The sequence below is a fragment of the Pseudomonas sp. CFBP 8772 genome, from assembly GCF_014841665.1.
In the GTDB taxonomy this organism is placed as follows: Bacteria; Pseudomonadota; Gammaproteobacteria; order Pseudomonadales; family Pseudomonadaceae; genus Aquipseudomonas; species Aquipseudomonas graminis_B.
Genome location: NZ_JACYUI010000001.1, coordinates 1 through 461,373 on the forward strand (window position 1 = coordinate 1; position 461,373 = coordinate 461,373).

The following is a 461,373-nucleotide window of genomic DNA, read 5'->3' on the forward strand; positions in this document are numbered from 1 at the left end:
GTAGGGCGGACGTCCGTTGCCCTTGGGAATAGCTTTATCGAACCCCAGAACCCTGAGATCCAGGCGCGAAACATAGGCATCAATGACTCGGACAAGATGGTCTTCGGGAATGACTTCGTCGATGGAAACCGGAAACAGGCTGGTCTGGTTGCGCGATTCGCCCTGGATGTACGCCATAAGAAAATGCCCCGCATCTTTCGATGCGGGGCATTTTCTTAGATCTGAGGCAGGTTGGCTAGGTTTTCACACAGTCTGCACAGGGACGCAGAGCGTCCCGGACGGCTTTACCGCGCGGAGCGTGGGGAACGATCAGATCAAAAGCTTCCCGGCTAAAGCCGGTCCTACTAAAAGCATGCGCGGTGTCAGTGGGACCGGCGGCGATCCTCGTAAGACCGGCTTTAGCCGGGAAGCCCTTGATCTGCTTTTGATCTTCATACGCAAATAGCCCAGACGGCACCAATCGCGACTTTGGTGCAGGCCGAACGTAGACGACGCGCAGTGGGCCGAGCCGCATGGATGCGGCGAGAGCGCCGTCAGGACATGGATGTCCGTTCGGCGCGGGCCCACGGAGCGTCGTCGAAGTGAGGGAACCCGACGAAGTCGGGCCAAACCGAGAGCAGGCACCCTTGGTTACTTGGGGTGCTTTTCCAAGTAACTCGCCGAAGGCGAAACAGTCTGCCCCTAGGCAGACGCCTTAGATCTTGACCTGGCGTGGGCTTAAGGGGGACTGATTTATTTACAACGCTGCACCGTAAATTAATCCCGCATTGAGTGCCTAACTGGCAGGTTCATTTCTGTAAAGCGCAATGCAGTAAATCAATTGCGCCTTTTTTCGCTCATCTAACGCTTTGAGCACCATCACTGCTTGCTCCTGGCTAAGCTCTGTTATGCCCGGGGGTACGTCTGATTTTGTCGTCCAGCCCATCGCGGCAAGCACGTTTGTTTCGAGTGCTTGCGGTACCACCTTCTCGTACTGAAGCGAGTTGTCCGGGTCCGGCTCAGGGTAAAAGCCCTGTATCAGCATGAATGCCATATGAGGTGACTTCACCAATCATTTAAGTTATCCAGAGGGTGGTTGGCCCCGTGCTGTGCTCACGCTACGACGCCTATCAGGAGCTTCAGATCGGTCGGAAGTTGGCGTCCCGTGATTGAAGACAGCATTGTGACCTGCTCGTTTGTCAGCGGCCAGTCACCTTCCGCCATCGCGTTTAGGCTTGCATGGCCGAGCCGCGCTACGATTTCGTCATTCAACGACGGATCTATCTTCATTTCAAATTTCAGCGAGTCGTCTTCGGTGCTGTCGAGCAAAAATCCAAATATATAGAGGAACATAGAACTCTCACTTTTCAATTTTACGGCCGGGCTTGGCCGGCTTGGTTCGCTCGCCGGTCTGAGGATCAAACTCCCCCAGGTGCTTGCCTTGTTTGTCATACATTTCGACAGTCCCGTGCTGACTATCCCACTCAAATATTCGGCCTTTGGGATCTTTCCAGCGTCGTCGCTTCGCTCCACCACCCTGGACCATTGTTTTACTGTCTGCTTTTTTGGCGTCTGGAAAGCCTGGGAGGTCCAGCGGAGGCGGATGATACCCATGATCCCCATTAAACGGCCGCGCATAGACCACATACATCGACCTCAGCCCCGAGTCAGCGGGGAAGACGAGGATGCAGTCTTCAGCAGTGATGTCGTCGCCTGGGAGTCCTTCGAGCTGGCTGTCGGTGTCGTCGGGGATCGGGTGGACGAGGATGGTGCCTAAGCGCGCGTCGCTGTTTTCAGGGTAGACCAGCGGTTCCAGCGTCCCGTGTCGGCCCCGGCGGGGCGTCATGAGGATGGTGATGCCGTCGAGATGGGCTTCCATCGCGCTTTTGTCGGCGTTCCAGCGGGCTTGCACGGTGCGGACCGAGTCGTCGCCGGATGCTTTGGAATGGATGCCGTAGATCTGCAACTCGCCTTCTGCATCACGACGCAGCTGGAAGCGCACCCGCGTTGTCGCCTGGGTCAGTTTGCGCAATTCGTCGTCGGTGTACAGCGTGCCGTCACCCATCTTCGCCGGGAGCATGCCGACGATGAACAAACTCGCCGGGCCGCCTGCGCCGCGAAGCAGCCACGTGTGGCTGCGTTGCATGATGCCGCCGCCGGCCATGCGGCCCAATCCCATGTCTGCGCCGAGTACGGCGGCAATAGCGTCGGAGGCGGAGGGCAGGAGCATGGCGCCCGCCATCATGATCGCGCCGAAGTTGGAGGCGGGCTCTATCTCAGTGCCGGCGTCAGTGCTGCACCATTCCCCGGTACAGGATTTGGCGAAGACGTTGTCGGTGCGCTCCTTCGGGGCCGGCCAGCGCTCTGGCATCGGAGTGGGCACCCGCACGGGTTCGGGAGGCGAGTTCCATGCGGCCCACGACGCACCTCCGTTGGGAAGCCCTTTGAAAATCGAGTCGTCCCCAAAGGGATCTTTTTTGTCGCCCTTGAACATGACCTTGTTGATGCCTGCCAATTTGAGGCGGCGGAGGATGCGGTCGGGTCGACGGGGGTCAACGGCGTGGGGGTTACGGGATGTTGCGGGGCGGACAGTTTCCGCTGTGAGTGGTGCTAGCTTTCCCAGAGAAGGTGTCGTGTTGAACATCACATAATTGTTGGCGACTGGAATGGCGTCTTCCCGGCTAAAGCCGTTCCCACTAAAAGCATGCGCTGTGTCAGTGGGACCGGCTTTAGCCGGGAAGACGTCAGGTGCCACACTAACGGACCGGGGACAGATTAATTTACGGTGAAGCGTTGTAAATAAATCAGTCCCCTATAAGCGTGAGTGGGACCGGCGGCGATCCCTGTAGGACCGGCTTTAGCCGGGAAGCCCTTGATCTGCTTTTGATCTGCTTTTGATCTGCTTTTGATCTTCATACGCAAATAGCCCAGACGACACCAATCGCGACTTTGGTGCAGGCCGAACGTAGACGACGCGCAGTGGGCCGAGCCGCATGGATGCGGCGAGAGCGCCGTTGCGGACATGGATGTCCGTTCGGCGCGGGCCCACGGAGCGTCGTCGGAGTGAGGGAACCCGACGAAGTCGGGCCTAACCAGGAGCAAGCACCCTTGGTTACTTGGGGTGCTTTTCCAAGTAACTCGCCGAAGGCGAAACGGTCTGCCCCCAGGCAGACGCCTTTGATCTGGCGTTACCACGCGGAGCGTGGGAACGATCTGCGAAGCTCAATAGCCCCGATTTCGATCAATCTCACCGACCATCCGCTCCCCACGCTCAAACCGCCGAATGTTCTCCAGCAACACCCCAAACGCACTCGCCGGCTGCGTCATCGCCGCCACATGCGGCGTTAACACCACCTGCGGATGCTCCCAAAACGGATGATCAGCCGCCGCCGGCTCCACCTGCAACACATCCAGCACAGCGCCCCCCAACTGCACACTCTCCAGCGCCTCCAGCAAATCCTCCTCAACAAGATGCCCGCCGCGCCCCATATTGATCAGCCCTGCGCCCCGTGGCAGCAACGCAAACAGGTTCCGGTCCAGAATCCCCTCCGTCTGCTCCGTCAACGGCAGTACGCACAGCAAAATATCGCACTGCCCCAGAAACGCCGACAACTGCGCCTGACCCGCAAAACAGTCCACCCCCTCAACCTCATGAACACTGCGCGCCCAGCCCGACAAGGCAAACCCGAACGGCGCCAGCGTCGCCAGAATCTGCTGCGCCTGCGTGCCCAACCCCATCACCCCCACGCGCCGCTTCTCCGCCGGTTGCAACAGATGGGCCTGCCAACAGCGTGCCGCCTGCTGCTCGCGATACCGCAGCATATCCCGATGCAGACTCAACACCGCCCACGTCGCGTATTCACACATCCCCCGCGTGATGCCCGGATCCAGCAGCCGTACCACCGGCAGATCCGCCGGCAAGCGCGACAGATCCAGCTGATCAACCCCGGCCGACAGCGCGAACAGCACCTTCAGATTCGGCAGCAGCTGCGTCAGATCATCCGGCGCCTGCCAGGCCGCCAGGTACTCGACCTCTTCGGGATTGCCGATGTCCGGCCAGGCGCGCCATTCGATGTCCGGTGCATGTTCGGCGAAGAGTCTCTGCCAGTGTGGCGCGCGCGCGGGGTCGGCTTTGTAGAGCAAGGCCATGGGCTTCTCCTGCTAAAGGGAGGCTGAAGGGAAGGGGTAGGGAGCTAGCCCACATCATCCTCCAAGCCCGGCGCAGGATCTGTTGAAAGGCGGGGCCAAAACAGTCGATCCGAATTTCTCACGGGCCAAGTTCGGCTAAGTGCGTTGCCCGCACGCCGTAACCTGATCAGCATCGCAACCGCCTCCGGGTTGCCCGACTCACGATGGGAAATGCCATGAATAGCAAAGTCGACGAAACCCCTCATTTGCTCCGTCAGCGCGAGCAATTCGTGCCCCGTGGTCTGGTCACTGCGCACCCGCTGGTGATCGACCGCGCCCAGGGCACCGAATTGTGGGACGTGGACGGCAAGCGCTACCTGGATTTCGTCGGCGGCATCGGTGTGCTCAACATCGGCCATAACCACCCGAAAGTGGTCGCCGCCGTGCAGGCGCAACTGCAGAAAGTCTCCCACGCCTGCTTTCAGGTGGCGGCCTACACGCCTTACCTCGACCTGGCGCAGCGCCTCTGTGAAATGATCGGCGGAAAGGAAGCCTACAAGGCCGCGTTTTTCACCTCCGGCGCTGAAGCGGTGGAAAACGCCGTGAAGATAGCCCGTGCCCACACCAACCGCTCGGCGGTTATCGCCTTTCGAGGGGGCTTCCACGGGCGCACTTTGCTCGGCACCACGCTCACCGGCATGAGCCAACCGTACAAACAGAACTTCGGACCGTTTGCGCCGGAGGTGTTCCATACGCCGTACCCGAACGCGTATCGCGGCGTTAGCAGTGTTGACGCAATCACCGCGCTGAACGAATTGCTCGCCACACAGGTGGCACCGGACCGCGTCGCCGCAATCCTCATTGAACCGGTGCAGGGCGACGGCGGTTTCCTCACCGCGCCGCCGGAGTTTCTCCAGGCCCTGCGCGCCTTGGCCGACAAGCACGGCATCGTGTTGATCCTCGACGAAATCCAGACCGGCTTTGGCCGTACCGGCACCTGGTTCGGCTACCAGCACGCTGGCATCCAGCCTGATCTGGTCACCGTCGCCAAGAGCCTCGCCGGTGGCTTGCCGTTGTCCGGCGTGGTCGGCAAGGCGCACATCATGGACGCGCCGCTGCCCGGCGGCCTCGGCGGCACCTACGGCGGCAACGCCCTGGCGTGCGCGGCGGGGCTGGCGGTGATCGATGCGTTTGAGGAAGAACACCTGCTGGCGCGCAGCCAACTCCTGGGCGAACGCCTGCGCCGGGGCCTGATCGGTCTGCAGGCGCGTTACCCGCGCATCGGCGACGTGCGCGGCACCGGTTTCATGCTGGCGATCGAACTGATCAAGGATGACGCGGCGCGTACCCCGGATGCCGACCTCAACTCACGGGTGATCGACGAAGCCCGCGCCGGTGGCTTGCTGGTCATCAAATGCGGCGTTTACCGCAACGTGCTGCGCTTCCTCGCGCCGTTGGTGACGACAGAAGCCCAGGTCGACGAAGCCGTGCAGATCCTCGACGCCGCCTTGGCACGGGTCTTGAACTCGAATGTGAAGTGACGCTTTGCCCGCAACGGGCCAGATGCATCCAGGAGGTTCGATCCACATGGGGCTGACAGAATTGGGGCTGACTGAATACAGAGCGTTGCTGATCGATTGCGATGAAGTGCTGGTGGATCGCGATTCCGGCGTCTGGGCCGCGCTGCAACCGCTGCTCGACAGCCGCGGCGGGCAACCGGCCAGGGACGAAGTGCTGGCCGAATTCAACGCGGTCGTCGCCACCCTGTATCCGCGCTTCGCCGAGCTGGGCTTCAGCGGCATGCTGTGTTTCGCCCATCGCCAACTGGCGGAAAAGTGGGGCCTGCACGCCAGTTGGGAGGAGGGCATGAGCTTCGCCCGTTCGGCGGGCAACTGGTCGCTGTTCGAAGACGCGCCCGGGGCGATGCTGTACCTGCGCAAATTCTATCGATTGCTGGTGCGCGGCGACCGCGATGCCGAGGATCGCGGCGTGCTCTGTGAACGGCTGGGAATTGCACCGGAAGATTTCATTTCCCTGGCCGAAGGTCCGCAATGGCTCACGGATCAGGGTGATCAGGTGCAACCGGTCCTGCACGTAACCCGGCCATCGGTCGACCCTTACGCCGCGTTGGACCGCTGCCTGATCGGCCGCCACCGGGCACGTCAGCCTTCCCCCTGCGCGGCGGAGTACTGCATCAACAGCATGGCCGACCTGGTGGCGCAGCATCAGCTGTCTTTACGGCGCTGATTTTGCTAGAAGATTGTCTTACAACGGCAGTCAAGAGGTACGTGATGGAAGGGCTCGTGAAACTGGATCGGATCGACATCAGCATCCTGGTCGAACTGCAAAAGGACGGCCGGATGACCAATGTCAGCCTCGCCGATGCCGTCGGCCTGTCCGCCAGCCCGTGCCTGCAACGGGTCAAGCGGCTGGAATCGGCGGGTTATATCTCCAGCTACAAAGCGCATCTGAACCTGGCCAAGATCACCGACTCGGTCACCGTCTTCACCGAAATCACCCTTAGCGACCACAAGCGCGAAGACTTCGCCAAGTTCGAATCCAACATCCGCCTGGTCGACGAAGTTCTCGAATGCCACCTGATCAGCGGCGGGTACGACTACCTGGTGCGCTTCATGACCCGCAGCATCCAGCACTACCAGGAAGTGGTGGAAAGCCTGCTCGACAAAAACATCGGGATTTCGAAGTACTTCAGCTACATCGTCATCAAGTCGCCGGTGCTGAAGGATGGGGTGCCGTTGCGCAAGTTGTTGCGTCACTAATAAAACAGACCTTCAACCGTTTTGTAGGCAATTTCCCAACGCCAACGTTTAGCTTTCACGCAAATCCTTCAGAACCGCCCGGCAGAGATTTCCTTCGCGGCGCTTCATCCTTTCGCTCCTTGTCCAGCGGCGTGCGGCGCTGGACAAAATTCCCAATAAGAAGAATGCGGAGTGGGTGATGAAGGGCAGTAATACGCTGTTGTGGCTGGGGCTGGCTGCGTTCGCAACCGAGGCGTTGGCCGAGTCGCAGACAACCCGCGAGGAGCAGTTTCAGTTGGGGGCGGTTGGGGTGAGCCTGGGTGTCGGTCTGCTGAATGGTCAGGCGCGGGAAAAGGTGTACGACGCTGACAACGGTCGCAAGCTCAGCCAGTTGAACTGGAGCATGAAGCAGGTGCCGACGCTGCATCTGGGCTTGAAGTACCAGCCGGTGAACTGGCTATCCTTCGATCTGAACGGCTGGACGCGGGTGGCGAAGGGTGACGGGCATCTGAAGGATTATGATTGGGATGACGAGAACGCCGGCTGGAGTGACTACTCCGATCACCCGGACACTCAGGTCAGCAAAGCCTGGCAGGCCGATTTCGCCGCCACCGCCTGGGCGCTCAAGCGTGATGCTCTCGCCCTCGGCGTGATGCTCGGTTATCAGCGCAGCCAGTTCGGCTGGCAGGCGAGAGGCGGGCGGTATACCTACTCTTCAGAGGATGGGTTTCGGGATGAGTCGGGTGAATTCCCGGCGGGGGAGAAAGGCAGTTCCTATCAGCAGACCTACGACACGCCTTACCTGGGGCTGGTCGGTCTCTACCAGTTCCGCAACTGGACGCTGGAAGGCAAGTTCAAATACAGCCAGTGGGTCCGGGCGCGAGATCACGACCGCCATCATGTCAGCGGCGTCACCTATGACGGCGATTATGGCAACAACGGCCGTATGCAAAGCCTCGCGGTTGCGCTCAGTTACCGCGTGAGTCCGCAGCTTTCGTTACGGGCGGGTGTGGATCATCAGGTATACGCCGAGGCGAAAGGCAGCACGCTGATCAAGGACACTCACAGCGGCGATCGCTTCCGTATCGCGGGCGACGCGGGGAGTCAGTCCGCCAGGACGACGATGTCCACCCTGGCGCTCACCTACGCCTTCTGAGCCATGCCCCACACCGTGCTGGCGCCGAGATCCCCGGCACGGTTTACGCCTGAATTGAGGGGCCACGGCTCAGCTACGCCACGCGCAGTAGGTGAGCTCAATCAGTCCCAGTGATAACGCGCCAATCAGGGCTCCGTGGCTTAACAAAAGATAACGTCATGTCGATTGTCATACGTTTCCAAAGCTGACTAGGATGGGCTCGCTTCGGTAAGCCAGCGTCGCGTGCAGGCTAGAGCGCCCGCGCGGTTCAAATGGCCTCCAGAAGAACCTAATAAAAATAAAGGAAGGGGTAGCTCCATGCGTGAGCCCGTCATTCGGCGCACTCGGTTTGCGGTCATTCGGGGCCATTCCAGCGCCCGGACGCTTTTCAAGAGCCTGCCTCTCCATGCGGCTCTGTCGCTCCTTATCTCTCCGATCTTCTGCGGCGCAGCCCTGGCCGCTGATGGCACGCCCGCCAATGGCACGCCCGCCAATGGCATGCCCGCTGACAGCACGCCCGTTGAAGCCCCTGCTAGCGCTGGCGATTCCGCCGTCTATGCCCTCGAATCCGCAAAAGCCTCCCGCAGTCTGCTGCTGGACGTGACCCATGCCGGCAAGCGCATGGTGGCGGTGGGGGATCGCGGCCACATTCTCTATTCCGACGACCAGGGCAAAACCTGGACCCAGGCCAAAGTGCCGACGCGCCAGATGCTCACGGCGGTGTATTTCGTCGATGAGCAACACGGCTGGGCGGTGGGCCACGATGCGCAGATCCTCGCCAGCAGCGATGCCGGCGCCACCTGGACCAAACAGTTCGAAGACCTCAAACGCGAAGCACCGCTGCTGGATGTCTGGTTCAAGGACCTCACCATCGGGATTGCCGTCGGTGCTTATGGTGCGGTGCTGGAAACCACCGACGGCGGCCAGCACTGGGAAGACATCGGCGACCGGCTGGACAACGAGGACCAGTTTCACCTCAACGGCATTGCGTACGTGAAGGACGCGGGCCTGTTCGTGGTCGGTGAACAGGGCAGCATGTTTCGGTCCCCGGACGATGGCCAGACCTGGGAGAAACTTGAAGGCCCTTACCAGGGCTCGTTGTTCGGCGCGGTAGGCACTGCTGAATCCAACACGCTCCTGGTTTACGGCCTGCGCGGCAATCTGTTTCGTTCGACCGATTTTGGTACCACGTGGGAGCCCGTCCCGCTGCAGGGTGAGCGCGGCCCGCTGGAGTTCAGCATCGCCAATGCCTCGCTGATGCCCGACCACTCCATTGTGCTGGTGGGCAACGGCGGCAGCGTCATGCGCAGTACGGACGATGGCCAAAGCTTCACGGTTGCCAATCGCCCGGACCGGCTTTCCTTGTCGGGGGTAGCAGAGGACGACAAAGGCAATCTGGTTCTGGTGGGACAGGGCGGCGTTCGCGTCACCTCGCCAACGGGCGCTGACAGCGCTCAACAATAAGAACAAGCAGGCGAGGACACGTCTCCATGAGCAACCTTCAACACCCTCACGACAGGCCGACGCGCCTGGAACAGCTGATTTTCAACAACCGCAAGACGGTGATCGGCATCTGCCTGCTGGTCAGCATCTTCCTGTTCTGGCAAGCGACGCTGGTGCGCCCGTCCACCAGCTTCGAAAAAATGATCCCGCTGGGGCATCCGTTCGTTCAGAACATGATGGAACACCGCAACGACCTCGCGAACCTGGGCAACACCGTGCGTATCTCGGTGGAGGCCAAGCAGGGCGACATCTTCTCCAGGGACTACATGGAGACTCTGCGGCAGATCAACGACGAGGTCTTCTACATTTCCGGCGTCGACCGCTCCGGGCTCAAGTCGTTGTGGAGCCCCAGCGTGCGCTGGACCGAGGTGACGGAGGAGGGCTTTGCCGGCGGCGAGGTCATTCCGCAGAGCTACGACGGTTCGCAACAGAGCCTCGACAAGCTGCGCAATAACGTCCTCAAGTCCGGGCAGGTCGGGCGACTGGTCTCCAACAACTTCAAGTCGAGCATCGTCGATGTGCCGCTGCAGGAGTTCTACCCGGACCCCAACGACCAGAGCAAACTGCTGCCGCTGGATTACCGTCAGTTCTCCCACCAGCTCGAAGAGAAGATTCGCGACAAGTACGAAGCACAGAACCCCAACGTCGAGATTCACATCGTCGGTTTCGCCAAGAAGGTCGGCGACCTGATCGACGGGCTGATCATGGTGGTGATGTTCTTCGGCATCGCCTTCCTGATCACCCTGGTCCTGCTGATGTGGTTCACCCGCTGCGCCCGCAGCACCATCGCGGTGTTGAGCACCACGTTGATCGCGGTGATCTGGCAGCTGGGCCTGATGCATGTAGTGGGTTTCGGGCTTGATCCCTACTCGATGCTGGTGCCCTTTCTGATCTTCGCCATCGGTATTTCCCACGGCGTGCAGAAGATCAACGGCATCGCCCTGCAATCCAGCGATGCCGACAGTGCGCTTACCGCAGCACGCCGGACCTTTCGCCAATTGTTCCTGCCGGGGATGATCGCCATTCTTGCCGACGCTGTCGGCTTCATCACGTTGCTGATCATCGACATCGGCGTGATCCGCGAGCTGGCCATCGGCGCGTCCATCGGCGTGGCGGTGATCGTGTTCACCAACTTGATCCTCCTGCCGGTGGCGATTTCCTACGTTGGCATCAGCAAAAAAGCGGTGGTGCGCAGTAAAGAGGATGCCGTGCGTGAGCACCCGTTCTGGCGTCTGCTGTCGAACTTCGCCGCGCCAAAAGTCGCCCGCGTGTCAGTGACGTTGGCCCTTGTCGCGCTGGTCGGCGGTCTCTGGTACGGCCATAACCTGAAGATCGGCGACCTCGATCAGGGCGCGCCGGAACTGCGGCCAGACTCGCGCTACAACCAGGACAACAGCTTCATCATCAACAATTACTCGACCAGCTCCGACGTGCTGGTGGTGATGGTCAAGACGCCGCCCGAGGGGTGTTCGGCGTATCAGACGCTGTCGGCCATGAACGAGCTGTCGTGGAAGATGGAAAACACGCCGGGGGTGCAATCGGCGATTTCGCTGGTGACTGTGTCCAAACAGGTCATCAAGGGGATGAACGAGGGCAATTTGAAATGGGAGTCGCTGTCGCGCAACAAGGACGTGCTCAACAGCTCAATTTCCCGCGCTGACGGCTTGTACAACAACACCTGTTCCCTGGCCCCGTTGCTGATTTTCCTCAATGACCACAAGGCCGAAACTCTGGACCGGGCCGTGCATGCGGTGCAGGAGTTTGCTCAACAGAACAACAGGGATGGCCTGGAGTTTCTGCTGGCGGCGGGTAACGCCGGGATCGAGGCGGCCACCAACGAGGTCATCAAGCAGGCCGAGCTGACCATTCTGATTCTGGTGTACGTGTGCGTGGCGGTGATGTGCATGATCACCTTCCGTTCATGGGCGGCGACGCTGTGCATCGTCCTGCCGCTGGTGCTGACGTCGGTGCTGGGTAACGCGCTGATGGCGTTCATGGGGATTGGCGTGAAAGTCGCGACCCTGCCGGTGGTGGCGCTCGGGGTGGGGATCGGGGTCGATTACGGGATTTACATTTACAGCCGACTGGAGAGTTTCCTGCGGGCGGGGCTGCCGTTGCAGGAAGCGTATTACCAGACGCTTAAATCCACGGGCAAAGCGGTGTTGTTCACCGGCCTTTGCCTGGCGATCGGGGTATGCACCTGGATCTTCTCGGCCATCAAGTTCCAGGCCGACATGGGCCTGATGCTGACCTTCATGCTGCTGTGGAACATGTTCGGCGCCCTGTGGCTGTTGCCAGCGCTGGCCCGGTTCCTGATCAGACCGGAGAAGATGGCGGGCAAGGTCGGGAACTCGTTGTTTTCCCATTGACCACACCCGGTGCCCTGGTAGGAACGGCTTCTGCCGGGAGGAGGCCGGTATTGCGCACGCAAAATTTGTGGATCGGGGACAGATTAATTTACGGTGAAGCGTTGTAAATAAATCAGTCCCCTTTCAGTGCTAGTAGGACCGGCTTCAGCCGGGAAGAGGTCGGTGTTGTCACCGCAAAATTTACGGTGTGGCGACCGACGCTTTCCCGGCTAAAGCCAGTCCTACCAGAAGCACGCTGTCTTACATCCGCGTTCACTCAGTTATAAACAAAAAAACCACGCCCGGTCTTGCGCCCCAGAAACCCCGCCGCCACCATTTCCTTGAGCAGCGGCGCAGGGCGGTATTTGCTGTCGTTGAAGCCTTCGAGGAACGCCTCAATAATCGCCAGCAAGGTATCCAGCCCGATCAGGTCAGCCAGCGCCAGCGGGCCGATGGGCTGGTTGCAACCCAGGCGCATGCCGTCGTCGATGTCCTGGGCGGTGGCCAGACCTTCCTGCAGCACCAGAATCGCCTCGTTGATCATCGGCACCAGAATCCGGTTCACCACAAACCCAGGCCGGTTGCCGGCAGTGATGGCGGTCTTGTTCAACCGCTCGGCCAGCTTGATCGCCGCGATGTGGGTGGTGTCCGCCGTCTGCAAACCGCGAATGACCTCGATCAGGTTCATCATCGGCACCGGGTTGAAGAAGTGCAGGCCGATGAACCGATCCGGGTGCTCTACGCTGGCCGCCAGTTGCGTGATCGACAGCGACGACGTATTCGACGCAATCACGCACTCGCGGTCGACATGGCTGGCGATCTGCTTGAGCAGGCGCAGCTTCAGCTCCAGATTCTCGGTCGCCGCTTCGATCACCAGCTGCGCGCCGTTCAACTGGCCGTAGTCCGTGGTGACGCTGATGCGTCGTAGGGCCGCTTCGGCGACATCGGCCGCCACCGTCTGTTTGGTCACCTGCCGTTCAAGATTCTTGCGCACGGTCGCCATGCCGCGCTCCAGTGCGGTGTCGGAAATGTCCAGCAGGGTCACGTCGAAACCCGCCACCGCGCACACCTGAGCGATGCCGTTGCCCATGGTGCCGGCGCCGATCACGGCGATGTGTTGCATGCTCATCGACAAGCCTCCTTACACACGTTCGAAGATGACGGCGATGCCCTGACCGCCGCCGATGCACATGGTCACCAAGGCGTAGCGGCCCTGAATCCGGTGCAGCTCGTGGATCGCCTTGGTGGCGATGATGGCGCCCGTGGCGCCCACCGGGTGGCCGAGGGAAATGCCCGAGCCGTTCGGGTTGACCTTGGCCGGATCAAAGCCTAGCTCACGGGCAACGGCGCAGGCCTGGGCGGCGAAGGCTTCGTTGGATTCGATCACGTCCAGATCCGCCACCGTCAGGCCGGCACGCTCCAGCACTTTGCGGCTGGCGGGAATTGGCCCCAGGCCCATCATCGACGGATCAACCCCGGCATGGGCATAGGCCACCAGACGCGCCATCGGCTTGAGACCGTGCTCGCGGACCATGTCGTTATTGGCCATGACCAGCGCCGCTGCGCCATCGTTCAGGCCGGAGGCGTTGCCGGCCGTGACGGTGCCATCCTTCTTAAATGCAGTTTTCATCTTCTCCAGCTGCTCGGCCGTCACGTCGCCGCGCACGTGCTCGTCCTGGGCGAAGGTCACGGTGCCTTTGCGCGTGGCGATCTCGATCGGGACGATCTGGCTTTCGAAACGGCCCTCGGCGATGGCGTGGGCGGCGCGCTGCTGGCTGGTCAGCGCCAGAGCGTCCTGGTCGGCGCGGGTGATGCCGTAATGCTCGGCGATGTTCTCGGCGGTGATGCCCATGTGAATATTGGCGAACGGATCGTGCAACGCGCCGAGCATGTAGTCGTACGCCTGCACGTTACCCATGCGCGCACCCCAACGGGCCTGGGGCATGATGTAGGCGCCCCGGCTCATGGATTCGGCGCCACCGGCCAGCACGGCCTGGGCGTCGCCGAGCATCAGCGATTGCGCCGCCGACACGATGGCCTGCAAACCTGAGCCGCACAGGCGATTGACGTTCATGGCGGGGGTTTCTTTGGTCAAGCCCGCTTCCAGGGCGATGACGCGGGAAAGATAGGCGTCGCGCACTTCAGTCGGGATCACGTGGCCCATGACCACATGGCCGATGTGTTCCGGTGCGATCCCCGATTTGGCCAGTGCGGCGCGGCTGACCTGAGTGCCCAGTTCAATGGGCGAGACCTCCTTGAGGGAGCCGCCGAATCCACCGATGGCGGTACGCAGTGCGCTGACGACGAAAACTTCGGGTGTGCTCATGGGGACTCCTGACAGGTATTGGAATTATGGGGCAGCACCGCAAAAACGGCGTTTCGGCCGGTGCTGACTGCGGGCAAGTCTAGATCGGCGTTCGGGACGGGCCCATGCCGAAACTGTCCAGATGGGCTGGCGTTCTTTACCATCAGCGCCTGATCCGTGGTGCACCATTCAAAAAGGGAAAGGCGGTCATGCGGGAAAAGGATTCAGTGTCGATCTACTTCGTCCAGTTGATCGTCCACGGGCTGCGCGACCAGCCGCTGCGCTTGCAGTCCGTGTTGCAAGCAGCAGACATCGACATGGCACTGCTCGACCACCCCACGGCGCGGGTGTCGGCCAGTGCGTTCGCGGCGTTGTGGCTCATTCAGATCAAGGAACTGGGCGACGAGTTTTTCGGCCTCGATTCCCACGGCATGCCCCTGGGCAGCTTCGCCCTGATCTGCCGGGGGCTGATTCAGGAACCGACTCTGGAGAAGGCCCTGCGCCAGTGCCTGAGCAATTTCGGTCTTTTCCTGCGCGACTTTCGCGGCAGCCTCATCGTTCGCGGCGCGCGCGCCGTGCTCGCGGTGGACACCAGCACGGAGGACCCGGTCCGGCAGCGCTTCGGTGAAGAGACATTTCTGCTGCTGATGATCAGCCTGTTGTGCTGGCTCGGCGGGCGCCGCATCAGCATCGACCGCGCGCAGTTTCGCCAGCGCCGTGAGCGCCTCAGCGACGACTCGCTGCTGTGGGGTTTCAACCTGAGCTTTGGCGAGCCGCGCACCGAGATCGAATTTTCCAGCCACTATCTGCGTCTGCCGGTGGTGCAGTCATTGCCGTCGCTGAAATCATTTTTGCGCACCGCGCCGCAGTGGCTGGTCATTCGCTATCGCAACCAGCGCGGGCTCGCGGCACAGGTCTATCAGCGCCTGCGCAACAGCCATTACGGGCACTGGCCGACGCTGCTGGAAATGGCCGATGAGCTGAAACTCAGCGCCACCACCTTCCGCCGTCGACTGGAGCGTGAGGGCTGTGCGTTTCAAGGGATCAAGGACGACGTCCGCCGCGGCATCGCCCAGCAGAAGCTGCGCGACACCGAACTGAGCGTGGTGGAGATCGCATCCTTGGTGGGGTTTCAGGAGCCCAGCGCGTTTCACCGGGCGTTCAAGAAATGGACGGGGGAAAGTCCGGGCGGCTACCGCAAAAAGCACACCGCCAATCACCCATGACTGAGGACTGATGAGGCGCCTTTGGTCTCAGGGCAACCACGCCTCGCGCCAGGCCTGAACAGCCTCTTCGTCGAACATCCAGTCGCGAAGCACTTGTTTGCGTAAATCGTCGCCCAGCAGCGCCGCGCTGGCCAGATCCATCGTGTGGGCGCGAATCAGGTTCACCCAGGCCTCCAGCGTGTTGGGCACCCGCGTCACCGACAAATCCCCCGCGTAGGCGCGAACGTCGCTGCAGATCACCGGCACACCGCAGGCGCCGAGTTGCAGCAGGGTGATGTTGTTCTTGCAGGCGCCAAACAGGTTATCCACGGCGGGAAGCAGGGCCAGGTCGAGGTTCAGTCCGGCGACGGCTGTGGCGTAATGCTCGGCGGGCGGCCGGTCATGGGATTCATGGGCATGGCCGCGCAGCACGCCCTGGTCATCGCCCAGCACGATCCACTCCACCTCTTCTGCCAGGGCCTCGACCACGGCAAGGATCATATGCAGATCCTGTGGCTGCCAGTGATCACTGACCAGACCGACCCTCGGCTTGCCACCCACTCCACGGCGCGAGACGAGGTTGCCCCAGATCTGCGGCGACAGGCGCGAAGGCAGCAATCGAACGTCCGCGTGAAACTCCCCGGCGATATCAGCGAGCACTTGGGTCGAAGCGATTACGCGATGGGCCTGATGGAGGCTCTTCTGCAGCAGGTCAACGCACTCGGCATCGAAGGCGAACGGGTCTTCGCCCGGCGTCCGGGAACCCAGTTGCAGGTCATTGATGTCGAGCACGACGAAGGCATCCGGCAGCAGCTGGGCGCGGGCGATGGTTTGCAGGTGGTCGGCGTCGAGCCGGGCCTGAAACACCACGACATTCGGCTTGAGCCGTCCTTCCTGAGGAATCGACAGCGGCTGGCTGCTGAGCATGCCGTCCACCCATCCGGTGGCGTGCAGCGTCTCGAACGGCGCGATCACCCGTTCGTGGGGCGAGGCCCAAAGGCCTTCAGGGTAGGCCAGCACCACCGGGTCGCGGCGCCAGGCCATCGGCCGCCAGACCAGCGGCATGTTGAGTTCGAGCTCGACCGATTGCAGGTCGAACGACAGATTGGTGTTGAAGGCGGGGTCGTTCGCCAGGGTCGGTAGCCATTTGCGGTACATCGCCAGTTGCTCGCCGACAAAGCGCTTGCGCTTGGCCTGCTGCGTGGCGGTGTCGACGTGGGTCTGGCTGACGCTGCCTTCGTGGATCAGCACCGAATGGGGCGTCCAGACATTCAGGTAGCCGAGGGCGCCCACTTTCATGCACAGATCGACGTCGTTGTAGGACACGACGAAGGCTTCTTCATCCAGCCCGCCGACCTCCTCGTAGATCGAGCGGCGGACCATCAGGCACGCCGCCGTCACCGCGCTCAAATCCTGATCCACCTGCACGCGCTGCATGTAGCCCTGAATGTGACCGGGCTCACCGATGTGCTGATGACCGGCCGGCCCGTCCATGCCCAAGCGCACGCCGGCATGCTGCATGCGTCCGTTGGGGAACAGCAGCTTGGCGCCGACCACGCCCACTTCCGGACGCAGCGCATGATTGAGCAATTCATCGAGCCAACGGCTGTGGACAATGGCCGTGTCGTTGTTCAGCAGCACCAGGTACTCGCCCCTGGCCTGGGCCGCGGCGACGTTATTGATGCGCGAATAGTTGAACGGGTGCGGGTAGCGCAGCACGCGCACCTGCGCCGAGCCCAGGGCGTCGATGCGCGCCAGCCATTCGAGGGCTTCGGGGGTTTCGCTGTTGTTGTCGACGATCAGCAGTTCGTAATTCAGGTAGCGGGTGATGTGCAGCAGGGTTTCGACGCAACGCTGCAAAAACGGCAGCTGATCCTTGGTCGGGACGATGATCGACACCAACGGTCGATCGGTGTGGCCGTACTGCACGTGGTAGCGGCGGGGCAGGGTGTGTTCGATGGTCGCCTGGGGGTAGCCGCGCACCTGCAGATGGCGCTGCAGCGTCGCGATTTCGTCGGGATTGTCCACCGCTTCCGGCAGGTCACAGACCAGCAGGGGTTCGCTGATGTGGATGAACTGCCCGGCGCCTTCACGCTCGTATAAACGCAGAATCAGGTCGAACTCCGCGGCATCGGCGAAGCCTTCATCGAACCCGCCTAGCTCCAGCAGCGTCTCCCGTCGGAACAGCCAATGACCCGCCGTCAGCAGCGGGTAGCTCAGCAGGTAGTCGAGGTTGAAGTCCGGGCGCATGGCCGAACTCAGACCACCCCGAGGCCGCCGGTGCATTTCGTCGGCGAAAGCAGCGCGGGCGTCCGGGGATTCGAGCAGCTTCAGCGCGCTGGCAGTCAGGCCGAATGGCGTGAATTGGGTGCCGGCGTCGATCACGATCAGCCAGTCGAAACGCTGGGTTTCAATCACTTGGTTGAGCAGTGCGGTGGTGTTCCGGCCGCCGATGGCCACCGTGTTCAATCGAACTCCGAGGGCGAGGGTCGGGAGCACAGTCGCGTCCGTCAACACCACCACGTTCATGGCCGCGTGCAGGGCGCTGTGGGAAGCGAGGCTGTCGAGGCTGCGCTGAACCTTCTCCGGGGCGTCGCCAAAATCCTTGATCACCACCAACAGCGAAGGCGCGCCGACGTCGGCCAGGTGCCGGTCGATCTGCGTTTGCTGTTCGGGCGTCGGGACGCGATGACCGAGCCAGGCCTCGACCTGTTGCGGGTTGAGCCGTTGCGGCAACGGCGCAGACAACTGCGCGAGCAGATTGAAATCGGTAAAGCCCTGGGTCGCCGACAACGGGCGGGCGCCGACCCAGCCGTTGTCCAGCGAGGTGCTGGCCCACCCGGCTTCACGGATCAGCCGGTGAAACGCGGGCAGATGATCGCTGTCCGTGCCAACAATTTCGATGCCCTGCTGGGTCAACTGCTGCGGCGCGATGCGCGTGCCCGTCAGCGTGGCGGGCAGCATGATCAATTCGGCGTCGTGCAATAAGGTGGCGTACAGCGCCAGATTGCCCAGCGGACCCACGGACTCGCCGTTGAGGGCGAACAGGTCGGCGCCCAACGCCAGCAGGTCGTCGCGGCGACACAGCACGCTGCTCAACTCACCGATGAAATGGCAGGTGAACTCCCCCAGCAGCCCGACGATGTCAGGCCCGTTGAATACCGTGGGCTCGCTGACGCGAAAACGGGTCGCCAGATTCTCTTGCAGCGCCGCGCCCTCGGCGTTCAACCATTGGCGGTGCGCCGCCACCAGTGAGGCCTGAGGATTGACCTCCAGCGCCGCGACCATCTGCTGAATGCAGTCCGGCGCCAGCACGGCGTCACCGGCCATGAACTTGATGTACCGCCCGCAAGCGTCGGCAACGGCGCGGTTGAAACAGGCGTCAGCGCCCAGTGGAGATTCGTTGCGCAGGTAGCGAATCGGCCACTGGCACGACGCCCGGTACAGATCCGTCACGGTTTCTGCCAGACCGTCGGTGGCGTCGTCGCAGATCACGATTTCAATGGCATCGTGGGTCTGCCCGATCACGCTGCTCAGCGCGGTTTCAAAAAACTCGGTGCGGCAGACGGCGATGACGACGCTAACCAGTCGTTGAGAATCCATGGGGGTATCCGGTAGTTAAAAAACGTGCCTCGAACATCGGCGCATTGACAGGAGAACGGGGGGCGCAAGCGACCCGTCATGAAAATGACGCCTCGGGCATGAACATCCGGTGAAGCAATATCCCGGCCAACGGATGGGCATCAGGTTTCGCCGTAAAACTCGAAGTTACTGGCCAATTAGTGGCCCTGTGGGGGTGGCCAGTTGTGCTCGCGTGATAGGTCTTGAGGCCTGATGGAAAGCGTGCTTGAGTAGATTAATGATCGTCGGATTCATGCCGATACTCGAAAGACAGGCGTCTTTGCTTAACGCCGGTTATCTTCCAATCACTGCCCCAGGCAGACAGCGGGACTTATCATGGCGACACCTTCGAAATTCGATAACGACACGTTCCAGCTGGCCCGTGATCACCTGCAGCACTTCGTCAAGAAGACCGCCGAGTTGCTCCATGAACAGACCGGACGTTTATTGGAAGTCGGCCCCCAGGAACGTTCGCTGGTCAGGGAAAGCTTCACCCAGTTTGCCGTTGATACCTTCGACATCGTTGACACTTATGGCCCGACCCTTGTTGGCGATATAACCCGCAAGAACGAATTCATTGCCGACAGCGCCTATGACTGCGTCGTCTGTATGGAAGTCATCGAGCACACGCTGAACCCGTTCGACACCATCAAGGAAATTCGCCGCATCCTCAAACACGAGGGTTATTTGCTGATTTCCGCACCGCTGAACTGGCGCATCCATGGCCCGAGCCCGGACTGCTGGCGCATCACCGAACATGGCTGGAATGCGTTGCTACGCGATTTCGATATCGTCGAGATCGATATCCTTGAATCCCCGGACCGTGAACTGTTCCCGATTCGGTATAACGTCCTTGCCCGTTGCAACAAGTTCAAGGAAACCAAAGACAGCGAACTGACGTTCCGCTTCATATGAACAGCGCCGTGCACAACAGCGTGAAATCCCTCGACGCGCTGATTCCCCGGCTCTCGTCCGAGGCATTCGACGTTGACGTGTTTCGCAAGACGGGCGTTTTTGTGGTGCGTAATGCCGTGCCCCGGGACGTGGTTGATGCATGGCAGAACGAGTGGAAACGTTTTTACAGGGAGGTGCTGGAAAAGGGGCGGGACGTCAATCGCGCCAACCCGGTATCGCTCAACGAACAATTGCCTGAAGGCCTCGCGCATATGTACCGCGAGCCGGTTTTTGCCTCGACGCTCAAACCGCTCATGGGCGAGCACATCGCGTTGTATAACCATCGCTTTGTCATCAAAGACGCGCTGAGTGCCAACAAAGTGTTCCTGCACCAGGACAGTTGTTATCACGCTGGCAATAGCAACAAGTGCAGCGTTTTTGTGGCAATCAGTGCGGTGAACAAAGACAACGGCGGCATGACTTTTCATGTGGGCTCCCATGCCTTGGGCTCGCTCGGCGATGCCGGTGAAATCAATCCAGCGAGTTTCGATGTGCAGTGGCCGACCGTCACCCCCGAACTGGCGCCGGGCGATTTCGTGATCATGGACAGTCGCCTGTGGCATGAGTCGGGACCGAACATTTCAGGGGTTGATCGCATCTTGGCCGACATGATTATTCAGCCGGCCGACGACCCTACCGGGCAAGAACTCATCTGCGGCGAATGGCAGACCGATGTCTTTTTTTCGCCGAAGGACATCACCCGCCACTTCGTTAACTCGCGCATTCTGAAAATCGTTAACTACGAGAAAGAACTGGCGCAGTTGAAGGCCGACGCCGTACACAGGGCGAGCGGTACCACCGAATGACTCAATGCGGCGTACGGTTCGCGCGTTGCCGTGATCAGTCGTTATTGACCCCGAACATTGTTAAAGCTGACGAGGCTTATCGGCCTCTGCGCACCGCGCATTGCTCAGCGCCAGACCCGACTTGAGGAGAGAAAATGGATACCTGTCTCGCGACCCGGACGTACGCCCCTTCAGCGCTGATGCACATTCGGCCCTACCGTGTGCTGAGCATCGAGGACGGCCGGGAAGAAGAGGTCAAATTCTTCATGCCCCCCGCCGACGGCGCAGGCAGCCTGACGGCATTTGAGTCGGTCATGCTGCTCAAGCTGGTCCGCGCCATCAACCCGGACTTCGTCTTCGAGTTCGGCACCTTCGACGGGCGCACCACCCGATTGGTGCTGGAAGACCTGCCGGACAACGGCGACAGCGAGCCACGCATTTACACGCTGGACCTGCCGGACACCGACGGTATCGTGTTCCAGGGCGATGACAAACTGCTTGCCGAAAAGGCCGTGCTGTCGAGCCGCAAGTACAATCAGTCGCCGAAGAAGGCAATGGTTCGGCAGATTCTGCAGGACTCCATGACCTTCGATCCGTCGCCCTACGCGGGCAAGTTCGACTTCATCTTCGTCGATGCCAACCACGAGTATGAGTACGTCAAGCGCGACACCGAAAATTCGCTGAAGATGCTGGGCGGCGACAGCAGTTGCATCGTCTGGCACGACTACGGTAACCCACAATTCCCGGAGCTGACTCGCTACCTGGAAGAGCTGGCTGGCAGTCTGGAGCTGTACCACATCGAAGGCACGATGCTGGTGTTTCACATGCGTGGCGCGACAATCGGTGACGAAAGAACTGCAGAGTAATGACGGTGGGCGCTGATCCAGCGCGGGCCACAATAGTGGCCTGCAAAGACGGCATTTCGCCGCTGGAGATAGACGGGGTGTACCGGCGTCTTCGCGAGCAAGCTCGCTCCCACAATTGATCGCAGAACGCCTGACCTACGTCGTTGGCCGCAGTCAATCCAGATACAACGGCCTGGTCGCATCTCAAGCGCGCCGTTTTTTTGTCTCGCCTGAATTCCGCGTTTTTACTCACATGGCCTGCAGCCCTTGTATTCAGGGCTCCGCCACCTGCTTTTCGGGTTCTGGTTCGGAACTTGCTTCAGTCCCACCACGCATCGGCGAAGGCGTCCGATCAAGTTCTGTGGAGTGGCGAGAGATGGTAGAGCAAGCAGTGGCACTGGAAGAGCAAGTCGTCGCGCTGATCGAAGAAGCGATGGAAGCCGATGAGGGCACCCTCAAGGTTGACCAGCCGCTGGACTGGGATTCGATTGCCCTGGTCACCTTCATGGCCCTGGTCGACGAGCGCCTGGAGAAAACCATTTCGGCTTCGCGCCTGAACAAGTGCGAAACCGTCCGGGACGTCATTACGCTCGTTTCGGAATAACCCCCGGTATCCGAATCCTGCGCTTCCAGGCGTAAGCGTTTCATCATCCGGGCAGCCATGCGGCCCTCGGTGTGGCGCTCTGAAGCGTGTCCCCCGTTTTCTGGACAGACTCATGACGTGCACAGCCTCACAACGGATCGCGCCGGACCTGGTGAAAGCCTACTGGCATCCGCTTTGCCTGAAGTCGCAAGTGGCCGACGACAAGGATTTTGTGCGCTTCAACGTGCTGGATTTCGAAGTCGTGGTGTTCAACGATGCGGGCAATCTGATCGCCTTCGACAACCGCTGCCCCCACCGAGGGACGCGGTTTTTCACCGAAGACGCCGGCCAGCAGCGGATCCTGTGTCCCTACCACGGCTGGAACTACGCCGCCGGACAGCTGCGCATCCCGGACGCCAAGCGTTTTGTCGGCTGTGACATCGGCAGCGCCAGCCTGAATTTCTTCAAGTTGGCGACCTGCGGCGAGCTGGTGTTTTTTGCCATCGAGCCCCGGGCGTCGCTGCTTGACCAGTTGGGTCAGCACATCTTCACGCTGCTTGAGCAGACAACGCCGAATTTGAACAAGCCTGCGGACTTCAATCGCTACGTTTTCGAAGCCGACTGGCCAATTTCCCTGGAAAACGCCCTCGAGCCGTACCACATCCCCCTCGTGCACCGGGACACCCTGGCGACCCTGAAACTGGGCATCGGCGAGAATGTGTTCTACGGCGAGAACTCCATCTGGTACGCCCCGGTAGAGAATGAAAAAGTCGCCCGACGGCTGCAAAGCCTGTCGCGCTTTTTCGCCCCTCGGGACTTCTACGCTGGGTACGTGAGCCTTTTTCTGTATCCGTTTTCGATGCTGTCCTCGACCTACGGTTATTCGTGGTCGATGCAGAATTTCTTTCCTTCTGGCCAACCCGACCGGACCTGGTTCACCAGCCAGCTGTACCCGCTGCGGGCCGCGTCCGAGCGATACGACGAGATCGTGTCCACGTTCATGACCTCCACGGCCGACAACAACCGGACCGTGTTTGAAGAAGATCACACTATCTGCAAGAGAATTCCTGGCGACACCTGGTCCTGGCATGCCCCGCGTTATTACAGCTCGCTGGAAGCCAAGCTTCTGCATTTTCGGGCGTCCTGCGCGGAGTGGGCACGACAGGCCGGTGCCGCTACAACGGTTGGCGAGGAACGGGTATGAGTAGCGTCACGGGCAGTAACGCTGACGCAGTGCGCAGCATTGCCAACGTCAAAATCAGGGGCATCGCCTGCGCGCTGCCCAAGGCCGTGGCAGATGTCGCTGACCTGGCCGGGCGCTTCGGCGACGAGAGCATCGCCAAGATCATGGCCAGCACCGGCATCGAACGCCGGCATGTGGTGCAGGACCAGTGCACCTCGGACCTGTGTGTCGAGGCGGCCGAGCGTCTGTTGGCTGATATGGGCATCGACAAGTCGTCCATCGACACGCTGATCTTCATCACCCAGACCCCGGACTACGTGCTCCCGGCCACCGCCTGCACCTTGCAGCGGCGCCTTGGATTGCCGGTGACCACCGCAGCGCTCGACGTGAACATGGGGTGTTCGGGTTACGTCTACGGGCTGTGGATGGCCTCGGCGATGATCGCCGGTGGCGGCAGCCGACGGGTGTTGCTATTGGTCGGCGACACCATCAGCAAACTGGTGGCGCCGGGTGATCGCTCGGTGGCCGCGCTGTTTGGCGATGCCGGTTCCGCCACGTTGCTCGACCACGACAGTACTGTTGCGGGCGTACCGTTCGTGCTCGGCACCGACGGCCGTGGCGAGAAGAACCTCATCGTCCCCGGCGGCGGGTTTCGTGACCGCAAGGGGGCCGATGGCTCCACCCGTGAAGACAACGTGCGCGGGCCGTTCGACCTGTACATGAACGGCACCGAGATCTTCGCCTTCACCCTGGCCCGCGTGCCGGGGCTGGTGCGTACGCTGGAACAACACGCCGAGGAGCAGCAACGCCCCATCGACAACTATGTGTTCCACCAAGCCAACCGCTTCATGCTGGAGCACCTGGCGAAGAAGACTAAATTGCCGGCGGAAAAGGTCGTGCTCAATCTGCAGAACGTCGGCAACACCAGCAGCGCGTCGATTCCCCTGGCGTTGAGTCTCAGCGCCAACGCGGCCACGGCCGACAGCGGATCGACCCTGCACGGCCAGCACCTGCTCGCCGGTTTCGGCGTGGGGTATTCGTGGGCCGGGTGCGTCGTCGATCTCGACAACACGTGGATCAGCCCGCTGACCCTGGTCGGCACAGACAGTAGCGAGGCGTAAGTGCAGAGCAATCCTTTCTCACTGGACGGCATGTCCATCCTGGTCACGGGCGCGTCCTCCGGGATCGGCCGTGAAGTCGCCATCTGGCTGAGCCGGCAGGGCGCGCGCATCGTCGCCGTGGCCCGTGACACTCAGCGCCTGGAGGAAACCCTCAGCCAGCTGCACGGCGAAGGTCACTCGGTCGAGGTGTTCGATTTTCTGGGTGGCGGCGATGTTTCCGCCTGGCTGAAAGGCCTGTCCCGCAATGGCTCGCCGTTCGACGGTCTGGTGCATGCCGCGGGCGTGCAATTACCGTTGCCGATTCGGGCCATGGGCCTGGACCACTGGGAAACCATCTTTGCCACCAACGTCACGTCCGGGTTTTCCCTGATCAAGGCGTTCCGGCAAAAAGGCGTGTGCCGCAACCCGTCGAGCATCGTCATGCTGTCCTCGGTCATGGCTCAGGTCGCTCAACCCGCGTTGATCGGTTACTGCGCGAGCAAGGGCGCGGTCGAATCCATGGTCCGCGCCGCCGCCCTTGAGCTGGCGCGGGAAGGCATCCGCGTCAACGCCATCGCACCTGGCGTGATCAAGACCGAAATGGCGCAGAAGCTCGAAGGCCTGGTCGGCGAAGACGCCATGGCCGCCATCGAACGCAAACATCCGCTGGGGCTCGGTCATCCGCTGGACGTGGCCTACGCCGTCAATTATCTGCTGTCACCGGCCGCGCGCTGGGTCACGGGTACTTCGCTGGTTGTCGATGGAGGTTACCTGGTCGAATGAACACCACAAAACTCCTTATCGTTGGCGCAGGCGGTCTGGGCCGGGAGGTCCATTCCTGGCTCAAGGACTGGGTCGAGCACAACCCGGATTACGTCATCGGCGGCTTCATCGATGATGGCAGCCTGTCCCTCAATCGCTTCAGTCATTACGCCGACATTATCTCGACCATCGACGCCTACGAACCGGCCGACGATGAGCTGCTGCTCTGCGCCATCGGCAAGCCCGCTGACAAGAAATACGTGGTGGAAAAGCTGCTGTCCAAGGGCGCGGCGTTTTTCACGCTGATTCACCCCACGGCGATCGTCGGCGAGAACGTGACCATCGGGCGGGGCGTGCTGGTGTGCCCGTTTTCAGTGTTGTCGGTGGACCTGGTCGTTGGCGATTTCGTCACGATCAACTCGCTGTGTACCGTCGGCCATGACACCGTCATCGGCCAGTTCTCGACCCTCAGCGGGCACTGTGATCTGACCGGCGGCGCGGTGCTGGAAGACGAAGTGTTCCTCGGTTCGCGCGCCTCCGTGCTGCCCAAGGTGCGCGTCGGCAAAGGGGCTGTGGTCGGCGCCGGCAGCGTGGTGCTGCGGGCGGTCAAACCCGGCAGCGTGGTTTTCGGTGTGCCGGCCAAGTGCATCTCAGGATAAAAACGACATGCCTACCTACGCTCGAATCGCCGAGATCGAATACGAACTGCCTGAGCGCGTGCTCGACAACCAGATGCTGGCCGACGCATTTCCGGAGTGGGACGTCGACAAGATTTTCCAGAAGACCGGGATCAGTCAGCGGCACATCGTTGCCGACGACGAGACCGCCTCGGACCTCGCGTTTCGCGCCTGCGAAAAACTCTTCGCCACCAGCGCCACGCCGCGCGAGCAGATCGACTGCCTGATCTACTGCACCCAAAGCCCCGATCACATGCTCCCGGCCACCGCCTGCATCCTGCAGCATCGCCTGCAACTGCCGCAGCACTGCGCCGCGTTCGATTTCAATCAGGGTTGTTCGGGGTTTATCTACGGGCTGGGCATTGCCAAAGGTTTCATCGAATCCGGACAGTGCAAGAACGTGCTGCTGATCACCGCCGAAACCTACAGCCGCTACATCAACCCCCAGGACAAGAGCGTGCGTACGCTGTTCGGCGATGCGGCGGCCGCCACGTTGATCAAAGCGTCGGACGAGGAGGGGCCTTGCCTCGATCGCTTCCGTTACGGCAGCGACGGCGCCGGCGCGAACAACCTGATCGTGCCCATGGGCGCTGCCCGCCGGCCGTTCGACGCGGAACACATGCCCGTCGAGTACGAAGACGACAGCGGCAATGTCCGTTCGGACGCGGACCTGTACATGAACGGCCCGGCGATCTTCGAATTCTCCATGACCCGAGTCCCGGCATTGTTCGCCTCCCTGTTCGACGAGCAATTCACGGTCGAGCATTCCGACCTGTTCGTCTTTCACCAGGCCAACCAGTTCATGCTCGAAGCCCTGCGCCGCCGGCTGAAGCTGCCGCCGGAGAAATTCATCACCGAGTTCAAGCACTGCGGCAATACGGTGTCGTGCAGCATTCCCATCGCGCTGAAAGAGGCGCTGAAGAAAGGCCAGGTGCAACCCGGCAGCGTGATCACGGCGGTGGGTTTCGGCGTGGGGTATTCGTGGGGTGGGTGCGTGATTCGCTGGTGAGCGAATGGGTCACCCTCAAGCGCGTAAAGTGCCTGTTCACCGGTACAAAAAGGGCTCCACGAAGGAGCCCTTTTTTATTCAGCGGTCCAGCAACACCTGGCGCCAGCGCTGCAGATACGCCTCATCCATCGTCCAGTCACTCATCACGCGTTGTTTCAAGGCCTGCCCGAGTCGTTTTGATTCGTCCAGATCGTTGAGGTGCTGGTCGATGGCGTCGGTCCAGGCGGCCGTTGTGTTTTGCACCCGCGTCAGCGGCAGGTTGTTGCGCAGGCCCTGCACGTCGGTGGCGATGACCGGATAGCCACAGGCGCCGAACTCCAGCGCCAGGCGGCAGCTTCTGTGTTCGCCAAACACATCGTGGTCAGCGGGAATCAGGGCGACGTCCAGGTCCAGACACGCCAGCACGCCGGGATACAGGACACCTTCCACCGGGCTGCGCCATTCATGAACATAAGGGCGCAGGGCCTGCGGGCACGGGCCCATGATGATCCACTCGACCCGGTCGGCGAATGCTTCGATCACGTCCGCAATCAGCGCCAGATCGTTTACTTCCGCCTGCGTGCCGACCCAGCCGACCCGTGGCTTGTCATGGGGCAGCGAATGGCACTGCACCCGCTGCCAGCGTTCGCTCAAGCGGGTTTCGATGACCTCGATGTGCGGATGCAGCGCGCTCAGTTCATTGGCCAGCCCTGGGCTGGACACCACCACCTTGTCCATCAGTGCAAGGCTGGTCTGAAGACCGTCACGCAGTTGTTGGGCTAAAGGCGCGCCGGGCAATCGCTCGGCTGACGGCGGGTATTGATCCATGTCGCAGAGGCGCAGCGCCTGGGTGTGCGCCTTGATCGTGCGGATGTCGTCAAGGGACGCTTCGCTCAAGGGGCATTGGAGGATCACTGCTTCCGGGCGCAGGCGGGCGAACTCGCCGAGGGTCAGGACGTCAGGCACGGACACAGGCTCGATCAGCAGTGCGTCAGCGAGGGTGTCCAGCGCACCGTTCAGGCGTTGGCTCGCCGGGCAGCGGTCGTTCAGGTGCGAGAGCACGATCGGCACGGGCCGCCATGACAGCGGCCGCCAGGTCAACGCCGTATTGATTTCGAGCTGCAAGCCCTGGGCACGGGCTGAAAAATTATCGTTGTACGCAGGGTCATGGGCGATGTACTTCAGCCATTTGCGGTACAGCGCAGCGCTGGCCTCGTCGTCTGGCGCTTCGGGCGGGACCGCTTCTGGAAGTTGCGCGGCCTCGTGCAGCAGGACCACGTGGGGCGTCCAGACAATCAACCGCCCGGATTCCTTCACCCGCAGGCACAGGTCGACGCCGCGATAACGGGTGTTCAGCTCACCGCCATCCAGCCCGTCCGCCGCTTCGAACAGCGCCCGGCTGATCATCAGGCAGGCGTCGCTGACCGCGCTGTAATTCTGATCCACCGCCAGCCGCTGCATGTAGCCCTCGCTGGCGCCGCTCTGGCCGCTGAAGATCGGGGTGACAGGCTCGTGTAAACCGAGGATGAGGCCTGCGTGGCGGATCGTGTTGTCCGGCGCCAGCAGTTTTGCGCCGACGATGCCGACTTCGGGCCGTTGCGCATGATTGAGCAGGTTGCCGAGCCAGTCGCCGTGCAACACCGCGGTGCTGGTGTCGAGCAGCAACAGGTACTCGCCGGTCGCTTGCCGTGCGGCGCCGTTGTAGAGGGCCGAACGGTCGAATTCGCCGGGATGGCGCAACACCCGCACCTGCTCCAGGCCCATGGCCGCGACGCCGTTCAGCCAGTCAATGGCCTCAGACGTATGGCTGTCGTTGTCGACGATGAGGATCTCGTAATTCGGGTACGTGGTCTTTTCCAGAATGCTCTCGACGCAACGCTGCAGGAGCAGGATCTGGTCCCGAGTGGCAATGATGATCGAGACCTTGGGCTGACCCGCGTGGCCGTACTTGATCTGGTACTGCCGAGGGCGTGTCTCGATCACCTGGCCGTTTTCATAGCCTCGGGCAAGCAAGTGGCGCTGCAGCGTTCGCGCTTCATCGAGGTTCGACTCCCGCGCTTGCGGTCGATGGGTGACGAGGGGCTCGGCAATGTGTTCGAGGCCACCCATGCCATCGTGCTCGATCAGGCGCAGGATCAGGTCCAGTTCAAGCGCCTGGGGGTAGTGCGCATCGAACCGCCCGGCATCAATGACCGAGTAGCGGTTGAAGATCCAGTGCTTGCTGGTCACCCCCGGGCAGCTGAGCAGGTAATCGAGGCTGAAGTCCGGCCGCAGCATGACTTCCGACGTGTCGTCCTGGGTCTGGGCAATTTCATCGGCGAACAGGGCCCGGGTGGTCGGCCCTTCGCTGATTTTGACCGCCGCTTTGAACAGCCCGGCGACATTGACTGTCGCGCCGGCATCGAGCATCAGAAACCAGTCGAAGCCTTGCTCATCCATCAGCCGGTTGAGCGGCGCCGCGCAGTTGCGCCCCGTGACCGGCACATACACAGCCGGGTTGTCCGCCACTTGTTGCGGCGTCTCGCGGCTGCCGTCGTAGAGCACGAACACCCGTGGCGGCATCCAGCCGCGGGTGGCCGCCTCGACACTCACCAGGGTCTTGACCAGTGCCTGCTGGCGGTTATGCAGATCGGAGACGATGATCGCGAAGGTCGGCGCGCCGTTGTGCTGCTGGAAGTACTGCACGATGTGCGGCTTCTGCGGCCCGGCGGGGCGACGCTGCCAGGCCCACTCCTGGATCTGGTCGTGGCGGACCTCCGTTGCCGACTTCTGCAAGAACCAGGCACGCAGATTGAAGGGGACGAAGTTCTCCCGATCATGCAGCGGCGCGACCTTGACGTCGCCGTTGTCGGCCAGCGGGCGAAGCCACTCAAGCTCTTTGGTGATGCGGTAATAGTTGGCGTGACCTTCTTTGGCGATCTGCGGCGTGGCCCGCGCAATGCTGCTGCTCTGGGTGTCGGTCATGCGAAAGCGCGACAGCGGACGGCTGATGAACGCCAGATTGCCCTCACGCAGCAGTTTGACGTACAGGGTGATATCGCCAAGCCAGTGGATCGGCAGACCCTTGAGCGCCATCAGGTCTTGGCCATAGGCGAGCGCGCTGTCACGCCGGCACATCACCGAACTCGGTTCGCCCATAAACGTCAACGGCAGTTCCGACAGCAGGGCCACCAGCTCCGGGCCGTGGATGACCACGTCTTCCTTGAACGGGAACACCGTCAGCATGTTCTCCCGCAGGAACTCGCCGTTTTCGTTGATCAGGCGACGGGTTGCCGCCGCGAGGGTGATGTCCGGATGGCCATGCAGCAGCTCGACCAGCGCACTGACACACTCGGGTTCCAGCAGGTCGTCATCGTAGAGAAACTTGATGTACGCGCCGCGCGCCTCCTTGATGCCGCGTGCGACGTTCAGCGCTTCGCCCAGTGACTGTTCGTTGAAGAAATAACGAATCGGGAACGGGCTTTCCGGCGTCAACTGATCCACCAGCGCGCGAATGCCGCCGTCACGACAGTCGTCGCAGATCACGATCTCCAACTGATCGTAGTCCTGGGCAAATGCGCTGCGCAGCGCCACCTCGAAGTACGTGGGTTTGTAGGCGGGAATGACGATGCTGACCAGGCGTGAAGCGCTCATCGGGTTACCTTGCGACGGATGACGGGCGCCGGTTTGCGCTCATGGGTGCGGACCGGCGATGTGAATGTGGGCGCGGCTCAGCGGTGCTCGGCCAGCACCGTCTGCATGATCGCGATAATGCGGGCGAATTCATCCGGGGTCAGGCTATCGAAGATCGGCAGGCACAGAACCCGATTCGACACATCGCTCGCCACCTGCAGGCGGTCCGGTTTGGCCGACTCCAGGCTGCGGTACATCGGGAACGACGAGATCAGCGGATAGAAATAGCGCCGGACCAGAATGTCCTGCTCGCGAAAGCGCTCGAACAAGGCGTCGCGGCTGATGGGGAAGGCGTCGCTCACCAGCACCGGGAAGTAGGAATAGTTGTGGTGCTCGCCGGGGCTCCAGAGCAAATCGATGCCGGGTATCTGCGTCAGGGCTTCACGGTACATCGTGTCGATCTGCTTTCTGCGTTCCAGCGCGCCGTCGATGTAGTTGAGCTGCAACAGGCCGAACGCGGCGTTGATCTCGCTCATCTTGCCGTTGATGCCGGGCGCCACGACGGTCACTTCATCGGCAAAACCGAAGTTCTTCAGGTAATCGATGCGCTTTTTGGTCTTCGCGTCGGGGCAGACGATCGCGCCGCCTTCGAAGGTGTTGAAGACTTTGGTGGCGTGGAAGCTGAGCACCGACAGGTCGCCGTTGCGCAACAGGCTCTGCCCCTGGTGCTGCACACCGAAGGCGTGAGCGGCGTCGTAAATCACCTTCAGGCCATAACGGTCGGCGATCTGCTGAATGCGGTCGACGTCACACGGCATGCCATAGCAATGCACCGGCATGATCGCGGTGGTTGCCGGGGTGATGGCCTCTTCGATGCGGTCTGGGTCGAGGTTGAAGGTGCCCGGCGCGATGTCGACGAACACCGGTTTGAGCCCGTTCCACAACAGCGAATGGGCGGTGGCGACAAACGAGTAGGGCGTGGTGATGACTTCGCCAGTCACGCGCAAGGCCTGCAATGCGGTCAGCAGCGCCAGTGTGCCGTTGGAAAACAGGCACAAATGATCGACACCCAGGTACGCGGCCAGGTCCTTCTCCAGCTTTTCATGGAACGGGCCTGCGTTGGTCAGGCGCTTGCTGTCCCATATCTGCTGCAGATAAGGCATGAACTCTTCCAACGGCGGCAGCAAAGGCTGGGTGACCGGGATCGTTTTACTCATAAGCTTCCTGTGCTCTCTGACGCGCTGCGGGCTGTGCTCGTGGACGCACGGCGGAACGCCCGCGTTGTGTTGGCTGGCGTCGTCGAACGCTCGCCGTCATCGAAATGGCGTTTGCGGCGCTATGGCACCGAAAAAGCAAGAACCCGGCCAACCCGCCGTGCTGCAAAGATGCGCTTGATATTCCGAACGCCCGACGCTTATTTTGTACGCCTTGCCGCACTGCGGCGTGCCCCACGAAAAAGGATTTGAGTCATGAGCAGCGATGACCACCATTCACTCGCGCAGCGACTGATGGGCATTGATGAAATTGAATGCGTCACGCCGGATCTGAACGGCGTGCCACGAGGGAAGGTGATGTCCGGCGAGGGCTTTCTCGAAGGCCGTCGGTTGCAGCTGGCGCGGGGTGTGCTGCTGCAATGCATCATGGGCGGCTACCCGCCGTCGAAATTCTACGGCAGCGACGATGGCGATCTGGCCCTGATCGCCGACCCGCAGCAGACCCATCGTCTGCCGTGGAGCGACGAGCCGCGCGCCCTCGCAATCTGCGACGCCGACGAGCTGGACGGCCAACCGTCCCCGCTGTCCACCCGCGGTCAGCTCAAATCGGTGGTTGCCCGCTATGCCCGCCATGGCTGGTCACCGGTGGTGGCGACCGAACTGGAATTCTTTGTCTTCGCGCCCAACTCCGATCCGAGCCAGCCCTTCCAGCCGCCGGTCGGTCTGGACGGTCGTCGCGAAGACGGCCAGTCGGCGTTCAGCATCAGTTCCAACAATGGCCTGCGGCCGTTCTTCAAAGAGGTCTATGCCTGCATGGCGGCGCTGGGTCTGCCCCGCGACACCGTCATGCACGAGATGGGCGTCAGCCAGTTCGAGATCAATCTGCTGCACGGCGATCCGTTGTTGCTGGCCGACCAGACGTTCCTGTTCAAGCACATGCTCAAGGAGGTCGCGCTCAAGCACGGCTTGATCGTGGTGTGCATGGCCAAGCCGCTGGCGCACACCCCCGGCAGCTCAATGCACATCCACCAGAGCGTGGTCGAGACCGCCACCGGCCGGAACATCTTCAGCGACGATCAGGGCGAGGCCACCGAGCTGTTCCATCACTTCATCGGTGGGCAGCAGGCGGCGATGGCCGACTTCACCGCGCTGTTCGCGCCGAACGTCAATTCCTATCAGCGCCTGTGCCATCCGTTTGCTTCGCCGAACAATGCTTGCTGGTCCCACGACAACCGCGCGGCGGGCCTGCGCATTCCGGCCAGCGCACCGGTCGCCCGTCGGGTCGAGAACCGTCTGCCCGGCGCCGACGCCAACCCGTATCTGGCCATTGCGGCCAGTCTGGCTGCGGGGCTTCATGGTATTGAGCACAGGCTCGAACCGTCGCCACCGATTCAAGGTGAGTTCGTCGTGCCCGATAATCTGTCGTTGCCATGTACCTTGCACGCTGCCTTGGAACGTCTGACTCGCAGCACGTTGGCCAAGGAACTGTTTGGTGCCGAATTCATCGAAGGCTACGTCGCGTCGAAGACCCTGGAACTGACCAGCTTCTTCAACGAAATCACCCCCTGGGAGCGCCGCGTTCTGGCCGCTCAGGCTTAAGAATCGCTGTTCGGAAATCCTCTGAAATCGAGGGTTTCCGTCTTTTGGAAAGCTATGCGCCAAATCTGGAAGTCCTTTCGAGCGCTGTATTTTGCCTCGCTGATGATGTTGATCGGCTCGGGCCTGCTCAGCACCTACCTTGCCTTGCGTCTGGCCGCCGATCAGGTCGATGGCCTGTGGGTCGGTGCGTTGATGGCGGCGAACTATGTCGGTCTGGCCCTGGGCGGCAAGATCGGCCACCGGCTGATCGGCCGGATCGGGCACATCCGTGCGTACGCCACGTGCGCCGGTATCGTCGGCGCCGCGGTGCTGGGCCACGGGCTGTTCGACTATCTCCCGGCGTGGATCTTCCTGCGGATGATCGTCGGCCTGGGCATGATGTGTCAGTACATGGTCATCGAGAGCTGGCTCAACGAGCAGGCCTCGCCCAAGCAGCGCGGTACCGTGTTCAGCCTTTACATGATCGCCTCGTACCTGGGGCTAGTGCTCGGCCAGCTGATTCTGGTCATTCACCCGCAGCTCGGCCCTGAACTGCTGATGCTCGTGGCGATGTGCTTTGCGCTGTGCCTGGTGCCGGTGGCAATGACCCGCAGCATTCACCCGGCGCCCATGCACCCGGCACCGCTGGAGCCGCTGTTCTTCATGCGCCGTGTGCCGCAGTCGCTGACCACGGTGTTGAGCGCCGGCATGATCATCGGCTCGTTCTACGGCCTGGCGCCGCTGTATGCCGCGCAACAGGGACTGTCCACCGAGCATGTCGGTCTGTTCATGGCCAGCTGCATCGGCGCGGGCCTTATCGTGCAAGGCCCGCTGGGCAAACTCTCGGACCGCTATGACCGTGCCTGGCTGATCCGTGGCGTCGCCGGCTTGCTGGTGCTGGCATCGCTGCCTCTGGCGATCCTCCCGAGTGTGCCGATGGAGCTGCTGCTGGCGGTGGGTTTCCTGGCATCCCTGCTGCAGTTTTCGCTGTACCCGTTGGCCGTGGCGTTTTCCAACGACCACGTCGAAGGCGAGCGGCGCGTGTCGCTGACCGCCATGCTGCTGATGACCTATGGCGTCGGCGCGAGTATCGGCCCGCTGGTGTCCGGCGTGCTGATGAAGATGTTCGGCAGCAACATGCTCTATGCCTTTGTCTGCTTCGTGGCGCTGGTGCTAGTGCTGCGTATCCGTCCGAAAGCCGTCACCAACCTGCACCAGGTCGAAGACGCCCCGCTGCACCACATTGCAATGCCCGACAGCATGTCCAGCTCGCCGCTGGTGGTCGCCCTTGACCCGCGTGTGGATGAACAGGTGGTGCAGGATCAGATGCAGGACGTTGAGCCCGAGCCAGAGGTTTCGTCAGAGGTTGCGCCGGATGCGGCGGCCGATGCAGAAGTACAGCCAGAGATGGTGGAGCGGGTTGTGGCGTCGGGTGAGGGCGTTGTGCGGCCGGTGGCGATTATGGATGAGGAAGTGGCTGCTGAACCTGATGCGGCTGGGCCGGAGGAGGCGGTTGAGGTGCGTCGGGATGTTGGGGTGGATCGGCCTTTGTGATGGGGGGGCGGTCCCTCCCGAGACCGCCGCGACACCGCAAAACCGAGGGTGGCCACGAGGACGTCTTCCCGGCTGAGCCGGTCCCACTGTCACACCGCGTCCCCTCAGTAGGACTGGCTTTAGCCGGGAAGGCATCCTTCGTTACACCGCAAAATTGAGGGTGTACTCAAGCGTCTATTCCCGTCTGAGGACGGTCCTGCTTCACCCGCCGGCACGCCCTGAAACACGCCAGCCGAGCCACCGACAACGGTCAGAAATCGTCGTCTTTGTCGAAGCGTCGCGCTTCGCGCTGCAGTTGATACACAAAACGCTCGACCTGGCGCTGCACCAATCCACTCATGTTGTGAAAGCGCACACCGGCGAATGTAGTGTTGATTCTTTCTTCGAAGTGCAGATGGCGCAGTTCCACCGGGGTGGTCATGTTGCCGAAGGGCAGGGAAGCGATGAACCGCTCATAGACCTGACCCAATTGCATGCGCTCCGAGACATCGCCTTCAAACCGTAGCTTGCAGCCGGTGGCGGAGACATCCAGCAGCTTACCGCGCAACGGGAATTTAAGCCGGTCGCCACCGATCTCGACATCGATCAGGGACGCGAGTTTGAGCGCCGCGCGGAACGCGTTGCGGCGCTGGTGATAAACGACTTCTTGGGGCAGAGGCCCGCGATAGCTGCGCGGCTCTGCAATGACGGTCAGTTGGTCTTTGCTTTCCCAGGCGATGCGCACGCCGTCGTGAAAACCTTCGACCCGGAAGGGCTCACCGCTGGCGAGGAAACGCTCACCGTCACGGGGGATCATCTCGTCGAAAATCATCTCGTTGGTGTCGCGATTGACGTCGATCACGTAGCTCTGAAACCGCTGGGTGCGCTCGTGAAACGTGATGATCAACGGGTCATGACTTTCCATCAGCAGCCGCAGATTGGCGGCGATTTCCAACGGGGTGGTCAGTACCTTCGGGGGCTGCGGAACATCTTCCGCGCTTGAGGCATTCACGGTCTATCCATCTCCAGGCAAATAACGGCAGCGTTCAGCGTGCGGCATATTGCCACCACGGTGCGCACCTTGATACAAGAACTTACGCCTGGCTGAGCGGACGTGGCCTGGCCTTGCCCGACGTCGAACCGCGGCTGTCATACAGCGTCGGGGTATCGCCGCCGTTGAGAATCCTCAACTGCTGTGCCGTGGTGAGTTGCTGGAGCTGGATAAGGCTGCCGTTCTGTTCGTTGGCGGCCTGGCATTCACTCATCAGTGTGCTGAGTTCATCACCTGCGGTTAACAGGGCTTCACCCACTGACGAATGTTTGGCCACTTCTTCGAGTCCCGCACGATTGGCGGGCAGACCCAGGCTGGTCATCAGCTGGGTACGTCGGCGTCCATGCTGCTCGAGCACGATCACCAGCGCCTGTTTCTGCGCCAGGATGTGTTCCATCTCGACCATATTGCGCCCGTGAAGCGCCACTGACTCGGCCTTCAGGATGTCCAGCAGATGCCGGGTTGGCGCAATGTCGTCCGTGATCAGTTGAAGCAATGTAGTGTCTTGCATCGCATGCCCTGGTGTTTAAGCGTCCAGAAGCCCCTGCGCAGACCTGGGGCTAGCGCTGGGCTTCGAAGTTAAGCAGTTTGCTAGCAACACGATTGCTGTCGACCTTATAGCTGCCGTCGGCGACCGCCTGCTTCAACTCAGCCACACGGGCGCTGTTGACGACAGGCTGATCACGCAACGAATCACTGATCTTCTGCAACTGTTGAGCTTCGCTGCTCAAATGTACTGCCTCACCACTGCCGGGCACGCTCGAGGTGCCGCTGACCGCTGCCGTAGCTTCGGTTTTGCTGGCTTCCTTGGTGCTGGCCGTACGTGTTGTACCGCCAACGGGAGTGGAGCTATTCAAACGATTGAAGTCGATGACCATGATTGAAAAACCTCTGGGTTCTAGGACGCTTGCCTTGGTTTCGGCCATACCCGGAATAACTTTAGGGCTCGCGCGAAAACAGTCTCGAATGGACGTCGCGCGGAGCACTGGGGTTCCGAGTGTAGGAAAAGCGCAAGCGCAGCGCCAGAGGTCTTACCTTCACATGTGGGTTACATAGCAACCTCAACTTGCCCGGGCGCAACGATGTTGGCCTTGATCACCCGTTGCGAATTGAGGTTCTTCACCCGTATTTGCTCGTTGAAACCGCCGTCGGACAACGCCTCGCCCGGCATGCGCACGCTCATTGAGCCGCTGCGCGCGCTGATGACGACCTGATCGCCCTTGTGGACCATTTGCGGTTGGTCGAGATGGACGGGCGTCAGGATCTGGTCGATGACCGTTGGTCGGACAACTTTCTGCCCGACTGCCTGATCGACTGAATCCAGGAAGCCTTGCCCCAGCAGGCTCACGTCACGTTCGCGCAGCGCCACATCGTTTTCAGTCACGATCGCGTCGCGCTTCATTGGCCGCACGGCCGTGACCACATTGCGGTAAAGATGGACCTGGGCCGGCACGAACACCGTCCACGGCGAGGTGCCTTCGCAACGTATCTTCACGGTGACGCGGCCGATGGGCTGGGCCGGGCTTTCCAGTGATGCTGTCAAATCCTTGTCACACAGCGGCATACGCAGACGCGGATCCAGCTGCTTGACTTCGATCTCGTAGCGGCCGGCGGTTTGGTTGGTCGACATGTAGTCTTCAACTGTGAATTCAAGAAAGCCCTGGGTCACGCCGATAAGTGTTTCAGGCAGGGTCATGTTGTCTGCGCGGCTCAGGCTGGCAGCACACAACAGACACAGCGCGACCAGCACGCAGAGAAAGCTGCGGGTTGCGGGTGCCGGGCGTCGGGATACTGTCGTTTGTGTGTTCATGATGAGTAAATAGCAAGGCCCGTGCCGCTTACCGATCCGGTAGCGCAATTGGTCGTTTTGGGAGGAGTGGTGCATGGCTGGTGTGATGGATTCAGTAAACCAGCGCACTCAACTGGTAGGGCAGAACCGCCTTGAACTGTTGCTGTTCCGGTTGGATGGCAAGCAGTTGTATGGGATCAACGTGTTCAAGGTAAAAGAGGTGCTTCAGTGCCCGAAACTTACCCACATGCCCAAATCCAGTCCGATTGTGCGCGGAGTGGCAAACATTCGTGGCGGGACCATCCCGATCCTCGATCTGGCATTGGCGACCGGCGGCAAGCCGCTGTCTGACATTGCCAATTCATTCGTGATCATCACGGAGTACAACACCAAGATTCAGGGCTTCCTGGTGCATGCGGTGGAACGCATCGTCAACATGAACTGGGAAGACATTCATCCGCCGCCCAAGGGCACGGGCCGCGATCACTACCTCACGGCGGTGACGCGTCTCGACAATCAGTTGGTGGAGATCATCGACGTCGAGAAGATCCTCGCCGAAGTGGCGCCGGTCTCCGAGAACATCTCGGTCGGCGTGGTCACGGCGGAGGTGCAGCACAAGGCGTTGTCCTTGCGCGTGTTGACGGTCGATGATTCCTCGGTGGCGCGCAAACAGGTGACGCGTTGCCTGCAAACCGTCGGCGTGGAAGTCACGGCATTGAATGACGGTCGTCAGGCACTCGATTACCTGCGCAAACTGGTGGAAGAGGGCAAGAAGCCTGAAGAAGAATTCCTGATGATGATTTCCGACATTGAAATGCCGGAGATGGATGGCTATACCCTCACTGCGGAGATTCGCAGCGACCCGCGCATGCAGAAGCTGCATATCGTGTTGCACACCTCGCTGTCGGGCGTGTTCAACCAGGCGATGGTCAAGAAGGTCGGCGCTGATGATTTCCTGGCCAAGTTCCGGCCGGATGATCTGGCGGCGAGGGTAGTGGATCGTATCAAGGCGGCGGATATCAGCTGAGGAGGGATTTTCCTCCTTGCTGTTCACATGATTTGAGGGGCGGCATGTCTACAGGTAATTTGGATTTTGATCAGTTCCGGGTATTCCTGGAAAAAGCCTGTGGCATTTTGCTGGGTGAAAATAAACAGTATCTGGTCTCCAGCCGCCTCAACAAGTTGATGGAGCAGCAGTCCATCAAGTCGTTGGGCGAGCTGATCCAGCGTATCCAGACCCAGCCGCGCAGTGGCTTGCGCGAGCAGGTGGTCGATGCGATGACGACCAACGAGACGTTGTGGTTTCGCGATACGTACCCCTTCGAGGTGCTGAAGAACAAGGTCTTGCCTGAGGCGATGAAGGCCAGCCCCAACCAGCGTTTGCGCATCTGGTCGGCGGCCTGTTCTTCGGGGCAGGAACCGTATTCGCTGTCGATGTCTATCGATGAGTTCGAGCGCAGTAACCCGGGGCAGTTGAAGTCGGGTGTGCAGATTGTGGCCACGGATTTGTCGGGTTTGATGTTGAACAATTGCAAGACGGGTGAGTACGACAGTCTGGCCATCGGCCGGGGTTTGTCGCCGGACCGTCTGCAGCGTTTCTTCGATCAGAAGACGCCAGGGCGCTGGACGGTGAAGGCGCCGATCAAGAGCCGTGTGGAGTTCCGTTCGTTCAATTTGTTGGACAGTTATGCGGCGTTGGGCAAGTTCGATATAGTGTTCTGTCGGAACGTGCTGATTTATTTTTCGGCGGATGTGAAGAAGGACATTCTGTTGCGGATTCATTCGACGTTGAAGCCGGGGGGGTATTTGTTCCTTGGGGCGTCGGAGGCGTTGAACGGGTTGCCGGATCACTATCAGATGGTGCAGTGCAGTCCCGGGATTATTTATCAGGCCAAGTGATTGGCTGCGCTTTTGATTTGATGAGAACCCCGCTTAGGCGGGGTTTTTTGTTTTGTGTTGGCGCTGTAGGTCATCTGCCTAACGGCAGATATTTCGCCTTCGGCGAGTTACTTGGAAAAGCACCCCAAGTAACCAAGGGTGCTTGCTCCTGGTTGGGTTCCTCCTCCGTCGGAATACCCTCACTCCGGTCTCGCTCCGTGGGCCCACGCCGAACGGACATCCATGTCCTGACGGCGCTCTCGCCGCATCCCTGCGGCTCGGCCCACTGCGCGAGACCTGCGTTCAGCCTGCACCCAAGTCGCGTTTTGCGGTGTTTGAGCCTTTTGTGTAAGAAGATCAAAAGCGCTTTAAAACAGATCAACAGCTTCCCGGCTAAAGCCGGTCCTACGACGTGCGCGCCGTGTCAGAGATATCTGATCGTTCCCACGCTCCGCGTGGGTATGCATCCCGTGACGCTCTGCGTCACTTCCACGGCCTGAATGTGCGTCGTCTGCGGGACGCGGAGCGTCCGGAGCGGCATTCCCACGCGGAGCGAGGGAACGATCATCACTGACTGCACGCGGTGTATTAGTAGGACCGGCTTCAGCCGGGAAGCCTTTGATCTGCTCTTGATCTTCGTGCACAGCCAGCCCAGACGACGACAATCGCGACTTGGGTGCAGGCCGAACGCAGACGACGCGCAGTGGGCCGAGCGGCATGGATGCCGCGAGAGCGCCGTCAGGACATGGATGTCCGTTCGGCGCGGGCCCACGGAGCGTCGTCGGAGTGAGGGAACCCCGAGGTACGAGGGGCCTAACCAGGAGCAGGCACCCTTGGTTACTTGGGGTGCTTTTCCAAGTAACTCGCCGAAGGCGAAATATCTGCCGTTAGGCAGATGCTGTTAACCGGTCAGCAGGGCCGAGCACGGACCCATGTAACGGCAAAAAAACGGCACCGCCCTTGCCGCTTTTCTCCCATCGAGCGGAAATCCCTTGCCGCTTTTCTGTCATCCCTCCCCACCAACACCCCTGCAGCCCGCTAAAAACGGCACTTTCAGCATGTGGCACGCACCTTGCTATAACTCCTGCACGTACATCTGGTCAGCCCTCAAAGGTCCCGACATGAGCATCAGTTTTGAAAACGCCCTCGGCATCCACGAAAAAGCGCTCAACTTCCGCGCCCAGCGTGCTGAAGTGCTGGCCAACAACATCACCAACGCCGACACCCCCAACTACAAGGCCCGTGACCTCGACTTCTCCAAAGTCCTGGCCGCCGAAAGCGACAAAAGCAAAAACGGCCACTTCGCCCTCGACATGACCAACAGCCGTCACATCGAAGCCGAAGGCATGAGCGATGGCGAAGCCAGCCTGCTCTACCGCACCCCGTCGCAGCCGTCGCTGGACCAGAACACCGTCGACTCCCAAGTCGAAAATGCCAACTACGCCGAAAACGCCATCGGTTTTCAGGCCAGCTTCACCTTGCTCAACAGCAAATTCAAAGGGCTCGTTGCAGCCCTGCGCGGAGAGTAATCCATGTCCCTGTCCAGTGTTTTCAATATTGCCGGTAGCGGCATGAGTGCCCAGAACACTCGTCTCAACACCGTGGCCAGCAACATCGCCAACGCCGAAACCGTGTCCTCCAGCATGGACAAGACCTACCGCGCCCGCCATCCGGTGTTCGCCACGGTCTTCCAGGGTCAGGAATCCGGCGGCAGCGCCTCGCTGTTCGAAGACCAGGGCCAGGCCGGCACCGGCGTACAGGTTTCCGGCATCATCGAAGACGCCTCAAACCTCGAAGCACGTTACGAGCCAAACCACCCCTCGGCTGACAAAAACGGCTACGTCTATTACCCGAACGTCAACGTCGTCAACGAGATGGCCGACATGATCTCGGCCAGTCGTTCGTTCCAGACCAACGCGGAAATCATGAACACCGCGAAAACAATGATGCAGAAGGTCCTGACCCTGGGTCAGTGATAAAGGGCGAAATCCATGACGGTCTCAAGCACAGACGCTACCTCGACGTTCCTCAAAGGGCTGCAAAGCACGACCCCCGGGACCACAGGCACTAGCACCAAATCCAGCACCGACACCAGCAGCCTCACCGGCTCAAGTTCCCTGGGTAAGGATTCATTCCTGCAATTGCTTGTGACGCAAATGCAGAACCAGAACCCGCTCGATCCTCAGGACAACAGCGAGTTCGTGGCCCAGCTGGCTCAGTTCAGCAGCCTGGAAACCATGCAGAACCTGAGCACCTCGGTCGACTCGATCAGCACCATGTATCAGTCGTCCCAGGCGTTGCAGGCCTCGTCGCTGGTTGGCCGCTCGGTGACCGTGGACGCCGGTTCGACCTACGTCGACACCAGCAAGGCGATGACAGGTTCGGTGGTGCTGCCATCGTCCAGCACCGACACCACGGTGAAGGTCTACGACAGCACCGGTACCAACGTCGTGCGCACCATCGACTTGGGCACTCAAGCGTCCGGTACCACCTCCTTTAGCTGGGATGGCACGGATGACAGCGGCGCAGCGGTGGCAGCGGGCAATTACAGTTTCGTCGCCAACGGCAGCCTCAACGGCACCGCCACTCAGCTGAGCACCTATCTGCCGGCGACAGTGAACAGCGTGACCATGGGCACAACGGGCTCTGACATGACGTTGAACCTCGCCGGCGGCACCCAGGTGGCACTGGCAAAAATCAAGCAAATCGGAATTTAGAGCCGACTAGACGGCGCAGGAGTTAATCATGTCTTTCAATGTTGGTCTTAGTGGGCTCTACGCCGCAAACAAAAGTCTGGACGTCACCGGCAACAACATTGCCAACGTCGCGACCACCGGTTTCAAATCTTCCCGTGCGGAGTTTGCTGACCAGTACGCCCAATCGATTCGCGGCACCTCCGGTAGCACCAATACCGGCAGTGGCGTCACCACCGCCGCCGTTTCTCAGCAGTTCACCCAGGGCACGCTGAACACCGGTACCGGTCGCAGCCTGGACCTGGCGATCAACGGCAACGGCTTCTTCATGATGAGCAACAACGGCGAGAAGCTCTACACCCGCGCCGGTGCATTTCACACCGATTCCGATGGCTACATCGTCAACGAATCGGGCAACAATCTGCAGGGCTACAGCGTTGACGGTCAGGGCAATGTCGCCACGGGCGTGCTGAGCAACCTGCGCGTCGATTCGTCGAACCTTGCGCCGAAAAGCACCAGTTTGATCACCGTCGCCTCCAACCTGAACTCCTCGTCGACCGTGCCGACGGTGTCGACATTTTCGCCGTCGGACACCAGCAGCTACACCACGACCTACAGCACGCCGATGTACGACAGTCAGGGTAACCAGCACACCCTCGACCAGTATTTCGCGAAGACGGGCACCAATACCTGGACCATGTACAGCTTGGTCGATGGCCGCAGCATCAACGATCCAACGTCCACTACCGCTGACGCGACCGCAGTGACCTTCGATTCGTCGGGTGGCTTGATCACCAGCGGTACCGGCAGCCCGGACACCACCAACTCGCCCAACGTGAGCATTGGTACGGACGGTGTTTTCTCCATCAACAACTGGGTGCCGGCCGCCAAGACAACGGTTGGCAGCACCACCACCTGGGCGAGCAATGGTGCGGCCGCGAACGCGGGCGGGATCAAGCTCAACATGCTGGCGACCACCCAGACCAACGCCGTGTCGGGTGCGATCAGCAAGACCCAGGACGGTTACGCCACCGGCCAGATCACGGCCATGAACATCGACGCCACCGGCAACATGTTCGCGACCTACACCAACGGTCAGTCCAAGGTGATCGGTCAGGTGTCGCTGACCAACTTCGCCAACGTTCAGGGCCTGTCCCCGGCGGGCGGCACCAACTGGCGCGAATCGGCTTCGTCGGGCATCCCGGTCACGGGCGCTCCACAGTCGGGTACGCTGGGTTACTTGACCGGGCAGGCGCTGGAAGAATCCAACGTCGACCTGACCGGTGAGCTGGTCAACCTGATCAAGGCGCAAAGCAACTACCAGGCAAACGCCAAGACCATTTCGACTCAGAGCACCATCATGCAGACCATCATTCAGATGACCTGATAACGGTCGCTGGACACGGTCAACGAAGCCCCTCTCTGAGGGGCTTTTTTTATGGTTTTTTTTTGACGGAAATATCGAGAGCCATCCCACTCTACAACTGGAAACTTCCTACTTTCGTCTTTGCGAGAATCAAGTTCGCTGACAAATAAATGCCATTGAGCGGCGCCGGTTATGCGGCCCGTTCGATTGCATTCCTTTGCCCGCGATCTCGATGCATCGACGAGCGTGTCGTTGAACAACGACTCAGGGAGTGTTCATGTCATTCAACACAGCGGTTTCAGGTTTGCACGCGGCGCACAAGCGCATGGAAGTGGCCGGCAACAACATCGCCAACGTCCACACCTCCGGTTTCAAATCCTCTCGCGCCGAGTTCTCGGCGGTCTATTCCTCCTCCATGCTCGGCGGCAGCCGCACGGCCTCGGGGGATGGGGTGCAAGTGGCCAACGTTTCGCAGAATTTTGCCCCCGGCGGGGTCATCACCAGCGAGGGCAGGGCGCTCGACATGCGCATTCAGGGCAGCGGTTTTTTTGTCATGAGTGACGCCGGTTCCATCAGTTACGGCCGGTCCGGGGCGTTCATCAAGGATGCGCAGAATTTTGTCGTCGACGCCCACGGCAGCCGCTTGCAAGGCTACGGGGTGACAGACGCCGGGGAGGTGATCAGCGGCGTTCGTACGGATCTGAAGATCGACGCGGCCGACATGTCGCCCAAGGCCACGGGCAAGATGGAGCAGACCCTCAACCTGAACGCGGCGTCGGCGTCACTTGGCGCCATTCCGCGCTTCGACCCTGGCGACCCGACTACCTACACGCGGGTAACGGGACGGCTGATTCAGGATGCCGGCGTTCCGCCAACGGATCACGAGCTCAAGCAGTACTTCGTCAAGACTGAAGACGACAACTGGACGTCGTACATTCTCGTTGACGGCGTCAATCCGCTGGACCCGACCAGCACCGCGCCGCTGGAGATCGGTTTGCAGGTGTCTGCGGCGGGGAGGCTTTCGCTCACCGGCCCGACGGCGGCGGTGAAGATGATTTCCGACACCGAGTTGTCCCTGCAGACATGGCGCCCGGCGGTGAACGTCAACGGCACCTGGACCGCAAGCCCCGCGCCGTCTCCAGGACCGATCTCACTGCCGTTGCTGGGCGGCGGCCTGCCCGTGCTCGACCCGGCCGATCCGCTCATGCCGCGGCCCGTGCCGACCTTCAATCCTGCGGACATCACCACCTACACCAAGGCGTCCACCTATGGCGTGTTCGACAGCCTCGGCATGCGCCACGAAATGACCCAGTATTTTGTCAAAGACGGCAGCAACAGCTGGAAGATGCATACGCTGATTGACGGGCGCAACCCGCAGGACCCGACCAGCACAGCGCCCTCGACGGCGAGCATGCTGTTCGACTCCGGCGGCTCGCTGCAATCGCTGATCGGCAGTCAATGGCTGACCGCCGCCAACAACACCCTGACCCTCGAAGGCTGGGTGCCGGCCAAACCGCTGGACGGCAACAAGCCGGGCGGGCGTTGGGGCGCGAATGGCGCCGTGGGAAATGCCGACGGCATTGTCATGGACTTCAACAAGCTCAGTCAGCACAACGCCGCCACCGGCAGCAGCAACATCGTGATCGATGGCCACACGGCAGGGCAGGCGAACCAGCTGACGATCGACAAGAGCGGCATGCTGATGATCGGCTTCAGCAATGGCCTGCACCGCAATGTCGGTCAGGTCATGCTCGCCAGCTTCGCCAACAACCAGGGGCTGCAGCCGGTGAGCGACACGCGCTGGGTCGAAACCCTGGCCTCTGGCGTGGCCAATTACGACATGCCGGGTGTCGGCACCTTGGGCAGTGTCATCGGGCACTCGCTGGAAGGCTCCAATGTCACGTTGACCAATGAGCTGGTCGAGCTGATCCAGGCGCAGACGGCTTATCAGGCGAACTCGAAAACCCTGTCGACGGAGGCGGAACTGATGCAGACGTTGATACGCGCGACCTGATTGCGCGCCCGCCGAAAATCACGATGTTGGAATGAACCTCGGCAGCCTCACCGGCCTCTTCCCGGCTGAAGCCGGTCCTACAAAAGCTGTGCGCAATCAGTGAGATTGGGTGTGAACGCTAACGTAGGACCGGCTTTAGCCGGGAAGGCGGCGTGTCGGGCGGTTGATTCATCACAGACAAACCGCCTTCGCGAGCAAGCTCACTCCCACAATCAATCCCGGCAGCCCAGCCGGCCTCTTCCCGGCTGAAGCCGGTCCTACAAAAGCTGTGCGCAGTCTGTGAGATTGCGTGTGAACGCGAACGTAGGACCGGCTTTAGCCGGGAAGGCGGCGTGTCAGACGATCAGTCCGTCACGGTCCAAACGAAACAACTCAAATCGAGCAATCCGACTTCACATACGCGGCGCTGATCCGCGTCCAGCCTTCGCCGGGACTGGTCTGGGCGCAGACCGTGCGGTGGGCGCCTTGCCAGAGGAAATAAGGTGCCGGCGCCGCCCAGGCGGCAAACGAGCAGGCAATCAATGTAAGGAGCAGGGCGGTGCGCAGACCCATGACGGTTTTCCGTAGTGACTGAAGCGAATTCACAAAACGCTGCAAGTTTCGCACCCCATGGAGAGTTTTCTGGCGCTCGCTGCCGTCGATTTGCAGGAAACCGGCGGTCCGCTGTCGCGCAGCGGCTCAAACCGGATCCCAGTCCGACAAATCCGGCCGGAATCATTGAAGAATCAACGCTTTGTATCACCGCTGAAAAACTGGTTCGATTATTGCTATGACCTGTTCAGTACAGCTACAGGCGGCAAGCGTCTGTCGGAGGAGGAAGACTGTGGACAAGTTGCTATACGTGGCCATGAGCGGAGCGTCGGAAAACGCCATCGCCCAAAAGGCCCATGCCAACAACCTGGCGAACGTTTCGACCAACGGGTTTCAGCGCGACCTCGAGCAGGCGCGCTCAATGCCCGTGTTCGGCGAGGTCAACCCGTCCCGGGCGTACGCCATGAGCGAACGTCCCGGGACCGACTTCAGCCAGGGCGCGATGGTCGACACCGGTCGTGATCTGGACGTCGCCGTCAAAGGCAACGGCTGGATGGCGGTGCAGACAGCCGACGGCGGTGAAGCCTACACCCGCACCTCCAGCATGAACATCGACGCCCTCGGCGTGTTGCGTGATGGCAATGGTTTGCCGGTCATGGGCAACAGCGGGCCGATTGCCGTGCCTCCGCAGCAGCAGATCGAGATCGGCGCCGATGGCACCATCAGCGTTCGTTCGCTGGGTGAGAGCCCGCAGGTCATGGCCCAGATTGACCGCATCAAGCTGGTCAAGGGCGACCAGACCACCATGGAAAAAGGCCCTGACGGTCTCATGCACACCAAGAGCGGCAGGCCGGCCCAGGCCGATGCCGACGTGCAGGTCGAGTCCGGGTTTCTGCAGGCCAGCAACGTAAACGCCGTTGACGAGATGACCTCGGTGCTGGCGCTGTCCCGCCAATTCGAACTGCACATCAAGATGATGAAGACCGCCGAGCAGGATGACGAGTCGATGGCTCGCGTCTTGCAAATGGGCTAATGACTGACAGCTTGCGCCGATAAACAGGCGCTCGAGGAGATTCAAACATGCTTCCGGCACTCTATGTTGCTAAAACCGGTCTGGCCGCCCAGGACACCAACCTGACGACCATTTCCAACAACCTGGCCAACGTTTCGACCACCGGTTTCAAAAGCGACCGCGCGGAATTCCAGGACTTGCTCTACCAGATCAAGCGTCAGCCAGGCGCCCAGTCCACTCAGGACAGCGAGCTGCCATCGGGCCTGCAACTGGGTACCGGTGTGCGCATCGTCGGCACCCAGAAAAACTTCACCGCCGGCAGCCTGCAGACCACCAACCAGCCGCTGGACATGGCGGTCAACGGCCGCGGTTTCTTCCAGATCCGTCAGCCTGACGGCACCTTGGCGTACACCCGCGACGGTACGTTTCACCTGGACAGCAACGGCCAGATCGTGACCGCCAACGGCTACGCGCTGGAGCCGGCGATCGTCGTGCCGCAAGACTCGCAGACCTTCACCGTTGGCGAAGACGGCACCGTGTCGATCACCACCTCGGCCAACACCGCGACCCCACAGATCATCGGCAACGTGCAGACCGCCGACTTCATCAACCCGGCCGGCCTGCAATCCCAGGGCGGCAACCTGTACCTGGAAACCGCTTCCAGCGGCGCTCCGCAGGTCGGTACTCCGGGCCTCAACGGTCTGGGCGTGGTCAAGCAGAACACCCTGGAAAACTCCAACGTCAGCACCGTTGAAGAGCTGGTGAACATGATCACCACCCAGCGTGCCTACGAGATGAACTCCAAAGTGATCTCGACCGCTGACTCGATGCTCCAGTACGTGACCCAGAACCTGTAAGCCGCTCTTGAAACGCCTGATGTCCTGCTGTGAAACGCCTGATCAATTACGAGGGGCGCCTGAAAAACGCCTGCTACACCGCGAGGTTTTAAGTGTCATGAAACGGCTCTCTGTATTGCGGCTTTCCCTGTTGGCAGCTCCTGTGTGCGGTATCGCGCTGCTGACCGGCTGCGTTGCGCCTGCGGCCAAACCCAATGACCCTTATTACGCGCCGGTGTTGCCGCGCACGCCGCTGCCTTCAGCGGCCAGCAACGGATCGATTTATCAGGCCGGTTTCGAGCAAAACCTGTATGGCGATCGCAAGGCTTATCGGGTCGGCGACATCATCACCATCACGCTCTCCGAGAAGATGGCCGCCAGCAAAGCCGCCAGCTCCGGGATCAGCAAGACCAGTAAAACCAGCCTTGGCCTGACCTCGCTGTTTGGCGCTGGCGTCAGCACCAACAACCCGGTCGGTGGCGGCAATCTCAGCCTGGACGCCGGCTACACCGGCGACCGCGCCACCAAGGGCGACGGCAAGGCCGCGCAGAGCAACAGCCTGACCGGCTCGATCACCGTGACCGTCGCTGACGTCATGCCCAACGGCATTTTGCTGGTGCGCGGCGAGAAGTGGATGACCCTGAACACCGGTGACGAACTGGTGCGCATCGCCGGCCTGATTCGCGCCGACGACATCGCCACCGACAACACCGTGTCGTCGACCCGTATCGCCGATGCACGCATCACTTATTCCGGTACAGGCGCGTTTGCCGATTCCAGTCAGCCAGGCTGGTTCGACCGATTCTTCCTCAGCCCGTTGTTCCCTTTCTGATAGCGGGATAGCCATGATCACGTTCAAGCAACTGATAGCGGCAGCGCTGCTGTTCACCACCGCACTGGGCGCCCACGCCGAGCGCCTGAAGGACATCGCCAGCATTTCCGGCGTACGGACCAACCAGTTGATCGGTTACGGTCTGGTGGTGGGGCTCAACGGCACGGGTGACCAGACCACCCAGACGCCGTTCACCCTGCAGACCTTCAACAACATGCTCTCGCAGTTCGGCATCAAGGTGCCGTCAGGTTCTGGCACCGTGCAGCTGAAAAACGTCGCGGCCGTGGCCGTGTACGCCGACCTGCCGCCTTTCGCCAAGCCGGGTCAGCAGATCGACATCACCGTGTCGTCCATCGGTAACTCGAAAAGCCTGCGCGGCGGTGCCCTGTTGATGACCCCGATGAAGGGTATCGACGGCAACGTCTATGCCGTGGCCCAGGGCAACCTGGTGGTCGGCGGCTTTGATGCCGAAGGCCGCGACGGTTCGAAGATCACCGTCAACGTGCCGTCTTCCGGTCGTATCCCGGGCGGCGCATCGGTTGAACGTGCCGTGCCGAGTGGCTTCAACCAAGGCAACTCGCTGACCCTGAACCTCAATCGCAACGACTTCACCACCGCCAAGCGCATCGTCGACAAGATCAACGACATGCTCGGCCCTGGCGTCGCTCAAGCGCTGGACGGCGGCTCTGTGCGGGTGACCGCGCCGCTGGACCCCAACCAGCGTGTTGATTACCTGTCGGTGCTGGAGAATCTGGAAATCGATCCGGGCCAGACCTCCGCCAAAGTCATCATCAACTCGCGGACCGGCACCATCGTTATCGGCCAGAACGTCAAGGTCTCGCCGGCAGCCGTCACCCACGGCAGCCTGACCGTGACCATCACTGAAGATCCGGTGGTCAGCCAGCCGGGCGCGTTCTCCAACGGCCAGACCGCTGTGGTGCCGCGTTCGAAGATCAACGCCCAGCAGGAAATGCACCCGATGTTCAAGTTCGGTCCGGGCACCACGCTGGATGAAATTGTCCGAGCGGTTAACCAGGTGGGCGCAGCGCCAGGCGACTTGATGGCGATTCTCGAAGCACTGAAACAGGCTGGCGCGTTGCAAGCCGACCTGATCGTGATTTAAGAGGCAGACTGAATGAGCATTCCAAGCGGCGGCACGACTGTCTCAAAGGCAGGTTCAGGTGATTCAGGGGCGTATACCGACCTCAACCGTCTGACTGCCATGAAAACCGGTGATCGCGACAGCGAGGGCAACCTCAAGAAAGTCGCGCAGGAATTCGAGTCGCTGTTCGTCAGCCAGATGCTCAAGGCCATGCGTTCGGCCAACGAAGTGCTGGCCAAGGACAACCCGATGAACACCGCGGCGACGCGGCAGTATCAGGACATGTACGACCAGCAACTGTCGGTGAGCATGTCACGCGAGGGTGGCGGTATTGGTCTGCAGGACGTGCTCATGCGTCAGCTGTCGAAAAACAAAGGCGCCGAAATCGCCCCAGCCAGCACCGGGCTTGTCGCCGGCGGCAAAACGGAGGCGAAGGCCGACGGCAAAGCCGACGCGCCTGCACAGGCCGGCCTGGCCACGCGCATTGCCCAGCGTCCGCTGTGGGCCACCCGTTCGGTGACCGCGCCGGAGGCCGGCGACGGTACCGTGCATAGCGACGTGGCGGCGCTCAATTCCCGTCGCCTGTCGCTGCCGAGCAAACTCAGCGACCGCATCATGGCCGGCATCGTCCCGAACACCGCCACCGCCACCGCCACCGCCGCCGGCCAGGACGCGAGCACCAGCGCTACCACACTGAAGAACCGCATTGCCGTCTCCAATGCCGTGGCCGCCGCGAAAAGCGCAGGTTCCAAGGAAAATGGCGACTGGACGGTCGGGCCGCAGTACGCCGCCGACGCCGACGCTTATGTGCGCAGCCGCGTGCAGACGCCGCTCGCGCCGGGCAAGAGTGCATTCGCCAACCGTGATGACTTCGTCGCCACGATGATGCCGCTGGCCAAGGACGCCGCTGCGCGCATCGGTGTCGATCCGAGCGTGCTGGTGGCCCAGGCGGCGCTGGAAACCGGCTGGGGCAAATCGATCATGCGTCAGTCCGATGGCGGCAGCAGCCACAACCTGTTCGGCATCAAGGCCCAGGGCGGCTGGAAAGGGCCGGAAGCCCGCGCCATCACCAGCGAGTTCCGCGACGGCCAGATGGTCAAGGAGACCGCGGACTTCCGCGCCTACGACTCGTACGCCAGCAGCTTCCACGACCTGGTGAGCTTCCTGCAGAACAACAATCGCTATCAAGAAACCCTGAAATCCGCCGATAACCCGGAACAGTTTGTGAAAGAGCTGCAGAAGGCCGGCTACGCAACCGACCCGTCTTATGCCAGCAAGATTTCTCAGATAGCGAAACAGATGAAGAGTTACCAGACCTACGCATCCGCCTCGGGCTCTTCCACGACTTTATAAGGTTTGAACCATGTCACTGATCTCAATCGGGCTTTCGGGACTCACCGCCAGCAGCGCAGCATTGACGACGATCGGCAACAACACTGCCAACGTCGACACGCAGGGCTACTCGCGTCAGCAAGTGATGACCGCCGCCGGGGCTCAGCAGAACATCGGCGTCGGTTTCATCGGCACCGGTACGACGTTGTCCGACGTGCGCCGCATCTACAACGGCTACCTCGATAACCAATTGCAGACCAGCACATCGCTCAACGCCGACGCCACCGCGTACCTGAGCCAGGCCAGCAAGCTCGACTCGATGCTGTCCGACAGCTCGACCGGCGTGAGCACCGTGCTGGCGAAGTTCTTCACTGACCTGAGCGCTCTGGCGTCCGGGCCGACTGACACGGCTGCGCGCACGACATTTCTGACCAGTGCATCGGCGTTGGCCGGTCAGTTCAACACCATCTCGGCGCAGATGAAGGACCAGAACGCCAGCATCAATACCCAGCTGACCACGGCAACAGGGCAGGTGAATGCACTGGCGTCGTCCATTGCCGTCCTCAACAAGCAGATCACCGAGACCCAGGCGTCCGGCGGTCAGCCCAACACGCTGCTCGATTCGCGGACCGAGGCGGTACGTCAGCTCAATGAACTGGTCGGCGCCAAGGTCGTTGAAAACAACGGCAGCTATGACGTTTACATCGGCACCGGCCAGCCGCTGGTCACCGGCACCACCGCCAATACCCTGAGCGCCGTGCCCAGTGACAGCGACCCCAGCGTTTATGCGCTAAAACTGAAATATCAGAACAACGAAGTTGATGTCTCCAGTGTGGTAACCGGTGGCTCGCTTGGCGGGTTGCTGCGTTATCGCAGCGACGTGCTGCAGCCGGCCGCCAGCGAGCTGGGCCGTCTGGCGGTGGTCGCTTCCGACCAGATCAACAGCCAGCTCAACCAGGGTGTGGACGCCAACGGCAACTTCGGCAGCAACCTGTTTATCAGCGTCAATGACCCGAGCCTGACCAGCCAGCGCAGCCTTGCCAACACCACCAACGATCAGTCTTCGGGCAACTTCGCGGTGTCCATTGCCAACAGCGGCGCGCTGCAGACCAACGATTATCAGGTGACCTTCACCGATGCCAGCGGCCAGTACAGCGTCAAGCGGCTGCCGGACGGCAGGGACATGGGTTCGTACAACACCAGCGCCACCACTGCGCCGGTCATCGACGGCTTCTCGCTGAAATTCAATGGCACCTCCACCGAGGGTGACAGCTTCAAGATCAGCCCGACCAAGACCGGTGCCGACGGTATCAAGGTGGTGATGACCGACCCGAAAGCCATCGCCTCTGCCAGTCCGCTGACCGGCAGCTCCATCGTGAGCAAAGGCTCGGGCACGTTCACCCAGCCTGTCTTGTCGACCCAGGCCGACATCTACAACCCGACCGCGACGGCCGATCTGCGAAACGCGCTGACGGCCTCGACGCCGATGCGTTTGCTCATGGGCGATGTCACCAATGGTGCTCAGAGCTATTCGCTGGTCGATGCACAGGGCGCGGAGGTCAAAGACAAGTCCGGCAATGCAATCAAGGGGTCGATTGTTCAAGGCCAGTCCAACGACATCAGCCTGGAAGTGGGCTACACCGACTCGTCGGGCACCGCGCAGTCGTTCAAGTTCGGCATGACCCTCGCCGGCTCGGCCAACAGTGGCGACACCTACAGCATCTCCATGACCGGCGCCGGGTCTCTGGACAACCGCAACGCGACCTCGGTCGGTACCCTGCAGACCAAACAGACCCTCGACAGCGCAGCCGGCAATGGCACGGGCATGAGCCTGAGCGGCGCCAACGCCAACATGATTACCACCGTCGGCAGCAAGGCGGCGCAGGGCAAGAATGATTCGACGGCCACCACCGCCGTCCTTACCCAGGCCAAGAGTGCGCGCGACAGCGTTTCCGGTGTTTCGCTGGATGAAGAAGCCGCCAACCTGGTCAAGTATCAGCAGTACTACACCGCTTCGTCGCAGATCATCAAAGCCGCTCAAGCCATTTTCAGCACGCTGATCAACAGTCTTTAAGGAATCGTAATCCATGCGTATCTCAACGACCCAGTTTTACGAAACCAGCGCCACGAACTACTCGCGCAGTTACGCCAACGTCACCAAAACCGGTGACGAAGTGGCCAGCCAGGTCAAGCTCAACACCGCCGGCGATGATCCGGTCGGCGCGGGCCGTGTGCTGCAGTTGCAGCAGCAGGGCACGATGCTCAATCAGTACAAATCCAACATCGACACGATCAATACCACCGTCGTGCAGACCGAGACGGCCTTGACGTCGATCACCTCGGCGATTCAGCGCGCGCAAGAGCTGGTACTGGGGGCGGCGAACACCTCGTTCACCGACAAGGACCGCCAGGCCAACGCCTCCGAGCTCAAGGAGTTGCAGGGGCAGATTCTCGGCCTGATGAACAGCCAGGACGCCGACGGCACCTACCTGTTCTCCGGGTCCAAGGGCACCACCGCGCCATACGCCGTCAGCTCCGACGGCACCTACAGCTATCAGGGCGACCAGACGCGCAACCTGCTGGCCGTTGGCACCGGCATCTCCATGGCCAGCAACACCACCGGCTGGGATGCATTCGAACAAGCGACCAACACCACGCGCACCTCAACGACCCTGGTCGCTGGCGCGGATGACGGCGTGATCTCGTTGTCCGGCGGCAGCGTCAGCAATGCTGCCACCTACGACACCAGTTTCACCGCCGGTCAGCCTTACAAGATCTCCTTCACCAGCAGCACGGCCTATACCATCCTGGACAAGAACAACCAGGATGTGACAGGTGAGGCGTCGGCTGCGGGCAAGTTTGCGTCCACCAATTCGGCGAACCAGGCCATCACCTTCCGGGGCCTGGAACTGAACCTGAACATCAACCTGACCAAAGATCAGTACGCAAGCACCAGCGCCGCCGACGCGGCCGTCAAGGACCACACCTTCCAGCTGGGTGTTTCCCCCAGCACCGTGAGCACCTCGCGTCTGCCGGCCAACACCTCGACCGATGTGATCACCAGCTCGGTGGTGACCGATCAGGCCGCGTTCGACAAAACCTTCCCGTCGGGCGGCGCTGTCGTGCGCTTCACGGATGCCACCAACTTCAATCTGTACGCAGCGCCCTATGACCCGGCGACCAGCAAAGCGGTGTCCACCGGCACGCTGAGCGGTAACACGGCGACGGCCTCCGGCGTGACGTTCACCTTCAGCGGCACGCCGCCGGCGATGGCGGCAGGTGACCAGTTCACCGCGCAGTCTTCGACCCAGCAAAGCCAGAACGTGCTGAACACCTTGTCCAAGGTCATCACGGCGCTCAACGGCAAGGTCGATGGCGACCCGATTGCCCAGCAGAAACTGCAGGCCACGATGACCTCCACCATCGGCAACCTGAAAAGTGCGGCCGAGCAGATCATCAATGCCACCAGCGAAGGCGGTGCCCGGGCCAAGACCGCGACCGATCAGAGCGTGACCAACCAGACCATGATCGACAACGGCACCACCGAATCGGGCACGATCACCGCGTCCGACCCGGTCGATGCCATCGCCCGTCTGACCCTGCAGAAAACCATGCTGCAAGCCTCGCAGCTGGTGTTCACCCAACTGTCCGCGCTGAACCTGTTCAGCAAGCTGTAATCGGCCCAGCGGCGCGCGACACCTGACCAACAGGTGTCGCCACCGTTGAGCGTCAACCGTATTGTCAGCGGTTATGCCGATCCTCTCCCCGGGGCGCGGCGCCGCTCGTGAGTCCCGCCCGTGAATTCAGCTCCCCTCGTCAGCCTCGTCATTCCCGCCTACAACCCGCGCTTTTTCCAGCGAGCGCTGTTGGACGCCCTGGCCCAGACCTATCGGCCCCTTGAAGTGGTGGTCTGCGACGACAGCGCGACCGACGAGATCCGGCGCACGGTCGAAAAATACCTCGACTCAAGCCCGGTCCCGCTGCGTTATGTGCGCAACCCCACGCGTCAAGGCTTCGTCGGCAATTTGCTGATGTGCCTGCAGGAAGCGCAGGGTGAGTTCATCAAATTTTTCTGCGACGACGATCGGCTGTTTCCGGCGGCCGTCGCGCGTCAGGCGAGCATTCTGGTGGAGCATGACGACGTCAGCCTGGTGCTGGCCCAGCGTTATTTCTGCGACCCCCAGGACGTTCAGTTGCCGGTGCGCATCGAGAACGCGCCGCTCGCCGAGTCCAGTTCGGTGTTCTACGGCGCCGACCTGCTCTCGGTGTTCGATATCTCGCCCACCAACTTTCTCGGCGGGTTCAGCAGCTCACTGATGCGCCGCAGCGACGTGCAGGTGATTCTGCCGGCGCTCAGGGAAGTCGGCGATGGCTTCACCGCGCTGGTGGATTTCGTGCTCTACGTGTGCCTGCTCAAGCGCGGCAACATGGTCATGCTCAACGATGTCCTCAGCGCCGAACGTTTACACCCGGACCGTTTGAGCCGCCAGCAGTGGGTCAGGGACCTGATCAGCGACGAGCGGCAATGGCTGGGCAAGATGCTCAAGGCGCGCACCGGCGAAGATGCCCCCGAATATGGCTGGGTGCGCTTTGTGCCGCTGACTGAGGCGCTGGTGCAGCCTCGCGTCTGGCAAGAGCTGCCCCTCAGCCGCATGCTCGGTGACCGACAGGCCTCCTTGCCGTGGCGAGTCGGCACCGACAGCGAAAGTTTTGCCGAGCTGTACCAGCAGTGGCTGAGCTTCCGAACCCTGTTTGGCGCCGATCGGCTGCGCGTGGCGGATAACGTCGCCACCTGGCCGTCGCAGCCGAAGATGGTGGCGGTGGTGCTCGACGAGCATGCCAGCGCCGCCGGAGTCGCCATGACCCTTGGCAGTCTCGACGCACAGTTGTATGCCGCCGAACTGACCCTGGTGCTGTCCAGCGCCTGCGAGACGCCCGTGCTCGACGGCCGCGTGTTCACATTGCCGCTGCAGCCCGACTGGCTGGCGCAACTCAATGACCTGTTGCCCCAGCTTGAGCGCGGCGACTGGTGTTACTTGCTGCGGGCGGGGGATCGGCTGACCGATTGTGCGTTGCTGATCCTTGCCGAACGCGCGGCCCACTCGCCTGACGTGCTGTGCCTGTACGGCGACGAAGGCGCGTTGCACGAAGGCGAATCGGCCGAGCCGGTGTTCCGGCCTGACTTCAACCTCGACCTGCTGCGCAGTTATCCCTACGTCGGTCGCGTTCTGGCGTTTCAGATCGATGCGCTGGTCAGGCTCGGCGGTTTCGATTCGGCCTACGGCGAACTCGCGCCCCATGACGCCATTTGGCGCCTGACTGAAGCCCACGGCGTGGTGGTTCAGCACGTTTCGGAAATCCTCGTCGAGTCGCAGTTCCCGTTTCAGGCGTGGCTGGCGCTGGATGAGGTCATGGCGCAAAACGCCCCGGTGCTCCGCGCACATCTGCAGCGCATGGGCATTGCTCATCAGCTGCACGAGGTGGAATGGCAGTGGCTCAATCACGTGGAATACCTGAGTGACGCGCGTCCGCTCGTCTCGATCATCATCGTCCATCAGGACCAGTTGGCGGCGTTGCAGCGCTGCGTCGAGTCGCTGCTGTCGAAGACCCCTTACGATCATTTCGAAGTGCTGATCGTCGACTGCGCCAGTCAACAGCCGGAGGCTCGGTCCTGGCTGGCGGACATGCAGCAGATCGGTGGCGACACCCTGCGCGTCCTGCATTACGAAGGGCAGGGCAATGGCGCCGATGTGCGCAACTTCGCCGCTGGCCATGCCCGGGGCGAGCACTTGCTGATGCTCAGTGTGTATGCGGTGGTCGCCGACTCCGCGTGGCTGGGCGAACTGGTCAATCACGGGCGGCGCGAAGAAGTGGGCGTGGTCGGCGCCAAGCTGTTCACCCCCGAAGGCTACATTCTCCAGGCCGGGCTGATTCTGGGTTACCACGGCCCGGCCGGCCCTGCGTTTTTTGGCGAGCCACTGCACGCGCCCGGTCATCTGCTGCGGTTGCAGGCGGCCCAGGACCTGAGTGCGGTGGGCGGGCACTGTCTGCTGGTGCGGCGCGCGTTGTTCGAGCAGCTCGGCGGCCTGAACGGCGATGAGTTCAGCGGCAGCCTGAGCGAAGTGGATTTCTGCCTGCGCGTGCGGGAGTCCGGTCATCTGGTGGTCTGGGCACCCCGTGCGGTGTTGGCGATCGGCGCCTCGACACCGGCGGAACAGGTCCGCGATAAACAATCCCAGGTCGACGATCAACACGCCTTCTACAAACGCTGGCTGCCGATCCTCGCCCGTGACCCGGCCTACAACCCCAACCTGCGCCTGACCGGTTCGTTCTACAGCCTGGAACCCGGCCTTAAAAAAGGCTGGAACCCTTATTCATCGCGACGTTTGCCCAATGTGCTGGCGATCCCGGTCAACAGCACGGCGGTGGGTCACTACCGCGTGTCCCAGCCGTTTCTGGAGCTGGAGGCCGACGGCCGAATCGGCGGACGGATGAGCTACGACCTGCCGTCGATCATCGAGCTGGAGCGTCAGTCGCCGGACGTGATCATCGTTCAGTGCCGCTACAGCCAGAATTCCATCGATCAGGTCGCCAGCCTCAAGGCGTACTCCAACGCCCGGCGCATCTACGAGCTGGACGACTACGTGATCAGCGTGCCGAAAAAGAACGGCCATCTGCGCAGCATGCCATCGAACATGGAAGCGATGGTGCGTCTGGGCACCAGCCTCTGTGATCGGGTGGTGGTTTCGACGGTGACGCTGGCCGATGCACTGTCGGGGATGCACCACGACATCCGCGTGGTGCCGAACATGCTGGCGTCGCAACTCTGGACCGGCCTGCGCAGCCAGCGCCGCACTTCGAAAAAGCCTCGGGTCGGTTGGGGCGGCGGGACCAGCCATGCCGGGGATCTGGAGATCATCGCCGAGGTCGTGCGCGAGCTCGCCGATCAGGTCGAGTGGGTGTTCTTCGGCATGTGCCCCGAGTCGTTGCGCCCGTACGTGCACGAGTTCCATCCGTCCGTGGGCTTGCTGGCCTATCCGGCGAAACTGGCGGCGTTGAACCTCGACCTCGCGCTGGCGCCGCTGGAGCACCACATTTTCAACGACTGCAAGAGCAACCTGCGCCTGCTGGAATACGGCGCCTGCGGCTACCCGGTGATCTGCACCGACACCCGGGCCTACGACGGCTACCTGCCATGTACTCGTGTTATGACCAACAGCACCGCCGAATGGCTCGAAGCGATCCGCATGCACCTGGCCGACCCCGACGCCAGCTACCGCATGGGCGATGAGCTGAAAGAAGTGGTCATGCGCGACTACGTCCTGCGCGGCGACAACCTTCAGCATTGGGTCAACGGCTGGCTGGCGGATTAACCGCGCTGTTTTAGCGGGACCGGCTTCAGCCGGGAAGGGGCCGGCATGTGCACCCTCAACCCTGCGGTGTGACGCCTGACGCCTTACCGGCTAAAGCCGGTCCTACTGACGATACGCGGCGTGAATGTAGGACCGGCTTCAGCCGGGAAGAGGCCGGCATGTGCACCCTCAATTGCGCGGCGTGACGCCTGACGTCTTCCCGGCTAAAGCCAGTCCTACACCCGCGTTCACCCCAATCCCACTGACGGTACGCGGCGTGAATGTAGGACCGGCTTCAGCCGGGAAGAGGCCGGCATGTGCACCCTCAATCCTGCGGCGTGACGCCTGACGTCTTCCCGGCTAAAGCCGGTCCTACCCGCGTTCACCCCAATCCCACTGACGGTACGCGGCGTGAATGTAGGACCGGCTTCAGCCGGGAAGGGGCCTGCATGTGCACCCTCAATCCCGCGGCGTGACGAATGACGTCTTCCCGGCTAAAGCCAGTCCTACACCCGCGTTCACCCCAATCTCACTGGCTGCACACGCTGCTTTAGTGGGACCGGCTTCAGCCGGGAAGAGGCCTGCAGGCGCACCCTCAATCCTGCGGTGTGACGCCTGACGTCTTCCCGGCTTGAGCCAGTCCTACACCCGCGTTCCCCCCAATCTCACTGACTGCACACGCTGCTTTAGTGGGACCGGCTTCAGCCGGGAAGGGGCCTGTAGGCGCACCCTCAATCCTGCGGTGTGACGCCTGACGTCTTCCCGGCTAAAGCCCATCCTGCCCATTGCGCGCAGCCCCGCCATCCAGAGTTGGCGTGCTTCCTGCTTCGTCTCCCCGATATCGCCATTGATCATCTTTTTGACGCTTGGCCGCATCACAGGGAAAACGTAATGCACCCTCATTCATCTCCGGGAAACACCATGCCGCTCGATGCCCAACTGACGCTTGTGGTCCTCACCCATGACCGGCCCGCACTCCTGCGCCGGACGTTGCAGTACTACAGCTCCTCGTCGGCCCACGTGCTGGTGCTGGATGCTTCGCAGCAGTCAGCCGCCGACATCGCCGCGCTGTTCCCGCAGGTGGATTACCGCCACGTGCCGCAGTTCGCCGAAACCGGGGTCCTGAGCAGGATCGCCCATGGCGTGACCCAAGTGACCACGCCGTTCATGGCGTTCGTGGGCGACGAAGATTTTCTGATGCATGACGCGCTGGCCCAGTCGGTGGAATTTCTGGCTACCCACCCGGACTACGGCCTGTGCCACGGCTATTGCCTGATGTACCAGGCCCACGGCGACAAGGTCGAATACTTCCGCCGCGACAAAAAGGGCCAGGAAGACTTCGCCGCCGACAACCGCGGCGAGCGCGTCCTGAGCTTCATGGACCACTACATTCTGCCGTTCTACGCCGTCACCCGCACGGCGCTGCTACAACAATGGTTCGCCGCGCTGCCCCAAGGCGTCAGTGGCGAGCTGCAAGAGTTCGGTCACGCCTACTTCCTGCTCTCGGCCGCCAAGGCGCGGACCCTGCCGATCCCCTACGTGGTCCGCGAGCTCAACCACCGGCTCTCCGACCGCCCGACTCACATGCTGAAAAAGCTCAGTGACAGCGATCCGTCAGCTGTCCTCGAGCGCCACGAATTCGCCAGTTTTCTGGCAGCCCTGATCACCACCCACGGTGAGCTGAATGCAGCCGACGGCATCGAGCAGGTCAAAAAGGCCTACGCCGCCCTGCAGGCCTGTCTCGAAGACCAGCGTTCCCTGGGCCTGACCAGCATCGTGGTGTCGCGCTGGAACGATGTGTTCAAACCCGCAGACCGCCAGTTCGGTCCCCGTCAGTTCGTCGAAATGCCGTTTTACAACCAGGCCTTCTTCGACGTCCTGACCGAGATCGAGTTTCTGATCCACGCGCTGCCGGCCGGCAAGCTGCAGATGGAACAGCTCGAAGGGACCTGGGTTCAGCACGAAGTGCTGCTGCGCAGCCACGGCAACGACAACCCCGAAACCATCGCCAACCGGATGTGGGAAGCGATGGCCCTGAACATCTTCAACCCGTACATCGTCGAGCCCCTCGCCGGTCTCATGGCGCGCCAGGGTGACCCCGAAGAAGCGCTGGAAATGTCGCGCTGGTTGCAGCGCCTCAATTCGGTCCAGCGCCAGGACCATCGCGTGACCCTCGCCAACATGCCATCGGGTCAGCTGTTGCAGTGGCTCGACGCACGCCAGCCGAGCCCGAGCGACGCACAAGCTATCCTCAGCCGCATCGACAGCCTCGGCGGCGGACCGCAGTTCGGCATTCTGTTGCTGGACCTCGACGATGACATGAACAAACTTCAGGTCACCCTGGACAGCCTGGTCGAAGGCCACTGCAAGACCTTCAAGGTCGTGGTGTTCACCAGCGGCGAGCCACCGGCGGCGACCAGCGCGCAAAACACCCTGCATTTCGTCAAGGTCAGCAAGAGCAACTGGGTCGACAAGGTCAATCAGATCGCCCGCCAATCCATCTGCAACTGGCTGATGCTGGCCGAAGTCGGTGATGCGTTCACCGCCGGCGGCCTGCTGCGCGCCTCGCTGGAACTGCAGGCCGCGCCTGACTGCCGCGCGGTGTTCGCCGATGAAGTTCAACGTGAGGCCAGCGGTGCGCTGACCCACGTCATGCGCCCGGGCTTCAACCTCGACCTGTTGCTGAGCAACCCGACGCTGATGTCCCGCCACTGGCTGGTCCGCCGCGACGTGCTGGTCGAGGCCGGCGGTTACTCCGCCGACTTCGCCCAGGCCGCCGAATTCGAACTCCTGCTGCGCATCATCGAGCAGGGCGGCATGGGCTGGCTGGCGCATCTGGACGAGCCGCTGCTGGTCACCGACGCGCAACCGCTGGAAGAAAACGCCCAGCAGCGCCTGGCCCTGACCCGGCACCTGAACAATCGCGGCTTCAAGGCCCAGATCAGTCCGGCAGCACCGGGTACCTGGCGCATCGACTACCGCCACATCCAGCGCCCGCTGGTGTCGATCCTCGTCCATGGCGTTGACGACCTGCCCGTGCTGCAGCGTTGCCTGGCGAGTGTCCTGTTGCGCACGCGCTACGCGAATTACGAAGTGCTGATCGCGGACGATCACAGTGTCTCGGCGGAGCTCAGCGAATGGCTGGGTCACCAGCACAAAGGTCGCGTGCGGGTCATCGCCATGGATCAACCGTTGAGTCATTCAGCGCGGGTCAACGCCCTGCGCGAACAGGCCACCGGCGAATACCTGGCGCTGCTCTCGGCCCACGGTGAAGTCATCAGCCCGAACTGGATCGACGCCTTGCTCAATCAGGCGATGCGCCCGGAAGTCGGCGTGGTTGGCGCCAAGTTGATCGAACGCAACGGCACGGTCAGTCAGGCCGGTTTGATCCTCGGCATGGACGGCGGTGTGGGTTCGGCCTTCATGGGCGAAGCGAAAGACGCCGCGGGCTACATGAGCCGACTGTTGCTGGATCAGAATTATTCGGCGGTGTCCGACGCCTGCCTGATGGTGCGCTCGTCGCTGTTCGATGACGTCGGCGGCCTGGATCAAGGGCATTTTGCCGACGCCTTCGCCGATGTGGACCTGTGCCTGAAAGTGGCCCAGGCCGGGTACCTGACGGTGTGGACGCCTCACGTGCAGTTCGTGCATTCGGGCGCAGTACCCGACGCGCCAGAGGCGCTGGCCGCGCTGCAAGACAAATGGTCCGGGGCGTTTGCGCACGACCTGGCGTACAACAAAAATCTGCAACTGACCGGCAAGGGCTTCACCCTCGCTCAGGCCGACGGTTCCAGTTGGGCCGAGCTGCTCGCTTAAGGCCTCCGGGTTAAAGGACTACGTCATGTTCAACGGCAAATCAGTGTTCATCTCAGGCGCGACCGGCTCGTTCGGCCGCATGTTCATCCGCACGCTGCTGGCGCGTTATCAGCCCCGGCGCGTGGTGGTGTTCTCCCGCGATGAACTCAAGCAGTACGAAATGCAGCAGGAATTCAACGCGCCCTGCATGCGCTATTTCCTCGGCGACGTGCGCGATGCCGATCGCTTGCAGCAGGGCATGCGCGGCATCGATTACGTGGTCCACGCGGCGGCGCTCAAGCATGTGCCGGCGGCGGAATACAACCCGACCGAGTTCATCCGCACCAACGTCAATGGCGCCGAAAACATCATCTCGGCGGCCATCGCCAACGGCGTGAAGAAGGTCGTGGCGCTGTCGACCGACAAGGCCGCCAGCCCGATCAATCTGTACGGCGCCACCAAGCTGCTGTCGGACAAACTGTTCGTCGCCGCCAACAACATCGGCGGCGAGGAGCAGACGCGTTTTTCCGTGGTGCGATACGGCAACGTGGCCGGCTCCCGGGGCTCCATCGTGCCGTTCTTCAACAAGCTGCTGGCGGGTGGGGCGGCTGAATTGCCGATCACCGATTCGCGCATGACGCGCTTCTGGATCACCCTCGACCACGGCGTGGATTTCGTCATGCAGAGCTTCGAGCGCATGCACGGCGGCGAAGTGTTCGTGCCGAAGATTCCGTCGGTGCGCATCGTCGATCTGGCCCAGGCCATGGCCCCCGACCTGCCGCACAAGATCGTCGGCATCCGTCCCGGGGAAAAACTCCACGAGCTGATGGTGCCCCAGGACGACGCGCGCATGACCCTGGAATTCGACGACCACTACACCATCGTGCCGTCGATTCGCTTCAACAACGTCGACACCGACTTCGCCGTCGACGCCACCGGCGCCCAGGGCAAAGCGGTTCACGACGAGTTCGAGTACCGCTCCGACACCAACCCGGACTTCCTGTCGATCCGCCAGATCGGCGAGCTGCACGCTGACGTTCAGCCATGATTCCGTACGGCAGGCAGAGCGTTGATCAGGCCGACATCGACGCCGTTGTCGAGGTGCTGACGTCGGACTGGCTGACCCAGGGCCCAACCCTCGAACGCTTCGAAGCGGCCATGGCCGAGCGCTGTGAAGCCGGTTTCGGGGTGGCGGTGTGCAACGCCACGGCGGCGCTGCACATTGCCTGTCTGGCGGCGGGACTGGGGCAGGGCGACTGGCTGTGGACCAGCCCGAATACGTTTCTGGCCTCGGCCAATTGCGGGCGCTATTGCGGCGCCGATGTGGACTTTGTCGACATCGATCCCCTGACCTGGAACCTCGACACCGACGCCCTCGCGCGCAAGCTTGAAGTGGCGGCATCCAACGGCACGCTCCCCAAGGTGCTGGTGGCGGTGGCGTTTTCCGGCCAGAGCTGCGACATGCGCGCCATCGGCGAACTGGCCCGGCGTTACGGTTTTGTGGTGATCGAAGACGCCTCCCACGCGGTGGGCGCGCACTATGCCGGGCGCCCGGTGGGCTGCGGCGAATTCGCCGACATGACGGTGTTCAGCTTTCATCCGGTCAAAATCGTGACCACCGGCGAAGGCGGCCTGGTGCTGACCAATCGCCCTGAACTGGCCGAACATTTGCGCCGCCTGCGCAGCCACGGCATGACCCGTGACCCGGGGCAGATGGACGAGCCCAGCCACGGCCCCTGGTATTACCAGCAAGTCGAGCTGGGCTTCAATTACCGCATGACCGACATGCAGGCGGCACTGGGGCTGTCGCAGCTGAACAAGCTCGACGGTTTTCTGGCCCGGCGTCGGCAGTTGGTGGCGCGCTATCAGACGCTGCTGGCCGACCTGCCGCTGACCTTGCCGACCCTTCAGGCTGAGGCCGATTCTGCGTGGCACTTGTACGTCGTGCGCCTGCAGACCGACCTGCTTGCGCTGAGCCATCGTCAAGTCTTCGAAGGTTTGCGCGGGGCAGGCATCGGCGTGAACGTGCACTACATCCCGGTCCATCTGCAGCCCTATTACCGCGTCCTGGGTTTCAACCCCGGTGATTTCCCCGAAGCCGAGGCTTATTACGCCCAAGCCATCAGCCTGCCGCTGTACCCGGCGATGACCGAAGCGCAGCAGGATGACGTTGTTGAACAGCTTCACCGTTTGCTCGGCGAAACGCGCCCGGCGGCCACTTGATGCGGACGAACCCATGACAGGCCCACGAGCATGAGCGCCGTCGCCATCATCCCCGCACGGGGCGGCAGCCAGCGCATCCCGCGCAAGAACATCAAGCTGTTCAACGGCGAGCCGATGATCGCGTATTCCATTCGTGCTGCGCGGGCGAGCGGGGTGTTTGATCAGATCGTGGTCAGCACCGACGACGAAGAAATCGCTGACGTTGCCCGCGATTGTGGCGCTGACGTGCCGTTCATGCGCCCGGCGGACCTGGCCGACGCTTTCACTGGCACGGCGGCAGTGATTCAACACGCGCTTTGCGCACTTGATCGGCGCTTTGATTACGCTTGCTGCCTCTACGCCACCGCGCCGCTGTTGCAGGCGCGTTATTTGCGTCATGGCTTGGAAGTACTCGAAGCCGATGCGGCAAAATCCTATGCGTTCTCGGTGTGCAGCTTCGGCTTCCCGGTGCAGCGTGCGTTGTTGATCGACAGCGACGGCAGCCTGTGCGCGATGCACCCGGAATTTCGCAGCGTGCGTTCTCAGGATCTGCCCGTCGCCTATCAGGACGCCGGCCAGTTCTACTGGGGCCGCAGCGACGCCTGGCGGCGCGGCGACACGGTGTTTTCCGAGCTCAGCCTGCCGGTGATTCTGCCCCGGCATCTGGTGCAGGACATCGACAGCCCGGAAGACTGGTTGCGCGCGGAATACCTGTACGCCGCGCTCAAGGCCGGTGGGGAGCTGCAATGATGCGCGTGCTGATCCGCGCCGACGCCTCGGTGACCATCGGCAGCGGCCACATCGCCCGCTGCGTCACGCTCGCCAACACGCTGCGTGCAGATGGCGCCGATGTGCGCTTTGCCTGCCGCGAATTGCCGGGGCATCTGCTTCAGCGGCTGGCGGATCAGGGCTATGTTGCCTACGCCCTGCCGGCACGCTATGGCGCGCAGGAAGACCAGGACATCGAAGCAGCGTTGCCTTGGCAGGCGGACCTGTCTGCCCTGGCCGAAGAGCTTGAGGATGAGCCGCTCTTTGACTGGCTGATCGTTGATCATTACGGGCTGGATGCGCGCTGGGAAACGGCGGCGCGCGGTCTCGCCGATCGAGTGATGGCGATCGACGATCTGGCCAACCGGCCCCATTCGGTTGAAGTGTTGCTCGACCAGAATTACAGCGCGCAGGCGCTGAATCAGCCCTACGCCCCCTGGATCGACCGTGAGTGCCAGGCGTTTCTGGGGCCGCGATTTGCCCTGCTGCGCGACGAGTTTCAGTGCGACCCCATCGCGATCAAGCCGCGTGTCGAACGGGTGCTGGTCAACTTCGGTGGCTTCGATGCGGCCGGGCAGGTGTACGCCACGATGCTGGCGCTTCAAGGCTTCGATGATCTGCAGGTGGATTTCGTCGCCGGTTTGCATAACCCCCACTGGGAGGCGATGAGCGATCTCGCAGCCTCTCGGCCTGAGTGGCATTTGCACACGCTGACCGGTGATTTTTTCGCGCTGATGCAGGCGGCCGATCTGTTTATCGGCGCCGGCGGCGGCACCACCTGGGAGCGCGCGGCGCTGGGGTTGCCGACGATCTGTATTTCGGTGGCGAACAATCAGCAGCTCAATGCGCAATTGCTGGCCGAGGCCGGTGTGCATGTGTACCTCGGGCCCCATGTGCAGCTTGAGGCCGGGCGTTTGCGTGATGCGATCGGGCAGCTGTGTGGTGATGCAGCTTTACGCCGGTCGTTCGCCGAACAGTCGAGGTGGTTGGTGGATGGCCGTGGTGCCCGGCGCATCGCTGACGCATTGGCGGCCCTGGTCAACCCAGACAGTCCAGCTACCGCCGTAACGCGGCAGGGCGCATGAGCCGCTGCCCGTTCCTATTTTTATCGTCCGGCCTTGGGCCGACCGACGTCACAGCAGCGAGTGAGCAACGATGACTTCTTTCAAGATCGGTTCCCGAACCATCGGCCCCGACGCGCCGCCGTTCATCATCGCCGAGATGAGCGGCAACCATAACCAGTCGCTGGATCAGGCGTTGCGCATCGTCGAGGCGGCGGCCAGGGCGGGCGCCCATGCCCTCAAACTGCAAACCTACACCGCCGATACCATGACCCTGGACATCGCCGAGGGTGAGTTCTTCATCAAGGACCCCAACAGTTTGTGGGCCGGGACCTCGCTGTATGCGCTGTATGAACAGGCGCACACGCCGTGGGAGTGGCACGCGCCGATCTTCGCTCGGGCCAAAGAGTTGGGGCTGCTGGCGTTTTCGACGCCTTTCGATGAGACCGCCGTGGACTTTCTCGAAAGCCTCGACGTGCCGGCCTACAAGATCGCCAGCTTTGAAAACACCGACATCCCGCTGATCCGCAAAGTGGCGGCGACCGGCAAGCCGATGATCATTTCCACCGGCATGGCCAGCATCGCCGAGCTGGATGAGAGCGTACGCGCGGCGCGGGCCGCAGGCTGCAAGGATCTGGTGCTGCTGAAATGCACCAGCACCTACCCGGCGACCCCGGCCAACAGCCACGTGCGCACGATTCCGCACATGGCCGGCTTATTTGGCTGCCAGGTGGGGTTGTCGGATCACACCATGGGCGTCGGCGTGTCGGTGGCGGCAGTGGCCATGGGTGCGACGGTCATCGAAAAACACTTCACCCTTGACCGCGCTGAGGGCGGGGTCGACGCCAGTTTCTCCCTGGAACCGGCGGAAATGGCCAGCCTGGTCATCGAAACCGAACGCGCGTGGCAAGGCATGGGCCACGTGCAATACGGCGCCACCGAAGCCGAACAGAAATCGCTGCAATACCGCCGCTCGTTGTACGTGGTGCGCGACATCGCCGAGGGCGAGGCCTTCAGCACCGACAACATCCGCGCCATCCGCCCCGGCCTCGGTTTGGCGCCCAAACACATCGATGCCGTGCTGGGGCGCAAAGCCCGACACGCACTGAACCGCGGGACCGCTTTGAGCTGGGATGTGGTGGGTTAAGTGAAGGCTGGACCGGCATCACTTGGGATTTGTGCTGTGAACACGAATGTAGGACCGGCTTTAGCCGAGAAGACGGCATTCGTTACACCGCGAAAATCTAGGGAGCATATAAGGGCCTCTTCCCGGCTGAAGCCGGTCCCACTAAAGCACGCGTGCAGCCAGTGAGATTGGCGGTGAACACGAATGTAGGACCGGCTTTAGCCGGGAAGACGGCATTCGTCACACCGCAAAAATGAGGCTGTACATCAGGGCCTCTTCCCGGCTAAAGCCGGTCCTACTAAACAGCGCGTTGAAGCTCGACCACACGCCACATTCCTGTGACATCTTCATGTCAATCACCTGTCTGAGCAGCGATCTGATGTTGCGCGGCACCCGTCGGTCAGCTAAAAGCTTGTAAAACTTTTGGTGACCTGTGGGTCATAACGGGCATCTTCACTGTATCGTGTTGGCGGTCCGTGACGTCCTCGGGCTGATTCCAGAGCGATTCTGGTGTCGCCCTGACCTGTACGTTGCCTTTTTTTCAGGCCGCAAGCCCCGGATTTTCAACGCCCCGCCTAACCGCGCCGGGTGATGTTCAGCAGTTTTTTATTGGGAAGCCATGATGATTGGCATCAAGAGCATAGCGAGTTATGTGCCCACGGCCGGCGTCGACAATTACGCCCAGGGTGCCAAATTCGGAAAGGATGAAGACTTCATCCTTGGCAAGATCGGTTCTGCTTTTCTGCCGCGCAAAGACGACACCCAGGAAACCTCGGACCTGTGCGTCGAAGCGGTCAACCAGCTGTTCGCCAACAACCCCGGTCTCTCGCGGGACGCCATCGACGCACTGATCGTCGTCACCCAAAACGGTGACGAAGAAGGCCTGCCGCACACGGCCGCCATCGTTCAACACAAACTCGGCCTGCCGACCCACGTCGCCGCGTTCGACATTTCCCTGGGTTGCTCGGGCTACGTCTACGGCATCTATGCGCTGAAAGGCTTCATGGAAGCGACCGGCCTGAAAAACGGCCTGCTGGTCACCGCCGACCCGTATTCGAAGATCGTCGACCCGGAAGACCGCAACACCACCATGCTCTTCGGCGACGCCGCCACCGCCACCTGGATGAGCGACGACGCCCCATGGCAGCTGGGTAAATCCAAGTTCGGCACCGACGGCTCCGGCGCAGAGTTCCTCAAGACCACCGACGGCGCGTTCTACATGAACGGGCGTCAGGTGTTCAACTTCGCGCTGGTCAAAGTGCCCTCGCACCTCAACGAATTGCTCGAAGACTCCGGCCTGCAATCCTCCGACGTCGATGCGTTCTGCATCCACCAGGGCAGCGCGGCCATCGTCGATGCGGTCGCCCGTCGGTTCGAGGACGGCAAGTCGCCGGAGAAGTTCGTCAAGGACATGCTCGAGACCGGCAACACGGTGTCGTCCAGCATTCCGCTGCTGCTGGAAAAACACGTCATGAACGCCACCTGGAAGCGCATCGCGGTCAGCGGTTTCGGCGTGGGCTTGTCGTGGGGCTCGGCGATCCTTTATCGTCCCTGACAGCGAATCACCGGGCTGCCTCCAGCCTGCACAACGGCGACGCTGATGACTCAGGTCGCCGTTTTGCTTTCTGCACTTCCCCCAGGAAAAGGATTGCCGTCATGAGCGAGATTCTCCAGCACAACCTCGCCGTGATCGAACAGCGCTGGCCGGACGAGGCCCAGCGGTTGCGGGCCGAAAACGTTGAATCCATTCCCGCGCAGTTGATCGAAGGCCGACAATCGACCCTCAGCATTGGCGGCATTCAGCTCACCAGCCGCCATGATCGCCTCGCCGAAGCGCAAACCCAGGCGCAAAGCCTCCCCGCCAACAGCCTCGTCGTTCATCTTTACGGCACCGCCCTCGGCGATCTGCAGCGGGTATTGCTGGCCGACGCTTCCCTGCAAACGCTGCACGTCCACATCCTCAACGGCGCGTTGTTCGCCCTGGTGCTGCAACTGCTGGAACAGGATGACTGGCTGTCCGACCACCGCGTGAGCCTCGCCTATGCCGACGCCCGCAGCGAGATTCAGCTGCCATTCTTCGCACTGCCGGCCGAACTGGTGCTGGCCGACGACAGCAGCGCGCGGATCCGCGATCGGCTGGTCAGCGAAGTACACGTCAACTTCAACAACCAGGCGTTCGCCGCCGACACCCCCGACAACGCGCGCCTGCTGGAGCAGGGCAGGGCGCTTGTGCAGCGGGACACCGATGTCGCTGCGTTGTTTGCCACGCAGTCGGGGTGTGACGTGTTCGTCATCGCGACGGGGCCGAGTCTGCAACAGCATTTGCCGCGCCTGTTGAGCACGTCAAACAGCGCCAACCGGCCGCTGATTATCTGCGTCGACACCGCCTACGTGCCCCTGCGCAACCAAGGCATCAGGCCGGACGTGGTGGTGAGCATCGACCACCGCATCACCCCCCGGCATCTCCCCACCGAGGATTCGGCGCACATCGCGCTGGTCTATGTGCCGGGCCAAGACGCGGGAATGCTGGGGGCATGGCAAGGCCCGCGCTACGTCGGCTATTCCAGCAGCCCGCTGTATGCCCGGCTGCGGGAGCAGATCCCCAAGGCCACCTTGCATGTGGGCGGCAGCGTCATTCATCCCGCCGTCGATCTCGCCGTCAAAATGGGCGCCGCGCGGATTACCCTGTTCGGCGCCGACTTCGCCTTCCCCGGCGGCAAGACCCACACCGGCTGGCAGGACGGCGACCTGGGGCCTGCCCTGAGCATCGCCAAACACTGGGTGCGCGACGGGCGGGGCCAAAAGGTCAAGACGCAGCTCAATTTCCGCAGCTACCTCATCGAACTCGAACGCTTCATCGCCCGCCACCCCGAGGTCACCTTCCTCAACACCAGCCGCGACGGTGCATTGATCTCCGGCGCCGACTTCGACCCTGACTGGACCGCGCCATGACTCTGCCTCAACACGTTGTAGATGAAGCCCGCGACTGCGCGAAGCTGTTCCGCCTGGGCCGCGATATTGAAGGGGCGTTGAAAATGGTCGAACTGATTGACCGGTCGCTGCCACTGATGGACGGGGCTTCTGTGGAAAGACAGGCTGAATGGGGGAGGGTGTTGAGTGCGATTCTGGCGTGCCAGGAGCGGCAGGATTGGTTGGGGGTGGCGGATTGGCTTGAAGTCGAGTTTCTTGAAATCTAAAATTTTCCTGTTGTCGGGAAGTTGAAGAAAACTCCTACATTAGTTTCAGTTTGATCTGAATCAAGCGGCCCGCATGGGCCTTTTTTTTTAGTTTTTTTTATGTCCAGTCCATTTAATAACTTAGCTAATTTATTACCCTTCAACTGTCGTGATGGCGCAGCCTGCGTGCGTTGTTTGTTGTTAAAGCCACTCTGCAGTTCGTCGATAGCTGGACTGTAGGTTCTCCGGGAGAAATGGACTTCCCCGAAGTTAGAGAACCCTCCGTTTCTATCAACGAGGAATTCAAAATGGCTTTAACCGTAAATACCAATATTGCGTCGCTTGCTATTCAGACCAAACTCAATCGTGCGAGCGATGCGCTGAGCACCTCCATGACCCGCCTGTCCTCAGGTTTGCGTATCAATGGCGCAAAGGATGATGCGGCCGGACTTCAAATTTCAACCATGATGACGAGCGAGGTAAGAGGGCAAGCCGTTGCACTGAGAAATGCGAGCAACGGCGTTTCCATTGCGCAGGCAGCAGATGGGGCGCTACATCAAACGGCCAGCGTCCTAACTCGAATGAAAGAGTTAGCGGTTCAAGCTCGCGATGATACTAATGGATCTGCTCAGAGAAAAGCATTGAATGATGAGTTCGCACTGATGAGCAACGAACTTACACGCCTTTCCGAAAGTACAAAACTGAATGGGCGTGCACTGCTGGACGGCTCTGCTGGCATTATGGAACTTCAAGTAGGTACGGGGACTACCGCAGCGGATCGAATCAGCCTTGTGCTGAGCAGTCAGTTTGATGCGGTTTCGTTAGGCGTCGGTTCAGCAACACTCGTCCTCTCAGGTGCGACTGTTGCTGATGCTCACACGAACGTGGATGCCGCTATGTCGGCTCTGGATATCGCGTTAGCTTCGGTAACTTCCACGCGGGCGGGGTTGGGGGCCGCGCAAAACAGACTCGCGTCCACAGTCGCGAACCTTCAGAGCATGAACGAAAACACCCAGGCTGCCCGTGGCCGGATTCAGGACGTCGATTTCGCCGCCGAAACCGCCGAGCTCACCAAGCAACAGACCCTTCAGCAAGCCTCTACCGCCATCCTGGCCCAAGCCAACCAATTACCGGCAGCCGTCCTCAAGCTGCTGCAATAACCCACGCGCCTCTATAGATAGGAGCAACCAAAACCCGGGCGCGCCGCAGGGCGCGCCCGTCTTTTTGAGAACTGGTTAACAAATCGCCGGGTCAGGTTAAAGCTTCCAAGGGTTGCGCCGAAACGCTGTGTATCCCCGGACAACAAACTGCGGGGGTGGCGCTCTGGTGGCAAATAAATTTGAAAAAGCCCTCAAGCTCCTGGCAACCGCGACGATAAACATTACGTAGGTTCTCTAGGCCACACCCGGCGCTTGCCAGGGCCGGATAGCCGCAGCAAACAACTCACGAGGAATTCATCATGGCTTTAGGCGTAAACACCAACGTAGCTTCCCTGGCTGTTCAGAAGAACCTGTCCAAAGCTTCCGATGCACTGTCGACTTCGATGACTCGTCTGTCTTCCGGTCTGAAAATCAACAGCGCTAAAGACGACGCAGCCGGCCTGCAGATCGCAACTCGCGAAACGTCGCAAATCCGCGGCCAGACTGTTGCCATCAAGAACGCCAACGACGGTATCTCGATCGCTCAGACCGCTGAAGGCGCTCTGCAAGAATCGACCAACATTCTGCAGCGTATGCGTGAACTGGCTGTTCAGTCCCGAAACGACACCAACGGTACTGCTGACCGTGGCGCACTGGACTCCGAATACGCACAAATGTCGGACGAACTGACCCGTATCGCCGGTTCGACCAACCTGAACGGCAAGAACCTGCTGGACGGTACTGCTAGCACCGTAACCCTGCAAGTTGGTTCCAACACCGGTACTTCGAACCACATCGACCTGGTTCTGACTGGCAGCTTCACTGCTTCGGCACTGGGCGTTTCCAGCGGCAGCACTTCGATCAGCGGTTCTTCGAACGCCGCTGCTCACACCAACGTCGACGCCGCTATCTCGGCAATCGACGCGGCTCTGGCAACAATCAACAGCACCCGCTCGAGCCTCGGTGCCGCGCAAAACCGTCTGACCAGCACCATCTCCAACCTGCAAAACGTTAACGAAAACGCCACCGCAGCACTGGGCCGCGTTCAAGACACCGACTTCGCCGCTGAAACCGCTAACCTGACCAAACAACAGACTCTGCAACAGGCTTCCACCTCTGTTCTGGCCCAGGCTAACCAGCTGCCATCCGCTGTTCTGAAACTGCTTCAGTAATAACGGCTAGAGTTTGGCGGGGGAGTATGCTTGCGTGCTCTCCCGCTTTTTACTTTCAAGAGGTGAGTGGACATGGACATCAGTAACAGGCTGAATTTGTCTTATTCAATGGTCCAGTCGTTGCCCGCGGTGCCTGTGGTTGCTGACAAGCCAGCCGTGGCGCCTCAAGTCGTTCCTGCTCCGGCTGCGTCATCGCCGTCAGGCACATCGACACGTAAAGACTCAGATCCCGAAAAGAAAACCGAAGAGCTGCAAGCGGCCGTCAAGCAAATGGAAAAGTTCTTCCAGTCGGTTCATCGCAACCTGGAATTCTCCATTGACGACAAGTCGGGGAAAGTGGTGGTGAAAGTGATCGCTACGGAAACCGGTGAAGTGGTGCGGCAATTGCCGTCTGCCGAAGCGTTGAAGCTCGCTGACAGCCTGAAGAATGCAAACAGCCTGTTGTTCGACGCGAAAGTTTAAATGGCATGAAACGTGAACGCTGTGCGTGTGGCATTGCGTGCTCGTCAAAATGCCGACTACAACTGAAAGGAGACTCACATGGCTAGTCCTATTACCCCTTCCACCGGCCTCGGCTCGGGCCTGGCAATCGGTGAGATTGTTACCGCGCTGGTCAACTCCGACAAGCTCGCGAAGCAAACCCAGATCACCACCCAGACCAAACTGGTCACCACGAAAATCTCCGGCATTGGCACGCTGACAGGTGCGATGACCGCATTTCAGACCGCACTGACCAACCTCGGCAAGACCGACACCCCTGCGTTCGCCGGTTATGCGGCAAAAGCTTCCGATGCGACCAAGCTATCCGTCACGTCCGACAACTCGGCCGTACCCGGTACCTACAGCATCAACGTCAAAAACCTTGCAACGGCTTCAAGTGTCGCCAGTGCTTCTTTTGCCGGCGGGACCACCAGTGCTATTCCGAGTGGCGATTTGACCCTCACTCAAAATGGCATTGACACCAAGATCACCATTCCGTCCGGCGCTACGCTGGCGTCGGTCGCCAAGCAGATCAATGCGCAATCCGCGACGTCGAACATCAGCGCCAACATCATCACCGATGACAACGGCTCACGCCTGGTATTCAGCTCCACGGTGACGGGCAAGGGCACGGACATCACGGCCTCCAGCACGACGTCCAGCGAATTCAATATCGCCGCTGGCGCCAAGCTCGATCCGGCCAGCAAAACCAGTGCGGGCTACATCGACGCGCAAGCGGTCGACGCCAGCCTGACGGTCAACGGCCTGACCATCACCAGCGCCAGCAACACCGTGGACAAGAGCCTCGGTGGCCTGTCCATGACGCTGCTGGCCAAGGGTGAATCGACCGTTGCGGTGACCGGTAATAACGATGGCCTCAAAGCCTCGCTGCAAACCTTCATCGACGCGTACAACACGGTCGTCAAGGCGGTGTCCTCGGTCACCAAGGCGACGGTCAGCGACACCCCGGATAAAACCACTGGGGCAACAGTAACCCCGGCGGCATTGACCGGCGATGCGTTGCCGCGCTCGATTCTTTCAGCGATTCGCGATCAATTGGTAACTTCAGGAGCACCTGGCGGTATTTCCGTGCTCTCCCAATTGGGTATTACCACCGGACAGTCCGACGGTACGCTCAGCCTCGATGCCAAGAAGTTCACCGCTGCGATGGATCAAGGCCTTGCGGGCGACGTGCAGCAGCTCTTCAGCGGCACTGACAGCACCAACGGCTTGCTGTCTCGGATGAAGGCTGCCATCACGCCGTACACCCAGACCGGCGGCATCTTGTCCACGCGCACCAGCAGCCTTAACAAGCAGCAGACTGATCTGCAGAACCAGCAGACGGCGCTTGACCTGCGTGTGACGACCCTGACCGCCACCCTGACTGCCAAATACAACGCGATGGACTTGCTGGTGGGGCAGTTGAAAGCCTCCGCGACAAGCATTACCTCGTTCTTCGACTCGCTCAATGCCCAGCAAAGTGGCTGACCGTTGACGACTTGATCAAGACCCGGCTCCCAGTGCCGGGTTTTTGGCATCTGGCCTTAAAGTTTTCCTGGGCCGTGTCGATACCCTCACTATAGAAACTTCGTTGCGCGAGGTAAGACAATGAACCGCATGGCAGCCCTTCGGCAGTATCAGAAGGTCAACTCACAAGCCCAGACCGCCGTGGCCACGCCACACCGTCTGGTGCAGATGCTGATGGAAGCCGGCCTGGACCGTATCGCCCAGGCCAAGGGCGCCATCGAGCGCAAGGACATCCCCGCCAAAGGGCTGTTGATTGGCAAGGCGATTGAGATCGTCGGTGGCCTGCGTGAAGGCCTGGACATGGAAAAGCAGGCTGAAGCCTTGGCCCACGTCGACAACCTCTACGTCTATCTGATGAAGCGTCTGGCAGAAGCGAACATCAAATCCGATCCGAAGATCCTCGATGAAGTCAGCGGCCTGCTGACCACGGTCAAGGAAGGCTGGGACGGGATCGGCAACCAGCAACCCGTGCTCTGAAGGAGAACCCCATGAGCGTTGCACTCAAGCGAATCGAAGAAACCCGTGAAGCCTTGGTCGATGCCCTCGAGCAGCGTGACTGGGAGGCAATCGGCCAGCTCGATATGGCCTGCCGGGCCTGCGTCGATGAAGTCATCAGTCAGGCGAGCAACGATGAGCCTGAGTTGCGAACAAATCTGGAAGAGCTGCTAGGCGTCTATCGCAAGCTTATCGACGTCGCTGTGGGCGAACGTCAGGCGATCGTCGACGAAATGTCCCAGATCCAGCGAGCGAAAAGCGCGGCAAAGGTTTACCATCTGTTCGGTTGACACTTGGTCGGTAGCCAAAATATGTACGCCATAAAATTGACTGTGTACGGATTTTTGACTTAACTAGTGAAGTTCACTAATTTCTGGTGATTGACACGTCTCAACGGACGAAACAAAAGCCAAAGCTTGCCCGTGATCGGGCATCGAGTTGACTAGGGAAGTTGCTATTGCATGTGGCGTGAAATCAAAATCCTGCTGATCGATGACGATAGCCAGCGCCGCCGTGACATGGCGGTGATTCTGAATTTTCTGGGTGATGAGAACCTGTCCTGCTCCAGCACAGACTGGCAGCAAGTCGTGGGTTCGCTGACCTCTACCCGAGAAGTGCTGTGCGTGCTGGTCGGCAGCGTGAACGCCCCGGGCAGCCTTCAAGGCCTGCTCAAAACCGTGGCCGCGTGGGACGAGTTTCTCCCGGTCCTGCTGATGGGCGAGAACTCCTCGTCCGAACTGGCGGACGATCTGCGTCGCCGGGTCCTCTCCACCGTCGAGATGCCGCCCAGCTACAGCAAACTGCTGGATTCCCTGCACCGTGCCCAGGTCTATCGCGAGATGTACGACCAGGCCCGTGAACGTGGGCGTCAGCGCGAACCCAATCTTTTCCGCAGCCTCGTCGGCACCAGCCGTGCCATTCAGCACGTCCGGCAGATGATGCAGCAGGTCGCCGACACCGACGCCAGCGTGCTGATCCTCGGTGAGTCCGGGACCGGCAAGGAAGTCGTCGCCCGTAACCTGCATTACCATTCCAAGCGCCGCGATGCGCCGTTCGTGCCCGTCAACTGTGGCGCGATTCCGGCCGAGTTGCTCGAAAGCGAACTGTTCGGCCACGAGAAGGGTGCTTTCACCGGCGCCATCACCAGCCGGGCAGGGCGCTTCGAACTGGCCAACGGCGGCACGCTGTTTCTTGATGAAATCGGCGACATGCCGCTGCCGATGCAGGTCAAGCTGCTGCGCGTCCTGCAGGAGCGCACCTTCGAGCGCGTGGGCAGCAACAAGACCCAGAGCGTTGATGTGCGCATCATTGCCGCGACGCACAAAAATCTTGAAGACATGATCGTGATCGGCAGTTTCCGCGAGGATCTCTACTACCGCCTCAACGTGTTCCCGATCGAAATGGCGCCGCTTCGTGAGCGTGTGGAAGACATTCCGCTGCTGATGAACGAGCTGATCTCGCGCATGGAACACGAGAAGCGCGGTTCGATTCGCTTCAACTCCGCCGCCATCATGTCGCTGTGTCGTCACGGCTGGCCCGGCAACGTTCGTGAGCTTGCCAACCTCGTCGAGCGCATGGCGATCATGCACCCATACGGTGTCATCGGTGTCTCGGAGCTGCCGAAAAAATTCCGCTACGTCGACGACGAAGACGAGCAACTGGTCGACAGCCTGCGCAGCGATCTGGAAGAGCGCGTGGCCATCAACGGCCATACGCCGAACTTCGCCAGCAGCGCCTTGCTGCCGCCTGAAGGTCTGGACTTGAAGGACTACCTCGGCGGTCTGGAGCAGGGCTTGATCCAGCAGGCGCTGGACGATGCCAACGGGATCGTGGCACGCGCCGCCGAACGTCTGCGCATCCGCCGCACCACGCTGGTGGAGAAAATGCGCAAGTACGGCATGAGCCGCCGCGAAGGCGACGAGCAGGTCGACGACTGACTGTCGTTTGACGCGTCAAAAATAAACCGCTGATTTCTCAGCGGTTTTTTTTCGGCACGAGGATTGCTATGTCTCTGGGAACATACCGTTTACTGACGGTTCGCTACCCGAGAGATCAACTATGCCCCAGGCCGCTCAGATGTCTTCCGAACCCGGTTCATCCATTGGTTCGTTAGTGCAGCAGTCCCCGGAAGTGGCGAGCAGGCAAGGGCTTGAACAGGCCTTCGCGCTGTTCAGCCAGATGTCGACTCAGCTCACCGATTCCTACGGCCTGCTGGAAGCACGGGTCACCGAGCTCAAGGGCGAGCTGGCCGTGGTCAGCGCCCAGCGCATGGAGGAGCTTGCCGAGAAAGAGCGTCTGGCGAACCGCCTTCAAAACCTGCTCGACCTGCTGCCCGGCGGTGTCATCGTGATCGACGGCACCGGCAGGGTCCGTGAGGCCAATCCTGCCGCGCTGGATCTGCTGGGCGAACCGTTGATCGGCATGCTCTGGCGCCACGTCATCGCCCGCTGCTTTGCCCCGCGCGAAGACGACGGCCACGAAATCTCCCTGAAGGACGGGCGCCGGCTGTCCATTGCCACCCGTTCCCTGGACGCCGAGCCGGGCCAGCTGGTGCTGCTTAATGACCTGACCGAAACCCGTCATCTGCAAAGTCAGCTGGCGCGTCATGAGCGCTTGTCGTCCCTGGGGCGCATGGTCGCATCACTGGCCCATCAGATCCGCACGCCGCTGTCCGCCGCCATGATTTACGCCAGCCATCTGGCCGAACAGGCGTTGAACGTCGAGACCCAACAGCGCTTCGCCGGCCGGCTCAAGGAGCGCCTGCATGAGCTCGAGCATCAGGTCCGCGACATGCTGGTGTTTGCCCGTGGCGAGCTGCCGCTGACTGACCGGGTGACGCCGACTGCGCTGGTCGCTGCCCTAGAATCCGCCGCCCAGACCCATGTCCGTGACGTGGCCGTGCGCTGGCAGTGCGACAGCCCGGCGGGGGAATTGTTGTGCAACCGCGACACGCTGGTCGGCGCGCTGCTCAACCTTATCGAAAATGCCGTCCAGGCCAGTGCCGGCCAGCGTGACGGGCGGCGCCGCATCAAGATTCATGCGTACAACCGCGGCAATACGCTGCGTCTGTGTATCAGCGACAGTGGCAGCGGCATCGAGCCGGCGGCCCTGGCCCGCATCGGCGAGCCCTTCTTCACCACCAAAACCACCGGCACCGGCCTGGGTCTGGCCGTTGTCACTGCGGTGGCGCGGGCGCATCAGGGGCGTGTCGAATTCCGCTCGCGTCCGGGTCGTGGCACCTGCGCCATCGTGTCGCTGCCTCTGGTTCCGGGGGCCGGGAATGAGCCGTCCACTGGCAGTGAGGCCGGTCCGTTGACGATTGCTTCAGGTGAGCGCTCATGAGCATCAAGGTGCTGCTGGTCGAGGACGACCCTTCTCTGCGTGAAGCGCTGGGCGAAACCCTGGCGCTGGCCGGCCATGCCTACCAGGCGGTCGGGTCGGCGGAAGAGGCGTTGGTTGCCGCTGCCGATTCGTCGTTCAGCCTGGTGGTCAGTGACGTCAATATGCCTGGCATGGACGGTCACCAATTGCTCGGCCAGTTGCGCAGCCGCTACCCCCAATTGCCGGTGCTGTTGATGACGGCCCATGGCACGGTGGACCGCGCCGTGGAGGCGATGCGCCAGGGCGCGGCTGATTACATGGTCAAGCCCTTCGAGCCCAAGGCGTTGCTGGCGTTGGTGGCTCGCCATGCACTGGGTCGCCTCGGCCCGGCCGATGGCGAGGGTCCGATTGCGGTCGAGCCTGCCAGCGTGCAGTTGCTCAGCCTTGCCAGCCGCGTGGCGAAGAGTGATTCGACGGTGTTGATTTCAGGCGAGTCCGGCACCGGTAAAGAAGTGCTGGCGCGTTTCATTCATGAGCAATCGCCCCGCGCCGGCAAGCCTTTCATCGCGATCAACTGCGCGGCGATTCCGGACAACATGCTCGAAGCCACGCTGTTCGGCCACGAGAAGGGTTCGTTTACCGGTGCCATTGCGTCCCAGGCCGGCAAGTTCGAGCAGGCCGAAGGTGGCACCATTCTGCTCGACGAGATTTCCGAAATGCCCATGGGCCTGCAGGCCAAGCTGTTGCGTGTGTTGCAGGAGCGGGAAGTGGAGCGGGTCGGTGCGCGCAAGCCCATCGAACTGGACATCCGCGTGCTGGCGACCACCAACCGCGATCTGGCGGGAGAAGTGGCCGCAGGGCGCTTTCGCGAAGACCTGTTTTACCGTCTCTCGGTGTTCCCGCTCGCGTGGCAATCCTTGCGCCAGCGTCCCGCCGACATTCTGCCGCTGGCCGAGCGTCTGTTGGCCAAACACGTCAATAAAATGAAGCATGCCCCGGTGCGGCTGTCGGCCGAGGCGCAGGCGTGTCTGATCAGCTATGCGTGGCCTGGCAATGTTCGCGAGCTGGATAACGCCGTGCAGCGGGCGCTGATCCTGCAGCAGGGCGGTGTCATTCAGGCTGAGGATTTCTGCCTGGCCGGCCCGGTAACCTTCGCCGCCGCGCCGACGCCTCTGGTGGTGCCAGTTGCGACTGGCGCCATGGAAGCGTCGCCCGAGGCGAGCAGCGGGGAAGGGGCGGGCGCCCTGGGTGAAGACCTGCGTCGCCGTGAGTTCCAGATGATCATCGACACCCTTCGTGCCGAGCGTGGCCGTCGCAAAGAGGCCGCCGAACGCCTCGGTATCAGCCCGCGTACGTTGCGCTACAAGCTGGCGCAGATGCGTGATGCGGGGATGGATGTCGAAGGGTTTCTGTTTGCATCCTGAGCAGGCGCGCGTGTCGGTGAGATGGATGCCTGCCTGACTGGAGCTGACGACAGACATTCAACAACCCGCTGATTTTTCAGTGAGTGTGATGCCGTCTTCGTGAGCAAGCTCACTCCCAAAGGGACTGCGTCTGATAGGGCATCGCGCGGTGTCAATGCGTGAAGCGCCTCAGCGTTTATGTGTCCGTTTAAATACTCATCCGAACACTTTCATCAAACGTGGCATATCGCCGCTATTGGTCTGGCACCCTTGTTGCTAATGCTTAGGTAACCGCTGAATCCGTGTCAAAAATTTGCGGCCCTTTTGAGAGAAACGTCATGACCCAAGGTGTTGAATTTAATCGCTTGATGTTGGACATGCGCTCCATGCAGATGGACGCCATGGCTCAGCCCAAGGCCATCGCAGCGCCAGAACAGGCCGGTGCGAGCAGTTTCGCTGACATGCTCGGCATGGCGGTGAACAAGGTCAACGACACCCAGCAGGCGTCGAATCAGCTGTCGACCGCTTTCGAGATGGGCAAGAGCGGCGTGGACCTCACCGACGTGATGATCTCCTCGCAGAAAGCCAGCGTGTCGTTTCAGGCGCTGACCCAGGTACGCAACAAGCTGGTTCAGGCGTACCAAGACATCATGCAAATGCCGGTTTGAGGACGATTTAAGTCATGGCCGAAGCCGTCGTCGATAACGTACCTGCCAAAACGGGTGCGCCAGGAAGCAAGCCGCCAATGTTCGGGCTGGCCTTCCTGCAAAATCTCTCCGAGATGACCATGCTGCGTCAGGTCGGCCTCATGGTCGGTCTGGCTGCCAGCGTGGCGATTGGTTTTGCCGTCGTGCTTTGGTCGCAGCAGCCCGATTACAAGCCGCTGTATGGCAGCCTGTCGGGTGTCGACACCAAGCAGGTCATGGACACGTTGGCCCAGGCCGACATTCCCTACACCGTCGAGCCCAATTCCGGCGCGCTGCTGGTGAAGTCCGAGGACCTGTCCCGTGCCCGCATCAAGCTGGCGGGTGCCGGTATCGCCCAGACCGACGGCAACGTCGGTTTCGAAATCCTCGACAAGGATCAAGGCCTGGGGACCAGCCAGTTCATGGAGGCCACTCGTTACCGTCGTGGCCTGGAAGGCGAACTGGCGCGGACCATCTCCAGCCTCAACAACGTCAAGGGCGCTCGTGTTCACCTGGCGATTCCGAAGAGCTCGGTGTTCGTGCGTGACGATCGCAAGCCCAGCGCTTCGATTCTGGTTGAGCTGTATGCCGGTCGTTCGCTGGAGCCGGGTCAGGTGCTGGCGATCATGAACCTGGTCGCCACCAGCGTCCCGGAACTGAACAAGTCGCAGATTTCTGTCGTCGATCAGAAGGGCAATCTGCTCTCCGATCAGGCCGAGAACTCCGAGCTGTCCATGGCCGGCAAGCAATTCGATTACACCCGCCGCATGGAAAGCATGCTGACTCAGCGTGTGCAGAACATTCTGCAGCCGGTGCTGGGCAATGACCGCTACAAGGCAGAAGTGTCGGCAGACGTTGATTTCAGCGCCGTCGAATCCACCGCCGAAAGCTTCAACCCGGACACGCCTGCGCTGCGCAGTGAGCAGACGGTCAACGAACAGCGCTCCAGCAGCAGCGGTTCAGGGGGCGTACCCGGTGCGCTGAGCAACCAGCCGCCAGGCCCGGCAACGGCGCCACAGAACGCCGCCGCCGGTGCTGCCGGAGCCGCGGGCGCCATCGCCCCGGGCCAACCGCTGCTCGACGCCAACGGCCAACAGATCATGGACCCGGCCACCGGTCAGCCGATGCTGGCGCCGTACCCGGCGGACAAGCGTAACCAGTCGACCAAGAACTTCGAGCTCGACCGTTCCATCAGCCACACCAAGCAGCAGCAGGGCAAGGTCAATCGTCTGTCGGTCGCCGTGGTGGTCGATGATCAGGTTAAGGTCAACCCGGCCAATGGCGAAACCACCATGGTGCCGTGGACCGCCGAGCAACTGGCGCGCTTCACCCGTCTGGTGCAGGACGCCGTTGGCTTCGATGCCAGCCGTGGCGATAGCGTCAGCGTGATCAACGTGCCGTTCTCCACCGATCGCGGCGAAGTGATCCCGGATATTCCGTTCTACTCGCAGTCGTGGTTCTGGGACATCGTCAAACAGGCCATGGGCGTGCTGTTCATCCTGGTGCTGGTGTTCGGTGTGCTCCGTCCGGTGCTCAAGGGCATCACCAATCCGCAAGGCAAGCGCCTCGACGGCGACTCCGAGCTGGGCGGTATGGTCGGGATGGACGGTGAATTGGCAAACGACCGCGTCAGTCTGGGCGGTCCGCAAAGTATTCTGTTGCCGAGCCCTACCGAGGGTTATGACGCACAGCTCAACGCAATCAAGAGCCTTGTGGCCGAGGATCCGGCGCGTGTAGCCCAGGTCGTCAAAGAGTGGATCAACGCTGATGAGTGATAGAGCTGCTGCACTTAAATTGACCCGCGTGGACAAGGCCGCGATTCTGCTCCTCACCCTGGGTGAGACGGACGCCGCGCAGGTCTTGCGTCACATGGGACCCAAAGAGGTTCAACGGGTGGGCGTGGCCATGGCGCAGATGCGCAATGTGCACCGCGAGCAGGTCGAACAGGTGATGAGCGAGTTCGTCGACGTGGTCGGCGATCAGACCGGTGTCGGCATCGGCTCGGACGGCTACATCCGCAAGATGCTCACCCAGGCACTGGGCGAGGACAAGGCCAACGGCCTGATCGACCGGATTCTGCTGGGCGGCAACACCAGCGGTCTCGACAGCCTGAAGTGGATGGAACCGCGCGCGGTGGCCGACGTCATCCGTTTCGAGCACCCGCAGATTCAAGCCATCGTCGTCGCCTACCTGGACGCCGATCAGGCCGGTGAAGTGCTGAGCCACTTCGACCACAAAGTGCGCCTGGACATCATCCTGCGCGTGTCGTCGTTGAACACCGTGCAGCCGGCGGCGCTGAAAGAATTGAACCAGATCCTCGAGAAGCAGTTCTCGGGCAACGCCAACACATCGCGTACTACCCTGGGCGGTATCAAGCGTGCGGCGGATATCATGAACTTCCTCGACAGCTCGATCGAAGGCCAGCTCATGGATTCGATCCGCGAAGTGGACGAAGACCTGTCGACGCAGATCGAAGACCTCATGTTTGTCTTCAACAACCTCTCCGACGTCGACGACCGCGGGATTCAGGCCTTGCTGCGCGAAGTCTCCTCCGATGTGCTGGTACTGGCACTGAAGGGCTCGGACGACGCCATCAAAGAAAAGATTTTCAAGAACATGTCCAAACGTGCCGCCGAACTGCTGCGCGACGACCTGGAAGCCAAAGGCCCGGTTCGCGTCAGCGATGTGGAAGGCGCCCAGAAAGAAATTCTCACCATTGCCCGTCGTATGGCGGAGGCCGGGGAGATCGTTCTTGGCGGCAAAGGTGGCGAGGAAATGATTTAAGCGTAGGTGCCGTTGATGTCCAGCTCCGATAAAGCACCACCCAGTGAGCTCATCCGCGCCCAGGATTTGCGCGGGATCGACGTCTGGGCCTTGCCCAGCTTCGACCCGCACGTGGAAGCACCCGAGCCGGAACCGGTTATCGAGGAAGCCGAGCTCGCCGAAAGCGAAGAAGTACCGCTGGAAGAAGTCCAGCCGATGACCCTGGAAGAGTTGGAGAGCATCCGTCAGGACGCCTACAACGAGGGGTTTGCCATCGGCGAAAAAGAGGGTTTTCACAGCACTCAGCTCAAGGTTCGTCAGGAAGCGGAAGTGGCGCTGGCGGCCAAGCTCGACAGCATGGAAGTCCTGATGGGGCATCTGTTCGAACCCATCGCCGATCAGGATGCGCAGATCGAGAAATCGATGGTGTCGCTGGTCGAGCATGTGGTCCGCCAGGTCATTCAGCGCGAGCTCAAAACCGACTCCAGCCAGATCGGCACGGTGCTGCGCGAAGCCTTGCGGCTGCTGCCGATGGGCGCGGCCAACGTGCGCATTCTGGTCAATCCGCAGGACTTCGCGTTGGTCAAGGCCATGCGCGAGCGTCACGAAGAAACCTGGCGCATTCTCGAGGATGAGACGCTGCAGCCGGGTGGTTGCCGGGTCGAGAGTGAGCACAGCCGCATCGACGCCACGGTCGAGGCGCGGATCAGTCAGGCCCTTGGCAAAATGTTCGACCAGCTCCACGAGCAGGCCCTGCACCCGGCGCCGCCCGATGTGACGATCGAACTGGAAGAGGCGCTCCAGAGCGCCGAGAAAACCACTTACCCACTGGGTGCTGTCGATGCGCCTTGAACGCACCAGTTTCGCCAAGCGCCTGAGCACGTACCCTGACGCGATCTCCCTGCCTACGCAGCCGATCGTCGAAGGACGGCTGCTGCGCATGGTCGGCCTGACCCTCGAAGCCGAGGGCCTGCGCGCCGCCATGGGCAGCCGTTGCATGGTGATCAACGACGGCAGTCATCATCCGGTCGAAGTTGAAGCCGAAGTCATGGGCTTTGCCGGCAGCAAGGTGTTCCTGATGCCGGTCGGCAGCGTCTCCGGCATTGCGCCCGGCGCCCGCGTCGTGCCGCTGCCGGACACCGGCCGTCTGCCGATGGGCATGACCATGCTCGGCCGCGTCCTCGACGGCGCCGGTCGTCCTCTCGACGGCAAGGGCGGGATGAAAGCCGAAGACTGGGTGCCGATGGACGGCCCGACCATTAACCCGCTCAAGCGCAACCCCATCAGCCAGCCGCTTGACGTGGGCATTCGCTGCATCAACGGTTTGTTGACGGTCGGGCGCGGCCAGCGTCTGGGCCTGTTCGCCGGCACCGGCGTGGGCAAGAGTGTGCTGCTGGGGATGATGACCCGCTTCACCGAGGCCGACATTATCGTCGTCGGGCTGATCGGCGAACGGGGCCGCGAGGTGAAGGAGTTCATCGAGCACAGCCTGGGCGAGGAGGGCCTCAAGCGTTCGGTCGTCGTGGCCTCTCCGGCGGATGATGCGCCGTTGATGCGTCTGCGCGCCGCGATGTATTGCACGCGCATCGCCGAGTATTTTCGCGACAAGGGCAAGAACGTCCTGTTGCTGATGGATTCGCTGACGCGTTTCGCCCAGGCCCAGCGGGAAATCGCCCTGGCCATCGGCGAGCCGCCTGCGACCAAAGGGTATCCACCGTCGGTGTTCGCCAAGCTGCCCAAGCTGGTGGAGCGCGCCGGTAACGCCGAGGCGGGCGGTGGCTCGATCACCGCGTTCTACACCGTCTTGTCCGAAGGCGACGACCAGCAGGACCCGATCGCTGACTCGGCCCGGGGCGTGCTCGACGGCCACATTGTGCTGTCGCGGCGGCTGGCCGAAGAAGGCCATTACCCGGCCATCGATATCGAAGCGTCGATCAGCCGGGTGATGCCGTCTGTGGTCGATCCGCAGCACATGGTGCAGGCGCAGTATTTCAAGCAGTTGTGGTCGCGCTATCAGCAGAGCCGCGATTTGATCAGTGTCGGCGCGTACGTGGCCGGCGGGGACCGCGAGACGGATCTGGCGATTTCGCTGCAGCCGCAGTTGGTGAAGTATTTGCGCCAGGGCTTGCAGGAGAACGAGAGCATGCAGAGCAGTGAGGAGCAGTTGGCGAAGATTTTCAATCCTCAGGCCGGCGGTTAATCGGCCATGGCTCTGAGTCGCGCAGGCCGTCTGGCGCCGGTGGTCGAGATGGCAGAAAAGGTCGAGAAGGCTGCCGTCCAGCGTCTGGGGCATTTCCAGGGGCAGGTGCGGCTGGCTGAAACCAAGTTGGGTGAGCTGGATAAATTTCGTTCTGATTATCAGCAGCAGTGGATCGACAAGGGCGCCCATGGGGTGTCGGGTCAGTGGCTGATGAATTATCAGCGCTTTCTCAATCAGTTGGAGACGGCGGTGGCGCAGCAGCGTCAGAGTCTGGCGTGGCATCAGAATAATTTGAACAAGGCGCGCGAAGAGTGGCAGAAGGCGTATGCGCGGGTGGAGGGGCTGCGTAAGTTGGTGCAGCGGTATATCGATGAGGCGCGCGCGCTGGAAGATAAACGCGAGCAGAAATTGCTGGATGAGTTGGTTCAGCGACTCCCTAGGACCGAGCAGTTTTAAGGGCTTGAGATCAAGATCAAGGGCATCTGCCTGGGGGCAGATTGTTTCGCCTTCGGCGAGTTACTTTTAAAAAGCACTAAAAGTAACCAAAAGTGCTTGCTCCTGGTTTGGCCCTCCTGCGTCGGGTTCCCTCGCTCCGGTCTTGCTCCGTGGGCCCGCGCCGAACGGACATCCATGTCCTGACGGCGCTCTCGCCGCATCCATGCGGCTCGGCCCACTGCGCAAAACCTGCGCTCGGCCTGCACCCATGTCGCGTTTTGTGGTGTTTGGACCTTTTGTGTGGGAAGAGCAAAAGCGAGGGCGACGGCAACTGCAACGGCGAGGACAACGACATAGCGGGACCGGCTTTAGCCGGGAAGGCGTCGGGAGGCACGCTGCAAAATTCATGGCGGCCAGACTGGCCTCTTCCCGGCTGAAGCCGGTCCCACTCACACCGCGTACACCCGTAGGACCGGCTTTAGCCGGGAAGCTTTTGATCTGCTTTTGATCTGATTTTGATTTTCGTACATAGAAAGCCCAAACACCGCCAATCGCGACTTGGGTGCAGGCTGAACGGAGGTCTCGTGGAGTGGGCCGAGCCGCATGGATGCGGCGAGAGCTGCCCCCCGCCATGGATGGCGGATGGCAGCGGGCCCACGGAGCGAGACCGGAGTGAAGGAACCCCGACGAAGGAGGGGCCCAACCGAGAGCAAGCACCTTTGGTTACTTGGGGTGCTTTTCCAAGTAACTCGCCGAAGGCGAAATGTCTGCCGTGAGGCAGACGCTCTTGATCTAGAGCCCCTGAAACCCAAGTAAAAGCTAACGATTTGCAACGCCTCACAAGGGCTGCTAAAACTCAAGCGTCTGGCGCTGTTTCATACAAGGAATTTGCCAATGTCAGTAACCTCCGAACGCTCCGCCGATGGCCAAGAACTGACCATCACCATCAAAGGACGCTTCGATTTTTCGACGCACCAGGAATTCCGGAGCGCCTACGAACCCAAAGAAAAACAGGCCAGCCGCTACAAGGTCGACCTGAAAGACACCCACTACCTTGACAGCTCCGCGCTGGGCATGCTCCTGCTGCTGCGTGACCACGCCGGCGGCGAACGAGCCGATATCCAACTGGTCAACTGCAACAACGACGTCAAGAAAATCCTCGACATCTCCAACTTCTCCAAACTCTTCAACATCGTCATAACCGCCTGATGATCTCGTCTGCCTCCGATCGCCTGACGGTCCTCATCGCCGATGACAACGTCAGCGACCGGATGCTCCTGTCCGCCATCGTCAGCCGCCAGGGCCATGATGTTCTGACCGCCAGTGACGGCGCCGAAGCCGTCGGGCTATTCGAGCGTCGGCGGCCGCAACTGGTGCTGATGGACGCGATGATGCCGGTCATGGACGGTTTCGAAGCGGCGCGCCAGATCAAGACGCTGGCGGGTGACGCGCTGGTGCCGATCATCTTCCTGACGTCGCTGACCGAAGGCGAAGACCTCGCCCGATGCCTCGACGCCGGCGGCGACGACTTCGTTGCCAAGCCCTACAACCAAGTGGTGCTGGCGGCGAAGATCAACGCCATGAACCGCCTGCGCGTGTTGCAGGAAACTGTGCTGCACCAGCGCGACCTGATCACCCGCCACCATAAATACCTGCTCAACGAGCAGCGCGTGGCCAAGGCCGTGTTTGATCAGATTGCCCACTCCGGGTGCCTGAGCTCGCGCAACATCCGCTACCTGCAATCGCCCTACGCGCTGTTCAACGGCGACCTGCTGCTGGCCGCGTGGTCGCCGTCCGGCAACATGCACCTGCTGCTGGGGGATTTCACCGGCCATGGCTTGCCCGCCGCGGTAGGCGCCATGCCCTTGGCCGAGGTGTTCTACGGCATGACCGCCAAAGGGTACGGTTTGCCCGAAACCCTGCGGGAGATGAACGCCAAGCTCAAACGCATCCTGCCGGTCGACATGTTCTGCTGCGCCGCGCTGCTGTGCCTGAACTTCAAGCAGCAACTGGTCGAGGTGTGGAACGGCGGCCTGCCGGATGGTTACCTGCTGCATGGCGATGGCCGGCCGCACACGCCGCTGATTTCGGCGAACGTGCCCCTCGGTGTGTTGAGCGCCGGCAGTTTCGACGACAACACCCAGGTGTATCCCTTCGGGCCGGGGGATCGGGTGTTTCTCCTGTCCGACGGCGTTGTCGACAGCACCGGTCAGGACGGCGAGCTGTTCGGCGCCCGGCGTCTGCAAAATGTGCTGGTGAGCAATCGCAACCCGGCGCTGCTGATCGAAGAAGTGCAGTGGGCCCTGGCGCGGTTTCGCGGCCAGGCGCGGGACGACGTGAGCATGGTCGAGGTGGCATTTACCGAGCCTGACTTGCTCGGCCCGCCCTCGGTCATTTATACCGACAGCGGCGATTCCAGTCCGCTGGATTGGTGCGCTTCGTTCGAGTACCGCGCGGCAACGCTCAAGCGCTTCAATCCCCTGCCTTATCTGCTGCAACTGCTGCAGGAAGTCCATGGCTTGCGCATGCAGAGCAGCGAGCTGTATATCGTGCTGTCGGAGCTGTACAGCAATGCGCTGGAACACGGCGTGCTCGGGCTCGACTCGGCGTTGAAGCGCGACGCCGCAGGTTTTGGGCTTTACTACCAGCAGCGCGCCGAACGCCTGGATTGTCTGGTGGAGGGTTTTATCCGCATCGATTTCCAGATCGTCCCGGACGGCGAGGGCGGTCGCCTGACAGTGCGGGTGCAGGACAGCGGTGCGGGTTTCGATTCCGATCGGGTGCTGGCGCTGCCGCCTGCGGTCACCCAATTGTCCGGGCGCGGCCTTGCGCTGGTCCGGCAACTCAGCGACCGCTGCCAGTGGTCCGATGAGGGGCGGACGGCCAGCGTGGAATTTGCGTGGGAGGGTCTGGCATAATCCGCGCGTCTTGATCAAGGAGTGAACAAGTGTCGAATAATCCTGTGGACTTCAACGTGCTCAGCACGCTGCGTGACGTGATGGAAGCGGAATACCCGGCGCTGCTGCAGGTGTTCATTTCCGATTCCGTCAATCGGGTCAACGACATGACCCTGCTGTTGCGTGACCCTTCCTTCACTGCCGCCTCCACCGCCTCGCTGCAACGCCTCGGCCTCATGGCCCACAGCTTCAAAGGCAGCACCGGCAACATGGGCGCTACGCACTTGTCCGAACTCTGCCTGCAACTGGAAGAACAGGGGCGCGGGTTGGTGGCCGCGGACGACGCCCGGATAAGGCTGCTGGTGTCCGAGATCAAGGAGGAATTCTGCGCCGTCAGGAAGATTTTCGAAGACGAACTGCAGCTCTGCCATGCCAGCCACTGAGCCGGGTATCCCCAACCCGGCTTTCAACCTCTGACCCACCTTTGATCCAGCCAGTCGGCGCACTTGGCCCGGCATTTGCTTTGTCTCTGTGTAATTGCGCTCTTGCGGAGATTCACATGGCCCTCGCCAACAACCCATTACTGACGGCTTTGACAGCGGCCAAAGTCCAGAAAGCCGGGAATACCTCGGCGGCAAAGGCGCCGGACCCCGTCAAGCACAACACTTCCAGCTTCTCTGACGTGTTCGCCAAGCAGGCGCCGGTCAAGTCCCACAGCGCGGACAACGCGACGGCAAAAGCGGCAAGCGCCAAGAGTTCGGCAGCGGACGACAAGCCCGCCGTCAGCCATACGTCTGCCGCCGATGACAAGACCGTTGCCGATAACGGCAATGGGTTGCCTGCCAAGCCGGTGAACGGCAAAGCGGACGATGAGCCCGGCGCGGGCAAGGGCCACGCCGACGATAAGGACGACGCCTCCGACACCGGCCAGGATCCGACGGTGGCGGATGCGCCTTCGGTCGATCCCGTGCTTGACCCGACACTGGCCGTGACGCCGGCGGTTCAAGAGCCTGTGGCCGTCGCGCCTGCCGTTGAGCCCGTAGTGGATCCGGCGCTTCTCGCCTCCGCGCTGCCCGTGATGCCGCCTCCTTCGGTGCAAGCCCCGACCGACGCGACCGACGCAGCCGGCGACGATTTCGATCCCTCTGCCGATCCGCTGGAAGGCTTGACCGCCGTGCAAGTCGCCCTGGAAAACAAGGCGCAGCAGACGGCGCAGAATAACGGCGTGCATGGCGACGGCAAAGGCGGGGGCAAGCAAGACCCGAACGCCGATCCTTCGCAGCTGCTGGCCAATAACCTGGCGGCGCTGGGTGACCAGCCCGTGGACAAGAGCACCACCGAAGGCGGCGGCGACAAAGCATTCAGCGGCCTGCTGGCTGACGGCCTGAAAGACGTGAAGGGCGCCACCAGCGATACGCGGATGGATAACTTTGCTGATCGACTGGCGGCCTTGTCCCAGGCCGCTCAGGTGAAGAACACCACGGCGTCGGCCCCGGCCACGCCACTGCTCAATCAGCCACTGGCGATGAATCAGGGGGGCTGGACCGAAGGCGTGGTCAACCGCGTGATGTACCTGTCGAGCCAGAACCTCAAGCAGGCGGACATTCAGCTGGAGCCCGCTGAATTGGGCCGTCTGGACATCCGCGTCAATATGGCGGCGGACCAGCAGACCCAGGTCACGTTCATGAGTGCCCATGTCGGCGTGCGCGAAGCGCTGGAAAGCCAGATGTCGCGCCTGCGTGATTCCTTCGTTCAGCAGGGCATGGGTCAGGTCAACGTCAACGTCTCCGACCAGTCCCAGGGCTGGCAGCAACAGGCTCAACAGCAGTCGGGCGGTGACGGGCAACGCAACGGCGGCAGTGACCGCAGCAGCGGTGTCGGCGGCAGCGACCTCATCGCCGACGGAGCTCCGGTGGATGCCGCTTCGGCCGCTGCCAACGCGCCGCTTACCGTCGTGGGTTCAAGCGCGGTTGACTACTACGCCTGAAAACGCCCTGCCAACGCTTGGGCGTTGTCAGTAGCGGCAAGTGGTTAGCGGCAAGCGGCAAGTAAAGGCAAGATCAAAGGCGGTAGTGCGTGGGAGACCCCGGTTTCTCGGGCGCTGCCGCTTTTTGCTGTTACTTGCCGCTCATTACTTGCAGCTTGAAGCCGCCCATGTGGCACAACCCTTGCTCTTCCTCTGTCACGCAACACCGAACCCCTTGGATAGTGACGGATTATTGGCATGGCAAAGAGTGACGACGCAGCAGTGGCGGACCCTGCAAAAAAGGGCAAGTTGAAAGTCATCATCCTCATCGTGGTGGGGCTGCTGCTGGCCGTTGGTGTGTCGGTAGGCGCGACCTGGTTCATCATGCATAAGGCCGAGAGCAAGCCGGATGCAGCTGCCATTGCCGAAGCGGCGAATGCCAAAAAAGAGGCGATCTTCGAACCTCTGACGCCACCCTTCGTCGTCAACTACAACGTCAATGGCCGTCAGCGCTACATGCAGGTCAGCATCACCTTGCTGGCCCGTGACAAGGCCGACCTCGAAGCGTTGAAAGCGCACATGCCGGTCATCCGTAATAACCTGGTGATGATGTTCTCCGGTCAGCCATTCGATACCATCGCAACGCCGGTGGGCATGGAAATGCTGCGCCAGAAGGCGGCAGCCGTGGTCCAGGAAGTGGGCCAGAAAGAGCTGAACAAGAGCGTGATCGAACAGGTACTTTTCACTAACTACGTACTGCAGTAGGACCACGACATGGCCGTGCAAGACCTGCTGTCCCAGGATGAGATCGACGCGCTGTTGCATGGCGTCGACGACGGTCTGGTACAGACCGATAGCGTTGCCGACCCCGGCAGCGTAAAGAGTTACGACCTGACCAGTCAGGATCGCATCGTCCGCGGGCGCATGCCGACCCTGGAAATGATCAACGAGCGTTTCGCCCGTTACACCCGCATCAGCATGTTCAACCTGCTGCGTCGCTCGGCCGATGTGGCCGTGGGGGGCGTGCAGGTGATGAAGTTCGGCGAATACGTGCACTCGCTGTACGTGCCGACCAGTCTCAATCTGGTCAAGATCAAACCCCTGCGTGGCACCGCGCTGTTCATCCTCGACGCCAAACTGGTGTTCAAGCTGGTGGACAACTTCTTTGGCGGCGACGGCCGTCACGCCAAGATCGAAGGGCGTGAATTCACCCCGACCGAGCTGCGCGTGGTGCGCATCGTGCTGGATCAGGCCTTCATTGATTTGAAGGAAGCCTGGCAGGCGATCATGGAAGTCAACTTCGAGTACATCAACTCGGAAGTGAACCCGGCCATGGCCAACATTGTCGGCCCGAGCGAAGCCATCGTGGTGTCCACGTTCCATATCGAACTGGACGGCGGTGGCGGCGATCTTCACGTGACCATGCCGTATTCGATGATCGAGCCGGTGCGCGAAATGCTCGATGCCGGTTTCCAGTCGGATGTCGACGATCAGGACGAACGCTGGGTCAACGCGCTCAAGCAGGACGTGCTCGACGTGTCGGTGCCGTTGCGCGTCGCAGTCGCCACGCGTCAGCTCAAACTGCGCGACATCCTGCACATGCAGCCGGGCGACGTGATTCCGGTCGATCTCCCGGAACACCTGGTCATGCGCGCCAACGGCGTGCCTTCCTTCAAGGTCAAACTGGGTTCGCACAAGGGCAACCTCGCCCTGCAAGTCGTCGAACCCATAGAACGCCGGTGACCCTCCGTCGCCGGCAAAACGAATGCGCTGCGTAAACGAATCACAGTTCCCCGAGGACAACCATGGCTAATGACAACGAAATGAATTCCGCTGACGACCAGGCTCTTGCCGACGAGTGGGCGGCTGCACTGGGTGAGGCCGGGGACGGGCAAGCGGACATCGACGCGCTGCTGGCGGCCGACGCCGGCAACAACGCCAATCGCATGACGATGGAAGAGTTTGGCGGCCTGCCAAAAAGCAACGGCGCGGTCAGCCTGGACGGCCCGAACCTGGACGTGATCCTTGATATCCCGGTGTCGATTTCCATGGAAGTGGGCAGCACCGACATCAACATCCGCAACCTGCTGCAGCTCAACCAAGGCTCGGTGATCGAGCTGGACCGTCTGGCTGGCGAGCCGCTGGACGTGCTGGTCAACGGCACCCTGATCGCCCACGGCGAAGTGGTTGTGGTGAACGAAAAGTTCGGCATCCGTCTGACCGACGTGATCAGCCCGAGCGAACGTATCAAGAAGCTGCGTTAAGTGCGCGGCCTGTTCAGAACCCTGTCGAGCCTGCCGCTGCTGGCATTGTCCTGGGCGGTGATGGCGGCCGATCCGGCGACGCCGGCCACGCCTGCTGCGACGACAGCGACGACAGCGACGACGGCGGCGACCACCACGCCAGCGGTCGCCGCGCCGGTGGCCGGAACCCTGAACGGCGGGATCGGCGGCCAGCTGCTGCAGCTGGTGCTGGGTCTGCTGCTGGTGATCGGGCTGATCTTCGTACTGGCCTGGCTGATGCGTCGGGTGCAGCGCGCCGGGCCGGCGGGCAATCAGGTGATCAAACTGGTGGGCTCCCGCGCCCTGGGGACTCGCGATCGGCTGGTGCTGGTGCAGGTCGGCAACGAACAGGTTCTGCTCGGCGTCTCCCCCGGGAGCATCACTGCGTTGCACGTGATGAACGAGCCGGTTGACGTGCCTGACCCACAAAGCGTCCAGCCGGAATTCGCAAAGCGCCTGCTGGAAGCGCTGGGCAACAAGGGCGGAGCGGGGCAACGCACAGGCAAGAATATTTTCGGTGGCGCAGGTAAGAAAGCAGGTACGCCAGGCACGACGGGCGCGACACGTACTACGGATCAGAAGGACACGAACTGATGCGCATTGTTTTGACGCTGCTGCTGTTGCTTGCAGCGCCGCTGGCGTTCGGCGCCGATCCGTTGTCGATCCCTGCCATCACGCTGGGTACCGGCGCCAACGGCCAGCAGGAATATTCGGTCAGCCTGCAGATCCTGCTGATCATGACCGCGCTGAGCTTCATCCCGGCGTTCGTCATGCTGATGACCAGCTTCACGCGGATCATCATCGTCTTCTCGATCCTGCGGCAGGCCCTCGGCCTGCAACAGACGCCGTCCAACCAGATCCTCACCGGCATGGCGCTGTTCCTGACCATGTTTATCATGGCGCCGGTGTTCGACCGGGTAAACAACGATGCCCTGCAGCCGTACCTGGCGGAAAAACTCACCGCCCAGGACGCCGTGGCCAAGGCCGAAGTGCCGATCAAGGATTTCATGCTGGCGCAGACCCGCTCCAGCGACCTTGAACTGTTCATGCGCCTGTCCAAGCGCACCGACATCGCGACCCCTGATGCGGCGCCGCTGACGATTCTGGTGCCGGCGTTCGTCACCTCGGAATTGAAAACCGCGTTCCAGATCGGCTTCATGATCTTCATCCCGTTCCTGATCATCGATCTGGTGGTGGCGAGCATCCTGATGGCGATGGGCATGATGATGCTGTCGCCGCTGATCATTTCCCTGCCGTTCAAAATCATGCTGTTCGTGCTGGTGGATGGCTGGGCGCTGATCATCGGCACCCTGGCCGGCAGCTTTGGTGGTGTATGAATTCGTCTGACGTGGAGTGCGCAGCATGACCCCGGAAGTAGCTGTCGACCTGTTTCGCGAAGCGCTGTGGCTGACCACGACCATGGTCGCCATCCTGGTGGTGCCGAGCCTGATCGTCGGCCTGATCGTCTCGATGTTCCAGGCCGCGACGCAGATCAACGAACAGACCTTGAGCTTTCTGCCACGCCTGTTGGTCATGCTGGTCACGCTGATCGTGGTCGGCCCGTGGATGGTGCGCACCTTCATGGAGTACATCACCAATCTGTACACCAGCATTCCCCAAGTGATCGGCTGACCCCTCGATGGAACCTGTGCTGGCGTTGACCGACACCCAGATCAGCACCTGGGTGGCGGCGTTCATGCTGCCGCTGTTTCGCATCGGCGCGCTGCTGATGACCATGCCGATCATCGGCACCACGCTGGTGCCCAAGCGGGTTCGGCTGTATTTCGCGCTGGCGATCACGGTCGTTGTCGCGCCGAGCCTGCCGCCCATGCCCGCCGTGCACGCCCTCGACCTCAGTGGGCTGCTGCTGATCGCGCAGCAGATCCTCATCGGCGCCGGCATGGGCCTGTCGCTGCAGCTGTTTTTCCAGGCATTCGTCATCGCCGGGCAGATCATCGGGATTCAGATGGGCATGGGCTTCGCGTCCATGGTCGACCCGGTGAACGGCGTGTCGGTGGCGACCATCGGGCAGTTCCTCACCATGCTCGTGACCCTGTTGTTCCTGGCCATGAATGCCCACCTGGTGGTGTTCGAAATCCTCATCGAGAGCTTCACCACCTTGCCGGTGGGGCAGGGCATCAGTACCTCGGACATCTGGCTGCTGGTGATGCGTCTGGGCTGGGTGCTCGGCGCGGCACTGGTGCTGGTGCTGCCGGCCATCGCGGCGCTGTTGGTGGTGAACATCGCCATGGGCGTGATGACCCGCGCGGCGCCACAGCTGAACATCTTCTCGATCGGTTTTCCGCTGACGCTGGTGCTGGGCATGGTGATTCTGTGGATCACCCTCGGCGACATTCTCAATCAATACCAACCGCTGGCGGTCGACGCCCTGCAGTTGCTCAGAGACCTGGTCAAGGCGCGCTGACATGGCCGAAAGCGAGAGTGGTCAGGACAAAACAGAAGACCCCACGGACAAACGCAAACGCGACGCCCGGGAGAAGGGCGAGATCGCCCGCTCCAAGGAGCTGAACACGGTTGTGGTGATGATTGTGGGCGCGGCGGGGCTGCTGGCGTTCGGCGGCTCCATGGCGGAAATGATGATGCAGCTGATGCGCGACAATTTCACCATCACCCGCGAGGCGATTCTCGACGAGCGCAGCATGGCGATCATGCTGATGGCTTCGGGCAAAGCCGCGTTGCTGTCGGTGCAGCCGATTCTGCTGGCGTTGACCGTGGCGGCGTTCGTCGGCCCCATTTCCCTCGGCGGCTGGCTGTTTGCCGCCGGCTCCCTGGCACCCAAGTTCAGCCGCATGAACCCGGCCGCCGGCATCAAGCGGATGTTCTCGCCCAAGGCGCTGATTGAGCTGTTGAAGTCGTTTGCGAAGTTTTTGATTGTGCTGGCGGTGGCGCTGGTGGTGCTGATGAAGGACAAGGCCGACCTGGTGTCCATCTCCAAGGAGCCAGTGGAGATGGCGGTGGTGCACAGTTTGCAGTTGGTGGGCTGGAGCACGCTGTGGATGGCGATGGGCCTGTTGATCATCGCGGCGATCGATGTGCCGGTGCAGTTGTGGGAGTCGCACAAGAAGCTGCTGATGACCAAGCAGGAGGTGCGCGATGAGCACAAGGACAGTGAGGGGCGGCCGGAGGTCAAGCAGCGGATTCGTCAGTTGCAGCGGGATATGTCGCAGCGGCGGATGATGGCGGCGATTCCGGAGGCGGATGTGATTATCACGAACCCGACGCATTATGCGGTGGCGCTCAAATATGACGCTGAGCGGGGCGGGGCGCCGATTCTGTTGGCCAAGGGCAGTGATTTCATGGCGCTGAAGATTCGGGAGATTGCGGCGCAGCATGAGATTTTGTTGTTGCAGTCGCCGGCGCTGGCGCGGTCGATTTATTACAGCACGGAGTTGGATCAGGAGATTCCGGCGGGGTTGTATCTGGCGGTGGCGCAGGTGTTGGCGTATGTGTATCAGATTCGGCAGTATCGGGCGGGGCGTGGCAAGCGGCCTGATCCGTTGAGGGATAATTTGCCGATTCCGCCGGATTTGAGGCGTGATTCGTAAAGGGGACTACCGTAAAGGGGACTGATTTATTTACAGCGCTTCACCGTAAATTAATCTGTCCCCGATTGCGCGGGGCGGCGGGGAGAGGTCTGCCTAACGGCAGACATTTCGCCTTCGGCGAGTTACTTGGAAAGGCACCCCAAGTAACCAAGGGTGCTTGCTCCTGGTTGGGCCCTTCGTTCCTCAGGGTTCCTTCACTCCGGTCTCGCTCCGTGGGCCCGCGCCGAACGGACATCCATGTCCTGACGGCGCTCTCGCCGCATCCCTGCGGCTCGGCCCACTGCGCGAGACCTGCGTTCAGCCTGCACCCAAGTCGCGATTGGCGGTGACTGAACCTTTTGTGTATGAAGATCAAAAGCACATCACAAGCTTCCCGGCTGAAGCCGGTCCTACAGTCATCGCCAATCCCGCTGATTGCACGCTCTGCTTTTTAGTCGGACCGGCTTTAGCCGGGAAGGGGCCGGTCGGGGCGCTGGCGATTTTGCTGACCAGACGCCCTCCCTGTGGGAGCGAGCTTGCTCGCGAATGCTGCATTTCAAACACCAGAAATTCGGTGGATGTACCAACCCCTTCGTGAGCAAGCTCACTCCCACAAGTCCTTGGCGACTGATCTGCCCTCGATCTGCTCTTGATCTCCGTACTTAAGGGTCGCTCGCGTAGTCGGGGGATTACAGCCCCAACAAAAACCGTCTAGAGTGACCGCAGTCCCTTTCAAGGCCTCTCCACTTGACCATTCGACCGAATGCAGCGCATTTCACTGACGCTCAATCCAGCGCCGAGGCTTTGAATGTTCTGATGCAGGCGTGCGGCAGGGGCAATCGGTTGGCGTTCGAGGCGATGTATCACGCGACATCGGCAAAACTGTTCGGCATCTGCCTGCACTATGCCGGCAATCGGGCCGAGGCCGAAGAGGTGCTTCAGGAGGTGTACATCATGGCGTGGCTGAAGGCCTCTCGCTTCGATCCGCAACTCGCCAGCGCCATGACCTGGCTTGGGACGATGGCGCGCAACAAGGCGATTGACCGGCGCAGGGCCCATCGCCCTCACGACCCACTTGAAACCATTCCGGAATCGTCCACCCACGACGCAATCCCGGAGGCCCTTGAGCGCGAACAACAAGGCAGTCAACTGGACCGCTGTCTAGACACCCTCGAAGAAGCCCAGCAACGCTACATTCGCGTCGCGTTCTTTGAGGGCTGCTCTTACGCCGAGCTGGCCGAGCGCCACGGCATTGCGCTGGGAACAATGAAAAGCTGGATTCGTCGCGGGCTGCTTCGACTGCGCTTGTGCCTTGGCCTATGAACGAGCATCCCGTGCCCCCTGACGAAACCCCGGACTTGCTGATCGCGGAGTACGTGCTTGGCGTGCTCGGCCGCGAAGGGCGTGAGCGGGTGGAGGCGATGATTGCGCTGGACCCGCGCCATGAGCGCACAATGGCGAAATGGCAGGCGCATTTCGCCGAGTGGCTCAGCCAGTTGCCGGCATCCAGTCCTCCCATTGGCGCCTGGCGCGCGATTGAGCAGCAGCTGTTTGGGAGTGCCAGTCGTCCGCCGTCACGGGCGTCGGGCTGGTGGAACAACCTCGGGCTCTGGCGTTGGACGACAGCCGCGCTGGCTGCCGGGTTGCTGGCATCGGTACTGACCCTTCAGCAACCTGTCTCCGGACCTCAACCCACACCGGGCCCGGCACTGCTGGCGCGTCTGGATCAGAGCGACGGCAATACGCTGTTTGCCGCCGCGATCAACCCCGACCGGCGAGGCGTGCTATTCGTCAGCACGGGCCACGCCGACTGGCCTGGCAAAAGTGCTGAGGCCTGGGTAATCGCCTCCGATGGCAAGCCTCGGTCGCTGGGCGTGCTGCCGGCCAATGCCTCCGCGACATTGAGCGTGCCGCCGCAACTGGCAGACCTGCTCGCCAGTGGCGCGGTGCTCGCCGTCACCCTGGAGCCGTTGAACGGGTCACCGAGCGGGCTGCCAACCGGACCGGTCGTCGCCCAGGGAAAAATATCTTCACTGTGATGCATCCGTTTTGGCACCGGCTTCGTATCTCTCTCACCTTCATCCGAAGGACCTGAAAATCTGGGAGAACTACCATGTTGACCCTTGCCAAACGCGTTGCCGCTGCCTCCTTTGCCGCTCTCTGCCTCGCTGCATCGCCCGTCTTTGCTGCCGACACCGTCATGGTCGGTGGCGCCGCCATGTACCCGAGCAAGACCATCGTCGAAAATGCGGTCAACTCCAAGGACCACACGACCCTGGTGACGGCGGTCAAAGCTGCAGGTCTTGTAGACACCCTCAACAGCAAAGGCCCGTTCACCGTCTTCGCCCCCACCAATGAAGCCTTTGCCAAACTGCCCGCAGGCGCGGTGGAGACGCTGGTCAAACCTGAGAACAAAGCGGACCTGACCAAAATTCTGACGTACCACGTTGTCGCCGGTACCCACACCGCCAAACAATTGATGGCGGACGCCAAAATGAACGGCGGCAAGGTGGTGCTGAAAACCGTACAAGGCGAATCCCTCACCGTCATGCCCCATGACGGCAAGCTGTGGGTGATGGACGCCAAAGGCGGGAAAAGCGCGGTCAGCATCGCTGACGTGATGCAGTCCAACGGCGTCATTCACGTGGTCGACTCGGTGCTGATGCCGTAGCCGCTGAACTGATCGTTGCAGTACCCGGCGGACTCTCGTTCCGTCCGCCGGGTCCATGGTCTGGCCTTGCGACGGGCGCCATGTTGATCGACTCAATGCCCTTTTGCTCATTCCTCCGTACTCCCGCTGATCCCCGCGCAGATTTTTTTTCAAATCCCTGCATCCAGTTCGTTCTCCCCCGGGTAGTACAAGAAGTAGCGATGGCTGCTGACCTGTTTATCTAATGGAGAGATGGCATGAACGCTAAAAAATTACTGGGTTCGTTCGGTGTTTCATTGGCAGCCACTTGCCTGCTGGCCACGGCGCCGGCGGCGTACGCACAGATGGCGTTGCCGGACGCGGTGAAGGTTCCGGACGGTCACAAGATCGCCATGGAGACCGTGGGGGTGGGCGAGATCACCTACGAATGCCGCGACAAGCCCAACGCCGCTGGGCAGACCGAATGGACGTTCGTAGGCCCGAAAGCGGTGTTGAATGATCGCAGCGGCAAGCAGGTCGGCACGTACTTCGGGCCACCGGCGACCTGGCAGGCCGCTGACGGTTCGAAGATCACCGGTACGCAACTCGCTGTCGCCCCCGCCGGCACGGGCGACATTCCGTATCAGTTGGTGAAGGCGAACCCTGCAGAAGGCAAGGGTGCGATGAGCAACGTCAGTTACATCCAGCGAGTGGCGACCAAAGGAGGTGTCGCGCCGAAGATGGAGTGCTCGATGGCGACCAAGGGCAAGCAAGAAATCGTGAAATACCAGGCGGACTATATTTTCTGGGCTGCCAAGTAGACCAACGTCCCACGTCAGGCAGCGTCGCTGGCGCACAAAGTCATCTACGCTGCACCGACGCAACCCCGGCCTCTGGGTCGGGGTATTTCTTTTCGTTGGCGGTTGAGCATTTTGTCCTTACCTGAAGACTGTTTTGACTACGAAGCCTGTCTGGCGGCCTGCGCCCGAGGTGAGCAGCAGGCCTTGCACGACCTCTACACCCAGGAGAGCGCACGCCTGCTCGGCGTCGCCATGCGGATCGTCCGCAGCGACGCGCTGGCCGAGGACATCGTGCACGACGCCTTTATCAAAATCTGGACCCGCGCGGGCAGTTACGATCCGGCGCGAGGCGCGGCCCGTGGCTGGATCTTCAGCGTGACCCGGCACCTGGCGCTGAACTTCATGCGTGATAGCGCGCACATTGTTCAGGTCAGCGAGCAAAGCGAAAGCGCGGTGCTGGCGGAGGGTGTACTGGACGTCGCCACCGAAGCCGACACCTTCGAATACCGTGCTCGCTCGGGACGTATCTATGGGTGCCTTGAACAACTGGAACCGGCGCGTCGCAACTGCATTCTTCATGCGTACGTCGACGGCTATTCGCATTCGGAGATCTCGCAGAAAGTGGGCGCGCCGCTGGGCACGGTGAAAGCCTGGATCAAACGCAGTCTGGTGGCATTGCGGGAGTGCATGGGATGACAGGCTACCCGTCGAAAGACAGCGCCAATGAACTGGACGCACTGGCCAGCGAGTACGTGTTAGGCACACTGCCGGCCGAGCAACGACTCGACGTACAAAACCGCCTCGCCACGGACGCCGATTTGCGCGCAGCGGTGGACGCGTGGGAAGGGCGCCTGCTGGCCTTGACCGAACTCGCCGAACCCCACACCCCAAGTCCACGGCTGTGGGGGCGGATCGAGCGCAGCATGATCAGCCACGAACGCCGGGCCCCCGACGTAGCGCCTCCCGTGAAACCGCATTCATGGTGGGATCTTCTGCCGTTGTGGCGCGGACTTGCCGGCGCCGGTCTTTTTGCCACCCTGCTGCTGGCCACAATGCTGGTGACCCGCACAGCACCGGTAAACCCCACGACGTACCTCGTCGTGCTCGTCGCCCCACAGAACCTGGCCCCCGGCTGGGTCATCCAGGCCAACAACCCTGAAGAAATCCAGCTGATACCCCTGGGCGCCACCCCAGTCCCGACCGACAAAGCCCTCCAGTTCTGGACCAAGGCCGACGGCTGGCAGGGCCCCGTGTCCCTGGGCCTGGTCAAACCCGGCCAGACCCTCTCCGTCTCCGTAAACAAACTGCCGCCCCTGCAACCCAACCAACTCTTCGAACTCACCCTCGAAAACCCCAACGGCTCCCCGACCGGCAAGCCCACCGGGCCGATTCAATTCATCGGGCGGGCAGTGAAAGTGATCTAGCGCTTGGTGGGGACAAGCGCTTGGCGGGGACAGATTAATTTACGGTGAAGCGCTGTAAATAAATCAGTCCCCTCGAGCCGCCCTCGAGGCGATCAGCCGTGGGTGCGGGACGCCAGGCTTGCGGTGTCCCACCTGACGCCTTCCCGGCTAAAGCCGGTCCCACAAAAAGCAGCGCGTGCATTCAGTGAAATTGGTGGTGGTCACACAGGCCTATTCCCGGCTAAAGCCGGTCCTACCAAGCGTAAGCGCGCTTCTGATCTTCATGCACAAAAAGTCCAGACACCACCCATCGCGACTTGGGTGCAGGCTGAACGCAGGTCTCGCGGAGTGGGCCGAGCCGCATGGATGCGGCGAGAGCCGCCCCCCGCCATGGATGGCGGATGGCGGCGGGCCCACGGAGCGGGACCGGAGTGAAGGAACCCCGACGAAGGAGGGGCCCAACCAGGAGCAAGCACCTTTGGTTACTTGGGGTGCTTTTCCAAGTAACTCGCCGAAGGCGAAATGTCTGCCGTTAGGCAGATGCTTTTGATCTTGACTCATCCGGCACCCGACGGAAATCGCGGATCTGAATACTGGCACTCTGATATTTTCAACCCACTGTCAAATGTTGGACCCCTTCTTGCAATAACCCCGATACAACGCTTCGGCGTCAAAAGATTGATTTAACGCGCAGGTGCCCATCGGTGGAACGCTCACAACTCATCTCCCACGCCAGAACCGGATTGATCGGCCTGGGCCGTGGACAACTTGGCGTACCGCTACTGCTCCTCGTCATGCTCGCCATGATGATGCTGCCCATGCCGCCGTTCCTCCTGGACGTCTTCTTCACCTTCAACATCGCCCTGTCCATCGTCGTCCTGCTCGTCTGTATCTACGCCCTGCGGCCCCTCGACTTCTCCGTATTCCCGACCATCCTCCTCGTCGCCACCCTGCTGCGACTGGCCCTCAACGTCGCCTCCACCCGCGTCGTCATGCTCCACGGCCAGGACGGCCACGCCGCCGCCGGTAAAGTCATCCAGGCGTTCGGTGAAGTCGTCATCGGCGGCAACTACGTCGTCGGTATCGTCGTCTTCGCCATCCTCATGATCATCAACTTCGTCGTCGTCACCAAAGGTGCCGGGCGCATCTCCGAAGTGAGCGCGCGCTTCACCCTCGACGCCATGCCCGGCAAACAGATGGCCATCGACGCCGACCTGAACGCCGGCCTCATCGACCAGCCCGAAGCCAAACGCCGTCGCCTCGAAGTCGCCCAGGAAGCCGAGTTCTACGGCTCCATGGACGGTGCCAGCAAATTCGTCCGCGGTGACGCCATCGCCGGCCTGCTCATCCTCTTCATCAACCTCATCGGCGGCATGCTGGTGGGCATCCTGCAACACGGCATGACCTTCGGCGACGCCGGCAAGGTCTACGCGCTGCTGACCATCGGTGACGGTTTGGTGGCGCAATTGCCATCACTGCTGCTGTCCACCGCGGCCGCGATCATGGTGACCCGTGCGTCCGGTTCGGAAGAAATGGGCAAGCTGGTGGGCCGCCAGATGTTCGCCTCCCACAAGGCACTCGCGGTTTCCGCCGGGATCATGATCGTCATGGGCCTGGTTCCGGGCATGCCGCACTTCTCCTTCATCAGCCTCGGCCTGGTCGCCGCAGGCGGCGCGTACCTGCTGTGGAAGAAAGAGAACCAGGTCAAGCTCGCGGCGGTGCAGGAGGTCAAGCGTCAACAAGAGCTGCTGCCATCGCCGACCCGCGCGCAGGAATCCAAGGAGCTGGGCTGGGACGACGTCACCCCGATCGACATGATCGGCCTGGAAGTCGGTTACCGCCTGATTCCGCTGGTGGACCGCAACCAGGGAGGGCAACTGCTGGCGCGGATCAAGGGCGTGCGCAAGAAGCTCTCCCAGGAGCTGGGCTTCCTCATGCCGACCGTGCACATTCGCGACAACCTCGACCTGGCGCCCAGCGCCTATCGCCTGACGCTCATGGGCGTGACCCTGGCCGAAGCCGAGATCTACCCCGACCGCGAACTGGCCATCAACCCCGGCCAGGTATTTGGCAGCCTCAACGGCATCACTGCCAAAGACCCGGCGTTTGGCCTGGAGGCCGTGTGGATCGAAATCAGCCAGCGCGCCCAGGCGCAATCCCTCGGTTACACCGTGGTGGACGCCAGTACCGTGGTGGCGACCCACTTGAACCAGATTCTCTACAAGCACTCTCATGAACTGATCGGCCACGAGGAAGTCCAGCAATTGATGACCCTGCTGGCCAAGGGATCGCCAAAACTGGCGGAAGAGCTGGTCCCGGGTGTGCTGTCGCTGTCGGCCCTGCTGAAGGTGCTGCAGGCGCTGCTCGCCGAACAGGTACCGGTTCGCGACATCCGCTCCATCGCCGAGGCTATCGCCAACAACGCTGCGCGTAGTCAAGATACCGCCGCGCTGGTGGCTGCAGTACGGGTCGGATTGTCCCGCGCAATCGTCCAAAGCATTGTCGGCATTGAGCCGGAGCTGCCTGTGATCACCCTTGAACCAAGGTTGGAACAGATATTGCTAAATAGTCTGCAGAAGGCAGGTCAGGGTCAGGAAGAAGGCGTTCTCCTCGAACCGAGCATGGCTGAGAAACTTCAGCGCTCGTTGATCGAAGCGGCGCAGCGTCAGGAGATGCAGGGGCAGCCGGTTATTTTGTTGGTCGCAGGTCCGGTTCGCGCCATGTTGTCCCGCTTTGGACGGTTGGCTGTACCGAATATGCATGTTTTGGCTTACCAGGAAATTCCTGACAATAAGCAAGTCACCATCGTAGCGACTGTCGGGCCTAACGGCTGAGGTAGTGAGTCATGCAAGTTAAGCGTTTTTTCGCCGCCGATATGCGACAAGCCATGAAACTGGTTCGCGATGAGCTGGGCGCTGAAGCCGCCATCATCGGGAACCGGCGGATCGCCGGCGGCGTGGAACTGACCGCGGCCCTGGACTACAAGTTGTCTGCGCTGGCCCCCCGTGTGCCGAACATCGAACTCGAAGAAGAGCTGCGCAAGACTCAGTCGCGCATCGTCACCGCTCAGGCGGAGCTGACCCACCGCAGCGAGCTGGACACTGTCGCCAATCGCCAGTTGTTCGTCGGTCTGGCGATGGATGACAGCAAGCAGATCGAACCGACCCTGGAAGAACCGTTTCGCCCGTCGGTCCACGCCGCTGTTGCCGCCGAGCGTGCCGAACGCAACGCCGAGCCTGCCGTCGGCGACCGTGCCTACGAAGCGATGCGCTCCGAATTGAACGGCCTGCGCGAACTGCTGGAAGTCCAGCTGGGCTCGCTGGCCTGGAACCAGCTGCAAGGCAGCCGTCCGCAGCAGGCCAACCTGTGGCGCCGTCTGCAGCGTGTCGGCCTCTCCGGCCCACTGTCCCGCGATCTGTTGGCGATGGTCCCGGAATCCGGTGATCAGGCTCACACCTGGCGCATGCTGCTGGCCCATCTGGCCCGCATGATTGCCACGCCGGACATCGAGCCGCTGGAAGAGGGCGGTGTGATTGCCATGGTCGGCCCTGCCGGCATGGGTAAAACCACCACGCTGGCTAAACTGGCGGCCCGATATGTGTTGAAATACGGCGCGCAAAATATCGCGCTGGTGAGCATGGACAGTTTCCGCATTGGCGCTCAGGAACAGCTTAAAACCCTGGGCCGGATCCTCAATGTACCGGTCACCCACGTCGACCCGGGCCAGTCCCTGGCACAGGCGCTGGAGCCGCTGTTGCGCAAGCGCGTGGTGTTGATCGACACCGCCGGCCTGCAAGCCAGCGATCCGGCACTGCGTCTGCAACTGGAAACCCTCGCCGGCCGTGGCATCAAGGCGCGCAACTACCTGGTGCTGGCAACAACCAGCCAGAAGCAGGTGCTGTCAGCGGCTTATCACAGTTACAAACGTTGCGGCCTGGCCGGGTGCATCCTGACCAAGCTCGACGAAACGGCCAGCCTCGGCGAAGTGCTCAGCCTGGCCGTGACACACGAACTGCCTGTGGCCTATCTCACGGATGGCCCACGGATACCGGATGATCTGCATTTGCCGCGTCGGCACCAATTGGTGAGCCGGGCTGTGAGTGTGCAGATGCAGGAGGAGCCTAGCGAGGAAGCGATGGCGGATATGTTTGCGGATCTTTATCACAGCACCGGCAAGCGTGCGGGCTAGGTAGAGAAATGACAGTGGAATTTTCCTGCATCGATGGTCTGCCAGGCATTGTTCAGGCACTGAACGTGCAGCCCGACATGTGGCTTAGGTCTAAGCAAGACAAGGTAAACAATTAACATGGGCAGCATGCATCCCGTACAGGTTATCGCGGTGACCGGTGGCAAAGGTGGCGTAGGCAAGACCAACGTTTCAGTGAATCTTTCACTGGCGCTGGCCGAGCTGGGACGTCGCGTCATGCTGCTGGACGCCGATCTGGGTCTGGCCAACGTCGACGTATTGTTGGGTCTGACCCCCAAGCGCACCCTGGCTGATGTCATCGAAGGGCGGTGCGAGCTGCGCGATGTCCTGCTGCAGGGCCCGGGCGGCGTACGCATCGTGCCGGCGGCATCGGGCACCCAGAGCATGGTCCACCTGACCCCGGCGCAGCATGCCGGGCTGATTCAGGCTTTCAGTGACATCGGCGACAACCTCGATGTGCTGGTCATTGATACGGCCGCCGGCATCGGCGAGTCGGTCGTGAGCTTTGTCCGCGCCGCCCAGGAAGTGCTGCTGGTGGTGTGCGACGAGCCCACGTCGATCACCGACGCCTACGCCCTGATCAAACTGCTCAACCGCGATTACGGCATGAACCGCTTCCGCGTCCTGGCCAACATGGCCCAGAGCCCGCAGGAAGGGCGCAACCTCTTCGCCAAGCTGACGAAAGTCACCGACCGTTTTCTCGACGTGGCCCTGCAGTATGTAGGCGCCGTGCCGTACGACGAATGCGTACGCAAGGCCGTGCAGAAACAGCGCGCCGTGTACGAAGCGTTTCCGCGTTCCAAATGTGCCCTGGCGTTCAAGGCCATCGCGCAGAAAGTCGACACCTGGCCGCTGCCGGCGAACCCGCGCGGTCACCTGGAATTTTTCGTAGAACGCCTCGTGCATCACACCAGCGCAGGGCCCGTCTCATGACAGCAAGTGGCTATCGCATGTACAGCAAATCGTCCAAAGACTCCCAGTATGAGCTGATCGAGCGTTATGCACCGCTGGTCAAACGAATCGCCTACCACTTGCTGGCGCGTCTGCCGGCCAGTGTGCAGGTCGAGGATTTGATTCAGGCGGGCATGATTGGCTTGCTCGAAGTCTCGACCAAATACGACTCCACCAAAGGGGCCAGTTTCGAGACGTACGCGGGTATTCGTATCCGTGGCGCGATGCTCGACGAAGTGCGCAAGGGGGACTGGGCACCGCGCTCGGTCCACCGCAACACGCGCATGGTCAGCGACGCGATTCGTGCAATCGAAGCAAAAACCGGCCGTGACGCTAAAGATCACGAGGTTGCTGCCGAACTTGAATTGAGTCTCGACGATTACTACGGGATTTTGAACGATACCCTGGGCAGCCGCCTGTTCAGTTTCGACGACCTGTTGCAGGACGGCGAACACGAAGGGCTGCACGAGGACGGCGCGAGCCAGTCCCTCGAACCGTCGCGGGATCTGGAAGACGAGCGCTTCCAGGCCGCGCTGGCCGAGGCGATCGCCAACTTGCCCGAACGTGAACGCCTGGTCTTGTCGCTGTACTACGACGAAGAGCTGAACCTCAAGGAAATCGGTGAGGTCCTGGGGGTCAGCGAATCGCGTGTCAGCCAGCTGCACAGTCAATGCGCGGCGCGGCTGCGCGGTCGTCTTGGCGAGTGGCGCGCACGTTCGTGAATCAGGCGCAGGCCATGAGGCCTGCGTGTTTTGCTTGTAAGACCGGCTGTGCAAGACGTGAGCGGGAAGCAAAAGAGACACGGCAGGAGTCGGTCGAACCGGGTCGTAGATGATCCGGTTTCGCTGCGCTCGTTCCGGTCGATTGAAACCCCTTTTCATGTTCGGCACAGACGGTATTGATTGGACGCGCGTTCAGGTGCTGAACGCGTTAAAGACTGCTTGGAGGTCGAATTGGACAAGAACATGAAAATCCTCATCGTTGATGACTTCTCAACGATGCGGCGGATCATAAAAAACCTGTTGCGTGACCTTGGGTTCACCAACACGGCCGAAGCAGATGACGGACTCACCGCATTGCCCATGCTGCAAAGCGGCGCTTTTGACTTCCTCGTCACTGACTGGAACATGCCGGGCATGTCCGGCATCGACCTGTTGCGTCAGGTGCGTGCCGACGAGCGTCTGCGCAGTCTGCCGGTGCTGATGGTGACTGCCGAAGCCAAGCGCGAGCAGATCATCGAAGCCGCTCAGGCCGGTGTGAACGGCTACGTGGTGAAGCCGTTCACCGCGCAAGTGCTCAAAGAAAAAATCGAAAAAATATTTGAGCGCGTCAATAGCTGATGTCCGCTGCGAGGGCGCTATGGATTCCAAAGATTCGACAATGGGTGACTTTGAGTCAACCCTGAAGAAACACGCACAAGAGCTGGTCGCGAGCCTTGAAAAAGGCAAGTTCGGCGACGCCGTGCAACTGATCCATGAGCTTAACCAGACCCGCGACCGCGGCCTGTATCAGGAAGTCGGCAAACTGACGCGCGAGCTGCACAGCGCGATCGTCAACTTCCAGATCGACCCGAACATGCCCCAGGCCGAGGAGGTCTCCCAGATCACCGACGCCACCGAGCGGCTGTCGTACGTGGTCAGGCTGACCGAAAACGCGGCCAACCGGACCATGGACCTGGTGGAGCAGAGCACGCCGTTGATGCACGGGCTCAGTGACGACGCCAAGGCGTTGAGCGCCGATTGGGGACGCTTCATGCGCCGCGAAATCAGCGCCGAAGAGTTCCGTGATCTGGCCCGCCGCGTCGATGTGTTCCTGACCCGCAGCGAGAAAGAGACCACCGAAGTCTCCGCGCACCTGAACGACATTCTGCTCGCTCAGGATTACCAGGACCTCACCGGTCAGGTGATCAAGCGCGTGACCACGCTGGTCACCGAAGTCGAGCGCAATCTGCTCAAGCTGGTGCTCATGGCGAGCCAGGTGGACCGCTTCGCGGGCATCGAGCACGACCAGGAAATGTTCCGTCAGCAAAAAGAACAAGAAAAACTTCACTCCAAGGGTGAAGGTCCGCAGATTCATGCCGATAAACGTGAAGACGTTGTATCCGGACAGGATGATGTTGACGATCTGCTATCCAGCCTCGGATTCTGATTCGGTCATTCTGTCTCGGTCTTCAGGTTTTCTGTGAAAGTGGCTGCTGGACCCGCGCGCCAATGCTTCGACGAAAGCAATGCGCGCAGGCCGTCAGTGCAGCCTCCGGATCGGTTTGACGGTTAATTTTAGGAGCACCCCCCAATGAGCTTCGGCGCCGATGAAGAAATCCTTCAGGATTTTCTGGTAGAGGCCGGCGAGATTCTCGAGCTGTTGTCAGAGCAGTTGGTCGAGCTGGAAAGCCGGCCGGACGATGCGGACCTGCTCAATGCAATTTTTCGCGGTTTTCACACTGTAAAAGGGGGCGCCGGCTTCCTCCAGCTCAACGAGCTGGTTGAATGCTGTCACATCGCCGAGAACGTGTTCGACATCCTGCGCAAGGGTGAACGCCGCGTCGACTCGGAGCTCATGGACGTGGTCCTTGAAGCACTCGACACCGTCAACAGCATGTTCGGTCAAGTGCGCGAGCGCTCCAGCGTTACCCCCGCCACACCTGAATTGCTGGCCGCGCTGGCTCGCCTGGCCGAGCCTGCTTCGCAAGAGGAAGTGGCTGCAGCCCCGGTGGTCGAAGAGCCGGTGGCTGAAGCGCCGTCCGAAGACATCACCGACCTTGAATTCGAACAGCTTCTGGATTCGCTGAACGCCGTCAAGGCGCAAGCGGCGGGCGGTCCTGCACCGGTTGCCTCTGCCCCTGCGGCAGCCGCACCTGTCGCGGCAGCACCGGCGGCAGCGGCTCCCGCTGCACCGGCCGGCGCTGCGGCCAGCGATGAAATCACCGACGCTGAATTCGAATCACTCCTCGATCAGTTGCATGGCAAAGGCCAGTTCGCCGTCGATGCCGTGCAACCGCCGGCGGCCGTGACGCCGTCTGCCGCACCGGCCAGTGACGAAATCACTGACGACGAATTTGAGTCGCTGCTGGATCAGTTGCATGGCAAAGGCTCGTTCTCGCCGGATGCCGTTGGTACTGCTGCTCCTGACGCCGCGGCTCATGCTGCTCCTGCTGCCGCTGCGCCTGCCGCGCCGGTTGCACCTGCGGCCCCGTCGAAAGCGGCGGCCTCGGACGAAATCACCGACAACGAATTCGAAGACCTGCTGGACCAGTTGCACGGCAAAGGCAAGTTCGAACCTGCGGTGGCCGCCGCGGCACCGGCCAACAAGCCTGAGCCCGTCGCAAAAGCCGAACCTGCCAAACCGACGCCTGCTGCGGCGGCACCGGCCAAAGCGACGCCTGCCTCTGCGCCTGCTCCGGCGCGTGCTGCTGCTCCGGCGGCCAGCGAAAAACCGCCGGCTGAAGCCGAAACCACCGTGCGCGTCGACACCGCGCGGCTGGACGAAATCATGAACATGGTCGGTGAACTGGTGCTGGTGCGTAACCGCCTGGTGCGCCTGGGCGCCAACAGCGCCGATGAAGCCATGTCCAAGGCCGTGTCCAATCTGGACGTGGTGACTGCTGACCTGCAGACCGCGGTCATGAAGACCCGCATGCAGCCGATCAAGAAAGTGTTCGGTCGCTTCCCGCGACTGGTTCGCGATCTGGCGCGTCAGTTGAAGAAAGAAATCAGCCTTGAACTGGTGGGTGAAGAAACCGACCTGGACAAAAACCTCGTCGAAGCCCTGGCCGACCCGCTGGTCCACTTGGTGCGCAACGCGGTCGACCACGGTATCGAGTCGCCTGAAGAGCGCGAGGCGTCGGGCAAGGCCCGGAACGGTCGTGTGATTCTCTCGGCCGAACAGGAAGGCGATCACATCCTGCTGTCGATTTCCGATGACGGCAAAGGCATGGACCCTGCGGTCCTGCGTGCGATCGCGGTCAAGCGTGGCGTGATGGACAAGGACGCAGCGGATCGCCTCAGCGACACCGACTGCTACAACCTGATCTTCGCACCGGGCTTCTCGACCAAGACCGAGATTTCCGATGTGTCCGGGCGTGGCGTGGGCATGGACGTGGTGAAAACCAAGATCTCCCAGCTCAACGGCTCGATCAACATCCATTCGACCAAGGGCCTGGGCTCGAAGATCGTCATCAAGGTCCCGCTGACCCTGGCGATCATGCCGACGCTGATGGTCATGCTGGGCAATCAGGCCTTCGCGTTCCCGCTGGTCAACGTCAACGAGATCTTCCACCTGGACCTGTCGACCACCAACGTCGTCGACGGTCAGGAGGTGGTCATCGTCCGCGACAAGGCGCTGCCACTGTTCTACCTCAAGCGCTGGCTGGTCAGTTCGGCGGCTCACGAGGAGCAGCGCGAAGGTCACGTGGTGATCCTGTCGGTCGGCACGCAACGCATCGGCTTCGTGGTGGATCAGTTGGTCGGCCAGGAAGAAGTGGTCATCAAGCCGCTGGGCAAGATGCTGCAAGGTACGCCGGGCATGTCGGGCGCCACCATCACCGGTGACGGTCGCATCGCACTGATTCTCGATGTCCCGAGCATGCTCAAGCGCTACGCGGCACGACGGATTGGTTAGGCAGGATCGGCTTAAGCAGGCGGCTTTCGATGTTCTGTAGGACCGGCTTCAGCCGGGAAGAGGGCAGGGTGAACTCCCTCGATTTTGTGGTGTGAAACCCGACGCCTTCTTGTGTAGGACCGGCTTCAGCCGGGAAAGGGCCGGTATGGACACTCTGGATTGCGCGGTGTGACATCCGACGCGTTCCCGGCTGAAGCCGGTCCTACTAAGGGAAAGGGCCGGTATGGACACCATGGATTTTGCGGTGTGACATCTCACGCTTTCCCGGCTAAAGCCGGTCCTACAAATAGACCCGGTCCTGTTTTAAGCGCGAAAACCGGTCTCACTGGCCTGTCCCGTATCGCCAATGTGACCCAAGCTACGTGATTCAGGGCGCGCCGACCCTCAGGGGTGGCGCGCGCTCTTTGGAGTGTTTATGGCAGTCAAGGTTCTCGTCGTGGACGACTCGGGTTTTTTCCGACGTCGTGTTTCGGAAATTCTCTCTTCAGATCCCACGATTCAGGTGGTCGGTACCGCCACCAATGGCAAGGAAGCCATTGAACAAGCCCTGGCCCTCAAGCCTGACGTGATCACCATGGACTACGAAATGCCGATGATGGATGGCATTACCGCGGTCCGTCACATCATGCAGCGCTGCCCGACCCCGGTGTTGATGTTCTCCTCCCTGACCCACGAAGGCGCCCGAGTCACCCTCGATGCGCTGGACGCTGGCGCCGTGGATTTCCTGCCGAAAAACTTCGAAGACATCTCGCGCAACCCAGAGAAGGTCAAACAGATGCTGTGCGAGAAAGTACACAGCATTTCCCGCAGCAACCGTCGTTTCGGTGGTTACACCAGCACGCCTGCCGCAACGCCGGCAGCGGTACCTTCCGCCTCAACGCCGGCACCGCGCAGCACGTCTGCCGCACCGAGCCCGTCACGTTCGGCGCCAGCCCCTGCGCCTGCACGTACAGCCGCGCCAGCGCCGCAGCATCATGCACCGGCGTCCCATCACCACGCGCCGACGTCGGCTGCGCCCAAGCGCAAAGCCTACAAACTGGTCGCGATCGGCACGTCCACCGGTGGCCCGGTGGCCTTGCAGCGGGTGCTGACCCAACTGCCGGCCAACTTCCCGGCGCCCATCGTGCTGATCCAGCACATGCCGGCCGCGTTCACCAAAGCCTTCGCCGAGCGCCTCGACAAGCTCTGCCGCATCAGCGTCAAGGAAGCCGAGGACGGCGACCTCCTGCGTCCCGGTCTGGCACTGCTGGCCCCGGGTGGCAAACAGATGATGGTCGACGGTCGCGGCGCGGTGAAAATCCTGCCGGGCGACGAGCGCCTGAACTACAAGCCGTGCGTCGACATCACCTTCGGCTCGGCGGCGAAGTCCTACAGTGACAAAGTCCTCGCCGTCGTCCTCACCGGGATGGGCGCTGACGGCCGTGAAGGCGCCCGTCTGCTCAAGCAGAGCGGCAGCCAGATCTGGGCGCAGGACGAAGCCAGCTGCGTGATCTACGGCATGCCCATGGCGATCGTCAAAGCCGAACTGGCCGACGCCGTTTACAGCCTCGACGACATCGGGCGCCACCTGGTGGAGGCCTGCAGCTGATGGATGTCTTGACGCTGATAGGGATCATCCTGGCGTTCGTCGCGATCATTGGCGGCAACTTCCTGGAAGGCGGGCATCTGGGCGCCTTGCTCAACGGCCCGGCCGCGCTGATCGTGCTTGGCGGTACGCTGGCGGCCTGCCTGGTGCAGACGCCCATGAGCGCGTTCAAACGGGCGATGCAGATCTTCATCTGGATTCTGTTTCCGCCACGCATCGACCTGGCCGGCGGCATTGATCGCGTCGTGTCCTGGAGCCTCACTGCGCGCAAAGAGGGCCTGCTGGGCCTCGAAGCCGTGGCGGACTCTGAGCCCGATGCCTATTCACGCAAAGGCCTGCAACTGCTGGTCGACGGCGCTGAACCGGCGGCCATTCGCGGCATTCTGGAAGTGGACTTCATCACCCAGGAAAGCCGCGACATTCAGGCCGCGAAGGTCTACGAAAGCATGGGCGGCTATGCGCCCACGATAGGCATCATCGGCGCCGTCATGGGCCTGATCCATGTGATGGGCAACCTGGCCGACCCCAATCAACTGGGCAGCGGTATCGCTGTCGCGTTTATTGCCACCATTTATGGCGTAGCGTCCGCAAACCTGTTTCTTCTGCCAGTAGCGAACAAGCTCAAGGCCGTGGCGATCCGCCAGTCGCGCTACCGCGAAATGCTCCTCGAAGGCCTGCTCTCGATTGCCGAAGGCGAGAACCCGCGCTCGATCGAACTGAAGCTGCAAGGCTTCATGGAGTGATGGACTGATGGCCCGCCGACGTCGCCACGAAGAGCACGAAAATCACGAACGCTGGCTGGTGTCCTACGCGGACTTCATCACCTTGCTGTTCGCTTTTTTCGTGGTCATGTATTCCATCTCGTCGCTGAACGAAGGCAAATACAAGGTGCTGTCCGAGGCGCTGGTCGGGGTCTTCAATGAGCCTGAGCGCAGTGTCAGGCCGATCCCCATTGGCGAGCAGAAACCGCAGACCGTACGACCCGCCGACCCGCTGGTTCAGGACAGCGACCAGACCGACGCCGCCCTGGGTCAGGCTGCGGACGACCCGCTGAAATCGATTGCCGATGACGTCAACGCGGCGTTCGGTGACCTGATCGCTTCCAAGCAGATGACCGTGCGTGGCAACGAGCTGTGGATCGAGATCGAGCTCAATTCCAGCCTGCTGTTCGGCAGCGGCGACGCGATGCCGAGCAATCAGGCGTTCGACCTGATCGACAAGGTCGCGAAAATCATCAAGCCGTTCGACAACCCTGTACACGTCGAAGGATTCACCGATAACCAGCCGATCAACACCGGGCAGTTCCCGACCAACTGGGAGCTGTCGTCGGCGCGTTCATCGAGCATCGTGCGCATGCTGGCCATGGACGGGATCAACCCGGCGCGGCTGGCCTCGGTCGGTTACGGCGAATTTCAGCCGCTGACCTCCAACGCCACCGCTGACGGCCGCGCGCGCAACCGCCGCGTGGTGCTGGTGATCTCGCGCAACCTGGACGTGCGCCGCAGCCTCACAGGCTCGGGCACCACGGCCAATGCAAAACCGGATGCTGCGCTGCGCCGTGCTGGCACACAAACTGCACCGGTCCCGGCCAAGCCGCCGCAAGGCGTCAAATCTTCGTCATCTGCCCCTTAAACCCGGTCGTCGCTTTGGTCGGGGGGAAAACGAGTACATGAGAGTCTGGGCAGTAGCCAATCAGAAAGGCGGGGTCGGCAAGACCACCACCTCCATCGCTTTAGCCGGCTTGCTGGCAGAGGCGGGCAAGCGCGTGGTCGTGGTGGATCTCGATCCCCATGGCTCGATGACCAGCTATTTCGGTCAAGACCCCGATACGCTGGAACACAGCAGCTTCGACCTGTTCCTCAACAAGGGCGTGGTGCCTGAAGGCTTGCCTGGCCAGTTGCTGCTGCCGACCAGTGACAAACGTATTTCCCTGCTGCCGTCGAGCACCGCGCTGGCCACCCTCGAACGCCAGTCGCCGGGGCAGAGCGGCCTGGGGCTGGTGATTGCCAAGAGTCTGGCGCAGCTGTGGCAGGACTTCGATTACGCGATCATCGACAGCCCGCCGTTGCTCGGCGTGTTGATGGTCAACGCCCTGGCGGCGAGCCAGCAACTGGCGATCCCGGTGCAGACTGAATTCCTGGCGGTGAAGGGCCTGGAGCGCATGGTCAATACGCTGGCGATGATTAATCGTTCGCGCAAGGTGCCGCTGCCGTACACCATCGTCCCGACGCTGTTCGACCGCCGCACCCAGGCGTCGATGAGCACCCTCAAGCTGCTGCGTGACAGTTATCCGGACCACGTCTGGAATGCGTTCATTCCGGTGGACACGCGGTTGCGCGATGCCAGCCGCGCCGGCGTGACGCCTTCGCAGTTCGACAACAAGAGCCGTGGCGTGCTGGCCTACCGCGCGTTGCTCAAACACATGCTCACCGAACAGCTTGTCGGGCAGGTGGCCTGAGTGTCCGCTGATCATTATTTGTCGAGCGGCGCGTCTGCACGCTCAAGTCCATCGGCTATGCAGCCGATATCTGTTTCAGGCGGCAATCGCATCACTACTTTTCGGGCTCCCGTATGAACCGCCCCCTGGACATCGCTACACGACCACAACTGGCGCTGCAGAACTACCTTGACGCGTTGCTGTTTGACGCGACCGAGGAGTTGCAGGTCGTCGAGTCCGTCGATGAATTTCAAGCGGCCGTGCTCGAAGAGCAGGCCCATGACGCACGCATGCGTTCCGCGGTAGCGGCGGCTGTGGCTGCCGCGTTGCCCCCTGCGCTTCCTGCGTCCCAGCCTGCTCCGATGAGCCGGCCTGCGCCGGTGTCGCTGGCCTATACGGCTCAGCCTGAACCGGTCGCCGCGCGGGTGATGGAACGGCCGGTGGTGATGCCACCGGTGATTCTGCCGCCGGTCATCATGCCGGAGGTCGAGCCTGCCGTTGAGAGCCCGGCCCTTGAGGCCCGGGTGGTGGAAGAACCACCGGTGGCCCTGGTCGAGCCGGTGGTTGACGTGCATCTGTCTGCCCAGCGCACACCGACGCCTCCGCCCACCGGCGATGAGCGCCCGGCCTGGGCTGCCGAGCCGTTCGAATGCCTGCTGTTCGACGTCGCCGGTCTGACCCTCGCGGTGCCGCTGGTGTGTCTGGGTTCGATTTACCCACTGGCGGGCCATGATCTGACGCCGCTGTTCGGCCAGCCGGACTGGTTCCTCGGGATCCTGCCCAGCCAGGCGGGCAACCTGAAGGTATTGGACACCGCGCGCTGGATCATGCCGGACCGGTACCGCGACGATTTCCGTCAGGGCCTGCAATACGTGATCTCGGTTCAGGGCTATGAATGGGGGCTGGCCGTGCACCAGGTCAGCCGCTCGTTGCGCCTGGACCCCAATGAAATCAAATGGCGCACCCACCGTGGTCAGCGGCCCTGGCTTGCCGGGACGGTGATCGAGCACATGTGTGCGCTGCTGGACGTTTCCGAGCTGGCCGAGCTGATCGCCAGTGGCGCGGTCAAGCACATGCACACGCGCAAATAGCATCAGTCATCACGCACATCACATAAACACAGGCCGGCGTACGAATCGTCGACCGCACGGCACAACACGCAAGGGGTTAGGGGTATGAAGAAGTCGTCAGCACAGGGTTCCGAAGATCCGATTCTGCAATGGGTCACCTTCCGCCTGGACAATGAGTCGTATGGCATCAACGTGATGCAGGTTCAGGAAGTGCTGCGCTACACCGAGATCGCACCGGTCCCGGGCGCGCCAAGCTACGTGCTGGGGATCATCAACCTGCGCGGCAACGTCGTCACTGTCATCGACACCCGTCAGCGCTTTGGTCTGCCGCCGGTTGAAGTCAGCGACAACACGCGTATCGTGATCATCGAGGCCGACAAGCAAGTGGTCGGGATCCTGGTCGATAGCGTGGCTGAAGTGGTTTACCTGCGTCAGTCGGAAGTCGAAACCGCGCCGAACGTGGGCAACGACGAATCCGCCAAATTCATCCAGGGCGTGTGCAACAAGAACGGCGAACTGCTGATCCTCGTGGAACTGGACAAGATGATGTCCGAGGAAGAGTGGTCCGAGCTGGAGAACATCTGATTGATTCTTGATGTAGCGGTCATTTTTCTGGCGGTGTTGTGGGTCGCGAGCGTCGCGATGTTCATGGCCCACACCAAACGCTTGCGCACGCTGGCCGTGCAGCAGCTGGAAGCGGATTCGCTGCGTGATCAGCGCATCCGTGAGCTGGCCCGGCGCCTGGAAAATTACCAGGGTGGCACGGTGAAAATGGGTGAGGAACTGCACGAGTTGCGTTCCATCATCGCGCTGCTGCCGGACAAGATCACTGCCCTCGAGCAGCGCGATCCTTCCACGCTGTCCTTCGCCCAGGCCGCCCGCCTGGTCGGGATGGGCGCCAGCATCGACGAGCTCACCCAATCCTGCGGCCTGACCCAGGCCGAAGCGCAGCTGATGACCAAGATGCATGGCGGTAATCGGGGCGCCTGAATGGCGGGAAACCGCGAGTTCCGGGTGCTGCGGCTGACGCCTTCCCGGCTGAAGCCGGTCCTACCAGATGCGCGCGATGCCATTTCTTGTGGTGCTGCGGCTGACGCCTTCCCGGCTGAAGCCGGTCCTACCGGACGCGCGCGGTGCCATTTTTTGTGGTGATGCGGCTGACGCCTTCCCGGCTGAAGCCGGTCCTGCTGGGTACGCGGTTTTTAGTGGGACCGGCTTTAGCCGGGAAGGGGCCCGTTCAAGGGATATGCAGCCTCAACGCGGCGTGATATCCCGCTCCACCGGCCCTGCATTCGGGTCAAAGCCCACCGGAAACTTGCCTTTCAAGTGCCAGGCAAACGCGATGATTTCAGCGATGGTCAGGTACAGCTCCTGAGGAATGCTGTCGCCCAGTTCCAGGCGGGCGAGCATTTTCACCAGTTCGGCGTTTTCGTAGATCGGCACCTTGTACTCCCTGGCAATCGCCAGAATGGCTTCCGCCAGGGTGTCGTCGCCCTTGGCCGTCAGCGTCGGGGCCTGGTGGCCGTCGTAGCTGAGGGCAATGGCCTGACGCGGTGTCTGCTCGGGTCTGCTCATCAGGCGTTCTCGTCGATCCAGCGTTGTTCGAGCACGGCGCGTGGCCCCTGGGGCGGTACGCCGCGATTGCATTCCAGTTCCTTGACGTTCAGACCGCATGCCACCAGGCGCGCACGCAGATTGCCCAGCTCGCTGGAAATCAACTCGGCGCTGCCTTCGCGTTCAGCCCATAACTGGCTGGCGATGCTGCCGGCAATCAGTTGCGCCTGCACGTGCAACGGGCCGAGAGGCTCCAGATCAAACGCCAACTCCAGCCGCCAGAGTTTTTCTCGCTCCCTGGCTTCCTGCGCCGGCGTATCGGCATGCTCATCGCGCTCGGGCGTCTCCTCGCGCTGAACCTTGACCTGCAACGGCACGATGTCGTGGGCGTTGCGCATCGGGATCTCCAGCTGCCAGGTGGTCACCTGGGTGCCGTCGGCATGGGTCCGGGTTTGCTCCAGGCCACCCAACTGATGGCTCTGCAGCCGCGATATCGCCCCCGCCGCCAGTTTCAACAGCATCTCCAGATCGTCTTTGCTTTCCGGATGGCCGAGGGTGCGCGGTGGTAATGGGAAGTTGATCGTTTCGCTCGGCGGCGCCACCAGCCCCAAGGTGCCGAAGGCGCTGCGCAACACGCTGGGCATCGCCCGCGCCAGGGTGTTGCCGGCGGCGGCAGCGCTGTAACTGACGCTGTCCGGCAGGCCCGGCAGAATTTGCGTGATCAGGCGCAGCAGGTTGGCTTTCATGTCCGGCACCAGCGTCGGGTTCTGCCCGGCCAGCAAACGCGGTTCCATGAACAGGCCGCTGGCATTCAGCGCCTGGGCCACGCCCTTGGCAGTGGTCATCTGCGGGACGTCCGGCAGATCGGCCAACAGTTGCTCGATGCTGGCCCGCAGTGACGGCGAAAGGTTGTCGCCATCGGCCGGTGGCGGCAGGTTCTGCAGGGCGGTGATCAGGCCCTGCAGCGAGCCCTGCCGGCTTTGTTGTGTCGACAACTGCTGCGCCAGGGCCAGTTCATCCAGACGATTGGGCAGGGCGACGAAATTCAGCGCCTGACTGTTCTGCACCTGGGCGCTGAGCAGACTGCCGACCCGCAACGGCTGCGGGCTGTCGACGGTCAGGCTGGTGCCGGCCAGGGCCGTGTTGAGCAGGATGACGATGGAGCGGTAATTCGCCGGCTGCGCCCCGCCCGACGATTGCCCGGGGGATTGCCCCGCCAACTGCGCGACATTCTGCGCCGCCACCTGAGTGGTCAGCACTTTGCCTTGCAGCAGCGTGCCAGCGGGCAGTTGCCGCGTGTCGATGCTGGTCAGGCTGTTGGTGGCGGCTTTCTGCAGGTCCTGCACGCTGATGGTCAGGGTGTCGGCCGAGCCCTGGGCGACGTTGACGCTGGTGCCCGGCGTCAGCGGCAGCGAACTGCTGACGGGCAGGGTGGTTTGCCGGCCGTTGTCCATGGTCAGTTTGAGCAAGAGCTGAAAGTCCTGCCCCAGTTGCTTGAGGCTCACCACTTCAGCGCTGGCCACCTGACCTGAGGACAACAGCCCTTCGCGCGGCTCCATCAGCTTGAGCACTTCGCCCGCCGGCACACCTGCGCGCAGCAAGGCCGTGGCCACGTTTACTGGAGAAAGATTGGGTATATCGCCTGTCATCAGATCCCGACTCGGTGAATTTGCGCTCTGGGTGGCGGGCCCGGGTATGTATAATCCGGCACCGACTGCGTCGGCGGTCCACCGTTAAGCTGCACCAGTATAACGGCCGTCATGATCCCGACTTGAACCGCCGTGCCGCTGCTACCGAAAAGAAGGTCCCGATGCCGATCCCCGTTCTTGAAGCCGTGGCGCTGACTTGCGAGCGTGACTGGCGCCTGCTGTTCGAGCATCTCGAATTGCGGCTGAGCGCGGGCGACATGGTGCAGATCAGCGGCCCCAACGGCAGCGGCAAGACCAGCCTGCTGCGCCTGTTGTGCGGACTGATGCAGCCCACCGCCGGCGATGTGCTCCTCGACGGCAAGCCCCTTGCCAGCCAGCGTAGCGAACTGACCCGCCACCTGCTGTGGATCGGCCACGCCGCCGGCATCAAAGACGTGCTCACACCCCTGGAGAACCTCGCCTGGCTCTGCGCACTGCACACCCCCGTGGCGGCCGCCGAGATCTGGCGCGCCCTCGAAGCGGTCGGCCTGCGCGGGTTTGAAGACGTGCCGTGCCATACCTTGTCGGCCGGCCAGCGCCGTCGGGTGGCACTGGCCCGCCTGTATTTGCCGGGCCCCGGCCTGTGGATGCTTGACGAGCCCTTCACGGCGCTGGACAAGCAGGGTGTCGCCCAACTGGAAGCGCACCTGGCCGCTCACTGTGAAAAGGGCGGCGCCGTGGTCCTGACCACTCACCACACGCTGAGTCGCACCCCCTCTGGTTATCGCGAGCTGGACCTGGGGCAGTGGGCGGCATGAGTCACGTGTTCACCCTGTTGATCGCCCGCGAAGCGCGCCTGCTGTTTCGGCGCCCGGCCGAACTGCTCAACCCGCTGGTGTTCTTCGCCATCGTCATCGCCCTGTTTCCCCTGGCCGTCGGCCCTGACACGCAACTGCTGCAGCGGCTGTCGCCGGGGTTGGTGTGGGTGGCCGCGCTGTTGTCCGTGCTGCTGTCACTGGACGGCCTGTTCCGCAGTGATTTCGAAGACGGCTCCCTCGAACAATGGGTGCTGTCGTCGCAACCGCTGGCGCTGCTGGTGCTGGCGAAGGTGCTGGCGCACTGGGCGTTTTCCGGGCTGGCACTGGTTCTGCTGTCCCCGCTGCTGGCACTGATGCTCGGCCTGCCCACCGCGTGTTTGCCGGTGTTGCTGCTGTCGCTGTTGCTGGGCACACCGGTGTTGAGCCTGCTTGGCGCGGTGGGCGCGGCCTTGACGGTAGGGCTCAAGCGCGGCGGTCTGCTGTTGGCGCTGTTGATTCTGCCGCTGTACATCCCGGTGCTGATTCTCGGCAGCGGCGCCTTGCAGGCTGCCCTTGAGGGCATGCCCGCGACCGGTTATCTGCTTTGGCTTGGCAGCCTCACCGCACTGGCGGTAACCCTGACGCCCTTTGCAATTGCCGCTGGTTTGAAGATCAGCGTTGGCGAATAATCGCACCCTGACCGAGCGGACAGTTTTTCCGTCGGCAGGTCACGGACGCTTCAGCCATAAGAAGCGCCTTGCCCTGACAGCAACTCGTGCTGAGACGCACCGTTATAAAGAGCACCGTGATGAAAAGGCAGCGTGATGAACACAAGCGCCAAGGCTAAAGGCGGCATGAGTTGGGCCTGGTTCCACAAGCTCGGTTCGCCCAAATGGTTTTACGGCATCAGCGGCCGTCTGCTGCCGTGGCTGAGCATCGCTGCGGCGCTGTTGATCGGCATTGGCGTGGTCTGGGGCCTGGCGTTCGCGCCCCCGGACTATCAGCAAGGCAACAGTTTTCGCATTATCTATATCCACGTGCCGGCGGCGATGCTGGCCCAGTCCTGCTACGTGATGATGGCGGTGTGCGGCGTGGTCGGGCTGGTCTGGAAGATGAAGATGGCCGACGTCGCCCTGCAATGCGCGGCGCCCATCGGTGCGTGGATGACCGCCCTGGCGCTGGTGACCGGCGCGATCTGGGGCAAGCCGACGTGGGGTTCGTGGTGGGTCTGGGACGCGCGGCTGACGTCGATGCTGATTCTGCTGTTTCTGTACTTCGGCCTGATCGCGCTGGGCAACGCCATTACAAACCGCGACAGCGCCGCCAAGGCCTGCGCCGTGCTGGCCATTGTCGGCGTGATCAACATTCCGATCATCAAGTACTCGGTGGAGTGGTGGAGCACCCTGCACCAAGGCGCGACCTTCAGCCTGACGGAAAAGCCCGCCATGCCCGCTGAAATGTGGCTGCCCCTGCTGTTCACCGTGCTGGGGTTTTACTGCTTCTTCGGGGCGGTGCTGCTGATGCGCATGCGCCTGGACGTGCTCAAACGCGAGGCCCGCGCCGGTTGGGTCAAAGAGGCCGTAGCGAAGCACCTTGGCCACACCGCGTCCCCTCGCCACGGAGCCGAACGATGAGCTTCGAGTCTTTCAGTGATTTTCTCGCCATGGGCAAGCACGGGCTGTATGTCTGGTCGGCCTATGGTATCTGTTTCACCGTGCTGGCGATCAATGTCCTGGCACCGGTTTTCGCGCGTCGGCGTTACCTGCAACAAGAGGCGCGCCGTCTGCGCCGGGAGAGCATTACGTGAATCCGCTGCGAAAAAAGCGCCTGTTGATCATCCTGGCGATCCTCGCCGGGGTCGGCATCGCGGTCAGCCTTGCACTCAGCGCGCTGAAGGAAAACATCAACCTGTTCTACACCCCGACTCAGATCGCCAGCGGCGAAGCGCCCCGTGACACGCGGATTCGCGCCGGCGGCATGGTCGTGCAGGGCTCGCTGCAGCGCTCCTCGGATTCCCTAGACGTCAGCTTCGTTGTCACCGATTTCAACAAGTCGGTCCCCATCACCTATCGCGGCATCCTCCCGGATCTGTTCCGCGAAGGGCAGGGCATCGTTGCACTCGGCAAGCTCAATGGCGATGGCGTAGTGGTCGCCGATGAAGTGCTGGCCAAACACGACGAGAAATACATGCCGCCGGAAGTCGCGAAAGCGCTGAAAGACAGCGGCCAGCCCGCGCCCGCCGCCACGCCCGCCGCCACGCCCGCCGCTCTCCCGGACAAACAGGGGTAAATCATGATTCCCGAACTCGGCCATCTGGCCATGATTTTGGCCCTGTGCTTCGCCATCGTGCAGGCCGTCGTGCCGCTGATGGGCGCCTGGCGCGGCGACCGCCTGTGGATGAGCCTCGCCCAGCCCGCCGCATGGGGGCAGTTTGCCTTTCTGGTGTTTGCCTTTGGCTGCCTGACCCACGCGTTCATGGTTGATGACTTTTCCGTGGCCTACGTCGCCGAAAACTCCAACAGCGCGCTCCCCTGGTACTACAAGTTCAGCGCCGTGTGGGGGGCGCACGAAGGCTCGTTGCTGCTCTGGGCGCTGATCCTCGGTGGCTGGACCTTCGCCGTGTCGATCTTTTCCCGGCAATTGCCCCAGGTCATGCTCGCCCGTGTCCTGGCCGTGATGGGCATGATCAGCGTTGGCTTTCTGCTGTTTCTGATCCTCACCTCCAACCCGTTCAGCCGCATCCTGCCGCAGATTCCCCAGGACGGGCGCGACCTCAACCCGTTGCTGCAAGACATTGGCCTGATCGTTCACCCGCCGATGCTGTACATGGGTTATGTCGGTTTTTCCGTGGCGTTTGCCTTCGCCATCGCCGCGTTGCTTGGCGGTCGTCTTGATGCAGCGTGGGCGCGGTGGTCGCGGCCGTGGACCATCGTCGCCTGGGCCTTCCTCGGCGTTGGCATCACCCTGGGTTCGTGGTGGGCCTATTACGAATTGGGCTGGGGCGGCTGGTGGTTCTGGGACCCGGTGGAAAACGCCTCGTTCATGCCATGGCTGGTGGGCACGGCGCTGATTCACTCCCTGGCGGTCACCGAAAAGCGCGGCGTGTTCAAGAGCTGGACCGTGCTCCTGGCCATTGCGGCGTTTTCGTTGAGCCTGCTGGGCACCTTCCTGGTGCGCTCCGGCGTGCTGACGTCGGTGCATGCCTTCGCCTCCGACCCGGCCCGTGGCGTGTTCATCCTGATCTTCCTGCTGATGGTGGTCGGCGGCTCACTGACCCTGTTCGCTCTCCGCGCGCCAGTGGTGAAGAGCCACGTCGGTTTTGGCCTGTGGTCGCGGGAAACCTTGCTGCTGGGCAATAACCTGGTGCTGGTGGTGGCCGCGTCCATGATTCTGCTCGGCACCCTGTACCCGCTGGTGCTGGATGCCCTGAGCGGGGCGAAGATGTCGGTCGGCCCGCCGTATTTCAACGCGTTGTTCGTGCCGCTGATGGGGTTGCTCATGGCGGTCATGGCGGTGGGCGTGCTGGTGCGCTGGAGGGACACGCCGGTCAAGTGGCTGATGGGCATGCTCGCACCGGTGTTGGTGGGCAGCGCGGTGCTGGCGGTGATCGCCGGTTTCGCCATGGCCGACTTCCACTGGGCCGTGCTTGCCACCTGTTTGCTCGCGGCCTGGGTGCTGCTGGCCGGCGTGCGCGACCTGTTCGACAAGACGCGGCACAAAGGCCCGCTCAAAGGCATGCGTTCGCTGACCCGCAGTTACTGGGGCATGCAAGTGGCGCACCTCGGCATCGCGGTGCTGGCGCTCGGCGTGGTGCTGTCCAGCCAGAACAGCGCCGAACGCGACCTCCGCATGGCCCCCGGAGAATCGGTGGACCTGGGCGGCTACACGTTTGTGTTCGAGGGCGCTCAGCATTATCAGGGCCCGAATTTCACCTCCGATCGCGGCACCCTTCGCGTGCTGGAAGACGGCAAGGAAATCACCGTGCTGCACCCGGAAAAACGCCTGTACACCGTGCAGCGTTCGATGATGACCGAGGCCGGCATCGACGCCGGTTTCACCCGCGATCTGTACGTGGCGCTGGGCGAACCGCTGGAAAACGGCGCGTGGGCGGTGCGTGTCCACGTCAAGCCGTTCGTGCGCTGGATCTGGTTTGGCGGGTTGATCACCGCGCTGGGCGGGGTGCTGGCGGCGCTGGATAAACGATATCGCGTCAAAGTCCGCGCGAAAGTGCGCGACGCGCTGGGCATGACGGGAGCGGCGGTATGAAGCGCTGGATGTTGCTGGCGCCGCTGGTGTTGTTTCTCGGCATGGCGGGGTTGCTGTACCGAGGCTTGTATCTGGATCCGTCGGAACTGCCGTCGGCGCTGATCGGCAAACCCTTCCCTGAGTTCAGCTTGCCCGCGGTGCAGGACGGCAAGCCGCTGACCCGCGCCGACCTGCTTGGCAAACCGGCACTGGTTAACGTCTGGGGCACCTGGTGCGTGGCCTGCCGCGTCGAGCACCCGGTGCTGACCAAGCTGGCGCAGCAGGGCGTGGTGATCTATGGCGTCAACTACAAGGACGTTAATGCCGAGGCGCAGAAGTGGCTCAAGGCGTTTCACGACCCGTATCAGCTGAACATCAACGATGAGGCCGGCAGCCTGGGGTTGAATCTCGGTGTGTATGGCGCGCCGGAGACCTTTTTGATCGATGCCAAGGGTGTCATTCGCTACAAGCATGTCGGCGTGATCGACGAGACGGTCTGGCGCGAGAAGCTGGCGGGCCAGTATCAGGCGCTGGTGGATGAGGGCAAGCCATGATCAGGCGCGATGATGTGCCGGCTGGTCGGGCCTCTTCGCGAGCAAGCTCGCTCCCACAGGGGTTCGGCGGTGTGTCTGCTGGCTTGCTCCTCAAGGGAGTGCGGCGATGGGCTGCTGCTGCGGTGTTGGCGCTCGGTTTTGCAGGTGTTGCTCAGGCGGCGATTGATGCCTACACCTTCAAGGACGACGCCGAGCGTGCCCGCTATACCGAGCTGACTCGCGAGCTGCGCTGCCCGAAATGCCAGAATCAGGACATCGCCGATTCCAATGCGCCCATCGCCGCAGACCTGCGCAAAGAGATCTACCGCATGCTCGGCGAAGGCCGGAGCAATCAGCAGATCATCGATTTCATGGTCGATCGCTATGGCGAGTTCGTGCGCTACAAGCCCGAGCTCAATGCCCACACCTGGCTCCTCTGGTTCGGCCCGGCCGGGCTGCTGGCGGTTGGCGCGGTGTTGATTGGTGTGATCGTCGTGCGCCGCCGTCGCTCAGGCCGCGAAGACGCCGATGTGCTTTCCGACGAGGAGCGTCAGCGCCTCGCCCACTTGCTGGATAAAAACCGCGAATGATCGATTTCTGGATGGCCGCCGGCCTGCTGTTGCTGGTGGCCCTGAGTTTTCTGCTGATCCCGGTGGTGCGCGGCCGCCGCGTACAAACTGAAGAAGATCGCACCGCCCTCAACGTCGCCTTGTATCAGGAGCGCATCGCCGAGCTGCAAGCGCAGCAGGAGGAGGGCGTGCTCTCGGTGGCGCAACTGGACGGCGTTCGTGCCGAGGCTGCCCGTGAATTGCTCGCCGACACCGAAGGCGTGGAGGGCGAGCGGGTTTCGCGCCTGGGCAAGCCGCTGCCGCTGCTCGCCGCGATTCTGGTCCCGGTATTGGCGTTGGGCCTGTATCTGCATTTCGGCGCATCGGACAAGGTCGAGCTGACCCGAGAGTTCTCCCAGCCGCCGGGTTCGCTGGCGCAGATGACCGAGCGGCTGGAGCGTGCGGTCAAGGCGCAGCCGGATTCCGCCGAGAGCGCGTACTTCCTTGCGCGGACCTACATGGCCCAGGATCGCCCGGCCGATGCCGCGCGGATGTTCGAGCGCGCGGCCAAGCTGGCCGGCCGTCAGCCCGAACTGCTGGGGCAATGGGCTCAGGCGCTGTATTTCGCTGGCAACAAGGCCTGGAGCCCGCAGATTCAGGGGATTGCCGAAGAAGCGCTGAAGCTCAATCCCAAGGAAGTCACCAGCCTGGGCTTGATGGGCATCAACGCGTTTGAAAGCCAGCAGTTTGATCAGGCAGTCAGTTACTGGACGCGTTTGCTGGCCGTGTTGCCGCCGGACGATCCCTCCCGTGGGGCGCTGGAAGGCGGGATCAAACGCGCCCGTGACAAGCTCGTGCAAAGCGGCGGCAAGCTGGAAGACACCCAGCCGTTGGCGGTGCAGGCCGCACGCATGAAGGTGCGTGTCACGCTGTCTGAGGCGTTGAAAGCCAAGGTCCAGCCGGACGACACGGTGTTTGTGTTCGCCCGTGCGGTGTCAGGCCCGCCGGCGCCGCTGGCGGTCAAGCGCGTGACAGTGGCCGACTTGCCGGTGGAGGTCGAGCTGAGCGACGCCGACGCGATGATGCCGCAGCTGAAACTGTCGAACTTTGCCGAAGTCCAACTCGTGGCCCGGGTGTCCCGCGCCGGTCAACCTACGGCGGGCGAATGGATCGGCCGCAGCCAGCCATTGCCGAGCAATGTGACGGCGCTGCAGACCCTGACCATCGACAGCCCTGATCAGTAACCTCCGTTAACGCAGCGAGTAGAGAGCCCTTATGTATCGCGTCGCCCGTTTTGCCTTGTTGAGTCTGGTGGTGGGATTGACCGCAGCCTGTGCGGTGCAGCATCCAGGGCCGCAGAGTTCCGAACCGATCCCGACCGTTCCCGGTCCGTCGCCGACGCCGCAGCCCGGCACCCCGCGCACTGCGCCGCAGACACCGCCGTCGACGCCGATCCCTGCGCCCGGCCCGAAAACCTCTTCGCACTTCGCGCCGCCGCCGGGTGGTAACAGCCACTGGGATGCGCGTCTGGGTGTGCATGTGCTGGATAACGTGCCGAACACGTTCTATCGCCAGCGCACGTACTACCGCTGGAATGATGGCTGGACCTGGTCGACTTCGCCCAGCGGGCCTTGGCAGGAGACCGATCCCAGTGGCGTGCCGCCGGGGTTGAGCAAGCAATTCGGGAATTAAGGCCTGGTTCGGCGAGGTCAAGATCAAGAGCGTCTGCCTGGGGGCAGACTGTTTCGCCTTCGGCGAGTTACTTTTAAAAAGCACTAAAAGTAACCAAAAGTGCCTGCTCTCGGTTGGGCCCTTCCTTCGTCAGGGTACCCTCACTCCGACGACGCTCCGTGGTCCCGCGCCGAACGGACATCCATGTCCTGACGGCGCTCTCGCCGCATCCATGCGGCTCGGCCCACTGCGCGTCGTCTGCGCTCGGCCTGCACCAAAGTCGCGTTTGGCGGTGTTTGAGCCTTTTGCGTATGAAGATCAAAAGCAGATCAAAAGCTTCCTGGCTGAAGCCGCTCCTACGGACGTGCGAGGTCTGTTAGTGGGACCGGCTTCAGCCGGGAAGAGGCCGGGTTGCTCACCATCAATTCTGATTGTTCCCACGCTCTGCGTGGTAACGCCGCCCCGGACGCTCCGCGTCCCGCATCCGACGCGCATCAAGGCCTGGGGAGGTGACGCGGAGCGTCACGGGATGCATTCCCACGCGGAGCGGGGGAACGATCAAAGATCACCGGAACACCGCGCACTCGTAGGACCGGCTTCAGCCGGGAAGCCCTTGATCTGTTTTTGATCTTGATCTTCAAACACCTAACGCCCAGACGACACCCATCGCGACTTGGGTGCAGGCTGAACGCAGGTTTTGCGCAGTGGGCCGAGCCGCATGGATGCGGCGAGAGCGCCGTCAGGACATGGATGTCCGTTCGGCGCGGGCCCACGGAGCAAGACCGGAGTGAAGGAACCCCGAGGAACGAGGGGCCCAACCAGGAGCAAAAGCCCTTGGTTACTTGGGGCTTTATCAAGTAACTCGCCGAAGGCGAAACGGTCTGCCCCTAGGCAGACGCTCTTGATCTTGGCGTACTAAGCCGGGGGCTTTATTTCGCCGGGTAGATCTGATCAAACACCCCACCATCGTTGAAGTGGGTCTTCTGCACGGTGCGCCAGTCGCCGAAGGTTTTTTCCACTGACAGGAAATCCACTTTCGGGAAGCGGTCGGTGTATTTGGCCAGCACTGCCGGGTCCCGTGGGCGCAGGTAATTGTTGGCCGCGATTTCCTGGCCTTCTGGCGACCACAGGTACTTGAGGTATTCCTCGGCCACCGCGCGGGTGCCTTTCTTGTCGACCACCTTGTCCACCACGCTCACAGGCGGCTCAGCTTCAGCGGAGACGCTCGGGTAGACCACTTCGAACTGATCGCGACCAAATTCGCGGGCGATCATCTCCGCTTCGTTTTCGAAGGTCACCAGCACGTCGCCGATGTGGTTGGTCATGAACGTGGTGGTCGCGCCACGGCCACCGGTGTCGAGGACGGGCACATGGCTGAACAACTCGCCGACGAACTTCTTGGCCGCCGTTTCATCGCCACCCTTCTTCAGCGTATAGCCCCACGCCGACAGGTAGGTGTAGCGGCCGTTGCCGGAGGTTTTCGGGTTGGGCACCACGACTTCAACGCCCTCCTTGACCAGGTCCGGCCAGTCCTTCAACGCCTTCGGGTTGCCCTTGCGCACGATGAACACCGTGGCCGAGGTAAACGGCGCGCTGTTGTTCGGGAGGCGAGTGACCCAGTCCATGGGCACGAGCTCGCCGTTGTCGGCCAGCGCGTTGATGTCAGTGGCCATGTTCATGGTGATGACATCGGCCGGCAGTCCGTCGATCACCGAACGCGCCTGTTTGCTCGACCCGCCAAAGGACATCTGAATCGTCGGGCTTTCCTGATGCTCGGCATTCCAGTGCTTCTGGAAGGCTGCGTTGTAGTCCTTGTAGAAATCGCGCATCACGTCGTACGAAACGTTGAGCAGCGATGGCGCGGCGGCCTGTGCAGCGCTGCCCAGCGCCAGTCCTGCGGCGAGCAGGGAAGCGGCGAAGATCTTTTTCACTGTGGATTCCTTGTGGCGTTGAGCATGAGGCGTTTATCGATTCGCTCTTGAAAGAGCCGTTGTTAGAACCAGACGAGAGGGCCAATGGCTGGCGACTATAACCAAAGTCGCCAGCCCCCCAATAGATCAAAAACTCATGTGCTTATGTCGGGTTCTGCATTGGCCGGTCCAGCGATCGCGCCGAGCTTGGGGAACAGCGCATTGCCGCAGCGCGAACAGAACGCCGCGTTAGGCTCATGGGCGTTCTTGGCGCAGACCGGGCAGTCGTGCTGCAGCTGATCGCCGCGCATGGCATTGGCCAGTTCGGCGGTGAAAATCCCGGTCGGCACGGCGATGATCGAGTAACCGGTGATCATCACCAGCGACGAGAGGATCTGCCCGATCGGTGTTCTCGGCACGATGTCGCCAAAGCCCACCGTGGTCAGGGTGACGATCGCCCAGTAGATGCCCTTGGGAATGCTGGTAAAGCCGTGCTCCGGGCCTTCGACGACGTACATCAAGGTGCCGAACACCGTCACCAGCGTCGACACGGTGGCGAGAAACACGATGATCTTCTGTTTGCTGCCACGCAGGGCGGCGAGCAGGTAGTTGGCTTGTTTCAGATACGGGCTGAGCTTGAGCACCCGGAAGATCCGCAGCATGCGCACCACGCGCACGATCAGCAGGTACTGCGCGTCGCTGTAATAGATCGCCAGAATGCCCGGCACGATCGCCAGCAGGTCGATCAGGCCGTAGAAGCTGAACGCGTATTTGAGGGGTTTGGGCGAGCAGTACAGGCGCACCAGGTACTCGACCGCGAAGATGAAGGTGAAGGTCCACTCGACCCAGGCCAATGGCGCGGCGTAATTGCGGTGCACGGCCTCGATGCTGTCGATGATCGCCACGAGCAAGCTGCAGAGGATGAGCACCAGCAGAATCTTGTCGAAGCGTCGGCCGGGTTTGGTGTCACTTTGAAAAACGATGATGCGTAGCTGTTCGCGCCAGCTGATGTTGCTGTCCATGGGGTCGTTCCGCGTGCAAGGTCGGCAGAGCGTGGGACAAAGCGCTCAGGAGCGCAACCTGTGAGGCGCCGCACCGCACATCTGATGGCGTCAAAACGGGCCTCTTCCCGGCTAAAGCCAGTCCTACGCAGAGCATTGCGTACATCCGATGGCACTGGCTAGTACGACCCCTGTAGGACCGGCTTTAGCCGGGAAGGCGTCAGTCGCTTAAACCCGAAACTGCTTCAACAACCCATTCAACTGCTCACTCAACCCCTTGAGCTGGTTGCTCGCCGCGCTGGACTGTTCCGCCGCCACCGCCGTGCTCTGGGAGAGTTGTGCGGCCTGGGTGACGTTCTGGTTGATGTCTTCCACCACGTGGGATTGCTCAAGGGTGGCGCTGGCGATCGAGGCGTTGAGGCCGTTGAGGTTGCGCAGTGCCTGGCTGATCGACGTCAGGCTCTGGCCGGCCAGGTTGGCCTGTTCGATGGTCAGCTGCGACGAACGACTGCTGTCAGCGATCACTTTCACTGCAGCGTCCGAATGGGCTTGCAGGCGCTCGATCATCGCCTGAATCTCCGCCGTGGATTTCTGCGTGCGCTGGGCCAGCAGGCGGACTTCGTCTGCGACCACGGCGAAGCCTCGGCCCTGATCACCGGCGCGGGCGGCTTCGATGGCGGCGTTGAGCGCCAGCAGGTTGGTTTGCTCGGCGATCGAACTGATCACCTCCAGCACCCCGCCGATCTGCGTGCTTTCGCTGGCCAGCGTGCGAATCACTTCCACAGCCTGATCGATGGTGCCGGACAGGTGCCCGATCTGCTTCAGGCTGCTGTCAATATTGGCCTGGCCTTGCTGCGCCTGGGACTCGGCGTTGCGCATCTCGCTGGCGGCGTGCTCGGCGTTCTTTGCCACGTCCTGCACGCCATAAGTGACCTCATTGACCGCCGTCGCCACCTGTTCCATCTGCAACGACTGCTGCTGGCTGCGCTCCTGGGCCTGGATGGCATTGCTGCCCAGCTCACTGGATGCCTGGCCGAGACCGACCGCAGACGACTGCAGCTCGCTGACCACCCGCCGCAGTTTGGCGGTGAACGCATTGAAGTGCCGGGCCAGCTGCGTGACTTCGTCGTTGCCCTGGGTTTCCAGGGTGCGGGTCAGGTCGCTTTCGCCGCTGGCGATATTGGCCATCGCTTCGACCGTGGCCTTGAGCGGGCCGGCGATGCTGCGTGCGATCAGAATCAACAGCAGCGCCATGACCAGAAAAATGCCGGCACTGATCGACAGTGCCTTGACCACTTGCTTGTAGAACTCGCCCTGCACGTCATCGATGTAAACGCCTGAGCCGATGATCCAGCCCCACGGCGCGAACAGCGAGATGTAGGAGGTCTTGCCGACTGCGTCAGTGGCGCCGGGCTTGGGCCAGCGATAGTTGACCATGCCCGCGCCTTTGGCCTTGGCCAGGGTGACCATCTCGTTGAAGACCTGGAAACCGTCCGGGTCTTTGATGCCGGACAGGTCCTGGCCCACCAGCTTGGGATTGGCCGGGTGCATGATCATCACCGGGCGCAAGTCATTGATCCAGAAGTAGTCGGTCTGGTTATAGCGCAGCCCGCGAATGGCATCCATGGCCTGCTGCTGCGCCTGCTCGCGGGTCAGGGTGCCGGCGGTTTCCAGGCCATGGTAGTAATCAAGCAGGCCACTGGCGGTCTGCACCACGTGCATGGTCTTGACGGTTTTGGCTTCGTACAGATCGTCATGGATCTGCTTGAGCATCGCCGCTGCCAGCGTAAACAACATCACCACCGCGATGATGAGAATCAACCACAAGCGCCGGCTGATGGAAAGATTGCGCATGTTCATGATCGTCACTCCGTTTCTTTGTTCTTTTTATGGGTCTGGCGTCCTGGGCAGCGCGCCAGTCAAACCGGTTGCGGCACACCGGATCGATGACCGTCAAACGACAGAGAGAAGACGCGGTGTCATTAAGCGTCTCGGCTTGTTTGTGACAAACGTGAGAGCGGTGCAGGGATATATCTGCAATGGTAGTTATCAAAGCCAAATAAGCTGTAAGAAATGCCTTCGCCTAACGTCAGATCCGATACAGGTATAGCGAAAGGCTTACACGAGCTGAGGAACTTGGCTCTAGGTAGAAACACTTCGGCGCGGTACATTGGATCCATCAACTGCAGCAACGGACCGCTGCAGGATCAAGGATGATCGACCGTTGCCAGGCATTGGCGGCCAACAGGAAGTTGGACGGTGTTGCACAAACCCGCTTCGGCGGGTTTTTTATTGCCCGCGATTTGGCGAACGCCCTTTTGTACCCATTCATTTACCGAATCTGTACAGCGTTTCGACCAAATGTTGCTTCCCGATGGAATTTCCTGCGCTCGCGCCGCTCACAGTACGGACTACACCCGAGTCCAGGACAGGGCCGGCCGGGCAGGCATGGGAAATAATTATTGTGGATGTGGCGCAAATGGCAGCAGACGTACCGAACAAGAGACTCATTCTGGTGGTTGAGGACGAGCAAATCATTCGCGAGTTTGTTTGCGAAATCCTCGAGGACGAAGATTTTATGACCTATGCGCTGGAGACTGCCGACGAGGCTGCGACGTACCTCGAGAGCAACTCCGACGACGTGGCGCTCCTTCTCACCGATATCCTCATGCCGGGTCAGTTGAACGGTGCCGATCTGGCGAACCTGTCGGGCAACAAGTATCCCCACATCCCGATCCTGATCATGTCAGGTCACGAGACCCCCGAGAGTTCTGGCGTCGTGCACCCGGTCGTGTTCATTCGCAAGCCCTGGAGTTTCGGCCAGCTTTTACAAGGCGTTAACAAGGCCTTGGGCTACGACAAGCACGAAAGCCTGTGACCCTCAGCGGTCCGGCTCACACCCTTTGAGCACCAGCCGGATGATGGTCTGGGCGGCCGCTTCGTAATCAGCGTCGTCCAGGGTCGCTTTGCCCGTCACTGTTGAGATCTGCCAGTCGAAATCGGCGTAGGTCTGGGTCGCCGCCCAGATGCTGAACATCAGATGATGGGGGTCGATAGGTGCGATCAGGCCGTCATCGATCCAGCCCTGGATGCACTCGATATTGTGCCTGGCCTGACCATTCAACTGGTCAACCTGCTCGGGCGTCAGATGTGGCGCGCCGTGCATGATCTCGCTGGCGAACACTTTGGAAGCGAAAGGCAGGTCGCGGGAGATGCGGATCTTCGAGCGGATGTAGCTTGTCAGCACTTCAGCCGGCACCCCCTCACGATTGAATGGCGTCGACGCCTGCATGATCGGCTCGATGATGCTTTCGAGCACCTCTCGGTACAGGTTGTCCTTCGATTTGAAGTAGTAATAGACGTTGGGCTTGGGCACACCCGCCTTGGCGGCGATGTCGCTGGTCTTGCTGGCGGCGAATCCTTTGTCGGCAAATTCTTCACTGGCTGCGCGCAGGATCAGTTCTTTGTTGCGCTCGCGGATGCTGCTCATAAACCGGTATGTCCTTGCCTGCTCGGCGGTGGCGAATGTTAGCACCGGCCTCGCAGCAGGCTCAACATTGCCACTGCTGTGCAACAACAACCCCTTTGTCCACCGGCTTTGTCACTGGCGCGACGGCGTGCCGGTGGTATTGTGTGGCGGGTTGCATCGGGAGCAGTAGCAGAAGGGCAGTAACAGAACGGGCGCCTTATCAAGGCTGAACGCGTATTCGGTGGCGAGGTGTCGGCAGCATGAACAGCCCATTGTTTTCCAGCGTCGTTGCGTATGCCCAGCATTGCGAGCGACAGCTGGTGGAAATCCTGCACCGCCGGCCAACGCTCGACCGGCAGCAGGTCATGACCTGGGTCGACGAGCAGAGTCATGCGATGAAGGACCGTGATCCCCTCGACCTGTTGCGCTCACTCAACGCGAGGGTGCGAGCGGGCAAGCCGCTGCCGTGGGAAGGGCACTCCTGAGGGGGTGCTGTCAGCAGGGCTGGAGCGGCTGAAAGTGGCGGATCAGAGACCTTTGGTGTCTGATCCGCTGCGCCTCAGGTCGACAAGGATCTTGCCCGTCGACCATCGATCGGCAGCAGATCAACGCTTCGTTAGAAGAATACTTTTACCAGCAAACTGGCGGTGTTCTGATCGGTGTCGAAAGAGCGCGTGTCGTTGATGCCGTACTTGTTGCTCCAGTAGTCGTACTCGACGCCCACATACAACTGCCGGTCCGGAAGATTGAGCGCCTTGCCCAGGTCGTATTTGATCTGCGGGTTGAAGTGCAGGTTGGAGTGGTAATCGCCTTTGCTGTTGGACTGTTTGTTGTCCACGACCCAGTCCATGAAACCGTCGATGAGAATGTCGGACTTGCCCACCGCGATCGTGTAGGACCAGACCGGGGTAATCTGCCAGGCACCGTAACCGGCGCGGTGGCCGTCGGTGTAACGCTTGTAGAAGTTCAGCTGGAAGTAATCAAAGCCAGGCACTTTCAAGTCAAAACCCGGACCGATCAGGTACGACTCGACATCCCCTTCGCCAAACTCGTACGTCGTCGCCAACAACACGTCAGTGATCGGCCCCAGCTGAAACTTCTGATCGAAGATCTTGCCCATGGACAGGCGAGGGGAGATCTCCCCGTACGTCGAGGCGTTGCCCAGGCTGCCGTCTTTCTTGCCGTTGTAGTTGATGTAATCGAGGAAGACGAAGTTATCGCCGTATTTCCAGCCATCGGCATGTTCGTAGGTGAACGTCTGCTGGTTCTCAGGGTTCACGGCGAAGTTCTTGCCGTAGAGATAAGTCAGGCTGTTGCTCTGCCACTGCAGCAGATCACCCGACATGGCCGGCGCCGCGGCAAGCAGGCTGCTGGCGGCCATCAGGCTGGAAAGCGTGCGGTTCATGTAAATACTCCCTTGGATTGACGTCGTGGTTTTTTGCGAACTGACGCTCTGTTACGGCGCCTTGGTTTTAATCGACTAAGTTGTCTGTTTGGTCAGCTTCGAGTGGATAGCAAGAGCTGAGCCAACACCTTGAAAAAAGACGAAAAAGCCCCGCCGGCTGTTTAAAGAACAGTCGATGGGTCGTTTTATCGATTCCGTTTGGAAGAGGCACGGGCTGATCGGAGAGTTGTCCGGCCAGTCAGGTCAGTTGCAGTGTTGTTATTGGGGTGAATTCGAGCGGCGGCGGAGGATACTGACTCGCGCAGCGGTGCTCAAGTGCTCTGTCACAGCGCACTCTCGTCGAAAACAGGGCAACCCCTCAGTGTGGATGCAGCGGCCCGGCCATCGCCGCGCGTTCGGCACCGCCCAGCACGTTGAACAGCAGGTTCAGCAACACCGCGCTCAATGTCGCCGTAGCGATGCCGCTGTGGGTGATCGGGCCCATCCACTGCGGCAGCTGGCTGAAGAACTCCGGCCGCACCACCGGGATCAGGCCCATGCCGATGCTCACCGCGACCAGCAACTGATTGCGCCGGTCGGAGATGTCCGCTTCCTGGAGGATCTTGATCCCGGTGGCGGCGACCATGCCGAACATCGCAATGGCCGCGCCGCCCAATACGGCAGGCGGAATCGAGGCCACCAGATAGGCCGCTTTCGGCAGCAGGCTGAGCACGATGAGAAACCCGCCCGCGACAATGGTCACCGAGCGGCAGCGTACACCGGTCATCTGCACCAGGCCGATGTTCTGCGCAAACGAGGAGTGGGTGAAGGTGTTGAGAAAGCCCGCAAGAAATGAGGCGGCCGCATCGCACAGCAGGCCCCGGCGCAGCATGCCGGGCGTGACGTCGCGGTCGGTGATCTTGCCCAGGGCGAGGAACATCCCCGTGGATTCGACGAAAATGATCACCACCACCAGGCACATCGACAGGATCGGCGCGAGGCTGAATTGCGGCATGCCGAAGTGCAGGGGCGTGACCACTTTCAGCCATTCGGCCTGACCCAGTCCACTGAGGTCGACCATGCCGATGAAGCCGGAGAGGATGTAGCCCAGGCCCATGCCGATCAGCACCGAGATGTTCACCCAGAACCCGCGCATGAAGCGGTTGATCAGCAGAATCGTCAGCAACACCAGCGCGGCGACGCCGAGGTACACCGGGGCGCCGAAGCTCACCGCCTTGCTGCCGCCGCCGGCCCAGTTGACCGCCACCGGGAACAGCGACAGGCCGATGGAGGTGATCACGGTGCCGGTCACCAGCGGCGGGAAGAAGCGCACGATTTTCGACATGAACGGCGCGATCAGCATGCCGAAGAAGCCCGCCGCGATGGTCGCGCCGAAGATCCCCGGCAGGCCGACGCCGCTCATCCCGGCCATCGCCACCATGCTGCCGACAGCGGCGAAACTGGCGCCCATCATGATCGGCATGCGAATCCCCAGCGGACCGATGCCGAGCGATTGCACCACCGTGGCAATGCCGGCGACCAGCAGGTCGGCGTTGATCAGAAAGGCAATGTCTTCCCGGGAAAGCCCGGCGGCCTGGCCGATGATCAGCGGCACTGCAACGGCACCGCCGTACATCAACAGGACGTGTTGCAGGCCCACCAGAATCAGTTGCAGCAAGGGCAGGGGCTGTCGTGGCGGCGCGGCAGGGATGCGCGCGTGAGTTGACTCGGACATGCAACACCTCATTGTTTTTATTTTAGGGTTGAAGCTTTGAATCGGTGGAGGCGACAAGCTTCAAGCCTCAAGCTAAAGCCGATCGCGTACTGCTTCTGACTTGTGGCTTGCCGCTTGAAGCTTGCAGCTGCTTAGTTCGTCTGCGCCCCCTTATCGATCCATTGACCCAACAGGTCACGTTCCTGTTGGGTCATCTGGGTGATGTTGCCCAGCGGCATGATCTGCGCGGTCACGGCCTGGGCCTGGATGCGCGGGGCGAGTTGCTGGATCTGTTGCGGCGTGTCGAACATGATTCCGGCCGGCGCGCTGCTGAACAGCGGGCTGGTGGGTTTGGCGGAGTGGCAGACGGTGCAGCGTTCCTGAATCACGCTGTGGACTTTCTCGAAATCCACACCGCCGCTGCTGGCCTGCGCGGGTTGCGCGGCAGCGGGGGCAGGTGCAGGCACAGTTTCAGGCGCAGCGGCGACAGGCGCTGGCGCGACCTCGGGCTTCGGCTCGTCGGCGCGATGACCGCCGATGGCCGTGCCCGGCAGCGGCTGGTACTGGATGTTCGCCGCCACGTCCGGGCTGCGAGATGTTTGCGCCGGGCCGGTGACGTACGCCAGACACATCATCCCCAACGCGCCGACCGGAAGGGCCCAGGCATATTTGTGGCTGTTGTGGCGGGTGTTGAAAAAGTGACGGACCAGCACCGCACACACCGCGATCCCGGCCAGGATCAGCCAGTTGTACTGACTGCCGTAGGTGCTCGGGAAGTGGTTGCTGATCATGATGAACAGCACCGGCAGGGTGAAGTAGTTGTTATGGCGCGAACGCAGCAGGCCTTTGGCGGGCAGCGACGGGTCCGGCGTGCGGTTCTCGGCGATGGCGGCGACCAGCGCGCGCTGGGCCGGCATGATAATGCGCAGCACGTTGCCGACCATGATCGTGCCGATGATCGCACCCGTGTGCAGGTAAGCTGCTCGCCCGCTGAACACCTGGCTGAAGCCGAAGCAGGCCGCGATGACCAGCACGAACAGCACCAGGCCCAGCAGGACAGGGCGCTTGCCCAGCGGTGAATCGCAGAGGATGTCGTAGATCGTCCAGCTGGCGATCAATGAGCCGACGCCGATGGCGATGCCTGCGCCGCCGCTCAGCGTGCTGCCGGGTGCCAGCAGGTAAAGAGTGGGGTTGGCATAGAACACGATGCACAGCAGCGCCACGCCCGACATCCAGGTCCAGTAGGCTTCCCATTTGAACCAGTGCAGGTCGTCCGGCATGGTCGGCGGGGCCAGCTTGTACTTTTCCAGGTGGTAGATACCGCCGCCGTGAATCGCCCAGAGGTCGCCCGACAGACCGTCACGGGGGTTGGCGCGGTTGAGGTTGTTCTCCAGCCAGACAAAATAAAAGGACGCGCCGATCCAGGCGATCCCGACGATCATGTGAATCCAGCGCACGCCCAGATTCAGCCATTCCATCAGATGTGCAGCCACAGTCTTACCCTTTGCCTGCCACCCCTTGGCGGGTGGTCAGACCCTTCTTATAGTTGGGGATCGAGAACCATCTTCTGACTCTCTTCGAAGAAATGCTCATCGCAGTTATTGCCGTTGCCACTGCGATCAACCACCAGGAAGTCATCCCGCTTTTCGATCGTCAGCACCGGGTGGTGCCAGACGCCGCGATGGTAATTAACACCCTGCCTGCCATTGGTGATGAAGGCGCGGGTCAACTCGGGTTCAGGTGCATCGCCAAGTGGCGCGACCACGACCAGAAAAGGATGGCCGAGCAGCGGAATAAAGGCCTGGCTGCCCAGCGGATGGCGCTCCAGCATGCTGATAGTCAACGGCATGTCCAGCGCCTCGGCACGGAAGATGCTGATGATCGCCTTGTCGTCCGGCGTGGCCGTTTCAACCTCGGCCAGACGGTGAAAGCGCATGGTCGAGCCGTTATTGATCATGAAATGATCGCTGCCGTCGGTTTCGATGACATCGCCAAACGGGGCGAAGGCTGCCTTGGTCAACGGCTCGATGATCAGTGTGCGCATGCGGGGTCTTCTTTCTCGTTATTCGTAAATGAAAACACTGTGGTCTTTGATCGTTCCCACGCTCCGCGTGGGAATGCATCCCCTGACGCTCTGCGTCACCCTGGACGCGGAGCGTCCGCAAAGGGGTTACCACGCGGAGCGTGGGAACCATCAGTCATCAGGGGCCAAGCGTTTATTTCGCGACTTTGCCCAACACCCGCAAACGGCTCACGCCACCATCCGGGAACACGTTCAGGCGGATGTGGGTAATCGGTCCCAGCGCCCTGATCTGCTCGACGAACGTGTGTTCGGCGTGCATTTCCAGCTTCTGGCTCGGCAGCAGTTCGCGCCAGAACAGGCTCTGGGTTTCGATCTGGCTGTCGGTGCCGCCTTTGACGAACGCCGCCTGAATCGAGCAGCTGTCCGGGTAGTTGCCCTTGAAGTGCAGGGTGTCGACGACGATCTGCTCGACCTCACCGGCATGCCCCAGCGCCACGATCACCCAGTCATTGCCAGGGGTGCGGCGCCGTGCGGTTTCCCAGCCGTCGCCCATGTTCACGCCACGTCCCGGGTTGAGGATGTTGCTCATGCGCCCGAAATGCTCGTCGGAGCAGGCCAGGGCACGGCCGCCATTCAGCGCCGCGACCAGGTCGATCTGCTCGTTGTCGCCTACTGCCGACCAGTCCCGGTGAGGCACGCCGTACACCCGCAGACGCGCCACGCCGCCGTCCGGGTAGATATTGAAACGCAAGTGGCTGTAGGCCTTGGCGTCCGCGATATCGTGGTAGTGGTGGCTGTCGCCCTTGAGCTCCACGGCCGGCAGCACTTCGGTCCACACGGTGTGCTCGTCCGGCTCGCCCGACGCCAGGAAGCACGCTTCCAGGGAGGCCGATGGCGGGTAGTTACCGGTGAAGAACGACGTGTCGATGTCCACGCCTTTGATCGAACCGGCGACGCCCAGGCGGATCACCGCACTGTCGTAACCTTCGAAGCGCTTGCGGCGCGACTCCCAGCCGTCCATCCACTTGCCGTTGTCGTCGAACACGCCTTCTTTCCAGACCGCAGGGGTCGGCTGGAACAGGCGGTTGGCGTCGGCGAACCAGTCATCGGTGACGGACAGGATCTTCGTCCCCAGGCGCGCATCGGCCAGGTTGACGAACTTCTCGAAGGGTGCGGCGTAAGCTTTCATTCTTTTTGTCTGCCTTTGATAAGGGGCGTGGGAACGGTCGGTCAGAGGGCTTGCAGGCGGAACATCGCGATCTTGTTGATCTCGGCGAGGGCGCAGGCAAACTCGGCGTCTGCCGTGTTGTGAATGCGCGTCTCGAAGGCCGCGAGGATCTGATGCCGGTTGCTGCCTTTCACCGCCATGATGAAGGGGAACGCAAACGTCGCCTTGTAGGCGTCGTTCAGCTCGGTGAAGCGCTGAAACTCTTCGGCCGTGCATTGGTGGATACCGGCGCCAGCCTGTTCAGAGGTGCTGGCTTCGGTCAGTTGGCCTTGCACGGCGGCTTTGCCGGCAAGGTCCGGGTGGGCGTTGATCAACGCCAGTTGCGCGGCGTGATCGGCGCTCAACAGGATGTCGCTCATGCGTGCATGCAGCGTCTCGATATCATCGAGTTCGTGCAGATGGCCCCGGTCATAGGCCTGTTCGGCGACCCAAGGCGAGTGTTCGTAGATGTCGGCGAAGGTCTGGACGAAGGCTTCGCGGCTGAAGGAAGAGGGCGTCAGGGTCTGAAAACGGCTCATTTGGCAGCTCCGTTGAAGGGGTGAACCTGGTGCCAGTGCCGCGCGATCTCCACGCGACGGGCGAACCAGACCTGCTCGTGGCCTTTGACGTACTCAAGAAAACGCTGCAGCGCGGCCAGCCGGGCCGGGCGGCCAATCAAGCGGCAGTGCAAGCCGATCGAAAGCATTTTCGGCGCTTCGACCCCTTCGGCGTAGAGCACGTCGAAAGCGTCTTTCAGGTAATCGAAGAAGTCGTCGCCCTTGTTGAAACCCTGCACCTGGGTGAAGCGCATGTCGTTGGTGTCCAGGGTGTAGGGGATCACCAGATGCGGCTTGCCGGTGGAGTTGTTCGGCTCCCAGTAGGGCAGGTCGTCGTCGTAGGTGTCGCAGTCGTAGAGAAAACCGCCTTCTTCCATCACCAGCCGCCGGGTGTTCGGTCCGGTGCGCCCGGTGTACCACCCCAGCGGACGCTCGCCGGTGAGTTCGGTGAGGATGCGGATGGCTTCGAGCATGTGCTCACGTTCCTGGGCCTCGTCCATGTTCTGGTAGTCGATCCAGCGATAGCCGTGGCTGCAGATCTCATGGCCGGCGTCGACCATGGCGCGGATCACGTCCGGGTGACGCTGCGCGGCCATGGCCACCGCGAAAATGGTCAGCGGGATGTCGAATTGCCTGAACAGCTTGAGCACGCGCCACACGCCGGCACGGCTGCCGTACTCGTAGAGCGACTCCATGCTCATGTTGCGCTGGCCCTGCAGCGGTTGCGCGGCGACCATCTCAGAGAGGAACGCCTCGGATTCCTTGTCGCCATGCAGAATGTTGCGCTCGCCGCCTTCTTCGTAATTGAGCACGAACGACAGCGCGATACGGGCGTTGCCTGGCCAGTGGGGATGGGGCGGTTTACTGCCGTAACCGATCAGGTCGCGTGGGTAGTCGGCGCTCACTGCGAGATTCCTTCTGTGCGTGTTGTCTGTTGCTGTTGGCTGTCTGACATTGCAGGAACGATGCAGTGGACTGCCGTTGCGGTGAAAAGATTGTATACAACCTCGTCCGCTTTTTGTAAGCCTGTTTTTTCTTTTCTTGCGAAGGCTGGCGCTGCAAGAAACCTGCCTTATTGGTCAGGATCTTTACAAAAACCCTAATAATTACCTGACTCGGCTCTGAAATATGGGTTATCCAGACGCGACAAGCAAAACGGGCTATGGAACGATATCTATTGTGTACAATTTAAGCTCAAAGTGTCTTAATCGTTCATTCCCCGCACCCGCCGAGCCCTCAATTGGTGCGCGTGCCTGATTTTCCACTTCTCAAGCGAGGCCCCGACAAGCATGGGACGACTGACCACACACGTATTGGACGCCGCTCACGGCTGCCCCGGCAGCTCCATTCACATCGTGCTTTACCGGGTTGAACGCGAACGGCTGGAGAAAGTCGCCGACGCCGTCACTAACGCCGACGGTCGATGCGACGCGCCATTGTTGCAGGGCGATGATTACCGTTCAGGCGTCTACCAGTTGCAATTCCACGCAGGTGATTACTACCGCGCCAAAGGCGTTCAACTGCCCGACCCCGCGTTTCTTGATGTGGTCGTGCTGCGCTTCGGCATTGATGCGGCGCAGGACCACTATCACGTGCCACTGCTGATCTCGCCTTATAGTTATTCGACCTATCGCGGGAGCTAGGGGCGCCACCCCTCGGATCATCGCCATGCCTATTGAGGAGACAATGCTGCATGACCACTCTTAAAATCACCGCAGGCGGGTATCAGTTTCTCGCCGAAACTCACCCCGATGCCCCGGAAACTGTCTCGGCGTTTCTCGCATTGCTGCCTTATCGTCAGAAGCTGATTCACGTGCGTTGGAGTGGCGAGGGATGCTGGGTGCCATTGGGTGAGTATCAACTTCTGAAGGGCGAGGAGCCCATCGGCTTCGAGAATCACACCAGCCATCCTTCCGTGGGTGACATTTTTTTCTACCCCGGCCCCTATAGCGAAACCGAGATTCTCGTGGCGTACGGCTCTTGCTGCTTTGCCAGCAAAATGGGGCAACTGGCGGGCAATCACTTTCTGACCATCGTGCAAGGCAAGGAAAACTTGCGCGCCCTGGGCGTGAAGACGTTATGGGAAGGGGCTCAAGAGATCGTATTCGAGCGGGCGTGAAATTCGCGCTCGCAAAGGCGGCTGGATCTATTCCCGGCGCGCTATGAATGAAGAGGGCGGCCGGGTTCGGACCGCTCTTCTCATGCCCGGCAATACCGTTGCCGCCGTTGTAAATCGGGTCAGCCTGGTGCGCGGCGTGCGTCGCTGCACCGACGTCGGGCGATAAGGTGACCTCGTATTTTGCGCGTGTCCGTTAGGCGATATACGCCGTCCCTTTAGCGATAGACAAGCCTGCGCTTGGCGCGTACGTTCTTTTCCACTCATTGTTTAGTTGGACTTATATATACATTGAATTTCGGATAAATAGCCGGAAGGCGAAGGCGCGGACGAAAGATTTTGACCGGCGTAAGTTTGGTTTTTAATACGCAGATAAGTTGAGGCGCTTTAAGTAGCTGGCATGCCGTTTGCTCTTTGCTTTGACTCGATAAACCCACCTTCGAGCCTAATGCCATGAGCAGTGATCAATACATTATTGAAGGCGCCCGTACGCCTGTTGCGACCGCCCGTTGGTACCAACTGGTCATCGGTGTTGTGTGCATGATGGCGATTTCCAGTCCTCAATATGTCTGGACGCTGTTTACCGGCCCGCTGACCAATAAACTTGGTGTTTCGCTGGCGCAAGTGCAAATCACCTTTTCCCTGTTGATTATTCTGCAGACATTCTTTTCCCCCGTGCAGGGCTATCTGGTCGATCGTTTTGGCATTCGCCTGCTGGTCGGTCTGGGTTGCACGTTGTCCGGCCTTAGTTGGGTGCTGGCCAGTCAGGCTTCCTCTCTGAGCATGCTGTACTTGAGTTATGGCGTGGTGGGTGGCCTGGGTACCGGGATTGTCTACGTGGGAATTGTCGGTCTGATGGTGCGCTGGTTCCCGGACCGTCGCGGTTTTGCGGCAGGCGCAGTGGCCGCAGGCTATGGAATGGGCGCAATGCTCACCACGTTTCCTATCAGCAACAGTCTGCAAAGTGCTGGCATGGAACAGACCATGATGACATTCGGCCTGGTGCTGGGGGTGGTCGGGCTTGCCGCTTCGCGGTTTTTGCGTCAACCACCGGCACTGTTGCGTGATGCGGCGGTGGCGCAAACGCCCCAGACCGTTTCGGATGTCGCGCCCCGCGAGATGCTCAAGACGCCAGTCTTCTGGCTGATGTTTGCCATGTTCACCATGATGTCCACGTCCGGTCTGATGGTGACTTCGCAGATGGCCAGCTTCGCCAAGGATTTCGGCATGACCACCGTCATGGTGATGGGCATGGCGGCCTTGCCACTGGCCCTGACCATCGACCGAGTCTGCAATGGCCTGACCCGGCCATTGTTCGGCTGGATTTCCGACCGTTTCGGCCGTGAAAACACCATGGCGTTCGCGTTCCTGTTTGAAGGTGTAGCCATGACGCTGTGGTTGCTGACCAGTGATAATCCGGTCCTGTTCGTGCTGTTGTCGGGTGTCGTGTTCTTGGGCTGGGGCGAAATCTTCTCGCTGTTTCCTTCGACCCTGACCGATACCTTCGGCACCCGCCACGCCACCACCAACTACGGTTTTCTGTACATGGCGGAGGGGATTGGCGCGGTGTTTGGCGGTCCGGTTGCAGCGCTGCTGCACCAGTACACAAGTAGCTGGTACCCGGTATTCGCAGTGGCCATCAGCTTTGACATCGTCACCGCTCTGCTGGCCTTCTTCGTGCTCAAACGCATGCGTATGAACTGGCTTGCCGCACACGCTCTGTAATTTTTACAACAAGGAATCTGCGCATGTTGAACACCACACTGGCCGCTCGGGGCATTGCCGTTGCGCCTCACAGCCTCGCTGCACAATCGGCGCTGGCGGTATTGCGCGAGGGCGGTAACGCGATCGAGGCCATGGTCGCGGCAGCCGCCACGATCGCCGTTGTGTACCCACACATGAACAGCCTGGGCGGCGACGGTTTCTGGCTCATCATGCCTGCTCAGGGCGAGCCGGTGGCGATTGACGCCAGCGGTCCGGCTGGCAGTCTGGCCACCCTGAGCCGCTACGAAGGCATGAGCAAGATCCCGACCCGTGGCGTCGATGCGGCGCTGACGGTGGCGGGAACCGTAGGCGGCTGGCAGGAGGCCTTGGCCGTTTCGGCGCAACGGGATGGCCATACTCCTTTGCCGCGCCTGCTCGAAGACGCGATCCACTATGCACGGTCTGGAATCCCCACCACCGTCTCGCAACACGTCGCCACTTCTGCCAAGCAGGCTGAGCTGCAGCATGTGCCGGGTTTTGCAGAGACATTTTTGCCGAACGGCGCAGCACCGCAAGCTGGCAGTCTGTTCCGGCAACCGCGTCTGGCGGACACGCTGCAATCATTGGCCGACGACGGTCTCGACAGTTTCTATCGCGGGGCGCTTGCCGATTCCATTGCCCATGATCTGGAGGCTCTGGGCGCGCCGGTGACCCGCGCCGATCTGGCCGGCTACCGGGCCAGGCGTGTGCGCCCCCTTGAGCTGACCCACAGCGCAGGCACGGTTTACAACCTGACGCCCCCTAGCCAGGGGCTGGTTTCGCAGCTGATCCTGGGGATTTCCGATCACGCAGGTTTGGCCTCACATGCCGCGGACGAGGCAGACCATATTCATACCCTGGTGGAGGCGACCAAGCTCGCATTCGCGCTGCGCGATGGTCACATAACGGACCCCGAGCACATGACTATTGACCCACAGAGCTGCCTGGCGCCGGACAATCTGCAAGCGCTGGCCGCGCGCATTGATCCGCAGCAAGCCGCGCCGTGGGGTGAAGGCAAGGGGCCGGGCGACACGATCTGGATGGGGGTGATCGACAACGACGGGCTGGCGGTTTCGTTCATTCAGAGCATTTACCACGAATTCGGCAGCGGCGTGGTGTTGCAGGGCTCGGGCTTGAACTGGCAGAACCGCGGCGCCTCGTTCAGTCTCGATCCTGAGCACCTGTTGGTCTTGAAGCCGGGCAAGAAGCCGTTCCACACCCTCAACCCTGCGGCGGCCCGCTTGAAGGATGGCCGCGCCATGGTCTACGGCACCATGGGTGGAGACGGTCAGCCGCAAACGCAGGCGGCGGTGTTCAGCCGCTACGCGGTGTTTGGTCAGCCATTGCAGCAGGCGGTGACGGCGCCGCGCTGGTTACTGGGGCGGACCTGGGGTGATACGTCGGACACCCTGAAACTGGAGTCGCGTTTCCCGGCGCCCGTTGTCGATGAACTCAAGCGCCGTGGCCACGAGGTCGAGTTGCTTGCGGCCTTCACTGAAACCATGGGGCATGCCGGGGCTGCGGTGCGGCAGGTCAATGGCAGTTTTGAAGGCGCTTTCGACCCGCGTGGCAATGGCGCCGCCGCCGGCTATTGATTTACAGAAACACAAACTTGGCGATGAAGATCGCGCACAGCGCCCACAGGCTGACCGAAATCTCCCTGTGTTTGCCGGTGCCGGCTTTGAGCACTACGTAAGTGATAAAGCCCAGCGCGATGCCGTCGGCGACTGAGAACGTCAGCGGCATCATGATCGCCGTGACGATCGCCGGGATGCTGTCGGTGGCTTCGTCCCAGTCGATGTGCGCCATGCCGCCCATCATCAACATCGCCACATAAATCAATGCCCCTGCCGTCGCGTAGGCGGGAATCATGCCAGCCAGCGGGGCGAAGAACATCGCCGCCACGAACAGCACGCCCACGGTCACGGCGGTCAGCCCCGTCCGCCCCCCGGCCGCCACGCCCGAGGCGCTCTCCACGTAGCTGGTCACTGGCGGCACACCGACCATTGCGCCGAACACGCTGGAGGCGCTGTCTGCCTTCAAGGCCCGTGAGAGGTTCTCGATGCGACCGTCTTCGCGCACCAGACCGGCGCGCTGTGCCACACCCATGAGCGTGCCGGCCGTGTCGAACATGTGCACGAACAGAAACGCCAGCACTACGCTGATCATGCTGACGTTGAACACGCCCGCCAGGTCCATGGCCATCCAGGTCGGCGCCAGGCTCGGCGGGGTGGAGAAGATGCCGTTGTAATGCACCAGCCCCAGGCCCCAGCCGGCCAGCGTCACCGCGATGATGCTGATGAGGATCGCGCCGAAGATCCGGTGGTAACTGAGCACGGCGATCATCAGAAAGCAGATGGCGGCGAGCAGCGGACCGGGTTCGCGCAACGAGCCGAGCCTGATCAGCGTCGCCGGGCTGTCGACCACGATGCCGGCGGTCTTCAGGCCGATCAGCCCGAGAAACAGACCGACCCCGGCGCCCATGGCGTAGCGCAGGCTGACCGGGATGCTGTTGAGCAGCCATTCGCGGATCCGCGACAGCGTCAGGAACATGAAGATCACGCCCGAGACGAACACCGCGCCCAATGCCGTTTCCCAGCTGTAACCCATGGTGCCGACCACGGTGTAGGTGAAGAACGCGTTCAGGCCCATCCCCGGCGCCAGGCCCACCGGCCAGTTGGCGTACAGCCCCATCAGCAGGCAGCCCAGCGCCGCGGCGATGCAGGTCGCGACGAACGCCGCGCCATGATCGATGCCGGCGTCGGCCATGATGTTGGGGTTGACGAAGATGATGTAGGCCATGGTGATGAAGGTCGTGAGCCCCGCCAGCAGCTCGGTCCGGACGGTCGTGCCGTGCAGGCTCAGTTTGAAGAGGCGTTCAAGCAGGCCTTTGCGCGGCAGCGTGAGATCCAGCGGCGTGGCTTCGGTTTTGCGACTTTCCACAGTGAAATCCTCGGGACGTTTTTGTTGTTATGACAAAGCCGGTTGCGGGCTCTGGGAGGCGAGTGGACCTGTCAGGCCGATTTGTTGACTGAAAGGTCAGAAACGTGCACGAGAGGATTATGCTTTTGTATACAAATAATGCAAATAATGTTTTCGATGCTGTTCGGGATATTTGGCGGATTGTGTGCATAACGCCCCGCCGTTTCGGGGCCTGTGCAGACGTTGCCGGCTGTGTACAATGCGCCATTACTTTTACTGTGACTTTGCCGGGATATCTGCTATTGGTTGCTCCAACAGTGGTCGTACCCGCCCTGATCACGGCAAGGCCCCGCGCCGGATTCTGTTACCACGAGTGCCCATGAACGATCAGCTGCAACCCCTCAAGAAACACTCACGCACGGCCAAATCCGGCCGTACCGGCACCCAGGACGACATCGTCTACGCGCACATTTTCGAGGCGATTCTCGAACAGCGCCTGGCGCCCGGCACCAAACTGAGTGAAGAAGCCCTGGGTGAAATCTTCGGCGTCAGCCGCACCATCATTCGTCGCGCACTCTCGCGACTGGCCCACGAGGGGGTGGTGTTGTTGCGCCCTAACCGTGGGGCGGTGGTGGCCAGCCCGAGCGTCGAAGAGGCACGACAGGTGTTCTTCGCCAGGCGTCTGGTGGAGAAGGCGATCACTGAACTGGCGGTCGAGCACGCCACCGCGGAACAGCTCAGCGAGCTGCGCCAGATGGTCAGCGACGAGCGCGACAGTTTTTCCAAAGGGGATCGCGGGGCGGGGATTCGACTGTCGGGGGAATTCCATCTGAAGCTGGCGGAAGCGGCGAAAAACGCTCCGCTCATCAGCTTCCAGCGCAGTCTGGTCTCGCAGACCTCGCTGATCATCGCGCAGTACGAAAGCGGCAACCGCTCGCACTGCTCATACGATGAACACACCCAACTGATCGACGCCATCGAAGCCCGCGACGCGACCCTGGCGGTGAACCTGATGATGCACCACATGGATCACATCGACAGCAAGCTCAACCTCGACGAAGACAGCGCCTCCGACGACCTCCACGCCGTGTTCTCCCACCTGATGCTGCCGAAGAAAAAAGCAGGGCGCAGCACCGCAGTCTGAATGTGACAGTGACCGGGGTGGCGCTCCACCTTGCTCACGAATGCGGTGGGTCAGCCTCATCCAGGCTGACTGACAAAACGCCTTCGCGAGCAAGCTCACTCCTACAGTTTCCAGCTGTCATCCAAATCCGCGTCGAGCGCAGATCTCCTGTAGGAGCAATCGGAGGTTACGACGGTCGCGAAGCGTCGGGCCTGCGAAATCAACGTCGGCTGACACACTGCATTCGCGGGCTAGCGCTCCTACCGTTTGCGGAATCGCCTCAACGCCTATGCACCAACGCCCCCGCCGAATACGTTTCGCTCACGGTCCGGTCATCCCCCAGGGTCATCAGCACAAACAACCGCTCTTCGATGCTGGTCGCCTGACTCATGCGGTAGGCCAGCAGCGGTGTGGCGTTGAAGTCCAGCACCACGAAGTCTGCTTCGCTGCCCGGCTGCAGATTGCCGATCTTGTCTTCGAGCCGCAGCGCCCGTGCGCCGCCCAGTGTCGCCAGATACAGCGATTTGAACGGACTCAGTTTGGCGCCTTGGAGCTGCATGACTTTGTACGCCTCGTTCAACGTGTGCAGCAGCGAAAAGCTCGTCCCGGCGCCGACATCCGTTCCGAGTCCTACATTGACCTTGTGCTTTTCCGCCATCGGCAAGTTGAACAGCCCACTGCCGAGGAACAGGTTGGAGGTCGGGCAGAAGGCAATGGCTGACCCGGTTTCTGCCAGGCGCTCACACTCTTGGTCGCACAGGTGCACGCCATGGGCGAACATCGAGCGCTCGCCGAGCAGGTTGAAATGGTCGTACACGTCCAGGTAGTTCTTGCGCTCCGGGAACAGCGCCTTGACCCACTCGACTTCCTTCAGGTTTTCACTGATGTGGGTCTGCATGTACAGGTCGGGGTATTCGGTCAGCAACTGGCCGGCCAGGGTCAATTGCTCGGGCGTGCTGGTCGGGGCGAAGCGCGGGGTGACGGCGTAATGCAGACGGCCCTTGCCATGCCAGCGCTCGATCAGCGCCTTGCTGTCGACGTAGCTGGATTCAGCGGTGTCCACCAGATAATCCGGCGCGTTGCGGTCCATCATCACCTTGCCGGCGATCAGGCGCAGATTGAGCTTCTCGGCGGCACTGAACAGCGCCTCCACCGACTCCTTGTGACGACTGCCGAACACCAGTGCCGTGGTGGTGCCGTTGCGCAGCAGTTCCTTGAGAAAGATGTCAGCCACCTGCGCCGAATGCTCAGGGTCTTCGAACTGCTTCTCGCAGGGAAAGACGTAGGTGTTCAGCCAGTCGAGTAACTGCTCGCCGTAGGACCCGACCATGCCGGTCTGCGGCAAATGGATATGGGTGTCGATGAAACCGGCGGTGATCAGCGCGTCCTGATAGCTGACGATTTCGACGTCGTTGGCGAGGGTCTTCAACAGGTCTTCGGCATTGCCGAGGGCGATGATCTTGCCGTTGTCGACCACCATCAGGCCGTCTTCGAAATATTCGTACGACGCTTCCACCGCTACGTCGGCAGGGTCGGCGATACTGTGAATGATGGCGGCGCGGTAGGCTTTTTTGGCGGTGCTGATATCTGTGGTCATGTCAGTTGATCGTTCTTCCGGGATTCATTGGGCCTGGCTGCGGCGGGACACCGGCAGCAGCTTGGCGACAGGTTCGGCGGTGGTGCTTTGCTCGCCGAAATGAGCGTTGTAGGTGGCGATCACTTCGCCGGCGATGGACACGGCGATTTCCATAGGCAGCTTGCCTTTGACCTCGGTCAGGCCCATCGGGCACCGCATCCGCTGCAGCACCGCAGCATCGAAGCCGCGATCCCGCAGGCGATGCTCGAACTTCACGCGCTTGGTTTTCGAGCCGATCAGGCCGAAATAGCTGAAGTCGCCACGCTTGAGAATCGCAGCGGCGAGTTCCAGGTCCAGCTGATGATTGTGGGTCATGACGATGCAATAGCTGCCAGCGGGGAGGTTATCCACTTCTTCGGTGACGTCCTCGCAGAGGATCTGCGTCACGCCTTCTGGCAGGTGCGCGGGAAATTCGGCCTCGCGGGAATCGATCCAGCGCACGCGGCAGGGCAGGCTGGCCAGCAGCGGCACCAGCGCCCGACCGACGTGGCCGGCGCCGAAAACGGCAATGTGCGCCTGGGGCTGGCCCATGGGTTCGAACAGCAACACGTTAACGCCGCCGCAGCACTGACCCAGGCTGGCGCCAAGGCTGAAGCGCTCCAGGCGGGTGTGCTGGCTGCCGCTGGCGAGCATCTCCCGGGCAATTTCCATGGCCTTGTATTCCAGGTGACCGCCGCCGATGGTGTCGAAGATCCGCCCGGCGCTGACGACCATTTTCGAGCCGACATTGCGCGGCGTCGAGCCCCGCTCCTCGATGATGGTCACCAGCACGCAGGCCTCGCCCTGCTGCTGCAAATCGGCGAGGGCGCTGATCCAGTTATTCATGTGATTTCTCCTGATCGGCGGGTTGGCAGATCAAACATCGTCATTGCCCGTGCTGGCCTCATCGCGAGCAAGCTCACTCCTACAGGCTCGCATTTGGACTGTAGGAACGACCGGGGTGGCGCTCCACCTTGCTCGCGAAGGCGTTGGCTCAAGCCACCACTGTTCAAACTGGCGAACCCGCCAGCTCATGGGCGACACCTTCCGCTTCCGGCGCCGCAGCCCGCAACGCCCGCATCTGCTCACACCCCCACAACACCCGTTCCGGGGTCGCCGGCGCGTCGATCTTCGGTTGATGCTTGTAATCGCCCAGGCTCGCCACCGCGTCCTTGATCGCGCACCACGCGGCGATGCCCAGCATGAACGGCGGCTCGCCCACGGCTTTGGAATGGAACACCGTGTCTTCGGGGTTCTTGCGGTTTTCCACCAGCTTCACGCGCAGGTCCGCCGGCATGTCGGCCACGGCCGGAATCTTGTAGCCCGCCGGGCCATTGGTCATCAGCTTGCCCTTGTCGTTCCAGACCAGTTCCTCGGTGGTCAGCCAGCCCATCCCTTGAATGTAGCCGCCCTCGACCTGGCCGATGTCGATGGCCGGGTTCAGCGAGGCGCCGACGTCGTGAAGAATGTCCGTGCGCAGCATTTTGTATTCGCCGGTCAGGGTGTCGACCAGCACCTCAGTGCAGGCCGCGCCGAAGGCAAAGTAATAGAAGGGCCGGCCGCGCGCCTGGCTGCGGTCGTAGAAGATCTTCGGCGTCTTGTAATAGCCCGTGCTCGACAGCGACACCTGGCCCATCCACGCCTGCTGGGCGAGGGTGTCGAAGCTGATGACCTGCTCGCCGACGCGCACATGACCGTTGCGAAACTCGACCCGCGACTCATCGCACTGATAATGCCTGGCTGCGAATTCCACCAGCCGCTGCTTGAGGATTTCCGCAGCGTTCTGCGCCGCCTTGCCGTTCAAGTCAGCGCCGCTGGAGGCGGCCGTCGGCGACGTGTTCGGCACCTTGTCGGTATTCGTCGCGGTGATCTGCACACGGTCGATGTCGACCTGGAACACCTCGGCCACCACCTGCGCCACCTTGACGTTCAGACCCTGACCCATCTCGGTGCCGCCGTGATTGAGGTGAATGCTGCCGTCGGTGTAAATGTGGATCAGCGCGCCGGCCTGGTTGAGAAAGCTGGCAGTGAAGGAAATGCCGAACTTCACCGGAATCAGGGCCAGGCCTTTCTTCAGAATCGGGCTGTGGGCGTTGTAGGCCGTGATCGCTTTACGTCGCTCGGCGTAGTCGCTGCTTTCTTCCAGTTCGGCAGTCATTTCTTCGAGCATGTTGTGCTCGACCGTCTGGTAGTAATGGGTGACGTTGCGCTCGGTCTTGCCGTAATAGTTGGACTTGCGCACCGCCAGCGGATCCTTGCCCAGATGCCGGGCGATGACGTCCATCACTTCCTCGATGGCGACCATCCCCTGGGGGCCGCCGAAGCCCCGGTAGGCCGTGTTTGACGCGGTGTTGGTCTTGCAGCGATGGCCATTGATCGTGGCGTCGCCCAGGTAATACGAATTGTCGGCGTGAAACATCGCGCGGTCGACGATGGACGCCGACAGGTCCGGTGAGTAACCGCAGTTGCCCGCCAGTTCCAGCTGAATCCCGTGCAAGCGTCCGTCGTCGTCGAACCCCACGTCATACTCGACGTAAAACGGGTGCCGCTTACCGGTCATCATCATGTCTTCCACGCGGGGCAGGCGCATCTTGGTCGGCTGACCGGTCAGACGCGCAACCACCGCGCACAGGCACGCGGGGCTCGCGGCCTGGGTTTCCTTGCCGCCGAAGCCGCCGCCCATACGGCGCATGTCGACGACGATCTTGTTCATCGGCACGTCCAGCACTTCGGCGACGAGCTTCTGCACCTCGGTCGGGTTCTGCGTCGAGCAATAGACGATCATGCCGCCGTCTTCCGTGGGCATCACCGACGAAATCTGCGTCTCCAGGTAGAAGTGCTCCTGACCGCCGATGTGCAGCGTGCCCTGAATCCGGTGGGTGGCGGACGCCAGCGCCGTCGCTGAATCACCGCGCTGGTGGGTGTGGCTGTCGAGCACGAAGTGCTTGTTGCGGTAGGCCTGGACGACGTCGAGCACCGGCTCCAAGTCTTCGTATTCGATGATCGCGGCCATGGCCGCCTTGCGTGCGGTTTCCATATCTCGGGCCGCCACGGCAATCACCGGCTGACCGACGAACTCGACCGTGTCGATGGCCAGCAACGGATCGCCGGGCAGCAGCGGGCCGATGTCCTTGAGGCCCGGAATGTCTTCGTGGGTGATGGCGATGCGCACGCCGTCGAAGGCGTAGCAGGGCGACACGTCGACGCGGACGATGCGCGCGTGGGCACGGTCGGACAGCCGCGCATACACGTGCAGCTGATTGGGGAATTCGAGGCGGTCGTCGATGTAGATCGCTTCGCCGGAAACGTGCTTGTCGGCGCTGTCATGCTTGACGCTGCGGCCCACGCCGGTGGTCAGGTCCTGTTGAAACAGGGCGACCATTTCTTCCTGGGACCTGGCTGAATGATGGTTAGACATAAGCTGTCACCCGCGTCTGGATGTGGGGCGTTTGCACTTCAATGAAGTATTTGCGCAGCAGGTTCTGTGCGCTGAGCAGGCGGTATTCCTTGCTCGCGCGGAAATCCGTCAGCGGCGTGAAATCCTCGGCCAGTGCGGCGCAGGCACGCTCGATGGTGGCCGACGTCCACGGCTGGCCAATCAGCGCCTGTTCACAATGGGCGGCGCGTTTGGGGATCGCCGCCATGCCGCCAAACGCCGCGCGGGCGTCGACGATGGCACCGTTCTCGACCTGCACGCGGAACGCTGCGCAGACCGCCGAGATGTCGTCGTCCAGCCGCTTGGAAACCTTGTACGCGCGAAACGTCTGTCGGGCGTTGGCGCGGGGCACGATGATGCGCTCGATGAACTCGCTTTCCTGACGTACCGTCACCCGGTAATCGATGAAGTAATCCTCCAGCGCCAGGGTGCGGGTCTGCTCGCCTTTGCGCAGCACGATCTTCGCGCCTAGGGCGATGAGCAGGGGCGGCGAGTCGCCAATCGGGGACGCGTTGCCGATGTTGCCGCCGAGGGTGCCCTGATTGCGGATCTGCAGCGATGCAAAACGGTGCAGCAATTCACCGAAATCCGGGTACTCGCGGCTCAGTGCTTCGTAGCAATCGGTGAGCGCCGTGGCCGCGCCGATCTCGATGCGGTCTTCGAAGTGCTCGATCTTCTTCATCGCCGCGACATTGCCGACGTAGATCATCACCGGCAGCGGGCGATGGAATTGCGTCACTTCGAGGGCCAGATCAGTGCCGCCGGCCAGCAATCGCGCCTGAGGATAGGCGTTGTAGAGATCCGCCAGATCGGCGACGGTCAGCGGTACCAGGCAGCGCTTGTCACCGCTGTTCAGCTCGCCGGTTTGCGTCGGCGCAATGGCCTTGAGGCGGGCGATGGTCTGAGCTTTCAGGGCATCGAACTGGTCAGGCTGCGCTTGGCTGCAGCTTTGCTCGGCCGCCGCGAGGATCGGTCGATAGCCGGTGCAACGGCATAGGTTTCCGGCCAAGGCTTCGTGGGCTTGGGCGTGCCTGGTCTCGGAGGAGGCGGATTCGGCGCTGTTCTTTTGCAGGGCGAACAGCGACATGACAAAGCCCGGCGTGCAGAAGCCGCACTGGGAGCCGTGGCAGTCGACCATCGCCTGCTGAACGCTGTGCAAGCGTCCCTGATGCTTGAGGTCTTCAACGCTGATCAGTTGCTTGCCGTGCAGCGAGGCCACGAAGGTCAGACAGGAATTGAGGCTGCGATAACTCAGTTGCTCCCGGCCCGCCGCATCGGTGGTCAGCTCGCCCACGACCACGGTGCACGCGCCGCAATCGCCGCTGGCGCAGCCTTCTTTGGTGCCGGACTTGTGCAGATGCTCGCGCAGATAGTTGAGCACCGTCACATTGGGGTCCAGAGCCTGTTCGGTTTTCAGCTCTTGGTTCAGGAGAAACTGGATCACGGGTCGCGCCTCGTTCTTGTCATTTAAAAGCACTGGTCACAGCTGCCGGCGGAGGGGTCATCGAACATGTCGATGAATCTATCAGCTCTGACTATCGGGTCAATTAATTTCTGACTCAAAGGTCAAGAAATTCATTATTTCGAAATATGGCCGATAACTCAGGTGAACATGATGTTTAAAGACTGGGTGCGCGTGGGCAGAACATATCCGTGTTTCTGCTTAATTCGTGCCAGTTTCCACAGTATGGCCCTGCGCCACAGACCTGCAGTGCGATACACTCCGCCGCTTGTTTGCGACCCAAGAAGTTGAAGGTAAGAAATGACGTTCAAGGCACCTGACAGCCTCGCCGAGCAGATCGCTCACCACCTTGCCGAGCGCATCATCCGCGGCGAGCTCAAGCCAGGGGAGCGGATTCAGGAGCAGAAGGTCACGGCCGCGCTGAACGTGAGCCGAGGCTCGGTGCGCGAGGCGTTGCTGATTCTCGAACGCCGCCACCTGATCGTGATCCTGCCCCGTCGTGGCGCGCAGGTGTCGGTCCTGACCCCGCACAACATCACCAGCCTCTGCGCCTTGATGAGCGAGATGTACATCCTGCTCGGTCTGGCCGTGGCGCGCAGCTGGAAGGAGCCGGTCGATCTGGCGCCGTTCCAGCAGATTCAGCAGCGGCTCATGGCCAGTTGCGAGCGCCAGGACGTGAAGGGCTTCGTCGAAGAGAGCTTCAACGTGATGCGCGCGGCCTATCCGTTCGCCAACAACCCGTACCTGGAAGAGACCGTCGAGAACCTGCAGCCCTCCATGAGCCGCTTCTATTTCCTCGCCCTGGATCAACGCGAGGCGGAAATGAGCGAATACCTGACCCTGTTCGGCCAGTTGCTCGAAGCGGTGGTAGCGCGGGATCTGGCGCGCATCCGCGACGTGCTGACCTGCTACGCCGAGCGCAGTTGCCAATCGGTTTTGTCTGCCCTGGCGGCCAGCTGATTCATGCGCCTCAAGTGCATCAGACTGGCCGGGTTCAAATCGTTCGTCGACCCGACGACGGTGAACTTCCCCAGCAACATGGCGGCCGTGGTCGGTCCCAATGGATGCGGCAAATCCAACATCATCGACGCGGTGCGCTGGGTCATGGGCGAAAGCTCGGCCAAGAACCTGCGCGGCGAGTCGATGACCGATGTCATCTTCAACGGCTCCACCAGCCGCAAGCCGGTGAGCCAGGCGAGCATCGAGCTGGTTTTCGATAACTCCGACGGCACCCTGGTCGGCGAATACGCCAGCTACGCGGAAATCTCCATTCGCCGCAAAGTGACCCGCGACAGCCAGAACAGCTATTACCTCAACGGCACCAAATGCCGTCGCCGCGACATCACCGACATCTTCCTCGGTACCGGCCTGGGCCCGCGCAGCTACTCGATCATCGAGCAGGGCATGATCTCCAAGCTGATCGAAGCCAAGCCCGAAGACCTGCGCAATTTCATCGAAGAAGCCGCCGGCATCTCCAAGTACAAGGAGCGCCGCCGCGACACCGAAAACCGCATTCGCCGCACCCACGAAAACCTCGCGCGCCTGACCGATTTGCGCGAAGAACTGGGTCGTCAGCTGGAGCGCCTGCAGCGTCAGGCCCAGGCGGCCGAGAAGTATCAGGAATACAAAGCCGAAGAGCGTCAGCTCAAGGCGCAACTGTCGGCGTTGCGCTGGCAGGCGCTGAATGAGCAAGTGGCCCAGCGCGAATCGGTGATTGGCAATCAGGAGGTCGGCTTCGAGTCGTTGGTCGCTGACCAGCGCAGCGCCGACGCCGCCATCGAGCGCCTGCGCGACGGTCATCACGACCTGTCCGAGCGATTCAATATCGTGCAGGGGCGCTTCTATTCCGTGGGCGGCGACATTGCCCGGGTAGAGCAGAGCATCCAGCACGGTCAGCAACGCTTGCGTCAGTTGCAGGACGACCTGCGCGAAGCCGAGCGCGCGCGCCTGGAAACCGAATCCCACCTGGGCCACGACCGCACACTGCTGGCGACCCTTGGCGAAGAGCTGGAAATGCTCGAGCCGGAGCAGGAAATCACCCTCGCCGCCGCCGAAGAATCCGCCGCCGCGCTGGAAGACGCCGAGACCGCCCTGCACGGCTGGCAGGAGCAGTGGGACGCTTTCAATCTCACGTCCGCCGAACCCCGGCGGCAGGCGGAAGTGCAGCAGTCGCGCATTCAGCAGCTGGAAACCAGCCTGGAGCGCCTGGCCGAGCGTCAACGGCGTTTGGGTGAAGAGCGCCAATTGCTCGCGGCTGACCCCGAAGACGCCGCGATTCTCGAACTCAGCGAAGACCTCGCCGCGCGGGAAATGGCTTTCGAAGAACTGACCGCTGAAGAAGAACACCTGATCGAGCGCCTTGAGCAACTGCGCGTCGATCTACAACAGGCCACCCAGGCGCAGCAACAGGCCCAGGGCGATCTGCAACGCTTGAACGGCCGGCTTGCGTCGCTGGAAGCGCTGCAACAGGCGGCACTCGATCCCGGCACCGGCACAGCCGAATGGCTGCGCGATCATCAGCTCAGCGAGCGTCCGCGGCTGGCCGAAGGGCTGCGGGTCGAGGCGGGCTGGGAAATGGCCGTGGAAACCGTGTTGGGCGCCGACCTGAATGCGGTGCTGGTGGATGATTTCGCCGGTCTCGATCTGGCCGGATTCAGTCAGGGCGACCTGCGCCTGGTGAGTCCCGGCGCTGATGTCACGCGCATACCTGGCAGTTTGCTGGACAAAGTCGATACGCAGGTCGATCTGGCCCACTGGCTGGGCCAAGTCAAACCCGTGGAAACCCTCGACGATGCCTTGGCGCTTCGCGGCCAACTGGGCGCCGGTGAAAGCCTGATCAGCCGCGACGGCTATTGGGTCGGTCGGGACTTTCTCCGCGTGCGCCGCGCCAGCGAGGCCGAAAGCGGCGTGCTGGCGCGGGGTCAGGAATTGCAGCGCCTTGAAGCCGAGCGCGACGAACGTGAGGCGACCCTGGCCGCGCTAGATGAACAATTGCTAACTCAGCGCGAGCAGCAACGCACCCAGGAAGACAACCGCGAGCAATTGCGCCGTCGCCTGCAGGACGAAGCCCGTCAGCAGAGCGAGCTCAAGGCGCAGTTGTCCGCTGCCAAAGCCAAGGTCGAGCAACTGACCCTGCGCCGGACGCGGCTCGATGAAGAATTGGCCGAGCTCGCTGAACAGCGGGCCATGGAGCAGGAAACCCTCGGCGAATCCCGCCTGCAGTTGCAGGACGCCCTCGACAGCATGGCGCTGGACACCGAACAGCGCGAGCTGCTGCTGGCCCAGCGCGACAGCCTGCGCGAGCGCCTGGACCGGGTGCGTCAGGAAGCCCGGCAGCATAAGGATCACGCCAACCAGTTGGCCGTGCGCCTGGGTTCGCTGCGCGCGCAGCATGATTCCACCCGTCAGGCCCTGGAGCGGCTGGAGATGCAGTCCGAGCGCCTGACCGAGAAGCGCGAGCAGTTGAGCCTGAATCTGGAGGAGGGCGCCGCGCCGCTGGAAGAATTGCGCATGAAGCTCGAAGAGCTGCTGGAAAAGCGCATGGTCGTCGACGAAGAGATGCGCACCGCCAAGAACGCTCTGGAAGACGCCGACCGCGAACTGCGGGAAGCCGAGAAACGTCGCAACCAGGCCGAGCAGCAATCGGCGCTGTTGCGTGGGCAACTAGAGCAACAGCGCCTGGAATGGCAGACCCTGACCGTAAGGCGCAAGGCGCTTCAGGAGCAACTGCACGAAGACGGCTACGACCTGGATGGCGTGCTGGCGACCCTGACCGCCGACGCCAACGAGAAGGCCGCCGAAGAAGAACTGGAGCGCATCGCCGCACGGATTCAGCGTCTGGGCGCCATCAACCTTGCAGCCATCGACGAGTATCAGCAGCAGTCCGAACGCAAACGCTATCTGGACGCCCAGGACGCCGATCTGGTCGAAGCGCTGGACACGCTGGAAAGCGTGATTCGCAAAATCGACAAGGAAACCCGCAACCGCTTCAAAGAGACCTTTGATCAGATAAACAGCGGAATTCAGGCACTTTTTCCAAAAGTTTTCGGTGGCGGCAGCGCTTACTTGGAACTGACGGGCGAAGATTTACTCGATACAGGGGTGACGATCATGGCGCGTCCTCCCGGCAAGAAAAACAGCACGATCCATTTGCTGTCCGGGGGTGAGAAAGCCCTGACCGCGCTGGCGCTGGTTTTTGCCATCTTCAAACTCAACCCGGCGCCGTTCTGCATGCTCGACGAAGTCGATGCGCCGCTGGACGACGCAAACGTGGGGCGCTACGCCCGGTTGGTCAAAGAGATGTCCCAGACGGTGCAGTTCATCTACATCACCCACAACAAGATCGCCATGGAAATGGCTGACCAGTTGATGGGCGTCACCATGCACGAACCGGGTTGTTCAAGGCTGGTGGCGGTGGACGTAGAGGAGGCGATGGCGCTGGTGGAGTCATAGCAGGATGCGCAGTTGATCGCGTGGCGATCATGAAGATTTGCAGGGAAAAGTGGCGCACGGACGTCCAGTACAGGAACCACCGCCGCAGCGTGACAGATGCTTGTGACCTGCCAGATGTAACAGACGGTGTAAAGTTGCCTTTGGTCGTGCTAGCTTAATGTCCACTTTTCCATTTCGCGTGGGTAAAAGGCCATTCAGAACATAGAGTTGGCTCCACGTTTTAAAGGGGTTTGCGCCCTTAATTTTCAGAATTTCATTAGAGGCACGGGACTACATGGAAATCGGTCTGCGAGAGTGGCTGATCGTCATCGGCATTATTGTGATTGCCGGTATTCTGTTTGACGGCTGGCGCCGTATGCGCGGCGGCAAGGGCAAATTGAAATTCAGGCTGGACCGCAACTTATCCAACCTGCCGGACGACGACGAACCAACGTCCGCCGAAGTGCTGGGCCCTGCGCGCGTCCTCGACACCCATAAAGAACCGAAACTCGACGAGCATGACCTGCCGACGATGAGTGCAGCGCCACGGGAGCGCGCCGAACGTGAACCGCGACGGGGCAAGCGCAAGGACGAGCCGCATCAGGGCGACCTCAACCTGAGCGCCGGTCCTGACCTGTTCAGTGCCCGCGACGACGACTTCCCGGACGACAAGCCGAACCAGCGCATCACCGAAGACAAGGACCTGCCACCGGTGGAAGAAGTGCTGGTGATCAGCGTGATCTCCCGGGACGAAAGCGGCTTCAAAGGTCCGGCGCTGTTGCAGAACATTCTGGAAAGCGGCCTGCGCTTTGGCGAAATGGACATTTTCCACCGTCACGAAAGCATGGCCGGCAACGGCGAAGTGCTGTTCTCGATGGCCAATGCGGTCAAGCCGGGCGTGTTCGATCTGGACGATATCGACCACTTCAGCACCCGCGCCGTCAGCTTCTTCCTCGGTCTACCAGGGCCGCGTCATCCGAAGCAGGCGTTTGATGTCATGGTCGCCGCCGCTCGCAAGCTGGCCCACGAGCTCAACGGTGAATTGAAAGATGACCAGCGCAGCGTCATGACCGCGCAAACCATCGAGCATTACCGTCAGCGCATCGTCGAGTTCGAACGCCGCGCCCTGACCCAGCGCCGTTGATTGGCGTTCCCACAGATTCAAGCATCACCAATTGAGCAGCTTCGGCTGCTCTTTTGCATTTCGAGAACACACCTATGAAAGCCGCCGAAACCCGCATCCTTGAACTGCGCGCTGAGCTGGATCAGCACAATTACCGCTATCACGTGCTCGACGAGCCGAGCATCCCGGACGTCGAGTACGACCGGCTGTTCCACGAGCTGAAGGCGCTGGAGGCGGAGAACCCGCATCTGGTGACCCCTGACTCGCCGACCCAGCGGGTGGGCAGTGCGGCACTGTCGGCGTTCACTCAGGTGCGCCACGAAATCCCCATGCTGAGCCTCGGCAACGCCTTCGAAGAAACCGACATGCTCGAGTTCGATCGTCGGGTCAACGAAGGGCTGGACCTGCCGGCTGCTTCGAAGAAGGTGGAATACAGCTGCGAGCCGAAACTCGACGGCCTGGCGGTCAGCCTGCTGTACCAGAACGGCGCGCTGGTGCGCGGTGCCACCCGCGGCGACGGCACCACCGGCGAAGACATCAGCGTCAACGTGCGCACCGTGCGCAATATCCCGCTGAAGCTGCACGGCAAGGGCTGGCCGGACACCCTCGAAGTGCGCGGCGAAGTCTTCATGTCCAAGGCCGGCTTCGAGCGCCTGAACGCCAGTCAGCTTGAAGTGGGTGGCAAGACCTTCGCCAATCCGCGAAACGCGGCGGCCGGCAGCCTGCGCCAGCTGGATTCGAAAATCACCGCCAACCGCCCGCTGGAATTTTGCTGCTACGGCATCGGCCAGGTGTCCCACGACATCGCCGACACCCACACCGGCAACCTCCAGCAACTGAAAGAGTGGGGCATGCCGATCAGCCGCGAGATGAAAATCGCCCACGGCATCGAAGACTGCCTGACGTACTACCACGACATCGGCGAGAAACGTCTCACGCTCCCGTACGAAATCGACGGCGTGGTGTTCAAGGTGAACAGCATTGCCGCCCAGCGCGAGCTGGGTTTCCGCGCCCGCGAACCGCGCTGGGCGATTGCCCACAAATTCCCGGCCATGGAAGAACTCACCGAGCTGCTCGACGTGGAATTCCAGGTCGGCCGCACCGGCGCCGTCACGCCGGTCGCCCGTTTGAAACCGGTGAAAGTCGCCGGTGTGACGGTCGCCAACGCGACGCTGCACAACATGGACGAAGTGGCGCGTCTGGGCCTGATGATCGGCGACACGGTGATCATCCGCCGCGCCGGGGACGTGATTCCCCAGGTGGTGCAGGTGGTGCAGGAGCGCCGCCCGAAAGACGCACGCGCCGTCGAGATCCCGCAGACCTGCCCGGTGTGCGGCTCCCAGGTCGAGCGCACGCAACTGATCAAGCGCAGCAAGGGCAAGGAAACCATCAGCGAAGGCGCGGTTTACCGTTGCGTCGGCCGTCTGGCCTGTGGCGCGCAGCTCAAGCAGGCGATCATCCATTACGTGTCCCGTCGGGCGATGGACATCGAAGGCCTGGGTGATAAGACCATCGAGCAATTGGTGGACGAGAAACTGATCGGTTCGCCCGCTGACCTGTACAAACTTAAGTACGAGCAGATCATCGATCTGGAGGGTTTTGCCGAAATCTCCAGCAAGAAGCTGCTCAAGGCCATCGACGACAGCAAGCAGCCGACGCTGGCGCGCTTCATCTATGCGCTGGGCATTCCGGACGTGGGTGAGGAGACGGCCAAGGTGCTGGCGCGCTCGTTGGGTTCGCTGGATCGGGTGATTGTCGCGCTGCCGGAGGTGCTGACGTATCTGCCGGACGTGGGCCTGGAAGTCGCCCATGAGATCCACAGTTTTTTCGAAGACGAGCACAACCAGAACGTGATCGGGGCCTTGCTCGGCGAATGCCAGATGGAGCTTCAGGACACGGGCGACTTGGGCGCTGAGTTCGCAGCCAGTGCGACCTTGGGCGGAATGCTGGACAAGCTGAATATTCCGTCGGTAGGGCAGGGTGCGGCGCAGAAACTGGCGGACAAGTTCGGCACCCTTGAGGCGGTCGTCAAGGCGGACTGGCTGGATATGCGGCAGACGCTGCCGGAGAAGCAGGCGCAGGCGGTGCGGGTGTTTTTCGATGTCCCGGAGCATGCGCAGCGGGCGTTGGCGATCGAGCAGCAGCTGAAGGATTTCGGCATGCACTGGCAGAGCGAGAAAAAGGTGGTGGAGGGTTTGCCGCTGGCCGGGCAGACGTGGGTCTTGACCGGTTCGCTGGAGTTGATGAGCCGGGATGTGGCGAAGGAGAAGCTGGAGGGGCTGGGGGCGAAGGTGTCCGGTTCGGTCTCGGCGAAGACCCACACGGTGGTGGCCGGGCCGGGGGCGGGCTCGAAGTTGACCAAGGCCAACGAGCTGGGGCTGAAGGTGCTCGACGAAGAGGCGTTTGTGGGGTTTCTGAAGCAACAAGGCGTTGAGGTCGGCTAGATCAAGATCAAGGTCCTTAAGATCAAGAGCGTCTGCCTGGGGGCAGACTGTTTCGCCTTCGGCGAGTTACTTGATAAAGCCCCAAGTAACCAAGGGCTTGTGCTCCTGGTTGGGCCCCTCCTGCGTCGGGGTTCCTTCACTCCGGTCTCGCTCCGTGGGCCCGCGCCGAACGGACATCCATGTCCTGACGGCGCTCTCGCCGCATCCCTGCGGCTCGGCCCACTGCGCGAGACCTGCGTTCAGCCTGCACCCAAGTCGCGTTCTGCAGTGTTTGGGCTTTTTGTGTACGAAGATCAAAAGCGCTTTCAAAGCAGATCAAGGGCTTCCCGGCTAAAGCCGGTCCTACGGTCGAGGTCTGCCGCGACTCTCGCAGAATGCACGCGCTGCCTTTAGTGGGACCGGCTTCAGCCGGGAAGAGGCCGGTTGAGTCACCATCAATTTCGCAGTTCGGCAACTGATCGTTCCCACGCTCCGCGTGGGCATGCATCCCAAGACGCTCCGCGTCATGCAGGGACGCGGAGCGTCCGAGGCGGCGTTACCACGCGGAGCGTGGGAACGATCAACGATCAGCAGAAACAACGCGCACCCGCAGGACCGGCTTCAGCCGGGAAGCCTTTGATCTGCACTTGATCTTGATCTTCATACACAGCCAGCCCAGACACCGCCAATCGCGACTTGGGTGCAGGCCGAACGCAGACGACGCGGAGTGGGCCGAACGGCATGGATGCCGCGAGAGCGCCGTCAGGACATGGATGTCCGTTCGGCGCGGGCCCACGGAGCGTCGTCGGAGTGAGGGAACCCTGAGGAACGAAGGGCCAAACCAGGAGCAGGCACCCTTGGTTACTTGGGGTGCTTTTCCAAGTAACTCGCCGAAGGCGAAATGCCCGCCGTTAGGCGGGTCCCCGGATCTGGACCTGAGTGAAGTAGTCCCGCCGATAAGCGGGACCCAAGAGTAAGAAAATCCCACGGAACCCCCGCCACCCTTGACGATCTAGTGCTTGCAGCCCCATCAGGATATCGCCATGTTCCAGTTCTTCGAGCAACTCAGCACACGGATCGCGGCGCCGTTCGCCGGTGAGAACAAACGCAACAGCAAAGTCTGGCAATGCCATTGCGGACAGTCGGTGTTTTTCCGCAACAGCCAGTGCCTGGCCTGCTCGGCGGCGTTGGGTTATCTCCCCGAGCAAAGCAAGATTGCCGCGCTGGAACCGGGCCCCGAGGCGCAGACCTGGCGTCTCACCGACGAGCCCCAGGCCGGGCTCTACCGCCGTTGCGCCAACCTCGACACGGCAGCCGCCTGCAATTGGATGTTTCCGGCGCTGAACGCCGGCGACTTCTGCATCGCTTGCAGCCTCAATAAGACCATCCCCGACCTGTCCGTGCCGGAAAACCCTGAGCGCTGGGGCAAGATCGAGACCGCCAAGCGCCGGCTGGTTGCACAGTTGATCACCCTCGGCCTTCACGTCGTCCCCAAAAGCGTCGACGAAGAACGCGGCCTGGCCTTCGAATTCCTCGGCGTCGACCTGGAAGGCAACCTGCCCACCACCGGCCATGCCAGTGGCTTGATCACCCTTAACGTCGAAGAAGCCGACGACGCCATTCGTGAGAAGGTTCGCGTGCAGATGCACGAACCCTACCGCACGCTACTCGGGCATTTCCGTCACGAAGTGGGGCATTACTACTGGGATCGCCTGATCGCCGACACCTACTGGCAGGACGGTTTCCGCAACCTGTTTGGCGACGACCGCGCCAGCTACGCCGACGCCCTTGACCATCACTACCAGCATGGCGCGCCGGCCGACTGGCAGCAGAGCTTTGTCAGCGCCTACGCGACCATGCACCCGTGGGAAGACTGGGCCGAAACCTGGGCGCATTACCTGCACATGATGGACGCTGTCGACACCGCGCTGAGCCTGGGCATGAGTGCCCGTGACATGGATCTCGACTACCAGCCGTTCCCGCTGGAAACCCTGTACGACCCTCAGCATCCGGGCGGTCCGGCGTTTCTCTCGTTCGTCAATGCGTGGATCGAGCTGGCGGGCATGCTCAACGAATTGTCCCGCGCCATGGGTCAGGCGGATTTCTATCCGTTCGTGTTGCCTCCGGCGGTCATCACCAAGCTGCATTTCATCCATCTGGTCATACAGGGTGCTGGCGGTAAGGCTGATGAGGTGCTGCAGGTGCAGTGATTCACTCAGGTGAGTGAGGGCTAAAAAGCACGGGTACGAAGCGGTGAAAGGACTTCGCCGCTTGTCCGCGATGCCTGCAACGGGGAAAAAGGGGTGCTATTTTCCCGGTACATATCGTTTTGACACTACTGGCAAGGCGATTGGCAAAGCGGTCTTAAAGGGACTTCAGTTATGGCCACTGGTGCTCCATTTCCCCAAAACGAGCGTTCCCGGGTTTCGCGCATCACCCACATGGGTTTAATCGATGCGACGGCGGACGACGTGCTCGACCACATCATTTTGATGGTGACCCACTATTTCGAGGTCCCCATTGCCCTTGTTTCCATCGTCAGCGAGCACCGCCAATGGTTTCGCGCGCGGGCAGGCCTGGACGAGCGCGAGACGCCCCGCGAAATCGCCTTCTGCGCATACACCATCCTCAGCCCCGAAATCTTTCAGGTCCCTGACGCGATGCTCGATCCGCGCTTCAGCGACAATCCGCTGGTGACTGGCGAGCCTCACATCCGCTTCTACGCCGGCGTGCCGCTGGTGACCGCCGACGGCCTGGCCCTGGGCACGCTGTGCATCATCGACAGCACGCCTCGGCCGCCACTCGACCCGCGTGACGTGGCGATGCTGGAGATGTATGGCCAGCTGGTCATGAAGCGGCTCAACAACCTGCGCCATGCCAGCTACGTCGATCAGCCCACCGGTCTGTTCAACCGTCTGCGCCTGCAAGAAGACCTCGCCGCTTTGGCGGATCGGCGCAAATATGCGCTGGTTGCGCTGGACATGGTCGCGCCAGCGTTTCTCGACAGCATCGTCAAAGCGCTGGGCTACAGCTTCGCCCAGGAACTGGTGCGCTGCATGATCGAAAACTGCCGCAGCCAGTTGCCTGACGACACCGCGTTGTACAAGGTCAGCCCCACGCGCATCGCGCTGATCACCCGCAACGCCCGGCCGGAGCAGGCCGAGCTGCTGTTTCGGCAGTTGCTCGAGCATTTTCGGCGGCCGCTGATCTGCCGCAACATCCCCATTCAGATGGACGTCGGCATCGGCGTGCTGCCGTTGGGGCTGGACCGCTGTGATGAGCACGACTGGATTCGGCTGGTGGTCAGCGCGGCGGACGAAGCCCGCGGCAAGTCGACGGGCTGGCGCTGGTACGAGCCGCACCTGGACTTCGCCCAGCAACGGGCCTTTCTGCTGCTGGCGGCGCTGGCCGAAGCCGTGCGCAGCCCGGATCAACTGTCGCTGGTGTATCAGCCAAGGCTTGAAGTGGCCACCGGCCGTATCGTGACCGTCGAAGCGCTGTTGCGCTGGCAGCACCCGGTGCTGGGCCCGATCAGCCCGGCGGAATTTATCCCGTTGGCGGAAAAGACCGCCCTGATTCGCTCGCTCAGCCTTTGGGTGTTGAGAAAGGCCGTTGCCCAGGCGGCGCTCTGGCAGGCGCAGGGCTATGCCTTCAAAGTGGCGATGAACGTGTCGGCAATCGATCTGGCCAACGCGTCATTCAGCGATGCGCTGTTCGAGCAATTGACGGTCAGCGGTCTCGACCCGAGTGGCTTCGAGCTCGAATTCACCGAAAGCGCCCTGTGCGACAACCCTGAAGTCACCCGGCTGCAGCTGGAGCGCTTGCGCGCATTGAACATCGACATCGCCATCGATGACTTCGGCACCGGCTACAGCAACTGGACCTACCTGCGGCAATTGCCCGCCACCACGGTCAAGCTGGACAAATCGCTGGTGGAAAACATCGACAGCAATGACAAGGATCGCGGCCTGGTGGAAGCCATCGTTGATCTGGCGATGCGCCTGGGCTATCGCGTCGTTGCAGAAGGCGCCGAAACCGAAGGCGTCTACGAAATCCTCTGCGAGCTGGGTTGCCACGAAGTGCAGGGCTTCCTGGTCGCGCGGCCCATGACCGTCACCGCGCTCGAGCACTGGATGAACGTCGAGTGCTGCAGCAAAGTCTGGCAGTTGCGATCACTGGCCCATTGAGTGATTACAGTGCGAGGAGCATCAGCCGCTCGACACTGACGTGGTCCGGATCGCGCTCGGGCAACGCCTGCCAACCCAGCGCCAGGTACAACTGGCGCGCCGGGTGATTGCCGGCCTCCACCGCCAGCATCAACTGCGCAGTGTCTGGCCATAAATCCCGCGCCAACGCCGGCAGCGCGCGCAGGCATTGCTTGCCGAGACCACCGCCTTGAAAGCGTTTATCGACCATCAACGCGTGCAGCGTGGTGGTCACCTTCGCGTGCTCACGCGCCCACTCCGGCAACAGCGACCTGCGCTTGAGCACGAAAAAGCCCCGGGGGATGTCGTCCACCAGCAGTACGAAGCCCTGTCGGTCGGCGATGGGACGTGCGGTCAGCGTGTGCAGACCGCCATGAATGTCGCCGACGTGGCGGATCTGCTCGGGGAGCAGCTCGATCTCCAGCAACTGGCGCTGTTGGATGGGGGAGAGGGATTCATGGCGGGTGAGCGCGAAATGCATCGGTGGTTCCTGTGTCTTGCGCCCTGGCGGGGCCGGGCAGGGGCCAGCCACTTGCGTGTGGGAGGTGAAAAGGCAGGCGCCATTGTGCCGCATTCAGCGCCTCAGGCGCTGCATTGGGCAGGCGGCGAAGGGCTGACGACGCTCAAAATCTTAATCTGAAACAAGAGGTTGTAACTTCTCGCGAGACCGGTACAATGGCGCGGCTCGCCACTGGCGAGCGTCGTTATGGTGACCCCATCGGTCCCCCCGCAACGATTACCCGTGAACCTGGTCAGAGCCGGAAGGCAGCAGCCACAGCGGGAACATTGTGTGCCGGGGTGTGGCTGGTGGGGTTGCCTCCATAACGCACTCTCGTCGCCATGACGAGTATTGATGATCCGCATCCCTGGCGGCCTCGATCCCTTCCACTCTCTCAAATTTTTCATCCCTGTCTTGTTGGCAAATGGCTGCGTGTCTCAACGTTGTTATCTCTGATCGCGTGGCTCGTCGGAACCCGACCTTGAGGGAATGATCCTTAACCAACGCTGAACCATAGTGTTAGGCCTCATGCGGTTCATCGCCGTATGCGCCGCCTAGAATGGAGTCCATCGCGAAGAAACCCACAGGCCCATCACGCTGACTGGCCGGGCATCCTCCGCACGCCACCCCTCCGCTCAGGAATAACAATAATGACAACCGCCACCCCATCACCCCTCCGTCCAACACCCCCCATCCAACTCGTACTTTTCGACCTGCTCACCGCTTTGCTGGACTCCTGGACCCTGTGGAATTCAGTCGCCGGCTCCGAGGAGCTGGGCCGGACCTGGCGCATGGCCTACCTGAAGGCGACCTACGGCTGCGGCCGCTATCGCCCCTATGACACGCTGGTGGAGGAGGCGGCGATGGAAGTCGGCTTGGGCAAGCATGCCGCCGCAGAACTCGATCGGCGCTTCGGGGAGTTGCAGCCCTGGCCGGAAGCCCAGTCGGTCCTCGAATCCCTGAAGCCTCATTACAAGCTGGGTATCGTCACCAACTGTTCGGAGCGCCTGGGCCACATCGCGGCGGAGGTGCTGGGTATCCCGTTCGACGTGGTCATTACCTCGGAGAAAGCCGGCTTTTATAAGCCCGACCCCGCGCCTTATCGTCTGGCGCTGGACACCGTGGGTGTCGATGCCAGCCATGCCGTTTTCGTCGCGGGTTCGGCGTACGATCTGTTCGGCACGGCCAAGGTGGGACTGCCGACGATTTGGCATAACCGTCTTGGCCTGTCTGCGCCCGAAGGTGCGCCGGCGCCTCTGATCATGCGGCCGACGCTGGAAACCCTGGCTGCGGATCTGGCAGAGATGCCGTCAGCGAGGTAAGCCAGTCGCCCCGGCAGCTTCAAATAAATCTGCCCTCCATTTGGACCAATACGATAGTCTTCGCACCATTGTTGATACGGACACCTGACTGGAACGCGATTGATGGCCCCTGATGACTATCTGGTAATGAGCAGCGCGGAGTGGGCGGGGCTGCGCGCCAGTACGCCATTGACGTTGTCCGAAGAGGACCTCGCCGCATTGCGGGGCGTGAATGAGGACATCTCGCTGGAGGATGTCGCCAACATCTACCTGCCGTTGTCGCGCCTGATCAACCTGCACGTCAGCGCCGCGCGCAATCTCGACAGCATCAAGGACACCTTTCTCGGACGCCCTGCCAAGCGCCAGACCTATGTGGTCGCGGTGGCAGGCAGCGTCGCGGTCGGCAAGAGCACCTTCGCCCGGGTGTTACAGGCGCTGATGGCGCGCTGGCCGGATCATCCCCGGGTCGATCTGATCACCACCGACGGCTTTTTGCACCCCAATGCCCGGCTTGTCGCCGACGGCATCATGCACCGCAAGGGCTTTCCGGAAAGCTACGATCGCAAGCGCATGGTCAAGTTTCTCTCGGACCTGAAGGCCGGCACGCCGGAAATCACCGCCCCGGTCTATTCCCACATCAGCTACGACATCGTCCCGGACCAGTTCTTCAAGGTCAGCCAGCCCGACATCCTGATTTTCGAAGGGTTGAACGTGTTGCAGACCGCGGGCAATGACGGGCAGAAACCGGGCAGCATCGTCTCGGATTTCTTCGACTTTTCAATCTATCTGGACGCCGAAGAGGGTGACATCGAGCGCTGGTACGTCGAGCGCTTTCTGATGCTGCAACGCACCGCGTTTCGCGCGCGAGGCGCCTACTTCCGCGAACTGGCCGATCTGCCGCCGGAGAAATCCCCGGACGCGGCGCGCAAAATCTGGCACGACATCAACCGGCCCAATCTGCTGGAAAACATCCTGCCGACCCGTGAGCGCGCCAGTCTCGTGGTGCGTAAGGCGTCGGACCATTCGGTGAAGGAATTGTGGCTACGCTGATGGGTAAATCAATCGCGGGCGTGTCGGCGTTATTCGCGCTCTGTGTGAGCGCTGGCGCTCTGGCGGACGGCAACAAGTTGCTGCTCGAATGCCAGGACGGGATCAACAGCATGAGCGGCGGCGTGGCGCAGAACGGCGTGGGCGTCGGGCATTGTGTCGGGGTGCTGCAAGCGACGATGGACACTCTGGATCTGTTCCACGAGGCGGGCGGATTGCCCCGGCTGGTGTGCGTGCCCGAAGGTGGCATTCCGATGATCCAGTCGATGCGCATCATTGTGCAGTCGTTGCAGGCACACCCCGAGAGCCTGCATCTGAATGAATCAGTGTTGGTGGTCGCGGCGTTGAAAAACGCGTTTCCCTGCCAGTAACCCTCGAGTTCTCAGCTAGCCTGTTGCTTGATCCAGAAGTGATTCTACGGGTCGACCTGCGCCGCCGCGTCTGCGACGGCCATCAGCAAGGATGCCGACGATGCGTGTCAATGCACTGATTGTGCTGCTGCTCACCGGACTCGTGGCCGCCACTTACGGTTTCGGAATCTATCTTTTTGCCCAACTGGTGCCGGATATGCGCGCCAGCCTGGGCTTCGATATCGCTTACGTCGGCACCATCACCGCGGCGGGGCAGGCGGGGTTTCTCGCCAGCGCCCTTTTGGCGGCCTGGCTGACGCCTCGTGTTGGCGGCGGCTGGATGATCTTCGGATCGGGCGCGGTGTGCGCCCTGGCCTTGCTGCTCATGCCCCTGGCGCAGAATGTGGTGCTGATCGGTCTGCTGCTGACGGTGCTGGCCGGCACGGCGGCAACGGTGTTCGTGCCGATGGTCGACGTGATCGCGCGCGCCGTGCCCTATCAATACCGCGGCATGGCCATGGGGCTGGTGTCGAGCGGCACCAGTTATGGCGTGTTCATCAACAGCCTGCTGGTGCCGTTGTATGCGCCCCAGGGCGAGTGGCGCACGGTGTGGTGGATCGTCGGGCTGATCACGGTCGTGCTGGTGGCCGGCGTGTTTCTGGTGTTCAAACGCGCGCGGCTCTTTCTGCGCAACGATGAGAGCGCCAGTGAGGGCGCACCACGCAAAGGCGTGCTGCGTGAGGCGCTGCAGGGTTGGGTGTACAAAGTCTGGTCGATGAATTTTCTGATTGGTTTCTCGACCTTTCCGTTTCAGAACTACCTGTCGTCCTACTTGCGCACGGAGTTGCATTTCGGCGTCGCATACACCGCGCAGATCTGGGCCAGCATCGGTTTCGTCGGCATGTTCAGCGGCCTGGCGCTCGGCGCGTTGTCGGACCGCATCGGCCTGCGTGGGGCGATGCTGATGGTGTACGTCTGCGTGGCAACGGCAGCGGTGATTCTGGTCATCGCGCCGACCGGCTACTGGCCGATGGTGGCAGGGGTCGTGTTTGCCGTGGCGTTCTACCCGATCTTCGGATTGATACCGGCGTACGTGTCGAAGATGGCAGGGGGCGCGGCGCTGGCCGTGACCATCTTCGGCATCGCCAACATCATGCAGGGCGTCGGCGGCATGCTCGGCAATTACTGCGCCGGGCTGCTGGCGAGCCTGAGCGGCTCGTTCGTTGCCGTGTATGGGGTGATTGCAGGAGTTGCCGTTGTGCTGGCGGTGTTGACCGCCTGCTTGCCGAACGAGCGCGGCGGTCGGCAGGCGGCTTGATTACACATAAGATCAGCTCACCTGCCCGCGATGGTTGCGCGCCTGTCTACGCCGGAAACTGCAGCGCGTTGCTCAGGTCACCCACCGGTGCCTGACCCCGTGCGGCCATGGCGTTGTCGCGCTCGGTCAATCCGTCCAGCTTCTCCAGACCATGCACCCGTGTAATCAGACGCAGGATCGAGGCAGTGTCGTACACCGTGTGGTCGACCGTGCCTTTGCGCGCGAAGGGTGAGATGACGATCGCCGGCACCCGCGTGCCCGGTCCCCAGCGGTCGCCCTTGGGCGGCGCGATGTGGTCCCACCAGCCGCCGTTTTCATCGACCGTGACGACAATCACCATGTTCTTCCACTGCGGGCTGTTGCGCAGCACCTTGATCGTACGGTCGATGTGTCGGTCGCCGGCCGCCACGTCGGCGTAACCGGCGTGCATGTTGAGGTTGCCCTGGGGTTTGTAGAAGGTCACTGCGGGCAGCTTGCCCGCCTCGGCGTCGGCCAGGAATTTATTACTGGAGGACTCGTCGCCCAGGCCGCCGTCGCGCAGGCGCTTCTTGCGCTCTGCCGGATTGTCGGGGCCCTGCTGCTTGAAGTAGTTGAACGGCTGGTGGTGGTACTGGAAGTTCGGGATTTTCGGGATGCCGGTCGAGTCCTTGTATTCATCCAGCGTCACCTGCCAGGCGCCGGCGTACCAGGCCCAGTCGACGTTCTTTTTCGAGAGCTTGTCGCCGATGTGTTCATGGGTTTGCGGCACCAGCACGTTGGCCAGCCCCGGCTGCGAATAGTCCGGTTTCTCCTTGTCACGCAGCCAGGTCGGCCAGTAGGGCGGGGCCATGGTGTTGACGCCGTAACCGTCCGGCGTCAGCGCGCTCGGGCCGAATTGTGGCGGGCCGGTCATGGCGCTGGCCGGTGATTTCTCCAGCGGCTTGAGCCTGTAGTCCAGCGGATCGCTGCTTTCCAGCACGGCGATTTGCGACTTGGCCGGAGAGTTCGCCGCGTCCGGGTAGAACGGCGCTCGGGCCGAGATCAGGTACTGGTGGTTGAGGAACGAACCGCCGAAAGCGCCCTGGAAGAAGTTGTCGCAGAGCACGAATTCTTTGGCGACGTCCCACAGGCGCAGGGAATATTGGGTCTGGGCGTAATAGCCCATGGTCAGGCCGCCGGAATCCGCCCAAGCGACGAAGGCGTCGTTCTTGCCGCCATTGATCTGCATCTGGTTCTGGTAAAACACGTGCCACAAGTCCCGGGTGACGACGCTGAGTGGCAGGTCCTCGCCGCTCGGGCCTTTGAGGGGGAAGGGCGCGTTGGGCAGGTTTTCCTGGTACTGCATGCCCGTGGCGTAGGTCACGCCGTCGACGCTTTGCGGGCCGATCTGGCAGACACCGCCCCAGCACTGCGGCAGGGTGTCGAGGACTTTGCCGTCGCGGTCGCGCTGACGGTAGTGGTCGGCTTTCACGGCGGAAAGCGGGTGCTCGACGCCGGGGAAGTTGGCGAACAGGTTATTGAAGCTGCGGTTCTCGCCGTAGATGACCACGATGGTCTTGACGTTGTCCTGCAGCGCTTTGTCCAGCGCCGGGCCGGTCAGCAGGGCGTCCGTTGCAGGCTTGCCTTCAACGCCTGATTCGGCAGCGCCCACCACGCCACTCAGGGTCGCGCCTGCGCCCAGCACCGCAACGCCACCGAGGAAGCGTCGGCGGCTGCAATCCACCTGTGGCGGGGGGACTGAAGCCTGTGCTGGATCTTCCGGTTTCTTGCTCATGGCGGGCGCTCGCAGGTCGAGTTGTTACAACATGTGTCGCCGGAGCCTAGCGAGGGAATATGACGGGATTGCTACAGCGGTGGGTGACATCAAAGTTGTGGTGTGCCCCATGACGCCTTCCCGGCTAAAGCCGGTCCTACAATGCACGCGATCTACTTAGTGGGACCGGCTTTAGCCGGGAAGAGGCCAGTGTGTACGCCATCAGTCTTGCGGTGTGACGCATGACGCCTTCCCGGCTAAAGCCGGTCCTACACGGACGAGGCCAGTGGGAACGCCACCAGTCTTGCGGTGGGTCACGTGACGCTTTCCCGGCTAAAGGCAGTCCCACATCAGGAAAACGTCGCAGGCTCAATACGGATCGGCCGGATTCCCCGAATGCACCTGATACCGCTCGACAATCCGCTCGATCTCCCCGGACATCTTCATCCTCAGCAGCGTGCGCATGATGCGTTGCGCCGGCACGCTCGGGTCGTTGCGGGCGACGCAGCCCACCGGCTGCTCATCGATGACCCACACGGCCCTGAGTTTCTCGTCGGCTTTCTGATCGCGGTTGTACCAATCCAGCGACCACTGGGTGTCCACGGCGTATCGATAGCGGTGGGCTGAGAGCTTTTGCAGAACCTGCTCCTGCAACCTCGCGTCTTCGCGGATCAGATCGCGGGTGGCGAACAGCGGGTCCAGCACCGGGTAGGCGTAGCCCAGCACCGTACCGATGTGATCGCCGAGAATCGCGCTCAGCTCAAAGGGGGCGGTGTCGTAGGCGCTGCCCACCAGCACGTTGCGCTGGGTCAGCAGCGGCAGGCTCCAGGTGTAGTCCCCCGACATATCCGGCAACCAGGACTGGGCGGCGTAACACCGCACGTCAACGTCACCGCGCTCGGTGGCCGCCTGCACCCGCAGCCGCGGGTACACACGGTACTGGGCGGTCTGGCCGATCTGGCGGGCCAGGCTTTCCATGATGTCGAATAGAATCCCGGCCTCAGGTCCGTCGGGGCCCACCTGCATCAGCGGCATCGACCAACTGTCGGCCACGGCGAAGCGCAACGGCGGACCGTCTGCGAGCGCCGACGCGCTCCATAACCCCAAGGCACTCGAAAGTCCCAAGCCACTCACCCACACTCGCATCCGGATCCCTCGAAGTGACAGTGCGACGTTTCAAGCCTGCTGTGTCTTCGGAATCCAGGTGTGGGACCTTGTGAGGGAACCGTCTCGCGGAGCCGTCTTGCGGAGCCAGGCCAGCCATAATAAAGCGATAAGCGTCGGACACCAGATGCAATTTTGCCCCTGCTCCGCTAGCATTGGCGGTCTTCCGCACCCCAGTCGCGACGGTTTTCAATGAGTTATCAGGTTCTTGCACGTAAATGGCGTCCGCGCTCGTTCCGCGAAATGGTCGGCCAGACCCATGTGCTCAAGGCCTTGATCAACGCGCTGGACAGCCAGCGCCTGCACCACGCCTATTTATTCACTGGCACACGCGGGGTCGGCAAGACCACCATCGCGCGGATCATCGCCAAGTGCCTGAACTGTGAAACCGGCATCACGTCAACGCCGTGTGGCGAATGTTCGGTGTGCCGCGAGATCGACGAGGGCCGTTTTGTCGACCTGATCGAGATCGACGCCGCCAGCCGCACCAAGGTCGAAGACACCCGCGAGCTGCTCGACAACGTGCAATACGCGCCCAGTCGCGGTCGCTTCAAGGTCTACCTGATCGACGAAGTGCACATGCTTTCCAGCCACTCGTTCAACGCGTTGCTCAAGACGCTGGAAGAGCCGCCGCCCTACGTCAAGTTCATCCTCGCCACAACGGACCCGCAGAAGCTGCCCGCCACCATTCTGTCGCGCTGCCTGCAGTTCTCCCTGAAAAACATGACGCCTGAGCGTGTGGTCGAGCATTTGACCCACGTGCTCGGCGTGGAGAACGTTCCGTTCGAAGACGATGCGCTGTGGCTGCTCGGTCGCGCGGCCGATGGCTCGATGCGTGACGCCATGAGCCTTACCGACCAGGCGATTGCTTTCGGCGAAGGCAAAGTGTTGGCGGCCGACGTGCGCGCCATGCTTGGCACGCTGGATCACGGCCAGGTGTTCGACGTACTGGCTGCGTTGATCGAAGGCGATGCCCGTTCGTTGCTTGAAGCCGTGCGGCATCTGGCCGAACAGGGGCCGGACTGGAGCGGCGTGCTCTCGGAGATTCTGAACGTATTGCACCGGGTCGCCATCGCCCAGGCGCTGCCTGAAGGGGTCGATAACGGCCACGGCGATCGCGATCGCGTGCTGGCCCTGGCCCAGGCGTTGCCCGCCGAAGACGTGCAGTTCTACTACCAGATGGGCTTGATCGGTCGCCGCGATCTGCCGCTGGCGCCGGATCCCCGGGGCGGTTTCGAGATGGTGCTGCTGCGCATGCTGGCGTTCCGGCCCGCAGACGCCGACAACGCGCCGACGCAGCCGTTAAAGTCAGTGGGGATCAACCCGGCCACGGTTGATTCCCGGACAGCGGTGGCGAGTTCAGCATCCGCAGCATCCCGACCCCAGACCGCCCCGGCGCCTGTCATCGACACGTCGGCGCCTGTCGCCGTGCCCGAGCCTGTGGCGGCAAAAGCGGAGGCAGAGATCGATCTGCCGTGGAACGAGCCAAACGCCGCGGTTCCAGCCACTGCCGCCGAGCCTGAGAACGAGACCAAGTCTGAGCCTGAGCCTGAGCCCGAGGACGAGCCGTCCCCACAGCCCGCGTCCGTGGCCGAGAGGCCCGAGGCCGTCCTCGACACCGTCGCCGAGCAGCCGGACCTGACACCAATGCCGGCGCCGGCCCCCGCGAGCCCTGTGCCGGACGCGCCCGAACTCGCATCGTCAGAACAGCTGCAAGCCGCTGCCGAGGCGGTGACACCGCAAATGATCGAGCACGTGCCCGATGCCGCACCTTACGTTCCGGCGCCGATGGAGCGCGACGACGAGCCGCCGCCCGATGACGACTACATCGAGCCGGACATCGACATCGACCCGGCGTCGTTCGCTTATCTCGATGACCTGGCCCACGAAGCCGTCGAAGCCGTGGAGAAGGAGCCCGAGCTGCTGCCGGCCTCCAAACCTGCCACCGGTCTTGCGGCGGACTGGCTTGAGCTTTTCCCGAAACTGCCGATTTCCGGCATGACCGGCAGCATCGCCGCCAACTGCACGCTGATTTCGGTGGAAGGCGACAACTGGCTGCTGCACCTTGATCCGGCCCACAGTGCGCTGTTCAACTCGACGCAGCAGCGCCGTCTGAACGACGCGCTGAACCAATACCATGAACGCACCCTCAACCTGAGTATCGAACTGATCAAGCCCGAGCAGGAAACCCCGGCTCAGGCAGCGGCGCGTCGGCGTGCCGATCGGCAGAAGCAGGCCGAGGCGGCGATCCATAGCGATCCGTTCATTCAGCAGATGATGCAGCAGTTCGGTGCGTCGATTCGCGATGACACCATTGTTCCGGTGGATGCGCCGACGCAGGCGTAAGTCCACGCCCGATGATTCCCGGGGGCGCTAAGCTGATAGGGCGCCCCTAATTGTTCAATGACTTTCTATCCGATGACTTCCGAGGAGTAACTCCCATGATGAAAGGTGGCATGGCAGGCCTGATGAAGCAGGCTCAGCAGATGCAGGAAAAAATGGCCAAGATGCAGGAAGAACTGGCCAACGCTGAAGTGACGGGCCAGTCTGGCGCCGGTCTGGTCAGCGTGGTCATGACCGGGCGTCATGACGTCAAGCGCGTCAGCCTGGACGACAGCCTGATGCAGGAAGAGAAGGAAATTCTGGAAGACCTGATCGCTGCGGCCGTCAACGACGCTGTGCGCAAGATCGAAGCGGCCAGCCAGGAAAAGACCGCCAGCATGACCGCCGGCATGCAGCTGCCGCCGGGCATGAAAATGCCGTTCTGATCGGACGGCGGTTGCGACATCAAGATGCCAGGCCCTCGTGCCTGGCATTTTCGTTTGGGCACGGCGGCAAGCCGTCAGCACGAAGCGCGCCATAGGGAGCCCACATCCGACCGAACCCGTCCGGCTGCCCACGGTCTGCTTTCTATACCCTTGCAACCCTTCATCATGGAGCCCATTTCGATGACCCAAGAATTGATCCTCAACCAACGTGTCGTCCTGGCGTCCCGTCCCCAGGGCGCGCCGACCCCGGAAAACTTCCGACTCGAGCGCGAGGCGCTGCCTGACCTGCAAGACGGCCAAGTGCAGCTGCGCACGCTCTTCCTGTCCCTCGATCCCTACATGCGCGGTCGCATGAGCGACGCGCCGTCCTACGCGGCACCGGTGGAAATCGACGCGGTCATGGAAGGCGGCGCGGTCAGCGTGGTCGAGCAGTCGCGCAATCCGGCATTCAAGGAAGGCGATCTGGTCGTGGGTCAGACCGGCTGGCAGACCCACAGCATTTCTGATGGCAGCAATCTGTTGATGGCGCCGAAGGACCTGCCCAGCCCGTCAATGGCGGTCGGCGTGCTCGGTATGCCGGGCATCACCGGTTACATGGGCTTGATGGACATCGGCAAGCCGAAAGCGGGCGAAACCCTGGTCGTCGCGGCGGCTTCGGGGGCAGTCGGTTCGGTGGTCGGCCAAGTGGCCAAGCTCAATGGCCTGCGGGTGGTGGGCGTTGCCGGTGGCGAAGACAAGTGCCGTTACGTGGTCGATGAGCTGGGTTTTGACGCTTGCATCGATCACCGCAGCGAGGACTTCGCCGAGCAGCTGAAGGCGGCCGTCCCGAACGGCATCGACATCTATTTCGAACTGGTCGGCGGCAAGGTGCTGGAGACGGTCATACCGCTGCTCAATGAGCGTGCGCGGGTGCCGTTGTGCGGCCTGATCGCCCATTACAACGCCCAGAGTGAGCCAGAGGGGCCGAATCGGCTGCCGCTGTTAATGCGTACGCTGCTGACCAAGCGTGCGAAGATTCAGGGTTTCATCGTCTACGAAGAGTATTACGATCGCCTTGACGAATTCATGCAGGCCATGATTCCGCTGGTGAAGGACGGCAAGGTGAAATTCCGCGAAGACGTGGTGGAAGGCCTGGAGAATGCCCCGGACGCGTTCATTGGCCTGCTCGACGGCAAGAACTTCGGCAAGCTGGTGGTCAAGGTCTCATGACCCTGATTTGACGGTAATCGGAGGCGCGGGTATAAACCGCGTCTCGTGTTTTTGTCGGACGTTTCTCCAATGAGCTTCAGCCCCCTGATTCGCCAGTTGATCGACTCCCTGCGCATCCTGCCCGGCGTCGGTCAGAAAACCGCCCAGCGCATGGCGTTGCAGCTGCTGGAGCGTGATCGCAGTGGTGGCTCGCGTCTGTCCCAGGCGTTGAGTCAGGCGATGGAAGGCGTTGGTCACTGCAAACAATGCCGCACCCTCACCGAAGAAGAACTCTGCCCGCAATGCTCGGACGTCCGGCGCGACGACACGCTGCTCTGCGTGGTGGAGGGCCCGATGGACGTTTATGCAGTGGAACAGACCGGTTACCGCGGGCGCTACTTCGTGCTCAAGGGGCATCTGTCGCCGCTGGACGGTCTGGGGCCTGAAGCCATTGGCATTCCGCAGCTGGTGGCACGGATCGAAGAGCAGGGCTCGTTCACCGAAGTTATCCTCGCCACCAACCCGACGGTCGAAGGCGAAGCGACGGCGCACTACATCGCCCAACTGCTGACCAACAAAGGCCTGGTCACCTCGCGCATTGCCCACGGCGTGCCGCTGGGTGGCGAGCTGGAACTGGTCGACGGCGGCACGCTCGCGCACTCGTTTGCAGGGCGCAAGCCGATTCAGTTGTAACGAGTCTCTCCGTCTTCAACGCGCTGAGTACCTGTCGGAGTGAACTCGGGTGTAGGACCGGCTTTAGCCGGGAAGGCGGCAGGTGTCACACCCCGAATCCAGGGTGCCCTCACTGGCCTGTTCCCGGCTAAAGCCGGTCCTACAGACATCCGGCGAACCGATCGACTTTGATCGTGGCCTTACTTATCCGTCAACGCAAACTGGGTTAGGCAGAACGTCGGGATTTCCATGTCGCGCAGGCGTTGTGAGCCGCCCAGCTCCGGCAAATCAATAATCGCAGCGGCTTCGTGGACCTTGGCGCCCATGCGGCGGATCAGGTTGGCGGCGGCGACCAGGGTACCGCCGGTGGCGATCAGGTCATCGAACATCACCACTGAATCCCCGTCGCACAAACTGTCGGCGTGGACTTCCAGCAGCGCTTCGCCGTATTCGGTCTGATAGGCCTCGGCCAGCACATCGGCCGGCAATTTCCCTTGCTTGCGAAACAGCACCAGCGGTTTGTTCAGTTCGTAGGCGACGATCGAACCGATGAGAAACCCGCGCGCGTCCATGGCGCCGACGTGGGTGAATTCGGCATCGATGTAACGCTGGATGAAGCTGTCGATGACCAGGCGCAGGGCCTTGGGTGACTGGAATAGCGGGGTGATGTCACGGAAAATCACGCCGGGTTTGGGGAAGTCCACCACAGGGCGGATGAGGGATTTGATGCTGACTTCGTCGAAAATCATAAGGATCTCGGGCAGGACATGACTCAAAAGACGCCAGTCTAAGCCCGCCCGGACCATCATGCATCAGCTTTCCAGCGATCCCCCGGCCAGCGCGCAGAGCTGAATCGGGTCAAGGATGTGGATTTCCTTGCCCTCGGCGGCGATCAACTCGTTTTGCTGAAAGCGGGTGAACACCCGGGACACGGTTTCCACCGCCAGGCCCAGGTAGTTGCCGATCTCGTTGCGCGACATGCTCAGGCGAAACTGGTTGGCGGAGAAACCCCGGGCGCGGAAGCGGGCGGAGAGGTTGACCAGAAACGTGGCGATGCGCTCGTCGGCGGTTTTCTTTGAGAGCAGCAGCATCATTTGTTGGTCATCGCGGATTTCCCGGCTCATCACCCGCATCAACTGGCGACGCAATTGCGGCAGTTGCACCGACAATTCGTCCAGCCGTTCGAAGGGGATTTCGCACACCGACGTGGTCTCCAGGGCCTGCGCCGTGACGGGATACGCCTCGGCGTCCATGCCCGACAGCCCGACCAGTTCGCTGGGCAGGTGGAAACCGGTGAGTTGTTCTTCGCCGCTGTCGCTGAGGCTGAAGGTTTTCAACGCGCCGGAACGGACGGCGTAGACGGAAGCGAAGGTGTCGCCCTGACGAAACAGAACATCGCCTTTCTTCAAGGGGCGGCCGCGTTTGACGATTTCGTCCAGTGCGTCCATGTCTTCCATGTTCAATGAAAGCGGAAGGCACAACGGGGCCAGGCTGCAATCCTTGCAATGAGCCTGGGTGTGAGCACGCAGTTTGACTGGCTCAGACATCGGGTAATTCCTTGTGAAGAAACACACATAAGTCGTAAGGGTAACTCAGGGTCAGCCCTGCGACTACCACGCGCCTTCCTTGGCCCGAAATCATTCCTCCGCGCCAGGCGGAACATTCCTATATCACCTGGGCCTATATCACGCGGGCCTATATCACCTGGGAATAGCGCTGACGGTTCTGGGTGCCCAAATACGCATCGAACACCATGCAGATCGAGCGCACCAGCAGGCGTCCTGCCGGCGTGACGGTGATGCCGGTCGGGTCAAGCAGAATCAGCCCGTCCGTGGACATGGTCAGCAATTGCGGCCACTGCTCGCGGAAATATTCCCGAAAGTGGATGGCAAATGCGTTTTCGACGGTGGCGAAATCCAGGCGGAAATGACAGATCAGCTGGCTGATGATGGTGCGCCGCAGCTGATCGTCTTCGTTGCAGAGCAGACCGCGTTTGGTTGCCAGTTGGTCGCTGGCCAGCAGGGTCTGGTACTCGGTGAGGTCGACGGTGTTCTGTGCATACAGCTCGCCGATCTGGCTGATTGCCGAGACACCGAGGCCGATCAGGTCGCAGTGGCCATGGGTGGTGTAGCCCTGAAAATTGCGCTGCAACGTGCCCTCTTCCTGAGCGATGGCGAGGTCGTCATCGGGCAGCGCAAAGTGGTCCATGCCGATGTAGCGATAGCCTGCACGCGTCAGCTGCTCGATGGTGCGCTGGAGCATCTCCAGCTTCTGTTCCGGGCTGGGCAACTGAGCGGTGTCGATGCGCCGTTGGGGCATGAAGCGCTCGGGCAGGTGGGCGTAGTTGAACACCGACAGCCGGTCGGGCTGCAGGGCGATGACTTGCTCGACGGTGTGGGCAAAACCCTCTGGTGTCTGCAGCGGCAGGCCATAGATGAGGTCGATGTTCACCGAACGAAACTGCAGGGTGCGCGCAGCTTCGACGATGGCGCGGGTTTCTTCCAGGCTTTGCAGGCGGTTGATTGCCCGCTGCACCAGCGGATCAAGGTCCTGGACGCCGAGGCTGACGCGGTTGAAGCCCAGCTCGCGCAACAGGCCCATGGTCGACCAGTCCGCCTCGCGCGGATCGATTTCGATGCCGTAGTCACCGGAGTGGTCATCCAGCAGGGTGAAGTGCTGGCGCAAATGGGCCATCAGCTGGCGCAGTTCAAGGTGACTGAGAAAGGTCGGCGTGCCGCCGCCGAAGTGCAATTGCTCCACCACCTGACGGTCATCGACGTGGGCGGCGATCAGGCTGATCTCGCGTTCGAGCCGCTGCAGATAGACCTGGGAGCGACCGCGGTCCTTGGTGATGACTTTGTTGCAGGCGCAGTAGTAGCAAATGTTGGCGCAGAACGGGATGTGCACGTACAGCGACAACGGTCGCGACGCCTTGCGGCTGTCTCGCAGCCCATGGAGCAGCTCAAAGGCGCCAACCTGCGTATGAAATTGCACGGCGGTGGGGTAGGACGTGTAACGCGGCCCTGCCAGATCGTAGCGACGGATGAGTTCAGAATCCCAACGAAGGTCGTCGAGCATGGGGGCGTTCCCGATAAGGATGGCGGTGCGGGAAGTGTAGGGAAGCCGCCGGTGAGGGCATTGATCTGGGTCAACGGATGGGGGCTGGGATTACTCGTGGCCCATGCCTGCATGATCCATGGCGGGATTCATGTCGTGATTCATCGTGTGATGCGTGTGCACCATGAGCCACTGTTGATGGGGGCCGGGGAGTGTCCACAGGCCGAACAGAATCACCAGCACCCCGCCAGCCACACGCACGCTGCGCCGACGGAGCAGGGCGGTGATGCGCTCGGCGGCCAGGCCTGTAGCGAGCAGCACCGGCCAAGTGCCGACGCCGAACGCGAGCATCAACAACGCGCTGTGCAGCGCATTGCCCTGGCTGGCCGACCACAGCAGCGTGCTGTAAACCAACCCGCACGGCAGCCAGCCCCACACCGCGCCCAGCAGTAAAGCCCGGGGTGTCGTCGACACCGGCATCAAGCGGCGGGCCAGCGGTTGCAGGTAACGCCAAATCCAGCGGCCCAGGCCTTCGATGCGGGTCAGGCCGCTCCACCATCCGGCCAGGTACAGGCCCATGGTGATCATCAGCAACCCCGCGATCACCCGCAACAGCATCGCCCCCGGGCTGTTGGCGACGGCCCAGCCGAGCATGCCTGTGAGCAATCCCGCGCAGGCATAGCTGAAAACACGTCCGACGTTGTAGGCCACCATCAGGCGCAGGCGTCTTCCGCGTTGCTCCGGGGGGATGGCAAAGGTGAGCGCGCCCATGAGCCCGCCGCACATGCCCAGGCAATGGCCGCCGCCAAGAAGGCCCAGCACCAGGGCGGAGAGGAGTTGGGGGAGGAAGTCATGCATGGGCGTTATCCGAAAGCTTTCCGGTGAGTGTTAGTAAGCCATCGCGAGCAAGCTCACTCCTACAGGAGAACGCATACCCCTGTAGGAGTGAGCTTGCTCGCGATGGCTTACTCAAACGCGCTGCATAAACCAACTGACTCACTGGGTCAGATCCCCTTTATGGTCCGCTCTGCCTTTCCCCGACGCCTCATCCACCCCAGCCTTGTGCCCTGGATCCTGATCGTCGAACAGAATGCTGTGGGCCGGGCCGTCGAGGTCGTCGTACTGACCGCTGTCCACTGCCCAGAAAAACACGTAAATCGCCACCGCCACGATCAGCAGCGCCACCGGAATCATGATGTAGAGCGCAGGCATCGGGCCTCCGAATCGGGGCATGGGTTCATGGGGTCACCGTCTGACGGGCAGCCATGGATTCTGCAGAAAGCGGCTTCATCCGCGTCAGACGTAACGCATTCACCACCACCACCAGCGAACTGACCGACATTCCCGCCGCCGCCCACAACGGCGTCACCCAGCCCAGCGCCGCAAAGGGCAGCACCAGCCCGTTGTACAACCCGGCCCACGCCAGGTTTTCCAGAATGACCCGCCGCGTGCGCCGAGCGAGGCCAAACGCATCGACTAACACGTGCAGACGATTCGACAGCAGCACCGCATCGGCGCTGGTCTTGGCCAGATCGGTGGCCGAACCCATGGCGATGCTGATGTCGGCCGCCGCCAGCATCGGCACATCATTGACCCCGTCGCCGATCACCAGAAGGGTCCGGCCCTCGGCGCGCAGCCGTTGCAGAATGGCGAGCTTGTCATCCGGCCGCAGGCTGCCCCGGGCGTCATCGATCTGCAACTGAGTCGCGACAATGGACACCATGGGCGAACTGTCGCCGGACAACAACAACGTCTGCCAGCCGCGCTGTTTGCACGCCGTGACCAACCCTGCGGCGTCGTCCCGCAGTCGATCATCCAGCACCAGCCAGGCGAGGGCTTGGGTGTCATCCCCCAGCAGCAACCACTGACCGGGCTCCTCCGGCATGGAGGGCACGGCGACGCCACTCAAGGCGCAGACAAACCCGGGCTGACCGATGCGCAAGAGGCGCCCGTTGACCTCGCCTTCCAGACCCAGGCCTGGCGTCGCGACCACCCGTTCAGCGGTCAGCGGCGTTTTGCCGAACGCCCGGGCGATCGGGTGTTCAGACCGACTTTCCAGCGCCGCTGCCAGGCTCAAACAGTCGTCACTGCTCAGGGCGCCAAGGCTGCGAACCGCCCTCAACGTCAGGCGCCCTTCGGTCAGCGTGCCGGTCTTGTCGAAGATCACCGTATCGATCCGGTTCAGCCCCTCCAGCACATGGCCTCGGGTCAGCAGCAGCCCGAGCCTGTGCAGCGTGCCGGTGGCGGCGGTCAGCGCGGTCGGGGTCGCCAGCGACAAGGCGCACGGGCAAGTGGCGACCAGCATCGCCAGCACGATCCAGAATGCGCGGCCGGCATCGAGCTGCCACCAGACCACACCGACACACGCCGCCAGCACCAGCGAAATCAGCAAAAACCACTGCGCCGCGCGGTCCGCTATCTGCGCCAGGGGCGGCTTCTCCGATTGTGCGCGGTCCAGCAGTCGGACGACGGCGGAGAGCCGGGTGTCAGCGCCCAACGCGAGCACTTCCACAGTGAGCACGCTTTCACTATTGGCGGTGCCGGCGGTAACGGCGTCTCCCACCTGGCGCGGCTGAGGCAGGTACTCCCCGGTGAGCAGCGATTCGTCGATGCTCGAGCGACCCGCGATGATTCGGCCGTCCGCCGGCAACATTGCGCCGGGGTGCACCAGCACGTGATCGTGCACACGCAACTGATCAGTCAGGACACGCTCGGTCTGACCGTCCGCATCCAGTCGCAGGCAGGAGGCCGGCAGCAGATTGACCAGTTGCTCGGTCGCTAAGCGGGTGCGTTCCCGGGCGCGGCGTTCGAGGTAGCGGCCGCTAAGCAGGAACAGCGCGAACATGCCGACCGCGTCGAAATACAATTCGCCGACCCCGGTGACCGCCGTCCAGAGGCCCGCAACGTACGCCGCGCCAATCGCCAGCGACACCGAAACGTCCATGGTCAGATGGCGGGCGTGCAGGTCGCGTAGCGCCCCTTTGAAGAACGGCGCGCAGCTGTAGAACACGATGGGCGTCGTCAGAAACATCGCCACCCAACGCAGGATTGTGTGCATTTCCGGGCTGAGGTCGAGGTTGAATTCGGGCCAGGTCGCCATGGTCGCCATCATCGCCTGAAACCACAGCAGCCCGGCGACGCCCAGTTGACGCAGGCTGCGACGGTTTTCCAGGGCCAGGCGCTCGGTGGCTGCATCCGCATGATAAGGGTGGGCGGCGTAACCGATGCCCCGCAGCTCGGACAGGACCTCGCTCAAAGGCAATGGCTGGTCATGCCAGCGCAGGTGCAAGCGGTGACTGGACAGGTTCAGCCGCGCTTCGACCACGGCGGGCAACCTGCGCAGGTGGCGCTCGATCAGCCAGCCGCACGCCGCGCAGGTGATGCCTTCGATCATCAGCGTCGTTTCAGCCACATCGCCGGCGACATCGCCAGAGGGGGTGTCATGGCGGACAAAGGGCGCTTGCACATCGGGACGATCAAAGAGGGCCTGTTCATCGGCTGACGGCGAGGGCAACACCTGCGGATTGACCGACGCTTCGCTGCGATGCAGGTAGTAGCTTTCCAGGCCGCCGGCAACGATGGCGTGGGCCACGGCCTGACAGCCGGGGCAGCAGAATTCCCGCGGCTCACCCAGCACCGAGGCCACGAAGCGCCCGCCCGGCGGGACCGGTAGCGTGCAGTGGTAGCAAGGCCGCAGGGTAATTCCCTCAGTCGCTTTCACGTCAATGCCCGCCAGCGCCCTGAAGCGGCTCGTCGCCCAGGGTCAGTGATTGCCCGGGAACGATCCGTTCTTCCTCGAACAGGCGCCAGGTCCGGGCGTTCTCCACCCCCAGCAATTCGACGAAACGCCGGCCTTCGACCCTGTCGGCCAGCTGCCCGACATAGCGCCCCGGCTGCGACGGCGTGCGCGCCAGCACCACTTTGCGGTCTTTGTCCGGCTGGGTCGGGGAGATCAGGTTCAGGACCAGGGTTTCCGGCTGGCTGGTGCCGCTCAGTTGCACATCCACTTCGCCGGTGAGCTCGTCGAGAGCCACGCGGGCGTGCAGGTTCAGGGACTGACCCAGCAACTCGCGATCGAGTGAGCGATTGATGCCTTTGCCGGCCTCGTAATAGTTGTCGGTGACCAGGTTGTCCGGGTGGGTGACGGCGATGGTGACCATGGCCAGGGTCAACGCCACCGAGCAGGCCAGAATGCCGATGATGATCCACGGCCATAGATGCCGGTGCCAGGGACGTGCTGCGGTGACTGGGATCATTTCTGACATCTCTCAGCGAATGGGCGGGCCGAGGAAACGGCTATTGGCGTGGACTTCGGTGCCGCTATGCTCGACGTCCCTGAGGACGAAACTGACGTCGTTGCTACTCGACGGCAGTTGCTCGGGCGCGACCGACAGCTCCACCGGCAGGCTGATGATCTCGCCCGCCGGCACCTTGATATCGCGACGGCCTTGCAGCTTCAGGTCCGGCAATCCTGTGGCGTCGAGCACATAGGTGTGGTCGAGCTGGTCCTTGTTCATGACTTTCAGGCTGTAGACGTTTTCGATCCGGCCATCGGCGTTTTCCCGGTACAGCATGCGGTCCTTGCTCACATCAAACCCCACCAGCGAACGCATAAAAAACGCACTGGTCAGCACGCCGGTCATCACCACCAGCACGACGGCGTAGCCGATCAACCGGGGCCGCAGTGCATGGGTTACCTGACCGGAAAGGTTGTGTTCGGTGGTGTAACTGATCAAGCCGCGCGGGTAGTCCATCCTGTCCATGATCGAGTCGCAGGCATCGATGCACGCCGCGCAACCGATGCATTCGATCTGCAAGCCGTCGCGGATGTCGATGCCGGTGGGGCAGACCTGCACGCACATCGTGCAATCGATGCAGTCGCCGAGACCTTCAGCCTTGTAATCCGTTTCCTTCTTGCGCGCACCCCGTGCCTCGCCGCGCCGTGGGTCGTAGGAAACGATCAGTGTGTCCTTGTCGAACATGACGCTCTGGAAACGCGCGTAGGGGCACATATGAATGCACACCTGTTCCCGCAGCCAGCCGGCGTTGGCGTAGGTGGCCAGGGTGAAGAAACCGACCCAGAAATACGACCAGCCATCGGCCTGGCCGGTGAAGAAATCCAGCAGCAGTTGACGGATGGGCGAGAAGTAGCCGACGAAAGTCAGACCGGTGACCAACCCGATCAGCAGCCAGAGGCTGTGCTTGGCGAACTTGCGCGCGAACTTGTTGGAGTCCATGGGCGCCTTGTCGAGTTTGATGCGCTGATGGCGGTCGCCTTCGGTGACCTTTTCGCACCACATGAACACCCACGTCCACACGCTTTGCGGGCAGGTGTAACCGCACCAGACGCGCCCGGCGAACACGGTAATGAAGAACAGCCCGAACGCGCTGACGATCAGGATGCCCGACAGCAGAATGAAATCCTGCGGCCAGAACGTCGCGCCGAAGATGTAGAACTTGCGCTCCGGCAGGTTCCACCACACCGCCTGATGCGCGCCCCAGTTGAGCCAGACCGTGCCGAAATACAGCAGGAACAACACCGCGCCGCCACCCATGCGCAGCGTGCGGAACACCCCGGTGAACGCGCGGGTGTAGATCTTCTCCCGCGAGGCGTACAGGTCAACGGTGTCGCCGTCCTTTTCAGTCGGCGGCGTGACGTTGTGCAGCGGAATCTGATTGCTCATGGCAGCGTCCTACGCCCTTCGGGCCGAATCATCAGCGTGTGCGACAGCGATATCCTTCACTCGGGCTTTGCCGCCGGTTCTTCCCCGTGGGACAGGCTGTAAACGTACGCCGCCAGCAAGTGCACCCGGTCGTTGCCCTGCAACAACGCCTGGGCTGGCATTTGCCCCTGGCGGCCATACTGGATGGTCTGTTGCAGCTGCGCAAAGCTGGCGCCGTAGATGAACGCGCCGGGGTGGGTCAGGTCCGGGGCACCCAGTGCGGCAACGCCTCTGCCCTCCGGCCCGTGGCAGGCAACGCAAGTAGTGGCATAGATTTTCAAGCCTGCCACCGGATCGGCTTTCGCATCAGCCGGCAGTGTGCGCCCGTTCAGTTGGGTCAGCACGTAAGCCGACACGTCGCGCACGCCTTGATCGCCGATCACCGCCCCCCACGCCGGCATCACCGCATGACGGCCGTTGAGGATGGAGGTTTTGATGCTCTGCGCATCACCGCCCCAGCGCCAGTCGGCGTCGGCCAGGTTGGGGAAGCCGTAGGCGCCCTTGGCGTCGGAGCCGTGGCAGACCGAGCAATTCGACGCGAACAGGCGTCCACCCATCTTCAGCGCCTGCGGGTCCTTGGCCACGTCTTCAATGGGCATCGCTGCGAATCTGGCGTAGATCGGCCCGTAGCGCGCCTCCGAGCGGACCATTTCCTTTTCCCATTCGTGCACGCCGGTCCAGCCGGTGGCACCGTCGGAAAACGGGATTTTCTTGTCGTTGTCGGCGTAGTCATAGCCCGGCAACAGGCCCTTCCAGTTGCCCAGGCCCGGGTAAAACGCGAGATAACCCAAGGCGAATATGATCGTGCCGATGAACAGCCAGAACCACCACTTGGGCAGCGGGTTGTCGTACTCCTCGATGCCGTCGAAGGCGTGGCCGACGGTTTCATCGGTGGTGTCGGCGCGCTGGCCCTTGCGCGTCGCGATCAGCAGCCAGCCCATCGCGAAGATCGTGCCCAGGGTCAGCACCGTGACGTAAAGGCTCCAGAAGGTGCTCATGGTTTCGGGCTCCTTTCGGCTTTCGAGTGTGCTTGCGCTTTGCGCTGGTCCTGCGCCTGCCTGACCTGCGCAATCGCCTCGGGGTCATCGGCAAACGGCAGCAGCGTTGCATCGTCGAATTCCGCTTTGCGCCGCGGGCTGAACACCCACAACGCCAGACCGATGAAGGCGACCATCACCACAACGGTGCCCAGGCCTCGAATCGTTCCCATGTCCATGGCGATCACCGTTTGCTCTTGATGAGGGTGCCCAGGCCCTGGAGGTAGGCCACCAGCGCATCCATTTCGGTCTTGCCCTTCACCGCGTCGCTCGCGCTAGCGATGTCGGCATCGGTGTACGGCACGCCCAGGCTGCGCAGCACTTCCATCTTCTTGCCGGTCAGTTGGCCGTCGATTTTGGTGTCCGCCAGGAAGGGGTAGGCCGGCATGATCGACTCCGGCACCAGGTCCCGCGGGTTGTTTAAATGAGCGCGGTGCCAGTCATCCGAGTAGCGACCGCCGACCCGCGCCAGGTCCGGCCCGGTGCGTTTGGAGCCCCACAGAAACGGGTGATCCCAGACGCTCTCACCGGCCACCGAGTAATGCCCGTAGCGCTCGGTTTCGGCGCGGAACGGCCGGATCATCTGCGAATGGCAACCCACGCAGCCGTTGGCGATGTAGACGTCGCGGCCTTCGAGCTCCAGCGCCGGGCGCGGCTTCATGCCTTCGACGGGCAGGGTGGTGACGTCCTGAAAGAACAGCGGGACGATCTGCGTCAGCCCGCCGATCGCCACCGCGATGACCATGAAGATCGACAACAGGCCGATGTTCTTTTCCAGTGCTTCGTGCTTGATCATCAGTGGGCCCCCACGACAGCAATCTGCGCGGCGGCTTCGGCTTCTTCCGTGTTCGCTGCGCGAATGGTGCGGAACACGTTGTAGGCCATGAACAGCATGCCGCTGGCGAAAATCGCGCCGCCCAAGGCGCGGACGATGTACCCCGGATGACTGGCCTGCAGGGCCTCGACGAACGAGTAGGTCAGGGTGCCGTCATCGTTGATCGCCCGCCACATCAGCCCCTGGGTGATGCCGTTGACCCACATCGCGGCGATGTAGAGGACGGTGCCGACAGTGGCGAGCCAGAAGTGCGTGTTGATCAGCGCGACGCTGTGCATCTGCGCACGGCCATAGAGTTTCGGGATCATGTGGTAGACGGCGCCGATGGTGATCATCGCCACCCAGCCCAGCGCGCCCGAGTGAACGTGGCCGATGGTCCAGTCGGTGTAGTGAGAAAGCGCATTGACGGTCTTGATCGCCATCATCGGCCCCTCGAACGTCGACATCCCGTAGAACGCCAGCGACAGCACGAGGAAGCGCAGAATCGGGTCGGTGCGCAACTTATGCCATGCGCCCGAGAGGGTCATCATGCCGTTGATCATGCCGCCCCAGCTCGGCACGAGCAGGATGATCGACATCACCATTCCCAGTGATTGCGCCCAGTCGGGCAGGGCGGTGTAGTGCAGATGGTGCGGGCCGGCCCAGATGTACAGGGTGATCAGCGCCCAGAAATGCACGATGGACAGGCGATAGGAATAGATCGGGCGTTCGGCCTGTTTCGGCACGAAGTAATACATCATCCCGAGAAAGCCGGTGGTGAGGAAAAAGCCGACGGCGTTGTGCCCGTACCACCACTGGATCATGGCATCGGTGGCGCCGGCATAGGCGGAATAGGATTTAAAGAGGCTCACCGGCAGCGAGATGTGGTTGACGATGTGCAGCATCGCCGTGACCACAATGAACGCGCCGTAGAACCAGTTGGCGACGTAAATGTGTTTGGTTTTGCGTTTGACGATGGTGCCGAAGAACACCGCGCCGTAGGCGATCCAGACAACTGTCAGCAGGATCGCGATCGGCCATTCGAGCTCGGCGTATTCCTTGGTGGTGGTGTAACCCATCGGCAGGCTGACGATGGCGCCGATGATCACCGCCTGCCAGCCCCAGAAATGAAAGGCCGCCAGTCCGTCGGAAATCAGCCGCGTCTGACAGGTTCGCTGGACCACGTAATAAGAGGTGCCGAACAGTGCACAGCCGCCGAACGCGAAGATCACCAGGTTAGTGTGCAGAGGGCGCAGTCGACCGAATGTGGTCCACGGCAAACCGAAATTCAGGTCAGGCCACACCAGCTGGGAGGCGATGAAGACGCCCAGGCCCATGCCGATGATGCCCCAGACCACCGTCATGATGGCGAACTGGCGGACGACCTTGTAGTTATAAGCAGTCGGACTGGGTGCTGTGCTCATGTCAGGTTCCACGGTGTGTATTTTATTAGTGTGGTAACAGCCGCACCTTCGATCGCGCGTCACCCGTCACGCAGTGGCGTGGCTGGGGATCGAGGAAGCGATAGACGCGGTGCACGCAGACGCCCGGTCGCCGAGGCGTGGGAGGGTTCTGGCTGAGTGGCCTGGAGGAAGGAAGACAGGTCGAGCTGGATCGCGCGCGTGAGTGGGAGGGATTGGATACAACCCTGCGGGTGAAAACAGCGCTGAAGCTGTTTGTCTGCAAGAGGGTTGCGTTGCCGGGCACAATCTTGTCGCTGGGCCTGTGGCTAGCTGTCGCCGGTCCACTGTGCGGACACAGCTTAGACGCGAATGATCGCGGAGGGAAGGCTTTGGCGCCGCACCTGCGACACTTGGCCGCGCTCGAGGGGAAGTTGCCGCGTCCGTGGCGGGACGCGGCGATCAACCATTTCCGGAGATAGCTGAAACGGTTCTCTGCCTGCTGTTCCTGCGCGTCGAGAGAGCGTTTCCACAACGAAGTTGTATACAAAAAGCCGCTGACATTGGCACTTTGTTCTGCCCAAAAATAATTGGCCCGAGCTGGCAGAAAGGCCGGCGATCGTCACGGGTGATCGTCCGGAGCGGACAAAAAGCATATTCCGTCGATGAAACCGCCCGGTTGTGTGCAGGTTGGGGCGCTCAGGATACGGTGCTCGTTGCCGAAGTGCCGCGCCAGAATAACGCCTGGGAGCTGAACCCTTGCTGTCGGCACGGGGCAATTGGCGCGCAGGGTCATGGCACGCCGACGTTGCTGCATAATGGCGGCCGTGGTGCCCGCCTCAGTCGGTGGGTGATCGATGTTTTGAAAAAAGAGACCGGCATGAGCAAACAACAGGCGGCGAAGCGAACGGCCGATCATTGCGCGCAACTGGCGCACGAGCACGGCTGGGTCTGGAATGCGCCGACCGGCCCGGCGGCGGACGCGCCATCGACGCTGATTCTCGCCCACGGCGCGGGCGCCCCGATGGACAGCGACTTCATGAACGACATCGCCACGCGTCTGGCGGCCTTGGGTGTTGGCGTGCTGCGCTTTGAATTCCCCTACATGGCCCAGCGCCGAATCGACGGGCGCAGACGACCTCCCAATCCTCAGCCGAAATTGCTGGAGTGCTGGCACGGGGTGTACGCCGCGGTGCGTGGGGGAGTGAGCGGGCGAGTGGCGATCGGTGGCAAATCCATGGGCGGACGCATGGCCAGTGTTATTGCTGACGACGTGGAAGCCGATGGGTTGTTCTGTCTGGGCTACCCGTTCTACGGGGCAGGTAAACCCGAGAAGCCACGGGTCGCGCACCTGGCGGAACTGAAGACGCCGACGCTGATCATTCAGGGCGAACGGGATGCGCTGGGCAATCGAGAGGCAGTTGAAGCGTACGAGCTGTCGAAGGCCATTGACGTGCACTGGGTGCCGACGGCCAACCATGACCTCAAGCCGTTGAAATCATCCGGCCTCAGTGTAGAGGCGTGCATGCAGGAAATCGCCGAGCTTATGGCGCGTCGGCTGATCGGATAGCGGGATGCTCCTCGGCGTTTAGGTCACAGACCAGGTCGAACCGGCCGTCGGTCACGTGGAAGTCCTTGGTCGGGACCGCAAACTCGAAGTTGCCGTGCAGTGCGCCGGATGCGGCATCGCAGCCCAGCAGCGTCAGGTTGCCTTGCTGCAGATCACGCGAGTGATAAATCTTCGCCATCCGCGTGGGGGTCAGGTGATAGATAACGGTGATCTGATCGTTGCGCAGCAGGTTGTGGTTGCCGGGCTGCACCGTTTCGTCGATGAACAGGCCGATCATGGTGCGGTGCCGACGAACCGTGCCGGTGGCGAGGATCTTCCAGATTCGGCACGTGGTCGGATCCGACCGGCCCGGGCGCAGGCACGCCATGGCACTCAGGCTATGGGTGATGAAAGGGTGGCCGTTGACAGTGGCGCTGAACGTGCCGCGCGCCGCCGCTGCCTGCGGTCGTTGAAGGGGTGGTTTTGCCGGCATTTTTCCGAGATTTCCGTGAATGGGTTTTAGGGGCTGGGTGGGCACTGCACACTTATAAGACGCCGTCGGGTGGCGACGACGTCTTTGAAAGGGGGTGCTGCTTATTTCGTTGAAGCCAGGTGGTGAAGCTCGCAGGCTCGCGCGAATTACAGATTAGCGAACTGGCGAATCAGCGAACTGCAACGCCCAGGCTGCCATTGATGTGCAGCAGTTTGAAATCCTTGCCGGTGTTGAGGTTCTTCACGTAGTACCACTTCGCACCGAACACGTTCTTGGCAACGGTGGAGGACCAATAGTTGCCGTTGCCCATCGGCCAGCGGTTGCCATAGGCGTTATAGATCTCGATCAGCTCATGGATGCTCGGGATGCGCCCGCCGATGCGGTTCGCGGCGTTGGAGATTTGAGTCAGGTTGCCGGAGCCGATGCCGTGGCATTCGATGACGCCGGTGACGGTTACGTCGTAACTCTGCTGTTCGCCTGCTGAATCGGTGACGGTGATGGTTGCTACGCCGTTGCCGCGTACAGATGTCCAGCCGGACGCTGCTACGACGGCCACCTTCGCATCGCTGGTCGAATAGGTATAAGGAGGGCTACCGCCGCTGGCGATGCGATGGACCGTAGTACCACTCGGGAATGCCGGCAGCAAATCCGGATAAGCGGGCAGCAGGCAGACCTTACCGGCCAGGGTCACCGGAGACGTGTCAAACATCATGCCCTCGCGCACCTGAAGTTGCAGGGGCTCGGACTCCATGTCGACGCCATTGCGCGTCACAATGTAGTTCAGGGTCGCGGTGCTGCCGATGCTCATCTCGATCAACATTTTGGGCACGCCAAAGACCAGTTCCGTCATGCTGCCGACATTCATCATCATGGTCTCGAACGTGCGTGCGCCGACCCAGCGCACTCGCACCAGATCCCTAGGGTCCATCCCGCGATAACTGACACGCACCATCGCGTCCCAGCCGGTAATCAGTGAAGGACGCAGAACGCCGTCTGGCCCGACCGTGTCGACCGTTGGCGCGGGCAGTTCCAGCGCAGCACTCATGATCTTCAGCGCAAGTTTGGCCGATTCCTGCACGATGCCGCTGCCGCGCGTCACGGTGTATGACACCTCGACGTTTTGCCCGTCATTGACCGCGACGACGCTGTTAGGGAACACCAGCGCCAGGGCCTGCCCGGCTTCAGCGGCCGAAATGATGTTCTCTTGCCGATCGTTGCCCTTCGGACCATTCCAGTGAGCAATGACCGTTTCGCCTTCGCGCAGATCAGCCGTGGCATCGATCACCAATGTGGCGCCATTCACCGCATCGGCCGGGTCCAGGATCTGATTATTGGCTTCGCGGATGACCGGTGCCGGTAGCGGTTGGCGCATCCCCAGGTCGAGCTGGATCATCACCGGATCGGAGACCATCGACACGTTGCCCGCGCGGTCGGTGACGGTATAGGTGACCGCGGACGTCTGGCAGTCCGCCTGTTCCATGAACGGACGCGTGAAGTCCACCATCACCCGGTTCAGGCCCATGTCGTTGGCATCAACGACGGTCATCGGCCCCTCCAACGGACCCCAATAGGTGCGGATTTCGTCGCCAGCGGCCATGCCGCTGTACCCTGCAATCTTGCCCGGGAGGATATTGTTGAGGCCTTCCAGCTCGGAGGAGGTCAGGCCGTTCTGGATGACGTCGGGGAAGATGATGGGGGCGAGTTGTGGTGCGCCTGGGGCGGTTCGGTCGATTTGGATGGGGGTTGTGCCGGAGAAGTTCTCAAAGTCAGTATTCGGGTTATAGACGCGATATGAGACTTGATGCGAGCCCTCGGTCAACAGCGCTACAGGCACCTCTAGAGTAAGAATGTCCCCTGGCTTGTTGGCCCCAACGATAGGTTTCTGGGGTGGAATTTTATTGCCATCGAAGACTAACTCATATGTATGGCCAGGCACCGCAGCTGCCCAGACTGGAAAGTTTACGTTGAGAGGCGAGTCCAGGCGCTCGATCGGTATCAGACCATCGTCAATAGCCGCAGGTACCTGTGGCAAGTCAAGGGGGATGGGCGCGCGGGGTTCATTAATGTTCTGATTACTCATATTTTATTCCCTAATTGGTGTTAAGAGGGCAAGGCAGCTCGCGCTGCCCTGCGGTGATTAATAGTTAGTCGAATCGGATGGTGCAGGTTGTTTCGATTGCTTCTCTCATATCAACTGGCACTCGCGTTAGTTTAGATGTAACAGCGCTTTGATTGCTGCCAGGGGCTGGTTCGACCCGCACGTAGGCTTCGCAATACCCAGCGCAGATGGTTCTTAACGTATTGAATGGAACATGAAAACTATAGCCGTTCACAATGTCAATATCGTCCAGTTCCCTCGTCGCCGTGAAGGTCGCTGCTTCGACAGGGTTGTTGCTTTCGTCAAATCCTCGGAAAGTGAAAAAAAGTTTCTGATTCTCCGCAATGTTTGCGTAGGGAGCGATATGCCCATCTGTTCCATTCGCCGCAACGGTAAGCGAGATAAGCCCCGCTGCGGTAAGTTTGAATGCAGGACCTTCGATGCCTTCAGTGCCGCCCGGCAGTTCCTCCTTTGAGCGAACAGTGATCGGCTGCGTGGTAGACATTACGGCGTTGGGGTTACCAGCGCGAACAACGGCATATCGAACCGGAATCTCAGCGCCGGTACCCTGTGCCCTCATAATTGAGTTCGCAACAGGGATAATCAAGTCTCGTCCTGCCGCGATATCTTCTTCTTTGATCTGATACCACTGCAGTCTTGACTGCTCACCCCAAAATAGATTGATATCGTCATTGATCCGGAACTGCGGATCCCATTTGACAATTGCGCGCGCATTGAGCTCGTAGTCATCTTCATCAATGAAGTTATCAGTTTTGTCAGGGTTGTTCAGGCTCGTTCCCTGGACAACTGGGGCAATTGCTGGCTCTGCAATCGGAAGGGTCAGAAACACTTCAACTTCAGTGCTCAGCGATGAGCCGGTGAGCTGGTTCTGTCGAGCGACCTCATAACTAATTGCGATGTCTCCAACGGGTGTAAGTGCAATTGTTTCGTAGGGTACACGGACGGATAAGACAATGTCCTCACCCTCACTCTCTGGTGGAAGTTGTACCGGCAGCATGGGTTTTTCCGCACCCCAAAATAGGGTGATTTGATCAAAGGCTTGAGCCCCTGGGTAGCGGGGAATATCAACCCTCACGCCAGCTCGCGCTTCACTATATTCAATGACATCACCAATGGTTGGATCAGGAATAGGCGCCGGGTAGTTTTCAGGCAGTTGTTCCAGTAGCAGCAAAATATCTACAGGGATGGAAGATTTTGATCTGTTTCCCGCCCGATCTATGACCTCGTACGTTACTGCTTGGGCGCCGGGGGGAATGGCCCGTAAGAAGTCACCCGAAAAGCGCAATACCACCTTGTTTAAACCCATGTCGTCTTCGTTCACAACTGCTGTGGGTCCGTCCACGCCTGCCCACATACTCCGTATCAGGTCGTGCTTGGCCATTCCCGTGTATCCCGCTACATGAGCGTCGACTTGGTCCCCCAGTTGGGCAAGCTCTGCAGCGGTCAGTCCATTCTGAACTTCCACCGGGAAGTGGATGGCTGAAAGCTCTGGTTTGCCTGGCTCGGTTTTATCAATCACTACCGGGAAAGGGTCCGAGAAATTCTCATATTCTGTCGCAGGGTTGAATACTCGATACCCTGCGGTGTGCTCACCCTCAATGAGTAACGTCACTGCGATTTCGAGTGTAAGGGGGTTGCCCGGGACGTCTGTATCCTCGATGACTTTTTCAGGGCCCGTGGGTTCGCCATCCCACACGAGCTGATATGTAAATCCTGGCCGTGCGGCTTCCCAGACTTTCAGATCCAGAATCAGGTTGCCGCCTAACTCACTTACGGGAATCAAACCAAAATTATCTTGATCGTGGAATGCAACGGCGATGTCGGGAGCATCCAACGGAATAGGTGCCCGCTCTTGTCGAGGATTAATGATGATTGGCGATTGTGGGGAGGTGTTCATAAGATTCCTTTTAGTTTCTAGATGTATAAACAGTGCGACTCTGTCTTTTATGAATGTTGGACTGGGTATCAACCAGTTCGCTATTTAACTAATAGAAATGTGGATCGAAGGTCAACGCGTTTTTTTTGATCTTCTGTAGGGCTGGGGGTCGTTGTAGGACGTTTGTACGTCATCGGAAACACAGGTCATGCATCGGATCGATGACGTCGACCAATGCAGGTCGGCCCACGCCCTATTTGTGTGTAGTCCCGGTACTTCATAAGTTTGGGAAATTTCCTACTTCAAAAAAAATCCAAATTATTTCATTGAAGATTTATTGCCTCGCAGAATCTAGGCCTCATGTAATGGAGGTCCTATGCTGTCACTCATAAATATCACGCCTGTAACGTTTCAACGGAATGTGCTGGCCTTATCGGTGGGCTTTTTTTCCCCACTCTTGCTCGCTAAATCTACCTTGGACTTTACTGTCGGCCTCTCAGCGGGGAGTGATGTAGAATTGAGTCGGACCAAAACTGAGCTCGTTGATGGAAAAAAAATACTGGTGCATGAGGTCGACGGAGTACCTCATACCCTTGATGGTGTTTCCAATGCTGGAAATTTCAGAGTGATCAACGGCGGCGAGTTGAATTTAGTAAACGGTTCGACCATCGACTGGGTCGAGATCCAAAACTCTACTTTGAATGTCAGTCGCAGCTTTGTGCGTGATGGGATCGGCGTCCACTCTGGAGAAGTCCTGATCCAGGATTCAGATGTAAGTAACGCCGATGGTATCGGGATACGTCTGTACCTCACAGGTTCTGATCTCGTATCACCATCAGTTGTGACTCTCAAAAGCAGTAGCGTTACTGGCGTAGGTTTTGGAGCCGCCGTGGGGACGACGGGTGAGATTCGTTTGGCAAACTCCTTGGTAACAGGGATTGGCACACTTAGCGATCAAGAGGGTAATGCAGGGTTGAAGCTCGCAGGTGGAATCGCGCGGATCAGCGAAGGAAGCCATGTATCAGGAAGCGAATCAGGGATCCGCATAATTAATGGCTCTCACGGTCTCAGCGAGCAAGATAATCGGGTGCAAATCGACGGCTCCACTGTTTCGGCAACTGTGGGCTCTGCTATCAAGGTAACGAAGAGTTCTATCTTTGAAACAGAGACGACGATTGGCCAAATAATTATTACCGATAATGCTGTACTGCAGGCGGGCAATGGTCGCCTTGTCGACGTGGATCAGGAAAGTACCGCCAACGTAAAAGTGATCAACAGCACCCTCTCCGGTGATTTCGTCGCCGACGACACCAGCACCCTCAACGTGGTGCTGCGCAATCACGGGCAGTTGAACGGGAATATCGTCAATGGCGATTCCGTGACCATCGATTCCAGTGGTCGCTGGCAGCTTGCGGCGGATAACAGCGTTAATTCGCTCGCGCTGGACGGCGGCAGCGTTGGCTTCACCGGAGACGGCTTTCATTCGCTTTCGCTGGGCAAGCTGTCCGGCTCCGGGCTGTTCGATATGCGTATCAACCTCGACGACGGCACCGGCGACCTGCTCAGCGTGAATGGGGAGGCGTCGGGCAAGCATCGACTGCGTATCCAGAACACCGGCACTGAAGCCGTCCCCGCCGAGTTCGACCCGCTTCGGGTGGTTCACACCGAAGGCGGGGATGCGGAGTTCGGGCTGGTGGGCGGTCGGGCAGATCTTGGGGTGTATTCCTACGAGCTCGAACGCCAGGGCACTGACTGGTTTATCGTCGGCTCCGGCAAGGAGATCAGCCCTTCCACGAAAAGTGCGCTGGCGTTGTTCAATACCGCACCGACGGTATGGAACAGCGAGTTGACGACGTTGCGCAGTCGCATGGGGGAGGTGCGCGGCCAAGGGCAGGGCGGCGGCTGGATGCGTACCTATGGCAGTCGTTTCAATGCGGCGCTGGATTCCGGCGTTGATTACAGTCAGAAGCAGCAGGGTCTGTCGTTCGGTGCGGATGCGCCCGTGCCCGTGAGCAACGGTCAGCTGTTGCTCGGTTTGATGGGGGGATACAGCAAGTCGGATCTGGACATCGGCCGAGGCACGTCGGGTCAGGTCGACAGCTACTACGTCGGCGCGTATGGCACGTGGTTGTCGGAGGGCGGTTATTACCTGGACGGCGTCGTGAAACTGAACCAGTTCCATAACGAGTCCAAGGTGGCGATGAGCGATGGCACCAAAGCCAAAGGCGATTACAGCAACAAGGCATTGGGTGGGTCGGTGGAAGTCGGCAAGCATATAAAGCTGGGCGATGAGTATTTCGTCGAGCCGTTCGCGCAGGTATCCAGCGTCTGGATCGATGGCAGCAGCTACACGCTGGACAACGGCATGCAGGCCAGGACCAACCAGACGCAGTCGATGCTGGGCAAGGTCGGCACTACCGTGGGGCGCAGCTTCACGCTGAAAGACGGCGGCATTGTTAAACCGTACGCGCGAGTGGCGATGGCCCACGAGTTCTCCCGCAGTAATGACGTCAGCGTGAACGGTCAGCGTTTTGACAACGACTTGTTCGGCTCCCGCGCGGAATTGGGAGCCGGTGTTTCGGTGTCGCTGTCCGAGCGACTCCAGGTGCACGCTGATTTCGATTACATGAAGGGTGAGCATGTTGAGCAGCCTTGGGGTGCGAACGTGGGGGTGCGTCTGGCGTTCTGACATTCGCGTCAGTTGATTGAAACGCGGTTCCAAAGCCCCGGCTGCAGCGATGCAGTCGGGGCTTTTTTACGTGGGCTCAGGGTTTAGGCTGCATCCGGCGCCGTCGCGGTGGACGGCCAAGGGGCGAGCCTTTGCCGCGTCGCTTCCTCAGGCGGGGCAGGTTGACGGTCAGCGTTTCCGAAATGCCCACGAGCCTGGCGCGCCGCACCACTTCGTAGCGCACCTCGACGCACCCGCTCTCGTAGTCCGCGAGGGTTTCATTGTTGAGGTATTGAACCAGGCGAGGGCCTTTGCGACCTTCTACCTTGCCGACGGTGGTGTAGAACGTGTTGTGGCCCCAGCGCAGCTTCAGGTGATCCCCAAACCACAGTTTCGGAGAGCGCGGGATGTTGATGTAGATGCCCACGTTCAACTGGGCGTCGGTCGGGCCTTCGGGGTCGGCACCGGTGATGAAAGGCGCTTCGAATACAGGCGCCGGAGGTGGGTCCTTCATTTCGTGATGCCAGGGAAATCCCGGGGCGTTTTGAAGCTGGCCGGCGTAGACCATCGCCTGTTCAGCCGCACTCTTGGCCACGGGCGGCACCGCCTGCAGATCTTCGTAGAGCGGGATTGAACTCTTGCCAGGTGGTTTGCGTTTGGTCCTGCGGGTATTTTTCGGGTTTGGTACTGTTAATTTTTTATTGTTATCTGGCTCGATCGGTTGTGCGTGGGGTGACGGCTGGATATCCGTTTCATCTTCCATTGGAACTCCTTGATCAGATCGCTAGTGCGAGGATTACAGGATTGTGTGTTGTGCGCTTGCTTGTAGGACTGCGGCGCTGCACATGCCTATGATCGATTCGAAAAATAGTACTGTCAAACAAGCGAAGTGCATGGGATTGCATGGCTTCTTTGAAAAAAATTCGCGGTTGAATAGATCTTTAATGTGTGAGTCCGGCCGTTTTCAGGGGTTTTTTGAGCGATTTAAATAATTATATATCGCGCGTAGTCTATAAAATTTTGGTAGTCCATCAGACACTTCCTACGGAGATGTAGGTTCTGTGGAATCGAGATGCCCAAAAATAATTTAAATTATTTTCTTGGGCGAATTTGTTGACAAAACCTCCACGCATTAGCGTGGAGGTGGTTACTTTTGGTATTCAGATGAATGGCGCGAACGCCGGTTACAATTTAATTGAAACTAGGGTCGGGAGGCTGGTGATGGAGACGTTGCCCGCCCGGTCGGTGACGAAGTACTCGACCGACACCGTTTCGGCTGCATGGGCTTGCAGGTGTTCGCGGCTGAACGCGATTTCGACAGGTCTGAGGGTGAGCTCATCCGCCTCGACCTGATGGGCCGGGCCTGCAACGCCGTTGAGTAATGTCTGGATGACATCGCCAGGTGCTATGCCGGCGTAGCCAGGGAGGAGGCCAATGAGTTGATCGCCGAAGGTGGCGGTGGGGAAGATGAGGGGAGCGAGGAGGGTGGCGCCGGGTTTTGTGCGGTCTACTTTGAGTGTTGCAACGGGAGATTCGCGAGTTACTCCATTAATATTATTTGTGACTTGATAACTGAGGGAATAACTGCGGCTTCGACACAACAAGCTGTGACTTAGCTGAAGCTGCATTATATCGCCAGGCTTTTGGTCGCCCACTACAACCGGGGTGTCAATGAGATCCCCGTCAAGTCTCAATTGCACACGATAGCCTGGACGTGCACCCTCCCAAATCATGACCTCGACGGGAACGTCTCGAGTTAAATCTCCGGTTTGTAAAAGTCCGTCAATAGGATCTGCTGTGGTCGCAAACGGGGCGCTGAGAGGAAATTGCTCATTCATAAAGAACTCCATCAAGCACAGCTTTCCGCTTCGATCCGCAGAAAGCGTGCACATAAGATTAAATTATCCAGATCAACAAATACCCCACCAATGGTGGTAACTATCTATCGTCTTTCAATAATCAACTAATAGAGTTCTACAAATCCTGTCAACACCCAACCCCCCGCTACAAACCAAAAAGCGCACTCCCAAATGATTTTCAGAAATGTCCTACTTAAACCCCGATACAAACAAAAAGGCCCCGGCAGGCAATCTGCCGGGGCCTTCGTTTAACCCGTCAATCACTCAGCGGTTAAAGCGTTCCACCAATGAGTATTGCGTGTTGGCTGTGTGGGTCAGTTCCGCACTGAGCGCGGCTGAGCGACGGGCTTCGTCGGAGGTTTGGTCGGCCAGATGCGCGATGGTGCTGATGTTGCGGCTGACCTCTTCTGCGACCGAGCTTTGCTCCTCAGTGGCAGCGGCGATCTGCGTGGTCATGTCGGTGATGTTGGCCACTGCGTCGCTGATGCCCACCAGCGCCCTGTCGGCTTCCATGACCTGCTCGACACCTTCTTCAGCCTGGCGCCGGCCTGTGTCCATGGTCTGCACCGCATTGGTGGCCGTCTGTTGCAGCTTGGCGATGAGGGCGTGGATCTGGCCGGTGGATTCGGTGGTGCGTTGGGCGAGTTGTCGGACTTCATCGGCGACGACGGCAAAGCCACGACCCATTTCGCCCGCACGAGCGGCTTCGATGGCGGCGTTGAGGGCCAGCAGGTTGGTCTGATCGGCGATGCCTTTGATGACATCGACGACGCCACCGATTTCGTTGCTGTCCTTGGCCAGCTGAGTCACGGTCAGGCCGGTTTCGCCCACCGACGTGGACAAGCGCTGGATGGCTTCGCGGGTGTCACTGGCGATCTCGCGGCCGCGACGGGTCAGCTCGTTGGCCTGCTGTGTGGCGTCAGCGGTGCGCTGCACGTGATTGGCGACTTCCTGGGTGGTCGCAGCCATCTGGTTGACGGCGGTGGCGACCTGTTCGGTTTCGACGCGCTGACGTTCCAGGCCGGAGGAGCTGGCCTGGGCCAGGGTGTCGGACTGACGCGCCTGAGCGTTGAGGTGTTCGGCGGTGTCCTGCAGGCGGGTGAGGCACGTCTTGAGACGCGCTTCCTGGCTGAGGATCGACATTTCCAGCCGCGCCTGTGCGCCGCGACTGTCGGTGTACATCTGCGCGATCAGCGGGTCGGACGTGGTTTGCTCGGCCAGGCGCAGCAGGCGCTTGAGGCCACGCTGTTGCCAGCTCAACCCCAGCAGGCCAAGGGGGACCGACAGCGCGGCGGCGAGCAGGAAGCCCCAATGGGAATTCAGCCACACACCAATCAAGAAGCTCACTTGGCTGACCAGAATGAACGGCATCCAGTCCTGCAACATCGGCAGCCATTTGTCGCGGCTTGGCACGGCACTTTTGCCGCTGTTAAGGCGTTTGTAGAGTGCTTCGGCGCGGCGCACCTGTTCAGCGGTTGGCTTGATGCGCACGGACTCGAAGCCCACCACCTGCTTGTTCTCGAAGACCGGCGTGACGTAAGCGTTGACCCAATAGTGGTCGCCGTTCTTGCAGCGATTCTTGACGATCCCCATCCACGGCAGGCCCTGCTTGAGCGTGGCCCACATGTGTTCGAAGACCGCCGCCGGCACGTCCGGGTGACGCACGGTGTTGTGGGGCGACTTGATCAGTTCATCTTGGGAAAAACCGCTGATTTCAATGAAGGCGTCATTGCAATAGGTGATGACGCCGCGCGCATCGGTGGTAGAGATTAACCGTTGCTGCGCCGGGAAGGTCCGTTCGCGTTGAGTGATGGGCTGGTTATTTCGCATGAGCTATTCGATCCAGGAAGGCTGTGAAGGGTTATCGGCCCGATGCGAAAAAATATTAAGCTTTTGTGAACTGCGTCATTGGTCGGGTGTCGTGGAGGCGTTTACCGGTCGAACATCGGGTAGGTGAACACGCTGAAATGCAGCAGGTTCAGGCCGAAGTGGGTGAGCACGGCAGCGGGCAGACCGCCCAGGCGACAGGCAACGCCATAACCCACGCCCGCGATGCCCGCCACAAGCGCCCATTCCCACCCGGCACCGATGTGCGCAAGGCCGAACAGCGCAGATGCCGCCCCGATTGCGAGGGCGTCGTGGCAGGGGAAGTGTTGCAGCCATCTTTTCAAACTGCCCTGCAGGTAACCGCGAAACAGCAGTTCCTCGGTCAGCGCGACCAGCAGCAGGTTGTTCAGCGCCCAGATGCCCGTTTGCTCGGGCCACTTGGGCGACCAACCGACGAGGCCCATCAACATCGCGGTTGATAAACACGCGGCGGCGGTGACGGGCAGCGCGATGCTGGTGACGCCCAGCCAGCGTTTGGGACTCAACGCGATGAACACCCAGGGGCAGGCGATGGCGATCCAGAAGCCGATGAGAGGTTTGTCGAGGTTCAGGTACATCGAATACGGCGCGGCCTCGGGGCTGAGGCGCACGCCGGCAATCGCTCTGGCGCTGAGGAAACCGGGCAACCAGTGACTGGCCAGCCCCGCTGCAATGACGATGAACAGGGCGTGACCGAATAGGCGCACGGCGCGGTGCTGGAAATGGCTGACGCAGATGCCGGCCATGATCAGCAGTCCGAACGTGATAACAACGGGAACGCTGAGCTGGCCGTAGAGCAGCGCCAGGCAGTAGCCGAGAGAGAGCAAAAAGAGGGAAGTCCAGCGTTGCACCGACATGGAGTCGACCTTGAGTGTCGGAATAGGCTGGCGATTTTAACGTTGATTAAACACGGGTGTATGTCGGATCAAACGTGGAGTTGGTCCGATTATTTCGGGGATGCAGGGCGGAGGTTGTGTAGGGCGTTTCTGATAACGACGGATTTGGTTTGGACACTGGCAATTTGCGGTGAGGCAGACGACGCATTCCCGGCTAAAGCCGGTCCCACTAACGGCACGCGGTGTGCCTTTAGGACCGGCTTCAGCCGGGAAGAGGCCAGTATGACCACCATAAGACTCTGAGTGAGGCAGACGACGTCTTCCCGGCTAAAGCCAGTCCCACATGTAGGACCGGCTTCAGCCGGGAAGAGGCCCGAACAAGCGCCATCATTTTCTAGCCAGACATCGCCTCAGGACGCAATCAACTGCCGCAAAACATAGTGCAGAATCCCGCCCGCCTTGAAGTATTCCACTTCATTCAGGGTATCGATCCGGCACAGCACGTCGATATTGTCCTGCTGACCATCCTCGCGGGTGATCTGCACCGCCAGGCCCATGCCCGGTTGCAGGGTGGCACCGGTCAGCCCGGTGATGTTCAGCACTTCCTTGCCGGTCAGGCCCAGGGTTTTGCGGCTTTCGCCCGCCCTGAACTGCAGCGGCAGGACGCCCATGCCGACCAGGTTGGAACGGTGGATACGCTCGAAACTCTCGGCAATCACCGCTTTGACGCCCAGCAGATTCGTGCCTTTCGCCGCCCAGTCGCGACTGGAGCCCGTGCCGTATTCCTGACCGGCAATGACCACCAGCGGCGTGCCTTCTTCCTGGTAACGCATGGCCGCGTCATAGATCGGCAGCTTCTCGTCGGTGGGGACATGCAGCGTGTAGCCGCCTTCTTCGCCGCCGAGCATTTCGTTGCGAATGCGGATGTTGGCGAAGGTGCCGCGCATCATCACTTCATGGTTGCCGCGCCGCGAGCCGTAGGAGTTGAAGTCCTTGTATTCCACGCCCTTGCTGCGCAGGTAGCGCCCGGCCGGGCTGTCCAGTTTGATGTTGCCGGCGGGCGAGATGTGGTCAGTGGTCACCGAATCCCCCAGCACCGCCAGCACGCGAGCCTGCTGCACGTCGGCGATGACCGGCAATGGCCCGGCGACCTCCTCGAAGAAAGGCGGGTGCTGAATGTAGGTCGAGTCCGGCTGCCAGACATAGGTCGCCGCCTCGGGCACCTCAATCGCCTGCCACTGCTCGTCGCCGGCGAAGACCTCCGCGTATTCCTTGTGAAACATGCCGGTGCTGACGTTCATGACCGCGTCGGCGATCTCCTGCTGGGTCGGCCAGATATCACGGAGGTAAACCGGCTGGCCGTCGCTGCCTTCGCCCAGGGGTTCGCTGCTCAGGTCGGTGCGCACGGTGCCGGCCAAGGCGTAAGCGACCACCAGCGGCGGTGAGGCCAGCCAGTTGGTCTTCACCAGCGGGTGCACGCGGCCCTCGAAATTTCGGTTGCCCGACAGAACCGACGCGACGGTCAGGTCCGACTGCTGAATGGCTTTTTCGATCGGGTCAGGAAGCGGCCCGGAGTTACCAATGCAGGTAGTGCAGCCGTAGCCCACCAGGTCGAAGCCCAACTTATCGAGGTACTCGGTCAGGCCGGCGGCGTTGTAGTAATCGGTCACGACCTTCGAGCCGGGCGCCAGCGAACTCTTCACCCACGGTTTGCGCTGCAGGCCTTTCTCCACGGCCTTTTTCGCCAGCAGACCGGCCGCCATCATCACGCTCGGGTTGGACGTGTTGGTGCAGGAGGTGATTGCAGCGATGACCACCGCGCCGTTTTTCAGGCGATAGGTCTGGCCGTTGTATTCATACTCAGCCTCGCCCACCTGGGCGGCGTTGCCCACCGCGACACCGCCGCCGCCTTCGCTTTCCAGTCGGCCTTCTTCGTGTTTGCTCGGGCTGACTGCGAGGCCGAGGAAGTCACTGAAGGCCTTGGACACATCGGGAAGGGCGACGCGGTCTTGCGGACGTTTAGGCCCTGCGAGGCTCGCGACCACCGAGCCCATGTCCAGCTCCAGCGCATCGGTGAACGCCGGTTCCTGACCGGGCAAACGCCACAGGCCCTGGGCCTTGCAGTAGGCCTCGACCAATTGCACCGTTTCGTCCGGACGCCCCGACAGGCGCAGGTAATCCAGGGTCACGTCGTCGACCGGGAAGAAGCCGCAGGTCGCGCCGTACTCCGGGGCCATGTTGGCAATGGTGGCTCGATCCGCCAGCGGCAAGTCCGCCAGGCCATCGCCATAGAATTCGACGAACTTACCAACCACGCCTTTCTTGCGCAGCATTTGCGTCACGGTCAGCACCAGGTCGGTGGCGGTGATGCCTTCGCGCAGTTTGCCGCTGAGCTTGAAGCCGATGACTTCCGGAATCAGCATCGACACGGGTTGGCCGAGCATGGCCGCTTCCGCCTCGATGCCGCCGACGCCCCAGCCAAGTACGCCGAGGCCGTTGATCATTGTGGTGTGGGAATCGGTACCGACCAGCGTGTCCGGAAAGGCGTAGGTGCGGCCGTCTTCTTCCTTGGTCCACACGGTGCGGCCGAGGTATTCCAGGTTGACCTGATGGCAGATCCCGGTGCCCGGCGGTACTACGCTGAAATTATCGAACGCGTTCTGGCCCCAGCGCAGAAACGCGTAACGCTCGCCGTTGCGCTGCATCTCGATGTCGACGTTCTCGCCGAAGGCCTTGTCGTCGCCGAAGCGGTCGACCATGACCGAGTGATCGATGACCAGATCCACTGGCGACAACGGATTGATGCGCTGGGGATCGCCACCGGCCTTGGCCACGGCGGCGCGCATGGCGGCCAGGTCAACCACGGCCGGCACGCCGGTGAAATCCTGCATCAGCACGCGCGCGGGGCGGTACTGGATTTCCCGGTGGGATTTGCGCTCGGTCAGCCAGTCGGCGAGGGCCTTGAGGTCGTCGCCGGTCACCGTGTGGTTGTCTTCCCAGCGCAGCAGGTTTTCCAGCAGCACCTTGAGCGACATCGGCAGTTTGTCGAGATTGCCCAGCGTGCGCGCGGCATCCGGGAGGCTGAAGTAGTGGTAGGTCTTGTTGCTGACTTCGAGGGTTTTGAGGCTTTTCAGGCTATCGAGGGAGGGCATGACTGACTCCTTGACGGTCCGCGCAGCACGCGCGGACGGGCGATCGACGGTAAGACAGGGCTTGCAGCAGCGCTCTGGTTGGCGGCTTTAAATGATCGTTGAGTAGTACTGGACCCACCGGCTGAGCCAGTGGTTCCTGATTCGGCTATCATGCGCCGCTTTCGAGTCATTGAGGTTAATCCTCATGTACAGCTTGCGCCGCGACTCGATTCGTGGCGCGCGAGGAGACCGTCCCGTGAACACCCTTTTCATGCATTGCCGCCCCGGCTTCGAAAGCGAGGTCTGCTCGGAACTCAGCGAGCACGCCGCTCGCCTTGAGGTGTCCGGCTACGCCAAGGCCAAGACCGACGCCGCCTTTGCCGAATTCATCTGCACCGAGGCCGATGGCGCGGAGCGGCTGATGAACAGCCTGAAGTTCTGCGAGCTGATTTTCCCCCGGCAGTGGGCCCGTGGCGTGTTTGTCCAGCTGCCGGAAACCGACCGCATCAGCGTGATCCTCGAACACATGGCCGGCTTTGCGCCGTGCGGCAGCCTGTGGCTGGAAGTGGTCGACACCAACGACGGCAAGGAGCTTTCGACGTTCTGCCGCAAGTTCGAGGCGCCATTGCGCAAGGCGCTTGAGAAGGCCGGCAAACTGGTCGACAACCCGAGCCTGCCGCGTTTGCTGCTGACGTTCAAAAGCGGGCGCGAAGTGTTCCTTGGGCTGGCCGACGCGAACAACTCGGCGATGTGGCCCATGGGCATTCCGCGCCTGAAATTCCCCCGGGAAGCGCCCAGCCGCTCGACCCTCAAGCTGGAAGAGGCCTGGCACCACTTCATCCCCCGGGATCAGTGGGACGAGCGCCTGTCGGGCGACATGACCGGCGTCGACCTGGGCGCGGCGCCCGGGGGCTGGACCTACCAACTGGTGCGGCGCGGCATGCTGGTCACCGCCATTGATAACGGTCCGATGGCCGAAAGCCTGATGGACACCGGGCTGGTGCAGCACCTGATGGCCGACGGCTTTACCTTCAAGCCCCGTCAGCCGGTGGACTGGATGGTCTGCGACATCGTCGAAAAGCCCGCACGCAACGCCGCGCTGCTGGAAACCTGGCTGGGCGAGGGTTTGTGCCGCGAGGCGGTGGTCAACCTCAAGTTGCCGATGAAGCAGCGTTACGCCGAAGTGCGACGCTTGCTGGAGCGCATCGAAGACGGCTTCAAGGCGCGCGGCGTCAAGGTCGCCATCGGCTGCAAGCAGCTGTACCACGACCGCGAAGAAGTGACCTGCCACCTGCGGCGGCTGGACATGAAACGCAAGGGCTGACGTCGGTTTGAATCCGGTGCCACGCTGTCCATAATCAGCCATGCGCGCCCGCGGGGCGAAGAGAAGGGGGAAGCAATGAGCGCTGAACACAATGGACCTGACGCCGACATCCTCATCGTCGGCGGTGGCCTCAGCGGCACCATGCTCGCGGTGCAGCTGCTGCGCCTGCCGGGGCAACGGCGCATCGTCATCGCCGAGTCACGCAGCGAGTTGGGCCGGGGTGAGGCCTACAGCGCCACCGAGCTGGGCCACACGCTGAACGGCAACGCCGCGCGCATGAGCGTCGACCCGGACGACATCGACGATCTCACCCGCTGGCTGACCGACTACATTGCCGCCGGCGGCTGGCCGGAGTCTGACCAGCAGCACGTGCCGGTGGCCGAGTTGTTTCCGCCCCGCGGGATTTTCGGGCTGTACGTTCAGCAGCGTCTGGCCGAGGCACGGGTGGTCGGCGAGCGCTATGGTTCCACCGTCGAGCACGTGCGCGGCGAAGTGACCGACCTGCAGGCTGACGCAGCCGGCGTGCGCCTGACCCTCGCCAGCGGCGAACACTTGACTGGCCGATTCGGCGTACTGGCAACGGGCATGTTCGCCGCCGCGCGCACGCCTCAGCGCGATTCAAACGCCCTCAACGCCGCTGCCGTCGATCCATGGGATGTCGATGCGATGGGCCAGCTCGACCCCCAGGGTCGGGTGCTGATCATCGGCTCGGGCCTGACCATGGTCGACGCCGTGGTGTCCCTGGAGCAAGCCGGTCACCTTGGGCCCATTGACGTGTTTTCCCGCCACGGCCTGGTGCCCCACGTGCGCCGCCAACCGCCGACATGGCCGGACTTTCTCGCCGCCGACCTGAACATACGCAGCACCCGGCAACTGGTCAGGGCCTTGCGCGAGCAGTGCGCGCAAGCGGCGGAGCAGGGCATCGACTGGCAGGCGCCGCTCGACACTGTGCGCGTGCATATTCCACGGCTGTGGAGTCAGGCCTCTGACCTGCAGCGCCGCCAATTCGTACGCCACGTCCGGCCGTGGTGGGAAAGCCATCATCACCGCTCGCCGCCGCCCAGTGCGAAGTTGCTGGAGCGGCTGATCGGCGAAGGGCGCCTGCACATCCACGCCGCCTCGTTGCTCAGGGTGGAGGGCGCCGAGGCCGGGCAGATTTCCATCAGCGTTCGCTATCGCGGGCAGGACACGGCCACGACGGAGAGTGGCGCAGCGCTGATCAACTCGACCGGCATTCAATACGACTGGCGCCGGGTTGACCGGGCCTTGCCGCGCAATCTGCTGGCCCGTGGCCTGATTCAGCCGGGGCCGTTGGCGCTTGGCATTGCCGCCGACGCGGGTGGTGCGGTCATGGACGCCGAAGGACGGATTTCGGGGCGGCTCTACGCCATGGGCCCGCCCTTGCGCGGGCTGTGGTGGGAAAGCACCGCGGTGACCGACGTGGCGTTGCAGGCCAAGCTGCTGGCGGCGCGACTGGTGGCGGTGTGCAATGTGCCAAGCTGAATAACCAGGAGATTGCGTCCCCCACGACGCAATTATCTGTCACTGGTCGACCAGACCCTCGCCGATACTTGGATCAGTCCGCAAAACCTTCAATCCTGATCCAGCAGGCGCGGCCCGGCGCCTTGCTCGCTCAGGCTGTCACCGAAGTTACGCAGCGGGCAGGCCTCCATCGACAGGCAGCCGCAACCGATGCAGCCATTGAGCTGGTCGCGCAGGGCGATGAGACGGTTGATGCGCTCATCCAGATCGGCTTTCCAGCGCTCGGACAGCCGCGTCCAGTCGTCAAGGCTGGGCGGGCGGTCCTGGGGCAGGGTTTGTAGCGCGGTCTGAATGGTCGCCAGCGGAATGCCCAGGCGCTGGGCAGTTTTGATCAACGCCACCCGACGCAGCACATCCCGGGGGTAGCGCCGCTGATTGCCGGCGTTACGCTGGCTGCTGATCAGGCCTTTGGCCTCATAAAAGCGCAGCGCGGTGATGGCCACGCCGCTGCGCGCGGACAACTGGCCGACGGTGAGTTCGCGGGCGATGGGCGGGAGGTCCTGGGTGAGCATGCAATCTTCCTGGGTGCCGAACGACGCTTGACCTCCAGTTAACTGGAGGTTTTATCCTGCGCAGCATCGCTTGGCCGGACCGGCTTGGCAAGTGGGGCACCGGCGCAAGAAACGTATGGGGCCATGCCGGTTTGCGCAGCATCCTGTTCAGCAACAACCGTCATCCGTGGAGAACGTTCATGACACCAGCAGCCGCTCATCTCCCTTTCAGTTAGTTCGTCGAGTTCGCCGTCGACCCCCGCCATCAGGCCGGGCTGGTCGGGGCGCTCAACGAGCGTTTCGAGCGATTCACCCGCACCTACCCAGGTTTTGTCCGCGCCAGCGTGCAGGTCAGTGAAGACCGTCAGCGGGTGCTGAGCCACGTGCAATGGCTGTCGAAGACCGACTGCGAGCGCGCGTTCGAAAACGCCGAGCAGGGCGAAGGGGATTTGTGGGAGTTTATTCGTCAACACCGGGCGACGTCGATGATCTTTAACGCGTACGAAGTGGCGGGGGAAATCGTAGGACCGCGTCAGGGATGAGCGCAGTCCCACCGGTTGCATCGCTGTAGGTTCACACCGACAAATGCAGCATCCGTTCACCCTGGGTCTGCTCGCCGGGGCGGCGCTTGTTGACGGCCAGTTCACCGATCTTGATCAGCCGCGCACGCACGACATTGCGGCTCAACCCCAGCAACTGCGCGGTGTGCACCTGGTTGCAGTGGCTGAAGCGATAGGCCGCGCGCAACAAGGCGTCTTCGACCTTTTCGTGCAGCGCGCCGGCCTGCTCCTCGAACAGCCGCTGGAACGCCCTGGCCAGCAGCGCTTCGGTTGAATCGTCGACGATGGGGGCTGAGTCCTCCTGACGCTCAAGGCGCAGGTTCGACAGGCGCAGATCGCTGGACTGAATCACGCCGTTGCGGCAGATCAGCAGGGTGTGGTGAATGACGTTTTCCAGCTCGCGAATATTCCCCGGCCAGCCGTAGGTCCGCAACTTGTGCTCGGCCTCGGCGCTGATCTGGATCGGTCCGCAGCCCAGACGCTGGCTGTAGACGTCGATGAAGTGCCGGCTCAGCGGCATGATGTCGCCCGGCCGTTCGCGGAGGGTACTCAGCTCCAGATTGACGACGTTGAGGCGGTAGAACAGGTCTTCGCGAAAGTGCCCGGCGTTGATCGCGCGTTCCAGCTGCACGTTGGTCGCGGCCAGCACCCGCACGTTGATCGGCGTGCTCTTGCGCGAGCCCAGCCGCACCACTTCGCGCTCCTGCAGGACACGCAGCAGCTTGACCTGAATGGCCAGGGGCAGATCGCCGATTTCGTCGAGAAACAGCGTGCCGCCGTTGGCTTCTTCAAACCAGCCCGCCTTGGCGGTGAGGGCACCGGTGAACGCGCCTTTTTCCTGGCCGAACAGCTCCGCTTCCACCAGTGATTCCGAAAACGCGCCGCAGTTGACCGCCACGAACGGCTGGTGACGACGGCTGCTCAAGTTGTGAATGTGACGCGCCACCAGCTCTTTGCCGGTGCCGGTTTCGCCGATGATCAACACGCTGGCGTCGCTGGGCGCGACTTGTTCGATATGGGCCAGCAGCGCCTGGGATCTCGGGTCTTCGAACACCTGCGCGGTGGCACGAATCGAAGTCGCCAGGGCCGGCGAGGGCGGTAGGGTCAATAGCTGCATGGGGGTCACTTGTGGTTGGAACGGTAAGCTGGCTGTCATGAAGGACTCCTTGTCACGATGGCCGTTGTCGCGATGGCAGATCAACCGTTTCCCACGCGCTGCGCGGTTGCGCAGCAAACGGGTGTTTCCAGGGGGGCGGCGAAACTTACTTCTGCGGTGGCAAGTCGTTGGCAATCATCTCGCCGAACGGGCCGGTGAGGTTGGTGATGCCGCGGCCTGCCAGGCTGCGATACGGCTCGGGCAACAGCGGGAACACCAGCTCGGCGAAGCGGTAGGCTTCTTCCAGATGGGGGTAGCCGGAGAAGATGAAGCTTTCGATGCCCAGGTCCGCGTATTCCTTGATCCGCTCGGCGACTTCCTGCGGATTACCCACCAGCGCCGTGCCCGCACCGCCCCGTACCAGCCCGACGCCGGCCCACAGGTTGGGGGCGATTTCCAGGTTGTCGCGACGGCCGTCGTGCAATGCGGCCATGCGGCGCTGGCCTTCTGAGTCGAAACGGGAAAAAGATTTCTGTGCGGCGGCGATGGTGTCGTCGCTGATGTGCTCGATCAGGGTGTCGGCGGCTTTCCAGGCTTCTTCGCTGGTCTCGCGGACGATCACGTGCAGACGGATGCCGAACTTGACCGTACGGCCGTTGCGGGCGGCGCGCTCACGCACGTCCGCCAGCTTCTCGGCGACGGCGGCAGGGGGTTCGCCCCAGGTCAGATACACATCGACCTGCTCGGCGGCCAGTTCGTGGGCTGCCTCGGAGGAACCACCAAAATACAGCGGCGGATAGGGCTTCTGGATCGGCGGATACAGGGCTTTGGCGTTCTGCACTCTCAGGTGCTTGCCTTCGAAGTCCACGGCTTCGCCCTGCAACACGCGGCGCCAGATCTTCAGGAATTCGTCGGTGACTTCGTAACGTTCGCTGTGATCGAGGAAGCTGCCATCGCCACGGTTCTCATCAGGGTCTCCGCCGGTCACGACGTTGATCAGCAGGCGTCCGCCGGACAAGCGATCCAGGGTCGCGGCCATGCGCGCGGAAACGGTCGGAGAAATGATCCCCGGACGAATCGCCACCAGGTAACGCAGACGCTCGGTCAACGGCACGAGGGCCGATGCGATCACCCAGGAGTCTTCGCAGGAACGGCCGGTCGGAATCAGCACGCCGTGGTAACCCAGATCATCGGCGGCCTGGGCGACCTGCTTCAGGTAATTGAGCGTGACCGGGCGCGCGCCCTTGGTCGTGCCCAAGTAATGGCCGTCGCCGTGTGTCGGTAGAAACCAGAAAACATCCATGAGAAATCCTTCGAGCGGAATCGGTGGGCTTGTGACAAGTGCACCCGTTATAAAGGCTCCGATTTATTCCGTAAAAGAACTGAATTCCATATTTTTATAACCGTTAGTGATATGCCCTGTTTCTTGGTTATCAAGGGGGAAAAGAATGCTTGAGTGGCGAATAAACCTGTAAGAGCGCGCTTTGTGGGACTGGCTTTAGCCGGGAAGGCGGCGGGCGTCACGCCGCAGGATTGAGGGTGTCGACACAGGCCTCTTCCCGGCTGAAGCCGGTCCCACTGAAAAGCACCGCGCAAAAAAAACAGGCGCCGAAGCGCCTGCAAGAGAGTACGGGAGACTCTTCGAAATCAGAAAATCTGGGTGAACAGCCAGTACAGGCTGCCCGACAACAGGATCGCGGCAGGCAGGGTCAGCACCCATGCCATCGCCAGATTGCGCAGGGTGCGCATCTGCAGGCCGGAGCCGTTGGCGACCATGGCGCCGGCCACCCCGGAAGACAGAACGTGGGTGGTCGACACCGGCAATCCATACATGTCCGCTGCACCAATGGTCAGCATCGCGACGACTTCAGCCGATGCGCCCTGGGCGTAGGTCAGGTGAGTCTTGCCGATTTTTTCACCGACGGTGATCACGATGCGTTTCCAGCCCACCATGGTGCCCAGGCCCAGCGCGATCGCTACCGCCACCTTGACCCACAGCGGAATGAAGCGCGTCGCGGTATCAATCTGCTGTTTGAACGTGTCGACCTTGGCCTGGGTGTCCGCATCGAAGTTGCCGACCTTGTTTTTGTCCATCAGGCGGATGGCTTCGGAGGTCAGGTACATGTCGTTCCGCACGTTGGCGGTGGCCTCGGCCGGCACCTTGGCCAGTGACCCGTAACTGGCGACCTGATCGCCGATCTTGCCGGCCATGACGGCCAGCGCCGGGACCAGTTCAGGGGTCGCCTGCTTGTCGCGGATGTAAACGGAAAGTGTCTGTCTGGAATCGGCCGGCGCGGGCAGGGGCGCCGCTTTGCTCAGGGCCTGTTGGGTGACTTGGGCGACCGCCGCGAACTGCACCGACTGGTCGGACGGCATGGCGCGGTTCAACGCGTAGGCCATCGGCAGCGTGCCCACCAGAATCAGCATGATCAGGCCCATGCCTTTCTGACCGTCGTTTGAGCCGTGGGCGAATGAGACGCCGGTGCAGGTCAGGATCAGCAGGCCGCGAATCCAGATCGGTGGCGGCTTGTTGCCTTCCGGCGCTTTGTACAGCGCGCGGTTCTTCACGAACATGCGCAGCGCCATCAGCAACAGCGCGGCGCAGGTGAAGCCCACCAGCGGTGAGAGCAGCAGGGAATAACCGACTTTGGTCGCCTGAGACCAGTCCACGCCGCTGGTGCCGTCGCGGCCGTGCATCAAGGCGTTGGCGATACCGACGCCGATGATCGAGCCGATGAGTGTGTGGGAGGAGGAGGCCGGCAGACCCAGCCACCAGGTGCCGAGGTTCCACAGGATCGCCGCGATCAGCAGGGCGAAGATCATCGCGTATCCCGCCGATGAGCCGACTTGCAGGATCAGCTCGACCGGGAGCAGGGCAATGATGCCGAACGCCACCGCGCCGCTGGAAAACAGCACACCCAGGAAGTTGAACGTTCCCGACCAGACCACGGCGAAGTTCGGCGGCAGGGAGTGGGTGTAGATGACGGTGGCGACGGCGTTGGCGGTGTCGTGGAAACCGTTGACGAACTCAAAGCCCAGCGCGATGACCAGCGCCACGCCGAGCAGAATGAACGGCGTCCAGGTCAGCACGACGGTACCCAGATCGTCCATGTCCTGCTTGAGGCTGTAGCCGGTGTAAAACAGGCCCAATACCAGTACGACGCAGAAAATCACCATCGTCAGCACGCCAGGCTTGCGCCCGAATTGGGCACTCAGTCCGGGCCCCTGTTGCAGAGGGCGTTGAGCCAGTGAGGGGGTTGCCATGGGTCGCGATCCTGTTGAGGTGGGATGGTGACCATGATCATTACAAAATGTGACAGAGATGCGACACGGGTCACGTTTTGGCTGGATTTACTGGGGTTAGGGACCAGTGGGCGCGCCAATAATGCTGCCGTCAATAATCCCGACTCTTGCGAAACGCCCACCGTCCCGCAATAAACGTAAAGGTTGCCACCAGCGCGACCAGCACCCAGAACCCGTGGGGATCGCTGGCCAGGGGGATGCCGCCGACGTTCATGCCGAAGAAACCCGCGACGATGTTGATCGGCAGCGCCAGCACGGTCACGACGGTGAGGGTGAACAGCGTGCGGCTGCTTTGTTCGTTGAGGTTGGCGGCGATTTCTTCCTGCAGCAGTTTGATCCGTTCGCCCAGGGCGGTGAGGTCGCTGATCACCAGCGCCGACTCTTCGGTGGATTGCCGCAGTTCTTGCAGGTCGTCTTCCAGCAGCCATTGCGGCGGTCGGTGCAGCAGGCGCATCAGCGAGCCGGGCTCCAGCGCCAGCAGCCGCTGCAGGCGCACCAGCACCCGACGCATGGCGCCCAGTTCCGAGCGGTTGTTGCTCAGGCGTTGGGAGAGGAGTTGGTCTTCGATCTTGTCGACGCTGAGGCTGGTCTTGCGCATGAACTGACTCAGCACGTCGCTCTGATCGCGCAGCAGGTGGGCGAGCAGTTCAAGGGGGGAGCGGAAGGTTTCGCCTTGTTTGACCGAGGAGCGCAGCCGGTCTACCGAGCGCAGCGGCTGATGGCGTGCGGAAATCATCAGGTTGCTGCGCACGCACACCCACAATGTGGCGATGTCGGTGGAGATGCGGTTGAAGTCGAAGACCACGTCGTTGACCACCGCGAGCAGGGCGGAGTCGACGTGTTCGATGCGCGTGGAGCGTGAGCCTTCGTGCAGCGCTTCGAGGAATTCGTCGGGCAGGTCGAGGTTGGTTTTCAGCCAGCGTTCGCAGCTGGCGTGTGCGAGATTCAGGTGCAGCCAGACGAACTCGTCGGGCTCGGTCGGGTGGCGCAGGCACTCCAGCGCAGACGTCGAATCCAGCTCACGGCCGGGTTCCTCGGGACGGAAGCGGAACCCGTACAGCAAGCCAAACAGATCCGAGTCCTGGTGATGGGCAATGCGTTGATTCATGAAGGCTCGCAGACGGGAAGTGCCCCGCAGGGCACGAGATCGAAAGCGGCATCATCGCAAGGGGTTTTGACAGTTTTGTGACGGTTTGTGTCTGTCAGCGATCTTGTTCAGACCATTGACAGCCGCGTCTTGCGCAGGGGCGCCGGCCATGAGGTATCAATCAGCAATTCATCCTCGATGGACAGCTCGATATCAACCGCCGCAGCGTTCAATTCCAGGTGATGGGGAGTGACGGCCTTGGGAATGGCGATCACGCCGTCCTGACGCAGTACCCACGCCAGGCTGATCTGCGCCGGGGTGGCGTCGTGGCGCTCGGCGACTTCGAGGATGGCAGGGTTCATCAGCAAGTTGCCGGCCTGGCCGATCGGGCAGTACGCCATCAGCGGCATCCGGGCGGTTTGCATCCAAGGCAGCAAGTCGTATTCGATGCCGCGCTCTTCCGGGTTGTACAGCACCTGGTTGGTGGCGCACCCGCCGCCGAGGCCCAACGCGTCGAGCTCAAGCAGGTCTGACACGTCGAAATTGGACACGCCCCAGCGACCGATCTTGCCCGCTTCACGCAGACGCTCGAAGGCTTCAACGGTTTCTTCCAACGGGTACTGACCGGGCCAGTGCAGCAAATACAGATCGATATAGTCGGTGTTCATGCGTTTGAGGCTGCGCTCGCACGCCGCCGGAATGCCCGCGCGGCTGGCGTTGTGCGGGTAGACCTTGCTCACCAGCACGACCTCGTCGCGCCGCCCGGCGATGGCCTGGCCGACGACTTTCTCGGCGCCGCCTTCGCCGTACATCTCGGCGGTGTCGATCAGCGTCAGACCGAGGTCGATGCCCAGTTGCAGCGCCGAGACTTCCGCCTCGAACTGATGGCGGTCCTCACCCATGTGCCAGGTGCCCTGACCGATAACGGGGACGGTTTTGTCTGCCAGTTCAAGCGTGCGCATCGGGTGTGCCTCCGGGCGGATAGGACTGATTGATTAAGAGTCAGGCAGTACCGGCCGGCAGGGGTTCAATCTCAAGCGAATGCGCAGTGCGTGAGCGTGACTGCGTATCTATTGTAGGACCGGCTTCAGCCGGGAAGAGGCCTGCATGAGCACCCTCAATTTCGCGGTGTGACGACCGACGTCTGCCCGGCTAAAGCCGGTCCCACAAAAAGCAGTCCGTGCCAACCCGCGAGAACTCACTGCTGCCCGTTCTCCCAACCCCCGCCCAGCGCCAGGAACAGGTCGATCTGTCCCATTGCCACTTGGGTATTCGCCGCCGCCAGTTGCGCGGTGACGTCGGTGTAGGTGCGGGTGGCTTGCAGGTCGGCGAGGAAGGATTCGCGGCCGGCCAGGAAGAACCGATGGGTCTGGTCCGCAGCCTGGCGCGCCGACTCCTCGGTTTCAACCAACGCATCGCGGCGTTCCAGCAGCGCGGTGTATTGCGACAGCCCGGTCTGGGCTTCGCGGATCGCGTTCAGCACCACGCCATCAAAACGCGCCAGCGCCACCTGATTCGACGCTTCGGCGATGTGAATTCGCGCCCGTGCGCCATTGGACGGGATGGTCCAATTGATCACCCCACCAAAGCCCCAGCGATTGGTCGACGGATCGCCCAGTTCATCCAGAATCCCCACAGTGCCTACGGTCGCGCCGATGCTGATGTCCGGATACAACTCGCCGGTCGCCACACCAATGGCCGCGGTCGACATCGCCAGGCGGCGTTCTGCCTGACGGACATCGGGGCGACGCTTGAGCAGCGCGGCGCCATCGCCCACCGGCATGACTTGAGCGATGTGCGGCAGCTCGGCGCATTCCGCCACTCCTTGCGGCAACTGGTTCAGCGGCCGGGCGAGGAGCATCGACAACCGATACAACGCCGACTTCTGCGCCGCTTCATAACGCGGTAAGTCAGCACGCAGCGAGCGGAACTGGGTTTGCGAGCGCGTCACCTGGGTTTCATCGCCACGGCCGGCATCGCGCAGGCGTTGGGTCAGGCTCAGGCCCTGCTTCTGCAGGTCCAGGGAGTGCAGGGCGATGTTGCGTTCTTCGTTGGCGGCGCACACCTGGGTGTACGCGCGGACCACATCGGCCACCAACGTGATGCGTGCCGTGTCGGCCGCCGCCTGGGTCGCGTCAGCGTTGGCCTGGGCCGCTTCGATCCCGCGCTGCAGCACGCCGAACAGGTCGAACTGATACGAAGTGGTCAGGCCGACATCGCCGACGTTCGCCACCGGTACTTTCTCCGGCTGCAGATAGGCCTGGCCGGACTCCTGCAAGCGCTGCGCACCGGCTTTGGCCGTGCCGCTCCAGCCGCCGGCCGCATCGGCTTCGTTCATCTGAAAGCGCGCCCGTTGCAGGTTCGCCGCCGCGACGCGCAAATCGGTGCTCGACACCAGCGCCTGACCCACCAGTTCATCAAGCTTCGGATCGTGATACAGCCGCCACCAGTCAGCCGGCACCGGCGCCGACACCACATTGGTCGACGAACCGGCCAGCTCGCCGTGCAGATCGGGGCGATTGACGGCGGCTTTCTCGGGCAGCGTGTAATCCGGGCCGACCACGGTGCAAGCCGACAGCAGCAAGCCCAGGCCCACGGTCAGCAGGCGTGCGCGGTGTTTCATTTGGGCGCTCCTGGCTGGACGGTTTGATCATTTCCCTGAGTATCTGCGCGGGCGTCATCGATGATAGATACCGTCGCCGTGCGCCCGGCAATCATGCGGAAATCCGCCGGCACTTCATCAAAGGCAATGCGCACCGGAATCCGCTGGGCCAGACGCACCCAGCTGAACGCCGGATTGACGTTGGGCAGCAGGTTCGAGCCGCTGCTGCGGTCGCGGTCTTCGATGGCGGCGACGATGCTCACCACATGGCCGCGCAGGCGGGCGTTGTCGCCGATCACGCGGATGTCTACGCCGGAGCCGATGTGAATCCCGTCCAGTTTGGTTTCTTCAAAGTAGCCGTCGATGTGGAAGGAGTTGCTGTCCACCACCGACAACACCGGGCGCCCGGCGCTAACGAATTCGCGGTCGCGGGGCGCACGGTCGTTGAGGTAGCCGTCCACCGGGCTGCGGATCACCGAGCGGTCCAGGTTCAGTTGCGCCGAATCGACCGCCACTTGGGCTTCGTTCAGGGCCGACAACGCGCGGGCTTCCCTGGACTGGCTTTCTTCCAATTGCTCGCGGGCCACTAGATTGCCGAGGCTGCGGTTACGCCGGTTTTCGCGCTGGGCCTGTTCCCAGGTTTCCTTGCGCTCGGCCACGGTCGCCTGGGCCTGGCGCAAGGCGAGACGGAAGCGGTCCTGGTCGATGGTGAACAGCAACTGGCCTTTCTTGACCAGTTGGTTGTCACTCACCGCGACCTTCTCGATCAGCCCCGAAACGTCCGGAGCGATCTGGATCACGTCGGCGCGGATGTGCCCGTCGCGGGTCCAGGGCGCGTACATGTAATACATCACCATGCGCCACACGACGATCGCGGCGAGGGTGACAACCAGCAGGGTCAGGACCACGCGGCCCAGCGTCAGTAGAGGTTTTTTCATTTCATCAGGTATCGACTTAGGGTATCCACGACGCCGAGCAACAGAGCGTATAGACCGACGTTGAACAAAGCCCGGTGCCAGACCAGGCGGTAGAAGCGGGCGCGCGTCAACACGGCGTGCACCACCAGAAAAATCAGGTAAGCGATGCCCATCAGCACCAGAAAGGTCGGCAGGAAGATCCCGCTGATGTCCACATCACCGATCATAAGGGCGCTCCATCGATGCCATAGGGCGGTTGTTCTTCCTGCTCGGCGAGCACATCGACGATCTCCACACCCGGCAGCAGCGCCAGGCGCAAGCCACTGAGGGCGTGCAGCAGATTCAGCCGCGCGTCGTCATCATCTTCGCCGTTGAACGCCAGCGCGCGGCGGGCGCGGTCCATGGTCATCAGCAGACCTTTAGGGGCGGGCAAACGCTCCCGGGCTTTCAGGCAGGCGCGGAAATGCGCACCGACTTCGGTCGCGACCTGGCGCAACAGCTGGCGCGGCGCGGGGTCGACCCGTGGCATGTAGGCCAGCAAGTCCAGCATGTTCAGGGCAACCCGCGCTTCGCGCAGTGCAGTGGTGGAATCCTGCGCGGTGATCGCCAGGCGCGGCAGGTGCTGCATCAGCCGGTCCAGCATGCGCACGCCCATGTGCCGGTGCTCGGCCAGGGTGGCGTCTTCGCTGAGGGAGACGATGTCGCGCCAGCTGAAGCGGGTCAGGCGCCTGGCCGCCACTTCGGTGCCGAACGGCCTGACGATCAGCGTCCAGACGAAGGCGAATGCCAGACCCGCCGGCCCGGCCAGGTTGGAATTGACGAAGTTGACGAAGTCGGCGTCGTAGGCGCTCTGGATGCTGATGAAGGACGAAGTGTTGACGATGGTCAGCAGCGTGCCGAGGTAGAACTTCGGCTGAACGGTCAGGGTGCCGACGCAGATGAACGGCACTGAAAACGCCAGCACCAGCATCGGGAAGTCGTGCAGGTTGGGCAGCACCACGAACAGATAGAGGCTGGCGAAGATCACCGACATCATGGTCCAGAAGAAGAAGCGGTAGATCTGCGGCGCCGGGTCGTCCATCGCCGCGAAGAAGCTGCACGACACCGCCGCCAGCGCCACTGCGCTCGCGCCATCCTGCCAGCCCAGCAAGATCCACAGCACCGACGCGACGATGATGGCGCTGACCGAGGTCGCCACCGAATACAGCATCATCCCGCGATCGAGAAACGGCGACAGCCGCCCCAGCCGCCAATGGCGATACACCGCGCGCCACGCCGAGTGGTCATCGGTCTCGATGGCGTGCTGCAGGCTGCGGCAGTCCTGCCACAGGTCAATCCACTCGCGCAGGCGATACAGCGCGTTCGACAGCAGCAGGTGCCGGCGATCGTCAATCTGCGCAGGGGTGGGTTGCAGGCGATCAAGCTCGGTGTGCAGAGCTTTCCAATACGTGATCGGTGCACCTTCTGCGGTCTGCTCGACCCAGTCGCGGCATTCGATCAGCAGCGGGGCGAGGTCGGCGACGTGCTCGGGCGAACGCCGCTCCAGCGCCCAGAGTGCATCGTCCAGGGCGTCGATGACCGGCAGCAGATGAATCATCCGTCCGCGCAGTTCCTTGGCGTTGCGCACGGTCTGGCGATGGGCGCCTTCGTGGGGCAACTGGCCGATCATCAGCTCCAGGCTGTTGAAGGTCCCGACCATGGCCGTGCGCAGGCCGCCGACGGCTTCCGGCGTGGCGCTGCGCGAGAGGAACAGGTCGCTGTAAGCCGAGGCGTCCTTGAACCACTTGCCCATGGCGTCGACGAGCACCGGTGCCAGCCGACGCGGCCAGAACATCGCGCCGACCACCGCGGCGCAGACGATACCGAGGAAGATTTCCTCTGTGCGCGAGACGGCGATGTCGAACACCGCCTGGGGGTTGTCGACCACGGGGAAGGAAATCAGCGGCATGGTGTAACCCGCCAGCATCAGCGCGTAGCTGTTGGCGGTGCGCAAGTGCAGGGACAAGAAGAGCAGGGTGCCGGTCCACAGTGCGATGACCACGGCCAGCAAAAACGGCGTCTGCACGAACATCGGCACCAGCACCACCGACGCTGCGGCGCCGAGCAGCGTGCCGGCGGCGCGGTACAGCGCCTTGGAACTGGTCGGCGCCACGAACGGGCTGGAAACGATGTACACCGTTGCCATCGCCCAATAGGGGCGGGGCAGTTCCATCATCAGTGCGATGTACAGCGCCAGCATCGACGCCGCGAACGTGCGCACGCCGTAGAACCAGTCGCGACCCGGCGGTACGCCGTCGAAAAACCCGTTGAACCTGCCGCTCAAGATGACGACTCCGGCGCCATTGGCGTGGCTTGGGCGATGGCGTTGAACACCCGTAACGTTGCCTCCAGGTCGGCGGGATCGACGTTGCTGAAGATGTCGCGGCGCAGGCGGATCAGCTCTTCCTCGATGGCGTTGGCCAACGCGCGGCCCTCATCGGTCAGGCTCAAGGCCTTGGCGCGTCGGTCGGTGGGGTCTTCGGTGCGCTGCACCAGTCCGGCCTTGCACAGCTGATCGAGCAGGCGCACCAGTGAGGGGCTTTCCAGCCCGCAGGCCTGGGCCACCGTCACCTGACGCACGCCTTCACCCAGGCGCGCGATCATCAGCAACGGGCCGGCGCAGGCTTCGGTGACGCCAACGTTGATCAGCGTGGTCTGGCAGACACGACGCCACTGCCGGGAGGCCGCGACGACGCCGCCGGTAATGCGCATTTGCAGGGTGTCAGGGTTCATGAAGAGGCCATTGGAACGATACGGAGTTTGGTTAGGGCCTGAATGATTAGGCGCTGCATTATTAGGTTGCTAACTAATAATATCTTGTAACACTGTGGGGTCGTCAAATGGAATCTGTCCTGGGGCGCCGGGCGGATTGTCGCAGGACGGTCTGGCCGGATGTTTGACAGAGAGTATGGGGCGCGCCAGATGGCTCTGATCGCTGAGTAGGAAGGCGGGACGACCCGAAGCAGGAATTTTCCGATACCGTCTGTCGGCTGAATCCTCGCTGGCTGAACTAATTTTCTGAGCGTCGTCTAAGCGCTCCTCCAAAAAAATGGCGCCAAATTATTAGCCCTTCTCCCCGGTTTCCGCTGGTTGGGCAAAACATGGGGGCAATGAGCCACTTTGCCTTAATAGTGGCACTGTGCTTTCTTTGGGGGCTGCTTCTGCAGGTTCGGCGGTTTCTTGACTCCGGGGGCGACTAAAGATCAAACGGTTCAGCCGATAGCAAAGATGACGGGAACGGCAGTGACAGGCCTGTTCCAGACACCTTCTTTGCTGTGCGCCTCGCGCACCATGAGTGCACCCATGATTGATCTCGCCATCTGGAATCTTTCTATACCGGTCGGTATCGCAGCCGCCACCATCGACACGCCGAAACTCGTCGGCGGTTACCAGGATGGTTACTTCCGTTCAGGGGACACGCTGTTCTTCTGGGCGCCGGTTACAGGGTCAAGGACTGACAATGCCAAATTTCCCCGCACGGAGCTGCGTGAAACCTACGCCAACGGTGCGGTTCACAACTGGACCTACTCTGACGCGGACAACTTCCTGCGTGCCGCGCTCACCGTGGACCAAGTGCCTTCTTCGGGCAAAATCGTCATCGGTCAGATCCACGCCTTTGGCAGTACCGAGCCGCTGCTCAAGCTCGAATACCAGTACAAGGAAAAAACCAAGACCGGCAACCTCGTGGTGAAGTATCGCGCGACGCCGACGTCCGAGCCCGAAGTCATTCAAGTGGCAACCGGCGTGCTGCTCAAGCAACGCTTCACTTACACCATCCACCTCACCCAGGCCGGCAACCTGACCGTCAATGCCTACGACATGCAGTGGGGCGCCAAGCTGGACCTGACCTGGAAAGGCAAGCCGCTGTATTTCAAGGCGGGCGTGTACACCCAGGACAACGCTGGCTATGCCACCGAAGGCGGGGCGGCGACGTTCTACAAACTGCAGGCCACCCACGACAAGAAGGCGTGAGGGCTACAGCAGCTAGGCTCCGGGCTGGCGCGGGAACATCAGTGCGAAACAGATCCGCCCCGGCGCAGGCTGATTGACCGACACTTCGCCGCCATGCAACTGCATGATCGCGGCCACGATCGCCAGGCCGAGTCCGTTGGAATCGGAGCTCTGGTGCCGTGAGGCGTCGCCGCGATAGAAGCGGTCAAACAGTTTGCCCAGGGTGGCGCCGTCCAGCGTCGGGCCCTGGTTCTCTACTTCGATGCGGCACTGCCTGCCGTTCTCAACCACTCGGCTCTCGATTACGCGAATGTCAATCACACTGCCTTCGTCGGCGTAGCGAATCGCGTTGGCCACCAGATTGCTCAGGGCCCTTCGCAGCAGCAGCGGATCGGCCTCGATCCGAGCGTCGCCTTCGGTGTGCAGGGCGATGTCCCGTTCTTCCGCCAACCCTTCGAAATAGCCCGCGACCCGTTGCATTTCATCCGCCAGGTCCAGCGTCTGGCGATTGAGCGCGGCCTGGGCTTCATCGGCGCGCGCCAGGAACAGGATGCTTTCGACCATTCGCGAGATCCGTTCCAGCTCCTCCAGGTTCGAGGCCAGCAACGCCTGGTACTCATCCTCGGTGCGCGGTTGCCGCAGGGCCACCTGGCAATGCCCCATCAACGAACCCACCGGCGTGCGGATTTCATGGGCCAGGTCGGCGGAAAACTGCGTCAGCCGCTGATAGCCATCGGCAAGCCGGTCGAGCATCGCGTTATACGCCTCGCCCAGTTGCTGCAGCTCTACCGGTGTGTCGCGGTTGTCCATGCGGCTGTCCAATTGCGCCGGGGTGATGGCTGCGGCATGGCTGGCCATTCTGCGCAACGGCCGCAGACCCCGTCGCAGCAACACATATCCGAGCAACGCCGTCAGCACAAACGCGAGCGAAACGGCGAGCAGGATGCGGTTACGGAAGCCCGCCAGGGTGGCCATCTCCTTGACCGCAATGTGCGCGGCCGTCAGGTGCACAACCTTGCCGCCGGACACCGCTTCGACCGTCGCCGCGCGCATCGGCACGCCGGACTCCAGCAGGCCGCTGCGCATGTCGGCCACGCCCAGCGGCATGTTGGCCGGCACCACCGGCATTGGCGGCAGCGGCGCATGCAGCGGATTGACCATGATCACCGCAGGCTTGCCCGGCTCGGCGATGATGAAAATGTCGTCTTCGCTGTCGAGCATGTTCTCGAACAGCTGCGGGCTGCTTTGCAGCGTGGTCAGGGTCAGGTCGTACTGCAGCAGTTTGCGAAAGTGATCCAGGCGCGCCAGCACCGCATGGTCGCTGCGGGTCATGACCGCGCCCTTCATGGTCTCGTAGAGGTACATGCCGGCGCTGGCGACGGCGAGCATGGCCACCACCGAAAACGCCAGGGTCGCGCGCAGGGTCAGGGATGGCTGGCGTCGGGCTCGCATGGCCGCACCTCGCAGACGTAACCGATGCCGCGCACGGTGTGGATGAGTTTGATCGGGTAGGGCGTGTCGACCTTGCTGCGCAGGCGCTTGATCGCCACGTCGACGACGTTGGTGTCGCTGTCGAAATTCATGTCCCAGACTTCCGAAGCGATCTGCGCCCTCGACAGCACGTCGCCCTCGCGGCGCAGAAACAGATGCAGCAGCGCGAATTCCTTGTTGGTCAGGGTGATGACCTGTTGCTGGCGCGTGACCCGACGGCGCAGCAGGTCCAGTTCAAGATCGGCGAGGTGGAAATGATCGGCCTCGCGCACCACCCCGCGCCGCAGGATGGTGCGTATGCGCAGGAGCAGTTCGGTAAAGGAAAACGGCTTGACCAGGTAATCGTCGGCGCCCAGTTCCAGGCCGCGAATACGGTCCTGCAACTGATCGCGGGCGGTGAGAAACAGCACCGGCACGTCCTGCTTCGCCCGCAGGATTTCAATGATCTGCCAGCCGTCGATGCCCGGCAGCATGACGTCCAGCACCAGCAGGTCGTAGCTGTGCTCAAGGGCCATGTGCAGGCCGTCGGTGCCGTGCTGGGTCCAGTCGACTTTGTAACCGGACTCGGTGAGGCCCTTCTTCAGGTACTCGCCAGTCTTGGTGTCGTCTTCGATAAGCAGAATGTGCATCGTCGGTCAGGCTCGCTTCACGTCATTGGCAGCGTCGCCGGCGTGGGCTGTCAGGTGGGTGATCAGATTGGACAGAAGCGGCGCGAAGGGCTGCAGGCCGCGCCGGATGTGGAGTGTAACCAACGGATGGCGCGCGGTCGGTTACATTTTTGTCATTGATTGCGCCCTGGCGGACACGCTCAACGCTGGTGTGCTTGAATGACAAAAATGTAATCGGGCGGTCATTGTCGGGTGCCGGTTGCGGGTACAGGATGGCCGTCATGCAACACACATGACCCTCAGCTTCACCTTTCCCCAACTGCCTGAAGGAATCCACCGATGAAGATGAAGACAGCCCTGACCACCACGTTCGGCATGCTGATGCTCAGCGCCGCCGTCATGGCATCCGCCGCCGGCATGGCCGCCGGTGACATGCCGGTGGTCAAGCCACTGCGCGGGACGGTCGACAGCGTCGACAGCAACACCCTGAATTTCACCACCCGTTCCGGCGCCCATCAGAGCATTGGCCTGACCGACAAGACCGGCATCCGTCTGGTCTCCAAGACCGACATCGCGTCGATCAAAGCGGACAGCTTCATCGGCTCCGCCGCCACCCCACAGCCCGACGGCACGCTGAAGGCCCTGGAAGTGACGGTGTTCGAACCGAGCCTGAAAGGCAGCGGTGAAGGCCACTACGGTTGGGAAAACGCTGACGGCACCACCGGCACCATGACCAATGGCACCGTCGGCAAGCTGAGCGGCAAGGCCAACGGCCGTACCCTGAGCGTCGGCTACAAAGGCGGCGAGAAGCAGCTGGTCGTGCCGGAAGACGTGCCCATTGCCTACGTGCAGTCGGGCAAGGTCGATGAGCTGGTCAAGGGCGCAAAAATCGTCGTGTTCCCGGGCGAAGACGGCAAGACCGCACGCGGTGTCGCGGTCGGCAAAGACGGCTTCCAGCCGCCGATGTAAGCGGGTTGCGGCGTCTCACGGCGCCGCTTTCACCGAATCCGTGATGAGTCTCGCACCATGAAAAAAACCAGAATTCATCCATGGCCCATCCGCCTGACGCACTGGATCAATGCCTTCGGCATGGTCTGCATGTTCATGAGCGGGTGGGGCATTTACAACGCATCGCCGCTGTTCAGCTTCACGTTCCCCCGGGATTTCACCCTGGGCGGCTGGCTGGGCGGCGCGCTGGCGTGGCACTTCGCAGTGATGTGGCTGTTGGTGATCAATGGCTTGATCTACGTGCTGTATGGCTTGTTCACCCGGCATTTCAAGCGCGACTTCCTGCCGGTTACCCCCAAGGCCGTCAAGCGCGACATGCTCGATGCGCTGCGTTTTCGACTCAAGCACGAGAAGGGCGTCTACAACGCCGTGCAGCGCCTGATGTATTGGCTGGTGCTGGCCGCCGGCGTGTTGATCGTGCTGACGGGGCTGGCGATCTGGAAGCCCATTCAGTTGCAGGAATTGACTGCCGTGTTCGGCGGCTACGACTTCGCCCGGTACGTGCATTTTGCGGCGATGGCGTTCATTGGCGCGTTCGTGGTGGTGCATCTGGCGTTGGTGCTGATGGTGCCGAAAACCCTGATGCCGATGATCACCGGCGGTACGCGTGGGATTGAGAGCGGGAAGGTCGAGCATGATTGAGCCTAAGAAACGCGCCATTGCGCGCATCAAACTGGAGCCGGCCCAGCAGATCCAGCTGGAGAGCCTGCAGCGTCGACATTTCCTGAAAGGCGGGCTGACCGTGGGCGCGATGGCGATGCTCACCGGTTGCAACCTGCAGGACGGCGATCAGGTGGATAAGGTGCTGTGGAGCATGTCGCGCTGGAACGATCGGGTTCAGGCTTGGTTGTTCAGCGGGCAGAAGCTGGCGCCGACGTTCACCAAGGATCAGGTTCGTAATCCGTTCCCGTTCAATGCGTTTTACAGCGAGGACGATATTCCGGAGCTGGACACGGCGGACTGGAAGCTGGGTGTGTCGGGGCTGGTGAGGGACAAGGCGCCGTGGACGCTGGAGGGTTTGCGCAAGTTGCCTCAGCGCAGTGATATCACGCGGTTGATTTGCGTTGAGGGCTGGAGCGCGATCGGGCAGTGGGGCGGTGTGCCGTTGCGCACGTTCCTGGAGCATGTGGGGGCGGACACGACGGCGAAGTTTGTCGGGTTCAAGTGCGCGGATCGGTATTACTCGAGTCTGGATATGCCGACGGCGTTGCATCCGCAGACGCTGCTGGCGCTGGATTTCGCCGAGGTGGCGCTACCGCCGGAGTATGGTTATCCGTTGCGGGTGAGGGTGCCGACGAAGCTGGGGTTCAAGAATCCGAAGCATATCGTTGAGATTGTGGTGAGCAATGAGAATCCCGGTGGGTATTGGGAAGATCAGGGGTACAACTGGTTCAGCGGGATCTAGCCTGGCTTGAGATCTTTGAAGCAAGATCAAGATCAAGATCAAGATCAAGATCACGAGCGTCTGCCTGGGGGCAGACTGTTTCGCCTTCGGCGAGTTACTTGGAAAAGCACCCCAAGTAACCAAGGGTGCCTGCTCCTGGTTTGGCCCGACTTCGTCGGGTTCCCTCACTCCGACGACGCTCCGTGGGCCCGCGCCGAACGGACATCCATGTCCTGACGGCGCTCTCGCGGCATCCATGCCGCTCGGCCCACTCCGCGTCGTCTGCGTTCAGCCTGCACCCAAGTCGCGTTCTGCGGTGTCTGGGCTTTTTGCGTATGAAGATCAAAAGCAGATCAGAAGCAGATCAAAAGCGGATTGCGGTCTGAGGATACTGGGGACTTGTGGGAGCGAGCTTGCTCGCGAAGGCATTGGTACATCCGCCAAATAATTGGTGTTTGAAATGCAGCATTCGCGAGCAAGCTCGCTGCACAGGATGGGGGTGCGGTCAGCAAAATTGCTGGCGCCTGGGCTGGCCTCTTCCCGGCTAAAGCCGGTCCCACTGAAAGCACCGCGCTCACCCTGCTGATCGTGCCCACGCTCTGCGTGGGTATGCATCTGAGGACGCTCCGCGTCCATTCCCGGCTAAAGCCAGTCCTACAAACACCGCGGTCATCGTAGGACCGGCTTTAGCCGGGAAGCCCTTGATCTGCTTTTGATCTTCATACGCAGAAGGCTCAAACACCGCCAACCGCGACTTGGGTGCAGGCTGAACGCAGGTCTTGCGGAGTGGGCCGAGCCGCATGGATGCGGCGAGAGCGCCGTCAGGGCATGGATGCCCGTTCGGCGCGGGCGCACGGAGCGAGGCCGGAGTGAAGGAACCCGACGAAGTCGGGCCCAACCGGGAGCAAAGCGTTTTTGGTTACTTTTGGGGCGCTTTTGCCAAAAGTGACCCGCCGTAAGGGCGGAACCATAACTTCAGCAAACACAAATAATGGATAGAGCTCCAATCCAACAAACGGCGCACCCATAAAAAAGCCCGCCTGCCGATCTCTCGGCAAGCGGGCTCTTCATTACCTGAGGAATCAGTTCAAACCCAATTTCCCGCGCATCTGCGACAGATCTTCAGCCAGCGTATTGACCGGACCTGCCAGCGCCTTGCGGTCCTGCTCCTTCACCTTATCGTACGTCTCGTAGCCACCGTCCTTGGTCTTGTACTTCGCCAGGATCTTGTCCACGGTCGCAAAGTTCTTCTCCACCTTCGCCACGAACGCCTTGTCCGACTGCTCCAGCTGCGGCTTGAACAGATCGACGATCTTCTTCGACCCGTCAACGTTGCCCTGGAAATCATACAGATCAGTGTGGCTGTAACGATCTTCCTCGCCCGACAGCTTCGTCGCCGCCACTTCTTCCATCAGCGCAGCCGCACCGCCTACCACCTTCTCCGGCGGGAACGTCATGTCCGCGATACGCGACTGCAGCTCTTTCACGTCAGCCAGCAGCTTGTCCGCGAACACGCCCTGATCCTTGGTCGAATTCTGCGAGAACAACGCATATTCCAGACGGTGGAAACCGGTGAAATCGTCGGCCTTCACGCCGTTTTCGTGATCGTCCTCGCGGGAGTCGATCGACGCGTCCAGGTCGCTGAACAGCTCGGCAATCGGCTCGATTGACTCATAGGACAGACGCGTGGTCGGGAACAGCTTCTTCGCCGTTGCCAGGTCGCCTTTCTTGATCGCGTCGGTGAACTTCTGGGTGTCGGCAGCCAGGGTGTCGACGTTTTCAGTCACGTAGATTTTGTAGTCCGAAACCGGCGTGACCAGGTCCAGCGGCGCGGTGGCAGCGAACGCGGACATCGATGTCTGCAATACGCCAAAGGTAAGCAACAACGCGAGAGGCGACTTTTTCATAGGGCTCTTCCTGTGAGGTAAAGGGTGTCAGGCAGTTTTTGTTGTCTGGGCAGAGGCGGCCAGCAGCGACCGGCCGATGAAATCGTTGTTGTCGACCACGCCCGGCAGGGTGAAGAAATAACCGCCGCCGATCGGCTTGAGGTACTCCTCCAGCGGCTCGCCGTTGAGGCGTGTCTGCACGGTAATAAAGCCTTTCTCCAGATCCGCCTGATAGCAGATGAACAGCAGGCCCATGTCGAGCTGACCGTTCTTGTTCACGCCGTTCGAGTAGTTGAACGGGCGACGCAGGATCAGGTTGCGCTGGGTCTCCGCCGTGCGCGGGTTCGCCAGGCGGATGTGTGAGTCCAGCTTGGTGATCTTGCCTGCCGGATCATTGTGGTAATTCGGGACGTCGGCTTCGGTCTTGCCGTCCATCGGCGCGCCGGTGGTTTTGACCCGGCCGAAGATGGCTTCCTGTTCCTGCAGCGGGGTACGGTCCCAGCGCTCGACGAAGTTGCGGATGATGCGCACCGCCTGATAGCTGCCATTGGCGGCCCAGGCCGGTTCGTCGCTGCCCGGTTGCACCCAGACCAGCTCGTTCATGGTCTTCTGGTTGTTCGAATCCGGGTTGGCCGAGCCGTCGCGGAAACCCAGGAAGTTGCGCGCGCTTTCCGGGGCCTGGCCCGGTTTCAGCGGGGCCTGGGCAGGCACGGTGCCTTCCTGTTTCCAGCGCACCAGCAGCAGGTCCGGCAGGTTTTTCACGATGTCGCGCAGGGCGTGAATGTTGCTGTCCGGGGCGTTCGAGCAGAACTGAATGCTCAAGTCGCCGTGGCAGCACTCGGCCTCCAGCGCGTCGTTGGGGAAACCAACCATGCGCTGCAAACGCTTGGGCTTGACGGGTTCGAGACCAAAGCGGTCGTCGAACAGCGAGTCACCCACTGACACGGTGATGGTCAGGTTGTCCGGCGTGACCACCGGGCCGAGGATGCCGGAATCGAGCGGTGGCAGTTTCGGGTCGACCTGAGGCACGGCCCCGCCGGTCATGAGAAACGTGATCCGCTCATTCAAGGTGCGGAACATGCGCTCAAGGTCTTCGCGGTCCTGGGCCAGCACGTCGAAGGAGACCATCATCCCGGCGGCAGGGCGCGGGTTGACGATGCCGCTTTGATGCTGACCGTGGAACGCGTTGTGGTCCTGGGTCTTTTCGCTTTTCGGTGCTTCGGTGACCTGCGCCGGCGCGGTGGCGGCGAACGCATTGCCGGTCAGGCTGGCACCGGCCACCGCTGCGCCTGCAGCGCCAAGGCCCAGCAGGACGCGGCGACGGTCAGTAGAGATCGGCGCGTTTTTTGAATCGGAGTCTTTCATGTGAATGCTGTCTTCGCTCTGGTTTCAAGGCCAGGCGGGCGCGTGGGGCGCCCGCCCGGGCACGCTCACAGGCCTGAGAGGCCGAGGGCCGGATCGATTCCATCGAGTGCGTCGGCCAGTGCCTTGGCCTTGTCTGCTATTTGTTTTCGTTGTTCGGTGCTGACCTGGTCGTACGGTTTGAAGCCGTCGGCGGTCTTGAGCATCAGCAGCTGGTCATCCAGTGCGGTGCTCGCGGTGTCGATCTTTTTCAGCACGTCGCCGGACGTCTTGGTCAGCAGCGGACGCAGCAGGTCGATGACCTTGCGCGTGCCTTCCAGGTTGGCGGCAAAGCCGTTCACGTCGAGGTGGCTGTAGCGTTCTTCTTCGCCGTTGTTGCGGACCTCGGCGATGCTGCGCATGTTGCGCACGACCATGCTCGCCAGTTGCTCCGGGGCGATGCTCTGGGCCAACAGTTGCTGTTTCAGGCTGGCGATGTCGGCTTGCAGCTTCTGCACGACCGGCGTCAGGCCATCGATGGATTTCTGCGAGAACAGGCCGAATTCGAGGCGGTGGAAGCCGCCGAAGCCTGGATCCTGTTCGCGTTTCTCGTAGTAGTCGGCGCGGGCGTTGATCGCGTTGTCCAGCTCGGACAGGCGCTGGGCTGCAGGGGCGATACGCTGATAGGCGGCACGGGCCGGCGCGTAGGCTTTTTGCGCCTGGGCCAGATCGCCGCTGTCGATGGCTTGTTGCAGATCGTTCGTTGCGCGGATCAGCGCGCTGCTCTGGGTGCTCAAGTAGACGCGGTATTCGGACAGCGGGCCGATGAAGGCGACCATCGACGGCCGCGCTTTGGCGGCGGCGTCCGACTCAGCGGTTGGCGTCACGTGCAGGGTGCCGCGCGGGTTGCTCAGCAAGCCGCAGGTAATCGCGTAGTCGCCTGGCTGCAGGTTGGCGTTGATGATCTGGCTCAGGCCCGGAACGATGTTTTCACGTTCTTCCACCACCAGCACGCCGTCGAGGATTTCCCACTCCACGGCGCGATCCGAGGCGTTGACGATGCGGAAGGCGTTCTTGCCGGCCGGCACGGTGATCGAGTTCGGCTCGCAGCTCTTCGCGTTGATGGTCACGACGGTTTCATTGCCGCTGTTGGCGATGCGCTTTTTCTGCGCGGCCTGGGAGGCGAAGTAGAACATGGCGCCCGCGGCGATCATCAGAATCACCGAGCCTGCAACGGCGAACTGCAGGGCGCGTGGGGGCTTGGCTTTCTTCGGAGGAAGGCCGTTGGCAGTGGAGTTCATGAGTGCCCTTATTTGTTCGTAACTGAATTCGTAACTGAAGAAGTGTGGCCGTGTTCATGGGCCGGGCGGGTAGGCAGACTCACCACCCGCGCCTGAGGCTTGAAGAACAGGAACAGCGCAAAGAACAGGTACGCCAGGTACGCCACCAGCACGCTGACGGTCGGCGCATCCTGATAACCGAACATGCCGGCCAGCACCGAACCGGTCGGGCCATCCATCGGCAGGATCGCGCTGATGTCGAAGACCACGTCCTGGAAGTGGTTCCAGACACCGGCTTCGTGCAGCGAGCGCACCGAGTTGGCGAGAATGCCCGCCGCGACGACGAGGATGAACAGGCCGGTGTAGCGGAAGAACTTGCTCAGGTTCAGGCGCATGCTGCCTTTGTAGATGCCGACGCCGATGCACACCGCGATGATCAGGCCGAACAGCGCACCCAGCGGGCCGGACATGCCTTCGCTCTGCTGGAACACGGCGAGCAGGAAGAACACGGTTTCGAGGCTTTCGCGGGCGACGGCGAAGAACACCATGCCGATCAGCGCGTAGGTCTGGTTTCTCGACCCGGCCAACGCGGCGTCCAGGGACTGGTGCAGGTCATGTTTGACCGAGCGGGCGACTTTGCGCATCCACACGACCATCGAACTGAGTATCACAACGGCGACGAGGCCGACAATGCCTTCGAACAGTTCCTGCTGCTTTTGCGGGAATTCAGCACTGACCATTTCCAGGCCACCGCCGACGAACAGCGCCAGGGCGACGGCCAGAAACACGCCGATCCACACCGCGGGCATCCACTCGCCACGGCCGGTCTGTCTCAGGTAACTGGCAATGATGCCAACGATAAGCGCGGCTTCAATCCCTTCGCGCAGCATGATCAAAAAAGGAACGAGCATTTATCACCGGTGCAGATCTGATAGGGTGTGCGACGTGAATGCGTCATGTAGCCATTCGCATTCAGCCATTGTGTAACATAATGATACTCATTATTGAATGGGTGTACTGGTTTTTTTGCAAAACCCTGCTTGTTGTGAAGGTGTTCAGGTGGGGTTCAGGTGGTGGGCGAGCGGCAGGCTGCAAGAGGTGGTGGCGTTCACAGGGCGGCTTTCATTGTTTCGACGAATCGCTGCGCGGCGGGGCTCAGGCTCACGCCCGCTCGGGTAATCAGTCCTATCTCCCGACACACCCCAGGATGCTCAATGCGGACCTGCACCAAATCGCCGCGGCCTTCGTCGGCGGATTCCGGCAGCAGCGTCATCCCCAGGCCCTGCCGCACCAGCGCCATGACCGTCGACATGTAGTTCGCTTCCAGCCCAGGCGTCAGCACAAGCCCTTCTTCGGCAAATAACTGTTCCACCCGCTCGCGCACGCTGCTGTCGCGGCCGGTGAGGATGATCGGCTGCCCAGCAAGCGCCTGCAGGGTGACCGAGCGCTCCCGTGCCAGCGGATGATCTGCGGGGACGAACAGGCTGAGCCGGTCCACCATCACCACGTCGAACGCCAGCCCGTGACCCATGCGGGCCCGCACCCCCAGCCCGAAATCCACTTCGCCTTCGCGCACCAGCGCATCGATCCGTTGCGCCACCACGTCACGCAGGCGCACTTCGACACCGGGAAACTGCTCGCGAAAGGCCTTCAGCAGCGGCGGCAGCGTGCCGGAACACATCGAGGGAAGGGCAGCGATGGTCACCACGCCCCGGCGCAGTGCCGCCAGATCCCGCGAGCCACCGACGATGTTGTCCAGGTCCAGCAGCAGTTTCTCCATGGGCCCGCGATTGTTCTGGCCGGCAGCGGTCAGGCTGACCTGGCGCGGGCTGCGCTCCAGCAAGGCGACGCCGAGCCATTCTTCCAGCTGCTGGATCTGCACGGTCAGCGCGGACGGCGACAGGTTCAGCTCCAGCGCCGCTTTGGCAAAGCTGCCGGTATGGGCAACCGTGAGAAAGGCGCGGATGTGCTGGATCGAGTTCTTCATGGCGTTGTTTTCCACGGTTTCGTCACGGCAGTTGATTCGGTTTTTCCGAACGCAGGGCGCCGAACATTTCAATTTACAAAGCTTACCCCCGTTTCGATACTCGATGAAAACAACAACAGCTCGTCCCGCCGCCCGCCGGTCAGGGATGACGAAGGATCACACCATGCTCGCCACCCTCGGTGTCATTACCATCCTCTGCCTGCTCGCCGCCGTCATGAGCAAGCGCCTCTCGCCTCTGGTTGCCCTGATTGCTTTGCCCATCATCGCCGCGCTGATCGGCGGATTCGGGCTGCAAACCAGCGGCTTCATCATCACCGGCATCAAGAACGTCGCCCCGGTGGTCGGCATGTTCGTCTTCGCCATTCTGTTCTTCGGGGTGATGACCGACGCCGGCATGCTCGACCCGATCATCGACCGCATCCTGCGCACGGTGGGCACGCGTCCGACGCGGATTGTCGTCGGCACCGCACTGCTGGCGTTGCTGGTGCACCTCGACGGTTCCGGCGCGGTGACCTTTCTGGTGACGATCCCTGCGATGCTGCCGCTGTACACGCGGCTGGGCATCGACCGGCGGATTCTGGCCTGCGTCGCGGCGATGGCGGCGGGGGTGAATTTCCTGCCGTGGACCGGCCCAGTGCTGCGCTCGTCGGCGGCACTGCACGTGCCGGTGTCCGAGCTGTTCCAGCCGCTGATTCCGGTGCAGATCGTCGGCCTGGCGTTTGTCTTCTTCTGCGCCTGGATGCTCGGGCGTCGTGAGGAAAAGCGCCTGGGGCTGGGCCGTTTTCAAACCACCGCCGAGCACATCGATGTGGTGCCGCAGCGGGTGCTGACCGAGCAGGAAGCGGTGCTGCGCCGGCCGCGTCTGTTCTGGCTCAACCTGCTGCTGACCATCGCGGTCATGGGGATCATGATCTCTGGCTGGGTCGACCCGGTGGTGATGTTCATGGTCGGCACGGTGCTGGCGCTGTGCATCAACTACCCCAACGTCGACGCCCAGCGCGCGCGCATCGATGCCCACGCAAAGACGGCCCTGACCATGGCCAGCATTCTTCTGGCGGCGGGGGTGTTCACCGGGATCATGCAGGGCACCGGCATGCTCAAGGCCATGGCCGAAGTGGCCGTGGCGCAGATACCGGCCGGCCATGGCAAGTTGATTCCGATGGTGGTGGGCTTCCTGTCCATGCCGCTGAGCCTGCTGTTCGATCCCGATTCCTTCTATTTCGGGGTGATGCCGGTGATCGCCGAAGTCGGCCGCTCCCTCGGCGTCGATCCGCTTCAAGTGGCCCAGGCGTCGCTGCTGGGCGTGCACACCACCGGCTTCCCGGTCAGCCCGCTGACACCGGCGACCTTTCTGCTGGTCGGCCTGTGCAAGGTCGAGCTGGCTGACCACCAGCGCTTCACCATTCCGTTTCTGTTTGCCGCATCGGTGCTGATGACCCTGACCGCACTGCTGCTGGGAGTGTTTTAAATGAAGACATTACGTATCGGCTCCGGGGCCGGTTATTCCGGTGACCGTATCGAGCCTGCGGTCGAGCTGGCCGAGAAGGGCGAACTGGATTACCTGGTCTTTGAGTGCCTGGCCGAGCGCACCATTGCCCTGGCGCAACAGGCACGGCTCAGCGATCCCGAAGCCGGTTTTGACCCGCTGCTGAGCGAGCGCATGCGCCGCGTGCTGCCGTTCGTGGGGCCGGGGCTGGGCTCGGCGCGAGAGGCGGGGCAGCGTCGACTGCGGCTGATCAGCAACATGGGCGCGGCCAATCCGTTGGCGGCCGCGCGGGAAGTGCGGCGCATCGCGGTCGAGTTGGGGCTGCACGGGCTGAAGGTCGCGGCGGTGACGGGGGATGACGTGCTGGCTGTTCTCAAGGCAAGTCCTGAGCAGATGCTGGATAACGGCGCGACGATTGCTTCGTTGGGTGATCGCTTGATCTCGGCGAATGCGTACCTGGGCGCCGAGGGGATTGTCGAGGCGCTGAGGGCCGATGCCGATGTGGTGATTACGGGTCGTGTGGCGGACCCTTCATTGTTTCTCGCGCCGCAGCTCTTTGAGTTCGGCTGGGCAGCAGACGACTGGACGCGGCTGGGACGCGGCACCTTGATCGGCCATCTGCTGGAGTGCGCCGGGCAGATCACCGGCGGCTACTTCGCTGATCCAGGTGTGAAAGAGGTACCGAATCTGGCGCGCCTGGGGTTTCCCCTGGCGGAAGTCGACGCCGAGGGCAGGGCGGTGATCAGCAAGGTCGCGGGCTCCGGCGGGCGCATCGACACCGCCACCTGCACCGAGCAGATGATTTATGAAGTGCACGACCCGGCGGCGTACCTGACCCCGGACGTGACGGCGGATTTTTCCGGTGTGTCGTTCCATCCAGTTGCCACCAACGAAGTGCGGGCTGAAGGCGCCGACGGCCGTGCGCGACCCGAGACGCTGAAGGTGTCGGTGGGCTATCTCGATGGCTGGGTCGGCGAGGGGCAGATTTCCTACGGCGGCCCCGGCGCGCTGGCCCGTGCGCAACTGGCGCGGGACGTGGTGCTGGAGCGTTTGCAGCTGACCGGCGTGGTCTTTGAGGACGTGCGCGCCGAACTGATCGGCGTGGACGCGTTGCACGGTGCGGCGCTGGGTTCGCGGGCAGCGGCCGAGCCATGGGAAGTGCGCCTGCGGGTCGCCGCTCGCTGTGCAGACAAAGCCGAGGCCGTGCGCATCGGCAATGAAGTGGAAACCCTCTACACCAACGGGCCGTATGGCGGCGGCGGCGCGACCAAGGGCGTGCGGCAAGTAGTGGCAGTCGCGTCGCTGCTGATGCCGCGGGACGCCATCAAGGCGCAAGTTCATCTGGAGGACGCATCGTGAGTGCCGTGAAATTGCGCGAACTGGCCCATTCCCGGACCGGCGACAAGGGCGATACCTCGAATATTTCGGTCATCGCGTTCAACGCGGAAGACTATCCGCGGTTGCTGCAGGCGCTGACGGTCGAGCGGGTGGCTGCGCATTTCGCCGAGCTACTGGGGGACGATGCCTCTCGGGTGCTTCGGTATGAACTGCCGAAGGTGGGTGCGCTGAATTTTGTGCTGCCGGGCATTCTCAAGGGCGGCGTCACACGATCCCTGGCCCTCGATGCCCACGGCAAGGCGCTGGGGGCGGCGTTGCTGGACATCGACGTGTGAGGCTGCGAGTTTTGCGGTGCAGCGGCCGACGCCTTCCCGGCTAAAGCCGGTCCTACGCGGGCGCGGTGTGCCACTGGTGCCGGCGCCAACCGCAATTTTTGTAGGACCGGCTTTAGCCGGGAACAGGCCATCGATCACGGCGCATTCGCCGGATGGACCCACAATCCGATCGTTCCCACGCTCCGCGTGGTAACGCCGCCCCGGGCGCTCTGCGTCCAATCCTGGCCGAAGCTGGTTGGGCTGACTGCACGCGGTGCTTTCAGTGGGACCGGCTTTAGCCGGGAATGCGTCAGCCGTCACACTGCAAAATGTTCAGGGCTCACATCGGCCTCTTCCCGGCTGAAGCCGGTCCCACCAGGGATGCTCATCGTCACCACCCTCTAAATATCCGTGATCTTCACCGCCCCCGTCGCTATCCGCGCGGGAAGTTTCAATTGCGCGCACAACCCACCCCCTTCGCGGTTGGTCAGGGTCAACGTGCCGCCTAACGCGATCGTCAATTGCTGTGCAATTGCCAGGCCCAGGCCGGTACCGCCTGTGTCGCGGTTGCGTGAGCTTTCCACGCGGTAAAACGGTTTCAGCACTTCCGATAACTCCCCTTCGGCGATGCCCGGCCCGCGGTCGAGCACGTGCAGCGACAGGCTCTGGTCGGCGTGGGCAATGACCTGAATCTCCGCCGCCCCACCGAACTTCAACGCGTTGTCAGTCAGGTTGACCAGCACCCGGCGCAGGGCGTGGGGGCGGGTGTCGATGACGGCGCCGGTTTTGGCACAAAACTCGAATCTCTCGAAAAGCTTGTTAAACTGCGGAGCATTATGCAGGGCTAGGATCTCTGCATGGAGCAATTGCCGCATGCACCCGGGGTGATGACTATGGTATCGGTGCGGCTTGAGGCATTCGACGTCTCCGGCTAAATGGTTTTCTAGCTTAGGCGTAGGCTTTCGGTAAATTCAAACCCGCATTGGAGGCAACTACCACTCTTTGCAAAGGACTGAGGTAATAAATGGATCTTCTAAAAAACGTTCCAAGTTGGGATGACGTGGAGCGAAACCTCGATCATAGATTCAACGAGATAAATCAGAGCATCGATCATGGTTTGCAAAGCGCAAACGATAGCTGGGACGGATTCACTCGTCGTATCGGCAGTGCCGCTACGACGGCTTACGGCTACGCGGGCGGCAGCCACATTGACTCTTTACGGCTCGCAGTGGCCATGTCCTACCCAATTGTTCATGCTGACCTGACGCGAAAGTGGGCATCGATCGAAATTGAAAAGATTCTTCCGGTCTTAATGCAGTTAATTCGGGAAGTCGTAATGATTGTGGGTGGGAGCGTCGCGGTCGGGACCCTTGCAGGCGGCATTGCAGGGTCTGTGGCGTTTGGTGCAGGTGCGGCGCCCGGAGCCATGATTGGTGGGAGCATTGGCTTGCAGGTGGGCAACCTAATCCTGATGGCTCTTGGCTTGGCAGCCATAAGTGAATACTTTTGCCGAGGACTGATGCCTTGCGTAATCGCCTTGTACGAAGGCGTAACTATGGCGTGGTGCGCCGAGGATGGTTTAACGCCAGCGGGGTTAGATCCTACAGGTGGTTCCGCAGCCATGATAGACGAACGCCTTGGTCGTGCAGCGCGGCAGCTCGCAAGTGGTCAGGAACAACTGGTGTTGCTTCTCTTCACGGCTATCGTCAGTTACCTCAATCGCGGGCGGATAGTGGGTGGTGTGCTCAACACCATGGAAACCGTCGCCACACGAAGTGCAAGCTTGCGGGCCGGAATGCCTAACAGAGAGCTGGCGGCTTGGCTTGAGCGAAATCAGCAAAAGATGCTTTCCAATCCCGAGTTGCGTGTCGATGAGACGAATCCTTCAGCGAAAGTGGCAGAGCCGGATATCGAGCCATCAAAGAACATTGCGCCTGGCAAGTATGCGAAAAGAACAGATATTGAGTTTCGCTCCGCAGCTGAAGTGAACTCGACGTATCCTGAAGGTTGGTCGCCACCTTATAGACCTGGCACCCGAGTGACAGAATTTACATCCACTGTTGATGACGTCTATGTAAGGGTACATGGAGAGACGAATATGGCGCGCTCGTGGATGATGAAATCAGAGGCCATAAAAGGGCTTACAGCAGCGGAAATAAAGTCTAAATTCGCGCTTCCTGAGCTCCCCACCTTCATGTCAGAAGTATCTGTTCCAGCCGGAACCCGGATCAGGACCGGAGTGGTGAATCCAGTTTTTGGTGGGATGGGTAACGCCACGCAGTACGAGCTGCTTCAACGACTGCCCACCTCCGCGTTTAAAAACACCATAAGGCTTGGCCAATGAATAACATTGCATTTGAGATAGTCCACGGAAAACTTACCATCGGCAACCGAACATTCAATCTTCCGCATCCCGTAGAAGAGGCACTTGCTTATCATGATCTAATCATCGTTCGCGTCGAACCTCCAGCCGGTGTCATTTTCAACAGAAATGTTTATGGGATTAGCCATGAGGGCGAAGTTCTCTGGCAGATAGAAGAAAGCCCCCATGGAACTCAAGAAGACAAGCCGTATGTGAATATCAACATAGGCCAGAACCACGATCTTACTGCGGGCAACTGGAATGGAGTGAGTTATTCCGTGAACCCTGAGAATGGAAAAATCACGGTTGTATCTTTCGACAAATAGTTAGTCGGGCATAATGCGCATCCTTGATTCCCGTAATTCCCATGCTCCGCGTGGTAACGCCGCCCCGGACGCTCTGCGTCCAATCCCGGCTGAAGCCGGTCGTGCTGACTGCACGCGGTGCTTTCAGTGGGACCGGCTTTAGCCGGGAATGCGTCAGCCGTCACACTGCAGAATGTTCAGCGCTCACACCAGCCTCTTCCCGGCTGAAGCCGGTCCCACCAGGGATGGTCATCGTCACCACCCTCTAAATATCCGTGATCTTCACCGCCCCCGTCGCTATCCGCGCGGGCAGTTTCAATTGCGCGCACAACCCACCCCCTTCGCGGTTGGTCAGGCTCAACGTGCCCCCTAACGCGATCGTCAATTGCTGTGCAATCGCCAGGCCCAGGCCGGTACCGCCGGTGTCGCGGTTGCGTGAGCTTTCCACGCGGTAAAACGGTTTCAGCACTTCCGATAATTCCCCTTCGGCTATGCCCGGCCCGCGGTCGAGCACGTGCAGCGACAGGCTCTGGTCGGCGTGGGCAATGACCTGAATCTCCGCCGCCCCGCCAAACTTCAACGCGTTGTCAGTCAGGTTGACCAGCACCCGGCGCAGGGCGTGGGGGCGGGTGTCGATGACGGCGCCGGTTTTGCCGTGCAACTGCACGTCGCGGCCGACGTCCTGGTAGTCAAACACCAGGCTGTCGAGGAATGAATCCATGTCCACACGCCGCGCCGTCTCGGTGGATGTGTCCATGCTGCGCGCATACGCCACGCCTTCCTGCACCAGGTGCTGCATCTCGCTCAGGTCGCTCCAGAGCTTGTCTTTCTCGACGCCATCGTCCATGAACTCGGCGCGCAGTTTCATCCGGGTGATCGGCGTTTGCAGGTCGTGGGAGATTGCCGCCAGCAGTTGCATGCGCTCCTTCACGTAGGTCGAAATCCGTTGCTGCATGGTGTTGAACGCCACGGCGGCGAAGGCCACTTCGGTCGGGCCGCTTTCATCCAGGCGAATGCCTTCGCCGTTCGGGTCCAGGTTATCGACAGCGTGGGACAGGCGCGTCAGCGGGCGAATGGCCGTGCGCACGGCCAGCCAGGTGCAGGCAAACAGCAGCACCAGTTGGCCGATCAACAGCAGCGGCAGCCAGGGTGACAGCGGCGTGATGCGCGGGTGCATGTCAATTGTCAGCGGGCTGCCGTCTTTCAGCGTCAGGTGCGCTTGATAGTGCAGTCGGGTGTCGGGAATGTCCGTGAACGTCAGCGCGTAATCACGGCCGAGGCTGCGCTGCATGGAATGCACGGACATCGGCGCTGTGCTCATATTCATCGGCGCGCCGGTCTCTCCGGCACCCAGGATGTAGCGACAATTGGGGCTCTCGAACCGTGGCAACCAGGCCTGACGCTCATCGGCGGGCAAGCGTTCCAGAACGGCCACGGCGGTGCTCAGGTCCCGTTCCAGATTGCCCAGCATCAGCGTCATTGCGCTTTGGTAGCGCTCATAAAATTGCAGGCCGAACGACAGCCCGTGGGCCAGCACCAGGCTGATCAGGAAAATCAGCGAAAGCCGTGACGCCAGGGTCCGCGGCCATCCGAAGCTCAGCTTCATGGGCTATCCCCGAGAATTTCCACGGCGTAGGTAAAGACGTAACCCTCGTTGCGCACGGTCTTGATGTAGGCCGGGTCGCGGGCGTCGTCGGCCAGGCGCTGACGCAAACGGCTGACCAGCAAGTCGATGGAGCGGTCGAACAGATCGGCGTCGCGGCCCTGGGTCAGGTTCAGCAGTTGATCGCGACTCAACACACGCTGAGGGTGATCGAGGAAGGTGCGCAGCAGGCGGTATTCCGCGCCGCTGAGCGTAACGACCGTGCCTTGGGCGTCGAGCAGGTGGCGGGCGGTGGTGTCCAGCTGCCATTTGCCGAAGGCCAGCAAACGACCGGCTTCGGTGACGATCAGGTTCGGCGGCAGCATGCGGGTGCGGCGCAGCACGGCGTTGATCCGCGCCAGCAGTTCCCGGGCGGCGAAGGGTTTCACCAGGTAGTCGTCGGCGCCCATTTCCAGGCCGATGATGCGGTCGGTTTCGTCGCTGCGGGCGGTGAGCATCAGCACGGGTGTGGTTTTGTGCTTGCCGGTGCGCAGCTCGCGGCACAGCTGCAGGCCGTCGTCGCCGGGCATCATGATGTCGAGCACGATCAGGTCGACGGGCGTCGACTCCAGAAACGCGCGCATCTGCCTGCCGTCCGCCACCACCGTGGTGCGCAGGCCGTTCTTCTTCAGGTAGTTGCCGACCAGCTCCCGAATCTCGCGATCGTCATCGACAATCAGAATGTGATCGACGTGCTCCATTGCCGCTGCTCCCGCGTTCATTGATGTGTGGCGCATCTTAACCAGTCGCGCGTGACTTGCCTGCGGGCGTTTGTATTCCACTGTATCTGGCGCTGCCGGGCATACATGCGCATGCAAAAGGCGGGTTTTCGGCGCGAATGTATCGCTGTGTATCTGCAGCGGGCTCTGACACGTGAGGATGATTTTCCGGCCGTTCGCGACACAAGCGAGATACCTGCGGGGCGTTCAATGGGACCCATCGAGACGACAGACGCACACCGCCTCGAACCCCTAACCGAATGACCCCATTGAATACCGGAGCACATCATGAACTGGAAGAACCTCAGCATCGCCACCCTGTTTGCCGCCCTGAGCCTCAGCGCTCTCACCGCACAAGCCCAGCCCGTTGCTCAAGCGCACACTTATATGTACGGCGATCACCTGGACATCGCCAAGGCCCTGTCCACCGAAGTCGATTCGACGCCGGTATGCGGCGTGGTCAATGCCCGCCTGCGCTACCTCGATTCCCAAGGTCAGCAGCAGACCCTGAACTACGAAACCGTTGCCCAGAACTGCCCGCAGGACAACTGAGGCTGGCCGGTAGCGGCAACACGCAAGTGGGCGGTGATCGGGCGGCAGGAGTAAGCTGTGCTCCTTTTTGACTGCCCGCGCCCACGCGCCGCCCAGGACCTGACGCCCGCAATGAGATCACCCGCTGCCTTCGCGCCCCCGCCGTCGTTGTTTTTGCCCCTGACCGAAGAGGTGTGCAAGGGCCTGGCCGCTGGCGAATCGCTGGACGATTTCCTGAGTCAGGCGGGCCGGCCGCAACTCGCCGCGCTGATGCTGCTGCTCAATCTGAAGGCGCTGGTCGCGCAAAACACCGCCGTCGAACAGCTCGAACGCATGCTCGATGATGTCCTGCGCGCGGCCGCTTCCGTTGAAGAAGCGGGCGGTCGTTTTGCCGATCTGGTGCGCGGCAGGTTTACCGTCGACCATCTGGCCGCAGGGCTCTCGGTGCTTGAAGTCGCCGGCGTCAGTCTGCTCGAAGACGCGGACATTGAGCAGCAGGATTACCTCGACGGGGAAGGGCAGTGGGACTTCGGCTTTGGCCTGCGCCATCGCGCCAAACTCGAACCCCTGACCCGCGAGGTCGTGATGCCGTCCGGCGATGTCCTGCGCCTGAGCGATCAGCAGAGCCGGATCTTCGACGAGTTCAAGGTCTGCAACGAAGAGTCGTTCCACCTCCAGGCCTACGCCGGGGTGGGCAAGACGTATCTGCTGGCGAAGTTCTTCGAGGTCCTGGTCCCGGAAAAGACCCTGCTCATGGCGACCTTTCCGGGCCAGGTGAGCGCGCTTCAGGCGCGGGTGCGTCAGGCCAATCCCGACGCGCGGATCAACGCGTGCACGTTTGGCCACATGGCCAACCTGCTGCTCAACCGCGACTTGACCGCGCGCGGCTGGCGCAACACCGACATTCAGCGGACCGGCGCCAGTTCACTGGTCGATGACCGGCAAGTGGCGCAGTGGCTGAACCTGCAAGCCGTGGGCAAGCTGCAGCCCCGTGACGTGGCCCGGGTCTGTCGCGCCACCGTGCACAGTTTCAGCCTCTCGCCGCTGGCGAATATCGAAGCGCGGCACTTGCCGTCGCTGGGGCACGCAGCGAGTCAGGCGGACATCGCCCTGCTGCTGGAATACAGCCGCCTGCTCTGGCGCGAAACGGTCAGGCCGTCGGCGCCGCACATTCGTCTGCCAATCCGCAACAGCCACCGGATCAAGTTCCTGGCGCTGACCAGTGAAGTGATCCCTGAGAACTACAGCCACATCATCATCGACGAAAGCCACGAACTGACGGCGCCGATGGTGCAGATCCTTGATCGCAGTCCCCAGGCGGTCATTACGTTGGGCGACGAATTCCAGCAGCTCAGCGGCAAGACCCCGCGCCACGGCGGCTTCATTCGCCAGCGTTTCATGACCCAGTCGATCCGCGCTGGCAAGCAAATGGCCGACGTGCTCAACCCGATGATTCAGTTGCACCCCAGCGACATCAAGGAAGGCTTCGTGGGCCGCGCACCGCACCCGACGCGGGTCATTGGCCACGGCGTCATGCCGATTCCGGAAAAACCCACGACGATTCTGGTCGCCAACGAATGGGGCTTGTTTGCCTGGTTCAAGCGCCTGACCGAAGCCGGCGCGCGCTTTCAAATGCCGCCGCGCACCCTTGAAAATCTCACGCTGTTCGTCAAAGGCCTGGACCTGCTCTACCGTGAAGACCTGCGCCCGCAACACCGGCTGATCTTCCGCTTCGCCTACTGGGACGCGCTGGCCTCGGCCATGGGCGGCAGCCATGAATTCAAGGCGATGCACGGGTGGCTCGGCCAGGGCAACCGGCTGCAGGACTTCATCGACACCACCCAAAGGTTCTGCAACGACCCGGCCGCCATTCTCAAACTGGCGAAAGTCGAAGACGTGAAGAATCAGGAATTCGACTCTGTGTTGCTCTCCCGCGACCTCATGCGCCCACCGCGTGAAGGCTCGACGCATTCACTGGCCAGCGTGTGTTCACTGCTCTACACCGCCAGCTCCCGCGCCCGGCACGAACTCCTGCTGCCGGGGAACATGAATGACTGGTTGCAGGATTTGGGGCGTAAGTAGAGCGCGCTTCTGATCCAGACGCCGCGCTGCCCGCTGGAACTGATTTACCTGTGGGAGCCGAGCTTGCTCGCGAAGGCTTCCTGTCAGTCACCAGAGAAAGTGGCTGAATGTTTGGGCCCTTTCATGAGCAAGGTGGAGCGCCACCCCGGTCACTCCCACATGACCGGTGCTGTCTGGAAAAACAAGGAAAGCCGGCCGTCGGCGTTTCAAACCCGGCAATCACCCCCCCGCCACTGCTTCGGACTCACCCCGAACCATCGTTTGAACGCCCGAGAGAACGCGCTGGTTTCCGAGTAGCCGAGCAGCGAGGCGAGTTGGGTGATGCTCAGGTTCTGCTGTTTCAGGTGGTTCAGTGCCAGCTCCTGACGGATCTGGTCGACCAGTTGCGTGAAGCTGAAACCGTGTTCGCGCAGTTTGCGCTGCAGGGTCCATTCGGACAGGCCGAGGGTGAGGGCGATCTCGTCCAGCGCCGGCTCGCCCAAGTGCAGGGTGGCTAGGAGGGTCTGGCGGGCGCGGTCGAGGAGCGTGGCCTCGTGGCCGTTGCTTGTGCCACTGCCGGTATCGCCCAGTTGACGGATCGCGTCCTTGATCAGCATCAGCAAGACTGGGTCGCTGCCGGGCATGGCCTTGCCCACGACATCGCCCTTGGGAATCAGCAGTGAATTGCAGCGCTGCCCGAAACACACGTCCGCGCGGAAGACGTCGCGGTGTTCGTGCCAGCCTTGGGGTTTGGCGTGTTCGAAGGCGACCTGCCGAGGTGCCCAGTCCGGGCCGAGCACGTGGCGCACCAGGTTCAGCGCCATGCCCATGGTCAGTTCGGCGTCCTGGCGGCGTTCGGCGATCGCGCCGTGGCGCACCAGATAGTCGAAACGGTAGCACTCGCCTTGATCGACCAGTTCGATCAGGGTGCTGTGTTGATGGAAGGGGAAGGCGGCGGAAAAGTTGATCAGCGCGTCTTCCAGCGTCGCCGAGCACAGGCCGATGTAGCCCAGCAGACCCAGCGCCTGTGGGCGGAATTGCTGGCCGTAACGCAGGCCGAAATTGTCGCAGCCGGTCTGGTTGGCGGCTTCTTCCAGCACTTTGCAGTAGTTGGTCAGCGGCAGGCTCAGGGTCGGGTGCAGCAGTTGCTCGGGGTCGATGCCGGAGCGGCCGAACACCCGGTCCAGATCACCGCCGTGCTGCACGATGAAGCCATCGAGCCCGTTGGCCGCAGCCGACAGCACGCCGCGATTGCTGGCGGCTGGCGTGTTCGATGCGGCGGCGGGGACGAGTGTCTGGAACATGGGGGTGAAGGCTCTGACGGTGTGTAGGCAAAGTGTGCAAGCAAATGTCATACCTTCATGGCTTCAGCACGCCTTCCGACACCCACGCGCCGGCCTGCCATTCAGCTGTGGAGGCTTGATCGCATCTCGGCTGGGCGGACGGCTTCGCGAGCAAGCGCGCTCCCACAAGAGGCGCGGTGCTACCCGGCGACTCATCCGGCAACCAGGGTTTTGGGAAGTACGGTGCCACGCCGACCCGGAAATGCAGCCCTACACTGACCTGCAATCGTGACCCCCAATAAAGCACCGGGCCGTTTTTACGCGCCAGCGTGGCGCACCCCCGGCAGATACCCCCAAAACTTGACCGCAGACGACAAACCGCGCGCCGTACGGTCAAGCCTTCGCCCGTCAGCTGTGACTATGCTCGACGTCAGACAAATACCGTCGCCTGGCTACCGGGGTACACGCTCATGACTGCTTCACAACTCAAACCCACCTTGGGAACCCTGCATTTGTGGGGGCTGGCCGTTGGCCTGGTGATTTCCGGCGAATACTTCGGCTGGAGCTACGGCTGGGGCACTGCCGGGACGCTGGGCTTTCTGGTGACCACGCTGATGGTCGCGGTGATGTACACCTGTTTCATCTTCAGTTTCACCGAGCTGACCACTGCGATTCCCAATGCGGGCGGCCCGTTTGCCTACAGCCTGCGTGCCTTCGGCGTCACCGGCGGGATGATCGCCGGGCTGGCGACACTGATCGAATTCGTCTTCGCCCCGCCGGCCATCGCCATGGCCATTGGCGCCTACCTCAACGTGCAGTACCCGTCCCTGGACCCAAGGGTGGCGGCCATCGGCGCGTATTTCGTGTTCATGACCCTGAACATCCTGGGCGTGAGCATCGCCGCGACCTTCGAGCTGGTGGTCACCATCCTGGCGGTGGCCGAACTGCTGGTGTTCATGGGCGTTGTCGCGCCGGGCTTCAGCTTCAGTAATTTTGTCCTGGGCGGCTGGGCCGGTTCCGACACCTTCAGCCTGCCGGCCATCAGCGGCATGTTCGCGGCGATCCCGTTTGCCATCTGGTTCTTCCTGGCCATCGAAGGCGCGGCCATGGCGGCTGAAGAAGCCAAAGACCCCAAACGCACCATTCCGCGTGCCTACGTGGCGGGTATTCTGACCCTGGTGGTGCTGGCGATCGGCGTGATGATCTTCGCCGGCGGCGTCGGCGACTGGCGTACGCTGGCCAACATCAATGACCCGCTGCCACAGGCGATGAAAGCGGTAGTCGGCGGTAACTCCAACTGGATGCACATGCTGGTGTGGATCGGCCTGTTCGGTCTGGTGGCGAGTTTCCACGGCATCATCCTCGGTTACTCGCGGCAGTTCTTCGCCCTGGCACGAGCGGGCTTTTTGCCGCCGAGCCTGGCAAAACTGTCGCGCTTCCAGACCCCACACCGCGCCATCCTCGCGGGTGGCGTGATCGGCATCATCGCGATCCTCAGTGACGGTGTGATCAACCTGCAGGGCATGACACTGACCGCGGCGATGATCACCATGTCGGTGTTTGGCGCTATCGTGATGTACATCATCAGCATGCTCAGCCTGTTCAAGCTGCGCCGCAGCGAACCGAACCTCGAGCGCAGCTTCCGCGCGCCGGGTTATCCGATCGTGCCGGGCATCGCCCTGGTACTGGCGGTGGTGTGCCTCGTCGCCATGGTCTGGTTCAACCTGCTGATCTGCGCCATATTCATCTGCCTGATGGCCGTGGGCGCGCTGTTCTGCAAAATGGTCCGCGGGCGCAGTGCGTCGGTCGCGGTCACCGGTTAATCACGCGGTTCGAATGAAGAGGTGTGCATGAGCTTTTCCCACAGCATCGGTGGCATGGTCTGGCGCTTCGACAGCCTGCGGGAACTCATGGCCAAGGCCAGCCCCGCGCGCTCCGGCGACTTCCTGGCCGAAGTGGCCGCCAGCAGTGATGCCGAACGCGCGGCGGCGCAAATGGCCCTGGCCGACGTGCCGCTCAAGCGGTTCCTCACCGAAGCGCTGATTCCCTACGAAGAGGATGAAGTCACCCGCTTGATCGTCGACAGCCATGACCGCGCGGCCTTCGCCCCGGTCAGCCACCTCACAGTCGGCGGCTTTCGCGACTGGCTGCTGGGGGACGACGCCACCGAAGCCAACCTCAAGGCCCTGGCGCCGGGGTTGACCCCGGAGATGGCAGCAGCGGTGTCGAAGATCATGCGCGTGCAGGATCTGGTGCTGGTGTCACAGAAGATTCGTGTCGTCACCCGCTTTCGCAACACCGTCGGCCTGCGCGGGCGCATGTCCACCCGGCTGCAACCCAATCACCCCACCGATGACCCGGCCGGCATCGCCGCCAGCGTGCTCGACGGTCTGCTGTACGGCAACGGCGACGCCATGATCGGCATCAACCCGGCCACCGACAGCGTCAGCGCCATCAGCGAACTGCTGAAAATGCTCGACGGCGTCATTCGTCATTACGAGATTCCCACCCAGTCCTGCGTGCTGACCCACGTCACGTCCTCGGTCGCGGCCATTGAGAAGGGCGTGCCGCTGGACCTGGTGTTCCAGTCCATCGCCGGCACCGAAGCGGCCAACAGCGGGTTTGGCATCAGCCTGGAAATCCTTCGCGAAGGTTACGAAGCCGGGCTGAGCCTCAAGCGCGGACCTCTGGGCGACAACCTGATGTATTTCGAAACCGGGCAGGGCAGCGCCTTGTCGGCCAACGCCCACCACGGCGTCGATCAACAAACCTGCGAGGCCCGCGCCTACGCCGTCGCGCGGCATTTCAATCCGTTTCTGGTCAACACCGTGGTCGGCTTCATCGGCCCGGAATACCTCTACAACGGCAAGCAGATCATTCGCGCCGGGCTTGAAGATCATTTCTGCGGCAAGCTGCTCGGCGTGCCCATGGGGTGCGACATCTGCTACACCAACCACGCCGAAGCCGATCAGGATGACATGGACGTGCTGCTGACCTTGCTCGGCGTCGCGGGGATCAATTTCATCATGGGCATTCCGGGGTCCGACGACGTGATGCTCAACTACCAGACCACCTCGTTTCACGACGCTTTGTATGCACGTAAGACTATCGGTCTGCGCCCGGCCCCGGAGTTCGAGGAATGGCTGACGCGCATGGACATCCTGCGCCAGGATGACGGCGGCGTGCGGCTGGGGCAGGGCGTGCCGCCGCTGTTTCGCAAGGCGCTGGCGCAACTTAATTAGTCGCTGATCAGCAGTTCAGACAAGGGCATGAGCCATGAGCGATGACAAGAAATCACCCGCACACGCCGATGCCTGGCAGCAGTTGCGCTCGCTGACCTCGGCGCGGATCGCCCTCGGGCACGCGGGCACCAGTCTGCCTACGGCGGCGCAGCTGGATTTCCAGTTCGCCCACGCCCAGGCCCGCGATGCCGTGCATCTGGCGTTCGATCACGGGGCGCTGGCTGAGCAATTGGCGGGTCGGTCCCGGGAAACGCTGACCGTGCAAAGCTCGGCCTCCGACCGCCATACGTACCTGCAACGGCCTGATCTGGGGCGGCGCTTGTCCGAGGCGTCGGCTGAGCAACTTAAGGATTACGCGGCTGCGCATGCTGAGGGATTTGATTTGGCGCTGGTGGTCGCAGACGGCTTGTCTGCGCTGGCGGTGCAACGTCACAGCCCGGCGATGCTGGAGCGCATCGATGAAATGGCGGCAGCGGAAGGCTGGAGCCTGGCGCCGGTGGTGCTGGTGGAACAGGGCCGGGTCGCCGTTGCCGATGAAATCGGCGCACTGCTCAAGGCGCGCATGGTGGTGATCCTGATCGGCGAACGGCCAGGCCTCAGCTCACCGGACAGCCTCGGTCTGTACTTCACCTACGCACCGCGCGTGGGCCTGAACGACGCTGCGCGCAACTGCATTTCCAATGTGCGCCTTGAGGGGATGAGTTACGCGATGGCGGCGCACAAGTTGCTGTACCTGATGCGCGAAGCCTGGCGCCGGCAATTGTCCGGCGTGAGCCTGAAGGACGACGCGCAAGTGCCGGTTTTGGAAACGGGCGAGGGCAGCCGGCCGGGGAATTTTTTGTTGGGTGGGTGAATGTTGTAGTGGTCAACTAATTCCGGACACCTCGATAGGTTGNAAGAGGCCATCACATTCGCTGCATCTGCACCGGCAGAGACACCGCTTTCCCGGCTAAAGCCGGTCCTACGAACATGCGCGCGCGGTGTCAGTGGGACCGGCTTCAGCCGGGAAGGCGCCAGTGCATCCGCTGAATCTGCACCGGCAGAGACACCGCTTTCCCGGCTAAAGCCGGTCCTACGAAATGCACGCGCGGTGTCAGTAGGACCGGCTTTAGCCGGGAAGGCGCCAGTGCATCCGCTGAATCTCCACCGGCAGAGACACCGCTTTCCCGGCTAAAGCCGGTCCTACTTTAGGTCACAGCCAGTTTGACTGGATGCACGCGGTGCTTTTAGTAGGACCGGCTTCAGCCGGGAAGAGGCCAGTGCATTCGCTGCATCTCCAGTGGCAGATACACCAGCTTCACGCCCCTTCCCACATTCATTTGCTAGGCTGCTCTCACCACTTCCGAGAGCGCCGCCTTATGCCCACTGCCCATTCCGACACTGCCTGCTCGCATTTCCTGCGTGAATTCTGGCTGGCCCTCGGTGGCGAGCCTCGCTATCTCGATCATCTTCAGATCAGCGGCGAAGGCGCGCTGGTCTCGGCATTTCCGGTCACCGATTTCGCCACCGCCGCCATCGCTGCCGCCCATCTGGCGGTGGGCGAACTGATCGATCAGGCCCACGGCACCGCGCCCGCGATCACGGTCGACCGGCGCCTGGCCTCATTCTGGTTCGCCACGTCTCTGCAGCCCCAAGGCTGGTCGCTGCCGGCGCAGTGGGACGCGGTGGCGGGGGATTACCGCGCGGCGGATGGCTGGATTCGGTTGCACACCAACGCGCCGCACCATCGTCAGGCCGCGCTTGCCGTGCTGAACACCGCCCCCGAGCGCGATGCGGTGAGTCAGGCGGTGCTGCGCTGGAAGGCCAGTGAGCTGGAAAGCGCGGTAGTGGGCAACCAGGGTTGTGCCGCCGCCATGGGCAGTGCGCTTGCCTGGCGCGAACATCCCCAGGGCCGTGCTGTCGCTGCCGAACCCTTGCTGCATCGCACCGAAGCGCCAGTGGGACCGGGTGGGCCGCATCAGTCCAAACCTGCGCGACCTGAATGTATCGCCCCACGCGAACGCCCCTTGCGCGGCATCCGCGTGCTCGACCTCACGCGCATTCTGGCGGGCCCGGTGGCAACGCGGTTTCTCGCCGGTGTCGGCGCTGAGGTCTTGCGCATCGATCCCCCTGGCTGGGACGAGCCTGGCACAGTGCCCGAAGTGGTGCTGGGCAAACGCTGCGCGCGGCTGGACCTGCGCGACCCTGCCGACCGCGCAGTGCTGGAGGGCTTGATCAGCGAAGCGGACGTGATGGTTCACGGCTACCGCGCCGATGCACTCGCGCGGCTGGGCCTCGGTGCCGAACGCCGTCGGGCGCTCAATCCCGGTCTGGTGGATGTCTCGCTGAACGCCTACGGCTGGACCGGCCCATGGCGGGAGCGACGGGGTTTCGACAGCCTGGTGCAGATGAGTTGCGGCATCGCCGACGCCGGCATGGTCGCCGCGGGAGGTGACCGGCCCGTGCCGCTGCCGGTGCAGGCACTGGATCACGCCACGGGGTATTTGATGGCGGCGGCAGCGGTGCGCGGGTTGACTCAGCGACTGATCACCGGCGACGGCGTTCAAGTTCGGGCATCCCTGGCGCGAACGGCGTTGTCGTTGCTGTCGTTCACGCCCGCCGACGCGCCGCCTGCAGCCCTGCACCCGCTGAATCCGAGGGATTATTCCCCTGACATTGAGCACACCGCGTGGGGCCCGGCGCTGCGCCTGAAACCCGCTGGAGTGATTGAAGGCACGCCGATGCACTGGGATTTACCGGCGGGCGAGCTGGGCAGCGTCGACGCGAGATGGCTGTAACGCGCGAAGGGTCGAACGTCAGTCAGCCACCCGCAATCATCAAATCCAGATTCTGCACTGCCGCCCCGGCCGCGCCTTTGCCGAGGTTGTCGAACACGGCGGCGAGCAAAACGTGGCCCTCGTTCTCGAACACCATCAGCCGCAGGTTATCCGTGCCGTTGAGCTGGCGCGGGTCGATCCCGCTCAGCGCGCCTGATTGTTCCATCGGCATCACTTCCACACACCCGCTGCCCTGATAATGGTCAGCCAGCGCAGCATGCAGCGTCTTGCCGGTCACGGCGTGGGGCAGCAAGCGCGTTTGCAGCGCGATGGTCAGCACGATGCCCTGACGAAACGCGCCATAGGCCGGAATGAACACCGGCCGCTCGCTCAAGCCGCTGTATTGCTGGATTTCCGGGACGTGCTTGTGCGCCAGGCTCAGGCCGTAAATCTGAAACGGGATCGCCTGGGCAGCGTCCGGCCCTTCGAATTCATCGACCCCGGCGCGGCCTTTGCCCGAATACCCTGACACCGCATGGATGCTGATCGGGTAGTCGCGCGGCAGCAGACCCGCCTCCAGCAACGGACGCAACAGACCGATCGCCCCGGTGGGGTAGCAGCCCGGATTGCTGACGCGGCGGGCGGTGGCGATGCGTTGTTTCTGCGCGTCACTCATCTGCGCGAAACCGTAGACCCAGTCGGGGTGGGTGCGGTGCGCAGAGCTGGCGTCGATGACCCGCACCTCCGGATTCGTAACGCTCGCCGCCGCATCCCGGGCGGCGTCGTCGGGCAGGCACAGCACAGCAATGTCGCACGCGTTGATCGCGGCGGCGCGGCTTTCCGGATTCTTGCGATGCTCGGCTGGAAGGGTGACCACGTGCAGGTCGGTGCGGCCTTGCAGGCGCTGGTGAATCTGCAGGCCGGTGGTGCCTTGGTCGCCGTCGATGAACACAATGGGGGTGGACATGAGTTTGAAATTCCGCTGAAGGTCGTCAATGACTGACATCTTCAAGCCCTATCTTTGATAGCGAAAGTTGAATTTGATGACGGTACACTTCATCTTTTCTGAAGGAAGGATGGGCCAGTGCGGGAAATCAGTCTGGATCGTTTGCGCACCCTGGTGGCCATCGCCGACCACGGTTCGTTTGCCGAAGCGGCGCGGGTGCTGAATCTCGCGCCGCCGACGGTCAGTCTGCACATTGCCGATCTTGAGCAACGGGTGGGCGGCGTGTTGCTCTCGCGCACCCGTGGGCGGGTTCAGCCTTCGGCCATCGGCGATACGCTGATCGAGCGCGCGCGGCGTCTATTGGCCGACGCCGAACAGGCGCTGGAAGACGTCGAGCGTCAGGTCAAAGGGCTGGCCGGGCGGGTTCGACTGGGGGCCTCCACCGGCGTTATCGCGCAATTGCTGCCCCAGGCGCTGGAAACCCTGGAGCAGTTGCACCCCGGCATCGACGTGCAGGTCGCGGTGCTGACGTCGCAGCAGACCCTGCAAAAACTCGCGGACGGCAGCCTGGACATTGGCGTGATTGCGTTGCCCCAGGCGCCGGTCAAGGGCCTGTCGATACAGTCGTGGCGGCGCGACCCGGTGATGGCGTTTCTGCCGGCGCGCTGGGATTGCCCGCCGGTCATCACGCCGAGCTGGCTTGCCGGTCAGCCGCTGGTTCTCAACGACGCCACCACGCGGCTGTCCCGTCAGGTGGCGGAGTGGTTTGCGGGCGAGGGGCCGCAGCCGACGCCGCGTATTCAGCTTAATTACAACGATGCGATCAAGAGTCTGGTGGGGGCGGGCTATGGCGCGACGTTGCTGCCCCATGAGGCGTCCACGCCGCCGCCGGAAATCCGCATTGTCATGCGTCCGTTGCAGCCGGCGTTGTGGCGGGAGTTGGGTATTGCGCATCGTGCGGGAAGCGTCGAGCGCTCGACCCGCAATGTGCTGGCGGTGTTGCAGGAGTTGGAAGCGTTGTAGCTCAACGGGCGGTAAAAACAGACATGTAGCCGACCGGCGCCTGACCCTCTCAGGCGCCCGGTCGGCCCAGACGTTGAAGTCACGCCATCAGAATTTGAACGCCTGGCGCCCGATCAGCAGCCACTGGCCTTTCTGTTTCTGCCAGACCTGAAAGTTTTCGATCTCGGTCGGCACGACCTTGCCACTGTTCACGGCTTCGGCGGAAAAGTGATTGCGCACCAGGGCAGTGTCGCCGTTCATGTTGATTGTCTGGTTTTTCATTTCCAGGGTGTTGAAGCCGCTGCGACCGGTTTCGATGTCGGCAATGAATTCATCCTTGTTCTGCACCTTGCCGCTGGAGTGTCCATAGGTGACGTTGTCCGAAGTCAGCGCGCCCAGGGTGGCAATGTCTTTGTGCAGCATCGCCTGGGTCATGTTGTCGACGGCCTTGGCGACGGCTTGTTCATCGGCAGAAGGGGCGGCGGCCACGAAGCCTGAAAACAGGCACAAGAAGCCGAGGGTCAGTTTGAGTCGGGTCATGAGTGCATCCTTTTTTATTGTTGATGGAAGCGGCATGCAGCGGCCATTTCTGAAGAAGGGTGGCTTTGTACGTCGTCGTACAACTGCGCCGCTCAGGCTAGCCCACATCGAGCCTGTTGGAAAGGGAGCGTTTGAAAGTGGGGTGCCGTCACGTCGCGGCGTGATACAGGCTGGCGAAATACTGCTTTACTGAGGGCTCGCTGCGGCACGTTCAGGCGCTCGGTTCTAGGCCTGTGCCCGTTGAACAATCGATGAGGATGCGCACAGATGACCCGTCTCACCGCCAAAGACTTCGCCCCGGAATTGCTTGAGCTCTACGACTATTACGTTCACGGCAAGATCAACCGCCGGGAGTTTCTCGATCGCGCGGCCGTGTTCGCTGTGGGCGGGCTTGCGGCGACGACCATTCTGGCGTCGCTGAGCCCCAATTACGCGCTCGCCGAGCAGGTCGAATTCACCGATCCTGACATCATTGCTGAATACATTTCCTACCCGTCGCCCAAAGGTCACGGCCAGGTGCGCGGGTATCTGGTGCGGCCGGCAAAAGCCGACGGCAAGGTCGCGTCGGTGCTGGTGGTGCATGAGAATCGCGGCCTGAATCCTTACATCGAGGACGTCGCCCGGCGGGTGGCCAAAGCCGGTTTTATCGCCTTGGCGCCTGACGGTTTGTCATCGGTCGGGGGCTATCCGGGCAATGACGACAAGGGCCGCGAGCTCCAGCAGAAGGTTGATCCCGAGAAGCTGATGAATGACTTTTTTGCCGGCATCGAATGGCTGATGGCCCATCACGCGTCCACCGGGAAAGTCGGGATTACCGGGTTTTGTTACGGCGGCGGTGTTTCAAATGCTGCTGCCGTGGCTTACCCGGAGCTGGCGGCGGCGGTGCCGTTTTATGGCCGCCAGCCCAAGGCCGAAGATGTCAGCCGGATCAAGGCGCCGCTGTTGTTGCATTACGCGGAGCTGGACAAGCCGATCACTGATGGTTGGCCGGCGTATGAGGCGGCGTTGAAGGCGGCGGGGAAGACGTATGAGGCGCATATTTATAAAGGCGCCAACCACGGGTTTCATAACGATTCGACACCGCGTTATGACGACGCTGCGGCAACATTGGCGTGGAACCGGACGGTGGATTGGTTCAGGAAATACCTGACCTGACGGTGAAGGGGACTGATTTATTTACAGCGCTTGATCGTAAATTAATCTGTCCCCGGGATACGCGGTGCGGCTGCAATGGTCGGCCTAACGGCCTCCGGTTTCGCCTTCGGCGAGTTACTTGGAAAAGCACCCCAAGTAACCAAGGGTGCTTGCTCCTGGTTAGGCTCCTCCTGCGTCGGAGTTCCCTCACTCCGGTCTCGCTCCGTGGGCCCGCCGCCATCCGCCATCCATGGCGGGGGGCGGCTCTCGCGGCATCCATGCCGCTCGGCCCACTCCGCAAGACCTGCGTTCGGCCTGCACCCAAGTCGCGATTGGCGGTGTCTGGACTTGCTTCGTAGGAAGATCAAAAGCAGATCAAAAGCTTCCCGGCTGAAGCCGGTCCTACAGTCGAGGTCACCGCGACTCTCATGGGATGCACGCGATGCTTTTTGTAGGACTGGCTTTAGCCGGGAAGGGGCCGGTGCAGGCGCCATCAATTTTATGATCGTGCCCACGCTCCGCGTGGGAATGCATCCCCTGACGCTCCGCGTCACCGGTCTGGCTGGATGAACGCACACTCATTGTAGAGGACTGGCTTTAGCCGGGAAGAGGCCAGCGTGTTCGCCATCACTTTTTTGGTGTGACGCCGGACGCCCATCCGGCTGAAGCCGGTCCCACTATGTGATCGTGGTGTGCGAGGCGGCACCAAAACCCTGCACGGTGTGCCTCGTTCAGGCGCACGCGAACCTGCGAATTAAACCGGAAAGCACGTCGTCCCCAAGCCAATCGGACCTTCCACCCCAGTGGCCCAGCTTTTGCTTTCGTTGAATCCAAACTTGGATACAAGATGGATGCCCTCATGCATGACCTCCAAAACGCTCATATCGGCTGGACGATCAACGAGTGGCTGATGGCCTACCAGACCGGGCAGTTGTCGCCTGACGTGCTGCTGTCGTTCGCCAGCGCCTACCCGGAAACCGACACCGCCTGGATCGCCCGTGCCAGTCAGGCGCAGATCAGTGAGCAGCTTGAAGCCCTCGCCGAGCGTCTTGCTGCAGTCAACGGCGACATCACCCAACTGCCGCTGTACGGCGTGCCTTTCGCGATCAAGGACAATATCGACGCCGCCGGGTGGCCGACGACGGCGGCGTGCCCGGAGTTTGCCTACACCGCAAGCAAGGACGCGACGGTGCTGGCCCGACTGCGCGCAGCCGGGGCGATTTTGATGGGCAAGACCAACCTCGACCAATTCGCCACCGGCCTGGTCGGCACCCGCTCGCCTTACGGCGCCGTGCCCAACAGCTTCAACCCTGATTACGTCAGCGGCGGCTCCAGCTCGGGCTCGGCATCGGTGGTGGCGCGGGGGCTGGTGGCATTTTCGTTGGGCACCGACACCGCAGGCTCGGGTCGGGTGCCCGCCGGGTTCAACAACATCGTCGGCCTGAAACCGACCAAGGGCCGCTTGCCCAACACCGGGCTGGTGCCGGCGTGCAAGACGGTGGACTGCGTTTCCATCTTCGCGCTGACCGTAGACGACGCGCAGAAGGTCGCCGGCCTGGCCGAAGGCTTTGATGGCGATGATGCCTATTCCCGCCACAACCCGGGCACGGCGCCGGTGGGCTTTCGCGCGGCGATGAAGCTGGCCGTGCCGGACACCCTGGAGTTCTTCGGCGATACGTACAATCAGGCGGTGTTCGAACAGGCGCTGCACCGATTGAGCGACATGGGCGCCGAGATCACCCGCATCGACTTCACCCCGTTCAAGGCCCTGGCCGAGCAGCTGTATTACGGCCCGTGGGTGGCCGAACGCACAGTCGCCTTGACCGCGATGCTGGAAACCAACCCCGACGCCATCAACCCGGTGGTGCGTGGCATCGTCGAAAGCGGTTTGGGGTACAGCGCCTGTGACGCCTACCGCGCCGAATACCTGCGGGCCACGCTGAGCCGGCAGATCAACGATGCGCTGGTCGGTTTCGACGCCTTGGTCGTGCCCACGTCCGCGACCCTGCGCACCCAGGCGGAAATGGCCGCCGAACCGGTGCTGTACAACTCGCAGTTCGGTTTCTACACCAACTTCACCAACCTGGCGGACCTCTCGGCCCTGGCATTGCCCGCCGGTCTACGCGCCGATGGCTTGCCCTCCGGTATTACCCTGATTGCGCCGGCCTGGCACGACACTGCGCTCGCCCGGTTTGGCCAGCGCTGGCAGGAAAACGTCGGCTTGCCACTGGGCGCCACAGGTCGCTCACTTCCTTCGCCCACGGCATCGCCAGCGACTGCGCCGCGGGGCAGCGTGCGGGTTGCCGTGGTGGGCGCGCACCTGACCGGCATGCCGCTCAACGCGCAGCTGACCCGTCGGGACGCCGTGCTCGTCGAACAGACGCTCACGGCAGGCGACTACCGGCTCTACGCCTTGCCCGGCACCGTGCCGCCCAAACCGGGGCTTGTGAAATCCGCAAGCGGTGCATCGATCATCGTGGAACTGTGGGACATCCCGCTGGCGCGCTTTGGCGAGTTCGTGGCCGAGATCCCTGCGCCGCTGGGCATCGGCACCCTGACGCTGAAGGACGGTCGCAGCGTCAAGGGCTTCATCTGCGAACCCTGGGCGATTGACGGCGCGCTGGACATCACCTCGTTCGGTGGCTGGCGCGCGTACATCGGCAGCCTGAAAAAAGCCTGACCCGACGCCTGACGCAGCCCCGAAACGCCGTCGCGTCAGGCGCAAAGATCACCCGAAGGAGCACCCCGGCCATCATCCCTTCACAGACACCCAAACGTCGCCCGGACAACATGGCCGAGCGGATCTATCAGCAGCTCAAGGACGACATCTTCGAGTTTCGCCTGCTGCCGGGGGATCGCTTCAGCGAAGGCGAGGTGGCCGAGCGCGTGCAAGCCAGCCGCACGCCGGTGCGACAGGCGCTGTATCGGCTGGAGCGCGAGGGGTATTTGGAGGTGTATTTCCGCAGCGGTTGGCGGGTGAGGGCGTTCGATTTCAATTATTTCGAAGAGCTGTACGACGTGCGCATCGTGCTGGAGTGCGCGGCACTGGCGCGTCTTGAAGCGCTGGATCTGGAGCAACACCCGGTCATCGATGAACTGAAACACACCTGGCTCGTCACCCCCTCTGAGCGCCTGCAAGACGCCCAGCAGGTCTCAGCGCTGGACGAGCGTTTCCATTGCGCGCTGCTGGAGGCGGCAGGCAACACCGAGATGGCGCGCCTGCACCTGGAGATCACCGAGAAGGTCCGCATCATTCGCCGCCTGGATTTCACCCAGGCGGCGCGCATTGAGGCGACCTACGACGAGCATGGGCAGATTCTCGGCGCCGTGCTCAATCGCCAGACCGCGCAGGCCCAGCAGTTGCTCACGCGGCACATCGAAATCAGCAAGCAGGAAGTGCGCAAGATCACCCTGCACCGGCTCCACGTCGCCCGGCCATGAGCTGACGTCTGCCCCTCACATCAATGGCAAACAAAAAAGCACTCAGCGCGGATTGCGCCGCTCTGCCACTTCGGCCAACACCGCCAGGTCCATCTCGCCTTGGCCATGGTCGATGGCATCCTGCAAGTGGGCGCGGATCATCTCGGCGCTCGGCATCTCCACCGACACTTGGCTGGCGGCGGCCAGGACCAGATCCACGTCTTTAAGGCCCAGCACTGCCTTGAATGCCGCCGGCTCGTACGTGCGTTCGCCGATCAGCGCGCCATACCCTGCGTAGACCGGCCCGGGAAAGATCGTCCCCGACGCCAGCTCCACCAGATCAGCGGATTTCAGACCGTGGCGAGTGACCAGCACGGCCGCTTCGCTCATCGCCTCGATGGCCGAGACCAGCATGAAATTCATGGCCAGTTTCATCGCGTTGGCGCTGGAAGGTTTGTCGCCCATCCGCCAGGTCTTGCTGCCGATCAGGTCGAACAACGGCTGCACCCGGTCGATGGCCTGGGCAGCGCCGGCAGCCATGATGTTCAGCTTCGCTGCGGCGGCCATGTTCGGCCGGCCCATCACCGGCGCGGCGATGTAGTCGATGCCCTGTGCGGCGTGCAGCTCGGCCAGCTCGTCGGCGAAGGTCACGGAAATGGTCGCCATGTTGATGTGGATCAGCGGGCCCTTGAGCTGCTTGAGCAGACCGGCATCCAGCAGCACCGCGCGCAGGGCCTTGTCGTCGGCAAGCATGCTGAACACCACGTCGACGGCGAACGCCTGGGCAGGCTCGGTGACTGCCGTGGCACCTTGCTCGACCAGTGGCTGCGCGGCCTCGGGGGAACGGTTCCAGACCAGCAGTTCATGACCGCCTTTCAACAGATTGCCAGCCACGGCCTGACCCATATTGCCGAGGCCCAAAAAGCCGATTTTCATGGGTATGCGCTCCAGTAGAAGGTGGGGTGTGCGGCGCACACTCGTATCACCCACCTTGAGACAGTTGTCTTGGCGAAAACGACGCTATGGGTGACAAACGGCTGCATTGGCCCAGCATTCCAACGCATGGAGGTCACGCGCCGTTGGGTGGCCTGAAGATCGTCAGGGCTACAGGCGCCGCAAGTCAGTGCCAGGCCCTATCGATTCAGCGCGGGACGACCATCGCTTTTCCGGGAGGCGCTAATCGTATTTTCCGGTCTTGTGGGTCTGGGCAAGAATGAAGTCCACCAAGTTGGAAAATCCCTTGTGTTCTTTACGCGCAGGGAGGTAGAGCAGGTGGACCTGCAGCGGCGTTGGGCGATGATCGCGTAGCACTTCCACCAGACGGCCGGTGGAAAAATCATTGATCACTGATAGTTCGGGCTGCAGTATCAGACCTGCGCCGCCCAGTGCGGCCTGACGCAGAGCATGACTGTCGTTGGAAGCAAAGCATCCATCTCCCGTCCAGCAGTAGCCGTCAGCGTTGTGTAACGGCCATTGAATACAGCCATAGACAGACAAGTGTCCAAGACACGAGTGGCGCTCGAGGTCGCGGGGGACCTGCGGCGTGCCCCGCTGCAACAAGTAGTCCGGCGCTCCGCAGATCACCATTTGGTAGGGCGGAAGCCGGCGTGCGACCAGCTCTGAATCGCGCAGCGCCCCTACCCGAACGACTAAGTCAAATTGGTCATCGATCAGGTTCACATAAGCGTTGCTCAGAATGAGTTCGATTTTCACGGCAGGATAGAGGCGTAGATAGCGGGTAACCAACGGAGCAATCCATGTGGCTCCCACGCTGTGTGGCGCGCTGATGCGGATCATGCCTCGCGGATTCGCGTGCATGGATTCAATGGTGTTTTCGGCCAGTTTAATCTGGTTGAGTACCCCGCGAGCTGTCTCGCAATACACCTTGCCCGCCTGGGTCAAGCGTTGGCTGCGAGTGCTTCGTTCCAGCAATCGCATGCCGAGTAACTCCTCCAGCTGCCGTACGTGCTTTCCCACCATAACCGCAGACAAACCCAGGCGGCGAGCAGCGGCACTGAAGTTGCCTGCGTCTACCACCTCAAGCAGCACCTGCATCGACTGCAATTTATTCATATTCCTAACCACTGGTTACAGATGCTCAAACGCTACAGCGCTTTTTCGTTCTTAACCAGCGCTCTAATCTTCGGTGCGTCGCCATTGTTGCCGATGAAGACCCAGGCACTTTAGCGGCCTGGAACCGAATGCTGACTCATGGCTAGCCTTAGAAGTGTCGTGCGCAAAAAAAGGAATGGACCTGTGAAAATCGTTATTGCTGGAGTGACTGGTTGGGTCGGGCAAGCTATTTTTCGTAAAGCAATCAAAACGCCTGGCGTCGAGGTAGTCGCAGGCGTCTCTCGCAGCCGTGCCGGTGAAGACATGGGTACTGCTCTCGGCTTACCCGCCACCGGTATTGCCATTGTAGGTACGCTCGATGAAGCGTTGAACCTGCCATCGGATGTGGTCATCGACTACACGAATACCGAAGGTGTTCGTACTCACGCGCCCGCTGTCATCAGAGCGGGAAGAGCGCTTGTGATCGGGACCAGTGGCCTCGACGAAATCGAGCTCCAGGCGTTGGATGCTTTGGCCCGGCAGCACGGTGTTGGTGTGGTCGCTGCGGGCAACTTTTCCATCAGCGGCACGCTGTTGAAACGCTTCGCGCTCGAAGCGGCGCGCTATCTGGCTGACGTAGAAGTTGTCGAGTACGCCAGCGCGCGTAAACAAGACGTCCCTACGGGCACCGGTCGGGAGCTCGCAGAAGCACTTTCCGCACTGCGCCAGGCGCCCACCACGATCCCGCTCGAAAAATTGAAAGGCTTGGTAGGGGGCAGGGGGGTGCCAATCGGTTCTGGCAGTCATGCAGTCCAATTGCACAGCGTCTATTTGCCTTCCTATGTTCTCGCAGTCGAAAGCATCCATGCGACAGAAAGCGAGCGACTGGTCATCCGCCACGAGGCTGGCTCCAGTGCCCAGCCTTATGTCGCCGGCACGCTGCTTGCCGCGCGCGCTGCGCTGACGTTAAAAGGTTTGCTGCGGGGGCTGGAGTCGCTGATTTGATGGGCAACCACGAGCCAGCTGTCGCTTTGATTTGTCGCGATAGCGTGATGAGCGATGCGCAGGACCGGCCAATTCATGAAGCCTCTCGCGCCTCGCCGCGTATCACCAGACCAATGCCCACCCCCGAGACCACCATGCCCAAGGCCATCAGCCACGACAGCGGTTCGTCGAACAGGGCCCAGGCCAGCAGCAGCGTCAGAGGCGGGCTGAGGTAAAGCACACTGGCGACTCGCGTCGGCGTGGCCCGGCGCAGGCACATCCAGTAAAGGCCGTAGCCGCCGACCGTCGACACCGACGTCCACAGCACACTCATCGCGAAACCTGCGTTGGGCACGGGCGCGAGACTCCCGTGCAGTCCGGCAACGAGGGCAAACACGAAGGTCGAGACGAAGCACTGCAACCACAGGTTGGGCATCAGGCCCAGCGCCTGCGGGTCTGGGGAGTGTTTTTGCCACAGCGTGGCGACCGCCAGTGACAGCATGCCCAGCACGGGCAGGGCGTAGGCCCATGGGGGTGCGCTGCCCCAGGCCAGCGCGTCGTGGGTCGCCAGCATCACGCCCGCCAGACCGATCAGCAATCCGATCCATACGCCGCGGGTCAATCGCTGGCGGAGCACCACGGCCGCCAGCACAGCCATGCCGATTGGCAGCAGATCGGCGAACAGCGCTGCCAGCCCGGCGGGCACACCCAGGGCAATGCCTTCGGTCACACCGAACAGATAACCGGCCATGGCCAGCAGGCCGATGCCGGCGTTTTTCAGCAGCACCGCAGGCGGTGTCTGGCGCAGCTGTCGGGCGACGAAGGGCAACAGAATCAGCGTAACCAGAAGGCAGCGCCAGAACACCACCAGGGAGGCCGGCGCGTAATCGATGGAGAAGCGCGCGCCAATGAAGCCCGAACTCCAGATGATCACCAGCCCGGCTTCGAGCAGCGGCAAGGGAATCGCCCGGCGTGGGGACGGAAGGGCAAGGCTCGCGTTGGTCAGTTCGTTTGAAGTGTTCATGGACCCAACGTACCCATCCGCCGTAATCTAATAAATCAAAATAAACGACAGCAGTGCTTCGGGATCAGTGAACCATGAGTGCCATGCTGGATATCGAACAGGTCCGCACCTTTCACGCCGTGGCGCGCATTGGCAAGTTCAGCGCGGCGGCGGAACAGCTGCACAAAAGCCCGGCCGCGGTCAGCGTGCACGTGCAGCGGCTGGAAGCGGTGGCGGGGGGGCGGCTGCTCAATCGCGACAATCAGTCGGTGTCGCTGACGCCCCTGGGCAAGCGTTTTCTGACCTCCACCGCCGCGCTGCTGAGCACCCACGATCAAGTGCTGGCCGAGCTGCAGGGCACGCAGCTGGCGGGGCGCATCACCCTCGGCGTGCCGGATGAATACGCCACGCACCTGATTCGCGACGTGCTGCCGATTTTCACCGCCGCCTGGCCGAACATCGTTCTGGAGCTGAAGACCGCGCCCAGCTTCATCTTGCGCGATCAGGTGCGGCGGGGTCGGCTTCAGGTGGCGGTCATCGCCCAGCCGGAAGGCCAGTTGGCCGCGGGCGATCAGTTGCTGGTGCCGACCACGCCGGTGTGGGTCGGCGCCGCGCATCAATCGGGGGATTTACCAACCCCGTTGCCGCTGGCCGTGCATGCCGCGCAATGCTCGTACCGGCAAGCGATGGTCGAGTCGCTCAAGCGCGCCGGCCACCCCATGCGCATCGTGCTCGAGAGCTCGTCCAATCAGGCGGTCAAGGCTTGTGTCGAAGCAGGACTGGGCATCAGCGTGATCGACCGCGCCCGGGTCACCGACGGCATGCGCATCCTCGATGGCCTGCCGCCGATCGCCGACCACGACATCATCGTCGTGCGCTCGTCAGCTTCCCACGGGGATGACGCGGTGGACCTTCTGCGTCGAGCGATCGGGCAGTATTTCCGGCTGTGACGGCGGTGGTCAGTCTTCCGAGCCCTCGCAGAAGCGCAGGCGGTTGCCGAACGGGTCGGCGATGTCCATGACCTTGCCCCAGTCGAGGTCCTGAATGCCGGGGCGGGAATAGCCGTAGTTTTTCGCCAGCAGTTCGCGCTGCAATTCGTCGATGTCGCTGACCGGCACAAAGATCGTCGAGCCCGGCGTCGCGTCGCCATGGTGCTCGGTCAGGTGGATGACCAGTTGGTCGCGACGGGCCTGGGCGTACAGCGGCAGGCCGGGTTCAAAGCGGTGCTCCCACTCCAGGCTGAAGCCGAGAAAATCCACATAGAACTCTTTCGCCTTGGCTTCGGAAAAAATACGAATCAGCGGTATCGCCGGGGACATCTGCACAGGGTTCACTCCTTGATAATCTGAGCGGGCGATTCTAGCCCAGACTTCAGAAGGGCGGTGCTCACACAGGCCTTTTCCCGGCTGAAGCCGGTCCCACTGACGGACTGCGTGCACCTGTAGGGCTGGCTTTAGCCGGGAAGGCGTCGGATGCCACGCTGCAAAAATTAAGGGCGTTCATACAGGCCTCTTCCCGGCTGAAGCCGGTCCCACTGACGGACTGCGTGCACCTGTAGGACTGGCTTTAGCCGGGAAAGCGTCGGATGCCACACTGCAAAAATTGAGGGCGTTCACACAGGCCTCTTCCCGGCTGAAGCCGGTCCCACTGACGGACTGCGTGCACCTGTAGGACTGGCTTTAGCCGGGAAAGCGTCATATGCCACGCTGCAAAAATTGAGAGTGTTCACACAGGCCTCTTCCCGGCTGAAGCCGGTCCCACTAACGGACTGCATGCACCTGTAGGACTGGCTTTAGCCGGGAAAGCGTCGGATGCCACGCCGGGAAATTGAGGGTGTTCATACAGGCCTCTTCCCGGCTGAAGCCGGTCCCACTGATACAGCGCGTGCACCGGGTAGGGCTGACCTGAAATAGGTGCAGCAGAAACAAAAACGGCGCCGTGCTGAAGATCAGCCACGGCGCGCGTCGGAGAAGCGGGGGGGTGAAGCGGATTAGCTGCGCAGGTCTTTCTTGATTTCGTCTTCGTCCTTGTGAGGCGCCGCAGTCGGCAGCTCGGGAGGATAGAACTCGCCTTTGAGATTCAGTGCGGCGATGCGTACCTTGAGCTTCTCGATCACGAGGTCGATGTCCTGTTGGTCATCGAGATCGTCCACACGCAGCCACAGGTGCGGGAGATTTTCAAAGTAAACGCCGTCGATTTCCACATCGGAGGTCATCTCGCGATCCTGGCGCCACAGGCACTTGCGGTGAACCGTCGCCGGATCCTGTGGCCAGGTTTCCGACGTGGTCAGCCAGACCTCGTGGTAATCCTGCAGATCGATTTCTTCAACTTTGTCCAGTGGGATAAACGTATTCACATATCACCTGTCAGCCAAGGGGACCGGGCGAGGTCGTTGCGCTGCAGACTGCCCCAGATCCCATACCGTTTGAAAAAGCGCATACCACTATGGCCGCCATTTGGCGGACGAGTTCAACGCCCGCGCGCTATTGCCGCACGGCCAGGCCGTCAACGCAGCGACGTTAATGCAGCGCCGGTTCGCGACTGAACGCGTCAACCGCGCGCACCAGCCCCTTGGCCGCCAGCGCCACCAGCTCTCCGCCTTTTTCCGGCGTGGCCAGCGCAGGGTCTGAGCCCATGCGGCCATCGGGGAAGCGCGCTCGAAAATCCTTTGCTTCGCGGATCGGACCGGTCGGGGCAATCTGCGGCGAGTAGTCCGCCGACTTGATCGACTCCGGATAGGCCCACTGGGTCACCGCGATCTCGGACGGCGTCGCGTGGGAGCCGTGGCCCACCGGAAACTGCCGATGGGCGAGTTCGCCGACGCCCTCCAGGTCCCACCAGTTGGTCAGCTTCAGGGCGAAACCGGCAGAACGCCCGGCGAAGCTGGCTTCTGCGTACAGCTCGGAAAACGCCGCCTCGATCGACGCGACGTTGCCGCCGTGACCATTGAGGAAGAGGATTTTTTCAAAGCCGTGACCCGCCAGCGAGCGCGCCCAGTCACCGATGGCGGCGATGAACGTCGAGGGGCGCAGCGAGATCGTCCCGGGAAAGCCCAGATGATGCTGCGCCATGCCGATGTTGAAGGTCGGCGCGATCAGGATATCGGCGCTCTTCTGCGCTTCGTGGGCGATGATCTGCGGGCACATCCAGTCAGTGCCGAGCAGGCCGGTGGGGCCGTGTTGTTCGTTCGAACCGATGGGCACGACAATCGTGCGGCTGCGCTTGAGAAACTGTTCGATCTCGATCCATGTGGACTGGTGCAGAAGCATGTCAGGTGCTCTCCTCAGGGAAGGGGGCTTCAGAAAAGTGGGTCATAGCGAAAATCAGTGTGCCCGTGACGCTGTGGCGCAGACGTGCCGACATCACCTGTCGGCGCTCAAGCGGGTTGCGTGCAAGGAAAGCGCGCAATGAAACAGGTGCCCAACTGAGCCGATGAGCTCACGGTCAAAGTACCGTGATGAGCGCTGGCGATCTGCGACGCGATGTACAGCCCAAGACCGAGGCCTTCGCCGCGCCCGCCCGCTTCGGACCGGGTGAACGGCTCGAACAGCAGCGGCATCAGCCGTGGCGAGATGGGCGCGCCGTGGTTCATGACGGAAATGATGACCTGATCAGATTCCTGCCAGATGTGCAGGTCAATCGGCGAGGCGAGTGAGCCATGGGTCACCGCGTTGCCCAGCAGATTGGACAACAACTGGCTGATGCGCAGCGGGTCGCAGTAGACGCTCCCGTTGAGGTCGATGGCTTCGTTGAACGTTGCCTGCGGGTGCGACGCGCGGACCTCGTCCACCGTCGCTTTCAATACCTCGGGAAGATCATCCGTGGCCTGGCACTTCACCGGAATTCCTCCGCCCATGCGGCCCCTGGCGAAGTCCAGCACGTTCTCGATCAGCGCGCCCATGCGGATCGAGCTCTGCCGTATGGCAGCGACCAGCCCCTGCGAGCGCTTGTCCTCGGTTTTGGTCGCCAGCAGGTCGGCGCTCATGCGAATCGCACTCAACGGTGTACGCAGGTCGTGCCCCAGCACCGCCATGAATTGCTCCCGCAACCGTCCGTTTTCGTTGGCGTCGTTCAGCTCGGCGCGGGCGCTGTCCAGGTGGCCCTGAGTGTCCAGACTCATCGCAATCAACTGCGCGAAGAGGGTCAGTGTCTTGACGATGGCAGGATCGCTCAGATCGGCAGGCACTGAGTCGATGGCGCACAGCGTCCCGAAGAAGCGGTCGTCGGGCAGGATGATGGGGATCGAAATGTAGCTTTCCAGCCCATAGGTGAGCGGCGTGTGATGGGTGGCGAAGTGCGGGTCGGCGCTGGCATGGCCGAACACCACTGGCTGGTGATGCTGCCTGATCTCGTGGCAGATGGTTGATTCCAGCACCAGCTCGCCGCCCGGTTTGAGGCCGAAATTGATCGAGTCATCGACGGCGCAGGCCACCCAGTGGCTTTCCGTGACCCTGGCGATCGCCGCGAATCGCATGCCTGTCATGTGCTTGACCATGCTCAGAATGACGGGCACGGCGGGGATCGCATGGATCGCCTCAACATCCAAAGCAAACTCTGGGCGGGTCATCGGATCTGGCTCTGGGGGTTATAGGCATGAAGCGTATCTAAAATCGGCCAACATGGCTAACCCCTCGGTCTCCGCACGGGAGATGCCGGCGCAGATTATTGAACCCTCACGCCCCTGCCGGGGTCGTTTTATTGATGCCCTGAGGGCAAATGTCATTTGCGTCCCGTGAGCTGTTTGCTGTCGGTCGACGTGGCGATACTTGTCAGCCTTATGTCATGTCTCTCGAAGCCTGCGCTTCTCCAAGCTGCCTGTTTGTCAGCGCTTTGATTTCTCAAAACAATGGGCCCATGGATGGCCGCCGCGAGGTTGAACGATGATTGCGATGCACCGATTTGCACTGCTGATGACCACTGCTGCGATGCTCAGTGCCTGTGGCGAAACCGCCAAGCTGCCGTTCCAGGCTGGCGTAGGCGCGCAGCCGCAACTGCCCGAGCCCAATAGCACACTGATTCCGACCGTCAAGGTGTCCAAGGCCGTCGGCTGGAAGGGCACCGACACGCCCAAGGCCGCCGAGGGCTTCACCGTCAGCGCACTCGCCGAAAACCTCGATCACCCGCGCTGGCTGTACAGCTTGCCCAACGGCGACGTCCTGGTCGCCGAAAGCAACAAGCCGCCGAAGCCTGAAGGCGCGACGGACGGCGGCCCGGGGGTGATGGCATGGATCAAGCGCACGGCTACCGGGATCGTCATGAGCCGGGTCGGCGCCGAAGCCGAGAGCGCCAACCGCATCAGCATCCTGCGCGATGCAGACGGCGATGGCCGGGCCGAAATGAAGAAGGTGTTCATCAGCGGCCTGACGTCGCCATTCGGCATGGTGCTGGTGGGCAACGAGCTGTTCATCGCCAACGCTGACGCCGTGGTCAAGGTCCCGTACAACGACGGCCAGACTGAAAGCACCGCCACGCCGGTGAAAGTCACTGACCTGCCGGCGGGCATCAATCACCACTGGACCAAGAACATCATCGCCAACCGCGAAGGCACCAAGCTGTACGTCACCGTTGGCTCGAACAGCAACGTGGCCGAAAACGGTCTGGAAGCCGAAGAGGGACGTGCGGCGGTCTGGGAAGTGGACGTCAAGACCGGGCAGAAACGCCTGTTCGCCAGCGGTCTGCGCAACCCCAACGGGCTGGCGTGGAAGCCGGGCAGCAACGAGCTGTGGACAGTGGTCAACGAACGTGACGAAATCGGCAGCGACCTGGTGCCGGATTACCTGACCTCGGTCAAAGACGGCGCGTTCTACGGCTGGCCGTGGAGCTACTACGGCAATCACGTCGACAGCCGTTTGCAGCCGCCGCGCCCGGACATGGTCGCCAAGGCCATCGCCCCGGATTACGCCCTCGGCACCCACGTCGCGCCGCTGGGCCTGACCTGGTCCGACCCGCGCGGCATGCCGGCCAAATTTGCTGACGGCGTCTTTGTCGGCGAGCACGGCTCGTGGAACCGCAATCCCCAGGCCGGCTACAAAGTCGTGTTCGTCGGCTTCAAGGATGGCCGACCTGCGGGCCTGCCGGTGGACGTCCTGACCGGCTTCCTCAACGCCGATGGCGACGCACAAGGCCGTCCGGTCGGCGTGATCCTCGACAAGCAGGGCGCATTGCTGGTCGCGGACGATGTGGGCAACAAGGTCTGGCGCGTCAGTCAGGCCAAGTGATGGCTTAGCAATGAACGGGAATGCCGGTGATGATCACCGGCATTTTTCGTTTTGGGGATGGTTAAAAAACGTTGGGTGAGGCCTGCACTGTTCAGCCGTCCTGAGAGACCTGCTGCTAGCGTGAAAACCGCCGCGCGCCGGCAACGCACGCGATAACCCCGACGGTCACTCCCAGCATGCCCACGCTGACCTGTTCATGCAGAAGGGTTGCGGCCAGCGTCAGACCAAAAAAGGGCTGCAGCAACTGCAGCTGTCCCACCGCCGCGATGCCACCCTGGGCGAGACCGCGATACCAGAACACGAAGCCGATCAGCATGCTGAACAGCGACACGTAGCCCAGACTCAGCCACGCCGGTGCGCTGATGGTGGCCAGGACTGGCGGCGCGCTGAACAGGGTCAGCATCAGCATCAGCGGCAACGCCAGCACCAGCGCCCAGCAGATGACCTGCCAGCCGCCGAGCGTCCGGGACAGCGTGGCACCTTCGGCGTAACCCAGGCCGCAGACGACAATCGCCAGCAGCATCAGCAGATCCCCCGCCGGCGACGCCGACAACCCTTGGGCACAGGCGAACCCCACTACCAGCGCACTGCCCAGCAACGAGAACACCCAGAACACCGGACGCGGACGCTCGCCGCCACGCAACACCGCGAACACAGCCGTCGCCAACGGCAACAGGCCGACAAACACGATGGAGTGCGCCGACGTGACGTATTGCAACGCCAGCGCGGTGAGCAGCGGGAAGCCGACCACCACGCCGCTGGCAACGATGAATAGCGGCATCAGTTGGTTGCGCTGCGGGCGCTTCTCTCGCAACACCAGCAGCAGACAGACCGCGACCAAGCCGGCAATCGACGCTCTGGCGACAGTCAGAAACAGCGGCGCGAACTCCAGCACGGCGATGCGCGTGGCCGGCAACGAACCGCTGAAAATGATCACGCCCATCAGGCCATTCAGCCATCCGGCAGTGGAGCGCTTTGTCGCCAGGGGCTGGACCATTGAAGAGATTTCCATGGGGTTCGGACTCCTGAGGTGCAGGCGTGAGGACGCCATTGCTGATTGAGGTTGAATTGCCAACGGGTCAATTGCCGTCAAGGCAGCGTAAGGGGCAGAATCAGTACAATCAAAGAATTGTCATGGATACAGCGTCTATGCCCCGCGCCCGCTACAAAACCCTTGTGGACCGATTTGCTGCGCAGATTGCGGCCGGTGAACTGGCGCCCGGGACGCGCCTGCCGACCCATCGTCAGTTGGCGGCGGCTGAAGGCCTGGCGCTGGTCACGGCGTCGCGGGTCTACGCCGAGCTGGAAGCCATGGGACTGGTGAGCGGCGAAACCGGGCGCGGCACCTTTGTCCGGGAAATCGCCCTGCCGCTCAGCCATGGCGTCGATCAACAGACCAGCACGCCCGGCGTCCTCGACCTCAATTTCAACTACCCGACGCTGCCGGGCCAGGCGGATCTGCTGCGCAACGGCCTTCGCCAACTGGCGTTGTCGGGTGATCTGGAGGCGCTGCTGCGCTATCAGCCCCATGCCGGCCGAAGCCATGAGCGCGCGTGCATGGCGCGGCACCTTGCTGCTCGGGGCTTAACGGTCGAGGCCGACGAGGTGGTGATCGTCAGTGGCGCGCAGCATGGCCTGTCGGTCATTGCGATGGCGTTGCTCAAACCGGGCGATGTGGTGGCGGTGGATGCGTTGACCTATTCGGGGTTCAAAGTGGTGGCCGACGCCCTCCGGCTGGAATTGCTCGCGATCCCCCATACCGATCACGGCCCCGACCTGAACGCCTTGAAAACACTCTGCCAGCGAAGGCGGATCAAGGCCGTCTACACGATGCCGACCCTGCACAACCCCATGGGCTGGGTGATGGACCTGCCGTGGCGCGAACACTTGGTGCGCATCGCTCGGCACCATGGGGTGCTGTTGATCGAAGACGCAGCGTATGCGTTTCTGGCCGAGGACCCGCCCGCACCGTTGAAGGCCCTGGCACCGGAGCTGACCGTCTACGTCTCGGGTTTCTCGAAAAACATCGCGACCGGGCTGCGGGTGGGTTACGTGGTTGCGCCGCTGCCATGGATTTCGGCGATGGAGCGTGCGATCCGGGCGACGGTCTGGAATACCCCAGGGGTGATGACGTCGCTGGTCTGCGGCTGGATTGAGGACGGCACCGTCGCGCGTCTGGAGGCGGAAAAACGCCTGGACGCGCGGACCCGACAGACGCTCGCCCGGGAGCTGTTAATCGGGTTGAACGTCATCACTCACCCGGCGTCCTATTTTTTGTGGGTACAACTGCCTGAGGACGCCAGGGCCGACCAGGTGGCCATGGAGTTGCTGGCAAACAAGGTGGCGGTTTCGACTGCCGAACCCTTCGCCACCTCCAGCGTCGTCCCCCACGGAATTCGCCTGGCGTTGGGTTCTGTGGATCTTGAGGCGTTGCGGGTTGCGTTGCAGGCAGTGCGTCGGGCAGTCGGTCGCTACGTGTATTGAACAGTGCGAAAGGTGAGGGCGGCAGCGGGCTTTGTTGAGGCATCGGTAACGGTGTTTCTCAAAGCGCCTACCATTGTTGAAATCGATAGTGAACATCACGGTAGGCGAGTTCTCTTTTTCCCGGAAGGGAGGAGGATGGCCCCATACCGAACTGGCTCTAAAAGGACACCACGCGATGAAAATCTCAACCCTGCTGACCCTCGTCGCCGTGCTGTCCAGCGGATTCGTCGCTACCGGTTCTGCTGTTGCGTCAGGCAATGAGTTGGCGGCGGATGCCGAGGCGTGCCATTTGCTGCCGGTGGTTGAAAGCCGTGTGGCGTTGCAGTCTTCCCAACGCGTGGGTGTGCTCTACAGCGAAAACACCGTTGGCACCCTCGAATACCTTGAGCGTTATCACGCGGTGGCGCTGAAGGGCGTCAAGAATGGCGGGCTGGATTCGCGCATTCGCGAGGCGTTCGTCAACAGCTCCGATCCAAAGCTGGCGATGGACTGGCTGAAAGGTTCGTTGCAGAAGCAGTTTGCTTCAGTGACCGTGTACGACAACCTTGACGCGCTGATGCAGGCGCGGCCTGACGTGGTGGTGATGCTCGACACCTACAGCCGTCTGGTATCCCAGCGTAACTCTCAGGTCGAAGCGCGCTTCATTGCAACGTTCTACGATTCGAACCTGCAATACATCGGCAAAGCTGAAGGCTTGGGCGCCCAGGAGCTGAGCTCGGTGTGGGTCCACGGCAAGGCCGCCCCGGAAATCGCCGCGCAGATCAACCAGCAGCGCGACCTGCAGGTCAATGCCCTGAAGCAGTTTGATGTGTCCCTCAAAGCGCTGGTGACCACCGGGAAGACGGCGGAAGTGGCGAGTAATTGATCGCTGCCTACCAGCCTAACGCGGTTTGATAGTGGGACCGGCTTTAGCCGGGAAGAGGCCGGTTTGATCACCCTCAATTTCGCAATGTGCAGTCCGACGCTTTCCCGGCTAAAGCCGGTCCTACAGACTGCACGCGGTCCCACTGGGTGAATCCGGCCTGAGCCTTTCCCCTGACGCAACAAAAAACCGCTGCGCCCCTCCTGAAGGCGTCAGCGGTTTTTTTTGTGAGGGCGGTTACTTGCTGTCAGGCAGTGCGTAGGCAATCACGTAATCACCGCGATCCTTCGACTGACGGGCGCCGCCGGCGGTGATGACGATGTACTGCTTGCCGGTCTTAGGCGACTCATACGTCATCGGGCCGCCCTGGCTGCCCACGGGCAAGCGGGCTTTCCAGGCTTCTTCGCCGTTGGCGCTGTTGAACGCGCGCAGGTAGTAGTCCTGGGTGCCGGCGATGAACACCAGACCGCCCTGGGTCGACAGCGTGCCCCCCAGCGTCGGCATGCCGATCGGCAAAGGCAGGTGCATTTTGATGCCCATCGGGCCGGTGTCCTGAACGGTGCCGACCGGCACTTGCCAGGCGATCTTTTGAGTCTTCATGTCGATGGCGGTCAACGTGCCGAACGGCGGCGCCTGGCACGGGATGCCCGCCACCGACAGGAAGCGGTTCTTGTTAACGGCGTACGGCGTGCCCTTCAGCGGGACGGCGCCCATGCCGGTATTCAACGCCTCACCGCCCGACGCCGCGATGGCGTCCTTCAGCTGCGGCACCATCTGAATCCACAGGCCCAGGCGCATGTCATTGACGAAGATGAAGCCGTGAACCGGATCGGTCGACAGGCTGCCCCAGTTCATCCCGCCCAGTGATCCCGGGAAACTCAGCGAAATGTCAGTGCCCGGCGCGGTGAACAGGCCGTCGTAGCGCATCTTCTTGAACGAGATCCGGCACAGCAACTGGTCGAACGGTGTGGCGCCCCACATGTCCGATTCGGTCAGCGTCTGCGCACCGATCTGCGGCATGCCCACGGATTTTGGCTGGGTCGGCGAATACGGTTCGTTGGGGATATTCGACGCCTTGACCGGGACTTCCTTGACCTCGGTCAGCGGCTGGCCGGTGTGGCGATCGAGGACGAAAATCTGCCCGGCCTTGGTGCCAATGACCAGCGCCGGCACCTTGCTGCCGTCAGGCTTGGCGAAGTCGATCAGGCTCGGCTGCATCGGCAGGTCGAAATCCCACAGGTCGTTATGGACCGTCTGATACACCCACTTCTGCACGCCGGTGGTGGCGTCCAGTGCCAGCACCGAGGCGCCATAGGTGTGGTCAAGCTCGGTGCGTTTCACGCCATAAATGTCGGTGGACGAACTGCCCATCGGCAGGAACAGCGTGTTCATGGCCGGGTCGTAGGACATCGGTGCCCAGCTGTTCGGCGTGCTGCGCACATAGGTTTTGTCGGCGGCAGGCGCCTGTTTGTCTTCGGGATTGCCCGGATCGAACGCCCAGCGCATCTGCCCGGTGACTACGTCAAAGCCACGGATCACGCCGCCCGGCATATCGGCCTGCACGTTGTCGGCCACGCGACCGCCAACCACCACGGTGGTCCCTGCCATCAGCGGCGCCGATGACAGTTGATAGTAGGAATCGGGCACGTTGCCCAGACCGGCTTTGAGGTCGACCTGGCCATTGTTGCCGAAGCCCTGGCAGAACTCGCCGGTGTCGGCGTCCACGGCAATCAGGCGCGCGTCGATGGTGTTGGTGAGCAGACGACGCTGGCAGTTGGCGCCAGCCGGCACAGCGACCGCCGCCGCAGGCCTGCTGCCATCGGTGGGTGGCGCAATAGCGGCGCTGGTATCGAAATAAGCCAGCCCGCGGCAGCGTTGCCACACGGCGGACTTGGCGTTGATGTCGTTCTTCCACAGCTGCTTGCCGGTGTCGGCGTCCAGCGCGATGACGTTGTTGTGCGGCGTGCAGATAAACACCTTGTCGCCGACCTGCAACGGGGTCATCTGGTCTTCGGCACCATTGCCGTCGCTGAGGGCGACGTCGCCGGTGTGGTAGGTCCAGGCCGGCACCAGCTTGCTGACGTTGTCGCGGTTGATCTGGTCCAGCGCGGCGAAGCGGCTGCCGCCTTCATCGTTGCCGTAGTGCGCCCAGTCTTTCTGCGCGTGGGCAGGATCGACTTTGGTCAGCCCCGGGCCAGTCCCCGTAGGCGACACCGACGCATGGGGCTGAAACATGCCCCAGGATCCAGCGACGATCGCCAGCGCCAGCACGCCGCCAACGACGTAACCGCCGCGACCGGCTGCGTGGCCATTGGCCTTGCGCAGGGAAGGGTAGATCAGCGCGACCAGCAGGCTCAACACGCCGAGGGCAAACAGCCGGGAAACCAGCGGCCAGAACACCAGCCCGGCGTCCACCAGCGCCCAGATCAGCGTCAGCAGCATCACCGCTGCAAACAGCCACGCGCCTGACAGGCGACGTCGGAACAGCAGGACGGCCGAGACAATCAGGCCCAGGCCGGCCAGCAGGAAATACGCACTGCCGCCCAGCGTGACGAGGTAGCCGCCGCCCGCTGCGAAGAGTAATCCGAAAACCAGCACGCCCAGCGCAACGACCCGAATGGGCCAGCGGCTGGCGGCTGCCGAAGAAGGTGAGTGATTCATGAGGCATTCCTGCTGACGCGAAGAAGGGCCGGGGACGACCGATCAAGTGATTTGAGGGCAAGGGTTCACAGCGTGATGGCTGCCAGGCGTATCGCTTACGGCATATCCGTCGTGTAATTAACCGGTTAGTTAATTCCGGCGACGATAGCAAAAAAACGCATTGCCTGCGTCAATTTGTCTCTGTCAGAGGGGCTCGCGCGGAGCGCCTTCAGGCGCTGAACCTGTCAGCGCTGCTGATCCATGAACGCTCGCAGACGCTGTTGCAGGCGGTCCACAGCGTTGTCCATCGAGAGAAACGCGTCGACCGTCATCACTTGCCAGCGCTGGCCTTCATCGCCGAACACCACCTGATCGAATAAACCCTCGGCCACTTCAGCGACGAAAAACCAGGTGTCGAGCCCGTCGACGCCCTGACCCGGGTAGACCTGCTTGTGAGTAAAGGTAGCGGGGTCGAGGACGATGCCGAATTCCTCCATCGTCTCCCGTACGGCGCATTCTTCCGGCGTCTCCTGGCCCTCACGCCCGCCGCCGGGCAGGTCCCACAGGTTCGGCCAGGGGATCTCGGGTTTGTCATCGCGTTGATAGGTGAGCAGCGTGCCATTGCACAGGATCGCGACTTTTGCGCCGGAGAAAGGAGGATGTACGGACATGATTGCGCCTTGTGAAGTCAGTGCGGATAACACTAGCAGTGTCGGCCTGAAACATGCAGCCAACGGCAACCACACACTGCAGTCATCGAGTGAAACCGGCTTCAGCCGGGAAAGCGTCAGTGGTTGCACTGCAAAATTGATGGTGTTCACGCTGGCCTCTTCCCGGCTGAAGCCGGTCCTACTAAGCATCGCGTGCATCCATGGGTACTAACATTCATGCGAACCACCCACACCGGGAGAAAGGATGAACAACCAGACACTGAAGGACGCTTACACCGGCTATATCGACTGCCTCAATCGCCAGGATTGGGCTGCCTTGGGCGATTTCGTCGGCGATGAGGTGCGTTACAACGGCGAGCGCGTAGGCCTGGCCGGCTACCGGCAGATGCTGGAACTGGATTTTCGCGCCATCCCTGACCTGCGTTTTGTCATCGATCTGCTGATCGCAGAGCCACCGCACATCGCCGCAAGGCTGACGTTCGATTGCACGCCGGTGGGCGAGCTGTTCGATGTGCCGGTGAATGGGAGGAGGGTGCAGTTTACGGAGAACGTGTTCTACACATTTGCGGCGGGGTGTATCGTCAATGTCGAGTCGGTGATCGACAAGGCGGCGATGGCGGCGCAGGTGCTGAAGACCTGAACCGCCGAATGGTCCGGCAGCACGGCTGACTCACAGGAGAGCCAGCCGCGCTGCCGCTCCATCAATGCAACGCGCTGGCGCGATTTTTAGCGACGTCTTCGGCTTTGATCTCACCGTCGCTCTGACCGAACCGACGCAGCACGAAGGTGCTCACGGCGGCCAGTTCAGCGTCGCTGTAACTGCGGGCGAAATCAGGCATGCGCTGATCGACCCGTGCCGCCGTTGGCGTGTGACCTTCCAGCAACGTCGCCATCACGTTCCGGCCTTTGGGGTCGTTGACGGTTTTCAAGCCCGCCAACCCGCCTGCCGGGGACTGCCGGCCACTGCCGTCGATCTGGTGGCAGGCCACGCAGGTGTCGTTGAACAGCTTCTGACCAAGACCCTTTTGCAGTGCGGCATCGTTCATCACCATGCTTGGGCGGGGGATGCCTTCGCTTCGTGCCGGCGTGCTCTTGAGGTACACCGCGATGGCTTTCAGGTCCGCCGGATCGAGGTAGCGCAGGCTGTGCTCTACCGCGTCACCCATCGGCCCGCCCGCGCCGCCGAAACCGGCCGCGTAGCCCTTCGACAGGTAGCTGACGATCGCTTCTTCCGGCCAGGCGCCGATGCCGTATTTGGCGTCGGAGCTGATGTTGTAGGCCATCCAGTTGCCCAGCTCGGCACCCGCCAGGGAATTGCCGGAGCTCATCGCCTGGAAGATGTTGCGTGGCGTGTGGCATTCGCCGCAGTGGCCGGGGCCCTGCACCAGATACGCGCCGCGATTCCATTCAGGCGATTGCTTGCTGTCCGGGACGAAGCGTTCGTTGCCGGCGAACATCGCGTTCCAGAACATCATTCCCCAACGCTGATTGAACGGGAACGAAATCTTGTTCTCTGGCGGCATCTGCTTGACCGGCTCAAGGCTGAACAGGTAGCCCTTGATCGCCAGGATGTCTTCCCGGGACATCAGCGTGTACGAGGTGTAAGGGAAGGCCGGGTAGTAATGCTTGCCGTCCTTGCCCACGCCTTTCTGCAGGGCGTCGACGAACTCGTCGTCGGTCCAGTTGCCGATACCGGTCTCTTTGTCCGGGGTGATGTTGGGCGAATACAGGCTGCCAAACGGCAACTTGAATTCCAGCCCGCCGGCGTACGGCTTGCCGCCCGGCACGACGTGGCAGGCCACGCAATCAGCGGCGCGGGTCAGGTATTCGCCCTTGCTCATCGCCGGGGTGTCGCTCGCGTAAACGGTGCTGGCCAGCAAACCGGCCACAAGTCCGAGCGCAGTGTTGAAAACGTTCATGACGCGCTCCTTAAACAGTGAAATAGCCAGAACGGCTCAACGGCAAACGACGCTCACGCACACCGGTAGCGGCGTACACGGCGTTAACCAGCGCGGCCGCAGCGGGCACTGCGCCGGTTTCACCGACACCGCCAGGGGTCTCGACGCTGTCGACGATGTGCACCTCCACCGGCGGCGCGTCGCTCATGCGGATCTGCCGGTACTCGTGGAAGTTGGTCTGCTGCACTTGACCCTTCTCGACAAGGATTTCGTTGAACAGCGCGGCCGACAGACCGAACAGCGTGCCGCCTTCCATCTGCGACGCCACGGAGGTCGGGTTGGTGGCAAAGCCGCAGTCGATGACCGTCACCAGCCGTTTGATGCGCAGGCCTTTTTCGCCTTCCTTCTCCAGCTCGACGATGGTGGCGACGAAGCTGCCGAACACCGCCGTCACTGCCACGCCACGGCCCGAACCGGCAGGCAGTGGCTTGTCCCACTCCACCAGTTGCGCGGCCTTGGTCAGCACCGCTTGAGCGCGGGGTTGCGACTGCATCAGCGCCAGGCGGTATTTCACCGGATCGACCTTGGCGTTGTGGGCCAACTCGTCGATGAAGCACTCGATGGCGTAGGTGCTGCGCAACGGTCCGACGCCACGCCACCACGAAACCGGAATCACCTCGGGGTCGTGACGGATGTAGCGCACCTGCAGGTTGGGCAGGGTGTAGATCGGGTCCTTCGCCACTTCGACGGCATCGCCATCGACGCCGTCAGCCGGCAATGCGCCGATGTAGGCAGCGACCACCGAAGCACCGGCGATGCGATGCTCCCAGCCCACCGGACGCAGGTCTTTGTCCAGCGCCGCATTGAGGCGGTCGACGTAGTGCGGACGATAACGGTCGTGGGTCATGTCCTCTTCGCGGCTCCAGATCAGCTTGATCGGGTAGCTGAGCTGGCGCGCGATGTCCACGGCCTGGAAGATGAAGTCAGACTCCAGACGACGGCCGAAACCACCGCCGATCAACTGGTTGTGGATCACCACCTTTTCCACCGGCATGCCGCAGACTTTGGCGGCGCCTGCCTGGGCCATCCCCGGCGCCTGGCAGCCGACCCACAACTCGCACGCGTCGGCGCGCACATGGGCGACGCAGGTCATCGGCTCCAGCGGCGAGTGGGACAGGAAGGGTTGCTCGTAGATCGCTTCGAAGCGGCTGGAAGCGTTTTTCAGCGCGCCGTCGATGTCACCGGACTGGTGCGCGAACACACCATCGCCAGCGCTGGCGTCGAACAGCGATTTGTCCAGCTGGGCGGAATCCAGACCGGCGTGGGGGCCGAGGTCCCAGTCGATGTCCAGCGCCTTGAGCGCTTGCTGGCAGGACCAGAAATTGCTCGCCGTTACCGCCACCGCGTTGTCCAGCCGCACGATATCGCGCACGCCAGGGATCTTGCGCGCAGCGTCTTCATTCTTCACGCCGCGCAGTTTGCCGCCGTGAACCGGGCAGGTGAGGGTGGAGGCAATCAGCATCCCCGGCACTTGGAGGTCGATGGTGAATTTCGCCGTGCCGTTGACCTTGTTCGGCGTATCCAGTCGCTGGACCGGTTTGCCCAGCAGTTTGAATTCGCTGACGGCTTTGAGCGGGATGTCGGTTGGCAGCGGTAACTTCGCCGCGGCGTCCACCAGCTCGCCGTAACCGGCACTTTGACCGTTCGGGCCGATGACCCGACCGTTCTCGGCATGGCACTGGCTCGGCGCGACTTTCCAACGCATCGCCGCGGCCTGGATCAGCACGATGCGCGCGCTGGCGCCGGCCTTGCGCAGGGGCTCCCAACTGTAGCGGGTGGAGGTCGAACCGCCGGTGGCCTGGAAGCTCAGCAGCGCGTCGGTGTACAGCGCTGCATTGGGCGGCGCCTCGGTGATGGTGATCTGGCTCAACGGCACTTCGAGCTCTTCGGCGACCATCATCGCGATGCCGGTCTGCACGCCCTGGCCCATTTCGATCTTCGGCGAAATCAGCGTGACGGCGCCGCTGTGATCAATGCGCACGAAAGCGCCATAGCCTTGCTCGGCGTTGTCGCCCAGGCTCGCGCCCTTGACCAGGTCGGCGGCGAAGCTGCGAGTGACGGTCGCCGGCAGGTAAGTGCCAATGACCAGCCCGCCCAGCAGCGCACTGCCTTTGAGCAATCCACGACGCGAGAGCATCGCGGCAGATGATTGTGATTCGGACATGATGACTTCCTTCAGGCCTGGCTGACGCTTTTGATGGCGGCGCGAATGCGGGTGTAGGTGGCGCAGCGGCAAAGGTTGCCCGACATGGCGTTGACGATCTGCTCGTCGTTGGCTTTGGGGTGTTCCTGCAACAGCGCGACGGCCGACATGATCTGCCCCGGCTGGCAGTAGCCGCATTGCACGACTTCATGGTCCAGCCAGGCTTTCTGTACCGCCTGACCCACAGCCTGCTCGCCGACGGCTTCGATGGTCGTGACCTTGCGGCCCGCCACGGCGCTGACCGGCAGCACGCACGAGCGCACGGCCTGGCCGTCCAGGTGCACGGTGCACACGCCGCACTGGGCGATGCCGCAGCCGTACTTGGTGCCGGTCAGGCCCATCACGTCGCGCAGGACCCACAACAATGGCATGTCGTCGGCGACATCCAGGTCGTGCTCCTGGCCGTTAATCATCAATTTCTGCATTGCAACCTCAGAAGGTCATCACGGTTGACGCACTGCGTCACGAGCAGGGTCGTGAGGCGGCATCAAGGCTTCGGTTTGTTTGAAAATAGCGCCGTGCCAGTGGCCAGCGCTTTATAGAGGTCTGCCCGGACATCTTGGTGTCAGACGAGTCAGGGGGATGAATGGTAGTACGTTCATCATTGGAAATGTTTGATTGCGCGGAAAATATTTCTCAGGCGCCGTTAAATGACCCGCGACAACATGACGCGCTCCGGGAAAGTGCATCGCCTGTATCTGCCGCACTCTAAAGGGTATTGGCGAAGCGTTCATCAGTGGCGCATAAAGTTGTGGGTCACGGAATAGGCAAAGGACTATTACGGGAATTGATCTAATAACTATGCGCATCGATGGCGGTGATGGGCTTTATCAATTTTAAGTATTTATCATCGGCGCGGATCACGAACAGAATGGCCCCAGAAGCAAACGACAAGCGCTTTGCTTAATTACGACTGAATGCACTTCTGGAGAATGACCATGAAAGTATTAACCTTCGCCGCCCTGTCCCTTGTCAGTGTGTTCGCCGCTGCCGGCGAACGCCCGGCCACCCACCAGCAGCCCTCGACCCAGGTTGAACAATACAACCGTCACAAAGGCATCGACGTCGCTAAAGTGATCAGCATCAAAAACGCTCAGGACCCACAGAAAGTTGATGGTCCCGTGCAATCCACCATGGTGTATGTTGACCACGCCGGCGTGACCCACAGCCTTGACTACACCATCATGGGCTACGGTCGTCAAAATGGTTAATCGCCAGTGCCCTGGCGGCTTCAATTACAAACGCTATAAAAGAAACGCTGCATTGAATGCAGCGTTTTTTTTTTGCGTGATTATTGAGCTGGAACGTTCCGTTGTATCGTTCGCCATGAACGTGTTCCAGCCGCTTATTTATTTAAAGGCTCATTACGTGTTGGCGCCGATGAGGGTTACGCACGTCGCTGGATGAAGTCCAGAAATGCTCTCAGTGGTGATGGCACATAGCGCCGGCCGGGGTAATACAGAAACGGCCCGCTGAAACGCGGCCACCAGGGTTCGAGTACCGGTTCCAGTGCGCCGCTGTCGAGATGGGGGCGCAACCAGTCTTCGAACAACGAAACGATGCCCAGGCCGTCGATGGCGGTTTGCACGGAGAGGTCCACTGCGCCGCCAATTCGCACGGTGAGTGGGCCGGTCGGGTCGACACAAACTTCTTCCCCGTCACGCTCGTATTCCCACAGTGGAACAGAACCGCTGGGGAATTTGCCGCGCAGGCAACTGTGGTTCAACAGATCACGCGGATGCTCGGGCCGGCCCCGGGCGTCGAGGTACGCCGGCGAGGCCGCCGTCGCGAAACGCTGAACGCGCGGGCCGATGGGCACGGCGATCATGTCTTGTTCCAGGCGGTCGTCGTAGCGGATGCCCGCGTCGCAGCCGGCGGCGAGCATGTCGACGAAGCTTTCCTCGGTGATCACTTCCATGCGGATGTCCGGGTGCGCTTGCAGGAACGGGGTGATGATTGCCGGGAGTATCAGGCGGGCGGCGCTGACCGGTACGTTAAGCCTGAGCGTGCCGGAAGGGCGGTCGCGAAAATCGTTGACCACGTCCAGCGCCGATTCGACTTCCCCGAGCGCCGGTACAATCCGTTCCATCAGCCGCGCGCCGGCTTCCGTCGGCACGACGCTGCGCGTGGTGCGGTTGAGCAAGCGCACGCCCAGCCTCGATTCCATGCGTCGAACCGCGTCGCTGAGGCTGGATGCCGACTTGCCACTCAACCGTGCGCCTTCCCGAAAACCGCCCGCGTTGACCACGGCCACGAAGGCCAGCAAATCCTGAATGTCTGTTGCCATTGTCCGCTCACTCGTACAACCCGTGCCGATTGCACCTGATTATCAGCGCATCGGTCAACGCCTATAGTCGTCCTACATTCTTGATCACGAGGCGTTACCCATGAGCCAGGCCAGCAAGGCAGGACAGTTTTCATTCGGCGGTCGCACCGTCAACCGCATGGGCTACGGTGCCATGCAACTGGCCGGGCCGGGCGTTTACGGACCGCCGAAAGACCACGCGGCTGCAATCGCCGTGTTACGTGAAGCGCTGGCGGCCGGGGTCAACCATATCGACACTGCAGACTTCTATGGCCCTCACGTCACTAACCGCCTGATCCGCGAAGCCCTGCATCCTTATAGCGACGAGTTGCTGATCGTCACCAAGGTCGGCGCGTCGCGAGGCACTGACGCGTCATGGAACGCTGCCAATAGCCCGTCGGAGTTGGTGAGCGCGGTGCACGACAATCTGCGCAATCTCGACGTCGAAGCGCTGCACGTGGTGAACTTCAGGGCGTGGGGCACCGGGCATTCCCCGGACCAGCAGTCGATTGCCGAGCAGTTCAGCGCGTTGGCCGAGTTGCAGCGTCAGGGGCTGATTCAGCACTTGGGCCTGAGCAACGTCAGCGCCAAGCAGGTCACTGAAGCGCAGAGCATTGCCGAGGTGGTCTGCGTGCAAAACCACTACAACCTGGCCCACCGGGATGACGAGCAGTTGATCGCCGAACTCGGCAAGCAGGGCATCGCCTACGTGCCGTTCTTCCCGCTGGGCGGGTTCACACCCTTGCAGTCGCAGACGCTGTCGGACGTCGCCACACGCCTCGACACCTCGCCGATGTGCGTGGCCCTGGCGTGGCTGCTGCAGCGTGCGCCCAACCTGCTGCTGATTCCGGGCACCTCGTCGGTGGCGCATCTTCACGAAAATCTAAGCGCCACCGAGCTGGTCATTCCGCCAGACATGCTCGCTGAACTCGACGGCCAGGGCGCCTGATTCATTATTGTCAGTAGGACCGGCTTTGGCCGGGAAGAGGCCGGTGTGAACACCCTCGATTTTGCGGTGTGACGACCGACGCATTCCCGGCTGAGGCCGGTCCTGCATCCAGCATCCGCGGTGCATCTGGATGAATGCGGTGTCTTCGTGGGACCGGCTTTAGCCGGGAAGAGGCCGGTTCTACACCCAGCATACGCGGTGCCTCTGGCTGGATGCGGTGTCCTCGTAGGACCGGCTTTAGCCGGGAAGAGGCCGGTGTGAACACCCTCAGATTTGCAGCGTGACGACCGACGCCTTCCCGGCTGAAGCCGGTCCTATATCAAGCATCCGCGGTGAATCTGGATGGATGCGGTGTCATCGTGGGACCGGCTTTAGCCGGGAAGAGGCCGGTGTGAACACCCTCGGATTTGCAGCGTGACGACTGACGCCTTCCCGGCTGAAGCCGGTCCTATATCCAGCATACGCGGTGCATCTGGATGAATGCGGTGTCTTCGTAGGACTGGCTTTAGTCGGGAAGAGGCCGGTGTGAACACCCTCGGATTTGCAGCGTGACGACTGACGCTTTCCCGGCTGAAGCCGGTCCTACGCCCAGCATCCGCGGTGCATCTTGATGAATGCGGTGTCCTCGTGGGACTGGCTTTAGCCGGGAAGAGGCCGGTGTGAGCACAATCAGATTTGCAGCGTGACGACCGACGCCTTCCCGGCTGAAGCCGGTCCTACATCGAGCATCCGCGGTGTATCTGGCTGGATGCGGTGTCCTCGTGGGACTGGCTTTAGCCGGGAAGAGGCCGGTGTGAACGCCCTCAGATTTGCAGCGTGACGACCGACGCCTTCCCGGCTGAAGCCGGTCCTACATCCAGCATACGCGGTGCATCTGGATGAATGCGGTGTCCTCGTGGGACCGGCTTTAGCCGGGAAGAGGCCGGTGTGAACACCCTCGATTTTGCGGTGTGAACGCCCTCAGATTTGCAGCGTGACGACCAACGCCTTCCCGGCTGAAGCCGGTCCTACATCGAGCATACGCGGTGCCTCTGGCTGGATGCGGTGTCCTCGTGGGACCGGCTTTAGCCGGGAAGAGGCCGGTGTGAACGCCCTCAGATTTGCAGCGTGACGACCGACACTTTCCCGGCTGAAGCCGGTCCTACATCCAGCCTACGCGGTGCATCTGGATGGATGCGGTGTCCTCGTGGGACCGGCTTTAGCCGGGAAGAGGCCGGTGTGAATGCCCTCAGATTTGCAGCGTGACGACCGACGACTTCCCGGCTGAAGCCGGTCCTACATCCAGCATACGCGGTGCATCTGGATGAATGCGGTGTCTTCGTAGGACTGGCTTTAGCCGGGAAGAGGCCGGTGTGAACGCCCTCAATTTTGCAGCGTGACGACTGACGCTTTCCCGGCTGAAGCCGGTCCTGCAAAGAGCACGCGGTGCTCGCAGGGGACCGGTTCAACAGCCACTCACCGCCTGGATCTTCGTCAATCCAGGTCCGACGCATCATGCCGTTCCGGCACTTGGGTGGATTCATCGCCCCAGGTCCGGTTGACCCGCATTCCGCGAATGACCGCTGGCCGTTGTGCAATGGTTTCGGCCCAGCGCTGCACGTGGGTGTATTCGTGAGCAGCAAGGAATTCGGCGGCGCCGTACACGGTGTTGCGCACCACTTGTCCGTACCACGACCACACGGCGATGTCGGCGATGGTGTAGCTATCACCGGCCAGGTAAACGCTTTCGCTGAGGCGGCGATCAAGCACGTCCAACTGACGCTTGGCCTCCATGGTGAAGCGGTCGATCGCGTATTCGAACTTCTCCGGCGCGTACACATAGAAATGCCCGAAGCCGCCACCCAGATACGGCGCAGCGCCCATTTGCCAGAACAGCCAGTTCAGGGTTTCGGTGCGGCCGGCCAGGTCCTTGGGCAGCAACTCGCCAAATTTCTCCGCCAGATACAGCAGGATCGAACCGGACTCGAACACGCGGAGGCCCGGCTCGACGCTGCGATCCAGCAGCGCAGGGATTTTCGAATTGGGGTTGATGTCGACGAAGCCGCTGCCGAACTGATCCCCTTCATTGATTCGGATCAGCCAGGCGTCGTATTCGGCGCCGCTGTGGCCAAGGGCGAGCAGCTCTTCCAGCAGGATCGTCACCTTGACGCCGTTGGGCGTGGCCAGTGAATACAGCTGCAGCGGGTGTTTGCCAACCGGCAGGACCTTTTCATGGGTCGGCCCTGCAGTCGGGCGGTTGATGCTGGCGAACTGGCCGCCGGAGGGCGCTTCGTGTTTCCACACGGTAGGCGGGACGTAGGGTGCCTTGCTCATTGAACACATCTCCTGAGGGTCAGTTTTGGGGTGACGGATCAAGGCGGAAAGCCCCGACCCACACGGTGATTAACGGGCGGACGACAGCGGCGGCGTGCGCGGTGGAATCTGGCGCTTGCTGCCGATGGATCCGAAGGCCGAAGCGAAGCGCAGCAGGGCGAAATCGTCGTAAGCCCGGCCGGCAAAGGTCAGGCCCACGGGCATGCCAATGTCGGCCATCACGCCCATCGGCACGGTGACGGTGGGCACGCCGAGGTGACGGATCGCGAGGTTGCCGTTGGCGACCCAGACCCCGTTGCTCCAGGCGATGTCGGCCGAGGCCGTATTGACGTCGGCATCGGCCGGCGCCACGTCGGCCACGGTCGGAAACAGCACCGCATCCAGCCCGAGCTTCTGCATCCAGTCTTCGAGGTCAATGCGCCGGGTGTGTTCCAGTCCGCGCAAGCCGTCGGCCAGTGAGTCGATCTGCTCCCACGGCGTGATGCCGCGCTCGGCCATCTTCACGTACTCGTCCATGCCCGCGGCGAGATCGCCCTCGCGGTTGGGCAGGGTCCCAGGGTCATGGGGGAAGATCAGCGGGCCGTTGACGTCGGCCAGGCGGTTCAGCTTAGGGTCGCCGTTGGCTTGCAGGAAATCATCGAAGGCCCACGCAGTGAGGTCCCACAGTTCGTGGTGCAGAAATGCCTTCGAGACGATGCCGCGGTTGTACACCGTCGGCGCGCCGGGACGATCGCCTTCGCAATTGGAGACCAGCGGGAAGTCCACCTCGATCACTTCAGCGCCCTGGGCTTCGAGTGCCTGGCGCGCCTGTTTCCAGAGGTCGATCACCGACGCGCGGGTGATGATGCGCTGGCCGGTGGGGCCGCCGATGCCTGGTGCTTCGGACGTCCCGGCTTCGGGGTCGGCATTGATGTACATGCGCGGCACGCCGAAGCGTTTGCCGGCCAGGGTTTGCGGGCTGGCGGCGAGCTCGGCGTAGGACGCCGGGCGCACGGTGTCGACAGAGGGAATCGGCACCCACGGCTGCAAGCGCCACAGGTCGCCGCGGGTGTCCGGGTCTTCGGCGACCACCACGTCCAGTACTTCAAGCAGGTCGGCCATGGTTCGGGCGAAGGGCACGACCACGTCCATGGTCGGCGTCAGGGGCCAGTTGCCGCGTACCGAAATCACCCCGCGCGACGGCGTGTAGGCGCACAAACCGTTGTTCGACGCAGGGCCACGGCCGCTCGACCAGGTTTCTTCGGCGAGCCCGAACGCCGCGAAACTCGCCGCCGTTGCAGTGCCGGCGCCATTGGACGATCCGGATGCAAACGGTGCCGTCAGGAAGCCCGCGTTGTAGGGGCTTTCGGCGCGGCCATACACGCCTCGCTGCATGCCGCCATTGGCCATCGGCGGCATATTGGTCTTGCCCAGACAAATTGCGCCAGCGCCACGCAGTCGCTCGATGGTGAAGGCGTCGCGGTGGGCGACCAGTTCGGCAAACGCCGGGCTGCCCGACGCGGCCGTGAGGCCTTTAACCAGATAACTGTCTTTGGCGGTGTAGGGAATACCGTCGAGAGGCCCGAGGGTTTCGCCTCGCGCGCGACGGTCGTCGGACGCCTGGGCCTCTTCGATGGCCTGGGGATTGCGCACGACCACGGCGTTAAGCGCGGTGGCGGTGTCGGCGCCGTCGTAGGCGTCGATTCTGGCGAGGTAGGCCTGGACAAGTTCGACGGCAGTGGTCTGGCCGGCTTCAAGGGCCGCGCGCAGTTGCGCGATGGAGACTTCGGTGACTTCGATCATGGCTGCTCCGACCGTGAGAGGGCCAAGCGGCGGGCAAGGGGACTGTCGAGCAGGCTTTCGAGCAGAGAGCAGGGGCGTCTCAGAAGAAAAGTGGGCATATCGCTTCCCGTTGCGCGGCAGGGCCGGGCTGGTTTGAAACCGACTGAGGCGTGGCTGTGCAACGCAGGCTCAAGTCGGCAGGCGTATTCGTGAGACGCACATTATGCCTACGCCATGTGTTTGTCGCGAGGCTTGCGCTGGGGCGCTTCACCCGGGCCTTGCAGGAAGTTCGGCGGTCGCCGCACACGCGCTATGGCGAAAGGCTTACACGTCATCGGGCAATGTCTCCCTGTACACCGAACCGCGACAAGCGCAATCTAAACACATCAACGGAGGCGCTGGATGTGCTTCTCAGGTCATGGATGATCCACCATTTGCCGGGACGGCTGCTGACAGGATGTTGGAATGGTGTTGATAGAAAAGAACCCGCTCAGGCGGGTTTTTTATTGCCCTGGATTAAGTGGGCGGCGCTCTCAAGGCAAATTGCGCGGGGCGCCTGGGCCGACTTCTGTGGTTAACTCCTGCGCATCATTTTTGTGGCAGGCCTTGCAATGACTCCCCATCACGGCGCGCACCGGCAAGTCATCGGCATGTGGTTGATGGCGGGCGTGGCGCTGACGTTCGCCAGTCATGACGCGATTTCCAAGACGCTGATCTATTCCCTGCCGGTGATCTTCGTCGCGTGGGCCCGCTACCTCGTTCACTCGACCCTGGTGACCACCGTGCTGCTGCGCAACGGCGGCGCTAAAGTCTTCCACACCCGACGGCCCTGGCTGCACCTGCTGCGGGCGGTGGTGTTGCTCGCCGACAGCCTGTCTTTCCTGTTTGGCCTGACCCACGTGCCGATTGCCGAATCCACGGCGGTGGTCTTCCTTGCGCCTGCTTTTGTAACGATCCTGTCGCCGCTGATCTTCGGCATCAAGGCGGATCGCTGGCAGTGGGGTTCGGTGGTGCTTGGCTTCATTGGCGTGCTGGTGATCATCAACCCGGCCAGCGATGCCTTCTCGCTGTGGATGCTATTCCCCCTGGCCACCGCGCTGTTCTTCGCGCTCTATCAACTGCTCACGCAACTGGCGGGGGAGACGGACAGCCCGTCGGTGTGCAGCTTTTACGTCGGCGTTTTTTGCACCCTGATCCTCAGCGCAATTGTGCCGTTCTACTGGGCCGATCCCGATTGGCTGCAGTTGGGCTTGCTGCTCGTGCTCGGCGGTCTGGGTTTGTGCGCGCATTTTCTGATGGCCAAATCCTACCGCTACGCGTCCTCGTCCGTGCTCGCACCGCTGGGTTACCTGCAAATCATCTTCGCAGTGGCTTACGGGATTCTGCTGTTCGGCAACTACCCGGGCACCGCCTCGATGTTTGGCATCGGGCTGGTCTTCTTCAGCGGCCTGATGGTTTACGCCAGACGCCAACCCGTGGCGCCTGCGAGCCCGCTCTGATCCGGGATTGAGGGGCGTCAGGCGTTCTCATTGCCGGGACGGGTGAAGGAAAAGCGGTGGATATCGACCCGCAGCTGCCAGCCCTGATTTGCCCAATAGGTTGCCGCCGCCGGGTTGGTCTTGAGCACGTCGATGTGGCATTTGTGAATGCCTTCGGCCTCCAGCCTGACCAGGCAGCGCTCGACCAGTGCCTGCGCGATCCCCTGCCGCCGATACTCAGGCAGCACCAGCAAATGCTGCAAATACCCGCGCCGACCGTCATGCCCCGACATGACACAGCCGCAGATGCGCGAATCTTCCTCTGCGACGAAGCTCAACTCAGGGTTGCGCAATAGATACCGCTCGGTGGACTCGCGGGAGTCGGCGTCACGCAAGGAGATACCCGGCGTGTCACGCATGAGTTGGGTGATGGCGTCGTAATCGTCCAGGGTCATGGGGCGGATGATGGGCATGGCTGGCGCCTGAAGTGGAGAGAGGGCAGGGAGCGTAGCAGCGCGATTGGTGGGGTGTCATGTCAGCCGCAGGGTGACGCGGAGCGTCACAGGATGCATTCCCACGCGGAGCACGGGAACGATCGGACATCTTGTGACGCTCATCCCGGCCTCTTCCCGGCTGAAGCCGGTCCCACTAACAGCAGCGGGTGCATTCAGTGAAAGCGGTGGAGACCCCCGACCGTAGGACCGGCTTTAGCCGGGAAGCTTTTGATCTGCTCTTGATCTTGATCTTCCTACACAGCCAGTCCAGACACCGTCAATCGCGATTTGGGTGCAGGCCGAACGCAGACGACGGGGAGTGGGCCGAGCGGCATGGATGCCGCGAGCGCGCCGGCAGGACATGGATGTCCGATCGGCGCGGGCCCACGGAGCGTCGTCGGAGTGAGGGAACCCGACGAAGTCGGGCCAAACCGAGAGCAGGCACTTTTGGTTCTTTTAGTGCTTTTTAAAAGTAGCTCGCCGAAGGCGAAACGATTTGCCGTTAGGCAGATGCTCTTGATCTTGACGTAAGTGCGGACTCATCTGATCTGTATTTATAAGCCGTACCTGAATCTGTACTGAAACAGCTGTGCCCCTCAAAATCACTCCAACCCCGGCCGACCGATCGAGCCCGACCGGACGCTATCACCCGGCTCGAATCCTCTGTACCCCCTGCTCACATTGGAGACCCCATGGCCAAGCTCGCCATCTTCCTGTTCGGCTTTCTCGCCCTGACCCTCATGATCGGTGCCCTGGCAACCATCTCGCCCACCTGATTGAGCCACTGGATCTGCCCACACCCGATCCTCCCCGCTGCACCCCACCCTAACGGCAGACCGACCTCTGCCGTTTTTGCGTACCCACCAAAAACGCACTACACCGCCATTCATCCGCCAACCCCCATTGCTTCCCTTGACGGCCATTTGCAACGGGACAATACTCAGCGCAGATTCATATAGATGACTACATAACTACAACAGCGAAGCGCCTCCATGAACCGACTCTCCAGCGATGTCCGCTTGCCGCTTTACCAACGCCTGCGCGACCAGCTCGCCGAACAGATCGCCAACAACCGCTGGCGGCCGGGCGAGGCCATTCCCACCGAAGCTGCGCTGTCCAGCGAGTACTGCCTGTCCACTGGCACGGTGCGCAAAGCCATCGACATGCTGGTCAACGAAAACATCCTCGAGCGCCAACAGGGCCGGGGCACCTTCATTCGCCGGCCACAGTTCCAGTCCTCGCTGTTCCGCTTCTTCCGCTTTCAAAGCGTTTCCGGCGAACGCCAGGTGCCCGAAAGCCGCATCCTCTCCATCGAAGCCGTCACCGCGCCCTCGGCCGTTTCCCAGGCCCTCGGTCTGCCGCTGGATGCGCCGGTGATTCGCCTGATCCGCCTGCGGCTGCTCGACGCTCAGCCCGTGCTCGCCGAAGAAATCTGGCTGCCCCAGGTGCAATTTCAGACCCTGCTGGAAATCGACCTCAGCCGCCAGGGCCCGCTGCTCTATCCGATCTACGAAGAGCAATGCGGCCAGGTGGTGGCCTACGCCGAAGAAACCCTGACCGCCGAAGCCATCAACGAGACCCACGCCCGTTTGCTGCAGGTGCCGGTCAACAGCCCGGTGGTGGTGATCGAGCGTCTGGCGCGCAACTACGCCGGCGAGCCGCTGGAATGGCGCCGTTCACGCGGCCATGCCAGCCACTTCCGCTACAGCGTCGACATCCGCTGACCCGCGCCGTCGAGTGCCAACAGCTGCACCCGAGCCCGTCACGCAGAACGGGCACTACAACACCTGCCGCTCCACCCTCATAAGGACAAAAACCATGTTCAACTGGTATCGCCACGTCACCCCTCGGGAGCGCAAAACGTTCTGGGCCTGCTTCGGCGGGTGGTCGCTGGACGCCCTGGAAGTCCAGATGTTCGGCCTGGCGATCCCGGCGCTGATCGCCGCCTTCGCGTTGACCAAGGGTGACGCCGGCCTGATCAGTGGCGTGACGCTGATCACCTCGGCCCTCGGCGGCTGGGTCGGTGGCACGCTGTCCGACCGCTACGGCCGGGTGCGCACGCTGCAGTGGATGATCCTCTGGTTCTCGTTCTTCACCTTTCTGTCGGCGTTCGTGACCGGCTTCAGCTCGCTGCTGATCGTCAAGGCGCTGCAGGGCTTCGGCATCGGTGGCGAGTGGGCCGCAGGCGCCGTATTGATGGCCGAGACCATCAATCCGAAATACCGCGGCAAGGTCATGGGCACCGTGCAGAGCGCCTGGGCGGTGGGCTGGGGCCTGGCCGTCGGCGTGTTTACCCTGATCTATTCTTTTGTGCCTCAGGACATGGCCTGGCGGGTGATGTTTCTGGTCGGCCTGCTGCCGTCGCTGCTGATCATCTGGGTGCGCCGCAACGTTGAGGAGCCGGACAGCTTCCAGCGCCTGCAAAAAGACAACGCCATCCCCCAGAGCTTTTTCAAGTCACTGGCCGGCATCTTCCGCCCGGAACTGATCCGCGTGACGCTGCTCGGCGGCTTGCTTGGCCTCGGCGCCCACGGCGGATACCACGCGGTGATGACCTGGCTGCCGACGTTCCTGAAAACCGAACGCAACCTCTCGGTGCTCAACTCCGGCGGCTACCTGGCGGTGATCATCGTGGCGTTCTGGTGCGGCTGCATCGCCAGCGGCTTTCTCATCGACCGCATCGGCCGTCGTCTGAACATCGTGCTGTTCGCCCTGTGCTGCGTGATCACCGTGCAGTGCTACGTATTCCTGCCGCTGACCAACACGCAGATGCTGTTCCTGGGTTTCCCGCTGGGCTTCTTTGCCGCCGGCATCCCGGCCAGCCTCGGCGCGCTGTTCAACGAGCTTTATCCGGCTGACGTGCGCGGGGCAGGGGTGGGCTTCTGCTACAACTTCGGCCGCGTGCTGTCGTCGGTCTTCCCGTTTCTGGTGGGCCACATGAGCGAATCGATGTCGCTGGGTTCGGCCATCGGCATCGACGCCGGGATCGCCTATGGCGTCGCCGTGATTGCCGCGTTGTGCCTGCCAGAAACCCGCGGTCGCAGCCTGGAAGCCAGCCCCATGGCCGGCGCCGCCGCAGAGACACGCAGCGAAACCGCCCGCGCCTGAGTTTTCCTTCCGCGCGCCGCCTGTTGCGTCGCGCACCTTTTGACAGATGAGATCCATGTCCGACCTCTTTTCCGCCTCCCCCGCGTCGATCCTTGGCATCGACGGCCACGCACACGTCTTCAGCAGGGAGCTGGACCAGACATCGGCACGACGCTATTCACCCGACTACGACGCCACGCTGGCGATGTACCGCGATCAACTTGATCAGCACGGCCTGAGTCATGGCGTGCTGGTGCAACCGAGTTTTCTCGGCACCGATAACCGCTACTTGCTCGACGCCCTTCAGCAGGCGCCGGGTCAACTGCGCGGTGTGGTGGTGGTCGAGCGTGACATCAGCCGCGCCGCGTTGGACGAGATGGATCGGCTGGGCGTCGTCGGCGTGCGTCTGAACCTGATGGGCAAGGCGCTGCCGGACTTTTCCGAGCCGCAGTGGCAGGTGTTTTTCGGGCACATCGCAGCCCTCAGCTGGCACGTTGAAGTGCACCGCCACGTCGCCGATATGCCGGCGCTGCTGGCCGGGCTGATGCCCTTCGGGATGAAGATCGTGATCGACCACTTCGGCCGGCCTGATGCCCGACTGGGCCTCGAACAGCCCGGCTTTCGCCAGATGCTGGAGCTGGGCCGCAGCGGTCAACTGTGGATGAAGGTGTCGGGCATTTACCGGCTGGAAGGCAGCGCCCGGGAAAACCTCGATTTCGCCCGTGCCGCGCTGCCGTTATTGATCGATGCGTTCGGCAAGCAGCGTCTGGTCTGGGGCAGTGACTGGCCGCACACTCAGCATGAACACGCGGTGAGCTATGGCTCGGTGGTCGAGCAGTTGCAGGCCCTGGGCTGCTCCGCGCAATTGATGCGCTCGCTGCTGATCGAGGCACCCCGGGTGCTGTTTGATTTCGCGCTGATCCAAGCCTGATCCAGAGAAATCAGGCGGTATATCAACGTGATCAAGGCCGGCTGATGTGCGGCCGGTCGGGATCATCCCCCGGGCTGTGGATACTGATCCGTCTCGCCTTGGCCCCTTGGGATTCGACGCGCAGCAAAAAGACGATCAGCAAACCATTCTTGAACGTCGCACCCTGCACCTCGATGTGATCGGCCAGATGAAAGACCAGCCGGAACGGGCCGTGGGCGATGCCTTGATGCAGGTAGGTCACGCCGCCGTCGGTGTGCGCCTCACCCCCGCAAACCGTGAGGACGTTTCTTTCCAGGGTCAGGTCAAGGTCGGCAGCGGCGAGCCCGGCCGTGGCAATCACGATCCGGTAATGATCGGTGCCGTATCGTTCGACGTTGTAAGGGGGGCCGCTGGCGTTGATTTCGCTGTGCAGCGCAGACTCGAAAAAATCATTGAAGCGATCAAAGCCCACTGATTGCCGGAACAGCGGGGCCAGTGAAGCGGTGGTGGCCATGCCAAAATCTCCTGGATGTTACCACGGTGATCAAAACGCCGGTCGACGCCGGCTCTGCACCTGATGCTGCAATCTGCACGTGATGCTCCACGTACAGTTAGGCCCAAGCGCCGGAAAATACAAGCATCCGGGTTAAATACTCCGCTAACAGAATCACTCTATGGTCGCCAAAACATTTGCCTATTAGACGATTGGCCCGAGTCGGCTAGTCTTGTGCGAGTGCTAGCGTTAGCCGTCTCGCAGATGGCTGAAAAGTAAAAAGTAAACAAGAAGGTGATTAGACCATGTCGACTGAATCGAAATGCCCGTTCAACCACGCAGCCGGAGGCGGGACGACAAACCGTGACTGGTGGCCGAACCAGCTGAATCTCAAGATTCTTCATCAGCACTCCTCCTTGACTGACCCGATGGGCGAGGGCTTCGACTACGCCAAAGCATTCAAGAGCCTCGATTTTGCCGCGGTCAAACGCGACCTCCTTGAGGTCATGACGCAATCCCAGGACTGGTGGCCTGCCGACTTCGGGCATTACGGTCCACTGTTCGTTCGCATGGCCTGGCACAGTGCCGGGACCTATCGCACCGGTGACGGCCGTGGTGGTGCAGGGGCCGGGCAGCAGCGGTTTGCGCCGCTCAACAGCTGGCCGGACAACGTCAACCTCGACAAGGCACGCCGCCTGATCTGGCCGGTGAAGCAAAAATACGGCAGCAAGATTTCCTGGGCCGACCTGATCGTGCTCACCGGTAACGTGGCGCTGGAGTCCATGGGCTTCAAGACCTTCGGTTATTCCGGCGGGCGTGCCGATGTCTGGGAACCGGACGAGGACGTGTATTGGGGCGCCGAAACCACCTGGCTCGGCGGTGAAGACCGTTACGGCGCGCACAAAGACATGCAACAGCCGGGCGAGGGCACGCTGGTTGCCGAGCCGGAGCATCACAGCGAAGAACAGACCCGCACCGCCAACGGTGAGCGCAATCTCGAAAACCCGCTGGCGGCCGTGCAGATGGGCCTGATCTACGTGAACCCTGAAGGCCCGGAAGGCGTGCCGGACCCTGCCGCATCGGCGCGGGATATTCGCGAGACCTTCGGCCGCATGGCCATGAACGATGAGGAAACCGTTGCCTTGATCGCGGGTGGCCACGCCTTCGGCAAGACCCACGGTGCCGGGCCGGCGGACAACGTCGGCGCAGAGCCGGAAGCGGCGGGCCTTGAAGAACAGGGCCTGGGCTGGCGTAACAGTTTCGGCTCCGGCAAGGCCGGCGACACCATCACCAGTGGTCTGGAAGTGACCTGGACCTCGACCCCGACCCGCTGGAGCAACGAATACCTGGAAAACCTGTTTGGCTTCGAGTGGGAGCTGACCAAGAGTCCGGCCGGCGCCCATCAGTGGCGGCCGAAGAATGGCGAGGGTGCGGGCAGGATTCCTCATGCCCATGACCCGTCCAAGCGCCAGGAACCGCGCATGCTGACGTCCGACCTGGCCCTGCGCGTGGACCCTGCCTACGAGCTGATCTCCCGTCGCTTCCTGGAAAACCCCGACCAGTTGGCCGACGCGTTCGCCCGCGCCTGGTTCAAGTTGACCCACCGTGACATGGGGCCACTGGCCCGTTACCTCGGCCCGGAAATGCCAGGCGAAGAACTGCTCTGGCAGGACCCGATTCCCGAGGTCAACCACCCGCTGGTGGACGCCAGCGACATTGCCGCACTGAAGGAAAAAATCATCGCGTCCGGGCTGTCGGTTTCGCAACTGGTCGGCACTGCCTGGGCGGCGGCGTCCACCTTCCGTGGCTCCGACAAACGTGGTGGCGCCAACGGCGGCCGTCTGCGTCTTGCCCCGCAGAAAGACTGGGCGGTCAACCAGCCGGCCAATCTGGCGGTCGTGCTGGAAGCACTGGAGCGTGTCCGCGATGAGTTCAACAGCGCCCAGTCCAGCGGCAAGCAGATTTCGCTGGCTGATCTGATTGTTCTCGGCGGCAGCGTCGGGATCGAACAGGCGGCGAAAAATGCCGGTCATCACGTCACCGTGCCGTTCACCCCTGGGCGTGCGGATGCTTCGCAAGAGCAGACAGACGTCGAGTCCTTTGGCTTCCTCGAGCCCATCGCCGATGGTTTCCGCAATTACCTCAAGGGCCATTACCGCGTTTCGGCGGAAAAACTGCTGGTGGACAAGGCCCAACTGCTGAACCTGACGGCACCGCAGATGACCGTCCTGCTTGGCGGCCTGCGCGTGCTGGACATCAATGCCGGCCACAGCCAGCACGGTGTCCTGACCGAAAGGCCAGGTGTCCTCACCAACGACTTCTTCAAGCATCTGTTGGACATGGGGGTGGAGTGGAAGGGCGTGTCGGGTGGCGACCAGCTGTTCGAAGCCCGCGACCGCAACACCGGCGCCGTCAAATGGACCGGCACCCGCGTCGACCTGGTGTTCAGTTCACACGCCCAGTTGCGGGCCGTGGCTGAGGTGTACGCCAGTGAGGACGGGCAACAGAAGTTCGTCGAGGACTTCGTCGCTGCGTGGACCAAAGTGATGGAGCTGGACCGCTTTGATCTTGCCTGAGGTGCGTGCTTCATAGCCCTCGACCTGTAAGACCCAACGCCTCCCTTGTGGAGGCGTTGTTGTTTGCGCGGCCGGGTGCATCCGCGCTGGATGAACAGGACATAGCGTGAAATACACCCTCACAGGCATGGCTCATGAAGCGGCTACCGTGGTTTGTGCATCCACAGTCGAGGTCGTCAGCATGGTCACGAAAGCGCGTTCGCACAGCTTGCGCATAGGGCGGTATTCCGAAATGGGGAGGATCTATCTGGTTACCTCCCGGCTTGACCGTATGAGAGATGATTTTAGTGATTGGCGGGTGGGTCGGCTGCTCGTAAAGGAAATGAGAGAGGTGCACGAGTGCGGATTTGCAAAAACGCTGGCGTGGGTTGTGATGCCTGACCATTTTCACTGGTTAGTGAAGCTTCATCATGGCTCGCTTGCGGGCATTGTTCAGCGAGTCAAGTCGAAGACCGCCATTGCGGTGAACAGGGTCACCGGCAATCAGGGGCGACTGTGGCAGCCTGGATATCACGATGCAGCCGCACGCCATGAGGATGATCTGATTCACTTCGCCCGCTATATCGTGGCCAATCCTCTCCGGGCAGGGTTAGTCAGCCGGGTCGGAGATTATCCACTATGGGACTCCTTTGGGTTGCCAGGTTCAGGGGTGGAGTTCGGAGAGTCCGGGAGTGAGTTTCTTAAGCTTTTATTAGGAATCAACAATGATCTGCCTGAGTCATTGCCCATCAATGAGTCTTCGTGAACAAGGTGGGCCGCCACCGCGGTCACTCCCACAGGTCCCCCGAACTGGCCGAAATATCGAGCCGAACCACCATCCCGTGGGAGTCGAGCTTGCTCGCGAAGACTTACTTTCAGCCGCCAGAGAAAGTGGCTGAATGTCCCGGCCCCTTCGTGAGCAAGCTCACTCCCACAGGTCCCCCGAACTGGCCGAAATATCGAGCCGAACCACCATCCCGTGGGAGTCGAGCTTGGTCGCGAAGGCTCACTTTCAGTCACCAGAAAAGTGGCTGAATGCCCCGGCCCCTTCGTGAGCAAGCTCACTCCCACAGGTCCCCCGAACTGGCCGAAATATCGAGCCGAACCACCATCCCGTGGGAGTCGAGCTTGCTCGCGAAGGCTCACTTTCAGCCGGCAGAGAATGTAGCTGAATGCCTCGGCCTCTTCGTGAACAGGATCGAGCGCCACCCCGGTCACTCCCACGTGTCCCGGGATCTTTCAGCGGGAAGATCAGCGCCGGCGCCGACAAACTCACCCGCTTTTCCATCCCCCACCCAACGCCGCCATCAGCCCGACACTGGCCTGCAATCTGCTGGTCTCAACCACCTGCAACCGCCGTTGTGCCTGAAGCGCCGCAGTTTGCGCGGTCACTACATCCAGGTAACTCGCGGCCCCGGCCTGGTAGCTGCTCATCGCCATCTGTTCGGCGTGTTGTGCGGCGTCGACGGCGCCGTGCTGGTCTTCGGATTCACGCTGCAGATCGCGCAGCTGACCCAGATTGTCTTCCACCTCGCACACCGCCTTGAGCACCTGGCTGTGGTAGTGCGCGGCGGCTTCTTCGAATTCGGCCTTGGCTTGCCGCTCGTTCGCGCTGCGGCGGCCGCCGTCGAAAATCGGCAGGTTGACCAGCGGCCCCAGCGCCCAGTAACGATTGGCTGCCGCCAGCAGATTGCCGCTGCCCTGGGTTTGCCCGCCGAGCAGGCCGGTCAGGCTGAAGTCCGGGTACCACGCCACTTTCGCCACGCCGATGTTGGCGTTGGCGGCGAACACGCGGCGCTCTGCGGCGGCGACGTCGGGGCGTTGTTGCAGCAGGCTGCCGGGCAAAGTGTGGGGGATGCCGGGCAGTTTCAGTGGTTGCGCGTTCTGGGCCAGATGAACATCTCCGGGCATCGCGCCCACCAGTTCGGCGATGGCGTGTTCGCTGAGGTCGCGCTGGGCGTTGACGTCATCCAGCTGCGCCCGGGCCTCGGCGAGCTGGCTTTGCGCACGGGTCAGGTCCAGTGCCGACGCGATCTTCCCCTCGTAGCGATCGCGGGTCAGTTGCAGGGCCTGGGTGTAATCGTCCAGCGAGGTCTGCAGGATGCGGCTTTGCGCGTCCAGCCCGCGCACCTGCACATACAGCGTCGCCAACTGGCGCTGCAGGCTCAGGCGCGCGACCGCCAGATCGTCCGCCGAGGCTTGGGCCTGGGCGTCGCCGGCCGCCACTTGATTGCGGATATTGCCCCACAGGTCCGGGTCGAAATTCAGGCTGAAACCGGCGGTGTCGCTGTCGTAGACCGAGGGTTGCGTGCCACCGCGCAATGGCCGGCGATCCGACTGCCGCTGACGAACCGGGCTCAGGCTGGCGTTGACCTGAGGCATCAGCCCCGCGTGCAACTGAGCCGCATACGCCAGCGCGGCGTCGTAGTGCGCCAGCGCGGCCGTCAAATCCGGGTTGGCATTGAGCAGCCGTTGTTGCAGGTCATTCAGTTGCGCGTCCTCGAACGCTTCCCACCACTGGGCTTGCACCGTATCGGCAGGCTGCGCCGGATGCCAGGGCCCGGCGTCCTCGGCGAAATGCGCGGGCAGTTGAACCGCCGGCGCCTGATAAACCGGTGCGAGCGAACAGCCCTGCAGCGTCACGGCGACGGCCAGCGCCAGCGCTTCAAGCCTTGTACGCATGGTTACCTCCGGCGTCCGCCAGTTGCACGGCATCGTTCTCCCGCAGCGCATCGGGCGGGTTATCGATGACGTGATCGGCCGGCTTGAGGCCTTGATCGATGATCAGCCGGTCCCCCAGATCCATCGCGATGTGGATGTCGCGCAGGTGCACATGGCCGGTGCGGTCGAGGGTGGCAACCTGGGTGCCTTTGGCGCGGAAGATCAGCGCGCTGGCCGGAATGCTCAGCCCGCCGCTGGCGTTGTTTACCGGCAGCGTGGCGTCGGCGTAGTCGCCGGGCATCAGCGCGCCGTCCGGGTTGTCGGCGATGAACTGGGCCAGCAGGGTGCCGGAGCGCGGATCCACCGCCGTGGAATCCCCCAGCAATGTCGCCCTGTAGGTCTGCCCCGGATGCTCGGGCACGCTTAGCTGAACCTGCATGCCGGGGCGCACCACGCTGGCGTAGTTCTGCGGAATCGGCACATACAGCCGCAGTCGATGAGTGTCGGCGAGGCTGAACAGCGGGCGTGCGCCGCCGTCATCGGCCTTGATCAACTGGCCTATGTCGGTATTGCGCGCGGTGACCGTGCCACTGAATGGCGCGCGAATGGTCTTGTAATCCTCCAGCGCTACGATCCTTTGATAGTCGGCGTTTGCCGCTTGCACATCGGCATTGGCGGCGACGGCGGTGGAGACTTTTTCATCCACTTCCTGTTGCGACACCGAATGGGTTGTCAGCAGGTGCTGCCAGCGTGCCGCCGTGGTCTGGGCGATGCGCGCGCTGGCGTGTTGCTGGGCCAGACGCGCCCGGGCCTGAGCCAGTTGCTGGTCGAGTTCGGGGCTGTCGATGTGGGCCAGTACCTGACCGGCCTGCACATGGCTGCCGATGTCGGCGTCCCAGTCTTTCAGGTAACCGCTGACCCGCGCGTTGATCGCCGCATTGCTCCAGGCCTCGAGGCGCGCGGGCAGGCGCAGGGTGTTGCCTTGGTCGCTTTGGGTCGGCACGACAACGCTGACAACGGGCACCGATTGCCGCTCGGTCCAGGCGTCGACGGCGTGTGCCTCGCGGGTGCGTGCGGCGAGGCCATTGGCGACCAGCAGCGCCGCCAAAGTCAGGCCGCCAATGCCGAGCAACATCAGGCGTTTGCGCGAAGGGGCGTGTTCAGACGACATGGGGTGTTTCTCCATCAAGGGCATTCGCAGGCCAGGGTTTTGAGTGGCGGTGAACGAGGCTGAAGACCACCGGCACGAACAGCAGGGTCGCGGTGGTGGCGAGGATCAGGCCGCCGATCACCGCACGGCCGAGCGGCGCGTTCTGTTCCTGGGAAATCGCCAGCGGCAGCATGCCGATGATCATCGCCAGCGCGGTCATGCACACCGGGCGGAAGCGCGTGTAGCCAGCCTCCATCGCGGCGAGCAGGGCATCGCCGTGTTCGGCCAGGCGCTCGCGGCAGAAACTCACCACCAGAATCGAGTTGGCGGTGGCCACGCCCATGCAGAGGATCGCCCCGGTTAGCGCCGGTACCGACAGCGACGTGCCGCTGAGGAACAGCATCCAGACGATGCCGGCCAGCGCGGCGGGGAGGGCGGTGATGATCACGAACGGATCGATCCACGATTGAAAGTTGACCACGATGAGCAAGTAGATCAGCACTACCGCGCCGAGCAGGCCCAGGCTCAAACCGCTGAACGCTTCATGCAACGCATCGATCTGTCCGTGCAGGCTGACCGTCGCGCCGTTGGGCCGCAGGTGCGCGGTCTCGTCGATGACCTTCTGGATGTCCGCCGCCACGCCGCCGAGGTCGCGGCCCTGCACGTTGGCGAACAGGTCCAGGGTCGGCTGAAAGTTGTAGTGGGTGACCACCGCCGGGCTGTCGGCGCGGCTGATCGTCGCCAGGCCGCCGAGAATCTGCGACTGCCCGTTGCTGCCGGTAATCGGCAGGGCTTCGAGGCTCGGCAGGCTGTCGAGACGGTACTGCGGTGTCGCCGCGACCACCGAATACGAGACGCCGTTTTTCGGGTTCAGCCAGTACGTCGGCGCCACTTGGGAGGTCCCGGCCAGGGAAGCGCCGAGGCTGGTGGTGACGTCTTTTTCGGTGATCCCCAGTTGCTTGGCCCGCAGTCGATCGACGTTCACCTGCAACGACGGGTAACCGGTAGATTGCTGAATGCGCAGGTCGGCGATGCCCGGCACATGCTGCAAACGGCGCTGCAGTTCCAGTGCGTAGGCGCGGTTGGCGTCGCCGTTGGGGCCGGAGATTTTCAGGTCCAGCGGAGCCGGTGCACCGAAGTTGAGGATCTGGCTGCTGATGTCGGCGGGCATGAAGGCGAACTGGCTGCCGGGGAAGCTTTGCGGCAGGGCTTCGCGCAGGCGTTTGACGTAATCGGCGGTTGGCGCGTGATCGGCCTTGAGGGTGACCTGAATGTCGCCATCCTGCGGTCCGATGGTGCCGCTGCTGCTGTAGGCCATGTCGATGCCGCTCAGGGGGATGCCGATGTTGTCGATCACCGTGTCCAGCTCATCCGCCGGGATGATCTCGCGGATGCGCTGCTCGATGCGGTCGAACGCCGCCGCGCTTTCTTCGATGCGCGTGCCCAGTGGCAGGCGCACGTGCATCGACAGCGCGCCGGCGTCGGTGGCCGGGAAGAAGTCTTCGCCCAGGCTGGGCAGCAGCGCAAAACTGGCGAGCACGCAGGCGAGAAAGCCGAGGAGAAACGCTTTTCGCCGCTGCAATGCCAGCCCAAGAAGGCCGTGGTAGGTGTCGCGAATCGTTGAGAAACGTGCCTCGAAACCCTGCTGAAACTTCAACGCGCCGCGCAGGATCAGGTTGCGTTGTCGGCCATGTTGATCGCCTTCGTGGTGATTGATGAACGGGTCTTCCGGGTGATGGCCCGGGCCGGTTTCCAGCACGTGGGGTTTGAGCAGAAACATCGCCAGGGTCGGCACCAGGGTGCGCGACAGCAGGAACGAGCTGGCCATGGCGAAGATCACCGCCAGCGCCATCGGCCGGAACAAATAACCGGCGATCCCTTGCAGCATGAACATCGGCACGAAGACGATGCAGATGCACAGCAGCGACACGAAGGCGGGGCCGACGATCTGTCGCGCGCCGTCCATGATCGCGTCCTTCACCGCCTTGCCCTGCTCCAGGTGCCAGTTGATGTTCTCGATGGTCACCGTTGCGTCGTCCACCAGAATCCCCACCGCCAGCGCCAAGCCGCCGAGGGTCATCACGTTCAGGGTTTGTCCGGTCACGGAAAGCAGCGCGATGGCCGAGAGCACCGCCAGGGGAATCGACGCGGCGATGATCAGCGTCGAGCGCCAGCTGCCGAGGAACAGCAGGATCATCACGCTGGTCAGCAAGGCGGCGATGATGCCTTCCCGGGCCACACTCCCCACCGACGCTTTGACGAACACCGAGGCGTCGCCCAGCAGCGAGGTTTTCAGCGCTGGCGGCAGCGTCTCGTTGATCAGCGGCAGCATGTTGCGGATGTTGTCAACGATGGACAGGGTCGAGATGTTGCCGTTCTTCAGCGCCGGCATCAGCACGGCGCGACGGCCGTCAACGCGCACGATGTTGGTCTACGGCGGCGAACCGTCGCGCACGTGGGCCACCTGGCCGATGGTGATCAGCGCGCCGTCGACGGTCTTGATCGGCAGGTCATTGAGTTCGTCGATGGCCTTGGGGCTGTTGTTGAGCAGCACAGTGTATTCGTCGCTGCCCATCTTCGCCGTGCCCACCGGGATGATCTGGTTGCCGGCGGCCAGTGCGTTGCCGACGTCTTGCGCGGACAGGCCTTTGGCGGCCAGCGCCTGCGGGTCGAGGTCCAGGGTGATCTGCCGCTGCTTGCCGCCCATGGGCGTCGGCATCGCCAGCCCCGGCACGGCGCTGAGGGGCAGGCGGACGCTGTTCTGCACCAGGTCGCGAATCTTCGCTTCCGACAGCGTCGGGCTGGAAAAGGCCATCTGCAGGATCGGCACGGTCGAGGCGCTGTAGTTGAGGATCAGCGGCGGCGTGATGCCCGCCGGCATTTGCTTGAGCACGGTCTGTGAGACCGCCGTGACCTGGGCGTTGGCGGTGCGGATATCCACGCCCGGCTGAAAGAAAATCTTGACGATGCCCATGCCGGGCAGCGACTGCGACTCGATGTGTTCGATGTCGTTGACCGTGGTGCTCAGCGAGCGCTCGTAGGTGTAGATCACCCGACCGGCCATGGCATCCGGCGACAGCCCGGCGTATTGCCAGACCACCGCGACCACTGGAATGCCGATGTCCGGAAACACATCGGTGGGCGTTTTAAGGGCCGCCATCGGCCCGACAATACAGATGAAAATCGCCAACACGATAAACGTGTACGGCTTTAGCAATGCAGTCCTGACCAGCCCGAGCATGCCGTAAACCTCCCATTTCGAATGGGCGCAGTCTTGGGGGACGTACCTAACACGCGGCTTTCAGCCAGATGAACAAATCGTTAGTGCGGCGAGCATGGCGCTTTCATGGGGGATTCATTTGTTGTTCATCCGTGGCCCACGCACCCTGCGCACCTCGAAATTCACCCTGCACATCAGGGATTTTTTCAACTGCCGAGGTCGTGTCATGAAAGCCACATCGTTATTGCTGGTCCCGATGTTCAGCATGGTTGCGGTGCTGTCCGCCTGCGCCGGTCCCATGCCCAAAGCCGACCCGGGCGAGGCGTGGATCAGTCTGCAGGAACAGCCCGCCGACGTGCTGATGGCCGAGGAACTGGACGGCAAGCGCCTGAATGACGGCCGCTTCTTCGAAGTCAAACCCGGCGCCCATACCCTCGACGTCAACCTGATCGTCGAACGCAGCGGCGACAACGGAGAGATGAACTGCCAGACCGGTATCCAATTCAGCCAGTTCCAGGCGGGCGAGCATTACAAACTGGTGGAGTCCAGCCTGGGCGAGGAATACCGGGTGAAGCTTGAGGATGCGAAAGGGAAATCCCTGGGGCACAGCGTGGATTTCACCTGTATGCCGGGGTGATGGGGAAGCTGCTTTGTGGTTCGGGTGATGTCGCGCACTGTCACGCGGCACACCTGATCCATGTGGGGGGTGACCGGGGTGGCGACCTACCTTGCTCACGAAGACGGCATTCCGGCTGCTGGATAATGAGCGGCTGTACCGGCCTATTCGCGAGCAAGCTCGCTCCCACAGGATTCGTGTTTCCTGCGTGGCAGTGTGCACGAATCCACATCTGTGAATGCTCGCCAGCGCATCCTGTTTCGTTTTGTGACGTCGGATAGGCGCAGTCGAAGCGCCCGTGAATACTGCGCGCCGCTGGACTGTCGTGACTTCATAAAGGGATGGGTGACTGTGGATACGGATGATCGACGGATATCAGAAGAGGCTGTTGTTTTTGCCAAGGCGAACAGGAAGGAGATTGCGAGGAAACTGACGGATCCATTGGTTTACGTGCCCGATGACTGTCCCGTCTCAATCTTCATGGCGGGATCCCCGGGTGCAGGAAAGACGGAGACATCCATCGAATTCATGAACAGATTCGAGTCTTCTACGGTGCGGATTGACCCTGATCTTCTGAGGGCAGAGATTCCGACGTATACAGGTGGAAATGCCTACCTTTTTCAACATGCGGTTTCAGTGCTGGTCGAGAAGCTTCACGACCAGGCACTGAAGCAAAAGCAGTCATTTCTACTGGATGGGACGTCAGCGAATTTCGATATTGTCGCGCGTAACATCCGTAGGTCCGTTGGGCGCGGAAGATTTGTGCTCATCATCTACGTGTATCAGGACCCTGCACTGGCCTGGAGATTCGTCACCGCAAGAGAGCAAGTCGAGGGGCGCAACATCCCGCTAAGCGAATTTGTCAGGCAATACTTCAGCGCAAGGGACGCAGTAAACCGCCTCAAAAGCGAGTTCGGTCATGCGGTCACCGTTGATGTGCTTCTCAAAAATGACAAGGGCGGGACTCGGTTGTATCAGGAAAATGTTCAGCGTGTTGACGACCACATCCCTGAAAACTACGATCCAGCGTCACTACTAAGGATGCTGAATGCACACGAGGGATTGAAATGAGTTCGTCTGACAAGCCTTTACCAAAACTGAAAAGGACCCTTTCCGACTTCGTCCGCAACGCCACCTTCGAGGAGAAGGAGCGGGTTTATCTGGAGGTCATGGAGAGAGCCTGGGCGCGGCAGGAAAAGATCATCGAGCAAGCCCGGAAAATGTAACCCCGCCCCCCAATTAACAAAGCCGCCCTCGAGGCGGCTTTGTCGTTTTGCTTGCAGCTTGCAGCTTGCAGCCCCAGTCTTTTTACCCCAACGCCAACACCCGCCGACACTCCAGCACCAGGCTCGCGCCGCCGGACGGGCTGCTGCCGATGCGCAGTTTGAAGCCATGGAGGTTGACGATGGCGGCGACGATGGACAATCCCAGGCCAAAGCCGCTTTGCTGATTACCGGTTTCGCTGCGATAGAAGCGCTTGAACACCGCCTCGCGTTCGGCGTCGGGGATGCCGGGGCCGGTGTCCTGGACTTCGATGAACGTGGTGTCACCTTCGGCGCGAGCGATGAGCAGGACTTGGCCGCCCGGCGGGGTGAATTTGATCGAGTTGCTCAGCAGGTTCGACAGCGCCTCGAACAGCAACGCCCGATCCCCCACCAGCGGCGGCAAGTGCTCGGCGACTTTCAGCTGCAGCGAGACGCGGCCTTCCTCGGCCAGCGGCAGGTAGAAATCGTGCAGCTCCTGCAACAGCGGCTGGGGATCGAGCTGGCCGAACGCCGAGCGCCGCTGGTGATCCTCCAGTTCGGAAATCCTCAGCAGCCCGCGAAAGCGCGCCATCAGCGTGTCGGCGTCGGCAATCACCAGGGCCATCTGTTCGCCCAGCGCCGAGTCTTCCGGCGACTGCTGCTGAATCCGGTACAGCTGCGCGCGCAGGCGGGTGAGCGGGGTGCGCAGGTCGTGGGCGATGTTGTCGCAGACGCCCTTGACCTCGTTCATTAGGCGCTCGATGCGGTCGAGCATGGCGTTGACGATGTCGGCGAGCATATCCAGCTCGTCGCGTCGGTCCGACACCGGCAGGCGGCGGGCCAGGTCGCCGGTGACGATCGCTTCGGCGCTGGCCTGGATTGCCCGAATGCGCTGCAGCGGCCGGCGTCCCAGCAGGTGCCAGCCGGCGATGCCCGGAATGATCGTCAGCGAAATCCCCCACAGCAGCGCGCGCAGGATCAGCGTGGTCACAGCGAACAGCGAACCGTTGTCGCGCACCAGAATCAGCCAGCGATCATCCAGCGTATGGATCGCCACGGCGTCGCAGCCCGAGCTGGGCAGGTCCGGGTCGTCGGAATCGATGCAGGTGTTCAGTTCCTGGATTTCGCCGGTCAGCTTGAGACCGTCGGGAATGCTCTGGATCGGGCCGCTGATGGGCTTCATGTCCTTGTCGAACAGCCCGTAGGCGTCGACCGAGCGCATGTCGAATTTGTCGCTGGTGCGCAACGCATCGTCCAGCTGCGCGCCTTCAAAGCGCGAGAACAACTGTTGGCGCTGCATCAACGAGTGGCGGGCAAGGGTGTTGAGGTAACTGGTGACTTCCCAGTACAGCACCCCCATGAGGATGCTGCTCCAGGCCACAAACAGGAAACTGTACAGCGCCAGCAGCCGGCTGCTGGAGGAGCGCCAGCCCTTAGACGGGTTCGGCAATGACATAACCTGAGCCTCGAACGGTACGTATCAGCGGCGTCAGGGTAGGGGGATCGATTTTCTTGCGCAAGCGACCGATGTGCACGTCGATCAGGTTGGTGCCCGGGTCGAAGTGATAACCCCAGACTTCTTCGAAAATCATCATGCGGGTGATGATCTGCCCGCTGTTGCGCATCAGGAATTCCAGCAGCTTGTATTCGGTCGGCAGCAGGTTCAACGGCTGTCCGGCGCGGCTGGCCTCACGGGTGATGAGATTGAGTTCGAGGTCGGCGACCTTGAGCATGGTCTCGGCCTGGGTCACCGGATTGCTGCGGCGCAGCAGGACTTCCACGCGCGCGGCCATTTCATCGGAGGCGAAGGGTTTGGACAGGTAATCATCGCCACCGGCCCGCAGCCCTCGCACCCGCTCATCGACGTCCGACAGCGCGCTGATCATCAGGATGGGCGTGGCAATGCCCAGGGCGCGCATGGTGGTGACAATCGCCAGGCCGTCGACTTCCGGCAGCATGCGGTCGAGGGTGATCAGGTCGTAATCGCCGCTGACCGCACGGACGAGGCCCTCGCGACCGTTGTCGACCCAGTCCACTTGCAGGCCGTGGCTGCTCAGTTCGGCAACGATTTCCTTCGCGGTGACGGCATCGTCTTCGATTGTCAGAATTCGCGTCATGTGAGGTCAGGGCCACGTGAGAGGACAGAAGCCTGCATTTTGCCTTTAAACGTAGTCGGGATTTCTTAAAAATAATTTAAGAAGGGCATGAGGGGCTTTTTGGTGCTAGCCGAGGGGAGGGGGCACGCTGGAGAATTCTGATCGTGCTGTCGATTTGTGGGAGTGAGCTTGCTCGCGAATACATTCCGTCAGGCGACCATGTTTTGTCTGGTCGGACGCTTCGCGAGCAAGGTGGAGCGCCACCCCGGTCACTCCTACAGTTGCCTTACGCGCCTTTGCGATCCGATTCTGCTTTGGGCTGACCCAGCTCTTGCTTCAGCTTTTCGTCCAGCGCTTTCTTCTTGCCTTTCTTGTCCGGCGTTTCGCCTTCGCTGCGGATCTGCGCATGGCTGATCAACGCGAAGATGAAGCTGCCGCCGATGATGTTACCGGCCAGTGTCGGGCCGGCGAAGATCATCCAGAAATCCTTCCACGGCAGTTCGCCGGCGAACACCAGATAAGCCACCTCAGCCGAGCCAACGACAATGTGGGTGAAATCCCCCAGCGCCATCAGGTAGGTGATCATCACGATGATGCCGATCTTCGCGCTTTCCATGGACGGGATCATCCACACCATGGTGGCGATCATCCAGCCGGAAATGATGCCTTTGGAGAACATTTGCCAGGTGTCGTTCTCCATCACCTTGCGGCCGATTTCGAGGAAGGCCTGATCAGTCTTGGTGTCGAAGATCGGCAGATGCAGCATGACGTAGGCCACCAGCAACGTACCGCACAGGTTGCCCACCAGCACCACGGTCCACAGCCGCAACAGACGCACGACATTGTTCAGCGTCGGTTTGCTCATCACTGGCAACACGGCAGTCAGGGTGTTTTCGGTGAACAGTTGCTGACGAGCAAGAATCACCGCCAGAAACCCTGCGCTGTAGCCGAGGCTGGCAATGACTTTGAAACCTTCGGCATCGGGCAGTCGCGAGTTCAACAACCCCATCGCCATCAGGGACAGGCCCATGGTCAGCCCGGCCGCGAGGGCCGACCAGAACAGCGCAGCGACGTTGCGCTCCAGCTCCTGATCGCCCTGCATGCGGATGGTTTCGTGAAGGACGGCGGCCCGGGGCGGCTGATTTTCGTCGATGTCGCGTTCTTCTTCCGGCGTCAGGCCGGGGGTCTTGCCGTCTGGTTCGTGTTCCATGGCGATCCTTTGGGTGTCAGTGCACGTTGAAACGTGTTCTTTGGGAGAGTGCTCGGTTCAAGAGTGCTCGGGAGGCGACGGTTCGCTTGCACATGCTTGCTGCGCGGCGCTGCTGCTTGAGACACAATCCGTTACCCGTCGTTCGCCAACGGCGACTGCCTTTTCATTGATGTGGGAGAACCTCTTTTGACCCTTCACATTCGCGACGCCAACCGTGCCGACGCCGCCGTCATTCTGGGCTTCATCACCGAGCTTGCGATCTACGAAAAAGCCGAGCACGAGGTCAAGGCCAGTGTCGCCGACATCGAGCGCAGTCTGTTCGACGAAGCCTCTCCGGCCAAGGCGCTGATCTGTCTGCTGGATGGCCAGCCCATCGGTTTCGCCGTGTACTTCCTGAGCTACTCCACCTGGCTGGGTCGCAAGGGCCTGTACCTTGAGGATCTGTACGTGTCGGCCGCGCAGCGGGGTGTCGGCGCGGGCAAGAAGCTGCTGCGCCATCTGGCCCGGATCGCCCACGACAGCGGCTGCGGCCGTCTGGAATGGAGCGTGCTGGACTGGAACCAGCCGGCGATCGACTTCTATAAATCGATCGGTGCCGAGCCCCAGGACGAGTGGGTGCGCTACCGGATGGAGGGGGAAGGGTTGAAGCGCTTTGCAGAAGGGCAGGATTGAGCCATCTAGTCAGTCAGCTCTGCACTGTCGATCCGGTTGACGCCCGCGAGGGCCATGTCTTTCCAGGCCTGGTCCAGCGAGCCGTTCAGGTCGATGGCCTTGCACGCATCGGCGATCACCCAGGTGTTGAAACCCGCCGCCCTGGCGTCCAGCGTGGTCCAGGCCACGCAGAAATCCAGGGCGAGGCCGACCACGAACACGCTGTCGATGCCACGCTCGCTCAGGTAGCCGGCCAGCCCGGTGCGCGTGGTGCGGTCGGCTTCGACAAACGCGGAATAGCTGTCGATGCCGGCGTTGCAGCCCTTGCGCAGGATCAACTGTGCGTGGGTGATGTCCAGGTCGGCGTGCAACCGGGCACCGTGGCTGCCTTGCACGCAGTGATCGGGCCACAGCGTCTGCGCGCCGTAGGGCAGGGTGATGCTGTCAAACGGCGCGCGCCCGGCGTGGCTCGACGCAAACGACACATGCCCGCGCGGGTGCCAGTCCTGGGCCATGACCACGTTGCGAAACTGCGCGCCGAGGCGGTTGATCAACGGCACCAGCGCATCGCCTTCGGCCACGGCCAGCGCGCCGCCGGGCATGAAGTCGTATTGCATGTCGATCACCAGCAACGCGGCGCGTGGGTCGGAGGGCAATCGGGAAAGCGGCGTGGTCATCATCTGAGTCCTTGATGCAGTGAGTCTTGGGGCAATGAGTCGGTTCGCGGTCAGGCCAACACGCGGATCGGCGCGCCGGCGTGCCAGGCCTGAATGTCCTCGATCATCTGGTTGAAAAACATCCGGTAGTTGTTCTCGGTCACGTAGCCCACGTGGGGTGTGGCCAGGACGTTGGGCAACGTGCGAAACGGGTGATCGGCGGGCAGCGGCTCGACGCTGTAAACGTCCAGGGCGGCGCCGGCGATTTTATTCTGTTTGAGCACCTCGATCAGCGCGTCCTCGTCGACGATCGGCCCGCGGGCGGTGTTCACCAGATACGCCGTCGGCTTCATGCGGTTTAGCGAATCGGCATCGACCAGCCCGCGGCTGCGCTCGCTGAGCACCAGGTTCACCGAGACCACGTCCGCTTGCTCGAACAGTTCCTGCTTGCTGACGTACGTCACGCCATGCTCGGCGGCCCGTTCAGCGGTGAGGTTCTCGCTCCAGGCGATCACCTTCATGTCGAAAGCCTTGCCGTAACGGGCGATTTTCTGGCCGATGCTGCCCAGCCCGACGATGCCCAAGGTCCTGCCGTACAAGTCGCTGCCGATGCCGATCTGCCAGTCGCCCGCGCGCAGGGAATTGGCTTCGTCGACCAGGTTGCGGGTCACGCCCATGATCAGCGCCCAGGTCAGTTCAGGCGCCGCGTACTTATAGCTGTCGGTGCCGACCACGGTGATGCCCAGGCGCGCGGCGGCCTTGAGGTCCAGCGCCGCGTTGCGCATGCCGCCGGTCACCAGCAGTTTCAGGTTCGGCAGCTGACTGAGCAGGGCGTCATCGAACACCGTGCGCTCGCGCATCACGCAGAGGATCTGAAAGTCCTTGAGGCGGGCGACCATGGCGTCGGTATCCGCCGGGTAGTCATGGAGAAAACTGACCTCGCCGATCCGCTGCAATACGGTCCAGTCCACAACGTGTTCGGCGACCGATTGCCAGTCGTCGAGTACGGCAATCTTCAGCCCGGAATCCTGAGTCATTGAGCGAGGCCTCGTTCAGCAGCGATGTTGGATTTATGGCGATCACAGTACGCCTGCGCGGGGCGGTCTGGAAGTCCGTGTGTGGGAGTGAGCTTGCTCGTGAAGGTGCCGGTACCTGCGCTGAATGTCAGTTAAACAACCCCGCCGCGATGTTGATCGAGAACCCCAGAATCGAGGTGTTGAACACGAACCCGATCAGCGACTGCGCCAGCACCACTTTGCGCAGGCCGCGCGTGGCGACGCCGACGTCGGAGGTCTGCACCGCAACGCACAAGGTGAAGGAGAAATACAGAAAGTCCCAGTAGTCCGGGTTCTCTTCGCCATCGGCAAAGCGCAACGCCGGCTTGTCGCCGTTCCAGGTGTAGAACACTCGGGCGTAGTGCAGGCTGAAGACCACGCCGATCAGCAGCCAGGAGCCGAGGATGGTGAAGCCGGTGAAGGCGTAATGCAGCGCTTTATCGGCGTCCTTCATGTCTTGAATGCCGGCCAGCTCGAGGATGATCGCCGCCAGGCTGGCAATGGCCGCCACGCAGACGACGAACAGCACCACGCCGGCGTTTTCGTCCTCGATTTCGGCCACCCGGCGCACGTCTTCCGCGCTGGATTTGAAGGTGCGGCGCATGATCATCGCCATGTACAGCCAGCCGGCGACGTTCCAGCCGATCAGGCATTTGCTGATCACCGAAATGTCGGGGGCGACGAACGCGCTGGCGATACCGGCAGCGACGCCCACAAGGGTGGCGATGGTCAGGCGGGGGTGGGTCTTGGCAAGGCGGGACATAGAGGAATTCACGGCAGTGAGATGCGCGAACAGTAGCACGCGGCCGCTACAGCAGATGATGAAGAAAAACGGCGCGCAAGGGGTTACGCGCCGGTCGCCATTTGGCAGTTTAGGTGAATCTGTTAACCGGCCCGTCCAGTGGGAGGTTGACCGGTTGAAATCACTGAATCAGCGAACCAGACACGGCTGCTTGTTGTTGAATGTCCAGTTGGGCACCAGAAACTGCATCGCCACGCTGTCATCCCGCGCGCCGAGGCCCATGCCTTTGTACAGCTCGTGGGCCTTGGCCACCTGGTCCATGTCGATCTCGACCCCCAGCCCCGGCTTCTTCGGCACTTGAACGCTGCCGCCGATGATCTGCAGCGGCGCCTTGGTCAGGCGCTGGCCGTCCTGCCAGATCCAGTGGGTGTCGATGGCGGTGATGTTGCCCGGCGCAGCGGCGGCCGCGTGGGTGAACATCGCCAAGGAGATATCGAAGTGGTTGTTGGAGTGCGAGCCCCAGGTCAGGCCCCATTCGTTGCACATCTGCGCGACGCGCACCGAACCCTGCATGGTCCAGAAGTGCGGGTCGGCGAGCGGGATGTCCACCGATTGAAGCTGGATGGCATGACCCATTTCGCGCCAGTCGGTGGCGATCATGTTGGTGGCGGTACGCAGGCCGGTGGCGCGACGGAATTCAGCCATCACTTCGCGGCCCGAATAACCGTTCTCTGCGCCACAGGGGTCTTCGGCGTAGGCCAGCACCTTGTGCTGATCGCGGCACAGACGCACCGCTTCTTTCAGTGACCAGGCGCCGTTCGGGTCGAGGGTGATGCGCGCTTTCGGAAAACGTTCGGCCAGCGCCGTCACCGCTTCGATTTCCGCATCGCCGCTGAGCACGCCGCCCTTGAGCTTGAAGTCCTCGAAACCGTAGTGAGCATAAGCCGCCTCGGCCAGACGCACGACGGCTTCCGGGGTCAGGGCTTCTTGGTGGCGGACGCGAAACCACTCGTTGTCCGCGTCGGCTTCGGTGCGATAGGGCAGGTTGGTTTTCGTCTGGTCACCGACGTAGAACAGGTAACCGAGCATCTTTACTTCGTCACGCTGCTGGCCCTCGCCGAGCAGCGCCGCGACCGGCACCTCAAGGTGCTGACCGAGCAGATCCAGCACTGCAGCTTCAATGCCGGTGACCGCGTGGATGGTGATGCGCAGGTCGAAGGTCTGCAGGCCGCGACCGCCGGCATCGCGCTCGGCGAAGGTGCGGCGCACGTCGTTGAGGATCTTCTGGTAGTTGCCGATGCTGCTGCCGACCACCAGGGATCGGGCATCTTCGAGGGTCTGGCGGATTTTCTCGCCGCCAGGGATTTCACCCACGCCGGTGTGGCCGGCGTTGTCCTTGAGGATGACAATGTTGCGGGTGAAATACGGACCGTGGGCGCCGCTGAGGTTGAGCAGCATGTCGTCGTGGCCGGCCACCGGAATGACCTGCATGTCGGTGATGACGGGGGTGCTGCCGGAATGCTGTGTGTTCATGTCTAAATCCTTGTGAGTACCCAGCGCGGCGGGGGCGCTGTCTTTACGGTCTTCATTGCTCAGAGCTCAGGGCCCAAGCGCTTGGCTCAAGTGTGGCTGGGTGTGACGTCGACCTTGGCCACCGGCACCGCGCCGGGCTTGGGCGTCGTGCGCACGGTGAACACCAGAATGGCGGCGATGATCGAGGTGACGGTCAGGCCATACAGGCCGCCCTGGATCGAACCGGTCTGCTGTTCGAGGATGCCGAAGGTGGTCGGCGCAACGAAGCCGCCGAGGTTGCCCACCGAGTTGATCAACGCGATGACGCCGGCGGCGATCCGTGCATCCAGATAGCCCTGGGGGATCGGCCAGAACAGCGACGATGCCGATTTGAAGCCCATCGCGGCGAAGCAGATGGCGACGAAGGCGAACACCGGACCGCCCGTGGTCGACATGAACATCCCGGCCGCCGCGATCAACAGGGCAACGGCGACCCACGCCTGCTGGTGTTTCCACTTGGCCGACAGCGAGGCAAAACCGTACATGCAGACGATGGCGATGAACCACGGGATCGAGTTGAACAGACCGACCTGGAAGTCGGTGAGATCGCCCATCTTCTTGATGATGCTCGGCAGCCAGAACGTCGCCGCGTAGATCGTCAGCTGGATGAAGAAGTACATCAGGCAGAACAGGATGATCTGCGGGTCCTTGAGCAGTTTGCCGATGGACAGCTTGACCGGGTTGGCCGCTTCGCGAGCTTTCTGCTCGGCGTCGATGGTGTTGACCAGCGCGTCTTTCTCGGCCTCGGTGAGCCATTTCGCGTCGTGGGGTTTGGAGTCAAGCCAGAACCAGACGAAGAAGCACAGGCCGACGGAGAACATGCCTTCGATGAAGTACATCCACTGCCAGCCGTGGAAGCCCAGCGCGTCGATCTGCAGCAGCAGGCCGGAGAGCGGGCCGGAGATCACCGACGCAAAGGCCGAGCCGCTGAGGAAGATGGCGATGGCCTTGCCACGCTCGACGCCGGGCAACCAGCGCGTGAAGTAGTAGATCACGCCCGGGAAGAACCCGGCTTCGGCCACGCCCAGCAAGAAGCGCAGGATGTAGAAGTGGGTTTCGGTCTGGATGAACGCCATGCACGCGGCGACGATGCCCCAGGTCAGCATGATGCGGGTCAGCCAGATGCGCGCGCCGACTTTCTGCAGGAGGATGTTGGAGGGGACTTCAAACATCGCATACGCGATGAAGAACAGGCCGGCACCGAAGCCGTAGGCGGCCGCGCCGATACCCAGGTCATGTTCCATGTGACTACGCACGAAGCCGATGTTAACCCGGTCGATGTAGTTGACGATAAACATGATGACGAACAGCGGCAGGATGTGTCGTTTGACTTTCGAGACCGCCGATTGCAGGACGGAATCGGTGGCGTCAGCCGCCCGTGATGAGGATGTGTTCACTCTGGTAACTCCCACTGATTATTTTTATGCGGGTAATTAAGCAAGTTGTCTGTGACAAGGTGTGTATGCCCTGTTGCCAGTCATCATACAAGTAATGATTGCCTTGGCAACCGTATTTGCGGGGCTTGCGGGAAGTATTTCGTCGGGCTATTCTCGCTTGTCTGACAAGTTGGATGAGTGGGTATGGGGTGCTGAGTGGCTGTGTTTCCAAGGGCCCCGGTCGTTTCGCCCTGGGTTTCCAGCGAGTGGTTTGACACGAGTGACGAGCCTGGGCTGTCAGGAAAATACAAGTGGACGGCAGGCGTTGGCAGCCGTCGTTATTTCAATACTTATAGGACGACCTTTTTTGAACAGCACCGGACCCTTTCCACCCAAGCGACGCCAACACAGCCTGGCAACGGACCTGGTCACCGACCTGAGTCAGCGGATTTTGATGGGCACCATTGCGCCCGGCGCGAAGCTGCCGTCCGAGAGCGAGATTGTCCGCGAGCACGGCGTAAGCCGCACGGTGGTGCGTGAGGCGATTTCCAAATTGCAGGCGTCCGGGCTGGTCGAGACCCATCAGGGCAAAGGCACCTACGTGCTGGCGCGTTCGGAGCAGAGCGGGCTGCACCTGAAGGTGGAGACGGCGTTCAGCGTGCGGCACATCATCGAGCTGCGCATGGGCCTGGAAACCCAGGCCGTCGCCCTGGCCGCGCAACGCCGGAGTCAGGCCCAGCTGACGGCGATGCGCGCCGCGCTGGATGATTATCAGGACCTGCTGGCCAAGGAAGACAGCTGCGTCGAAGCGGACCGGCGCTTTCATCTGCTGATCGCCGAAGCGACTGGCAATCCTTATTTCGTGGAGATCCTGCAAAACCTCGGCATCGCCGTCATCCCGCGCAGCCGCATTGCCACCAGCGAACGGGCCGGCGCGAGCCTCACCCACAGTGCGTATCTGGCCAACCTCGAACACGAAGCCATCCTCGCCGCCATCCGCCGCCAGGACCCCGACGCCGCCCGCGCCGCGATGTGGACGCACCTGAGCAACAGCCGAGAACGGCTGGCGCCGGTTGAGTGAAGGTCTTTATCGCTCGAAATATGTGGCGCTCACACCGGCCTTTTCCCGGCTGAAGCCGGTCCCACTATGTGAACGCGGTCGTCCTGTAGGACTGGCTTTAGCCGGGAAAGCGTCGGGCGTCACACCGCAAAATTCGTGGCGCCCACACTGGCCTCTTCCCGGCTGAAGCCGGTCCCACTGTTTGAACGCGGTCATCCTGTAGGACTGGCTTTAGCCGGGAAAGCGTCGGGCGTCACACCGCAAAATTCGTGGCGCTCACACCGGCCTCTTCCCGGCTGAAGCCGGTCCCACTGTTTGAACGCGGTCAAACAGTGGGACTGGCTTTAGCCGGGAAAGCGTCGGGCGTCACACCGCGAAATTCGTGGCGCCCACACTGGCCTCTTCCCGGCTGAAGCCGGTCCCACTATGTGAACGCGGTCGTCCTGTAGGACTGGCTTTAGCCGGGAATGCGTCGGACGTCACACCGCAAAATTCGTGGCGCTCACACCGGCCTTTTCCCGGCTGAAGCCGGTCCCACTGTTTGAACGCGGTCATCCTGTAGGACTGGCTTTAGCCGGGAAAGCGTCGGGCGTCACACCGCAAAATTCGTGGCGCTCACACCGGCCTCTTCCCGGCTGAAGCCGGTCCCACTGTTTGAACGCGGTCAAACAGTGGGACTGGCTTTAGCCGGGAAAGCGTCGGGCGTCACACCGCGAAATTCGTGGCGCCCACACTGGCCTCTTCCCGGCTGAAGCCGGTCCCACTATGTGAACGCGGTCGTCCTGTAGGACTGGCTTTAGCCGGGAATGCGTCGGACGTCACACCGCAAAATTCGTGGCGCTCACACCGGCCTTTTCCCGGCTGAAGCCGGTCCCACTGTTTGAACGCGGTCATCCTGTAGGACTGGCTTTAGCCGGGAAAGCGTCGGGCGTCACACCGCAAAATTCGTGGCGCTCACACCGGCCTCTTCCCGGCTAAAGCCGGTCCTACTATGTGAACGCGGTCATCCTGTGGGACTGGCTTTAGCCGGGAAAGCGTCGGGCGTCACACCGCAAAATTCGTGGCGCTCACACCGGCCTTTTCCCGGCTGAAGCCGGTCCCACTATGTGAACGCGGTCATCCTGTAGGACTGGCTTTAGCCGGGAAAGCGTCGGGCGTCACACCGCAAAATTCGTGGCGCTCACACCGGCCTCTTCCCGGCTAAAGCCGGTCCTACTATGTGAACGCGGTCATCCTGTGGGACTGGCTTTAGCCGGGAAAGCGTCGGGCGTCACACCGCAAAATTCGTGGCGCTCACACCGGCCTTTTCCCGGCTGAAGCCGGTCCCACTATGTGAACGCGGTCATCCTGTAGGACTGGCTTTAGCCGGGAAAGCGTCGGGCGTCACACCGCAAAATTCGTGGCGCTCACACCGGCCTCTTCCCGGCTAAAGCCGGTCCTACTATGTGAACGCGGTCATCCTGTGGGACTGGCTTTAGCCGGGAAAGCGTCGGGCGTCACACCGCAAAATTCGTGGCGCTCACACCGGCCTTTTCCCGGCTGAAGCCGGTCCCACTATGTGAACGCGGTCATCCTGTAGGACTGGCTTTAGCCGGGAAAGCGTCGGGCGTCACACCGCAAAATTCGTGGCGCTCACACCGGCCTCTTCCCGGCTAAAGCCGGTCCTACTATGTGAACGCGGTCATCCTGTGGGACTGGCTTTAGCCGGGAAAGCGTCGGGCGTCACACCGCAAAATTCGTGGCGCTCACACCGGCCTTTTCCCGGCTGAAGCCGGTCCCACTATGTGAACGCGGTCGTCCTGTAGGACTGGCTTTAGCCGGGAAAGCGTCGGGCGTCACACCGCAAAATTCGTGGCGCCCACACTGGCCTCTTCCCGGCTGAAGCCGGTCCTACGAAGCGTGCGCGGTTCTACTATGGGTACGCCAGCACCTCCATCATTACCCCCGACTGCCACTCGAAATACGGATTGAACGTCAGCCGCGCGAAGACCTTGCCTGGCTCTCGATAGCCCCAATCGGAATACCACACCGGCTCGCCATTCAGGCATTTTTGCATGTCGGCGGATGACTGGCCGTTCCAGCAGATCCGCTGAGTGCCATTTACCCCATACAGCGGATTTGCGGGGGAAAACATCAGCCCCATGTGCGAGAACCGGGCGATGCGGTATTCGGGCAGGAAGTCGTTGCGGACCACTACCTTCGGGTTTTTCTGCCCCGGTGCCGGTTCGTTGCCATACCAGATCAGCCGGCTGAGCGGATGGGTGAAGCGCGCGTTGAAGGTGTCCAGCACGTAACCGGTATCCAGCACCGAATCGTGCTCGGTGATGGCGACGAAGACCGGCTTGTCGTAGGCCGCTTTGTCGAGGTGCTTCTGCGCCAGCAGCGCGCTGCGGTAGAACTGGGCGAAACCGTTGGTGGGCACGTTCAGGTAGCGGACCGGCGTCTGCATCGGACGCACGCCATCATCCGGTTTTGCCAGCCAGGGCCTAAACCAGCCGATGTATTGGGTGACCCACGCGTAGGTGTTCGCCGGTTTGAACGCCGGAGAGAACAGCACCAGGCCGGCGATATTCGAGTGCTCGTAGGCGTAATCCAGCACCAGATTCGCCCCGGTCGAAAACCCGCCGAGATACACCGTCGGCACCTCCCGCTCAAGAAGCTGCGTCTGCTCGCGCACCACTTGCTGCCACTGCTTGAGCGTCACCTCCAGCATGTCCGCCGGCTTGCTGCCATGCCCCGGCAGCAAAACCGTGCGCACCAGAAACCCCTGCGCGGCGAGCGCTTCGCCGACGTCATTGAACGACCAGGGGGAGTCGCCGAGGCCATGGACCAACAGAATCCCCCGAGTGGCTGGCGCTTCTGGCCGCCATTCCCGAGGCGCATTCCATTCGATCTCGGCCGGGTGATCGGTCGTCTGAAAGGTGCGGTTCTCCTGCATCCAGTCAATGGTCTGCTGGCGATACTCGGCAAAACTCGCCTGCCCCAAAGGCGGCTCGCTGGAGGCGCAGGCCTGAAGGGTCATGGCGCAGAGGAGGAGGGTGACACGGTGCAGCTTTTTGATGGCAGTTCTCAACATAAATAGGCATTACTCGATAGGGCCATAAAGGTACGGTCGCACTCTGCCACGGCCTCTCGCTGTTGGATATCGATGCACTCAGGACTGGCGCGAGAAGTCTTGGAAAAATTCAGGCAGACTCCCACCACCCACAAAAACAAGACCTGATGTGTATGAACCCTCATTCCCTTTGCTGTGCAGCCACCCCTCATGTTCGCCCTTGACCACGCCCTCGCCCAGGACATCGTCGACCGGGCGATGGCGATTTTGCCGTGCAACGTCAATGTCATGGATTACCTGGGCATCATCATTGGCAGCGGCGAGGCGGAGCGGTTGTACACCCGGCATGAGGGGGCGCAACTGGTCCTCGCCAACAGACGCGTGGTGGAGATCGATTCGCACACGGCGCGGCAGCTCGACGGCGTGCGCCCGGGGGTGAATCTGCCGTTGATGCTGGATCAGAAACTGATCGGCGTGCTCGGTATCACCGGCGAGCCGGATGAGGTGCGGGTCTACGCGGAGCTGGTGAAGATGACCGCCGAGATGCTCATGGAGCATCGACGCCAGCAGACTGATCAGCAGTGGCGGCATCAGCGCAGTGAAGACTTGCTGTCGCGGTTGTTGCTCGGCGACAGCGCTGCCCACTTGATCGCCGAAGCTGAACAGTTGGGTCTGCAGCCGCAGTTGCCGCGCCAGGCCGTGTTGCTCGAACTGCCTGAAGACGCCACCTATGCCGCTGCGATGAGTGCGTGGCTGTCGGGGCGCTACGCCAACAGCTGGTGCCTGCCGTGCGAGCCGGGGTTAATTTACTGGTGCCGTGCGCTGGGCAAAGACCGCGACGACGCCTTGCTGCTGGAGCTGTTCGATGAGCAGGCCTGGCCCGTGCAGCGCATGGCGACCGTCGAGCCATCGTCAGACTTGCCCTCCCTGCGCGCCGCCTGCACCGCCGCCCGCGACCTGCTCGAATACGCACGCCACCTGCGGCCGGCCGTCAAACTCCTGCGTCTGGCCAGCCATCGCGTCGCGCTGCTGTTTTGGCGCAACCGCCATGACTGGTTGGCCGAAGGCATCGCCGAGCCGATCCAGCGCCTACTCGACAACCCGCAATTGCTCGACACCTTGCGCGCCTGGTTCGATTACAGCGGCGAAAGCCAGGCCTGCGCCGACGCGCTGGGCATCCATCGCAACAGCCTGCGTTACCGGCTTGAGAAAATCACCGAACTGACCGGTTGTGATCCCTACCGGACCGAAGATCTCTTGCGCCTGTACCTCGGCGCGCAGATGGTGGCCAGGTGAGGGACTTTTGGGGGGCGGGGACAGATTGATTTACGGTGAAGCGCTGTAAATAAATCAGTCCCCTAAGCTGGCAAGTCCCCTAAGCTGGCAGGCGCGCAGATGGTCGTCAGGTAAGAGGCTTTCGCGGCTTTGTTCGTATGAACAACCGAGAGAGCCACCTGTTGTGCAAGCGTAAGGCGGTAAAGTCGCCCCACGGTGCGAAGATCGGCCCTCAGACAAGGAGAACAATATGAAAATCGTCATCGCCCCGGACTCTTTCAAAGACAGCCTCAGCGCCCAGAGTGTCGCCCAAGCCATTGCCCGCGGGCTGAGGGATGTCTGGCCAGACGCAGAACTGGTCGAGTGCCCGATGGCCGATGGCGGGGAGGGCACCATCGAAGCGGTCTTGGCGGCGTGCGACGGTGAATGGATGAGCAATCAGGTCAGCGGACCGCTGACTCAATCGGTGCAGGCACAGTGGGGGTGGCTGGCCGAAACGCGCACGGCGATCATCGAAATGGCCATGGCCAGCGGTTTGCAACTGCTGAGCCTGGACCAGCGCGACGCAACCACCACCAGCACATTCGGCACCGGCGAGCTGATCAAGGCCGCGCTGGACGCAGGCGCCGAGCGGGTGATTCTGGCCATCGGCGGCAGCGCGACCAATGATGCCGGCACTGGCATGCTCTCGGCGCTGGGCGTGCGCTTCCTTGATCACGACGACCAGCCCCTACCGGCCGGTGGTCTGGCCCTGGTGCGACTGGCGCGAATCGACCTGACCGGGCTCGACCCGCGCTTGAACAGCGTGCAGTTCGAAGTCGCCGCCGACGTCAACAATCCCCTCTGCGGCATGCAAGGCGCCTCGCACATATTCGGCCCGCAGAAGGGCGCGTCGCCCGAACAGGTGCTGGCGCTGGACGCAGCGCTGGGGCATTTCGCCGAGCACTCGGCTCAGGCGCTGGGCCGCGACGAGAGCGAATATCCGGGAAGCGGCGCAGCAGGCGGCATGGGCTTCGCGGCCAAGGCCTATCTGAATGCATCGTTCCGTCCCGGTGTGGAGGTGGTGGCCGACCTGACCGGGCTGGCCGAGGCGCTGGAGGGTGCAGACCTGGTGATCACTGGCGAAGGCCGTTTCGACGCCCAGACCTTGCGCGGCAAAACGCCGTTCGGCGTCGCCCGGATAGCGCAGCGCAACAACGTGCCGGTCATTGTGCTGGCCGGGACACTGGGCGAGGGCTACGCCGACCTCTATGCCCACGGCATCAGCGCCGCGTTCGCGGTGACGAGCGGGCCGATGACGCTGGAATTCGCCTGCGCCAACGCGGCGACGTTGCTCCACGACCGCGCGCGGGATATCGCCCGGGTGTGGGCCCTCGCTGCCCGTTGACGCTGGCCTGATCGGTCCCGTCGATCAGGCGGTTTTCAGGTGCATCAGCGGAATCGGTTTGCGCATCAACGTGCCCACCAGCACCGCCGCGAACAGCGCGATCAGACCTGCCACCCACAGCACCGAGCCGAAGCCCGAGACGAAGGCATCCCGGGCCAGCGGCTCAATCATGCCCCGCGCGCCGGCATCCATGGTTTGCAGCGCGGCGTGCATGTCGCCGGCCACCACCCGTGACGCGATGTACTCGGCCTGATCGAGAAGACGGGGCGCGACAGTCGCCAGTCTGTCTTTCAGCGAACCGAGGGTGTGGCTGGCGAGCAGCGCGCCGTAGACGCCGATCGCCAGCATGATCGCGCTGAAACGCATGGTCGTGCTCATCCCCGACGCCATGCCGGTGCGTTCCCGTGGCACGCAGGCCATGATGTTTTTCTGCGTGTCGCCATTGAGCAAGCCCGCGCCCGCACCGGTCACCGCCATCGCCGCCGCGAACGCCGGGTAGCCGCCAATCCCTGTGGCCCAGGCGCACAGCAGGTTGCCGATGCCGACGAGGGTCAGGCCCAGCGCCATCATGGCGGCCGGCGACAGGTGCCGTGACAGCGTCGGCCCGAAGCGCGGCAGCAGCAACATGGTGATCGCGAAGGGCAGCATGCCCAGGCCCGAGCCGATGGCGCTGAAGCCCAGGCCGTTTTGCAGGTAAAACGGCAGCAACGTCATCATCACCTGGGCGCAGCCGGCGTAGGCGAACATCCCGAGCAGGGCGCCGATGAAGCGCGGGTAGTTGAACAGCTGCAAATCGACCATCGGCCGCCGTTGCAGGCGCTCGGCGATGACGAACAGCACGAGGAGCACGGCCCCCGCTGCCAGACGCATGGACGTGAGCGGGTGGTCCCAGCCGATTCGGTTGGCTTCGATCAGGCCCCAGATCAAGCTCAGCAGGCTGGCGCTGAAAAACAGGCTGCCCCACGGGTCGAGACGCGCCGACTGCTCGTTGCGCGACTCCTCGATGTGACGCAACACCATCAGCAGCAAGCCCAACCCCACCGGCAGGTTCAGGTAGAAAATCCAGCGCCAGCCAATCAGGTCGGCGATCAGCCCGCCCACCGTGGGCGCTGCGGTCATGGCCACGCCCATGCAGGCGCCCCAGAACGCCCAGGCTTTGGCGCGCTCGGCTTCATCGTGGAAAACGTGGCCGATGGTCGCCAGCGCCGAGGTCAGCAGAAGCGCCGCGCCGACGCCCTTGATCGCCCGGGCGATGTCGAGGAACAGAATGTCCGGCGCCGCGCCGCAGCCCAGCGAGGCCAGAATGAACAGCACCAGCCCGGTGACCAGCATGCGCTTGCGGCCAAAGCGATCGGCCAGACTGCCCGCCGGCAGCAGCAGCGCGGCGAAGGCCAGCATGTAGGCGCTGACGACCCACTCGATGTCGGCGAACCCGGCATTCAGGTCCCGCGCGATGCTCGGCAGGGTCACGGCGACAATATTGGTGTCGAGCACGATCAGCGCGCACACGCCGGAGGCCGTGAGCAGGGTCATGCGGGGGCTGGGTCGAGACATGGGCGGGCGCTCCGAAAGCTGTTAGGTGCGGACTAACGCGGGTGGTGAAGAAGTGGGGCGGGGTGGTGCTTCGCCGCAACAGAGTAAGCGGATATGCCCTATGCTCTGTTACCCGCGCCTCGCGTTTTCATTACCTGCCAGGTAACGCTCCATGGAAATCCGCCATTTTCGCTACTTTCTGGCGGTCGCCCGCCATCGGCATTTCACCCGCGCGGCCGAGCAGTTGGGCATCGCGCCGCCGACGCTGACGCGTCAGATTCAGGACTTGGAAAATGCCTTGGGCACCCGACTGTTTCTGCGGGAACAGCGGGAGGTGAGGCTGACGGAGGCCGGGCGCGCGCTGCAGATCGAGGCGGAGCTTGCGGTGCGGCAGTTTGAGACCGCGCAGTACAACGTCCAGCGCGCCGGCCGTGGCGAGGCCGGCAGGATCGAGTTGGGCTACGTCGCCTCAGCGGTGTTTTCCGGGGTGTTGCAGCAACACGTCAGTCAGTTTCGGCAGCGCTATGGTGGGGTTGAATTCAGTATCAACGAGCACCTGATGCCGACGCTGCCGCGGCTGATCGAGGAGGGGCGGCTGGACGTGGGTTTTATCCGTTCTCCCATGCAGCTGCCGGATGCCTTGAGCGCCGTGGAGTTGCTGACGGAGGGTTTCGCCCTGGCGCTGCCGGACAGTTCGTGGCTGGGCAAGTTGAAGGTCATCACTGCGGTGAATCTGCAGAACGAGACGTTCATTCTCCCCGAGCAGATTTCCGGCACGCTGGAGATGGCGGCCCACGGCGGTTTTGCGCCGACGCTGGGTCCGCAGCCGGGAGGGCTGGTGTCGGTGATTGCGTTGGTGAGTCTGGGGCAGGGGGTGGCGGTGGTGCCGGAGTCGGTGGTTGATCATATTCGTTTGCCGAATGTGGTGTATCGGCGGATTGAGGATTGTCAGCCGAGCTCGTCGTTGTCGCTGATCCACCGACGCCACGAGAAGGCGCCGGCAGTGATGAGGTTTATTGAGTACGTCAAGGGCGTATGAAGATCAAAAGCGTCTGCCTGGGGGCAGACAGTTTCGCCTTTGGCGAGTTACTTGATAAAGCCCCAAGTAACCAAGGGCTTGTGCTCCTGGTTGGGCCCCTCCTGCGTCGGGGTTCCTTCACTCCGGTCTCGCTCCGTGGGCCCGCGCCGAACGGACATCCATGTCCTGACGGCGCTCTCGCCGCATCCCTGCGGCTCGGCCCACTGCGCGAGACCTGCGTTCAGCCTGCACCCAAGTCGCGATTGGCGGTGTTTGAGCCTTTTGTGTATGAAGATCAAGATCAAAGGCGCGTTTAAGCAGATCAATAGCTTCCCGGCTGAAGCCGGTCCTACGGGAGCGTGCGGTCTGTGGTGGGACCGGCTTTAGCCGGGAAAGGGACGGTCGCTCTGATCGTTCCCACGCTCCGAGTGGTAACGCCCCTCCGGACGCTCCGCGTCCCGCAGACAACGCGCATTCAGGACGGGGGAGGTGACGCGGAGCGTCACGGGATGCATTCCCACGCGGAGCGTAGGCACGATCAAGCGAGCCCTATTGACTGCACGCGTCGTAGGACCGGCTTCAGCCGGGAAGCTGTTGATCTGCTTTTGATCTTGATCTTCAAACACATGATGCCCAGACGACACCAATCGCGACTTTGGTGCAGGCCGAACGCAGACGACGCGCAGTGGGCCGAGCGGCATGGATGCCGCGAGAGCGCCGTCAGGACATGGATGTCCGTTCGGCGCGGGCCCACGGAGCGTCGTCGGAGTGAGGGAACCCGACGAAGTCGGGCCCAACCGAGAGCAGGCACTTTTGGTTACTTTTAGTGCTTTTTAAAAGTAACTCGCCGAAGGCGAAACAGTCTGCCCCCAGGCAGACGCCCTTGATCTTGATCTTGATCTAATGAGGCTACGCCTAAGCTTTCGCAGCCTCAGGCACCCGCCCATACACATCGGTAAACCGCACGATATCGTCTTCCCCCAGATACTCCCCGCTCTGCACCTCGATCATCACCAGATCAATCACCCCCGGATTGACCAAACGATGGGTGTGGCCGGGCTGAATGAACGTCGACTCATTGGTGTCGAGCATGAACTCCTTCTCGCCATTCGTAACACGCGCCATGCCACTGACCACAATCCAGTGCTCGCTGCGGTGGTGATGCATCTGCAGCGACAAAGACGCCTGCGGTTTCACCACGATGCGCTTGATCTTGAAGCGCTTGCCCTCCTCAAGCACCGTATAAGTCCCCCACGGCCGGGTAACGGTGTTGTGCAACAGATACGCCGGATGACCCTGACGCTTGAGCTCCTGAGCGATGATCTTGACCTCCTGACTGCGATCGGCGTCGGCGATCAACAAAGCATCCGGCGTGTCGATGATGATCAGATTGTCCAGACCCACCGCACCCACCAGGCGTTTTTTCGAGTCGATGTAGCAGTTGGTCACGTCGTGCAGCACCACCTGGCCGTTGCACTGGTTGCCGTTTTCATCCGCCGGGGCCAGCTCGCGAATGGCGCGCCACGAACCGATATCGCTCCAGCCCATCTCGCAGGGCACCACCGCAACCTTCTGCGAACGCTCCATCAACGCGTAATCGATGGAAATGTCCGGTGCCTGGGCGAAGGTCGTGCTGTCCAGTTCGATCTGCAGCTCGTTGCGGCCCTCCTTGGTGTTGCACTGCGACAGGCAATGGCGCACGGCGGCCAGCACTTCCGGCGCGTGAGTGTCCATTTCGTTCAGCAGCACATCGACGCGCATGCAGAACATCCCGGCGTTCCACAAATGCAGACCGCCTGCGAGATAGTCCTGGGCGGTGACGGCGTCGGGTTTCTCGACGAAGCGCGCGACCTGGTAGGCCTCGCCACCGAGGGCCTGGCCTTTCTCGATGTAACCAAAACCGGTCTCTGCGCGGGAGGGAATCAGCCCGAACGTCACCAGCCAGCCTTCGTCGGCCAGTTTGCGTGCGCTTTGCACGGCCGTCTCGAAGGCGGCGACGTCACTGATGAGCTGGTCAGCCGGCAGGATCAGCAACTGCGCGTCGTCGCCGTAGCGCGCCTGAACGTGCAGCGCCGCCGCAGCGATGGCAGGGGCAGTGTTGCGGCCGAACGGCTCGAGCAGAAACTCGAGCGCCAATTGGTGCTTGTTCAGCAGCCGATAGTCATCGACAGTGCGGAAATACACATCCCGATTGGTGACGGTGAGAACGCTTCCAACGCCGTCCAGCTGGCTGGCGCGGTTGAACGTCTTCTGCAGCAGGCTTTCGCCGTCCGGCAGGCGTATGAAGGGTTTGGGCATCGCCTCCCGTGAAACAGGCCACAGCCGGGTGCCGGCGCCGCCAGCAATAATGCAGGGAATCAGTTGCATGTCGTTTCTCGCCTTTTCGATCCGTGAATCAATGACTCGGCGGCATGCCAGGCCAATCGGTAAAAAGTCAATTTACTGACTTTTAATTCAGGATCGGTCAAATTAGCCAATTATTTGTCGATTAAGCGCTTTCCTCCGATGCATTTCAAGGGTCTGTAACGCAGAATTAACGCCTCTCGTCCCTTATTTGCGGGGCACTGACCGTAAGGGCTGTGGCAGTGGCAGCATCGGGGCGCAGGGCAGAGGAGGAGCAGCCTTGTCTAAGTCCCTGCCGCGCAAGGCTTTTTGCCATCACTGGGCTCTCGACCTGCCATTTCACGGCTGTCCGGAGGTATTTAAAACGTCTCTCATCCGGGACACTGGCTCAAAAGATTTTTCCCCCACGGGCTTTTTTTGCAGCGGGCGCGGTCAACACATCACGCATCAATTCGTACAGGTAGAAGGAAGGGATATGACAGCGCGCAGGGCATTACTGATTCTTCACGGCAAGCAGGCGCTCAACGAGGATGTCCGCGAGGCGGTGGAGCGCAAGCGCAAACATGGCTGGGAACTGGACGTGCGCGTGACCTGGGAAGCGGGGGATGCCCAGCGCCTGGTACGTGAGGGGCTGGAGGCCGGTCATCGGCACATCATCGCCGGTGGCGGCGATGGCACGCTGCGGGACGTGGCGGAGGCGCTGGCGCTGTCTGAAGTCGACGCCAGCCTGGTGATCATGCCGCTGGGCACCGCCAACGACTTCGCCCGTTCGGCGGGCGTGCCGCTGGAACCCGATCAGGCCCTCGACCTGCTGGACGTACCGGCGCGCCCGGTCGACATGGGGGCCGTGGGCGGGCAAATGTTCCTCAACATGGCCACCGGCGGGTTTGGCAGCCATGTCACCGCCAACACCTCCGAAGACCTGAAAAAGATCCTCGGCGGTGCGGCCTATCTGTTCACCGGCCTCACACGCTTCAGTGAGTTGAAAGCCGCCTACGGCGAATTCAACGGCCCGGACTTTCACTGGAAGGGCGAGATGCTGGCGCTGGGGATCGGCAACGGTCGTCAGGCGGGCGGTGGCCATCCGTTGTGCCCGGAAGCCCTGGCCGATGACGGGCTGCTGGACATCAGCATTCTGCCAGCGCCCCAGGAGGTGGTGAGCACCCTGAAGAGCCTGCTCGAAGGCGGTCTGGGCCTCGACAACATGTTCGTTCGGGCGCGGCTGCCGTGGGTGGAGCTCAAGTCGGCGCAGGGGCTGAATATCAACCTCGACGGCGAACCCCTGAGCGGCGAAGCAAACCGTTTCGAGGCGCGAGCGGGTGCGTTGCGCGTTCACCTGCCGTCGCATTCGCCGCTGCTGGGGCAGACGCGACAGCTGGCCTGAGCCTTGGAATGTCGGATGAGCCGCGCCCGCGTGCTCATCCGGCGCCGTCAGTCATCCAGGCTGATGATTCGCTCCCTCACACAGAACAGCACCAGCCCGGGCACGTCATAGATGTGCAGCCGCTTCATGATTTGCGCGCGATGGGTTTCCACCGTTTTGACGCTCAGGCCGAGGCCGGCAGCGATCTCGCGGGTGGAGGTACCCCGCACGACCAGCCGCAGGATTTCCAGCTGCCGCGCGGTGAGGTTGTGGTTCTCGGCGGGTTCGGCAGGCGCGATTTGGCTGCTGACCAGCGCCTGGCTGATGACCGTGTGAGCGATGGCCGGGCTCAGGTAGCGTTCGCCATCGCGCAGGGCGTTCAGCGCGTGCTCGATCTCGCTGGCGGTCGCATCCTTGAGAAGATAGCCGTGGGCGCCGCTGGCCAGCGCGCCCATGATCAGGCACGGCTCGGTGTGCATCGACAGAATCAGCACCCTGCTGTGCGGAAGCGTCCGGCGCAGGCGTTGCAGGGCCTCCAGACCGTCGCTGTCGCCCATGGAGATGTCGAGCAAAATGATGTCGGGTTTCAGCTGCAGGCTCATTTCCAGCAACTGATGGCCGTCGCTGGCCTCACCAATGACTGCGTAACCCGGAATGTCTGACACCAGCGCGCGAACACCGGCGCGGATCAGCGCGTGATCATCCACCAGCAGTACGTTGCAGACCCTCACGGCTTGCTGCCATTGGCGCGTCCGCGAACACGCGGCGCCCACGGAAACAACGCCTGAATGGAGGTGCCTTGTCCGGGCTCGCTTGCGACGCTCAATTCACCGCCCAACAGGCTCGCGCGCTCCGCCATGCCGGCCATACCGCGCTGTCCCTGTCCAGCGGGGCTCAGCGCCGGGGCGAACCCGAGGCCATCATCGCGAATGCTCACCGACAACCCTTCCGGACGACGCTGCAGTTGCACGCGCAGGTTTTTTGCCTGGGCGTGGCGCAGCATGTTGGTGACGGCCTCCTGGGTAATCCGGAAGGCCGCCACGGCGATTTCTTCGGGAATACCGTCCAGGCGCTGCTGGCATTCCAGGCTCCACTGCACGGACGTGGCCGACAGCGTGCGCAGCAAATGCGCGCGCAGGCTGGCTTCCAGTCCCAGGCTGGTCAACTGGCGGGGGTTGAGGATGGCGGACACGTCGCGAACCTTCGCCAGGGTTTCATCGAGGGTGTTGATGAGCGTTGTGCACTGCGCGTGCAATGCCTGCGGAGCGCGGCGCTGAAGCCAGTCACTCTGCATTTTTGCCGCCGTGAGCATCTGGCCGATGTCATCGTGCAGCTCGCGGCTCAGACGATGCCGCTCGGTTTCCTGAACCTGCAGCATGTGCTCGGCCAGTTCCCTGGGCTGAAACTGAATGGTCCGGTTCGGGCGGGTCAGGCTGTAGCAGAGGCCGGCAAACGCCAGCCCGTTGATAAGCGCCAACCCCAGCGGCAGCGCGCCGCTCGCCAGATACGCGACCACATTGCAGCCCGTGGTCGCCAGGCCGAGCAAGGCTGCCCAGCGAATCATGCTGCCGGGGTTCATCCGATGAACGCCACGTAATTTCCTGCTGCCATGCATAGCGAATGAAGCCATCGATAATGGATGTCTACACCTGACGGATCTGTCAGGCCATTTGAACGAGCACTGCGAACAACCCAATGCTGAACTTCCTGTGTAGGGGTATAGCGCGTCCAGACGACTGTTCGAATGGACCGAAAAAGTGCTGCTTCAAGCGTCCCTTCGAGCGCGCCGATAGTACCTTAATTGTCGGTTTTATTGAGGGCTGAGGTTGAGCACTGATTGACACCCATCACAACGCCGAGGGTCCGTTCAGCCAGCCTTTCAAGTGCGGGACGGGCGTGCGATGGGTGCTATCAGCAGCAATTCATGGCGCTTCACGGTGATCGGCACGCTCGGGTGCGAGCCCGTCGTACTTCCCGCCACTGACCGTCCAGCCCGGGTTAACGGCGACGTTGAGCGCCCGCGTGCCGGCCCCGCACTGGCAGGCGAATGCGTCCAGCAAATCGCGCTGCTCGCAGTCGTCAAGCGCCAGCGATCCAGTCTGGGGGTCGATGAGCTCAAGCTGCCAGGCCATCAGCTCGAAGCAGCATTTTAGCGTGTGCAATGCCTTTGGCTGCAATTGCCCGGCAGCGTGGGCGAAGTAAAGGAGATAACGCAACTGGCGGGCGAAACCACAGACGGTTTCAACACCATGGGTGTCTGCCTCGCCGGCAATGTGTTGCAGTGTGGTGAGCAGGCATTCCATCGCGTCACGATCATCGCTGATCAATTCCAGATGGCTGAGGCATTCATCGGCGCGGCACATGAGTGTCTGGGTATCGCTGAGAAACTCTGCATGCAACTGCTGCCATTCATTGCCGTTCAGCATGTGCAATCTCCACTCTTCTCAAATGGCGACGTCAGGTCGCGTGGGGCGAGTGGTCCAAAGTTAATGTTGAAGGCACTGGAAAGTCTGTAGGGCGTTTCTGATTGTTGCGAATGGTCGGGCAGGGCGGGGTAATCGGCATGAGCGCGTCGGACGATCATCTGCCCAAAGGGCTCGCGAGGACGGTCCGTTGCAAGGCGGCCGGCCACTGAGGGGGATACTTCCGCGAGCGCAACCGCATGCCTGACTCCATTCATTTACGAGAAGGGCGTCACAGTAATGGCTATTGGGAAGGCCGAATATCGGGTTCGCCCCGATTGCCCTTAAGGGTTACCCCTACTCGCGGTGTCGCTCTGCAGCAGGTCGTCATCGGGCCGCGCGTCTGAAAGCCACGCCGTTCGCCGGTCTGCCAGCGCTCGGGTCTGTCGACGGGTCTTTTGTGATGTTAATGTGACATCAATTGCGCGATGCGCATTCTATTCCGATTAAGGTCTGTCATGGGGCTGCCGATAAAGGGTAGGCGGACTTACTTGAACCCTGCTCCAGGAGCAACAGATGGCTGGCATTCTCGACACAGTAGACCAACGTACACAGCTGGTAGGTGAGAACCGCCTGGAAATCCTCATGTTCCGCCTGGCTGGCCGGCAGTTGTTCGCGATCAACGTATTCAAGGTTCAGGAAGTCCTGCAACTGCCCAAGCTGACGCTGATGCCCCAGCGTCATCCGTTCGTGTGCGGCGTGGTCAACCTGCGCGGCCAGACCCTGCCGGTCATCGACCTGTCCCAGGCCATCGGCATGCGCCCGTTGGTGCCGGGCCCTTCGAGCACGATCATCGTGACCGAATACAACCGCTCGGTTCAGGCCTTTCTGGTGGGCGGCGTCGACCGCATCGTCAACATGAACTGGGAGGCGATCCTGCCACCACCGACCAGCGCCGGGCGTCAGCACTACCTGACCGCCATCAGCAAGGTCGATGACCAGTTGGTGGAGATCATCGACGTGGAGAAAGTCCTCGCCGAGATCGTGCCGTACAGCGCCAAGGTCTCCCGCGACAAGCTGGAAGATCCGGTCCTCACCCGCGCCATTGGCCGCGAAGTGCTGCTGGTGGACGACTCCAACGTGGCGCTCTCGCAGTTGCGTGACACTTTGGGTCAGCTCGGCGTGAAAATGCACGTCGCCCGTGACGGGTTGAAAGCCCTGAACATGCTCAAGGGCTGGGCGGACACCGGCGAAGTGATGACCGACAAGCTGCTTATGGTGTTTACCGACGCCGAGATGCCGGAAATGGACGGCTACCGCCTGACCACGGAAATCCGCAACGACCCCCGCCTGCGCGGCCTCTATGTGGTGCTGCATACCTCGCTGTCCGGCAGCTTCAACGAGTCCATGGTCAAGAAGGTCGGCTGCGATAACTTCCTCTCCAAATTCCAGCCGGACAAGCTGGTCGATGTGGTCCGCGAGCGGCTCATGCTCGACAACTGATCCGGTTCTGTTTCAAGCCCCTTGCTGTATGGAGGGGCTTTTTTGCATCTGTACCGCTTGGTTTTCCGGCGTCTCGTATAGAGTGGTGGCTTTCCGCTCTGGCATAAGGACGCGTACATGTTTCACCTCAGCGCACTGTATCGGTACCCCCTCAAATCCTGCATGGCCGAGCCGTTGCAGCAGGCCAGTTTCGATGAGTTGGGCATGAGTGGTGATCGCCGCTGGATGCTGGTGGATGAGGCCACCGGGCGCTTTTACAGCCAGCGTGTGCTGCCGCAGATGTCGCAGCTGTCGGTGCTGTGGCAGGGCGATGGCGTGACGTTGTCGGCCCCCGGTCTGGGCAGTCTGGATGTGCCGGTGCCAGCCGATGAAGAGGCCAATCTGCGCGGCATCACGATCTGGCGCGATAGTTTTCGTGTGCCGGACGCGGGCGAAGACGCGGCGCGTTGGGTCAGTGCCCTGGTGGGCAAGCCGACACGGCTGGTGCATGTGCCGAAGGCCCGCGCTCGCGGGTTGCCTTCCGGTTACGGGGCGATCGAAGACAAGGTCGGGTTTGCTGACGGTTTCCCGCTGTTGTTGATCGGCCAGTCCTCGCTGGATGATTTATCGCAGAAGGTCGGCCGCGCGCTGGAGATGCTGCGGTTTCGCCCGAATCTGATTGTCACTGGCTCCGAGGCGTTTGCAGAGGATGGCTGGAAGCGGATTCGAATTGGCGGCGTTGAATTGCGGGTGTTAAAGCCCTGCTCGCGCTGCATTCTGACGACGATAGATCCGGCAACCGGCGAACGTAGCGCCGACCGCGAACCGATGACGACGCTGAAGACGTATCGGGAGCGGGAGGGTCAGATCTGGTTTGGGCAGAACCTGGTGAGTAATGGACCGGGGCAGGTCGAGGTGGGGATGGAGGTTGAGGTGCTGGAGTAGTTGAGCGCTTGCTCTTACGCTTTCCCGGATAAAGCCGGTCCTACAAAATGCACTCGATTCGCACTGTAGGACCGGCTTTAGCCGGGAAGAGGCCGGCAGTCACGCCGCGAATCTCCGCCGTGCAGCCCGATGTCTTCCCGGCTAAAGCCGGTCCTACGACCGCGCGGCCTTACAAATCATCAAAGAACCGCTCATGCCAGTCCACCAGCGGCTGCGGCGAGTTGAGCTTCTGGCCGTAGATCACCGCGTAAGACAGCACGTTCTGCACGTACTGACGGGTCTCGTCGAACGGAATGCTCTCGACCCAGACGTCGAAGGCCAGGTGGTTGGCGCCCCTCAACCACTGACGGACACGTCCCGGCCCCGCGTTATACGCCGCCGAAGCCAGCACCCGGTTGCCGTTGAACTGCGCATGGACCTGGCTCAGGTACGCGGCGCCGAGCTGGATGTTCTTGTCCGGATCGAGCACCTGCGCCGGCGAGGCCAGCGGAATGCTGAATTTGCGTGCGGTCTCTTTGGCGGTCGCAGGCATCAGTTGCATCAAGCCTGCGGCACCGACGCCGGAGCGGGCGTCATCCATGAACGCGCTTTCCTGTCGCGTGATCGCAAATACCCAGCTTGAATGCAGCCCGCGAACCTGCGCTTCACGCACCAGGGTGTCGCGGTGGGCCATCGGGAAGCGAATGTCGAGGTCGTCCCAGTACTGCGCCTGGCTGATGGTGCGAATCGCCGGGAAGTACCAGTGCATGTCGTACGCCAGTTTGGCCTGGGCAACCATTTCGTCACGGCTGAAGCGACGGGTAACGTGGTACCACTCGCGGCGACCGTCGACGATCTGCCCGCGATCGTAGAACTCCAGCGCGCGGCGCACACCTGGGGTGTTGCGCACCTTGGTCATCAGCGCCTGACTCATCGCCAACGGCTTGTTATTAAGCATGTAGGGCGTCTGGGTGCGGTCGGCGGCGAGGAAACCGTAGAAATCGCGCTCCTTTGCGACCGCCTTGTACAGCCCCGGCAGCAGTGGGCTGTTGGGCTGGGCCAGCTCCAGGGAGCGGGCCTGCCAGTAACGCCAGCGGTTGGTGGTCGCCAGGTCCTGGGGCAGGCGACGGGTCAGCTCGTATGCATCGCTCCAGCGGCCCAGCCGCAGCAACAGGCGCAGGCGCCATTCGGTGACGGTGTTGTCGCGCAGGTCCGGGTCGTACTTGGTCATGACCTCAAGGGCGCGGCCGTCATAACTGCGGGCCAGGGTCAGGCCGATTTCCTTGGCGATCTGCACCTGTTCTTCATGGGAGAAATGCAGCACCGGCGCGTAACTGTCGAGCAGTTCCATGGCCCGCTGCGGGTCCTGCTTGGCCAGCCGGCGCAGGCCCAGACCCACCACATCGGACATGGCCTCGTCGGCCGGCATGAACTGGCCCTGGTTGTTGACCATTTCCGGCTTCTGCGCCACGGCGATCAGCAAACGGCCCTGGGGGGCGAGGGTCGTCATGCTGTTGACCAGTTGATTGGCCAGCGCGTAGTTGCGCCCCTGGGCGGCGAGCTTGGCGCGCTGCCAGCGTTTCTGCTCGGTCAGCTGACCTTCGACCGCCCACTGGGTGAAAAACGTATCGCAGGCCGCCGGCAGCGTCTTCCCCGTCATCCAGGTCTTCTCGGCGTTGGCATAGCCTTCCGAGCGCTGGTTATGGCTGAGCTGATAGGAGCCGTACAGGCAGTCGAGTTCGACGAAATTCAGCTTGGGGTCGTAATACTTGACGAAGGGCTGCCAATCGCCGCGTGACGCCAGCAGTCGCAGCCAGCGCAGCTTCATGTAGTTGGCTTGAGGCAGGTCGCCATGCTCGGCGAAGAATTTTTCGACTTCCTCGTCGCTCGCGCTGTTCAGGCGTGCGGTGAGTTCGTCGTAGGCCAGATACGGCTCGAGGGGGTAATCCGCCAGCGCGGCGGCATAGGTGCGATAAGGGCCGCTGTCGCCCTTGGCCAAAGCGCGTTTGGCTTCATCGTAATACTGACGCTGGGTGGTGAGATCGACCGCTTGGACGGACTGGGCAGCGGTGGCCGACAGAAGCAGGCAGGACAAAAGGCTGAAGAAACGACTGCGCATGAGACTTCCGTTCAGATGCATCGTGAAAAGTGCGGCTAGCTTAGCCTGTTGCCCGCGCGGGTTGAAGCGCTGCCTCGCCCGTCGTGATGGATGGAAACAAACCCGGCCTACAATCGGCCGGCCACCGGGTCCGGACGACGTCCTGTCATCGATTAGCCGCCCCTCTGCCGGGTTATCTCAGGTAGAATGCGCGCCCGGTTTTTGGAGAAGCTCATGACCCTGCTCAAATTCAGCGATGTGTCCCTTGCGTTCGGCGCCATGCCGTTGTTGGACAAGGTGTCCTGGCAGATCGCCCGTGGTGAGCGGGTCTGCATCATTGGCCGCAACGGCACGGGCAAGTCCAGCATGTTGAAGCTCGTCAAAGGCATGCAGATGCCCGACGACGGCAATGTCTGGCGCGCCCCCGGCCTGAAGATCGGCGAGCTCCCCCAGGAGTTGCCGGTCGCTGACGGCCGTACCGTGTTTGACGTGGTGGCCGAAGGCCTGGACGGCGTGGGCGAGCTGCTCGCTCAGTACCACCACCTGAGCCAGAACATCGTCACTGCCGAAGACCTCGACAAGCTGATGCACGTGCAGTCGGACCTCGAAGCCCGTGACGGCTGGCGCCTGCAGCAGTTGGTGGACAGCACCCTCAGCCGTCTGCAACTGCCGGCCGACAAGACCCTCGCCGAACTGTCCGGCGGCTGGCGTCGTCGCGTGTTGCTGGCCCAGGCGCTGGTCTCCGAGCCTGATCTGCTCATGCTCGACGAACCGACAAACCACCTCGACATCGGCGCGATTGCCTGGCTCGAAGAAGCCTTGAAGGAATTCCAGGGCGCGGTGTTGTTCATCACCCACGACCGGTCCTTCCTGCAGAACCTCGCGACCCGCATTCTGGAGCTCGACCGTGGCGGCCTGATCGACTGGGATGGCGACTACGCCAGCTTCCTGGTGCACAAGGAAGCCATGCTCGCGGCGGAAGAAACCGCCAACGCGCTGTTCGACAAGCGTCTGGCCCAGGAAGAAGTGTGGATTCGTCAGGGCATCAAGGCCCGTCGTACCCGTAACGAAGGCCGCGTACGCGCCCTGAAGGCATTGCGCGTCGAGCGCAGCGACCGCCGCGAACGCACCGGCAAGGCCAACATTCAGCTCGACACGGCAGACAAATCCGGCAAGCAGGTGATGGTGCTCGACAACGTCAGCTTCGCTCACCCGGGCGGCCCGATGCTGATCAAGGACTTCTCCATGGTCCTGCAGCGCGAAGACCGCATCGGTCTGCTCGGCGCCAACGGCACCGGCAAGACGACGCTGCTCAAGCTGATGCTCGACAACCTCCAGCCCACCAGTGGCAAGGTGGAAGTCGGCACCCGTCTGGACGTCGCCTACTTCGACCAGTTGCGTCACCAGCTCGATCTGGAAAAGACCGTGATCGATAACGTCGCCGAAGGGCGCGACTTCATCGACATCGACGGCCAGAGCCGTCACGTCCTCAGCTACCTGGGCGATTTCCTGTTCAGCCCGCAGCGGGCGCGGACGCCAGTCAAGGCATTGTCGGGCGGTGAGCGGGCGCGTCTGCTGCTTGCCAAACTGTTCAGCAAGCCGGCCAACTTGCTGGTCCTCGACGAACCGACCAACGACCTGGACGTCGAGACCCTCGAGCTCCTTGAAGAAGTGCTGCTGACCTTCAAGGGCACCGTGCTGATGGTCAGCCACGACCGGGCATTTCTCGATAACGTCGTCACCAGCACCCTGGTGTTCGAAGGCGAGGGCAAGGTCCGCGAGTTCGTTGGCGGCTATCAGGACTGGATTCGTCAGGGCGGCTCGCCGCGTCTGCTGGGCGTCACCGACAGCAAGTCCGGCAAGTCCGAGCTGGCCACTGCCGTGGTTCAGGCGGCTCCCGTCGCGGCGGCCGAAATGCCCGTCGCGAAAAAGAAGCTCAGCTATAAGCTGCAACGCGAGCTGGAAGCGCTGCCCGCGCAGATCGACGCTGTTGAAGCGCAAATGGCTGCGCTTACTGCCGAGATGGCCGAGGCCGGTTTCTATCAGCGTCCTTCAGAGCAAACCACTGCCGTGATGGCGCAGCTGGAAAGCCTCCAAGGCGAACTGGACGGGCTGCTTGAGCGTTGGGCCGAGCTGGACGAGTGATCGGTCACCTGCGGCCATAAAAAAGCCCGGTCCTTTTTCAAGGGCCGGGCTTTTGTTTGCGGGCCTGAATCAGTCGACGCGCTTGACCAGTCGCACAGCCAGTACGTCGCACGGTGCGCCGTGCAGCACGTCGTTGGCGGTGGAACCGAGCAGCAGCGACAGACCGTGTCGGCCATGGCTGCCTACAACGATCAGGTCGACCTGGTGCTCCTTCGCCAGGTTGTGGATTTCCTGACGCGGCTGGCCATAGGTGAGATGGCTGTCGCCGGTTTTGACGTCAGGGTATTTGCGTTTCAGCGCTTCCAGCTTTTCCTTGGCCTGATCGAACTGCTGTTGTTGCAGCTGCGACAGGTCCATGGGGACATCGCCACCGAAGGCCATGGCCATGGGTTCGACGATGTGCACCAGCGAAAGCTTCGAGCCGCCGGCCAATGCCAGCGCCATGGCTTTTTTGATCACCGGATCGCACTCTTCAGTGAGGTCCACGGCTACCAGAATATGTACATAGGACATGGGGTTTTCCTTCTGAGGTTTGCGATGGTTTTGATTATGGCTCTTTTCACGCGCCTCTGGCACGCCGATGTGGTCCGCCCGCCGCTTGCCGCCGCGGGGGGCGTACAAATATGACGGTGTGGATCGTTCTGTCAATCATCGCGGTGGTTTTAAGTCCGATGGTCTGGCTGCGCCCGTCGCGCTCCCAGAGCGGCAGAATGGCCATGCGCATGCAGGCGCGTCGAATGGGGCTGGCCATGCAGTTGATCCCCCAGGAGTGGCCGCACTGGTTGCCGAACGAGCCGCCGAGCCCGTGCCCGCAGTATCACCGGCCTCGTACCGCACGTGCGCCCGATGTCTGGGTGTACTGGCAGATGGATCCGGGCGTGTGGCTTAACCAGTGGCGCGAGCCGTGTAAAGATCCGCGGCTGCTTGAGCAGTTCAAGACGCTGCCGGCAGACGTCTACAAGGTGGAAGCGGGCAAGCAGCTGATTGCCCTGTACTGGGCCGAGCGTGGCGAACCCGAAGTGTTGCAGCACATTGCAGCGGTGCTGAAGGCCCTGGCGTAATTCGCCCCGATGCCCGAATCGCGGGCATTAAAAAGCCCGATAACAACATCGGGCCGGGGTTGGCCAGGCAGGCCGTAATTCCTGTGCGGTGCGGTGCAATGCCGCTACCGGGGTCACATGTCGTTTGGTGGCGACGCTTAAATGACCCGTCTTGATGCGCAGTGCGCTGAATGTAGACCTTAATGGTGCATTTGTCTGCTGCCGTGCTGCTTTTTATTCCCTCCGTGCCAAGCTTCTGCATGCGCCAGCGCTTGATCAGCGGCTGTCGCCACCAAGGCAATCATTACCTTGAATGGGCCCGTATCAGGCGCGCTTTTTACCTGCGATTTGCCTGTTTTGCCCGCTGTCTGCTGAATTGACAATTGCTGGAATATGGCAGAAGGTAGCCGCACCCAAATCAAACGGGCGTATGAATTGAGCGTTTGCCGTAGGAATGCTCTGACAGACGCTCGAATCGCGTCGACGGGGTGACTGGCGTTTGGTGTTTCGCCTCGACGGCAACGTCGTGCATAGCGCCGGATCTCAGCGTCTGATGCGTATTGTTCAGCTTCCATATCGTGGAGATCAGTTGATGATTTACGAAGGTAAAGCCATCACGGTTAAGGCTCTTGAAAGTGGCATCGTCGAACTGCAGTTCGACCTCAAGGGTGAGTCCGTCAACAAGTTCAATCGTCTCACCCTCAACGACCTCAGTCAGGCCATCGAAGCCATCAAGGCCGACAGCTCGATCAAGGGCGTCATCGTCACCAGCGGCAAGGACGTGTTCATCGTCGGCGCCGACATCACCGAATTCGTCGATAACTTCAAGCTGCCGGACGCTGAACTCGTCGCCGGCAACCTCGAAGCCAACAAGATTTTCAGCGCCTTCGAAGACCTCAACGTACCCACCCTCGCGGCCATCAACGGCATCGCGCTGGGCGGGGGGCTGGAGATGTGCCTGGCCGCTGACTTCCGCGTCATGTCCGCCACCGCCAAGGTCGGCTTGCCAGAAGTCAAACTCGGCATCTACCCGGGCTTCGGCGGTACAGTCCGTTTGCCACGTCTGATCGGTGTCGATAACGCCGTCGAGTGGATCGCGTCCGGCAAAGACAACAGCGCCGAAGACGCACTGAAAGTGGGCGCCGTCGATGCAGTGGTCGCCCCGGGCAAACTGCAGGAAGCTGCTCTGGACCTGATCAAACGCGCCATCTCCGGCGAGTTCGACTTCAAGGCCAAGCGTCAGCCGAAGCTGGACAAGCTCAAGCTCAACGCCATTGAGCAAATGATGGCCTTCGAAACCGCCAAGGGTTTCGTGGCAGGCCAGGCCGGCCCGAACTACCCGGCTCCGGTCGAAGCGATCAAGACCATCCAGAAAGCCGCCAATTTCGGTCGCGACAAAGCGCTGGAAGTGGAAGCGGCCGGTTTCGTGAAGATGGCCAAGACCTCGGCCGCCGCGAGCCTGATCGGCCTGTTCCTGAACGATCAGGAGCTGAAAAAGAAAGCCAAGGTCTACGACGAAGTGGCCAAGGACGTGAAGCAGGCCGCCGTACTGGGCGCCGGCATCATGGGCGGCGGCATCGCCTATCAGTCGGCGGTCAAAGGCACGCCGATCCTGATGAAGGACATCCGTGAAGAAGCCATCGCACTGGGCCTGGGCGAAGCATCGAAGCTACTGGGCAAGCGCGTCGAAAAAGGCCGTCTGACCTCCGCGAAGATGGCCGAAGCGCTCAACGCGATTCGTCCTACGCTGTCCTACGGCGATTTCGGCACCGTCGACCTCGTCGTCGAAGCCGTGGTCGAGAATCCGAAGGTCAAGCAAGCCGTGCTGGCCGAAGTGGAAGGGCAGGTGGGTGAAGACACCATTCTCGCTTCCAACACCTCGACGATCTCCATCAGCTTGCTGGCCAAGGCCCTCAAGCGCCCGGAAAACTTCGTCGGCATGCACTTCTTCAACCCGGTGCACATGATGCCGCTGGTCGAAGTCATCCGTGGCGAGAAGTCCAGCGAAGTCGCCGTGGCGACCACCGTGGCCTACGCCAAGAAAATGGGCAAGAACCCGATCGTGGTCAACGACTGCCCGGGCTTTTTGGTCAATCGCATCCTGTTCCCGTACTTCGGCGGTTTCGCCAAGCTGGTCAGCGCCGGTGTCGACTTCGTGCGCATCGACAAGGTCATGGAAAAATTCGGCTGGCCAATGGGCCCGGCGTACCTGATGGACGTGGTCGGCATCGACACCGGCCACCACGGTCGCGACGTCATGGCTGAAGGTTTCCCGGACCGCATGAAGGACGATCGCCGCACCGCTGTCGACGCCTTGTACGACGCCAATCGCCTGGGCCAGAAGAATGGCAAGGGCTTCTACGTCTACGAGACCGACAAGCAGGGCAAGCCGAAGAAAGTGGTCGACGCTTCCGTGCTGGAAGTCCTCAAGCCAGTGATCTACGAGCAGCGTGAAGTTAGCGACGAAGACATCATCAACTGGATGATGATCCCGCTCTGCCTTGAAACCGTGCGTTGCCTGGAAGACGGCATCGTCGACACGGCGGCCGAGGCCGACATGGGCCTGATCTACGGCATCGGCTTCCCTCCGTTCCGCGGTGGCGCGCTGCGCTACATCGACTCGATCGGTGTTGCTGAATTCGTCGCCCTGGCTGACCAATACGCTGATCTGGGCGCTCTGTACCACCCCACTGCGAAGCTGCGTGAAATGGCCAAGACCGGCCAGCGCTTCTTCGGCTAAGTGCCCAACGAACAGGTGAAGATATGAGCTTGAATCCGAGAGACGTCGTGATTGTCGACTTCGGTCGCACACCGATGGGCCGCTCCAAGGGTGGCATGCACCGCAATACCCGCGCCGAAGACATGTCGGCGCACCTGATCAGCAAATTGCTGGAACGCAACAACAAGGTTGACCCGGCGGAAGTCGAGGACGTGATCTGGGGCTGCGTCAACCAGACCCTGGAGCAGGGCTGGAACATCGCGCGCATGGCGTCGCTGATGACCCAGATTCCGCACACCTCCGCAGCACAGACGGTCAGCCGCCTGTGCGGTTCCTCCATGAGCGCGCTGCACACGGCGGCTCAGGCGATCATGAGCAACAACGGTGACGTCTTCGTCATCGGCGGTGTCGAGCACATGGGCCACGTCGGCATGATGCACGGTGTCGACCCGAACCCGCACATGTCGCTGTACGCCGCCAAAGCCTCGGGCATGATGGGCCTGACCGCCGAAATGCTGGGCAAGATGCACGGCATCACCCGTGAGGCGCAGGATGCGTTCGGTGTGCGTTCCCACAGGCTGGCGCAGAAGGCCACGCTGGAAGGGAAATTCAAGGACGAAATCATCCCGATGCAGGGCTACGACGAGAACGGTTTCCTGAAGATGTTCGACTACGACGAGACCATTCGTCCGGAGACGACGCTGGAAAGTCTGGCGGCCCTCAAGCCTGCGTTCAACCCGAAAGGCGGTACGGTCACGGCCGGCACCTCGTCACAAATCACCGACGGTGCGTCGTGCATGATCGTGATGTCCGGCCAGCGCGCCATGGACCTCGGCATCCAGCCCCTGGCGGTGATCCGCTCGATGGCAGTGGCCGGTGTCGACCCTGCAATCATGGGCTACGGACCGGTTCCGGCAACGCAGAAAGCGCTCAAGCGCGCCGGGCTGAGCATCGCCGATATCGACTACTTCGAGCTTAACGAAGCGTTCGCTGCGCAGGCCCTGCCGGTGCTGAAAGATCTGAAAGTGCTCGACAAGATGGACGAGAAGGTTAACCTGCACGGCGGCGCCATCGCCTTGGGTCACCCGTTCGGTTGCTCGGGGGCGCGGATTTCCGGCACTTTGCTCAACGTGATGAAGCAGAATGGCGGCACCCTGGGTGTTGCCACCATGTGCATCGGTCTGGGTCAGGGCATCACCACCGTATTCGAACGCGTCTAAACGGTGTCAGTGTGCGAGCCGGGGCCTGGTGCCCCGGCTTTTGTTTTTTTCCGGACATGTATTTTCGCCATTTTTTTTCTTGTCACACCCGAGGTTCCCCGCATGCCGCTACAGCCAGGTCTCTACCGTCACTACAAAGGCCCTGAATACCGTGTTATCGGTGTCGCGCGGCATTCGGAGACCGAAGAAGAAGTGGTGTGCTATCAGGCGCTGTACGGCGAATACAGCCTGTGGGTACGCCCTTTGAGCATGTTTCTGCAGTCAGTTGAGGTTGACGGCGAGCAAGTGCCGCGCTTTGCTTTGGTCCAGGCCGAACCGGATCTTTTTCCCCGGCCCTGAGGCGGGACCTCGCAGCAGCCATTGCTTGACCTCACCTTTCAGCCACTATATATAGCGGGGCCTCGACGGCTCTGACGTCTTTTTTCTCGCATTAGGAATTTTCCGATCCATGGGCAAATCGCTGGTCATTGTGGAATCCCCGGCTAAGGCCAAGACCATCAACAAGTACCTGGGCAACCAGTACGTGGTGAAGTCGAGTATCGGCCATATCCGAGACCTGCCCACCAGCGGTTCGGCTAGCGCCTCCAAAGAGCCTGCTGCCAAGCGCGGCAAGGCCGTGGCCGAAGCGCCCGTCCTGTCGCCCAAGGAAAAGGCCAAGCGCCAGCTCGTGGCGCGCATGGGTGTCGATCCGGATCACGGCTGGAAGGCCAAGTACGAAATCCTTCCCGGCAAAGAGAAGGTGATCGACGAATTGCGCCGCCTGGCCAAAGACGCCGACACCATCTATCTCGCGACGGACTTGGACCGCGAAGGGGAAGCCATTGCCTGGCACCTGCGCGAAGCCATTGGCGGCGACGATTCGCGCTACAAGCGTGTGGTCTTCAACGAGATCACCAAAAAAGCCATTCAGGAAGCCTTCTCGAAGCCGGGCGAGCTCGATATCGACCGCGTGAATGCGCAGCAGGCACGCCGTTTCCTCGACCGCGTCGTCGGTTACATGGTGTCGCCGCTGCTGTGGCAGAAGATCGCTCGCGGTCTGTCGGCCGGCCGTGTGCAGTCCGTGGCAGTGAAACTGGTGGTGGAGCGCGAGCGTGAAATCCGTGCGTTCAACCCGGAAGAGTACTGGGAGATCCACGCAGACCTCGGCACCGCCAAGGGCGCCAACGTTCGCTTCGAAGTCGCTCGCGAGAAAGGCGAAGCCTTCAAGCCGTTGAACGAAGCGACCGCCATGGCGGCGCTGGAGAAGCTCAAGGCCTCGGCCTACAGCATCAGCAAGCGTGAGGACAAACCGACCAGCAGCAAGCCGTCGGCGCCCTTCATCACGTCCACGCTGCAACAGGCTGCGAGCAACCGCCTGGGCTACGGCGTTAAGAAAACCATGATGATGGCCCAGCGTCTATACGAAGCCGGTTACATCACCTACATGCGTACGGACTCGACCAACCTGTCGGCTGACGCTGTGGCCATGGCCCGCACCTACATCGAAACCGAGTTCGGCAAGAAGTACCTGCCGGAATCGCCGATCGTCTACAGCAGCAAGGAAGGCGCGCAAGAGGCTCACGAAGCGATTCGTCCCTCCGACGTCAACACGCACCCGAGCAAGCTGACCGGCATGGAGCGCGACGCCGAGCGTCTGTACGAGCTGATCTGGCGCCAGTTCGTGGCCTGCCAGATGCCGCCTGCGCAATACCTGTCGACCACTGTCAGCGTCGCGGCCGGCGATTTCGAGCTCCGCGCCAAGGGCCGCATCCTGAAGTTCGACGGCTACACCCGCGTGCTGCCGCAAATGAGCAAGCCGGGCGATGATGACGTACTGCCGGACATGGCCCAGGGCGACAAGCTGAAGCTGATCAAGCTCGACCCGAGCCAGCATTTCACCAAGCCGCCTGCGCGTTACTCGGAAGCGAGCCTGGTCAAGGAAATGGAAAAACGCGGCATCGGTCGTCCATCGACCTATGCGGCGATCATTTCGACGATTCAGGACCGTGGTTACGTGGCCCTGCACAACCGTCGTTTCTACTCGGAAAAGATGGGCGATATCGTCACCGAGCGTTTGTCCGAAAGCTTCTCGAACCTGATGGACTACGGCTTCACCGCCGGCATGGAAGAAAACCTCGACGACGTGGCCCACGGGCAGCGCGACTGGAAGAACGTCCTCGACGAGTTCTACGGTGACTTCAAGAAGAAACTCGAAGTGGCCGAAGCACCCGACAGCGGCATGCGCGCCAATCAGCCGGTGATGACTGACATCCCGTGCAAGGTCTGCGGCCGCCCGATGCAGATTCGTACCGCGTCCACCGGCGTGTTCCTCGGTTGCTCGGGCTACAGCCTGCCGCCGAAAGAGCGCTGCAAGGCCACGGTTAACCTGACGCCGGGCGACGAAATCGCCGACGACGATGAGGGTGAGTCCGAATCTCGCGTACTGCGTGGCAAGCATCGCTGCCCGATCTGCAGCACCGCGATGGATGCGTACCTGCTGGATGAGAAGCACAAGCTGCACATCTGCGGCAACAACCCGGATTGCTCGGGTTACGAGATCGAAGAGGGCACGTACCGCATCAAGGGCTACGAAGGCCCGAGCGTCGAGTGCGACAAGTGCGGCGGTGAAATGCAGCTCAAGACCGGCCGTTTCGGCAAGTTCTTTGGCTGCACCAACTGCAAGAACACCCGCAAGCTGCTGAAAAGCGGTGAAGCCGCACCGCCGAAGATGGACCCGGTGAAGATGCCGGAGCTCAAGTGCGACAAGGTCGACGACACCTACATCCTGCGCGACGGTGCTTCCGGGTTGTTCCTGGCGGCCAGCCAGTTCCCGAAAAACCGCGAGACCCGTGCACCCCTGGTCATGGAAATTGCGCCGCACAAGGATGAGATCGATCCGAAGTATCACTTCTTGTGCGAAGCGCCGAAGAAGGACCCCGATGGCCGTCCGGCGGTGATCCGCTACAGCCGCAAATCCAAGGAGCAGTACGTGCAGACCGAAGTGGAGGGCAAGCCTACTGGCTGGCGTGCTTTTTACGACGGCGGCAAGTGGAAGGTCGAGGACAAGCGTTGATCGTTTGATCTCGATCCGACTGGTCAGCCCCGACGCTTTGCGTTAAAAGAATCCCTCGGCGTGCTCTTGCGCTCCGAGGGATTTTTTTGTCTGCGGTTGACCGGCCGCAGGCACGTTGCGAATCACTCATCTCTACAGAGGCCGCTGTCATGGCTCACGAACTCTATACCCGCACCAATCAGAAGATTTTCTTTGCAGGTCTCGCCCTGGAAGCGATGGCCAAGGCCAGAGATAGTCGCGCCATGAACGCCCAGGGGCTTGAGCAGGCCGAGCGTGAGTCCGCGATCTTTCATTTGTATGGTGCGTTGCTGGGGCTGTGCCATGAAATCGCCGGCTATTACCGGCTGCCGCAGGCCAGTACGCCGCGTGCAGAGGACCTGCTGTCACCGAAGGTACTGGAAGCCATCGCCATTCCGGAAATGGGCGAATTGGTCGAGCTCGCCCACAACCGCGAAACGTGGCTGGCGCAGTTGCTGGCTTCGTACCGTGCGCTGTTTATGCCGCCCAGCGCGCCGCGAAAGCCGAAAGGCGATGTCACGCAGCCTTTGATCATTTCAGTGGGCGCCGAAGAAGAGCCTGAGCAGCCATTGACGCGGGAAGAGATGGAGAGCTGGCGTCAGCAGATCAAAAGCCTGGCCATCCGGTTCAGAGAAGGCCTGAGCGAGTGCTGATACGGAGTGATCGATGGGCTAGGGGCTGAGTCGTCTGGCTGTTACAATGCCGGCCTTTCGTGGAGAACTGCTCTGATGCCAACTTCGTTTCTGGAAATTGTTGAACTGCCTGACGGCCGCATCGAACTGCGCCGCGCTGAAGACGAAGGGTCCCTCGTCACGCTGAATTTCTCCGAAGACGCCAAGGCGTTTTTGCAGGGTCAACACGTTGAAGTCGCCAAGGCGATGCTCAGCGTGGGTGTGCAGATGGCAGGTCGGCTGGCCGAAGGTGAGTTGACCAAGGATGAAGACGGACCGCGCGTCCTGCATTGATCCTCGGAATCTGCCGGTCGCTCACACGCTATCCCGCTTCTCGATCCTCAAGAAGCGCCTACATGCTCTAAATACCCTGAATAGTGCTGCCGACGTGATCAGCCCAGCCGAATGTTGAGGCTCTGCGCGTCGCCGATACGTGCTGCGCTCGCCAGTTGCTGGCGCGCATTGCCCGAGATCGGATTGATCCAGCTGACCACCGTATGGCTGCGGCCCAAGCGCAGGACTTCACGGGTCAGTTCCAGCGCACTCTGGGTTCCTCGCGGGTGCATCAGAATAATACGTTCCCGATTCAAACCGGCGTCACGCAGCCAAGCCTGGGTCACACTGGCAGGCGGTGCCACCAGCGTCAGCCAGCGATCATTGGTGTCCTGGCTCAGCTCACGCAGAATCGGCGCCAGCAAGTTGAGGCAGTTCCCGGCAGCGCCGCGCAAAGACAGTTCACTGAAGACTTCCGGCTCGTTGCTCCAGGGCGACTCGGCAATCTCTGCCAGCGTCGGGACCTGCAGCAGCGGGACGTCGAGCATGGGCAGGCCGGGCGCCATGAATGCTTCGAACAGTGGCAGTTGTGCATGTTGTTGCGGTGTCTGTGGGAGCTGCATCTACGTTCTCCTTATCGACGTATCACGCCGACGCTCAAGCCTTCAATGACAAGATCCTGATCTTTGAGATTCACTTCGATCGGTGCGAAGTCGGCGTTCTCGGCCAGCAGCCAGACCTTGTTGCCCTCACGCTTGAAGCGTTTGACCGTGACTTCGTCGCCGATTCGCGCCACTACGATCTGGCCGTTGCGCGCTTCGCGGGTGGTGTGGACGGCCAGCAGGTCGCCGTCGAGAATGCCGACGTCTTTCATGCTCATCCCGTGTACCCGCAGCAGGTAATCTGCACTCGGGTGAAAGAAGGCCGGGTTGATGGCGAGGGATTCTTCGATGTGTTGCTGGGCCAGGATCGGCGCACCCGCTGCGACGCGGCCAATGATCGGCAGGCCGCTGTCATCGGGTTTGGCTTCGAAGCCGGGAATGCGAATACCGCGGGAAGCGCCCGGGGTCATTTCGATGGCGCCTTTGCGCGCGAGTGCTTTCAAGTGCTCTTCGGCAGCGTTGGGCGATTTGAAGCCCAGCTCCTGAGCGATCTCGGCGCGGGTCGGCGGGTAGCCGTTGTCTTCCAGGCAGCGCTTGATGAAGTCCAGAATCTCGGCTTGGCGTGACGTCAGTTTGATCATGTGCATCGCTCTGGCTTTTTATACAGTGACTGGGATTATATACAGTGCTTGGGTCTTGGCAATGATCCTTTTCGCGACGTCTGTAATCGCCCCGTGCCATGAATGGCTGCAGGCCCCGGTTTGTATGGTTAAATGCCCGTGACTGACTGGACGGAAAGCGACGCTCAGGGTTGACAGTGCCGTGTATGAAACGTATGTTTCAAACACGTGTTTGTCAGGCGTTGAACCATGGCTCAGTCGGAAACAGTTGAACGAATTCTCGATGCAGCGGAGCAGCTGTTTGCCGAGAAGGGTTTTGCCGAAACCTCGTTGCGGCTCATCACAAGCAAGGCGTCAGTCAATCTGGCAGCGGTGAACTACCACTTCGGTTCAAAGAAGGCCCTGATCCAGGCGGTATTCTCCCGCTTCCTCGGGCCGTTCTGCGTCAGTCTCGACCGCGAGCTGGAACGCCGTCAGGCCAAGCCTGAACACAAACCCACCCTTGAAGAGTTGCTGGAAATCCTCGTCGAACAAGCGCTGGTGGTTCAGCCGCGCAGCAACAACGACCTGTCCATCTTCATGCGCCTGCTGGGCCTCGCGTTCAGTCAGAGCCAGGGCCACTTGCGCCGTTACCTCGAAGACATGTACGGCAAGGTGTTCCGTCGTTACATGCTACTGGTCAATGAAGCCGCACCGCGCATTCCCCCCATCGAGCTGTTCTGGCGGGTCCACTTCATGCTGGGCGCTGCCGCGTTCAGCATGTCCGGTATCAAAGCACTGCGGGCCATCGCCGAGACCGATTTCGGCGTCAACACGTCCATCGAGCAGGTCATGCGCCTCATGGTGCCGTTTCTGGCGGCCGGCATGCGCGCCGAATCGGGCGTCACCGACAACGCCATGCTTACCGCGCAACTGCGCCCCCGGACCAAAACCCCGACACCGGTGCCTGCCAAGGTCTGAGGCCCGTCACCGGCTGGCAGTGGCGGAATTTGCATCACATCCTTCGATCCCTCACCATGCCGGCCTGAGCATTGGTAGTTGAAGGATCTTCCTATGAGTTCTGGCCTGCAAGGCTCCCTGATGGTGGATGTCGCCGGTACCTGGCTGACCTCCGAAGACCGTCAGTTTCTGCGTCAGCCCGAAGTGGGCGGCCTGATCATTTTCGCGCGCAACATCGAAAGTCCACGGCAGGTCCGTGAACTCTGCGCGTCCATTCGTGCCATTCGTCCCGAATTGCTGCTCGCTGTCGATCAAGAGGGCGGACGGGTGCAGCGCTTGCGCCAGGGGTTTGTGCGACTGCCGCCGATGCGCGCCATTGCGGCTCATCCGGATGCCGACAGCCTCGCCGAGCATTGCGGCTGGCTGATGGCAACCGAAGTGCTGGCGGTGGGGCTGGACCTCAGCTTTGCGCCGGTGCTGGATCTGGACTATCAACGCAGTGCGGTGGTCGGCACCCGGTCATTCGAAGGCGACCCCGAGCGGGCTGCCATGCTGGCGGGCGCTTTTATCCGTGGCATGAACGCGGCGGGCATGGCCGCCACGGGCAAGCATTTTCCCGGGCATGGCTGGGCCGAGGCTGACTCTCACGTGGCCATCCCCCATGACGAGCGCAGTCTGGAAACCATCCGCGCCAATGACCTGGTGCCCTTTCAGCGCTTGAGCAAACACCTGGCCGCAGTCATGCCTGCCCACGTGATCTATCCCCAGGTCGATTCGCAACCGGCGGGCTTTTCCCGCCGCTGGCTGCAGGACATCCTGCGTGGCGAGCTGGGCTTCGATGGCGTGATCTTCAGCGATGACCTGTCGATGGCCGGCGCCCATGTTGTCGGTGATGCTGCCAGCCGCATCGAGGCAGCGCTTGGCGCAGGCTGTGACATGGGATTGGTCTGCAACGACCGGGCGGCGGCTGAGCTCGCGTTGAGCGCGGCGCAGCGCATGAAAGTCTCGCCTCCTGCGGCGCGACTTGACCGGATGCGCGGCCAGGGCATGGCGTCCACCGAATACCGGCAGCACCCCAGCTGGCTGGCGGCGCTGAGTGCCCTGCGCGCTGCTCAACTGATCGAATAAGGAATCCCCATGACTGTTTACGCAATTATCGGCGGCACCGGCCTGACCCAGCTTGACGGGCTGACGATTCGTCAGTCCCTGTCAGTGAATACCCCGTACGGCACGCCGTCGGGCGATATCCATCTGGGCGAATACGCCGGCCGCGAGGTGATGTTTCTGGCGCGTCACGGGCACCCGCACCGCTTTCCGCCGCACAAGGTCAACTACCGCGCCAACATCTGGGCCCTGAAGCAGGCCGGGGCCGAGGCGATTCTGGCAGTCAATGCTGTCGGCGGGATTCATCCCGACATGGGCACCGGCCATTTCTGCGTGCCCCATGATCTGGTGGACTACACCAGCGGTCGCGAACATACGTTCTTTGCCGATGACCTGGAGCACGTGACCCACATCGATTTCAGCTTTCCCTACAGCGCGCCACTGCGGGCTCGACTGATTGCAGCACTGGCCGCTGAAGGGTGCGCCCATAGCGACTTCGGCGTGTACGCCTGCACCCAGGGCCCGCGCCTGGAATCCGTGGCCGAGATCGCGCGTCTGGAGCGTGACGGCTGCGACATCGTTGGCATGACCGGCATGCCGGAAGCGGCCCTGGCCCGTGAGCTCGAACTGGAATACGCCTGCCTGGCGCTGGTGGTGAATCCGGCCGCCGGCAAGTCGGCAGCGGTCATTACGATGGCGGAAATCGAGCAGGCGCTGCACGACGGGATTGGCAAGGTCAAGGCCACACTGGCAAGGGTACTCAGCGCCGTTTGAAGCAGGCTGTCGTCGGGATGGACAGGATTTTTTTTAGAAAGCTGGCTAGGCTGGAGAGGGCAATAAAGTCAACGCCATTTCGTTGAAAAAGTTGTCCACGGAAAGCGTGAATATCTCTGTGGATAAGTTTCTGTAAGCCTGTAGTTGCAAGGCTTTAGCTGCAATGGTCGTTTAATGATCAGGTTTGCTAATGGCGTCGATGGGGCGAGTTAATCGTCAGAATTCTCTTCGGATCAGGCCTGGACTCAGCGGGTTAACGCGGGGGAGGGATGGGGCGACGGTATGCCCGGCAGGACGACGACAATGACGCCCTGCCAAGGCAGATTCCCGTAGGGGGCAATCAGGTGGTTCAGCGAACAGGTTAGCGGGTAAGAAGTCCTGATCAGCTGATCAGGACTCGGCCCACTCAACATCGGTCAAACCCAGTTGCTCGGCTTTTGGCTTGGTCACTTTAGGGACTCGGTCCGAGCGGTATTTTGGAATCTGACCGAACCCGGCATCCACCGAGGCCCAGTGCCAGGCCGATGCGTTGTCCATGGCTTCGGCGCTGATGTAAAAGCTTTTGTAACTGCCGTGCAGCAGATAATCGATTCTGAAATGCTTGTACTGTGCCACGCTTGCAAACCTCCCTATCAGTCACTCTCTTTGTAACTGAGTCGTCACCGCCGGGAAAATTCACTCGAAATTACCGTTCTAAGCCAAACGGTTAGCTTTAGTACAGAACGGTGAGCGAACCGTCGGCCACCCTCACAAATGGATGGCAAACCCCCGGTGTTGAGCGGTTTCAGCGGCGCCATGGCGGCATGAAGCAGGACGCGATGCGGCAGGGACGACGATGATAGTCGTCCTGCCGCACCGTTTTTACACTCAAATGGTTACTTGTTCAGGAATTTGAACACAGTGGTCTGAGTGTAAGACTTGCCCGGGTCCAGGCGAGTGGAAGGGAAGGCTGGCTGATTGGGCGAGTCCGGGTAGTGCTGGGTTTCCAGGGTGAATGCGCCCCAGTGCGGATAGATCTTGCCGCCTTTGCCTTTGACGGTGCCGTCGAGGAAGTTGCCCGTGTATAGCTGAACGCCGGGCTCGGTGGTGAAGAGCTGCAAACGGCGACCGGACTTCGGATCGACCACGTCCGCTGCCAGATTCGACAGCTTGCCCTTGGTGTCGAGCACCCAGTTGTGGTCGTAGCCGCCCTGCGTGGCTTCGGCGAACTTGAGCTGCACGTTGTCTTCACGGATGCGCTTGCCGAAGGCGACAGGCTTGAGGAAGTCCAGCGGTGTGCCCGCCACAGGCGCCAGCTCACCCGTCGGGATCAGCGTCTCGTTCACCGGCGTATAGCGTGCTGCGTGCACCACGGCCACCTGGTCGAGGATGTCACCGTTGCCAGCGCCGGCCAGGTTGAAGTAGCTGTGGTTGGTAAGGTTGAGCACGGTCGGCTTGTCAGTTGTGGCGTGGTACTGAATGCGCAACTCGTTCTTGTCGTTCAGGCTGTAGGTGACTTCGGTTTTCAATGTCCCGGGGAAACCCATCTCGCCATCGACGGAGACATAGGTCAGCTTGACCCCGACCGAGCCTTTGTCCTTGACCTCTTCTGCCTTCCAGATCTGCTTGTCGAAGCCTTTCGGGCCGCCATGCAGGGAATTGGTCTTGTCGTTCAGCGGCACCTGATAGCTCTTGCCATCCAGGGAGAACTTGCCGCCGGCCAGGCGATTGCCGAAGCGGCCGATGGTGGCGCCGAAAAACGCGGTGCCGTTGACGTAGCCGTCCACGTCATCGAAGCCCAGGACCACGTCCTCAGCCTTGCCGTGCTTGTCCGGTACCAGCAGCGACTGCAGCGTGCCGCCGTAAGTGATCACGGTCGCCTGCATGCCCTGGCTGTTGCGCAGGGTGTATTTCTCGACCGGGGTGCCATCGGCGAGTTTGCCGAACGCACCGTGTTCGGTGGTCAGTCCGGCGGCGTGCACTTGCAGGGCGGCGGCCATCAGCGACAGGCCTAGGGCAGGTATGAGCGTCTTTCTCATTGCGTTGATCCTTTCTTCTTATGGGAGGTAGTTATGAGCATGTTGCTGTGGACGTTGTCGCGGGTCCCGCTCAGGGCAGCACCCTTGTTGCGCGGGATGCTGCAGCCCGTCGCCACCGAAGAAGGCGCAGCGACGGCTGATTGGTCATACTATTTGAGCCGGTCGGCCCTGATATTTCGAGTTATAGATCAAAAGCACTCGCTTTAAAAATAAATTGTAATACTATTTGGCGAAAGGCCGTGTCGGTTACGACCCGGGAAGGTCTAGCCCAGGATTGCCCGTCTGTACAGGCGTTTGACTCCTAATCGTATGATCATTAGCCTCGATTTGCGGGACACAACGCAGACAGGGGCGGATCAATGAGCAGCAGTTTTCACGCGTCGACGGTAGACCGTCTGGGAGCCTGGATTGCTCAAGGCAATGTAACGCCGGGCCAGTCGCTGAAGGTTGAGGCGGCATTGGGTGAAGAATTCGGGGTCAGCCGTACGGTGATTCGCGAAGCCATCAAAACACTGGTGGCCAAAGGGTTGCTGGAGGTCGGGCCCAAAGTGGGTACCCGGGTCATGCCGGTACGCAGCTGGAATCTGTTCGACCCACAAGTGGTGGGCTGGTTGGCGGCCAAAGGCCTGCCCCAGAGTTTTGTGCTGGACCTGCTGGATTTGAGGCGCGCCATAGAACCGATGGCGGTGCGTTGGGCCTGTGAAAGGGCGACACCGGAGCAGATTGCCGGGATTCACGCGGCCTATGCGCGGCTTGCGGCCAGCGTTGCGGACCCGAGTGATTACAACGCTGCGGACCAACGTTTCCATGAAGCGGTGCTGGCGGCCAGTCATAACCAGTTCATCGAGCAGATGTTACCGGCACTGGGGGCCTTGCTGGCGATCTCGTTCGAAGTGTCGTCGGGGGTGCCCGGAGAGCTCGGCAGGACCTTGCCGCTGCATAAGGATCTGGCGGATGCCATCGCCAACCGGGATTCGGCGCGGGGTGTCTGGGCTTGCATGAGCCTGATTGAAAACGCGGGTGAAGTGATTGCGCGTTCACGGGAACAACCGCTGGCGCGCGAGTCTTGAACAGGCCAGTTTGACGTTCGACAGGTGAGCTTTTTGAGTGGCTCACGGACCTACAATAATAAGCAGGAAATTGTTCATGAAGTGGCTGCCGGTCTGTGACCAGCGTTTCAAATTGGCCGAAGGGCCGTTCTGGGATCATGCCCAGCAGGCGTTGTACTGGGTCGATATCGCCGGCTTCCGTGCGTTGCGCCTGCATGCAGGCACGCTGTCCCACTGGCAATTCAGCGAGCCGGTTTCGGCCTTCATCCCCACCACGCAAGGTGATGCACTGGTCACCCTCGCCAGCGGCGTCCATCGTCTCGACCTTGATTCCCCGTTCCATCAGCCCGTTGTTTCTCTGCTGTGCGCAGCCGACCCGGTGCCGGGCAACCGTGCCAATGAAGCCCGTTGCGACCGGCACGGCAGACTGTGGCTGGGGACGATGCAGAACAACCTGGACGAGCAGGGCGGCGACTTGCCTATCGAGCGTCGCTCGGGCGGGCTTTACCGCGTCGACGGCGATGGCTCGGTCGCTCCTTTGGTCCAGGGTCAGGGCATCGTCAACACCCTGGTCTGGCCGGAAAACGGTTCAGCGGTGCTGACCGCCGACACCCTGGACGGCGTGATCTATCGCTACCCGATCAACGATGATCATTCCCTCGGTGAGCGGGAAGTCTGGGCCCATGAGCATGCTCGCGGCGCACCCGATGGCTCGGCGATGGACGAAGACGGGTTTGTCTGGAACGCCCGCTGGGATGGCGGTTGCCTGATCCGCTTTGCCCCCGATGGCAGCGTTGACCGGATCGTCGAGCTGCCGGTCAGTCACCCGACCAGCTGCGTGTTCGGCGGGCCCGACATGACCACTTTATTTGTGACCAGCGCGCGGCCTGCGGAGGGCGCACTGGAGTTGGACGGGTCTGTGATTCAGATGGAAATCGGCGTCAAGGGCATGGCCTCACACCGGTTCGCGGGATGATCCAAACCCTGTGCTCAAGGGGTGTGACACTCGGTTACATAGGCTTCATTGATAATATGATATGACTGTTTTCAGTCGAGCGGCCTGCACTGTTTCCAGCTGTATGCCGCCCCGACACTCACTGCTGAACGCTGTAGCTAGTCAATAAAAATAAGGAGTTAGCTATGTTGAGTCGCCACGGGATTCGTTCCCTGTGCTGTGCTGCTGTTGCCACCGCCATTCTGGGCATGAGCGCCGGTGCATCCGCCGCCGACGCCGAAAAGGTCAAGATTGGTTTTCTGGTCAAGCAGGCTGAAGAGCCCTGGTTCCAGACCGAATGGCAGTTCGCCGAAAAGGCCGGTAAAGAACACGGTTTCGAAGTCATCAAAATCGCCGTTCCCGACGGTGAAAAAACACTCTCTGCCATCGACAGCCTCGCCGCCAACGGCGCCAAAGGGTTTGTCATCTGCCCGCCTGATGTTTCCCTCGGCCCGTCCATCGTCGCCAAAGCCAAGGCCAACGGCTTGAAAGTCATGGCCGTCGATGACCGTTTCGTCGATGCCAAAGGCAAGTTCATGGAAGACGTGCCGTACCTGGGCATGGCCGCGTTCGAAGTCGGCCAGAAACAGGGCGCCGCCATGGCCGACGAAGCGAAGAATCGCAAGTGGGACTGGAAAGAAACCTACGCGATCATCAACACCTACAACGAGCTGGACACCGGCAAGAAACGCACCGACGGTTCGGTGGATGCGTTGAAGAAAGCCGGTCTGCCTGAGGATCATATCCTCTTCGCACCACAGAAGACCCTCGATGTGCCGGGCAGCATGGATTCCACCGGCGCTGCCCTGCCCAAGCTTCCAAGCGGGGCGAAAAACCTCATTGTCGGCGGCATGAACGACAACACCGTTCTGGGTGGCGTGCGCGCCACGGCGGGGGCAGGTTTCGCACCGGCCAACGTGATCGGCATCGGTATCAATGGCACTGACGCCATCGACGAGCTGAAGAAGAAGGAAAGCGGCTTCTACGGGTCGATGCTGCCAAGCCCTGACAAAGAGGGCTATAACACTGCGCTGATGGTGTACGAGTGGGTCACCACCGGCAAAGAACCGCCTAAATACACCGCCATGGATGACGTGACCCTGATTCATCGCGGCAACTTCAAGGACGTGCTGACCCCGCTCGGTTTGTACAAGTAAGCGCGGCAGTCGAGTCGGGACGCCTGGCAATCAGGCGGATATCTGCGAGGCCTCGCTCCACCCGACAAGGGTGGGGCGGGGTGGAGGTGGTTCATGCAACAGGCATCGGTTCAGCAACAGATCCAGCACGGCGGCAGCCTGCGCTTCAACGGGATCGGTAAAACCTTCCCCGGCGTGAAGGCGCTGTCGGACATCAATTTCGAAGCTCGGCCAGGCAGCGTTCACGCGCTGATGGGCGAGAACGGCGCGGGTAAATCGACGCTGCTGAAGATTCTCGGCGGCTCCTACCAACCCAACAGCGGCGATCTGCAGATCGGCGATCAGCACTTGGCGTTCAAATCCACTGCCGACAGCATCGCGGCCGGCGTGGCGGTGATTCACCAGGAACTGCATCTGGTCCCGGAAATGTCGGTGGCGGAAAACCTGCTGCTTGGTCACATGCCCAATCGCTGGGGCATGATCAACCGTCGGGCGATGGTCCGCCGCGCGCGGGAACTGCTCAAAGGCCTGGCCGACGAGATCGACCCGAACACGCGCCTGGGTGATCTGTCCCTGGGTCAACGGCAACTGGTGGAAATCGCCAAGGCCATGTCGCGCAATGCCCACGTCATCGCGTTCGACGAACCCACCAGCAGCCTGTCGGCGCGGGAAATCGATCGTCTGATGGCGATCATCACCCGGCTGCGTGATGAAGGCCGGGTCATTCTTTACGTTTCCCACCGCATGGAAGAAATCTTCCGCGTCTGCGACGCCGTCACCGTGTTCAAAGACGGCCGCTTCGTGCGCACCTTCGAGGACATGGCCGATCTGGACCATGATCGCCTGGTGACCTGCATGGTCGGGCGCGATATTCAGGACATCTATAACTATCGGCCGCGCCAGCATCAGGGGCCGAGCCTGCGGGTGACCGGTCTGATGGGTCCCGGCTTGCAGGAGCCCGCCAGTTTTGCCGTAGAGAAGGGCGAGATTCTCGGATTTTTCGGCCTGGTCGGTGCCGGTCGGACCGAGATGTTTCGCATGCTGTCGGGGCTGACGCGCAGTCAGGCCGGGACCTTGCAACTGGAAAGCAAGCCGCTGAACCTGCGTTCACCCCGTGACGCCATCGACGCCGGCATTCTGCTGTGCCCGGAAGACCGCAAGAAAGAAGGCATCGTGCCGCTCTCCAGTGTCGCCGAGAACATCAACATCGGCGCGCGGCCTCGGCACCTCAGCCTGGGTTGCCTGATCCAGGGGCGCTGGGAGCGGGACAACGCCCGGCACCAGATCAAATCGATGAACGTCAAGACGCCTTCGCCCGAGCAGCAGATGTTGTTCCTGTCGGGTGGCAATCAGCAGAAGGCCATTCTGGGCCGCTGGCTGTCGATGCCAATGAAGGTGCTGCTGCTGGACGAGCCCACCCGCGGCATCGACATCGGCGCGAAATCCGAGATCTATCAGATCATCCATAACCTGGCTGCCGATGGCATCGCGGTCATCGTGGTCTCCAGCGACCTGATGGAGGTGATGGGCATTTCCGATCGCATTCTGGTCATGAGTGAAGGCGCCATCACCGGCGAATTGTCCCGGGAAGAGGCTAATGAACAGCGTCTTCTGCAACTGGCATTGCCGCGTACGCGCGGTTGAACCTGGCTATCAAAACTGGCTATGAAAAATAAGAACGAGGTGCGTATGTCTACCGAATCCAGCCTGACGGCTCCCCGCCAAGGCATGAACTTGCGTCGATTCGTCGACGACTGGGCCATGCTCATGGCCGCCCTGGGCATTTTTGTGCTCTGTGCGCTGCTGATCGACAACTTCATGTCGCCGCTGAACATGCGCGGCCTGGGCCTGGCGATCTCCACGGTCGGCATCGCCGCCTGCACCATGCTCTACTGCCTGGCGTCCGGGCATTTCGACCTGTCGGTCGGTTCGGTGCTGGCATGCTCCGGGGTCATTGCCGGGATCGTCATTCGCGACACCGACAGCGTGTTTCTCGGCGTATCGGCTGCTCTGGCCATGGGTTTGCTGGTCGGGCTGATCAACGGCATCGTCATCGCGAAGTTGCGCATCAATGCGTTGATCACCACCCTGGCGACCATGCAGATCGTGCGGGGGCTGGCCTATATCTTCTCCAACGGTAAAGCCGTGGGCGTGGGCGACGAGGCCTTCTTCGTGTTCGGTAACGGTCAGCTGTTCGGTGTGCCGGTGCCGATTCTGATCACCATCGTCTGCTTTATATTCTTCGGCTGGCTACTGAACTACACCACCTACGGCCGCAATACCCTGGCCATCGGCGGCAACCAGGAAGCGGCGTTGCTCGCAGGCGTCCACGTCGACCGGACCAAGATCATCATCTTCGCCGTGCACGGTTTGATTGGTGCGCTGGCCGGTGTGGTGCTGGCCTCGCGCATGACCTCAGGTCAGCCAATGATCGGCCAGGGTTTCGAGCTGACGGTGATTTCCGCGTGCGTACTGGGCGGGGTTTCCCTCAGTGGTGGCATCGGCATGATTCGCCATGTCATCGCCGGGGTGCTGATTCTGGCGATTATCGAGAACGCCATGAACCTGAAGAACATCGACACCTTCTACCAATACGTGATTCGCGGCACGATCCTGCTGCTGGCGGTGATCATCGACCGGTTGAAGCGTCGCTGATTCGGAGTTTTCAGGCGTGCGCTGCGTAGGAAGAGGCCCTCCCCACACAGCGCAAGCCTGCTACGAACCCGCCTTACACCAGCTTCGAGGTCTCGAAGATCAACTTCATCGTCGCCTGGGCCAGCGACTGCGCTTCAACCCGTATCGTCTCCAGCTGCACTTTGGCCTCGTTGAACCGGGCGTCGTGATTGCGCACCTCAATGAGTTGCGTCAGTTGCAACGAGGCGTCGATGAGGCCATAGAGGTTACGGTGCAGTTGGTGGGTGACTTTGGTCAGATGGGGATAGACGTCCGGCTTCCCCTCAGGATCAATCACAGCCGCCATATTCATGACGTCCCCAGAAGATCGGTTGCCGCTCAGGACATAGTTGAGGTCGACACCGGCTTGCGCAATGCGAAGCAGATAATCGGCCTTGGGTGATCGAGTGCCGTTCTCGTAATTGCCCTGAGCGTTCGTCTCGACGCCACCAATCGCTCCCAATGCGCTCTGTGACAGCTTCAGTCTGTTGCGTTCCTGCCTGAGTCGCAGGCCTATGCCGTTCATGCGATCAACTCCATTTGACGATCCCTGACGTTAAGCAGCTGGTTGCGAATTCATGAATCGACTCGGCGCGAGAATGAGCAGATCAACGCAAACGGGTGCGGCTGATGAGGTTTAACCAACTCATACCGGGCCAGACAATACAACCATCTGGTTGGAATGTGGATCCAAACATACCGGTTTGTAGGATTATTCTCAAACAGTTGTACGATAACTGCCCGAATGAAGTGCTTTTATGTGGACTGTTCGGCGTTCTGAGCGGGGGGGGGGGCGAGGGAGCGAAGGGCGGTAAACAGCCGGGGCCTCTGCAGCCCCGGCGTCGATGCTCTCAGGAAGGGCAGTGGGCGTCGGGTTGACGCGCCCATTGCGTGGCGGTGCGGGCGATGGTGTCGGCCAGCGTTGACACGGCTTTCTGGTGCGCGATGACCAGATTTTCCATGCCGATGCCCGCCGGTTGCCTGATGACGCTGCTGCAGGTGAGGGTTTGCCGCTGGGTACCGGGCTCGGCCCCGATGCCTCGCAGGCTCAGGTTCCAGACGACATCGATCAGCGCATATTGATCCAGCACCGATTCAAAGCGACGTACGTCGGTCCGGACCGACAGCACCGGCTGATCACGTTGTTTGGGCAAGCCCGCCAAGTCCCGTGAGCCGAAGCGGCGCTCCAGTTGCCCGGTCAGGGCGTCATGGAACTCATCGCCCAATGGGGCGCCCCAACGCTCATTCTCCAAAATCGCCAGGCTGCCGTTGCCCTGGCGGATGACCAGCGGCGGCTGATCGACCTGAACCGCCATGAGCACCGCCTGCATTTCAAACTGGAACGGCGTCTGACCCACACTTGCAGGCGTCGGAGTGGCCGGCGCGATCAGCGTGTAATAGTGGGTCGGCGTGGAGGAGCAGGCCGTCACACCCAGCACACAGGTCAGGGCGAGGAATGAGTTACGCAAGGTCATTGAGCAGGCTCCGGAGCAATTTCACGGGAAGAGGATGATCCTTTGTACGAGCCGGGCGCCGCATCGCCGGTACGACCGCGAATCAGCGATTCAGGGTGACGGCTGAGGAAATCGGTCAACACACGGACCGAGCGCGCCGTGCGCTGGACTTCGTCCATGGCCTGACCCAGTTGCTGACGCGCAGGCGAGTCATCCGACAACGCTTCGTTGGCCGTACCCAGGGTTTTCTGCGCTTGCTGCAACGCGCCGCGCATCTGCGGCAACACATCGCTGTTGACCTGCTTCATGGTTTTCTGAAGTTCGATCAGGCTGCCGTTGAGATTCTTCGCCAGGTCGTCGAGGGGGATCTTGCCCAGTTTGTCGACGAACGCCTGCAACTGCTCCTGCAGTTTGTCGAAGCTGCCGGGCACCGTCGGGATCTCCAGCGGCCGCGCCTTGGCGTTGTAGGAAATCTTCGCCGCCTTGGGATCGAAATCCATCGCGACGTACAGCTGGCCGGTCAACAGGTTGCCGGTACGCACTTGCGCCCGCAGCCCGCGTTCGACGAACTTCCCGAGAATCCTTGAGGTCTGCTCTTCGTCATCGCCAGCGCCTGCCTGCTCTTTGAGCTTGTCATTGGCCGCACCGAGGCGCTGGGGATAAATGACTGCACCGACGATGCCGGGGAATGTGCCCGTGGCAGCGTCATAGTCGAGGTCCACCGACACCACACGGCCGATATTGACGCCGAGGAAATCCACCGGCGCATTGACCACCAGGCCGCGCAGCGACTGGTTGAAGCGCATGCGGATGTATTTGGGTTCGCCATCGGGCGGCGCCAGTGCCGTGGTCTGGTCTTCGAACAGTTTGAATTCGGCGTTGCCGTCGGCTGGCTTGGCGTCGGGGCTGTATTTGGGTTCGCGGAAGGCGATACCGCCGGAGAGGATCGACGCCATGGACTGGGTCGACACTTTCAGGCCCGAGGCGCCGAGGGTCACGTCCACGCCGCTGGCGTTCCAGAAGCGCGAGTCGGTGAGCACGAATTGATCATTGGGCGCGCCGACGAAGATTTCGACGTCGACGCCCTTGCCGTCCTTCGCCAGTTCGTAGGCCACGACCTGGCCCACCTGGATGCGGCGGAAGTACACCGGCGAGCCGATGTCCAGCGAGCCGAGGTCGTCGGTGTGCAGAATGAAGCGTTTGCCTTTCTCGCCGAAGGTCACGGCGGGCGGGGTTTCCAGGCCGGTGAAGTCTTTTTTGGTTTCTTCCGAGCTGCCCGCGTCGGCACCGATGAAAGCCCCCGACAACAGCGTGTCGACACCGGTGACGCCGTGGGCACCGATGCGCGGACGCACCACCCAGTACTGCGTATCGGCGCGGGTGAACGGCGCGGCCGACTGGTTCAGGTCGATGCTCGCCAGCACGTGGGTGCGGTCATCGCTGAGTTCGATGTCGGTGACGATGCCGATGACTACATTCTTGTACTTGACCTGGGTCTTCTTGGCTTCCAGGCCCTCTGCCGTGAGAAAGCTCACCACCACTTTGGGGCCGACGTTGAGGAAGTCATGAACCACCATCGACAGGCCGATCAGGGCCGCGACGATCGGCACCAGCCAGACCAGCGAAACGCGCATCTTGCGCGCTTTGACTTGCGGTCGAGTCGGCGGGGAGGGGGGTAGGGTGTTATCGGACATCTTCAACCTCTGCGTCCCAGATTAGCCGGGGATCGAACGTCATGGCGGCAAGCATGGTCATCACCACCACCAAACCAAAAAACAGAATGCCAAGGCGCGGCTCGATGGTGCTGAGCCCGCGAAACTGAACCAGGGCTGCCACCAGCGCGACCACCAGCACATCAAGCATGGACCAGTAGCCGATCAACTCAATGAAACGAAACAGCCGCGAACGTTCGCGCATCGCCCAGGTGCTGCGGCGCTGGCAGGTCACCAGCATCAGCCCCAGTACCAGAAACTTGATGCAGGGCACGACCACGCTGGCGATGAAAATCAGAATGGCGATGTCCCACGAGCCGCTTTCGGTGAACTCGATCACCCCGCTCATGATGGTGTTCTCGCTGCTGCTGCCCAGCATCGTCGTGTACATCACCGGCAACAGATTGGCCGGGATATAGAAGATCAGACCGGCGATCAGAAAGGCCCAGGTGCGCGTCAGGCTGTTGGGCTTGCGCCGATGCACGGGCGAGTTGCAGCGCGGGCATTCATGGGCCTCTTCCGCACAGACGTAACTGCACACGTGGCACAGGGTGATCTTGTACTCCCGAGCGTAGGGAATGCCGTTCATTCAGGTTCGACTCCCAGTTCATCCCACAGGCGGCGGATGTCCTTGCCGGCGATCAGCAGGATCAGCACCATCAGCATCGCCATGGCCCACAGGCCGACGCCTGCGTGCACATCGAGCATGCCCGCCAGTTTGACGATGGCCACCAGAATCCCCAGCAGGCATACCTCCAGCATGCTCCAGGGCCGCAGGTGTTCGAGGGTGCGCATGCACATTTTGAAGCCGGGGGCGATTTCGCCGCGATGGGCATGGGCCAGCACCCAGAACAACAAGGCGATCTGCAGTGCCGGGGCAAGAATGATGGCCAGCCCGGCGACCAGCGCGATCAGCGTGATCTGCCCCTGGGCCAGCGCCTGAACCGAACCCCACAGCGTCACCTCGTTGTGCAGGCCCTGCATGCTGATGGTGATGACCGGGAATACGTTGGCGAATATGAACAGAATGCAGGCCGCAATGCTCAGGGCGAGCAGTTGTTCGAGGGTCAGCCGGTGGCTGCGACGGAGGATCGCGGCGCAGCGCAGGCAATAGGCTGCCTCGCCCTTGTTCAGGGGCATGGACTCATAGACCGAGTCGCAGTGCTCGCAAATGATCCACTGATCACCGTGGCTATGGGGCTCGGCGATCATTGGCGCGGTCGGCTGCTCGGGGGCATGAGCCTGGCGGTGAGAAATGTCAGTCATCGGCGTGGGCGTCGCGGAATTCATGGGCGTGTTCGCGATAGATCGGCTGTTGTCGATTGCGCGCCTGTGGGGCGGGCGGGCAGCAGTACCCGGTCGGTGACGCGCAGGCTGGCATTATCGGAAATGAACGTCATCAAGGTGCGCCTGCGAAAAGACTTGAGAGATTGACCACAGTGCCATCATCGCGTTCGGTTATTTGTGGGCCCGGCAGCAATCTTCCAGGGGCTCGGTCACCGGTGAGGGTTGAAGACCCGTTCAGGGCGGTCGCCGAGCAGTGTACCGGCTGGACGTTAAACTCGCACTCGCCTGCGGTGGTAGACTCCCGCCACTTCAAACGAGGAGCGACAGACGTGCGCAAGATGGCAATGATGGTGGCGGTGTTGATGCTGGCGGGTTGTGATGGCGGCAAGCCCGCAACGCCCGCCCAGGTTCCGAGCACTGATTCGACCGCGGAAGCGCCGACGCCGGCTTCGCCGCAATGGACCATTCGTGTCCATTTGAAAGAAGCGCTGAGCGACATGACCTATTGGCTGGTCGAGCACCATTACCCGTCTTATGTGGTGAAGGTCGATGGCAGGGAAGTGGTGATGATCGGGCCGTTCGAGTCTCAGGCAGACGCCGAGAAGGCCAAGACAGAGATCGATGCCGCGATGGTCAAAGGCCACCGCCTGTCACAGCTGGAAGTGATCTCGCCTCGATCTTGAGGATGTAAAGCCGGTGGCATCAGGCGATGCCACCGGCCAAAGCGAGTCTGGCTACAGAATCAGACGTCGCTCATCAACGACGGCCCAGCAGCAGACCCACCACCAGACCGAAGCCTGCCGAGATCGCCACGGTCTGCCATGGGTGACCGCCGATGTAGTTTTCGGTGGCATCAACGGCTGGCTTGGCGCGTTCGCGCACGCTGCCCACCGATTCCATGGCCTGCTTGAGCTTCTGGCTCAATTGGGCGCGCACGGTGTCGGCTTCTTCGCCAACCAGCGAGGCGCTGTCCTTGAGCAGTTTATCGGACTCTTCAATGAGGGCGGCCAGTTCGCTGAACGCTTGATCCTTGATCTGTTCGACAGCGGCGTTCTGAGCAGCAGTTTTACGAGCCATGGCAAATTTCCTTTCAGTGGTTATAGCAGTGTGCAATGGAGTTTTGAGCGCCCCAAAAGTTGCAGCCCAATTCTGCCAGCGACCAAAAAGTACAACGAATGGGGTCGGGATTCACCGTCCGCGGGTGTAAGATGCTGACGTTTTTCGAGCCGGCCACCGGCTCCGTTTATGCGTTTCGTTTTGCACATCGAGGTACATACCATGAGCTACAACCTGGCCAACAAAACCCTTCCGGAACGCGCCGCCATCGAGGACGAAAAGTCTCGCCTGTTCGATCTGTGGCAGAGCAATCTGGGCAAGGCCAAGGCTGACGCCGCCCGGCTGATGGGCGAGCGGGCCAAGCGCAAGGGCAAATGGTCGGAGTGGGTGCGCGGCGAACTCGACGCCATGTCGCCGCCGGAGTACGCCAACATGGTGCGCGCCGAGGTCAATCGTCAGGTGGCAGCGGCGCGGGGCTGAGGCATTCGATCCCGCCCATTGTAGGACCGGCTTTAGCCGGGAAGAGGCCGGTCCTGGCGACGTTACTTTTGCCTGATTTTTGCGGTGTCGTGCCTCACGCCTTCCCGGCTAAAGCCGGTCCCACTAAAAGCGTAAAGCCGGTCACGCAGTCCGCCATCACCAACTGCCGCTGGCCGGTTTCGGCAGGCTCAGCGTGCCGCTGTCCTCAAAGCGCATCGTGCCGAACAGCCCGCCAGCCAGCTTGCCTTGCAGTTCGTAGGGCAGGTTGTCGAGGCGCTGCTGATCGGCGAGGCCCACCGCCTGGCGCAAGGCGGCAAAGGCTGAAACGGTGACCGGGACCGTCAGCACGCCTTCGGAGAACCGCCCGATCGTACCTTTCTGATCGCTGACGCCAGACGCCAGCAAGCGACCGTTGACGTCCAGATTCAGCGCCACGCCGTCGTACTGGATGTCGGTGTCATTGGGGTTCTGCAGGCGCAGCTTCACGGCGAAGCGAATTTCCAGATCCTGGCCGGGCAGGGGATCGATGCCCACCACGTTGATGTTCAGCGGGTCGCGGTTGGGAAACAGCGCGCAGGCACTCAGTGCCAGAACCATGGCCAGGCCGGCGAGGAGGGTGCGGATCGGGCGTAGCGGCATCGGTGACTCCCGTGGCAGGCAGCTGGGGCGCAACACGCCCCTTCAAACGTCCTGACGATTCAACTGTGCGACCTCGCGGGCCCCAAGAGGTTCTCCGGCAGGTTCTGCGCCAAGGTCTCCCCGAGAGCCGAGGGGTGGGTCCTGCAGCACCTTCAAGGTCGCGGCTTCCGGGTCGAACTCAGTCAGCTCCGGCTCCTGGTACTCCTCCGGCAGGAAGATATTGAGGATGATCGCGCAGAACGCGCCCACGGTGATGGGCGATTCGAAGATGTTGTGCAGCGCCTTCGGCAGGTCGCGCAAGACTTCCGGCACGGCAGCGACGCCCAGGCCCATGCCCAGGGAAATCGCCACGATCAGCATATTGCGCCGATGCAGGCCGGCCTCCGACAGGATCTTGATCCCCGCCACCGCGACCGTGCCGAACATGATCAGGGTCGCGCCACCCAGCACCGGCTTCGGCATCAGTTGCAGCACGGCGCCGATGATCGGAAACAGGCCCAGGAGCACCAGAATCCCGGCGATGAAAAACGCCACATAGCGGCTTGCCACACCGGTCAGCTGAATAACCCCGTTGTTCTGCGCGAAGGTCACCATGGGCAGGCTGTTGAAGGTCGCGGCCAGCGCCGAATTCAGGCCGTCCGCCAGCAGCCCTGATTTGATCCGGCGGATGTACACCGGTCCGCTCACCGGCTGCCGGGAAATCATAGAGTTGGCGGTGAGGTCGCCGGCGGCCTCCAGCGGCGACACGAGAAAGATCACCGCGATCGGGATGAACGCCAGCAGATCGAAGGAAAACCCGTATTTGAACGGCACCGGCAGGCTCATCACCGGCACGTGGGGCATCTGCGCGAAATCCACTCGACCCATAAGCCACGCGACCGCGAAGCCCAGGGTCAGGGCGATGATGATCGCGCTCAGGCGCAGTAACGGAATATTGAACCGGTTGAGCACCACGATGGTGATCAGCACCAGACCGGCCAGGCCCATGTTCGCCGCTGAGCCCAGGTCGCTGGCGCCGAAGCCGCCGGCCATGTCAGTCATGGCCACTTTCAACAGCGACAGCCCCATCAGGGTGATGATCGTGCCCGTGACCACCGGGGTGATCAGCTTGCGCAACTTGCCGATGAACTGGCTGAGGGCGACCTCGACAAACGCTGCGCAAAAGCACACGCCGAAGATCGTCGAAAGTATTTCATCGGTGCCGCCGCCGCGGCTCTTGACCATAAACCCGGCGCTGAGAATCACGCTGAGGAAGGAAAAGCTGGTGCCCTGCAGGCACAGCAGCCCCGAGCCGATCGGGCCGAAGCGTTTGGCCTGAACAAAGGTGCCCAGCCCGGAGACGAACAGCGCCATGCTGATCAGGTAGGGCACTTCGCTGTCGAGCCCGAGCACGCCGCCAACGATGAGGGTGGGGGTGATGATGCCGACGAAACTGGCCAGCACGTGCTGCAACGCCGCGAAGATCGCGGCGGTGAAATGCGGCCGGTCTTCAAGCCCGTAGATGAGGTCGGAGGGTGCAGGCATGGCGGTCGATCGCAGGGGAAAAGGGCGCGCAGGATGCCAGAAAACGCTACGCAGGTCTGCGGGCAGCGTCGGGTTGTTCGCAGGCGAATCCTCACGGCGCTGAACCATCTTTTGCCGTGAGCCTCCATAGTATTGACCGCCAGTGCCCACCGTCATTAGCCTGTCGGTTTATTCCGCAGTATCTCTGGACAAGGAGGTTTTTACTGAGGCGTCACGATGATCGAGAGCACGGCACAGCAGTTTCCGTTGAGTGAGTCGCAAATCGCATTGATAGCCCGGGCGCTGGCTGACAGCCGCCGCTTCCGGATACTGGTTCAGATTGGCAACAGCGAACAGGCGCTGCCCTGCGCCGAGGTGCTGAAGGTCAATCCGGTCAGCGCCGCTACCGTTTCCCACCACACCAAAGAGCTCGAGCGCGCCGGCCTCATCGCCACCCTGCGCGAGGGCAAATACGCCAGCTTCATGATTCAGCGAGAGGTCCTCCACGCCTACGCCCAGCAGTTGATGCAGATCTAGCGTGTGCCGCTTGGTACCGATCGAATGTCAGCGCCCGCACTGGCCCCTTCCCGGCTAAAGCCGGTCCTACGATGGCATCGCATGCATCCAGCAGGATTGGCATTGACTGTAGGACCGGCTTCAGCCGGGAAGGCGCCAGTACCGGCGGCCTCAATGTTGAGTCCAGCCGGGGACAGATTCATTTACGATGAAGCGCTGTAAATAAATCAGTCCCCTTTGCCACGTACGCCCAGCAGTTGATGCAGATCTAGCGTGCGCCGCTTGGTACCGATCGAATGTCAGCACCCGCACTGGCCCCTTCCCGGCTAAAGCCGGTCCTACGATGGCATCGCATGCATCCAGCAGGATTGGCGTTGACTGTAGGACCGGCTTCAGCCGGGAAGGCGCCAGTACCGGCAGCCTCAATGTTGAATCCAGCCGGGGACAGATTCATTTACGATGAAGCGCTGTAAATAAATCAGTCCCCTTTGCCCCTGGTCCCCTTTGCCCTGCTTTGCCACTCGCTCTGTCACTCTCTGCCACCGAGCCGGCCGCGATCCTGTGGGAGCGAGCTTGCTCGCGAAGGCTTGCTCTCACCCACCGAAGAAAGTAGCTGACTGCTCCGGCCCCTTCCTGAGCAAGCTCGGTCCCACAGGTTCGGTGGCGTGCCGAAGATATCGGGCGACACCCCGCTGAACTCCCACGTCCCCCGCGAACTCTGAACCCACAGATCACTTCCGATCCACGGGGACGAGTCATGGCGATCAGCGGCGTGCAGGCAGGAGCGGCAGACAGCAAAGGGGAGGTGTTCGAAACGGATCTCCCGGCCCGGCTCGATCGTCTGCCGTGGGGGCGCTTTCACACGTTGCTGGTCTTCGCGCTGGGCATCACCTGGCTGCTCGACGGGCTCGAAGTGACGCTGGCGGGCTCGGTGTCCGGGGCGTTGAAAGACAGCCCCGTCCTGCACCTGACCAACGCCGACATCGGTCTGGCCGGCGGCGCCTACATCTGCGGCGCGGCCCTGGGCGCGGTCGGCTCCATCGTGCTGCTGGACGCCCCGTGGGTCGGCGCGGACATGGGCTGGCGCCTGTGTTTCGGCATCGGCGCGGTGCTCGGCCTGATCATTCTGCTGATGCGCCTGTGGCTGCCGGAAAGCCCGCGCTGGTTGCTGATCCATGGTCAGGGCGAGGAGGCGAGGGTGATCGTGGAAGGCATCGAAGAACGCCTGCGTCGCCAGGGCCATGACCTGTCAGCGCCAACGGGCCCGCCCTTGCGTCTGCACGCGAGGGACCACACGCCGCTGAAAGAGATTTTCCATACGCTGTTCAACACCTACCGCCGTCGCGCCTTGGTGGGCCTGACGTTGCTGACCGCCCAGGCGTTCTTTTACAACGCGATTTTCTTCACCTACGCGCTGGTGCTCACCGAGTTCTACCAAGTGCCGTCCGCCTCGATCGGCTGGTACGTGCTGCCGCTGGCGTTGGGCAATTTCTGCGGGCCCTTGCTGCTGGGCCGGCTGTTCGATGTGGTCGGTCGGCGGGTGATGATCAGCCTGACCTACGCCGTGTCCGGGGTCCTGCTGACCATTAGCGGCTATCTGTTCCAGCAGGGCGTTCTGGATGTCACGCAGCAGGCCATCGCCTGGATGATCATTTTCTTCTTCGCCTCGGCAGCGGCCAGTTCGGCGTATCTCACCGTCGCCGAAACCTTTCCGCTGGAGATCCGCGCGCTGGCCATCGCCGTGTTCTATGCGTTCGGCACGGCGCTGGGCGGCATTGTCGGCCCGACGCTGTTCGGCCAGCTGATCGACACCCATGAGCGGGGCCCGGTGTTTTTCGGCTACCTGATTGGCGCCGCGCTGATGGTGCTGGCCGCCGTGGTGCAGGCGATCTGGGGCGTGGCCTCCGAGGGTAAATCCCTCGAAGAAGTGGCGCGGCCGTTGTCCCAGGCCCACGACTGACCCCGGCAGGCTGTCGGCGATTGGTCAGTTTTGTTCAATCGCCCGCTCGTGCACCCTTCGTACACTCAACCCACAGTCAATAAGGTGGGAGACGTGCAATGAACCTGATGATGTCCATGGCGGCGTTCGCGCTGGCGGCGTCGATATCGCCGGGCCCTGTGAATGTCGTGGCGCTCAGTTCGGGCGCGCAGTTCGGCTTGATCCCCAGCTTGCGCCACGTGCTCGGCGCGACGGTGGGGTTCGTCGTGCTGCTGATGTTCACCGGGTTCGGCCTGCATGAAGTGCTGCAGCGCTACCCGATGCTGACCGACATCATTCGCTGGGCCGGGGTGGCGTTTCTGCTCTATCTGGCGTGGAAGCTGGCGATGGACGACGGCCGCCTCGACGTCACCAGACCGACCCGCGAGCCGTCGTTTTTCCATGGCGCGGCGATGCAGTGGCTGAACCCGAAAGCGTGGCTGGCGGCGGTGGCGGGAATGGGCGCATTCGTGGCCGATGGCGAAGCGCGACTGATCGGTCTGTTTGCGCTGATTTACTTCGTCGTGTGCTACCTGTCAGTGGGCTGCTGGGCCTACGCTGGCGCTTTTCTCGGCCCTTACTTGCGCAGCCCTGGGCGCATTCGCGTGTTCAACCGCAGCATGGCGGCGCTGTTGGCAGGCTGCGCGGTGTCGCTGTTTTACGTCTGAGCCCTCCCTTGCGAGCAGCAACCGCTGATCAGGGCTTGTACTGACCCGGCGTTGCCGCCAGATGCTTTTTGAACGCCCGCTGAAAGTGCGCCTGATCAGCAAAACCGCTCTGCTGCGCGATGTCGGCGATGGGCTCGCCGCTGCGCAATTGCGCCTGGCCGTGCTGGATGCGCCGGTTGACCAGCCAGGCGTGCGGGGTCATGTGGTAATGCTGCTCGAACGCACGAATCAGGTAGGCCTCGGACAGATTCGCCACCGCGCACAGGTCCTCCAGCCGGATCGGCTGCAGATAATGCGCATCAATGTAACGCGCCGCACGTTCGACCTTGGGATTGGCCCGTTTGGGCGTCAATGTCGAGCCGCCCAGGCGCTGTTCGACCAGGGTGAAAAACCTCACAGCGGCCTCCTGTTTTGCCAGCGTGTCCAGCTGCGCATCCACCAGCCGCCGGTGCAGCTCCAGCAGCCCGTTGAACAACAGCGGGTCACGACAATGGGTGGCCGGATATCCTCGAAACACGCCGCCGTTGCTGACCCCGCAATCGCGCTGAAGCGCCCCCAGCCACTGGGCGTTGACGTACAGCATCAGGTAGGACCACGGCTGATCGTCGATAGGGTTGCAGGCATGGACCTCGCCGGGGTTCATCACCACAACGGTGCCGGTGGTGATGGTCTGGGTGGTTTTCTCGTGCAGATAGGTGCTTTGCCCGGCGGTGATTGCGCCGATGGAAAACACGTCGTGGGCGTGACGGGAATAGCAGACCTTGCGGCCGTCATCAATGGACCGCGCCTCGATGAAAGGCAACTGAGCGTCCCGCCAGAACACCGGTTGATCAAGACGTTTCAACGGGTTCTGGCAGGTCATTTCAACTCATCCCTTGTCGCGTTTGCAGCTGTGAAAGAGGTCCAGCGCCGGCTGGTATTCGGTGGTGGTGACGCCGAGCAAGCCTAGCACCGAATGAAACAGGTAGTCATGGCTCAAGTCCGGCTGGTCTTGCTTGGCGGCCAGGCAGCTGCGATCGACGCTGGCGTCTTCCAGGGTCGAGTGGCCGAACCACATCACCATCGGCACGTGGGTCTGGGCCGTCGGAGCGATGGCGTAGGGCGCGGCGTGCAGGTAGATGCCGTTTTCACCGAGTGACTCACCGTGGTCCGAGACATAGATCATCGACGCATCGACCTTGTCCTGATTGCGCTTGAGCAACTCGATGGTCTGCGACAGGAAATGGTCGGTGTAAAGAATGGTGTTGTCGTAGACGTTTTTCAGCTCGTCGGACGTGCAACTGCCCAGCTGATTGGTGTGGCAAACGGGGGTGAAGCGCTCAAGGCTTTTGGGGTAGCGGTCGTAGTATTCCGGACCGTGGCTGCCATCGGAGTGGAGGACGATGATGGCGTTGCCCTGAAGCGAGTCGATGTAGTCCTGCAAACCCACCAGCAGCGATTCGTCGAGGCAGTTCTGGCCGTCGCAGAACGGGCTCGGCTGGTTTTTCGGAATGTCACTGTGGGGCACCCGCAGGCAGGTGCCCTTGCAATCGCTGTTGTTGTCCAGCCACAGCACCTTCAGGCCGGCGCGCTGAAGCATGTCCAGCAGACCCTCGTAGGTCTTGCCCTTCTTGTCGCTGTAATCGGTGCGCGGAAACTTCGAAAACAGGCACGGCACTGACACGGCAGTGGAGGTGCCGCACGAGGCCACGTGGGTGAAATTGAGAATGTCCTGCTGCTTCAGTTCCGGGTTGGTTTCCCGCCCGTAACCGTTGAGGGAGAAGTGGTCGGCCCGGGCCGTTTCGCCGACGACGAAGATCATCAGGCTTTTTTTCGGCCGCTGTTGCGCTTGCGGGCTGAGGGCGGCGTCGGCGCCGACGGTCTGGATGTTCAGGGTCTCTTTGATGGCCACGGTCTGCTTGGTCAGCTTGCCGATGGCGTAGAGGTAGTTGGTCGGATTGATGAAGTGGGTGAGCTTGTCTTCATCGCGAAAGATCGGCGCGTAGGTCGAGTAGAAGGGCCCGACGGCGGCAGCGATCACCAGCACACAGCCAACGCACACCAGCACCTTGTTGACCAGCCCGGGCAGCACGGGGCGATAGGTCACCGGCAGCCACCAGATCAGTGCAATCGGCAGCACGCCCAGCAGGCCCAGGTAGAAAAGCAGCGTGCCGCTCAACAGGGCCTCGGCCTCGCCAGGATTGGTTTCGAGCACGTTCTGCATCATCGTCGTGTCGATGCTGATGCCGTAGGTGTTCATGAAATAGGCGGCGGCGGCCGAGCACAGCGCGACCAGGCTGAGCACCGGTTTGAGCGTCGGGCGGAAGGAGAAGGGCGTCAGCAGCAGGGTGATCGCGGCCCACAACAGGAAGGCAAACGAGGCATAGAACGCGATGGCTTTGACGCCTTGCAGCTGCGCCAGATCAACCAGTGCGCGCCAAGTCGCCAGGTTGTAAAACACCACCAGACACAGGGAAAACAGCATCACCAGACGGGTGGACGTGACCGGTTTGACCATCGAATTCAGTTCCGTATAAGGGGCCGCGCAGTGCCGGGTGTGCGGGTTCACCAGGCCGCTCCATCCGGGGTGCCGAGACGTCCGCAGCGCGAGTCGATGGCTGCTGGAAGGGGGAGGCGGGGACAGATCGCGCGGAGTTTTCCAAAACGATTGTGAAGGCTTTGTGAAATGTCCGAGGCAGCGGCTTTCGGGGCCTGAATACAGGTTGCCCAGGCGGTAATGCGCTCGCGGTGGCCTGCAACTACTGCCCCGCGATCACCTTGTCGACCGTGCCTTCCTGCTTGAGCCGGGCAAATGCAGCGGCGATTCGCTGGACCGTTTCGTCCGGCGTGCTGGCGCTGAGGGCCACGTACAGACCTTTGGACAGTTCGTCGAGTGTGTAGACGCTTTCAAGGTCCTCGAACGCGATCTGCAGATCGGCACACTGCTCCCGCGCTTCGCGCTCGGGCATGGGAATCAGCTCGACCTGGCCGCTGATCAGTTTGCGCAGGTTGTCCAGATTATTGGGCGAGACCACCATCCTGTTGAAACCCTTGCCCTCCAGGTACTGCTGCCGCGAATCGTCACGCACGACCCCGACGGTGTAGTGGCTGGCGTCCTCCAGGGCGTTGACGACCAAATCCCGGCGCTCGCGGAGTTTGTAAAACGACGGTGTGACGTGTTCCAGCTCGCCGACCCACTTGAACAGCGCCTCACGTGCGCTGTTGCGAATCATCGGGTAGATCAGCACGTTCGCTTCGAGCCGGGCGATGTCATAGGCCCGCGCCCAGGGATAGAGCGCCATGTGGTAGTCGCTGATGCCCGCCTTGGCGAGGGTCATCTCGACCACTTCACTGGCGACCCCGACCACCTTGTCGCCCTCAAGTGCGCTGTACGAGGAGTCTTCGGTGACCACTTGCAGCGTCGTGGCGCTGGCGTTCAGACCCACGAACAGCATCAGGAAAGCGGCCAGAACGCTGCGCTGACAATGATTATTTCCCATGGCATCCCTCTCGGTTCAGATCACACAGCGGTCCCGGCCCTGGCTTTTCGCCCGGTACAGCGCCCGGTCGGCACTCTGCAGCAGTTGATCGAAGTGCTCCATGTTCGCCGGATCGAGCTCGGCCACGCCGATGCTCAGGGTCACGAAAGGCGAGACCGGTGAAGCGCTGTGCACCAGTTGTTGCCGGTGCAGCAGGGCGCGCAGGCGATCGGCCGACGCCAGCGCCTGTTGATCATCCTGGCCCGGCAGCAGCACGGCGAATTCTTCACCGCCGAGCCGCGCCACCAGTTCGCCGGAACGCGAGAACAGCGCGCTCATGGCCAGCGCCACATCGCGCAGGCATTGATCGCCCCTGGCATGGCCGTAGGTGTCGTTGTAACGCTTGAAGAAATCGATGTCGCACATCAGCACCGACAGCGGGTGGCGATGACGCAAGGCGCGATTGAATTCCAGCTCCTTGAGCTCGTCGAAATGGCGGCGGTTGGCAAGGCCCGTGAGCGGGTCGAAGCGGGTCAGGGCTTCCAGTCGCGTGTTCGCGGCCTTGAGCTGTGCGGTGCGCTGCTCGACCAGTTCGGCGAGTTGGTCGCGGCTGGCGGCCAGGGCGATTTCGTCATGGGCCTGACGCTCCAGGTGCGCGGCCAGTTTGTCTTGCAGGTCATTGACGCCCGCTTCGAGGAGGTCGAGTTCGTCACCCCCCTTGCCGCGACGGTCCAGGGTCAGATGCGTCTTCAGGTTGAGCGGCGTCAGGTGTTCGAGGTGCCGGGCAATGCGCCGCACGTGCAGGGTCACCGAGCGGTTGAACATGCCCATGATCAGCCCGGCGAGCGCCAGGGACTGGATGATCTGGGTGACCATGATGACCGCGACTTCTTTCCACAGGCGTTTCCACAGCAGGCTTTCGTCGCCTTCGATGGTCAGCTCGCCGACCACTTCGCGGGCGCCGGGGTAGGGCGCGATGGTCAACTGCCGATGCAGCGTCGGGGCGCGGATCGAGCCGGTGTGGCCGGGGTGCTGGCGCTCCAGAATTTCCGGGGCGCGGCCGGGCCGCAGGATCTTCAGCTGGACCCGGCCCACCGGCGCCGCCGTGGCCACGCTGTCGATCTGGGTCTGCAGCGCCTGATCATCCATCTCCCATACGGCCTTGGACAGCGTGCCCTGGAACACCTGATCGATCAGGGTCAGCTCGGCGTTCATGTTCGCCAGGTTGGTGTTCCAGGCGAACCAGGTGCGCACCAGCACCGTCGCCGCCGTGAACAGCACGCAAAACGCCAGCGTCGCCAGCACCAGACGCCGCGCCAGCGAACCGGTGCGCTGTCCGCTGCGCGGGGGCGGATGTGGTGCGCCGGGTGGATCGGAAGGCGTTTCGCTCTGCATGCTCACTGCCACTTGCGCGCGATGGCGTCGTAGGTGCCATTGGCGCGAAGGGTGTCGAGGCCTTTCTGAAACAGCTGCACCGTGGCGTCGGGCGTTCCGGTGCTGAACGCCATGTTGAACCCGCCGGCTTCCTCCAGCTCTTTAATGCGCAGGGATTGCACCAGGGTCCGCGCGGGGTCATCGCCGACCTGCCGGGCCAGGTAGTAAGCGTTGAGCTCGTCGGAAATCCACAGGTCGACGTGGCCGGTCTGCAGTTTCTGGTAATTGAATTCGTAGCGGTTGCTCGATTGCAGCTGATGACCGATCTCGAATCTGCGCGCCATCAGGTACTGCTCGCCAACGTCTTCATTGACGGTTGCGGTCTGCCAGCCCCGGGCGTCGTCCAGGCTCAGCAGCGTGACGGGATGGCGGGCGGACGAATACAGAAACCAGCGCGACGCGGCAATGGTCCCGACCCACTTGAACAACCGCTCGCGCTCGGCGGTGCGGGTGATGGAGTAGATCAGCACATTGGGGTTGTGCAGCGCCAGATCGTAAGCCCGCGCCCAGGGCATGGACTGAATGGGGGCCTGCACATTGACCTCCTTCAACACCGCCTGAACCACCTCGGTGCTCATACCGGTGAGCACCCCGTCGCGGGTCATGTTGTAGGGCGCAAGCTCTTCGGTCACGACATGCATCTCGACCCGAGGCGCATTCGAGTTAATCGATTCAGCCCCCGACGCGCCAGACCCCACGCACAGCAACAGCGCCACACAGAGTGCGCTGCCCAGTGTGTGAATGAGCGAATGGAGTGTCATCGATAACTACCTCATGGGGTGCAAAAGCGACAGATTCCGGGCCGTGAACACACCGGCGCAACCGTCACCGACTGCCTTGCACACCGGAATATCGGCTGAATAATCCGCCACTTGAGACGGCATCCTGCCGTTCATCCTAACAGGGCAGGCGGTGGCGGTCGGTTTAGTTGCTTCGCCCTACCGGCGGTGGTCGGCCCAGGCCGGTTTTGGCCACGGGGAGTCGGGGACAGATTAATTTACGGTGAAGCGCTGTAAATAAATCAGTCCCCTTGGCAGTCCGTGAAGCGCTGTAAATAAATCAGTCCCCTTGGCAGTCCCGCGCCAACCCCCTATCCCCATTGCCCTGAACGGCCTCTTCCCGGCTGAAGCCGGTCCTACCAGGGCGTCGCGTGCGTAGGACCGGCTTCAGCCGGGAAGCTTTGATCTGCCTTTGATCTGCTTTTGATCTTCGTACACAAAAGGTCCAGTCACCGCCAAACGCGACTTGGGTGCAGGCCGAACGCAGACGACGCGGAGTGGGCCGAGCCGCATGGATGCGGCGAGAGCGCCGTCAGGACATGGATGTCCGTTCGGCGCGGGCCCACGGAGCGTCGTCGGAGTGAGGGAACCCTGAGGAACGAAGGGCCCAACCAGGAGCAAGCACCCTTGGTTACTTGGGGTGCTTTTCCAAGTAACTCGCCGAAGGCGAAACAATCTGCCCCCAGGCAGATGCTTTTAAATGACTGTGGCGTTCTGCCACACCGGAGTAAACGCGCTTCCTTGACCTGGATCAAAGGTGCACCAAGGCCCTGTAGGAAAAATACCCCGCACCCCGACGAGTCCTCAACATGCCCGGCCCCTTCGACTTCCTCAAACACCCCCTGGCCAAAGACATCAGTCTGATCCTCCTGATCAAACTCGTCCTGCTCATGGGCATCCGCAGCGTCTGGTTCGACGCCCCGGTCGAAGTCAAGGACGACGGCGTGCAAGCCGGCCTGCACCTGCTGAGCACCCCACCCGCACCCTCTGAGAAAAACCCAAAATGATATCGGAATCAGTCGTCGACCTCTCCCGGCTGCAGTTCGCGATGACCGCGCTGTACCACTTCCTGTTCGTCCCGCTGACCCTCGGCATGACCTTCCTGCTCGCCATCATGGAATCGGTCTACGTCATGACCGGCAAGCCAATCTACAAAGACATGACCCAGTTCTGGGGCAAACTGTTCGGCATCAACTTCGCCCTCGGCGTCACCACCGGCCTGACCATGGAATTCCAGTTCGGCACCAACTGGGCCTACTACAGCCACTACGTCGGCGACATCTTCGGCGCGCCACTGGCCATCGAAGGCATGATGGCGTTCTTCCTCGAATCGACCTTCATCGGCCTGTTCTTCTTCGGCTGGGACCGCCTGACCCGCGTCCAGCACCTGAGCGTCACCTGGCTGGTGGCGATCGGCTCCAACCTGTCGGCGCTGTGGATCCTCATCGCCAACGGCTGGATGCAGAACCCGGTCGGCGCCGAGTTCAACTTCACCACCATGCGCATGGAACTCACCAGCTTCAGCGACCTGCTGTTCAACCCCGTCGCCCAGGTCAAATTCGTCCACACCGTGGCCTCCGGCTACGTCACCGGCGCGATCTTCGTCCTGGCGATTTCCAGCTGGTATTTGCTCAAGGGCCGCGACATCGCCTTCGCCCGGCGTTCGTTCGCCATCGCCTCGGCATTCGGCCTGGCTTCGATCCTGTCGGTGATCGTGCTGGGTGACGAATCCGGCTACGAAATCGGCGACGTACAGAAGACCAAGCTGGCCGCCATCGAAGCCGAATGGGACACCGAACCGGCTCCGGCGGCGTTCACCTTGTTCGGCCTGCCCAACCAGGCCGAGCAGCGCACTGATTACGCCGTCAAGATTCCCTACGTGATGGGCATCATCGCCACCCGCTCGGTGGATAAACAGGTCACCGGCATCAAGGACCTGGTCCGCGAACACGAAGGCCGCATCCGTAACGGCATGACTGCCTACGACTTGCTCGGCCAGCTGCGCGGCGGCGACAAGAGTGAGCAGACCCTCGACGCCTTCAATGGGGTGAAGAAAGACCTCGGCTACGGCCTGTTGCTGAAGAAATACACCGACAAGGTGGTCGACGCCAACGAGCAGCAGATCAAACAGGCCGCGCTGGATTCGATCCCGCAGGTGGCGTCGATCTTCTGGACCTTCCGCGTGATGGTGCTCAGCGGGATGCTCATGCTGCTGCTGTTCGCCTGTGCCTTCTGGGCCTCGGCGCGCAAGAACGAAACCCGCAAGCGCTGGCTGCTCAAGTGGGCGGTGTTCAGCCTGCCGCTGCCGTGGATTGCCACCCAGACCGGCTGGTGGGTCGCCGAGCACGGTCGTCAGCCCTGGTCCATCGGTGAAGTGCTGCCCGTGCACCTCTCGGCCTCGACCCTGTCGGCGGCGGATGTGATCGGTTCGATTGTGGCGCTGGTCGGCTTCTACACCGTCCTGCTGATCATCGAGATGTACCTGATGATCAAGTTCGCCCGACTCGGCCCGAGCAGCCTGCACACCGGTCGCTACCACTTCGAGCAAGGCGCGCAGGGCAACGCTGCTGACGCCAGACAACCGGCCCTGGCCTGAGGAATTCCCGATGTTCGATTACGAGACACTGAAAATGATCTGGTGGGTGCTGGTCGGCGTGCTGCTGATCGGCTTCGCCCTCACCGATGGCTTCGACTTGGGCGCAGCGATGCTGATGCCCTACGTCGGGCGCAGCGACACCGAGCGGCGCGTGGTCATCAATACCATCGCCCCGCACTGGGATGGCAATCAGGTCTGGCTGATCACCGCCGGCGGCGCGCTGTTCGCGGCCTGGCCAGTGGTGTACGCGGCTGCGTTCTCCGGCTTGTACTGGGCGCTGCTGCTGGTGCTGTTTGCGCTGTTCGTGCGCCCGGTGGGTTTCGACTACCGCAGCAAACTGGAAAACACCCGCTGGCGGCAGAGCTGGGACTGGGGCCTGTTCGTCGGTGGCGTGGTGCCGTCGCTGGTCTTCGGCGTGGCGTTCGGCAACCTGTTGCTGGGCGTGCCGTTCCAGTTCGACGAGACCTTGCGCTCCAGTTATCACGGCAACTTCTGGCAGCTGCTGAGCCCGTTCGGTTTGCTGGCCGGGGTGGTCAGCCTGAGCATGCTCGGCCTGCACGGCGGCAGCTGGCTGATGATGCGCACCGAAGGCGCCATTGCCCGACGCTCCCGCCGTGCGGCCCAGTGGCTGTCGCTGTTGTTTTTGCTGTCGTTCATCGGCGCCGGCGCGTGGCTGTTGCTGGGCGGCATTCAAGGCCTGGCGATCACCTCGGCGTTCGATGCGGGCGCTGCGCTCAACCCGCTGGCGAAAACCGTGACGGCCAGCAACCACGGCTGGCTGGCGAATTATCAGCAGCACCCGCTGACGGTGATCGCGCCGCTGCTGGGGATCTTTGGTGGCTTGCTGGCCTTGCTCGGCGCCAGTGCGGGGCAGGGCAGAACGGCGTTCCTCGGCAGCAGCCTGGCGATCGTCGGCGCGCTGTGCACGGCAGGCTTTGCGCTGTTCCCGTTCGTCATGCCGTCGAGCCTGGACCCGGCGTCGAGCCTGACCGTGTGGGACGCCGTGTCCAGCCATAAAACCCTGATGATCATGCTGATCGCGGCGTCCATCTTCGTGCCGTTGATCCTCTGCTACACGCTGTGGTGCTACGCCAAAATGTGGGGCAAGGTCACCACCGCGCACATCGATCGCAACCCCCACGGCCTGTACTGACCCGCGTTTTAGAGGAGAGACAATCATGTGGTATTTCGCCTGGATTCTCGGCGTGTTGCTGGCCTGCAGCTTCGGCATCATCAACGCGCTGTGGCTGGAGTCATCCGACGCCGCCGCGCTGGAGAGCGGCCGTGACCGCTGAAGCGCTGAACGCACCCTTCAGGCACGCCGTCGGCCGGACATTGTCCGTGTTGATGGCCGTGCCCCTGAGCCTGGTGCTGCTGATTCACCCCGCGTCGATGCTTGACGCCAACGGCCATTATTCCCACGGCCTGCTGATGCTGATCATGTGGGGCGTGGCCGGAGGGATCGTCCACGGCGTCGGTTTCGAGCCGCGGGCGTTGGCCTGGCGGGTGATGTTTCACCCGCTGCTGGCCTGGGCGCTGATGGCCGTGGGTTATGGAATGTGGCTGACGGCACGGCAGTGGCTGTGAGCCCTTTGTGAGGTAGAAGTAACCTCGGCCGTTTCCCCCGGCCGGCTGTGCGCGATCAACGGGGCAACCGCGCTCGGCAGGCCGGGGATATTTCTGAATGGCGCCTATAGAGGGTGGTCAGCCCCGCGCGCCGGCACAGCAACACGATGTCGTCCTCAGCATTTCACCCAGTGAAACAGTGGATTGCCTTTTCTGGTGATTCCCCAATCCGGCGGTCGGGCCCACTATCGGTTTCACCAGCGCGGCACAACCACGGCGGCACCGCCGCCCCGCGCTGAGTCGAACCTTGCTCAGGAGCCCACCCATGACCGCCATCACCCTCTATCACTTCCCGCTGTCCGGCCACTCCCATCGCGCCGAGTTGATGTTGTCGCTGCTGGGTCTTGCACCGAACATTCAGTTCGTCGACCTGGCCAAGGGCGAGCAGCGGAAGCCGGAATTCCTCGCTATCAACGCTTTCGGCCAAGTGCCGGTGATTGACGACAACGGGGTCATCGTCGCCGATTCCACGGCGATCCTGGTGTACCTGGCGAAGAAGTACGACCCCTCGGGCCGCTGGCTGCCGAATGATCCCGAGGGCGCGGCGCAGGTGCAGCGCTGGTTGTCTGCCGCCTCCGGCGCGATTTATCTGGGCCCGGCGCGGGCGCGTCTGATCACCGTGTTCGGTGCCGGTTTCGATCCCCAGGACACGATCCAGCGGGCCCGCGAGACGCTCTTGGTCATCGATCAGCACCTGAGTGGCCGCGATTTTCTCGCCACCGATCACGCCACCATCGCCGATGTCGCCGCCTACAGCTACATCGCCCACGCGCCGGAGGGCAACGTCTCGCTGGACGACTACGGCAACGTGCAGGCATGGCTCGCGCGCATCGAGAAGCTGCCGGGCTTCACGCCCATGCCGCGCACGGCAGTAGGCCTGGTCAAGTAACCCTCCGTGATGCCAGGGAGTTCGCGCCATGAACGAGATTCGCACTGAAACGGCATCGCCATGGCATTCCGGCGAGCGCGCTCTGCAGGCCAAGGTCGGCGTTGCAGAGCGCATGGAAACCTTGGGCAAGCGCGTCATTCGTGACTACATGCCCGATCAGCACCGTGAGTTCTACGAGCACTTGCCGTACCTGATCATTGGCGCCGTGGACCCTGAAGGCTGGCCGTGGGCGAGCCTGCTGGACGCCCAGTCGGGTTTCATCCAATCACCCGATGCCAGGCGTCTGGACATCGCCCGACGTCCCGACGCCGAAGACCCGGCCGGCGACGGATTCGCGCCGGGGGCGGCGGTGGGCATGCTCGGTATCGACCTGCACTCCCGCCGTCGCAACCGCCTCAACGGGCACATCCGCGACGTGTGGGAAAACGGTTTTTCCGTGAGCGTCGAGCACTCGTATGGCAATTGTCCGCAGTACATTCAGCTGCGGGCATTGAAGCAGGTGCCGCTCAAAGCTGTGGCGGAGCGTCCCCCTGTGCAGCGATTGACCGCGCTGGATGACGCCGCCATCGCCACCATTCGTGGTGCTGACACGTTCTTCGTCGCCAGCTATGTCGACCTTGAAGGCGCGCAGCCCCATCGATCGGTGGACGTGTCCCACCGCGGCGGCCAGACCGGGTTCGTGCGGGTGGACGGCGATGTGCTGACCATTCCGGACTTCGCCGGCAACCTGTTTTTCAACACGCTGGGCAACTTCCAGCTCAATCCCAAGGCCGGTCTGCTGTTCGTTGATTTCCAGACCGGCGAGCTCTTGCAAGTGGCAGGCACTGTCACGCTGGTGCTCGAAGGGCCGGAAATCGCGGCGTTCCAGGGCGCCGAACGGCTCTGGCAAGTGCGGGTGGAGCAGGTGGTGCGTCGGCCGGCGGCGTTGCGCTCACGCTGGGCCTTTCAGGGGTGGTCGCCGAACAGCCTGATGACCGGCGACTGGCAGCAAACCGCCGCCCGTTTGCAGGCCGATGCCCTGCGCGATCAATGGCGGCCCCTGCGGGTGACGCAGATCGAGGACGAAAGTGACGGCATTCGTTCGTTCTATTTCGAGCCTGCCGACGGCGCCGGTTTGCCCGCGTTCAAGGCCGGTCAGCACCTGCCGCTGCGCCTGGCGCTTGAAGGCCATACGCCGCCGGTAATTCGCACCTACAGCCTGTCCAGCGCGCCGTCCGACGGATGTTTCCGCATCAGCGTCAAGCGCGACGGGCTCGCCTCGGCGTATCTGCATGATCAGGTGAAGGTCGGCGATCTGCTTGAGGCGCGGGCACCCCAGGGCCGTTTCGTGGTGGACCCGCAAGAGCGCCGGCCGCTGGTGCTGCTGGGTGCGGGCATTGGCGTCACGCCCATGCTGTCGATGCTGCGAGAAGTCATCTACGAAGGCAAACGGGTGCGGGTAGGGCGGGCGACCTGGTTCATCCAGAGTGCCCGTCGTCTGGTCGACCTGGCGTTTCGCGAAGAAGTGGACACACTCATTGCGAAGGCCGGCGATCAGTTGACCGTGATCCGCGTGCTGAGCCAGCCGGAAACGTCGGCGCGTGTGGGTGAAGATTTTCACCTGACCGGCCGCATCGACCTCGGTCTGCTCAAGGCACTGCTGCCGTTCGACGATTTTGATTTCTATGTGTGCGGGCCGGCGGCATTTACCCAAGAGATCTACGACGGCCTGCGCGGCATGCACATTCGCGATGAGCGCATTCATGCCGAGACCTTCGGCCCGTCCAGCCTCAAGCGCAGCGGCGATTCCCAGGCGATCGCCTTTGAGCAACCGCCCGCTGCGACAGAAGCGGTGCCGGTGGTGTTCGAACGTTCTGCCAAGGAAGCACGCTGGCGGCCCGGCGGTGGCAGCTTGCTGGAACTGGCCGAGAGCCGCGGTCTGAACCCGGAATTCAGCTGCCGCGTTGGATCCTGTGGCACCTGCAAGACCCGGCTCGTCAGTGGCCAGGTGCATTACCCGGTTCCGCCCGCTGAAAGGCCGGCGGCGGACCACGTGCTGATCTGCTGCGCAGTCCCGGCTTCAGGGCCGTTGGTGCTCGATCTGTAACCACCCATGCGTGTGCGGGAGAGACGGCGATGAACCCATGGCCAGCGATCGAGAACGATGAAACCCCGATGCCCTATCAGGCCACCGAGCAGGAGATTTCCTGGTTGTTGCCGCAGTCGCTGGCGTCCCTGGCCGGCGAGCTTGCAGAAAACCACGAGCCCATCGACAACCCGGCGACCCTGCGGCTGTTCATGTGGGTGCGGTCGGTGTCGGGATTCGACCGGCCGCGATAATGGCAACGGTGGGGCAAACAGGACGTTTGCGCTGCCAACGGTTGAAATGAAGCCGCGTCTGGTCGGATGATGTGCGCCGGTTTGCTCACCGTTCGCAGCGGCTCACCGGCGACTCATCCCATCGGGGTGAGTGCCATGATCCGTGCGGCCTCGTTGCCCTTCACAAGGACGTTCATCTTGATCACCCGCAGAACCCTCATCGGCGCGTCGTTGCTGGCCGTGCCCACGTTGTTGAGCCTTTGCTCACTGGCTGCCGAGCGTCGCGCCGGGCCGTCTTCCGACCTGGCCATTGCGCAGCAACTCGCCGAACTCGAACGTCGCCACGGCGGCCGCCTGGGTGTCGCCATGCTGGACACCTCCAGCCAGCGCCTGATCAGCCATCGCGGCGATGAACGCTTTGCCCTGTGCAGCACCTTCAAATGCCTGGCCGCCGCCTGCGTGCTGGCGCGGGTCGATCAAAAGCACGAAGACCTGTCGCGGCGCATCGTCTATTCCGCCGAGCAACTGGTGGCGTATTCGCCGACCACCGAGCTGCATGCGGGCGGGCAGGGGCTGAGCGTGGGTTCGCTGTGCGAGGCGGCGATGACGCTGAGCGACAACACCGCGGCCAACCTGCTGCTCGACAGCGTGGGCGGTCCCGAAGGGTTGACCGCCTGGTTGCGGTCGATGGGGGACACGCAGACCCGCCTCGACCGCCGTGAGCCCGAACTGAATGAAAACCGGCCGGACGACCTGCGCGACACCACCACCCCCGTCGCCATGTTGCAGACACTGAACACGCTGGTGCTGGGTGAAAAGCTGACGCCGGCCTCGCGGGATCAGCTGACGGCGTGGCTGGTGAACAACCAGACCGGGGACAAGAAGCTGCGCGCCGGGGTCCCTGTCAGTTGGCGTGTGGGCGATAAAACCGGCTCCGGGGCCAACAATGCCAGCAACGACGTCGCCGTCATCTGGCCCGGCGAGCGGGGTCTTATGCTGGTCACGGCCTATTACACCGGTTCTAGAGCCAGCGGTGATCAGATCAACGCGCTGATGGCAGACATCGGGCGACTTGCCGCAGCGATGTAAAGGCTGGCTTTCGAAGGGATTGGGACAGGCCGAAAAATCTCGATACACATTGCTTCGATGAATCGGCCGTGCGCAGCCTACCGGTCGTCTCTGCCCACGCCCGATCACGGCGCTGGGCAGGTCTTAGGCCGGGCCTGCTGCGGCCGATGTTGCGCTCAATGGCCGAAAAAAACGCCTTTCTCTCACGCCGATGTATGGCGCATTGATATTAAATTCCCTCCGCTAGACAACTTCAGCCTCGGCCAGCAAAACCGGGCACTTCAGATTTACACGCTGTACGAAATGGCTGACAGACGCCTCCGTTTTTGCGCGCGGTCTCAAGACTGTCATCAAACAGAAATGTTTCCGGTTTTAAATCTGCCTCGGGTCTTCAACTGTGACCACACACACAAAATTCTCTTGTTGAGGTATTGCCGTGATTCTGCTGACTAAAAAACGCCTGTCGCTTCTGATGGCTTCGATGTGCCTGTCGGGTATGGCACACGCCGTTGATGTGACTGGCGCTGGTTCGAGTTTCGTATTCCCGGTTATCTCCCAGTGGTCGCAGGACTACAGCAAAACTGCTGACAATCGCGTCAACTACCAGTCGATCGGTTCGGGTGGCGGTATCGCCCAGATCAAGGCTGCCACCGTTGACTTCGGCGCGTCCGACGCCCCGATGTCCGCGGAGGACCTCAAGGCCGGCGGTCTGGGTCAATTCCCAAGCGTGATCGGCGGTATCGTTCCGGTCGTCAACCTCGAAGGCGTGAAAGCCAACGACGTGAAATTGAGCGGGCAGGTCCTCGCCGACATCTTCCAGGGCAAAATCACCAAGTGGAACGACCCTGCGATCGTCAAACTGAACGAAGGCGTGAAACTGCCTGAAACCAACATCACCGTCGTTCACCGTTCGGACGGCTCGGGCACTTCCTTCAACTTCACCAGCTACCTGACCAAAGTCAGCGACGCATGGAAATCCGGTCCAGGCACCGGTTCCGCCGTTCAATGGCCAGTGGGCGTGGGCGGCAAGGGCAACGAAGGTGTGGCGGCTTACGTAAAACAGATCAAGGGCTCGATCGGTTACGTTGAATACTCCTACGCCACCAAGAGCGATATCGCTTTCACCCAACTGCAAAACTCGGCTGGCGAGTTCATCAAGCCTGACGCCAAAGCCTTTGCCGCAGCGGCCGACACCGCCGACTGGGCCAACGCCAAAGACTTCAACCTGATCATGACCAACGCGCCGGGCAAGACGGCATGGCCGATCACCGCGACCACCTGGATCATCATGTACAAGCAACCGAAGAACGCCGAGAAAAGCGCGGCTGCTTTCGACTTCTTCAAATGGTCCCTGGAAAAAGGTCAGAGCGCCGCTGAAAAACTGGAATACGTACCTCTGCCTGCATCGCTGGTCAGCAAGATCGAAGACTACTGGAAAACCGAGTTCACCAAGTAACTCGACGTAATCCGGCTTACCCCTGCCACCGAGCGCTCGATGGCAGGGTTTCCTTGCGAGTGGACCTACCATGACTGATAACACCCAATACATGTCCGCTGTGATTCCGGATGCAATATCCGAGAGCGAAAAACGCGCGGCCCGCGATCACCGACACGACGCCTGGTTTCGGCGCACGATGCTGGGAGCGGCTCTGTTGGTGCTGCTGTTGCTGGCGAGTATCGCCGGCTCGACACTCTGGGGCGGTGCCCTGGCATTCAAGACGTTTGGCTTCGAATTTCTTACCAGTACCGAATGGGACGTGGTCAACGGCAAGTTCGGCGCGTTGGTACCGATCTACGGCACGCTGGTCACCTCCTTTCTCGCCCTGCTGATCGCCGTTCCGGTGAGCTTCGGCATCGCGGTTTTTCTGACTGAAGTCGCACCGCCCTGGTTGCGCATGCCCATCGCTTCGGCGGTGGAGCTGCTGGCGGGCATTCCTTCGATCATCTACGGCATGTGGGGCCTGTTCGTGTTCGGCCCGTTCATGGCCCAGTACATGGCCCCGTGGATCAACGACAACCTTGGCGCGCTGCCGCTGATCGGCCCGGTGTTTCAAGGCCCGCCCCTGGGCATCGGCATGCTCACCGCCGGCATCGTGCTGGCGATCATGATTATCCCGTTCATCACCTCGGTCATGACCGAAGTGTTCCGCAGCGTGCCCATCGCCCTTAAAGAGTCGGCTTACGCCCTGGGCGGCACGACGTGGGAAGTGGTCTGGGACATCGTCCTGCCTTACACCCGCTCGGCGGTGGTCGGCGGTGTGTTCCTGGGTCTGGGCCGTGCGCTCGGTGAAACCATGGCGGTGACCTTCGTATTGGGTAACGCGCACCAGTTCTCCGCATCGCTGATGATGCCGAGCAGCTCGATTGCTTCGGTGATTGCCAACGAGTTCAGCGAGGCCTACACCGACCTGCACCGTTCTGCACTGATCGCCCTGGGCTTCCTGCTGTTCGTGGTTACCTTCATCGTGCTGGCGATCGCCCGTCTGATGCTCTCTCGTCTGTCGCGCAAGGAGGGTCTATGAGTAAGGCCGATAACGAAAACCTGTACCGCTCACGCGCCATCAAGAACAGGATCGCGATGGTCCTGAGTTGCGCCGCGACGGCTTTCGGCCTGTTGTGGCTGGTGTGGATTCTGCTGACCACGATCGTCAACGGATTCGAAGCGCTGAACCTGCGGCTGTTCACTGAAATGACCCCGCCACCGGGCTCGTCCGGCGGTCTGGCCAACGCCTTTTACGGCAGCATTCTGATGTCCGGCATCGGCCTGCTGATCGGCACGCCGATTGGTTTGATGGCGGGTATCTGGCTGGCGGAGTTTGCGCGCAATACCAAGCTGGGCAACGCGGTGCGCTTCATTAACGACATTCTGCTGTCGGCGCCGTCGATCGTGCTCGGCCTGTTCGTGTACACCGCGGTGATCCTGCCCCTCAGCGCCGTGACCAACCACCAGGTGGGTTTCTCCGCCATCGCCGGCGCTCTGGCCCTGGCCTTGCTGGTGATCCCGGTGGTGGTGCGGACCACCGACGAAATGCTCCAGCTGCAACCGTCGACCATGCGCGAAGCCGCACTGGCGCTCGGTGTGCCGCAATGGAAGCTGACGCTGCAGATCGTCCTGCGTGCGGCCAAGGCCGGCGTGGTGACCGGCATCCTGCTGGCGCTGGCGCGCATCACCGGCGAAACCGCGCCGCTGCTGTTCACCGCCTTCGGCAACCAGTTCTGGAGCAGTGACCTGCTCAAACCGATCGCAAGCGTGCCTGTGGTGATCTTCCAGTACGCGATGAGTCCGTTCGATGACTGGCACTCCCTGGCCTGGGCCGGCGCCTTGATTATGACCATGTTTGTGCTGGTACTGAGCCTCAGTTCCCGTCTTCTCCTTTTGCGCAATAGGGCGTCCTGATGAACAACCTTTCCCTCGCCGACGAAAAAACCAAAATCCAGGTACGCGGTCTCGATTTCTACTACGGCACTCAGCGTTCGCTGAAGTCGGTCGACATGATCATCCCGGAGAAGCGCATCACCGCGATCATCGGCCCGTCCGGCTGCGGCAAGTCCACGCTGCTGCGCGTGTTCAACCGCATTTACTCGATGTACCCGAAGCAGGAAGCCAAAGGCGAAGTGATGCTCAACGGTGAGAATATTCTCGCCCCGGGCTACTCGATGAACCGCCTGCGCAGCAATGTCGGGATGGTGTTCCAGAAGCCGGTGCCGTTCCCGATGTCGATCTACGACAACATCGCCTACGCGGTGCGCCACCACGAGAAACTGTCTCGTCGCGAGATGGAAGAGCGCGTCGAGCAGGCCCTGCGCGGCGCGGCGTTGTGGGATGAAGTGAAAGACAAGCTCAAGCAGAGCGCCCAGAGCCTGTCCGGTGGTCAGCAACAGCGCCTGTGCATCGCCCGCACCATCGCGCTGCGCCCGCAAGTGCTGCTGCTGGACGAACCGACTTCAGCCCTCGACCCGATCTCCACCGGTCGCATCGAACAGCTGATCACCGAGCTCAAAGAGCAGTTCACCGTGATCATCGTCACCCACAACATGCAACAGGCCGCGCGCTGCTCGGACTACACCGCGTTCATGTTCATGGGCGAACTGATCGAACACGGCGACACCGACACCATCTTCACCAAGCCATCCAAGACCCAGACCGAGGATTACATCACCGGTCGTTTTGGCTGATTGAGGGTATTGCTGGCGCTGTAAAAGGTTTTAGTGGGACCGGCTTTAGCCGGGAAGGGGTCAGGGGCTACCGCGCAGAGCTGGTAGCGCTTGAATCCCCCATGAACGCCTCCAGCCGCTTGCGCAGCCATCGTTCGGCGGGGTCGGTGTCCATGACGCTGAGCCAGACCATCGACAGCTCTAGATTCGGCGTCACGAACGGCAGCGGCTCACCGCGCAGACCGGTCCGGGCCATGGCACGGGTCAGGTGATCCGGCAAGTTGCACAGCAGATCCGTCCCCTCCATCAACGCCGGCAACGTGCTGTATTGCGGCACCGACAACACGGCGGTGCGCTTGCGCCCGATCGCCGCCAGCCACTCATCCGCAAAGCTTGAAATGTTCGCCACGTGGGAAACCACGACGTGGGGCCGGGTGCAGTATTCATCCAGGGTGATCGGCTCGGGCGAAGAATCGGCCCGCACCACCATCGGCCGCATGATGCGCAGCATTTTTCGCTTGGCATTGGCCGGCAGTTCACGGGTCAGGCAGACGCCAACGGTGATGTCGCCGGACATGAGCAGCTCCGAAACATTCCAGAAATTGACCTGCTTGATCACCAGCACGATGCCCGGCGCTTCTTCACGGATCGCGCGCAGCATCGGCGGCAGCAGGCTGTATTCGACGTCATCGGACAGCCCGATGCGGAAGGTCATGTCGCTGCTGGCCGGATCGAATTCCCGCGTGAGGCTCAGGGCCACGGACATCGCGTCCAGCGCCGGCGACAGGTGACTGATGATCTCGTTGGCCCGCGCCGTGGGTTCCATGCGGTGCCCGACGCGAATGAACAAGGGATCGTTGAACAGCGCACGCAGGCGGTTGAGGGCAGCGCTGATGGTGGGTTGGCCGAGGAACAGCTTCTCGGCGGCGCGGGTCACGTTACGCTCTTGCATCAAGGTTTCGAACACCACCATCAGGTTGATGTCGGCCTTGCGCAGCTCATTGCGATTCATACATCGTCCCCGTTACCCGACATTCTTCACCCTGCTGTAGAGGTCTGCGACAGATGGACGCAGTTTATGGAGCGCGGCCGTTCGGCGTCCAGCCTTCTTGGCTGAAGCCAGTCCTACAGGTGTATGCGTACGCCCAGTAGGACCAGCTGGACCGCGAATTGTAGGACCGGCTTCAGCCGGGAAGAGGCCAGTGTGTGCGCACTGGATTTTGCGGCATGGCTGCTGATGCCTTCCCGGCTGAAGCCGTTCCTACTGAAAGCACACATACACCTGTAGGACTGGCTTCAGCCGGGAAGAGGCCAGCGTGCGCATCCTCGATTTTGCGGCGTGACCGTCGAGGCCCTGTCTGCCAATACCGGCCGCTCCTGGGTTTTCGCCACGGGCGTACTCATCCCGATGAACTTCAGCAGAACCCCATGAGTCAGCATTAAAACGCTCACCATGAGGCTCCACATTCCATGCAGATTTCCTTGAAAGGCCAGGTCGCCCTTGTCACTGGCGCCAGTTCCGGACTGGGTGCTGGCGCGGCCAGAGGGCTCGCAGCGTCAGGCGCGGCAGTGGTCGTCAACTACCACTCGCAGCCCGAACCCGCGCAGAAGCTTGCGCAAGAAATCATCGACGCCGGCGGCCAGGCCATCGCCATAGGCGCCGACGTGTCCAACGAGCAGGACGTGGAGAAACTGTTCGCCGAGACCCTCAAGGCGTTCGGCCGCCTGGACATCCTCGTCGCCAATTCCGGGCTGCAGAAGGATGCCGCCTTCGCCGACCTGACCCTCGAAGACTGGAACACCGTCATCAACGTTAACCTCACGGGCCAGTTCCTCTGCGCCCGCGCTGCGGTGCGGCAGTTCGCCAAACAGGACATCCGCCCCGAGGTGTCCCGCGCCCGGGGCAAGATCATCCACATGAGTTCGGTGCATCAGGTCATCCCCTGGGCCGGCCACGTCAACTACGCCGCCTCTAAGGGCGGCGTCGATCTGTTGATGCGCAGCATTGCGCAAGAGGTCGGCGAGCAGCGCATCCGCGTCAACAGCGTTGCGCCTGGGGCGATTCGCACGGCCATCAACACCAAGGCCACCAGTGGCGACGCCGAGAAGAAACTGCTGGAGCTGATCCCCTACGGTCGCGTGGGCGAGGCCGATGATGTCGCCAATGCCGTTGTCTGGCTGGCGTCGGATGCGTCCGACTATGTGCATGGCACGACGCTGTTCATCGACGGTGGCATGAGCCTCTATCCGGAGTTCCGCAACAATGGCTGAACACTCTCCGATCCCCGATGAACAAGAGCCCCAGAACGCCATCGAAAACCACGGCATCATCGGCGACATGCGCAGCGCCGCGCTGGTGGCCGACACCGGCAGCATCGACTTCTGCTGCTGGCCCGATTTCGACAGCCCGAGTATTTTCACCGCGCTGCTGGACACCCCTGACGCAGGGATTTTCCAGCTGGCGCCGATCTTGCCGGATGCCCGTCGCCAGCAGCTGTATCTGCCGCAAACCAACGTGCTGATGACACGCTGGATCGCCAAGGACGCGGTCGTCGAGGTCACTGACCTGATGCCCATTGCGTCCGAAGTCGACAGCCTGCCGCGCCTGATCCGCCGCATTCATGTTCGTCATGGCCAGGCCGCGGTACGCATGCTCTGCCGGGTGCGCCATGACTACAGCCGGGCTGACACCACCGCGCAGATGGACGGTGAGGACATTCGTTTTGAGGCCGAAGGCCAGCCTGCCATGCGTCTGGCGGCGACCACCGGATTGATGCTCGAAGGCCAGGCCGCAGTGGCAGAGTTCGAGATGAAGCAGGGCGATGTGGTCGAGTTCATGCTCGGCGGTGCCGACGATCCGCTGGTCAAAGCGACCAATTGCGATTGCGATCTGAAAAACACCGTCAACTACTGGCAGCACTGGAGCCGGCACTCCAACTACCGCGGTCGCTGGCGTGAAATGGTCAACCGCTCGGCCCTGGCGCTCAAGCTGCTGACCTCGCGCAAGCATGGCGGTATCGTCGCTGCGGCGACCTTCGGCCTGCCGGAAGAAGAGGGCGGCGAGCGCAACTGGGATTACCGCTACACCTGGATCCGCGACGCGTCGTTCACCGTCTACGCCTTCATGCGCCTGGGGTATACCGAGGAGGCCAACGCTTTCATGCACTGGGTCCGCGACCGCATGGGCGATTGCTGCGAGGACGCCAACAAGCTCGGCATTCTCTACGCACTGGACGGCCGCGAAGAATTGCCCGAAGAGGAACTGGATCACCTCAGCGGCTACGGCGGTGCATCTCCGGTACGCATCGGCAACGAGGCCTACAAGCAAACGCAACTGGACATCTACGGCGAGCTGCTTGACGCGGTGTACCTGGCCAACAAATACGGTGAGGCCATTTCCCACGAGGGCTGGAAGCACGTTACCCGGCTGGTGAACGAGTTGTGCGAAACCTGGAACAGCAAGGACGTCGGGATCTGGGAGATGCGTGGCGACGACCAGCATTTCCTGCATTCGCGGCTGATGTGCTGGGTCGCCCTGGACCGCGCGCTTCGCCTGTCGCTGAAACGTTCCCTGCCGGCACCCTTCGATCGCTGGGACAAGGCGCGCCAAGCCATCCATGACGACATCTGGGACAACTTCTGGGACGCCGACCTGGGCCATTTCGTCCAGCACAAGGGCAGCAAAAACCTCGACGCGTCGATGTTGCTGATGCCACTGGTGCGCTTCGTCGGTGCCAGCGATCCCAAGTGGCTGAAGACCCTGGAGGCTATCGAACGGACGCTGGTGCGCGACGGCATGGTGTTCCGCTATCGCAATGACGATGACCACCAGGATGGCCTTGAAGGTGAGGAAGGCGCGTTCGTGGCCTGTTCGTTCTGGTACGTCGAGTGCCTGGCCCGCGCCGGGCGGGTGGAGCAGGCGCATCTTGAGTTTGAACAACTGCTGCGCTACGCCAACCCGCTGGGTCTGTATGCCGAGGAGTTCGACGCCCACGGCCACCATCTGGGCAACACGCCGCAAGCCCTCAGCCACCTCGCGCTGATCAGTGCGGCGAGTTTTCTGGACCGCAAACTCGAAGGCAGCCAGACCCTCTGGCAGCCCTGACTTCCGGCATTAAAGGAGAAAATCGATGGCTCATGCATTCAAGGTCGGTGACCACGTGCGCTGGAATTCCGAGGCCGGGCACGCCGTCGGCAAAGTCACCAAGGTGCACACCAAGGAGGTGGAGTTCATGGGCCGTCATCGCCATGCCTCACCCGATGCGCCGCAGTACGAGGTCAAGAGTGACAAGACCGGCCACCTGGCGATGCACAAGGAGGACGCGCTGGAAAAGGCGTGAGCTTCGCTTCTTCGCTGTCGAGGGGATCCGGATACGAAAACGCAGCGATGATGGTCATCATCGCTGCGTTTTTTTGTGGCGGTGATCGGTGCCGTTACGGAATCAGGCGCTGTGCCCGCAACGTATCGAACACGTCAAAGAACGCCTGGTCGCTGGCTTGAAACGCGTTAAAGCCCAGGGCTCGGCTTTTCGACATGTCGGTCACCACTTCGATCGGGCGGCCGAGGTCGGCATCGGTGTGCCATGGCGAAATGAGGCGCGTGATGTCGGCTTCTTTCAGACCGTGAGTGCGGACCAGTTCGTCCCATGCGGCCTGATCGTTTGCCATCTGCTCTTCCAGTGGGGAAACCTTCTCCGGGAATTCGGCAGGGTGCACACCGAAGTACTCGGCGATCTGGCCCCACATCCACTTCCAGCGAAACACGTCGCCGTTGGTGATGTTAAATGCCTGGTCCGCCGCAGCGGGCGTGGTCGCCGCCCACAGTTGCTGTTTGGCCAGTTGCCGGGCGTCGGTCATGTCGGTGAGGCTGTCCCACTGCATGGGGGAGCCGGGGAACACGAACGGGCGGCCGGTCGCTTTGCAGATCGACGCATACACGGCGAGGGTGGTCGCCATGTTCATCGCATTGCCCACCGCGACGCCGGTGACGGTGTGCGGACGGTGCACGCTCCAGGTAAAGCCATCGCGTTTGGCGGCGGCAAAGACCTCATCTTCCTGGGCGTAGTAAAAGTTCTCGATGTCCAGCCGACCCTGGGACTCGCGGAACGGGGTCTGCGGCAGGGTGCCTTTGCCGTAGGCTTCGAACGGGCCAAGGTAATGCTTCAGTCCGGTGACCAGCGCGACATGTTTGACGCTCTTCGCCGGGCTCAGGGCGTCCAGCACGTTGCGCACCATGGCCGCGTTGACGCGAATGTTTTCGGCTTCGGTCGCCTGACGCGACCAGGTGGTAAGGAAGACGTGGCTCGGTTTGAGGTCCGCGAGGGCCTGCTTGACCGATGCCGGGTCTTGCAGATCCGCTGCGACGGGGATCACGCCCGGCGTTTGCGAGGGACGGCGGGAAAGAGCGGCCACCTGCCAACCGTTATCGAGCAACAGTTGAGTGGTTGCGCTGCCGACGATGCCGCTGGCGCCGACGACCAAGGCCGTTTGAGTCATGGGGGTCTCCTGATTGATCGAGTGGAACGGGCTTCATAATCATCAGCCCTCAGGTTTCAGAACGGCAGCGGCGTCGATAGGTTCACCGCGATTGGCCGGGTGCGACCTCACACCGCGCTTGATCACCCGACCAGTCGCGCCGCGCCATACATGCCGATGGCAAAGATTATGTGCCCGACCACGTTTTGCAGCCGCGCCACGGTCGGCTGCGGTGCCTTGTTGCAGGCGACCCCGACACCCATGCCGGGCTGCAGGATGAACCAGCCGGCGCCGACGGTGACCAGCCCGACGATCAGGGCCGGCAGGAAGGTCGGCCCATGCGCCCATTGCACGCCCCAGATGAATAACAGCGCGGCGGCGAACAGCACGCCGACGGTGTAATGCATGAACCAGCCAATCGCCAGTTCATTGGGGACGGGAGGGGAAGTACCGATGCCATTGCGGTGCACGAACTGTCCCTTGGGCATCCCGGCAAACCAGCGCCCGACGAGGTGCCAGGGCGGGGTCGGCAAACCCAGCACCGCTTTCAGCAACAACGCCCAGAGATCCAGCAGCGCAGTGCCGCCCATGCCGATGAGAATTGCCAGGTAAATGAATTCGAACATGTCCGTCCCTGCGTCGATGGGCGAGTGATGGGCGGACACGTTAGCAGTTTTGTCAGAGAAAGCGCGCCGGTTGACTGAACGCGACGCCTTGGTGGGACCGGCTTCAGCCGGGAAGAGGCCTGCATGAACACCGTGAGATCTGCAGTGCGACATCCGACGCCTTCCCGGCTAAAGCCGGTCCCACATTCAGGTTCGCAGCCAGTCCCATTGACTGAACGCAATGCCCTTAGTGGGACCGGCTTCAGCCGGGAAGAGGCCTGCATGAACACCGTGAGATCTGCAGTGTGACATCTGACGCCTTCCCGGCTAAAGCCGGTTCCACATTAACGGCCGCTCAAGCGCTTACCAGCGGTCATTGCCCCGACCGTGGTCAAAACCTCTGCGGTAACCGCCGTCGTAGTAGCCACGGGGCGGCGGTGGCGCGAAGCGACGATATTCGACTCGCTCACGCACTGGCACATAGACAACCTGCTGGTACTGCGGCTGATAACGCGGCGCGTAGCGCGGTTGCGGGCGGTAATCCTGATAGCGATCGTGTCGGTCGTGGCTGGACTGACTGATCACCGCGGCCAGTACGGCACCCACGGCGGCCCCGGCGATGACGGGCACAATCACGTTGCGTTCGCTGGCGCACGCCGCACCGGCGCTGGCGAGCAGACCGGACAGGATCAGGGCTTGGGTCATCTTGGACATCATGGTGTCTCCTTTGGCGAAAGAGTGGGTTCGCCATGGACGTATGAAACACCGGATCCGTGTAAACCCACGTCTAGGATCGGTAAAGGTTGCGTAAACCCGCGTCGAGCTCGAAACGACCCGTGGCGCAGGCCTGGGCCTCTGGTTTTGCCTCCCGACGCATACCATCCCTGCGCGGAACCCGCAAAAACAACGACCGCCGATCAGCCAGCGGCCTTGCGGGCGAAACCTCCGGCGACAAGTTGAATCAACTGGTTACGTATGTGAGGGTGAGGGGAAGTAAAATGGTGACCGACGATCTCGTCCGGTGGAACAGCCACTGGTGGCTAAATGACCACACTGTGTTGTGCAGGACCTGCAAGGCCCGGCAGAGCGAAGCAGAACGGGAAGCGACGTTTGTGCATTTGCCGACGTGTGGCTATGCCCGCGAATCCGCGCACCCCTGGGATGAGCTCGACGCCAGTTGCGGACTGCAGACCTCGCACTGAACCTCGCCGCCCCTCACCGCGCCGCAACTGTTCTGAACATCAGGCTTGGGGCCTGGCCGGGTACGTCATCGAGCTCGCCGCAGCGTTGCATGCCGATTTTCTCCAGCACGCGGATCGATGCAGCGTGGGTCGGCCGCACGTAACCCAGCACCTCATCCAGCCTCAGCGTCGAGAATCCGTGTTCCAGCGCGGCCAGGCCCATCTCCGTGGCAAACCCCCGTCCCCACGCCTCAACGGCAAATCGATAGCCCAGATTGACCCGCTGCTCGCCCATAAAATCATGTAGCCCGATGCCGCCGAAGCCGATGATGTGTTCGGGCGCATCCTTGCGCGCAATCGCCCACCAGCCGAAGCCGTGCGCCTGCCAGTGCTCGATCCAGCGTCCCAGCATGGCGGCTGCCTGGGCCTCATCAGTCATGGGCCCCGAAGGGTTGAACAACTGGGTCCGCGGATCGGTGTAGATGGCGAACAGGCGGGCAAGATCTTCAGGGTCAGGGGCGCGGTAGATCAGATGAGGGCTGCTCATGGGCATGGCCGGTGTTCCTTCGGTGAGCCTTCACTGTGTGGGCAGCGGATCGCTGCCGTTGACACTCTGATCTACCAGCTGAATGCGGTTGCGTCCACCCCGTTTCGATTCATACAAGGCCGCATCGCTGCGCTCGATCAACGCCGCCAGGTTGGGCGGCGGTTGGCTGAACAGGCTGGCGCCGATGCTCAACGTCACGGGCTGGGGCGTGGAAAAGGTTGCCGAGGCCGTCGCGTGAAAGGCCTCACGCAGCGTGCTCCCTACGGCCAGCAAGTGCTCGCTGGACGTGTCACTGAGCAACACCACGAATTCGTCACCGCCCAAGCGCGCTGCCAGCGACCCCTGGGGCAAGGCCGCACGGATGATGTCGCTGAGCGCGACCAGCAGCCGGTCGCCGGCGCTGTGGCCGTAGAGGTCGTTGACAAGTTTGAAATTGTCGACGTCCATCAGCAGCAACGCTGCCGGCCGAGCCTGCGAGACACTTTCCAGCAGACGCTGCCCGCGCATTTCCAGCGCGCGGCGGTTGTACAGCGCCGTCAGCGGATCCCGCGCCGCCAGCCGGGCCATGCGTTTTTCCCGGCGATGACGCTCCGAGCCGGTCATCGACAGGGCGATCAGCATCACCGCCATCGTCCCTTCGACCAGCGAAATCTGGATGATCTCGCCACGAAAGGCCGCCAGATCGATCAGCGTGCCAGGCACCACCGCTGTGACCGCCTTGGAAAAATAGAACAGGCCGTGGACCAGCAGCACATAGCGCAACTGCACCGCGCCGACGCTCAGGGACTTGCCGTGGGGGCGCAGCAGCCCGCTGGCCTTGACCATGAGCAGCGAGATCAACAGCGAGTTGGCGGCCAGCATCACCTTTGACCACCACGGCTGGTCCGGCAGCAGCAACAGCCCGAGCCACAGGACGAAGATCAGGTACCAGGCCTTGGACAGCCGGGCTTCGGTAAACCGCGCAACGCCCAGCAGGAAGAGCCAGTGGGCGGTGACCAGCAAGCCGTTGGCGAACCAGATGCCAATCACCAGAATGCCGCTGCTGCGCAGCAATGCCAGGGTGGAGCCCACCGAAATGGTGGCGAATCCTGCGCTCCAGAACAGCAACGAAGGCCCCCGCACCGTCTGCCATTCCACGGCCAGGTACAGCGCTGCCGCCGCAGCGAGGGCGATGGTGATCGTCAGCAGGGTGGTCGGGTCGAGCGCCATAAGCAGCCTGGTCGGTAAGGAGGGTGGTGGTTGGGCGAATGTCAGCCCTGGCAGGCTTTTTTTCGCAGGCCGATGTGTATCGGCCACCTCGACAAAACTTTAACGCCGGCGCCGTTCCGCTAGAATGGCGCAGACCCGGCCGTCGTTGATCAAGGAAGTCTCCTTGGGGAGCGAACGGGTGCAACCATCGGCACCCCGGGCAGGACGCAAAAGCGAGGCGGCATTGATCGAGCGGCGAGAATTCAGCGGGGGCATGAAGGGCAAGAATCTTCGCTACGTGGATGAGAACAAGCCTGCCCCCTCGGCCCAGACCCGAACCGGCTTCCTGCTGCTCGAACACTTCTCGTTGCCGGCTTTCACCCAGGCTCTGGACACATTCGTCACGGCCAACCTTCTGCGCCCCGAACTGTTCACCTCGCAGACATTCGGCTTGCACGAGGGCGAAGTGATCAGTGATCTGGGGCTCGTCATTCGGCCCGACGCGCGGCTCGACGTCTCGGCGCTGAAGGACCTCGACCTGCTGGTGGTCTGTGGCGGTTATCGCACCGGGCTAAAGGCCGATGAGCGACTGTCTCACCTGCTGACCACGGCTGCCGAGCATGGCATTACCCTCGCCGGGCTGTGGAATGGCGCCTGGTTCCTTGGCGCAGCGGGCCTGCTCGACGGCTACCGGTGCGCGATTCACCCCGAGCACCGCGCCGCCCTGGCGGAGATCTGCAAAGTCAGTGAGGTGACCAGCGAAGCCTTCGTCATCGACCGCGATCGCCTCACCGCCGCCAGCCCTGCTGGGGCGTTTCACATGGCGCTGGAATGGATCAAGACCCTGCACGACAAGGCCCTGATCGAAGGCATCGAGGACATTCTGTCTTTCGAGGAGTCGCGCTATCGGCGGATCAAGCCAAGCCGGCACATGACAGTCAGCGCACCGCTCAAGGAAGTGGTCAAGTTGATGGACGCCAACCTGGAAGAACCCTTGGAGCTTGAGCAACTGGCGGTGTACGCCGGGCGTTCGCGGCGACAGATCGAGCGGCTCTTTCAGGAGCAGTTGGGCACCACCCCGCAACGCTATTACCTGGAATTGCGCATCACCGAGGCCCGGCGCCTGCTGCAGCACACCGAGTTGACCCAGGTGGAGGTGCTGGTGGCCTGCGGGTTTGTCTCGCCGAGCCATTTCAGCAAATGCTACAGCGCCTACTTCGGCTATCGGCCCTCCAAAGAAAAGCGTCTGGTCAAATGAGCGCCGCCTTGATTTACCCGCCCGCCAGCCCAACCCTGTAGGCTTCGTTCTGACAAGGACAGGCAGGCACAGACCAGCACTGCCGGACCCAGGCCTGGCCGCACAGAGACAGCGTCAATGAGTGAAATCAGCACCAAAATAATCACCGTCGAGGGCCATGCCGCCCTCAAGAAAGAGCTCGACTACCTCTGGCGCGAGCACCGCCCTGACATCACGCAAAAAGTGGCGTGGGCCGCTTCCCTGGGGGATCGCAGCGAGAACGCCGATTATCAGTACAACAAGAAGCTGCTGCGCGAGATCGACCGGCGGGTGCGCTACCTGCGCAAACGTCTGGAAGACATGCGCGTGGTTGCCTATTCGCCGGAGCAGGAAGGCCGGGTGTTCTTCGGCGCGTGGGTCGAGGTCGAGGACGAGGAGGGCGAGAGCAAGCGTTTCCGCATCGTCGGTTATGACGAGATCTACGGCCGTATGGACTACATCTCCATCGACTCGCCCATGGCCCGGGCGCTGCTGAAGAAACAAGTCGACGACGAAGTCTCGGTGCCGGTTCCGTCCGGCAGCAAGCAATGGTGGATCACTAAAATCGAATACCTGAACTAGCCGCAGCGTTGCGCTGGCCGGTCTGGCTTCTCGAGCAGACGGTGGCGGGGGATTGCCGCCCACCGTCAGATTCCGCCACTAACCCTCGCGCAGCACTTGCAGGGGACTGGCGTTCAGCGCTCGCCGCGTGCCGAACACGCCTGCGCCGCCGACCAGCAAGGCGCCGATCAGTGGCAGCACCAGCAGCCAGACGTGGGGGTGCCACTGCAGGTTGAAGGCATAGCGGTAGAGGGCAAAGCTCACCAGTTCACAGCCAATCGCCGCCAGCACACCGCTGACCGCCCCGAGCAGACCGAACTCGATGCGCCGGGCCTTGATCAGCAACGCCCGGTTGGCGCCCAGCGCCCGCAGCAGAGCGCCCTGTCGAATCCGCTCATCGAGCGTCGCCTGCAAGCCGGAGAACAACACCGCCATCCCCGCCGCCAGCACGAACAGCAGCACGTACTGCACCGCCATCGTCACCTGATCGAGAATGCTGCGCAGCTGCTCCAGCAACGCTTCCACCTGCAGGATCGTCACGGCCGGGAAGGCCCGGGACAGCTCGACGATCTGCTGATCATTGCCCGGCGCCAGATAGAAACTGGTCAGGTACGTGGCCGGCACGTCCTTGAGGGTGCCGGGCTGGAAGATCATGAAGAAGTTGGGCTGAAAGGTGTCCCAGTTGATGTCGCGCAGGCTGGTGACCTTGACCTCGCGGGTCAGACCGCCGATCACGAAACCGAGGGTGTCGCCCAGTTTCATGTTCAGGCTGTTGGCCAGTTTGGTTTCCACCGACACGCCGGGGACCACGCCCTCCGCAGGCGGCTGATCGCTAGCCCACCACTGGCCGGCGGTGATGCTGTTGCCTTCCGGCATCGTGGCCGCCCACGTCAGGTTGAGGTCGCGCTGGGTGGCGTTTTCGCCACGGGAGTCCTTGGTGACGAACTTGCTCACCGGCTCGCCATTGATGGTCATCAGGCGCCCTGGAATCATCGGGTACAGCGGCGCGCTGTGGGTCGACAGGCGGCCCATGCGTTCAGCGAAATTATCCTTGTCGTTGGGCAGGATATTCAGCGCGAAGTAGTTCGGCGCATCCTTGGGCAGCTGGTTCTGCCAGGTGTCGAGCAGCTCGCCGCGCAGCAGCGCAATCAGTCCCATCGACAGCAGAATCAGCCCGAACGCCAGGGACTGGCCGGCGGCGGCCATGGGATGGCGCAACAGCTGACCCAAGCCCAGACGCCACGGCAGCGAGGCCCCGGCCAGCAAGCGGCGCAGGCTTTTCAGGGCCAGCAGCAATACACCGCCGAGCACCAGCGCCGCGATCAGACCGCCGCCGAGCAGGGCGAACGTCAGCACCAGGTCCAGACTCAAGCGCCACATGATCAGGCCCAGCGCGAACAGCGCCGCGCCATAGACCAGCCACGTGCTGGCCGGGATCGGCAGCATGTCCCGACGCAATACCCGCAGCGGTGGCACGCGACCCAACGCTGCGAGCGGCGGCAGTGCAAAGCCGGCCAGGGCGACGAGCCCGGTGCCGATACCGGCGACTGCCGGCAGCCAGCCACCCGGCGGCACGGCGGCGGGCAGCAGGCTCTCGAGCAGATGAAACAGGCCCAGTTGGGCAAACCAGCCGAGCAGGGCGCCTGCCGCACTGGCCGCAACGCCGAGCATCGCCAGCTGCAAACCGAACAGCACCAGTGCTTCATTGCGCGACAGGCCCAGGCAACGCAGCAGCGCACTGGCATCGAAACGCCGCGCCGCGAAACGCGCCGCCGACAAGGCAACCGCCACGCCGGCCAGCAGCACCGCGACCAGACTGGCCATGTTCAGGTAACGCTCGGCCTTGCCCAGCGCGCCGCCGATCTGTTGATTGCCATCACGGGCGTCGTCGATTTTCTGATTCGGCGCCAACCCGGGTTCGACGGCCTTGCGGTAAGCCGCGAGTTCCTGGGGCGTGCCGCGCCACAGATCTCGATAACTGACGCGGCTGCCGGGCTGCACGACCTTGGTGGCCTCAAGGTCGGCCATGTTGATCATCACCCGGGGCGTCAGGCTGTAGAAGTTGCCGGCGCGGTCGGGCTCGTAGGTCAGCACCCGGGTCAGCTTCAAGGTCTTGGAACCGACGTCGATGCTGTCGCCCACTTTCAAGTTGAGCGCCACCAGGATCCGCGCTTCCGCCCAGGCTTCGCCGGCTTGGGGCTCACCACCAACGGTTTCCGCTTCGTAGGGGGCAGGCGCGCTTTTCAGCTCGCCGCGCAACGGGTACGCCCCATCGACGGCCTTGACGCTGGCCAGCTGGATGCCGTTATCGGTGGCCACCACGCTGGAGAAAATCACGATCTGCGAGTGATCCAGCTTCAGCGCGTTGCCGGCATCGATCTGCGCAGGTGTCGCCGGCGTGGAGCCGCCGAGGATCAGGTCAGCACCGAGAAACTCCGTCGCGCGCAGCAGCATGGCGCTGTTGAGGCGTGCGCCGAAATAGCCGATGGCGGTGCTGGCGGCAACTGCCACCACCAGTGCGAAGAACAGCACGCGCAGCTCGCCGGCGCGGGCATCGCGCATGAGCTGGCGCGCCGCGAGGCTGAGCAGGCGTGAGAAAGGCAGGCGTGCCATCAAGGCTCCATTGGGGCGACCAGTCGGCCACCCTCCAGACGGATCAGGCGCCGGCAACGGTGGGCCAGGCGCTCATCGTGGGTGACCAGCACCAGCGTCGTGTTGCGCTCCTGGTTCAGCTCGAACAGCAGATCGCTGATGCGCTCGCCGGTGTGGCTGTCCAGGTTGCCGGTGGGCTCATCGGCGAACAGCACGTCGGGGTCGGCGGCAAACGCACGGGCGATGGCGACCCGTTGCTGCTCGCCGCCCGACAGTTGCCGTGGTGTGTGGGTCAGGCGCTGACCCAGGCCGACCCGCTCCAGCAGATGCCGGGCCTGATCGCGGGCGTCTTTGCGGCCCTCAAGCTCCATGGGCAGCATGACGTTTTCCAGCGCGTTCAGGCTGTCGAGCAACTGGAAGGACTGGAAGACAAAGCCCACGTGTTCGGCGCGAACCCGGGCGCGCTGATCTTCATCCAGCTCGCTGAGGTTGCGACCGGAGAGGACGACGGAACCGGCGCTGGGCAGGTCGAGACCGGCCAGCAGGCCGAGGAGGGTGGATTTGCCCGAGCCCGACGCGCCGACGATGGCCAGCGTGTCGCCCTTGTTTAGTTCCAGGGAGAGTTCGTGCAGGATGGTCAAGTCACCTTCGGTGCTTGGGACCACTTTGCTGAGGTTCCGAGCACTGAGAATACTTTCGCTCATGGAGAATCCGATGCGTGCGTGGTTTTTAAGTGCTGGCCTGGGTTTGCTGCTGGTATCACAAGGCGCGATGGCAGGCACGGTGCTGATCGTTGGCGATAGTATCAGCGCGGCTTTCGGCCTGGATACCCGGTTGGGTTGGGTCAGTCTGCTGGAACAGCGTCTGGCGAAGGAAGGCTTCAAGGAAAAAGTGGTCAATGCGTCGGTCAGCGGCGACACCAGCGCAGGAGGCCAGGCGCGGCTGCCGTCGCTGCTTGCCGAGCACAAACCGGATCTGGTGATCCTCGAACTGGGCGGTAATGACGGCCTGCGCGGGCAACCGCCGGCGCAATTGCAACAAAACCTTACCGACATGGTTGAGCAGTCCAAAGCGGCGGGGGCCAAGGTGCTCTTGCTGGGGATGAAAATCCCACCGAACTATGGTGAGCGCTACACCACGGCCTTCGCGGCGGTGTACCCGAAAGTCGCTGAGGAGACCAATGTGCCTCTGGTGCCGTTCATGCTGGAAGGGGTTGGCGGCCGGCCTGACATGACCCAGCAAGACGGCATTCACCCCAATGTTCCGGCTCAGCCGTACTTGCTGGATAACGTCTGGCCGGTCCTTAAACCCTTGCTTTAGTCGCGGCTGCAGACATCAGGCATTCGGCGATGGGGTCAAACATCGGGTGCGAGGGACCGCTCATTGCCAGCACGAAGGTTTGCGCCTATGGTGGCCCAAACCTATACAGGACCCAAAAGATGTACAAGAAAGAGCAGTGGCCACTCACGCTGTACTACGACGGTGACTGCCCGCTTTGCGCGCGGGAGATCAAACTCCTGCGTTCCCACGCTTGCGCGAACGCAGAGGCAGGCGCAGACGCAACAACCGCGCGACTGCTGTTCGTCGACATGAGCGAAGAGGGCTTTGATGCACCGGCTCTTGGATTCACCCATGAGCAGATGCAGTCTGTTTTGCATGCCCGTTTCGACGATGGCACCTGGGTCACGGGCCTGGATGCGACGCTCTGGAGCTGGCGCGCAGCCGGGCTTGGCGCCTGGGCTGCGCCACTGTCATGGCGGCCGTTGAGACCGCTGTTGAACCTCGGTTATCGGTTGTTCTGCCGCTTTCGTCCCCGGCTGGCGTGGTTACCTCATCCGGATGGCAGCCGCCTATGCCGCGACGGCAGTTGTACGGTTTCCAGGCCCTCAGACCAAAACCGCTGATTTAAAGGCCTGCAGGCCTTTTCCGGACGGGGGCTTTCGGCTAATGTGGCGCCCCCGCTCTGGAGCCCCCAATGCCGCGCCGTCCTGCCTGGTCCCTTTATGCCTATCAACTGATCGAGCCTGACGAACAGCTCGACCTGTTCGCGTGCCAGGAAATCCTTGTGCATCTGGTCGCTCGCCAGCTCGAACTGGCAGGCTCCGCCGACCGCACGTTGTGCGGCACCTTGTTGCCGGCGCAGCCGCGCTGGTCGGAAGTGCAGCAGACGGTTTATCAGGACGAGCGCCTGTGCCCGCTGTGCCGGGCGATCATCGACGCGCAACGGCGCGGCTGGCACCCGATCTGGCCGGAACTGGAAGCCGGCGTTTAAGGCCACGCGAACACTCCCGGACGCGCAGGGGTGCGTGTACAATCGCGCACAATCAAGCCTTCCGTTTACCAAGGATTCTCCGGATGTTGTCGCGCATTCCAGCTTTCGCCCGCTGTCTGTCGCTCGCTGCGCTGTGCGCGGCCGGCCCCGTCTCCGCCCTGGAGTTTCCGTTGCCGCCGCCCGGTGAGGACATCATCGGCCAGGTGCAGACCGTGACCGCCAAGTACGAAGACACTTTCGCTGACCTGGCCACGCGCTACGACCTGGGTTACCTGGAAATGATCGCCGCCAACCCGGGCGTCGATGCCTGGCTGCCGGGCGCAGGCACCCAGGTGGTGCTGCCGACGCGTTTCATCCTGCCGCCGGGTCCGCGGGAAGGCATCGTCATCAACCTCGCCGAGTACCGTTTGTACTACTACCCGAAAGGCCGGAACGTGGTGTACACCTTCCCGCTGGGTATCGGTCGCGAAGGCTGGGGTTCGCCGGTCTCCACCACCAAGGTCACCGCCAAAACACCGAATCCGACCTGGACGCCGCCTGCGTCTGTCAAGGCCGAGCACGCCGCCGACGGCGATATCCTGCCCAACGTAGTCCCGGCCGGGCCGGACAACCCCCTGGGCCCGTTCAAATTCGGCCTCGGGCTGCCGGGCTACCTGATCCATGGCTCGAACAAGAAGTTCGGCATCGGCATGCGCACCAGTCACGGCTGCTTCCGCATGTACAACAACAACGTGCTGGAAATGGCGGACATGGTCCCGGTGGGCACCACCGTGCGCATCATGAGCGAGCCGTACAAGTTCGGCTTCAGCGGCGGCAAGGTTTACCTCGAAGCGCACACGCCGCTGGACGAAAGCGGCAAGCCGTCGGTGGTCGACAAGCACACCGCCGTGATCAACGCACTGCTCAAGCGCGAAGACCTGGCCAACAGCCTGCGGATCAATTGGGATGAAGTGCGGGACGTGGTGGCTGCCGAAGACGGCATGCCGGTCGAGATTGCCGTGCCGACCACGCCGGCCCCCGTGGTGGGCGAAGCGCCAATGACGCTGCAGTAACGCTGCGACGCCATACGCCGGGCAATAAAAAAGCCGACCCGTTAACGGGTCGGCTTATCAATAATCCCGAGGGATTATTACTTGCGGCTAGCCTTGTCCAACATACGCAGAGCGCGCTCGTTGGCTTCGTCAGCAGTTTGCTGAGCTTTTTGAGCAGCAGCCATAGCTTCATCAGCCTTGCGGTAGGCTTCATCGGCACGGGCTTGCGAACGAGCGGCTGCGTCTTCAGTTGCAGTCAGACGAGCTTCGGTTTCTTTGGATGCGCTGCTGCAACCGGTAGCCAGAACTGCGGCCAGGGCCAGAGCAGAGAATTTCAGAACGTTGTTCATCGTGTTCCCCTTAAAGGACTTCTATCAAATTAGTCATCTCTCGAGAGTGAGAAAACGACCGGCGTACATCTTACTCATTGTTTGTAGTAAGTAAACGGACCGCGCGCAACATCTGCAGAAAATTCTTGGGTTTGAACGGGTTCCGTCAAACTCCTCACGCTTTTTCTTCGCACGCAGAAAGCCCCAGGGCGCAGGTGTCTGTCAGGTGACTCCGGCCCAGGCGATTTCCCACTACCATCCACGTATCGGCGACCATTTTTATATAGTCGATTATCGTGACAGGCGCACCCTTGAGAGCCGTTTAAATGGCCCTCAAGTGACTTGAGTCCGGGCATGGCGTCTCAATGGACATTCGTCGGCGATAACAGGTTCCATGGGGCATGCAGTCAGATGCGCGGCAACGCAATTAACAGTTGATTCACTTGAGCGCATTCGCTCGGGGCGCCTATATTCGCCTGTGCTCAAATTGTTTGAGAACAGCGATGCTCTTCGCGGTGTCCAAACGGCACAGGGTGGCGCAGTCAGCTCTATTGCAGAAGGCCCTATTGCAGAAGCCAATAGTAGTCGTACTGCCTGTAGAGGTTCCTTCGCCGGGAAAATGTCGATAAGGTAAGGGTCCAATTCCAAGACCCGCGAGGAGTAGTGATGAGCGAGGCGTTGTCCATCCACCATGACGAGACCGGTCACCAGTTCGAAGTCAATATCGACGGCTACCGTGCCTATCTGACGTACATGGACCTGGGTAAAGAGACCCTGGATATCTACCGTACGTTCGTTCCCAACGAATTGCGCGGACGTGGGATAGCGGCAGCCTTGACCAAGGTGGCCCTCGACTATGCCGACCGGATCGGCTACACCGTGATTCCTTCGTGCTCCTATGTGGAGCGTTACATGGAGCGCAACCAGCGGCAGGCTGCCAAGATCTGACCGAACCGCGCTTCACACAGTAAAACGCCGAGCATGTGCTCGGCGTTGTCGTTTCTGCAGTACGGTCAGTCGCGTTTGCGCGTTGGCAGTACGTCCTTGAGCTTGGCGTGCATGCTGCGCAGGGTTTTCTCGGTGCTGTCCCAATCGATGCAGGCATCGGTGATGGACACGCCGTATTGCAGGTCGGCGAGGTCTTTGGGAATGGCCTGGCAGCCCCAGTTCAGGTGGCTCTCGACCATAAGTCCGATGATCGACTGGTTGCCTTCGAGAATCTGGTTGGCAACGTTTTCCATCACCAGCGGTTGCAACGCCGGGTCCTTGTTGGAATTGGCGTGGCTGCAATCAACCATGATGTTCGGCTTGATCTTCGCCTTGTTCAGCGCCTGTTCGCACAGGGCAACGCTGACCGAATCGTAGTTGGGCTTGCCGTTGCCGCCGCGCAATACCACGTGACCGTAGGCGTTGCCTTTGGTGGTGACGATGGACACGCCGCCTTCCTGGTTGATACCGAGGAAGCGATGGGGGCTGGACACCGATTGCAGGGCGTTGATGGCCACGGTCAGACCGCCGTCGGTGCCGTTCTTGAAGCCGACTGCCGAGGACAGGCCCGAGGCCATTTCCCGGTGAGTCTGGGACTCAGTGGTGCGCGCGCCGATGGCCGACCAGCTGATCAGGTCCTGCAGGTACTGAGGCGAAATCGGGTCGAGGGCTTCGGTCGCGGTCGGCAGGCCTTTTTCGGCCAGGTCGCGCAGCAACTGACGACCGATGTGCAAGCCATCCTGAATCTTGAAGGAGTCGTCCAGATACGGGTCGTTGATCAGGCCTTTCCAGCCGACAGTGGTGCGTGGCTTCTCGAAATAGACGCGCATGACCAGATACAGTGTGTCGGACACCTCGGCCGCCAGCGCTTTCAGGCGATCGGCGTATTCGTGGGCGGCCTTGAGGTCGTGGATCGAGCAGGGCCCGATCACGATGAACAGGCGGTGATCCTTGCCATCGAGGATGTTGCGGATGACTTCGCGGCTTTGGCTGACAGTGGCCTGGGCGGCGGCGGTCAGCGGGATTTCGCGTTTCAGCTGATCCGGGGTGATCAGTGTCTCGTTGGAAGCAACGTTGAGGTCGTCAATCGGTAAATCAGCCATCGTGTTACTCATCAGGTCACGGATGCTGGCCGCCAGCGTCCCCGTGCGGCGGAGCCGAGCATGATTGAGCGCAACGGGGGAGCCGAACCTTAGCGCGTTAGCCGGTGGTTCGACAATGGGTAAACGTGGCTTTCGTCCAACGGTTGCGGCATTGTCTGACCTGTCTGGGGTTGCGACAGGCATCACCCGAACATCATTCAGAGGAGAAGCGCGTGGATCAATTGCAACTGACGGACTTCGACCTCGACCAGCAACTTCTCAATCTGCCCGGCGTCTCACTGCTGATTTTCACCAGCCTGGGCTGCTCCAGTTGCCGCTGGGCACGGCACCATTTGCCGGAGCAATCGTTGCCGCTGGATCGGCTGTGCTGGATCGATGCCGAAGAAAACGGCGGCGCGGTGGAGCGCTACGGCGTGTTTCATCTGCCGACGATGTTTGTGATACGCGACGGCGCCTTCTTCGGGGCCCTTCGCACGCAGATGTCAGCCGACGCTATTGTCACGGGCCTGGCACACGCGCTGGCGACGCCGCCAGACGAATTACCCTGAAGCGGAGTTTCCATGAGCGAAAGTGCAGCGAGCGAAAGCGCAGTCAAACCCCGGATCGGCATCATCGGCACCGGTGCGATCGGCGGCTTCTATGGCGTGATGCTGGCCCGGGCCGGCTTCGGTGTGCACTTTCTGCTGCGCAGCGAATTCGAGGCCGTCGCCCGCAACGGCCTGCACGTGGACAGTCAGGTGCACGGCCCGTTGGTGCTGGAAAATGTCCAGGCATACGCCTCAGCGGCCGACATGCCGCCCTGCGACTGGCTGCTGGTCGGCGCCAAGACCACCGGCAACGGCGGGGTGGCCAACGCTATCGTCCAAGCCTCGGCGCCAGACGCCAAGGTGTTGCTGCTGCAAAACGGGTTGGGCGTTGAGGACCAATTGCGCGAAGAGCTGCCCGATTCCCTTCATCTATTGGGCGGCCTGTGTTTTGTCTGCGTGCATCGCACAGGGCCGGGTCAGATCACCCATCAGGCCTTTGGAGCCGTGAACATCGGCTACCACAGCGGGCCGGCCGATTTGGCAACGCGCGGGCACTGGGTCGAGCAGGGCGCTTCGCTGTTTCACCAGGCGGGCATTGACTCCGTGGCGATGGACAACCTCGACAAAGCACGCTGGCAGAAACTGGTGTGGAACGTGCCCTACAACGGGCTATCGGTGCTGCTCAACGCCAGCACCACGCCGCTGATGGCTGACGCCGACAGTCGCGCGCTGATCCAGGGCTTGATGGCGGAAGTGGTGCAGGGCGCCGAAGCGTGCGGGCACGTGCTGCCGGAGGGCTACGCCGAGCAATTGCTCAAGGTCACTGGCCAGATGCCGGATTACCGGCCGAGCATGTACCACGACTTCACCGAAAAACGCCCGCTGGAACTTGACGCCATCTACGCCCGGCCCCTTGCGGCTGCGCTGGCCGCCGGCTGCGACATGCCCAAGGTGCGCGCCCTGTATCACGCGCTGGCGTTTATTGATCGCGGCAATCGTTGACGGCCAATGCCGTGCGCTTGCCCACCTCCCGCTTTAAGGAAAACTGATGAGCACTGAGCTGAACGTAAAAACCCCGGGGAGCAAGCTGGTGCTGGCGATTTCCTCGCGGGCGCTGTTTGATTTGCGGGAAAGCCATGACGTTTATATGGCCAGCGGCGTCGCTGCCTATCGCCAGTACCAGATCGACCACGAGGACGAAATCCTTGAGCCCGGTGATGCGTTCCGGCTGGTGGAAAAACTGCTCAGCCTGAACGCCAGCCTGAACCAGTCCCGGGTGGAAGTGGTGCTGGTCTCGCGCAACAGTGCCGACACCGGCTTGCGCGTATTCAATTCGATTCAGCACTACGGCCTCGACATTTCCCGCGCGGCGTTCGTCGGCGGCCGCAGTCCGTTTCCGTATCTGGCCGCTTTCGGCAGTCATCTGTTCCTGTCCACCCACGCCGAAGACGTGCGCAGCGCGCTGGACGCCGGATTCGCCGCGGCAACCATCCTCTCCGGCGGCGCCCGTCGCGCGGCCAGTGCCGAGCTGCGCATCGCCTTCGACGGCGACGCGGTGCTGTTCTCCGATGAGTCCGAGCGCGTGTATCAGTCCGGAGGGCTTGAGGCGTTTCAGGCCAATGAGCGCGAAGCGGCGCGACGGCCCTTGCCCGGCGGCCCGTTCAAACCCTTTCTCGCGGCATTGAACGCCTTGCAGCGTGAATTCCCTGAAGAGTCCTGCCCGATTCGCACGGCATTGGTCACCGCGCGCTCGGCGCCGGCTCACGAGCGGGTCATCCGCACACTGCGCGAGTGGGACATTCGTCTGGATGAGTCGCTGTTCCTCGGCGGCCTGGACAAATCGGCGTTTCTCGAAGCCTTCGCGGCGGACGTGTTCTTCGACGATCAGCCGGGCCACTGTGAGCGCGCGCGGGAAGTGGTGGCGACCGGGCATGTGCCCCACGGCATCAGCAACGAGCTAAAACCTTGAGGCGTTAGACCGAAAAGCAGCAGTCGGGCCGCCTGAGTGCGCGGCGCGCTGCTACGCTGATTAAGTCTTCACTTCAAAGGCTGTCCGGGGGTCCCATGATCCGCTCGATGCTCTACGCCACGGACCTCGGTGCTTATGCGCCGTATACCCTGCAGCACGCGCTGGTGCTGGCACGGACCTTCGATGCCGAGCTGCACGTTGTGCATGTGGTGGAGCCCATGGGCCTGTTTGCCGAGTCCGTGTTGCAGAGTTATCTTGCCGCCGACGTGCTCAAAGAGCTGCACAGTGAGGGCGTCAACACGGTGATCGATGGCATTGAGGCGCGGGTCATGGACAGCTTTCGTGAAGAACTGGGGGAGGGGCATGAGGACCTTGCCCTGATTCGCAGCGTTCGCGTGGTCCAAGGCGATCCATCCAATGTGATACTCGATCAGGCGCGCCTGCTCAGCGTCGACCTGCTTGTGGTGGGCAGTCGCAGCCACGGCGGGGAGGGGGATACGCCGATTGGCCGGACGGCGGCGCGAGTCCTGCAACTGTCCGACGTGCCGGTGTACATGGTGCCGATGCTGCACAGGCACACACCGAGGTGATCGCATTCCGGGAATGTGCCAAGGGCGTCAAAAGCTGCGTGCCATTACCGGATAAAAGTGATAAAAAGTTCTAGCTTTGCCTTCCTGACCAATAATCCAGTTATATACCGTCGCTGATGCCCGTGGCGTCTTCCGGCTTTGAGGGATACATATGAAGCTTCAACAACTGCGCTACATCTGGGAAGTGGCGCACCACGACCTCAACGTTTCAGCGACCGCGCAAAGCCTCTACACCTCGCAGCCGGGCATCAGCAAGCAGATCCGCCTGCTGGAAGACGAGTTGGGCGTCGAGGTCTTCGCCCGCAGCGGCAAGCACCTGACCCGCGTCACCCCGGCAGGCGAGCGCATTATCACGACCGCCGGCGAGATCCTGCGCAAAGTCGAAAGCATCAAGCAGATTGCCCAGGAATTCTCCAACGAGAAAAAGGGCACGCTGTCCATCGCCACCACCCACACCCAGGCGCGTTACGCGTTGCCGCCGGTGATCAGCAATTTCATCAAGCAGTACCCAGACGTCGCGCTGCACATGCATCAGGGCTCACCGATGCAGATCGCCGAAATGGCCGCCGACGGTACCGTCGATTTCGCTATCGCCACGGAAGCGCTGGAGTTGTTCGGCGATCTGGTGATGATGCCGTGCTACACCTGGAACCGCTGCGTGGTCGTGCCCCAGGGCCACCCGCTGACCAAGGTGCCGAAGCTGACCCTAGAAATACTTGCCGAATATCCCATCGTGACGTACGTGTTCGGGTTCACCGGCCGTTCCAAGCTCGACGAGGCGTTCAGTCACCGTGGGCTGACGCCGAAAGTGGTGTTCACCGCCGCCGACGCTGACGTGATCAAGACGTACGTGAGACTGGGATTAGGCGTCGGCATCGTCGCGAAAATGGCCGTCGATCCGAAGCTGGACAGCGATCTGGTGGTGCTCGACGCCAGCGAATTGTTCGAAGCCAGCGTGACCAAGATCGGTTTCCGCCGCGGCACCTTTCTGCGCGGTTTCATGTGCGATTTCATCGAGAAGTTCGCCCCGCACCTGACCCGCGACGTCATGGCCAAAGCCATTCAGTGCCACAATAAGCAGGAACTGGAAGAGCTGTTTGCCGGGGTTGAACTGCCCGAGCACTGAGAGGCGGCGTGCGCAAAACCTGTAGGAGTGAGCTTGCTCGCGATGCGTCGGGTCAGACGCTGAATGGCGCGTGCCAGACCGTCATCGCGAGCAAGCTCACTCCTACAAGGTTGCGATCTGCTCTCAGGACTTCGCGATCATATTTCCCGCATGCAGCCCGCATTCCTTCTGTGTCGCTTCTTCCCACCACCAGCGGCCTTCGCGTTCGTGCTGATTCGGCAGGACCGGGCGCGTGCAGGGTTCGCAGCCGATGCTGATGAACCCGCGCTCGTGCAGGCTGTTGAACGGCAGTTCGAGCATGCGGATGTAATTCCACACGTCAGCGCTGCTCATCTGGGCCAGCGGGTTGAATTTGTACAGCGTGCGTTCCGGGGTCGAGAACGCGCTGTCGATTTCCACCACCGCCACGTTGTTGCGCGTGCTCGGGCTCTGGTCGCGACGCTGACCGGTGGCCCAGGAGGTAACGCCGGACAGCTTGCGGCGCAACGGCTCGATCTTGCGGATCCCGCAGCACTCGCCATGGCCGTCGCGGTAGAAGCTGAACAAGCCCTTTTCCTTGACCATCGGCTCGAGCTTTTCGCGGTCCGGGCTGACGATGTCGATGTCAATTTTGTACTGCTCGCGGACCTGATCGATGAAGCGATAGGTCTCCGGGTGCAGCCGGCCGGTGTCCAGGCTAAACACCTTGACGTTCTTGTTGATTTTCCAGGCCATGTCCACCAGCACCACGTCCTCCGCGCCACTGAAGGAAATCCACAGGTCGTCGCCGAAGTGCTGGAAAGCAAATTTGAGGATGTCGGACGGGGATTTGTTGGCGAAGGTGGCGGCGATGTCGTCGACGTCGAAAGGGTGGTTCATCTGGGCGGCTTCCTGATCAGGGCTGGCGCTTAAGCGCTCGTAATGGCGCAGATGGTAACAAAAAACGTCGGGGCGTTTGGCTGAAAGCGAGGAGAGCACGGGTGCTATGGCGGGCGGCAAACCTGTCGGGTTGCCACCCCGGTCACTCCCACAGGGTTGCATTCCCCGCCATACATCACCTAAAGGCTGCCACCCGAAACGGACAGGTTCACCGTCCTGATCACATCCCCTCCAGCGTTTGCATCAACACCCGCACTTTGGTGAAGGTCTCCTGATATTCCGCCTCCCACTGCGAATCAGCGACGATCCCGCCGCCGCCCCAACACGCAACCTGGCCGTCTTTTGCCAGCAGACTGCGGATGGCGATGGAGCTGTCCATGCTGCCGCGCACGTCCAGGTACATCAACGAGCCGCAATACAAGGCCCGACGGTTGGGCTCCAGTTCGTCGATGATCTGCATCGCGCGGATCTTCGGCGCGCCGGTGATCGAGCCGCCGGGAAAACTGCCGCCAATCAGGTCCAGCGCATCCTTGCCGTCGGCCAGTTCGCCGGTGACGGCGCTGACCAGGTGATGCACGTTGGGATAGCTCTCGAGACTGAACAGCTCCGGCACCTTCACTGAACCGATCCGGCAGGTTCGCCCCAGATCGTTGCGCAGCAGGTCGACGATCATCAGGTTTTCGGCACGGTCTTTCGCACTCGCAAGCAGCGCTTGAGCGAATGCGGCGTCCTCAACGGCATCTCGCCCTCTCGGCCGCGTGCCTTTGATCGGCCGGGTCTCGACCTGACGCTGACTGACTTTGACGAACCGCTCCGGCGACAGGCTCAACACCGCATCCCCCTCTGGCAGGGCCAGATACCCGGCGAACGGCGTGGGGCAGGCCACCCGCAGTGCTTGATACGCCGCCCACGGATCACCGAGGTACTGCGCACGAAAGCGCTGGGCGAAATTGACCTGATAGCAGTCGCCGGCCTGAATGTAGGCGTGAATCCGCTCGATGGCCTGCCGGTACTGCTCGGCATTGATGTCCGGCGCGAAGGGCGCTGTCAGCGTGAACGATGGTGCCGGTTGCGCCACGGGTTGCTCGAACAGCGCGATCAGACGCTGGCGTTCGGCGTGATCAAGGGCGGGGTGAAAGACCAGCTGGCTGGTGTGGTCGTGGTGATCGCTGATCAGCGCCCAGGCGTAGAGGCCCAACCGCGCGGCGGGCAGCTGCAGGTCATCGGTAGCCTGATCGGGCAGGGGCTCGAACAGACGGCCGAAGTCATACGCCAGGTAACCGATCAACCCACCGGCGAATGGCAGCGCGCAGTGCTCGGGCAGATCAGCTTCACCGAGCCGGGCCAGTGATTCACGCAGGCGCTGGAGAAAGCCCGGACCGGATTCGTCCGCCACCGGCTGCAGGGTTTCCAGCGGCCAGGCGCTGATCAGATCGAAGCGGCCACGGTCCGCAGTCGGGCGACCGCTGTCCAGCAGCACGGCGCCCGGGGCACCGCGCACGTGGGCGAAGTAACCGCTGGGGTCGGCGTAATAGGGCAGTGGGTGTACAGAGCAAGTTGGCATGCGAGGCGTGGATCAGTCAGTGCGCGAGGACGGCGATTGTAGTCTTCCCCAAGGGCGAGTCCTAGGGGGAAGGCGCAGTCGCTGGCGGCTCACCGTGCAAAATTCGTTGGGCCTCCTCCGGCGTCAGCGGGTAATCGAAAAAGCGCCGGTAGAAGTCCATCGTCTGTGCCGCCATGTTCACGTCCGGGAACAAAGCGGGATGCAGCTGCTGCGCCGCCCAGGCGACCTGGAGCGCGACTTCGGTGCCGTACCGATCCCACGGGAAAACTCCGGCCGGATTGCGCAGGACGCGCCCGTTGCGCACGGCCTCAAGCTGGTTCAGCAGTTGCGGTTGCGCTGCTTGGTCCAGCCGGCCTGCGTTGGCAGCGAGAATGACGACATCCGGCTGCCAGGCCAGCAACTGCTCTGCCGACACGATTTGCAGGTTGCCCTTGAGTCCCGTCGCGGCATTGCGGCCTCCGGCGAGCTTGATCCAGTCGTCGATCAGCGTGTCGGCGCCGTCCACTTTCAGCGGATTGACCGAGGCGATGTGCAGCACTTTGGGCCGCTGCTCCGCCGGGATACCCGCGACCACGCGATTGACTGCTGCCAATTGCTGATCCAGAAACCTGTTGTAAGCAATGGCCCGAACGCCGGGTTCTGTGCCGCCAAGGGCTTGAGCGGTGTTGAGCATCGAGCGTTTCAGCCCCGCGAGGTCGGTGTAACCCATCTGCATGACCGGCAGGCCCAGCTGTCGATAGGCGATGGCCTGACGGTCGCCGAGGGCGGTGAACACCAGATCGACGTGCTCGGCGAGCAAAGTTTCGGCATTGAACGCCGTGCCTTCGATGGCCGTGGCCTGGTTCAGCGTTGGCAGGATCTTGAACATCCACGGTTGGCTTTCAGGGTGGTTGACCGTCGCAACGATGCGCGAGCCGGCCCCGAGCGTCATCAGCAGCACGTGATGGGCGTACCAGGCGTCAGCGATACGCGCGGGTTCGCAGGGAAGGCTGACACGTTGGCCGCTATCGTCCTGCACCTGTCCGGGTTTCAGCGAGCTGGCCTGAATGTTCTGCCCAGCGTCACCCGGATCAGCGAAGGCGCAGGCACTCATGCCGGCGAGCAGCACACCGCTCAGCAAGCCTTTTAGCAAATGGCGCATGCCGCCCTGCCGCCGCCTCACAGGTCCACCTGAATCGACGCCTGCACCATGCGGGGCGCGGCCGGTGTGGCGCTGGCTTGGCCGGCACCGGTGTAGCCGTTCAGCCCGCCGGGGACGATGTTGGTCCAGTAGCGTTCGTTGGCCAGGTTGGTGACTTCGAGGCGGTAGACCGTGTCGCGTTTCATCAACCGGGTGCTGTAGCTGGCGCCGGCGTCGAAGGTCTTGTAGCTGCCCACCCAGTGATCGTTGCTGTCATCGGTGGGGCGCGCGCTGGCATAACGGGCGTTGAGGTTGACGGTGAGGCCCGGCACCTGATCGATGCGGTATTCGGTCAGCAGACTGGCCGTCATCCGCGACAGCCCGACGATGCGCGTGTCTTCCGTGCTGTCGTTGCCGGTGGACAGCAGCTTCGGGTCCAGCCAGGTGATGCCGCCGAACAGCTTGAGATTCTGGCTCAGGTCGCCGTCGGCGAGGAATTCCACCCCGCGATTGCGCTGATCACCCGCCACGGCGTAGACGTTATCCGCCTGGGTGTAGGCGAAGGGCCGCTTGATCTGGAACGCTGCCAGCGACAGGTTGACCCCGCGCGCGACCCATTTGCCACCCAGCTCCCACATGCGACTGCGGTACGGCGACAGGATCGCCCCGGCGTTGCTGCTGCCGGCCGCCGCACTGTCACCCTGTTGCAGGCTGTCGGCGTAAGTCAGGTACAGCGTCAGGTCGTCCACCGGCTTGTACATCACGCTGGTCGCCGTGCTGATGCCCGAGTCTTGGGATGACGTGTGGACGCCTGCTTGAGAATAGTTGTCGGCGGTCAAACGGCTCTGGCTGCCGCTGAGCATCAGGCTCCATTTCGGCGTGAAGGTCAGGGTGTCGCCCAGTACGAAGGAATGCTGGCGGGCGTTGGCCGAGTGGTATCGATCGGTGAAGTCGGGGAAGTCAGGCTCGTCGAAGCCGACCGGATTGCTTAATGAGGCGCTGCCCAAGGTCTTCGTGCCGCCGTTCACGGGGTTGTAGTTGTCCCAGTCGAAACCGGTGACACCGACGGTCAGGTCGTGGCGAATGCCGGCGGTGTAGACGCTGCCGTTGAGGTTGGCCAGATAGCTGTTGATGGTGAAGCGGCTGGCGGTCGCGCTCGCCACCGAGCTGCGATAGGTGCCGGCGTTGTTGATCAGCGTGTTGGTGACCGCGGTGGACTCGCGGTCGGCGATCTGCCGCAGCGCGCCGATGTCGAGTTTCCAGTTGCCGTCGAAGTCATGCTTGAAATGCGCGCTGGCGGTGTCCGTGGTGTTGTTGTCGCCGGAGTAATTTTGCCCGAGGTTGCTGCGGGTCGGGTCCGGCGCGTGGGGCAGCGTCACGCCCGAGGCGACGGCGAACTTGCCGGGCAGGCCCTTGGATAGATAGCTGTAGTGGCTGAAGTTGGTTTCGATGACGCTGTCGTCACTGATCTGGAAATCCGTGGCGAGGCTCACCAGTTGCCTGCGCAAGGTGCTGCCGGGGGCATAGCTGTGGCCTTGCTCGTCGGCCACGTTCAGGCGGTATTTGATCTTGCCGTCCGGGTCGAACGGGCCACTCAGGTCAGCGGCCTTGAGCCAGGTCAGCCCGGTGCCCACGCCGACGGTCACCCGATTGCGGGTGAAATCGGTCGGGCGTTTCGACAGCAGGTTGAACGTGCCGGCCGGGTTCGCCGGGCCATACAGCGAACCCGACAACCCGCTCAGCACTTCGACGCCGCCCAGTTGCTCGGCCGGGTAATCGGTGGTCGACACCACGTTGAGGCCGTCCAGCCGGCTGTTCTGCACCACGCTTCCCTGCAGGCCCCGTGTTTGCGGACGGGCGCCGTCGGCCTGCACGGAGGGCATGTAGCGGATGATGTCCTTGAAGCTTTTGAGTTGCTGGCTGTCGATCAGGTCCGAGGACAGCACGCTAATGGAATAAGGCGTGTCCAGCAGCCTGCGTTCACCCATGGGGCCGAGGGTCGCCGACTTCTCCCGTGCCTGGTCGGCGATCGACTGTTCAGCACTGATGTCCAGCGGCGCCAGGGTCATTTCTTGCGCCAGGGTGACCTGGGCGAAACCGCCAAACAAAAGCGGCGCGAACGCCAGGCGCGAGGAGAAGGATCGGGTCATGTAAACACTCAGCAAGGAATAAAAAAACGGTGGCCATTGGTGTCGATCTGCTCGACGACGACGTGGTAAAGACGCGCCATGAGGGCGCTGTCGATGACGTCGTGGGGCGCGCCGTCGGCGATGAGCCGGCCTTCGTGCAGCACCAGCACGCGATTGGCCGAAGCAAGGGCGTGTTCAGGGCGATGGGTACTGGACAGGATGCTGACCCCTTGAGCGGCGAGGCGCTTGAGCAAGGCCAGCAGGCGCAGCTGATGGCCGTAGTCGAGGCCGGTGACCGGCTCATCAAGAATGATGGTATTGGCGCGCTGGACCATGGCCCGGGCGATCAGCACCAACTGACGCTCGCCGCCGGACAGCTCGGTGTACGGCCGTTCACTCAAGTGAAGGATGCCCAGGTCGGTCAGGGCCTGCTGCACAGAGGTCTTGTCGTCGTGGCTCGGTGCATGGCCCAGGCCCACGCTGGGCAATCGCCCCTGCCCAACGATGTGGGCGACGCTGAACGGAAAGCTCGGCACATGGCTCTGGGGCACGTAGGCAATCTGCCGGGCAATGGCACGGCGCTTCATCGAGCGCATCGGTTGGCCGTCGAGCAGCACCTCGCCGGCGTGGGGTGTCAGCAACCCCAGCAGCAGTTTCATCAAGGTGCTTTTTCCGGCGCCGTTGGCCCCCAGCAGGGCGATGTTGTCGCCGGGGGCGATGTCCAGCGAGACGTTACCGAGGATCACGCGGTCGCCGATTCGATAGCTCAGTTGACGGGCCTGCAAGCGCTTCATAGCCAACCCTTGCGCACGCGATGCAGCACCAGCACAAAGGCGATCGCGCCGAACAGCTCGGTGATGATGCCGAGGGGGATCTCTCCCGCCGACACGCTGCGAGCGACGCCGTCGGCCGCCAGCAGGAAGATCCCGCCCAGGCAGGCGCTGAGAGGCAGCAAGCGCGAATTAGCGGGGCCGACCAGCAGTCGCGCCAGGTGCGGAATCAGCAGACCTATCCAGCCGACCATGCCCGCCAGACTCACCGTCAGTGCGCAGATCAGCGTGGTCAGCACGATCAGGCCGCCACGGATCTGCTCGACCGGCACGCCCAGGCTCAGGGCCTCGTCATCACTCAGGGACAGGGCATCGATGGCGCGGCCGGTCATGCACAACAGCACAATCGCCACGGCCAGAATCGGGCCGATGATCCACAGTGCTTGAACATCCACGGCGCTGAGGCTGCCGAGCAGCCAATAGACGATGTTCGGCAATTGATCCACCGGATCGGCCATGTATTGGGCGATGGACAGCAGCGAGGTGAAGAGGGCGTTCGCGACAATGCCGCCGAGCACCAGCAGCAAGATCGACGGGGTGTGGAACATGTGCGCGATGCCCAGACCGACCGCCACGGCGATCAGCCCGGTCATGCAGGCGACCAGCGCAATGGCCAAAGGCGGCAGGTGCCAGATGATCCCGAGCGCAGCGCCGAAGGCACAACCGCTCAACACCCCCAGCAAACCCGGCGACACCAGCGGATTGCGGAACACGCCCTGATACGCCGCGCCCGAAACAGAAAGCCCGGCGCCCACTAGAACCGCTGCGATAACCCGAGGCAGGCGCGCCTCGATGATCAGGCTGTGCAGCAGGTCGTAGCGCTGCGCAGGCATGTCGCTGAGGCCGAGCATCGTTGCGATGAACGTGCTGAGTTCGTGGATTGAGATGTGATAGCGACCCAATAACAGCGCGCAGGCGGCCGTCACGATCAATGCCAACAGGCTGAGCAACAGAGGGGAATACAGCTTGGGAGGGGGCATCTGTTACTCATTGTTTCGGTATGTAAAAAACTATACAGCGATAGGCGAGGGTTCTCCAGGGACGGAATGCCGCATGGGATGAATCTTCATTTAGGGATTCACCCCATGTCTCGGTCTATTCAGCCAGTTCTACCAGCGCCTGCTCGCTGGAGTCGATATAGCGATGGCGCTGCAGTACGCCGAAACGACCGTAGGGTAGTCGCCGGGAGAGGGGGCGCTAACGTCATCGAGGATCGACAGTGACTGCGGATCCAGCTGCAGATCAGCCGCGCCTATGTTATCAGCGAGCTGCTCCAGCGTCCGGGCGCCGATGATGACCGAAGTGACTGAAGGATCATTGCCTGCCCAGGCAAGTGCCACCTGGCTCGGCGTCAGACCGGATTGCTCGGCCAATGCCTGAACGGCTTCCAGAATGGCCCAGTTACGGTCGTGCCTGAACAGCTCTTTCTTCATGTGGCGGGTCATGACGTCCTCGTTGTTCAGACGTGCCTGCGATGTCTGGCGGCTATCTTTCGCGTATTTGCCACTTAGAAAGCCTCCGCCAGCGGCGACCACGGCAACAGCCCAACCCCGTTGTACAGAGCGGCGGGTATCACCTCATAGTCGCTTTCGCGATACACCAGGTTGTATTGCTGCTGAAGGGTGACAGGCGCCGAAATGCCCATGGCTTTGGCAGTGCTGACGAACAGCTGCAGCTGCCACCCGGTCATGTTGGACAGGCCGATGTAGTGGATCTTGCCTGCACGCATGGCCGCGTCCAGAAATGACAATGTCTCTTCCACTGGCGTCAACGGGTCCCAGCCGTGCATCTGGTAAAGATCAATCGTCTCGGTACCCAAACGACGCAGCGAGGTGTCCAGTGCGCGTTTCAGGTGCGGGCGGGAGGTGCCGCAATCGTTTATATCCCGACCCGTTCCAAAGCGCGCTTTGGTGGCAATGACAACATGGCCCGCTTGCTTGTTGCGCTTAGCAAACCAACGTCCCAGCAGTTGTTCGGAGGCACCGCCGCCATAGACGTCGGCGGTATCAATCATGTTGCCGCCGGCGTCGATAAAGGCATCCAGGATCGCAAATGCTTCTTTCTCGGGGGTTTCAGAGCCGAGCCCCATGGTTCCCAAAATCTGGTTCGAGACAGTAAGACCTGATGTTCCAAGGGAGCGATATTTCATTTGGCGTTTCTCCATATGCGACGTGAGTTCAATATCTGGCGGGCTTGTGTTTGCCCGGTTGGCAAGGATTGCCGGATCTGGCGAGAGGGAAGATCAGTCGTGAGCGAGCGATGTCGACAGGTCGTGCCAGGCCCAGAGCTCGTGATGGCGTTTCTTGAGTTCGCCCTCGAAATACCCGACGGCGTCGCTGCCTGCGGTAAAGCGTAATGGAGGCTTCTGGGAGTGGGCGAGGAGGACCAGCGCCTGTGCCAGCTTCTTCGGATCATTGGCCTGCTTGCCATGTATGGCGAGGACTGCTTCACGCGCTCCGTCTGGATCTTTTGCGTAATCGGCAATGACCTGTGTGGCAAACCGGACTGAATCACTGCTCAGAAACTCCGTCCTGAAATACCCGGGCTCAACGACGGTCACATCCAGGCCAAACGGCGCGACTTCAAGGGCCAGGCACTCGGTAATGCCCTCGACTGCATATTTCGTCGCGCAGTACGCAGAGGCACCCACGCCACCGTGATAGCCCGCGACCGAGGAGATGTTGATGACATGCCCTCGTCCCTGGGCGCGAAGAACCGGCAGTGCCGCCCGAGTGACGTTCAATAGCCCGAACACGTTGGTCTCGAACTGCTCACGGACCTCCGCGTCCGAGAGTTCCTCCAGCGCGCCCAACACGGCGTAACCCGCGTTATTGACCACCACGTCGATTCGACCGCACCACGCAACGGCCGCGGTGATCGCCTCAATGGCCTGTTTCTCATCGGTGACATCAAGGGCCACGGCAAGCAATTCATCGTGGTGTCCCAGCGCTTCAATGACAGCTGTTACCTCTCTGCCTGTCGCAACGACCTTATCGCCCGCGGCGAGCGCCGCTTTGGCAATTTCAGTACCCAGGCCGCGGGTTGTGCCCGTGATAAACCAGACTTTACTCATCGGAGGTGCCTCGTATGAAGAGAGGTTAAGCGAGATTTCTCCAGTGTCCGGGCGCAGGCCCGTTCAGGCGGAAATGGCCTTACATTGTCCCGCCATGCCTGTTTGAGGGTTTGCTGACTTCGTTCGAAAACTTGCCTGAAACAACGAGTTGAACGTGCTGAAACGACAGGCAGGCCGATGGGTGAGGAGGTGAGGGTTTTGCGAGTACTCGTTGTTTTGTGCAGCGATCTGCTTTTATCGGGCAACTAATCAGGCGCATCCCCGGATCATAATTTGCTCATCTTAATAACCCAGTGGATGAGCCGATGACCTCCCTTTTTTCACCCTACACATTGAAGGACGTTACGCTGCGCAACCGGATCGTTGCGTCGCCGATGTGCCAATACCAGGCCACCGATGGCGCGCTGAACGACTGGCACACAACCCACTATGAGACGCTCGCCAAGGGCGGCGCCGGGCTAGTCGTGGTCGAGGCGACTTCGGTCAGCCCTGAAGGGCGGATTACCCCAGGCGACGCAGGTTTATGGAGCGATGCTCACGTTGCAGGCTTCACGGGGATTGCCGCTGTTATCAAGAAAGCCGGAGCAGTGCCTGGCATCCAGCTCAGCCATGCCGGACGCAAGGCGGGTTGCACGCCGCCATGGGAGGGCGGGCACCCGCTCGAGGAAGGGGATGCGCGGCGCTGGACGCCTGTTTCAGCGAGTGCCGTCCCGTATGTGCCTGACTCTTCTTATGTTCCGGAGGCGCTCACAGTGGAGGGAATTCAGCGCATTCATGCTGACTTCGCCGATGCTGCAGCACGCGCCCTTCGCGCCGGGTTTGAGTGGCTGGAGCTGCATTTTGCGCACGGCTTTCTGGCCCAGAGCTTCATGTCTCCCAAGGCCAACCTGCGCACCGATCAATATGGCGGCTCGCTGCCAAACCGGGCGCGCTTCCTGTTGGAAACGGTTGCGGCGGTCAAGCAGGTGTGGCCGCAGAATCTGCCGCTGACGATACGTTTTGGCACGGTCGATTTCGAGGAAGATCTCGAAGCGTCGATGGCTGATTCTGTCCAGGTGCTTCAGTGGTTGAAGGAAGGAGGCGTTGATTTTGTGGATTGCTCGCTTTCCCTTGCGGTACCGGACGAGCCCGTGCCATGGGCGCCTAATTTCATGGTTCCGCTCGCCGAGCACGTGCGAGCCGAGACCGGTTTGCCCGTCGGTACCAGTTGGATGATCACGGACGCACATCAAGCGGATCAATTCATTCGCTCGGGATCCCTCGACCTTGTCTGCTTTGCGCGGACACTCCTGGCCAACCCGCACTGGCCATTCCTGGCGGCGCGTGCGCTGGGTGTCGCAGACCCGGCGGCCGTGTTGCCGACACCCTATGCGTACTGGCTGCAAAACTGGGCGGGTTGATGATGGGCGGCGCGCCTGTTTGTTTGCCGGTGTAACGAGACCTGTGTAACGGCACGGCGCGCCATCGCGACGCTCGTCATTTCATGCACGCTGTGTCGGTGTAACGGCGTGTTACACCCATTGATAAATCCGAGTGCTCATCGAATCGGGCAATAAACACCGCTGATCAGGCAATCGCTCGCCGGGCGAGCGCAGCATACTTGCGAGCAGCGTATCGCTCGGCTCGAAGGCCTGGCGCTGACGGACATCATTGGAGAGCCATCATGGCAGACCGTCTCAAACTTCAGCTCACCGTGAACGGCGCCTCGATGGCCCTTGAGCTCGACCCGCGCACGACGTTGCTCGATGCCCTTCGCGAGCACGCGTTGCTTCCCGGTACCAAGAAAGGCTGCGATCAGGGCCAATGTGGCGCCTGTACGGTGCACGTCGAAGGCGAACGGGTGCTGAGCTGTCTGACCCTTGCAGCGCAAGTGGAAGGCCGTGATGTGACCACCATCGAGGGGTTGGCCCAGGCAGATGGCACCCTGCATGCGGTGCAGGCCGCTTTCGTCGAATTCGATGCGTTTCAATGCGGTTACTGCACCCCCGGTCAGATCATGTCTGCTGTCGCCTGCATCCGTGAGGGGCACACCGGGTCTGATGACGCCATTCGTGAATACATGAGTGGCAACCTCTGCCGCTGTGGTGCCTACCCCCATATCGTTACTGCCGTTCGTACCGCCGCAGAGCGTTTACAAGGGGCCAAGGCATGAGAGCATTCGACTACCTCCGCGCTCCTGATATAGCCACCGCCCGTCAGCAGGGTGACGTGCCCGAAACCCGTTTTCTGGCAGGAGGCACCACCCTGCTCGACCTGATGAAATGTGGCGTTGAGCGTCCCGTCATGTTGGTCGATATCACTCATCTGCAAGGCTTGAGCACCATCGACGCAGGCGGCGAGCAGATCCGCATCGGCGCGTTGGCAAAGATGAGCCAGGTCGCCGCTGATCCGCGAATCATCGAGCAGGCGCCGGTCATCAGCGAGGCACTGTGGCGGGCGGCTTCCCCGCAGTTGCGCAACATGGCGTCCATTGGCGGCAACTTGATGCAGCGCACGCGATGCACGTATTTTCGCGACCCGAGCGCCTACCCTGAGTGCAATAAACGCAATCCGGGGTCGGGCTGCGCGGCGCTCAAGGGCATCAACCGCAATCACGCTGTATTGGGAACGAGCGAAAGCTGCATCGCCGTCTACCCGGGTGATCTGGCCGTGGCACTGGTTGCCTTCGATGCGCGGGTGTTGATACGCGGCGCCACCGATCGTCAGGTGCAGGTCGAAGACTTTTACCGGCTGCCAGGCGCACAGCCGGACATTGAGCACGACCTTGCTGCAGGAGAGATGATCATCGGCGTCGAGGTGCCAACGGTGGCTGCGCTCAAGCGCTCCCATTATCTCAAGGTGCGTGATCGCGCTTCCTATGAATTCGCCGCTGCAAGCGCCGCCGTCGGGGTGGAATTCGAAGACGACGGTCGCACCCTCAAGGATGTCCGCATTGCCATGGGTGGGGTAGGCACCCGGCCGTGGCGCTTACGCGCAGTCGAACACGCCCTGATCGGCAAAACCCTCAGCGAGAACGTCATCCGTGAGGCGTCCCGCCTTTCTGTAGACGGGGCCCAGGCGCGCGAGCACAACGGTTTCAAGATCGTCCTGGCACCGCGCGTCGTTGCGCGGGCATTGATGACCGCTGGAGGTCTGGCATGAATGATGTTCTGAACCCTGATGTTTCTCGCCGGACCTTGCTTAAAACCGCTGCGGCAGGATCCGCCGTTGCATACGCCGGCATTGCGCTGAATCCGTTGACCGGTGAAGCTGCGCCCCTTCCTGAGCGTGAGCAAAATGGCGCATTGGGCGAGCGCGCATCCCGTCAGGACGGCGGCCTCAAGGTCAGGGGCCAGGCCCGGTATGCCATCGAGCACGCCATTGACGGCATGCTCTATGGCGTGGCCGTGCAATCGACCATTCCCGCAGGCCGCATCAGCGGAATCGACGTCAGTGTTGCCGAGAAGTCGCCGGGCGTGGTCGCCATCTACACCCACCAGAATCCCCTGGACATCAAGCAAGCGACGCCATTCATCAAAGGCGGCGCGGCGACTGAAAGCTTCACCCCGCTGCAGGATGATCAGGTGCGCTGGAATGGTCAGCACATCGGGCTGGTGGTGGCGCACACCTTCGAGCAGGCAACCGAAGCCGCCAGTCTGGTCAAGGTCGCCTACCAGCCAACCGTGGCGATCATCGACCCTGATGATCCGCGTGCAAAACCGCAACCCATCGATGACCTGCAAGCCAAATGGGGCGACGCGCCAGGCGCACTCGCGTCCGCTGCGGTCAGGATCGAGGGCGTCTATACAACGCCCCGTGAGTACAACGTGCCGATGGAGCCCCATGGCTGTATTGCGCATTGGGAGGCCGACACACTCACGGTCTATGAATCGAGCCAGTGGGTCGGCGGCGCGCGCAATGTGATTGCCCAGTGGATGGGCGTTGATATGGCCAAGGTGCGGGTGATCTCGCCGTTCATTGGCGGCGGGTTCGGTTGCAAGGTGGCGCCCCATCCCCATGTAGCGATGGCCTGTGCAGCTGCGAAAGCGCTGGGGCGACCGCTAAAAGTCTCGTTGACACGTCCGCAGACGTTCACCAGCTATGGCGGTCGGCCTCGCACCGGTCAACGCCTGGCGCTGGGCGCCACAAAGGAGGGCATGCTGGTGTCCATCGTTCATGAAGGCTGGAACGAGACGGCCATCGACGACACCCACCTGGAACCCAGCACCGGTGTGACGGCGTTGATGTATGCCACGCCAAACATACTTGCCCGCCACAGCATCATCCCCGTGAATACGGTGAATCCCGGCTGGATGCGCGCGCCCGGTGAGAACATCAGCACCTACGCACTGGAGACCGCCATGGACGAGCTGGCCTATGAGCTGGGCCTGGACCCCATTGAGCTGAGGCTTCGCAACTGGGCTTCACGCGACCAGAAGGCAAACATCCCGTGGACGACACGTCGTCTGCGAGAGGGCTATGCCGCCGGGGCCAACGCATTCGGTTGGGCCAGCCGCAACCCTAAACCCCGCTCGATGCGTGAGGGCCGAGAACTGATCGGCTGGGGAATGGCAGCGGGTACCTATCCGGTCTGGCGCACACCGGGTGAGGCGAAAATCGTCATCCACCAGGACGGGCGAATAGAGGTGCTGAGCGCAGGCACCGATCTCGGCACCGGCACGTATACGATTCTTGCGCAGACCGCCGCTGAAGTGCTCGACGTCCCGACTCATACGGTCAAGGTCAGTCTTGGCGATACAGACCTGCCCCGTGCGCCCATTGCTGGCGGCTCGCAGCTTGCGAACAATTTGACCGGAGCGGTCTACAAGGCGGCCAAATTGGCGCGAAGCGAGCTGTTGAGGGTGGCGACCACCGATCCCAAATCGCCTTTGCACGGCATGGATATCGCCAATCTGGTGTTCAAGAACGGCAGGATCAAACCCTCCCAGCGTCCGGGCGATGGTATTGCGCTGGCTTATTTACTCAAAGCGCTGGGCAGGGAGCGCTTTGAAGTGTCGACTGATACTTTCACGGCGGGGGCGACGGAGGCCGATCGCAATGCCGCAGCGCATGGGTTCAGCCAGATGCTCCCCGCGACCCATGGCGGCGTTTCCGCTCACAGTTGGGGTGTGCATTTCGTGGAAGTGCGGGTGGACGAAGACTTCGGCACGGTCAAAGTCAAACGCATGGTCGCGGCGTTCGACAGCGGCAGGGTCTATAACCCCAAGTTGGCCGAGAGTCAGTGGGTAGGTGGCATGATCATGGGCATCGGACAGGCGCTGTTTGAAGAAGGCCACATTGATCGGCGAGATGGCGGTATCGTCAATGCGAGCCTGGCTGACTATGTCGTGCCGGTGAATGCCGACGTGCCTGAGATCATCACCCTGGACGTCGGCATCCCTGATCTGCAGGCCAGCGCGCTCGGCGGCAAGGCGGTGGGTGAACTGGGCATCGTGGGCGTGGCGGCGGCTATTAACAACGCCGTTTATCACGCCACCGGAAAGCGTGTTCGCGATCTGCCGATCACCCTGGACAAGCTGCTTGCGTAAGCCATGAACAGTCTCGACCTTCAGGTGGTTCAGCAGGCCCTGAAATGGCTGCAACAGAGCCACGGCATCTGGCTGTGCACGGTGTTGTCCACGTTCGGGTCTGCTCCGCGTGGCCCGGGCGCCATGCTGGTGGTGCTGGAGCAAGGAGACTTCTGCGGATCGCTCTCTGGAGGTTGCGTGGAAGAGGACTTCTTTGAGCGCCTGGGTCGTCGTGAGTTCGCGCCCCGTAACCAGATCATTCGTTATGGCGAGGGCGGTTTTGCGCCAAATCTGGCGCTGCCCTGTGGTGGCGTTTTGGATGTGCTGATTGAGTACTTCAAGCCCGGTCCGCCGAGCAAGGAGCATTTTTCAGCCGTTCAACGCGCGATTCAGGGCCGCGAGTTGATTGTGCGTGAGGTGACGTTGGGATCGGGCCAGGTGCGCATCGAACACACCGGCATGGATTGCCCGGTGGTTAAGGTCGACGCCAGTTGCGTGCGCCTGCGGGTGGGCGCGGCAAGACGGCTGGTCATAGCCGGTTTATCGCCGGTCGCAGAATACTGTGCGAGCTTTGCAGTGGCGCTAGGCTATGAAGTGATCGTCTGTGATCCACGGACTGAACTGACGGCGCATTTTCATATGGCCGGTGTTGCGCTGATCGAAACGCTGCCAGCGACCTACATCGCTGACGGGGGGTGTCACGCTGCAACAGCCGTTGTCGCACTGACCCATGACCCGCGTCTGGATGACTTGACCTTGATGGAGGCAGTAAGAACCCCAGCTTTTTACATCGGTGCAATGGGCTCGCAGCGAACCAGCGCGAAACGCCTGGACAGGGTCAAACGGATCGGAATGCTGGATGACGAGCTTCTGAACCGGATTCACGCACCCATCGGGCTGAACCTGGGCAGCAAGACCCCTGCGGAAATTGCGCTGGCCGTCATGTCCGACATCGTTCGCGTAGGCAACGGGATCATCAAAAGTGCGCTTTAGCCATCAAACCGGGAAATAACCATGAATTCAGTTTCCAAGCCTGCCGTTAGCGCAACCGATCTGGGTCGTCTCGCTGAACGCGTCGGGCAGATCATCCGAAGTGAGGGCGATCATTTCACCGGGATACCCGGGCTGAGTTTCCATCGCCGCAATGCCACCACGACGCCGTTGCACTGCGTCTACTCCTTGGGTCTCGGGCTGACGCTGCAAGGGGGCAAACAGGTGATGGTGGGAGACGAAGTTCTCAGTTACGACCCGGGTCAATCAATGGTCACCAGCGTGGACATCCCCGTCATCGCCAATGTGACCAAAGCCAGTTTCGCACAACCCTTTCTCGGCATGATCCTGAAGCTGGACGGGGCGCTGGTGGTGCAGGCGGCCGAGCGCTTGAAGCTGTCCCAGCGCATGAAAGACGAGAGCTTCAGGCCTGTGACCGTCCATGGACTAGAGCCCAGTGTTCTGGGGGCGCTGGATCGCCTGGTCCAGTTGCTGGACGAGCCTTGCCTGATCAACAGTCTGGCCCCGCTCATTATTGAAGAAATTGTCATACGGCTCCTGAATGGCCCCCACGGCCCACAGCTGTTGCATATCGTCAGTGCGGGCTCGCCGAGCCACCACATCGCCAAAGCACTGGAGTGGCTAAAACTCAACTTCAGCAAGCCACTGAGGGTCGACGACCTGGCAACGGCTGCTTGCATGAGTCCGTCCACGTTTCGTCAGCATTTTCGGAACGTCACTGGAATGAGCCCCCTGCAGTACCAGAAGCAGCTGAGGTTGCAGGCCGCTCGACAAATGATGCTCAGCCAGAACGTGGATGCCAGCAGTGCCGGTGGCCTTGTCGGGTATGAAAGTTCGTCACAGTTCAGTCGGGAATACAGCCGGTTGTTTGGTGAGCCGCCGCAGCGGGATATAAAGCGGATGCGGTTGCAGTAAGAGGGGTGGCTGAATCCAGCCAACCCCTTGGACCTGCCTCGCGGCGCTAGGGTCGTACCATGGAAGCAGACAGCCGCCGCATTTATCGTGAGATGCGGTCAACCGTTTCGCAGTCTTTCGCTGATCCAGCCAATGGCCCAACTCGCTGGATGAATGGATTGCATGGGCACCAGGGGATTGCCTTCCCGCGCGGCGATCCTTCCATCCCGTTCGGCCTCGATATGAATCCACAGGGTGTTCTGCTTGAAGCCATCCGCGCGCTGGCGCTCTCGGTAAATACGTTGCCTGGCGGCTGCATCATTATAGTTTTCATGATTTTCGGGCATGGCTCACCTGCGCAAATGACAATGTCTTCACGGTGCAACTGCTGTTGAGCGTGCTTTTTTCTACGAAGGATCTTTAACCTGCACCGCGCCAATCAGAGAGACAGCGTTGCCATCTAGACGAAGGGAATGGCGCTCGGGGCGAGGGCCATATTCACAGGAGGGGGCGGGGCTCACCAGACCTGATTCGACGGATTTTTTGCCTAATCCAAGCCTGCGGCGGCCCTCACTCCAGACAAGCAGGGGCGAAAATTGGGCGCTGAACGGCGACCGTCGGGTACAAGAACGCTCAAACGTGCCCAAACAACCCCTGAGCAAACTTTACCCGCTCTTCCGGGCTCTCCTGAACACCGTCCGCCGCCAGCTCTTCGAGCCGCTTTTCCACCGCCACGGTCCGGTGAGTCAGCCCGCAGTCATTGGCAATCTGGATGTTCAGCCCCGGCCGCGCATTCAGCTCCAGAATCAGCGGCCCGCGGTCCTGGTCCAGCACCATGTCGACGCCGATATAACCCAGGCCGCACAGCTCGTAGCACTCGGCCGCGAGCTTCATGAAACCGTCCCAGTTCGGCAGTTGCACGCCATCCACCGCATTGGTGGTGTCGGGGTGCTTGCTGATGATGTTGTTCAGCCAGGTGCCGCGCAGCGTCAGGCCGGTCGCCAGATCGACGCCGACACCGATGGCGCCCTGGTGCAGGTTGGCCTTGCCGCCGGACTGCCGGGTGGGCAGGCGCAGCATCGCCATCACCGGGTAACCCATCAGCACAATCACGCGGATGTCCGGGACGCCCTCGTAACTGATGCTCTTGAAAATCTGATCTGGCGTAACCCGGTATTCGATCAGCGCGCGATCGCGATGGCCGCCCAGGGAGTACAGCCCGGTGAGAATGCTGGAAATCTGATGCTCGATTTCGTCGTGGCTGATGATGCGCCCGGAAATCGTGCGGAAACGCTCTTCGAATCGGTCGGCGATGACCAGAATGCCGTCGCCGCCTGCACCCTTGGCCGGCTTGATGACGAAATCGCTGCGCCCGCCGATGATCGTGTCGAGCTTGTCGATTTCCTTCTCGGTGGAAATGATCCCGTACATCTCGGGCACGTGAATGCCCGCCGCGATCGCCCGCTCCTTGGTGATGATCTTGTCATCGACGATGGGGTAGAGGCTGCGCTTGTTGTACTTGAGCACGTAGTCGGCGTTACGCCGGTTGATGCCCATGATCCCCTTGGCTTCCAGCGCCTTCCAGGTTTTCCACCAGCCGATCATTTATGGGTTTCCCGCTCGGCGTCTTCCTTGAGGAAGGCCTTGAAACGGACCAGTTCGGTCAGCCGATAACCGCGATAACGCCCCATCGCCAGCATGAAACCCACCAGGATCAGCAGGATGGCCGGGAAGGTGAACACGAAGTAGATGAACTCCGGGATGCTCATGATGATGTGCGCCAGGGAGGCCGCAAACAGCGTGCCGATGGCGACCTTCATCGCATGGCCGCCGCCACGTTCTTCCCAGGTGATCGACAGGCGTTCGATGGTCATGGTCAGAATCACCATCGGGAACAGCGCCACCGACAACCCGCGCTCAAGGCCCAGCTTGTGACTGAACAGGCTGATGGCGGCAATCAGCACCACCACGAAGGTCAGCACCACCGACAGCCTCGGCAGCATTTGCAGCTTCAGGTGTTCGAGGTACGAACGCAGGGACAGGCCCAGCGCCGTGATGATGGTGAACAACACGATGCCAAAGCCCAGCTGGGTCTCGCGGAATGCCAGCGCGATCAGCACCGGGGTGAACGTCCCCAGCGTCTGCAGGCCTACGAGGTTGCGCAGGATCAGGATCACCAGCACGCCGATCGGGATCATCACCATGATCATGAAGGTCTGCTGGGTTTGCAGCGGCAGGCTGTACAGCGAGTATTCGAGGAAGTCGGCGTCGGTGCTTTCATCGGTCAGCTTGGCCAGACGAATCGCGTTCATCTCGCTGTTGTTCAGGCTGAAACTCACGGTGGCCTTTTTGCCACCCTCCACGGAGATCAGGTTGTCGTTGCCGATCCACCACAGCAGGCGGTCCTGGGGCAGGCCCGCTTCGCCGGTTTCCGGATTGAAATACAGCCAGTCCTTGCCATTGAAGCTGCGCAGCCACAGTTCGGGTGACTGCGGCTGATCGGCGACCAGGCGAATGGTATGGGCTTTCTCCACCGGCACGTGGGCGATGGACAGCAGGGTTTCAGTGATCCGCGCCTTGTTCTGCACCGACGTGTCGCCGGCCAGCAGCAACTTGACGTTGTCGTCGCTCAGATTATTGACACGTTTGATGGCTTCGCTGACGAAGGTTTCGACGTCGGCGGAATGTTGCCGGATCGGCGCAAGCAGCGCGTCGGCGGCGATTTTTTCCGGGCCTTCCACAACGATGCTGTCGCGGAAGATCGGCCCTTTGATCTTGGCTTTCTCGCCGCTGTAGCGCTTGGTCAACACCAGCCGGTAGTACAACGTCTGATTGCCGTTGGCCCGGCGCGCGGACCAGGTGACCTTGCGGTTGCCGTCGGCACGATTGACGTTCACGCCGTAGTTGTTGGAGATGAAGCTTTCATTGAGGCTGATGTAATCCCGGGACAGTGGTGGCACGTACATCTGCACCTTGACCGTGTCCTTCGGGTTGGCGACGAACTCGACCTTGGCGTCGATGTTCCACAGGTCGTCGGTTTCGTCTTCGGTCACCGGAATGCCGAGCACCAATATCTGGTAAGCCGTGATCGCGATGCCCAGCGTGACGAGGGTCGCGATCAGGATTTTCAGATGGAGGGTAAGAGAGCGCATGTCGTTACTCTGCGGTTTGAGCATCGGTGACGCAGGCAGGCTTGCCGGCTGCGTATTTCAGACTTGGATCAACCAGCGCATCGAAGTGCTTGAGGGCTTCGGAGCCAATCAAAAGCGGGTATTGGAATGCGCTGCGGTCGGTCAAGTTCACTTCTATGGTGCGCAGCGCCCCGCCCATGCAGACATCCAGGCTGATGACCGGGCGGGCGGTGTACTTCTTGTCGTCATCGGCGTCGATGTCGCCGGCGCGGCGCTTGATCTTGCTGACCCGGGCCAGGGGACGTTCGATGGGGTGTTCGTGGGCATCGTCGATGGCCAAGTAAAAACGCACCCAGGATTCGCCATTGCGCTTGAAGCGTTTGATGTCTCGGGCGCTCAGGGAGGCGGTTTTGGCTCCGGTGTCCAGTTTGGCGGCAACCTGCAGGTCGATGTCGGCAAGCTCGGCGTATTCGTTCAGGCCGTAGACGGTCTTTTCAGCGGCAGAGGCCAGACTGGGGAGAAAAAACCCGGGCAGAAAAAGGCCCGGCAGGTACAGGGATAAGAGGAAGAGAAGAGGGTGGCGGCTCATAAGTCCAGGCGTGATGAAAAGTGAAAGAGCTGCTTTGACGCCGAAATCGGCTTTTGGTTTGACCAAGGGTGCCGATCCTGCGAAAGCCGCTTGCTGCCCCTTGGGGGCTGGAGCGGCCGGCATTCTAGCATGAAGCTTTTGTGGCGCGACCGAGGGGCGGCGCGGACAGGTGCCGTCAGACACTTCGCCAGAACGTGTCGCCATTAGACGATTGTCGACAATCAATCATTTAGCTTTGACGTAATAGCCGTGTTTCGCTAGATTTACTGGCATTCACTCTTCAGGTGTCAACAATGTTGGATGCCGCAGACATTCTCCCTGCTTCGCCGGTCGATGCCGAGACCCTGTCCGAGAACGTCTTTCGCCGCATACAGGCGGCCATCGTCAAGGGCGACATCGCCCCCGGCAGCAAGATCTCCGAGCCTGAGCTTGCGCGCACCTACGGCATCAGCCGCGGGCCATTGCGCGAGGCCATCCACCGGCTTGAAGGCCAGCGCCTGTTGGTGCGCGTTCCCCACGTCGGCGCTCGCGTGGTTTCCCTGAGCCATGCCCAGCTGGTCGAGCTCTATGAAATCCGCGAATCCCTTGAAGGCATGGCCTGTCGCCTCGCCGCCGAGCGCATGACGGTTGAAGAGGTCGACGAACTGCGCCGCGTGCTGGAAACCCATGAGCGTGACAGCGCCTTTCAGGCCGGCGTCGGCTATTACCAGCAGGAAGGCGACTTCGACTTTCATTACCGGATCATTCAGGGCGCGCGTAACAGCACGCTGACCCAGATGCTCTGCGATGACCTCTACCAACTGGTGCGCATGTACCGCATCCAGTTCTCGACGACGCCCAATCGTCCGCGCCAGGCGTTCGCCGAGCACCACCGTATTCTCGATGCCATCGCCGAACATGACGGTGAGCTGGCCGAGCTGTTGATGCGCCGACACATTGCCGCGTCCAAACGCAATATTGAGCAGCGCTTTCACGCTGCCACTGCCCGAGGTGAACAATGACCACAAGCACCACTCCTGGCCAACGCTTCCGTGACGCTGTCGCCAGTGAACATCCGCTGCAAGTGGTCGGCACGATCAACGCCAACCATGCGCTGCTGGCGCAACGGGCCGGCTTCAAGGCGATTTACCTGTCCGGCGGCGGTGTGGCGGCGGGTTCGCTGGGGGTGCCGGACCTCGGCATTACCGGCCTGGACGACGTCCTCACCGACGTGCGCCGCATCACCGACGTCTGCGACCTGCCGCTGCTGGTGGACGTCGACACCGGTTTCGGTGCTTCGGCGTTCAACGTGGCGCGCACGGTCAAGTCGATGATCAAGTTCGGCGCGGCGGCGATGCACATCGAAGACCAGGTCGGCGCCAAGCGCTGCGGTCACCGGCCCGGCAAGGAAATCGTCTCGCAGCAGGAGATGGTCGATCGCATCAAGGCGGCGGTGGATGCGCGAACCGACGACAGTTTCGTGATCATGGCGCGCACCGATGCGCTGGCGGTGGAAGGGCTGGAATCGGCACTGGACCGCGCCGCAGCGTGCATCGAAGCGGGTGCGGACATGGTCTTCCCGGAAGCGATCACCGAGCTTGAGATGTACAAGCTGTTTGCCTCGCGGGTGAAGGCGCCCATCCTCGCCAACATCACCGAATTCGGCTCGACGCCGCTGTTCACCACCGACGAGCTGAAGTCCGCTGAAGTGGCTTTGGTGCTCTACCCGCTGTCGGCGTTCCGGGCAATGAACAAAGCAGCGGAAAACGTCTACACGGCGATTCGTCGCGACGGCACCCAGAAGAACGTCATCGACACCATGCAAACGCGGATGGAGTTGTACGAGCGCATTGACTACCACGCGTTCGAGCAGAAGCTTGATGCGCTGTTTGCGCAGAAGAAATCGTAGAAAAGCCGCAAACGAATTGCCGATTCCCACACAACTACAAGACTGGAGACAGCAATGGCTGAAGCAAAAGTATTGAGCGGCGCAGGCCTGCGAGGCCAGGTGGCCGGGCAGACCGCGTTGTCCACCGTCGGCCAGGCCGGCGCCGGGCTGACCTACCGCGGCTATGACGTGCGTGAACTCGCCGCCGACGCCCGATTCGAAGAAGTCGCGTACCTGTTGCTGTACGGCGAACTGCCAACCCAGGCGCAGCTCGACGGCTACCTGAAGAAACTCCAGGGCCTGCGCGACCTGCCCCAGGCGTTGAAAGAAGTGCTGGAGCGCATTCCCGCCGACACCCACCCCATGGACGTGATGCGCACCGGCTGCTCGATGCTCGGCAATCTCGAGCCCGAAGCCAGCTTCGCCCAGCAGCTCGATTCCACCGACCGGCTGCTGGCCGCGTTCCCGGCGATCATGTGCTACTGGTACCGCTTCAGCCACGAAGGCAAGCGCATCGACTGCGTCACCGACGAGGTGTCCATTGCCGGACACTTCCTGAAGCTGCTGCTGGACAAGGCGCCGAGCGAACTGCACCGCAAGGTCATGGACGTGTCGCTGATTCTCTACGCCGAGCACGAATTCAACGCCTCGACCTTTACCGCGCGAGTTTGCGCATCGACCCTGTCTGACCTGTTTTCCTGCATCACGGCGGCCATCGGTACCCTGCGCGGGCCATTGCACGGCGGCGCCAATGAAGCGGCGATGGAGATGATCCAGAAATTCGCCTCCGCCGAAGAAGCGACGAAGGGCACTTTGGCGATGCTCGAACGCAAGGACAAGATCATGGGCTTCGGCCACGCGATCTATAAGGACAACGACCCGCGTAACGAGGTGATCAAGGGTTGGTCGAAAAAGCTCGCGGAGGAGGTGGGCGACACGGTGCTCTTTCCGGTCTCCGAAGCCATCGACAAGACCATGTGGGAGCAGAAGAAACTCTTCCCCAACGCCGACTTCTACCACGCCTCGGCGTACCACTTCATGGGCATCCCGACTCAGCTGTTCACCCCGATCTTCGTCTGCTCGCGCCTGACCGGCTGGGCCTCCCACGTGTTCGAACAGCGCGCCAACAACCGCATCATCCGACCGAGCGCCGAATACATCGGCGTCGAACAGCGCAAATTCGTGCCCATCGAACAGCGCTGATTGGGAAAGGAGAGTTCCACGGGGCTCTCCACCCGTAACTTTTCCGTGATCGAGTCCTGACGATGAACACTGAATACCGCAAATCGCTGCCCGGCACGGCGCTGGATTATTTCGACGCCCAGGCGGCGGTCGATGGGATCAAGCCTGGCGCCTACGCCACGCTGCCGTACACCTCCCGCGTGCTCGCCGAAAACCTGGTGCGCCGTTGCCATCCGACGACGCTGACGGCCTCGCTCACACAACTGATCGAACGCAAGCGCGACCTCGATTTTCCGTGGTTTCCGGCGCGCGTGGTCTGCCACGACATTCTTGGCCAGACCGCGCTGGTTGACCTGGCCGGCTTGCGCGACGCCATCGCCGACATGGGCGGCGACCCCGCGCAGGTCAATCCGGTGGTGCCCGTGCAGTTGATCGTCGACCACTCGCTGGCGGTCGAATGCGGGGGCTACGACCCGGATGCCTTCAGCAAAAACCGGGCGATTGAAGACCGTCGCAACGAAGACCGTTTCCACTTCATCAACTGGACCAAGCAGGCCTTCAAGAACGTCGAAGTGATCCCGCCGGGCAACGGCATCATGCATCAGATCAATCTGGAGCGGATGTCACCGGTGATCCAGACCCTCAACGGGGTTGCCTTCCCGGACACGCTGGTCGGCACCGACAGCCACACCCCTCACGTTGATGCGCTGGGCGTCATCGCCATCGGCGTCGGCGGCCTGGAAGCCGAGAACGTCATGCTCGGCCGCGCCTCGTGGATGCGCCTGCCGGACATCATCGGCGTCGAACTGTCGGGCCGTCCGCAGCCAGGCATTACCGCCACCGACGTGGTGCTGGCGCTCACCGAATACCTGCGTCAGCAAAAGGTCGTCGGCGCGTACCTGGAGTTCTACGGCGAGGGCGCCCGCGCGCTGACCCTCGGCGACCGCGCGACCATCTCGAACATGGCCCCCGAATACGGCGCCACCGCCGCCATGTTCAGCATCGATCAACAGACCATCGACTACCTCAGGCTGACCGGTCGCGAAGACCAGCAAGTGCAGCTGGTTGAGACCTTCGCCCGCCATACCGGGCTCTGGGCCGACAGCCTGGTCAGCGCCGAATATGAGCGGGTGCTGCGTTTCGACCTGTCCAGCGTGGTGCGCAACATGGCCGGGCCGTCCAACCCCCATGCACGTGTAGCCACGGCCGATCTGGCCGCCAAAGGCATCGCGGCGCCGTGGCAGGAGACCCCGGGCCAAATGCCGGATGGCGCGGTGATCATCGCTGCCATCACCAGCTGCACCAACACCAGCAACCCGCGCAACGTCATCGCCGCAGGTTTGCTGGCGCGCAACGCTAATCGCTTGGGGCTGACGCGCAAACCCTGGGTGAAGTCGTCCCTGGCGCCGGGCTCGAAAACCGTCGCGCTGTACCTGGATGAAGCAGGGCTGACCGGCGAGCTGGAGCAACTGGGTTTCGGCATCGTCGCGTTCGCCTGCACCACCTGCAACGGCATGTCCGGCGCGCTGGACCCCGTGATCCAGCAGGAAATCATCGACCGCGACCTGTACGCCACGGCAGTGTTGTCGGGCAACCGTAACTTCGACGGGCGCATTCACCCTTACGCCAAGCAGGCGTTTCTCGCCTCGCCGCCGCTGGTGGTGGCCTACGCCATCGCCGGAACAATCCGCTTCGATATCGAGAAAGACGTGCTGGGCCTCGGCCCCAACGGCGAAGAAATCCGCCTGAAAGACCTCTGGCCGAGCGACGCCGAGATCGACCAGGTGGTGAAGGCCTCGGTCAAGCCGGAGCAGTTCCGTCAGGTGTACATCCCGATGTTCGCCATCCACGAAGACACCGGCCCGAAAGTCGCGCCGCTGTACGACTGGCGGCCGATGAGCACCTACATTCGTCGCCCGCCGTACTGGGAAGGCGCCCTGGCCGGCGAACGAACCCTCAGGGGCATGCGTCCGCTGGCGGTGCTGCCGGACAACATCACCACCGATCATCTGTCGCCCTCCAACGCGATCATGCTCGACAGCGCCGCTGGCGAATACCTGGAGAAAATGGGCCTGCCGGAAGAGGACTTCAACTCCTACGCCACCCATCGCGGCGATCACCTGACGGCCCAGCGCGCCACGTTCGCCAACCCCAAGCTGTTCAATGAAATGGTGGTGGAAAACGGCAAGGTCAAGCAGGGTTCCTACGCGCGGATCGAGCCGGAAGGCCAGGTCACGCGGATGTGGGAGGCCATCGAAACTTACATGGCGCGCAAGCAGCCGCTGATCATCATTGCCGGCGCCGATTACGGTCAGGGTTCGTCCCGGGACTGGGCCGCCAAGGGCGTGCGTCTGGCGGGCGTTGAAGTCATCGTCGCTGAGGGCTTCGAGCGTATCCATCGCACCAATCTGGTGGGCATGGGCGTGCTGCCGCTGGAGTTCAAGCCGGGCACCAATCGCCTGACCCTGGGTATCGACGGCAGTGAAACCTTCGACGTGATCGGCGCGCGTACGCCGGGCGCAACGCTGACGCTGATCATCCAGCGCAAGAATGGCGAGCGTGTGGAGGTGCCGGTGACCTGCCGTCTCGACACGGGGGAAGAGGTGTTGATCTACGAGGCCGGCGGCGTGTTGCAACGCTTCGCCCAGGACTTCCTCGAATCCGCCGCCGTCGCCTGAGCCGACGCGCGCTCTTTATGACGCGCGCTCTATATAAAGAAGGAGCAGTTCATGGCTTCCACCGCACAGATCAAGATTCCCGCGACCTACATGCGCGGCGGCACCAGCAAGGGCGTGTTTTTCCTCCGGGACGACCTGCCTGAAGCCGCGCAAACCCCCGGTGCGGCCCGTGATGCCTTGCTGTTGCGGGTGATCGGCAGCCCCGACCCCTACGCCAAGCAGATCGATGGCATGGGCGGCGCGACGTCGAGCACCAGCAAAACGGTGATCCTGTCAAAGAGCGAGAAAGCCGATCACGACGTCGATTACCTGTTTGGTCAAGTGGCCATCGATAAGCCCTTCGTCGACTGGAGCGGCAATTGCGGCAATCTGTCAGCGGCAGTCGGCCCGTTCGCAATCAGCAACGGTCTGGTTGACCCGGCGCGCATTCCCCGGAACGGCGTGGCGGTGGTGCGCATCTGGCAGGCCAACATCGGCAAAACCATCATCGCCCACGTGCCGATGACCGACGGCGCGGTGCAGGAAACCGGCGATTTCGAGCTCGACGGCGTGACCTTTCCGGCGGCGGAAGTGCAGCTGGAATTCATGGACCCTGCCGCAGACGAGGAGGGCGCAGGCGGCTCGATGTTCCCCACCGGCCATCTGGTGGACGAGCTTGAAGTGCCGGGTGTGGGAACCTTCAAGGCGACGATGATCAATGCCGGCATCCCGACGATCTTCGTCAACGCCCGGGACATCGGCTACACCGGCAGCGAATTGCAGGACGCAATCAACAGCGATCCGAAGGCCCTGAGCATGTTCGAAACGATCCGGGCCTATGGCGCCGTGCGCATGGGGCTGATCGGCACGGTCGAGGAGGCCGCGACGCGTCAGCACACGCCCAAAGTAGCGTTCGTGGCCGCGCCTGCGGACTACCTGTCTTCCAGCGGCAAGCGCGTCACCACCGAAGACACCGATCTGTTGGTGCGCGCCATGTCCATGGGCAAGCTGCACCACGCGATGATGGGCACCGCCGCAGTCGCCATCGGCACGGCAGCCGCGATTCCCGGAACGCTGGTCAATCTGGCAGCGGGCGGCGGCGAGCGCAGTGCAGTGCGCTTCGGCCATCCTTCCGGAACCCTGCGTGTCGGCGCTGAAGCCGTGTTGGTCGACGGCGACTGGCAAGTCAAAAAAGCCATCATGAGCCGCAGCGCGCGGGTCTTGATGGAAGGATGGGTGCGAGTGCCGGGCAACAGCTTCTGACCGGAGCGCATGGCCTGCTCCGGCCAACTTGCAGCTTGCAGCTTCAAACTTGCCGCTGCGCAGCTACTTAAACCGCCGCTCGACGCCTTTCTCCACCAGCACCTTGGCCGAGATTTCCTCCACCGAAAAATGCGTGGAATTGATGTGCGGGATGTTTTCGCGGCGGAACAGGCCCTCGACTTCGCGGACCTCGAACTCGCACTGGGCGTAGCTGGCGTAGCGGCTGTTGGGTTTGCGTTCGTGGCGGATCGCGGTCAGGCGGTCAGGGTCGATGGTCAGGCCGAACAGCTTGTCCCGGTGCAGCTTCAGCGCGGCAGGCAACTGCAGGCGCTCCATGTCATCTTCGGTCAGCGGGTAATTGGCCGCGCGGATGCCGAACTGCATGGCCATGTACAGGCAGGTCGGGGTTTTGCCGCAGCGCGACACCCCCACCAGGATGATGTCGGCCTTGTCGTAGTAATGGGTTCTGGCGCCGTCGTCGTTGTCCAGCGCAAAGTTCACCGCCTCGATCCGCTCCATGTAATTGGAGTTGTGCCCGATCGAGTGGGATTTCCCCACCGAGTACGAAGAGTGTGAACTAAGCTCCAGCTCCAGCGGGGCGAGGAAGGTCGAGAAGATGTCGATCATGAAGCCGTCTGAGGTCGCGAGAATCTCGCGGATGTCCTGGTTGACGATGGTGTCGAAAATGATCGGACGGGCCTCGTCCTTCTCGGCGGCCTTGTTGATTTGCTGCACCATGGCCCGCGCCTTTTCGACGCTGTCGATATAGGGCCGCGTGAACTTGTTGAATGTAATGTTTTCAAATTGCGCTAGCAGACTCTGGCCAAGGGTTTCGGCGGTGATGCCGGTGCCATCGGAGATGAAAAAAGCGGATCGTTTCATTTGCGCCCCGGGGCCTTAAGCTGAAGACAATTTGTGGATATGATAGGCCGGCTTGCGGGCCATGACTGGCCGCATTCTACCTGTTTTCAATCGCCGCGATTCCCGCACCAAAAGCGTTCCAAACAATAACCGGTTAGTGGAGAGATCACCTTGGTAGAGTACGTAGTTTCCCTCGATAAGCTCGGCAAACATGATGTTGAGCACGTGGGGGGCAAGAACGCATCCCTCGGCGAGATGATCAGCAACCTGGCGGGCGCAGGCGTGTCCGTTCCCGGTGGTTTTGCCACTACCGCTCAGGCCTACCGTGATTTTCTTGAGCAGAGTGGCCTGAACGATCAGATCCATCAGGCCCTCGACGCGCTGGATGTCGACGACGTCAACGAGCTGGCGAGAACCGGCGCCAAGATCCGTCAGTGGATCATGGAGGCTGAATTCCCCGAGAAGCTCAACGCCGAAATACGTACCGCTTTCGCCGCGCTTTCGGCGGGCAACCCGGACATCGCCGTGGCCGTGCGCTCCTCCGCCACTGCAGAAGATTTGCCGGACGCCTCCTTCGCCGGTCAGCAGGAAACCTTCCTGAACATCCGTGGCGTGGAAAACGTGATCCGCGCGGCGAAAGAAGTCTTCGCGTCGCTGTTCAACGACCGCGCCATTTCCTACCGCGTGCATCAGGGTTTCGACCACAAGCTGGTGGCGTTATCCGCTGGCGTGCAGCGCATGGTGCGTTCTGAAACCGGCACCGCAGGCGTCATGTTCACCCTGGACACCGAATCCGGTTTCCGCGATGTCGTCTTCATCACCGGTGCCTACGGCCTGGGCGAGACCGTCGTTCAGGGCGCGGTCAACCCGGACGAATTCTACGTTCACAAAAACACCCTTGAAGCCGGTCGCCCGGCGATCCTGCGCCGCAACCTGGGCAGCAAGGCGATCAAGATGATCTACGGCGAAGAAGCCAAGGCCGGTAAATCGGTCAAGACCATCGACGTTGACCTCGCCGATCGCGCGCGTTTCTGCCTCAGCGACGAGGAAGTCAGCAACCTGGCACGCCAGGCGATGATCATCGAAAAACACTATCAGTGCCCGATGGACATTGAGTGGGCCAAAGACGGCGACGACGGCAAGCTGTACATCGTGCAGGCGCGTCCCGAGACCGTTAAAAGCCGCAGCTCGTCCAATGTCATGGAACGCTATCTGCTGAAAGAGAAGGGCACCGTTCTGGTGGAAGGCCGCGCCATCGGCCAGCGCATCGGCGCCGGCAAGGTGCGGATCATCAAGGACGTGTCCGAGATGGACAAGGTCCAGCCCGGCGATGTACTGGTCTCCGACATGACCGACCCGGACTGGGAACCGGTGATGAAGCGCGCCAGCGCCATCGTCACCAATCGCGGCGGGCGCACCTGCCACGCCGCGATCATCGCCCGCGAGCTGGGCATTCCGGCAGTAGTGGGTTGCGGCAACGCCACCGAGCTGTTGCAGGAAGGTCAGGGCGTCACCGTGTCCTGCGCCGAGGGCGACACCGGTTACATCTTCGAAGGCGAGCTGGGCTTCGACATCAAGCAGAACTCCGTCGACGCCATGCCTGACCTGCCGTTCAAAATCATGATGAACGTCGGCAACCCCGATCGCGCCTTTGATTTCGCCCAGTTGCCCAACGCCGGCATCGGCCTGGCGCGTCTGGAATTCATCATCAATCGCATGATCGGCGTGCACCCCAAGGCGCTGCTGAACTACGCCAACCTGCCTCAGGACATCAAGGAAAGCGTCGACAAGCGCATCGCCGGCTACGACGATCCGGTCGGTTTCTACGTCGAGAAGCTGGTGGAAGGCATCAGCACCCTGGCGGCGGCGTTCTCGCCGAAGAAAGTCATCGTGCGCCTCTCGGACTTCAAGTCCAACGAATACGCGAACCTCATCGGCGGCAAGCTTTACGAGCCGGAAGAAGAAAACCCGATGCTGGGCTTCCGTGGCGCGTCCCGTTACATCAGCGAAAACTTCCGCGACTGTTTCGAGCTGGAGTGCCGTGCCCTCAAGCGTGTGCGCAACGAGATGGGCCTGACCAACGTCGAAATCATGGTGCCGTTCGTGCGCACCCTGGGCGAAGCGAGTCAGGTCATCGATCTGCTCGCCGAAAACGGGCTGGCCCGTGGCGAGAACGGTCTGCGCGTGATCATGATGTGCGAGCTGCCGTCCAACGCCCTGATGGCCGATGAATTCCTCGAATTCTTCGACGGCTTCTCCATCGGCTCCAACGACCTGACCCAGCTGACCCTGGGGCTGGACCGTGACTCCGGGATCATCGCCCACCTGTTTGACGAGCGTAACCCTGCGGTCAAGAAGCTGCTGTCCTACGCCATTCAGGCCTGTAACAAGGCCGGCAAGTACATCGGCATTTGCGGCCAGGGCCCGTCCGATCATCCGGATCTCGCGCGCTGGTTGATGGAGCAAGGCATCGAAAGCGTGTCCCTCAATCCTGATTCAGTACTGGAGACCTGGTTCTTCCTGTCCGAAGAGGACGCTCCAACCTGATGCAGATCGAGTAAGATGCCGGCCCGTTTCAATGGGCCGGTTTCCCGAGAGGGCGGTTCTTTAACGAATCCGCCCTTTTTTGTGGGTGATTTTCAGCGCGCTGGTAGCGTCAACTTGCTGTCTCGCCCAACCGCCGTTCCCCCTCCACCAAGAGCATCCAGCAAAAGCACCATGCAAAGCAGCAGTCATCTCTTTCCCGTGGCCTTGATCAGTGCCGAGCGTCGTGGCGACCTGACCGAGGACGTCTACCGTTTGAAGCCCGGCAACAGCCCGGATTTCACCGTCGAAATCGCCGTCACCCGGCTGGGTCTTGTGTCCGCCCCAGATGCCCGAGGCGTGCCGGTGGTCCTGCTGCACGGCAGCTTTTCCAATCGACGCTTCTGGTATTCCCCCAAAGGCATCGGACTGGGCGCTTATCTGGCCCGTGCCGGGTTCGATGTGTGGATCCCGGAAATGCGCGGGCACGGCCTGTCGGCGCGTAACAGCGCGTATAAATCCAACGGCGTCGCTGACTATGCGCGCTTTGATCTGCCGGCCATCGCCGGGTTCGTGCGCGAGCAGACTGGCGAGGCGCCCCACTGGATCGGCCATTCCCTGGGCGGCACGACCCTCGCTGCGGCTTTGGGCGGGCACTACCTGACGACGGACGACGCCGCGTCGGTGGCGTTGTTCGGCAGTCAGGTCACCCGCAGCCACTGGCCGCTGAAAGTGCCGCCGCTGCAATGGGTCGCACGGCTGCTGCTCAAGCGCTTCGAGCACGTTTCGGGCCCGCGTTTCAAGCGTGGCCCGGAAGACGAACCCATGGGCGTCCTTCTGGAGAACATGCGCTGGCGCGGCCTGTTCGGCAGCTTCGGCCACGAGAAGGATGACTGGTGGGCCGGGCTGCAACAGGTCACGGTCCCGCTGCTGTGCGTGGCTGGCGCTGGCGATCATCAGGACCCGGAATGGGCCTGCCGCGAGCTCTTCGAGCGCTTCGGCAGCGACGACAAGACGTTTCTCGTCCTAGGCCGCGAACAGGGCTTCAGCGAAGACTTCGGCCACGTGCCGATGCTGGTCAGCAAAGCCGCGCAAACCCAGGTGTGGCCGCGCGTGGCGGACTGGCTGAATCGCCATGTTCCGGTGGCAAAGGCTGAATCAACGCTGAACATGATGGCAACTCCGTCATAGTCGCGGTTTCAGCCATTCCTTGGGCGCTGACTTGGCGCTAAGCTGCACCCATTCTCGACACCGGGGCCGAACGGCAGGTGGCGACTCGTTGGTCAGATTTTTCTGTGCCCCATGAGGTGCTATATAAGGACGCAATGCGCGGGGAGCGTCGGTCGTTCAAACAGACCGTCTATTCTCGTAGCCGTCTATCCTAGTGGCTGTCTACCCTCATCACAGAGCTTTCCTGACAGGAGTTACCCATGCACTACATCACCCCGGACTTGTGCGACGCCTACCCTGAGCTGATTCAGGTGGTAGAGCCGATGTTCAGCAATTTTGGTGGCCGTGATTCATTTGGTGGCGAGATCGTCACGCTCAAGTGCTTCGAAGACAATTCGAAGGTGCGTGAGCAGGCTGAACAGCCTGGGCACGGCAAAGTCCTGGTCGTGGACGGTGGTGGCTCTCTGCGCTGCGCACTGCTCGGCGACATGATCGCGGAGAAGGCGGCGAAAAACGGCTGGGAGGGCATGGTGATTTTCGGCTGCGTGCGTGACGTCGACGTCCTCGCGCAGACCGATCTGGGTGTGCAGGCATTGGCCAGTCACCCGCTCAAGACTGAAAAGCGCGGCCTGGGTGATCTGAACACGGTGGTGAGCTTCGGCGGTGTGACCTTCAAGCCGGGCGAATTCATCTATGCCGACAACAACGGCATCATCGTCTCGCCCAGCGCACTGAAAATGCCGGACTGATTATTCTTTACGCGGTTAGCGATTCACTCAGCAAGGACACGAATGTTCGACGAAACAAACGCGCAGTGGGGGCTGGTTCATGCCCTCGTGTTGGACGGAAAGGGCGGGGCGCGTTCAATCCCCCGCACTGCACTGGATGGCCTTCAATTGGAGCCCCACGAAAGTGTGTGGCTCCACTGGGACCGCAGCCATCCGCAGACCCAGACGTGGTTGCGCAAGACCAGCGGTCTCAGCGAGTTTGTCTGTGACCTGATGCTGGAAGAGAACACCCGGCCACGGCTGCTGGCCTTGCCGGACGACGAATTGCTGTTGTTTCTGCGCGGGATCAACCTGAACCCTGGCGCCGAGCCCGAAGACATGGTGTCGGTGCGTATTTTTGCCGCCGCCCAGCGCGTTATCTCGTTGCGCCTTCGTTCGCTGCGGGCAACCGACGAACTGATCGCGTCATTGGATGAAGGCAAGGGCCCGAAAACAGCCTCGGAATTGCTGTTGTATCTGGCTCAGTTCCTCACCGACAAGGTTCAAGCGGTGGTGGGCGAGCTCACAGAACTGGTCGATGACATGGAAGAGCGCATAGATGCCGACGAACGGTATCTGCCCGAGCACGGCAACATGGTGCACATCCGTCGGCGAGCGGCGGGGCTGCGAAGGTTCCTGGCGCCGCAGCGGGAGATCTACGCCCAGATGACGCGCAGCAAGATGCCGTGGTTTGTGGAGGATGACGCCGATTACTGGAACGAGTTGAACAACAGCCTGACACGCTATCTCGAAGAGCTGGAACTGACCAAAGAGCGCGTGGGGCTTGTGCTTGAGGCCGAAGACAGACGCCGCAACGAGCGCATGAACAGGATCGTCTATCGGTTTGGAGTCATCACCGGCATCTTCCTGCCGATGAGCTTCCTGACCGGTTTGCTGGGTATCAACGTGGGAGGCATCCCGGGATCGGAAAACCCCTACGGGTTTGTGTACGCTTGCCTGGTGATGCTGGCCGTCGCGGTGGGGCAAATGTGGTTGTTCAAGCGATTGCGGTGGGTGTGAGTGTAAAAAAACGGAAGGCGCACACGAGTGTCGTGTGACTCCAGCAGAATTGGCTGCGTCTTTCAGTGATATTGCGTGAGGTGCCTATGCACGACCCGTTTGAAGAATCACTGCGCGACATGCTCAACGCTTCGTCCAGCAGCCGGGACGATGATGCCGTTCTGGGCCGAGTGTTGAAGACCGCCAACCGTCAGGTCGGCGCCGGTGATCTGTTCAGTCTTCTGGGTCGTTGCACGCAGGCTTTGATGATTGCCGTGAATAACGGCTCCGCCCACGTTTCACCCGTTTCCCGCCGCAAGGCGAAAGGTACCGGTACTGCGTTTGCCGGCACCGGTGTACAAGACAAGGCTGATTGAATATGGAATTGGATCTCTGGACGCAGAGCCTGGTTACTGCAATGACTGCGTTGTGGACCAAAGTCGCGAACTTCATCCCGAATCTGTTCGGCGCGCTGGTCGTGGTGCTTCTGGGTTTCGTGGTGGCAAAGCTGCTCGATACCCTGCTTTCCAAGTTGTTGGCCAAGCTCGGTCTGGATCGCCTGATGGGCGGCACCGGGTTGACCAAGCTGATCAGCCGCGCGGGTATTCAGGTCCCGATATCGACGCTGATCGGCAAGATCGTTTACTGGTTCGTACTCTTGATTTTTCTGGTGTCGGCGGCAGAATCGCTGGGGCTGGAGCGGGTTTCCGCGACGCTGGACATGCTGGCGCTGTACCTGCCGAAGGTGTTCGGCGCTGCACTGGTGCTGCTGGTCGGGGTCTTGCTCGCGCAGTTAGTCAACGGTATTGTTCGCGGCGCTGCGGAAGGCGTAGGCCTGGATTACTCGGCTGGCCTGGGGCGAATCGCCCAGTGGCTGGTGATCATCATCAGTATTTCGGTGGCGATCAGTCAGCTGGAGGTCAAGACCGACCTGCTGAACCATGTGATCGTTATCGGATTGATTACCGTTGGTCTGGCCGTTGCGCTGGCCATGGGGCTGGGAAGTCGCGAGATCGCGAGCCAGATCCTGGCAGGAATTTATGTACGTGAGTTGTACCAGGTGGGGCAACAAGTGCGCGTTGGAGAGGTCGAAGGGCAGATCGAAGAAATTGGCACGGTGAAGACCACCCTGCTGACCGAGGAAGGCGAGTTGGTATCGATGTCCAACCGGGTCTTTCTCGAGCAGCGAGTGAGCAGCCGTTGAGCCGGCGAATCTGCTAATGTATGCCGCCGCAAAACCCGGGCGATTCCCGGGCGCGGCGGACATCTACCCGACTGTCGGCACGACTTGTTTTGAATAACGTTCAAACGCCCTCTTTGCGCTACGACCCACGCGAGCTCTCCGATGAGGAGCTGGTTGCGCGTTCGCACGCCGAGCTGTTTCATGTGACGCGTGCCTACGAAGAGCTGATGCGTCGTTACCAGCGGACACTTTTTAACGTCTGCGCACGGTATCTGGGGAACGATCGCGATGCTGATGATGTCTGTCAGGAAGTGATGCTTAAGGTGTTGTATGGCTTGAAAAACTTCGAGGGTAAATCGAAGTTCAAAACCTGGCTCTACAGCATCACGTACAACGAATGCATCACGCAGTACAGGAAGGAGCGGCGAAAGCGTCGGTTACTGGACGCTTTGAGTCTTGACCCCCTCGAGGAAGCGTCGGAAGAAAAGACGCCGAAACCAGAAGAAAAGGGCGGGCTTGATCGTTGGCTTGTGCATGTGAACCCGATCGACAGGGAAATTCTGGTGCTACGATTTGTCGCAGAACTGGAATTTCAGGAGATCGCAGACATCATGCACATGGGCCTGAGTGCCACGAAAATGCGTTACAAACGGGCACTTGATAAATTACGTGAGAAATTTGCAGGCGTTACCGAAACTTAACTCGGTGCAAATATCTCTAACGAGCAGGCAAGTTCTGATAGACTTGCCGACGAGTTGTCTCTCGCTAAGGGGGACTGCTTTACAATCACCAGATGGGGATTTAACGGATGAAACTGAAAAACACCTTGGGCTTGGCCATTGGTACTATTGTTGCCGCAACTTCGTTCGGCGCTCTGGCTCAAGGCCAAGGCGCAGTCGAAATCGAAGGCTTCGCCAAGAAAGAACAGTTCGACAGCGCTCGTAACTTCAAAAACGACGGCAACCTGTTCGGCGGTTCTGTTGGCTACTTCCTGACCGACGACGTTGAATTGCGTCTGGGCTATGACGAAGTGCACAACGTCCGTAGCGACAATGGCCAGAACATCAAGGGCGCGAACACCGCTCTGGACGCTCTGTACCACTTCAACAACCCGGGCGACATGCTGCGTCCATACGTTTCGGCTGGTTTCTCCGATCAGAGCATCGATCAGAACGGCAGCAACGGTCGTAACCGCTCCACCTTCGCCAACATCGGCGGCGGTGCCAAGCTGTACTTCACTGACAACTTCTATGCCCGTGCTGGCGTTGAAGCTCAGTACAACATCGACCAAGGCGACACCGAGTGGGCGCCAAGCGTCGGTATCGGTGTGAACTTCGGCGGCGGTTCGAAGAAAGTTGAAGCAGCACCAGCTCCAGTAGCTGAAGTGTGCTCCGACAGCGACAACGACGGCGTCTGCGACAACGTTGACAAGTGCCCAGACACCCCGGCAAACGTGACTGTTGACGCTAACGGCTGCCCAGCTGTTGCTGAAGTCGTACGTGTTGAGCTGGACGTTAAATTCGACTTCAACAAGTCGGTTGTGAAGCCAAACAGCTACGGCGACATCAAGAACCTGGCTGACTTCATGAAGCAGTACCCACAGACCACCACCACTGTTGAAGGTCACACTGACTCCGTCGGTCCTGACGCTTACAACCAGAAGCTGTCCGAGCGTCGTGCAAACGCCGTTAAGCAAGTTCTGGTTAACCAGTACGGTGTTGGCGCTAACCGCGTAAACTCGGTTGGCTACGGCGAATCCCGCCCAGTTGCTGACAACGCAACTGACGCTGGCCGCGCTGTAAACCGTCGCGTAGAAGCACAAGTAGAAGCCCAAGCTAAGTAATTAGCCTCGCTTCACGAAAAACCCGGCTCAGGCCGGGTTTTTCTTTGCCTGCGATTTAACACTGCAGTCCCCCCTGATTCGCTCTCCGGCCGTCTAAGCAAAGAGACCGGGGTCACACTGGATCCCTCTAAGCGGATCCACTTAAACGACTAAGTCCGCACTAGCGTTTGACCAGCAACACCCACAAAACCAGATTGATCAGCAGCGACAACAAGGCCACTGCGCGCCAGACCTTGAGGGGCTCACGCTCCAGCAGTGGTGTCGTACGTGTATTCAGCGGCGAAAGCTCTCCCCGTTGAAAGTGCACGAGCCAGTGCTCTGCGGTCTCGAAACGCTTCTGCGGATCAGCTTGCAGGGCGCGCTGCAGATGCTGATCCAGCCACTCCGGGACATCCGGTCGGTAACGGCTGACGGGCAGCGGATTACCGAAGCGGCGGCGCTGAAAGGGCTCGATCTCGCCGTAGGGGTAGTGGCCGGTCAGCAGGAAGTACAGCGTGACGCTGGCGGCATACAGATCAAAGTCTGGGCTTGGCTCTGCGCCGTCGAAGGCTTCAGGGGCCATAAAGCTGGGGGTGCCGGGTACATCGCCGCTTTGATCCACTGACAGGCCCGGGCTGTGGGCGAGCCCGAAATCCAGAATGCGTAAACCTCCCGCCTGCTCGTGCAGCAGATTCTCAGGCTTGATGTCTCGATGAATGATGTTGCGCCGGTGCAGCAGACCGACGGCAGCGATCAGTTCCCGGGCCAGACTCAGCCACGGCGACAGCGCCATTGGCCCTTCCTGATCGAAGATTTCAGCCAGGGTCTGGCCGGAGTACTCACGCATCACGTAGTACAGATGCTGGCGCTGGCCGAGGGGGTGCAGGGCTGGAAAGAAGCGACCCGCGACGCGACGCAAGAACCACTCCTCCAGCAGCAAAGCCTCCGCCGCGCCGGCCTCGTCAAAGCGAGAAGGCGGCAGCGTCTTTAATAACCAATGTTGCTGCTGGCTGTCGCGTACGCGATACACAAGGGACTGTCGCGAGTCGGTCAAACGTGTCTCGACTTGCCAACCTTCAAACGTCTGGCCTGCCTTGAGAAGGGGCGGGACAGGCCATTGCTGAAGTTGCAGCAGCGTTTCGCCCAGGCTGTCGGAGCCCAACTGATCGACCTGAATCAGCAACGCGCTCGCGTTATCGGCACTGCCAGACAGATGAGCGGCGTTGATCAGCGTTCGGACTGCCGTATCCAGATCGGCCTGTTCGTTGAGAATCGAGGCGATTCGTTCATCGCCCAACATTGCCCACACGCCGTCGCTCACCAGCAGCAAGCGCTCGCCCTGGCGCAGTTCGCCGTCGAGGTAATCCATGACCACGTATTGATCCAGACCCAGCGCGCGTTTCAGCACGTGTTGCATGTCCGGCTGTTCCCAAACGTGGTCCTGGCTGATGCGCTGGAGCTGCCCTGTGTGCCAGCGGTACACGCGACAGTCGCCGACATGGGCGAGGGTGAAGCGACGCCCGCGCAGGACCAGCGCACTCAGCGTGGTCAATAAGCCGTTGGCCAGCAGCCAGCGATTGTGCGCCAGCAGCAGGCGGTCGAGGGCCTGGGCGACGCTCCAGGTTTCCGGGTTTGCGTAGTAATCCATGGCCAGCGCCTGCAGCGTGGCCCGGGACGCCAGTCCGCCGTCGGCACATTGACTGACGCCGTCGGCGAGGGCGAACAGGTAACCCTTGCTGGCCGCCAGCGCCGGAGCAGGAGTTACCACGCGAATGGCGTCCTGATTCTCCGCCCGCGGCCCGGTCGCGCTGAATTCGGCAACGCGCAGCTGCAAGCCGCTCGTGGTGGGCGCGACCGGCGTCAGCGGCTGATTGACGCTCACGGTCTAAACGCGGGCAGCGGTGACAGCGGCCGAACCCCAGGTGGTTCTCCAGCGACGCTTGACGTTCATCAGGCCGAACCAGGCGAGCACACCCAGGAATGCAAACAGCCACAGGCCCAGTTGGTACTCGCCGGTGTTCTGCTTGATGGCGCCGAGCCCGGCGGCGAGCAGGAAGCCACCGATGCCGCCGGCCATGCCGATCAGGCCGGTCATGACGCCGATCTCTTTGCGAAAGCGTTGCGGCACGAGCTGGAACACCGCGCCGTTGCCGGCACCAAGGCCGAGCATGGCCGCGACGAAGAGTGCCAGCGCTGCCCACGAGCTGGGCAGGTTGAAACCGACGGCGGCGATGCAGATCGCCGCGACGGCGTACATGCCGGACAGCGTTCGAATGCCGCCAAAACGATCGGCGAGTGCGCCGCCCAGTGGGCGCATCATGCTGCCGCCGAAGACGCAGGCGGCGGTGTAGTAACCCGCGGTCACCGGGCTCAGGCCATATTGATCGTTGAAATAGCCGGGCAGGGCACTGGCCAGGCCGATGAAGCCGCCAAAAGTCACGCTGTAGAAGAACATGAACCACCAGCTGTCGCGGTCGCCCAGGGCTTTGAAATAGTCAGCCATGGATTTGGCTTTCGGACGTTCCGGAGCGTTTTTTGCCATCAGCGAGAACGCGATGAGGGTCAGCAGCAGCGGCGCCACGGCAAAGCCGAACACGTTGTTCCAGCCGAAGCTGGCGGCGAGCACAGGTGCGATCAGTGCCGCGAACACGGTACCGGAGTTGCCGGCGCCGGCGATGCCCATCGCTTTGCCCTGATGCTGCGGCGGATACCACTGCGAAGCCAGCGGCAGCGCCACGGCGAACGACGCGCCCGCCATGCCGAGGAACACACCCAGCAGCAGCGCCTGCTCATAGCTGTGAATGCCCAGTTGCCAGGCGCAGAGCAGCGCGGCGATGACGATCACCTGGCCGATGATTCCGGCGGTTTTCGGCGATAACTGATCGGCCAGCATGCCCATGATGAAGCGCAGCACGGCACCCGCGAGAATCGGCGTCGCCACCATCAGGCCGCGTTGCTGGGTGGTCAGGTGCAGGTCGGCGGCAATCTGCACGGCCATCGGGCCAAGCAGGTACCAGACCATGAAGCTCAGGTCGAAATACAGAAACGCTGCGAACAATGTCGGTTTGTGGCCGGCTTTCCAGAAACTCGTGTTCATCTAACACCTCATCTGCAGGGATTCGTGTTCGGTGGAGGTGTTGCTCGCACCGCTACGGGTCAGGTCATGCAGGCGAAGCACCAGACCGGCACTCCACCCGCCTCGACGTGTTCAAGGCAAAAACGAAAAAACGCCGCAGCCCTGTGCGCTTGCGCGAAGGGGTGCGACGTCTTTGTCGTGAGTGGGCAACCGCCGTTGGCTACCTGTGAGGTGTGACTAGCAATACATGGGCCAAAGGTGCGCCGTTATGCAGGCCGAATGAAATCAGCGCGCGCGGTTCGGACATGGGAGGGCTCAGCCCAACAGTTCGCTCATGGCAATGATCTGCTCCGCCACCTGAATCAGTTTCTGCTGCCGGCTCATGGCCTGGCGTCGCATCAGGGTGTAGGCCTCTTCCTCGTTGCACTGCTTCATCTTCATCAACAGGCCTTTCGCCGTCTCGATGCGCTTGCGTTCGGCCAATTGCTGATCGCGGGCGTGCAGTTGCGCGCGCAGGTCCTGGTCGCTTTCGAAGCGGGCCATGGCGACGTCCAGAATCGGCTGCAGGCGTTGCGCGTGAATGCCTTCGACGATGTAGGCGCTGACCCCGGACTTGATCGCCTGGCGCATCACGCCGGGGTCGTGCTCGTCGGTGAACATCACGATCGGGCGCGGCAGATCCCGGGTCACCAGCACCACTTGCTCCAGCACATCACGCCCCGGTGATTCGGTGTCGATGAGGATCACGTCCGGTCGCACGGCCTGAACCCGGGCGGGGAGGTCGATGATCAGCCCGGATTCATCGATGACCTCGAAACCGGCTTCAGTCAGCGCCGCTTTCAGGCGACCGACTTTTTTGGGGGTGTCGTTGATCAGCAGGATTCGCAGCATGGTGGCGTCTCCTCAGCGATCGGCATGAACGAGGGCGGCATCGGCCAGCGCGTGCAGCTTGAAGCTGCGGGCATAACGCGCCGGGTCGCTGCCGTCCCACATCTTGCCGTCGATCAGCTGGCTGCTGCGCATGGGCGAGGACGGTACGGCGATGCCCAGTGCCTTGGCGGCCTCGCGGTACAGGCCGAGCTGTTGGACGCTGCGGGCGACGCCGAGGTAATCCGGGTCTTCGCGCAGCAAGCCCCAGCGGCGAAACTGGGTCATGAACCACATGCCGTCGGACAGCCACGGCATGTTGACCCGGCCTTCATCATGGAAGCGGATGGCATGGTGGTCGTGCCACCGGTTGCCGAGCCCGTCGTCGTACTCGCCCAGTAGCCGCGATTCGATAGCGCCGACGGGTGCATTGACGTACTCGGGGGCGCCGAGCAACTGCGCGGTGCTTCGGCGGTTGTCAGCGCTTTCTTCGATGAAGCGACTGGCTTCAAGCACGGCCATCACCAGGGCGCGCGCCGTGTTGGGGTATTGCTCGACGAATTCCAGGCTGCACCCCAGCACCTTTTCCGGGTGATCCGGCCAGATGGCCTGGGACGTCGCCAGGGTGAAGCCCAGGTTCTGCTGAACGGCGCTGGCACCCCACGGCTCGCCGACACAAAAGCCGTCGATGCGACCGGCCTGCAGGTGCTCGACCATCTGCGGCGGCGGCACCACCACGCTGTCGACGTCGCGCAGTGGGTGAATGCCCTGGCTCGCGAGCCAGTAATACAGCCACAGGGCGTGGTTGCCGGTGGGGAAGGTTTGGGCGAACGTGAGTTTTGGGTCGCTTTGGTGCGTGCGTCGATCGAGTGCATCAGGAGTGGTCACACCTGCGTCCTGCAGCGCCCTCGACAGGTTGATGCTCTGACCGTTCTGGTTCAGCCCCATCAGTACTGCCATGTGCTTCGCCGGCCCGGCCAGCCCCAGTTGCACGGCGTAGACCAGCCCGTAAAGGCTGTGGGCCGCGTGCAGTTCGCCGCTGACCAGTTTGTCGCGCAGGCTGGCCCACGATGACTGCCGGTGCAAATTGATGTGCAGGCCATAGGGCTGGGCGAAGCCTTGGGTCGCGGCGACGATGAGCGAGGCGCTGTCGGTGAGCGCCATGAAACCGAGGTCGACGCTGGCCAGCTCCGGTGCATCGCTGCCGTTGACCCAGGCCAGCGAGGGGGTGAGCGTGTCATTCATGAGTGCCATTCCGCGTGGAGGCCGACGCGCCTTTCAACGCTGCCGGTCGTCCAAAAAAAACGCCGCCTCGCCCCCTTGAAACCGGGGCGACAGCGACGTCATGTCCTGTGTCTCGCTCCGCCATTGGATCGAGTCGATGCAGGACTTAAAGCAAGCGATATGCCAGCGGCGAACAGGTCAGTCAGCAAAGTTCGCGACATGCCTCGCGCTTCGCCTGCACCGGCGTTTATAATCCGCCGCTGATCCCAGCCGCAATCGAGCCGCCCCCGCCCATGTATAACCTGGCCCGCCAGTTACTGTTCAAACTCTCCCCCGAAGCTTCCCACGATCTGTCCATCGACCTGATCGGAGCGGGCGGGCGTCTGGGGCTCAACGGCCTGTTCAACAAGGCGCCGATGCAGCTGCCGGTGACCGTCATGGGCCTGCGCTTCCCCAACCCGGTCGGATTGGCGGCGGGGCTGGACAAGAACGGCGCGGCCATCGACGGCTTCTCGCAGCTGGGCTTCGGTTTCGTCGAGGTCGGCACCGTCACGCCGCGCCCGCAACCGGGCAACCCGAAACCGCGCATTTTCCGTCTGCCCCACGCCGAAGCCATCATCAACCGCATGGGCTTCAACAACCTGGGCGTGGACAATCTGGTCAGTCGGGTGCAGGCCGCGCAGTACAAAGGCGTGCTGGGCATCAACATCGGCAAGAACGCCGATACGCCGGTTGAGCGCGCCGTGGATGATTACCTCATCTGCCTGGACAAAGTGTACGCCCACGCCAGTTACGTCACCGTCAACGTCAGCTCGCCCAATACGCCGGGCCTGCGCAGCCTGCAGTTCGGCGATTCACTCAAGCAACTGCTCGAAGCCCTGCGGGTGCGTCAGGAAGCGCTGACGCTGATCCACGGCAAACGCGTGCCGCTCGCCATCAAGATTGCCCCGGACATGAGCGACGAAGAGACCGTGCTGGTTGCCGGCGCGCTGCTGGAGTCGGGCATGGACGCGGTGATCGCGACCAACACCACCCTCAGCCGTCAGGGCGTCGAAGGGTTGCCCCACGGCGACGAGGCAGGCGGCCTGTCGGGCGCGCCGGTGCGCGAGCAGAGCACGCACATCGTCAAGGTGCTGGCCGGTGAGCTGGGCGGGCGCTTGCCGATCATTGCCGCCGGCGGCATTACCGAAGGCAGGCACGCGGCCGATAAGATCGCGGCAGGGGCGAGTCTGGTGCAGATTTATTCAGGCTTTATCTACAAGGGACCGGCGTTGATTCGCCAGTCGGTGGACGCGATCGCGTCGATGTCCCGCTGATCATCCAGACGAAAAGAGGGGTTCCGACTGGAACCCCTCTTGGGCCTTGGCCCGCCGCCCGGGTGGGGCGTGCGTGGTAATGGTGAAGCGATCAAGAATGTCGAAAAAGCTCTAGGTCAGGCTGTAACGTGAGGGTTGCGTCAGCCGACCGCGTGAAGTTCGTTGAGTCTGTGAATGCCCGCAGTGCCGGTCATACCGTCCCAGTTGTCGCCGCGTCCTTCTCGCCAGCCATTGATCCAGGCTTGACGCACTGACGGTAGAGTAAATGGGCAAAGCTCACGGGATTTACCGGATACGCCATATTGGTATCCGCGCGAAAATGCTCTTTCCATCGGATCACGCTTAAGTCTTCTCATAGGGTATTGCCCTCGTTTGTTGACTGTAATGTCCCTGGAGACCTCAGGTTGAGGTCCGGCAGAAAATCTTCTGCCGTTAGCGGCCCGCTGCCGGCGTCGCGGGCTTGATGCCACCGCCGTTGCGGCGATGACCTTGGGTGATTTCTAACCAATGAAAGATGCGCTGTGAATGATCGTTTTGTCATAAGAACGTAACCATTCAGGCATTACGACCATAAGCAATCACTCGTTTGACCAGTGTTTTTTGCGGGGGCCCCTTTTAAACGGGGCTTTCAGGTCGCAGTGCAAGTGTTTCGCAATTGAGAGTACTGGCGGTTTACGGTCAGAGGAAAAACGACGAAGGGTCAGCGATGTGACTTTTTATTGCAGCCGCCGTCGTGCTGGATAGTGTTTTTTTACCATCAAAACGTCGGCGCTCAAGTGCTGGCGGACCGTCGCACTCGAAATGTATCGGTGCGAGGGACAGGCACAAACTGTGTGCCGCGCAGGCGTCCTCCTTGAAAGGCGTCTGTTGGAATCGGGCCGGACAATGCGTTGTCCGGCCGCTATAGCCTTAGGCTCTGGAATACTCATGTCGGACCGTTACGAACTTTTCCTCACCTGCCCAAAAGGCCTCGAAGGCTTGCTGGCCGAGGAAGCCACCGCCCTCGGTCTCGAGGAAACCCGCGAACACACTTCCGCCATCCGCGGCACCGCCGACATGGAAACTGCCTACCGGCTGTGCCTGTGGTCGCGGCTTGCCAACCGGGTGCTGCTGGTGCTCAAGCGTTTCCCGATGAAGGACGCCGAGGACCTCTACCACGGCGTGCACGACATCGAGTGGGCTGACCATCTGGAAGCGGAAGGCACGCTGGCCGTGGAGTTCAGCGGTCACGGTTCGGGCATCGACAACACCCATTTTGGTGCTTTGAAGGTCAAGGACGGCATCGTAGACCGCCTGCGCACGGCAGACGGCGTACGCCCGTCGGTCGACAAGCTCAACCCGGATCTGCGCGTGCACCTGCGTCTGGACCGGGGCGAAGCGATTCTGTCCCTGGATCTGTCCGGACACAGCCTGCACCAGCGCGGCTATCGTCTGCAGCAGGGCGCCGCGCCGCTCAAGGAAAACCTCGCCGCCGCGATCCTGATCCGTTCGGGCTGGCCGCGCATTGCCGCTGAAGGCGGCGCACTGGCTGACCCGATGTGCGGCGTGGGTACGTTCCTGGTCGAAGCGGCGATGATTGCCGCCGACATCGCGCCCAACCTCAAGCGCGAGCGCTGGGGTTTCTCGGCGTGGCTGGGTCACGTGCCGGCGATCTGGCGCAAGCTGCATGACGAAGCGCAGGCACGTGCGCAAGCGGGCCTGGCCAAGCCGCCGCTGTGGATCCGTGGTTACGAAGCCGATCCGCGCCTGATTCAGCCAGGCCGCAACAACGTCGAGCGCGCCGGCCTGAGCGAGTGGATCAAGATCTACCAGGGCGAAGTGGCGACGTTTGAGCCGCGTCCCGACCAGAACCAGACCGGTCTGGTGATCTGCAACCCGCCGTACGGCGAGCGTCTTGGCGACGAGGCGAGCCTGTTGTACCTCTATCAGAACCTCGGCGAGCGTCTGCGTCAGGCCTGCCTGAACTGGGAAGCGGCGGTGTTCACCGGCGCGCCCGATCTGGGCAAGCGCATGGGCATTCGCAGCCACAAGCAATACGCGTTCTGGAACGGCGCACTGCCGTGCAAGCTGTTGTTGATCAAAGTGCTGCCGGATCAGTTCGTCACCGGCGAGCGTCGCACCCCGGAGCAGCGTCAGGCCGAGCGTGAGCAAGCCGCTTACGATCAGGCGCCGGACGAACCCCAAGAGCGCCAGTACAACAAGAATGGCAACCCGATCAAGCCGACGCCGGCCCCTGCGCCGGTCATCGAGCAACCGCGCTTGAGCGAGGGCGGGCAGATGTTCGCCAATCGCTTGCAGAAGAACGTCAAGGCGCTGGGCAAGTGGGTCAAGCGCGAAGGCATCGATTGCTACCGCGTCTACGATGCGGACATGCCCGAGTACGCCATGGCCATCGACCTGTACCACGACTGGGTCCACGTTCAGGAATATGTCGCGCCGAAGTCCATCGACCCGGAAAAGGCTTCGATCCGCATGTTCGACGCCCTGGCGGCCATTCCCCAGGCGCTCGGCATCGACAAGAGCCGCGTGGTGGTCAAGCGCCGCGAACGGCAGAGCGGCATCAAGCAGTACGAACGCCAGAGCGCCCAGGGCAAATTCAATGAGGTCAACGAAGGCGGCGTGAAGCTCCTGGTCAACCTCACCGATTACCTGGACACCGGCCTGTTCCTCGATCACCGGCCGATGCGCATGCGCATTCAGCGCGAAGCGGCGGGCAAGCGTTTCCTCAACCTTTACTGCTACACCGCGACCGCCAGCGTGCACGCGGCCAAGGGCGGGGCGCGCAGCACCACCAGCGTCGACCTGTCGAAAACCTATCTGGACTGGGCGCGTCGCAACCTGTCGCTGAACGGTTTCTCGGACAAGAACCGTCTGGAGCAGGGCGACGTGATGGTGTGGCTGGAGGCCAGTCGCGAAGAGTACGACCTGATCTTCATCGACCCGCCGACCTTCTCCAACTCCAAGCGCATGGAAGGCGTGTTCGACGTGCAGCGCGATCAGGTTCAACTGATCGACCTGGCGATGGCGCGCCTGGCGCCGGGCGGCGTGCTGTATTTCTCCAACAACTTCCGCAAATTCCAGCTCGAAGAGACGCTGGTCGAGCGTTATGCGGTGGAAGAAATCACCCAGCACACGGTCGACCCGGACTTTGCACGCAACGGCAAAATCCACCGCGCCTGGAAAATCACCGCGCGTTGAGGCAAATCGCCAGGCTGACGTGTCGGAATACCCGGCGGGTCAGCCTGCGTTATCCGAGCCCTTTCGCCTTGCGTGTCCCGCGCAAGGCACCCCCTTCATGATCAGCGCTGCACCGCGACGCATTTGATTTCCACCAGCAGGCCAGGCTTTGCGAGGTCGCTGACGCCCAGGCATGTCCATGCACAGGTGCCACGAGGGAAGACGCTGTCCTTCACCGCCCTGAATACGGGCATATGGCGGTGCAGATCGATGTGGTAGGTGGTCAGATCGACGACGTCCTCGAAGGTGCATCCTCCAGCGGCCAATACACGCCGCAGGTTTTCCCTCGCTGCCAGGAATTGCTGCTCCGGTTCTTCGATCACGGCCAGCTCATGGGTTCGACCGACCTGGCCGGCACAGTAGAGGGTTTTGCCGACCTTGACGGCAGGGGCATAGCCTGCGCGTTCGGCGAGCAGGCGCATTTCATCCGGGACGATGAGTTGACGGCCGGTCATGGGAGGCTGCCTGGAAGTCGGTCGGAGCCGCACGCTATCTCAGGTGCCGGACGTCCGTCCAGTGAGTGGCCTTTGGGTTTTCGAGCGGCGATGGGGTGTACAGAATGTCTTAGGGGTGAAAACGTTCCGCGCCTTCTTGCTCGGTCGTTCCGGATAAATCACACTCTGAACGAGAGGTAATGAGCATCAGTACAGGATGAGTCCATTTTTTGAGGCAAGGGGAATGCGTAAATCCAGAGTCATCATCATAGCCACCCTGTCAGGGCTGATAGGGGCAGTTCTTCCTATGATCACGATGGCTTACATTTCCTGGGAAAGGGCGCTGGCCAAAGAAAGGACTCATTTGGCGACTTACTCCGAGCGAGCGCTCAAAAACATTAGCTTGTCATTGCAACAAGGTCTCAATGTTATAGCGCAGATGGAGAACTGGGCTGGGGTGCCGTGTTCTCCAGAGCATATTTCGTTAATGCGAAAAGCGACCGTGAACACCCGTGCGGTCGAAGAAATTGATTATCTCGAGCGAGGGTCGCTTGCCTGCACATCATGGGGGGGCACGTCGATACTGTCTGAATCGACGACGTCGACTTATACCGATGCGAGAGGCTATAAAATCAATGTTCGCCTGATCCCGAGTGACCAGGGGATCCAGCCGATCACGATCATGCATCGTGGCGCCTACCGCGTCCTTATAAATGCGGGAAGGCTCAGCGACATCATTCTGGATGATCGAATGCAACTCGGTGTTTTCTACCAAGGCCAATTGGTCAATATTTCTCAGGGAGCGGATGAGAAGACGATTTCCCAACTCGTATCAAACCGAGATCGCAAAAGTAAAGACTATCTCTATGCTGTTTCCACTCAAGACGACTGGTCCGCCCTTGTGGCTGAGCCGATAAAAAGCGTCGACACCAGCTTTTATAGCGAGTTGGCCTGGATGCTGCCCATAGGCCTTGGGATCGGCTTGATTGTCGTATTGTCAGTCATCCGGATCATGCGAGTCAGACTCTCGCCGATGGCCGAGATGCAGATCGCAATCGCCCAGCGGGAGTTCACTGTTCACTATCAACCGATCATTGATCTTGAAACTCAGGAATGTACTGGGGCCGAGGCGTTGGTTCGGTGGCTGAGACCAGACGGCACGGTTGTGGCCCCTGATCAGTTCATTCCGCTGGCTGAAGAAACAGGGCTGATTTTGCCCATCACTGACCAGGTCATCCAGGGCGTCGTCAGAGACATGGCGCAACTTCTACGAGATAACCGGCGTCTTCATGTGGCCATCAACATCTGTGCAGATGATCTTAAATCCGGGCGTTTTCTTGACACGCTTGATCAAGCGTTGAAAGGCTCGATGATTAACAACAGTCAAATATGGATAGAGGCCACTGAGCGAGGCTTCATCGATGTTGAATCGGCCGTTACGACACTTAAAAAAGCGCGGGCGCTGGGCTTCAAGATTGCAATCGATGACTTTGGTACGGGGTACTCCAGTTTGCAATACCTTGAGCGCCTTCCTGTCAATGTGCTCAAGATTGATAAATCCTTCGTGGACGCCATCGATAAATCTTCAGCGTCCAGTTCG

The 461,373-nt window shown here is 61.8% G+C and carries 398 protein-coding genes, 1 other RNA gene and 6 pseudogenes (1 of these 405 only partly in view); 240 read left to right on the plus strand and 165 right to left on the minus strand.

The features are described 5' to 3' along the window. The 5 genes and pseudogenes from IFT99_RS00005 to IFT99_RS00025 form a co-directional block, all read right to left on the minus strand. Positions 1-177: pseudogene (locus IFT99_RS00005) on the minus strand (IS5/IS1182 family transposase); the annotation flags it as partial. A 598-nt stretch (positions 178-775) separates the two neighbouring features. Then, positions 776-1,033 carry a pyocin S6 family toxin immunity protein gene (locus IFT99_RS00010; RefSeq protein ID WP_192129995.1) on the minus strand — a complete coding sequence of 86 codons (258 nt, stop codon included), beginning with the start codon at positions 1,031-1,033 and terminating at the stop codon, positions 776-778. Between the two features lie 59 nt (positions 1,034-1,092). Continuing rightward, complete coding sequence (locus tag IFT99_RS00015) at positions 1,093-1,332, minus strand: pyocin S6 family toxin immunity protein (RefSeq protein ID WP_065987231.1); 240 nt, start codon at positions 1,330-1,332, stop codon at positions 1,093-1,095. A gap of 7 nt (positions 1,333-1,339) precedes the next feature. Next, the gene (locus IFT99_RS00020) at positions 1,340-2,473 is read right to left on the minus strand and encodes a colicin E3/pyocin S6 family cytotoxin (RefSeq protein ID WP_192129996.1); all 1,134 of its coding nucleotides are present in this window, start codon (positions 2,471-2,473) and stop codon (positions 1,340-1,342) included. Between the two features lie 728 nt (positions 2,474-3,201). Then, positions 3,202-4,128 (minus strand): 2-hydroxyacid dehydrogenase, encoded by a 927-nt coding sequence (locus tag IFT99_RS00025; RefSeq protein ID WP_192129997.1) that lies wholly within the window; start codon positions 4,126-4,128, stop codon positions 3,202-3,204. Positions 4,129-4,343: 215 nt separating this feature from the next. Here IFT99_RS00025 and gabT point away from each other — a divergent pair, with 215 nt between their 5' ends. The 6 genes from gabT to IFT99_RS00055 all read left to right on the plus strand — a co-directional run bounded on the left by gabT (position 4,344) and on the right by IFT99_RS00055 (position 11,873). Next, positions 4,344-5,648 (plus strand): 4-aminobutyrate--2-oxoglutarate transaminase, encoded by a 1,305-nt coding sequence (gabT, locus tag IFT99_RS00030; RefSeq protein ID WP_192129998.1) that lies wholly within the window; start codon positions 4,344-4,346, stop codon positions 5,646-5,648. A 61-nt stretch (positions 5,649-5,709) separates the two neighbouring features. Further along, the gene (locus tag IFT99_RS00035; RefSeq protein WP_192130485.1) at positions 5,710-6,354 is read left to right on the plus strand and encodes a 2-haloalkanoic acid dehalogenase; all 645 of its coding nucleotides are present in this window, start codon (positions 5,710-5,712) and stop codon (positions 6,352-6,354) included. Positions 6,355-6,398: 44 nt separating this feature from the next. Next, complete coding sequence (locus IFT99_RS00040) at positions 6,399-6,887, plus strand: Lrp/AsnC family transcriptional regulator (protein ID WP_003174918.1); 489 nt, start codon at positions 6,399-6,401, stop codon at positions 6,885-6,887. 178 nt (positions 6,888-7,065) lie between these two features. After that, on the plus strand, positions 7,066-8,022 hold the full coding sequence (locus IFT99_RS00045; protein ID WP_192129999.1) for an omptin family outer membrane protease: 957 nt from the start codon (positions 7,066-7,068) through the stop codon (positions 8,020-8,022). A gap of 297 nt (positions 8,023-8,319) precedes the next feature. Continuing rightward, positions 8,320-9,465 carry a YCF48-related protein gene (locus IFT99_RS00050; RefSeq protein ID WP_192130000.1) on the plus strand — a complete coding sequence of 382 codons (1,146 nt, stop codon included), beginning with the start codon at positions 8,320-8,322 and terminating at the stop codon, positions 9,463-9,465. A 26-nt stretch (positions 9,466-9,491) separates the two neighbouring features. Then, positions 9,492-11,873 carry an efflux RND transporter permease subunit gene (locus IFT99_RS00055; RefSeq protein WP_192130001.1) on the plus strand — a complete coding sequence of 794 codons (2,382 nt, stop codon included), beginning with the start codon at positions 9,492-9,494 and terminating at the stop codon, positions 11,871-11,873. Between the two features lie 256 nt (positions 11,874-12,129). Here IFT99_RS00055 and IFT99_RS00060 read toward each other — a convergent pair whose 3' ends face one another. Both IFT99_RS00060 and IFT99_RS00065 read right to left on the minus strand, forming a co-directional pair. After that, entirely contained in the window at positions 12,130-12,981 is an 852-nt protein-coding gene (locus IFT99_RS00060; RefSeq protein ID WP_192130002.1) for a 3-hydroxybutyryl-CoA dehydrogenase, read from the minus strand. Between the two features lie 12 nt (positions 12,982-12,993). Beyond that, positions 12,994-14,178 (minus strand): acetyl-CoA C-acyltransferase family protein, encoded by a 1,185-nt coding sequence (locus IFT99_RS00065; RefSeq protein WP_192130003.1) that lies wholly within the window; start codon positions 14,176-14,178, stop codon positions 12,994-12,996. Positions 14,179-14,366: 188 nt separating this feature from the next. On the opposite strand from IFT99_RS00065, the gene IFT99_RS00070 reads away from it, so the two are divergent. Continuing rightward, entirely contained in the window at positions 14,367-15,383 is a 1,017-nt protein-coding gene (locus tag IFT99_RS00070) for an AraC family transcriptional regulator (protein ID WP_192130004.1), read from the plus strand. A 27-nt stretch (positions 15,384-15,410) separates the two neighbouring features. Here IFT99_RS00070 and IFT99_RS00075 read toward each other — a convergent pair whose 3' ends face one another. Further along, entirely contained in the window at positions 15,411-18,965 is a 3,555-nt protein-coding gene (locus IFT99_RS00075; protein WP_192130005.1) for a glycosyltransferase, read from the minus strand. Positions 18,966-19,319: 354 nt separating this feature from the next. Between IFT99_RS00075 and IFT99_RS00080 the strand changes: the two genes are divergently transcribed. From IFT99_RS00080 to IFT99_RS00120, 9 genes are all read left to right on the plus strand, one after another. Further along, entirely contained in the window at positions 19,320-19,898 is a 579-nt protein-coding gene (locus tag IFT99_RS00080) for a class I SAM-dependent methyltransferase (protein ID WP_192130006.1), read from the plus strand. After that, the gene (locus tag IFT99_RS00085; RefSeq protein WP_197985810.1) at positions 19,844-20,743 is read left to right on the plus strand and encodes a phytanoyl-CoA dioxygenase family protein; all 900 of its coding nucleotides are present in this window, start codon (positions 19,844-19,846) and stop codon (positions 20,741-20,743) included. The genes IFT99_RS00080 and IFT99_RS00085 overlap by 55 nt, the downstream gene beginning before the upstream one ends. A gap of 134 nt (positions 20,744-20,877) precedes the next feature. Next, positions 20,878-21,588, plus strand: coding sequence for a class I SAM-dependent methyltransferase (locus IFT99_RS00090; protein ID WP_192130007.1), 711 nt, complete (start codon positions 20,878-20,880; stop codon positions 21,586-21,588). A 355-nt stretch (positions 21,589-21,943) separates the two neighbouring features. Further along, positions 21,944-22,171 carry an acyl carrier protein gene (locus IFT99_RS00095; protein WP_237254702.1) on the plus strand — a complete coding sequence of 76 codons (228 nt, stop codon included), beginning with the start codon at positions 21,944-21,946 and terminating at the stop codon, positions 22,169-22,171. A gap of 112 nt (positions 22,172-22,283) precedes the next feature. Beyond that, positions 22,284-23,354 (plus strand): aromatic ring-hydroxylating oxygenase subunit alpha, encoded by a 1,071-nt coding sequence (locus IFT99_RS00100; RefSeq protein ID WP_192130008.1) that lies wholly within the window; start codon positions 22,284-22,286, stop codon positions 23,352-23,354. After that, on the plus strand, positions 23,351-24,454 hold the full coding sequence (locus IFT99_RS00105) for a 3-oxoacyl-ACP synthase III family protein (RefSeq protein WP_192130009.1): 1,104 nt from the start codon (positions 23,351-23,353) through the stop codon (positions 24,452-24,454). The genes IFT99_RS00100 and IFT99_RS00105 overlap by 4 nt, the downstream gene beginning before the upstream one ends. Then, the gene (locus IFT99_RS00110) at positions 24,455-25,216 is read left to right on the plus strand and encodes an SDR family oxidoreductase (RefSeq protein ID WP_192130010.1); all 762 of its coding nucleotides are present in this window, start codon (positions 24,455-24,457) and stop codon (positions 25,214-25,216) included. After that, entirely contained in the window at positions 25,213-25,854 is a 642-nt protein-coding gene (locus tag IFT99_RS00115) for an acetyltransferase (RefSeq protein WP_192130011.1), read from the plus strand. The genes IFT99_RS00110 and IFT99_RS00115 overlap by 4 nt, the downstream gene beginning before the upstream one ends. A gap of 7 nt (positions 25,855-25,861) precedes the next feature. Beyond that, complete coding sequence (locus tag IFT99_RS00120; RefSeq protein WP_192130012.1) at positions 25,862-26,881, plus strand: ketoacyl-ACP synthase III; 1,020 nt, start codon at positions 25,862-25,864, stop codon at positions 26,879-26,881. A 78-nt stretch (positions 26,882-26,959) separates the two neighbouring features. On the opposite strand, the gene IFT99_RS00125 is transcribed toward IFT99_RS00120, so the two are convergent. Together IFT99_RS00125 and vioA are read right to left on the minus strand one after the other, a co-directional pair. Then, the gene (locus tag IFT99_RS00125; protein WP_192130013.1) at positions 26,960-30,493 is read right to left on the minus strand and encodes a glycosyltransferase; all 3,534 of its coding nucleotides are present in this window, start codon (positions 30,491-30,493) and stop codon (positions 26,960-26,962) included. 77 nt (positions 30,494-30,570) lie between these two features. Continuing rightward, the gene (gene vioA / locus IFT99_RS00130) at positions 30,571-31,689 is read right to left on the minus strand and encodes a dTDP-4-amino-4,6-dideoxy-D-glucose aminotransferase VioA (protein WP_065987252.1); all 1,119 of its coding nucleotides are present in this window, start codon (positions 31,687-31,689) and stop codon (positions 30,571-30,573) included. A 354-nt stretch (positions 31,690-32,043) separates the two neighbouring features. On the opposite strand from vioA, the gene IFT99_RS00135 reads away from it, so the two are divergent. Then, positions 32,044-33,285, plus strand: coding sequence for a glutamine synthetase family protein (locus tag IFT99_RS00135; RefSeq protein WP_192130487.1), 1,242 nt, complete (start codon positions 32,044-32,046; stop codon positions 33,283-33,285). Positions 33,286-33,339: 54 nt separating this feature from the next. After that, positions 33,340-34,818: an MFS transporter gene (locus IFT99_RS00140; RefSeq protein ID WP_192130014.1), complete on the plus strand. Its 1,479-nt coding sequence runs from the start codon at positions 33,340-33,342 to the stop codon at positions 34,816-34,818. A 250-nt stretch (positions 34,819-35,068) separates the two neighbouring features. Here IFT99_RS00140 and IFT99_RS00145 read toward each other — a convergent pair whose 3' ends face one another. The 4 genes from IFT99_RS00145 to flgA all read right to left on the minus strand — a co-directional run bounded on the left by IFT99_RS00145 (position 35,069) and on the right by flgA (position 37,658). Next, positions 35,069-35,809, minus strand: coding sequence for a flagellar brake protein (locus tag IFT99_RS00145; RefSeq protein WP_141695117.1), 741 nt, complete (start codon positions 35,807-35,809; stop codon positions 35,069-35,071). A gap of 82 nt (positions 35,810-35,891) precedes the next feature. Continuing rightward, positions 35,892-36,359, minus strand: a complete 468-nt coding sequence (locus tag IFT99_RS00150) for a flagella synthesis protein FlgN (RefSeq protein ID WP_065987254.1) — start codon at positions 36,357-36,359, stop codon at positions 35,892-35,894. Between the two features lie 49 nt (positions 36,360-36,408). Next, complete coding sequence (flgM, locus tag IFT99_RS00155) at positions 36,409-36,726, minus strand: flagellar biosynthesis anti-sigma factor FlgM (protein ID WP_065987255.1); 318 nt, start codon at positions 36,724-36,726, stop codon at positions 36,409-36,411. A 170-nt stretch (positions 36,727-36,896) separates the two neighbouring features. Continuing rightward, positions 36,897-37,658: a flagellar basal body P-ring formation chaperone FlgA gene (gene flgA, locus IFT99_RS00160; protein WP_192130015.1), complete on the minus strand. Its 762-nt coding sequence runs from the start codon at positions 37,656-37,658 to the stop codon at positions 36,897-36,899. Positions 37,659-37,731: 73 nt separating this feature from the next. Between flgA and IFT99_RS00165 the strand changes: the two genes are divergently transcribed. The 7 genes from IFT99_RS00165 to IFT99_RS00195 all read left to right on the plus strand — a co-directional run bounded on the left by IFT99_RS00165 (position 37,732) and on the right by IFT99_RS00195 (position 45,588). After that, positions 37,732-38,664 carry a chemotaxis protein CheV gene (locus IFT99_RS00165; protein WP_065987256.1) on the plus strand — a complete coding sequence of 311 codons (933 nt, stop codon included), beginning with the start codon at positions 37,732-37,734 and terminating at the stop codon, positions 38,662-38,664. A 44-nt stretch (positions 38,665-38,708) separates the two neighbouring features. Beyond that, positions 38,709-39,536 (plus strand): protein-glutamate O-methyltransferase CheR, encoded by an 828-nt coding sequence (gene cheR / locus IFT99_RS00170; RefSeq protein ID WP_065987257.1) that lies wholly within the window; start codon positions 38,709-38,711, stop codon positions 39,534-39,536. A gap of 1,100 nt (positions 39,537-40,636) precedes the next feature. Further along, positions 40,637-41,044 (plus strand): flagellar basal body rod protein FlgB, encoded by a 408-nt coding sequence (gene flgB / locus IFT99_RS00175; RefSeq protein WP_065987259.1) that lies wholly within the window; start codon positions 40,637-40,639, stop codon positions 41,042-41,044. 3 nt (positions 41,045-41,047) lie between these two features. Then, the gene (gene flgC / locus IFT99_RS00180) at positions 41,048-41,491 is read left to right on the plus strand and encodes a flagellar basal body rod protein FlgC (protein WP_065987260.1); all 444 of its coding nucleotides are present in this window, start codon (positions 41,048-41,050) and stop codon (positions 41,489-41,491) included. Between the two features lie 15 nt (positions 41,492-41,506). Then, on the plus strand, positions 41,507-42,232 hold the full coding sequence (locus IFT99_RS00185) for a flagellar hook assembly protein FlgD (protein WP_065987261.1): 726 nt from the start codon (positions 41,507-41,509) through the stop codon (positions 42,230-42,232). Positions 42,233-42,260: 28 nt separating this feature from the next. Continuing rightward, entirely contained in the window at positions 42,261-43,595 is a 1,335-nt protein-coding gene (gene flgE, locus IFT99_RS00190; RefSeq protein ID WP_065987262.1) for a flagellar hook protein FlgE, read from the plus strand. 256 nt (positions 43,596-43,851) lie between these two features. Further along, positions 43,852-45,588 (plus strand): flagellar hook protein FlgE, encoded by a 1,737-nt coding sequence (locus IFT99_RS00195; protein WP_192130016.1) that lies wholly within the window; start codon positions 43,852-43,854, stop codon positions 45,586-45,588. 372 nt (positions 45,589-45,960) lie between these two features. Here the strand turns inward: IFT99_RS00195 and IFT99_RS00200 are convergent, their stop codons facing one another. Further along, positions 45,961-46,140 (minus strand): hypothetical protein, encoded by a 180-nt coding sequence (locus IFT99_RS00200; RefSeq protein WP_065987264.1) that lies wholly within the window; start codon positions 46,138-46,140, stop codon positions 45,961-45,963. 271 nt (positions 46,141-46,411) lie between these two features. On the opposite strand from IFT99_RS00200, the gene IFT99_RS00205 reads away from it, so the two are divergent. The 64 genes and pseudogenes from IFT99_RS00205 (at position 46,412) to IFT99_RS00520 (ending at position 117,713) form a co-directional block, all read left to right on the plus strand. Further along, positions 46,412-47,152 (plus strand): flagellar basal body rod protein FlgF, encoded by a 741-nt coding sequence (locus tag IFT99_RS00205; protein ID WP_065987265.1) that lies wholly within the window; start codon positions 46,412-46,414, stop codon positions 47,150-47,152. Between the two features lie 47 nt (positions 47,153-47,199). Continuing rightward, entirely contained in the window at positions 47,200-47,988 is a 789-nt protein-coding gene (gene flgG, locus IFT99_RS00210) for a flagellar basal-body rod protein FlgG (protein WP_065987266.1), read from the plus strand. Positions 47,989-48,085: 97 nt separating this feature from the next. After that, the gene (gene flgH / locus IFT99_RS00215; protein ID WP_065987267.1) at positions 48,086-48,799 is read left to right on the plus strand and encodes a flagellar basal body L-ring protein FlgH; all 714 of its coding nucleotides are present in this window, start codon (positions 48,086-48,088) and stop codon (positions 48,797-48,799) included. A gap of 13 nt (positions 48,800-48,812) precedes the next feature. Then, positions 48,813-49,922 carry a flagellar basal body P-ring protein FlgI gene (locus tag IFT99_RS00220; protein WP_065987268.1) on the plus strand — a complete coding sequence of 370 codons (1,110 nt, stop codon included), beginning with the start codon at positions 48,813-48,815 and terminating at the stop codon, positions 49,920-49,922. A 12-nt stretch (positions 49,923-49,934) separates the two neighbouring features. Then, positions 49,935-51,254: a flagellar assembly peptidoglycan hydrolase FlgJ gene (gene flgJ / locus IFT99_RS00225; RefSeq protein WP_192130017.1), complete on the plus strand. Its 1,320-nt coding sequence runs from the start codon at positions 49,935-49,937 to the stop codon at positions 51,252-51,254. 10 nt (positions 51,255-51,264) lie between these two features. Then, on the plus strand, positions 51,265-53,307 hold the full coding sequence (flgK, locus tag IFT99_RS00230; protein WP_192130018.1) for a flagellar hook-associated protein FlgK: 2,043 nt from the start codon (positions 51,265-51,267) through the stop codon (positions 53,305-53,307). Between the two features lie 13 nt (positions 53,308-53,320). Beyond that, positions 53,321-54,910 carry a flagellar hook-associated protein 3 gene (locus IFT99_RS00235; protein WP_065987271.1) on the plus strand — a complete coding sequence of 530 codons (1,590 nt, stop codon included), beginning with the start codon at positions 53,321-53,323 and terminating at the stop codon, positions 54,908-54,910. Positions 54,911-55,030: 120 nt separating this feature from the next. Continuing rightward, positions 55,031-58,606: a glycosyltransferase gene (locus IFT99_RS00240; RefSeq protein WP_192130019.1), complete on the plus strand. Its 3,576-nt coding sequence runs from the start codon at positions 55,031-55,033 to the stop codon at positions 58,604-58,606. A gap of 870 nt (positions 58,607-59,476) precedes the next feature. Beyond that, a complete protein-coding gene (locus IFT99_RS00245; protein WP_192130020.1) occupies positions 59,477-62,401 on the plus strand; it encodes a TIGR00180 family glycosyltransferase in 2,925 nt (974 codons plus the stop codon). Between the two features lie 25 nt (positions 62,402-62,426). After that, entirely contained in the window at positions 62,427-63,428 is a 1,002-nt protein-coding gene (gene pseB / locus IFT99_RS00250; RefSeq protein ID WP_192130021.1) for a UDP-N-acetylglucosamine 4,6-dehydratase (inverting), read from the plus strand. Then, a complete protein-coding gene (gene pseC / locus IFT99_RS00255; protein WP_192130022.1) occupies positions 63,425-64,603 on the plus strand; it encodes a UDP-4-amino-4,6-dideoxy-N-acetyl-beta-L-altrosamine transaminase in 1,179 nt (392 codons plus the stop codon). The genes pseB and pseC overlap by 4 nt, the downstream gene beginning before the upstream one ends. A gap of 30 nt (positions 64,604-64,633) precedes the next feature. After that, entirely contained in the window at positions 64,634-65,332 is a 699-nt protein-coding gene (gene pseF, locus IFT99_RS00260) for a pseudaminic acid cytidylyltransferase (protein WP_192130023.1), read from the plus strand. After that, on the plus strand, positions 65,329-66,435 hold the full coding sequence (gene pseG / locus IFT99_RS00265; protein WP_244656851.1) for a UDP-2,4-diacetamido-2,4,6-trideoxy-beta-L-altropyranose hydrolase: 1,107 nt from the start codon (positions 65,329-65,331) through the stop codon (positions 66,433-66,435). Before pseF ends, pseG begins: the two co-directional genes overlap by 4 nt. A 70-nt stretch (positions 66,436-66,505) precedes the next feature. Then, a complete protein-coding gene (gene pseI, locus IFT99_RS00270) occupies positions 66,506-67,558 on the plus strand; it encodes a pseudaminic acid synthase (protein ID WP_192130024.1) in 1,053 nt (350 codons plus the stop codon). A 601-nt stretch (positions 67,559-68,159) separates the two neighbouring features. Continuing rightward, entirely contained in the window at positions 68,160-69,092 is a 933-nt protein-coding gene (locus tag IFT99_RS00275; protein WP_192130025.1) for a ketoacyl-ACP synthase III, read from the plus strand. A gap of 101 nt (positions 69,093-69,193) precedes the next feature. Continuing rightward, on the plus strand, positions 69,194-70,489 hold the full coding sequence (locus IFT99_RS00280; RefSeq protein WP_192130026.1) for a motility associated factor glycosyltransferase family protein: 1,296 nt from the start codon (positions 69,194-69,196) through the stop codon (positions 70,487-70,489). Then, positions 70,486-70,734: a hypothetical protein gene (locus IFT99_RS00285; RefSeq protein ID WP_192130027.1), complete on the plus strand. Its 249-nt coding sequence runs from the start codon at positions 70,486-70,488 to the stop codon at positions 70,732-70,734. Before IFT99_RS00280 ends, IFT99_RS00285 begins: the two co-directional genes overlap by 4 nt. A gap of 287 nt (positions 70,735-71,021) precedes the next feature. Then, positions 71,022-71,873 (plus strand): flagellin domain-containing protein, encoded by an 852-nt coding sequence (locus tag IFT99_RS00290; RefSeq protein WP_192130028.1) that lies wholly within the window; start codon positions 71,022-71,024, stop codon positions 71,871-71,873. 299 nt (positions 71,874-72,172) lie between these two features. Next, entirely contained in the window at positions 72,173-73,024 is an 852-nt protein-coding gene (locus tag IFT99_RS00295) for a flagellin domain-containing protein (protein WP_192130029.1), read from the plus strand. 72 nt (positions 73,025-73,096) lie between these two features. Beyond that, a complete protein-coding gene (locus IFT99_RS00300; protein WP_192130030.1) occupies positions 73,097-73,486 on the plus strand; it encodes a flagellar protein FlaG in 390 nt (129 codons plus the stop codon). A 78-nt stretch (positions 73,487-73,564) separates the two neighbouring features. Further along, positions 73,565-74,992, plus strand: coding sequence for a flagellar filament capping protein FliD (fliD, locus tag IFT99_RS00305; protein ID WP_192130031.1), 1,428 nt, complete (start codon positions 73,565-73,567; stop codon positions 74,990-74,992). 120 nt (positions 74,993-75,112) lie between these two features. Beyond that, entirely contained in the window at positions 75,113-75,508 is a 396-nt protein-coding gene (gene fliS / locus IFT99_RS00310) for a flagellar export chaperone FliS (protein WP_065987285.1), read from the plus strand. An 11-nt stretch (positions 75,509-75,519) separates the two neighbouring features. Then, on the plus strand, positions 75,520-75,816 hold the full coding sequence (gene fliT / locus IFT99_RS00315; protein ID WP_065987286.1) for a flagellar protein FliT: 297 nt from the start codon (positions 75,520-75,522) through the stop codon (positions 75,814-75,816). A 171-nt stretch (positions 75,817-75,987) separates the two neighbouring features. Then, positions 75,988-77,463, plus strand: coding sequence for a sigma-54 dependent transcriptional regulator (locus IFT99_RS00320; protein WP_065987287.1), 1,476 nt, complete (start codon positions 75,988-75,990; stop codon positions 77,461-77,463). 139 nt (positions 77,464-77,602) lie between these two features. Next, positions 77,603-78,868 carry a sensor histidine kinase gene (locus tag IFT99_RS00325; protein WP_244160314.1) on the plus strand — a complete coding sequence of 422 codons (1,266 nt, stop codon included), beginning with the start codon at positions 77,603-77,605 and terminating at the stop codon, positions 78,866-78,868. Next, positions 78,865-80,271, plus strand: a complete 1,407-nt coding sequence (locus IFT99_RS00330) for a sigma-54-dependent transcriptional regulator (RefSeq protein WP_192130032.1) — start codon at positions 78,865-78,867, stop codon at positions 80,269-80,271. The genes IFT99_RS00325 and IFT99_RS00330 overlap by 4 nt, the downstream gene beginning before the upstream one ends. A 317-nt stretch (positions 80,272-80,588) precedes the next feature. After that, on the plus strand, positions 80,589-80,918 hold the full coding sequence (fliE, locus tag IFT99_RS00335) for a flagellar hook-basal body complex protein FliE (RefSeq protein WP_065987290.1): 330 nt from the start codon (positions 80,589-80,591) through the stop codon (positions 80,916-80,918). Between the two features lie 14 nt (positions 80,919-80,932). Beyond that, positions 80,933-82,711, plus strand: a complete 1,779-nt coding sequence (fliF, locus tag IFT99_RS00340; RefSeq protein ID WP_065987291.1) for a flagellar basal-body MS-ring/collar protein FliF — start codon at positions 80,933-80,935, stop codon at positions 82,709-82,711. Beyond that, positions 82,704-83,720: a flagellar motor switch protein FliG gene (gene fliG / locus IFT99_RS00345; RefSeq protein ID WP_065987292.1), complete on the plus strand. Its 1,017-nt coding sequence runs from the start codon at positions 82,704-82,706 to the stop codon at positions 83,718-83,720. Before fliF ends, fliG begins: the two co-directional genes overlap by 8 nt. 15 nt (positions 83,721-83,735) lie before the next feature. Beyond that, entirely contained in the window at positions 83,736-84,551 is an 816-nt protein-coding gene (fliH, locus tag IFT99_RS00350; protein ID WP_065987293.1) for a flagellar assembly protein FliH, read from the plus strand. Next, a complete protein-coding gene (gene fliI / locus IFT99_RS00355) occupies positions 84,541-85,899 on the plus strand; it encodes a flagellar protein export ATPase FliI (RefSeq protein WP_065987294.1) in 1,359 nt (452 codons plus the stop codon). The genes fliH and fliI overlap by 11 nt, the downstream gene beginning before the upstream one ends. 6 nt (positions 85,900-85,905) lie before the next feature. Continuing rightward, the gene (fliJ, locus tag IFT99_RS00360; RefSeq protein WP_065987295.1) at positions 85,906-86,355 is read left to right on the plus strand and encodes a flagellar export protein FliJ; all 450 of its coding nucleotides are present in this window, start codon (positions 85,906-85,908) and stop codon (positions 86,353-86,355) included. 873 nt (positions 86,356-87,228) lie between these two features. After that, positions 87,229-87,543: an STAS domain-containing protein gene (locus tag IFT99_RS00365; protein ID WP_065987296.1), complete on the plus strand. Its 315-nt coding sequence runs from the start codon at positions 87,229-87,231 to the stop codon at positions 87,541-87,543. Next, entirely contained in the window at positions 87,543-89,252 is a 1,710-nt protein-coding gene (locus IFT99_RS00370) for an ATP-binding SpoIIE family protein phosphatase (RefSeq protein ID WP_065987297.1), read from the plus strand. The genes IFT99_RS00365 and IFT99_RS00370 overlap by 1 nt, the downstream gene beginning before the upstream one ends. 29 nt (positions 89,253-89,281) lie before the next feature. Then, on the plus strand, positions 89,282-89,674 hold the full coding sequence (locus tag IFT99_RS00375; protein ID WP_296309893.1) for an Hpt domain-containing protein: 393 nt from the start codon (positions 89,282-89,284) through the stop codon (positions 89,672-89,674). A gap of 116 nt (positions 89,675-89,790) precedes the next feature. Continuing rightward, a complete protein-coding gene (locus IFT99_RS00380) occupies positions 89,791-91,218 on the plus strand; it encodes a flagellar hook-length control protein FliK (RefSeq protein ID WP_192130033.1) in 1,428 nt (475 codons plus the stop codon). Positions 91,219-91,455: 237 nt separating this feature from the next. Then, positions 91,456-91,962 carry a flagellar basal body-associated protein FliL gene (gene fliL / locus IFT99_RS00385; RefSeq protein WP_192130034.1) on the plus strand — a complete coding sequence of 169 codons (507 nt, stop codon included), beginning with the start codon at positions 91,456-91,458 and terminating at the stop codon, positions 91,960-91,962. Between the two features lie 9 nt (positions 91,963-91,971). Next, positions 91,972-92,940, plus strand: a complete 969-nt coding sequence (gene fliM, locus IFT99_RS00390) for a flagellar motor switch protein FliM (RefSeq protein ID WP_065987300.1) — start codon at positions 91,972-91,974, stop codon at positions 92,938-92,940. 62 nt (positions 92,941-93,002) lie between these two features. Next, positions 93,003-93,461 carry a flagellar motor switch protein FliN gene (gene fliN, locus IFT99_RS00395; protein WP_192130035.1) on the plus strand — a complete coding sequence of 153 codons (459 nt, stop codon included), beginning with the start codon at positions 93,003-93,005 and terminating at the stop codon, positions 93,459-93,461. A gap of 60 nt (positions 93,462-93,521) precedes the next feature. Next, a pseudogene (gene fliO / locus IFT99_RS00400) lies at positions 93,522-93,953 on the plus strand (flagellar biosynthetic protein FliO); the annotation flags it as partial. Positions 93,954-94,072: 119 nt separating this feature from the next. After that, the gene (gene fliP / locus IFT99_RS00405) at positions 94,073-94,816 is read left to right on the plus strand and encodes a flagellar type III secretion system pore protein FliP (protein ID WP_074892974.1); all 744 of its coding nucleotides are present in this window, start codon (positions 94,073-94,075) and stop codon (positions 94,814-94,816) included. 25 nt (positions 94,817-94,841) lie between these two features. Then, positions 94,842-95,111, plus strand: coding sequence for a flagellar biosynthesis protein FliQ (fliQ, locus tag IFT99_RS00410; protein WP_065987304.1), 270 nt, complete (start codon positions 94,842-94,844; stop codon positions 95,109-95,111). 7 nt (positions 95,112-95,118) lie between these two features. Then, positions 95,119-95,904 carry a flagellar biosynthetic protein FliR gene (gene fliR, locus IFT99_RS00415; protein ID WP_065987305.1) on the plus strand — a complete coding sequence of 262 codons (786 nt, stop codon included), beginning with the start codon at positions 95,119-95,121 and terminating at the stop codon, positions 95,902-95,904. Between the two features lies 1 nt (position 95,905). Continuing rightward, positions 95,906-97,045: a flagellar biosynthesis protein FlhB gene (gene flhB / locus IFT99_RS00420; RefSeq protein WP_065987306.1), complete on the plus strand. Its 1,140-nt coding sequence runs from the start codon at positions 95,906-95,908 to the stop codon at positions 97,043-97,045. A 726-nt stretch (positions 97,046-97,771) separates the two neighbouring features. After that, complete coding sequence (locus tag IFT99_RS00425) at positions 97,772-98,347, plus strand: sigma-70 family RNA polymerase sigma factor (RefSeq protein ID WP_197985812.1); 576 nt, start codon at positions 97,772-97,774, stop codon at positions 98,345-98,347. 11 nt (positions 98,348-98,358) lie between these two features. Further along, positions 98,359-99,063 carry an anti-sigma factor domain-containing protein gene (locus IFT99_RS00430; RefSeq protein WP_192130036.1) on the plus strand — a complete coding sequence of 235 codons (705 nt, stop codon included), beginning with the start codon at positions 98,359-98,361 and terminating at the stop codon, positions 99,061-99,063. Positions 99,064-99,137: 74 nt separating this feature from the next. Then, entirely contained in the window at positions 99,138-99,695 is a 558-nt protein-coding gene (locus IFT99_RS00435; RefSeq protein WP_192130037.1) for a fasciclin domain-containing protein, read from the plus strand. Between the two features lie 236 nt (positions 99,696-99,931). Next, positions 99,932-100,474 carry a DUF3455 domain-containing protein gene (locus IFT99_RS00440; protein WP_065987307.1) on the plus strand — a complete coding sequence of 181 codons (543 nt, stop codon included), beginning with the start codon at positions 99,932-99,934 and terminating at the stop codon, positions 100,472-100,474. Positions 100,475-100,585: 111 nt separating this feature from the next. Then, positions 100,586-101,149, plus strand: a complete 564-nt coding sequence (locus IFT99_RS00445; RefSeq protein ID WP_192130038.1) for a sigma-70 family RNA polymerase sigma factor — start codon at positions 100,586-100,588, stop codon at positions 101,147-101,149. After that, the gene (locus IFT99_RS00450) at positions 101,146-101,877 is read left to right on the plus strand and encodes an anti-sigma factor (protein ID WP_192130039.1); all 732 of its coding nucleotides are present in this window, start codon (positions 101,146-101,148) and stop codon (positions 101,875-101,877) included. The genes IFT99_RS00445 and IFT99_RS00450 overlap by 4 nt, the downstream gene beginning before the upstream one ends. A 683-nt stretch (positions 101,878-102,560) precedes the next feature. Then, entirely contained in the window at positions 102,561-104,690 is a 2,130-nt protein-coding gene (gene flhA, locus IFT99_RS00455; RefSeq protein WP_065987309.1) for a flagellar biosynthesis protein FlhA, read from the plus strand. A gap of 11 nt (positions 104,691-104,701) precedes the next feature. Continuing rightward, positions 104,702-106,045, plus strand: a complete 1,344-nt coding sequence (flhF, locus tag IFT99_RS00460; protein WP_065987310.1) for a flagellar biosynthesis protein FlhF — start codon at positions 104,702-104,704, stop codon at positions 106,043-106,045. Positions 106,046-106,162: 117 nt separating this feature from the next. After that, complete coding sequence (fleN, locus tag IFT99_RS00465) at positions 106,163-106,996, plus strand: flagellar synthesis regulator FleN (protein WP_037011520.1); 834 nt, start codon at positions 106,163-106,165, stop codon at positions 106,994-106,996. Continuing rightward, entirely contained in the window at positions 106,993-107,736 is a 744-nt protein-coding gene (gene fliA / locus IFT99_RS00470) for an RNA polymerase sigma factor FliA (protein ID WP_065987311.1), read from the plus strand. The genes fleN and fliA overlap by 4 nt, the downstream gene beginning before the upstream one ends. Before the next feature lie 243 nt (positions 107,737-107,979). After that, positions 107,980-108,354, plus strand: a complete 375-nt coding sequence (locus IFT99_RS00475; RefSeq protein WP_172612850.1) for a chemotaxis response regulator CheY — start codon at positions 107,980-107,982, stop codon at positions 108,352-108,354. A gap of 19 nt (positions 108,355-108,373) precedes the next feature. Further along, complete coding sequence (locus IFT99_RS00480) at positions 108,374-109,162, plus strand: protein phosphatase CheZ (protein WP_065987312.1); 789 nt, start codon at positions 108,374-108,376, stop codon at positions 109,160-109,162. A gap of 144 nt (positions 109,163-109,306) precedes the next feature. Then, positions 109,307-111,631, plus strand: a complete 2,325-nt coding sequence (locus IFT99_RS00485; protein WP_192130040.1) for a chemotaxis protein CheA — start codon at positions 109,307-109,309, stop codon at positions 111,629-111,631. Between the two features lie 415 nt (positions 111,632-112,046). Continuing rightward, entirely contained in the window at positions 112,047-113,219 is a 1,173-nt protein-coding gene (locus tag IFT99_RS00490) for a protein-glutamate methylesterase/protein-glutamine glutaminase (RefSeq protein WP_192130041.1), read from the plus strand. Beyond that, positions 113,219-113,959, plus strand: coding sequence for a flagellar motor protein (locus IFT99_RS00495; protein ID WP_065987315.1), 741 nt, complete (start codon positions 113,219-113,221; stop codon positions 113,957-113,959). The genes IFT99_RS00490 and IFT99_RS00495 overlap by 1 nt, the downstream gene beginning before the upstream one ends. A gap of 7 nt (positions 113,960-113,966) precedes the next feature. Beyond that, positions 113,967-114,848 (plus strand): flagellar motor protein MotD, encoded by an 882-nt coding sequence (motD, locus tag IFT99_RS00500; RefSeq protein WP_065987316.1) that lies wholly within the window; start codon positions 113,967-113,969, stop codon positions 114,846-114,848. A gap of 37 nt (positions 114,849-114,885) precedes the next feature. Next, entirely contained in the window at positions 114,886-115,674 is a 789-nt protein-coding gene (locus IFT99_RS00505) for a ParA family protein (RefSeq protein WP_065987317.1), read from the plus strand. A gap of 113 nt (positions 115,675-115,787) precedes the next feature. After that, positions 115,788-116,744 (plus strand): CheW domain-containing protein, encoded by a 957-nt coding sequence (locus IFT99_RS00510; protein WP_192130042.1) that lies wholly within the window; start codon positions 115,788-115,790, stop codon positions 116,742-116,744. An 84-nt stretch (positions 116,745-116,828) separates the two neighbouring features. Next, the gene (locus tag IFT99_RS00515) at positions 116,829-117,308 is read left to right on the plus strand and encodes a chemotaxis protein CheW (protein WP_065987319.1); all 480 of its coding nucleotides are present in this window, start codon (positions 116,829-116,831) and stop codon (positions 117,306-117,308) included. Further along, on the plus strand, positions 117,309-117,713 hold the full coding sequence (locus tag IFT99_RS00520) for a DUF2802 domain-containing protein (RefSeq protein WP_065987320.1): 405 nt from the start codon (positions 117,309-117,311) through the stop codon (positions 117,711-117,713). A 264-nt stretch (positions 117,714-117,977) separates the two neighbouring features. Here IFT99_RS00520 and IFT99_RS00525 read toward each other — a convergent pair whose 3' ends face one another. Beyond that, the gene (locus tag IFT99_RS00525) at positions 117,978-118,298 is read right to left on the minus strand and encodes an EscU/YscU/HrcU family type III secretion system export apparatus switch protein (RefSeq protein WP_065987321.1); all 321 of its coding nucleotides are present in this window, start codon (positions 118,296-118,298) and stop codon (positions 117,978-117,980) included. Further along, positions 118,298-119,926 carry a flagellar hook-length control protein FliK gene (gene fliK / locus IFT99_RS00530; protein WP_192130043.1) on the minus strand — a complete coding sequence of 543 codons (1,629 nt, stop codon included), beginning with the start codon at positions 119,924-119,926 and terminating at the stop codon, positions 118,298-118,300. Before fliK ends, IFT99_RS00525 begins: the two co-directional genes overlap by 1 nt. A 161-nt stretch (positions 119,927-120,087) precedes the next feature. Between fliK and ccmA the strand changes: the two genes are divergently transcribed. From ccmA to IFT99_RS00580, 10 genes are all read left to right on the plus strand, one after another. Continuing rightward, positions 120,088-120,723 (plus strand): cytochrome c biogenesis heme-transporting ATPase CcmA, encoded by a 636-nt coding sequence (ccmA, locus tag IFT99_RS00535; protein ID WP_192130044.1) that lies wholly within the window; start codon positions 120,088-120,090, stop codon positions 120,721-120,723. Further along, positions 120,720-121,391 (plus strand): heme exporter protein CcmB, encoded by a 672-nt coding sequence (ccmB, locus tag IFT99_RS00540; protein ID WP_122536817.1) that lies wholly within the window; start codon positions 120,720-120,722, stop codon positions 121,389-121,391. The genes ccmA and ccmB overlap by 4 nt, the downstream gene beginning before the upstream one ends. A gap of 165 nt (positions 121,392-121,556) precedes the next feature. Then, complete coding sequence (locus IFT99_RS00545; protein ID WP_192130492.1) at positions 121,557-122,336, plus strand: heme ABC transporter permease; 780 nt, start codon at positions 121,557-121,559, stop codon at positions 122,334-122,336. Beyond that, positions 122,333-122,509, plus strand: a complete 177-nt coding sequence (gene ccmD, locus IFT99_RS00550; RefSeq protein WP_065987324.1) for a heme exporter protein CcmD — start codon at positions 122,333-122,335, stop codon at positions 122,507-122,509. The genes IFT99_RS00545 and ccmD overlap by 4 nt, the downstream gene beginning before the upstream one ends. Continuing rightward, the gene (gene ccmE, locus IFT99_RS00555; RefSeq protein WP_192130045.1) at positions 122,506-122,991 is read left to right on the plus strand and encodes a cytochrome c maturation protein CcmE; all 486 of its coding nucleotides are present in this window, start codon (positions 122,506-122,508) and stop codon (positions 122,989-122,991) included. Before ccmD ends, ccmE begins: the two co-directional genes overlap by 4 nt. Before the next feature lie 3 nt (positions 122,992-122,994). After that, positions 122,995-124,968 (plus strand): heme lyase CcmF/NrfE family subunit, encoded by a 1,974-nt coding sequence (locus IFT99_RS00560; protein ID WP_192130046.1) that lies wholly within the window; start codon positions 122,995-122,997, stop codon positions 124,966-124,968. Further along, the gene (locus IFT99_RS00565) at positions 124,965-125,501 is read left to right on the plus strand and encodes a DsbE family thiol:disulfide interchange protein (protein ID WP_192130047.1); all 537 of its coding nucleotides are present in this window, start codon (positions 124,965-124,967) and stop codon (positions 125,499-125,501) included. The genes IFT99_RS00560 and IFT99_RS00565 overlap by 4 nt, the downstream gene beginning before the upstream one ends. A 98-nt stretch (positions 125,502-125,599) precedes the next feature. Then, complete coding sequence (locus IFT99_RS00570) at positions 125,600-126,070, plus strand: cytochrome c-type biogenesis protein (protein ID WP_065987328.1); 471 nt, start codon at positions 125,600-125,602, stop codon at positions 126,068-126,070. Continuing rightward, positions 126,067-127,272: a c-type cytochrome biogenesis protein CcmI gene (gene ccmI / locus IFT99_RS00575; RefSeq protein ID WP_192130049.1), complete on the plus strand. Its 1,206-nt coding sequence runs from the start codon at positions 126,067-126,069 to the stop codon at positions 127,270-127,272. Before IFT99_RS00570 ends, ccmI begins: the two co-directional genes overlap by 4 nt. A gap of 31 nt (positions 127,273-127,303) precedes the next feature. Continuing rightward, positions 127,304-127,720: a hypothetical protein gene (locus IFT99_RS00580; RefSeq protein WP_192130050.1), complete on the plus strand. Its 417-nt coding sequence runs from the start codon at positions 127,304-127,306 to the stop codon at positions 127,718-127,720. A gap of 908 nt (positions 127,721-128,628) precedes the next feature. Here the strand turns inward: IFT99_RS00580 and IFT99_RS00585 are convergent. The 3 genes from IFT99_RS00585 to IFT99_RS00595 form a co-directional block, all read right to left on the minus strand. Further along, complete coding sequence (locus tag IFT99_RS00585; RefSeq protein WP_192130051.1) at positions 128,629-129,630, minus strand: sulfate ABC transporter substrate-binding protein; 1,002 nt, start codon at positions 129,628-129,630, stop codon at positions 128,629-128,631. Positions 129,631-129,764: 134 nt separating this feature from the next. Continuing rightward, positions 129,765-130,631, minus strand: coding sequence for an ion transporter (locus IFT99_RS00590; RefSeq protein WP_065988735.1), 867 nt, complete (start codon positions 130,629-130,631; stop codon positions 129,765-129,767). A 207-nt stretch (positions 130,632-130,838) separates the two neighbouring features. Then, entirely contained in the window at positions 130,839-132,470 is a 1,632-nt protein-coding gene (locus IFT99_RS00595) for a methyl-accepting chemotaxis protein (protein ID WP_192130052.1), read from the minus strand. Positions 132,471-133,089: 619 nt separating this feature from the next. Between IFT99_RS00595 and IFT99_RS00600 the strand changes: the two genes are divergently transcribed. Then, positions 133,090-133,488, plus strand: a complete 399-nt coding sequence (locus IFT99_RS00600; RefSeq protein ID WP_065988733.1) for a response regulator — start codon at positions 133,090-133,092, stop codon at positions 133,486-133,488. Positions 133,489-133,491: 3 nt separating this feature from the next. On the opposite strand, the gene IFT99_RS00605 is transcribed toward IFT99_RS00600, so the two are convergent. Continuing rightward, entirely contained in the window at positions 133,492-134,100 is a 609-nt protein-coding gene (locus IFT99_RS00605) for a TetR/AcrR family transcriptional regulator (protein ID WP_192130053.1), read from the minus strand. 239 nt (positions 134,101-134,339) lie between these two features. On the opposite strand from IFT99_RS00605, the gene IFT99_RS00610 reads away from it, so the two are divergent. Then, positions 134,340-134,564 (plus strand): hypothetical protein, encoded by a 225-nt coding sequence (locus IFT99_RS00610; protein WP_065988731.1) that lies wholly within the window; start codon positions 134,340-134,342, stop codon positions 134,562-134,564. Positions 134,565-134,695: 131 nt separating this feature from the next. Here IFT99_RS00610 and IFT99_RS00615 read toward each other — a convergent pair whose 3' ends face one another. The 7 genes from IFT99_RS00615 to puuE form a co-directional block, all read right to left on the minus strand. Beyond that, a complete protein-coding gene (locus tag IFT99_RS00615) occupies positions 134,696-135,484 on the minus strand; it encodes a hypothetical protein (RefSeq protein WP_192130054.1) in 789 nt (262 codons plus the stop codon). A 358-nt stretch (positions 135,485-135,842) separates the two neighbouring features. Beyond that, entirely contained in the window at positions 135,843-137,198 is a 1,356-nt protein-coding gene (locus tag IFT99_RS00620) for a nucleobase:cation symporter-2 family protein (RefSeq protein WP_192130055.1), read from the minus strand. 131 nt (positions 137,199-137,329) lie between these two features. Beyond that, the gene (locus IFT99_RS00625) at positions 137,330-138,670 is read right to left on the minus strand and encodes a urate hydroxylase PuuD (protein WP_192130056.1); all 1,341 of its coding nucleotides are present in this window, start codon (positions 138,668-138,670) and stop codon (positions 137,330-137,332) included. A 47-nt stretch (positions 138,671-138,717) separates the two neighbouring features. Beyond that, a complete protein-coding gene (locus tag IFT99_RS00630; RefSeq protein WP_122622636.1) occupies positions 138,718-139,221 on the minus strand; it encodes an ureidoglycolate lyase in 504 nt (167 codons plus the stop codon). A 172-nt stretch (positions 139,222-139,393) separates the two neighbouring features. Then, positions 139,394-140,389, minus strand: a complete 996-nt coding sequence (gene alc / locus IFT99_RS00635) for an allantoicase (RefSeq protein WP_192130057.1) — start codon at positions 140,387-140,389, stop codon at positions 139,394-139,396. Positions 140,390-140,430: 41 nt separating this feature from the next. Next, positions 140,431-140,946 carry a 2-oxo-4-hydroxy-4-carboxy-5-ureidoimidazoline decarboxylase gene (uraD, locus tag IFT99_RS00640; RefSeq protein WP_192130058.1) on the minus strand — a complete coding sequence of 172 codons (516 nt, stop codon included), beginning with the start codon at positions 140,944-140,946 and terminating at the stop codon, positions 140,431-140,433. After that, positions 140,943-141,869 (minus strand): allantoinase PuuE, encoded by a 927-nt coding sequence (gene puuE, locus IFT99_RS00645; protein ID WP_192130059.1) that lies wholly within the window; start codon positions 141,867-141,869, stop codon positions 140,943-140,945. The genes uraD and puuE overlap by 4 nt, the downstream gene beginning before the upstream one ends. Positions 141,870-142,253: 384 nt before the next feature. Here puuE and uraH point away from each other — a divergent pair, with 384 nt between their 5' ends. The 4 genes from uraH to IFT99_RS00665 all read left to right on the plus strand — a co-directional run bounded on the left by uraH (position 142,254) and on the right by IFT99_RS00665 (position 146,418). Then, positions 142,254-142,607: a hydroxyisourate hydrolase gene (uraH, locus tag IFT99_RS00650; protein ID WP_192130060.1), complete on the plus strand. Its 354-nt coding sequence runs from the start codon at positions 142,254-142,256 to the stop codon at positions 142,605-142,607. 50 nt (positions 142,608-142,657) lie between these two features. Beyond that, positions 142,658-143,083, plus strand: coding sequence for a DUF3830 family protein (locus IFT99_RS00655; protein WP_192130061.1), 426 nt, complete (start codon positions 142,658-142,660; stop codon positions 143,081-143,083). Positions 143,084-143,533: 450 nt separating this feature from the next. Beyond that, positions 143,534-144,805, plus strand: a complete 1,272-nt coding sequence (gene oxlT / locus IFT99_RS00660) for an oxalate/formate MFS antiporter (protein WP_192130062.1) — start codon at positions 143,534-143,536, stop codon at positions 144,803-144,805. A gap of 23 nt (positions 144,806-144,828) precedes the next feature. Further along, positions 144,829-146,418, plus strand: coding sequence for a gamma-glutamyltransferase family protein (locus tag IFT99_RS00665; protein ID WP_192130063.1), 1,590 nt, complete (start codon positions 144,829-144,831; stop codon positions 146,416-146,418). Between the two features lies 1 nt (position 146,419). Here the strand turns inward: IFT99_RS00665 and IFT99_RS00670 are convergent, their stop codons facing one another. Beyond that, on the minus strand, positions 146,420-147,766 hold the full coding sequence (locus IFT99_RS00670) for an NCS2 family permease (protein ID WP_192130064.1): 1,347 nt from the start codon (positions 147,764-147,766) through the stop codon (positions 146,420-146,422). A gap of 358 nt (positions 147,767-148,124) precedes the next feature. On the opposite strand from IFT99_RS00670, the gene IFT99_RS00675 reads away from it, so the two are divergent. Further along, the gene (locus IFT99_RS00675) at positions 148,125-148,889 is read left to right on the plus strand and encodes a GntR family transcriptional regulator (RefSeq protein ID WP_192130065.1); all 765 of its coding nucleotides are present in this window, start codon (positions 148,125-148,127) and stop codon (positions 148,887-148,889) included. A gap of 259 nt (positions 148,890-149,148) precedes the next feature. Here the strand turns inward: IFT99_RS00675 and guaD are convergent, their stop codons facing one another. The 4 genes from guaD to xdhA all read right to left on the minus strand — a co-directional run bounded on the left by guaD (position 149,149) and on the right by xdhA (position 155,363). Next, positions 149,149-150,465 carry a guanine deaminase gene (guaD, locus tag IFT99_RS00680; RefSeq protein ID WP_192130066.1) on the minus strand — a complete coding sequence of 439 codons (1,317 nt, stop codon included), beginning with the start codon at positions 150,463-150,465 and terminating at the stop codon, positions 149,149-149,151. A 24-nt stretch (positions 150,466-150,489) separates the two neighbouring features. Further along, positions 150,490-151,329: a xanthine dehydrogenase accessory protein XdhC gene (gene xdhC / locus IFT99_RS00685; RefSeq protein ID WP_192130067.1), complete on the minus strand. Its 840-nt coding sequence runs from the start codon at positions 151,327-151,329 to the stop codon at positions 150,490-150,492. Between the two features lie 163 nt (positions 151,330-151,492). Continuing rightward, a complete protein-coding gene (gene xdhB, locus IFT99_RS00690; RefSeq protein ID WP_192130068.1) occupies positions 151,493-153,901 on the minus strand; it encodes a xanthine dehydrogenase molybdopterin binding subunit in 2,409 nt (802 codons plus the stop codon). Continuing rightward, a complete protein-coding gene (gene xdhA / locus IFT99_RS00695; RefSeq protein WP_192130069.1) occupies positions 153,894-155,363 on the minus strand; it encodes a xanthine dehydrogenase small subunit in 1,470 nt (489 codons plus the stop codon). The genes xdhB and xdhA overlap by 8 nt, the downstream gene beginning before the upstream one ends. 318 nt (positions 155,364-155,681) lie before the next feature. On the opposite strand from xdhA, the gene IFT99_RS00700 reads away from it, so the two are divergent. The 6 genes from IFT99_RS00700 to IFT99_RS00725 all read left to right on the plus strand — a co-directional run bounded on the left by IFT99_RS00700 (position 155,682) and on the right by IFT99_RS00725 (position 167,545). Beyond that, positions 155,682-156,341, plus strand: coding sequence for a GntR family transcriptional regulator (locus tag IFT99_RS00700; protein WP_065988713.1), 660 nt, complete (start codon positions 155,682-155,684; stop codon positions 156,339-156,341). Positions 156,342-156,344: 3 nt separating this feature from the next. Beyond that, entirely contained in the window at positions 156,345-159,833 is a 3,489-nt protein-coding gene (gene smc / locus IFT99_RS00705; RefSeq protein ID WP_192130070.1) for a chromosome segregation protein SMC, read from the plus strand. 274 nt (positions 159,834-160,107) lie between these two features. Continuing rightward, on the plus strand, positions 160,108-160,956 hold the full coding sequence (gene zipA / locus IFT99_RS00710; protein WP_065988711.1) for a cell division protein ZipA: 849 nt from the start codon (positions 160,108-160,110) through the stop codon (positions 160,954-160,956). 74 nt (positions 160,957-161,030) lie between these two features. Then, a complete protein-coding gene (ligA, locus tag IFT99_RS00715; protein WP_192130071.1) occupies positions 161,031-163,379 on the plus strand; it encodes an NAD-dependent DNA ligase LigA in 2,349 nt (782 codons plus the stop codon). Positions 163,380-164,401: 1,022 nt separating this feature from the next. Continuing rightward, positions 164,402-165,568 (plus strand): zinc-binding metallopeptidase family protein, encoded by a 1,167-nt coding sequence (locus IFT99_RS00720; protein ID WP_192130072.1) that lies wholly within the window; start codon positions 164,402-164,404, stop codon positions 165,566-165,568. Between the two features lie 171 nt (positions 165,569-165,739). Next, a complete protein-coding gene (locus tag IFT99_RS00725; protein ID WP_192130073.1) occupies positions 165,740-167,545 on the plus strand; it encodes a putative bifunctional diguanylate cyclase/phosphodiesterase in 1,806 nt (601 codons plus the stop codon). A gap of 4 nt (positions 167,546-167,549) precedes the next feature. Here the strand turns inward: IFT99_RS00725 and IFT99_RS00730 are convergent, their stop codons facing one another. Then, complete coding sequence (locus IFT99_RS00730; RefSeq protein WP_192130074.1) at positions 167,550-168,044, minus strand: GNAT family N-acetyltransferase; 495 nt, start codon at positions 168,042-168,044, stop codon at positions 167,550-167,552. A 235-nt stretch (positions 168,045-168,279) separates the two neighbouring features. Here IFT99_RS00730 and ffs point away from each other — a divergent pair. From ffs to IFT99_RS00755, 5 genes are all read left to right on the plus strand, one after another. Continuing rightward, positions 168,280-168,376, plus strand: an RNA gene (gene ffs / locus IFT99_RS00735) — signal recognition particle sRNA small type. A gap of 336 nt (positions 168,377-168,712) precedes the next feature. Next, entirely contained in the window at positions 168,713-169,384 is a 672-nt protein-coding gene (locus IFT99_RS00740) for an HAD-IA family hydrolase (RefSeq protein WP_192130075.1), read from the plus strand. A 102-nt stretch (positions 169,385-169,486) separates the two neighbouring features. Further along, complete coding sequence (gene coaA / locus IFT99_RS00745) at positions 169,487-170,413, plus strand: type I pantothenate kinase (protein WP_065988705.1); 927 nt, start codon at positions 169,487-169,489, stop codon at positions 170,411-170,413. Next, entirely contained in the window at positions 170,413-170,781 is a 369-nt protein-coding gene (locus tag IFT99_RS00750) for a Rap1a/Tai family immunity protein (protein WP_065988704.1), read from the plus strand. The genes coaA and IFT99_RS00750 overlap by 1 nt, the downstream gene beginning before the upstream one ends. Positions 170,782-170,881: 100 nt before the next feature. Further along, positions 170,882-172,078 (plus strand): MFS transporter, encoded by a 1,197-nt coding sequence (locus tag IFT99_RS00755; RefSeq protein WP_192130076.1) that lies wholly within the window; start codon positions 170,882-170,884, stop codon positions 172,076-172,078. A gap of 46 nt (positions 172,079-172,124) precedes the next feature. Here the strand turns inward: IFT99_RS00755 and acpA are convergent, their stop codons facing one another. Both acpA and IFT99_RS00765 read right to left on the minus strand, forming a co-directional pair. Beyond that, complete coding sequence (gene acpA / locus IFT99_RS00760) at positions 172,125-173,831, minus strand: acid phosphatase (protein WP_192130077.1); 1,707 nt, start codon at positions 173,829-173,831, stop codon at positions 172,125-172,127. Positions 173,832-174,179: 348 nt separating this feature from the next. Continuing rightward, positions 174,180-174,935: a substrate-binding periplasmic protein gene (locus IFT99_RS00765; RefSeq protein WP_244656852.1), complete on the minus strand. Its 756-nt coding sequence runs from the start codon at positions 174,933-174,935 to the stop codon at positions 174,180-174,182. A gap of 231 nt (positions 174,936-175,166) precedes the next feature. Between IFT99_RS00765 and dnaX the strand changes: the two genes are divergently transcribed. The 4 genes from dnaX to recR all read left to right on the plus strand — a co-directional run bounded on the left by dnaX (position 175,167) and on the right by recR (position 179,623). After that, positions 175,167-177,320 carry a DNA polymerase III subunit gamma/tau gene (dnaX, locus tag IFT99_RS00770; RefSeq protein ID WP_192130079.1) on the plus strand — a complete coding sequence of 718 codons (2,154 nt, stop codon included), beginning with the start codon at positions 175,167-175,169 and terminating at the stop codon, positions 177,318-177,320. Positions 177,321-177,415: 95 nt separating this feature from the next. Continuing rightward, positions 177,416-177,742 (plus strand): YbaB/EbfC family nucleoid-associated protein, encoded by a 327-nt coding sequence (locus IFT99_RS00775; protein WP_065988699.1) that lies wholly within the window; start codon positions 177,416-177,418, stop codon positions 177,740-177,742. A 180-nt stretch (positions 177,743-177,922) separates the two neighbouring features. Continuing rightward, positions 177,923-178,951: an NADP-dependent oxidoreductase gene (locus IFT99_RS00780; protein ID WP_192130080.1), complete on the plus strand. Its 1,029-nt coding sequence runs from the start codon at positions 177,923-177,925 to the stop codon at positions 178,949-178,951. A gap of 69 nt (positions 178,952-179,020) precedes the next feature. Next, positions 179,021-179,623, plus strand: coding sequence for a recombination mediator RecR (gene recR / locus IFT99_RS00785; protein WP_065988697.1), 603 nt, complete (start codon positions 179,021-179,023; stop codon positions 179,621-179,623). A gap of 179 nt (positions 179,624-179,802) precedes the next feature. Here the strand turns inward: recR and IFT99_RS00790 are convergent, their stop codons facing one another. From IFT99_RS00790 to ccoN, 12 genes are all read right to left on the minus strand, one after another. Beyond that, the gene (locus tag IFT99_RS00790; protein WP_122622664.1) at positions 179,803-180,351 is read right to left on the minus strand and encodes an adenine phosphoribosyltransferase; all 549 of its coding nucleotides are present in this window, start codon (positions 180,349-180,351) and stop codon (positions 179,803-179,805) included. A 63-nt stretch (positions 180,352-180,414) separates the two neighbouring features. Continuing rightward, positions 180,415-181,149 carry a fumarate/nitrate reduction transcriptional regulator Fnr gene (fnr, locus tag IFT99_RS00795; protein ID WP_065988695.1) on the minus strand — a complete coding sequence of 245 codons (735 nt, stop codon included), beginning with the start codon at positions 181,147-181,149 and terminating at the stop codon, positions 180,415-180,417. Positions 181,150-181,297: 148 nt separating this feature from the next. Then, positions 181,298-182,680, minus strand: coding sequence for an oxygen-independent coproporphyrinogen III oxidase (hemN, locus tag IFT99_RS00800; RefSeq protein WP_192130081.1), 1,383 nt, complete (start codon positions 182,678-182,680; stop codon positions 181,298-181,300). A 90-nt stretch (positions 182,681-182,770) separates the two neighbouring features. Then, positions 182,771-183,517, minus strand: coding sequence for a sulfite exporter TauE/SafE family protein (locus tag IFT99_RS00805; RefSeq protein ID WP_192130082.1), 747 nt, complete (start codon positions 183,515-183,517; stop codon positions 182,771-182,773). 138 nt (positions 183,518-183,655) lie between these two features. Then, the gene (ccoS, locus tag IFT99_RS00810) at positions 183,656-183,871 is read right to left on the minus strand and encodes a cbb3-type cytochrome oxidase assembly protein CcoS (protein WP_192130083.1); all 216 of its coding nucleotides are present in this window, start codon (positions 183,869-183,871) and stop codon (positions 183,656-183,658) included. Between the two features lie 25 nt (positions 183,872-183,896). After that, the gene (locus IFT99_RS00815) at positions 183,897-186,362 is read right to left on the minus strand and encodes a heavy metal translocating P-type ATPase metal-binding domain-containing protein (RefSeq protein WP_192130493.1); all 2,466 of its coding nucleotides are present in this window, start codon (positions 186,360-186,362) and stop codon (positions 183,897-183,899) included. Positions 186,363-186,381: 19 nt separating this feature from the next. Continuing rightward, positions 186,382-186,915 (minus strand): FixH family protein, encoded by a 534-nt coding sequence (locus IFT99_RS00820; protein ID WP_192130084.1) that lies wholly within the window; start codon positions 186,913-186,915, stop codon positions 186,382-186,384. Between the two features lie 12 nt (positions 186,916-186,927). After that, positions 186,928-188,343 (minus strand): cytochrome c oxidase accessory protein CcoG, encoded by a 1,416-nt coding sequence (gene ccoG, locus IFT99_RS00825; RefSeq protein WP_192130085.1) that lies wholly within the window; start codon positions 188,341-188,343, stop codon positions 186,928-186,930. 56 nt (positions 188,344-188,399) lie between these two features. Continuing rightward, the gene (ccoP, locus tag IFT99_RS00830; protein WP_192130086.1) at positions 188,400-189,380 is read right to left on the minus strand and encodes a cytochrome-c oxidase, cbb3-type subunit III; all 981 of its coding nucleotides are present in this window, start codon (positions 189,378-189,380) and stop codon (positions 188,400-188,402) included. Beyond that, positions 189,377-189,598: a cbb3-type cytochrome oxidase subunit 3 gene (locus IFT99_RS00835; RefSeq protein WP_192130494.1), complete on the minus strand. Its 222-nt coding sequence runs from the start codon at positions 189,596-189,598 to the stop codon at positions 189,377-189,379. The genes ccoP and IFT99_RS00835 overlap by 4 nt, the downstream gene beginning before the upstream one ends. A 5-nt stretch (positions 189,599-189,603) precedes the next feature. Beyond that, the gene (ccoO, locus tag IFT99_RS00840; RefSeq protein ID WP_192130087.1) at positions 189,604-190,215 is read right to left on the minus strand and encodes a cytochrome-c oxidase, cbb3-type subunit II; all 612 of its coding nucleotides are present in this window, start codon (positions 190,213-190,215) and stop codon (positions 189,604-189,606) included. Beyond that, positions 190,215-191,657 (minus strand): cytochrome-c oxidase, cbb3-type subunit I, encoded by a 1,443-nt coding sequence (ccoN, locus tag IFT99_RS00845; RefSeq protein WP_065988689.1) that lies wholly within the window; start codon positions 191,655-191,657, stop codon positions 190,215-190,217. The genes ccoO and ccoN overlap by 1 nt, the downstream gene beginning before the upstream one ends. 856 nt (positions 191,658-192,513) lie before the next feature. Here ccoN and IFT99_RS00850 point away from each other — a divergent pair. Next, the gene (locus IFT99_RS00850; RefSeq protein WP_192130088.1) at positions 192,514-193,203 is read left to right on the plus strand and encodes an alpha/beta family hydrolase; all 690 of its coding nucleotides are present in this window, start codon (positions 192,514-192,516) and stop codon (positions 193,201-193,203) included. Here IFT99_RS00850 and IFT99_RS00855 read toward each other — a convergent pair. The 3 genes from IFT99_RS00855 to IFT99_RS00865 form a co-directional block, all read right to left on the minus strand. After that, the gene (locus IFT99_RS00855) at positions 193,178-193,675 is read right to left on the minus strand and encodes a hypothetical protein (RefSeq protein ID WP_192130089.1); all 498 of its coding nucleotides are present in this window, start codon (positions 193,673-193,675) and stop codon (positions 193,178-193,180) included. The genes IFT99_RS00850 and IFT99_RS00855 overlap by 26 nt on opposite strands. A gap of 169 nt (positions 193,676-193,844) precedes the next feature. Then, the gene (locus tag IFT99_RS00860) at positions 193,845-195,755 is read right to left on the minus strand and encodes a hypothetical protein (RefSeq protein WP_244656853.1); all 1,911 of its coding nucleotides are present in this window, start codon (positions 195,753-195,755) and stop codon (positions 193,845-193,847) included. A 64-nt stretch (positions 195,756-195,819) separates the two neighbouring features. Continuing rightward, positions 195,820-197,691: a hypothetical protein gene (locus tag IFT99_RS00865; RefSeq protein ID WP_192130090.1), complete on the minus strand. Its 1,872-nt coding sequence runs from the start codon at positions 197,689-197,691 to the stop codon at positions 195,820-195,822. Positions 197,692-198,046: 355 nt separating this feature from the next. On the opposite strand from IFT99_RS00865, the gene IFT99_RS00870 reads away from it, so the two are divergent. Next, a complete protein-coding gene (locus IFT99_RS00870) occupies positions 198,047-200,359 on the plus strand; it encodes an autotransporter outer membrane beta-barrel domain-containing protein (protein WP_192130091.1) in 2,313 nt (770 codons plus the stop codon). Positions 200,360-200,435: 76 nt separating this feature from the next. On the opposite strand, the gene IFT99_RS00875 is transcribed toward IFT99_RS00870, so the two are convergent. From IFT99_RS00875 to acnA, 5 genes are all read right to left on the minus strand, one after another. Beyond that, entirely contained in the window at positions 200,436-201,101 is a 666-nt protein-coding gene (locus IFT99_RS00875; RefSeq protein ID WP_192130092.1) for a hypothetical protein, read from the minus strand. A gap of 421 nt (positions 201,102-201,522) precedes the next feature. Then, on the minus strand, positions 201,523-202,176 hold the full coding sequence (locus IFT99_RS00880; RefSeq protein ID WP_192130093.1) for a hypothetical protein: 654 nt from the start codon (positions 202,174-202,176) through the stop codon (positions 201,523-201,525). Positions 202,177-202,461: 285 nt separating this feature from the next. Beyond that, positions 202,462-204,027, minus strand: a complete 1,566-nt coding sequence (locus IFT99_RS00885) for a methyl-accepting chemotaxis protein (RefSeq protein ID WP_192130094.1) — start codon at positions 204,025-204,027, stop codon at positions 202,462-202,464. Between the two features lie 101 nt (positions 204,028-204,128). Next, a complete protein-coding gene (locus IFT99_RS00890; protein WP_192130095.1) occupies positions 204,129-204,920 on the minus strand; it encodes a CPBP family intramembrane glutamic endopeptidase in 792 nt (263 codons plus the stop codon). Positions 204,921-205,309: 389 nt separating this feature from the next. Next, entirely contained in the window at positions 205,310-208,051 is a 2,742-nt protein-coding gene (gene acnA, locus IFT99_RS00895; protein ID WP_065988680.1) for an aconitate hydratase AcnA, read from the minus strand. A 235-nt stretch (positions 208,052-208,286) separates the two neighbouring features. On the opposite strand from acnA, the gene rlmM reads away from it, so the two are divergent. Next, complete coding sequence (rlmM, locus tag IFT99_RS00900; RefSeq protein WP_192130096.1) at positions 208,287-209,354, plus strand: 23S rRNA (cytidine(2498)-2'-O)-methyltransferase RlmM; 1,068 nt, start codon at positions 208,287-208,289, stop codon at positions 209,352-209,354. Between the two features lie 75 nt (positions 209,355-209,429). Further along, positions 209,430-210,857, plus strand: a complete 1,428-nt coding sequence (locus IFT99_RS00905) for an FAD/NAD(P)-binding protein (protein WP_192130097.1) — start codon at positions 209,430-209,432, stop codon at positions 210,855-210,857. A gap of 89 nt (positions 210,858-210,946) precedes the next feature. Here the strand turns inward: IFT99_RS00905 and soxR are convergent, their stop codons facing one another. The 12 genes from soxR to IFT99_RS00965 all read right to left on the minus strand — a co-directional run bounded on the left by soxR (position 210,947) and on the right by IFT99_RS00965 (position 223,724). After that, the gene (gene soxR, locus IFT99_RS00910; protein ID WP_192130098.1) at positions 210,947-211,408 is read right to left on the minus strand and encodes a redox-sensitive transcriptional activator SoxR; all 462 of its coding nucleotides are present in this window, start codon (positions 211,406-211,408) and stop codon (positions 210,947-210,949) included. Between the two features lie 38 nt (positions 211,409-211,446). Further along, a complete protein-coding gene (locus tag IFT99_RS26175; protein ID WP_244656854.1) occupies positions 211,447-211,860 on the minus strand; it encodes a hypothetical protein in 414 nt (137 codons plus the stop codon). Between the two features lie 100 nt (positions 211,861-211,960). Then, the gene (locus IFT99_RS00920; RefSeq protein WP_065988758.1) at positions 211,961-213,064 is read right to left on the minus strand and encodes a sigma-54 interaction domain-containing protein; all 1,104 of its coding nucleotides are present in this window, start codon (positions 213,062-213,064) and stop codon (positions 211,961-211,963) included. Positions 213,065-213,209: 145 nt separating this feature from the next. Beyond that, entirely contained in the window at positions 213,210-214,346 is a 1,137-nt protein-coding gene (ssuD, locus tag IFT99_RS00925) for an FMNH2-dependent alkanesulfonate monooxygenase (protein ID WP_065988676.1), read from the minus strand. Positions 214,347-214,690: 344 nt separating this feature from the next. After that, positions 214,691-216,307: an inorganic phosphate transporter gene (locus tag IFT99_RS00930; RefSeq protein ID WP_192130099.1), complete on the minus strand. Its 1,617-nt coding sequence runs from the start codon at positions 216,305-216,307 to the stop codon at positions 214,691-214,693. Positions 216,308-216,437: 130 nt separating this feature from the next. Beyond that, positions 216,438-217,454 carry a transporter gene (locus IFT99_RS00935; RefSeq protein WP_065988674.1) on the minus strand — a complete coding sequence of 339 codons (1,017 nt, stop codon included), beginning with the start codon at positions 217,452-217,454 and terminating at the stop codon, positions 216,438-216,440. 107 nt (positions 217,455-217,561) lie between these two features. After that, positions 217,562-218,395 (minus strand): aldo/keto reductase, encoded by an 834-nt coding sequence (locus IFT99_RS00940; protein ID WP_192130100.1) that lies wholly within the window; start codon positions 218,393-218,395, stop codon positions 217,562-217,564. Positions 218,396-218,631: 236 nt separating this feature from the next. Further along, positions 218,632-220,056: an efflux transporter outer membrane subunit gene (locus IFT99_RS00945; protein WP_192130101.1), complete on the minus strand. Its 1,425-nt coding sequence runs from the start codon at positions 220,054-220,056 to the stop codon at positions 218,632-218,634. Further along, positions 220,053-220,973, minus strand: coding sequence for an efflux RND transporter periplasmic adaptor subunit (locus tag IFT99_RS00950; protein ID WP_192130102.1), 921 nt, complete (start codon positions 220,971-220,973; stop codon positions 220,053-220,055). Before IFT99_RS00950 ends, IFT99_RS00945 begins: the two co-directional genes overlap by 4 nt. Further along, entirely contained in the window at positions 220,970-221,179 is a 210-nt protein-coding gene (locus IFT99_RS00955) for a DUF1656 domain-containing protein (RefSeq protein WP_065988670.1), read from the minus strand. Before IFT99_RS00955 ends, IFT99_RS00950 begins: the two co-directional genes overlap by 4 nt. Beyond that, on the minus strand, positions 221,176-223,275 hold the full coding sequence (locus tag IFT99_RS00960) for an FUSC family protein (protein WP_192130103.1): 2,100 nt from the start codon (positions 223,273-223,275) through the stop codon (positions 221,176-221,178). The genes IFT99_RS00955 and IFT99_RS00960 overlap by 4 nt, the downstream gene beginning before the upstream one ends. Further along, positions 223,272-223,724 (minus strand): MarR family winged helix-turn-helix transcriptional regulator, encoded by a 453-nt coding sequence (locus IFT99_RS00965; protein WP_192130104.1) that lies wholly within the window; start codon positions 223,722-223,724, stop codon positions 223,272-223,274. The genes IFT99_RS00960 and IFT99_RS00965 overlap by 4 nt, the downstream gene beginning before the upstream one ends. 570 nt (positions 223,725-224,294) lie before the next feature. On the opposite strand from IFT99_RS00965, the gene IFT99_RS00970 reads away from it, so the two are divergent. Next, complete coding sequence (locus IFT99_RS00970) at positions 224,295-224,963, plus strand: polysaccharide lyase family 7 protein (RefSeq protein WP_065988667.1); 669 nt, start codon at positions 224,295-224,297, stop codon at positions 224,961-224,963. 12 nt (positions 224,964-224,975) lie between these two features. Here the strand turns inward: IFT99_RS00970 and IFT99_RS00975 are convergent, their stop codons facing one another. Together IFT99_RS00975 and IFT99_RS00980 are read right to left on the minus strand one after the other, a co-directional pair. Beyond that, positions 224,976-226,394, minus strand: coding sequence for a heavy metal sensor histidine kinase (locus tag IFT99_RS00975; RefSeq protein ID WP_192130105.1), 1,419 nt, complete (start codon positions 226,392-226,394; stop codon positions 224,976-224,978). Then, positions 226,367-227,062: a heavy metal response regulator transcription factor gene (locus IFT99_RS00980; protein WP_065988665.1), complete on the minus strand. Its 696-nt coding sequence runs from the start codon at positions 227,060-227,062 to the stop codon at positions 226,367-226,369. The genes IFT99_RS00975 and IFT99_RS00980 overlap by 28 nt, the downstream gene beginning before the upstream one ends. 324 nt (positions 227,063-227,386) lie before the next feature. On the opposite strand from IFT99_RS00980, the gene IFT99_RS00985 reads away from it, so the two are divergent. From IFT99_RS00985 to IFT99_RS00995, 3 genes are read left to right on the plus strand one after another with little or no spacing between them, the layout of a single operon-like run. Beyond that, positions 227,387-228,010 carry a hypothetical protein gene (locus tag IFT99_RS00985; protein ID WP_192130497.1) on the plus strand — a complete coding sequence of 208 codons (624 nt, stop codon included), beginning with the start codon at positions 227,387-227,389 and terminating at the stop codon, positions 228,008-228,010. 57 nt (positions 228,011-228,067) lie between these two features. Next, positions 228,068-228,691, plus strand: a complete 624-nt coding sequence (locus IFT99_RS00990; protein WP_192130106.1) for a cytochrome b/b6 domain-containing protein — start codon at positions 228,068-228,070, stop codon at positions 228,689-228,691. After that, positions 228,684-229,454 carry a molybdopterin-dependent oxidoreductase gene (locus tag IFT99_RS00995; protein ID WP_122622695.1) on the plus strand — a complete coding sequence of 257 codons (771 nt, stop codon included), beginning with the start codon at positions 228,684-228,686 and terminating at the stop codon, positions 229,452-229,454. Before IFT99_RS00990 ends, IFT99_RS00995 begins: the two co-directional genes overlap by 8 nt. 1,061 nt (positions 229,455-230,515) lie before the next feature. Here the strand turns inward: IFT99_RS00995 and efeO (IFT99_RS01000) are convergent. From efeO (IFT99_RS01000) to IFT99_RS01020, 5 genes are all read right to left on the minus strand, one after another. Next, entirely contained in the window at positions 230,516-231,340 is an 825-nt protein-coding gene (gene efeO / locus IFT99_RS01000; RefSeq protein WP_192130107.1) for an iron uptake system protein EfeO, read from the minus strand. Positions 231,341-231,367: 27 nt separating this feature from the next. Beyond that, positions 231,368-232,684, minus strand: a complete 1,317-nt coding sequence (gene efeB, locus IFT99_RS01005; protein ID WP_065988661.1) for an iron uptake transporter deferrochelatase/peroxidase subunit — start codon at positions 232,682-232,684, stop codon at positions 231,368-231,370. Between the two features lie 65 nt (positions 232,685-232,749). Next, entirely contained in the window at positions 232,750-233,961 is a 1,212-nt protein-coding gene (efeO, locus tag IFT99_RS01010; RefSeq protein WP_192130108.1) for an iron uptake system protein EfeO, read from the minus strand. 8 nt (positions 233,962-233,969) lie between these two features. Further along, positions 233,970-234,851: an iron uptake transporter permease EfeU gene (efeU, locus tag IFT99_RS01015; RefSeq protein WP_192130109.1), complete on the minus strand. Its 882-nt coding sequence runs from the start codon at positions 234,849-234,851 to the stop codon at positions 233,970-233,972. A gap of 197 nt (positions 234,852-235,048) precedes the next feature. Further along, positions 235,049-235,927: a LysR family transcriptional regulator gene (locus tag IFT99_RS01020; RefSeq protein WP_192130110.1), complete on the minus strand. Its 879-nt coding sequence runs from the start codon at positions 235,925-235,927 to the stop codon at positions 235,049-235,051. Between IFT99_RS01020 and IFT99_RS01025 the strand changes: the two genes are divergently transcribed. Genes IFT99_RS01025 through IFT99_RS01035 form a run of 3 tightly spaced genes read left to right on the plus strand, consistent with a single transcriptional unit; the run spans position 235,926 to position 239,086 of the window. Continuing rightward, positions 235,926-237,395, plus strand: coding sequence for a CitMHS family transporter (locus IFT99_RS01025; RefSeq protein WP_244656855.1), 1,470 nt, complete (start codon positions 235,926-235,928; stop codon positions 237,393-237,395). The genes IFT99_RS01020 and IFT99_RS01025 overlap by 2 nt on opposite strands. After that, complete coding sequence (locus tag IFT99_RS01030; protein WP_192130112.1) at positions 237,396-238,772, plus strand: acyclic terpene utilization AtuA family protein; 1,377 nt, start codon at positions 237,396-237,398, stop codon at positions 238,770-238,772. Next, positions 238,769-239,086, plus strand: coding sequence for an AtuA-related protein (locus IFT99_RS01035; protein ID WP_192130113.1), 318 nt, complete (start codon positions 238,769-238,771; stop codon positions 239,084-239,086). The genes IFT99_RS01030 and IFT99_RS01035 overlap by 4 nt, the downstream gene beginning before the upstream one ends. Before the next feature lie 380 nt (positions 239,087-239,466). On the opposite strand, the pseudogene IFT99_RS01040 reads toward IFT99_RS01035, so the two are convergent. Beyond that, positions 239,467-239,865 (minus strand): annotated as a pseudogene (locus IFT99_RS01040) (ATP-binding protein); the annotation flags it as partial. 224 nt (positions 239,866-240,089) lie between these two features. Here IFT99_RS01040 and IFT99_RS01045 point away from each other — a divergent pair. Further along, the gene (locus IFT99_RS01045; RefSeq protein WP_192130115.1) at positions 240,090-241,409 is read left to right on the plus strand and encodes a DUF6861 domain-containing protein; all 1,320 of its coding nucleotides are present in this window, start codon (positions 240,090-240,092) and stop codon (positions 241,407-241,409) included. Continuing rightward, complete coding sequence (locus tag IFT99_RS01050; protein ID WP_197985814.1) at positions 241,406-241,753, plus strand: hypothetical protein; 348 nt, start codon at positions 241,406-241,408, stop codon at positions 241,751-241,753. Before IFT99_RS01045 ends, IFT99_RS01050 begins: the two co-directional genes overlap by 4 nt. A 244-nt stretch (positions 241,754-241,997) precedes the next feature. On the opposite strand, the gene IFT99_RS01055 is transcribed toward IFT99_RS01050, so the two are convergent. Together IFT99_RS01055 and IFT99_RS01060 are read right to left on the minus strand one after the other, a co-directional pair. Continuing rightward, positions 241,998-243,338: an ATP-binding protein gene (locus IFT99_RS01055; RefSeq protein WP_192130116.1), complete on the minus strand. Its 1,341-nt coding sequence runs from the start codon at positions 243,336-243,338 to the stop codon at positions 241,998-242,000. Then, positions 243,335-244,075 carry a response regulator gene (locus IFT99_RS01060; RefSeq protein ID WP_065988653.1) on the minus strand — a complete coding sequence of 247 codons (741 nt, stop codon included), beginning with the start codon at positions 244,073-244,075 and terminating at the stop codon, positions 243,335-243,337. The genes IFT99_RS01055 and IFT99_RS01060 overlap by 4 nt, the downstream gene beginning before the upstream one ends. Positions 244,076-244,381: 306 nt before the next feature. Between IFT99_RS01060 and IFT99_RS01065 the strand changes: the two genes are divergently transcribed. Next, a complete protein-coding gene (locus IFT99_RS01065; protein ID WP_192130117.1) occupies positions 244,382-244,645 on the plus strand; it encodes a DUF2790 domain-containing protein in 264 nt (87 codons plus the stop codon). 111 nt (positions 244,646-244,756) lie between these two features. Beyond that, positions 244,757-246,706, plus strand: a complete 1,950-nt coding sequence (locus tag IFT99_RS01070; protein ID WP_192130118.1) for an AAA family ATPase — start codon at positions 244,757-244,759, stop codon at positions 246,704-246,706. Positions 246,707-246,912: 206 nt separating this feature from the next. On the opposite strand, the gene qhpR is transcribed toward IFT99_RS01070, so the two are convergent. Then, positions 246,913-247,989: an AraC-like transcriptional regulator QhpR gene (qhpR, locus tag IFT99_RS01075; protein ID WP_192130119.1), complete on the minus strand. Its 1,077-nt coding sequence runs from the start codon at positions 247,987-247,989 to the stop codon at positions 246,913-246,915. A gap of 449 nt (positions 247,990-248,438) precedes the next feature. On the opposite strand from qhpR, the gene eat reads away from it, so the two are divergent. The 4 genes from eat (at position 248,439) to IFT99_RS01095 (ending at position 253,987) form a co-directional block, all read left to right on the plus strand. Then, on the plus strand, positions 248,439-249,791 hold the full coding sequence (gene eat, locus IFT99_RS01080; RefSeq protein ID WP_065988650.1) for an ethanolamine permease: 1,353 nt from the start codon (positions 248,439-248,441) through the stop codon (positions 249,789-249,791). 27 nt (positions 249,792-249,818) lie between these two features. Beyond that, complete coding sequence (locus IFT99_RS01085; protein WP_192130120.1) at positions 249,819-251,210, plus strand: ethanolamine ammonia-lyase subunit EutB; 1,392 nt, start codon at positions 249,819-249,821, stop codon at positions 251,208-251,210. Positions 251,211-251,244: 34 nt separating this feature from the next. After that, a complete protein-coding gene (eutC, locus tag IFT99_RS01090) occupies positions 251,245-252,063 on the plus strand; it encodes an ethanolamine ammonia-lyase subunit EutC (protein ID WP_192130121.1) in 819 nt (272 codons plus the stop codon). A gap of 505 nt (positions 252,064-252,568) precedes the next feature. Next, a complete protein-coding gene (locus IFT99_RS01095; RefSeq protein WP_192130122.1) occupies positions 252,569-253,987 on the plus strand; it encodes a CoA transferase in 1,419 nt (472 codons plus the stop codon). A 22-nt stretch (positions 253,988-254,009) separates the two neighbouring features. Here the strand turns inward: IFT99_RS01095 and argC are convergent, their stop codons facing one another. Next, on the minus strand, positions 254,010-254,933 hold the full coding sequence (gene argC / locus IFT99_RS01100; protein ID WP_192130123.1) for an N-acetyl-gamma-glutamyl-phosphate reductase: 924 nt from the start codon (positions 254,931-254,933) through the stop codon (positions 254,010-254,012). A 117-nt stretch (positions 254,934-255,050) separates the two neighbouring features. On the opposite strand from argC, the gene IFT99_RS01105 reads away from it, so the two are divergent. Beyond that, a complete protein-coding gene (locus tag IFT99_RS01105; protein WP_192130124.1) occupies positions 255,051-255,935 on the plus strand; it encodes a LysR substrate-binding domain-containing protein in 885 nt (294 codons plus the stop codon). A gap of 87 nt (positions 255,936-256,022) precedes the next feature. Here the strand turns inward: IFT99_RS01105 and IFT99_RS01110 are convergent, their stop codons facing one another. Continuing rightward, positions 256,023-256,454, minus strand: coding sequence for a nuclear transport factor 2 family protein (locus tag IFT99_RS01110; RefSeq protein WP_065988645.1), 432 nt, complete (start codon positions 256,452-256,454; stop codon positions 256,023-256,025). A 267-nt stretch (positions 256,455-256,721) separates the two neighbouring features. On the opposite strand from IFT99_RS01110, the gene yghX reads away from it, so the two are divergent. The 3 genes from yghX to IFT99_RS01125 all read left to right on the plus strand — a co-directional run bounded on the left by yghX (position 256,722) and on the right by IFT99_RS01125 (position 261,029). Next, positions 256,722-257,609 (plus strand): YghX family hydrolase, encoded by an 888-nt coding sequence (gene yghX, locus IFT99_RS01115; protein WP_192130125.1) that lies wholly within the window; start codon positions 256,722-256,724, stop codon positions 257,607-257,609. 838 nt (positions 257,610-258,447) lie between these two features. Then, positions 258,448-260,268 (plus strand): allophanate hydrolase, encoded by a 1,821-nt coding sequence (atzF, locus tag IFT99_RS01120; RefSeq protein ID WP_192130126.1) that lies wholly within the window; start codon positions 258,448-258,450, stop codon positions 260,266-260,268. A 110-nt stretch (positions 260,269-260,378) separates the two neighbouring features. Then, positions 260,379-261,029 (plus strand): GntR family transcriptional regulator, encoded by a 651-nt coding sequence (locus IFT99_RS01125; RefSeq protein WP_192130127.1) that lies wholly within the window; start codon positions 260,379-260,381, stop codon positions 261,027-261,029. 42 nt (positions 261,030-261,071) lie between these two features. Here the strand turns inward: IFT99_RS01125 and IFT99_RS01130 are convergent, their stop codons facing one another. Both IFT99_RS01130 and IFT99_RS01135 read right to left on the minus strand, forming a co-directional pair. After that, on the minus strand, positions 261,072-261,944 hold the full coding sequence (locus tag IFT99_RS01130) for an NAD(P)-dependent oxidoreductase (RefSeq protein ID WP_192130128.1): 873 nt from the start codon (positions 261,942-261,944) through the stop codon (positions 261,072-261,074). 240 nt (positions 261,945-262,184) lie between these two features. Further along, on the minus strand, positions 262,185-263,081 hold the full coding sequence (locus tag IFT99_RS01135; protein WP_192130129.1) for a LysR family transcriptional regulator: 897 nt from the start codon (positions 263,079-263,081) through the stop codon (positions 262,185-262,187). Between the two features lie 183 nt (positions 263,082-263,264). Between IFT99_RS01135 and dapB the strand changes: the two genes are divergently transcribed. Then, positions 263,265-264,065 (plus strand): 4-hydroxy-tetrahydrodipicolinate reductase, encoded by an 801-nt coding sequence (dapB, locus tag IFT99_RS01140; protein WP_197985815.1) that lies wholly within the window; start codon positions 263,265-263,267, stop codon positions 264,063-264,065. 73 nt (positions 264,066-264,138) lie between these two features. Here the strand turns inward: dapB and IFT99_RS01145 are convergent, their stop codons facing one another. Next, positions 264,139-265,068: a DMT family transporter gene (locus IFT99_RS01145; RefSeq protein ID WP_192130131.1), complete on the minus strand. Its 930-nt coding sequence runs from the start codon at positions 265,066-265,068 to the stop codon at positions 264,139-264,141. Between the two features lie 74 nt (positions 265,069-265,142). On the opposite strand from IFT99_RS01145, the gene IFT99_RS01150 reads away from it, so the two are divergent. Then, a complete protein-coding gene (locus tag IFT99_RS01150) occupies positions 265,143-265,997 on the plus strand; it encodes a LysR family transcriptional regulator (RefSeq protein WP_192130132.1) in 855 nt (284 codons plus the stop codon). A gap of 9 nt (positions 265,998-266,006) precedes the next feature. Here the strand turns inward: IFT99_RS01150 and IFT99_RS01155 are convergent, their stop codons facing one another. The 4 genes from IFT99_RS01155 to IFT99_RS01170 all read right to left on the minus strand — a co-directional run bounded on the left by IFT99_RS01155 (position 266,007) and on the right by IFT99_RS01170 (position 269,614). Further along, entirely contained in the window at positions 266,007-266,405 is a 399-nt protein-coding gene (locus IFT99_RS01155) for a glyoxalase superfamily protein (RefSeq protein ID WP_342214601.1), read from the minus strand. Positions 266,406-267,037: 632 nt separating this feature from the next. After that, a complete protein-coding gene (locus tag IFT99_RS01160; RefSeq protein ID WP_065988636.1) occupies positions 267,038-267,403 on the minus strand; it encodes a hypothetical protein in 366 nt (121 codons plus the stop codon). 163 nt (positions 267,404-267,566) lie between these two features. Continuing rightward, positions 267,567-268,316: a creatininase family protein gene (locus tag IFT99_RS01165; protein ID WP_192130134.1), complete on the minus strand. Its 750-nt coding sequence runs from the start codon at positions 268,314-268,316 to the stop codon at positions 267,567-267,569. Positions 268,317-268,423: 107 nt separating this feature from the next. Next, complete coding sequence (locus tag IFT99_RS01170; protein WP_192130135.1) at positions 268,424-269,614, minus strand: GAF domain-containing sensor histidine kinase; 1,191 nt, start codon at positions 269,612-269,614, stop codon at positions 268,424-268,426. A gap of 313 nt (positions 269,615-269,927) precedes the next feature. Between IFT99_RS01170 and IFT99_RS01175 the strand changes: the two genes are divergently transcribed. Continuing rightward, a complete protein-coding gene (locus tag IFT99_RS01175; RefSeq protein WP_065988633.1) occupies positions 269,928-271,265 on the plus strand; it encodes a PQQ-dependent sugar dehydrogenase in 1,338 nt (445 codons plus the stop codon). Between the two features lie 115 nt (positions 271,266-271,380). On the opposite strand, the gene IFT99_RS01180 is transcribed toward IFT99_RS01175, so the two are convergent. Further along, entirely contained in the window at positions 271,381-272,277 is an 897-nt protein-coding gene (locus IFT99_RS01180; protein WP_192130136.1) for a DMT family transporter, read from the minus strand. A 137-nt stretch (positions 272,278-272,414) separates the two neighbouring features. Here IFT99_RS01180 and IFT99_RS01185 point away from each other — a divergent pair, with 137 nt between their 5' ends. Both IFT99_RS01185 and IFT99_RS01190 read left to right on the plus strand, forming a co-directional pair. After that, positions 272,415-273,749: an aminotransferase-like domain-containing protein gene (locus tag IFT99_RS01185; RefSeq protein ID WP_192130499.1), complete on the plus strand. Its 1,335-nt coding sequence runs from the start codon at positions 272,415-272,417 to the stop codon at positions 273,747-273,749. 175 nt (positions 273,750-273,924) lie between these two features. Next, on the plus strand, positions 273,925-274,614 hold the full coding sequence (locus IFT99_RS01190; protein WP_192130137.1) for an ATPase: 690 nt from the start codon (positions 273,925-273,927) through the stop codon (positions 274,612-274,614). Positions 274,615-274,848: 234 nt separating this feature from the next. Here the strand turns inward: IFT99_RS01190 and IFT99_RS01195 are convergent, their stop codons facing one another. Both IFT99_RS01195 and IFT99_RS01200 read right to left on the minus strand, forming a co-directional pair. Then, a complete protein-coding gene (locus IFT99_RS01195) occupies positions 274,849-277,272 on the minus strand; it encodes a glucose/quinate/shikimate family membrane-bound PQQ-dependent dehydrogenase (RefSeq protein WP_192130138.1) in 2,424 nt (807 codons plus the stop codon). Positions 277,273-277,496: 224 nt separating this feature from the next. Beyond that, on the minus strand, positions 277,497-277,922 hold the full coding sequence (locus IFT99_RS01200) for an NUDIX hydrolase (RefSeq protein ID WP_192130139.1): 426 nt from the start codon (positions 277,920-277,922) through the stop codon (positions 277,497-277,499). A gap of 244 nt (positions 277,923-278,166) precedes the next feature. Between IFT99_RS01200 and IFT99_RS01205 the strand changes: the two genes are divergently transcribed. Beyond that, positions 278,167-278,562 (plus strand): ester cyclase, encoded by a 396-nt coding sequence (locus tag IFT99_RS01205; RefSeq protein WP_192130140.1) that lies wholly within the window; start codon positions 278,167-278,169, stop codon positions 278,560-278,562. A 61-nt stretch (positions 278,563-278,623) separates the two neighbouring features. Here the strand turns inward: IFT99_RS01205 and IFT99_RS01210 are convergent, their stop codons facing one another. From IFT99_RS01210 to IFT99_RS01220, 3 genes are read right to left on the minus strand one after another with little or no spacing between them, the layout of a single operon-like run. Beyond that, the gene (locus IFT99_RS01210; protein WP_192130141.1) at positions 278,624-279,841 is read right to left on the minus strand and encodes a cytochrome c; all 1,218 of its coding nucleotides are present in this window, start codon (positions 279,839-279,841) and stop codon (positions 278,624-278,626) included. A gap of 10 nt (positions 279,842-279,851) precedes the next feature. Continuing rightward, positions 279,852-282,044, minus strand: coding sequence for a xanthine dehydrogenase family protein molybdopterin-binding subunit (locus tag IFT99_RS01215; protein ID WP_192130142.1), 2,193 nt, complete (start codon positions 282,042-282,044; stop codon positions 279,852-279,854). Positions 282,045-282,055: 11 nt separating this feature from the next. Beyond that, the gene (locus IFT99_RS01220) at positions 282,056-282,508 is read right to left on the minus strand and encodes a (2Fe-2S)-binding protein (RefSeq protein ID WP_065988623.1); all 453 of its coding nucleotides are present in this window, start codon (positions 282,506-282,508) and stop codon (positions 282,056-282,058) included. Positions 282,509-283,021: 513 nt separating this feature from the next. On the opposite strand from IFT99_RS01220, the gene IFT99_RS01225 reads away from it, so the two are divergent. Continuing rightward, the gene (locus tag IFT99_RS01225; protein WP_065988622.1) at positions 283,022-283,294 is read left to right on the plus strand and encodes a DUF2790 domain-containing protein; all 273 of its coding nucleotides are present in this window, start codon (positions 283,022-283,024) and stop codon (positions 283,292-283,294) included. Between the two features lie 176 nt (positions 283,295-283,470). Here the strand turns inward: IFT99_RS01225 and IFT99_RS01230 are convergent, their stop codons facing one another. After that, positions 283,471-284,370 (minus strand): LysR family transcriptional regulator, encoded by a 900-nt coding sequence (locus tag IFT99_RS01230; protein WP_192130143.1) that lies wholly within the window; start codon positions 284,368-284,370, stop codon positions 283,471-283,473. A gap of 100 nt (positions 284,371-284,470) precedes the next feature. On the opposite strand from IFT99_RS01230, the gene IFT99_RS01235 reads away from it, so the two are divergent. Continuing rightward, positions 284,471-285,337 (plus strand): aldo/keto reductase family oxidoreductase, encoded by an 867-nt coding sequence (locus tag IFT99_RS01235; RefSeq protein ID WP_192130144.1) that lies wholly within the window; start codon positions 284,471-284,473, stop codon positions 285,335-285,337. A gap of 1,473 nt (positions 285,338-286,810) precedes the next feature. Here the strand turns inward: IFT99_RS01235 and yghU are convergent. Together yghU and IFT99_RS01245 are read right to left on the minus strand one after the other, a co-directional pair. Next, the gene (gene yghU, locus IFT99_RS01240) at positions 286,811-287,650 is read right to left on the minus strand and encodes a glutathione-dependent disulfide-bond oxidoreductase (RefSeq protein ID WP_192130145.1); all 840 of its coding nucleotides are present in this window, start codon (positions 287,648-287,650) and stop codon (positions 286,811-286,813) included. Positions 287,651-287,719: 69 nt separating this feature from the next. Beyond that, a complete protein-coding gene (locus tag IFT99_RS01245; protein WP_192130146.1) occupies positions 287,720-289,432 on the minus strand; it encodes an amidase in 1,713 nt (570 codons plus the stop codon). Between the two features lie 590 nt (positions 289,433-290,022). Between IFT99_RS01245 and IFT99_RS01250 the strand changes: the two genes are divergently transcribed. Continuing rightward, positions 290,023-290,910, plus strand: a complete 888-nt coding sequence (locus IFT99_RS01250) for a DMT family transporter (RefSeq protein ID WP_192130147.1) — start codon at positions 290,023-290,025, stop codon at positions 290,908-290,910. Positions 290,911-290,927: 17 nt separating this feature from the next. Here the strand turns inward: IFT99_RS01250 and IFT99_RS01255 are convergent, their stop codons facing one another. Beyond that, positions 290,928-291,362 (minus strand): GNAT family N-acetyltransferase, encoded by a 435-nt coding sequence (locus IFT99_RS01255; RefSeq protein ID WP_192130148.1) that lies wholly within the window; start codon positions 291,360-291,362, stop codon positions 290,928-290,930. 1,013 nt (positions 291,363-292,375) lie between these two features. Between IFT99_RS01255 and IFT99_RS01260 the strand changes: the two genes are divergently transcribed. From IFT99_RS01260 to IFT99_RS01270, 3 genes are read left to right on the plus strand one after another with little or no spacing between them, the layout of a single operon-like run. Continuing rightward, positions 292,376-293,107: a GntR family transcriptional regulator gene (locus tag IFT99_RS01260; RefSeq protein WP_192130149.1), complete on the plus strand. Its 732-nt coding sequence runs from the start codon at positions 292,376-292,378 to the stop codon at positions 293,105-293,107. Next, the gene (locus IFT99_RS01265; protein ID WP_274605099.1) at positions 293,070-294,491 is read left to right on the plus strand and encodes an MFS transporter; all 1,422 of its coding nucleotides are present in this window, start codon (positions 293,070-293,072) and stop codon (positions 294,489-294,491) included. The genes IFT99_RS01260 and IFT99_RS01265 overlap by 38 nt, the downstream gene beginning before the upstream one ends. A gap of 55 nt (positions 294,492-294,546) precedes the next feature. Further along, on the plus strand, positions 294,547-295,401 hold the full coding sequence (locus tag IFT99_RS01270; protein ID WP_192130151.1) for an amidohydrolase family protein: 855 nt from the start codon (positions 294,547-294,549) through the stop codon (positions 295,399-295,401). Between the two features lie 31 nt (positions 295,402-295,432). Here the strand turns inward: IFT99_RS01270 and IFT99_RS01275 are convergent, their stop codons facing one another. Next, complete coding sequence (locus tag IFT99_RS01275) at positions 295,433-295,894, minus strand: Hsp20 family protein (RefSeq protein ID WP_192130152.1); 462 nt, start codon at positions 295,892-295,894, stop codon at positions 295,433-295,435. Between the two features lie 284 nt (positions 295,895-296,178). Between IFT99_RS01275 and katG the strand changes: the two genes are divergently transcribed. Beyond that, positions 296,179-298,449 carry a catalase/peroxidase HPI gene (katG, locus tag IFT99_RS01280; protein ID WP_192130153.1) on the plus strand — a complete coding sequence of 757 codons (2,271 nt, stop codon included), beginning with the start codon at positions 296,179-296,181 and terminating at the stop codon, positions 298,447-298,449. A 181-nt stretch (positions 298,450-298,630) separates the two neighbouring features. After that, positions 298,631-299,086: pseudogene (locus IFT99_RS01285) on the plus strand (REP-associated tyrosine transposase); the annotation flags it as partial. A gap of 614 nt (positions 299,087-299,700) precedes the next feature. Here IFT99_RS01285 and IFT99_RS01290 read toward each other — a convergent pair. From IFT99_RS01290 to IFT99_RS01300, 3 genes and pseudogenes are all read right to left on the minus strand, one after another. Beyond that, on the minus strand, positions 299,701-301,110 hold the full coding sequence (locus IFT99_RS01290) for an efflux transporter outer membrane subunit (protein ID WP_192130154.1): 1,410 nt from the start codon (positions 301,108-301,110) through the stop codon (positions 299,701-299,703). Further along, positions 301,094-302,260 carry an efflux RND transporter periplasmic adaptor subunit gene (locus IFT99_RS01295; RefSeq protein WP_192130155.1) on the minus strand — a complete coding sequence of 389 codons (1,167 nt, stop codon included), beginning with the start codon at positions 302,258-302,260 and terminating at the stop codon, positions 301,094-301,096. Before IFT99_RS01295 ends, IFT99_RS01290 begins: the two co-directional genes overlap by 17 nt. After that, positions 302,250-305,480, minus strand: a pseudogene (locus IFT99_RS01300) (efflux RND transporter permease subunit). Before IFT99_RS01300 ends, IFT99_RS01295 begins: the two are co-directional and overlap by 11 nt. Before the next feature lie 205 nt (positions 305,481-305,685). Between IFT99_RS01300 and IFT99_RS01305 the strand changes: the two are divergent. The 3 genes from IFT99_RS01305 (at position 305,686) to IFT99_RS01315 (ending at position 307,301) form a co-directional block, all read left to right on the plus strand. Next, the gene (locus IFT99_RS01305; RefSeq protein WP_192130500.1) at positions 305,686-306,096 is read left to right on the plus strand and encodes a PA0061/PA0062 family lipoprotein; all 411 of its coding nucleotides are present in this window, start codon (positions 305,686-305,688) and stop codon (positions 306,094-306,096) included. A gap of 330 nt (positions 306,097-306,426) precedes the next feature. Then, a complete protein-coding gene (locus IFT99_RS01310; protein ID WP_342214590.1) occupies positions 306,427-307,146 on the plus strand; it encodes a zeta toxin family protein in 720 nt (239 codons plus the stop codon). Continuing rightward, the gene (locus tag IFT99_RS01315; protein ID WP_192130156.1) at positions 307,143-307,301 is read left to right on the plus strand and encodes a hypothetical protein; all 159 of its coding nucleotides are present in this window, start codon (positions 307,143-307,145) and stop codon (positions 307,299-307,301) included. The genes IFT99_RS01310 and IFT99_RS01315 overlap by 4 nt, the downstream gene beginning before the upstream one ends. Positions 307,302-307,383: 82 nt before the next feature. Here the strand turns inward: IFT99_RS01315 and IFT99_RS01320 are convergent, their stop codons facing one another. From IFT99_RS01320 to IFT99_RS01330, 3 genes are all read right to left on the minus strand, one after another. Next, positions 307,384-308,775, minus strand: a complete 1,392-nt coding sequence (locus IFT99_RS01320) for a sensor histidine kinase (protein ID WP_192130157.1) — start codon at positions 308,773-308,775, stop codon at positions 307,384-307,386. Beyond that, entirely contained in the window at positions 308,753-309,436 is a 684-nt protein-coding gene (locus tag IFT99_RS01325; protein ID WP_065988603.1) for a response regulator transcription factor, read from the minus strand. Before IFT99_RS01325 ends, IFT99_RS01320 begins: the two co-directional genes overlap by 23 nt. 265 nt (positions 309,437-309,701) lie before the next feature. Then, entirely contained in the window at positions 309,702-310,625 is a 924-nt protein-coding gene (locus IFT99_RS01330; RefSeq protein WP_192130158.1) for a formate/nitrite transporter family protein, read from the minus strand. Positions 310,626-310,811: 186 nt separating this feature from the next. Here IFT99_RS01330 and IFT99_RS01335 point away from each other — a divergent pair, with 186 nt between their 5' ends. Beyond that, positions 310,812-311,297, plus strand: coding sequence for a GNAT family N-acetyltransferase (locus IFT99_RS01335; protein ID WP_192130159.1), 486 nt, complete (start codon positions 310,812-310,814; stop codon positions 311,295-311,297). Positions 311,298-311,302: 5 nt separating this feature from the next. Here IFT99_RS01335 and pncA read toward each other — a convergent pair whose 3' ends face one another. The 5 genes from pncA to IFT99_RS01360 form a co-directional block, all read right to left on the minus strand. Then, a complete protein-coding gene (pncA, locus tag IFT99_RS01340; RefSeq protein WP_192130160.1) occupies positions 311,303-311,953 on the minus strand; it encodes a bifunctional nicotinamidase/pyrazinamidase in 651 nt (216 codons plus the stop codon). Positions 311,954-312,003: 50 nt separating this feature from the next. Continuing rightward, positions 312,004-312,969, minus strand: coding sequence for a D-2-hydroxyacid dehydrogenase family protein (locus IFT99_RS01345; protein WP_192130161.1), 966 nt, complete (start codon positions 312,967-312,969; stop codon positions 312,004-312,006). A gap of 127 nt (positions 312,970-313,096) precedes the next feature. Continuing rightward, on the minus strand, positions 313,097-313,750 hold the full coding sequence (locus IFT99_RS01350) for a DUF1345 domain-containing protein (protein ID WP_065988598.1): 654 nt from the start codon (positions 313,748-313,750) through the stop codon (positions 313,097-313,099). A 168-nt stretch (positions 313,751-313,918) separates the two neighbouring features. Then, entirely contained in the window at positions 313,919-315,262 is a 1,344-nt protein-coding gene (gene gudD / locus IFT99_RS01355) for a glucarate dehydratase (protein WP_192130162.1), read from the minus strand. 86 nt (positions 315,263-315,348) lie between these two features. Beyond that, positions 315,349-316,698 (minus strand): MFS transporter, encoded by a 1,350-nt coding sequence (locus tag IFT99_RS01360; RefSeq protein WP_192130163.1) that lies wholly within the window; start codon positions 316,696-316,698, stop codon positions 315,349-315,351. Positions 316,699-317,044: 346 nt separating this feature from the next. Here IFT99_RS01360 and IFT99_RS01365 point away from each other — a divergent pair, with 346 nt between their 5' ends. Beyond that, on the plus strand, positions 317,045-317,758 hold the full coding sequence (locus IFT99_RS01365; RefSeq protein WP_192130164.1) for a FadR/GntR family transcriptional regulator: 714 nt from the start codon (positions 317,045-317,047) through the stop codon (positions 317,756-317,758). A gap of 1,891 nt (positions 317,759-319,649) precedes the next feature. Here the strand turns inward: IFT99_RS01365 and IFT99_RS01370 are convergent. Next, positions 319,650-320,813, minus strand: a complete 1,164-nt coding sequence (locus tag IFT99_RS01370) for an alpha/beta fold hydrolase (protein WP_192130165.1) — start codon at positions 320,811-320,813, stop codon at positions 319,650-319,652. Between the two features lie 189 nt (positions 320,814-321,002). Here IFT99_RS01370 and IFT99_RS01375 point away from each other — a divergent pair, with 189 nt between their 5' ends. After that, the gene (locus IFT99_RS01375) at positions 321,003-322,088 is read left to right on the plus strand and encodes a CdaR family transcriptional regulator (RefSeq protein WP_192130166.1); all 1,086 of its coding nucleotides are present in this window, start codon (positions 321,003-321,005) and stop codon (positions 322,086-322,088) included. Between the two features lie 229 nt (positions 322,089-322,317). Further along, positions 322,318-323,454 carry a glycerate kinase gene (locus IFT99_RS01380; RefSeq protein ID WP_192130167.1) on the plus strand — a complete coding sequence of 379 codons (1,137 nt, stop codon included), beginning with the start codon at positions 322,318-322,320 and terminating at the stop codon, positions 323,452-323,454. Between the two features lie 24 nt (positions 323,455-323,478). Here IFT99_RS01380 and IFT99_RS01385 read toward each other — a convergent pair whose 3' ends face one another. Next, complete coding sequence (locus IFT99_RS01385) at positions 323,479-325,008, minus strand: MFS transporter (RefSeq protein ID WP_192130168.1); 1,530 nt, start codon at positions 325,006-325,008, stop codon at positions 323,479-323,481. Positions 325,009-325,159: 151 nt separating this feature from the next. On the opposite strand from IFT99_RS01385, the gene IFT99_RS01390 reads away from it, so the two are divergent. Continuing rightward, positions 325,160-326,026 (plus strand): LysR family transcriptional regulator, encoded by an 867-nt coding sequence (locus IFT99_RS01390; protein WP_192130169.1) that lies wholly within the window; start codon positions 325,160-325,162, stop codon positions 326,024-326,026. Positions 326,027-326,920: 894 nt separating this feature from the next. On the opposite strand, the gene IFT99_RS01395 is transcribed toward IFT99_RS01390, so the two are convergent. Then, entirely contained in the window at positions 326,921-328,372 is a 1,452-nt protein-coding gene (locus IFT99_RS01395; protein WP_192130170.1) for a mannose-1-phosphate guanylyltransferase/mannose-6-phosphate isomerase, read from the minus strand. 451 nt (positions 328,373-328,823) lie between these two features. On the opposite strand from IFT99_RS01395, the gene yegS reads away from it, so the two are divergent. Next, entirely contained in the window at positions 328,824-329,732 is a 909-nt protein-coding gene (gene yegS, locus IFT99_RS01400) for a lipid kinase YegS (RefSeq protein ID WP_192130171.1), read from the plus strand. A gap of 47 nt (positions 329,733-329,779) precedes the next feature. On the opposite strand, the gene IFT99_RS01405 is transcribed toward yegS, so the two are convergent. The 3 genes from IFT99_RS01405 to IFT99_RS01415 all read right to left on the minus strand — a co-directional run bounded on the left by IFT99_RS01405 (position 329,780) and on the right by IFT99_RS01415 (position 332,137). After that, entirely contained in the window at positions 329,780-330,442 is a 663-nt protein-coding gene (locus tag IFT99_RS01405) for a response regulator (RefSeq protein WP_192130172.1), read from the minus strand. Continuing rightward, positions 330,439-331,290 (minus strand): sensor histidine kinase, encoded by an 852-nt coding sequence (locus IFT99_RS01410; protein ID WP_244656856.1) that lies wholly within the window; start codon positions 331,288-331,290, stop codon positions 330,439-330,441. The genes IFT99_RS01405 and IFT99_RS01410 overlap by 4 nt, the downstream gene beginning before the upstream one ends. 343 nt (positions 331,291-331,633) lie before the next feature. Continuing rightward, complete coding sequence (locus IFT99_RS01415; protein ID WP_192130174.1) at positions 331,634-332,137, minus strand: hypothetical protein; 504 nt, start codon at positions 332,135-332,137, stop codon at positions 331,634-331,636. 552 nt (positions 332,138-332,689) lie between these two features. Between IFT99_RS01415 and IFT99_RS01420 the strand changes: the two genes are divergently transcribed. Together IFT99_RS01420 and IFT99_RS01425 are read left to right on the plus strand one after the other, a co-directional pair. Continuing rightward, positions 332,690-333,616 carry a chemotaxis protein CheV gene (locus IFT99_RS01420; protein ID WP_065988584.1) on the plus strand — a complete coding sequence of 309 codons (927 nt, stop codon included), beginning with the start codon at positions 332,690-332,692 and terminating at the stop codon, positions 333,614-333,616. A gap of 117 nt (positions 333,617-333,733) precedes the next feature. After that, positions 333,734-334,540, plus strand: a complete 807-nt coding sequence (locus tag IFT99_RS01425) for an MOSC domain-containing protein (protein WP_192130175.1) — start codon at positions 333,734-333,736, stop codon at positions 334,538-334,540. Between the two features lie 169 nt (positions 334,541-334,709). Here IFT99_RS01425 and IFT99_RS01430 read toward each other — a convergent pair whose 3' ends face one another. After that, entirely contained in the window at positions 334,710-336,638 is a 1,929-nt protein-coding gene (locus IFT99_RS01430) for a transglycosylase SLT domain-containing protein (RefSeq protein WP_192130176.1), read from the minus strand. Between the two features lie 213 nt (positions 336,639-336,851). Here IFT99_RS01430 and IFT99_RS01435 point away from each other — a divergent pair, with 213 nt between their 5' ends. Next, positions 336,852-338,762 (plus strand): ATP-binding cassette domain-containing protein, encoded by a 1,911-nt coding sequence (locus tag IFT99_RS01435; protein WP_192130177.1) that lies wholly within the window; start codon positions 336,852-336,854, stop codon positions 338,760-338,762. A gap of 69 nt (positions 338,763-338,831) precedes the next feature. Here IFT99_RS01435 and IFT99_RS01440 read toward each other — a convergent pair whose 3' ends face one another. After that, entirely contained in the window at positions 338,832-339,275 is a 444-nt protein-coding gene (locus IFT99_RS01440; RefSeq protein WP_192130178.1) for a universal stress protein, read from the minus strand. Between the two features lie 110 nt (positions 339,276-339,385). On the opposite strand from IFT99_RS01440, the gene IFT99_RS01445 reads away from it, so the two are divergent. Further along, positions 339,386-339,823 (plus strand): hypothetical protein, encoded by a 438-nt coding sequence (locus tag IFT99_RS01445; protein WP_192130179.1) that lies wholly within the window; start codon positions 339,386-339,388, stop codon positions 339,821-339,823. Between the two features lie 179 nt (positions 339,824-340,002). On the opposite strand, the gene IFT99_RS01450 is transcribed toward IFT99_RS01445, so the two are convergent. Further along, the gene (locus IFT99_RS01450) at positions 340,003-340,377 is read right to left on the minus strand and encodes a hypothetical protein (protein ID WP_192130180.1); all 375 of its coding nucleotides are present in this window, start codon (positions 340,375-340,377) and stop codon (positions 340,003-340,005) included. A gap of 17 nt (positions 340,378-340,394) precedes the next feature. Here IFT99_RS01450 and fadB point away from each other — a divergent pair, with 17 nt between their 5' ends. From fadB to IFT99_RS01480, 6 genes are all read left to right on the plus strand, one after another. After that, positions 340,395-342,542 (plus strand): fatty acid oxidation complex subunit alpha FadB, encoded by a 2,148-nt coding sequence (fadB, locus tag IFT99_RS01455; protein WP_192130181.1) that lies wholly within the window; start codon positions 340,395-340,397, stop codon positions 342,540-342,542. Positions 342,543-342,565: 23 nt separating this feature from the next. Continuing rightward, positions 342,566-343,741, plus strand: a complete 1,176-nt coding sequence (fadA, locus tag IFT99_RS01460) for an acetyl-CoA C-acyltransferase FadA (protein ID WP_192130182.1) — start codon at positions 342,566-342,568, stop codon at positions 343,739-343,741. 102 nt (positions 343,742-343,843) lie between these two features. After that, positions 343,844-344,080 (plus strand): DUF1653 domain-containing protein, encoded by a 237-nt coding sequence (locus IFT99_RS01465; RefSeq protein ID WP_192130183.1) that lies wholly within the window; start codon positions 343,844-343,846, stop codon positions 344,078-344,080. A gap of 109 nt (positions 344,081-344,189) precedes the next feature. Next, entirely contained in the window at positions 344,190-346,793 is a 2,604-nt protein-coding gene (topA, locus tag IFT99_RS01470) for a type I DNA topoisomerase (RefSeq protein WP_065988575.1), read from the plus strand. 149 nt (positions 346,794-346,942) lie between these two features. Continuing rightward, complete coding sequence (locus IFT99_RS01475) at positions 346,943-347,464, plus strand: DUF6586 family protein (RefSeq protein WP_065988574.1); 522 nt, start codon at positions 346,943-346,945, stop codon at positions 347,462-347,464. Between the two features lie 75 nt (positions 347,465-347,539). Further along, on the plus strand, positions 347,540-347,776 hold the full coding sequence (locus tag IFT99_RS01480; RefSeq protein WP_065988573.1) for a hypothetical protein: 237 nt from the start codon (positions 347,540-347,542) through the stop codon (positions 347,774-347,776). 98 nt (positions 347,777-347,874) lie between these two features. Here the strand turns inward: IFT99_RS01480 and sulA are convergent, their stop codons facing one another. Then, positions 347,875-348,378: an SOS-induced cell division inhibitor SulA gene (gene sulA, locus IFT99_RS01485; RefSeq protein ID WP_065988572.1), complete on the minus strand. Its 504-nt coding sequence runs from the start codon at positions 348,376-348,378 to the stop codon at positions 347,875-347,877. An 11-nt stretch (positions 348,379-348,389) separates the two neighbouring features. Next, complete coding sequence (gene lexA / locus IFT99_RS01490) at positions 348,390-348,998, minus strand: transcriptional repressor LexA (protein WP_065988571.1); 609 nt, start codon at positions 348,996-348,998, stop codon at positions 348,390-348,392. A gap of 228 nt (positions 348,999-349,226) precedes the next feature. Between lexA and IFT99_RS01495 the strand changes: the two genes are divergently transcribed. The 3 genes from IFT99_RS01495 to IFT99_RS01505 all read left to right on the plus strand — a co-directional run bounded on the left by IFT99_RS01495 (position 349,227) and on the right by IFT99_RS01505 (position 351,794). Further along, entirely contained in the window at positions 349,227-349,937 is a 711-nt protein-coding gene (locus IFT99_RS01495) for a TetR/AcrR family transcriptional regulator (RefSeq protein WP_065988570.1), read from the plus strand. Positions 349,938-350,042: 105 nt separating this feature from the next. Continuing rightward, on the plus strand, positions 350,043-351,044 hold the full coding sequence (gene nagZ / locus IFT99_RS01500; RefSeq protein WP_192130502.1) for a beta-N-acetylhexosaminidase: 1,002 nt from the start codon (positions 350,043-350,045) through the stop codon (positions 351,042-351,044). A 9-nt stretch (positions 351,045-351,053) separates the two neighbouring features. Continuing rightward, positions 351,054-351,794, plus strand: coding sequence for an S-methyl-5'-thioinosine phosphorylase (locus tag IFT99_RS01505; RefSeq protein ID WP_192130184.1), 741 nt, complete (start codon positions 351,054-351,056; stop codon positions 351,792-351,794). A 390-nt stretch (positions 351,795-352,184) separates the two neighbouring features. On the opposite strand, the gene IFT99_RS01510 is transcribed toward IFT99_RS01505, so the two are convergent. Continuing rightward, positions 352,185-352,409 (minus strand): DUF6555 family protein, encoded by a 225-nt coding sequence (locus tag IFT99_RS01510; protein WP_037011182.1) that lies wholly within the window; start codon positions 352,407-352,409, stop codon positions 352,185-352,187. A gap of 260 nt (positions 352,410-352,669) precedes the next feature. Beyond that, positions 352,670-353,812 carry an aldose epimerase family protein gene (locus IFT99_RS01515; RefSeq protein WP_192130185.1) on the minus strand — a complete coding sequence of 381 codons (1,143 nt, stop codon included), beginning with the start codon at positions 353,810-353,812 and terminating at the stop codon, positions 352,670-352,672. A 359-nt stretch (positions 353,813-354,171) separates the two neighbouring features. On the opposite strand from IFT99_RS01515, the gene IFT99_RS01520 reads away from it, so the two are divergent. From IFT99_RS01520 to araH, 5 genes are all read left to right on the plus strand, one after another. Next, positions 354,172-354,882 (plus strand): FadR/GntR family transcriptional regulator, encoded by a 711-nt coding sequence (locus tag IFT99_RS01520; RefSeq protein WP_192130186.1) that lies wholly within the window; start codon positions 354,172-354,174, stop codon positions 354,880-354,882. 76 nt (positions 354,883-354,958) lie between these two features. Then, positions 354,959-355,837, plus strand: a complete 879-nt coding sequence (locus IFT99_RS01525; RefSeq protein WP_192130187.1) for an SMP-30/gluconolactonase/LRE family protein — start codon at positions 354,959-354,961, stop codon at positions 355,835-355,837. A gap of 164 nt (positions 355,838-356,001) precedes the next feature. Continuing rightward, positions 356,002-357,012 carry a substrate-binding domain-containing protein gene (locus tag IFT99_RS01530; RefSeq protein WP_065988564.1) on the plus strand — a complete coding sequence of 337 codons (1,011 nt, stop codon included), beginning with the start codon at positions 356,002-356,004 and terminating at the stop codon, positions 357,010-357,012. Positions 357,013-357,105: 93 nt separating this feature from the next. Next, a complete protein-coding gene (araG, locus tag IFT99_RS01535) occupies positions 357,106-358,635 on the plus strand; it encodes an L-arabinose ABC transporter ATP-binding protein AraG (protein ID WP_192130188.1) in 1,530 nt (509 codons plus the stop codon). A gap of 45 nt (positions 358,636-358,680) precedes the next feature. Next, a complete protein-coding gene (gene araH / locus IFT99_RS01540; protein ID WP_065988753.1) occupies positions 358,681-359,646 on the plus strand; it encodes an L-arabinose ABC transporter permease AraH in 966 nt (321 codons plus the stop codon). Between the two features lie 73 nt (positions 359,647-359,719). On the opposite strand, the gene IFT99_RS01545 is transcribed toward araH, so the two are convergent. The 5 genes from IFT99_RS01545 to IFT99_RS01565 form a co-directional block, all read right to left on the minus strand. Next, on the minus strand, positions 359,720-360,190 hold the full coding sequence (locus IFT99_RS01545; RefSeq protein ID WP_192130189.1) for a helix-turn-helix domain-containing protein: 471 nt from the start codon (positions 360,188-360,190) through the stop codon (positions 359,720-359,722). Positions 360,191-360,515: 325 nt separating this feature from the next. Further along, positions 360,516-361,139 carry a PqiC family protein gene (locus tag IFT99_RS01550; RefSeq protein ID WP_192130190.1) on the minus strand — a complete coding sequence of 208 codons (624 nt, stop codon included), beginning with the start codon at positions 361,137-361,139 and terminating at the stop codon, positions 360,516-360,518. Further along, positions 361,136-362,812, minus strand: coding sequence for a PqiB family protein (locus tag IFT99_RS01555; RefSeq protein WP_065988560.1), 1,677 nt, complete (start codon positions 362,810-362,812; stop codon positions 361,136-361,138). The genes IFT99_RS01550 and IFT99_RS01555 overlap by 4 nt, the downstream gene beginning before the upstream one ends. Next, positions 362,802-363,419, minus strand: coding sequence for a paraquat-inducible protein A (locus IFT99_RS01560; RefSeq protein ID WP_192130191.1), 618 nt, complete (start codon positions 363,417-363,419; stop codon positions 362,802-362,804). Before IFT99_RS01560 ends, IFT99_RS01555 begins: the two co-directional genes overlap by 11 nt. Further along, entirely contained in the window at positions 363,416-364,042 is a 627-nt protein-coding gene (locus IFT99_RS01565; protein ID WP_192130503.1) for a paraquat-inducible protein A, read from the minus strand. The genes IFT99_RS01560 and IFT99_RS01565 overlap by 4 nt, the downstream gene beginning before the upstream one ends. A 404-nt stretch (positions 364,043-364,446) precedes the next feature. Between IFT99_RS01565 and IFT99_RS01570 the strand changes: the two genes are divergently transcribed. Next, positions 364,447-364,800, plus strand: coding sequence for an SPOR domain-containing protein (locus IFT99_RS01570; RefSeq protein ID WP_065988558.1), 354 nt, complete (start codon positions 364,447-364,449; stop codon positions 364,798-364,800). Between the two features lie 73 nt (positions 364,801-364,873). On the opposite strand, the gene IFT99_RS01575 is transcribed toward IFT99_RS01570, so the two are convergent. Then, positions 364,874-365,194 carry a DUF883 family protein gene (locus IFT99_RS01575; RefSeq protein WP_065988557.1) on the minus strand — a complete coding sequence of 107 codons (321 nt, stop codon included), beginning with the start codon at positions 365,192-365,194 and terminating at the stop codon, positions 364,874-364,876. 201 nt (positions 365,195-365,395) lie between these two features. Between IFT99_RS01575 and IFT99_RS01580 the strand changes: the two genes are divergently transcribed. Further along, positions 365,396-365,653 carry a hypothetical protein gene (locus tag IFT99_RS01580; protein ID WP_065988751.1) on the plus strand — a complete coding sequence of 86 codons (258 nt, stop codon included), beginning with the start codon at positions 365,396-365,398 and terminating at the stop codon, positions 365,651-365,653. A 156-nt stretch (positions 365,654-365,809) separates the two neighbouring features. Here the strand turns inward: IFT99_RS01580 and IFT99_RS01585 are convergent, their stop codons facing one another. Together IFT99_RS01585 and IFT99_RS01590 are read right to left on the minus strand one after the other, a co-directional pair. Next, positions 365,810-366,292, minus strand: a complete 483-nt coding sequence (locus tag IFT99_RS01585) for an LEA type 2 family protein (protein ID WP_192130192.1) — start codon at positions 366,290-366,292, stop codon at positions 365,810-365,812. A gap of 42 nt (positions 366,293-366,334) precedes the next feature. Further along, on the minus strand, positions 366,335-367,816 hold the full coding sequence (locus IFT99_RS01590; RefSeq protein WP_192130193.1) for a nucleobase:cation symporter-2 family protein: 1,482 nt from the start codon (positions 367,814-367,816) through the stop codon (positions 366,335-366,337). A 216-nt stretch (positions 367,817-368,032) separates the two neighbouring features. Here IFT99_RS01590 and IFT99_RS01595 point away from each other — a divergent pair, with 216 nt between their 5' ends. The 3 genes from IFT99_RS01595 to IFT99_RS01605 all read left to right on the plus strand — a co-directional run bounded on the left by IFT99_RS01595 (position 368,033) and on the right by IFT99_RS01605 (position 370,957). Then, a complete protein-coding gene (locus IFT99_RS01595; RefSeq protein ID WP_065988555.1) occupies positions 368,033-368,332 on the plus strand; it encodes an ArsR/SmtB family transcription factor in 300 nt (99 codons plus the stop codon). 736 nt (positions 368,333-369,068) lie between these two features. Further along, complete coding sequence (locus IFT99_RS01600) at positions 369,069-370,271, plus strand: MFS transporter (protein WP_192130194.1); 1,203 nt, start codon at positions 369,069-369,071, stop codon at positions 370,269-370,271. Between the two features lie 98 nt (positions 370,272-370,369). Continuing rightward, complete coding sequence (locus tag IFT99_RS01605; protein WP_192130195.1) at positions 370,370-370,957, plus strand: LysE family translocator; 588 nt, start codon at positions 370,370-370,372, stop codon at positions 370,955-370,957. A gap of 28 nt (positions 370,958-370,985) precedes the next feature. On the opposite strand, the gene IFT99_RS01610 is transcribed toward IFT99_RS01605, so the two are convergent. The 5 genes from IFT99_RS01610 to IFT99_RS01630 form a co-directional block, all read right to left on the minus strand. Next, a complete protein-coding gene (locus IFT99_RS01610) occupies positions 370,986-371,819 on the minus strand; it encodes an AraC family transcriptional regulator (RefSeq protein ID WP_192130196.1) in 834 nt (277 codons plus the stop codon). Positions 371,820-371,825: 6 nt separating this feature from the next. Next, positions 371,826-373,454 carry a phosphoethanolamine transferase gene (locus IFT99_RS01615; protein ID WP_192130504.1) on the minus strand — a complete coding sequence of 543 codons (1,629 nt, stop codon included), beginning with the start codon at positions 373,452-373,454 and terminating at the stop codon, positions 371,826-371,828. A 241-nt stretch (positions 373,455-373,695) separates the two neighbouring features. Continuing rightward, positions 373,696-374,436, minus strand: coding sequence for a substrate-binding periplasmic protein (locus IFT99_RS01620; RefSeq protein ID WP_192130197.1), 741 nt, complete (start codon positions 374,434-374,436; stop codon positions 373,696-373,698). Positions 374,437-374,451: 15 nt separating this feature from the next. Next, the gene (locus IFT99_RS01625) at positions 374,452-375,810 is read right to left on the minus strand and encodes a GGDEF domain-containing protein (protein ID WP_192130198.1); all 1,359 of its coding nucleotides are present in this window, start codon (positions 375,808-375,810) and stop codon (positions 374,452-374,454) included. Between the two features lie 2 nt (positions 375,811-375,812). After that, positions 375,813-376,610, minus strand: coding sequence for a substrate-binding periplasmic protein (locus tag IFT99_RS01630; protein ID WP_244656857.1), 798 nt, complete (start codon positions 376,608-376,610; stop codon positions 375,813-375,815). An 827-nt stretch (positions 376,611-377,437) separates the two neighbouring features. On the opposite strand from IFT99_RS01630, the gene cydP reads away from it, so the two are divergent. From cydP to pstB, 13 genes are all read left to right on the plus strand, one after another. Further along, a complete protein-coding gene (gene cydP / locus IFT99_RS01635) occupies positions 377,438-377,635 on the plus strand; it encodes a cytochrome oxidase putative small subunit CydP (RefSeq protein WP_065988549.1) in 198 nt (65 codons plus the stop codon). Continuing rightward, positions 377,632-379,224, plus strand: coding sequence for a cytochrome ubiquinol oxidase subunit I (locus tag IFT99_RS01640; protein ID WP_065988548.1), 1,593 nt, complete (start codon positions 377,632-377,634; stop codon positions 379,222-379,224). The genes cydP and IFT99_RS01640 overlap by 4 nt, the downstream gene beginning before the upstream one ends. Positions 379,225-379,234: 10 nt before the next feature. After that, positions 379,235-380,377, plus strand: coding sequence for a cytochrome d ubiquinol oxidase subunit II (gene cydB, locus IFT99_RS01645; RefSeq protein ID WP_192130199.1), 1,143 nt, complete (start codon positions 379,235-379,237; stop codon positions 380,375-380,377). Between the two features lie 25 nt (positions 380,378-380,402). Next, a complete protein-coding gene (cydX, locus tag IFT99_RS01650) occupies positions 380,403-380,519 on the plus strand; it encodes a cytochrome bd-I oxidase subunit CydX (RefSeq protein WP_065988546.1) in 117 nt (38 codons plus the stop codon). Continuing rightward, on the plus strand, positions 380,509-380,811 hold the full coding sequence (locus IFT99_RS01655; RefSeq protein ID WP_342214591.1) for a cyd operon YbgE family protein: 303 nt from the start codon (positions 380,509-380,511) through the stop codon (positions 380,809-380,811). The genes cydX and IFT99_RS01655 overlap by 11 nt, the downstream gene beginning before the upstream one ends. 304 nt (positions 380,812-381,115) lie before the next feature. Then, complete coding sequence (locus IFT99_RS01660) at positions 381,116-381,739, plus strand: glutathione S-transferase family protein (RefSeq protein ID WP_192130200.1); 624 nt, start codon at positions 381,116-381,118, stop codon at positions 381,737-381,739. 28 nt (positions 381,740-381,767) lie between these two features. Further along, complete coding sequence (locus IFT99_RS01665) at positions 381,768-383,825, plus strand: 2Fe-2S iron-sulfur cluster-binding protein (protein WP_192130201.1); 2,058 nt, start codon at positions 381,768-381,770, stop codon at positions 383,823-383,825. Between the two features lie 29 nt (positions 383,826-383,854). After that, positions 383,855-384,058 (plus strand): hypothetical protein, encoded by a 204-nt coding sequence (locus IFT99_RS01670; protein ID WP_192130202.1) that lies wholly within the window; start codon positions 383,855-383,857, stop codon positions 384,056-384,058. 177 nt (positions 384,059-384,235) lie between these two features. Then, on the plus strand, positions 384,236-385,126 hold the full coding sequence (bla, locus tag IFT99_RS01675) for a class A beta-lactamase (protein ID WP_244656858.1): 891 nt from the start codon (positions 384,236-384,238) through the stop codon (positions 385,124-385,126). A 415-nt stretch (positions 385,127-385,541) separates the two neighbouring features. Then, positions 385,542-386,561: a phosphate ABC transporter substrate-binding protein PstS gene (gene pstS / locus IFT99_RS01680; RefSeq protein ID WP_192130204.1), complete on the plus strand. Its 1,020-nt coding sequence runs from the start codon at positions 385,542-385,544 to the stop codon at positions 386,559-386,561. Between the two features lie 70 nt (positions 386,562-386,631). Beyond that, complete coding sequence (gene pstC / locus IFT99_RS01685; RefSeq protein ID WP_065988539.1) at positions 386,632-387,627, plus strand: phosphate ABC transporter permease subunit PstC; 996 nt, start codon at positions 386,632-386,634, stop codon at positions 387,625-387,627. Further along, positions 387,624-388,502 carry a phosphate ABC transporter permease PstA gene (pstA, locus tag IFT99_RS01690; protein ID WP_065988538.1) on the plus strand — a complete coding sequence of 293 codons (879 nt, stop codon included), beginning with the start codon at positions 387,624-387,626 and terminating at the stop codon, positions 388,500-388,502. Before pstC ends, pstA begins: the two co-directional genes overlap by 4 nt. After that, positions 388,502-389,281 (plus strand): phosphate ABC transporter ATP-binding protein PstB, encoded by a 780-nt coding sequence (gene pstB / locus IFT99_RS01695; RefSeq protein WP_065988537.1) that lies wholly within the window; start codon positions 388,502-388,504, stop codon positions 389,279-389,281. Before pstA ends, pstB begins: the two co-directional genes overlap by 1 nt. A 67-nt stretch (positions 389,282-389,348) precedes the next feature. Here pstB and IFT99_RS01700 read toward each other — a convergent pair whose 3' ends face one another. Continuing rightward, positions 389,349-390,272, minus strand: a complete 924-nt coding sequence (locus IFT99_RS01700) for a LysR family transcriptional regulator (protein ID WP_065988536.1) — start codon at positions 390,270-390,272, stop codon at positions 389,349-389,351. 458 nt (positions 390,273-390,730) lie between these two features. On the opposite strand from IFT99_RS01700, the gene IFT99_RS01705 reads away from it, so the two are divergent. The 3 genes from IFT99_RS01705 to IFT99_RS01715 are packed head-to-tail and all read left to right on the plus strand — an operon-like array spanning position 390,731 to position 393,600. Beyond that, positions 390,731-391,531 carry a glucose 1-dehydrogenase gene (locus tag IFT99_RS01705; protein ID WP_065988535.1) on the plus strand — a complete coding sequence of 267 codons (801 nt, stop codon included), beginning with the start codon at positions 390,731-390,733 and terminating at the stop codon, positions 391,529-391,531. Next, the gene (locus IFT99_RS01710; protein WP_192130205.1) at positions 391,524-393,365 is read left to right on the plus strand and encodes a glycoside hydrolase family 15 protein; all 1,842 of its coding nucleotides are present in this window, start codon (positions 391,524-391,526) and stop codon (positions 393,363-393,365) included. Before IFT99_RS01705 ends, IFT99_RS01710 begins: the two co-directional genes overlap by 8 nt. A gap of 25 nt (positions 393,366-393,390) precedes the next feature. After that, positions 393,391-393,600: a DUF2945 domain-containing protein gene (locus IFT99_RS01715; RefSeq protein ID WP_192130206.1), complete on the plus strand. Its 210-nt coding sequence runs from the start codon at positions 393,391-393,393 to the stop codon at positions 393,598-393,600. Between the two features lie 94 nt (positions 393,601-393,694). On the opposite strand, the gene IFT99_RS01720 is transcribed toward IFT99_RS01715, so the two are convergent. From IFT99_RS01720 to IFT99_RS01740, 5 genes are all read right to left on the minus strand, one after another. After that, complete coding sequence (locus tag IFT99_RS01720; protein WP_192130207.1) at positions 393,695-394,756, minus strand: SDR family oxidoreductase; 1,062 nt, start codon at positions 394,754-394,756, stop codon at positions 393,695-393,697. A gap of 122 nt (positions 394,757-394,878) precedes the next feature. After that, positions 394,879-395,361, minus strand: a complete 483-nt coding sequence (locus tag IFT99_RS01725) for a DUF2938 family protein (RefSeq protein ID WP_192130208.1) — start codon at positions 395,359-395,361, stop codon at positions 394,879-394,881. A gap of 342 nt (positions 395,362-395,703) precedes the next feature. Further along, a complete protein-coding gene (locus tag IFT99_RS01730) occupies positions 395,704-396,057 on the minus strand; it encodes a hypothetical protein (RefSeq protein WP_192130209.1) in 354 nt (117 codons plus the stop codon). Between the two features lie 498 nt (positions 396,058-396,555). Further along, positions 396,556-397,074 (minus strand): GNAT family N-acetyltransferase, encoded by a 519-nt coding sequence (locus tag IFT99_RS01735; RefSeq protein ID WP_192130210.1) that lies wholly within the window; start codon positions 397,072-397,074, stop codon positions 396,556-396,558. Positions 397,075-397,098: 24 nt separating this feature from the next. Then, a complete protein-coding gene (locus IFT99_RS01740) occupies positions 397,099-398,277 on the minus strand; it encodes a GGDEF domain-containing protein (protein ID WP_192130211.1) in 1,179 nt (392 codons plus the stop codon). A 253-nt stretch (positions 398,278-398,530) separates the two neighbouring features. On the opposite strand from IFT99_RS01740, the gene IFT99_RS01745 reads away from it, so the two are divergent. Then, a complete protein-coding gene (locus tag IFT99_RS01745) occupies positions 398,531-399,514 on the plus strand; it encodes a GlxA family transcriptional regulator (RefSeq protein ID WP_244656883.1) in 984 nt (327 codons plus the stop codon). Positions 399,515-399,640: 126 nt separating this feature from the next. Continuing rightward, on the plus strand, positions 399,641-400,114 hold the full coding sequence (greB, locus tag IFT99_RS01750; RefSeq protein ID WP_065988745.1) for a transcription elongation factor GreB: 474 nt from the start codon (positions 399,641-399,643) through the stop codon (positions 400,112-400,114). A 78-nt stretch (positions 400,115-400,192) separates the two neighbouring features. Here the strand turns inward: greB and IFT99_RS01755 are convergent, their stop codons facing one another. Continuing rightward, a complete protein-coding gene (locus IFT99_RS01755) occupies positions 400,193-402,706 on the minus strand; it encodes an ABC transporter permease (RefSeq protein ID WP_192130213.1) in 2,514 nt (837 codons plus the stop codon). Next, the gene (locus IFT99_RS01760; RefSeq protein ID WP_065988527.1) at positions 402,706-403,389 is read right to left on the minus strand and encodes an ABC transporter ATP-binding protein; all 684 of its coding nucleotides are present in this window, start codon (positions 403,387-403,389) and stop codon (positions 402,706-402,708) included. The genes IFT99_RS01755 and IFT99_RS01760 overlap by 1 nt, the downstream gene beginning before the upstream one ends. Before the next feature lie 10 nt (positions 403,390-403,399). On the opposite strand from IFT99_RS01760, the gene IFT99_RS01765 reads away from it, so the two are divergent. The 4 genes from IFT99_RS01765 (at position 403,400) to IFT99_RS01780 (ending at position 406,009) form a co-directional block, all read left to right on the plus strand. Further along, positions 403,400-404,005, plus strand: coding sequence for an arylesterase (locus IFT99_RS01765; RefSeq protein ID WP_192130214.1), 606 nt, complete (start codon positions 403,400-403,402; stop codon positions 404,003-404,005). A 119-nt stretch (positions 404,006-404,124) separates the two neighbouring features. Then, entirely contained in the window at positions 404,125-404,589 is a 465-nt protein-coding gene (locus IFT99_RS01770; protein ID WP_192130215.1) for a thiol-disulfide oxidoreductase DCC family protein, read from the plus strand. A 71-nt stretch (positions 404,590-404,660) separates the two neighbouring features. Continuing rightward, positions 404,661-404,957 carry a hypothetical protein gene (locus tag IFT99_RS01775; protein ID WP_065988524.1) on the plus strand — a complete coding sequence of 99 codons (297 nt, stop codon included), beginning with the start codon at positions 404,661-404,663 and terminating at the stop codon, positions 404,955-404,957. Positions 404,958-405,040: 83 nt separating this feature from the next. Then, the gene (locus tag IFT99_RS01780; RefSeq protein ID WP_192130216.1) at positions 405,041-406,009 is read left to right on the plus strand and encodes a L,D-transpeptidase family protein; all 969 of its coding nucleotides are present in this window, start codon (positions 405,041-405,043) and stop codon (positions 406,007-406,009) included. Between the two features lie 77 nt (positions 406,010-406,086). Here IFT99_RS01780 and IFT99_RS01785 read toward each other — a convergent pair whose 3' ends face one another. Then, positions 406,087-406,338: an Lpp/OprI family alanine-zipper lipoprotein gene (locus tag IFT99_RS01785; protein ID WP_065988522.1), complete on the minus strand. Its 252-nt coding sequence runs from the start codon at positions 406,336-406,338 to the stop codon at positions 406,087-406,089. A gap of 645 nt (positions 406,339-406,983) precedes the next feature. Here IFT99_RS01785 and IFT99_RS01790 point away from each other — a divergent pair. Beyond that, entirely contained in the window at positions 406,984-407,265 is a 282-nt protein-coding gene (locus IFT99_RS01790) for a GNAT family N-acetyltransferase (protein WP_065988521.1), read from the plus strand. Between the two features lie 65 nt (positions 407,266-407,330). Here the strand turns inward: IFT99_RS01790 and IFT99_RS01795 are convergent, their stop codons facing one another. After that, positions 407,331-408,407, minus strand: a complete 1,077-nt coding sequence (locus tag IFT99_RS01795; RefSeq protein WP_192130217.1) for a 3-deoxy-7-phosphoheptulonate synthase — start codon at positions 408,405-408,407, stop codon at positions 407,331-407,333. A 212-nt stretch (positions 408,408-408,619) separates the two neighbouring features. On the opposite strand from IFT99_RS01795, the gene IFT99_RS01800 reads away from it, so the two are divergent. The 5 genes from IFT99_RS01800 to cysB all read left to right on the plus strand — a co-directional run bounded on the left by IFT99_RS01800 (position 408,620) and on the right by cysB (position 412,619). Beyond that, on the plus strand, positions 408,620-408,955 hold the full coding sequence (locus tag IFT99_RS01800) for a thioredoxin family protein (protein WP_244160342.1): 336 nt from the start codon (positions 408,620-408,622) through the stop codon (positions 408,953-408,955). Positions 408,956-408,967: 12 nt separating this feature from the next. Beyond that, positions 408,968-409,936, plus strand: coding sequence for a putative 2-dehydropantoate 2-reductase (locus IFT99_RS01805; protein ID WP_192130218.1), 969 nt, complete (start codon positions 408,968-408,970; stop codon positions 409,934-409,936). Positions 409,937-409,982: 46 nt separating this feature from the next. After that, positions 409,983-410,903, plus strand: coding sequence for a 5'-nucleotidase (locus IFT99_RS01810; protein ID WP_065988518.1), 921 nt, complete (start codon positions 409,983-409,985; stop codon positions 410,901-410,903). A 95-nt stretch (positions 410,904-410,998) separates the two neighbouring features. Further along, a complete protein-coding gene (locus IFT99_RS01815) occupies positions 410,999-411,493 on the plus strand; it encodes a universal stress protein (protein ID WP_065988517.1) in 495 nt (164 codons plus the stop codon). 151 nt (positions 411,494-411,644) lie between these two features. Beyond that, complete coding sequence (cysB, locus tag IFT99_RS01820) at positions 411,645-412,619, plus strand: HTH-type transcriptional regulator CysB (protein ID WP_122534560.1); 975 nt, start codon at positions 411,645-411,647, stop codon at positions 412,617-412,619. A gap of 123 nt (positions 412,620-412,742) precedes the next feature. Here cysB and IFT99_RS01825 read toward each other — a convergent pair whose 3' ends face one another. The 8 genes and pseudogenes from IFT99_RS01825 to IFT99_RS01860 all read right to left on the minus strand — a co-directional run bounded on the left by IFT99_RS01825 (position 412,743) and on the right by IFT99_RS01860 (position 422,193). Beyond that, positions 412,743-413,477, minus strand: coding sequence for a phosphoadenylyl-sulfate reductase (locus tag IFT99_RS01825; protein WP_192130219.1), 735 nt, complete (start codon positions 413,475-413,477; stop codon positions 412,743-412,745). A 220-nt stretch (positions 413,478-413,697) separates the two neighbouring features. After that, a complete protein-coding gene (gene pabB / locus IFT99_RS01830) occupies positions 413,698-415,041 on the minus strand; it encodes an aminodeoxychorismate synthase component I (protein WP_192130220.1) in 1,344 nt (447 codons plus the stop codon). A 61-nt stretch (positions 415,042-415,102) separates the two neighbouring features. Continuing rightward, positions 415,103-416,182, minus strand: coding sequence for an ABC transporter substrate-binding protein (locus IFT99_RS01835; protein ID WP_192130221.1), 1,080 nt, complete (start codon positions 416,180-416,182; stop codon positions 415,103-415,105). 17 nt (positions 416,183-416,199) lie between these two features. Then, positions 416,200-418,311, minus strand: coding sequence for a TonB-dependent receptor (locus IFT99_RS01840; RefSeq protein WP_244656859.1), 2,112 nt, complete (start codon positions 418,309-418,311; stop codon positions 416,200-416,202). A gap of 8 nt (positions 418,312-418,319) precedes the next feature. Next, complete coding sequence (locus tag IFT99_RS01845) at positions 418,320-419,084, minus strand: ABC transporter ATP-binding protein (protein WP_244656860.1); 765 nt, start codon at positions 419,082-419,084, stop codon at positions 418,320-418,322. Next, on the minus strand, positions 419,081-420,100 hold the full coding sequence (locus tag IFT99_RS01850) for a FecCD family ABC transporter permease (protein ID WP_192130223.1): 1,020 nt from the start codon (positions 420,098-420,100) through the stop codon (positions 419,081-419,083). The genes IFT99_RS01845 and IFT99_RS01850 overlap by 4 nt, the downstream gene beginning before the upstream one ends. A 129-nt stretch (positions 420,101-420,229) precedes the next feature. Beyond that, positions 420,230-421,284 (minus strand): annotated as a pseudogene (locus IFT99_RS26610) (aldo/keto reductase). Positions 421,285-421,362: 78 nt separating this feature from the next. Further along, entirely contained in the window at positions 421,363-422,193 is an 831-nt protein-coding gene (locus IFT99_RS01860; RefSeq protein ID WP_192130224.1) for an SDR family NAD(P)-dependent oxidoreductase, read from the minus strand. 305 nt (positions 422,194-422,498) lie between these two features. Here IFT99_RS01860 and IFT99_RS01865 point away from each other — a divergent pair, with 305 nt between their 5' ends. From IFT99_RS01865 to IFT99_RS01890, 6 genes are all read left to right on the plus strand, one after another. After that, positions 422,499-423,593 carry an NADH:flavin oxidoreductase/NADH oxidase gene (locus tag IFT99_RS01865; RefSeq protein ID WP_192130225.1) on the plus strand — a complete coding sequence of 365 codons (1,095 nt, stop codon included), beginning with the start codon at positions 422,499-422,501 and terminating at the stop codon, positions 423,591-423,593. Between the two features lie 263 nt (positions 423,594-423,856). Then, a complete protein-coding gene (locus IFT99_RS01870) occupies positions 423,857-424,345 on the plus strand; it encodes a (2Fe-2S)-binding protein (protein WP_192130226.1) in 489 nt (162 codons plus the stop codon). After that, a complete protein-coding gene (locus IFT99_RS01875; RefSeq protein ID WP_192130227.1) occupies positions 424,342-425,334 on the plus strand; it encodes an FAD binding domain-containing protein in 993 nt (330 codons plus the stop codon). Before IFT99_RS01870 ends, IFT99_RS01875 begins: the two co-directional genes overlap by 4 nt. Beyond that, entirely contained in the window at positions 425,331-427,721 is a 2,391-nt protein-coding gene (locus IFT99_RS01880) for a xanthine dehydrogenase family protein molybdopterin-binding subunit (protein ID WP_192130228.1), read from the plus strand. Before IFT99_RS01875 ends, IFT99_RS01880 begins: the two co-directional genes overlap by 4 nt. Before the next feature lie 3 nt (positions 427,722-427,724). Further along, positions 427,725-428,693, plus strand: coding sequence for an XdhC family protein (locus tag IFT99_RS01885; protein ID WP_192130229.1), 969 nt, complete (start codon positions 427,725-427,727; stop codon positions 428,691-428,693). A 21-nt stretch (positions 428,694-428,714) separates the two neighbouring features. Then, positions 428,715-429,626 carry an AraC family transcriptional regulator gene (locus tag IFT99_RS01890; protein ID WP_192130230.1) on the plus strand — a complete coding sequence of 304 codons (912 nt, stop codon included), beginning with the start codon at positions 428,715-428,717 and terminating at the stop codon, positions 429,624-429,626. Positions 429,627-429,724: 98 nt separating this feature from the next. Here IFT99_RS01890 and IFT99_RS01895 read toward each other — a convergent pair whose 3' ends face one another. From IFT99_RS01895 to rloA, 4 genes are all read right to left on the minus strand, one after another. Next, positions 429,725-429,952 carry a hypothetical protein gene (locus IFT99_RS01895; protein ID WP_192130231.1) on the minus strand — a complete coding sequence of 76 codons (228 nt, stop codon included), beginning with the start codon at positions 429,950-429,952 and terminating at the stop codon, positions 429,725-429,727. A gap of 286 nt (positions 429,953-430,238) precedes the next feature. Beyond that, positions 430,239-431,207 (minus strand): alpha-L-glutamate ligase-like protein, encoded by a 969-nt coding sequence (locus IFT99_RS01900; protein WP_167355790.1) that lies wholly within the window; start codon positions 431,205-431,207, stop codon positions 430,239-430,241. Beyond that, positions 431,207-432,757, minus strand: coding sequence for an osmotic stress tolerance membrane protein RloB (rloB, locus tag IFT99_RS01905; RefSeq protein ID WP_065988742.1), 1,551 nt, complete (start codon positions 432,755-432,757; stop codon positions 431,207-431,209). The genes IFT99_RS01900 and rloB overlap by 1 nt, the downstream gene beginning before the upstream one ends. A 4-nt stretch (positions 432,758-432,761) precedes the next feature. Then, a complete protein-coding gene (gene rloA, locus IFT99_RS01910) occupies positions 432,762-433,325 on the minus strand; it encodes a retropepsin-like aspartic peptidase RloA (RefSeq protein WP_192130509.1) in 564 nt (187 codons plus the stop codon). Positions 433,326-433,618: 293 nt separating this feature from the next. Between rloA and IFT99_RS01915 the strand changes: the two genes are divergently transcribed. From IFT99_RS01915 to prpF, 5 genes are all read left to right on the plus strand, one after another. Then, on the plus strand, positions 433,619-434,326 hold the full coding sequence (locus tag IFT99_RS01915; protein WP_192130232.1) for a GntR family transcriptional regulator: 708 nt from the start codon (positions 433,619-433,621) through the stop codon (positions 434,324-434,326). Then, positions 434,323-435,213 (plus strand): methylisocitrate lyase, encoded by an 891-nt coding sequence (prpB, locus tag IFT99_RS01920; protein ID WP_192130233.1) that lies wholly within the window; start codon positions 434,323-434,325, stop codon positions 435,211-435,213. Before IFT99_RS01915 ends, prpB begins: the two co-directional genes overlap by 4 nt. A gap of 54 nt (positions 435,214-435,267) precedes the next feature. Beyond that, positions 435,268-436,395: a bifunctional 2-methylcitrate synthase/citrate synthase gene (gene prpC, locus IFT99_RS01925; RefSeq protein ID WP_192130234.1), complete on the plus strand. Its 1,128-nt coding sequence runs from the start codon at positions 435,268-435,270 to the stop codon at positions 436,393-436,395. A gap of 62 nt (positions 436,396-436,457) precedes the next feature. Then, positions 436,458-439,052, plus strand: a complete 2,595-nt coding sequence (acnD, locus tag IFT99_RS01930) for a Fe/S-dependent 2-methylisocitrate dehydratase AcnD (protein ID WP_192130235.1) — start codon at positions 436,458-436,460, stop codon at positions 439,050-439,052. A gap of 51 nt (positions 439,053-439,103) precedes the next feature. Then, positions 439,104-440,294: a 2-methylaconitate cis-trans isomerase PrpF gene (gene prpF / locus IFT99_RS01935; protein ID WP_192130236.1), complete on the plus strand. Its 1,191-nt coding sequence runs from the start codon at positions 439,104-439,106 to the stop codon at positions 440,292-440,294. 63 nt (positions 440,295-440,357) lie between these two features. Here prpF and ppsR read toward each other — a convergent pair whose 3' ends face one another. Continuing rightward, positions 440,358-441,176 (minus strand): posphoenolpyruvate synthetase regulatory kinase/phosphorylase PpsR, encoded by an 819-nt coding sequence (gene ppsR / locus IFT99_RS01940; protein ID WP_074887131.1) that lies wholly within the window; start codon positions 441,174-441,176, stop codon positions 440,358-440,360. 150 nt (positions 441,177-441,326) lie between these two features. Between ppsR and ppsA the strand changes: the two genes are divergently transcribed. From ppsA to IFT99_RS01980, 8 genes are all read left to right on the plus strand, one after another. Next, on the plus strand, positions 441,327-443,702 hold the full coding sequence (ppsA, locus tag IFT99_RS01945) for a phosphoenolpyruvate synthase (RefSeq protein WP_192130237.1): 2,376 nt from the start codon (positions 441,327-441,329) through the stop codon (positions 443,700-443,702). A 171-nt stretch (positions 443,703-443,873) separates the two neighbouring features. Continuing rightward, positions 443,874-444,869, plus strand: coding sequence for an alpha/beta fold hydrolase (locus tag IFT99_RS01950; protein WP_192130238.1), 996 nt, complete (start codon positions 443,874-443,876; stop codon positions 444,867-444,869). 239 nt (positions 444,870-445,108) lie between these two features. Then, a complete protein-coding gene (rraA, locus tag IFT99_RS01955; RefSeq protein ID WP_192130239.1) occupies positions 445,109-445,597 on the plus strand; it encodes a ribonuclease E activity regulator RraA in 489 nt (162 codons plus the stop codon). Positions 445,598-445,639: 42 nt separating this feature from the next. Then, the gene (locus IFT99_RS01960) at positions 445,640-446,635 is read left to right on the plus strand and encodes a zinc transporter ZntB (RefSeq protein WP_192130240.1); all 996 of its coding nucleotides are present in this window, start codon (positions 445,640-445,642) and stop codon (positions 446,633-446,635) included. A gap of 86 nt (positions 446,636-446,721) precedes the next feature. Further along, positions 446,722-446,991, plus strand: a complete 270-nt coding sequence (locus IFT99_RS01965; protein ID WP_065988499.1) for a CrfX protein — start codon at positions 446,722-446,724, stop codon at positions 446,989-446,991. Positions 446,992-446,993: 2 nt separating this feature from the next. Then, positions 446,994-447,818 (plus strand): mechanosensitive ion channel family protein, encoded by an 825-nt coding sequence (locus IFT99_RS01970; RefSeq protein WP_192130241.1) that lies wholly within the window; start codon positions 446,994-446,996, stop codon positions 447,816-447,818. 89 nt (positions 447,819-447,907) lie between these two features. Then, on the plus strand, positions 447,908-448,498 hold the full coding sequence (sigX, locus tag IFT99_RS01975; RefSeq protein WP_065988497.1) for an RNA polymerase sigma factor SigX: 591 nt from the start codon (positions 447,908-447,910) through the stop codon (positions 448,496-448,498). A gap of 107 nt (positions 448,499-448,605) precedes the next feature. After that, positions 448,606-449,640: an OmpA family protein gene (locus tag IFT99_RS01980; RefSeq protein WP_065988496.1), complete on the plus strand. Its 1,035-nt coding sequence runs from the start codon at positions 448,606-448,608 to the stop codon at positions 449,638-449,640. 160 nt (positions 449,641-449,800) lie between these two features. Here IFT99_RS01980 and IFT99_RS01985 read toward each other — a convergent pair whose 3' ends face one another. The 4 genes from IFT99_RS01985 to IFT99_RS02000 all read right to left on the minus strand — a co-directional run bounded on the left by IFT99_RS01985 (position 449,801) and on the right by IFT99_RS02000 (position 454,807). Continuing rightward, the gene (locus IFT99_RS01985; RefSeq protein WP_192130510.1) at positions 449,801-451,453 is read right to left on the minus strand and encodes a bifunctional protein-serine/threonine kinase/phosphatase; all 1,653 of its coding nucleotides are present in this window, start codon (positions 451,451-451,453) and stop codon (positions 449,801-449,803) included. Between the two features lie 51 nt (positions 451,454-451,504). After that, entirely contained in the window at positions 451,505-452,716 is a 1,212-nt protein-coding gene (locus IFT99_RS01990; protein ID WP_192130242.1) for a nitrate/nitrite transporter, read from the minus strand. Between the two features lie 294 nt (positions 452,717-453,010). Beyond that, the gene (locus tag IFT99_RS01995) at positions 453,011-453,586 is read right to left on the minus strand and encodes an ANTAR domain-containing response regulator (RefSeq protein WP_037011032.1); all 576 of its coding nucleotides are present in this window, start codon (positions 453,584-453,586) and stop codon (positions 453,011-453,013) included. Positions 453,587-453,598: 12 nt separating this feature from the next. Further along, positions 453,599-454,807 (minus strand): CmpA/NrtA family ABC transporter substrate-binding protein, encoded by a 1,209-nt coding sequence (locus IFT99_RS02000; protein WP_192130243.1) that lies wholly within the window; start codon positions 454,805-454,807, stop codon positions 453,599-453,601. Between the two features lie 272 nt (positions 454,808-455,079). Between IFT99_RS02000 and IFT99_RS02005 the strand changes: the two genes are divergently transcribed. After that, the gene (locus tag IFT99_RS02005; RefSeq protein WP_192130244.1) at positions 455,080-456,102 is read left to right on the plus strand and encodes a quinone-dependent dihydroorotate dehydrogenase; all 1,023 of its coding nucleotides are present in this window, start codon (positions 455,080-455,082) and stop codon (positions 456,100-456,102) included. 140 nt (positions 456,103-456,242) lie between these two features. On the opposite strand, the gene rmf is transcribed toward IFT99_RS02005, so the two are convergent. Beyond that, on the minus strand, positions 456,243-456,458 hold the full coding sequence (gene rmf / locus IFT99_RS02010; RefSeq protein ID WP_074887169.1) for a ribosome modulation factor: 216 nt from the start codon (positions 456,456-456,458) through the stop codon (positions 456,243-456,245). Between the two features lie 571 nt (positions 456,459-457,029). Between rmf and rlmKL the strand changes: the two genes are divergently transcribed. After that, positions 457,030-459,300, plus strand: a complete 2,271-nt coding sequence (rlmKL, locus tag IFT99_RS02015; protein WP_192130245.1) for a bifunctional 23S rRNA (guanine(2069)-N(7))-methyltransferase RlmK/23S rRNA (guanine(2445)-N(2))-methyltransferase RlmL — start codon at positions 457,030-457,032, stop codon at positions 459,298-459,300. A 101-nt stretch (positions 459,301-459,401) separates the two neighbouring features. Here the strand turns inward: rlmKL and IFT99_RS02020 are convergent, their stop codons facing one another. Then, positions 459,402-459,794 (minus strand): RidA family protein, encoded by a 393-nt coding sequence (locus IFT99_RS02020; RefSeq protein WP_192130246.1) that lies wholly within the window; start codon positions 459,792-459,794, stop codon positions 459,402-459,404. A gap of 223 nt (positions 459,795-460,017) precedes the next feature. Between IFT99_RS02020 and IFT99_RS02025 the strand changes: the two genes are divergently transcribed. Then, on the plus strand, positions 460,018-461,373 hold the 5' portion of the coding sequence (locus tag IFT99_RS02025; protein ID WP_192130247.1) for an EAL domain-containing protein. 189 nt of this gene lie beyond the right edge of the window; only the first 1,356 of its 1,545 coding nucleotides appear in the window; its start codon is at positions 460,018-460,020; the stop codon falls past the right edge of the window.

Bases quoted from the DNA above. Each gene is read 5' to 3' on its own strand.
- IFT99_RS00010 (WP_192129995.1), bottom strand. From the start codon at position 1,033: ATGGCATTCATGCTGATACAGGGCTTTTACCCTGAGCCGGACCCGGAC.
- IFT99_RS00015 (WP_065987231.1), bottom strand. From the start codon at position 1,332: ATGTTCCTCTATATATTTGGATTTTTGCTCGACAGCACCGAAGACGAC.
- IFT99_RS00020 (WP_192129996.1), bottom strand. From the start codon at position 2,473: ATGTTCAAGGGCGACAAAAAAGATCCCTTTGGGGACGACTCGATTTTC.
- IFT99_RS00025 (WP_192129997.1), bottom strand. From the start codon at position 4,128: ATGGCCTTGCTCTACAAAGCCGACCCCGCGCGCGCGCCACACTGGCAG.
- gabT (WP_192129998.1), top strand. From the start codon at position 4,344: ATGAATAGCAAAGTCGACGAAACCCCTCATTTGCTCCGTCAGCGCGAG.
- IFT99_RS00040 (WP_003174918.1), top strand. From the start codon at position 6,399: ATGGAAGGGCTCGTGAAACTGGATCGGATCGACATCAGCATCCTGGTC.
- IFT99_RS00045 (WP_192129999.1), top strand. From the start codon at position 7,066: ATGAAGGGCAGTAATACGCTGTTGTGGCTGGGGCTGGCTGCGTTCGCA.
- IFT99_RS00050 (WP_192130000.1), top strand. From the start codon at position 8,320: ATGCGTGAGCCCGTCATTCGGCGCACTCGGTTTGCGGTCATTCGGGGC.
- IFT99_RS00055 (WP_192130001.1), top strand. From the start codon at position 9,492: ATGAGCAACCTTCAACACCCTCACGACAGGCCGACGCGCCTGGAACAG.
- IFT99_RS00060 (WP_192130002.1), bottom strand. From the start codon at position 12,981: ATGAGCATGCAACACATCGCCGTGATCGGCGCCGGCACCATGGGCAAC.
- IFT99_RS00065 (WP_192130003.1), bottom strand. From the start codon at position 14,178: ATGAGCACACCCGAAGTTTTCGTCGTCAGCGCACTGCGTACCGCCATC.
- IFT99_RS00070 (WP_192130004.1), top strand. From the start codon at position 14,367: ATGCGGGAAAAGGATTCAGTGTCGATCTACTTCGTCCAGTTGATCGTC.
- IFT99_RS00075 (WP_192130005.1), bottom strand. From the start codon at position 18,965: ATGGATTCTCAACGACTGGTTAGCGTCGTCATCGCCGTCTGCCGCACC.
- IFT99_RS00080 (WP_192130006.1), top strand. From the start codon at position 19,320: ATGGCGACACCTTCGAAATTCGATAACGACACGTTCCAGCTGGCCCGT.
- IFT99_RS00090 (WP_192130007.1), top strand. From the start codon at position 20,878: ATGGATACCTGTCTCGCGACCCGGACGTACGCCCCTTCAGCGCTGATG.
- IFT99_RS00095 (WP_237254702.1), top strand. From the start codon at position 21,944: ATGGTAGAGCAAGCAGTGGCACTGGAAGAGCAAGTCGTCGCGCTGATC.
- IFT99_RS00100 (WP_192130008.1), top strand. From the start codon at position 22,284: ATGACGTGCACAGCCTCACAACGGATCGCGCCGGACCTGGTGAAAGCC.
- IFT99_RS00105 (WP_192130009.1), top strand. From the start codon at position 23,351: ATGAGTAGCGTCACGGGCAGTAACGCTGACGCAGTGCGCAGCATTGCC.
- IFT99_RS00115 (WP_192130011.1), top strand. From the start codon at position 25,213: ATGAACACCACAAAACTCCTTATCGTTGGCGCAGGCGGTCTGGGCCGG.
- IFT99_RS00120 (WP_192130012.1), top strand. From the start codon at position 25,862: ATGCCTACCTACGCTCGAATCGCCGAGATCGAATACGAACTGCCTGAG.
- IFT99_RS00125 (WP_192130013.1), bottom strand. From the start codon at position 30,493: ATGAGCGCTTCACGCCTGGTCAGCATCGTCATTCCCGCCTACAAACCC.
- vioA (WP_065987252.1), bottom strand. From the start codon at position 31,689: ATGAGTAAAACGATCCCGGTCACCCAGCCTTTGCTGCCGCCGTTGGAA.
- IFT99_RS00135 (WP_192130487.1), top strand. From the start codon at position 32,044: ATGTCCGGCGAGGGCTTTCTCGAAGGCCGTCGGTTGCAGCTGGCGCGG.
- IFT99_RS00140 (WP_192130014.1), top strand. From the start codon at position 33,340: ATGCGCCAAATCTGGAAGTCCTTTCGAGCGCTGTATTTTGCCTCGCTG.
- IFT99_RS00150 (WP_065987254.1), bottom strand. From the start codon at position 36,359: ATGCAAGACACTACATTGCTTCAACTGATCACGGACGACATTGCGCCA.
- flgM (WP_065987255.1), bottom strand. From the start codon at position 36,726: ATGGTCATCGACTTCAATCGTTTGAATAGCTCCACTCCCGTTGGCGGT.
- flgA (WP_192130015.1), bottom strand. From the start codon at position 37,658: ATGAACACACAAACGACAGTATCCCGACGCCCGGCACCCGCAACCCGC.
- IFT99_RS00165 (WP_065987256.1), top strand. From the start codon at position 37,732: ATGGCTGGTGTGATGGATTCAGTAAACCAGCGCACTCAACTGGTAGGG.
- cheR (WP_065987257.1), top strand. From the start codon at position 38,709: ATGTCTACAGGTAATTTGGATTTTGATCAGTTCCGGGTATTCCTGGAA.
- flgB (WP_065987259.1), top strand. From the start codon at position 40,637: ATGAGCATCAGTTTTGAAAACGCCCTCGGCATCCACGAAAAAGCGCTC.
- flgC (WP_065987260.1), top strand. From the start codon at position 41,048: ATGTCCCTGTCCAGTGTTTTCAATATTGCCGGTAGCGGCATGAGTGCC.
- IFT99_RS00185 (WP_065987261.1), top strand. From the start codon at position 41,507: ATGACGGTCTCAAGCACAGACGCTACCTCGACGTTCCTCAAAGGGCTG.
- flgE (WP_065987262.1), top strand. From the start codon at position 42,261: ATGTCTTTCAATGTTGGTCTTAGTGGGCTCTACGCCGCAAACAAAAGT.
- IFT99_RS00195 (WP_192130016.1), top strand. From the start codon at position 43,852: ATGTCATTCAACACAGCGGTTTCAGGTTTGCACGCGGCGCACAAGCGC.
- IFT99_RS00200 (WP_065987264.1), bottom strand. From the start codon at position 46,140: ATGGGTCTGCGCACCGCCCTGCTCCTTACATTGATTGCCTGCTCGTTT.
- flgG (WP_065987266.1), top strand. From the start codon at position 47,200: ATGCTTCCGGCACTCTATGTTGCTAAAACCGGTCTGGCCGCCCAGGAC.
- flgH (WP_065987267.1), top strand. From the start codon at position 48,086: ATGAAACGGCTCTCTGTATTGCGGCTTTCCCTGTTGGCAGCTCCTGTG.
- IFT99_RS00220 (WP_065987268.1), top strand. From the start codon at position 48,813: ATGATCACGTTCAAGCAACTGATAGCGGCAGCGCTGCTGTTCACCACC.
- flgJ (WP_192130017.1), top strand. From the start codon at position 49,935: ATGAGCATTCCAAGCGGCGGCACGACTGTCTCAAAGGCAGGTTCAGGT.
- flgK (WP_192130018.1), top strand. From the start codon at position 51,265: ATGTCACTGATCTCAATCGGGCTTTCGGGACTCACCGCCAGCAGCGCA.
- IFT99_RS00235 (WP_065987271.1), top strand. From the start codon at position 53,321: ATGCGTATCTCAACGACCCAGTTTTACGAAACCAGCGCCACGAACTAC.
- IFT99_RS00245 (WP_192130020.1), top strand. From the start codon at position 59,477: ATGCACCCTCATTCATCTCCGGGAAACACCATGCCGCTCGATGCCCAA.
- pseB (WP_192130021.1), top strand. From the start codon at position 62,427: ATGTTCAACGGCAAATCAGTGTTCATCTCAGGCGCGACCGGCTCGTTC.
- pseC (WP_192130022.1), top strand. From the start codon at position 63,425: ATGATTCCGTACGGCAGGCAGAGCGTTGATCAGGCCGACATCGACGCC.
- pseF (WP_192130023.1), top strand. From the start codon at position 64,634: ATGAGCGCCGTCGCCATCATCCCCGCACGGGGCGGCAGCCAGCGCATC.
- pseG (WP_244656851.1), top strand. From the start codon at position 65,329: ATGATGCGCGTGCTGATCCGCGCCGACGCCTCGGTGACCATCGGCAGC.
- pseI (WP_192130024.1), top strand. From the start codon at position 66,506: ATGACTTCTTTCAAGATCGGTTCCCGAACCATCGGCCCCGACGCGCCG.
- IFT99_RS00275 (WP_192130025.1), top strand. From the start codon at position 68,160: ATGATTGGCATCAAGAGCATAGCGAGTTATGTGCCCACGGCCGGCGTC.
- IFT99_RS00280 (WP_192130026.1), top strand. From the start codon at position 69,194: ATGAGCGAGATTCTCCAGCACAACCTCGCCGTGATCGAACAGCGCTGG.
- IFT99_RS00285 (WP_192130027.1), top strand. From the start codon at position 70,486: ATGACTCTGCCTCAACACGTTGTAGATGAAGCCCGCGACTGCGCGAAG.
- IFT99_RS00290 (WP_192130028.1), top strand. From the start codon at position 71,022: ATGGCTTTAACCGTAAATACCAATATTGCGTCGCTTGCTATTCAGACC.
- IFT99_RS00295 (WP_192130029.1), top strand. From the start codon at position 72,173: ATGGCTTTAGGCGTAAACACCAACGTAGCTTCCCTGGCTGTTCAGAAG.
- IFT99_RS00300 (WP_192130030.1), top strand. From the start codon at position 73,097: ATGGACATCAGTAACAGGCTGAATTTGTCTTATTCAATGGTCCAGTCG.
- fliD (WP_192130031.1), top strand. From the start codon at position 73,565: ATGGCTAGTCCTATTACCCCTTCCACCGGCCTCGGCTCGGGCCTGGCA.
- fliS (WP_065987285.1), top strand. From the start codon at position 75,113: ATGAACCGCATGGCAGCCCTTCGGCAGTATCAGAAGGTCAACTCACAA.
- fliT (WP_065987286.1), top strand. From the start codon at position 75,520: ATGAGCGTTGCACTCAAGCGAATCGAAGAAACCCGTGAAGCCTTGGTC.
- IFT99_RS00320 (WP_065987287.1), top strand. From the start codon at position 75,988: ATGTGGCGTGAAATCAAAATCCTGCTGATCGATGACGATAGCCAGCGC.
- IFT99_RS00325 (WP_244160314.1), top strand. From the start codon at position 77,603: ATGTCTTCCGAACCCGGTTCATCCATTGGTTCGTTAGTGCAGCAGTCC.
- IFT99_RS00330 (WP_192130032.1), top strand. From the start codon at position 78,865: ATGAGCATCAAGGTGCTGCTGGTCGAGGACGACCCTTCTCTGCGTGAA.
- fliE (WP_065987290.1), top strand. From the start codon at position 80,589: ATGACCCAAGGTGTTGAATTTAATCGCTTGATGTTGGACATGCGCTCC.
- fliF (WP_065987291.1), top strand. From the start codon at position 80,933: ATGGCCGAAGCCGTCGTCGATAACGTACCTGCCAAAACGGGTGCGCCA.
- fliG (WP_065987292.1), top strand. From the start codon at position 82,704: ATGAGTGATAGAGCTGCTGCACTTAAATTGACCCGCGTGGACAAGGCC.
- fliH (WP_065987293.1), top strand. From the start codon at position 83,736: ATGTCCAGCTCCGATAAAGCACCACCCAGTGAGCTCATCCGCGCCCAG.
- fliI (WP_065987294.1), top strand. From the start codon at position 84,541: ATGCGCCTTGAACGCACCAGTTTCGCCAAGCGCCTGAGCACGTACCCT.
- fliJ (WP_065987295.1), top strand. From the start codon at position 85,906: ATGGCTCTGAGTCGCGCAGGCCGTCTGGCGCCGGTGGTCGAGATGGCA.
- IFT99_RS00365 (WP_065987296.1), top strand. From the start codon at position 87,229: ATGTCAGTAACCTCCGAACGCTCCGCCGATGGCCAAGAACTGACCATC.
- IFT99_RS00370 (WP_065987297.1), top strand. From the start codon at position 87,543: ATGATCTCGTCTGCCTCCGATCGCCTGACGGTCCTCATCGCCGATGAC.
- IFT99_RS00380 (WP_192130033.1), top strand. From the start codon at position 89,791: ATGGCCCTCGCCAACAACCCATTACTGACGGCTTTGACAGCGGCCAAA.
- fliL (WP_192130034.1), top strand. From the start codon at position 91,456: ATGGCAAAGAGTGACGACGCAGCAGTGGCGGACCCTGCAAAAAAGGGC.
- fliM (WP_065987300.1), top strand. From the start codon at position 91,972: ATGGCCGTGCAAGACCTGCTGTCCCAGGATGAGATCGACGCGCTGTTG.
- fliN (WP_192130035.1), top strand. From the start codon at position 93,003: ATGGCTAATGACAACGAAATGAATTCCGCTGACGACCAGGCTCTTGCC.
- fliP (WP_074892974.1), top strand. From the start codon at position 94,073: ATGCGCATTGTTTTGACGCTGCTGCTGTTGCTTGCAGCGCCGCTGGCG.
- fliQ (WP_065987304.1), top strand. From the start codon at position 94,842: ATGACCCCGGAAGTAGCTGTCGACCTGTTTCGCGAAGCGCTGTGGCTG.
- fliR (WP_065987305.1), top strand. From the start codon at position 95,119: ATGGAACCTGTGCTGGCGTTGACCGACACCCAGATCAGCACCTGGGTG.
- flhB (WP_065987306.1), top strand. From the start codon at position 95,906: ATGGCCGAAAGCGAGAGTGGTCAGGACAAAACAGAAGACCCCACGGAC.
- IFT99_RS00435 (WP_192130037.1), top strand. From the start codon at position 99,138: ATGTTGACCCTTGCCAAACGCGTTGCCGCTGCCTCCTTTGCCGCTCTC.
- IFT99_RS00440 (WP_065987307.1), top strand. From the start codon at position 99,932: ATGAACGCTAAAAAATTACTGGGTTCGTTCGGTGTTTCATTGGCAGCC.
- IFT99_RS00450 (WP_192130039.1), top strand. From the start codon at position 101,146: ATGACAGGCTACCCGTCGAAAGACAGCGCCAATGAACTGGACGCACTG.
- flhF (WP_065987310.1), top strand. From the start codon at position 104,702: ATGCAAGTTAAGCGTTTTTTCGCCGCCGATATGCGACAAGCCATGAAA.
- fleN (WP_037011520.1), top strand. From the start codon at position 106,163: ATGGGCAGCATGCATCCCGTACAGGTTATCGCGGTGACCGGTGGCAAA.
- fliA (WP_065987311.1), top strand. From the start codon at position 106,993: ATGACAGCAAGTGGCTATCGCATGTACAGCAAATCGTCCAAAGACTCC.
- IFT99_RS00475 (WP_172612850.1), top strand. From the start codon at position 107,980: ATGAAAATCCTCATCGTTGATGACTTCTCAACGATGCGGCGGATCATA.
- IFT99_RS00480 (WP_065987312.1), top strand. From the start codon at position 108,374: ATGGATTCCAAAGATTCGACAATGGGTGACTTTGAGTCAACCCTGAAG.
- IFT99_RS00485 (WP_192130040.1), top strand. From the start codon at position 109,307: ATGAGCTTCGGCGCCGATGAAGAAATCCTTCAGGATTTTCTGGTAGAG.
- IFT99_RS00490 (WP_192130041.1), top strand. From the start codon at position 112,047: ATGGCAGTCAAGGTTCTCGTCGTGGACGACTCGGGTTTTTTCCGACGT.
- IFT99_RS00495 (WP_065987315.1), top strand. From the start codon at position 113,219: ATGGATGTCTTGACGCTGATAGGGATCATCCTGGCGTTCGTCGCGATC.
- motD (WP_065987316.1), top strand. From the start codon at position 113,967: ATGGCCCGCCGACGTCGCCACGAAGAGCACGAAAATCACGAACGCTGG.
- IFT99_RS00505 (WP_065987317.1), top strand. From the start codon at position 114,886: ATGAGAGTCTGGGCAGTAGCCAATCAGAAAGGCGGGGTCGGCAAGACC.
- IFT99_RS00510 (WP_192130042.1), top strand. From the start codon at position 115,788: ATGAACCGCCCCCTGGACATCGCTACACGACCACAACTGGCGCTGCAG.
- IFT99_RS00515 (WP_065987319.1), top strand. From the start codon at position 116,829: ATGAAGAAGTCGTCAGCACAGGGTTCCGAAGATCCGATTCTGCAATGG.
- IFT99_RS00525 (WP_065987321.1), bottom strand. From the start codon at position 118,298: ATGAGCAGACCCGAGCAGACACCGCGTCAGGCCATTGCCCTCAGCTAC.
- fliK (WP_192130043.1), bottom strand. From the start codon at position 119,926: ATGACAGGCGATATACCCAATCTTTCTCCAGTAAACGTGGCCACGGCC.
- ccmA (WP_192130044.1), top strand. From the start codon at position 120,088: ATGCCGATCCCCGTTCTTGAAGCCGTGGCGCTGACTTGCGAGCGTGAC.
- ccmB (WP_122536817.1), top strand. From the start codon at position 120,720: ATGAGTCACGTGTTCACCCTGTTGATCGCCCGCGAAGCGCGCCTGCTG.
- IFT99_RS00545 (WP_192130492.1), top strand. From the start codon at position 121,557: ATGAGTTGGGCCTGGTTCCACAAGCTCGGTTCGCCCAAATGGTTTTAC.
- ccmD (WP_065987324.1), top strand. From the start codon at position 122,333: ATGAGCTTCGAGTCTTTCAGTGATTTTCTCGCCATGGGCAAGCACGGG.
- IFT99_RS00560 (WP_192130046.1), top strand. From the start codon at position 122,995: ATGATTCCCGAACTCGGCCATCTGGCCATGATTTTGGCCCTGTGCTTC.
- IFT99_RS00565 (WP_192130047.1), top strand. From the start codon at position 124,965: ATGAAGCGCTGGATGTTGCTGGCGCCGCTGGTGTTGTTTCTCGGCATG.
- ccmI (WP_192130049.1), top strand. From the start codon at position 126,067: ATGATCGATTTCTGGATGGCCGCCGGCCTGCTGTTGCTGGTGGCCCTG.
- IFT99_RS00580 (WP_192130050.1), top strand. From the start codon at position 127,304: ATGTATCGCGTCGCCCGTTTTGCCTTGTTGAGTCTGGTGGTGGGATTG.
- IFT99_RS00590 (WP_065988735.1), bottom strand. From the start codon at position 130,631: ATGGACAGCAACATCAGCTGGCGCGAACAGCTACGCATCATCGTTTTT.
- IFT99_RS00595 (WP_192130052.1), bottom strand. From the start codon at position 132,470: ATGAACATGCGCAATCTTTCCATCAGCCGGCGCTTGTGGTTGATTCTC.
- IFT99_RS00600 (WP_065988733.1), top strand. From the start codon at position 133,090: ATGGCAGCAGACGTACCGAACAAGAGACTCATTCTGGTGGTTGAGGAC.
- IFT99_RS00605 (WP_192130053.1), bottom strand. From the start codon at position 134,100: ATGAGCAGCATCCGCGAGCGCAACAAAGAACTGATCCTGCGCGCAGCC.
- IFT99_RS00610 (WP_065988731.1), top strand. From the start codon at position 134,340: ATGAACAGCCCATTGTTTTCCAGCGTCGTTGCGTATGCCCAGCATTGC.
- IFT99_RS00615 (WP_192130054.1), bottom strand. From the start codon at position 135,484: ATGAACCGCACGCTTTCCAGCCTGATGGCCGCCAGCAGCCTGCTTGCC.
- IFT99_RS00620 (WP_192130055.1), bottom strand. From the start codon at position 137,198: ATGTCCGAGTCAACTCACGCGCGCATCCCTGCCGCGCCGCCACGACAG.
- IFT99_RS00630 (WP_122622636.1), bottom strand. From the start codon at position 139,221: ATGCGCACACTGATCATCGAGCCGTTGACCAAGGCAGCCTTCGCCCCG.
- alc (WP_192130057.1), bottom strand. From the start codon at position 140,389: ATGAAAGCTTACGCCGCACCCTTCGAGAAGTTCGTCAACCTGGCCGAT.
- uraD (WP_192130058.1), bottom strand. From the start codon at position 140,946: ATGAGCCGTTTTCAGACCCTGACGCCCTCTTCCTTCAGCCGCGAAGCC.
- uraH (WP_192130060.1), top strand. From the start codon at position 142,254: ATGGGACGACTGACCACACACGTATTGGACGCCGCTCACGGCTGCCCC.
- IFT99_RS00655 (WP_192130061.1), top strand. From the start codon at position 142,658: ATGACCACTCTTAAAATCACCGCAGGCGGGTATCAGTTTCTCGCCGAA.
- oxlT (WP_192130062.1), top strand. From the start codon at position 143,534: ATGAGCAGTGATCAATACATTATTGAAGGCGCCCGTACGCCTGTTGCG.
- IFT99_RS00665 (WP_192130063.1), top strand. From the start codon at position 144,829: ATGTTGAACACCACACTGGCCGCTCGGGGCATTGCCGTTGCGCCTCAC.
- IFT99_RS00675 (WP_192130065.1), top strand. From the start codon at position 148,125: ATGAACGATCAGCTGCAACCCCTCAAGAAACACTCACGCACGGCCAAA.
- guaD (WP_192130066.1), bottom strand. From the start codon at position 150,465: ATGACCACAGATATCAGCACCGCCAAAAAAGCCTACCGCGCCGCCATC.
- xdhC (WP_192130067.1), bottom strand. From the start codon at position 151,329: ATGAATAACTGGATCAGCGCCCTCGCCGATTTGCAGCAGCAGGGCGAG.
- xdhB (WP_192130068.1), bottom strand. From the start codon at position 153,901: ATGTCTAACCATCATTCAGCCAGGTCCCAGGAAGAAATGGTCGCCCTG.
- IFT99_RS00700 (WP_065988713.1), top strand. From the start codon at position 155,682: ATGACGTTCAAGGCACCTGACAGCCTCGCCGAGCAGATCGCTCACCAC.
- smc (WP_192130070.1), top strand. From the start codon at position 156,345: ATGCGCCTCAAGTGCATCAGACTGGCCGGGTTCAAATCGTTCGTCGAC.
- zipA (WP_065988711.1), top strand. From the start codon at position 160,108: ATGGAAATCGGTCTGCGAGAGTGGCTGATCGTCATCGGCATTATTGTG.
- ligA (WP_192130071.1), top strand. From the start codon at position 161,031: ATGAAAGCCGCCGAAACCCGCATCCTTGAACTGCGCGCTGAGCTGGAT.
- IFT99_RS00720 (WP_192130072.1), top strand. From the start codon at position 164,402: ATGTTCCAGTTCTTCGAGCAACTCAGCACACGGATCGCGGCGCCGTTC.
- IFT99_RS00725 (WP_192130073.1), top strand. From the start codon at position 165,740: ATGGCCACTGGTGCTCCATTTCCCCAAAACGAGCGTTCCCGGGTTTCG.
- IFT99_RS00730 (WP_192130074.1), bottom strand. From the start codon at position 168,044: ATGCATTTCGCGCTCACCCGCCATGAATCCCTCTCCCCCATCCAACAG.
- IFT99_RS00740 (WP_192130075.1), top strand. From the start codon at position 168,713: ATGACAACCGCCACCCCATCACCCCTCCGTCCAACACCCCCCATCCAA.
- coaA (WP_065988705.1), top strand. From the start codon at position 169,487: ATGGCCCCTGATGACTATCTGGTAATGAGCAGCGCGGAGTGGGCGGGG.
- IFT99_RS00750 (WP_065988704.1), top strand. From the start codon at position 170,413: ATGGGTAAATCAATCGCGGGCGTGTCGGCGTTATTCGCGCTCTGTGTG.
- IFT99_RS00755 (WP_192130076.1), top strand. From the start codon at position 170,882: ATGCGTGTCAATGCACTGATTGTGCTGCTGCTCACCGGACTCGTGGCC.
- acpA (WP_192130077.1), bottom strand. From the start codon at position 173,831: ATGAGCAAGAAACCGGAAGATCCAGCACAGGCTTCAGTCCCCCCGCCA.
- dnaX (WP_192130079.1), top strand. From the start codon at position 175,167: ATGAGTTATCAGGTTCTTGCACGTAAATGGCGTCCGCGCTCGTTCCGC.
- IFT99_RS00775 (WP_065988699.1), top strand. From the start codon at position 177,416: ATGATGAAAGGTGGCATGGCAGGCCTGATGAAGCAGGCTCAGCAGATG.
- IFT99_RS00780 (WP_192130080.1), top strand. From the start codon at position 177,923: ATGACCCAAGAATTGATCCTCAACCAACGTGTCGTCCTGGCGTCCCGT.
- recR (WP_065988697.1), top strand. From the start codon at position 179,021: ATGAGCTTCAGCCCCCTGATTCGCCAGTTGATCGACTCCCTGCGCATC.
- IFT99_RS00790 (WP_122622664.1), bottom strand. From the start codon at position 180,351: ATGATTTTCGACGAAGTCAGCATCAAATCCCTCATCCGCCCTGTGGTG.
- fnr (WP_065988695.1), bottom strand. From the start codon at position 181,149: ATGTCTGAGCCAGTCAAACTGCGTGCTCACACCCAGGCTCATTGCAAG.
- hemN (WP_192130081.1), bottom strand. From the start codon at position 182,680: ATGCTCGACGACCTTCGTTGGGATTCTGAACTCATCCGTCGCTACGAT.
- IFT99_RS00805 (WP_192130082.1), bottom strand. From the start codon at position 183,517: ATGCATGACTTCCTCCCCCAACTCCTCTCCGCCCTGGTGCTGGGCCTT.
- ccoS (WP_192130083.1), bottom strand. From the start codon at position 183,871: ATGCCTGCGCTCTACATCATGATTCCGGTGGCGCTGCTGATCGTGGCG.
- IFT99_RS00820 (WP_192130084.1), bottom strand. From the start codon at position 186,915: ATGATCCCAGTCACCGCAGCACGTCCCTGGCACCGGCATCTATGGCCG.
- ccoG (WP_192130085.1), bottom strand. From the start codon at position 188,343: ATGAGCAATCAGATTCCGCTGCACAACGTCACGCCGCCGACTGAAAAG.
- ccoP (WP_192130086.1), bottom strand. From the start codon at position 189,380: ATGAGCACCTTCTGGAGCCTTTACGTCACGGTGCTGACCCTGGGCACG.
- IFT99_RS00835 (WP_192130494.1), bottom strand. From the start codon at position 189,598: ATGGACATGGGAACGATTCGAGGCCTGGGCACCGTTGTGGTGATGGTC.
- ccoO (WP_192130087.1), bottom strand. From the start codon at position 190,215: ATGATCAAGCACGAAGCACTGGAAAAGAACATCGGCCTGTTGTCGATC.
- ccoN (WP_065988689.1), bottom strand. From the start codon at position 191,657: ATGAGCACAGCACCCAGTCCGACTGCTTATAACTACAAGGTCGTCCGC.
- IFT99_RS00850 (WP_192130088.1), top strand. From the start codon at position 192,514: ATGAGCAAACAACAGGCGGCGAAGCGAACGGCCGATCATTGCGCGCAA.
- IFT99_RS00855 (WP_192130089.1), bottom strand. From the start codon at position 193,675: ATGCCGGCAAAACCACCCCTTCAACGACCGCAGGCAGCGGCGGCGCGC.
- IFT99_RS00860 (WP_244656853.1), bottom strand. From the start codon at position 195,755: ATGAGTAATCAGAACATTAATGAACCCCGCGCGCCCATCCCCCTTGAC.
- IFT99_RS00865 (WP_192130090.1), bottom strand. From the start codon at position 197,691: ATGAACACCTCCCCACAATCGCCAATCATCATTAATCCTCGACAAGAG.
- IFT99_RS00870 (WP_192130091.1), top strand. From the start codon at position 198,047: ATGCTGTCACTCATAAATATCACGCCTGTAACGTTTCAACGGAATGTG.
- IFT99_RS00875 (WP_192130092.1), bottom strand. From the start codon at position 201,101: ATGGAAGATGAAACGGATATCCAGCCGTCACCCCACGCACAACCGATC.
- IFT99_RS00880 (WP_192130093.1), bottom strand. From the start codon at position 202,176: ATGAATGAGCAATTTCCTCTCAGCGCCCCGTTTGCGACCACAGCAGAT.
- IFT99_RS00885 (WP_192130094.1), bottom strand. From the start codon at position 204,027: ATGCGAAATAACCAGCCCATCACTCAACGCGAACGGACCTTCCCGGCG.
- IFT99_RS00890 (WP_192130095.1), bottom strand. From the start codon at position 204,920: ATGTCGGTGCAACGCTGGACTTCCCTCTTTTTGCTCTCTCTCGGCTAC.
- acnA (WP_065988680.1), bottom strand. From the start codon at position 208,051: ATGCCCTCCCTCGATAGCCTGAAAAGCCTCAAAACCCTCGAAGTCAGC.
- IFT99_RS00905 (WP_192130097.1), top strand. From the start codon at position 209,430: ATGAGCGCTGAACACAATGGACCTGACGCCGACATCCTCATCGTCGGC.
- soxR (WP_192130098.1), bottom strand. From the start codon at position 211,408: ATGCTCACCCAGGACCTCCCGCCCATCGCCCGCGAACTCACCGTCGGC.
- IFT99_RS00920 (WP_065988758.1), bottom strand. From the start codon at position 213,064: ATGCAGCTATTGACCCTACCGCCCTCGCCGGCCCTGGCGACTTCGATT.
- ssuD (WP_065988676.1), bottom strand. From the start codon at position 214,346: ATGGATGTTTTCTGGTTTCTACCGACACACGGCGACGGCCATTACTTG.
- IFT99_RS00930 (WP_192130099.1), bottom strand. From the start codon at position 216,307: ATGGCAACCCCCTCACTGGCTCAACGCCCTCTGCAACAGGGGCCCGGA.
- IFT99_RS00935 (WP_065988674.1), bottom strand. From the start codon at position 217,454: ATGAATCAACGCATTGCCCATCACCAGGACTCGGATCTGTTTGGCTTG.
- IFT99_RS00940 (WP_192130100.1), bottom strand. From the start codon at position 218,395: ATGCGCACGCTTGAACTGGCAGACAAAACCGTCCCCGTTATCGGTCAG.
- IFT99_RS00945 (WP_192130101.1), bottom strand. From the start codon at position 220,056: ATGAAACACCGCGCACGCCTGCTGACCGTGGGCCTGGGCTTGCTGCTG.
- IFT99_RS00950 (WP_192130102.1), bottom strand. From the start codon at position 220,973: ATGAAAAAACCTCTACTGACGCTGGGCCGCGTGGTCCTGACCCTGCTG.
- IFT99_RS00955 (WP_065988670.1), bottom strand. From the start codon at position 221,179: ATGATCGGTGATGTGGACATCAGCGGGATCTTCCTGCCGACCTTTCTG.
- IFT99_RS00965 (WP_192130104.1), bottom strand. From the start codon at position 223,724: ATGAACCCTGACACCCTGCAAATGCGCATTACCGGCGGCGTCGTCGCG.
- IFT99_RS00970 (WP_065988667.1), top strand. From the start codon at position 224,295: ATGATTGATCTCGCCATCTGGAATCTTTCTATACCGGTCGGTATCGCA.
- IFT99_RS00975 (WP_192130105.1), bottom strand. From the start codon at position 226,394: ATGCGAGCCCGACGCCAGCCATCCCTGACCCTGCGCGCGACCCTGGCG.
- IFT99_RS00980 (WP_065988665.1), bottom strand. From the start codon at position 227,062: ATGCACATTCTGCTTATCGAAGACGACACCAAGACTGGCGAGTACCTG.
- IFT99_RS00985 (WP_192130497.1), top strand. From the start codon at position 227,387: ATGAAGACAGCCCTGACCACCACGTTCGGCATGCTGATGCTCAGCGCC.
- IFT99_RS00990 (WP_192130106.1), top strand. From the start codon at position 228,068: ATGAAAAAAACCAGAATTCATCCATGGCCCATCCGCCTGACGCACTGG.
- IFT99_RS00995 (WP_122622695.1), top strand. From the start codon at position 228,684: ATGATTGAGCCTAAGAAACGCGCCATTGCGCGCATCAAACTGGAGCCG.
- efeO (WP_192130107.1), bottom strand. From the start codon at position 231,340: ATGAAAAAGTCGCCTCTCGCGTTGTTGCTTACCTTTGGCGTATTGCAG.
- efeB (WP_065988661.1), bottom strand. From the start codon at position 232,684: ATGAAAGACTCCGATTCAAAAAACGCGCCGATCTCTACTGACCGTCGC.
- efeO (WP_192130108.1), bottom strand. From the start codon at position 233,961: ATGAACTCCACTGCCAACGGCCTTCCTCCGAAGAAAGCCAAGCCCCCA.
- efeU (WP_192130109.1), bottom strand. From the start codon at position 234,851: ATGCTCGTTCCTTTTTTGATCATGCTGCGCGAAGGGATTGAAGCCGCG.
- IFT99_RS01025 (WP_244656855.1), top strand. From the start codon at position 235,926: ATGGCGTTGTTTTCCACGGTTTCGTCACGGCAGTTGATTCGGTTTTTC.
- IFT99_RS01020 (WP_192130110.1), bottom strand. From the start codon at position 235,927: ATGAAGAACTCGATCCAGCACATCCGCGCCTTTCTCACGGTTGCCCAT.
- IFT99_RS01030 (WP_192130112.1), top strand. From the start codon at position 237,396: ATGAAGACATTACGTATCGGCTCCGGGGCCGGTTATTCCGGTGACCGT.
- IFT99_RS01045 (WP_192130115.1), top strand. From the start codon at position 240,090: ATGGATCTTCTAAAAAACGTTCCAAGTTGGGATGACGTGGAGCGAAAC.
- IFT99_RS01050 (WP_197985814.1), top strand. From the start codon at position 241,406: ATGAATAACATTGCATTTGAGATAGTCCACGGAAAACTTACCATCGGC.
- IFT99_RS01055 (WP_192130116.1), bottom strand. From the start codon at position 243,338: ATGAAGCTGAGCTTCGGATGGCCGCGGACCCTGGCGTCACGGCTTTCG.
- IFT99_RS01060 (WP_065988653.1), bottom strand. From the start codon at position 244,075: ATGGAGCACGTCGATCACATTCTGATTGTCGATGACGATCGCGAGATT.
- IFT99_RS01065 (WP_192130117.1), top strand. From the start codon at position 244,382: ATGAACTGGAAGAACCTCAGCATCGCCACCCTGTTTGCCGCCCTGAGC.
- IFT99_RS01070 (WP_192130118.1), top strand. From the start codon at position 244,757: ATGAGATCACCCGCTGCCTTCGCGCCCCCGCCGTCGTTGTTTTTGCCC.
- qhpR (WP_192130119.1), bottom strand. From the start codon at position 247,989: ATGTTCCAGACACTCGTCCCCGCCGCCGCATCGAACACGCCAGCCGCC.
- eat (WP_065988650.1), top strand. From the start codon at position 248,439: ATGACTGCTTCACAACTCAAACCCACCTTGGGAACCCTGCATTTGTGG.
- IFT99_RS01085 (WP_192130120.1), top strand. From the start codon at position 249,819: ATGAGCTTTTCCCACAGCATCGGTGGCATGGTCTGGCGCTTCGACAGC.
- eutC (WP_192130121.1), top strand. From the start codon at position 251,245: ATGAGCGATGACAAGAAATCACCCGCACACGCCGATGCCTGGCAGCAG.
- IFT99_RS01095 (WP_192130122.1), top strand. From the start codon at position 252,569: ATGCCCACTGCCCATTCCGACACTGCCTGCTCGCATTTCCTGCGTGAA.
- argC (WP_192130123.1), bottom strand. From the start codon at position 254,933: ATGTCCACCCCCATTGTGTTCATCGACGGCGACCAAGGCACCACCGGC.
- IFT99_RS01110 (WP_065988645.1), bottom strand. From the start codon at position 256,454: ATGACCCGACTCAAACTGACCCTCGGCTTCTTGTGCCTGTTTTCAGGC.
- yghX (WP_192130125.1), top strand. From the start codon at position 256,722: ATGACCCGTCTCACCGCCAAAGACTTCGCCCCGGAATTGCTTGAGCTC.
- atzF (WP_192130126.1), top strand. From the start codon at position 258,448: ATGCATGACCTCCAAAACGCTCATATCGGCTGGACGATCAACGAGTGG.
- IFT99_RS01125 (WP_192130127.1), top strand. From the start codon at position 260,379: ATGGCCGAGCGGATCTATCAGCAGCTCAAGGACGACATCTTCGAGTTT.
- IFT99_RS01130 (WP_192130128.1), bottom strand. From the start codon at position 261,944: ATGAAAATCGGCTTTTTGGGCCTCGGCAATATGGGTCAGGCCGTGGCT.
- IFT99_RS01135 (WP_192130129.1), bottom strand. From the start codon at position 263,081: ATGAATAAATTGCAGTCGATGCAGGTGCTGCTTGAGGTGGTAGACGCA.
- IFT99_RS01145 (WP_192130131.1), bottom strand. From the start codon at position 265,068: ATGAACACTTCAAACGAACTGACCAACGCGAGCCTTGCCCTTCCGTCC.
- IFT99_RS01150 (WP_192130132.1), top strand. From the start codon at position 265,143: ATGAGTGCCATGCTGGATATCGAACAGGTCCGCACCTTTCACGCCGTG.
- IFT99_RS01165 (WP_192130134.1), bottom strand. From the start codon at position 268,316: ATGCTTCTGCACCAGTCCACATGGATCGAGATCGAACAGTTTCTCAAG.
- IFT99_RS01170 (WP_192130135.1), bottom strand. From the start codon at position 269,614: ATGACCCGCCCAGAGTTTGCTTTGGATGTTGAGGCGATCCATGCGATC.
- IFT99_RS01175 (WP_065988633.1), top strand. From the start codon at position 269,928: ATGATTGCGATGCACCGATTTGCACTGCTGATGACCACTGCTGCGATG.
- IFT99_RS01180 (WP_192130136.1), bottom strand. From the start codon at position 272,277: ATGGAAATCTCTTCAATGGTCCAGCCCCTGGCGACAAAGCGCTCCACT.
- IFT99_RS01185 (WP_192130499.1), top strand. From the start codon at position 272,415: ATGCCCCGCGCCCGCTACAAAACCCTTGTGGACCGATTTGCTGCGCAG.
- IFT99_RS01190 (WP_192130137.1), top strand. From the start codon at position 273,925: ATGAAAATCTCAACCCTGCTGACCCTCGTCGCCGTGCTGTCCAGCGGA.
- IFT99_RS01195 (WP_192130138.1), bottom strand. From the start codon at position 277,272: ATGAATCACTCACCTTCTTCGGCAGCCGCCAGCCGCTGGCCCATTCGG.
- IFT99_RS01200 (WP_192130139.1), bottom strand. From the start codon at position 277,922: ATGTCCGTACATCCTCCTTTCTCCGGCGCAAAAGTCGCGATCCTGTGC.
- IFT99_RS01205 (WP_192130140.1), top strand. From the start codon at position 278,167: ATGAACAACCAGACACTGAAGGACGCTTACACCGGCTATATCGACTGC.
- IFT99_RS01210 (WP_192130141.1), bottom strand. From the start codon at position 279,841: ATGAACGTTTTCAACACTGCGCTCGGACTTGTGGCCGGTTTGCTGGCC.
- IFT99_RS01215 (WP_192130142.1), bottom strand. From the start codon at position 282,044: ATGTCCGAATCACAATCATCTGCCGCGATGCTCTCGCGTCGTGGATTG.
- IFT99_RS01220 (WP_065988623.1), bottom strand. From the start codon at position 282,508: ATGCAGAAATTGATGATTAACGGCCAGGAGCACGACCTGGATGTCGCC.
- IFT99_RS01225 (WP_065988622.1), top strand. From the start codon at position 283,022: ATGAAAGTATTAACCTTCGCCGCCCTGTCCCTTGTCAGTGTGTTCGCC.
- IFT99_RS01230 (WP_192130143.1), bottom strand. From the start codon at position 284,370: ATGGCAACAGACATTCAGGATTTGCTGGCCTTCGTGGCCGTGGTCAAC.
- IFT99_RS01235 (WP_192130144.1), top strand. From the start codon at position 284,471: ATGAGCCAGGCCAGCAAGGCAGGACAGTTTTCATTCGGCGGTCGCACC.
- yghU (WP_192130145.1), bottom strand. From the start codon at position 287,650: ATGAGCAAGGCACCCTACGTCCCGCCTACCGTGTGGAAACACGAAGCG.
- IFT99_RS01245 (WP_192130146.1), bottom strand. From the start codon at position 289,432: ATGATCGAAGTCACCGAAGTCTCCATCGCGCAACTGCGCGCGGCCCTT.
- IFT99_RS01250 (WP_192130147.1), top strand. From the start codon at position 290,023: ATGACTCCCCATCACGGCGCGCACCGGCAAGTCATCGGCATGTGGTTG.
- IFT99_RS01255 (WP_192130148.1), bottom strand. From the start codon at position 291,362: ATGCCCATCATCCGCCCCATGACCCTGGACGATTACGACGCCATCACC.
- IFT99_RS01260 (WP_192130149.1), top strand. From the start codon at position 292,376: ATGAACCGACTCTCCAGCGATGTCCGCTTGCCGCTTTACCAACGCCTG.
- IFT99_RS01265 (WP_274605099.1), top strand. From the start codon at position 293,070: ATGCCAGCCACTTCCGCTACAGCGTCGACATCCGCTGACCCGCGCCGT.
- IFT99_RS01270 (WP_192130151.1), top strand. From the start codon at position 294,547: ATGTCCGACCTCTTTTCCGCCTCCCCCGCGTCGATCCTTGGCATCGAC.
- IFT99_RS01275 (WP_192130152.1), bottom strand. From the start codon at position 295,894: ATGGCCACCACCGCTTCACTGGCCCCGCTGTTCCGGCAATCAGTGGGC.
- katG (WP_192130153.1), top strand. From the start codon at position 296,179: ATGTCGACTGAATCGAAATGCCCGTTCAACCACGCAGCCGGAGGCGGG.
- IFT99_RS01290 (WP_192130154.1), bottom strand. From the start codon at position 301,110: ATGCGTACAAGGCTTGAAGCGCTGGCGCTGGCCGTCGCCGTGACGCTG.
- IFT99_RS01295 (WP_192130155.1), bottom strand. From the start codon at position 302,260: ATGTCGTCTGAACACGCCCCTTCGCGCAAACGCCTGATGTTGCTCGGC.
- IFT99_RS01305 (WP_192130500.1), top strand. From the start codon at position 305,686: ATGAAAGCCACATCGTTATTGCTGGTCCCGATGTTCAGCATGGTTGCG.
- IFT99_RS01315 (WP_192130156.1), top strand. From the start codon at position 307,143: ATGAGTTCGTCTGACAAGCCTTTACCAAAACTGAAAAGGACCCTTTCC.
- IFT99_RS01320 (WP_192130157.1), bottom strand. From the start codon at position 308,775: ATGTCATTGCCGAACCCGTCTAAGGGCTGGCGCTCCTCCAGCAGCCGG.
- IFT99_RS01325 (WP_065988603.1), bottom strand. From the start codon at position 309,436: ATGACGCGAATTCTGACAATCGAAGACGATGCCGTCACCGCGAAGGAA.
- IFT99_RS01330 (WP_192130158.1), bottom strand. From the start codon at position 310,625: ATGGAACACGAACCAGACGGCAAGACCCCCGGCCTGACGCCGGAAGAA.
- pncA (WP_192130160.1), bottom strand. From the start codon at position 311,953: ATGACCACGCCGCTTTCCCGATTGCCCTCCGACCCACGCGCCGCGTTG.
- IFT99_RS01345 (WP_192130161.1), bottom strand. From the start codon at position 312,969: ATGACTCAGGATTCCGGGCTGAAGATTGCCGTACTCGACGACTGGCAA.
- IFT99_RS01350 (WP_065988598.1), bottom strand. From the start codon at position 313,750: ATGTCCCGCCTTGCCAAGACCCACCCCCGCCTGACCATCGCCACCCTT.
- gudD (WP_192130162.1), bottom strand. From the start codon at position 315,262: ATGAACACACAGCATTCCGGCAGCACCCCCGTCATCACCGACATGCAG.
- IFT99_RS01370 (WP_192130165.1), bottom strand. From the start codon at position 320,813: ATGTTGAGAACTGCCATCAAAAAGCTGCACCGTGTCACCCTCCTCCTC.
- IFT99_RS01375 (WP_192130166.1), top strand. From the start codon at position 321,003: ATGTTCGCCCTTGACCACGCCCTCGCCCAGGACATCGTCGACCGGGCG.
- IFT99_RS01380 (WP_192130167.1), top strand. From the start codon at position 322,318: ATGAAAATCGTCATCGCCCCGGACTCTTTCAAAGACAGCCTCAGCGCC.
- IFT99_RS01385 (WP_192130168.1), bottom strand. From the start codon at position 325,008: ATGTCTCGACCCAGCCCCCGCATGACCCTGCTCACGGCCTCCGGCGTG.
- IFT99_RS01390 (WP_192130169.1), top strand. From the start codon at position 325,160: ATGGAAATCCGCCATTTTCGCTACTTTCTGGCGGTCGCCCGCCATCGG.
- IFT99_RS01395 (WP_192130170.1), bottom strand. From the start codon at position 328,372: ATGCAACTGATTCCCTGCATTATTGCTGGCGGCGCCGGCACCCGGCTG.
- yegS (WP_192130171.1), top strand. From the start codon at position 328,824: ATGACAGCGCGCAGGGCATTACTGATTCTTCACGGCAAGCAGGCGCTC.
- IFT99_RS01410 (WP_244656856.1), bottom strand. From the start codon at position 331,290: ATGAACCCCGGCAGCATGATTCGCTGGGCAGCCTTGCTCGGCCTGGCG.
- IFT99_RS01415 (WP_192130174.1), bottom strand. From the start codon at position 332,137: ATGCTGAACGGCAATGAATGGCAGCAGTTGCATGCAGAGTTTCTCAGC.
- IFT99_RS01420 (WP_065988584.1), top strand. From the start codon at position 332,690: ATGGCTGGCATTCTCGACACAGTAGACCAACGTACACAGCTGGTAGGT.
- IFT99_RS01425 (WP_192130175.1), top strand. From the start codon at position 333,734: ATGTTTCACCTCAGCGCACTGTATCGGTACCCCCTCAAATCCTGCATG.
- IFT99_RS01430 (WP_192130176.1), bottom strand. From the start codon at position 336,638: ATGCGCAGTCGTTTCTTCAGCCTTTTGTCCTGCCTGCTTCTGTCGGCC.
- IFT99_RS01435 (WP_192130177.1), top strand. From the start codon at position 336,852: ATGACCCTGCTCAAATTCAGCGATGTGTCCCTTGCGTTCGGCGCCATG.
- IFT99_RS01440 (WP_192130178.1), bottom strand. From the start codon at position 339,275: ATGTCCTATGTACATATTCTGGTAGCCGTGGACCTCACTGAAGAGTGC.
- IFT99_RS01445 (WP_192130179.1), top strand. From the start codon at position 339,386: ATGACGGTGTGGATCGTTCTGTCAATCATCGCGGTGGTTTTAAGTCCG.
- IFT99_RS01450 (WP_192130180.1), bottom strand. From the start codon at position 340,377: ATGGAAGCTGAACAATACGCATCAGACGCTGAGATCCGGCGCTATGCA.
- fadB (WP_192130181.1), top strand. From the start codon at position 340,395: ATGATTTACGAAGGTAAAGCCATCACGGTTAAGGCTCTTGAAAGTGGC.
- fadA (WP_192130182.1), top strand. From the start codon at position 342,566: ATGAGCTTGAATCCGAGAGACGTCGTGATTGTCGACTTCGGTCGCACA.
- IFT99_RS01465 (WP_192130183.1), top strand. From the start codon at position 343,844: ATGCCGCTACAGCCAGGTCTCTACCGTCACTACAAAGGCCCTGAATAC.
- topA (WP_065988575.1), top strand. From the start codon at position 344,190: ATGGGCAAATCGCTGGTCATTGTGGAATCCCCGGCTAAGGCCAAGACC.
- IFT99_RS01475 (WP_065988574.1), top strand. From the start codon at position 346,943: ATGGCTCACGAACTCTATACCCGCACCAATCAGAAGATTTTCTTTGCA.
- IFT99_RS01480 (WP_065988573.1), top strand. From the start codon at position 347,540: ATGCCAACTTCGTTTCTGGAAATTGTTGAACTGCCTGACGGCCGCATC.
- sulA (WP_065988572.1), bottom strand. From the start codon at position 348,378: ATGCAGCTCCCACAGACACCGCAACAACATGCACAACTGCCACTGTTC.
- lexA (WP_065988571.1), bottom strand. From the start codon at position 348,998: ATGATCAAACTGACGTCACGCCAAGCCGAGATTCTGGACTTCATCAAG.
- IFT99_RS01495 (WP_065988570.1), top strand. From the start codon at position 349,227: ATGGCTCAGTCGGAAACAGTTGAACGAATTCTCGATGCAGCGGAGCAG.
- IFT99_RS01505 (WP_192130184.1), top strand. From the start codon at position 351,054: ATGACTGTTTACGCAATTATCGGCGGCACCGGCCTGACCCAGCTTGAC.
- IFT99_RS01515 (WP_192130185.1), bottom strand. From the start codon at position 353,812: ATGAGAAAGACGCTCATACCTGCCCTAGGCCTGTCGCTGATGGCCGCC.
- IFT99_RS01520 (WP_192130186.1), top strand. From the start codon at position 354,172: ATGAGCAGCAGTTTTCACGCGTCGACGGTAGACCGTCTGGGAGCCTGG.
- IFT99_RS01525 (WP_192130187.1), top strand. From the start codon at position 354,959: ATGAAGTGGCTGCCGGTCTGTGACCAGCGTTTCAAATTGGCCGAAGGG.
- IFT99_RS01530 (WP_065988564.1), top strand. From the start codon at position 356,002: ATGTTGAGTCGCCACGGGATTCGTTCCCTGTGCTGTGCTGCTGTTGCC.
- araG (WP_192130188.1), top strand. From the start codon at position 357,106: ATGCAACAGGCATCGGTTCAGCAACAGATCCAGCACGGCGGCAGCCTG.
- araH (WP_065988753.1), top strand. From the start codon at position 358,681: ATGTCTACCGAATCCAGCCTGACGGCTCCCCGCCAAGGCATGAACTTG.
- IFT99_RS01545 (WP_192130189.1), bottom strand. From the start codon at position 360,190: ATGAACGGCATAGGCCTGCGACTCAGGCAGGAACGCAACAGACTGAAG.
- IFT99_RS01550 (WP_192130190.1), bottom strand. From the start codon at position 361,139: ATGACCTTGCGTAACTCATTCCTCGCCCTGACCTGTGTGCTGGGTGTG.
- IFT99_RS01555 (WP_065988560.1), bottom strand. From the start codon at position 362,812: ATGTCCGATAACACCCTACCCCCCTCCCCGCCGACTCGACCGCAAGTC.
- IFT99_RS01560 (WP_192130191.1), bottom strand. From the start codon at position 363,419: ATGAACGGCATTCCCTACGCTCGGGAGTACAAGATCACCCTGTGCCAC.
- IFT99_RS01565 (WP_192130503.1), bottom strand. From the start codon at position 364,042: ATGATCGCCGAGCCCCATAGCCACGGTGATCAGTGGATCATTTGCGAG.
- IFT99_RS01575 (WP_065988557.1), bottom strand. From the start codon at position 365,194: ATGGCTCGTAAAACTGCTGCTCAGAACGCCGCTGTCGAACAGATCAAG.
- IFT99_RS01580 (WP_065988751.1), top strand. From the start codon at position 365,396: ATGAGCTACAACCTGGCCAACAAAACCCTTCCGGAACGCGCCGCCATC.
- IFT99_RS01585 (WP_192130192.1), bottom strand. From the start codon at position 366,292: ATGCCGCTACGCCCGATCCGCACCCTCCTCGCCGGCCTGGCCATGGTT.
- IFT99_RS01590 (WP_192130193.1), bottom strand. From the start codon at position 367,816: ATGCCTGCACCCTCCGACCTCATCTACGGGCTTGAAGACCGGCCGCAT.
- IFT99_RS01595 (WP_065988555.1), top strand. From the start codon at position 368,033: ATGATCGAGAGCACGGCACAGCAGTTTCCGTTGAGTGAGTCGCAAATC.
- IFT99_RS01600 (WP_192130194.1), top strand. From the start codon at position 369,069: ATGGCGATCAGCGGCGTGCAGGCAGGAGCGGCAGACAGCAAAGGGGAG.
- IFT99_RS01605 (WP_192130195.1), top strand. From the start codon at position 370,370: ATGAACCTGATGATGTCCATGGCGGCGTTCGCGCTGGCGGCGTCGATA.
- IFT99_RS01610 (WP_192130196.1), bottom strand. From the start codon at position 371,819: ATGACCTGCCAGAACCCGTTGAAACGTCTTGATCAACCGGTGTTCTGG.
- IFT99_RS01615 (WP_192130504.1), bottom strand. From the start codon at position 373,454: ATGGTCAAACCGGTCACGTCCACCCGTCTGGTGATGCTGTTTTCCCTG.
- IFT99_RS01620 (WP_192130197.1), bottom strand. From the start codon at position 374,436: ATGGGAAATAATCATTGTCAGCGCAGCGTTCTGGCCGCTTTCCTGATG.
- IFT99_RS01625 (WP_192130198.1), bottom strand. From the start codon at position 375,810: ATGCAGAGCGAAACGCCTTCCGATCCACCCGGCGCACCACATCCGCCC.
- IFT99_RS01630 (WP_244656857.1), bottom strand. From the start codon at position 376,610: ATGACACTCCATTCGCTCATTCACACACTGGGCAGCGCACTCTGTGTG.
- cydP (WP_065988549.1), top strand. From the start codon at position 377,438: ATGCCCGGCCCCTTCGACTTCCTCAAACACCCCCTGGCCAAAGACATC.
- IFT99_RS01640 (WP_065988548.1), top strand. From the start codon at position 377,632: ATGATATCGGAATCAGTCGTCGACCTCTCCCGGCTGCAGTTCGCGATG.
- cydB (WP_192130199.1), top strand. From the start codon at position 379,235: ATGTTCGATTACGAGACACTGAAAATGATCTGGTGGGTGCTGGTCGGC.
- cydX (WP_065988546.1), top strand. From the start codon at position 380,403: ATGTGGTATTTCGCCTGGATTCTCGGCGTGTTGCTGGCCTGCAGCTTC.
- IFT99_RS01660 (WP_192130200.1), top strand. From the start codon at position 381,116: ATGACCGCCATCACCCTCTATCACTTCCCGCTGTCCGGCCACTCCCAT.
- IFT99_RS01665 (WP_192130201.1), top strand. From the start codon at position 381,768: ATGAACGAGATTCGCACTGAAACGGCATCGCCATGGCATTCCGGCGAG.
- IFT99_RS01670 (WP_192130202.1), top strand. From the start codon at position 383,855: ATGAACCCATGGCCAGCGATCGAGAACGATGAAACCCCGATGCCCTAT.
- pstC (WP_065988539.1), top strand. From the start codon at position 386,632: ATGACTGATAACACCCAATACATGTCCGCTGTGATTCCGGATGCAATA.
- pstA (WP_065988538.1), top strand. From the start codon at position 387,624: ATGAGTAAGGCCGATAACGAAAACCTGTACCGCTCACGCGCCATCAAG.
- pstB (WP_065988537.1), top strand. From the start codon at position 388,502: ATGAACAACCTTTCCCTCGCCGACGAAAAAACCAAAATCCAGGTACGC.
- IFT99_RS01700 (WP_065988536.1), bottom strand. From the start codon at position 390,272: ATGAATCGCAATGAGCTGCGCAAGGCCGACATCAACCTGATGGTGGTG.
- IFT99_RS01705 (WP_065988535.1), top strand. From the start codon at position 390,731: ATGCAGATTTCCTTGAAAGGCCAGGTCGCCCTTGTCACTGGCGCCAGT.
- IFT99_RS01710 (WP_192130205.1), top strand. From the start codon at position 391,524: ATGGCTGAACACTCTCCGATCCCCGATGAACAAGAGCCCCAGAACGCC.
- IFT99_RS01715 (WP_192130206.1), top strand. From the start codon at position 393,391: ATGGCTCATGCATTCAAGGTCGGTGACCACGTGCGCTGGAATTCCGAG.
- IFT99_RS01720 (WP_192130207.1), bottom strand. From the start codon at position 394,756: ATGACTCAAACGGCCTTGGTCGTCGGCGCCAGCGGCATCGTCGGCAGC.
- IFT99_RS01725 (WP_192130208.1), bottom strand. From the start codon at position 395,361: ATGTTCGAATTCATTTACCTGGCAATTCTCATCGGCATGGGCGGCACT.
- IFT99_RS01730 (WP_192130209.1), bottom strand. From the start codon at position 396,057: ATGATGTCCAAGATGACCCAAGCCCTGATCCTGTCCGGTCTGCTCGCC.
- IFT99_RS01735 (WP_192130210.1), bottom strand. From the start codon at position 397,074: ATGCCCATGAGCAGCCCTCATCTGATCTACCGCGCCCCTGACCCTGAA.
- IFT99_RS01740 (WP_192130211.1), bottom strand. From the start codon at position 398,277: ATGGCGCTCGACCCGACCACCCTGCTGACGATCACCATCGCCCTCGCT.
- IFT99_RS01745 (WP_244656883.1), top strand. From the start codon at position 398,531: ATGAAGGGCAAGAATCTTCGCTACGTGGATGAGAACAAGCCTGCCCCC.
- IFT99_RS01755 (WP_192130213.1), bottom strand. From the start codon at position 402,706: ATGGCACGCCTGCCTTTCTCACGCCTGCTCAGCCTCGCGGCGCGCCAG.
- IFT99_RS01760 (WP_065988527.1), bottom strand. From the start codon at position 403,389: ATGAGCGAAAGTATTCTCAGTGCTCGGAACCTCAGCAAAGTGGTCCCA.
- IFT99_RS01765 (WP_192130214.1), top strand. From the start codon at position 403,400: ATGCGTGCGTGGTTTTTAAGTGCTGGCCTGGGTTTGCTGCTGGTATCA.
- IFT99_RS01770 (WP_192130215.1), top strand. From the start codon at position 404,125: ATGTACAAGAAAGAGCAGTGGCCACTCACGCTGTACTACGACGGTGAC.
- IFT99_RS01775 (WP_065988524.1), top strand. From the start codon at position 404,661: ATGCCGCGCCGTCCTGCCTGGTCCCTTTATGCCTATCAACTGATCGAG.
- IFT99_RS01780 (WP_192130216.1), top strand. From the start codon at position 405,041: ATGTTGTCGCGCATTCCAGCTTTCGCCCGCTGTCTGTCGCTCGCTGCG.
- IFT99_RS01785 (WP_065988522.1), bottom strand. From the start codon at position 406,338: ATGAACAACGTTCTGAAATTCTCTGCTCTGGCCCTGGCCGCAGTTCTG.
- IFT99_RS01790 (WP_065988521.1), top strand. From the start codon at position 406,984: ATGAGCGAGGCGTTGTCCATCCACCATGACGAGACCGGTCACCAGTTC.
- IFT99_RS01795 (WP_192130217.1), bottom strand. From the start codon at position 408,407: ATGGCTGATTTACCGATTGACGACCTCAACGTTGCTTCCAACGAGACA.
- IFT99_RS01805 (WP_192130218.1), top strand. From the start codon at position 408,968: ATGAGCGAAAGTGCAGCGAGCGAAAGCGCAGTCAAACCCCGGATCGGC.
- IFT99_RS01810 (WP_065988518.1), top strand. From the start codon at position 409,983: ATGAGCACTGAGCTGAACGTAAAAACCCCGGGGAGCAAGCTGGTGCTG.
- IFT99_RS01815 (WP_065988517.1), top strand. From the start codon at position 410,999: ATGATCCGCTCGATGCTCTACGCCACGGACCTCGGTGCTTATGCGCCG.
- cysB (WP_122534560.1), top strand. From the start codon at position 411,645: ATGAAGCTTCAACAACTGCGCTACATCTGGGAAGTGGCGCACCACGAC.
- IFT99_RS01825 (WP_192130219.1), bottom strand. From the start codon at position 413,477: ATGAACCACCCTTTCGACGTCGACGACATCGCCGCCACCTTCGCCAAC.
- pabB (WP_192130220.1), bottom strand. From the start codon at position 415,041: ATGCCAACTTGCTCTGTACACCCACTGCCCTATTACGCCGACCCCAGC.
- IFT99_RS01835 (WP_192130221.1), bottom strand. From the start codon at position 416,182: ATGCGCCATTTGCTAAAAGGCTTGCTGAGCGGTGTGCTGCTCGCCGGC.
- IFT99_RS01840 (WP_244656859.1), bottom strand. From the start codon at position 418,311: ATGACCCGATCCTTCTCCTCGCGCCTGGCGTTCGCGCCGCTTTTGTTT.
- IFT99_RS01845 (WP_244656860.1), bottom strand. From the start codon at position 419,084: ATGAAGCGCTTGCAGGCCCGTCAACTGAGCTATCGAATCGGCGACCGC.
- IFT99_RS01850 (WP_192130223.1), bottom strand. From the start codon at position 420,100: ATGCCCCCTCCCAAGCTGTATTCCCCTCTGTTGCTCAGCCTGTTGGCA.
- IFT99_RS01860 (WP_192130224.1), bottom strand. From the start codon at position 422,193: ATGAGTAAAGTCTGGTTTATCACGGGCACAACCCGCGGCCTGGGTACT.
- IFT99_RS01865 (WP_192130225.1), top strand. From the start codon at position 422,499: ATGACCTCCCTTTTTTCACCCTACACATTGAAGGACGTTACGCTGCGC.
- IFT99_RS01870 (WP_192130226.1), top strand. From the start codon at position 423,857: ATGGCAGACCGTCTCAAACTTCAGCTCACCGTGAACGGCGCCTCGATG.
- IFT99_RS01875 (WP_192130227.1), top strand. From the start codon at position 424,342: ATGAGAGCATTCGACTACCTCCGCGCTCCTGATATAGCCACCGCCCGT.
- IFT99_RS01880 (WP_192130228.1), top strand. From the start codon at position 425,331: ATGAATGATGTTCTGAACCCTGATGTTTCTCGCCGGACCTTGCTTAAA.
- IFT99_RS01885 (WP_192130229.1), top strand. From the start codon at position 427,725: ATGAACAGTCTCGACCTTCAGGTGGTTCAGCAGGCCCTGAAATGGCTG.
- IFT99_RS01890 (WP_192130230.1), top strand. From the start codon at position 428,715: ATGAATTCAGTTTCCAAGCCTGCCGTTAGCGCAACCGATCTGGGTCGT.
- IFT99_RS01895 (WP_192130231.1), bottom strand. From the start codon at position 429,952: ATGCCCGAAAATCATGAAAACTATAATGATGCAGCCGCCAGGCAACGT.
- rloB (WP_065988742.1), bottom strand. From the start codon at position 432,757: ATGCGCTCTCTTACCCTCCATCTGAAAATCCTGATCGCGACCCTCGTC.
- rloA (WP_192130509.1), bottom strand. From the start codon at position 433,325: ATGAGCCGCCACCCTCTTCTCTTCCTCTTATCCCTGTACCTGCCGGGC.
- IFT99_RS01915 (WP_192130232.1), top strand. From the start codon at position 433,619: ATGTTGGATGCCGCAGACATTCTCCCTGCTTCGCCGGTCGATGCCGAG.
- prpB (WP_192130233.1), top strand. From the start codon at position 434,323: ATGACCACAAGCACCACTCCTGGCCAACGCTTCCGTGACGCTGTCGCC.
- prpC (WP_192130234.1), top strand. From the start codon at position 435,268: ATGGCTGAAGCAAAAGTATTGAGCGGCGCAGGCCTGCGAGGCCAGGTG.
- acnD (WP_192130235.1), top strand. From the start codon at position 436,458: ATGAACACTGAATACCGCAAATCGCTGCCCGGCACGGCGCTGGATTAT.
- prpF (WP_192130236.1), top strand. From the start codon at position 439,104: ATGGCTTCCACCGCACAGATCAAGATTCCCGCGACCTACATGCGCGGC.
- ppsR (WP_074887131.1), bottom strand. From the start codon at position 441,176: ATGAAACGATCCGCTTTTTTCATCTCCGATGGCACCGGCATCACCGCC.
- IFT99_RS01950 (WP_192130238.1), top strand. From the start codon at position 443,874: ATGCAAAGCAGCAGTCATCTCTTTCCCGTGGCCTTGATCAGTGCCGAG.
- rraA (WP_192130239.1), top strand. From the start codon at position 445,109: ATGCACTACATCACCCCGGACTTGTGCGACGCCTACCCTGAGCTGATT.
- IFT99_RS01960 (WP_192130240.1), top strand. From the start codon at position 445,640: ATGTTCGACGAAACAAACGCGCAGTGGGGGCTGGTTCATGCCCTCGTG.
- IFT99_RS01965 (WP_065988499.1), top strand. From the start codon at position 446,722: ATGCACGACCCGTTTGAAGAATCACTGCGCGACATGCTCAACGCTTCG.
- IFT99_RS01970 (WP_192130241.1), top strand. From the start codon at position 446,994: ATGGAATTGGATCTCTGGACGCAGAGCCTGGTTACTGCAATGACTGCG.
- IFT99_RS01980 (WP_065988496.1), top strand. From the start codon at position 448,606: ATGAAACTGAAAAACACCTTGGGCTTGGCCATTGGTACTATTGTTGCC.
- IFT99_RS01990 (WP_192130242.1), bottom strand. From the start codon at position 452,716: ATGAACACGAGTTTCTGGAAAGCCGGCCACAAACCGACATTGTTCGCA.
- IFT99_RS01995 (WP_037011032.1), bottom strand. From the start codon at position 453,586: ATGCTGCGAATCCTGCTGATCAACGACACCCCCAAAAAAGTCGGTCGC.
- IFT99_RS02000 (WP_192130243.1), bottom strand. From the start codon at position 454,807: ATGAATGACACGCTCACCCCCTCGCTGGCCTGGGTCAACGGCAGCGAT.
- IFT99_RS02005 (WP_192130244.1), top strand. From the start codon at position 455,080: ATGTATAACCTGGCCCGCCAGTTACTGTTCAAACTCTCCCCCGAAGCT.
- rmf (WP_074887169.1), bottom strand. From the start codon at position 456,458: ATGAGAAGACTTAAGCGTGATCCGATGGAAAGAGCATTTTCGCGCGGA.
- rlmKL (WP_192130245.1), top strand. From the start codon at position 457,030: ATGTCGGACCGTTACGAACTTTTCCTCACCTGCCCAAAAGGCCTCGAA.
- IFT99_RS02020 (WP_192130246.1), bottom strand. From the start codon at position 459,794: ATGACCGGCCGTCAACTCATCGTCCCGGATGAAATGCGCCTGCTCGCC.